The sequence below is a fragment of the Desulfovibrio mangrovi genome (genome assembly GCF_026230175.1).
GTDB classification, from domain to species: domain Bacteria; phylum Desulfobacterota; class Desulfovibrionia; order Desulfovibrionales; family Desulfovibrionaceae; genus Halodesulfovibrio; species Halodesulfovibrio mangrovi.
In genome coordinates, this window is sequence record NZ_CP104208.1 from 115,344 (window position 1) to 573,252 (window position 457,909).

Sequence of the window (457,909 nt, forward strand, 5' to 3'; positions counted from 1 at the left end):
CGAAGAACGCACCCACCTGATCAAACTGGTGGCTCTGTTGGCCTGATGTTGCCGTTTGAAGCCGCTGCCTGATGCAGCTGCCTGATGCAGCTGTCTGATGCCCTTGGCGTACTTTGTACGACATGAAAACGAGAAGCCCGGAACCGCAAGGTTCCGGGCTTTTTTCCGAGTTGGGCGCAGATCGCCCCTGTTGGCTCTCTATTCCTTGAGCGTTTCAAATCCGGCCGCAGTCATGGTCGGCGCAAATTCCGTGATCTCGTATGTGGCCACCTGTTCCCTGTGAAAGGGGTCTTCCGCAAGGTGTTGTTGCAGGGTTTTCATATCGCACCCTCTGGCCAGAATGATGCCGCCTGTTCTGGGCACCTTTCTGCCGGAGGCTATGAAAACGCCAGCGTCATATTTTTCGTGCAGAAACTGCACATGCTCTTCCAGTAACCTGTCGATGCTCTCAAGGGGAGCCGTGTACGTAAGTGATACAATATACATGCGTAATACCTCGCAAGCCGTTTCTACTCCTTTAGGGCGGAAACGCAAGGCAGCGAGGGACGAGGATATCTTGAAGCATAACCTTGTCGTGTTTTCTACTGCACTTGAGACAGGCTGTGAGGATATTTCATGTTGATATTGATGATTTGTGCAATGTCGCTTGGAAAATAATGGGATATTGTTGGCGTATCGCGGGTTGATGATTTACAATCCTCAGAGGTATCAGTGTAACCTCAGGGGTCGTTTGTGGATATTACCTACCGCTTTACGCTGGACACAGGGCAGACGGAGTTATTCTCCCTGCGTTTCAAGCCGGATACGCTTGATGCGGATTGGCCGCTTCCTGACGTGCTGCCGGATTGGGCTCTTTTGCCGTTCCATATTTGCAGCCACTGCCGCTTCGATGTGGATGCAACAGCGTATTGTCCGCTTGCCGCCCGGCTGGTGGACATCATTGCCAGACTCGGCCACCTTATTTCGTATGATTCACTGCTGGTGGAGGTGGAAACGCCTGAGCGGAGCATCAACCAGCGCACCACGGCCCAACGTGGCGTAAGTTCGCTGCTGGGGCTTATCATTCCCACATCTGGCTGCCCCTACACGGCTTTTTTCAAGCCCATGGCGCGTTTTCACCTGCCTTTTGCTTCTCCGGACGAAACCTTCTACAGGGCAGCCTCAATGTTCATGCTTGCCCAGTATTTCATGCATGACAACCCCGAGGCGGTTGACCTGCATATGGAAGGACTGTCGCGCATTTATTCCGATATCGAGATTGTGAACTTTCAACTTGTGAGCAGGTTGCGTGCGGCGACACAGGCGGATTCCTCGGTCAACGCCGTGATCATCCTCGATCTGTTTGCCAAGTCCATGCCCTTTGTGCTGGAAGACAGGCTGGAGGATTTCCGCCATCTTTTCATGCCGTTCCTCAACGGGAAACCGTAAAATCCTGTATTTTTCGCTCTGGCGATTAACTATGAAGGCCCGCCGGATTGCTCCGGCGGGCCTTTTACTTGCAATATGCGTAGCTGGTACAGCCTACATGACGTCGTTGGCGTCCAGCTCGTTGATCTGCTTGTTGATGGCTTCCTGCAGTTCCGGGGGTAGGCCTTCCATCTCCACGTTCAGGAAGCCGCGGACGATGGTTGCGGTTGCTTCATCTTCATCCAGACCGCGTGCCATGAGGTATTCGATCTCTTCCTGAGCGATCTTGCCAACGGCGGCTTCGTGAGAGAGCTCAACGCCGTCGATGGTGGCATCCAGTTCCGGAATGGCATGGATGCGGCCGCCGCCGAGGATGAGGCCCTTGCATTCGAGGTGGCCGCGAGCGGGCACGTTGCTTGCGCCAATGAAACCGCGGTTGATGATGGTGCCGCCGGTGGTCAGGGTGCGGGCGATGATTTCAGCACGGGTGTTGGGCGCGTTCAGCTGGATGCGGTTGCCGGAGTCCACGTAGGAACCTTCCGGAGCCACGATCACGGAGTTGAAGCGTGCAACCGCGCCGGAGCCGTTCAGGGTCAGCGAGGGATACATCTGCAGGTCCTTCACGGGCTTGAGCAGCACGTAGTTGCTCAGGAACACCGCGTCTTCTTCCAGAACGCCTGCGGAACGGGGACGGACGGCGGTGTCTTCGCCCCAGTTGTGAATCATGGTGAAGGTGAGCTTGCCGCCCTTCTTCACGTAGAATTCTGAAATGCCCATGTGAGCGGTTTCCTTGGCGCCGTGAGCCGTTGCACAGCCGGTGATGATGTGCATTTCCGCACCTTCTTCAACCACCACGATGTTGTGCACGTTCTGGGCAAGGCCGGAGTCCTTGATGAACAGGCAGGACTGTACGGGGTCCTTCACCTTGGTGCCAGCCTTGGCGCGGATGAAGTAACCGCCGTGCAGGTTTTCGTAGGCGGTCTTGGTGAACTCGTCCTTGTCCTTGTCCACCAGCTTCCACCAGTATTCGGGCAGGCCGTCGTATTTTTCCAGCGCAGCCTTGATGTCCATGATCTCAAGGCCTTCCTGCTTGGTCTTGCAGTGTACGCCGGAGTGGTTCATGTGCATGAAGGAGCCTGCGCGGTCCTTGCGGTCAACGTCGATGCCCGCGTAGAGGAGGCGTTCCTTGTCCTCGGGGGACAGGGAGGAAAGATCTTCGATGGGAGCGGCGGAACCGCCGTCGAACTTGTATTTCTTCAGGTCGATTTTCTGCATGTTAGTATACCTCCCGGAAGTCGGCGAGGTCGATCTTTTCTCCGCTTTCGGCGCTCAGGCAGCGCAGGCATTCCTTGTAGCCGTGGCGGGAGATGTGGTCGAGAATGTCGCGGGGACGGGCTTCGCAGCACAGCTTGCCGTTATACATGACCTGACCGCGGTCGGCGTTCACATATTCGAGAATGTAACCGGTGTGGGTAATGATGAGGCCGGAGGTCTTGCATGACTGCTTGGCCATCTTCATGGTGCAGGATGCGGGCTGCATGCCATCCAGCAGTTCGCGGGCGGTCTTGCCGATCAGAGACATGTTTTCAAGGTCAACGCCGGACTCGGGTTCGTCGAAGAGTACGAGGTCGGGGCGCTGAGCCATGAGCTGCAGCAACTCGGAACGCTTGATTTCACCACCGGAGAAACCGGAGTTGATGTCGCGGTCGAGGAAGCGGGTGAAGTTTACCTTCTTTGCCAGTCCGTCCACGTCCACAGGGCGGCCCTGACCGCACATCTGTACGAGGTGGCCGGTCTTCAGACCATGAATGGTGGGCGGGCGCTGGAAGGACATGCCGATACCGAGGCGGGCACGTTCGTACATGGGCGCGTGGGTGATGTCCACGCCCTTGAAGAGAATCTGGCCTCCGGTCACGGTGTAGTTACCAAAGCCCATGAGGCTCATGAGCAGAGTGGTCTTGCCGGACCCGTTGGGGCCGAACAGAATGAACGTTTCACCTTCGGAGATCTTCAGATCGATGCCCTTGAGCACCTCAACGTCCCCGATGTTAACGTGTAGATTCTTTATTTCAAGCATGAGAAGTCCCCGTCTTGCGGTATGGAATTACAGACGCCTTTGCGTCTGGACGCACCGTTATGCGGCATGAATCCGGCTAAGTCAATGCAGGTACTTCGAGGTGACCGGATTTCAGGTAATGCATATCCATAATGATACACACACGGCGCGCAGAACGGGCGGCCGTGGTTTGGGCGGATGATGCAGTGGGCGGGGATTGCGGGAGATGGGGGGCGGTTCAGTCTTCCTTGGTCTCGTCGCGGCGGGCAGCCGGAGGAACCAGCGGGTGATGCGGCCGTGTGATGACAGCCTTGTGGGGCGGAGTGCCTTCAGGGATGCGGCAGTAATAGCAATGTCCCTTGCGCCGGAAAAGTGGCAGCAGGATGATGCCGGCCACGAAGCCTCCTGCATGCGCCCACCATGCTATGGTTGCGCCGCCTCCCTGTTGAACCAGGGAGCCGAGTCCGGAAATGACCTGCATGGCGAACCAGATGCCGAGATACAGCAAGGCGGGCAGTTCGAAGAACAGGGGGATGATGACGATGGGAATGAGCGTTGTGACCTTGGCGTGCGGGTAAAGCAGAAAATAGGCCCCCATGACGCCCGCAATGGCGCCGGACGCCCCCACGATGGGGACAGTGGCCGAGGTGTCCGAGAGCATGTGCGTGAGCATGGCCGCAAGACCGCAACACAGGTAGAAGAGGGTGAAGCGTACCGGCCCCATCACGTCTTCAATGTTATCCGCAAAGATCCAGAGTGACCACATGTTCAGCAGCAGGTGGCTCCAACTGCCATGAATGAACTGGTGCGTGATGAAGGCGAACTGCCCGTAGGCGGGATAGCCCACGTGTGCGGCCCACTCCGGAAAGGCGTAACGCGCGGGCACGACTCCGAAGGTATGCAGCATGAGAAACAGGTCCCCGCTGGAGAGGGCCTGCTGGTACAGATACACCAGCACGTTGATCGCGATGATGGTGTAGACTGCGTAGGGGGTGTGCACCCGTGGTATGCTGTCGCGGATGGGAAACACGTGGGCCTCTGCCTATGCTGAAGGGTTCGGGCGGTTATTCCTGAAAGAGTGCGGTCAGGCGTTCCTGCAGTGCCTTGCGCCGGTCATCGCGCCTCCGTGCGAGGGAGTCGAGCAGCTTGTCCGCGTTGGCGGCCAGCGCTTCCGGCGTGCCGCTGTTGTCCACCACAATGTCGCAGGCCCCCATCTTGTCCTTCTCCGCCCACTGCCACGATTCCATGACAGCCAGCGTTTCCTCGCTCCAGTTGCGGTGTTCGGCAAGGCGTGCTGCGCGGATATCCCTTGGGCAGTTGACGCCGACGAGAAGGTCGGCATCCCCGTGCCATCCCGTTTCCAGAAACAGCGGGATCTCTGCCGCGGCAGCGGGTGCGTCTGCGTGCCGTTTCCAGAAATCGAGAAGATCGTGGCGCACAATGGGGTGGACGCATCCTTCCACTTCCTTGCGGATGGAAGCTGATTCGCACATGGCCTCGAAGAGAGCCCGTCTGTCCACGGGGCCGTCTGCAGGAGCAAAACGATCTCCGTAGCGTCCGCGCAGGAAATGCCAGCCGTCTCCGTCCTTGGCATAAAGGGTATGCACGATGCCGTCTGCCGTCCAGACGGGGAGCCCCCGTTCTTCCAGCAGGCGCAGCAGGGCTGATTTGCCGCAGCCGGGCATGCCCGTGAGTACAACCCGCTGAGTGTGGGAGGAAAGGGCGGTGGCAAGCTGCATGAAGTCGTCCGGCGGGGGGCAGACAAAGCGCATGGCTTCGCCGGAGACGGGATGGGTGAATTCCAGTTTCCACGCATGCAGCATCTGCCGGGCGGCCAGCACGGCGAGAGGCGAATCATCAGGCACGCCGCCGCCATAGGTGGAGTCTCCCCACAGCGGATGTCCGATATGGCTCATGTGCACACGGATCTGATGGGTTCTGCCGGTATGGATGCGTACAGCAACAAGGGCGTAGTTGCCTGCGTTGTCGGCATGCAGCACGTGGTAGTCCGAGTGTGCCTTGCGTCCGCCCTGTTCCAGCTTCACCGGGGCCATCTTCACTTTGATGGTAGGATGGCGACCTATGGGCGTATCCACTGTGCCGCTTTCGCGTTCGGGAACGCCGACGGTCAGGGCGAGATATTCCTTGTGCATGCTCCGCTGGGCAAAGGCCTGTGAAAGGGCTAGTCTGACCGCTTCCGTCAGGGCGACGACGATGATGCCGGACGTGTCCTTGTCCAGCCGGTGCACGATTCCGGGACGGAACCCTTCCATGGAGGCGAGTTCCGGAAAATGGTGGAGCATGCGGTGTACCAGCGTGCCGGAGGGGCAGCTGGGGCAGGGGTGCACGGTAAGACCCGCCTGCTTGTTGAGCACCACGAGATGCTTGTCCCTGTAGAGCACGTTGATGGGTGCATCTTCCGGAACCAGCGAAGAGGTGTCGAAATCGATATGCATCTCGATCTGCATGCCCGTGCAGACCTTGGTGTTGGGTTTGGTGCAGCGTCCGGAATTGACGAAGACCTTGCCTTCCTTGATGGCTTTCTTGACTCGCTCGCGGCTTATGGCGTGCTCGGTCAGGTTTTCCGAGAGGTATTGGTCAAGGCGTGTGCCGTGCGCATCGCGGGAAACTGTAAGGGTGACGGTGTTGCCGTTGTCAGGATCGTCAATATAATTAGTCATTTTGGAGAAAATTTTCCTTGCGCTTGACCAAAGTGGTTGGTTCGGGCTAAATCATCAAAGTTTTGGGCGGCCAAAAGGCCGTTTTTTTTCAAGTACTCTTCAAGGAGGCCAGAGTGGCTGTTTACGTGGTTGACCATCCATTGGTCAAACATAAACTCGGGCGTCTGCGCGAAGTCGACGTCACCGTGTCTGAGTTCCGCGCCCTTTCCAATGAAATCTGCCGTCTTCTCACCTATGAGGCAACCAAAAGCCTTGAGACTGAGAAGAAGACCATACAGGGTTGGGCAGGACCTGTCACTGTTGACCAGATCAAGGGTAAGAAGGCAACCGTTGTACCGATCCTGCGTGCAGGTCTTGGTATGCTGGATGGCCTGCTGGACATGATCCCCGGCGCCAAGGTGAGCGTGGTGGGCATGTTCCGTAACGAGGAAACCCTTGAACCCGTAGAATATTATGTAAAGCTCGCCAAGAATATTGACGAGCGCACCGCCATCATCATTGATCCCATGCTCGCCACCGGCGGCACGCTGGTCGCCACCATCGACCTGCTGAAGAAGGCTGGCTGCAAGCATATTCTCGGTCTGTTCCTTGTGGCTGCGCCCGAAGGTATCGAGCGAGTCACCAAGGCGCACCCCGACGTGGATATCTATACCGCATCTGTCGACGAGCGACTGAATGAAAATGGGTATATTCTTCCCGGCCTGGGCGATGCAGGCGACAAGATTTTCGGGACCAAGTAGGGTTTCGAACCGTTTTCGAACGGACAGGGCATTTGCCTTTGGTTTTTTTGCCTCCGGTTTCCGGAGGCAATAACCAAGGGGCGGATGCTCTTTTTTTGGGCTTGCTGCTGCCGGTATCATCCGTGCGGCAGCAGGGAAGCTTGCCCCCGCAGGCATGGCCGGTTCATCTGAGAACCGGTTGGAAGTGCGGGGATGCGGGCTTTGAGTGACCTGTGAATCGGGGCTCGTTTTTTCCGGAGCACCGGCCTGTGGTTCCCGTGAGGGAGTAAGCCGACCGCGAAGGGGGCGGGAGGCGTAAGGATAATTTGTAACCGTTACTTGAGGAGGGCATGGTGTCCATTTCCAACACCGAGTATTCCTTCAGACTGAAAGACAGTCTTGTAGGCGCACAGATGTTGTTTGTCGCGTTCGGCGCACTGGTACTCGTACCGCTGCTGACCGGGCTCAACCCCAACGTGGCTCTGTTTACCGCAGGCGCCGGTACGCTGCTGTTCCAGCTTGTGACCAAGCGTAGCGTTCCCGTATTTCTGGCTTCCTCGTTCGCGTTTATCGCACCCATCATTCACGGTGTGCAGACCTGGGGCATTCCCGGCACCATGTGCGGTCTTGCCGCAGCCGGTCTGCTTTATGCCCTGCTTGCCCTGCTCATCAAGTTGCAGGGACCCCAGATTCTGGAGCGCGTTCTGCCCACCATCGTGACCGGTCCGGTCATCATGGTCATCGGTCTCATCCTTGCCCCCGTGGCTGTTTTCATGGCTCTGGGCAAGACCGGCGATGGCGCTATCCAGCTGATTCCGCAGGGCCCCGCCCTGTTCATTTCCATGATTTCTCTGGGCACCACCATTTTCGCTTCCCTGATGGGACGCGGCATGATCAAGCTTGTGCCCATTCTGCTGGGTATCGTGGTTGGCTACGTAACGTGCATCCTCTTCGGTTATGTTGATTTCACGCCTGTTCTGAACGCTCCCTGGCTTGCGGTTCCTGCGTTCACCTTCCCCGAGTGGAACCTTGAAGCCATCTTCTTCATCGTCCCCGTTGCAATTGCACCCGCCATTGAGCACGTGGGTGACGTACTCGCCATCGGTTCCGTCACCAACAAGAACTATCTGGACAAGCCCGGCGTGCACCGCACCCTGTTGGGCGACGGTCTGGCCACCTCTCTTGCCTCCATGCTTGGCGGCCCTCCCAACACCACTTATTCCGAAGTAACCGGTGCTGTTGCGCTGACCAAGGCCTTCAACCCCGGCATCATGACCTGGGCTGCCATCACCGCCATAGCCCTTGCCTTTGTGGGCAAGCTGGGCGCGCTGCTGCAGACCATTCCCGTCCCAGTTATGGGCGGCATCATGATCCTGCTCTTCGGTGCCATCGTGGTTGTGGGCATGAACTCTCTGGTTCGCGCCGGCAAGGACCTGATGGATCCCCGCAACATGGCCATTGTTGCCATTATTCTGGTGTTCGGTATCGGCGGCATGGCCTTCAATGCCGGTGAGTTCACCATCAAGGGTATCGGCCTTGCCGGTATCGTGGGTGTGGTGCTGAACCTCGTCCTTCCCAAAACCAAGGCGCATAAGTAGCACTTAGCAGCCAGCTTAGGTTTTCAAGCCCCGGGCATATGTCCGGGGCTTTTTTTGTTGCGCCTGTAGATGATCTTCTATATTGAAAATCTATCATTCTATAACGTATGGCAAGCAGGAGGACGGCATGGAACAACGCAATCATGTGGCGGTGTTGCGGCAGCATACGCCGGATGTGGAAATTCTCGCAGAAGAACTGGATGTACAGGGCAGGGCCGCCAAGGCTGCGTTGTCGCTCACCAGAGAGAGGGATTGCAGTGAGATGGACGATGCGCAGCAGGGCATTCGGATGCATTGTCTTCAGCGCTTGCGGGAGGCCAAGGGTAAGGCAGAAGCGATTCTGGATCGGGAGCGCTATGCACGTGCCGAATATGCTGCCTTCAATCCGCTCGGCAGGCTCAAGGATACGATGCACAAGTTTGAGAGTGCAGTGCAGCATGCCACCTTCGGGCGTCGTAACGAACTGCGGAACAGCTTTGGCAAGGTCGTGGAATTGCGTATGCAGTTGTGGAAGTTACGGCAGGACAGGGGGTATGAGCGCGATCCTCAGCCGCAGGGAAATGTGCAGGCTGCAGTAGGCTGGCTTGTGGTGGCGGTGATTCTTGAGACTTTCTTCAACGGCGTTCTCTTCGCCGGCGGCAGTGAAATGGGGTACGTAGGGGGGCTGACGCAGGCCTTGTTCATTTCACTGGTGAACCTGATCCTTTCGTTTGGAACGGGCTATCTGCTCAAATTGCGCAATGCCCTGAACGGTTGGCGCAGGTACGCGGTAACGGGCGGTCTGCTTTCGATGCAGCAGGCTATCATCGGTCTGGTTAACCTGAGCGCTGCGCACTACAGGTCTGCCGTAGCCGTGCTGGAAAGCTTTGAAAGGGCAAACCGGCAGTTTTTGAGCCGGGTGTTCACCCAGCCTTTTCAACTGGAGTCCTTCGAATCCTTCGTGTTGCTTATCTTCGGTATCATCATAGCCCAGTACCTGCTCTACAAGGGCTACACCTTTGGCGATGTAGACAAGGAGTTCGGCAAGGTAGGGCGTGAGCTTGCCGAGGCGGAAAAGGACTATGAAGAACTGAAGCTGAACGTGGAGGAAGACATCAAGCTCGCCCGTGCGGATGCCGACCGTGAGGTAGGTAGGGACGTGGGCGACTATTCCCGCATTCTGGGGCTCTACAAATCCAGCCTTGCCATGAGCCGGAACATCCGTGAGGAATATGGCCGCATTGCCTCTGAGTGGAATGATGCCCAGAAACTTCTGCTCAGACAGTTCAGACGACTGCTGGGAGGTGCCCCTACGGCCTGTCCGCTCCCCGGATATTGGGATACCTACAAGGATTTTGCAGAGGGCGAAATGCAGGTGACCTTGGATCTGACCGATGACGAAGCAGTGCTTGCCCGCATGGTTGTCCTTGATGATGTGGTCAGCAAGGGGGAGGAGATCAAGCAGATCGTGCATCAGCGCGAATTGGAAGAGTCCCGTAGTCTTGAAGCGTTCTTCAACAGCATAGAGCGGAAGAGGGAGAAGGGCGAGGACGGAGCCTCAAAGAATGCAGCCGGTGAACCCGGTGAGGATTCTGCCGGACCAACGGGACCCGGAAGCCGTTTCGATGCCGAAAACGGTAGCGATGCGGGGGATTCTTCGTCCGCAGAGTATGATGATGCCTCTTCTTTCAGCAGTGACAACGGCAACGGGCCTCACGACGACATGGGAGACTATCATGGCCAGGCAGAAAGGATCTAGCACCGGATTGAAGAGCTTGCTGAAGCGGGAAGGCCGTAAACAGCAATCTTTTCCGCATCGTTATGAAGACAGAAGGCGTGGCGACTCCAGAGGCAGGAAGCCGGAACGCACCGGCAGCCTGAAAGGGCTTCCTGTTGTGGCTGCCGCATTGGTTCTCATGGTTGCTCTTGGCGTTATATGGAGAGAAGTCACGGCCGCGCCGAAGACGCTTGCCTACCATCTTGTGTTGCTGCTTGACCGTTCCGACCCATTGACTGAGACACAGCAGCAGGAATTGCGCAGCATTATGCAATCTGTGGAGTGGGGCACGCCGGACGGCGGCAAGGTTTCGGTCTTTTATCTGGATAATATGTCCGGTTCGTATCTGGAACCTGTGGCGAGTGCCGTTGCCCCGCCGCGCCATCAAGGGAATTTGTTTGGAAACGAGCGGATTGCCGAGCAGCGTTTCAGGCGGGATTTTCTGCCGGTGATTTCGGATGCCGTCATGGACGTGCAGAATGCCACGGACGTGAAAGGAACCGCCATTGCCGAAATCGTTGCCAAGATCTGCAGGCGGCCAGACTTCTCGGACGCGGTTGCCCGTCGCAAGATATTGATCTTCTCGGACATGTTGCAGAATTCCGGCTTGTGCAGCGAGCACGCAAGGGAGCAGGAGCGCAAATGCACCCCGGGTAAAATCGGCAGGGCGTTGCCGGATTTGAAGGATGTGGAGGTGGATATGCTCTATCTGCGGCGGGATGCCTACAAGAAGCTGCAGACCCGCGAGCATGAAGGTATGTGGATAACCCTGCTGCAGAATGCGGACGCCCGTGTCCGACTGGATGACGTCTATTGATCGTGGAACTATGTGACGTGGTCTTTTGACGGGGGCGGTTGCCGTTCAGACTGCCTGTCTTGCGTATGGGATCTGGCTGACAGTTCACATCAGCTCCGGCTTGAATGATGCAACGATAAGAAATGATAAGCCCCGGCTTCTTCCTGGCATGGAGGAGGCCGGGGCTTTGCTTGCGTTTTGCGAGACGGTTAGGCGTTTGCCTTCACGTGGCGCATGATTTCGTTGAACACGCCGTCAATGTCCAGCGTCGTCGTGTCCACGATGACGGCATCTTCAGCGGGCTTCAGGGGGGCTATGGCCCGGTTGCGGTCCTGATCGTCGCGCTGGCGGATCTGTTCCGTCAGTGCCTCCAGATCGGGCGTTTCGCCCATGGCTACCAACTGGTCGAAGCGCCTGCGGGCGCGTTCCTGCGGTGAGGCATCAAGGAATATCTTGCAGCGGGCTTCAGGGAATACCACCGTGCCCATGTCGCGGCCTTCTGCCACCAGCGGGGTTGCTGCGCCCATGGCCTGCTGCGCGGCTTTCAGTGCAGTGCGTACGGCAGGCAGCTTGGCCACGATGGAGGCAAGCATGCCCACTTCCTCTGTGCGGATTTCCTGTCCTACCGGTGTGCCGTTGACGGATAGAACCGTGTCTGCACCGCTGCCGGAAAGCGAGAACGAGAAAGCGGCAAGCCGTGCGGTAAGCTCAGCTTCGCTGAGGGAAGCGGCGTCCGCGCCGAGCTTCCAGCCCAGTGTGCGGAACATGGCGCCGGTATCCAGATAGGCGATGCCCAGAGCCTGTGCCGTACGTTTTGCCAGTGTGGTTTTGCCCACGCCTGCGGGACCGTCCAGCGTGACGATGTTCCGCTTAGCGGTCATGCAGAATCTCCTTGAAGGCGTTGATGAACACCTTGTTTTCGTGCGCATTGCCCACGGTCACGCGCATGTGGCGCGGCAGGCCGTATCCCTTGTTCAGCGGGCGCAGAATGATGCCCCGGCGCAGGAGCTGCTCGTGCAGTTCGGTACCGTCAATGGGGGCCTCAAACATGATGAAGTTGGCTTTGGAAGGAAATACGGTGCAGCCCAGTGCGGCCAGTTCCCTGTTCAGATAGTCGCGGCCTTCTGCGGTGACACGGAGGGTCTCGTTGTAGAAGACCGTGTCGTCAAGGGCGGCCATGCCTGCATGTTCGGCGAGAATGTTCACGCTGAACGGCGGGCGGATGCGCTTGAGATAGTCCGCGAGTTCCGGCTGCATGGCCCCGAAGCCGAGGCGCAGGCCCGCAAGCCCCATGCTTTTGGAAAAGGTGCGCAGCACGCATACGTTGGGGAAGTCCGCAAGGCGCGGCAGCATGGAATAGGCATCCTTGTTGCCGGTGAAGTCCATGTAGGCTTCGTCCACAACCAGCAGGCACTGTTCGGGAAGACGCTTGGCAAGGGCCATGATCTCTTCCACGGGCGGGGTGTAGCCGGAAGGGTTGTCGGGCGTTGTCACGAAGACGATGGCCGTGTTTTCGTCCGTCAGCGAGACAAGGGCGTCCCAGTTGAAGGAAAAGTCGTTGTTCAGCGGCGTCTGGCGCAATTCCACGCCGCACAGGCGGGCCAGCACGGTGTACATGGAGAAGCAGGGATCAAACGCTACGATGTTATCTATGCCGGGGCGCGCCTTGGCGCGGATGAGCAGGTCAATAACCTCGTCCGAGCCGTTGCCAGTGACGATGCATTCTGCGGGCAGGCCGAATAAATCGGCAATTTTCTTTGCCAGACGAGGATTGCCGGACTGGGCGTAGCGGAATACGTGATCGGCATGGGAGCGGATGACCTGCTGAACCAGAGGAGAAGTGCCAAGCGGATTTTCGTTGCTGGCGAGCTTGACGACCGTATCGAGGCCGTAGCGTTCCTTGATTTCCTGGATGGAAAGTCCCGCCGAATAGGGGGAGAAGTCCATCACTTCGGGCCGCACCTGCGAGGTTGCGCGGCAACGTTGGGAGGTCATGCGATGCTCCTTGCGCTGATGATGTGGTATCGCCGTGAAAAAAGGGCGATCCTTTCGGACCGCCCATGAATAGACTACGAGGGGGGCTGTGCGCAAGCGGACAATGCGGTTGCGTAAGGCCGGTTGTCCCTACGCGGCATTTCCGTCAGGCTGCCGGAGCACTTACAGTGCCGGAGGACGCACGGTGAGCACGGGGATGTTCGCGCCCTTAACCACCTTTTCCGCAACGGAACCGAAGAGGATGCGGTCAATGCCCTTGCGGCCATGGGTGCCCATGATGATCATGTCCACGTTTTCCTGTTCGGCAGTGGCCAGAATTTCTTCCGCGGCATAGCCGGTGACAACCTTGCCGGAAGCCTGCAGTCCGCCGAAGTTTTCGGCAAGGAACGCGTCCATGGACTTTTCGGCGCCGGATACGATTTCGCCCACAAAGCTTTCTATGGAGTTCGGGGGAACGTGGAAGCCCACATACTGACTCAGGGAGGGCGCTGCGTACACAACTACCAGCGCGGCATCCAGCTTGGTTGCAAGGAGCTTTGCGTAGTCAGCTATGTACTTGCTGTGGTCAGAGAAATCGACAGCGACGAGGATCTTGTTGATGGCAGTCATATTGGCCTCCTGTGGCTATATTGCATGCACAGTCCGCATTGCGCGGTATTCATTCTAATCTTACTTAATCTATACACATTTCACGGCGCATAGACAAGGAAAAGGTTGTGAAGTAGGTTTAAGCCCAGAGACGGGCATCTTTTTCCCCGTGCGGCAGAAAATGCCCCGTGTGTTTTTTGATTATTTCATTAAAATCAATGCATTGAAGTTTTTATAAGGGTTGGCAGGCTTCTTGCTCAATCTGGTCAAAACCCTAAAAAGGGGTGCGCCGATGAAGATTCGTTCAGAACAGGTAGATGCACTTCAGCAACAGGAAGAACTCCGCAAGCGGTCCAAGACGACCGGCGAGGGGTTCGGTGATCTGTTTGCCGAGGAGCTGGGGCGTCAGGATGAGGCCTCGAAAACACAGGCAACCGTGCCTCCTGTGGGAGCGCGGGCCATGGTTCTGGATCCGTTGCTGATGGCGAACCCGGTGGAAGAGGCCGGAGCGGTTGAGGGTACGGGAACGGAGGCTGCCGCGCTTGTCGGCCAGCTGGATGGCATGCTGGACAAGTGGGAATTGTATTCCCGCCAGATCGGTGCCGCCGGTGCTCCTGACCTGAAGGGCGCGTATGGAACGCTGGAAAGCATTTCCGGCGAACTGTCGCAGCTCAAGGAGCAGAACCCGGAACTTTCCGCACGCTATCCCGATCTGGGATCCGTGGTGAATGAACTTGAGGTGATGTCGTTCACCGAAAGGTTCAAAATCAACAGGGGCGACTACGTGTAGTAGCTGCTCCGGAGTCGGCAGGCTTGCCCTGTCCGAAATGAAAAGGGACGGATTATTTCCGTCCCTTTTTCTATGTCATTGCGCTTCAATCAGGGTGGTCAGTTCCTGCACGGCGGCTGCGACTGTCTGTAGCCGTACGGCATCGCGATTGCCGGAAAACACAAAGCGGCGCACGGCAAGGGCCTCGCCCGCACAGGCAGCCAGCCATACTGTGCCCACAGGCTTTTCCGGTGTGCCTCCGGAGGGGCCGGCAATGCCTGATACGGCAACGGCACAGTCCACGCCGAGCACGCGGGTTGCTCCGCGCACCATGGCCTCCACGGTTTCACCGCTCACGGCACCGTGGGTCACAAGGGTATCATGCGGCACACCAAGCACCTGCTCCTTGATTTCGTTGGCATAGGCCACCACGCCGCCGGCAAACCAGCCTGAAGAACCGGAAACGTCGGTGAGTGCGGCGGCGATGAGGCCGCCCGTGCATGATTCGGCCGTGCCGAGCAGCATGCCCCGTTTTCTGAGCATATCCCCAAGATTGAGGATGGATGGGTGCAGGTCTTTCATCATGATATTTCTCCTTTGCAGGGGCTGTCTTCGTTTGTGTCGTGCCGCAAGGCAGAGGCACGTGCAGGCTTTCATATTGCCACCACGGAGGTCTGCTTGCAATGGCAGCGTTGTATGTATACTGTCACCGGATGGAAAAAGGGCGGACGATACGCGGCGCTGATGCCGGACTGGAAGTGAGGGCATGGTGAAGCAGGAATCTTTTACTTCCTTGCTGCATGACGAGGTCATGTCGGAGATGGCGGACAATTTTTTCAGTGCCCGCAAAGCCATTGATGACGAGATTGACCTGTTTGAAGCCAAGGAGGCGGACGTTGCGCTGGCCGGGCAGCGCGCCCTGTGCAGTTGTGCCTTGCTGTATGCCCTGTTGCAGGGAGAGGAGGGGGCGCAGGCCCTTTTCGATGCCATTGGGGTGGACGTTGCCTCTTATGGTTTGCACTTCAAGGTTCGCAATGTCGAGCCTTGCCTTTTTCTGCGTCTTCCGTGGGGCATTACCCGCAAGAGGCGCTTTGCCGGACTGCTGGTGCGTGTATACCAGCATGTCTACAGCGCTTTTGACCGGTATCTGAACGGCAGCGGCTATACCAGCTACCATGCCGTGCAGACGTATGCCTTGCCCGAGACAAAGGGCTCTGGTCAGGAGAACGGTGCATCGTCCTTTGACAAGATGAGCGGCATGATGGGTAAGGTGCGCAGCCGTACCGTCGGCTGGAAACGATACATCGCATGGTGCGACGAGATTAATGCCCGCATAGAAGAAGTGAACCTGAACCAGCCGCCCTCGCAGGTGCTGGGGATGGCGCGCTCCATGGATGTTGTCGGACTCGCGCAGGAGAAGGCTTCCGGCGGCGGTGTGGACGGCCTTGTGGCTTCCATGGACAGGACGCTCTGTCTGCGTCCCATTGCCTGCCATCTTGCCGGGGTAGGGTCGCTTCCCGCGTTGCCTGATCCGGAAGAAGTGGAATCCGCCATCAGACAATTTGCCATGTCCTTTTATACGCGGGAACATCACGCCGTGGATAAAACCATTGCAGATCTGGAACGGGCGCTGGATTGCATGCTGAATCCCGATGCTTGTAGTTAACCCTACAGTCTTTTGCTAATCTGCCGATATGATACGGAAGAACGCCAACACTCAGGAGACGGTCATGTTTCTTCGCAATGCCTTACGCGGTCACGCCGTAGCCATATTGCTGAGTTCCGTATTGCTGTATCTCTTTGCCGCAGTTCTGCCTGCCGCGGCAGAACCGCCCATGAAGGTCATCTACGGATTCGACCGCGAATATCCGCCGTTCAGCTTTGAAGAGGCTGCAGGCAAGCCCGCGGGATTCGATGTGGATCTCATCCAGGCCGTATTGCAGGACGAGAATGTGCGGCTCATCATGCGTCCACTCACATGGGATCAGGTGCAGGTCGAGCTTTCCGCAGGCAATATTCAAGTCTCGTCGGGCATGGCCGTTACCAAGCAGCGACAGCTTCTTTACAAGTTTGCCGACAAGCCCAGCATGCCTCTGCAGATCAAGCTGTTCACCAAGCCTGCTGCGCGCGTGGGCAACGTGACCATGCTTCGAGGACAGACGGTGTCCGTTGAGAAAGGTTCATACCAGCAGCGCGTGCTGGAAGAGTTCGGCGGCCTGAACATCAAGCTTTACAAGAGCAAGACGGAAGCTCTCAAGGCGTTGTACAACGACGAGGTCGTTGCCTACGGCGGGCCTACCCAGACTGCCTACTATCTCATCGACCGCCTTAAACTGGGTACCATTACGGCTGTGGGGACGCCTTTGGTTGTTTCCGATACCTATTTTGCGGTCAACCGCGATCAGGACAAGCTGCTTGCCATGATCAACCGGGGCATGCTGCGTGTTATCCAGAGCGGTGAATATGACCGTATCTATCGCAAATGGTTCGTGCCCACCCTGTATCCTGAAGAATACTCCGCCCTGTATACGGCGGCGCGGAACGCGGCCATCAATGCCTATGCTCCGTATTCGCGTTACCCGGTCGGTGCAGCCGTGATGACCCGTTCCGGCAGGATCGTAACCGGCTGCAACGTGGAGAATGCGCTCATGAGCGAAACGCAGACCGCGCTGCGCACAGCCATATTGAAGGCTGTTTCCGAGGGGGAATACGAATTCCGCGCGGCGGTAGCCGTAGCTCCGGACGGGAGCGTGCAAGCTCCTTCCGCAGCGGACAGGCAGTTCCTCTTCGAGTTTGGCCGCGGGGTGCTGTGTGCCGTGCAGCCGGAGAAGGGCAGGGTTGAACTGAAGATGGTCTCGGAGCTCCTGCCGTATCCGTATGAAAACAGGCCCGAATCCTACCAGTATTAGCAGGTTGCATGAACGCAATCATTCAAAAAACCACCGGTTGCGAAACGGTGGTTTTTTGCGTTACAGTTCCGCATGATAGTTGATGGAGCGTTCGGATCGCCCCTGAAACGAGCCCACCGAGGAGCTGGTATGCCCAACAGACGTAAGCGCAGCCGTGTGCGCGGGAGTTACGACGGTATTCTTGTCGTGCGTGGCAGGGAGTGGCCTGTGCAGACGAGGGATATTTCTCTCAAGGGGGCTCTCATTTCTGCTGCCGTATTGCCTCCGCTGCGTGAAGAGTGTCGACTCAGAATAGCCCTTGCCGATGCCATAGGGCTGGAGATTGAGGGCATTATTGTTCGTGTGGGAACGGATGACGCTGCCATGAACTTCACGGGTATGGATGAAGAGTCCTATGCCCATCTTTCCACCATGGTGCGGCTGCGGATGCAGAACGCCGATATGCTGGACCGCGAGGAGCTTGCCGAACCGTTCGAGTAGAGCTCCCGGCATTGATGAGAATTGAAAAGCCGCCGGATACAGTCGTATCCGGCGGCTTATTTTACCTGTCGGATGCCGCCCGGGCTTGTTGTTCCGAGCTCCCGAACAGCCTGCGCAATCTGCGTTGGGCCGCATCAAGGTATATGTAGTAGACGGGCGTGAAATACAGGGTGAGCAACTGGGAGAGCAGCAGTCCGCCTACGACGGAAAGCCCCAGCGGTCTGCGGGCTTCAGCACCGGCTCCGAAGCCGAGGGCGATGGGCAGTGTGCCCATGAGTGCGGCAAGGGTGGTCATCATGATGGGACGGAAGCGGACCAATGCGCCTTCGCAGATGGCCTTGCGGGCGTCCATGCCCTGTTTGCGCTGCGCTTCCAGTGCGAAGTCGATCATCATGATGGCGTTTTTCTTTACGATGCCGATAAGCATGATGATGCCCACGAAGCCGTAGAGATTGAGATCCACCCTGAAGATCATGAGGGTGAGCAGGGCCCCGACACCGGCGGAGGGAAGACCGGAAAGAATGGTGAGCGGGTGTATGAAGCTCTCGTACAGAATGCCCAGCACAATGTAGATGATGAGCACGGAGAGGATGAGCAGCAGGGCCAGACCCTTCATGGAATCCTGAAATGCCTGCGCTTCACCCTGGAAGCTGGTGGAGACGCTGGAGGGAACAACCTCTGCCGCTACGGCTTCCACTTTGCCCATGGCGGTGCCAAGTGAGATTCCCGGCCGCAGGTTGAAGGACACGGTGGTGGAAGGGAGCTGGCCGGAATGGTTGATATACAGCGGACCCACGCCCATCTTTCGTTCCACCAGAGTATCAAAGGGCACAAGCCTGCCGTCCCTTGACCGGATATGGAGGAAGGCAAGCGAGTCCGGATTCGCCTGGTACTCGGGCGCAAGTTCCATGAGCACCTTGTATGTGTCGTTGGCGGCATAGATGCTGGTGACGCGTCGTTCCCCGTAGGAAGCGGCAAGGGCATCCTCGATCTGGAAGGCGCTTATGCCCAGAGCTGCGGCCTTGTCGCGCAGAATGGTCAGTTGCAGTTCCGGGCTTTTCAATTCCATGTCCGAACTTACGTCCTGCAGTTCGGAGATGCCGCCAAGGCGTTCTTCCAGTTCTGCTGCAACGCGATACAGGTCATCGGTGTTCGGGCTTTGCAGGGTGTACTGATACTGCCCCTTGGAGGCTCGCGCGCCGATGCGGATGGCGGGGGGATTTTGCAGGAATATCTTTACCCCGGGCACCTGCGAGAGCTTGCCCCTCAGGCGCTGGAGCACTTCGTCGGCCGTTTCCGTGCGTTCCGCATGAGCCTTGAGCGTTATCATCAACCGTCCGGCGTTGTTGGCCGAGTTGGGACCGCCGGAACCGGCAACGGACATGTACCCCTGCACGGCCGCATCCCTGCCCAGAATCTCCATGACTGCCTTCTGGCGACGTACCAGGGTATCGAAGCTGATGCCTTCTTCGTAGACCAGTGACGCCTGCAGGCGGCCCGTATCTTCCTTGGGCAAAAAGCCTTTGGGAATGATTGCGAACATCCATGCGGTCACTCCCAGCAGGATGATGGAAACCCCCATGGTCAGGGCATGGTGGCGCACGCACCAGTGCAGGGTCACGTCATAGAGGCGGTGCCATGCGTTGAACATGCGCTCCATGAAATTGTAGAACCGCCCATGGCGATCATGCGTGTTGGGGCGCAGTATGAGGTTGCAGAGCATGGGGGTGAGCGTGAGCGATACCACGCCGGAAAGCAGGATGGCGGCGGAAATGGTCACCGCGAATTCGTGGAACAGCCTGCCAACCACGCCGCCCATGAAGAGCACGGGAATGAACACCGCTGCAAGGGAGATGGTCATGGAGACGATGGTGAAGGCGATTTCCTTCGAGCCGTCCATGACGGCCTCCCGCACGGTCTTGCCCATCTCCTGATGCCGGACGATGTTTTCCAGCATGACGATGGCGTCGTCCACCACGAATCCCACGGACAACGTGAGCGACATGAGCGAGATGTTGTCCAGACTGAAGTTCATGAGGTGCATCACCGCAAAGGTGCCTACGATGGACATGGGCAGGGCAAGACTCGGGATGATTGTGGCGGAGACCTTGCGCAGGAACAGGAAGATGACCATGACCACAAGGCAGATGGTCAGCACAAGGGTGAATTTTACATCTTGTACGGAGTCCCTGATGGATTCTGAGCGGTCATAGAGTATCTCAAGATTCGCGGAGGCGGGCAGCATGGCGCGGAATTCCGGCAGCAGGGTGCGTATGGAATCGGCCACGGCCACGGTGTTGGTTCCGGGCTGGCGCTGGATGGCAAGCACCATGCCGGGAGTGCCGCTGTACCAGTTGAGGCGGCGGGTTCGTTCAACGCTGTCGAGCACGGTGGCCACTTCGCCGAGGCGTACCGGTGCTCCGTTCCGCCATGCGATGATCAGCGGCCGGTAACTGGCCGCGTCCATGAGCTGACCGGATGAGCGTACCGTGTATTCCCGTGCTGAGCCGCTGATGGTGCCCACAGGCAGGTTCACGTTGCCGCTGCGGATGGCGCTGGCCACTTCGTCCACGCCGATTTCCTTGGCGGCCAGCGCTTCGGGGTTAAGCTGTATGCGTACCGCGTATTTCTTGGAGCCGTATACCATCACTTGCGCCACGCCGTTGATCATGGAAATGCGTTGGGCCATCATGCCTTCGGCGTATTCATTCACGTCCGAAAGGCGCATGGTGGGTGAGGAAATGGCGAGATACAGAATGGGATAATCCGCGGGGTTCACCTTGCGGAAGGTGGGGGGCGTGTCCATGTCTTCCGGCAGGTTGCGCATGGCTGCGGTGATGGCGGACTGCACGTCCAGCGCGGCGGCATCGATCTCCTTGTCCAGATTGAACTGCAGGGTGATGCGGGAAGTGCCCATGCTGTTGACCGAGGTCATGGAGTCCAGCCCCGCAATGGTGGAGAACTGCTTTTCCAGCGGCGTTGCCACGGAAGAGGCCATGGTTTCGGGATTGGCTCCCGCAAGGCTGGCGCTCACCTCGATGGTGGGAAAGTCCACGCTTGGCAGGTCGCTCACGGGCAGCTTGAAGTAGGCCATGATGCCGAAAATAAGCATGGCCAGCATGACCAGTGTGGTCATGACCGGACGGTTGACGAACAGGGCTGAGGGATTCATGTGCTACTGCGCCTTTGCCGGTTCCGCTCCGGCGGGGGAGGGGACTGCCTTGGGTTCGTTGCGTACCTCGACGCTCATGCCGGGGGCCAGACGGACCTGGCCGTCAAGCGCCACCCGTTCGCCCGCTTTCAGACCCGCGGAGACAACGGTTCGGTCTCCGACAAGAAAATCCACGGTGATGAGCCGGTCTTCGGCCTTGTTGTCCGGAGTGATGACATACACATACGAGCCGTTGATGCCGTCCATGACCGCAGCGGTGGGAATGAGCACGGCGGCGGGCTCTTCACGCAAGACCAGTCCGGCCCTGACAAATTGCCCGGGCCAGAGTTTCTTGTCGGCGTTGGAATATTGAGCCCGCAGCTTGATGGTGCCCGTTGCCGTATCCACGGTGTTGTCCATGGCGGTGAGCGCGGCGGCAATGGAGTTGCCTGAACTGGAGGCGCTCTGGCTGTCGTCCGCTTTGCCGGTGGCAGGCGTGATGTACACGGTTACCTCTCCTGCCTGCCGCATGGTCATGACTTCCGGCAGATATTTTTCCGGCAGGGAGAAGGAAATGGAAATGGGTTCCAGCTGGTTGATGACGCAGAGGGTGCGGTCGTCGTTGGCCTTGATGACGTTGCCCTCGTTGACCTGCACAATTCCCACGTTGCCCGGAATGGGGGCGCGGATGACCGTGTAGCTGAGGTCCAGCTGCGCACGTTCCAGCGTGGCCAGATTGAGCTGTATATCGCTTTCCAGCGATTTTGCGTCGGCGTAGGTCTTGTCGTACTGCTCCTGCGCCACGGCGTTTATCTTGTTGAGCTGGGCATACCGCTTGAGATCCTTGTTGGCTTTTTCCAGCAGAATGCGGTTACGCCCGAGTTTGGCCTGTGCCTCGCGGATGGCAAGCTCGAAGGGGCGCGGGTCCAATCTGAAAAGCAGGTCGCCAGCATTCACGCTCTGGCCGTCGCGAACCCGCTGTTCCACAATGGTACCGCCAACCTGCGTCTTGATGGCAACGGTTGCCTGCGGTTGGACGTTGCCTACGGCGGAAACCACGAACTGGGCTGGTTCCTGCACCGCTGTTGCAACGATAACGGGGACGTCGCGTTTCTTTTTTCCGCTCTCCGGCGCATTGCCGGAGCAACCGGCCAGCATGCCGAGGCAGAAGAGCAGAATCAGGCAGGGGAGATATACGAGGCGTGCATACGCCGGATGATGGACCATGCGATTGTCTCCGTGTACGTGCATAATCGGAAGCGGCGGGCAGTACGTTTGCGAACTGCGCGTTTTGAACTCGTATGGATGTTTGTCAGAACCGAGGGATGAGTCAATAAGAATCTTGGCCTGTTATGCCTTGCGGGAGAATGGGGTTGGACTGTGTTTGGGCAAGAGGTCAGACCAATCAGGCGGTTACGATGCGTGCCGGCAATGTGATTTACATGCAGAGGGAAAATCAGCATAATGCCAGACTGTCTGGACCATGGGACGGTCCATGGCTTTTGCAATGAACTGAGTGTGTCGGGCGGGTTGAATCCGTGCCCTGAGGAGTTGCCGTGATTGTCGATACCTTGGAAAACTGGCGGACGTATCCGCTTGGACCTACGTGGGAAAAGGCCTTTCTGTTTCTGGAATCGCTGACGCCCGAAATGGCCGTGGGGAAGTATGCCATAGACGGTACGGACATCTTTGCCGTGGTTGCGGAATACGAGACGGTTCCGGAGAACAGCAAACCCTACGAGTCGCACCGTGAGTACATGGACGTGCAATTCCTGCTGCGTGGGCATGAGTGGTTTGATTATGCTCCCGTGAAGGCGCTTGCCGTGACGCAGGACTATGATCCCGCCAAGGGGGACGTTATGCGTTATGCCCGCGATGGAGCGCCCACTACGCGCATAACGCTGGGAGACGGCGTGTTTGCGGCCTTGTATCCTGAAGACGGACATGCCCCGGGTGTGGCCATGGACGGAAAACCTGCCCCCGTGAAGAAAGTGGTGGTGAAGGTCAGGGTGTCCCTGCTGGCAGGACGCTGATTTTTCCGAGTTATATGAATGGATAACGGCGACAGGTCTGATGACCTGTCGCCGTTTTTTGTATCTTGTATGGAGATCCGCAGACTAGTGCGTTGCGGGCTGGTGCAGGGGCAGACGGATATGGAAGCTGCTGCCGCAGCCTACTTCGGAATTAATGGTGATGTCGCCATGGTGGCGGGTGATAACTTCGTGGGCGTAGAAAAGGCCGATGCCCGTGCCTACGTGTCCCTTGGAGGAAAAGAACAGGGTGAACATGTTGTCGCGGGTTTCCCTGTCCAGTCCCACGCCGTTGTCTTCCACTACCATGTGCGCGTATTCGCCGTTGCGCCAGACGCGGAATGTGACGGCATGTTTCGTCTTTGTTCTGTCGAAGAGGCAGGCATCCACGGCGTTATCAAGAATGTTGGTGACGGCTGAAGCGAGGGACAGCGTATCCGCTTCAAAGGAACCTTGCGCCTGTTCCACATCCAGCGTCAGGGCGATGCCGTTGGTTTCCGCCTTGTGGCGTATGGCCTCGAACTGCTGAACCGCAAATTCCCGGAGGTCTGATTGGCCGAGTTCAAGCTCGCGGTTTCTGGCGTAGTCCAGAATATCGAGCGACATCTTGCGCAGACTGCCGAGCTTTTCCCGTACCTGCGTCCAACCTGATGCGATGCGCTCGATGTCTTCCTTCCTGAGGCCCGCTTCCAGTCTGTAGGCACCGCCGTCTATGGCCATGAGCAGGCCCTTCATGCCGTGCGACATGGAGCCGAGCATGATGCCGAGGGAGGCGAGATGGCTCTGCAACTGGCGGATCATGGTGATATCTGTGGAAAGCTCGATGACGTGCGTCAGTTCGCCATGTTCATCATATATGGGAGCAGTCTGGACAAGGATGTTGCAGGGGGTGCCCTGATTGGTGGTCACCTGCTTTTCCGCCTGATGGGACTGGCCGTCTTCAAAGGTGCGGACGATAGGGCATTCCGCGCAGGGTTCCGAGCTGTGCCTGTACAGCTCATGACAGCGTGCACCCGGGGTGTAGCTGAACTGCTCCTTGAACCGGCGGTTGGCGTCCACCACCCGCAAGTCCTTGTCCTGCACGGTGATGAAACAGGGGGCTTCGTCAAAAAGTTTGCGATACTGCTTCTGCACGGCAAGCAGCTTCTGCTGCTGTTCCTCAACCTCGGAAACGTCTACGGCAATTTCCAGCACGAGATCGTATTCGCGTTCCGGTCCCTTGATGGGGAAGGTGTAGATGAGGGAGGGCAGTTCTTCGCCGTGGGCAGTGAAAATTGGTTCGCATCGTTTGCAGGAAGCGCCGGAAAGGAAGGTTTCCTCAACGGGGTTGATCCATCCTTCATTGCCTGCGGACTGGTAGACGATGCCTTTGGCGCTATTGATTGCGTCGGTGCAGAATCGGTCACGGAATGCATTATTGGCGGCGACGATGGAGCCGTTGCGTTCATGCAGCGCGGCATGGGTGGGCAGTTGGGCCACATACTCCGCACACTTGGCGTCTTCCACGGCTTCCAGCATGGCGCGGGAAAGGCCTTCCACAATCATGCCCGCGGCGGCGATGCGTTCGTCCTGCAGCATGGCTGCGGCCTGCTCGTGGGCAACCTTGCGGCTGTCTTCCTGATAGCGCCTCAGCTCGTGGCGCATTGAGGCGTCGTCCCATGCCTTGCGGATGGTTGCGAGCAGCAGGGCGGGGTCATACGGCTCAGGCACCATGGCGGATGCGCCTTCATCCAGAAGGGTGGCGACGTCGGAAAATTCTTCGGGGTACGCCAGAATGACGATTTCGGAGTCCAGAAAGTCCGGCACGGTGTGCGGACGGGAGAGGATAACCGTGGGAGAGGCCATGCCGACAGGGGTATTCGCAGAAAGGGAAGGGCGGCTGCACAGCCCGCCGAGCGTTCTCTGATCCGTCAGGACGTTGAAACCGGCTCTTTCAAGCAGGGCCACGACATCCGGCGCATCAAAGGTGACAAGCACGGAAGGGGTGTCGGAAGTGCCACTGAAACAACTGGCGGATGGGAATGGGAGCATGAACATCTCTTCCGGCGTTTTGCTGAGCCGTTCCGGTTCTGGATATGAAAAAAGCCGTGCGATGGGGTTTCCGTCGCACGGCTATCACGATTCAGGATACCCTAGGCAATACGCTCTGCAACCGTGCTAAGAAGCAGGGATACATCAACGGGTTTGGAAATGGTGGGAACACCCTTGCGCAGCGCCGGAGGACGGGGGCCCACACCGCTGACGACCACTACGGGCGTATCCTTGATTTCCGATTCCTTACGCATATTCACAAAGAACATGGTGCCGCCCTTGCCGGGCATTTCCATATCCAGAAGCACGAGGTCAGGCTTTTCCTGACGTGCTTTTTCAAGACCTTCCGCACAGCTGTAAGCGGCGCAGGTAGAGTAGTCGTGATCGCGCAGCAGGTCTTCGAGGAACGTTACAATAGTCGGGTCATCATCAACGATGAGGATCTTCTTGGCCATGGGGCCTCCCTGTTCAATTCGTCCGGACGAGTCCGTTTTCGGGTGTTGCTCCAACCGTCCGCGCCGCTCCCTGACGGATCGGTCTGCGCGCAGCGTGCGCAGAGGAACGGCGCGGCCGGAAGGAGTAGTTGTTCTTTTTAGGCGTTCTTGGACTTTCCGAGGGCGGAAAGCAGTTCAGCCATGATACCGAGAGCCTGCTTGGAGTCCTTGCTGTGCAGCTGGCCCACCATGCCGAGCGGGCTAACGCTCTTGGCATTTTCGATGTCAGCGTCGGCAAGGCGCTCGAGCAGACCGGCCATGTTCACCAGAGCGGTGCCCATACGGCCGAACTCTTCGGGGGTGTACTTCTGGGTGATGTTACCCATGGAATCGCTCAGAGCGCCAAGCGCCTTGAACACGCCCTTCTGATCGAGTTCATCGAACTTTTCGATGGAGGCGATGAAGGTGGGCTTGATCATGGGTTCGCAGGTGCGCCACAGCTCGATGATGTTCTCAAGAGATTCCATCATCCAGGTGAGGTCGCGAACGCTCATCATGAAGCGCTTGGACAGTGCGCCAAGGTCTTCAAGGGTGCAGCGTTCCTGCACATCGCTGAAGCTTTTCAGCATCACGTTGTTCATCACGTCCCGTACGATGGGCGTGACGGTCTCCTGAAGATCCTGCATGGTCTCTGCACGGCTGTGCATCATGCTGATCTTCTCCTCGAGAGACTCGAGGCGTTCGAGAATGCGTTCTTCGTTGGTCATTGCACCGCCCCTAGTCTTTCTTGGCTTTGCGGACGTCGAGCTTGCCGGCCATGTACATGTCAGGTTCGAACGGCAGTTCGTGGCCCTTCATCATCAGGTTGAAGTAAATCCAACGGAACATCAGCTTGCCGTAGTAGTTCATGCGGCTTTCACCGAGCAGGTCGAAGGGGCCAACGCCGGGCAGGGGGAACTTACCGGGCAGGGGCTCAACAGTGTAGTTGAAGTCGATGAGGGAAGCCTTGTCGAAGCCGGTAACGATGAAGCAGTTGGAGTGGCCGTCGAAGTGGTGATGGGGCTCATGGCCTTCGATTTCGGCAAACAGGTTGGCGCACACGATGTCGCACTCGAAGTGGGCCACGGAGCCGGCCTTGGAGGTGGGTACGTTGGTGGTGTCACCAAGAACGTACACGTTTTCCATCTGCTCGGCCTTCAGGGTGGCGTTGTCGGTGGGGATGTACATCATGGCATCGCCCAGACCGGAGTCTTCGATGACCTGCTGACCGAAGTTCGGGGGAATGGATACGAGCATGTCGTAGTCCAGTTCGTTGCCCATAACGTCGGAGATAACCTTGTTCTCGGAGTCAACGCTGTCGAGAACGAAGTTGGGAACAACCTTGATGTTCTTGTCGTCACACAGCTTGCCAAGCACTTCGGCGGCAACGGCCTTGGTGAAAGCGCCGGTGAGGGGAGTCACCAGTTCGATTTCGATGTCCTTGCGGACACCCATCTTGGTGAAGAACCAGTCGGCCATGTATACGAATTCGAGAGGAGCAACCGGGCACTTGATGGGCATTTCGGCGATGTTGAACACCATGCGGCCCTTCTTGAAGTTGTGCATCTGGGGGCACAGGGCCTTAGCGCCATCGGGGGTGTAGAAGTCGAAGATGTTCTTGCGCCAGCCTTCGGACATGCCTTCGATTTCGTCGGGCATGATGCGGCAGCCGGTGGAGATCACCATGTAGTCGTAGTCATACTTACCCTGCTTGGTGGTAACCACCTTGGCGGCGGGGTCGATGTTCACGATGGTGTCGAGAACAAAGTTTACGCCCTTGGGGATGAAGTCGGACTTCGGCTTGACGCAATCCTTCATGGTGTAGATGCCGAAAGGCACAAACAGCCAGCCGGGCTGATAGTGGTGGATGGGATCGCGGTCAATGATGGTGATGTCCCATTCGGACTCCGCCAGCAGTTTGCGCATCTTTGCTGCAACCATGGTACCGCCGGAACCGGAACCGAGAATGAGCAGTTTTTTCATGCCAGGTCTCCTTTATCGAATGCTATGTTCTAAGCACGTTATTGTTTGCCCCCGCCTGAGCGGGAGAGCGTATTCAAAAGCTGTGGCCTTTCGGCCTTGCCTACCCCCTACGGGAAAGGGGTATGCATAAGTGCATTGCAACGCCGGCCCTTCTCAGGGCATGAAGGTGCATAATCCTGCCTGCGGCAGGGCGTTGCCATATGCCTTTCGTGTGGTTTCGCCGACTGAACGTCTGCCGATCTGACCGAAACCGGGCAGGGTGAACCTGCGTGTCCGGGTTACTGGCAGGGGTAGGAGTTCAGGTTCTCCTTCATCAGGTCAGCCAGCGTGATGGATTCCAGCGTCTGCTCCAGAGCTCTGGTTACAGAGTTCCAAGCCGTGCGGGCTGCGCAATCGTGTTCGCCGCACTGGTTGTCGGGGCAGCACTGGGGCGGCTGAACACCGCCTTCAACAACGCGCAGCACCTGACCGAGCGTCACTTCCTCGGGGCGGATGCAGAGCATGTGGCCACCGGAAGCACCGCGTACGCTGCGAACGAAGCCCGCAGTCTTCAGGGGACGGATGATTTTTTCGATGAACTTCACGGAGATGCCTGTGCTGTCGGAAAGCACCGCAGCCGGAATGGGCTTGTCGGTTTCGTGCATGGCGAGCTGTGCAAGAAGGCGGGATGCGTAATGCGCAGTGGTGGAAATTCTCATGGGCTTCTCCCGGGAGAGGTTCATTCGTTCAGGAATGACAATCGCGAGTTCTGGGCACGCGATCTGTAGTCCTCGTGTTCAATCCGGAGTATTGTGTTCTGAATTAAATTAATCTGGGAATGATTTAATTCCGATTAAAATGATCTGGATTGTTCGAGTCAGGATTAATGCAAAGTGAAAAATGTGTCAAGCGCGGCTCTTTAGAAAAAAGTCGCGCTATTTTAGTATGTTGTGATGTGTTGTTGAAAAAGCGAAGTGATTGGTTGCTCAATTTGGAAGATATCTCACTCTCATTCTTTGCGGCGAGCTGAGCGAAAAAACTGTGAGGGAGTGGGTTTTCTTCCAAAAGGTTCAGGGAACCGGGAGCGGGATGGGAGAAAAAGGGAGGGGTTATTCCGGCAACGTTACATCGCCGTTGATGAGATCCTTGAGCGAGATGGAATCCAGTTCCTTCTCAAGGGCTCGGGAGGCACGAAGCCATACAACGCGGGTGAGGCAACGGTCGGTTCTGGGGCATTCCTTGGCAATTTCATCCTGACAGCAGTGAGTGAGCTCGATGCCGCCTTCCATGATTCGGATGATGTCGCCGATGCTGACGGATTCGGGATCGCGGGTCAGCATGTGTCCGCCGGCGGCTCCGCGCACGCTTGCGACAAGACCTGCCTTTTTCAGCGGCTTGAGAATCTGTTCGATGAACTGCACTGAAATGCCTGAGACTTCAGAAAGCGTTGTGGTAGTGACAGGATTTTCACTGTCCCCGTGCTGGGCAAGGTCGAGAAGAATTCTCGTGGCGTATCGTGTGCGTGCAGAAAGTTTCATGTACGGCGGTGGTTGAGTGAGAAAGTTGACGTGCCGTGCTCGACACAGGATTCACACGTGTAATGACATCCCTACATGAGGGCTAGGCGGGCGTCAAGGAACACTCGTTCCTGATGCCCGGCACGTGTTTATACACCTTCATGTCGCAGAATGATAGGCTTGGTAGAGCCGTGTTGGTGAAACGGGATGCCCTTGTGAAGGAGGTTATGCATCCCGTTTCATCCACTCGATACACACGTATGTGTTTGGCTGCTGATTTCTGCCGGTCCCATGCCATTGGGACCGGCAGATTGTATCAATGTCTTGATGCCTTGTTGCGGCTTTTGCTGCCGCATCATGCATCCGGTTTCAAGGACGATCTACGTATGCCAGATTCGTCGTGCTGCCGGCGCAGGGTCGGGAACCGTCGTGCTGCACGCCGTCGTAGAACGTTTTCATAGCCGGATGATGCGGATTACTGTTTGCGGAAGGGTTTCCACATGTCCCAGTCCATGGGACGGTTAACTTCTTCCTCAACTTCCGCGGGCTTCGGGTTCGCCTGGCGATCCTTTGCGCGCTGTTCCCAGCGCTTCTTGTTGAAGCATGTCCACATATCCCAATTCATTGGCTTGTTGGACTCATCCTGTGTCTTGTACCCCAGAGCTGTCATGGCCAGCCTCCTTCACTAAAGGTTTTGAAACCACTCCTTATCCATCTCCTACCTAACAGGTAGGAATTGTGCGTACTGGAATCCCTGCTCGGGTTTTCTTTCCCCGGCTGTGTTTTTCATACTTTTACCCCGTAGGGGTTATTGTGAGAAAAACAAACAGTCGTTCGGCAGGGGCGGCAGCGGTTTCCAAAGGGGCTCCTCCGTGCACCTGTCGTATAAAGTATAAGACAAGTGCGGGGCATTGGCTCCATCTGTGGCAGATTTTTTTCAGAAATGCCGCAGCGTGTCCCTGTGGTTAATTCATACCTATTTTGTATGTTTTAGGCAAGCTTTTCCTACAAAAAAGGTATGAATTTAAAAAATAGTTTTGATGCTTGGGAATTGTGGTGTTTTTAATTGAATTAAAACAATGTATTACAGATATTGTTCTGGGTGGGGTCAGGGGCGGAAAAATCCCGTGCAGTTTCGGCAAAGGGGTATTTCGGCCTTGCGATTTTGCAGCATGAGTTCCTTCATCTGTTGTCTGACCGGAGAAGGGGCAATGTCTCTGAGCGGGGTTTCGTGCAGGGTGCCGATGACTCCCCGGGCATTCAGATCGTTGCAGCATACCGTGACAGATCCGTCCGGAAGCACCACCAGATTGTGTTCCAGCAGATAGCAACACTGGCCTGTATGCCGTTCGGCTATATTTCTGTAGCTTGCGTCATTCACGCCCAGTTCGGCGCTGCCATCCCAGTTGTGCGGGTGGCGCAGGGAAACTGTGTCGATATTGGCAAGAAGGGCGGTGAACTCGTCAGAGAAGGGGGTGTTGTGTCCTTCCGGCACCATGCATATGGCTTCAGTACGAATGGGCTGCAACGCCTTGGTGTTCAGCTCGCAGAATCGGGTTACGTTGCGTACCAGTGTCTTCCAGCGCGCCCCGACCCGGATTGCTTCGTACTGTTGCGGGGAACCGCCGTCCACACTGAACCGCAGGCAGTCAACGGCACTGCTTTCTATGATCTGGCGGGATTTGCGTTCCGTAAGCAGCATGCCGTTGGTGAGCAGACGTATGCGTAGGTCGGGGGTCTGCCGGAGCAGGGCGGTTTTCCATTGGCTCAGGACGGCGAGCATGGAGCCGAGGTCCGGATGCAGAAGTGTCTCGCCGCCGTTGTGCAGATCAAGCCGTTTGAGTGCCGGCAATGCGCCTTCAGCCAGTTGTGAGAGCAGGATGTCCAGTGTTTCCGGCGACATGACTGTGCGGGGGCGGCTGTGGTCCAGCGCGCACCAGCGGCAGCGCAGGTTGCACGAGGAATTGAACTCGACATTCAATATGGCTATGCGGTCCGGCATGTTTTTCCTGTAGAAAATGGGCAATGCTTGCAGTATGTTGTCGTGACTAGTATGCAGTACCCTGTTCAATTATTGACGCAGGGAGTCCTGAACGGGATTACTGCACGTACCATGCCGGAGATATCGTATAGCCCCATGACAGCCAAGCCCTTCTTCTTTCTGCATTTACCCAGGACAGCCGGGACCACTCTCAATGCCATTCTGCGGGACAGCTTTGGCAGGGAGGAGATTCTCAGCGTCTATTCCGAACAGGAGTATCGCGAATTTCGCGAGATTGAAGCGGCGAGACTGGACGGCATCCGGCTTATTCAGGGCCATTTGTTTCTGGAGGAATATGATCCTCCGCGCATCTACTCCCGCGACGTTTCGGTATTCACCTTTCTGCGGGAGCCTGTTTCGCGGCTTGTTTCCGAATACCTGTTTCTGAAGTCCTGGCCGGAAAACCACATGTACAGCTATCTTAATGAAAACAAAGTAAGTTTCAGAGAGTATCTGGCAAGCGTGGAGCCGCGTCTGGTGTTTCGGGGCAAGAATTTTATGACCCGTTTCTATACGGGCCTGCATTTTGATGTGAACGTCTTTCCGGCAGAAGCGCTGGAGGTTGCCAAGCACAATCTGGAGCATGTGTTCGGCTTTGTGGGCATTCAGGAACGCTTTGACGAAAGTCTGTTGTTGCTGGGGGACTTTCTGGGATTGAAGTCCTTGTGCTATGAGAAGCGTAACGTGCTTGCTGCGGAAAAGCGCGAAGCCGTGAGTGATGATGACATTGCTCTTGCGCGGGAGCTGAACGCGGCTGATGTGGAGTTGTATGCTTTTGCCCGCACTTTGTTTGAAAACAGGATCGCCTCGCTTGGGCGTTTGTTTGCTCTGAAGGTGCGCGAGTTTGAATTGATAAATACCAAATACCAGAAAATGTGCAGCGCCATTTCCACTGAGTTGGTGGGAGAGCAGAACGGGCCGATCATATTACCCAAGTAAGGCATCCGGTTTTTGTGTGTCTGGGCGATCCGGTGGGAGTTGCACGGTGTTACATGCCATGGGGGGCCATGGGGGGCCATGGGGATCATGAGGGAAATATGGTAGTTTGTTCCACTGTGAGAGAGGCCTATGCCTCAGTGGCGAAAGCCGATGACGTATTGAAGGGGTGGCCTGCGGCGTGGGCGGTCTGGAATACGCTGGATGAGGCGTTCAAGGCAGACCTGTTGTCGGCTGCCTCCGATCATATCGATGCTCTGCCTTTTCGTTTCGCCAGAGTGGAAGATGGGCAGGTGCGGGCTTTTCCCCTGCTGTGCAGCGGGGAGGCGATTGGTTGTGAGGAAGCGGAGCTGGCCTGCATTCTTCAGGCTGTGCATCTGGTCATGAATCTGGACCAATTGGCAGACAGGGGGGCACCGCTTGCAGTACGGGAGATCAAGTCTACACAAACTGTCTGCTACGAGGACTCCGGTGATTGCGTGTTGTATTCACTCGGGGCGATGCTGGTGCTGGAAGGTTTTGTGGACTTGTCCGATCTGAGTGTCGATGAAGAGTGAAAGCGAGCCCCGGCGGAGCCAAAAAAGGCCAGAAATGACTTTGTCAGCAATGTAAACGGGCCCCTCGGGGCCCGTTTTTTATTACGATTGTTTTGCTGCTGTCAGTTGGTGGTAGGTTACCGGAATGATGAGCAGCGTGAATAAGGTAGAGGCGATGAGTCCGAAGATAAGGGCGTAGGCAAGCCCCGAGAAAATGGGGTCCAGCGTGATGGGCCATGCACCCAGTGCCGTGGTTGCGGCCGTGAGCAGAATGGGGCGCATGCGCGTTGCCCCGCTTTGCAGCACGGCGTCCCTCAGGGGCATGCCCTGTGCCATTGCTTCCTGAATGAACTCGATGAGCACCAGTGAATTGCGTATGACGATGCCGCCAAGGGCAATCATGCCTATCATGCTGGTGGCCGTGAAGAACACGGGGTCGTCATAGCCTCCCACACTGTCGCCGAAGAGCAGGTTGAGCAGCCAGAACCCGGGCATGATGCCGATGAGCGTGAGCGGAATGGCAGACATGATCAGCAGCGGCAGCCCGAAGGAATCCGTCTGGATGATCAGCAGCAGATAGATGCCAAGCAGCGCAACGCCGAAGGCGATGCCCAGATCACGGAATACGTCCAGCGTGATCTTCCACTCGCCTTCTCCGGCCCATTCTACGGTGGTCGAAGGCGGCATGGGGTTGTCCCTGAGTATGCCGGACATATCCAGAACGGCCTCTGCCGGTGCGCGTCCGGCCATCTCCCCGAACACGTACACCACGCGTTTCAGATTCTTGTGATAGATGGGCTGGTCTTCATTCACGAGACGGAAGCTGCCCAGCTCGCCTAGCGGAACCATATGGCCCGAAGAGGACTTGAGGGGGATTTCTTCCAGCATCGCGGCAGAGGATCGCTGGTCGCGGGGCAGCATCATATGGATGGGCAGTGGTTGCCGTTCGTCCGGCAGATGCAGGGTGGCAGGGCTTATGCCGCCTACCGCCATTTGCAGGGTGTCCGTTATGGCGCGGGCGGAAATGCCGTGCAGGGCCGCTTTTTCCCTGTCCACGGTAAAGTCCAGACGCTGGCGACGTGCCTCATAGGTGGCGTCAATGTCCGTCACGCCCGGTTCTGCGCGCATGACGTCCTGAATATGCCTTGCCGCCGTGATGAGCTGCTCCGGCGTGCGGTCGGGACTGCCGTATACTTCTGCAGTGATGGTGGAGAGCACCGGAGGTCCGGGCGGAGTTTCCACAAGCTTGAGCCGTGCGGCATGCCTGTCTGCTATGGCCTGCAGCGCGTCGCGCATGCTCAGGGCAAGGGCGTGGCTTTGCATGTCGCGCTGAGACTTGTCCAGCAGGTTGATGCGGATATCCGCCTGATGCGAGCTGTCGCGCAGATAGTAGTGGCGAACCATGCCGTTGAAGTCCATGGGGGACGAGGTGCCCGCATAGGTGGTGAAGTCCGTGATCTCGGGAATGGTGCGCAGGTAGGCTTCCATGTCGCGAATCGCACGGTCCGTGGCCTCAACGCTGGAACCTTCCGGCAGGTCGAGCACGATCTGCAGTTCGTTCCGGTTGTCAAAGGGCAGCATCTTCAGCGGTACGAACCGGCCCGCAGCCAAGGCGAGGCTGAAGATGAAGAGCAGAGCGGTGGCACCCGCAAGGCCCAGTCGCGCAGTGCGCGAATCCAGAAACGGCGTCACGCAACGGCGGTAGCCGTTGACGATCCATGCGGGGGTGACCTCGCCTTCCGCAACCTCTCCGGCTCTGTGCTTCAGCAACTGGTAGCTCAGCCACGGCACCACCGTCAGTGCGCAGACCGTGGAGAAGGTGACGGTCAGGGGCACGTTCACGGCCATGGGAGCCATATAGGGGCCCATCATGCCCGTGATGAAGAACATGGGAGTAAAACAGACAATGATGGCCAGCGTGGACATGATGACGGGCGGCAGCACCTCGCGCACGCCCCGAAGTGTGGCGGGCATGGGGGGCAGCTTGCCTGCCCTGATATGGCGCTGGATGTTGTCCACGTTGGTGATGGGGTCGTCCACCACAAGGCCCAGCGACAGGATGAGCGCAAACAGGGTGACGCGGTTGATGGTGTAGCCCGCGAACCAGTTCACGGCCAGCGCCAGTGCGAAGCTGACGGGAACCGCCACGGCGACGACCAGCGCCTCGCGTCTGCCCAGTGTGAAGGCAAGCAGAATGACCACGGTGACAATGGCGAAGCCCAGAGAGGAGAGCAGATCGTCCACCTTGGCCTGCGCCGTGGCCCCGTAGTTGCGTGTTATGCGAATATGCACCCCGTCAGGCAGAATGGTGGCTTTGAGCTGTTCGGCCGTGGCGATGACTTCTTCGGCAACCGTAACTGCATTCGTGCCTTTCTTCTTGGAAACGCCCAGCGTCACGGCGGGCAGGGAATCACGGACTTCCGGCAGGCCGTTGGCCTTGCCGTAAGCGTCTGAAAATCCGATGCGGACGTAATCGCGCGGTTCCTGCGCTGTATCCGCAACCTCGGCCACGTCGCCCAGATAGACAGGTCGGCCCTGATAGGCGCCCACGACCAGAGAGCGTACCTCTTCCGTGGTACGCAGGAAGGAGTCGGAGGTGACGGTGAATGTGCGGTTGAGGCTGTCCATGCTGCCTGCAGTGACGGAGGCGTCAGCCCCGGCCAGGGCCGTACGCACATCAAGGGCGGAAACGTGGTATGCGCCAAGCGCTTCCGGCGAGAGGGAAACGCGAACCTCGCGCGGCATGCCGCCCGTTAGGGTGCAACGGGAAACGTTCTCCACCTCGGCAAGGCGGTGGAACATCTCCTCACCCATGCGGCGCAGTGCCTGCGGACCGTAGCCGGTATGCGCATCGGCATAAAGGGTCAGGGTGACGATGGGCACATCGTCGATCTCGACCGGCTTTACCACCCATCCCGTCACCACGGAGGGCACGAGGTCCTGATTCTTCATGATGGTGTTGTGCAGCCGGACCAAGGCGTTTTCCCTGTCCTCACCCACGTGGAAACGCACCGTGGCAAGGCAGGCGTCTCTGCGGGACATGGAATAGACGTATTCCACGCCGTCGATCTGCCAGAGCAGTCGTTCAAGCGGTGTGGCGACCAGTTTTTCAACTTCCTGCGCAGAAGCTCCGGGCACCTGCACCATGATGTCTGCCATGGGCACGATGATCTGGGGTTCTTCTTCGCGCGGCGTGGCGAGAATTGCGCCTATGCCGAGAGCCAGTGCAAAGGCGAGAAACAGGATGGAGTTCTTGCTTTTCAGGAACTGCCTGACAATGCCGATGATGACGCCAGCATCAACTCCGTTCGCAGCTTCCATGGGCTGGTCCGTGGGGTGGTCTGTGGGGTGGTCTGTGCTGCGCGGCTGGTTCTGGCTGTTCGGATCACTGGACATTGGTGCGCTCCAGCAGCAGGGTTTCGCCGCCGTTCAGACCCGAAAGCACCTCAACCTCGTCGTCATGGCGGGGGCCGGTCTTTATGTAAGTGGTGGTAACGGCTCCACCATTCTGCATTCGCACGGTTTCAAGCTGGCCTACGCGTGTGACGGCGCGTGCCGGTATGAGCACGGTGCTGCGTTCGCCGACGGGAATGAAGGCGCGCCCGAACATGCCGGGGTAGATGGTGGCATATGCGCCAGTGTCCGCGGGCAGGCCGATGCGAACTTCGAAGGTGCGTGAAAGGGGATCCGCCGCGGGGACAACCTCTTCCACCACGCCTTCCAGCGGCGTATCGCCAATGGCGCTGATCATGACCGTGAGTCTCGTGCCGGTGCGTACCTGTCTGATGAGTCCTTCACGCACCTGCGCATCAAGTCTGAGCGACCCGCCGGTCTGCAACACGAGCAACGCTTTGCCGGGGAAGGCCAGATCGCCGGGCTCGGCTTCGCGGCGGACGACTTCGCCATCGTCAAGGGCGCGGATAACGCCGTAGTCGAGGGCGATGCCCGCCTCTTCCAGCATGTTGCGGGACCGGGCTTCCGACGCCATGGCACCGCTCACGCCCTCCGTGGCCTGCTTCAGGGCGGCCTCTGCCTGCGCATAAGCAGCCTCTGCCTGATCCATCTCGCTTTTGGCCACGGCGTTGGTTTCATACAGGGCGCGGATGCGCTTGTACTGGGCCTCGATTCTGGTGAAGGCGGCCTGCGCCGCAGTCTTTGCCTGACGTGCCTGCTGGGTTGCCGCGTTGGCGGATGCTATGGCCTGCTGGCTTTGCTGCCTGCGTGATTCAAGCTCTCTGGTATCCAGTACCACCAGAACATCCCCCTTTTTGACCCGCGAACCCGGTCGAACGCGCATTTCCAGTATGCGTGCGGTAATCTGCGCTTCTATGCGGGTTTCCGTGCGGGGGCGGATGGTGCCCACGGCCTGCTGCGTTTCCGTTACCGTTACCGTGCGGGCCGTGACGGTCTCCGCTCCGGAGGGCGGTTGCGTTGCATCTGCCGCCAAAGCCGTTAATGGAAAGCAGACAAGAGAAAGCGCCAGTATCAATGTCGGGGCAAGGCGGTGAGGAAAACTCTTAATCTGGTGGGGGTTGCGCATGCTTGTCTCCGGTTCTTTCAGTGAGTGAGTACTGTTGTCTGTGTACCCCATCGGGGTTTTGTTGAAAAGCATATGAGAGACTCCAGCGGAGACTGCCGGAGCTTTTTCTTTTGGCGTGTGGTGCGGCGTGTTGATGGCGATTGGCATCTGAAAGCCGTGGTTGCGGGCTTTGGGACGTGTCGGGCTACAAAAAGGAAGATTTCTAGCGGGGTTGCAGGAGGACAGGAACTTGCGCTATGTGTGCCGCAACTGGTGAGAAGGAGACTGCGGGAAGCATGAGCGGCAAAAACATCTATGGTCCGTATCGGAATGAAAGCGTTCTTGTGGTGTCACAGAACGAGCGGCATGTTTCCGTGGACCGGAAGATGCTGAAGAACCTCGGCTATACCAACGTCACTCACCGCACCTCTCAGGAGCTCGGCCACGTCTATCTGGAAAAGAGCGCTCCGGACCTTCTCATTGTCGGCGGCACGCTTGCCGATGCCACCGGTCAGGAATTCATCCGCTCCGTCCGCAAGACTTATCCGGATATGGTCATCCCCAGCGTAATGGTCACATTGCGCAACCGCAAAAGCGATGTGCTTGAAGCCATCAGCGCAGGCTGTGCGGGCTACGTTCTCCGTCCCTATTCCATGGATACCATCACGCGGCATCTTGCCGCGGCGCTTGAGTCTTCCCGTTTCGACGAACTGGATAACGAACAGCTCATTTCTGCGCGCAATCTTGTTTCCGCAGCCTGCTTTGACGAGGCCATTGAAGAGTTCAGCGAGCTGGTTCCCCATGAAAACGAGGCGGACCGGTATTTCTCCATGGGGACGCGCGCGCTCATGGAGGGGAAGTTCGGCAAGGCCATCATCGCCTTCAACAAGGCGCTGGCCCTGAACGCCCTCTACGCGGAAGCCTACAAGGGCATGGCGGACGCCTACAAGGGCAAGGGGGATATGCGGAAGTATCAGGAGCACCTGAAGAATGCCGCTGATATTTATGCGCAGCAGAACAGGCATCAGGACGTGAAGGATTTGTTTATCGAGATCCTGCGCGTGGACCCCGATGCCATGAATCCCTACAACAAGGTGGGCATGCGGCTGCGCAAGGAAGGTGACTATCAGTCCGCCCTGCAGATGTATTTTCAGGCGCAGGAACTCTCGCCCGATGATGAGCATCTCTGCTTCAATATCGCCAAGGCCTACATGTATCTTGAGGATATCGACAGCTCCTGCCGCTACCTGAAGGAATCGCTCAAGCTCAATCCCGACTTCGAGCAGGCCAGCGCACTGCTGGAAAAACTGCAGCGAAAGAAGCGCTGACGTTTTCTGCGCGGGAAGCTTCTCAAAAACGCAGGGTTGCCCGCAGTCTGTCCGTGTGCAGCAGCAGGTCCAGCCCGTCGCGGATATCCTTTACCATCACCTGAGCCGCTCCGAGTGCGGTAGTGGAAAGTCCTTCATCTCCCAGAACAGCCACGGAAAGCGCGGCATGCTCGAGCATGAGCGCGTCGTTGCGCCCGTTGCCGAAGGCGGCGCAGGTGGCTGCACCGCGTTCTTCCAGAACATGGAGCTTTGCAATGTCTTCCGTTTCGCCTGTGGCAGGGCTTGAGGCCTTGATGACCGTCACCTGCACGGGGAGCCCTGCCGTTTTGCCGGCGACGGTTCCGTGGGTGTCGGCGGTGAGCACGATGATCTGCATGTGCCTGCCGAGTTGCTCAAGCCGTTCGGCCACCCCTGCAAGCAGGTCCCCGTCTTTTGCCAGCGTACCGTTGTAGTCCAGAATGAGGGTGGAAAGAACGAGCGGCTCTTTCCCCGGAAGTTCTATACGCAGCATGCGGCGTCCTCCAGCATGAGTTCCAGCGTTTCGATGTCGGGCAGCCCGACCTGTCTGTCCCCGACCGTTCTGTCCCATTGATGCCGGATGCGCCCGTTGCCCATGAGCACCAGCCTGTCTGCCAGCCGGAGGGCTTGCCCCAGACTGTGCGAAACCATGATGATCGGATACCTGCTCTTCAATTCCTTCAGCAGGGTCTCAATGGTTCTGGACGAAACGTTATCCAGCGAGGCCGTGGGTTCGTCGAGCAGCAGCATGGCGGGGTGCATGGCAAGTGAACGGGCAAGGCAGAGCCGCTGCTGCTGCCCGCCGGAAAGCGTTTCTGCCGGAGTGTCCAGCCTGCTGTGTACCTCATCCCACAAGCCCGCATCGCACAGCGCTCGTTCAACGCGAATATCCATGACCGACTGATCAAGGCCGAGGGCATACTGCAGGGGGAGCGTGATGTTGCGGCGTATGGAAACCGGCAGCACATCCGGCGTCTGGAATACCATGCCCACACGGACCCGCAGACCGGCGGGGTCGCGGAATCCGGAATGGATATCCGTAAGCCTGCCGTCCAGCAGCACCTCCGCATGGCCCGTCGTGCGGCAGTCGGGAAAACACTCGTTCAGCCGGTTGAGAGAGCGCAGCACTGTGGTCTTGCCAGAGCCGGAACGGCCTATGAGGACGGTTACGGCATTGGATGGCGCTTCGAGCGATACTTCTTTGACCACCTGCTGTTTTCCGAAGAAGACACTCAGGTTCCTGATACGGGCCGCAAGGGGCTGTGCGGGAAGCTGTTCATTCGGGAGCGGTGCGGAAGAGGCTTGCGCAACGTCTTGTCTGTCAGGCGTACTATGTTCAGTAGTTTTCACGGGTTCCCTGCCATCGTTGTTCCAGAGTGCGTTGCAGTTTCGAGGCACCTGCCAGCAGGGCGAGCGAGAGAGTCAGCAGCACCAGTGTGGTGGCGAATCCCTGCTGCAGCTCCAGCGCATCCCGATACTGCGATGAGCGGTAGAAAATGGAGAAGGGCAAGGCCTCGAAGCGTGAGGTGATGCCCGCCGGAAGGCCTGCGTTGGCCACTGCGCCCGTCAGCATGATGACGGCGGTGTCTTCTGCAGCACGGCCTGCTGCCAGCAGAACGCCGCCCAGTATGCCGCGTGCCGACGAAGGGAGCAAGATATGTCTGATGGTCTGCCACTTGCCGAGTCCGAGCGCCGCCCCTGTAAGATGCAAGCGCAGCGGGAGCGCCTCCAGCGCCGCGCGCGTGGTGGATACCAGAACGGGGAGCACAAGCAGGGCAAGGCAGCATGCTGCCAGCAGCAGCGAGGCACTGGCCTGCGGGGCAATGGTGCGCCGCAACAGAAGCAGCATGGTGAAGCCGAACAGACCCATCACGATGGAAGGAATGCCTGCCAGAAGATCAATGGCGAAGCCCAGTACGGCTTTGATTCTGGTGGGGGCGCAGGTGGCGAGGTATATGCCGCAGCCGATGCCGGGACCGAGGGCCAGCAGCATGGTGAGTGCGAGAAGGGATACGGTGCCTGCGCAGGCGGGCCATATGCCGTCCCAGACGGGGATGCGGCCGGTTATGGCCGCAAGGGCGGGGACGCCGCCGAAAAAGAGGTCGACGTCAAGGGCTCCTGCTCCCCGGACGACCAGCACCCCGGTCAGCGCGGCAAGGGCAAGGGGTACGAGGAGGGCGGCAATCCAGACCGCTGCCCGCAAAAGATGCAAACCGGGTTTGTTCATTCCGTCTTCCCCGTCTTCAGACAGAAACGCAGACTCAGCTGCACGGCTACGTTGACGAGAAGCAGCAGGCAGCCTGCCACAAAGACCGAACCATAGGCCGCGCTGTTGCTGTCCGTGGCCAGTACGAGTCCGATGTGGGCGGTAAGTGTCCGGATGCTGTCAGACGCCATGGCAGGCCATTGCGGCGCATTGCCGGCCAGCATGAGCGGAATGAGCGTGTCGCCTACGGCGCGCCCGAAGCCGAGAGCTGCCGCTGCAAACAGGCTCTTGCGGCAGGCAGGCAGCACAAGGTGGGCCAGGGTCTGCTCCCGGGTGAATCCCAGAGCCGCCCCTGTCAGGCGCAGGCTCTTTTCGGTCTGGCGCATGCCTGCATCCATGACAAGGGCCATGGTGGGCAGAATCACCAAGGCCAGCACCAGACTGGCCGTGGCCCAGTTCAGGCCGGAACCTCGCCCCAGCGCTTCACGCATGATGGGGACCAATAGAAAAAAGGCGGCGAAGCCGTAGACCACTGTGGGAAAGGCCGTCATGCCGCGCAGCATGACAAGGAGAGCGCGTCCCAGCGGGCGGGGCAGAAAGCCCCGGATGCCGCAGCAAAGACCGAGAGCCAGCGGCCAGCCTATGGCAAGGGCCGACAGCGCGACGCACAAGGAGGCTGCCAGCATGGGCAGAATGCCGTACTGGCCCTTGAAGGGACTCCACTCTCCACTCAAAATGGCAAGTCCCTGCCCGCCGGTGAAGACGGGCAGGGCAAACAGGAAGAGAAAGATGAAAATGGCCGCCACGGCAGTGCCTGTGATAAGGGCGGAGGCCGTGAGTCCGGCCTCCGCCATGCAGCCTTTACGGAAGTGCATGCTACTTGGATACGGGAATGTAGCCGCTTGCACGGATGATTTCTGCGCCTTCGGGTGTGAAGATGTATTCAATGAAGTCCTTCACCACGCCCTGGGGCTCGCCCTTGGTGTTCATGAAGAGCTTGCGGGTGATGGTGTAGGTGCCGTTGGCGGCGTTTTCCTGCGTGGGGACCATGCCGTCCATGGAGGGGGCCTTCACGGTGCTGTCGATGTGGCCGATGCCCACGTAGCCGATGGCGCCGGGATCCTGTGCGATGGCGGTCTTCATGGCGCCGTTGGAGGGCACCACGTTGGCAGAGGCGGCAATGTCGCCCTTGGCGAGCAGCTTCTTGAAGAATACTTCACGGGTGCCGCTGGCTTCGTCGCGGGTGTAGAGGGTGATGGCACGGTCTTCGCCGCCCAGCTCCTTCCAGTTGGCAATCTTGCCTGCGTAGATGTCTTTCACCTGTGCGGCGGTCAGGGCATCAATGCCGTTGGCGGGATTGATGACCACGGCCACGCCGTCAATGGCAAAGGCAAAGCTGACAAGGCCGTACTTGGCGACTTCTTCGGAGGAAAGGCCACGGCCGGTGTTGCCGATATGCACCAGTCCTTCGCCAACCTGCTGTACGCCCACGCCGGAGCCGCCGCCGGCAATGCTGATGCGGACTTCGGGGTTGGCGGTCATGATGCGCTTGGCAGCTTCCTTCATGACGGGAATATGGGCGGTGCCGCCTGCGATATCCACGGTCCCCTGCTTGCCCTTGAAGGCATCAAGCGGTGAGGCCCATGAAAGGGAGGCGGTAACAGTCAGGGCCAGTGTCAGGCAGACAACCATCAGCAAGCGCAGTCGATTGAACATGTGAATTCTCCTTGGCATATTGGGGTGCGGATATTCTGCTACAAATCCGGATTGTTACGGTTTGGTGACAATATGCGGGGGAAGGGGATGGGGCAAATTGATTATTGCAATGGAACTGCTTTGTATCCATTGAAAATTCCAATGCAAATTGGCTGCGGAGGCTGTGACCGCGAGGGCGTTATTATGTGGGCTGCCGATGGGTAGAATGCTGGAAAATGGCACTTCAATCTCATGTAGTGCAGGAGGCTTGGCTTTATCTTCGGTTCCAAGTAAGAATCATACGATTGATTGGAGAAGCCATTCGCTCCATTCGATGCCAAACCTCCCGTAACCAATCTCCCATAATGGAGGATAGTATGATGTCATCATTGACCCGCACTGTGATTTCAGGACTGGCCCTGCTTTTTCTGGCGGCAACATCCGCCTGTGTCGGCGCGAAGCCTCAGACCAGCCCGCAGGCTGTTCTCGGAACCACATGGCAGTGGATTGCCACGATAACTCCTCAGGAGACCGTAAAGGCGATCGAACCGGAACGGTATACGTTGTTGCTGGACGAAGAGCGCCTTGTTGCACGTTTTGACTGCAACCGTGGCGGCGGTCAGTATACCCTTGAAGAGGGCAAGCTTTCCTTCGGTATGCTTATGTCGACCCGTATGATGTGCCCGCCGGACTCACAGGACATGCTGTTCATGCGCGATCTTGAGCGCGTTGCCACGTTCCGTGTGGAAGACGGCGTGCTGCATCTGGGATTCGCCGGTGATGGCGGCGAGATGCAGTTCCTTCCGCTCCCCTAGCACATGCGACTCTGTCTTTGTGGTAGGTCGAAAGACGGATAAACAAAGCCCCCGCATATGCGGGGGCTTTTACTTTGTAGGAGGGGGCATGGTGTGAAATCGGAAGGGACAGTGTATGTTGCAGGCCTAACCTGCATTGGACTTGTCGCTGGCGGGTAACGCTGCATGCTTTATAGGCATTTTAACTTTTCTCCGAAAATGAATTTGTGAGGGAAAAATATCCTATTCACAAACGTTATTATAGAAAAGAATAATATTTATCCTATGTGGGAGGTTAACATGGCTAAAATTCCTTTGTTTGCAAGCGGCACCATAAAGGGACGCCTTCATAGCTTCATATGCTCCTTCATGTTTGTTTGTCTTATCCTTGCGCTTGTTGCGCTTCCCTATCAGCTGGATATTAAAGCTCGAAAAATGTCTGTGGCTGTAGCCCTTGCCGATGACGATGGTGGAGGAGACAGCGATGGTGGAGGAGACAGCGATGGTGGAGGCGACCGTGGTGGTGATGACGGCGGAGATGACGGCGGAGATGACGGCGGAGATGACGACGGCGATGACGATGGTGATGACGATGGTGATGACGATGGTGATGACGATGGTGATGACGACGGCGATGACGATGGTGATGACGATGGTGATGACGAAGGTGATGACGACAAGGATGACGATGGTGATGACGACAAGGATGACGACAAGGATGACGACAAGGATGATGACAAGAGCGATGACAAGGGTGATGACAAGGGTGATGACAAGGGTGACGACGACAAGGGAGCCAGTGACAGTAGCAGAAGACGGGGTGAGGGTGGTAATGTTTCTGGTGCAGTAAACGTTGGCGGCGTGGAAGGGCTTTCTCCCGTGTCGGAAGATGAAGAGGCCGGTTTGCTGGGCAACTGGGGCGAAGCTGGCGAGAAATGATTGCGAGCAGTTGTTCGGGAACTTGATATGTACTGAATATGTGGAACCGCAATATTACGAGAAACAGCGTAACGGGAAAGGAGCTGCTGAAACTGGAATTGATCAGCCTCCTTCCCCGCTTGCGTAGGTTTTCCAGAGGATTGGCACGAGACACGGAAACTGCCGATGATCTTGTTCAGGAAGCCTGCGAGCATGCTTTGGGGCGACTGGAACAGTTTCATCCGGGAACACGTTTCGACAGCTGGATGTTCCGAATTCTTCATACGCGATGGCTGGATCGTTTGCGCAAGGGCAAGGTCAGGGCCAATTATTTAAGGCTTGTCAACGGCGGTGCTGAAGAGATTTCCATACATAACGGTGCGCCGCTTGGAGTTGAGGACGCCATGGACATGAAAACAGCATTCGGGTCTCTGTCAGAAGAACAACTCTCTGCAATCATTCTTGTTTGTGTTGAAGGGTATTCGTATGCCGAGGCAGGCGAGATTCTCAATCTGCCGTCGGGCACTGTTGCGAGCCGTGTTGCCCGGGGAAAAAGGGATCTGGTTAAGGCCCTATATCCCGAACTGTCTGATAAGTGACGCTGCTTGCTCTAATGAGAGAGGTATTCATGAACAGGACTTTTGATGAAATGGAGCTGCAAGCCTATATTGAAGGTGAATTGGATCTGCAAGAAATGGCGCGGAATGACGCCCTGATCGCGCAGGACGAGCAAGCTCGGGAATATGTCATCAAAACTGTACGGTCTGTTGCAATGCTTAAGGCGGAGATGAATCGTGTGCTTGATGAACCCATTCCGTTACGGCTTTTGGAAGCGGTCAGGACAACGCATCAAGAAAAAGGGGCGCGTGGCGGGTGGTTCCAGTTATCGCGAATAGCGGCCATGTTCCTGCTTGCCGCCATCGGGTTCGGCGGAGGCTTGCTGGTCGAGCGTAACGAGGTTGAGCATGAACGCGCCCCTTTGCTGATGGGCTATGTTCCAAGCCAATTCAATAATGTGGTGATGGATGCTCTGGAGCATTCCGTGCGGGGAACATCGCGGGAATGGGTGTCTGCCGATCAAAGCAAGGCAGTGAAGGTGACGCCGGTGGGAACCTATCGGGACAGTAAGGGCGGGTATTACCGCCAATATGTGATGGAGATGACCATGGAGCGTGAACGCCAGATACTTACAGGTCTTGCCTACAGAGCACCGGATGGGCAGTGGAAAACGCGATCTCTGCAGTTCGAGGTTGCTGATTCAATATAGTTTACTATCGGGAGGTGCTGATGAAAATTCCGTACACAAGTTCGATCGGATATGTCTTGCACGTCATTATGCTATCGTTTCTGATCACTGTATCAGCGGGATGCAGTTTGCATGGGACTTTGCCGCAGGAAGGTCCCGAACTGCAACCCGCAGGCTTGCCCTTATATACTGTCGGCACAACCTTTGTGTATTCCGATGGAACTTGGGAAATGGTTGCGGACGCCTCTCCCGGAACGGTGACATGGAGAAATCATCGAGGGCATGTTTCCACCGGGTCTCCGGATTTTATCCAGAAACGTACATACTGGGAGACGAGTAAGCGAAAGGGTGAAAGAGTGATAGTCCGGCGCGATTGGCCTTTGTTACCTGATGCAGAGTCCATATGGCCCCTAGGGAAGGGGGCTGAATATTATTATACGGAACAAGGCGCATGGAGCATGGATGGTGGACGTGTAAGGACATATACCTATTATGGCGACGCCAAAGTGATCGGTACCCGTCGGGTCTCCGTGATGGCTGGCGAGTTTGACACATGGGTCATTCGGGTGAAGCGCTATGCAAGCAAAAAGCGTTTGCGTGAAACCATAACGTGGTATTACGCACCCGTCGTTGGTCATTATGTCCTGATGGAATCCAAACGCAGTAACCCCAGAGTGCCTTCTCGCCGGTTGGAACTATTGGCTGTGATTCCTCCTCAGGGCCAGATGCTTCCCGCTTTTCACGAGGTGGCCGAGAAGAATCTTCAGCAGGCTCTCGAGTTCAGTAGGAGCGGGGTGCCGGTTACTTGGTCGGATGACGTTTCCGGGCTTTCAGGAAAGACAACTCCGACGGCGACGTTCAGGTTGGATACCGGCATGTTTTGTCGCAGCTATGAACAGGAACTGAATTTGCCCGGAGAGCGGAAGGTGTATTATGGCATGGCATGCAGGGATCAGTCCCGCGGCTGGATTGTTCCCCGCAAGTGACGAAAGTTGGGCGGCGGTTGTGCTTGGTTACGCAGCCGCGTGCCGCCTGCAGGCTCAGGTAGGTGTCGGTGAAAGTATGAATGCCGTAAAAGGGACGGAGTGTGTGGATTATGCAGCCGCTCTAAGTCTCCGGGAGCGGCACTTGTAATGCCTGTATCGCCGTAGAAGGCATAGTGGCATCCTGCGTTATCAAAGCCCCCGAGATCTCGTATTCTCAGGGGCTTTTCTTATGGTCTGTCATGATAGGGCAGGAAGGGCCTTGCCTATAAGTCGGGCACATCCTGCGGATTGTCAGTGACAATGCCACTTACGCCCCATTCGATAAGCTGCACCATGCGGGCGGGATCGTTTACTGTGTAGGGGGTGACCGCAAGGCCTGCGTTCCGAACATGCGCGATGGCGGCCTGTGTCAGGCGTTTGTGTCCGGGGTGCCATGCGTCGGCCTTGATGGACTGTGCCAGTGCGGCGGCATCGCCGGTGTAGGCATGCGGGGTGAGCATGCCGGTGAGGATGTGCGGCGCGTGCTGTTTGCATTCCGCCACATAGGCGAGGTTGAAAGAAGAGACAACAACGGACTCTTCCATCTTGAGTCTGGCAACAACGTCCAGTGTGCGCAGGACAATCTCCTTCGCCATCGGCCCCGGCATGGCGTTGGAGACATCCTTGATCTCTATGTTCACCCACAGGCCCAGTTCGGCGGAGCGGCGCAGGGCTTCTTCCAGCGTGGGGATGGGCTGCACCCCGAAAGAGGTGTCCGTTCCCCAGTCTTTTCTGCCGCAACGGCGGCGGGGGAATATGCCTGCGTTCAGCGTCTTCAGCTCCTCCAGCGTGAAACGCCACGGCAGGGCGGGCGGATTGCTTCGGAACGTCTCGTGTTTGGCGGCATCCGTGGTGCGCAGCAGGTTCAGGTCGTGCAGCAGCACCGGAATGCCGTCTCTGGTCAGAACAACATCCAGTTCCCAGCCGTCGGCTCCCTTGGCGTGCGCCAGTTCCATTGAAGCCAGCGTGTTTTCGGGGGCCAGAGAACGGCAGCCGCGATGCCCCCAGATCAGCGGTTTGTCGGCGTTCAGCATGAGACGCACTGTGCATGCTCCATCGGGGTGAGAAAAAGGCACCCCTTCAATGTATATGGTTCCGCGCCGTGAGCGTTTCGTCCCTTGCAAGGGGCTGAGCTACGCAGCGTGATGAATCGTGTGCAGACAACTCCGGCAGCAGGGGGACAGGCGGAAGCTGCACGGCATCCGGAAGCTTTTCCCCCAAGGTGCAGCGGTACGCCTTTCCTAGTGGTTCAGAATCTGCTCAAGGAAGGTGCGGCAGCGTTCCTCGCGCGGCGAGGTGAAGAACTCGTTCGCCGGCGCGTATTCCACGATCTGCCCCTTATCCATGAAGACCATGGTGTCGGCTACCTCGCGGGCAAAGCCCATTTCGTGCGTCACGCAGAGCATGGTCATGCCCTGGTCGGCCAGCTCGCGCATGACGTCCAGCACTTCCTTGATCATTTCAGGGTCAAGGGCGGAAGTGGGCTCGTCAAAGAGCATGATCTTGGGCTGCATGGCCAGTGCGCGGGCAATGGCCACTCGCTGCTGCTGGCCGCCGGAAAGCTGGCCGGGGAATTTGCGTGCCTGTTCGCTGATGCCAACGCGTTCAAGATAGGTGAAGGCGATTTCCTCCGCCTCCTTTCTGGGCATCTTGCGTACGTGGGTCGGGCCTGCCGTCACGTTTTCCAGAATGGTCAGGTGCGGGAACAGGTTGAACTGCTGGAACACCATGCCCACGTCGCGGCGGATGCGCTCGATGTGCTTGATGTCGTTGGTGAGCGGGGTTCCTTCCACCGTGATCACGCCTTCCTGATGCTCTTCCAGTCTGTTGATGGTGCGGATGAGCGTGGACTTGCCGGAACCGGAGGGGCCGCAGATGACCACCTTCTCCTGTTTGCGGACCTGCATGTGGATGTCCTTGAGCACGTGGAACTGGCCGTACCACTTGTTCAGGCCCTTGATGTCTATAACGACGGGGGCGTCGCCGAGATGGGTTGCCGTATATGTCTGGGTATGCATGTGAGTCCTCTATTTCCCTGCGGAGGGAATCTTCCGTTCAAGGTGCTGGCTGTAGCTGGAGAGCCCGAAGCAGAGCACCCAGTACCAGAAGGCGATAAAGACATAGGCTTCTTCCAGCCTGCCGAACCACTTGGGGTTGGAGGTGGTGGCAAAGGCGATCTGCAGCAGGTCCACAAGGCCTACGATGCCGACCAGCGAGGTGTCCTTGAGAATGCCGATGAAGTTGTTCACCATGGGCGGGATGACGATACGCAGTGCCTGCGGCAGGATGACCACGCGGATCTTCTGCCAGTAGCTCATGCCCAGCGCGTCGGCCGCTTCGTACTGTCCGCGGGAGAGTCCCTGTAGGCCGCCGCGGATGTTTTCCGCAAGGTAGGCTGAGAAGAACATGGTGATGCCCACCATGGCGCGGAGCAGCTTGTCCAGTTCCATGTTGGAAGGCAGGAACAGCGGCAGCACCACCGAGGCCATGAACAGGATGGTGATCAGGGGCACGCCGCGGATGAGTTCAATGTAGGCCACGCAGAAGGGACGTGCGATGGGCATGTTCGAGGTGCGGCCCAGCGCCAGCAGGATGCTGATGGGAAACGCTGCGATCATGGCCACCACGGCAAGGAGGATGGTGAGCATCAGTCCGCCCCAGTAGTGGGTGCCTACCTCGGGCAGGCCGGTGATGCCGCCGCCTCTGATGATGGCAAACACCAGCAGCGGTGTGGCCAGCCATGCCGCCCGCAGCCATGTGGCGCGGCGCAGCGGCCGCAGCAGGCTGAGCCCGACCATGGCGAGAACAAGGCAGAGTGCCAGCAGAGGCCGCCAGCGTTCTTCCGCAGGATAGATGCCGGTCATGAATACCGGCCACATGTCGCGCAGAAAGCCCCATGCCGCGCCGCTGTGCTGCTTGGCTACCGCCGGATCGAGCGAGATGCTCGCATTGACCACGGCCCAGTTCCAGAAAGGCACCACGGCCTTCCATATAAGGTACAGCGAACCGGCAGAGAGCAGGGCGTTGTACCACGGGCAGAGCAGGTTGGCCCGTATCCAGCTCCATACGCCTACGGTGGCGGCCGGAGGCAGTCTGTCGGGAATGTCGTGTGCCATGACTACCTCTCCACCAGTGCTATGCGTGCATTGTAGACGTTCATGGCGAACGAGATGCACAGGGAAATACACAGATACACGCCCATCCAGATGCCCACGATCTCCACAGCCTGACCGGACTGGTTGAGAATCGTGCCGCCGACGCTCACGAATTCCGGATAGCCGATGGCTACGGCCAGCGAGCTGTTCTTGGCGATGGCGAGATATTCGCTGGTCATGGGGGGGACGATGACGCGCATGGCCTGAGGCAGGATCACGATGCGCATGACCTGTCGCTCATTCATGGCAAGGGCGCGGGCTGCCTCACGCTGTCCGCGCGATACGGCTTCTATGCCGGAGCGGATGATCTCTGCGTTGAAGGCGGAAACGTAGACGGTCAGACCTACGACCAATGCGGTGAATTCGGGGGTGAGACCGGTGCCACCCTTGTAGTTGAAGCCTTTCAGGACGGGGAATTCCAGACCGAACGGCGTGCCGCCCAAAAGCCAGGCCAGACCGGGCAGGCCGATGAGAAGCAGCAGGCAGGGCACGAGGCGTTTTCCTGCTTCGCCTGTATCGTCACGCAGTTGCTTTGCGCGGCGCAGCACAAGCCAGCAGCCGCACAGCGCAGCAACGATGGCTCCGCAGAACAGCCATGCCCCTTGGTGGGGGACCAGTGCGGGCAGAAAGAGGCCGCGTTTGTTCAGGATGAGCCAGCCGCCGAGGTCAATGGACTGCTTTACGCCGGGGAGTTCCTGAAACACCACGAAATACCAGAAAAATAACTGCATCAGCACGGGCAGGTTGCGGTTGAGTTCCACATACCAGCGGCAGAGGCTGCTGAGGAGCCAGTTGGGGGAGAGGCGTCCCAGTGCGATGAAGAGGCCGAGAAATGTGGAGGCAACGCAGCCGATGACCGCGACCTTGAGCGTGTTGGCAAGACCCGTGGCCAGCGCCATGACGTAGCTGGAGGATTCCGTGTAGTGCGCAATCTCCACGCTGTTGCGGAAGAGGAACAGGGTTGCGGCGGGAATGCCTATGCTGAGCAGAAGGCAGAGACCGAACCATTTCGTGTTCAGCGGGGCATTGGTGCGGGCCTTCATATGCCGGGTCAGCATGCGGGAGAGCGCAAGGCCGAGGGCAAGGCTGATGAGGAAATAGAGGAAACCGCCTTGCGGCAGCGGAATGCCGGTAACCTCGCCGATACGGAAGCCGGCTTCGGAGTGCAGAAAACCGAAACCGGAGCTTATGCCGCGCGTCTTCAGATTCTCCAGCGTGTTGCGATACATGCTGACGGCCAGCCAGAGAAACGAGCCGAGCATGACAGCCTGAAATGCCCACGCTCTTCCGGTCGGGCTGCGCCAGAAGGGAACTCGCGGAGGGGCGGAATGGTCAGTCATATCTTATCCTAAATGTGGCGGTCGTGGGGCGATCCGTGACCATGGAGGATACGCAATGCCCCTTCAGGAACCGGAGTTCCTGAAGGGGGGAGGTACGTATGAGCACCGCAGGCGAAAGAGCGTGTGGCGCTTGAACGACTAGCGGAAAGGCGGAGCGTAGATCAGGCCGCCCTTGTTCCACTGCGCGTTGGGGCCGCGCTCAAGACGCAGAGGGGTGCTGGGGCCGAGGTTGCGGTCGAAGATCTGGCCGTAGTTGCCCACGGTCTTCAGCACGCGTACGGGAGCGCCCTGATCGAGGCCGAGGTCCTGCCACAGGGTGCCGGTCTTGCCGAGCATGCGCTGCACTTCAGGGTCGGTGCTTTCTTCGTACATCTTCTCCACGTTTTCTGCGGTGATGTCGAACTCTTCAGCGGCCATGGTCAGCCATACAGTCCAACGAACAATGTCCCCCCACTGGTTGTCGCCGTGGCGCACAACGGGGCCGAGGGGCTCCTTGGAAATCAGCTCAGGCAGAATGACGTGCTCTTCGGGCTTTTCCATGAGGGAGCGCTGGGCGGCGAGGCCCGAAACGTCGGTGGTATGCACGTCGCAGCGACCGGCGTCGTATGCGGCGCGAACGTCAGGCTGCTTGTCGAACACCACGGGGGTGAAGGACATGCCGTTCTTGCGGAAGTAGTCGGAAATGTTCAGTTCGGTGGTGGAGCCGGTCTGCAGGCAGATGGTGGCGCCGTCCAGTTCCTTGGCGCTCTTGATGCCGCTGGACTTGCGAACCATCATGCCCTGACCGTCGAACAGGGTGATGTTGGTGAAGTCGAGGCCGAGGTTGGCGTCGCGGCTCATGGTGTAGGTGGTGGTACGGGAAAGCAGGTCGATTTCGCCGGACTGCAGGGCGGGCAGGCGCTCCTTGGAGGTGAGCGGGGTATACTTGATTTCCGGCGTGTTCACCGCAGCGCCGACTGCGCGACAGAAGTCAACGTCAAAACCGAAGCGCTGGCCGTTGCTGTCCAGCGCGGAGAACCCGGGGTTCTCGATGTGGGTTCCACATTTCAGAAAGCCGTTCGCCTGCACATCCTGCAGGGTACCGGCCTGCGCTACGGAAGACGCAAACAGGGCGCCAGCCGCGGCAAGGGCAACCAGAATAGAACGCATAGCAAGTTCCTCACACCCCCGAAGACAAGCGGCGCAATATCGCGGGAGATTCGAATCCTGCACATGGCATGCAGGTTGCGCCGGTTCATACAGCACGGGCCGCATAGTATAGGACCACCCTCTTTGCTATTCATCCGGCAACAGATGGAATCGCCAAGCTGTGGCTGCTCCGTAGATACACGGATGTCGGGACTTGCGCAACTGGATTAACCCAGATGAAAAGAGTGTTTGTCAATTCCGCCGAAGGTGCGTAGATAAACACCTTCGAAATCCTATGCGTAGAGATGTCCTGTTTGGCTTGTAATTATACACTTTCGGGCGGGGGTCATGGCGGTATTCCGATATTATCAGATAGTCAGAAAGCACATCCTCAAGCGCATCGAATCCGGTGAGCTTTCTCCGGGAAGCCAGTTGCCCTCCGAGCGGACGCTGTGTGCCGAGCTGGATCTCAACCGCAACACCGTGCGCCATGCCCTGCAGTTGCTGCAGCGCGAGGGGCAGATATTCAGGCTCGAGCGTAGGGGATGGTATGTCAGCACCAGACGGTTGGTATACAATCCGGCAAAGCACGTGAACTTTGCCCGTCTTGCCTCCTCGCAGGGATTCGAGGCCCGTTGGACCACCAAGGATAACGGGGTGATCGAGGTCTCTCCGGAGATGGAGGATGAAGCCGGTTTCCCTTCCGGAACAAACGTTTATGAGATGGAAAACGACTTCTTTCTGGACAACCAGAAGGTGGCACACGTTGTTTCCCATCTTCATGCTGAACGGTTGAAGGATATTGTGCCCAAGACCGTATCCCGCGCCTTGACGCAGGTGGTGCAGGAAGAATACGGCATTTCCCTGTTGCAGCGCCGTTTGCTTATCCGTCCTGTATTGCTGCATAAGCAGGTGACGGATATGCTGGGGCTTTCGCTTGGTGCGCCCGGGCTGTATGTCCGTCGAGTCAAGACGGACGAACGGGGCGCGGTTTTATCCGTAGAGCAGGAATACTGGCGTTACGACGCCATCGAACTGCGTGTTGATGCCGAATAGCTGTACGGTGCATTGGGTTTGTCGTAATAATAGAAAGCGTTCGATCTAGCTGTTTATTTGAGGGGCAATTTTTTGTCAGCTATTGAACGGCGGGATGTTTGCTTTTATATCTAGTCGTAGTCGTTGTTTTTTCCTGCCGATTGATATCTTGAACTGATAATGGCGATGACAGATGCGACTTGTCCGCCGTAGCTTTTTCGGCCTGTCTGCCTGACTGGCGCAAGTGCCGATGATCAAGGAGATGTTTCGTGCTGATCCCCGTTATTTTATCCGGTGGTTCCGGTACCAGACTGTGGCCGCTTTCCCGCAAGCTGTTTCCCAAGCAGCTTATGCCCATGTTGGGTGGAAAAACCTCTCTGCTGCAGGCAACGGCTGGGAGAACGGTCGCCAAGGCGGGCATTTCCTCTCCCATTCTGGTCGTCAACGAAGAACACCGCTTCATGGTTGCCTCCCAGATGCAGGAAATCGGCGTGCACCCCTCAGGCATCATCCTTGAGCCGGTAGCAAGAAACACTGCTCCGGCCGTGGCGGTTGCGGCTCTCACGGCCATGCAGCAAGAGGATGACCCCATATTGCTGGTGCTGCCCGCAGATCATTACATCAAGGATAACGAGGCATTTCTGGCCGCTGTGGATATCGGCGTAGCCAGTGCGCAACAGGGCAGTCTTGTCACCTTTGGTATCGTGCCGGACAAGCCGGAGACCGGCTATGGTTACATCAAACGGTCAGCCGGAGGTGCGGGTGAAGGGGCTGCTCCCATTGAGCGGTTTGTGGAAAAGCCGGACCGCCCCACCGCTGAAGAGTATCTCGCCTCTGGCGATTACCTCTGGAACAGTGGCATGTTCATGTTCAAGGCATCCGTATTCCTCGCTGAACTTGAGCGCTTCAACCTGTCCATGCTTCAGGCATGTCAGGCTGCCACTTCGGGCGCCAGACTGGACCTCGATTTCGTGCGTCTGGATAAGACCGCTTTTTCGGGATGTCCTTCCGACTCCATCGACTATGCCGTTTTGGAAAAAACGGACAAGGCCGTGGTCATTCCGTTGTCCTGCGGTTGGAGTGACGTGGGGTCGTGGTCCGCACTGCAGGAAGTGCGCGAGAAGGATGCCAACAACAACGTGTGCATCGGTGATGTGGTGGCCGAAGATACCAAGGGTTGCTACCTGCATTCCACCAACAGGCTCATCGCCACGCTGGGGCTCGAAAATGTGGCCCTTGTGGAAACCAAGGACGCCGTGCTTGCCGCCCCCCTCGACAGGGTGCAGGACGTGAAGAATATTGTTGCCACGTTGAGCCGCGACAATCGGGAAGAGGTGATAAGCCACTGCCGCGTATTCCGTCCGTGGGGCAACTACGAGGGCATAGACCTTGGCGAACGTTATCAGGTGAAGCGCATTACCGTGTATCCGGGGCAGATTCTTTCTTTGCAGAAGCACTTCCATCGTGCGGAACACTGGGTCGTGGTCAAGGGAACGGCCCTTGTCACCAGAGGTGATGAACAAATTCTTCTGAGTGAGGACCAGTCTACCTATATTTCTCTCGGCACCGTGCATCGTCTTGAAAACCCGGGCAAGGTCAACCTCGAACTCATTGAGGTGCAGACAGGCAGCTATCTGGGTGAAGACGATATCGTACGATTGGACGACGTATATGGTCGCAGCGGCGATGCCGCAGTGAAGGGGGAGGAGTAATGTCTGACCGGTTGGGGTGCTTCAAGGCCTATGACGTGCGCGGCAGAGTGCCTGACGAGCTGAATGACGACATCGCCTACCGCATCGGGCGTGCGTATGCAGCTTTTCTCAAGCCTTCGCGGGTGGCGGTGGGACACGATATCCGCTTGTCCAGTCCCGCCATGACGGACTCCCTGATCCGGGGACTCACGGAAGGCGGCGCAGACGTCTTTCATATTGGTCAGGGTGGAACGGAGGAGATATACCACGCAGCATTCGACATGAATGTTGACGGTGGTATAATGGTCACTGCCAGTCATAATCCCAAGAATTATAATGGGATGAAGTTTGTGCGTGAAGGCTCGCGACCCATCAGCGGCGACACGGGGCTCAACGAGATCGGCCGCATGGCTGCGCTGAACGAGTTCCCTGCTGTTTCCAAGGTCGGGGCCGTGTCATACCACGATAACTCTGAACGCTATGTCGAGCATCTTTGTGGGTATGTGGACGCTGCCAAGCTCAAGCCGCTCAAGATCGTGGTAGATCCCGGCAACGGCGGAGCAGGCAAGATCATCTCCCTGCTGGAAAAGCACCTGCCCTTTACCTTCATCAAGATTCATTTTGAGCCGGACGGCAATTTCCCCAACGGGGTACCCAACCCGTTGTTGCCCGAAAACCGTGCTGCCACGGCTGCGGCCGTGCGTGAGCATGGTGCGGACATGGGGCTTGCCTGGGACGGAGACTTTGACCGCTGTTTCTTCTTTGACGAGCAGGGCGAGTTTATTGAAGGATACTACCTTGTAGGACTTCTCGCTCAGGCTTTTCTGCAGAAGGAGCCCGGTGCCAAGATCATCCATGATCCCCGCCTGACGTGGAACACCGTGGATGTTGTGGGGCGCAACGGTGGCATTGCCGTGCAGTCCAAAACAGGGCACGCCTTCATCAAGGAACGTATGCGGCATGAGGATGCCGTCTACGGCGGGGAGATGAGCGCTCATCACTATTTCAGGGAGTTCGCTTATTGCGACTCCGGCATGATTCCGTGGCTTATGGTGGCTCAGCTCGTAAGTGTAACGGGCAAATCCCTGTCTCGGCATGTTGAGGAAGCCATGCGGGCCTATCCCGCCAGCGGCGAAATCAACCGACGGGTGCAGGACGCCAAAGCCTGTATCCGTGCCGTGCGCGAGGTGTTTGAACCGCAGGCTCTCCGCGTGGATGAAACCGATGGCATCAGTCTTGAGTTTCCGGAGTGGCGGTTTAACCTGCGAAGCTCCAATACGGAGCCTGTTCTCAGGTTGAATGTGGAATCTCGCGGAGACAAGGCCCTGATGGAAGACATGACGCGCCGGTTGCTCGAGATCATTGACGCTGCGTAGGGGCGCAGACGATACGCTGATAGAAAAAGCCGCTGTCCGTATGGGCAGCGGCTTTTATTTTTTTCTGAAATGCGACTACAGGCAGAGCCTGTTGTAGAGGGATTCGTATTGCTCGAACATGACCGATTGTGCGTAACGCTGTTCCACAACCGCGGGAGCCTGTCTGGCAATGCTGTTGCGTAAGGCGTGGTCTGTGATGATGCTCCGCAGTGCCTTTGCAAGGTCTTGAGGCGACTCCGACGAAACCAGACAGCCGTTGCGGCCATGTTCCAGAATTTCTGGAATATGGCCAACACTGGTGGATATTACGGGTTTTCCGGCTGCCATGGCTTCCAGCAGGGCAAAGGGCAGCCCCTCGGAGCGGGAGGGCATGACAAAACAGTCCAGTGCTGCGAGTATTTCCGGGATGTTGCTGCGGGCACCTGCAAACACTACTTTTTCTGCCAGCCCCAATGCGTGGGCGCGTTCCCGCAGGGGGCTCTCCATGCTTCCCGAGCCGGTCAAGACAAGTCTGGCTTCGGGAAAACTCCCGGCGATGTCCGCAAAGGCTTCAAGCAGAATGTCCGGCCCCTTGATATGCTCAAGTCTGCCTACGGAACCTATGAGGAAATTCTCTGCCGATGCGGCTATCTCTGTACGGAATCGTGTGCCGTCGGCCCGCTGCATTGCGTCAATATCCACCCCGTTCACGATGGTCAGTATTTTTCGGGGGGGGATACCGTCTTTTCGGGCGGAGGCTTCCGCCAGTTGGGGGGATACTTCCGCAAGGGCATCCAGCCCGTACGCAAACAAACGCTTTTCCCAGCGCCTGCGGGCGCGTTCGTCCAGATAGTGCCTGCTGTGCTCGGTCATGATGACCGGAATGCGACATATGGTGCCAGTCGCGGAGGCGTAAGCCATGCTGGACAGATCGTGGGCATGGAGAAGCTGTATTCCGTTGTCCCGAACAAAGCGGCATAGCCCCCGAAATACCTTCCAATCGAAGACCATGGGACGTCGGGGAATGTGGTGTATGCGAATGTCGTGTCTATTCAGTGTGGATGTGTCGTAATCCTCGCCGTCGAAGCAGATAATGGAGGCTTGAGCCCCCCGTCTTGCGTGCTCCACTGCAAGGTCATGGACGAGCTTCTCCGCGCCGCCAAGGCGCATGGCGAGTATCGTGTGAGCTACGTGGGGGAGGGGTGAAGGCATTGGGCAACAAGAGGTGTTAATGTTTATCTGCAAGTGGTGATGCCAAATTACGATACACGCGGTTCCGCATTTTTCTTCAGCAACATTTCAACAGGCCCGCCCTGCTCAAGAAGACAGCGGAGCATGTCGTTGCTGGCAGGATCTGTCATTTCAAAAATAGCCCCTACATGCAGTTCGTCACCAATGGGATCTATTCGTTTGGCTTTGCAGGAAAAACGGAGAGGGAATTTCTCCTCGTCAATCGCGAAGAAGATTTCGAAGTTCAGCGTGTCAGCATCCCGGTTGCCTAGCGAGCCCCCGAACGCACTGGCCTTGCAGGATATTCCTAATCCTTTGTGTGAAATATCCCGTATGGTTGCAGCCTGATACTTTCCGTGTGTTCCGGATATGTCCATGATGTAGACCATGGCTGGAATGGACAGATGCATGCGATTGAAGGCGCGCTGATCAGATCCGTGAATCTTGGAGAGGTCGCGATAATACAGGTACTGATCGACAATACCCTCCAATAGTTCCTGTGCGGCAATCCCCATCTCCTCAGCGGCTCTTTCCAGCCGTCTGCCAGTCTGGTCGCTCGTCTTGTATGTGTAATCGGTGGTTTTCACACGAACTCCTTTGCGAAAATACAAGGAACGCTTCATTGGAAGGATATATGAAAAAGCCGTGCCATAATGCTTTGTGAAGGTTGTATTGTTTTATAACTGTTTGATATTGTGATTTTTATCTGTTTATTTAAGAAGTCTGGGGAGTTGGCGTTAAAGAATGATGTGTCAGTATTTCAGTGTGTTGTATTGTTTGTTCGGTTGATTGTGTGAAAGGTGCAGGTCTTCAGTTGTTGTTATAATCCGGAAATTATGGATAGATCAAGGCGGCCCTTGATGTTTTACGGTATTTTCGGACTTGTAGTTTTCTGTATTTATTGCGAATGCGCTGTGGTGGAGAGGGTGTCGTATTGTTCCGGACAATAGTTATTTTTTAATTCACACCTTGGTGCTTTTTTGGCATATTGGTAGAGTAGTAATAGGATTATTTATCTTGTGTTCTCCGAAAAGCCGAACCAATCGTGAGGTTGGGGGGAAAGCCGGCGGATATCGGGGGGGAGATGGCCGGGCTGCCAGAGGCGCGCCAGATGCTCCTGGCTTCATGGGGGATCTGGTCGCGACAGTCTTCTTTGCACAGCGGGCCATTGCTTTGGGTGTGCTACAGGCAAATACAGCAAGTCGTGGACTTCGATGGAACGAATACACATCATAGACGATCGCAAGGATTTTTGCGTTGCATTCACATCCATGATCAAGCGCATGGGCTATCCTTGCGAGGTTTCCAATTCCATTAGTGAAGGTATGCAAAGGCTTTGGGATAAGCCTGGTGAACTTATCTTCATTAATGGGAATCTGCCGGAAGGCAGCTCCCTTGATTACATCGGTGAGCTTTCGCTTTCTCCGGGAACGCCGGATGTTGTTGTCATCACAGCCAACGGCAACAGCGATAATGCCGAATCGGCCATCCGTGCCGGCGCATGGGATTATCTGGTAAAACCCATTACCTATGACAAGCTGGAAGAAACGGTCACCCGTTGTCTGACTCATCGGGCCGCGCGAAGGGATTATGAACTGAAGGCCGTATTCGACAGGGGCAGCATTATCGGCAGCAGTCCCCGTTTCGAACAGGTATTGCAGAAGCTCGCAATCGTATCGCGCTCTATCGGTAATGTGTTGTTGATTGGGGAGACAGGCACCGGCAAGGAGCTTCTGGCCAAAGCCATTCATAAGAACAGCGACAGGGCTGATAAGGCCTTTATTGTGGTGGATTGCACCAATCTGCCGACAACCCTTGCCGAGAGCATTCTGCTGGGGCATGCCAAGGGCGCTTTTACCGACGCCAAGGAGGCCAGCGACGGTCTTTTCAAGCAGGCGGACGGCGGTACCATTTTTCTGGATGAGATAGGCGACCTTGATCTTTCCATCCAGAAGTCCCTGCTTCGAGTGTTGCAGGAACGTTCATTCAGGCCGCTGAAATCCCTCAAGGAAGTGCAGAGCGACTTCCGCGTTGTGGCGGCTACCAACAAGAATCTCACCGAGATGGTTGAAAAGGGCGAGTTCCGCAGGGATTTGTACTACCGTTTGAGAACCAACGTGGTTGAGGTGCCGCCTCTCAGGGAAAGAAGAGAGGATATTGAACCTCTTGTAAGACACTTTGCAGATTATATCTGCGAGCAGCTGAAGATGCCGGAGAAAAAGATTTCCCAGGATTTCATTAATGCCATGGAGATCTACGATTTTCCGGGGAATGTGCGCGATGTGATTAACATCATGCATACCGCTGTGAGCAATTCCTTTGATGTCGGCATGTTGTATGTACATCACCTGCCCAGAGAAGTGCGCGCCTTTCTCATGAAGCACTCTCTGGCGGGAGAGGAGACCCAGAACAGGGGCGATGTGCTGGATATCACCCCCTCGGATTTGTATTATGGGGAAGATTTCCCGACCATAAAGGAAGTCCGTCGGCAGGTGGTTGACCAGATGGAATCCGAGTATCTCAACAGACTTATTGAGCGATTTGGTGCTGATGTTGCGGCCCTGTGCAATGTGTCGGGTATGTCACGGGCACGGCTATATGAATTGCTGAGCAAACACGGCATGTCTCTTAAAAAATAGCCAGGCAGAAAGGATTCAACACAACGTGTAAGCCCCGTTTTACGGGGCTTTTTTGTCAGGGCAGTCAAGGATCGCTTTGAGGTGGGTTCAGAAATTGTTTGATTACGCGGTCGCCCCGGAACTTTCAGTCAGTTGCTCCAGATGTTCCGCACAGAGCAGGGGAGCATCATAAGTTGAAATGATGTGTTGCATCGTGCGGGCGTTGTCGCTGAATCGTGGCGAGCCGAGAATCTGCTGGACGGCATCATGCAGGGCCGTTGGGGATGTCTCGAATGTCTTTTGTGTGACTGTCAGCCCTGTGCCGAGCGCTTCCACTCTGCGCATGTTGAAGTGCTGATCCGGAATTGTGGGAATACCGATTACGGGAACGCCCTTGCCAAGCGCCTGATAGATGGTGCCGTTTCCGCCATGGCAGATGACTATGGCGCTTTTCTCCAGCACATGATTACCGTCTATGAATGGTGTGACCCGGATATCCGGATGATCCTGAGGCAGATCCTCCTTCTGGCCGCCGGTCGCGATAACGCCGCGCATGCCGTTGGCATCAAGCATGTTGAAGGCTGTTTCAAACAGCGCCGGAATGGCGGTGGAACCCATGCTGACAAAGACAAGCGGCCTTGTATCCTGAGCGTTTGCCATGTCCTGCCACCACTCTGGGGCGGGAGACGTACCGTTCCATACAATGGGACCCACGTAGTGGTAATGGGACGGCAGGCATCGTGTCGGGAAGTATTCAGGGGTATCTGCCAGCAGGGTCAGGTCGCCCCCCGCAAGGCAGTTTGTTGCTGTTGCCTGCCTGTGCAGTCCGTATCGCCTTGAGCGCTTGGAAAAGGCGGGCATGGCCATATTGAATACCGCCATCTCCAGCCAGAGGTTCAGATTGTCCAGCCACCTGTTCCATCCTGTAGATTCTGCGGCACAGGTTGGTGAGTGGTGGGCGCAGTCACCGGTGCGGGAGGGGAACAGCGGTACATACGGGTTGGCGCGATAGGCTGTTGAAGAGACGTTGACGATGGCCGCATGGGGGACCTTGGCAATGTATGTGGATATTCTGGCCGAAAAACGGCCGTCCGTTAGAACCACATCCGGGCGTACGGATTTGAAGAGCTCCACGTCTGCGTCAATCATTTTGTCCAGTGTGTTTTCATCAACGAAGCGAAGCTTGCCGTCACGTATGTTGTCGAAAAGCTGCTTTGGGTCGGGTTCGAACAATGGGAACGTATTGAATCCTTCCTGTTCAAGTATCCGCATCTTCGGGCTTTCACCTGCAAACTCTACCAAATGCCCACGTTGCCGAAGTGTTTTACCGGCCTCAAGCACTCTGCTCAGGTGTGAGTACGTGTGGGAGTATGGGATGCAGAGAATGCGCATGGCAGCCTCCTTGGTTCTGATTGGCGGTTCTAAAGGATCTGCTGAAAGTGTGTCGGTATTGTTTGCAGAATGCGATTATTATATGTCTGATCAATATGTTGAGTGCAGGGGGCTTGCAGGCTGTTTGGTAATACCGACCTTGTCCGGCTTTGACCGGGAAAGCAAAACAAAGAGGCGCAGACCATGGTGGTCTGCGCCTTTGTTATGCTTCTTGGGAGTTTATGAAGCTAGGCAACCTGATTCCTGCGGCAGAAGAAGCCCAGTACGAGCAGGCCGAGGCCGCTGAGCAGGATGGTTGCAGGTTCAGGAACGGTGCCGAAGGAGCTTGCGCCATCAACTTCGAAGGCAAAGTCGCCGGGGCTGCCGTCCCCGTTGGGGTAACCGTTGATGTGGGCGTAATCACCGTTGCCAGCCAGCAGGAGGTAGTCAATGGGGATCGTGCCGCCAGCCAGAGTCTCGATGCCATCGGGGGGATCGATGTGAGTGAAGGGGACACTCTGCGTTCCGACAAAGTCCAGAGTGATGAAGAGAGACTGGGCAAGAAGGGCAGCAAGGGTTTCTTCATCAAGGGTGAAGTAGCCGTCAGCAAGGAAGTCGATGAGCATATTGGCCTTTGTACCACCGCCACCTTCCATGGCCGCGACATCGGGCTGTGCAAGGGTGCCGTTAGGGTAGTTGTCAAGGTAAGGAACGATGTCGCCGGCGGTGGAGTAAGTGGAGGTGCCGAGGCTGGTAAAATGTCCGCTGAGGATAAGCGTTCCATCAGTGGTGTGGTCGAGGCTGCCCGCGGTGTCGATATACACTTCAAAGTAGTTAAGATCGGAAGGGAGCAGATCAAAAGAAGCAAAGCTCAAGCCGGGCAGGGTATAATAGGTTCCGGTTTCCGAGAACCCAGCTATTGCGTTGATCTCATATGCTGGATCAAGACTTGCCAAACCACCGGGAGTCAGGAGGTTCGACAGGGTGGACTGCAGATATACATCCGAATCCCATGTCCAGCTATCTTCTGCGCTGAAAATTACAGAGTCCTTTGCCACACCTGCGCCAGGAGCCCAGTCAAAACCGGTGATTTCAATACCGCCTCCGCCACCGGTCGGGTCAAAGAAAATTTGCGCATGGGCTGATAAGCTCCCCGCGAGGACCATCAACGCAACTGCGATTGTAGCGATTAGCTTTTTCATTTTTTCAACCTTCCTTAGATTTTTTGGAGGGGAAAAAGACCCCTGGCAAATTTTGATGATACGGTTTCGAAGCTAATTGTGCACGGAGTGTGCCATTTGAATATCGTTTTGAAATTTAAGGTAAAAATGCGATTCCCAGGGTGGTTGTTATGGCGTGGGGCTTTCAGATGTGACAGGTTGTCCGACAGTTATCGACAGACCTTACATACGACCGGCCGGAGGACGGATGCGGGGCAGAAAAAGCCCGCTGTGTCCTGAGGACAAGCGGGCTGTTGTTACTGAAATTTCTTTATCTGATTGGTAATTACAGAGGGGGGCTACCAGAACCACCACTGCTCGTACCGGATGACATAGAGTCCCAGCAGCAGGTTGGTTACGGCGTGCGAGAGAATACACTGGGCAATGCTGCGTGTTCGCCAGTAGATGGTATTGTATGCCAGTCCGGCGAGAAAGCCCGCAGCCACGGAGTGGTGTTCCAGTGCAAAGAGGAGGGCTGTGCCGAAGAAGGTCAGCGGAGAGATGGTACCAATGGGGAGGGAAGTGAAATCTGCTTTCTGCAGATAGCGGATGAGAAATGAGCGCCAGAAGAGTTCTTCGATTATCGGAACAACCAGAGCAGCTCCTGCAAGGCGTACAGCAATGAGGGCTGTTCGTGGAACGCCTTCAGGGACGGCCTGTGGCGTGAAGCTGGTCTGCGGTATGGACAGGACGGCCCAGGGCTGGGTCAGATAAATCCATAGTCCGAACACCGCTATGCCGAGTGAAATGCTTAATGAGGACTGCCTCAGCTGAGAGAGTTCTCTCCATCGGATTTCATTGCAATGTCTGTAGAAAAAGAAAAGAGTTGCCAAGGCGCAGGTTATTTTAACAGGATACAGCAGTGTCTGGCTTTCCGGCGAAAGCAGGGATGACGTGGCTGGAATCAGGGCGATGATCTCGCTGGTTGCCACAAAGAGCATGTACACCGCGAAAGGGGCTACGCGCGGAAGGTATTTCGGGAAGTTCATGAGGGCAAACCCTCCGTGAATGTGGCGTTATGGTGTTGCGGAGATGAACACGTCCATGCGAAGGCCGCTTACCAGCGGGCCGGGGGCATCCAGCGTCACAATGATCTCCAGAACCTTTCTGTCCATGGTTTCTGCGGGATCACCTGAAAAGATTTTCTTTCGTCCCATTATCTGGCTGATGCGGGTTATTCTCCCGGGAAAACGCTGCTCGCCAAAGGCCGTTGCCGTTGCGTAGGCGGGCAGGCCAACCCGCAGATGGCCGATGTCCTTTTCGTCCACCTCTGCCCGGATATTCAGCGTGCTTATGTCGCCAAGCGCTATGACGGGACTGTCAAACAATATGGAAACCGCCTCGCCGCCTTGACGCAGCAGTCGAAGCACCGTGCCTGCTATGGGGGCGGTCAATCGTGTCTTTGCCAGTTCGGCTTCAGCCTCGTGCAGGCGGGCTTTGCTGGCATTTACGGAAAATGCCGCCTTTTTGATGTCTTCGGAGCGGAAAGGCCGGTCGGCCAGTTCAAATCGGGCCTGGGCTTCCTTGTGGGCTTCTTTGGCTACATAGTATTCCTTCCACGCTCTGTAGACTTCTTCGGTCGCAATATGGTCATTTTTCTGAAGGGCGTCTCTGCTCTTTGCTTCCCGCAGATTCTGCTCCATTATCATTTTGGCCTGCTTCACAGCGGCCCATGCTTCATTTCGTTCCTGCTGTCTGCCGCCGGAGATCTGTTTGCGGTATTCCGTTTCGGAAATACTGTTTTCGGCCCGGGCATTCTCAACCTTGGCAAGGTAGGAATCCTGCTTCAGTCGGGCCAGCAACTGCCCCGCCTTGACGCTCTCGCCTTCGGATACAAGCACTTCTTCAATCAGTCCGCTGAGCTCGAAGGAAAGCTCAAGTTCTTCTGAAACAGGTTCAACAACGCCTGAGGCAACGATGAAAGAGTTGTCGGCGACCGCTATATGCTGCGCTGCGGGCGTGACTGGCAATTTCACCTCTGACGCGGCAGCCATGTGCCTGTCCAGATAAACATATCCGGCTCCGGCTGCGAACAGGGATAAGAGGATGATCACTAAGGCTTTCATGCTTTATCTCCTCCGGTCGCTTTGCATTGCTGAGGTGCTGTGCGGGCAAGCGGATTCGTGGTGTCGTCGTAGTCGGGACCGATGAGGTGCCCGTCTTCGATGCGTAAAATCCTGTCTGCGAACTCCGTTATCCGGTTGTCATGGGTCACAATCACGACCGCGCGGTTATGTTCGCGGGCAAGCTTTCTCAGCAGGTTCATGATGATTGTGCCATTCTCCGAGTCCAGTGCGGCCGTTGGTTCGTCGGCGAGCATAAGCGTGGGGTTGCCTGCAAGCGCACGGGCTATGGCAAGCCGCTGCTTTTGTCCGCCGCTTAGTTTGGACGGGTGGTTTTCCAGTTTATCGCCGAGCCCCACGCTCTGCAGATGCATGGCTGCCTCATCCTTGGCTTTCTTGCCGCTCTCTCCTCTCAGTGCCAGCGCTACCTGGACATTCTGCAGGGCTGAAAGGCTGGGAAATAGATTGTACTCCTGAAAGATGAAGCCGATATGCTGCAGCCGCAGTTGCGCTTTTCGGGATGAGGATACGCCGGTCATGGGGTGGCCCGCGATGGTAATTTCTCCTGACGTCGGGCTGAGGATGCCGCCCATGATGGAGAGCAGGGTGGTCTTGCCGCTTCCGGAGGGCCCCATGAGCATGACGATTTCCCCTTTGCTCACAGTGAGACTCACGTTTTTCAGGGCGTGGTGGACAGTGGTCCCTGTCGTGAAGCTTTTACTTATGTTGTCCGCGATGAGAACTGTCTGCATGGTCAACGCCCCTTGAATACGATTGCAGGATCAATGGTCGTGACCTTGCGAATGGATATGAACGAGGCGGTCACGCACATGATGATGGTGAGGCCGAGCATGCCGAGAGCCACGTCCTGCGGCAGCAGAATGGCAGCATCACCGCCGGTGTTGAGCTTGACGATATACATGCAGATGATCATGCCGCAGCCGTATCCCAGCGATGCGCTGATGATGGCCTGCAGAATGAGTATCTTGTAGATGAAGCTGTTTGGAGCGCCCATTGCCTTGAGCGTGGCGAATTCCGCCATGTGGTCGAGCGTTGTGGCGTAGAGGGTTTGCGCTACGACCACCATGCCAACGATGAAGCCCAGCAGAGCGGCCAGAAGAAGCGACACGCCCGCTCCGGTGCTGAACATCCAGTAGTGCTCCGTTTTCTTCGCAAATTCCGCGGAGGTGAAAACATCCACATGTGGCACTTGCTGCCTGATTCTGTCCCTCAGCGTTTCCGGTGAAAGACCTTTTTCCGCTTTAACCAGAACATAGGTCAGCTGTTCAGGGGTGACAGGGGTGTACTTGGGGGCGTTCTTGAATGCCGTGAACACGTAGGGGGATGTGGTGAAGGAGCGTATGCCGGAGGTCAATCCCACCACTCTGGCTCTTTTTCCTTCGATTTCCGCTTCCTGTCCGATGCGTTCCACGCCGAGGCGTTCAAGGTACAGGTGATCCAGAAATACCGTATCCGCGGCATCAAGCATTTCCGTATGTCCTTGAATCAGGTTCCATGGGCCACCCAGTCCCGTTGTCATGTCAAACCCGACAACTTCGATGGATTCCTGTCCGCCCCCCTTCTTTTTCCATAACGCGAAGTGGACAATCATGGGGCTGGCCTTGGCGACTCCGGAGACGGATCTGACCTCATACAGTTTGCCCTCGCTCATGGGCATGGCGATGTCGAAGTTCTTCACTCCCTTGGAAGCAACCCATACGTCTGCCCCGCTGTGTCTGATGACTCCGGAGATGGTGTCCACGAACCCCAGAAACAATCCGACCTGAACCGTAATGAGGACGACAGCGAAGACGATGCCTATCAGTGTGACTGATAGCCGGATTTTGTCGTGGAAGAGGTTTTGCCAGGCGATCGTGGAAATCATGATGGTCCTGTGAGCGCTGTGCTGCTTTGTTAATGTATGGCTAAATCGGGCCGTCCTCACTTGGTGGATGCTCTGCTGATTTCATGTCTGATTCAATTTTTTCACTGTAGAATCGCTGAGTTAGTTTGTTCCTCTTGGGTTGTTTGTGCCGAGGGCTCCGTTTTTTTTCAGATATACTCCTCAGAGGTCGCAACCTCGCGTATTGTGTTCATGCATGAAATGAACCGGTTGTAATCCGTGGAAGAACTGTGACGTGCAATTACAGTGGGGAGACTTGTCCATCATAGTAACATATGAGGATAAAATATGAAACTGTCGGTAAATTTATCAGATTGGGTTGAACGGGTTATTCAGTCCAGAATTTGTGGACAGAATCATGTGAAAAGTACGGGCGGTTGTAAGGAATAGTGACAGTATGAGCGGGCAGTATTGGTGAAAGAAACAAGTATTCCAGATCGTTCATCCCTGTTGAATATCTGTCGGAATAGTTGGCATGCCTTTGGCAGTGATTGGAATGATTAAAACGTCGGAAGAGACTTTGTATGAGGCGAAGCCTTCCGGGTGAACGGTGTTCACCGCTAAACATTCTCATGGGAGCAATCATGGCTTTCTTCCGAACTATCCTTTGTGCTCTTATTATCCTGCCCCTGTTTGTCTCCGGTTGCGCCGGCGACAGCAGCAAGGATTTTTTCAAAGAAGGGGAACAACTGCTCAAGGACGGGAATTCCGGAGGGGCCATAGTTCTGTTCAAGAGTGCCCTTGACCTGGATCCGGGGTATTACGATGCCCGTTTGAAGCTGGGGATTGCGTACATGTACAGCGGCAAACCCGAGCAGGCAGAGAAGGAGTTGCAGAAAGCGTTTCACCAGAAACAGGATGATCCGGCCCTGCTGATTGCCATGGCTCGTTTGTATACAGCCTGGAATAAGGGGGAAGAAGCGCTCGTCCCGTTGAAGCGTCTTGAGAACCTCTCCAAGGTCAATGCCGAGAGCGAGGAGTTGCTCGGTCTGGCCAAGGCCATTCTGCGTGATAAGCCGGAGGCCATAGCGGCGTTTAAGCGTTCTCTTGAGATTGACCCCAAGCGTCAGTCGGCCCGGTTGGCGCTGGCCCGTTATTACTTCTTCCAGCAGATGTATGATGATTCGCGTTCCGAGCTTTCCCTGCTGACCGAGGAAGCGCCTGACGATGTTGGCGTCCTCAAGCTTGCGGTTGATCTCGAAATGAAGGTCGGCACCGCGGAAACCCAGATGGTTGCCTTGCGCAATATGCTCAAGGTCAAGCCTCAGGATGTCTATGGCAGGTACTGGGTTGGCGTTCTGCTCCTGCGTGAAGGAGACTTGAACGGTTCACAGGCGATGCTCGCTTCCATGAAGCAGGATGCGCCTGAAGATTATTATACCCGAATGCTCGAAGGGGTTCTTGCTTTCAGGGAAGGTGATTACCTCACCGCTTTGAACCAGTTCCAGAAATGTGTGGCCATACGGCCAACCTATGATGCCTATTTCAAGTTGGGCGTCGCCGCTAATGCCAAGGGGGATGTCGAGACGGCACTCAGTCATTTTCAGGTTATCGTGGACTACTGGCCCAACGACGAGGCTGCCCGTCGCATGATTGCGACGATACTCATGAGGCAGGGGCGTCTTGAAGAGGCCGAACAGGTTACCGAAAAGCTGGTGGAAATTAACCCGGAGAACGTCTGGGCCAACTTCATGCTCGGGAACACCCTGATGGCCAGAGGCGAACTGGATAAGGCTGAACAGGCCTTTGATGCTGCCATTGCCAAGGAGCCGGGGATGGTTCTGGCCCACTTGCGCAAGGGGGCTATCTACAAGGCCAAGGGTGAGACAAAGGCCGTGCAGAGTTCTCTGGAGTCCGCTGTTGATGGTGCGCCTGATAATCTGCTGGCCAGAACGGCCTTGGCTAACTTCCATATACAGCGTCGGAACCTCAAGGAAGCTCGAAAGGTATTGGAAGGCGGGTTGGGTGCCGGCGGTTCTTCCGATGCGCAGGTGTACAACCAGCTTGCCTCGCTGGATATCGCTGAACGAAATAAGGTTGAGGCGATAAAGCATCTCGATAGGGCGATCAAGGCCGATTCCAAGTTCGAACCTACCTATTTTGACAAGGTCAATCTGTATCTCGCAGACGGGAAACAGGAAAAGGCCTTGGCCGAGCTGGACACGTTGCTGGCGGTGAATCCTGAATCCGTCAGGGGACTGATTGCCTCAGCAGCCCTTTTGGACGTTCTGGGGCGGGATGATGCGGCTGAAGCGCGATTGCTGAAGGCCCGTTCCATTTCCCACCAGCCCATGGCGTTGGAACTGATAGCCGTTCGCTATCTGCGCATGGGGCGCACGGATGAAGCTCTGGCTACGCTTTCCTCTGCGGAAGGCGGGCCGGGTTCCGAGCCGCTTGTCAATCTGCGGGCGAATATCCTCATGAATTCCAACAAGCCGGATGAAGCTCTGAAAGTGTATGAGTCTGTTGCCAGCACCATGCCTATTCTTTCCCGTGCCGGAACGTACCGGATTTACAGCCAGACCAAGCAGTATGACAAGGCTCTGGTTGTTGCCCGGGAAATTGAAACCTTTGCCAGGACACCCGCAGAGGCTCAACTGGGCATCATCTTCGCCAGCCGTTCTCTTGAGCAGCAAGGAAAGAGCAAGGAAGCCTTTGAAGGACTTGAACAGGCTTACAAGGCGACACCTTCTCCCGAGTTGCTGCTTGAGCAAGCTGCCATGAGCACACGCCAGAAGAACTTTGAGAAGGCGGAAACGTATCTTTCGGCCTGTATCAAGCGATATGACGATTATGCGCCCGCCAAGAGCGCATTGGGTAACCTGTATATTCTGAAGGGACAGAGAGAAGAGGCAATCAAGGTGTACGAGGGGCTGGTGCAGGGCGGTGCCGCAGACCTCACCGTGCTGAACAATCTGGCCATGCTGTACATCGACTCGAACAGCAACAAGGAACAGGCTCTCAGAATCGCCTATGCCGCATACATGAAGGCTCCTGCCAATCCTGCAGTGCTTGATACGCTGGGTGTGGTGCTTCTGGGCAACAACAGGGCTGCCGATGCTGTTCGGGTGTTCCAACGGGCTATTGCCATCGTGCCGGACCAGCCGTCTCTGCGCTACCAGCTTGGGCGCGCTCTGGCTGCTGCCGGCAAAGTGGCCGAGGCGAAGAAAGAGCTCAAGTCTGCTCTGGAGATGGGAACTTTCCCTGAATCGGACAAAGCCAGGAAGCTTATGGGAGAGTTGAATAAGAGCTAGCGGCCTTTATCTGGGGAGAGGAGGCTAATATGGCTATTTCATTAATAATGTGGGACGGCTTGTGGTTTGTCGCAGGTGTGTTGGTCGGTGGCATGCCGTTGATCAATGCTCTGGGAGCCGATGCAGACCGCGCCATACTGGTTATGGAATTCTCGGTGTTCTGTGCCGTTGTGCTCTGCGCTTCGGTATTTGCCAATACCTATGTGGCAGGCAGGAATAACAAGGATAAGGAATACGACATCTTCTTTTCTACCGGCCTGCTCATGTTGATCTCCACAAGCGTGCTGTTGTTGTTGAATCAGCTGGTCGGCATGTTCAGTCAGCACGCCTATCAGATGCTCGTCGTCCTGTGTTGTTTCGGACTGTTCCGTTGTGGAGTGGAAGTGTTGAGTCAGTATTGGCTGTACTTGCCTTTTCTCGCGCCCAAGGTGCTTGTCATTGGTAACGGTGCGCAGGTGAGCCAGGCTGAAGATCTTGTGCTCAGGAGCAATGGTCGCTTCCGTTTGAAGAAGGTAGTGGATTGCTCTGACGTTACCTGCGACCAGAACGGGCTGTATGCCATAACCAATGGCACGGAGTTGCACGAATACCTTCGCAGGGAAGGGGTCGACAAGGTCATCGTTTCATTCTCGGAGCGGCGCGGGGCCTTTCCCGTTGACGAGATCCTGCAGTGCCGCATGAGCGGCATCGAAGTAGTGGATGCGGTTACCTTCTATGAAAGCGTGAACAAGAAGCTGTTCATAGAGAACATCACGCCGAGCTGGTTCATTTTCTCTTCCGGCTTCAGAATTTCTACCGCGTACCGTTTTTGCAAGCGTGTGCTGGATATCTGCGGGGCATTGTTCGGTTTGGCAATCTGTCTTCCGTTCTTCCCGCTGGTGGCGCTTGCGATCAAGCTTGATTCCCCCGGTCCCATCTTCTTCAGGCAGGTTCGCGTAGGCGAGGGGGATAAGCTATTTATAATATTCAAGCTCCGTACCATGCGTCAGGATGCTGAAGTAGGAACCGGAGCTGTCTGGGCCAGCAAGGATGATCCGCGCATTACCCGTCTTGGCGCGTTTTTGCGCAAGTCCCGCCTTGATGAATTGCCCCAGCTTATCAACGTCTTGCGTGGCGAGATGAGTCTGGTCGGCCCCAGACCTGAGCGTCCGGAGTTCGTGAAGAATCTGAAGAAGGAAATTCCGTTCTATTCCGAGCGGCACTACATGAAACCCGGTGTTACCGGTTGGGCGCAGGTTCGGTATCCCTATGGTGCATCCTTGCAGGATGCCGTGGAGAAACTGCGCTACGACCTGTATTATATCAAGAACTACAGTCCGTTGTTTGATGTATGGGTGATCCTCCTGACGATTGGCGTCGTGGTATTCCGAAAAGGGGCGAGATAGTATGAAAAGAGCCTTTGTTACCATCATGTTCTTTCTGGCTATGGCAGTGATTACGACTTCGGCGTTTGCCGGCGAGTATCGGCTTGGTGCCGGTGACGCGGTTGCCATCAACGTGTGGGGCGAACCTGACCTGAATATTCAGGCCGCCATTCGTCCTGACGGAGTGATTACCATGCCCGGCGTGGGTGAAGTGGCTGCGGCGGAGAAGACGCCTAACGAGCTGCAGAAAGAGTTGGTGGACAAGCTGAAGACTCTGGTCCGTAACCCCATAGTCACGGTCACGGTTCTTGCTTTTCGTAACAACTCCGTTGTTGTCCATGGTCAGGGTGTGGAACCCAAGGTGGTGCCCCTGGATGGCCGCACAACCCTGCTTCAGCTGCTTTCATCCATTGCCCCCGGCAATATGGCCGACCTGAAGGGGGCATATGTGATGCGCGATGACAAAAAGGTGGTTGAGGGCTTTGAGGAGTTGTTCCTTCGCGGCGAAACCTCCCGCGACATCGTGCTCGAACCCGGCGACCGTATATTCATTCCGTACCGGGAAGACCGTTTCGTCTTTGTGCTCGGCGCAGTGCAGGCTCCGCAGGCCATTCCCTTCTATGAGGGCGTGACCATTCTTGAGGCGATTCTGCAGGCTGGCGGATTCGGAAAATATGCTGATGAGAATGACACGGTCATTATCCGCAAGGTGGCAGGCAAGACTTCCACGATCAAGGTGAAGGGAGAAGACCTCATCAAGCGTGGAGATCTTGAGCAGAACGTAAACTTGGTTGCAGGCGATTACGTTATCGTACGCGAAGGACTTTTCTAGGGAATGGTGGTTTGTCATGCAAGGTCTTGATCACAGTCGGCACGTCGTCAAACGCATTGTGAAGCTGCTTGTGGACAGGATTGTCCTGATTTCAGCGATCCTGTTTGCGTTCGTTCTGGGGGCCGTCGTCCTCAGCTACTCGTTGCCCAAACGCTATGAGGCAAGAGGGACGGTGTACATTGAGCAGAGTGTGATCAACGACCTTGTGCGCGGCATAGCCATTACCCCATCCATGTCGGCCAAGATCAAGGTTCTCAATGTGACCATGCTGAGCCGGGCCATGCTTCTCGAGGTCATCCGGGAGCTGGATATGGATGTCAATGCCGACTCTGAACCGGCTTTGGATACGCTCATCAATACCGTGCGCAGCAAGGTGGAGATATCTCTCAATGAAAGCAAGGGCCTGTTCTTCATCTCCTATGTGGATGAGGATCCGGCCCGCGCCCGGGACTTCGTGAATACGCTGATCCGACGATACATTGAGGAAAGCACCACCTCCAAACGCGAAGAAGCCTTTGAAGCCACGCGCTTTCTGGCAGACCAGATTGAACTGTTCCGCAAGCGTATCGAGCAGGCTCAGGTTGATATCGACGACTATCTGTCCCGTAACGGCAAGGCGCTCAATGCCAACGAGCAGATATTGCGGCAGGAAATCGAAATGGCTGAAGCCAAACTGCAGGGGCTGCGCATCAGAAAGAATGAGTTGGTGGCCAAACGCAGTCTGCTGGTTCGCAACACCCCGCTCAGAAAGCGCCTTGAAGATCTGGAGGCAGGCCGTACTTCCCTGCTTGTGAACTATACGGAGAATCATCCCAGAGTTCGCCGGGTGCAGGAAGAGATCGTTGCGGTCAAGCACGAGATATCGCGCAACGGCGAGAGCGAGAAACGGGCTGTCTACGGGACTGCAGAGTATCAGGAGACCAGGGTTGAGCTGGAAGCCATAGCGCAGATCGAGCGGGGGCTGGAGCGCCAGATTGTGGACGGTACCGACCAGCTCAGGCGTATTCCGGCCATGCGTTCCGAACTGCAGGAGCTTGAACGCAAGAAGAAGAAAGAAAGCATAATCTACGAGCAGCTTGTGGCCCGTTATGGTCAGTCAGAAGTTTCCAAGCAGATGGAGCTTCAGGATAAGGCTGTGAGCTTCAGGGTGATCGATCCCGCAACCCTGCCGGTGTATCCGATCAGCCCCAACAGGGTGCTCATTCTTCTTGCAGGCTTGTTCCTCGGGATCGGGGGCGGGACCGGACTGGTCCTGCTGCTCGACTTCCTTGATGGCAGAGTGAAAGCGTATCATGAACTGGAGCGTTTCGGCATTCCGATCATGGTCGTGGTGCCGGACATCGACAGCCTCAAGAATGATGACGGACTGCTGCGGGAGCACTGGCGCACACTCTCCGTGCTTGGCGGTATTCTTGCCCTGTTTATCGGGATGGTCGTCATTGAAGCCCAGCAGCTCACATACATAGAGGATGCCGTGAACACCTTGGTTCGGATGGTGTCGAACATCGTTTAGCGGGGAAAGGGAGGTTCTGTCATGAGCAGAATTGAACGTGCCCTTGAGCGGGCGGAAAGTCTGCAGGCCGGAAAGACTGCTGCCGAGGGGGAGGAAAAGCCTTCCATTCTGGAGCGGGCTGCAGGAGCTGCCTCCGAACGGAACAGGACTCCGGAGCCGATGCAAGGTGATTCTGATGTTGCGACACCTGCCTCCGCTGGCGCAGCTCCCGGCAGGGTGGCCAAGCATGTGGCCCCACGGTTGAAATTATCCGGAAAGTCGACGCTGGTGCGCCAGACGCCCGAGATAGATACATCCAAGATCGTTGCGGCTCAGGGGCTGTATTCTCCTGCCAGCGAAGAGTATCGCAAGCTCAAGGAACAACTGGTCAAGTTGACCAACTCCAAAGGGTTCCAGAATACGGTTCTGGTCACCAGTGCAACTGTTGGTGAAGGCAAGAGCATCACCGCCGTCAACCTTGCGGTGAGCCTTGCCATGGAGTTTGACCACACCGTTCTGTTGATTGATGCTGATATCCGTCGCCCCACCTGTCACAACTACTTCAATACGGCAGTGGAGCCGGGGCTCGCAGAATGCCTGCTGGATGGTGTCGAAGTGAAGGACGCCCTTGTTGCCACAGGGATAGGACGCCTGAGCTTCCTGCCTGCGGGCAGGCCGGTTGATAACCCGGTGGAAGTCCTGAATTCCTCTCTCATGAAAGACTTTCTGGCAGAGATCAAGAGCCGTTATCCAGACCGTTATGTCATTATTGACACGGCGCCCGTTCTTCCTTTTGCAGAGGCGCGGGTGCTGAGTCGCTTTGTCGACGGCACGCTTCTGGTGGTCCGTGAACGCGCAGTTTCCGTGAGAGAGGTGCAGGAAACGCTTCAGGCGCTCAGCGGGGCTAATGTTCTGGGTATTGTGTACAATGGCGCAACCAAGGCCAATTCCCCCGGCTCGTATTATTACGGCTACCATTATGGGCATAAGATCTAGAAGGGGATAGAGCGTGTACACCCACTACTTCGGTTTACGCGAAAAGCCCTTTGAATTGTTGCCGAACCCGGGCTTTCTGTACCCTAGCAGGGTGCACAGGAAGGCTCTTGCCTATTTGGAATACGGACTGAGGGAGAGGTCGGGTTTCATTCTGCTGACCGGCGAGGTTGGCTCTGGCAAGACAACCATCATACGCAACCTGCTCAAGCGGGATTTGCGAAAAACCGTGCTTTCCAAGGTCTTCAATACTCGGGTCGATTCCACGCAGCTCATCTCCATGATCAACGATGACTTTGGTCTGGAGGTGGGGGGGCGGGATAAAGTCGCCATGCTGCGTGACCTCAATGAGTTTCTCATTGATCAGTTTGCCGCTGGTAACAAGGCGGTGCTGATCATTGACGAGGCACAGAACCTCACCTCCGAGTTGCTTGAAGAGGTGCGGATGCTCTCCAATCTGGAAACGGATAACGCGAAGTTGCTTCAGATCATCCTGGTGGGACAGCCGGAGCTGAAGAAGACGCTGAATTCGCCTTCGTTGCGGCAGTTGCGGCAGCGAATTCTGGTTCAGACGCATCTGGCTCCCCTTACGGATGACGAGGTGGCCGAATACGTCCTGTACCGTCTGGAACGGGCGGGAAACCGCAGCGCGGTCCGTTGGGGAGAGGGTGCTCTTCAGGAAGTGCATGTGGCAACGCAGGGTATTCCCCGGCTTATCAATATTCTTTGTGATTATCTGTTGCTGGATGCGTTTTCCGACGAGCGGATGAGCATCGGTCTGGAGAATGTCCGCAGCGTGGTGGATGAGATTGATTTCCGCCACGTGTATTTCCCCGGGAGCGAAGATGAGATCGTTTCCGATCAGGTGGTTCAGGGAGGGAACGGGAGCAATGGTGAACACGCCATTCCCGAAGGCTGGAACGGTGCCGGAGTGGATAAGGGCACGAACGAGCGGTCCCGTGAGGCGGTGCACAGGATGATGAAGATGCTGCGGGAGATGCAGCAGCGACTAGAAGTTCTGGAGAACAGCATTCCACGTGTGGATGAGGGCGATATTCTGGAGATGAACGAGCGGTTGCAGCGGCTTGAACTGTTTTATGAGGAGTCCGCTTTGCAGCTTGGGCGTTTGAGCCTGGCCTTTCCAAGGCTGGAAGCCAGAATGAATGAAAAACCGCTGGCTCTGCTCAGGGAAGAGAAAACAGAACAGCGTGGCTGGTTCAGAAAAATGTGGGGGGCGTAACGTCTCTATCAGTATCTTGGGTTTGACCTGAGCTTTACAATGGTTTAATGTTCCGGGTAATTTGTGGAAGATTGTAGTGTAAAGATCAGTTGTACATCGAACTCAATGGATGTTGATATGTTGTTATCCAGATCATTCATGCTTTTCTGCACGTTGTTGCTGCTCACTTCTCAGGCTTTTGCCGGAGACCTCTCTTTCAAGCCCGGGATAGGTGTTTCCGAGGAATACACGGACAACGTGGATGAAACTCCGGAAGGTAAGACGGATTATATATCGCACATAAAGCCGTTGATGGAGTTGGAGTACGACGGGCCGCGATTGCAGACATCTCTCTCCTATGCAGGGGACTATCAGATGTATGCATCCGGCAAGAATACTGACCTGATTCATGATCTTTCCATGGAATCACTTGTCACCCTGATGCAGGACAGGCTGTTCCTTGAGGTTACCGAAGATTACGAATCGGTCTATCTGGACAGCACGCGTGGTGAAGTTGCGGATGATGAAACCGGCAACTACCGTGTGGACAGGAATACCTTCGGCATTTCGCCGTATGCCATGTTCGATGTGTCTGATCAGGGCATTCTGACCGCAGGCTACAAATTTCTCGATGTCCGCTATACTTCCGGTGATGAAGGTTCGGACAAGCAGGAGCACAAGGGGTACACCTCTCTCGACTATAGCCTGACGGATCGTCTGGGCCTGCTTACCGGCTACAGCCTGACCGCGCAGGACCAGGAAAACAAGACCGGATTGAAACGCCATAATGCCTATGGCGGTGCCCGGTACGCCTTTTCGGAAACGTTTGATGTGACTGCCCGTCTGGGTGCCGATTACACGGTGTTCAACAGCGGCGGCGACGCGGTGGATCCCTTCTGGGAAATTGAAGCGACCAAGCGAATTTCCAGACTGACGTTAACCTTGGCATCTGCAACCGCCTTTACCTCGGACCCGGACACCGAGGGTGACCTGAGAACCACCAGTTACTCTTTGAAGGCGGACTGGGATCTTGATCGTACCAAACTGCGGGGAGGCCTGAGATATTCTGATTCCGACCAGGGCGGCGGTGCCCGTTCCGAGGAGCTCAGGGATTCTTCCGGCTATGACGCCCAGACGTTTACTCCCAGCGTGGGGGTAACCCATGAACTGACGGACAGATTGAGCCTTGATGCGGATCTCCGCATGGATTTTCAGGATAAGAGCGGCGACTATGTGCAGCGTTTTTTTGCAAGCACGGGCCTCTCTTACTTGTTCACAGAAGAGGTAAGCAGTTATCTGAGGTACAAGTTCAAGGATTCCTACTCGGGTACGGACGAGGACAGCAACTACAGCGTAAACCGCGTAGAGCTGGGAGTGGAGGTCAAGTTCTAGATCCCCCTTTCCTGCGCGGTGTCGCAGGAGGATGGGGGGCATGGAACAGGGATACTTCTCCGGAACGACGGGGCGGAACCGTCCCCGTTTACCATCGCAACGCATCGTTTTTGATGCGCAGGCCGAATCTGGCGGCCTGACCAATGCTCTCACCGTTGATGTGGAAGACTATTTTCATGTCAGCGCATTCGAGAGTGTCATTTCTCCTTCCGACTGGGATGGCATGCCGCATCGCGTGGTGGGTAACACCATGCGGGTGCTTGAGCTATTTGCCGAATACAAGGTCAGCGGAACCTTCTTTGTTCTCGGCTGGGTGGCCGAGAAATATTCCTTCCTTGTCCGTCATATTGCTGAAGCCGGACATGAAATAGCAAGCCATGGCTGCTCACACCGGCGACTGCACCATCTCGAACGGGCCGAGGTGCGCGAAGAACTGTATCGTTCCCGCTCCCTGCTGGAGGATTTGTCCGGCATGGCTGTTGTGGGCTACCGCGCTCCCAGTTGGTCCATCTCTTCTGCAACCTTGTGGGTGCTCGATGTACTGATCGAGCTTGGCTACCTCTACGACTCCAGCATCTTTCCCATCTATCATGATCTTTACGGCATTCCCGATGCACCCCGCCTTCCTTACGTGATTCGCCGCGAGCGAGGCGAACTTCTCGAGTTTCCCCCGACCACCGTGCCGTTTTCACTTGGGGGGCGTTCCTGGAATTTCCCCATTGCCGGAGGCGGGTACCTGAGGCTGTTGCATCCGGGACTGGTGCAACGGGGCATCCGCTATGTGAACCAAAAGGAGGGCAGTCCTGCAGTGCTGTACTTCCATCCGTGGGAAATAGATCCGAAACAGCCGAGAGTGCGTGTCGGAGGCAGGTCCCGTTTCAGGCACTATCTCAATCTGGACAAGATGGAACAGCGCCTGCGCTATCTTTTGAGCCGCAATCGTTTTTCAACCATGGGTGATGTTCTGCAGAAACGCGTTCTGGCGGAGGCGGAGGAAGGGCCGTCTTCCGGAGTTGGTATCCGGGAAGATGCCCCCGCTGAAAAAGGAGCGGTTCCGCAGCAGGAGGGGCTGTAGCGATGAGGGTAATGAGCGTGGTTGATCAACGTGGTTACTATTGGATGCTCTTGCCGTTGCTGGCGATGGCCTTCATGTATTTCGGCATTGTAGGCGGAATGGTTGATGACTGGCTCAATGACGAGAACTATTCCCACGGCTTTATTATTCCGGGAATTGCGGCCTATTTCCTCTGGCGTTCCCGAGTGGAGCTGGTGTCATCTCCTGTGGCTCCTTCCTTCTGGGGGCTTGTTCTCGTGATGATGGGCGGGGCCATGTATCTTGCCGGCACCGTAGTGCAGGAATATTTCCTCATGCGTACGTCCCTCATCGTCATTCTTGCCGGTTGCATCTGGAACCTGTTCGGCTACCAGATTCTGAGGCTGGCCGCCTTACCGATCGCGTATCTCATTTTCATGGTGCCGTTGCCATATACCGTGTATAATTCATTGGCTTTTCCCCTCAAGCTCTTCGTAGCACGGGTGGCAGTCTTCCTGTTGAAGTTTTCCGGCCTGCCCGTGCTGCGTGAAGGTAATGTGATCATATTCCCCAATATCACGCTTGAGGTGGTTGAAGCCTGCAGCGGCATGCGTTCTCTTGTAAGCCTTATAGCCATGGGGGTGGCTTATGCTTTCCTGGCCTTGAGGTATCCGTGGCAGAGAGTGCTTCTGGTGCTGAGTACCGTTCCCATAGCTGTGGGAAGCAATGTGCTGCGGGTCTACGGCACCGGAGTGCTTTCACGGTATTATGGCGCTGAAGCGGCTGAAGGTTTTTTTCATGAGTTTGCCGGCATAGCCGTTTTTCTGGTCGCGTTGGCTGGACTGGTTGTTTTTGGGGCTGTGTTGCGATTTGTCGGAGGGCGCTTTCATGCGAAATAGGGCCATTCTTCTTTCCTTGCTGCTTGTTGCTTTCGGTGTGCTCGGGGGAATGCGTTCTGCGGTATCCACTCCCTCCTACATTCCGTTTGCCACCTTTCCCGCCCAGCTTGGGGAGTGGATGATGCAGAGAAGTTTCAGCATGACCGATGGTGAACTGCGTATTCTGCAGCTTTCTGACTACATGCTGCGTCGCTACGCGAGCAGGGACGGTGCGGTTGTCGATCTGTATGTCGGCTATCACGGGGGTGGAGAGGAGACGGGGCCTGTTCATTCTCCCAAGAACTGTCTGCCGGGGAGCGGCTGGCTGGAGCAGAGAATCGATACGGTCTCTCTTGCTCTGGAAGACGGTCAGAACATTACGGCGATGCGGGCGGTCTATGGCAAGGACGGCAATGTCGTTGTCTTTTACTATTGGTTCGATGTTCTCGGAGTCTCATACGTGGACGAGTTTTCACTGAAGTTTGCCGAGATCATGGGAGTGCTCCTTCATAACCGTCGCGACGCACTGCTGGTTAGGGTGTCTGTTCCGACGAGCGGTGATGTGCAGGTCGATAATGAGACTGTTCAAAGCTTCGTGCGGGAGTTCTATCCCGTATTGAGGCAATTCATTCCGGTTTAACGGGCGGGAGTGATATGTTTGGCATCATAGAAGCTGGAACAGCGGCCATATTGCTGGTGGTGTTGGGTGGAATCAGACTGCGCAGAGGGCGTAGTGCCATCTGGAGCCTGCCTGCCTTTCTTGTCAGCGGCATTCTTATCGGACTTGAGCAGGCATTGCTGACCATGCCGGAACTTGCCGACCGGCTTCTGCATCCGATCATAATCATGCATGCCCTGCTGTGTCCGGCGTGGCTGTTGTTCAGCTACAGCTATGTCCGTGAGTTCAGCCTGTCATCGCTGAAGGGAAGAAGCGGTGTGTTCTTCTACGGTTCCTTCATTCCTCTTATCGTGGCTGTGCTTAACAAGCCTGATGCCTTTTTCTATTCTCCCGATTTCAGGTTTGATCAGGCGCTGTTCCTGGAACCTCTCTCATTTTTCTTCTATCTGCAGATTCTGTTGTTCTTCTTCATAGCCATCGGCAACATTGAAGTTTCTCTGGCCTCTGCAGAGCATGGCGTGCGCTGGAAGGTGAAATATGCATTGCTCGGCGCAGGCACCATCATAGCCGTCCATGTTCTGTTCTACAGTCAGGCGCTCATAACACGGATGATCAATATGGATTACCTTACCCTGAAGTCCTTCGGGGTAATCATCGGCTGCGTCTTGTTCTACTATAGCGAAGCCGTCCGGAACGGCTCCGGCGTCATGCTGTCCGGACGAAAGATGGCACGGTCCGCAGTGAGTATTCTTGCGGGCGTGTATCTGCTCGGTTTGGGGGTCGTTCTGGAGGGATACCGGTATTTCGGAGCCACTTTTTCCAAGTACGCGTTGATATCGTTGCTGTTCTGTGTGGCCCTTGGTGGCGCCATCATGCTGTTTTCCGACAGGATACGGAGAAAGCTGCGCCTGCAGATGTACACGTTATTCTTCAAGGAAAAATACGATTACAGAAAGCAGTGGATGGAACTGACCAGAAATATGTCAACCGCCAGAAATACATCTGAATTGTTGCATATCGTTCTGGTGCACATGTGTGAAACGTTCGGTTTTGCAGGGGCGGGCTTTCTGCCGGCAGACCGTACGGACCCCTGTACCCTGCGGACTGGTGTGTTTCATGAACTACCATTGTTTGCGGATGTTCCCCGTGATGACAGCAAGGCCCTCTTTGCCATGGGAGGTGAAGCTCTTCCGCTGGCCTCGCTTGAAGGCAGAGTTTCTCCGGAAACCTACGAACGGTTGGTGCTGGCGGAAATATCCATGGTGCTTCCTGTTCATGCAGGCACTGAACCTGAGGGCCTTCTCCTTTTCGGCCGCGGGATTGACTTCAATGAAGAACATGGGCCGGAGGACTTCCAATTGCTCGCTGTGGAAGCGCAGCAGGTAGGGCTGACGGTGCGGAGTTTCCGCCATGGCGAGGAGCTTGCCGTGGCCAGAGAGATGGAGGCCATGGGGAGAGTAGCGGCCCTGATCCTTCATGACCTGAAGAATCAAGTCTACCCGCTTTCTCTGATGCTCGGCAATGCGCAGGAGTTCATGGATAACAAGGAGTTTCAGGACGACCTTCTCCGTACGCTCCGCAATACCGTGAATAATATGATGAAGCTTATCCGCCAGCTTACCGAGGTGCCCGACAGGTCTTCCTTGTCCAGAGAGCCGGTTGAACTGGCCGCACTGGCGGAAAGTGTCGCCGCTCTGGTGCCGCAGGCCACCGTTGTGGTTCGGGGCGGGCCGGAGGAAGTGCTGGGTGACAAGGAGCAGTTGGAGAAGGTTATTCTCAATCTGTTCACCAATGCCATTGAAGCAGGCGGAGAGCCATATATTGACGTGGAAGTGGGAAGAGACGGTCTCTCCCGTTTTATCAAGGTGTCTGACAGGGGCGGCGGAATCGATGAGACCATTCTGCGGGAAGGGTTGTTCACTCCATTCCGTACCTCCAAGAAGCGGGGAATGGGTATCGGGCTCTACCACTGCCGCAAGATCATGGATGCGCACAACGGCAAGGTGCTTGTCGAGAACAAGGCCGGAGTGGGGGCTACCTTTACCCTCTCGTTCGGCTCTGTCCCCGGACAAAACTAGAAGATCGTGCTGAAACCGAAGGATGCAGAGGGGTATGAATATGCATGCTCTACTCATAGTTGACGATAATCAGGATGTGCGGAGCCAGTTGCGCTGGGGGCTTTCCAAAGAAGGGTATTCTCTGCATCTGGCAGGGGACGGGGAAGAGGCCATGGCGTTGTTCAGGGAGCATGCCCCAGGCGTCGTGACGCTGGACCTTGGCCTGCCTCCGGATCCTGACGGAACCAGTGAGGGCTTTCGGCTGCTTCAGGAGATGCTGAGTGAAAAGCCGGAGACGCAGGTTATTGTCATAACGGGACATCATGACAGGGAAAATGCGTTGAAGGCCATTAACTACGGTGCATACGATTTTTGCCGAAAACCAGTGGACCTGTCGGAAATCAAGGTTCTCATCAATCGCGGTTTCTATCTGCACAGTCTGAGAAGCGAGAGTGCGAGAGCGTCTCTTGTTTCGGCCTCGCATACGGGCGGGGAAGATGACTGTATGGATGGCATCATCGGCAAGTGCTCGGCCATGAAGGATGTGTATTATGCCATTCGCAAGGTGGCGGCCACCGATGTGCCCGTGCTGGTTACCGGCGAGTCCGGAACAGGTAAGGAGCTTGTTGCCCGGGCCATTCATGCCGGAGGGCTGCGCAAATCTGCGCCCATGGTTACGATCAACTGTGGGGCCATACCGGAGAATTTGCTGGAAGCCGAGTTCTTCGGTCATGAGAAAGGCGCATTTACCGGTGCCATAAGCAGAGTGCAGGGGAAGGTGGAGTTTGCTGATAAGGGCACCCTGTTCCTTGATGAGATTGGCGACATTCCTTTCAACATGCAGGTGAAGTTGTTACGTTTTCTTCAGGAGATGGTCTTTCAGCGGGTGGGAGGCCGGTCGGATATTTCGGTCAATACCCGCATCATCGCCGCCACCAATCTTGATCTGGAAGAAGCCATGCATAACGGCAGGTTCCGTGAAGACCTGTATTACCGCATCGGGGTTGTGAGCATTCATCTTCCCCCGCTTCGCGAGCGTGAGGACGATGTGCTTCTGCTGGCGGATATGTTCCTTGAGCAGATGTCGCACGAGAACAATGTCGCCATGAGCGGGTTTACCGCCTCTGCCCGCAAGGCGATGCTGCATTACAGCTGGCCGGGCAACGTACGCGAATTGGAAAACAAGGTCCGTCGTGCCGTCATTATGGCAGGCGGACAGCGGATATCTGCCGAGGACCTCAATCTTGACGAACGGGCTCCGCAACCCAGCGGGCAGGCATCGAACCTTACGTTGAAAGAGGCGCGGAATGCGATTGAAAAGGAAATGGTTGATGCCGCGCTCAAGCGGTTTTCCGGCAATATCGTGCAGGCAGCCAAGTCCATCGGCGTGAGCAGGCCTACCTTCTACGATCTGCTCAAGAAGCACGATATCTCGGTGTAACTGTTTCAGGCAGGGGTTGTGATGTGTTGAAGTGAAAACGGGTGTTCTGGTCCCGAGGAGAAGGGAATGGATATCACAAAGGCCAGTCTGGCTCTTCCCGTTTTTTGGGGTGGGGTGCTTTTCCTTCTGCTCTCGACAAGGAGCAGGGGCAGGTTGCTGCCTGCACGTGGCATTGAACTGGACAAGGATTTCACGAACACGCTCAAAGGAGTGGCAACCTTTCTTGTCCTCTACCATCACACCTATCTCTATCATCCCGATGCGTATTGGTATCTTTTTGCAGGAGGCGAGTTCTTCAGCGGCGTCTCTCTGTTCTTCTTTATCTCCGGGGTGGGGCTTGCCCTCTCTCAGGAGGCCCGGCCACGAGGCGTAGCGGCTTTTCTGGCCCACCGTTTCCGGGTGCTGGCTCCGGTCGTCTTTTTAAGTCTGCAGGCACGAGCGCTTCTCGGTCCGCTCATGGGCAGGGATATGGCGCTTGAACTCTCCCCCCTGACGCTGCTCGGAATGCGGGAATGGTTTCTTGTGGCCATCTGGGCATGGTATCTTATCTTCATCCTCTCCGCATGCATTGCCTCGAAACCATTGAGGCACGCTGCGATAGCGCTCACAGGCGGCGCTCTCTGGGCGGTTCTTCAATGGAATGCGGACCAATATTTCATGGCTGCAATGTGGTTGCGCTTTCCCCTTTCATTCATGCTGGGCGTCTTGCTGGCAGACAGAATGAAGACGGTTACGCGGTGGTTGCAGGCGGCCGGGAACGGTTTCGTTGCTCCGGCTGTCATGCTTCTTTGCGGGGCAGGGTATTTTCTGATCGCGGATGGCGTGTATCTGCAGACCCCGCTCGGGTATGCCGCGATGGAGGTTCTGATCATCCCCGCGTCATGGGCCTTGTGTGTACTGCTTCTTAAGTATGTGGGCGTTTCACGGTTTTTGACGTTGCTCGGAATCTACTCCCTGCCCATCTATCTGCTGCAGGTTCCCCTGCTGCGTTACGGCGTGTGGTTTTCTTCCGGGAGCGGTGCGCTGTCGCTGCTGGCCACCTGGGCAGGGATCATCGCACTCGCCGTTGCGTTGCAGGAAGCGGTCGACTTCCTGCGAAAGGCCGCCTCTTCCCTCTCTCCTTTTCGTGCAACCGCAACGGGCAGGCTGAAGTGATGCATCCGGAACAGACACATTTCAGGGGGCCGGTGCTGTTTTATGCCTCACTGTATCCGGGGACTTGGAATCCCGTTCACGGACTCTTTGTGTATGAGCTGCGCAGGGCGCTTTCCCGCTTGTGCGCCGTTCCCGCCATCGTTCCGGAGAACGGCTGGCGCAGGTTGTTCGCATCGCAGCCTCCCTTTTCCTTTGCGGCAGAAGGGGAGCAGGATGTGCTTCGCCCCACGTTCTGGAGCATCCCCAAGATCGGCTCCCGTTGGGCGGGACGCATGATGGCAGCCTGCACCCGCAGGAGTTTTCGGTGGTCTCTCTCGTGCAATCCTGTTTTGGTGCATGCCCATTATGCCTATCCGGAAGCGGAGGCTGCAGCCACGTTGGCGGATGAGGCGGGATTGCCTCTGGTTGTGACCGTGCACGGGTCGGACATCAACATGCTCGCATCCTGCCCCGTCCGGGGAGAGCGCATTGTACGAACATTATTGAAGGCTGATGCCGTGGTCGGCGTTTCGAGGGCGTTGTGCGAGAAAGTCCGCTCTCTGGGTATTGATCAGACAAAGGTGTTTCATATTCCCAACGGCGTAGACCTGAACTGTTTCCGCCCGCAAGCTGCGGAGACGGACACGTTGGCGGATAGCATCGACTCTCTCGTCAGGGGAAAGCGGGTCATTCTCGCAGTAGGCAGGCTGGAACCGGTCAAGGGCTTCGACAAGCTGCTGAAGGCGGTTGCCATGCTTGATCAGGATTGTGCGTTGGTCATTGCCGGTGAAGGAAGCCAGCTCGACCGTCTGCAGGAACAGGCCGAGTTGCTGGACATGCGTGGGCGGGTTCATTTCCTCGGAGCGATTTCGCGTGAAGAGCTTGCCGCATGGTATCGCAAGGCGATGGTTCTGGCTGTTTCGAGTCATAGCGAGGGCTGGCCCACGATTATTTATGAGGCCCTTGCCTGCGAAACGCCTGTTGTTGCGCCGGCTGTGGGCGGCATCAGAGAGATTTTGCACTCCCCCTCCCTCGGCGTGCTGCTTTCTGACAACGCGCCTCGTACGCTTGCGCAGGGACTGCGTGATGCCCTTGCGACCCGATGGGACGGCGCTCAGCTGTATGCCGAGGCGGAGCGCAATTCCTGGGACGCCATTGCTGCAATGTATGTCGAAATTTACCGGAAGGTGGCATGATATGACGTTGGATAAGGTCCCGGCAGACATCCGGCCAGCAGTGGAGGGCCATCGCGGGGATATTCTCATGTTGTGCCACCGTATCCCCTATCCTCCGGATAAGGGGGACAAGATTCGGTCGTATAATATGCTGCTGCATCTCGTGCGCTCCGGCTGGCGGGTGCATCTCGGGGCGCTGGTGGATGATCCGGCCGACATGGAGCATTGCGAAACCCTGAAGGCTTTGTGCGCTTCTGTGATGCTGGTTCCCGTTTCCTCTTTCGGCAGCAAGCTGATCAGCTTCTTCGGTGTGCTGCGGGGCAACTCCATGAGCGTGGAATATTTCCGCAGTGCGCAATTGCAGCGGTGGGTTGATGAGAAGGCCGCGTCTTTGCGGCTGCGCGCGGTATTGTGTGTATGCGCTCCCATGGCCGAGTATGTTTTCCGGAGTCCGGCTCTTTCATCTTCCTCCCGCCCCTCGGCCCGGGCAGAGAGCAGACACCTGAAGCTGCTGATGGATTTCATGGATGTCGATTCAGAAAAGTGGCGGGATTACGCAGCGTCTGCCGGTTTTCCCATGCGGCATGTGTATGGATTGGAGGCGGCGTTGCTTCGGCGCTATGAGCAGAAGATCGCCGCAAGGTTCCACCATGTTCTGTTTGTTTCGGAGGACGAAGCCGGGGTGTTTCGTGAGCGGGTTTGTGCCGCGGAGGGGGTTTCCGGGCTTTCGAACGGTGTTGATATGGATACCTTCGCGGCAATGCCTCCTGTGCGGAACCACAGAATGTTTTTTTGCGGCGCCATGAGCTACCTGCCGAATGTTGACGCTGTGGAGTGGTTTGCCCGTTCTGTTTTTCCTCTGGTTCGGGAAGTGCTGCCGGATGCGGAATTTTTCGTCGTGGGCAGCAATCCTGCATCGCGCGTCCAGCATCTGGCTGCGATTGACGGGGTGACGGTGACGGGCAAGGTGCCGGATGTGCGGCTCTATGCTCGTGATGCGGCTCTTTGTGTTGTGCCGTTGCGTATCGCACGGGGATTACAGAACAAGGTGCTTGAGGCCATGGCGATGGCAAGGCCGGTTGTTGCAACGCCGGAGGCAGTGACCGGCATTGCGGGCAGGGCGAATCATGACTTTGTGGTTGAAAGGGCGGATGCCGAGGCGTTTTCAAGCGCTGTTCTTGCGCTGCTCAGGGAGCCTGAGCGCGCAGAGGCTGTCGGGAGAAACGGCCGCAGGGTTGTTGAAGAGAAGTATCGGTGGTCATCCTGCCTCAAGGGGTTGGACGATCTGCTTCAATGATTCCGGCAACGTAACGGAGCCTGTTTCAGGGAAAGACGATGCATGATGAGTTAAGAGCATTGATGCCGGAAGAGCGGCCGATCTGGGATGCCTATGTAAACCGGCATCCGGCTGCCGGTCCGTACCACCGTACTGCCTGGCTGGAGGCTGTCCGGCGTGCGTATGGCTTTTCTTCCGTTCCTTTGAGCTTGTGGAGGAAGGGGGCGCTCGTCGGCGTTATGCCTCTGGTCCGTCATGCGGTTCCCGGGCGTAATCCTGTTTTTACCTCACTTCCCTTCTGTGACTTCGGTGATGCGTTGGCTGATTCGTTGGAACTTGTTGTGAAGTTACGGGCGCATGCCCTTGAGCTGGCTCGCGGCGCAGGGTGCGCCCTGGAGCTCCGGCGGCCGGTAGATAACAGGGAAGAGGGGACGCATGGCGTCGCAGCCCTCGACGAAGATGAACAGACGGCACATGGCGCGGAAACTGATCCGCAAAAGGTGCTTATGCGTCTACCGCTTGCCACAACATCCGAGGTGTTATGGCAGTCTTTTCGATCCAAACTGCGCAATCAGGTGAACCGTCCCGTGAAAAAGGGAATGGCATGTCGGATTGGTGGAGCCGAGTTGATCGAACCATTTTATGGAATCTATGCCCGTAATATGCGGGACCTCGGGTCGCCTCCTCATGCACGGACATGGTTTGAGGAAGTTGCCGCCGGGTACGGAGACGATGCAAGAGTGTTCGTGGTGTATCAAGCTTCAGGGCTGCCCGTGGCGGCATCGGTGCTGTTGCTCAACGGCACTTCGGCAACTGTGCCGTGGTCTTCCTCCCTGCGTGAGTGGAATGCACAGTGTCCGAATATGCTCCTCTACTGGAGCATGCTCGAATATGCGGCGCAGAACGGCTATGGCCTTTTTGATTTCGGCCGTTCCACTCCCGGAGAGGGAACCTACCGTTTCAAGGCGCAATGGGGGGCGGAGCCGGTTGCCTTACGCTGGGAGCGGCATTCTCCCGATGGAAGCATGGACGTAGCTACCGGAAGTGGAAAGGGCTCTGCATCCCGCAGGTGGGCCGTGGCTTGCTGGCAGAGGTTGCCTGTTGCTGTCTCAACTTTGGCGGGCAGTGTGCTGCGCCGTTACATATCTTTATAGGGCGGTAATCATGGGTTTGCTGCACAAGATTTGGGACGGCGTCTGGACGGGGACGGTTGCCTCCATCTACGAGGCATTGATGAAAATCCCCCGCATGATGGTCATGACACGCATTCTCGGACCGGAATGGTACGGCCTGCTGGGGTTGTTCGGCATGGCACGGGATGTGGCGGGCACCTTTGCCCAACTGGGAACGGGAGACGCCATCATCCATCACCTTGCAGCAGCCAAGGCCGCTGATGATACCGAGCGGATGGGGGCAACGCTCGGCGCTGCGGGCATTATCCGGCTTTGCACCCTGTTTGTGCTTGTGCTGGGGGTGGTCCTTTTCAGGGCAGAGTTCGTGGAATTGGCGCAGGATTTGCCAGCGCTGGCTTCCGTCCGTCCTGATACGCTTGAACTGATCATCGTCCTGTTGACGATCGGGGTTGCCGTTCAGATTATCGAAGGCCCCTTCGGCAATGCGCTGCAAGGAGCGCAGGCCTGGCGAGCACTTCTGGTTGTCCGTATTATCAATATTACCGCTTCAACCATTCTTGCCATTGCAGCTGCTCTTCTCGGGCTGCATCTGATCGGCATTGTGGCCGCACAGCAAGTGGGGTTCATCATTACTGCCGGCGTGGTTTTCTGGTTTTATCTGCGTTACGTCCGTTCCACGTTGAAAAGCCCGACCTTCAGGCAGAGTCTGGCCGAAATGCGCCCGGTATTGCTTTTCGCCCTGCCCTTGGTTCTGGGGCAGCTGTTCCGGTATATCTATACATACACCGACCAGTTGATGCTGGCAGCCATAGGCAAGGCCGTGGCGGAGCTCAGCTACTATGAGGTTGCAAGAAACGCTGCCGGCATGCTGGCCTTTGTGCCCACCTTGCTGCGAAGCGTCATGTTTCCCGCAGCATCGGAATTCAAGGTGGGGCGGAGTCTGAGCGAGCTTGAGGCGCTGTTCGCCTTCATGTCCAAGCACCTGTGCTGGATCATGGCGCCTCTTGCCCTGTGGATGACCGCCGTTTCCTCCTTGGCGATCCGTGTTGTCGCGGGGGAACAGTATGCTGTTGCGGCTCCGGCGCTTTCCTGGCTCGCGGCGCTCATGGTCATCAACGGATTCGGCGTTTCGTTGTTCACGTGTCTTGTGGGTGCGCTGGGCAGAACCCGCGAGCAGTTCGTCATTGAAGCTTCCGGTGGCGGTTTGAATGTCGCTCTGAACTACCTGCTGATCCCGGAATATGGCTTCATGGGCGCGGTATACGCAACCGTGACTGTGAAAGCATTGGGACTCATGCTCGGCTCCTTCCTTCTTTCCCGCCACATGCGCCTTTTGTTTCCTGCCCGTCAGGCTCTGGTCTGTCTGGTCTCGGCGACTGCCTTGGGCGGGGTGCTTTGGTGTGCCATGCAACTCTCCGACTGGCTGGTCTTTCTTCTTCTGCCGTTTGTGGCGGCGGGATACCTGTGGAGTACCGTACGGTTCGGCGTGCTGGACGCGCAGGATCTTGAGTATGTCAACCGCCTTGCCGGCAAGTTGCTTGCGCGTGTTGCCGTGTTGCAGGGGTTTGTCACACGGCACGCTGTGCCCGTGATGGATAAATACAGAATCTAGGGGGGCGCTTGTCTGATCATGCCATGCCTGTCTCTTCCCTGCGTGTAGGATACCTGCTTCGGACATTTCCCATTCTTTCGGAGACGTTTGTCACTGGCGAGATACGGGGGATCGGCAGGCGCACCGGCTTCGTGCCCTATGTCTGCTCGCTGTATCGTCCTGCGCCGGAACATGCAGGGGGGTGGGATGAGAGTGCGGACGGCCCCGTAACGTGGTTCCGCGATCTGGATAAATCCAGACTGCCGGAAATGGTCGGCTATCATAGCGGCAAAGTGTTGCGGCATCCTTTCCGGCAGTTGCGATTCTGGCTGGACCAAGGCCTTGAGTTGCCAAATGCCGACAGATGCAAGCTGGCTATAATCGCCATGGAAGTGCAGCGTGCCAGGATACGGCACATGCATACCCACTTCGCCTGGGAGCATGTTGATTACCTACGTGCCCTGAAGATGCTGACAGGCATTCCGTTCAGCGTGACCGTGCATGCGGCGGACATCTTCATCGATCCGGCGGTGGCAGCCCACCGCCTGCAGGATGCCGCGTTTGTCACGACTATCAGCGACTACAACCGGAACATGCTGATTGAGCGACTTGGTCTGCCTCAGGAGAGGGTGCACGTGGTGCGTTGCGGCATAGATTGGCTTGAAGAAATGCCGGGGGCAGCGGATGCGACTGGCGATGAGGGGGCGGAGGAAGCCCCGCTGCGCATACTCAGTGTGGGACGTATGGTCGAGAAAAAGGGGTTCGATACCCTTTTGTCCGCGTTGCAGGCATTGCGCGAGAACGGCGTAAAGTTTGAGGCCGAAATTATCGGTAACGGACCGTTGCAACCGGATCTGGAGCGGCAGGCTGCTGCGACTGGTCTGGGGGATATGGTGCGTTTTTCCGGCGCGCTGCCTTCCACCACGGTGCTGGAGCGTGTGCGAGCCTGTGATGTCTTTGCGCTCTGCTGCAGGGAGGCGGCCAACGGCGACATGGACGGCATTCCCGTGGTGCTCATGGAAGCCATGGCATGCGGCAAGCCCGTGGTTACCAGCCGCATCAGCGGTATTCCGGAATTGGTGGATGAGCAGTGCGGTTTTCTTTCGCAACCGGATGACCCCGCGCAGGTGGCGGCGTTTCTCGGTAGTCTGGCCGGAAACAGGGCGCTGGGAAGGACCATGGGAGCGGCGGGAGTGCGCAAGGTCAGAGCGCAATACCTGCGGAGCAGGCAAGTGGACGATCTGCTGAACCTGATATCCGGTTTGCAGGGAGGCTGCTGATGCGAATCCTCATGCTGTGTGCTGATTGGGGCATCCCCGTGGGCGGCAATGCGGGGTCGTCCGTTCACTTCCGCTCCCTTGCAAGGGCTTTTGCAGATCTGGGGCACGAGGTGCGCAGCGTCGTTACCAACGGCGGCGGTGATGCTGTGTTGCCGGTGCCTGTCATAACTGTGCCGCATGGTACTGTCTGGCCAAGAATGCGTAATGGTGTCGAACGGTTGAGGTGGCGTGCGGTGCGCCCGCAACCTGTTGCCGGAAAGGTTGTTCCGCAGACGGATGAGGCATCGCAAGACAGAGTGCACGCGAACGCATCCGCTGAAAATCCCGCTGGCAAGCCCGCTGACAAACAGAAAGGCTCGCTTCTTGGCCGTCTGTATTATGAAAGGCTGCCTGCCGTAGTGCACCTTGCGGAAGAGCTTGTCTGGCATCGTAAGCGGTTTGCCCAAACCGTTCGCGGCGTGTGTGAGCAGTGGCGTCCGGACTTCGTGTACGAGCGGTATGCGCTTTGTCAGACTGGCGGCCTGCGCGTTGCTGAAGCTCTGGATATTCCGCTGTTTCTTGAGGTCAATTCGCCGCTTCATGACGAGCGATGCCGACGTGGGCTTCCCCTTGGCTTTAGAGCCTTGGCCCGTCGGGACGAACAGCGGTTGTGGGCGCGGGCGGACAGGGTCTTCTGCGTATCCGAGGCCCTCAAGACGCGCATCGAACCGTTGCGTCAAAGGGGCGGGGAAGTCTTTGTTACCCCGAACGGCGTGGACACCACCATGTTTACGCTTGACCGGAGAGCGGGAGCATTGCGCCGCAGGCTGGGCTTGGAGGGTGAGACGCTGGTCGGCTGGCTCGGAGCGTTATCGCCTGAGCGGGGGGCGGAAGAGTTTGTTTCCATCATGGCCGGTGTATTGGCTCAGCGGAATGACGTGCATGCCGTTCTCATTGGCGCGGGGCCGATGGAGGCGGAGTTGAAACGCCGGACTGCCGAGCTTGGATGCGCCGGAAGGATGCACTTTACCGGAGGGGTGGCGCATGAGGAAGTTCCGTCTTTGCTGGCGGACCTTGATATCGCGGCGGCTCCTTATCCCAAGTTGCCCAATTTCTATTTTTCACCAATGAAATTATATGAATACATGGCAAGTGGCCTACCCGTGGTTGCCGGAAATATGGGCCAGATTGAGGCTGTGGTGGAACACGGGGCAACCGGTTTGCTGCTGCCGCCTCAGGATCAGGAAGCATGGGTGCATGAGATCGTTGCGCTGTGTGATGACCATGAACGCAGGGCTGAACTGGGTGCCCGCGCACGGGAGCGGGCTTTGGCCTTCGGCTCGTGGCAGGGGAATGCCTCGTTGATTCTTGAGCAGGCACAGGGCTTTTGCGGGAGGTCTGCATGACGCTTCCTATCTCCGGGGCGGAACTCGTCCTGTTCTCAACTGCCGGCATGGCCGCCAGAATGACCGGCGGAAGGCGGGATCGGTTGCGGAGCATGCTTGCCGACGGTCCCGACATGGCTTTTCCCATGCTGCGTGTGAAGTCTGAGGACTGCGCAGCCGTGCTCCTTTGTTGTTCCATGGGGCAGGACTTGGTGTACCTGAACGGGCTGCCGGTTGGAATACCCGCCCGTGCCATGCACGGTCTCGGGAACATGTTGAAGGCTCTCTGGAGAACCGCTGTCAACGCCCCGCCCGTATCTCTTGCAGACGAACAGGCTGTCAGGCTGGACAACATGCTGGTTCTTCGCTTGCCGTCATCCATGACCGTGGCGTGGGAGAACGTGCTCAAACTGCGGATGATGGATGTGTCACCAATGCTGCTGCCGGTGTTTTCCGATATGGCGGCTCTGGAGAAGGCGCTTGATGCGATGCCGGAGGGGGCTGTCGGTGGTGAGTACCTTGCCTTGAATGCGCAGGGGAATGTGGTCCGCAGGTTCAAGGATACTGAACTCCGCGTTTCTGAGCGTACGGAGTCCGTTGAGCGTGGCGTGGAAGACCGGATTCACGCTCTAGGGCTTGCTCTTACACGCTTTGTCGTACCGGAGGGGAGCTGTGTTCCTGTTGAAAGCGGCTGCCAGCCGCAACGGGGGGATGTGTGGTCGTTCTTTGATCCGCAGGATGGCGGCTTCCGGCTGTGGGGCTGGCGATGGGACACCGGCATAGTCCTTGAGGCGCTTGCAGTGGCTGCCCGGGAAAGCGGCGATACGGCCATCCTTGATGCCGCGATTGCTGTCGGCAATCGCATGCTGGGCTGCCAGCTCACGGCCCCTGACTGCGCCGGAGGTTTCCCCGAGTGGGTCGACTTCCGGTATTCGGAAAGCGACTCGATTATTACCGAGTGGGTGGCGCCCTTCAATGCCGCGTTCATTGCGGCCGGTCTTGGCGAGCTTGCCGATACGGTGGGCGGTGCCGAAGGCGCACGCTATGCTTCGGCCGCAGCGGCAGGGTATGATTGCCTTGCAACCAAGGGGTTGACCGGTCAGGGGGGGCTGTTCGGGTACTATTTCACCTCATCGGGCCGCTGGCAGTATCTGGGCCAGATCAACGATTCCTTCATAGCGGGGCGTGGTCTTTCCCGCTGTGCCGTCGAGTCGCGGGAACACTATGCGGCTATTGCCGCGCGCATGGCTCTGTATATGACCGGCAAGGCGCAGCAGCCGGACGGGCATGTCCGCCGCGCATGGCATGATCCCGTAGGGGCCGCTCCCGTGGGAGCCCCCTTGTTTCCTGAATGGAACGAGTTTCCTGACAGGGTGGTTGAAAAGATTTTTCTGCGCGGTCAGGCATGGGCGCTCTTCGGTCTTGCGGGTGTGTGCAGGCTGCTGCGGGGCTTGGAGTCTGACGACGCCGTATGCATCCGCGAGCGGACCGCGACGCTTGTCCGCTATCTGCTGCAGGTGCAGCGCGAAAATGGTTCATGGTTGTACAGCCAGCTGCAGGAGGAACTTGGGGAATGCGTGAAGGGGACGGCGGCGATAGCCTCGGCCCTTGCGGAGTATGCTGCCGTGACCGGTGATAGCACGGTGCTGTCCGCCATACGTCGCGCCCTCGATTATCTTGAACGTTCCAGTGCCGGTAACGTGGTTCCATCCTCGCTTGCGGTGTTGCCCATGGACAGCTCCGAAGAAGGGGGAATCATTTATTACCGGAACAGGCCCATGGTCTGCGCCTACGCAGGAGCGCTGGAACTGTTGGCTCGCGTGCGTCTGGCCAGGCTGGAGGAAACGGCATGAGAATCGTGCATGTATGCAAATTCTTTTATCCGGTGGTGACAGGCGTTACGGCCTATGTGCACAGCCTTTCCTCAACGCTTGCCCGCAGAGGGCACGAGGTAACCGTGCTTACGTGGGGCGATGCTGATGAGCAGACCCTTATGAACGGCTTTCGTGTTGTTCGCGTGGACAAAGGCAACAGGGACGGGCTCGCAGCGGCGTTGACGGCTCTGGCCGGAGAGCATGGCGTGGATGTGGTGAACACCCACGGCATATGGGAGCATGTTCCTGTGGTGTCAGAGTGGTGCAGGCAACATGCTGCGCCGCATGTGGTGACCATGCACGGTACATGGATGTTTCTGCATACGACGGACGCGTATGCGACCCTGAAGGGCAAAGTCTGGTACGGTATCGTGTACCGGAAATTCCTGTGGCCCCGCATCATGCGCAGAGCGGCTGCCGCAGTGGTGCTGAATGCGCAGGAGCAAGGGCTTGCCGAAGGCTGGGCGGTGCCGGAAGGGAAGATTCATCGCATCCCCAACGCGGTGGATACCTCGTTGTTTGTTCCCGTTGCGCAATCCGCTGCGGATACTGGCACAAGCCCGCAGCTCTGGCCGCATTTCAGGGCGGCTGATGGGGCGTTGCGGGTCATGTTTGTCGGAGCATTGCAGCGGCAGAAAGGGGTATTCACCGTCCTCGGGGCGGCAAAACGGCTCAAGGCTTCGGGTGTGCCGGTTCACTGGGCGGTATGCGGCAGGGGGCCGGATGAGCAGCAGCTGCGGGCCGAGATCGCCGCCAACGGTCTGGAGACCTGCGTTACGCTGGCAGGCGCTGTTGCCCGCGAGCATATGCCGCAGGCCTACCGCGATGCGGATGTTGTCGTGCTTCCGTCGTTTGGTGAACCCTTCGGGACGGTCTATCTTGAGGCTATGGCCTCAGGAATTCCCTGTGTGGGCTGCAGAAGCGGCGGTACGCCCGAGATCATCCGCGAGGGGGAGGCCGGCTACCTGATTGAGTATGATGACGATCAGGCCTTGGCCGACAGGATTGCAAAGCTTGCCGCCGATGCGGATCTGCGCAGGCGGATGGGGGATGCGGGCAGAAAACGGGCGGAAGAATTCTTTGCATGGGACGCGGTAACCACGCGTCTTGAGGGGGTCTATGCGCAGGTTATCAGCTGATGTCCGTCGTTGCCTGACCCTTGCGGGGCTGGCGCTCGCTGTGTTGCTGAGCGTTCCTGCCGCTGGGTACTGCGCCGTGCAGGTGGCGGTTGCGCAGGTGCTGACCCCCTGTTCACCGTTGACGGACTGCAGACAGCCTCAGAATCACGAAGGCATTGTGTTGCGCGGAGGTGGCGGAGAAAGCGTAACCGTGCAGCTTGTCATCGGATTCGGATCGCAGGCGCTCAGGGATATTTCCTTTGTTTTCGATGTGGATGGCCTTCATACGGCGCATGCGTGGCGCGCATGGTCCATCTGGAATGTGCCGGAAGTTGCCGTGCCGGTGCGCATGCAGCTTGGCGGGGCCGATAGGGCGTCCGTAGCCGGGGGGGCGATCGAGGATGCGGTTGTCCCGCGTTTTGATCTGCCGGATGTCAGAGAGGGAGCAGCAGGAGAAGGCGCGTTTGTCTCCTGCCCCGTCTACGTGGAGTGCGAGCTGCCCCGAGGCAAGGCCGGACAATATGCGGGAACGCTCACCATGCTCTCGGAAGGGAGGGCGGTTGCACAGATTCCCGTGCGGGTGGACGTGTTGCCGTATGATCTGCCCATGGTTCCCGACTTCATTGTGGAGATGAATTCATATGGCGACTGGACGCGGCTGCTTGCGCCGGACGTGGACAGCTACCTCGCCATTCACAGGCTGTTCAGGCGGTTCAGAACCACGTTTACGCAGGTTCCCTATAGGCAGGATGGCTCGGCGGTGCTGCCGTTCATGGAGCCTGTGGTGACCGTGCATTCCGGTGGGCTTGCTGCGGACTGGCAGGCTTTCCGCGAGGCCAATGGGCCGTTGTTTGACGGGACAGCCTTTGCGGATGGTCAGCCGGTGACGCACTTTGTCTTGCCGTTCCGCTATGGCTGGCCTGCCAAGTCTGACCGGGCGGCCAAAGAAGGTTCCGGCAACCAGAAGCAGAGAGAAGCGGCGAGGAATGACGGGCTGCGGCAGGCGGTGAAGACTTTTCTGATTGAGCAGGGGTGGCTTGCCGCAGACGGAGGCGTAACGGGCACGCGGTTTCAGGAGTTTCACAACGAGAATCCCGAACATGGTTCCAGTGCGCCGTGGTTTCTGGATGAGCCCAGAACCATGAAGGATATGGAGGGGCATGGGCTTTACACGGGACTGAGCATCGGTGGTTTTTCCGCCTACAGGATTGATGTTTCCGATTGGCGACGGGTTCGCGGCGGACTGGAGCGTGTGGGAAATCAGGTGGATGACTGGTTTGTATCGACCAATCCTCTCTATCTGAACAAAGAGGCCATCGCCTTCTTTCATGGCCTGCAGGCGCGGCGGGAGGCTGGGCGGCAGGCAACTGCAGGCTGGCTGTTCGGTTACGGTGAGTTGCCCGGTTTTGTCAGAGAGGGCAACGCGGTTTCGTGGGCAGCGTTGGTAGCGGAGCTTTGCCGGTACTGGAGCATGGGGCTGGACGGATACGCCCAGTGGATCACGGATGTATGGAAGCCCGCCAAACGACCGGAACTCCCCCTGTACGCCCGACCGTTGTTTTTTGCCAATGCGGGGGGCGCGCGTACCTTCTTCTGGCCGGGGCGATATCTTGGCGTAAACGGCCCTTTGCCCTCTCTGCGACTCTTTGCCGTCAGGCAGGCCGTGCAGATGACGGATACGGCTGCATTGGTGTGCAAACGCTATCCCGAGCGCTGCGCAGACGTGCGAGTACGGATGGCGTCACTTTCTCCCCAAGATGAACGCGATGTGATAGCATGTATGCAGGAGTTGCAGAATCTGTTGTCGGAACACGGGGAGCAGTGACCGCATGACGGAAGAAACCAGGGAATACTCGATGCAGGCGCGGTGCACCCGCCTTGCGCGCGGCATTGCCGACTGGCTTGCCTCTCTGCAGGTTGCGGAGGCGGGGTATGACCTTGGCGGCATTCGTGATCCGCTTTCCGGCGTTGTGGCGGGTGAGCATTATTCCGCAAGTCATTTCGCGTGGGTGCAGCTTCTTTTGAGCCGGCAGGCCGGAGAAGAGCCTGAACGGGTGCGGGCGGCAAGGCTGGCTCTGGATTTTCACGTGCGGACTTCGCCTGAGGAGTATGCGCCCAAAACGTGGGATTATCATTGGGACTTCAATAACCTGGCCTTTGCAGCCGCTTTCGGTCTGTTGGGGGATGCGCTGAGCGTAGAGGAGCGTGACAGCTACATTGTCTCAATGATGACGTGGCGCACCAATCCGCATCATGCCGTCAACTGGGTTGCCATGCGCTGTCTCGGCGCAGCCATGCGCCATGCCTTTCTGGGCTTGCCGGAAGATGCCCTGCAGGCTGTGCAGTGGCTTGATTTTGTGTTGGATGCCCAGTTGTCCGACGGCGGTATCGAGGATGTGAAGGGAGAGAGCCTTCCCAGCCAGTACCATGCCTACACAGCCTGTCTGCTGCATCTGCTGCTGGAGCCTGACATGATACCACGGCGGGAGAAGGATTCCCGGGTTGGCACTGCTGAGACTCCGGCGTCATCCACGTTGGCCGGGATGCTGGAAGGGGCAACTTCAGCCCCAGTTGAATCCCGTGTCCGGATGGCGGTGGTTGCTGCCGCCAGATGGCTGCTTGCTATCTGCGGGCCGGATGGGGAGATGAACGTTCTTGGACGCGGGCAGAGACAGATTTTCGGCTATGCCTGTGCGGTCTATCTGTTCCGTGCGGCCATGGCGTTGGATGCCGGCAGGGCCGGAGAATACCGCTGGGCAGCCGAATCGGTTCTGGCAAGGCTGGAACGCCATGTCAGAGAGGACGGAAGGCTTCCTCTGGTGTTGAGCGGACTGTCGGATGCCGAACGCGCCGGTTGGTACGATTATCATCACGGCACCGTCTACAATGCCTTTGCCGCCGTTTGGTTGCAGAAGGCCGCTGATTTGCCTGTCATGGAGGACGTGTCGTCAATGCTTCCTGCCACCGGCGTGACGCACCTTCACGACTCCGGTCTGCTTGTCCTTCGCACCGGAGCCTATTTCGCCCTGTTCAGCAAGGGGCACGCAGGGGCTGGATATGCGACCGAGGCGGGCATCACGCCGCATCTGCTGATGGCGGATGGGCAGGTTCTTTTCAGCTGTCCGCTGGGACCTCTTGCGGGAAAATACGGTGAGCGTTGTCCTCATAATGGGCAGAGCGCCAATGTATGGGCTCCTGTCTGGGCGGTGCCCTATTCGGAAGAAGGGGCGTTAGCCGTTGCGTCAGCCGGAAAGCGGAACTGCAGTTCGTGGGTTGCCCCGACAGGTGAACACGGCAGCATCGTCAGGCATTCGGAGCATGTCTGGACTCTGCGGTTGCAGGCGCATGGCGCAGTATGGGAGCGCCGTCTGGCCGTGGGGCCATGGCACCTTGAGGCCAACGACACGCTCACGCTTTCCGGACATGAAGGTAACGGTGCCGTGCTGGTTCGTCCCATCAACATCAGCCTGCCTGCTGCCATGCCTGTTGACCAAAAGGAAGGACCGTTCCGTCTGGCCGTGTTTCCTGACCCCATAGCACCGCAGGAGAAAGTGGTTTCAGCAGGGGGCGTGATGCAGGTGCTCGCATCGGAGAGGCTGGTTTCCATTGCCGAAAAGACGGAAAGCATCCGGTCCGGATGGCGGCTCAGACTGCGTTCGGGGCAGGGGGGCGACGGCAGGATTCCGCCTGTCGTGACCTTGAGCTGGGACCCGTGGAGCCGCCTCTGGAAGAGAAAGCAGAGGCTCATGCACTCGCTCTGGCAGCGGCACGGGCTTGCGGTTTCCTATGTGGAACCGGCTGTGCGGATGGCGGATGTTGTGGCCCACGGCAGAAAGCTGGCCGGTAATGACGAGTACAGCAGACGGCTTCGCCGCAGCCTGTGGCCGTTCGGCACGTCCGTGGGTAACGGACTTTCCCTGTATTCCCTTCTGCTACCCTTGCCTTTTGCACGAACCTTCCCGTCGTTGGCGGCTGCCAATACGCGCTACTGGTTGCGTCAGGTAGACAGGGTGGTGAAGAAGGCTGGTGCGAAAGAGGGCTACGTTCTCTGGGTGTATCATCCGTCGCAATTGGAGGCCGTGGAGGTTTTCGGTGCCGAGGCATCACTTGTTGTTTACGACTGGACGGACGACTGGGTGGCAGCCTTGCCGGATTCCTTCTCGGAAGACTACAGGGCTGACCTGGCAAGAAGGCAGGAGGCTCTGTTGCGCCGCGTGGATGTGGTGTTTGCCGTTTCAGAGGAGCTGGCAAGGCGCGCTTCGGCCTATTGCCCGTGGGTACACTATCTTCCCAACGGAACGGATACGTCGACCTTTGCACCGGTTGAACGGGAATGGCGGGAGGGCCGCCCCTGCATAGTCTATCTCTCCCAGATCACCGAACGGCTGGACGTGGCCCTGCTCAGGAATCTTGCTCTTGCCTCGCCGCAGTGGGATTTCAAACTCATCGGTCCCGTGGTGTGTGATCCGGCCATTGTCGCTCCCCTGCGGGAGCTGTCCAATGTGACGCTCGTCGGAGCCATGGCCTATGTCGAAGCAGCCAGCGCCACAGCGCACGCGGATGTCTGCATACTGCCTCATGTGGTGGACGCATTGACCGCCACGCTCGACCCCATCAAGATCTACGACTATCTGGCCACGGGTAATCCGGTGGTTTCCACGGCCGTGGCCATGCATCCGGCGCTCAGGGAGCATGTGCGCATAGCGTCCGATGCTGAAGCGTTCCGGCGGGCCATTGCGGATTCGCTGGCTGAGGATGCCGGTGCTCGCAACGTGCGCAGGCAGGCCGTTTTGGCGCATTCATGGGAGGCGAGGGCGGATGAACTCAAGAGCATTCTTTCCGGTTACTTCGGGGGTGGGGAATGCGCATAGCGGTGGATGGAAGGGTGCTGAGTCTGCCCGAAGCCCGCGGCATAGCCAGCTATCTTATGGAGATTCTCCGAGCGTGGCCGGAACAGCCGGAAGGGGAAGAGCGGGATGAATTCATCCTCTTTACGGAGGATGCAATTCCGGCCGAGCGCTACCGGTCTTCCGCTGATGTGCGGGTGGTGCATGTGCCCTCGGTGCGCGGCAGCCGGTTCAGGGTGTGGGATTGGTATTGTCTGCCAGCGGCGTTGAATGGCCGCGCCTATGATCTTCTGTGGACGCCGGCCAATGTCTCGCTTCCGGTGGGCGGGCTCAGGCAGGTGACCACCATCCACGATACCATCGTGCAGGAATGTCTTGTGCCCCGTTCGATGTTTGAACGACTTCTGCAACGGGTGGTGCTTCCCTATTGGTCAAGGCGTTACGCGGACAGGGTCATAACCGTCAGCGAATTTTCAGGCGGGCGGATCGCCAAGGTCTTCGGCTACAGTGCCGACCGGATATCAGTGGTGCCCAATGGCGCAACCTTTGCGGAACGCCGTTTCGGCGAGCGAGAGCAGGCGCGCGCCTTCCTCCGGGAAAAAACGGGGGTTGAGCGACGTTTCATTCTTGCACTCGGAGCTGAAAGCGCATGGAAGAACACGCAGGGTGCCATTGATGCCTTCACGCATGTTGCTCAGAAGCAGGCCGACATCGGGCTTGTGATCGCAGGGCTCCAGCCCCGGGTGCTTGCCGTGTTTTCCGAGCAGGTCAGGGCGGCCGGTCTGGCAGACCGGATCACGCTGCTCCCCTTTACGGACAGGGAAACGCGGGATGCATTGTATCAGGCCGCCGAGGTGTTTTTGTATCCGTCGCTGTTCGAAGGGTTCGGGCTGCCGCCGCTGGAGGCCATGGCCGCCGGTACTCCTGTGGTTGCCTCTGATGCGGCAAGCATACCGGAGGTGGTGGGCGATGCGGCGATACTGGTGGATGCCCGCAATGCCGGTGAAACCGCTGATGCTTTGCTGCACGTGCTGAATGATGCCGATGTCCGTGCGGCCCTGATCAGTGCCGGGGTGCAGAATATCCGGCGATTTGACTGGCGTGAAAGTGCTGCACGGCATAGAGCGATTTTTGCGGAATTGGCGGAAGAAAATCGGCATGGCCGCTGATTTCATAGGCATGAGGATGTAAGGGGAACCGTGATGAAGCGTAGAGTTCTTGTGGTGGAAAACGGCGCGGGCTTCGGCGGTGCGCTTACCAGTCTGGCATCGCTGGCGGCGGCCCTGCCAGCAGACCGTTGGGAGCTTCATCTCATTACGTCATACCCGCAGGATCATATCGGTGAACACGGGGCCGTGCGCAAGGTCGTGGTGATGCCCCGGCAACGGAGGTATGGGGCGGGAAGTTCTGACCAGCAGGCCCTTCAGAAGTTTTTGGGAAAACGGGCCGGAAACGCGGCGTTTCTTATTGATCACCTGACCACAGGCAGACGGTATGGCGTGAGGATTGCGCAATACATTCGGGATAACGGCATTGAGCTTGTGCACTGCAATAACGGCGTGCTCATAAACGACGCCGTCGTACTGGGAGCCCGCAAGGCGCATGTGCCCTGCGTGGTGCATTCCCGTGGTCCCGAGTATCCGGGGCGCGTGTCGGCATGGCTTGCCGGATTGGTGGACATATTCATGCCGGTGTCGGGATTCATTGCCGATACCGTGCGGGCCGTGGGCGTGCCGGAAGAACGTATAGTGGTCGTTCCCGAAGGGATAGACGCGGCAGGCTTTATGAAAGGCGCGGATGCGGAAGCGTTCAGGCGCGCATACGCCATTCCATCCGGCGTGCCTCTGGTGGGAATGGTGGGCTGTCTTGTTGGCTGGAAAGGGCACGATGTGTTTCTGGACGCCTGCACCCGGTTCATGTCCCGAAGCGACGCCCTTGCCGTTATTGTCGGCGGGGAACCCGCCGGGAGCGCAGGCGACGGTATGCTTGCCCGCCTGAAAAGCAGGGCTGCGGCTTTGGGGGTGGGAGAACGAGTCTTTTTTACGGGGCATTGCACGCAGGTGGCTTCCGCCATGGCGGCGTGCGATGTGGTGGTGCATGCGTCCACCATTCCTGAACCCTTTGGCCGCGTCATGCTGGAAGCCATGGCGGCCGGAACTGCTGTTGTATGCACCCGGGCGGGTGGCCCTGCTGAGGTTGTGAGGGACAGAGAGAACGGGCTTCTGGTTGCGCCTGCCGATGCCGCGGAAATGGCGCAGGGAGTCCTGCGGCTTCTTGAGAATGCGGACCTGCGTTCAGAGCTGGCGGCAGAAGGGCTCAAGACATGCGGGGAGTATTCCATTCAGCGGCATGTCGATCTGGTGGAGCGTGTTTACGGGGGGCTTCTGCAAGGGCGGTAGGGAAGCTATCCCTTCAGCAGCTTTTCAACGCGCTTGGCGTTGCCCTGCCATGTCCTGTCGTTCTGCTCAATGTCTTTGCGGGCGGCATCGCCGATGCGGCGAATCAGGGCTGGTTCTGCGATCAGTTCCATGATGCGGCCGACCATATTCTTCCAGTCGCCCGGAGTGAAGAGCAGGCCGTTTTCGCCGTCGGTGAGTATCTCGCGGATGTTGGCCTGAGCTGGCGCAACAATGGCTTTTCCGGCGGCCATGTATTCGAAGAGCTTCATGGGAGAGGCATAGGGGGGGGCGGCAGGCTGCAGGGCGATATCCAGTTTCGGCAGCGTACGGAGCAGGTCCTGCCTGCCGAGCGCCCCGGTAATGGTCACGTGGTCGGTAAGGCCCCGCCCGGCGATAAGCTCTTCAAGGCGGGGGCGCAGCGGGCCGTCGCCGATGAGCATGAGATGGACATTGCCCCGGAAGGCCCCTTGTTCATCAAGGGTAATGAGCAGTTCGCTCAGACCGTGCCAGTCCCGGAACCAGCCCACGAAACCGAGGGTGAGTCTGTCCGGGGCCTGAGAGGGAGACTGTGCAGGGGCAGGCGGGTATTCCGCAGGATTGACGCCGTTATGCATCACGGTGATGTGGTCGGCTCTGCCTCCTTCGGAAATGAGCATGCCGCGAAGGACCTCGGAGACGGCGATGGTCGTATGGGCGCTGTTCACCGCGAAGGTTTCGCAACGCTGGGCAAGCCGTTTGCAGTAGAGCTTGCCGTACTTGGCTTTTTCGTAGGCGAGGGGGGCGTTGACCTCCAGAACGAGCGGCGTTCCGGTAAGTCGGGAAACGAGGGCTCCCGCAAGATTGTAAAGGGAATAACGTTCATAGATGAACCGCGGGCGCAGTTTGCGGACGGCCAGATACAGGCGGAGCGTTCCCGGAATGTTGTAGCCCAGTTCAAGCAGTTCATACACCGGCCCGGGCAGCGCTGAAACTATGCGGCTGAGAAAGCCGGAACGGGATTCGCTTCCAACGGCTTCCTCATCATAGAGGGACACCTTGTGAACAGAATAGCCGATGTCCTTGAATGCCTTGTTCATCTCGTGGATATGGATGCCCTGGGCATCAACACCTTGTGTCCGGTGATGATAAATCATGATATGCTCGTTGGAACGTGGTGCGGGCATGGTATTCTCTTTCGGTTATCGAGTCGGCTCGTTTGACTGGTCGATGCTGTGTCTGACTGTCAAAACGGATGCGGAAATGGTTCTGGTATGCCATGTTCGGCATAATATGTATATATAGTCCATTGTTGTGCGATGCAAAAGAAACTTTTTGCGTGTAGTATGGAGCATAATGATGATTAAGTTTCTGTTGTATTCCATAGGGTCAGTCACTTTCAATGCCCCGTTAGTAATGACCATTCTTTTCATGGTATTCTATCTTGTTGTCGGGATTATGTCTTTCAGGCGTCCTGCGCTTGCCCTGATATTGTATTATGGGACAACGATAATGAATCCGCAGCTTCATTATCCGGTATTCACCTTGTTGCCCATGGCCAAGATTTCTGCGGGTATTTGCCTGCTTGCATGTTTGGTCAATGCCCGGTCCTTGAGCTTTTCTCTGCCGAAACAGTTGATTTTTCCTATTGTTTTCCTGCTGTTTTCAGTGGTCTGCACTATTTCAGCCATAGACCCTTCCCTTGCCGAGAAACGCTTCGATGAGTTCATCAATATCGGCATAATGCTGTTCATGGTCGTGTGGGCCGTGGAAACGCGCGATGACATCGACTGGCTGTTCTGGGGGGTGCTGTGTAGCTTCTGGTTCGGTGTTTTCAAGAATCTGGTCGAGACCCAGACCTTGGGCAAATGGTATGCCGTGGGTGGTACCGGCGGCTGGATTTCAGATTCCAACGACTGGGCGTTGGCCGTGTCCATGGCTGTCCCCCTATTCTACGCTTCCTGCTTTCATCCCCGCGTCAAGTCCAAGTTGCTCAGGGTGTTCATGGGGTGCACCCTCATGGCGGCTCTGCTTATCATTACCATTACCTCGTCGCGGGGAGGATTCCTTGCGACCGGTGCGGCTTTCTGCGCTCTCATGGTTACCGAAAGCAAGAGGATGCGGGCCGTGGCCGGAATGGGGGTAATCCTGTTGGTGGTCATTGCCTACATGCCGGATAGTTATGTGGGGCAGATCCGCAGTATTTTCGAGATAGGAGATACAGCTTCGGAGGTCTGGCACGGTGATCGGGAATTTGAAAAGTACACGGGCGGTGAGCGGGTATATTTCTGGCGGGTTGCCCTTGAAATCATGCGGGAGCACCCATTGACAGGCATAGGCTGGGGAAATTTTATCGAGCAGTTTGCCCTGCGTGAAGGGCTTGAGAAAGGAGTCGTTGCACATAGCACCTGGTTTCAGATTGCGGCAGAGGCAGGCGCTGTGGCGTTGTTTGCCTACGTGGGCATGATCGTTACTGCCATTATCTCATTGCTCAGGTCGTTGAAAAAGGCGCGGGAGCAGAATGACGCCGTGCTCGCGACTCATGTGAGAGCATTGGGGGCGGGGATTGTGGCGTTTGTTGTGGGGGGGAGCTTTATCAGTCGGGAAAATTCCGAGTTGATCTTTCTGTATGTTATTATGGGGGCGATGATTTCCCAGATACTGTCAAAGCAGGCCGCAGAAGCTGAACAGACGAAGGAGGCATATAAAAGGATTGAACACGCTGCGCCTGTTGCTGAATTGGGGTCGGAGGTGCTGGCCGTATCTCCTGCGGACGAGAGGCATGTTTTGTCAGAGAGCCAGTCGCGTTATGTGGCGCGGTTGCGGAATAAAACGCGATATGTGTTGAAGAAGGACAAGGCAAAGGAGTTGTAGTTCGGCGCGAGTAGGCTGCCTATGGGGCTATGTGGCATGCAGGGAGCTGAAGAGTCGATAGCGGCAGCCCGTTCATGGTTCCTTTGGGGGGGGGGCGGAATGTGCAGGAAGAAGACGTTGTTGGATCTGTTTTGTTCTTCCGGACTTGGTGTCGAGAGGGAAGCATTATGCGTGTTCGAATGTTGATACTGCTGTTTTTCGTGGTTGTCATATGTCTTGTTGGGGGGCGGTTGGGCAACAGTCTGTTGAAGCGACTTCATTCACTACGTGTTGAACCTGTTGCGTGTCCGTCCGCTGTGTTCCCTAATGCTTCGGCTGAATCTGTTTCCATTTTGATGTTGGGTGATTCGAGGGTTCAGCTTTGGAGGGAGCCCAAGGTTGGGGCGGGGTATTTCGTGATCAATGCTGCTGTGGGGGGGTATACGACGGCTCAGGTGAGGATTCAGACGGAAATATGTGGTCTTCCTGCTGCGGATTATGCCTTTGTTCAGGTAGGGATCAATGATGTCTACTCGTCTTGCTTTCTTGATGTTGACCGGGATGTCGTCGTGGCAAAGGCAAAACATAACATCGAAGAAATGGCACGTAAGCTTAGTGGAGTTGTTCGTGTGCTTGTTCTTTCTACAGTAGCGCCTCCGGGGACTCCGGATCTGATTCGACGGATGTATGTTGATGAAAGGCTTTGGGATGATGTGGCAGAGCTTAATAGGTTTATTGTTAACCTGTGCAGGCGTAATGGCTATCGTTTGATTGATTTGAATGGCCTTCTTTCTGGTCATGACAAACGTCGTCTGGACGAGAAGTTTGTTGATAGAGACTTTTTTCTGCATTTTAATGAAAAGGCATATGGTGTGTTGGATATTGAGTTTGGGAGGATTATCAAAGGAGAAGCTTGTGAAAGATAGGCTTTACCCTCTTGATTTGATGCGCGGTGTCGGTATTTTTTTAATTATTATATATCATTGTTATAAAAATATTTACATTTTTAGTGCGCAAAATTCTGAAGTTTTCAGATTGCTTTTCTTTACAACTGGTTTTTTTGTTTTTATTTCTGGGTTTACGGCTGCTGTTTCAGGTCGAGATATGTTGTCTTGTTGTGATTTGGGTGTTTGGAAGGTGTATATTAAGAAGAAGATTGTTAGATTTTTAAAGCTGTTTGTAATTGTTTTGTTTGCAAATATTTTTTTCGTTGTAATTTCTATGGGTGGTGTCGGTTCTGTTCTTGATAGAGTGTTGTCAGTTTTTTGTTTGTTTTATGTTGATAGATGGGATGTGTCTTATCAAGTGCTTGCTTCTGTTGGTGTGAGTGTTTTGATGTGTGCTTTGTATATGTATGTTTATAGTTTGAGAAGTAGGGTTGATTTGGCTTTTCTTGTTTTTGTTGTGTTATTGTGTATTGTTATGGATTTTTTTTATGGAGTAGTTCCATATCTTTGGAGGTTTGCGTTCCAAGGGGTGTTGGGATGTTGTGTTGGTGTTGCTCTTCGGTGGAGTGGTGTGGACAGGCTTGAGCTGTGGATTGTTATTGTGTCTTTGTTTTTGTCATTTGTAATGTTGTTGCTTGGTAGTCTATTTTCATATAATTTAATGTTTCAAAATAGTGTGTGGTTTGGTTTTGTATCCTCTGTGTCTTTTTTTATTACTTTTTACTTGTTTTCTGTTAGGTTTATAGGTTATGAGGGTGTTATTTCAAAATATATGCAGCATGTAGGTAGGTCGTCTTTGTTTTATTACATAGTTCAAGGTGTTGTTATAATTATTGTTGCAAAATTGTTTAGGTCTGATAGTGATGTGGTGGTTGTGGTGTCTTCTGTTTTTGTTTTGTTTTGTTGTTCTTCTATGTATGTGCTGGCAGAGCGATTGAGGCGTGTTCGTAGTATAGATCGTATGTACCGTTTTATTTTTTGTTGATTTGTTGGCGAGTTGTTATTTTCTATGACTTTGCAGAGGGTCACGACACTTTGTCAGGCGTTTCTATGCTATTTGATTTGCCGATAACTGTGTAAGATTTTTCGACATATGACTTGTTTTCCGACGTAAATATTCAGAGTTTGATTGCGGTGATCAGGGTGAAGAAGTGCCCGCTTTCGCCATTTTTTCTAGTTATTGCTCAGGCTTTTCACGTTCGGAGCGATAATCGAATGTCCTCGTGACGCGTACAGGCCCACTGGCATGGAAATAGCTGTCATAATTGTTGGACCCTCAGGGCTAACTTTGTGCACCTATTATTCATGTGAGGTGGCCTATGCAAACCGGACAAGACAGACGCCGTACCATCCGCATCCGCCGGTCATCCCTGCTGCAGTGCAAGCTGGGGAACATTGACCGTCCGGCCATAAAGATCGCGGAAGAGGCGGATGAATATAAGCAGGCGTTCCGCATCATCTATGATGAATATCTGAAAGAAACCTATGCCAAGCCTCACGCCAGCAAGATGCTGTACAGCGCATACAGCATGTTGCCAAAGAGCGTGACCTTCATCTTCAAATCGTATCTGGAGGTGTTATCAACGGTAACACTTGTTCAGGATACCAAGTTGTTCGGCCTGCCCATGGACAGTCTGTACAAGGATGAGATCCAGGCGTTGCGTGACTCTGGAAGAAAGGTGGCAGAGATCGCCAACCTGGCAACCAGAAGAGTGCACAGGTGGTCCAACTTGATGATCTATCTGGCAAGGGCTCTCTATAGGTATGCCCTGTTCTGCAAGGTAGACGACGTAGTTATCATGGTGAATCCCAAGCACGTGCGGTTCTATAAGGACATATTGCTGTTCGAGGATTTTGGCGAAGAGAAGCATTATGAGGCGGTGGGGGCACCTGCCGTGGCCTTGCGTGCGAACATGGACTCCTTCAGCAAAAGTCTGGCTGGGGCATACGCCGAAGCGGATTTTGAGACGGATCTCTACAGTTTCTTCGTCAAGATCAACCATGCTGAGAATGAACCGGAAGTGGAATATTCCGCAGAGAAGAACCGGCTGATGGATATGCAGCTTGCCAGTGAGCTTTTCGATGCCCGTCCGGATCTATTGCGAAGTCTCAATCCGAAGCAGCGGGAATACCTGGAGGTGGTTTACCACCAGGCGTTGTTTTGCGGAGGGCTCTTTGGGGAAGGAGAGATAATTGGACATGCCTGATGCAGGAACCGAAGCAAGGAAGAAGCTCTCCAGCCAGGGGCTCGATTGCCACGGCAGTTATGTGGATGCAGCCTTTTGCCGCAATCTCGGGCTGGTTGACTATGCGGGGCAGCAAAAACTGCATGGCACCCGCATAGCCATAGCCGGATTGGGCGGTGTGGGCGGTGTGCACCTTATGACACTGGCCCGTACCGGCATTGGGGCGTTCAATCTGGCAGACATGGATTCCTTCTCCGTGGTGAACGTGAACCGTCAGTTCGGCGCAACGCTCGACTCTTTCGGCAGGCCCAAGCTGGACGTGATGGTGGAGCTGGCCCGCTCCGTCAATCCCTGCATCTGTTTCAAGACCTTCCCTGACGGGATTTCCGATGCCAATCTGGATGACTTTCTGAAAGGGGTTGATATCGTCGTCGACGGTATCGATTTTTTTGCCTTTGACATTCGCAGGCGTCTGTTCAAGCGTGCCCATGACCTTGGAATTCCTGTCATAACGGCAGGCCCTTTGGGGTTCAGTACGGCAGTGCTGGTTTTCATGCCGGACGGCATGGGGTTTGATGAGTACTTTGATATCAACGACACCCTGCCGGAGATGCACAGGTACCTGCATTTCGCCATGGGGCTTGCGCCCCGGGCAACCCATCTTGCCTACCTCGACAGACAATTCGTGAATATTCATGAGAAGCGTGGACCTTCCTTGCATCTGGCCTGCCAGCTCTGTGCTGCCATGGCAGCAACAGAGGTTGTACGCATCGTGCTTGGCAAGGGGCGGGTGCGCGCTGTGCCCTGCTATGCCCAGTTTGATCCCTATGCAAGAGAGTTCAGGAAAGGCAGGCTGCTGATGGGGAATCGCAACCCCTTGCAAAGGCTCAAGATTGCGGTGGCCAAAAAGCTGTTCCTCGGAGGCGGAGGTAGGGAAGGACTTGTGGTTCCTCCTGTTCCATCATTGGTACAGAGAGGGGAGCCTGTGCCTGCAAATGCCGTGGAATATGTCATGCGCGCAGGCATGCAGGCTCCTTCCGGCGACAATGTGCAGCCGTGGCGCTTTCTTCCCTTTGATGGAGGGATTGATGTTGCACTGCACACGGAGGCTGATCACTCGTTCTTCAACTATGACCAGATAGCATCGCTTGTGGCATGTGGTGCCGCAGTGGAGAATATGCGTCTTGCCGCTGCGGCGACAGGCTTGGGCCCGACAGTGACGCTTGTGCCGCAGCCTGCTGAGCAATCCTCTCATCCGGTTGTGGCGCGAGTAGAGTTTTCACCGGATGGGCAGGAACGGGAGGATGTGCTTCACAGCGCCATGTGGCGTCGTTGCACGAATCGCAATATGTTTGGCGCAAAGCCTTTGCCGCACGAAGTGTGCGACAGGCTTTCCGGCATGGTGGCACAGGCGAAGAGCGGCTTTGATGATATCAGGCTGCACTGGGTTACCGGAAAGTCCGAGCGAAAGGCCCTTGCGCGGGCGATATTCCTTGCGGACAGGATTCGTGTCGAACGGCGTGATCTGCATGAATATTTCATGTCCATGGTGCGTTTTGAAAAGCCTTCGCAGAAGTATGGGGATGGTCTGCCTCTGAAGAATCTGTGCGCGGGGTTGGCAGGAGAACAGTTCCTGAAACTCGTGCGTCCGTGGACAGCCATGCGTATCGCGAACATGGCGGGCGTAGGCAGGCTTATGCCCATGCATTCCGCGCTGGGCATCATGCGTTCAGGCGGCGCCGGTCTGCTGACCATAGGCAAGGTTGATATGCCGTCCATACTGCAAGGCGGGCAGGCCATTGAACGCGTCTGGATCATGCTGGAACATATGGGCTTCGCCTTCCAGCCCATGACGGCGATAACCCTGTTCCGGCTGCGTGAAATGCTTGAAGGCGACGGCGCTTTTTCCGAACTCCACAGAGGCTTCATGAAAGAAGCTTGGGGGATTGTCAGCGCATTGTTTCCCGAGGCCAACGGGCGCATACCGCTCATGCTGTTCCGGACGGGCAGGGGGCCTCGCCTCAGATATGGCACGTACCGGAGAGAACTGCATACCTTGATGCTGCAGAGGTGAGAATGGCGTAATAGCCTGTTGCAGTTCGCGTGTTGGTGCGTTGCGGCAGGGCGAAAGGATACAAGCCCGCTTCCGGCAGGAGCGGGCTTTATGCATTCCGGGGGGATTTGAACTGGTCATCGTCAGCGCAAATGGCAGGGCCGGGAAGGAGCGTGGGCTTTTGCAACATATTGAGAGCCCCGGTTCATGAGTACAAGGTGCGCCGGGGAGCAAAAGCCCGCATCCATGCGGGATGGTGATTGCGCGCGGATACTGTAAGCTTATTCGACGCCTGCTGATCCTCCCTGTTCAGCACGTTGTTAGTGGACAGTCACACTCGGGCCGCAGTCTCCGTCAGTACAACTCATGATCCGGTTGCGCTCGGAATCTTTTGCTGCATCCAATGCCTTGGTCGCCTTGTCGAAAACTTCAATGGCAGAGTTGCATTTCTCGAAGCCCGTGCTGCATATCCCGAAGGCTATGGCGTCCGGAATCGTTGACTTTATCTTGCGGAATACGGACATGACCTGCGCATCCAGACGTCTCGCCAGAACCTGTGCTCCGATTTCGTCCGTGTTTGTCAGCAGAAGGGTGTAGTTGTTCTGGTCTATCCGCGAGAAGATATCTGTGGTGCGGATGGCACCGGCCACAATCTCGGAAAACGTTCTGTGTATGTAGTCCGGTGTCTTGCCGAGTTCCTTGGCCAACGAGCGCGCATTCACGATGGTGAAATGCACAATGGAGAGAGGTTGATCGTTCCGTTTGCTTTTGGCGAATTCCACATCCAAGGCCTTGAAGAAAAAGCGGTTGTTATAGGTTTTGGTAAGCGGGTCAACGAGGATCATGTCCTGAAGTTTGTGCTGGGAATAGACGTATAGGCAGACAAAAATGGTTATGTATGCTGCGGCGTACAGGAAAAGGGGCATGACGTTGCACGCGCCGGTTTCGGTGGTCGTAATGTATTTGATTGCAAGCCAGCCTACAGGGAAGAACAGGAGTGAGGCTCCCAGCACTTTGGCATTGCGGGAAAAATGCGGTGTGTTGAGCAGTGTTTTGATCATAAGCACAAGCTCCTTGTTTTTGGTAAAGGGGTGCTGTGCTTTTGCTTGCAACTAACATGCACGTTTGTTGCGATACATCATTGCATCGGCAAATTTTAGCAATTCTTCGTAACTTTCACCGTCGTCCGGAAATATGGCGAACCCCAATGATGCGGTTATCTGAATTTCGTGTTCGTCAATCATGTATGGCTGGTTCGTCATGCGCTGAATCTTGTCTGTAAATGTCTGGGCGCTCTCAGGGGAGCCAACTTCCGGCAGCAGGAAGATGAATTCGTCTCCGCCGTATCTGGCAACGGTGTCCGAGGCTCGGATCGCCCGTTCCAGTCTGTTGCCTACCTGACTCAGCAGCATGTCTCCCACATGGTGTCCAAACGTGTCGTTGACCTCCTTGAACCCATTTAGGTCCATGATCATGAACGTGAACCGTGATTGCGTGCGTTTGCAGCGTTTTATCTCCTGCTGGATTCGTTCTTCGAAGAGAAGGCGGTTGGGAAGTTGCGTGAGTTTGTCGTAATACGCAAGCTTGCGGATGTTGGCTTCAGCATGTTTCTGCGAAGTTGTGTCCTGAATGGTCAGAACGTAGCCTGCCAGCCCCTCGCTGCTGGGTACAATGTTGATGCGATACTGCACGTAGCGTTTTTCCCCGTCTATGTTGAGCCAGGAGTTAATGACCTGCTCGTTGCCCGCTCTGGCGTTTTTCAGTGCCTCCAGCAATTCGTGGCGTGAGATATTGCAGGCGTCCGAGATGATCCAGATGGGGTTGCCCAGCCGCAATTGCTCGGGCTTGTCCAGAAATTCGCCTGCAGCCGAATTGAAGTAGATGATGCCCAGATGCTCGTCGGTCCCGATGATGCCAGTCTTGAACGTATGTGCGAGAACTTTTTCAAGAAACGCAGCTCTGCCTTTGCTGACTTCGGGAGCGGGGACGGTGGCGTCCGTCAGGCTGGCCGATTGCCGTATGGGGCATTCGCAATAACCGGTAAGTATATCCTCGCGGGAGAGGGTGCCGATCGGACTGCCCTCAGCATTGGTAACCACAGCGATATCAATGGGTTTTAAAAGGAATGAGGAAAGGAAAAGGTGCAGGCAGTCTTTTCTCGGGAGCACCTGAGTGTCCAGAGCGACTTCCGAGGTTTTCGTGTGCCAGATGTCGCAGCCCTGTTCAATGAGGGAGCTGATTAATCTGTCAGTCACAATTCCTTCGGTGTGACCGTTGTCATCTACGACAATTGCGATTCGGCTATGTGTGTTGAAGAGCTTCTTGTGGGCTGTGTATATGCTCTCGTCTCGATGGACGATTTCATGCTTTTCAGACGAGAGAAGATGCTCTGTGTAGCACAGTTCACTGGAAAATAACTGCGCTATTATTGAAGTTATTTGTGTGTAGCCGATAGGAGAGCCGTTTTCGGTTACAACAATCAATGTGTCTCTCTGAATGTTTGTACATGTCAGATGAGCCAGTATGGTGTCTGACGCATCAGCCATGACAATGTCATTCATATCTGCATGTTCAAAGGACAATGAATCGTCTGGTGCATGATTGAGAAGCGTCTTTGCGGAAACTGCAACAAAACTGCCATTGCTGAGAGCTATGGGAATGGAGGATGTCTTCTGCTCGATGAGAATGTCAGCAATGGTACTTACCTGAGCATCGTGAGCAACAGGTGGGATGGCGTAAAGCTTTAATTCTTTTAGTGTTCTTCTGGCTATCATGGCGTATCTCCGTTTTCTGTCGGGGACCCTGCCTTTGGCTTTGTGTTGGCACAATAATAGCAGAAGATGGAGTACTTACAAGTAGGCGTTGGTTCTGATGTCTTGTATGAGCTTTCGATCACGTCCTATCTTCTGGAGATGATTGCACATGAGCCGTTCAGTAACAATATGCTTTGACTTGTCGGCGGACGAACACAGGGTGCTGCAATTTTTAGCCCAATCAGAGGGACTCTCTTCTGGCGGATACGCGCGTAATGTGATCAAACGGTACTTGAAGGAATCTGAAGGAAGCGAAGGTATCGGCCGGGAAAGGAGAAGAGATTTCAGGCAGCAAGTTTCTATTCCTGCAGTATCTCTTGTAAATTATTCCGACAATGTGTCGAAAAGTCATCCCGTGATAATCAAGGACATCTCAAAGAGCGGTGTGAATATCATATTCTCCGAGATGGACATTCCATTGCGTGACCTATTGCGGTCTGCAAAGGGATTTGAACTTGTTTTTACAGTACCGGTGTCCGGCGCGACCGTTGCCCTGTCATGTAAGGTAAGTCGAACAACCTTCGGGGCAAGTGTTTCCATGGCCGGTGAATTCTGCAACGCAACGCACCATGAGGTTACGGCTCTGGCTCCAATATTCCAGTAGTGCGCAGAAGGTTGCCTGACTCGTGCTGTAAACCTTTCAACCGCAAGGCGGCAGAGCAGATGAGTTGTGACGATGATGTATGGGGCAGTCCTTATGTGACCGCCCCTTGTTTTTGTGCCCCAAATGGCCAGCCCCCTGTTCCGGAAGGAAGCAGGGGGCTGGTTTTACGGGGTATGCTGAGAACACCCGTGCGGGAGAAGGGCTGGGCTAGCGATGAGTCCGTCGCAACCCTTCCTCAATCCGCAGAAGTTGGTTGTATTTGGAAATCCGGTCTGAACGGCAGAGGCTGCCGGTCTTGATCTGGCCTGCGTTGACGGCCACTGCAAGGTCGGCAATGAAGTGGTCGGACGTTTCGCCGGAGCGGTGCGAAATGACGGTCTTGTAGGATGCTTCCTTGGCCATTTCGATGGTATCCAGCGTCTCGGTTACCGTACCGATCTGATTCAGCTTGATGAGAATGGCGTTGCAGATGCCTTTGGAGATGCCTTCTGCAAGAATCTTGGGGTTGGTGACAAACAGGTCATCGCCGACCAGCTGAATGTCATTGCCCAGTTCGCGGGTCAGGTGGGCAAAGCCCTCCCAGTCATCTTCGGCAAGGCCGTCTTCAATGGAAATGAGGGGGAATCTGGAGCAGAGATCCTTATAGAAGTCGGTCAGCTCTGCTGCAGAGAACTCCTTACCTTCGCCGGCCAATACGTACTTGCCATTCTTGCGGAATTCGCTGGCTGCCACGTCGATGGCAATGGCAATCTCGCGGCCGGGTTCGTAGCCTGCAGCTTCAATGGCGCGGATCAGATATTCGAAAGCCGCTGCATGGTTCTTCAGGTTCGGGGCAAAACCGCCTTCGTCGCCTACGGAGGTTACCATGCCGTCCTTGTCCAGAATCTTCTTCAGGGCATGGAAGGTTTCCGTTCCCATGCGCAGGGCTTCGGCAAAGCTCTCCGCATGCATGGGCATAATCATGAATTCCTGTATATCCAGATTGTTCGGCGCGTGTGCGCCGCCGTTGATGACGTTCATCATGGCGCGGGGCAGTTTCTTGCCGTTGGTGCCGCCAAGGTAACGGTAAAGGGGAAGGCCCAGCATGCTTGCGGCTGCACGAGCACAGGCCATGGAAACGCCGAGCATGGCGTTGGCGCCGAGTCTGTTCTTGTTCTCGGTGCCGTCCAGTTCGATCATGGCAGCGTCTACGCCAACCTGATCAAGACCGTCCATGCCGGTAATGGCATCGGCAATGGGGCCCGTGATGTTGCCCACGGCCGTCTGGACGCCCTTGCCGTTGTAGCGGTTCGCGTCACCGTCACGGAGTTCGAGTGCTTCGCGGGTTCCGGTGGATGCGCCGGAGGGAACTGCCGCAAGGCCCATGTGGCCGGATTCAAGATGGACTTCCACTTCAACCGTGGGGTTGCCGCGTGAGTCCAGTATTTCGCGTGCCCATACTGTCTTGATTCTGCTCATTGCAAATCTCCTGTCGTGATACGAAGAAAGGTTCCTGATGTGCGGTGGAGATTGACCCCCTGCGTTGCCGCAGGGGATCCGCCATGGCTATTTCTGGAATACTTCAATCTTGTTGGTACGGGGTTCGGGGAGTCTGAGGTCTGCGGAGTGCGTGCTCAGAACTACCACGTCGCCATTGTCGAATTTGGGCGAGCCCAGCACAAAGTTCTTCAGGCGGGTGGTATGACGCGCCTCTTCCTCCGTGCACAGCACCGGCGTGATGCCCCATGCAAAGTTGAGCGCCTTCACCGTGGAGATATTGGGAGAAAGGGCGAACACATCGTGCAGGGGGCGGCGGCTGGAGATGTTGCGCGCAGTCAGGCCGCTTTCCGTATGACAGACCAGCGCCCTGCTGTTGAAGTTTTGCGCCAGCAGGCAGGAGGCGTAGGCCATGTGCTTGCCGTTGTTGGAACCTTCACGCGGCATCCAGGGGGTTTGTGCCCGTTCATGGAAGTAGCCTTCGGCCGATACGGATATTTCACGGATGGTTTTGACAACTTCCAGCGGGTTGGCCCCGATGGCGGTTTCTTCGGAAAGCATCACGCAGTCCGCACCGTCCACCATGGCGTTGGTGACGTCGGACGCCTCTGCACGGGTGGGAACCACGTTGTTGACCATGGAGAGCATCATCTGGGTCGCAACGATGACCGGCTTCTGTGCGTGGCGGCAGGCGCGGATGATTCGCTTCTGGATGGTGGGCACCTCAGCCAGCGGGCATTCCAGAGCGAGGTCGCCGCGAGCCACCATCAGGCCGTCAGCCAGTTCCAGCAGGGATTCAAGATTGTCCACGGCGTTCTGCCGTTCAATCTTTGCGATGATGGGAACCCGCTTGCCGCAATGTTCCATCTCGTCAATGAGATCGCGGATGTCCTGTGCCGTCTGTACGAAGGACATGGCAAATGCGTCCAAGCCGAGTGCAAGGCCTTCGCGAACATCCTTGCGGTCCTTCTCCGTTAGGGCGGCCACGGGGTGGAACTTGCCGGGGAAGGTGATGCCCTTGTTGGACGTCAGCGTGCCTTCATTTCCGGCTTCAAGTTCGAACAGCCTGTCTTTGACAAGCACTTTGGCTACCTTGAACTGCAGCAGGCCGTCTGCAAGGACGACGCGCATGCCTTCCTCAAGTCCTATCAGCAGTTCGGGGAAGTCCAGCGGGAGAAACACCTTGCCGTTTGCAGATGCCTCTTCCGCAGGTAGGCCCAGCAGTACGGGTTCACCCTTGGTGATGCGTTTCGGCGATTCTGCAATAGCGCCGATGCGGGTCTTGGGACCGCACAGGTCGCCCATGGCCGTGAGGGGCATGTCCAGCTCCTGCTCCAGATCGCGGATCAGGCCCAGCGCCTGTACAAAACCGTCTGCGTTGGAATGTGAGAAGTTGAGCCGGAAGATGCGTACACCGTTTTCAACCATCGCCCGCATGATGTCCTTGTTGGCGGAAGCGGGGCCGAGGGTGGCAATGATTTTGGTTTTCATGAGACCTATCCTTGTAATCATGAACGAGGTTCTGCGCCCTGCTGGAGCAATACGGCAGGCAGTTCGTGCCCGGGGGCAGCGGCAGGGGCAATGGTTTCAATGATGGCAGGCTGTTTCTGGGCTATCTTGCTGCCGTCGTACACGGTCTGCATGAAAACGTTCTGCAGAACCGAGAGACAGATGAAGCTGACAATGCCTGCGATGACCGGAGTGGTTACCCAGCCGCAGGCAATGCCGCCCACGGTTTTCCACCGGATGCCGCGGCCTCCCTTGAGCAGCCCCATGCCGACGACCGCGCCGACAATCGCCTGGGAGCTGGAAACGGGAACCAGAGGCAGCGTGGGCAGGCCCATGTCTCTGAGGAATGCTTCAAGGCTTTGCGAGGAGAACAGAAACAGCACAAGGGAGTGCGCCCAAACGGCAACCAGAGCCATGACCGGCGAGAGCTTGAATATGCCTCCTCCCACAGTCTGCATGGTGTGTCTGGAATAGGTGAACACTCCCACGGCAATGGCTATGCCGCCGATAAGAAAGAGTAACTGGGCGGAGGTAAGCGGCAGCAGTCCGAACAACGTCACGTCGCCGAAGGGGGAAACGGGAACAAAAACGCCCACAACATTGGCGATGTTGTTCGCCCCCAGTGAATAGGAGCCGAATGCGCCTACCAGAATCAGTCCGTTGCGGGTCCATTTGTCGAGCCTGAACAGACTGATCTTGCAGAACGGAATGAGAAAGCCCGCCAGCTTGTAAAAGATGATGGCCGTTATGGCCGCCAGTGTCGGGCAGGCAACCCAGGTCATGACGATTCTGGTCAGCTCAAAGGTGTCCGTGGGGGTGTTGGAGAAGAAGTTCCAGCCCAGAATGGCCCCCACGATAGCCTGCGATGTGGAGGCGGGGTAGCGCAGGCGTATCATCATGTACACGCTGGCCGCTGCGGAAAAGGCAACAACGAAGGCTCCGGCAAGAGCGTTTACCGCGCCGAGTTTTCCGAGGGTTTCGGAAGCACCCGCCCCGCTGATGACAGCACCCAGCAGCACGAAGATGCTGCAGCATATGGCTGCGGTATGGAACTTGACCATCCGTGAGCCCACGGCGGTGCCGAATACGTTGGCAGCGTCGTTCGCCCCCAGGGACCAGCCCAGAAACATGCCGCTAGAAAGAAAGAAGAGAGACACCGTGGGCTCCTAGAACGCGCGCTTGAGAACGTAGATGGCGAGGCTGTCGGCCATGTCTTCAGCCTGATCCGCAATGGCGTCCACGTGGCGGACGAAGGCGCTCAACTGGAGGCTTTCGCACAGTTCGAGGTTTTCCGATCTGAAAATGGCGGTCTGCAGTTTGGTTGAAAGCTTGTCCGCTTCGGCCTCCCAGTACGAGACCTTGTGCAGGTGATCCGACACCGCCAGAATGTTCTTGAAGAAGGAGCGGATGGAGCAGGTGACAGCTTCCACGGCTTCCACAACGCAATGCACGAGCTCGGTGAGGTCTTTCACGAGGCTTTCGCGCATACGCGGCCGTTCGATTTCAAAACGGAACATGGAACCCTTGAAGTGCCCGAGCAGCGAGTCCATGCCTTCAATGAGGCGGAGTACGTCGCCGCGCGATTCGGGAATGAGGGTGCGCCTGTAGAGCAGATCTTCGATGGAGCGGCGCAGTACGTCCGCCTGACGCTCCGTATCTACGATCTGGTCGAGGTGCGACTTGAAGGCTTCAAGGTCGTTGGATGTGTATGACTCGACGCCGCGTCTGTAGATCATGCCTGATTCGCTGACCAGATCGAGAAATGCATCCACCTTGTGTTCGATGCCGATTTTTTTCCGTAAAATTCCACCGTAAGACATGGTACGTCCCTTAGGATATTGCAAAAAAGCGTGTGTAATCAGAAGGCGTTCCCCACCCCGCCCGCAAGCGGGGTGGGGAGTTTCGCCTAGGCAGCAGTAGCGCGATGCTTTTTGACGATGTTGATCAGCGGAGGTACCAGCAGCAACAGGGTCAGAATCCAGAGTGCAATGGCCTGCGGGCTTGCAAAGAAGATTGCATAGCTGCCGCGGCCCATGATCAGCGCCTGGGCAAAGCCGGTTTCGGCGATGGGCCCGAGGATCAGACCAAGGATGAGTGCACCCAGCGAGAATCCGGTTTTCTTCAGGATGATGGCACCTACACCGAAGAGCAGGCACAGGTAGATGTCGAGCACGCTGTTGTGGATTGCGTAGGAGCCGAGCACCGAGAAGAGGCAGACGGCGGGAATAAGCAGTTCCACAGGGGTGCGGGAGATCTTCGCGAAACGGGGTGCCATGTACAGGCCGAGAATGAGGAATACGATATTGGCGAGGAAGAGCGAGAGGATGAAGGCATAGGTCATGGTTCCGTGCTTGGTGAAGAGCTCGGGGCCGGGAATGAGGCCGTGCACCAGCAGACCGCCCAGCAGTGCCGCAGCAACGCTGTTTCCGGGAATGCCAAGCGTCAGCGTGGGGACGAGCGAGCCACCCACGCAGCCATTGTTGCCTGCTTCGGCAGCGGCAATACCTTCAGGGTTGCCCTTGCCGAAGAGCTGTTCGTTCTTGGAACGGCGCTTGGCTACGTTATAGGAAAGGAAGGCTGCAATGGTGGCACCTTCGCCGGGCAAAATACCCACGATAGTACCGGTGATGGAGCCGAGGCCGATGAACTTCCAGAGGCCCTTGGGCATGGGTTCCTTCTTGATTTCGCCTACATCAGCAGAACTTTCCACAACGCTTTTCTTGCCGGTCAGTGCGAGCATCTGGGCAATGGAGAACATGCCGATGAGCGCGGGCATGAAGGCAACGCCTTCAAACAGGTCGGTCATGCCGGCGGTGTAACGAAGCATGCCGGAAATGGGGTCGGTACCTACCACGGCGATGATGAGGCCGAGCAGACCGGAGATGATGGATTTGATAAGGCCGCTTTCTTCGTCAGCCATGGAAACGATGCCCGCAAGGCCCAGCAGTGCCAGCAGGAAGTATTCCGGCGGGCCGAAGGAAAGGGCGAAAATGGCGAGCACGGGAGCCATGATCAGCAGAATGAAGGTGGAGAAGGTGCCGCCCCAGAAGCTGGATATTACCGAAACACGCAGCGCAAGACCGGCACGTCCCTGCTGGGTGAGCGGATATCCTTCCATGGCGGTGGCAACAGCCGCAGGTGTTCCCGGCGTGCGCAACAGAATGGCCGGAATGGAACCGCCATACATGGCGCCGCAGTAAACGCCACCCATGAGCACAAGGCCGATCAGCGGTTCAAGGGTAAAGGTTACCGGAATGAGCAGCGCCACGGCCATGGTGGCAGTGAGGCCTGGCATGCCGCCGACCACAACGCCGGAGATCGTGCCGATGACAATGGCAAAGATCGCAGCCGGGTCCATGAGTGCATACAGAGAATCGAGAATCATCATACTGTCTTCCCCTTAACCGAAGAGGCTGAATGAAGGCATGAACACGCCCAGCAGTTTCTCGAAAACGAGGTACACGAAGCCCAGGATTCCGATTGTGGTCAGCCCGATGGAAAGTATCTTTCTGGCGCCCAACAGCAACATGGCCAAGGGCAGGAACAGGCCGGAAGCCAGATAGAATCCGAGAATTTCAAACGTGAGACCGTAAATGACGAGCAGAATGAGGAGGCCCCAGAAGCGGATGGGCATGTCTGCCACAACCAGCTTCTTGTCTGCATTGTCATCCTTTTTGCCTTTCTTTTTGGCTCTGGCCGTGATCAGCACTTCGGCTACGCAGAGGATGCCGAGGCTCAGCCCCAGAAACCTGACGTATTCGGCCGTGGAGCCCTGAACGGATTGCGGGTAGGATGCGGTGCTGCTGTAAAGCAGCACCGCGAGTACCAGAAATCCGCCGAGAAGGATCAACTCAGCAAGCTTTCTAGTCATGATGCTTTACCAGGGGTTTTTGTCGTAGAACTTCTGGGTTTCAACCTGCAGTTCATCGAGGTAGGTGCGGAAATCCGGGCCGCTCATGGGCAGGCGGCTGAACACGTTCTTTTCGCAGTCGGCAATGTAGTCGGGGTCGCTGTTGACCTTCACGAGCAGGTCGTCAAGCTTGTCCAGAATGTCCTTGTCGATGCCGGCGGGGGTTGCAAAGCCGCGCACTGCGGTCATGGTCACGTTGTAACCCTGTTCCTTGGCGGTCTTCACGTCGGGCAGAAGGGCGGAACGTTCGGCGGTCATCATGGCGATGATGCGGGCGGTACCGGCCTTGTGCTGGGAGTGCATCTGGGAAAGGTTCATGAAGCTGGCATCGCAGTGGTTGCCAAGGATCATGGCCTTCTGTTCGGTGGAGCCCTTGGTGGGCAGCAGGTTGAAGGTAGCGCCGATCTGGTTTTCGAACTTCTTGGCAGCGATGAAGTCGTCGGAACCGATACCGTTTACGGCTACGGTCAGGGGCTTGGCCTTGGCAGCTTCAACGAAGGAAGCCAGGTCGGTGATGGGGCTTTCCAGCGGAACGGCGATAAGCACCGGGTCGTCAACGGTGTTGCCCATCATGTGGAAGCTGTCCAGAGTGTAGATGGAACGCTTGGCAACGATGTGGGAAACAACCTGCGTGGTGAAGAGCAGGCCGATGGTGTAGCCGTCGGTCTTGGCGCGGGCAATGGCTTCAAAGCCCTTCTGGCCGCCGGAGCCGGGAACGTTCTGTACTACGAAGTCGGCACCCTTCCAGTACTTCTTGGCAGCATTGATGAAGATGCGGGCGGTGGTGTCGGTGGAGCCGCCAGCCTTGGAAGGCACGATAATGGTAATCGGCTTTTCAGGATAGTCGGCAAGAGCATAGCCGGGGAAAGCGAACACCATTGCAACGAGCAGGGCCAAAAGTTTTTTCATAACTCCTCCTTGGATGGTTCTCAGCAATTGGAACCCTTGGGTGACTGCATCGACCGGTTGCCCATCAACAGGTCGAGCGTGCAGCAAAACGGGGTTGATGGCGGTGCTGTTACATCTTGTGGCGCTGCCATGGTTTTCGCTGCATGCGCTTCCCCTTAAATCAAGGAGCGTGCCAAGGTTTTTTTGCGGGCGTAACATTCTAAAATGGCAGTTGTTTTGTTCTCGGTGGCTGTCTGAGTGGCTGTTTCTGAAGGGGCATGATACGTGTCAATTTTGACTCATATGATCCCTTTTTGACCCGGGCAAACGGGTCGATGGAGACTCGGTCGCCTTTCCTGAAAGCTTTCTGGCTGAGGATGTGGTGTGCGTCTGTGCGAGTTGGCAAAGCTCTTGCGGTATGTAAAAGGGAAGGGGCACAGCGATTAAGTGTTGAAATTGCTGTGCGGGGTTTTATTTAGTTTTTATGTATTGATTCAGGGTTTTGTGTGCTTCTTTGTGTGGTCTGTCCGGTACGTTCTTCAGGCCGGCTGCGAAATGAATCATGGCAGGGTGCACGAGCTTTGCTGAAGCTGGACAGAGTATCCGGACAAGGTGCCTGCTGCCTTGCCTGCATCATTTGATGCAGGCGGTGTGATGTTTGCAATGCAGCTTGCGTGTTGTGTATGGAACGCGCATGAAGCTCGGCCCTGTTCTGGCGGCGATGAGCGGAGTGACGGAGGTTGGTGATGGGTATTGGGTTTGCTGGTCTGGTGTGGTCCCTGATGAGAGCCACGCTGTGTTATGTTGTTATTGCCATGGTCATGTGCGGAGGGACCGTTCGGGCGGAAGCTGCGCGCCTGCAGATTCTTACGTCGTTCTCACCGGCCTTTTACGAGCCGTTCATCAGCAAGTTCAATACGCTGTACCCCGATATCCAGGTCGCCATACTTAACAAGAAGACAACGTCTGCCATAGATGAGCTGCTCAGAGGCAACAGCAGGCAGTTCGATATTTTCTGGTCCTCGTCGCCGGATGCCTTTGAGATTCTGAAAAGCTCAATGAAACTGCGCTCTTCCGCTCTGGGCAGGCAGCACAGCACCATCGCGGTTGACGGGTATTCGGTGGACGATCCTGATGGCTATTTTTACGGATTTGCCTTGTCCGGTGTGGGCTGGATGTGGAACCACTCCTACTTCAGGAAGGAAGGCTTGAAGCCTCCGCAAAACTGGCTGGATATGGCGAATCCGGCGTATTACAACCATATGGCCATGTCCACGCCCTCCCATTCCGGTTCGACGCACCTTATTGTAGAAAGCCTGCTGCAGGGGATGGGGTGGGAGAAAGGGTGGGCGCATCTCATGCGCATGTCCGGCAATCTGGTCACGCTTTCGGCACGAAGTTTCAGTGTGACGGAGGGCGTGAAGAACGGACAGTTCGGCATGGGGCTGGTGATCGATATTCTCGGGCGGCCACAAGGGGTAACCCATACCTCGTTCCAATACGGGGAACCTGTTTTTCTGTCCGCCGCGAGCATTGCCGCTTTGCGGAACAGCGCCAACTCGGCGGAAGCCGAATTGTTCATCGACTTTGTCCTTTCGCCGGAGGGGCAGAACATCCTGCTCAAGCCTGAGATAAACCGGCTGCCGGTTTCCCAGTCCATGTACGAAAGCGGCAAGCTGGACTCTTTTGAACTGCTGAACCTGATAAAGGCGGGGAAATCCCGCCCGTATGATGCTTACACCGCGCAGTTGCGCTACAATTTGATAAACAGATTGTTTGATGAGCTTATCACCTTCAGACTTCCTGAACGACGCAGGATCTGGAAGCGGCTTATTTCGCTGGAGAAGTCGGGTGATGGAGCCAGCGCCGCTGTCAGGGAGCAGGTATACAGGCTTCTCGGGGAGGTGCCCGTGAGTGAAGCGCAAAGCCGCGATCCCGAATACAACAAGATGTTTGCGTCTCCTGTTGCCAGCAGGACAGCAGGCCCTGAACTGCAGGGGCAGATTACGTTATGGCAGAATTTTGTAGAGGAACGGCTCAGCCGCGCCAAGGAACTGCTGGATAGCATACCCGTCAATAAATGATGAAGAACATACCGGTATTTTATGGCATCTGGGCCAGATTGCTTATGGCTTTCGGCGCCATTGCGGCCATGACCGTGCTTGCGGTCATGACTGCTCTTTTCCTGTTGGAAAAATCCAGCGACATCTTTGCCACCATCACGGAGCGGCAGCTCCCTGAGCTTGCCCGCGTGGCGGGATTTGCGGAAATCGGCGGGCAGATCATGGCCATTGCGCCGAGCCTTGCCTCGGCGGCGGATGAAGAGGAACAGGCACGGATACGGGCCGATCTCAACGACCTGCTGGTGCGCTTCAAGCGTGATCTGGAGGTGCTTGAGGCAAATAACCCGCAGGTTGCCAGTGAGCTTGATCTGTTGCTGAACCAGCTTTCCGCCAACCTGTTTGCCATGCAGATGAAGGTGGCTGAGCGACTCAGGCTTGAAGCCGTGCTTCTGAAATACATGGAACGGCTGCGTTGGCTCTATTCGGACCTGCTCGGCGAGATTGAACCGTTGGGACAGGACCTGAACTACAACCTTGATGCCGAACTGGATCGCATGATCAGTGCGGCAGGGCGAGGAAACCGGCAGGTGGCGGTGGGTCGCCTGCGTACCACGCGCAATCTCAAGAAGATTGTCGAAGGCATGGGCAACAACGGCGACCTGCTCGTGAGTTTGTTGTTACAGGCGTCGTCCGTTCAGCGGGAGGCGCAGGTGGAGAACCTTGACGCTCTGGCTCGTGATACGAGCACTGCGCTGAAATTCGCACTGGAGGAGTTCTCCGAAGAGGCCAGCGCGCTGACGCTTCGCCACTCTCTGCAGGAAATCATGTCGTTGGCCGAAGGGCCTGAGGGCGTGTTTGCCATAAAGAAGCAGATTCTTGCCAGCGAGACGGACGGGCAGGCCATGTTGTCTGAAAACCGCCGTATCGTGGGCTTGCTGCGAAAGTCCATAGAATCCATTGTCGCCAACAGCCAGCAGGAAGCCTTCGAGGCTGCCGCCGTGACCAAGCGGAAGCTGGACCGGGCCACATGGGCCCAGCTGGGGCTGGTGTTCCTGAGTCTTGTCATTGCGGCCTGTGTGCTGTGGTTCTACGTGCGCGGCAGCATCGTTGCGCGGCTTAATGCCCTTGGCAACAGCATGCGCGCCATTGCCGCCGGTGACCTTGACCACCCCGTACCCGAGGCCGGGAGTGACGAGGTCGGGCAGATGGCCGCAGCGTTGCGTGTCTTCCGTGATACGGCGCGGTCCGTTGAAGAAGCCAATGCACAGGCCATCATCGATAATGCGGCGGCAGGTCTTGTCATTGTCGAACCGGACGGGGAGATCAGGTTCTTCAACCTCATGGCCGTGACCTTGTTTGCCGCTGATCCGCAGGGCATGACAGGGAGCTCCATCTTCTCTCTGCTTTCCGAGCAGGACAGAGTGCCTCTGCGCGAGGCTTTTGCCTTCACCTTCAGCGGAGGTTCCGATCAGATTCAGATACTCTGTCAGGGCGTCAGAAGCGATGGCGGAGAATTCCCTGTTGAAATGGTCATTCGTCCCATCCAGCAGCGCTCACAGCGGCGGCTCATGGTCACTATGCATGATGTGACCGAGCGCGAGAAGGCGGAAGAACTGCTGCGCAGACGCGTGAAGTTGAAGACGGACCACCTGAGCCGCATCAATGAGCGTCTCCGGCTGGAGGTTAAGGAGCGCCGACGCGTTCAGGATGAACTGGTGCAGGCAGGTAAGCTCGCGGCCCTGGGACAGCTTTCCGCAGGCATTGCCCATGAGCTGAACCAGCCGCTTTCAGCCATCCGTTACTACATTCATAATGCCCGCCTGCTGCTGCAGCGGGGGCAGCTTGATCTGCACGAGGAAAACATAGGCAAGATCAGTGAACTGAGCGAGCGGATGGCAAAGATGATTAACCATCTCAAGTCATTTGCCCGTCTGCCTTCCAACAAGCTGCAGCCGGTCGATGTGGTGACGGCCATTGATCACGCTCTTTCCCTCCTGAATCGCAGAATAACGGACGAGGGCATTGTCATAGAGCGGCGGTATGAAAACAGGCCTCATCTGATTCTTGCTGAAGATATTCGTCTGGAGCAGGTGTTGGTGAATGTTGTCGGCAACGCCATAGACGCCGTGGCCATGCAACCTGCGGACAACAGGACGGTTTCGCTGGATATTGTGGAGCGGGACGGCAACCTGTGCATAGAGGTGGCCGACAGCGGGCCGGGGATTCCGGCTGAAGTCCGCGAGGCCATTTTCGACCCCTTCTACACTACCAAGGAAGTGGGGAAGGGACTTGGACTCGGGCTTTCAATCTCGTACAACATAGTAAAGGACATGAGAGGGGCCATTGAGGCCACGGCCGCCGATACGGGCGGCACACGATTTATCATCTCATTCCAGAAGGTTGATGAGCAGGTATGACAACGATAGGTGAAGTTTTTCTGGTTGATGACGAGGCGGAGATCCGGCAAGCATGCCGCCAGACCTTTGAGCTTGAAGGCTACGCCATACGGACCTTCAGTTCAGCGGCGGAAGTGCTGGCGGAGATAGCGCCAGACTGGCTCGGCGTGGTTATCAGCGATGTGCGTATGCCGGGAATGGACGGTCTTGAGCTGCTGAAGCGGGTCAAGGAACTTGCGCCAGAACTGCCTGTGGTCATTCTCACCGGCCATGGCGATGTGCCCATGGCGTTGGAAGCCATTCGTCTGGGAGCCTATGATTTTCTGGAGAAGCCTGCGCCGCCGGAATATCTGATCGAAGTGGCCAAGCGTGCTCTTGAGGCACGCAGGCTCTGTCTTGAAAACCGCAGCCTCAAACAGCGCCTTGAAACAAGCGCGGACCTTGAGGGCCGCATTCTCGGCAACTCGCCGGGTATCAAGCAGCTTCGGCAGACCGTTGCCAGCCTTGCAACCATAGACGTGGATGTACTTCTGCTCGGGGAAACCGGCGTGGGCAAGGAGCTCACCGCCCGTTCCATGCATGAGTGCGGCAGCCGCAGGGCCGGGGCTTTTGTGGCGCTGAACTGCGGGGCCATTCCCGCCAATCTGGTGGAAAGCGAGCTTTTCGGCCATGAACGCGGCGCTTTCACCAGCGCATTGAACCGTCGTATCGGCAAGATCGAACAGGCTCAGGGCGGTACCCTGTTCCTTGATGAAGTGGAATCCATGCCGCTGGATGTTCAGGTCAAGCTTCTCCGCGCCCTGCAGGAGCGTGTGGTGGAACGGGTGGGCAGCAACAAGAGTATTGCCGTGGACTACCGTGTTATCGCCGCTTCCAAGATCGGCCTGCGGGAAGCTGTGCGCAGCGGCACCTTCCGTGAGGACTTGTTCTACCGTCTCAATGTGGCGCGTGTGGCCATTCCGCCGTTGCGTGAAAGAACTGAAGATATCATGCTGCTTCTCCGGCATTTCATGGGCATCATGGCGGAGCGTTTTCACAGGCCTGTGCCGGAGATTTCGCCCGAGACGTTGCAGAAGCTTCAGCAGTATTACTGGCCCGGAAACGTGCGTGAGCTGCGTAACGTGGCGCAGCAGCTGGTACTTGGTCTGCCGCTTGACCTGTCTGTCGCCCACCTGAGCGATGATACTCCGCAGATTTTTGGTCAGGCCGCGCCGCTTGACGAGATGATGGAGCAGTATGAGAAGCAGGTTATTGAAGATGCGCTGACCCGCAATGAAGGGAAGATAGAGAAGACAGCGCAGTATCTGGGTATTCCCCGCAAGCGCCTGTACCTGCGGATGCAGAAGTACGGGTTGCAGAAGTAGCGGTTTTCCGTCCGCCTGTAATGTAAGAAGAACGCCCCGTCCTGTGCAGACGTTGCACAGGGCGGGGCGTTTTGTTGTCAGATATCAGGTGAAGGCTATTTGCAGTAGGTCTCGAAGGCCTTGCGGATGGCAACCGCCGCCAGAAGCGTGCGCGGCACGATGGTGTCTGCCAGCAGATATTCGTCCGTGGTATGCAGTTTGCCGCCGATGGGCCCGAGACCGTCCAGAACAGGAATGCCGGTCTGCGCGATGAAATTGGCGTCCGAGCCGCCGCCTCGGTACATGCTGGCGACGGGGATAGCCAGTTCCTTTCCGATGGCTTCCACCACGTTGTAGAGTTCGAGGATTGCGTCATTGGTGGGCATGGAGGGGCGCATGGTCTTGATGGTCAGAGAGCATTCCGTACCGGGCGTTTGCGGAGCTGCTGCCAGTTTCTGGATGGCATCCCACATGCGTGTTCTGCTGTCTTCGTCCTTGTAGCGGAATTCGATCACGGCGGAGGCGTGCTCGGCCACGGTGTTAGCGCCAACGCCGCCTTCAATGCGGCCCACGTTCAGGGAAATGCCTGTCTGCGGATCATTCAGGGCTTCCAGCTGCTGGATTTGGCGGGCAAGCTCCAGAATGGCGCTGGCCTTGTCCGGTCCGGCGCTGCCTGCATGGGCTGCCTTCCCTTTGACGAGTAGTTCAAAGGCGATTCTGCCTTTGCGTCCGATGATAAGGTCGCCGTTGTCACCGGCTCCTTCCATAACAAGGGCGACATCGCTTTTTTGCGCTTCCTGCATAATAAGCTCGGAAGAATGCGTGGAACCGGTTTCCTCATCGGAGTTGCAGATAAGTGCAACGGGAATATCCTTGAGCATGTCGGCGGCAGCAAGCGCCTTCAGGGCATACAGTCCGGCAACAAGACCGGACTTCATGTCCGCCACGCCGGGGCCGTAGAGGACATTATCCTTGCGGATGAAGGTATTGAAGCCCATTTCCGGCGGAAACACCGTGTCCATATGGCCGCATAGCAATACGCCCCGCCCGCCGTTCTTTCGCGCCGCTGTTTCTATGATGATGTTGTCGCCCACTTCGTTGCGCGCTTCGCGGCGAACCGTGAAACCCGCGGATTCAGCGGCTTTGGTGATGATGGAGGCCACGGCGTCGGTGCCCGCCTTGTTCGGGGTGTGGCTGTTCGTCAGCACCAGCTCTTCGAGCAGGGCAAGCATTTCTTCTTCGTGGTCAGACAAATAATTGCGTATGGTGTCTATCATGGTAACTGCCTGTAATGGTTGGCTTGATGAGTGCGGCGGTGCGGAATTTTTCTGTCTGTCAGACGAGAATGCGTATTTCTGCAGTCGCTGTAAGGGTGCTCAATCAATCAAAATTCCTTGAGAATCAAGCTGAAAAGAAGTAAAGGTGAGTATAGTTTGAGTGAAATCACTTAGCAAGGAGAGTCCCATGCGTAAAAAATTACTGGCTACGTTTATCGCCCTCGCGCTGATGCTCGTCGGTGTTTCCGGTGCATTTGCACAGACGTTGACTGTGGGTCTCAAGGGAGAACCTACCTCTCTTGATCCTCATTTCCACAACGTTCACGCCAACAACATGCAGGCAATCTGGCTGTTCGACAAGCTTATTCGCCAGGATTCCCGCCAGAAACTGGAACCCGGTCTGGCTGTTTCCTGGAAGCCCGTGAGCGATACCGTATGGGAATTCAAGCTGCGCGAAGGCGTAACCTTCCATGACGGTACCCCCTTCACCGCCGAGGACGTGAAGTTCACCATTGAACGTATTCCCAACGTCCCCAACAGCCCCTCTTCCTTTGCTTCCATGGTGTCTGCGGTAACCAAGATCGAGATCGTCGATCCGCTCACCATCCGTTTCCATACCGATGCTCCCGCGCCCCTGCTGCCCCGCAACTTTGCTGCATTCAACATTGTTTCCAAGAAGAATGCTGAAGGCGCATCCACCGCTGACTTCAACTCCGGCAAGGCCGCCATCGGTACCGGCCCTTACAAGCTGGTGGAATGGAAGCGCGGCGATAGCCTGACTTTTGCCCGTAACGAAAATTACTGGGGCGAAAAGCAGCCTTGGGATACCGTCGTCGTAAAGCCCATCAGCAATGACGGTACCCGCGTGGCCGCCCTCAAGGCCGGTGACGTGGATCTTATCGACTTTGTGCCTCCGGCAGACGTGAAGCACCTTGAAACCGACGCCAAGCTGCGTCTGGTCAAGTGTCCTTCCACCCGTCTCATCTACCTGCACCTTGACTCCAACCGCGACGAAACCCCCATGGTTACCGACAACGCCGGTAACGTCATCAAGAACCCCATGAAGGATGTTCGCGTACGCAAGGCCATTTCCAAGGCCATTAACCGCGAAGCCATCGTGGCACGCATCATGGAAGGCCTCGCTGTTCCCGCAGCCCAGATGGTTCCGGAAGGTTACGAAGGCACCAGCACCACGCTGAAGCCCGAAGCATTCGATCCCAAGGGCGCCAAGGCCCTGCTGGCGGAAGCCGGTTATCCCGAAGGCTTCAAGATCACCATTCATGGTCCCAACGACCGCTACGTGAACGATGCGGACATCACGCAGGCTGTTGCCCAGATGCTGAGCAAGGTGGGCATCAAGACCGAAGTGAATACCATGCCCAAGAGCGTGTACTTCTCCCGCGCTTCCGCGCTGGAATTCAGCCTCATGCTCATGGGTTGGGCAACGGATACCGGCGAACAGTCCAACTGCATCGGTTCCCTGCTGCACACCTATGACGAAGAGAAGGGCTTCGGTGCTTCCAACCGTGGTCGTTACTCCAACCCCGAAGTGGACAAGCTGCTTGAAGAAGCGCTGGTGACTGTTGATCCTGCCAAGCACAACGCGCTGATCATCAAGGCCACCGAAATCGGTCTCAACGATGTGGGTATCGTACCCATCCACTATCAGGTGAACGTGTGGGGCATGAAGAAGGGCCTGAACTACAACGGCCGTACTGACAGCTACACCCTGACCCGTGAAATCTCCGTCGTGAAATAACGGATGGTTACGTGAGGCGCTTCGCGGGTTTGCCGCAGCGCCTTATTTCGGCTATACAAACGAAGATACATGACCGGAGGGGCGTGCTCGTCGCGCCCCTTCGGACTGTCTTCTGTCCGGAGCTGTTGCAGTTTCCGATGCATCGGAACTGCAACATTGTTTTCTCGATCTAATTTCGGAGCGTCATCTTTTATGCTCGCCTTCCTCATTCGACGCATCTCGCAGAGCGCTGTCGTTCTGCTTGTCATGTCCGTGCTGGTTTTTGTGGGCGTGTTTTACATCGGCAACCCCATCGACATCCTCATTGCACCGGATGCGACCCCTGCCGAGTATGCACGTGCCGTCAAGGAACTGGGCTTGGACAAGCCGTTGTGGGAACAGTATTTCGTCTTTCTGAAGGGTGCCCTGCAAGGGGATTTCGGAAAGTCCTTCGTGTATAACGAACCGGCGTTGCAAGTGATTCTTGCTCGCCTGCCCGCCACGCTGGAACTGGCCTTCACGGCCATGTTCATGGCCGTTCTGGTAGGTATTCCGCTGGGCATGGTAGCAGGCATTCAGTCCGATAACTGGATTGGCCGCAACATCATGCGTTTTTCCATTCTCGGTTTCAGCCTGCCTACGTTCTGGGTGGGGCTGATGCTCATCATTCTGTTCTCCGTGCAACTGAACTGGCTGCCATCGGGCGGTCGTGGCGAAACCGTGGACATATTGGGCTTCCCCGTCAGTTTCCTGTCGTGGGAAGGCTTCTCGCACCTCATATTGCCCGCCATGAACCTTGCGCTGTTCAAGATGTCTCTGGCCATCCGCCTGAGCAGGGCAGGGGTGCAGGAAAATCTGCAGATGGACTACGTGAAGTTCGCCCGGGCCAAGGGCCTGAGCAATACCCGCATCATCGGCCTGCACGTCATGAAGAACATCATGATACCGGTTGTTACCGTGTTGGGTATGGAGCTTGGCAACCTCATCGCCTTTGCGGTGGTCACGGAAACCATCTTCGCGTGGCCCGGCATGGGCAAGCTGGTCATAGACTCCATCGGCGTGCTGGATCGTCCCATAATCGTGGCGTATCTGCTTATCACCGTGACGATGTTCATCATCATCAACCTCGTCGTGGACATTCTCTATTCGATTCTCGACCCCCGCGTCCGTCTGGGGCAAGAACGATAGTTCCGCACAGGACAGCCATATGACGAATACAAATACAGCTACCGCGGCAGGGACCGCGAAGGAAGAATCCCTCTTCCTGCTGGCGGTAAAGGAATACTTCGAGAGCCGCGTTGCGGCGCTGGGTCTGCTGGTGCTGATCGCCATTGTCGTTGTGGCGCTGGCAGCTCCCTACATTGCCCCGCAGAACCCGTACGACCTCATGTCCATCGACATCATGGACGGCAAGCTGGAGCCCGGGAAATCATCCTTTGACGGTTCCATCACCTACATTCTGGGCACGGATACGCAGGGCCGCGACATGTACAGCTCCATTCTGTACGGTCTGCGCATAAGCCTTGGCGTCGGCGTGCTCAGCACGGTCATCGCGCTGGTCATCGGGGCCGCCATAGGCCTGTGGTCGGCGTATCTCGGGGGCAAGACGGATGCGTTCATCATGCGCGTGGTGGACCTGCAGCTGAGTTTTCCGGCCATTCTGGTGGCGCTTATCCTGCTGGCCATTCTCGGCAAGGGCGTGGACAAGATCATCCTGTCGCTGGTTATCGTGCAGTGGGCCTATTATGCCCGCGCCATACGAAGCAACGTGATCGTAGAGCGCCGCAAGGAATATGTGGAGGCGGCCAAGTGCCTTGCCCTGCCGCAGCGGCGCATCATGTTCGGGCACGTGCTGCCCAACTGTACCCCCGAGCTTATCGTTATTTCCACGGTGAAGGTGGCGGGTGCCATTGCGCTGGAAGCGACGCTTTCCTTCCTCGGCCTCGGCATGCCCATCACCCAGCCTTCGCTGGGCCTGCTCATTTCCAACGGCTTCAAGTACATGCAGAGCGGGTATTACTGGATCAGCTTTTATCCCGGCGTGGCGCTGCTCATTCTCATCGTGAGCATCAACCTTGTCGGCGACAGGCTCCGCGACGTTCTGAATCCGAGGTTGAAGAAATGAGTACGCCCCTTCTTGAAATCAAGGACCTCAAGACCCATTTCTTCACCCGTGCCGGTGTGGCCAGGGCCGTGGACGGCGTATCGCTGACCGTGAACAAGGGTGAGGTTATCGGCATTGTAGGTGAATCCGGCAGCGGCAAGTCCGTCATGGGCTTTTCCATCATGGGCCTTGTCGATCCCCCCGGCAGGGTGGTGAGCGGCAGCATCCGCTTCAAGGGCCGCGAACTGCTGGAGCAGACGCCCAAGCAGTGGCGCAGCTTCCGCGGTTCCGAAGTGTCTATGATCTTTCAGGATCCCATGATGACCCTGAACCCCGTGCTGCGTATCGACACCCAGATGATCGAGGCTGTCCGCGCGCACGAGAATGTTTCCAAGGAAGAGGCGCGCAGGCGTTCCGTGGAAGCGCTGGCCATGGTGGGCATTCCCTCTCCGGAAGAACGCATCAAGGCATATCCGCATCAATTCTCTGGCGGCATGCGCCAGCGTGTGGCCATTGCCACTGGTCTGCTGAACCGTCCGGATCTGATTATCGCTGACGAGCCGACCACGGCCCTGGACGTGACCATTCAGAGCCAGATTCTTGCCGAGATGCAGCAGCTTTGCCGCAAGACCGGCATGGCCCTGATGTGGATCACCCATGACCTGACCGTCATCGCGGGCCTCGCGCATCGTGTGGCGGTTATGTATGCGGGGCGTATCATTGAGGAAGGCAAGGTGACCGAGGTGCTGGATAGTCCCCTGCACCCGTACACCGAAGGTCTGGTCGGTTCCGTGCCCAGCCGCAACCATCGCGGCGAGGCGCTGTATCAGATCCCGGGCATGACGCCGTCTCTCATCAACCTGCCGGAGGGCTGTGCCTTCCGTCTGCGTTGTCCCAAGGCAACAGACGCCTGTCTGCAGGAACCGCCGATGACGGAAGTTTCTGCAACGCGCCGTGTGCGCTGCTTCCATCCCAACTTATGAGCCTCTCGCAGGACAGACAGATTATGAGCGAATTGAAAACTCCCTATCTCCGCTGCGAGAATGTCAGCCGTGTTTTTACCAAGAAGCTGGATTTCGCTGGACGCATAGCCCGCTCCCTCGGCTCCAAGCTGCGGGAAGAGCGGGTTCAGGCTGTGGATTCCGTCAACCTTTCCGTTATGCAGGGCGAAGTGATCGGCCTTGTGGGCGAGTCCGGTTGCGGCAAGTCCACTCTCGGACGCATGCTTTGCGGCATTCTGCCCCGTAGCGGCGGAAGCATCTATTACAAGGGCACGGATGTAGATCAACTGCATGGCAAGGCGGCCAAGGAATATGCCGTGAACGTGCAGATGATCTTTCAGGACCCCTTTGCCTCGCTGAACCCCCGCATGCGGGTGCGCAAGATCATCGGGGAAGCACCGTTGTACCACGGTCTGACCACCTCCAAGGAGCTGGATGCCTATCTGGACGAGGTCATGCTGCGCTGCGGGCTGGACCCCAGCTACAAGAACCGTTATCCGCACCAGTTCTCCGGCGGTCAGCGCCAGCGCATAGGCATTGCCCGCGCCATGGCCGTGCAGCCGGAATGCCTTGTGTGCGACGAATCCGTTGCGGCGCTGGACGTGTCCATTCAGGCCCAGATTCTGAACCTGTTCATGCAACTGCGCCGCGAACTGAACCTGACCTGCGTTTTCATCAGCCATGACCTTGGCGTGGTGGAGCACATTTCAGACCGGATCGCGGTGATGTACCTCGGACGCATCGTGGAAATCGCACCGGTGGACGCGCTTTTTGATGATCCGTTCCATCCCTACACCAAGGCGCTGCTGAACGAAGTGCCCCGCCTTGACCGCCGTGGCGTGGACTTTACCCCGCTGGAGGGCGAAATCCCCTCGCCGCTGGACCCGCCGTCCGGCTGTCACTTCCATCCGCGTTGTCCGCAGGTGATGGACATCTGCAGGCGTGAGCGCCCCGAAGACGTGGAAATTGCCCCGGGCAGGCGCACCTGCTGCCACCTTGCGACGATGAAGTAAGGCAAGCCCGCATCTATAAGATAATAAAAGCCCCGCCGGAGATCTGGCGGGGCTTTTTGTATTTTTCTTGGGCAGTTCGGGGAAAGTGTTTTTCAAAGCTGTTGCGCAAGGGGAGGGCTAGTACCCTCGTTTCCCCGGAATAACCCCGCGCACGCCCCCGCGCGGATTCTCGCAATCGCCTTTCCGCCGCGGAATGAGATGGATGTGACAGTGAAAGACGGTCTGTCCGGCATCGAATCCATTGTTGATGCCGATATTGAAGCCTGTGACGGACGGGTCCTCCTGTTGAATAGCTTCCCTCAATTGGTGCAGCAGATAGTCCGCGTCTTTCTTTTCATCGGCTGTGAGCGAAAAATAGTCCGGAGCATGGCGCTTGGGAACGATGAGCAGGTGACCATCCGTTACCGGATACTTGTCGTGGAAGGCGAAGCAAGCTCCATGTTCGGCAACGGGTGAAGCGGAGGCGATGATCTTGCAGAATATACAATCTGCTGAATCGTCAGTAGGGGCTGGCATGAGAACTCCTTGCCGTATCGGGGGATTATTGTGTGTGGGCGATTCTGTTGGGTCTTTTTGTTTCATGAATTGGGGGGGCTGTAAATCGGCGAGGCAGCCTGCGTTACTGTGTCTGCGTTGCTCCCTTGTGTGTTTGGGGTATTTGACTTGTCCGCTATTCGTGAGCACTTATGAATCTGTTCCGCTGGTTGGCGGGCTCATAACGTACCGTCCCATAATGGAGAAGTCATGCGTTCAGTCATAAAACGGATTTGTATCACTGCAGGTGTTGTGCTGCTTTCCCTGTTTGGCGTCTATCTTTTGGGAGCCGTCTCCGTTCTGGCAGATCTGGTTGCACGTATTCATCCTGAGCTGGCCCCGTGGGCCGTATTTTTGTGCCTCGTGCTTATCGCATATGCCGTATGGCGGGCTGCGACACCTTTTTTCAGGCCGCATGCCCTGATGCTTTCTGCAACCCCTGACGAGGCGGAACTTGAGGCATATAAAAAGGAACTGCTGGGGCGTTTGCGTACGAATGACTTTCTGCGGGAGCAGGGCGTCTCGCTGGAAAGCGAAGAGGATGTGCAAAATGCTCTGGTGTTGCTGCAACTAAAGGCCAATGAAGATATCCGGAAGACGGCAAAGCAGGTTTTTACGGGCACCGCTGTCTCGCAGAACGGTAAGCTGGACTCTTTGATCGTGCTGACTCTGCTGGCACGGCTCATCTGGCGGATATCCGCGTTGTATAATCAGCGACCGGCACCTTCCGAACTGCTGTCATTATATTCCAATGTGGCTGTTACGTCCTTTCTTGCTGCCGGTATTGAAGATCTTGGGGGTGAAGAAGCCATGGGCAGCATCATCGGTCCTGCCGTGGCCTCATCTGCGTTAGGGGCACTGCCCGGCGCAGAAGCCGTTGCTACAGCGGTGACAGCTTCGCTGGTTGATGGTTCTGCAAATGCTTTGCTGACGCTTCGTACAGGTATTCTGGCACGGAATTATCTTTCGGGCTCACTGTCTGCGCATGGAGGCAACAGGCGAGCTGCAACGGCAGAGGCGCTTTCAATGCTGGCCGATATCTCCGGCGAAACCATCAAGGCAGTCCTTTCCAAAACAGGTCAGGCTGCTGCTCAGGTTTGCGGTAAAAAGATCGGTGATGCCGTCAGCGCAGGTGCGAGGACAGCACGAAAGGCGGCAGAAGGTGTTGTCGACGGTGTCGGCGGCGCGGCCCGCACTGTGGGCACTGGAGTAGGGGGCGCTGCAAAGGCTGTGGGGACCGGCGTTGGTGGTGCCGCTCGCGCGGTGGGGGCCGGTGTACGCTCTGCGATTGAAACCGCTGGAACCGGCGTGAATGAGGGAGCTTGTGTCATACGTAACGGCGCTGTGGGAGCCGCTGCTACCGTGGGGAACTCCGCCTCAGTCTTTGGTAAGTCTGTGGCAAAAGGAGCGCTCGGTTCTGCACGGAGTATCGGTAGCGGTGTAAAGGAAGGCGGCCGAGTTGCATCCGGCTTGTGGAGCCGTGCCGGAATTCAGTCATCGAAAATTTGGCGACGAATTAGACGTTCGCGGTAATGTCGGGATGCCATTTTTTAGGCAAATGCGTAGCTAGTCGTTGAGCGAATACAGGGCACGCAGCGCCCGAACTTCGGAGCACAGACGTGGCACAAAAGCGCACATGGCAAAAAAAGCGGGTTATCTGCACTCTGATTGATGCGGATAACCCGTTATTCTATTTCATGGTACCGAGGGCGAGACTCGGAGTTTTGGTTGGGTTAACTGTCTGTTGTAACAGTCTTTTCTTAGGGGGCGTTCGGTCTTTTCTCTAAAATTGATCGCTGAAATGGATTAACTGTGTGTCCATGTGTAAAGGTGTGGTGAATTGTTCTTGAATTTTCAGTAGATATACTCAGCTTTCTACACCAAAAATTGGGGAGGGTAGAGGGCTCGGAATGTAGAGATCGGTATCCATTCTCAGTTCTTGGACTGAGATAGATGCTCTCCGCTTAACATGTCAGATCATCACTGTTGTGGGTTTACAACCAATCGGTGGCATTGTCCTGCGCTTCTTCAACGTTTGAGAACAGAATTTACCCAAGTCAATCGGAACGGATAGTTATGTTATGTCGCTCTACATAGGCGTTCTGTTGAGAGGCGTTTATTTGCATAGATGGAAAGCTGATTCGTTTTGGCTACTGGGAGTTTTCAGCTTCGTGTACGAATGTTGCGCTGTGTCCCTATAAAATCAATTACCCAAGAGCAGGTGCGTGCTAGGGTTGGATTAACCAGTATCAGGTTTATCGAACAATAGCTGCGAGGTTGCCATGTTTAAGAAGATATTGCTTGCCATATCGCCCAGTGTCCAGACGCAGAGTGCGCCGAAGGCGGCGTTCGACATCGCCAGACGATGCGGCGCGGAGCTTGTCATCTTCCACTCGCACCCGCTGCCCAAGGATTCGTGGATCAACATGGCTGACCTGATATCGGAGGAGCAACTTGTATCGGCCATAGCCAAGCGCATTGAGGAGGTTTACGCCGACGATCTGAAAACCCTGCCGGGTTACTCCATCCGTGTTTCCACGCGCTCTGTCGCAGAGGAGGTTTCGCCGCTGGTCTGCAAGGAGAAGGTGGATCTCATCGTCATGGGGCACCACACCAGTGACGAACGGCGTAAAAAGAAAATGTGGGGCATGGTTGATACGCATGTTGAAAGGGTCTGCAACGAGGCGACATGTCCGGTGATGGTGGTGACCAACGAGGCTTCCAGCATCGCCGCGGGCGTAAAGCGCATAGCCGTGGCAACGGACTTTTCCACACCGTCCGAATACGCCCTGCGCTTTGCTGCTTGGCTCGCCGCAGAGTGCGGCGCTAAGCTGGACATCTTCCACGTGCTGGACGTGGGCCTCTGCTACCCCAATCCGGAATACTATCAACAGGACATGGAAGTATTCGTAGCCAAGGCCAAGAAAAAGATGGAGCAGAAGTACGCCCGGTTCCTGAACGGGCTTGAATATGAGTTCCAAGCGTGGGAAGGTGCTCCGTTCGTGGAAGTGCTTAAGTTCGCCCGGTGGAACAAGTCCGACTTGCTCGTCATGGCGCACCACTCGTCCATCAAGGACTCCCATAGGGCACTCATCGGCTCCACCGTGATTCAGGTGGCACTCTCTCCGGGGTGTCCGGCGATCATCGTGAACTATCACCCCAAGGTCTGCATGTAACAGGCTGCCGACAAGTCCACGTTCTCAAAAAAACAACGGGCGCGGAAACCGGAAAACTCCGGCTCTGCGCCCTTTTTCGTATACACAAACGAACAGAAAGCAGGCCTCACCCGTGACCGCAGCTTCAAGTTGATGCTGTAAACTAAAAAACACTTGTCGAAGTTGGTTGTTCCGATAACATTTTAAAATAGTTGCCTAATTAATGAAAATTGAATTCCTGGTCCCTGGGGGGGTACTCTTCTTATGATGCATGGCGCTTCTGAGCTGCGCCAACGTCACCTTACCACTTTGAGCGAGTTTGTGAGTTTCTGTGATTATTGATCCTCGACAGGTTGGTTGATGGCAGTTTCTCCACGATTCCTTTGGAATGGTTATTTCAAATTCAACATGCTTCATGGCTTCCTCGACGAGGAAGTGAACCCGATGTTGTTTGTAGTAATCCTCTGGAATCGGGCTTTTCCCGAGCTGCTTGTGTCCGTATCGCTTGTCGATTTTTTGAGGAAGGGGAATAGGCGCTCTTCACCTGCGGATTTCATCTCTGACACATAGCTTTCGAAGCCCAAGGTCGTATGTACGTAATTGTGGACAGGGACTTTCCGCTTTGCCGTTGGGGTTTTGATACGTTTGTCTTCGTCGTCAGCGTTGATGTCTCGCCGTTTATGGACCGTACGGGAATATCCTCAAGGATGAGCTTGAGATGGTTGAAGCGGCGGGGGGGATCTTCAACATCACGTCCCGTCCATTATCCCGTCTGATTTTGAACCTGCAGTACCGATCAATGAGTTCGAACAGAGTGATTTCAGTTTCCGGCTGGAAGGCTGGTTGGGGGAGCGGGGCCGTTGGTTCCTTCATCTCATAGCGTTCCAGAATCGGTATTTCGAAGTCGTAGTCATCTTCGGAGCGTTCGAACAAACCACACCGACTCCGGCTATGCTTACTCTTTGACTTTGGGCCGCATAAAAAGAGGCAGGCACCAAGTGTGGAGGTGCCTGCCGTGGAAACGGTGGTCTGGGTCTGCCTGACCTACCGCATGAGGTATGCTGCAGATAACCGAAGTGCGAACAGGTGGCACAAGTGCTGTCCTGTTTCGGGATCGCGGTCTCCAGTCGGGGGGTGCAACATATCTCAATACCGTGTTTCTCCGCTGTGTGCGGGTAACGGAATAAGTGGGGTATGAAATAAAGATGCCTATGTTGTGTATATTGTTTTGTTTCAATGGGTTGGGTTTTGTTCTTGGGGAGACTTAGAGTGGTTTTTGCAAAAAGTCCGGTTTCTGTAGAGTAGGCAACTGGCCTGAAACGGTATCCCAAAGTTGTAAGGTTGTTGTGGAGACTTAGTGTCATGCTAGAAGAAAATTTTGTTCAGCGTTTTTGACGTTTTTCCAGATACATGTTTTTATCTGCAGATGCTATGAGTGATTCTGTGTTTGTACCATCTTGTGGAAAGAATGCGTATCCAATGCTGAATTCCAAGTTTATGCTAATTCCATGGATTCTTAATGGGTTGTAGAGGGAGTTTTTAATTTTTTCAATTACTGTTGAAACATCATGATCTGTTTTTACGCCATTTAAAATTATTGTGAACTCATCGCCAGCAAGTCGTCCTACAGTGTCGCACGCACGAAGATGTGTCGATACTATGCTGGAAAAGTGTCTGAGAACCTCGTCTCCAACATGGTGCCCATAGTTGTCATTTATCGTCTTGAAGTGATCAAGGTCTGCAAAAAGTAGTGCGAAGCTTTCTTTCGTTCTGCTGCAGCGGTTGATTTCTCCGGAAAGTTTTTCAGTAAAAAGTAGGCGGTTTGGGAGTCCGGTTAGGGCGTCGAAATACGCGAGCTTGCGTAAACGTGTTTCGGCGAGAGTCATCTCCGTTGTGTCCTGAATAGTCAGAATATAGCCTCGCAATTCATCGCCATCCCATACTCCAGAGATGGAGAGCTTTAAGTGAGAGTGTATCTCGTTATTTGGGCCATATAGTCTGATTTCGGGGTTTTGGGTTTTACTCAGGGTGTGGAGTTGGTTTTCAATGCCCGCTAGTGTTGGGAGTCTCTCGGCTACCACATTGATTGTGGCGTTTTCGATGTCGAACTCTGTGGTGTTAAGTATGTCCAGTGCTGCCTGATTGAAAGAATGGATGGTAAGCGATGTGGTGAATCCCAGAATACCTATCTTTAATGGCTGGTCCAGGAAATTGCATGAAGCTGGAAGTGTTGATGATTCATCGTTCGCGGCCTCTGGCGGCGTGTGTGACAAAGGCAATTGCTGTTTAATGTGAAGGCCGAGGGCATTTTCCAGCTGTTGCTTGGATATGACAGTCAGTGCCCCGGAATCAAGGGCGTAAAAAGCGAGTTTGGAACTGTCAAATTTTGTGAGGGCTGTGTGCGCATGATCTGATGATCTGAATAACGGTAGATCGGTCTCCGTCACAGATCGGACTGTCATATCCCATAAATTCTTCTGCTGTTGTATGGAGTTGGAAATTGCTGTCCGTGTGACAACGCCTAGCGCTCTTCCTTCTTCATTCACGGTTAGAAAGTGGATATTGTCGTGACTTAGCGCTTCTAGTGCATTTAGGCATGATGCAGAAGCGGGAATTGGCTGTTGCATGCGAACTGTTGTGCCTAGAATATTGCCGAGGCTGGTTCGTTTTAGCTGGACGAGGGTATTAAGGCGAATGGTACATAGAGAACGCAAAGCGCCTGTTGGAAAGTTGATGATAATGTTGTCTACCGATTCAAGCAGCTGTTCTGCGAGTAGGTCGATGACGCGAGCGGACGATGGATACATTATGAACCGCGAGGAAATCAGTTGGTTAAGCTGAGTTGCATCTATGCGGAGACTATTCTCTGAAATCTGCCGTATCAGGCCGGGTGCGTTCAAGATTCCGGATGGTACGTCTTCGCGCATTGCAACGACACAGGCCGTAGGTTCCTGTTTAAAGGCTTTGACGACATCTGTGGTCGGGGCATTCATGGGCAATGCAATGCAGGGAGAGCTAGATAGCTCTGCTAGTGTGGTATAGAAAGAGTAGTTGGTCATTGTTTTGGGTTAACGTTGTTTCGTCTTGAAAAACCGGAAATCTTCACCATGAACAGTTTGTTAAATAGGCGGTTGCCAATTTTTCCTTTTGAAATGAATGTGCGGAGGTGGCTGGCATAGATATGGCAAGAACCTGGCATGCAAATGTTAAGCCGTTTTTGCTTGTGACTGATTGTTGGTCATTGTCTGTAATGGTTTTGATGGGGGGGCTTGGTGAAATCTAGTATTACAGTCTGCTTTGAGCTGCCTGAGGCTTTGTACAAGGCGTTGAATGCGCTTGCAGTTGAAAAAGGAATTGTTCCTGAGGGGGTGTATGTAGAGGCGTTGCAAGCATACTTTAGGGAGAATGTTGCTCGAAAGTCTACTGAGCGAAGACGCCATCAGCGCGTGCAGGTCGGGGCCAAAGCTGTTGCCAAGGTGGTGGGAAAGGAGGCCGGTTCCCTTGTGGTAACCGGGCGCATTCTCGATGTTTCCCTAGGGGGACTTAGGCTGGAATGTTCAGAGCTTGAGTCTTTGCTTGGCGAGGGGGACATGCTTGAAGTGGTTTTCAGCATTCCCGGCATTGATATGCCAGTTTACTTTACCTGTAAGGTGTGCAGCGTGCTTCGTGGTGATCTTCCCGAATTGGGGTGCTCGTTTGTCGGGGCTGCCGGGGGGAGCCTGAATCTGCTGAAAGGGTATATTGGCTAGTGTGTTGCTGTGGTTGGCGCGTAACGACCTTGCTCTCTTTTCTATCTAATTGATGACGGCCTAGCAGGGCAGGGGGCTTCAACGTGCCGCCACGATAAGAAACCCCTCGCCGTTCGGCGAGGGGTTGTCAGCCGTCCGAAGTCGCCCTTAAGGCGGCTTTTGTTTTAACTCTTCAAGCTGAATCCATGTTTTTGCAGCAGTTCGTATAGTCTGGCACGAGAAAGGCCGGATGTTTCGCAGGCAAGCGTAATGTCCTGTTTGCAGCGTTGGAGTAGTTCGTACAGATATTCAGCTTCCATCTGTTCAATAATGGTCTTGCGGACTTGCTTCATCGACGGGAACTCATCCCCTCTCAGGACGCATTCGGGTATAGCGATGTCTGTGTTAAGTGCACTTGCAACATTTCCTTGTTCCTTGACAAGTTTCATTGCGTAATGCGCACGGATTTCACGAGGAAGGTGGTGGGGGTGGAGTGTGTTGGAGTCAAATGAGTTGGTTATGGCATGGTTGATGGCGTTTATCAGGTCTCGTACGTTACCTGGCCAGGTGTAGTGTTCCAGCTGTTGAACAAATTCACGTGCGAATCGTTTTGGGGCTATGCTCTGTTCTGCACTTAGCACTTCGTTAAAGTGGCGAGCTAAAGGTTCTATATCCTCAGGGCGTTGTCTGAGGGGAGGGAGCTCGATGGTATTTGTCCGTAACCGATAGTATAGATCTCTTCTAAAACGTCCCTCTTCAACCATTCTGCGTAGGTCGCAGTTTGTTGCGGCAATGAGGCGGAAGTTGCTCTTGATTTCACGCACAGATTTGAGCGGTCTGAAAGAGTGCTCCTGAAGGACTCGTAAAAATGATTTCTGGATTGAAAGATCCAGGTCGCCAACTTCATCCAGAAATATGGTGCCACCATCTGCTTGTTTGAAAAGGCCTTCACTGGCGTCTTTGGCGTCTGTGAAAGCTCCTTTCTCATGGCCGAAGAGAATGCTCTCCGTCAGGGTTGTTGGCAGGTTGGTGCAATCTACAACAATGAAAGGCTTATCTGCTCTTGTGCTGTTGTCGTGAATGGCTTTTGCGAAGAGTTCCTTGCCTGTTCCGGTTTCACCGGAAAGAAGCACGTTGCCTTGTGAGCGTGCGACTACACATAGTCGGTTAAGTGCTTGTTCCATCTTCGGGCTGGATCCAATGATTGGGCCGCGATCAATTGCTGACTGCTGCAGGAGCGTACGCTTAGCATCCCTGTGTTTCAGGCAGCGTGTTACTACTTGTTCCAGTGTGGCAAAATTGATGGGTTTGACAAGATAGTCCCATGCTCCGGAATGAATGGCGGTGGAAGCGCTGTCGCTGTCGCCGTTGGCGGTAATGACAACAACATCTGGCGTGCCCGGTGATTTTGTTATTTTGTCAAGATGGGCAAGCGCATTGCCTTCGGGCAGGTGGACATCCATAAAAACAATATCTGTCTGTTGGGCTTGCAGCTTCCTGAGTCCGTCTTTGAGAGAGTGGGTTGGCGTGCAAGGATATCCCATGCGGTTCAACATGGAGCCGAAAGCAAGGCAAAATTCTTTGCGATCATCAATAAGTATAATCTTGGTCATGGCTAAATCGAGATGAATGGACAGATTGATTCCTCAAGCCTTTTCTAGAGAAGAAAAGGTCCCCCCCTTAATAAAAACTTCCATGCTGCAATGTTCCCCAGCATTGCATTCAGCTCTCTCGTTGTAAGCCCGTTGGTCTGGTGAGAATCTTGGCTAGTCCCCATCACCCGATATCTGGTTGCAACGTTAGAGCTGTGGAAGTTCGGAATTAATGAATTCCACATCGATGTATGTCAAATATGAATGGAAATGTGAAGGTGTATTTTGTGAATTATAATATATATTTTTTTTTGTAAGGAAGGCAGTTGATAGGATCTGTAATTTGTCTGGAAAAACCAGATTCTCTTGAGGAGCGATGTAGTGGTGTGCTTGAATAGAATTTTTTGCGTAGCATTGCCCTTGTTGTGCTGTGTCGTGGATGTCATGTGGTAATGAATAAATGAATGGGTGATTCTAGTCTTTGTTTTCCGGATAATAAAGTGAGTGGCGGCGGTTATGTCTTTGAAAGTTCAAATATTGTGGATGGATGGAGTTGTGCTTGGAGGTTGGCATGACTTTTTCATATGGCGTTTGGTTAAGCGAATAAAGCTCAAGTGTTTTCGTGGGCGAAGCTAAACGGAGTTGTTGTATAAACAATGAATTGGCTTTGAAGCTGAAGCAAATCGCTGCTGAGCTGGGTATGAGCCCGCAGATAGTTCCGCGGGGGGCAGTATGTCTTCCATAGAGGGGGGCGAGTGTGGAGATGAAAACAGAGCCTTTGTGTGGGTGCGTCTAAGTCTGCCTGCCAGGGTTCATTTTGAGGATGAATTTAGCGTGAAGGGGCGTTATTCGTCCGGAAGGGTATGATACTTCCCTGAGGGCTGGGTATATTCTGCTCATATTCCCGTTCTTGCGGTAAGTTGGTTAATGAAGATGATCCAGATTGTCCGTTTGAACTAATGTTTTTTTGCTTCCAATGTGATGACTTTTTTCGATTAAAGTGTCGTTTGAGAATGATATGAATTGTTGGAGATGAGTTTCAAACGGGGGGGCAAATGCTGAGGGAACAGCCAGTGAGAGTGGTGCCATCTGGGCAAATGCTTTCATTTGGTGTGATCTGTCTAATGATAATATGATATATTGACTTAGTTGTGTGACTTTGCTTTGGTGACCGGAATTGGTTGTTTCGGCTTGCTTTCTGGTGCCAAAGACAAGTTTGTATAATTGTAATAGGAATCAGAAAGCGTAAGGAGACTTCCTTTGAAACGTTTGTACATTGGTATCGCTTGGGTATTTTTGAGTTTGATGATGAGCGCTGTGGGATATGCCGGACAGCTTTCATCTTTCAGGCTTGGCTGCGGTGACGTTCTGGAGATTGCTGTGTGGGGGGATGAATCTCTCACCCGCAAGGTTGTTGTTCGTCCGGACGGGAATATTTCCTTTCCACTTGTCGGTGATATAAAGGCGGCTGGCAACACTGTGGAGCAGTTGCGTACCGAATGTGCTAATAGGATCAAAGAGTATGTCCCTAATGCTCCTGTAACCGTGATGCTGCAAGAACTCGGCAGTGCCAAGATATTTATTGTGGGCAAGGTAAATCGCCCCGGTATGTACCTGATGGATGGTCCCTATACTGTTCTTCAGGCTCTTGCCTTGGCGGGTGGTATGACCCCTTATGCAGAGGAAGATGCTATTCAGGTTGTCCGTGTTTCGGATAGCGGAGAGCAGAAATACGTGGCGTTTGACTACGTAGAGGCTGTTTCCGGTAAGAGTCTTGAAAAGAACATTACCCTGATGCCGGGAGATACCGTTCTTGTTCCCTAAAGATAAGCTTGGTTTGAAGTGTACCGGCAGGGCCGGTTGTTTTTTTGTCGAGGAGTGCTGCGCTGCTATTGGGAACCGTTTATGAAACGTATTTCATCTCGTGCAGTCTGTGCAAAAATTGTATTGATGCTGCTTTTGTTCTGTTTCTGGGGATCTCATGCCAAGGCCGAGCGGCTTAAAATTGTACCGCAGGTTAACGCTAGAACCACTCAAGACGACAACGTGTTGATGAAGGGGGAAGGCGATACCGAGTGGCGTCTCATGCCGCAAATGTCCGCTGAATACGGACAGGAAGACTGGATGGTAAGTGGCGGGGCAAAGCTGGATATCATCAGGTACAGCGAGCTTACGCAGTTCGATCGAGAGAATGTTTCTGGATGGGTTAAGGCTAAGAACGAACTTGATGAACGTTTTTCCCTGACCATGGATGCCAAGTTCACTCAGGATTATACATTCGAGCGTGAGCTTGAGGAGTCTGGATACCAGACGGATAAAAGTCTGCGTACGGAGCAGTCTTATATTCCAGGGGTGGAGTGGAAGGTGACAGAGAAGGACGTGCTGTCCTTTTCCGCATCTTTTCTGGATGTTAAGTATGAGAAGCGGGAGTATGCAGACTACTGGGCCGGGGGCGGTGTCTTGGGATATTCGCATGCCCTGAACGATGAGCGAACAAGGCTTCTCGGTCAGTTTGATTATCGCCATCTCGTTTTTGATCGGCCAGATGGAGATACGCTTCAGGACACCTATACCTTGATGGGCGGTGTGGGCTACAAACTGACGGAAGTAATAGACGTGCGTGCTCTGATCGGGGCCAGCTACTCGCAGACGGACTATGACAGCAATGTCCGCGGGAATTCTGAAACGGATAACCTGATGAGTAGTTGGGATGTTGGTGGTACATATACATGGGACAAGTGGCTCTTCACTTTGTCAACGGACCGCAGTGAGAGCCCTTCCATCTATGGGGAGTCCACTGTGCGAAATAGAGTGCGATTTTCGGGGCGCTACAATTTCACCGAACGTTTTTCCGCTACGGGTGAGACCGGTTATTATACCACATCGACAGAAAACAATGATTCAGAAACATATTACGTTAATCCCAAATTAAGATACAACATTTGGGAAGACGGCTGGGTGGCTTTTGATTATAAGTATCTGAATATTTTTAATAAAGAGGATGACAGAAATACGGACCAAAACAGGGTCTTTCTGGAGTTCGGAGTAAGCTTTCCGGAGTTGTTCTAGTCAATACAGGAGGGGGGGATGCAGGCTCAGGAGAATGAACTTCTATTTTTTTTAAACGCGTTGCGACGCAGAAAATGGTATTTTATCGTACCGTCAGCAGTTACTTTCATTATCGCTACCGCAGTTACGTTCCTGCTGCCTGCAGTCTATCAATCTTCAGCAACTATTCTAATCGAGAATCAGGAGGTCCCGCAGGATCTCGTGCGTACAACCGTTACGGGTTTCGTTGAAGAACGGCTTCAATCCATAACGCAGGTCGTACTCAATCGAAATAATCTTCTGGAAATTATCAATAAATACGGGTTGTATGCTGAGTTGCGTGATTCCTCCACCACGGAAGAAATCCTGGAGAAGATGCGTAAGGATATCGTGATGGAGCCCGTGCAAGCCGACGTGGTGAATAGCCAGTCGGGTAGACCCACTACGGCTACCATCGCTTTCAAGCTTTCTTACGACGGCAAGGATGCCAACAAGGTATTGCAAGCCACCAATACGCTGGTCTCTCTGTTTCTGGAAGAGAACCTGCGCGAACGTGAAAAGAAGACACAGACGACGTATAATTTTATTGAAAAACAGCTCGAAACCCTTCGTGGTGAAGTGCAGGGGTATGAAGAGCGTATCGCTCGCTTTAAAGAAGAGCATCTCCATTCTCTGCCCGAATTGATGGAATTAAATATGCAGACTCTTGACCGTCTGCAGAAAGACATCGATGCCCGGCAGGAGAACATTAAGACCCTTATCGATCGTAAGGTGTATCTGGAAGGTCAGTTGGCTACAGTTGAGCCCGTGGGCTTCGTCTTGTCCGGAGATGGCAGGCGGGTGATGGCACCTGAGGATGAACTGAAGGCATTGCGAAGCCAGTATATAAGCCTTGTTTCGACCAAGTCGGACAAACACCCCGATGTACAAAAGCTCAAGGGGCAGATTGCTATGCTTGAGTCGGAATTGAGTACCCGCGGCGATATGAAAGGGGTGAGCCATGAACTGACCATCCTTCGCGGCAGATTGGATGATCTGACCAGGCGGTATTCGGATAAACACCCAGATGTTTTGACAACTCGAAGTCAGATAGCTGCGCTTGAGTCAAGGCTGCAGCAACTCGACGAGAAGCAGAAGGTTCTGAAACACGAGGTGGATCTGGAACCTGATAATCCGGCTTATATCAATCTCCAATCGCAGATACATGCAACGGAACTTGATTTGCGGAATGAGCAAAACCTCATTGCTGAATTGCGTAGCAAGTACGCACGGTCAGTCCAGCAGATAGAGGAAACACCCAAGGTCGAGCAGGAATATCGCGAGATGCTCCGCGGGTATGAAAATTCAAATGCCAAGTATCAGGAGACATTGCAGAAATTGATGGCAGCCCGTCAGGCCAGAGAGCTTGAGGGCGAGCGCGTTGGCGAGCGCCTTACACTTGTGGAGCCCCCGGTGCTGCCCGAGAAGCCATACAAACCCAAGCGCTTGCTGCTGTTGCTTGTGGGGTTGGTGCTTTCCTTGGGGGTGGGAGTGGGCACAGGTGCTATGGTCGAATTCTTCGATAACAGTTTTTATGGAAGAGAGGGCTTGGCGTCGTTGGTTTCTTTTCCCGTACTCGGTGTCATTCCTTATGTTGTAACTGCTGAAGAGCTTCGTGCTAAACGTCGAAGGAAATTCGCCATTTCAGCGTCTGCCGTTTGCGTCATTTTGTGCGGCGTAGTAGCCGTGCATACCTTGATCATGCCGCTGGATATTCTCTGGCTCAAGGTTGTCCAGAAACTACAGATTGTGGTGTAGCTCTTGCTACTTCGGAGGCGGGGGGATTGATGAGTAAGATAGCTAAAGCGTTGGAACGGGCTCAGGCTGAACGTAATGCCGGTTCTCCGACAGCGTTTGCGGTCGTGCATAAGCCGGTGCGACAGGCATTGAACAGCATGTCCAGCGGACCGGTTGCTGTGCCGAAATACAATATGACGGCGGTAAAGCCTTCGTCCGATAAGCACAAAGAGGCTAACCGAGTCCTTCACGGTGTAAGCAACCAGTCGGTAAAGGATTCGTTCAATGTCCTACGTACCCTATTGCTGCAACGCACCAGAACGAACGGCTGGAACGCTCTTATGGTTACCAGCCCCACGCGTGGTAACGGCAAGAGTACTGTTGCGATAAATCTCGCCATAAGCATCGCACGGGACGCAAGTCAGACAGCGCTGCTTGTTGACGCCAACCTGCGTTGGCCTTCAATAGCAGACACCCTTGGTGTTGATTGCGAGAGGGGGCTCACCGATTTATTACTCGAAAATCTTGAGCCGCCAGAGGTGCTTGTTAATCCTGGTATAGATAAACTTGTTGTTTTGGGGGCGGGAAGGACTGTGCAGGAGACGGCTGATCTGATTGGTGCGCCCTCCATGCAGAACCTTGTGCTTGAGATGAAGCATCGGTATCCAGATCGCTATGTGGTCTTTGACTGCCCTCATGTGCTTGATATGCCAGATACCATGATGTTTGCATCCTATGTCGACGGTATTGTGCTGGTGGTTGAGGAGGGCGTTACGACCAAACGTGAACTCCAGACGGCAATGGAAATGCTTGGAAATGCCAACGTGGTTGGTGTGGTACTCAATAAAAACACGGCACAGTAGCGTATGTATCGAGAATTTTACGGTCTTACAGATAAGCCGTTCAACATCGTGCCCAACCCCGGTTTGTTGTATGAAAGCCATAAGCACAGGCAGGCATTGACCTATCTACAGTACGGGTTTTCAGAGAATATCGGGTTTATTCTGTTTACCGGTGAAATCGGTACCGGCAAGACAACTCTCCTTAAGCGTCTGCTTAATGAAGTGGATGCTCGTGTAGATGTGGCGGTGGTATTTAATACCAACGTTTCTGCAGATGAGTTGCTGCGGCTTATTCTGCTCGAATTCGAAATAGAAGGGGCTGGGCTTGATAAGTCTCGGAACCTTGATTTGCTGAACGACCATTTGGTGCAGGTATTCTCTCAAGGCAGGCGTTGTCTGCTCGTGATTGATGAGGCACAGAACCTTTCATCAGATGCCTTGGAAGAGGTGCGCCTTCTTTCCAACCTGCAAACAGACACCCACCCCTTGCTACAGATTATTCTGGCGGGCCAGCCTGAACTACGGGATGTTATTCGTAGTCCGGGTCTGGAGCAGTTGGCGCAGCGTGTGGCTATAAACTACCATTTGGATCCATTAAATCGTAATGAGGTTGGAGAGTATATCCGGTACCGACTGGCAATGGCCGGTGTTCAAGACAAGGAGCTTTTTACCGAGCAGGCCATTGACCGTATCCATGCCCATACCCGTGGCATCCCTCGTTCAATCAATATTATGTGCAATGCCGCATTGGTTTACGGTTATGCGGATTCTCTCGCTATAGTGGGAGAAGACGTCATTGGGCAGATTATTGCTGACAAGATCGGGGTTGAAGTACAACCGTATGTCGATAGTGCCACGTCGGGTAGAAACGGAAACGGTTCCCACGCAGAGGGGGAATCGCAGCGAATGGCAGTTATTGAAGCTCGCGTTGCAAAGCTTGTCAGCATGGTTGATTGGCAAGCTGGGCAGATTGATGGAGTTCTGCGGAAAGGTGCCGATACCCTCTTGGATTCCATGCGTTCTATGCTTGATGAAGAACGAAAGCGTTCCGAGCGCCTGTTGGGGAAGTGTGTGATTCTGTATCAGGAAAACAAGGCATTGCGGGAACAATTAGGCAATGGTTCGGGCAGGAATGCTGGTGTAGCAAACGATGCTTCTGATGAGGTTTTGTTGAACGCAACGTCTGATCATGTAGATCGTAAAAAGAAGTCATTCCTTGATTGGTTGCTGGGATAGATTAAAAGACGATGGGTTGTCTGGTATTTTCGGACGAGGGATTTCAGGGCTTGGGAAACCAAGCCTTTTTCTTTTTCAATGTTTAGTAATTGTAGGCGGTTATTATTTTTTCTGCCAGCATGAAGCTGCTGGCATGGATATTTCATTACATACCTGGCTTTCTGCCGAAGAATGCCTTCGGCTGTGTTGGGGGGGCGGATTTCATGTTGGGGATGGCAATGCATGTGGAGGGGGAGTGAGAGGTATTTTTTTAGTCAGGCAGCATGTTGTGTTTGTCGTGAGCATGCTTCTTTTGGGGGGTATGTATTTTCAGGATATGCAAACTTTGGCCGGGCTGTGGAGCGGTGAAGACTATTCACACTGCTACCTGGTTCCGTTGATGGTTGGCTACCTAGTTTGGACTGACCGCAAGTCGCTCAGTGATCATACTGGCGGTAGGCCCTTGCTTGGATTCATACTGCTTGTATTTGCCGCAGTCCTGTTGCTGGTAGGCCGGCTAGGTGCTTTGCAGACGCTTGTATACCTTTCCATGCTGTTCGCCATACTTGCTTCCGTTTTGATTGCTTACGGCGGCAGGCTTGCAACCCGATTGTGGTATCCTTTCTTGATTGCTCTGTTCATGATTCCTCCTCCAGCATTCATTGATAATCTGATGAGTCTGCGGCTGAAACTGATCTCCTCGCAACTGGCAGAATGGTTGCTGAGAGCCGCATTTGTTCCAGTGTATAGAGAGGGGAACCTCATAGATATTGGAGTCATTCGTCTTCAGGTTGTGGATGCATGCAGCGGTCTGCGCTACCTATGGCCATCTTTTCTGATGAGCCTGCTTATGGGGCGTCTTTTTCTGAAGAAGTATCGGCTCATATGCTTTCTTGTCCTTATGTCCATGCCAGTTACGGTGATTGCGAACGCTTTCCGGATAATGATGGCCGGGGTTCTTGCCAAGTATGTTGATCCGGCACTGGCAGAAGGTTTTTTTCATGATTTTTCCGGTTGGCTTGTCTATGTGATTGTACTCATTGTTCTCGGTGGTTGCGTGTATCTTCTCCGGTCTAGGGATGCAGGCGAGGGACAATCGGGTTCTGCCCTCGTTGAACGCTTCCTCTTTAAGGGGGCTCAGCGGGGCTCCGTTCCGGCTGCGTGGCATGGAATTCTTGCTATGGGGATCCTGGTGGGAATGTTGGCAGTCCGTTTTTTTCTTGTCGACACGCAACTTATCCAGACACGCATTGCATTCACTCATTTTCCGCAAAATATTGGCGAGTGGCAGGGAGAGCGAGTGTTCTTGTCCAACGAGGCGCTCAATAGTCTTGGGGTAGATGATTACTATAACGGAGTTTTTTATAGTAGTAGTCATAAAAATCAGGCGCATACGCTTGTTGCATGGTATGACACCCAGACTGCCAGCCGCGCTGCGCATGCGCCCACATCCTGTCTTCTGGGGGGCGGCTGGCTCATGGAGAGCAAGCAGGTGCTTACTCCTAACGCGGCTCGCAGCTTCCCTGTGGGACAGATTGTATTGAGTAGGAATGGACGTCGTTTGATATCCAATTTCTGTTTTCTGCAGCGAGGCAGAGTTGTTACCAGCGAGTGGCTCAATAAGCTGTATCTGGTCTACGACGGGATTATTATGCACAGGAGTGATGGTGCATTGGTCCGGGTAGAAATGCCTTTGCATGAGAATCAATCAATTGAAGAGGGCCAGTTGGTGCTGGATGACTATGTAGGAAGCTTGCGTGTGGCTCTGATGTCCTATCTTCCTAAGGACTATGCTCATTAATTGTGAGGGTTGTGAGATGTATAGAGAACAGGTCTTTGTCGCAACCAATGTCGCCATCATCCTTGATGGCCTAGTCTCAATAATCGCAGGGTACGGAGCCTACTACTTTCGTTGGTATCTGGGGGATGGGGGATGGAGTATGGACTCAGGCCTGTTCATTTCCATTGTTCTCACTCTGATGTTCTTGAATTCGTATGTCATGAATCGACTTGGTTTCTATGATGAAGATTTTAGACCTCCGCTTTGGCAGGCGCTGAAAAAGGTTGTTGTTGCAGTTGGTATTGATTTTAGCCTTCTTGCTATGGGGTTGTATCTTGCCAATATTGATGGTGTGTCGCGGTACTTCATTGGGATGTGTGCATTGCTTTGTTTTATGGGTTTTATGACGGTTCGTTGCCTTATGTTTCAATTCTTCAAGACGAAGAGTGGGGCATATCGGGTGCGTCGTATTTTGCTCGTAGGTAGTACTGATAGGGTTGAGCCGGTTTTCGAAGCTCTTCAGGAAATGAAAAGCTGGGGACATGCGGTCATTGGCTGGCTTACGGTGGGAGAACAGCGAGATATTCCCGGCCTTGTTAAGTTGGGCCGGCTCGGTGATTTTGATTCCGTAGTAGCCGACAGAGATGTTGATGAAGTGTTTTTTGCCCTGCCGACCTCTCAGCCCTTCAATTTGAAGAACAATGTCGAGCTTTGTAAGGATATGGGGCTTACTGTCCGCATTTTGCCAGCCATGTTCGATCCCGCAGACCGGGTGCAGGGCTTGAGGGTGGAGGATGTCAATTCCATCCCAACTCTTACTATCTACGGAACCCAGATCAATGCCAGTGGCATGTTTTACAAGAGGATCATGGATATTCTGGGGGGCGTTGTCGGGTTCATGCTCTTTGCCTTGATGTATATACCCATTGCCATTGCTATCAAGCTGAATGACCCGGGGCCTGTTTTGTTCAGTCAGAACCGGGTGGGTAAGAATAACCGAATTTTCAAGCTGTATAAATTCCGCTCTATGTATATGGATGCAGAGGCCCGCAAAAAGGAGCTGATGGCCCAGAACGAGATGGACGGGCACATGTTCAAGATGAAGGATGACCCCCGTGTAACTAAGGTGGGGCGTTTCTTGCGCAGGACTTCACTGGATGAGTTTCCGCAGTTTATCAATGTCATCCGCGGGGAAATGAGCCTTGTTGGCACTCGTCCGCCTACGCCAGACGAAGTGCGGGAATACAAGAAATGGCAACGCAGGCGGGTTTCAATGAAGCCCGGAATAACAGGCCTCTGGCAGGTCTCCGGGCGTAATACGATTAGAAGTTTTGAAGAAGTGGTGAAACTTGATCTTGCATACATCGATGGCTGGCGGTTCTTACGGGACATCGAGATTCTGTTTAGAACGGTTTGGGTTATCATGAAAAAGGAAGGGGCATCATGATATTGTCCAAGGGGGGGCGTATGTTATTTAAGGTTCTTGTCCGTTCTCTTGTTATATTGCTGCTCGCATTGCTTGTGGCATGCAGTTCGGCAGAAGAGCGTAAGGTCGAACTTGTAGAAAGCGGGAATACTTTGTTTGAGCAGGGCAATGCTGCCGAGGCTCGTCTGGAGGCTAAGAATGCCCTGAAAATTGATCCCAAGTATGCACCAGCATATGTCCTTCTGGCCAAGTGCAGTATTAGGGAACAGAATTGGCGGGGGGCCTTCGGTCAATACACTCAGGCCGTAGAATTGGCTCCGGACTCAATTGAAGCACATGCCGGGTTAGGGCAACTTTACCTGCTTGCTGGTCAATACGACAAAGTCGAAGCAGAAGTGCAAGCAATGCGGGACTTGCAGCTGGATTCGCTCGAAGCCAATATGCTGCAGGCAGGCCTGTTTATTCAGACTGAAAAGTTTACTGAAGCTGAGGCGTTGCTGTCCAAACAACTGAAGGCATCGCCAGAGAATATGGATGTTAGGCTTGGGCTTGTAACAGTTTACGAGCGGAGAGGTGAGGCTCGTAAGGCCGAAACTGCTTTGCAGGAAGCTCTGGGCATGGCGCCGGAAAACAAGGTGTTGTTCTACAAGGCCGCGGTCATGGCAACATCTCAAGGAAAATATGAGCTTGCCGAGGCGAACTATCGCAAGTTGGGTGAACTTGTGGATGATAAGCCGTCAATCAGGCGGATGATCGCGCGCGTGCTGGAGCAGGCGGGCGAAGTGGAGCGCGCAGGCAAGGAGTATGAATCGCTTTTGGCATCTGCTCCTGATAACGTCGATTTCCGAATAGATTATGTCGGGTTTCTGATTCGGAGCAAGAAATGGCCGGAGGCTGAGGCGGTTGTTCAGGCAGGTATGAAGGAGGACGTCAACGATATCCGGCTTGCTTTGGCTCAGGCTGACGTACTGCTTGCTCAGCGAAAGATTGATGAAGCCAAGGTGGCGCTTCGCAATGTTACGGTCGCGTATGCGGATAATCCGCAGGCACTCAAGGCCAAGGTTCGGCTTGGAGAAATATTGCTGCAGGAACGTGCCTACAAAGACGTCTTGATGGTTGTGAATGAAACAGGGGCGCAAGTTTCTGATCTTGGTATTCTGAAGCTGCGTGGAAAGGCGTATCTGGCGCTGGGCAAGCTTGAGGAGGCTGCCGCCGATTTGCGTATTGTATCTACAAAGAGCCCTGAAGATGTTGAAGCGCATACGTTGCTGGCGCAGGCATATATTGGTGTTGATAACAGCCTGATGGCCATCGAAGAATTGCATATCGCTCTTGAGAAGGATCCGGATTACGCTCCTGCGAATATGCTGTTGGTGAAATACTATACCCATCACGGGCATTGGGAAAAGGCCTTGGCTTTGGTTGGTGTACTCGCAGACAGGCATCCCGAAAAATATGGCTATCAGTTGACCCTGGGGGACATTGAGCGTGTAAGAGGTAATGTAGCAGCGGCTGAAGCTCATTATGTAAAAGCTGGAACCATGCAGGATGGGAAGGCGGCTTCAAGTTTAAAGCTTGGAGACATGGCTCTGGGCAAAAAAGATTATGCCAAGGCTCTCGTCTGTTATGATGCTGTACTTGATGTTCATGCCGATTCAGCAATAGGCATTGAGCGTAAGATGATGACGCTTCTTGCCATGGGGCGGACAGACCAAGCCAAGGCATGGGGAGATGATTTGCTGGCCAGTTCGCCCGATAGCGCCATCCTCTATGAGCTTATGGGGCGCGTGGCGTTGATTGATAGGAAGCAGGATGTCGCGGAGGCGCAATTCCGAAAGGCGAGTGAGTTGAGTCCGGAATGGGGTGTTCCCTACCGTCGCCTTATGGGGATCTATCTACGGGGTGGAAAGATTGCAGAAGCCAAGCAGGAGTGTCTGAGTGCGCTTCGTGGTAGTCCGGAAGCGCTCGGACCTGCATTCATGCTTGGACAATTGTATCAGTATGAGGGTGATAAAGTTAAGGCGGAAGAAATTTACCGGGCCTTGCTTGAGAAACACCCCGAGTTTCTGGCTGCTGCAAATAACTTGGCCTACATTCTTTCGGAAGCTGTTGATCCTGCAAGACTCAATGAGGGGCTCGACCTGGCAAAGCTGGCAGTCCGGGATGGCAGTCCGGAGTCGCTGGACACGTTGGGGTGGCTGCATCATAAGCTTGGCAACTGGGAGCAGGCTATTGAGGCGCTTAAGGCAGCTCAGGAAAAGTTGCCTAAAAACGGTGCTGTTGCCTATCATCTGGTGACCGCCCTTGCTACCATAGGTAAGACTGATGAAGCCAAACGCATTGGTCGTAACGCGCTTAAAGATATTTCAGAGTTTCCGGAAAAGAAAAAATTGGAGGAGTTGCTCGCTGCAATCTAGCCTATAGTTAAATGAATCGAAAAATCCAGACGGGGCACCTGTATCCAGTCTGGATTTTTCTTTGTTATTTCAATTGAGTATAGGGGGGCTTTTGTTGTGGTGGCTGGAAAAGGTGGAAACGGAATGAGGATTGCGTTTGTGTGTCTATAACTTGTTGGTATTGTGAATATATATGGTGTTGGCATGTTATTTTCATATGACTCGTAGCCAAACCTGTCGTGAGGCAGGGACGGAAAGCCACGGGCCTTCTTAAAAATGGGGGGAGGTAGCCGGGTTGCCAGCAGGGATGGGCTCTGCCGACAATGTGGTTGATCTTTTAAGGAGGTCTATATGAAAAGTGTTTTTAAGGTTCTCATGCTTGTGAGCATGTTGATCGCAGAGCCTCTTTCAGGTGCTGCGAGTGCTTCAGTTAACTATGATTATACCATCGATTTTAATGATGGTGTCTCTTACATGGGGGTGGCCGATTATTATAGAGAATCAACGGGCGTTGAGTTTAGTAGTGGGTGGATATTCGGTGGTGGTTCCAATAAATACTCTATCGCACTACCAGAAAGTATTGGTGAAAATGTTGTTGGTTCTGTGATTACGTTTAATAAGCCTGTAACTGATGTGTCGTTCAGTTATCGTGGTGATTCTGTTATGATTCTGCGCGATGAATATGGCGTTAAAGCAGATGATTACCATGCGACTGCATCGTTTGATAGTGGTAATATTTATTTTTCATCTCTGGCATGCGGATTAAAGAGTATTTTTACAATAGAAATTGCTAGTATGAATGGGTTAGTTATTGTTGATGATTTGTCGCTTAAGGTGGCTCCGACTCCTATTCCAGGAACTCTTTGGATGCTAATATCCGGTATGCTTGGACTCTTGGGGGTGCGTCGCTTTGTATAACTCCTGTTATAGTTGTCTCAACAGGCCGCCAGCATTAGGTTGCTGGCGGTTTTTTGTGCATTGGATTACGGTTAAAGAGATGTGCTCGGTAATCCTTCCCCCTCAGGGCGGTGGCTGAGTTTGGCGCGAGTTTAAGCCTCCCCTAGTTAGTGCTGCCCGAAGGTAGAGACCTTCTGGGGTGGATTGATTTTTAAATACTCAGTCAGATGATTGTTTCCCAATGAGTTATGGGGGGCGTTCCTCGTGATACAACTTTAGCCAATTCTCGGTGATTTCCTTAACCTCCGAGAGGCTGCCAACAGGTAGAAGTTCAGAGCTCCGTTCGGTACGTTCTGTTGAACCGCTCCACATACGAGTTTTGAGTGGGCTTGCCCGGTTGAATGAAATCCAGTTCTACCATGCCCCTCAACCCATTCAGCCATCTGGTTCGATACATATTCCGATCCCTTGTCCGTTCTCGTCATCTCCGGGTGCCCCCCCGCGCGCCATGTCCGGACCCCGTAATTTCTGGGTGGCGGGGAGGCTGGTCTCAACTTCGATGACGAGGCATTCACGGCTGTAATCATCCATCATGTTGATCGTGCGGAACTGTTGTCCGCTGGAAGCGAGTCATGCATGATGTCCACGAACCAGCAGCAGTTGACTAGTGGTGGCACGGCCAGTGGTTGCTGATAGTTGGGCGGGAGTCGCTTTCCCCTTTATGGCGCAAATGTAGCTTCAGTTGGCGGCAGATGCGATGGGTCCGTTTGTGATTTCTTCGGTATTCCTGTCGCCGCAACGTGCTGGACAGTTTGCCAAATCCATATCGAGGGTATCTGTCGGCCAACCGTATGAGCGTCTCGACAACATCGGTGTTGTTTTGCGGAGTCGGTGCATAGGTGTATAGCGTTTGGCTGATGAGCATGATGGCACATGCCCTTCGCACGTTCATCCCGAAATCATCGCGAGTGTAATCGACGATCTCCCGCTTCTCGGCTGGACTCAAAGCTCTTTTGCGATGATGTCCTTTAAAACCTCGTGCTCAAGGCTGAGGTTGGCGAACATGCGCTTGAGCTTGCGGTTTTCTTCCTCAAGCTCCTTGAGGTGTTTAATGTCCGTAGCCTCCATGCCGCAGTACTTGAATTTCCATTTGTAGTACATGGCCTGACTTGCACCGTGTTCGCGGCAAACGACAGCTACCGTGCGGCCGCCTTCTGTTTCCTTCAGAATCCGAATGATCTGGCTTTCCGTGAATCGAGATTTTCTGCATTGCCTTCTCCTTGAAGGCAGTTTGCCAGAAGTCTCTACTATTCGCTGGTCCAATTTTAGGGGAATACAACACGAGCATAGGGGGAACGGCCCTATGTTCTGCAGGTGGTGAGCAAAGGAGGTGGGGCTCTATAAAGGGGGGAGGGCAAGGAGGCGGAGAGGAAAAGGGCTGTCATGCACGGATGCAGACAGCCCTTTTATTCTTGTGTGAAGAGTTCTATATAATTATGGTGTTGGTGATTAGCAACTGCTGGATAAGATCGGCTTCTGTGCTGTTTGTGATAGATTGGAATACGATTATCTGGTCGATATTGCCATCGCCATGTGACGATACTGCAAGAGCAGTGTTGCCATCAACGACCGTAGTGGAGATGTAGTCTCCAATGTTGTATTCATTAGCTCCCTGTAGCAACTCGTGCAGATTGAGAACGTCTTCTCCAATTGTAAGGTTTTGTATTGTATCTGTATGGTGCTCGTTAACATTAAGGGACGTATGGTCATGTGTAAAAAGGAATATGTCATTGCCGGTGCCGCCGTTCAGAATGTCGTTTCCAGCGCCGCCGTCCAGAATGTCGTTTCCTTCGCCGCCGTTCAGAATGTCGTTTCCAGCGCCACCGATGAGGGCGTCGTTGCCGGCGCCGCCAGAAAGGATGTCATTGTCGCTCAACAGGGAGAATGCAGTGCCGCCAACCAGCACGTCGTTGCCGTTTCCTCCGGTAAGGACGTCGTTGCCACCATGTCCCAATATTAAGGCGTGGTTGTCTGGATCTGATGTGATGTAGTCATTAGCATCTGTACCTTGCTTCCAGTGAAGCTGTATTGTAGAGGTGGAATGGTCTCCTTCCGCATTCGTTGCAGAGATGGTGACCAGTTCATCGACTGTTTTGTGGAGGCTTGTTGTTTCAAAGTATTGGTTTACTTTGCCCTCGAGCCCACCATAACTGTATTTATAGCTTAAGTTTTCGCCAGCAAAGAGGTGGTCTAAGTCATAAATATAGTACTCTTTATCCATATCTGCGTACCATGCTTCAAAAGCAGGCGTGAATTCTGACAGGGCAACAGGTGTATTAGTTAGGTGGACGGTTAGCGTGTGTGTGTCGATGCCGGATTGAGCGATATCATGAGCGGTAATTGTAACTTGGAAAGGGTTATCAAGATTGTCAGCAAATGCCGTTGGATCATTCATGAGCAGATTGTACATGTTGCCAGATTTCTCGATATGGAACCTGCTATCTTCTACTGACAATGTCACGGCATCTCCGTCAAACTCTTGTATGGAGAATGAGGCAACAATCTTTGAGGGGTCATAGATGCTTGCTTGTACAGAATCAGGGGCATTGATGACCGGGTTATCATCCACAGTACCAATGTTGAGTGTTGCGGATCCGGGAGTTGCATGTACCCCATCCGTCACAGAGTATTCCATCTCAACGGTTCCACAAAAGTTGGTTGCAGGAGTGAAGGTGAATTGTTCGGTCGTCTCATCATATGTGAGATTGAAGTTGTTTTCGCCCAGATAGCGGGAGTCTCCGGCTGAGTGATAAACCCATTTCCCGTTTTCGAAGGCCATTGTGCCAGCATTGGCTGTGGAACCATCCGAAAGGGCAAAGGTAAGAAGCAGGGCCAGCGATTCTGGTTCTACGGACAGAGAACCTACCGTGTCATAGTCAATGGTATGTTGCATCAGGTCTGAGAGCGAAAAGGTGACCGGAACGGTATCTTCATCAACGCCCTTCTCCAGCAAAATTAGACTGGTTTTTGGGGCGTTATCGTTGGTGTCTGTGATGTTTAAGGTAAATGTCTGATACGAACTGTTGCCTGCTGTATCCGTAATGGTAACACCGATATTTTCGACTGAATGTCTCTGTTCATAATCGAGCAGATTTGCACCGGCCTCAGTAAGTGTTACTGCGCCGGTTGAAGAATCTATGGAGACGAGATCGCTGTTCGTTGCAAAGGTGACATCGTGTGCATCTACAGCTCCGAGGGTGCCGATGAGAGCTCCGGCCGTTGTGTTTTCCGCCACATCAAATGATGCAGTCTCAAGTTGGGGCGGCGTTGCGTCAATTTCTACAATGAACGCGAGAGACTCGTTGCTTACATTGCCAGCAGCATCTGTTGCTGTAGCAGTGAATGAATGGGTGCCATCTGTAAGGTATATTTGGGGTGGTGCGGAGGCGATGTCGGCGGCGGGGGTGTCGATGGACATCCAAAGTTCATAGGTCCCGCTCGACACAACTGCTGACGTCCTGGGAAATGTGGAAACTGTTACGTAGTATGTTCCGTCGGCGGTGACAGGATATCTAAGGTAGGAATCAAAACTGTGAATGGAGCCGTTGTCTAGTGGGTAGTGGTCATCATTGCTGGCGACTTGATTTCCATTGCTGTCATAAAGATAGAGGTAGGAGTCGATAGAATCCGGATTGGCTAGCCCACCTTCTTTCATTCCATGGTCTATGTCGAGAATGAGAGTTTCCCCGGCTTTTAAGGAAAGTTGAATAAAGTCCTTATCGTGGGTTCCGCCATCGTCGTTGTCGGTCATCGTGCCCACAAAGCGGACGCTGGGGAGGGATGGAACTTCAGCATTTGCAGCGGCGGAACCTTTTACGGGAGCAAAGCTGGAGCGATCAATAATAATCGCAGTGTCGGGGCTGCCATTGGTTTCAGAAGTGTTTGAATCAGTTCTGCCGCCAGTAAAATCTGACTCGTTCATGGTTGAACTGTTGGCGAGGGTCCAGTGGCCAGTGCTGTCAGCATACGTTTGTCCGAGATAGGTTCCGTTGTCATACACGGTGACGAGCGAACCTGCTTCTGCGGTACCTGAAAGTTCGATAAGGGTGTCGTTGGTGAGGAAGTCGCCATGAAGCCCTGTGTCTTCGGAAAATTCCAAGATTACCGGGCGGGCGGGGGCTATTGTATCCAGTTCGGGTGTGCCACCGTCTTGCGACGTGTAGTTGGTGTAGGGTTCGTCGTAGACGCGTCTCAAGTCCTCGCTGTCTCCGCCTTGCCTGCTAGGCAACTCAAGGTTGGGCTCTCCCTCAGTATTAAGCTTCCCAAAGTCCGCAACATACTCAGATGTGCCGCCGCTCTTCACCTGAGTTCCCGCTGCCGTTTCAATATTGCCTGCTCCCAGAGACTGCAGGAATAGGTCGTCCACTTCTACCGTGGCGTCCTGAAAAGCCAGACGCGGGTGTTGATTGCCAGCCGCTGCATCTTCAGCGCCAGTTAGTGTGATTGTATGCCCGTTTTCAAACTTAAGGATGATGGCTCCGTCCTGGAGCGCCATTTCTACTTGTCCGGATGCTACTGGTAGGTTGATGTCTGTACCTGGAATGAGTGCGATGACTTGATTCTGGTTGGGTATGGGCAACGTGGTAACTGGCATGATTCCTCCCCGGTGTGTCTATGTGCAGCGACTGAGCTGGCATATTATGAAGATGGAAGTCTTTCGACCTTCAGCCGTGTGAGCAAGGTTTGTGCCACGTTCTCGTTTTTTTATATTGCTCTGATTTGTTTGGATTTATTAAGTGTTGAAGGCCGGTGTGAAGGATTGCTCTTGGAAATCTGGAATTCTGTACAAGTGCTTGCCAGTAATCAGCGTGGTGAGTGCGTATAGCTAGTAGCTACTTCTTGAATTGCGTCACTATGTGTTCGTGTATCGATTTGGCGATGATGCTGGAGGGGCTGGAGAAATGTATTCTGGGCTGCCGGATTGATCCGGGTGGGGCGAGAGAGCGGCAGGGGAAAGCCCTGCTTGCATGGATGAGAGTGTCTTTCCGGCAATTTCGGAATATGGGGTGAAGGATAGCCGTAGCAGTGATGTCGCGAACTCTAACAATTATTAATAAATATCGAATTCAATGTTAGGCACGATTATTTCAAATCCACTCAGGCGCGTATGCGTGCGGTCATTGGGGTATGTCTGATAAGGGAAAACGCGATATTGCTACCATGCTTTCGTTTCTGGTGCATTATTCGTGAGGACAATTGATTGATACCGAGATGGAGCACTCTATGAAACAGATTTGCAGGATCGTTGTAGTCACGGCGTTGGCTGTTTTTGCTAGCGGATTGGCGTATGCCGAATATTCTGTCAGTGATACCTACAACATGCTCTTTGGTACGAACTATTCAAATTATGATCTTTTCCGCAGTGGCAGAATGACAAAGCCTGCAAGCGAATGGACGCTTGGTGATATGAACACCTTGCAGGTTATGGTGATGGATACCGCAAGTACGGCAGACCTCTTTCTGAGCATCAACGGTGGGGAGAAAAAGATGTTCTTTGATAATGATGTCTGGACGCCTCCTACCAGAGGGTATGCCATTGGTTCTCCGATCGACCTTGCGAAGAGCTTTGGTATAACCCCCGACGACCACTTTTCTTTTTATGTTGGCGACACCCTTATTTCCAGATGCAATACAAGAATGTTTTTTGCCCCAGATCCGCTACAGGGCTTTCTGCTCGGGTTTAATGATAACGGCCGATGGAAGGCTGGTGACGGTGATATGAACGAGCCTATTCTCTACGCCAAGGTGAATCCTACCCCCATACCTGGAGCGCTCTGGCTATTGGGAACGGGGGTGCTCGGGCTTGTTGGCGTCCGGAGGTTTTCACATCAATAGATCTGATAGCAATACAGGTGAGAAAGGCTGGAGATCATCTATCCCTAACTTTCAGAGCAATGACAAACCCCGTCCGAAAAAGGGCGGGGTTTGTCGTTGTTCTGAGGGGGTACAAGAAGTTGCTGCAACCCATTGATTTCGTGATGTCGAGGGAGAGACTAGATACTAAGCGCGAGCTAATGTGCTGATATGTCAGGATGTGCTCGGGTGGGTTTTCAAATTTCCTGATACTTTGACCTACCAAATTGCCCCAGTTTCAGCAAGGGAAGATGGTCGCGAAAGGCTGTTCGGGAGGGACTTCCATGTTTCTATTTAAGCGGCGTTTTGCCGGTACGGTAGTGGTGTAGCAAAAAGCTGATTGTACGTTGCCTGACAAGGGATTTATTCACGTTTTTGAACTTGGTAAGGCGTAGTCCGGAAAAAACGGATTGCATGTGGCGCTCTTTGTGGGCGCGTTCTAATTATGACTTCATGCGCGGTGGGGGGGGGCAAGTTCGGTTATACTTTGCGCCTTTTGAAGCGAATTGGCTTTCGTTGGTTTAATCCTACCTACCTCTATCCGTTTTCCTGAAGTAGCAAGTTTTGGGATAACGGTCTTCATCTTCGTCTAGATTTATCTCATCCCCCCCCTTTTTAGGGTTTAATCCCCCAATAATCACTTCCAGAAAAAGCAGACATAATCTTGTCTGTTCTGTTAATGTGCTGAAAATAATGTTTAAAATTGTTCGGCACAGTGATTGCTTAATGTGATGATCTAAACTCACGTCTATTCATGGGGGGGCTCCAATGAAAAGCATTCATCGTGTCGTTTTGGCAATTGCTATGGTATTGACCTTTGCGTGTGCTGCTCAGGCTACTCCGCGTAATAGCTATGACGTTGATAATGTCACTGTGGGGGCATCACCGATATCTGGATCAGGCACTCTTTTGTTGCTTGGTTTTGGTTTAGTTGGACTTGTAGGTGTGCGAAGAGTTGCATCAGGCCGTAAGGTTTGATGGTAAGTATGAAGATATCTTTGAGCGCATGCTATTAAGGCATGCGCTCATATTTTTATGTTAATTTAAGGGCACGATAATGAATATTTGTATAGTCGGTACTGGTTACGTTGGGCTTGTGGCTGCCGCATGTTTTGCAGAGATGGGCAATAATGTAACGTGTGTTGATATAAATGAGAGCGTTGTAACTTCATTGAAAGATGGTGTTGTTCATATCTACGAACCAGGTCTAGAGCCTCTTGTAAAACGCAACTATTCAGAAAGACGATTACATTTCACGACAAAGCTTGAGGAAGGACTACTGAACTCAGCAGTTGTTTTCATCGCTGTAGGGACGCCTTCCAATCCTGATGGCTCTTGTAATTTGGAATATGTACATGGTGTTGCGCGTGAAATTGGTCGTTTAATCACACGAACGACAATTGTTGTTGATAAGTCAACAGTACCTGTTGGTACCGCTGATGCTGTTCGTGATATTATTTCCGAAGAACTTGTAGCTCGAGGGGAGTCTGTAGAGTTTCATGTTGTATCCAATCCGGAGTTTCTGAAAGAAGGCGATGCGATAAACGATTTTATGAAGCCGGATCGTGTTGTTGTTGGTACTGACAATGATGATGTCGCTGAAACTATGCGTATATTGTACGCCCCATTTGCACGTAGTCGCGATAAGATAATCGTGATGGGGGTGCGTAGCGCCGAAATGACGAAGTATGCAGCAAATTGCATGCTGGCTACAAAAATTTCCTTTATCAACGAGATCGCAAATATTTGTGAACGCGTTGGCGCTGACGTTCGAGATGTGCGAGTCGGCATTGGTTCCGATAGTCGTATTGGGTATCAGTTTATTTATCCAGGGGTAGGCTATGGGGGCTCATGTTTTCCGAAGGACGTTAAAGCTCTGATCAACACTGCGAAGGGTAATGAATTTACTCCCCATCTGCTGGATGCCGTTGAGCAGGTCAATGAGCGTCAAAAAGTTCGAATGGCTGAGCGTATTGAGGAGTATTTCGAACCGCTTGGTGGGGTCTCTGGGAAAACTCTTGCAGTATGGGGGCTGGCATTTAAGGCGAATACAGATGATATGCGCGAGGCCGCATCTATCAATATTATTGAACGATTAACTGCTAAAGGTATGTATATTAAAGCATATGATCCTGTTGCTGCAAGCAATGCTAGAGGGATTTTCTCGGGAAATCAAAACGTGAGCATAGTATCCGAGCAATATGAAGCTACGCAGTGTGCTAATGCGCTGCTTGTTGTTACAGAGTGGAATCAATTTAGGACTCCTGATTTTGAATTGATTAAATCTTCTTTAAAGTCTGCGGTGCTCTTCGATGGCAGGAACTTGTATTCTTCTAACTACTTAGGTGAGCTTGGATATCAATACTTTGCTGTAGGTAAATAGTGGTAGGAGGGGGCATGATAATTCCAGTTATACTCGCAGGGGGATCCGGTACTAGACTTTGGCCGCTGTCTCGCCAGTTATACCCAAAACAGTTCCTTCCTTTAGTGAACGGAAAAACTCTATTTCAGGATACGGCTTTAAGATTATCTCGTAATTCTGATTTTGATTCTCCTATTGTTGTATGTAGTGAAGATCATCGCTTTATGGTCGCTGAACAGGCTCGCGAGAAGAAGATTTCTCTCTCGAAGATTATTCTTGAGCCGGTAGGCAAAAATACAGCTCCTGCCACGTATGTTGCAGCTGAACAGGCTTGTCGTATTGATGAAAACTCTACTTTACTTGTGTTGCCTGCTGACCACCATATTAATAATGTGGAATTGTTTCTAGCAACGGTATCGAAGGGAAAGGAGCTTGCAGAGGCTGGGGCGTTGGTAACTTTTGGTATTGTGCCCAAATATGCCGAAACTGGGTATGGTTACATTGAACGTGGTTCAGTTACAGGTAACGTTGAAAGTGAAGCCTACACAATAAATAGGTTTGTTGAGAAACCGGATGCGGATACAGCTCAGACCTATGTTGATTCCGGTAATTTTTACTGGAATAGTGGTATGTTCATGTTTTCCGCGAAGCGTTATATGCAAGAGCTTGAGCGAGTTAACTCTACAATGGCGGAAGCTTGTCAGCTGGCTATAGCTAACGGCAAGCATGATCTTGACTTTTTTAGGCTTGATGCGGCGAGCTTTGCTGAAAGCCCAAGTGATTCCATCGACTATGCTGTTATGGAGCACACTTCAGCTGGTGCAGTCATTCCGCTTGATGCAGGTTGGAATGATGTAGGATCATGGAGTGCTCTTTGGGATATAAAAGAAAAAGATGCTCATGAGAACGTTGCGTTGGGGGACGTTATTACGCATGACGTACATGGGTCTTACCTTCATTCGACAGGGCGTCTACTTGCAGTAGTAGGTCTTCAAGACCATGTTGTGGTCGAAACCGCTGATGCTGTGATGGTCTCTCCGAAAGATCGCGTCCAGGATGTAAAAAAGCTTGTGAACACGCTCAAGGCCGACAGTCGTCCTGAGGCGCTTCTTCACAAGAAGGTATATCGCCCATGGGGCGCGTATGAAACTATCAATCTTGAAGAGCGGTTTCAGGTTAAGCGGATTACCGTAAAGCCAGGAGCTATTCTTTCTCTTCAAAAGCATCACCATCGAGCTGAGCATTGGATCGTTGTTAAGGGGACAGCCTTGGTTACTCGCGGTGAAGATACGATCATGCTCAAGGAAGAGGAATCTACTTATATTCCGCTTGGCTACCTTCATCGTTTGGAAAACCCCGGAAAGATAGATCTTGAGCTCATAGAGGTGCAAACGGGCAGCTATCTTGGTGAAGACGATATAGTCCGTTTTGATGACATGTATGGTCGTCATGACACCAAGGAGATTTCCTAATGAGGCCAATCTCTCGTGAAGTGTTCCGTACTTATGATATTCGGGGAATAGTTGGGGAAGATTTCGACGAAGAATGGGTAGAGCGTCTGGGGAAGGCCTGCGGTACCTACTTTCTGAGTAAAGCCTCCAAGGTGGCAGTTGTTGGTTATGATTGCTGCCAGACATCTCCCGGTTATGCCGGGGCGTTGACCCGTGGACTTAACTCAGTGGGTATCGGTGTTGTTGATATTGGGCAAGTGTCTACTCCGGCGTTTTATTATGCCGTAACTACTCTGGGTGAAACAGCGGGTGTAATTGTTACTGCAAGTCATAATCCATCGGAGTTCAATGGCTTTAAGATCTGGCAAGGTAAAAGCACCATTCACTCTGAGGCGGTACAGGGCATATATACTTTGATGGAAGCCGGAGTGTTTCCTGAAGGTAGTGGTTCTGTCATACAAAAGAACATTCTTCCGCAATACATTGCAGAACTCGCTGGTAGCGTTTCTTTAGGACGACGTGTGAAGGTGGTTGTGGACGGTGGCAACGGTGCTGGTGGTGATATTACTGCTGATGCACTGGAGGCCGCTGGCGCTGAAGTCGTTCGTCTGTTTTGTATGCCTGATGGGACTTTCCCAAACCATCATCCTGATCCTGTTGTTGAAGAAAACGTTGTCGATTTGAAACGAACCGTGCTCGCAGAACAGGCAGACTTAGGGATTGGTCTAGATGGTGATGGCGACAGAATTGGCGTGATTACCGAACAGGGCAACATGATGTATGGCGACCAGTTGGTGGCCATTTATGCCAGAGATATTCTTAAGTCCTTCCCCGGAGCTTCCATCATCGGCGAAGTTAAGTGCTCGCACTTGATGTACAACGATATCGTAGAACATGGCGGAAATGCCGTGATGTGGAAAACAGGCCATTCGTTGATTAAAGCACATATGCGTGAAATTGGCGCTAAGTTCGCTGGTGAAATGAGCGGACATATGTTTTTTGCTGATAGATACTATGGTTTTGACGATGCCACCTATGCGGCACTGCGGCTGGTTGAGATTTTAAGCCGTTCAGAAGCTCCTATGAGCGGACAGTTGAGTACTTGGCCAAAAACGTTTTCGACCCCTGAAATACGACTTGATTGTCCCGAGGAACTCAAGGCGCCTGTCGTCTCTAAGGCTGTAGAGTATTTCGGTGCTAAGTTTGACGCGATCGATATTGATGGTGTGCGTGCAATTTTTTCAGATGGTTGGGGGCTAATTCGTGCTTCTAATACGCAGCCTGTTTTGGTGCTGCGTTTCGAGGCTGAAACAGAGTCACGTATGAATGAAATTAAGACAATGTTTGAAGAAAAATTAAATCTTTGGATTGCAGAAGCATAAATAGGAACTGTCATGTCGAAAAAGGTTGCTCTTATAACTGGTGTTACTGGTCAGGATGGCGCTTATCTAGCTGAATTGCTGTTGAGTAAAGGATATGAGGTGCATGGTCTAAAGCGTCGTGCATCTTCTTTTAACACAGCGCGTGTTGACCATATATACTCTGATCTCCATGAAGATAATGTGCGCTTTTTTATGCATTATGGGGACATGACTGACTCCACTAGCTTGATTCGTCTGATTCAGAAAATTGTTCCGGACGAAATCTATAACCTTGCTGCTCAAAGTCATGTGCAGGTTTCTTTCGAGTCACCTGAATATACTGCTAACTCAGATGCGCTTGGTACTCTTCGTATTCTGGAAGCTATTCGCATTTTGGGGTTAGAAGGCAAAACTCGTTTCTACCAGGCCTCTACGAGTGAGATGTTTGGCAAGGTTGTCGAGACGCCACAGAAAGAAACAACTCCCTTTTATCCACGCAGCCCCTATGCGGCAGCAAAGGTGTATGGTTATTGGATCACGGTAAACTATCGTGAAGCCTACGGCATGTATGCCTGCAATGGTATCTTGTTTAACCACGAATCTCCAATTCGGGGTGAGACGTTTGTTACTCGCAAGATTACACGTGCAGTAGCGCGTATTCGCCTGGGGCTGCAGGATGAATTGTACCTCGGAAACTTGGATTCTAAGCGGGACTGGGGACATGCACGCGACTATGTTGAAGCGATGTGGCTGATGTTGCAGCAAGAGCAACCCGAAGATTTTGTCGTTGCGACAGGTCAAACGCAATCTGTGCGGGAGTTTGTTGAAAAAGCATTTAAAAGCGTTGGATTCATAATAGAGTGGGAAGGTGAGGGGCTTAATGAGGTCGGTCGGGATTCAATGAGTGGTAAGATTATGGTGCGAGTGGATAAGCGCTATTTCCGACCAACAGAGGTTGATTTCCTTTTAGGTGACCCCTCCAAGGCTAAAGAAAAGCTTGGCTGGCAGGCAACGGTTAGTATTGATCAACTTGTAGAGGAGATGGTTAAGGCTGACCTGCAAGAAGCTCAGCGTGACCATCTATGTAAAACCAGTGGGTTCCAGACTCTGAATAATTTCGAATAGGCTTAGCAATGAATAGACACGCAAAGATTTATGTTGCTGGGCATCGTGGGCTGGTTGGTTCTGCCATTGTTCGGCAATTAAAGGCTAAAGGGTATACCAACCTTGTCACTCGCACGCATAGTGAGCTCGACCTTTTGAACCAGCAGGCTGTTGCAGATTTCTTTGCTGCAGAAAAGCCGGAATACGTGTTTCTCGCTGCCGCGAAGGTTGGCGGCATTATGGCCAATAATACGTATCGTGGTCAGTTTATATACGAAAACATGACTATTCAGAATCATGTGATGCATCAAAGCATGTTGCATGGGGTGAAGCGTTTGGTTTTTTTGGGTAGTTCATGCATATACCCAAAGATGGCACAACAACCGATCAAAGAAGAGTATCTGATGACGGGTCCTCTGGAGCCGACCAATTCTCCATATGCAGTAGCAAAGATAGCAGGGATTGAAATGTGCCACGCGTATAATGCGCAGTATGGTACATCGTTTGTGCCTGTTATGCCGACCAATCTTTATGGGCCTGGAGATAATTTTGACCTTGAAACATCTCATGTGCTGCCAGCTTTGATGCGTAAGTTTTATTTAGGGAAGCTTGCAATGGACGGAGATTGGGACGCCATAGATACAGATGAAAAAAAATGGGGCAAGATTCCTGAAGATATCAAGAAGTCCATAGGCTGCTACGAAAGAGACGCGAGTAATTGCAAGGTTGTCCTCTGGGGGACGGGAAGTCCTTATCGAGAATTTCTCTACGTAGATGATATGGCTGATGCATGTATTTTCGTGATGTTTGAGAGTGATACAACAGAGTTGTTGAATATCGGAACAGGTGAAGATTTGATTATTAAAAAAGTCTCAGAGATTTTGGCAGCTGTTGTGGGGTATGATGGAGGCATTATATGGGATGTGACAAAGCCAGATGGAACTTTAAAAAAAGTATTAGATGTTAGTAAAATCAGCTTATTGGGTTGGCGCCCTCAGGTTGATCTGCAGGATGGAATTTCTCGGGCTATGGAATACTATACAAAAAAGTCGTGTGGATCAGGTGCTGGGTGTTCCAGTAAGGGATGAGCTGAGCTTATCTATAGATGACAGACACGAAGCGAGATGTTGTCGTCCACCCATGAAGGGAAGTAAATGTGAACGATCAGCTATTCGAAAGTGATCAAAAAGTTCGCCAGCGAGCTTGTTTCAGAGTGGAGTTCTCGTGCCGCGAAGCCGGGGAGTAGCTGGGGTGCAGTTCGTGGCAGTCTGTGAAGGGGGTAATCTTTGCGCGCTTGTGGGGGATTCCCTATTATTAAATAAACGCCACTATAAAGGATATTAAGGTGTTCCAAGAGGGGGATGCAGGACGTCGTCTTGAGAGCGACATCTCAAGAAAGCTGCGGGGATTTTGCCAAGGAGTCTCAGTAGATGTAGGCGTGGGTTAAGAGCCAAAACGGTGAGTATTCAAGAATATTATTTTCTATAATCGCCATGGTAAGTCCAAGCGGTTTTGGGGATGGATTAGTCCCATAGAGATTTCTTCAGCTAGCTGGTGTCAGTTGCTGCGAAAGACAGTGCAGTTTTATCACCAGTGAAGTATCCGAGTTTATGGATACCGAGAAATCGATAAGGGTTTCATAGAGGAAACGGACTTGCGGTGTTGTCGTAAGTTCGTAAGAAGAATCATGTAGTCGGATGAGCTGAATTCAAAGTGTGTCGTAGATGTTGCTATCCGGCAAATGTGAAAGTCTTTCCTTGTGTGGCCAAAGAGTTACTAGGTCATGTCAAACGTGGACGGCAGTAATAGCGTGTCTATAGCAGTTGAATGCGGGCTGTACCTTGCTGTTATTTTTGATTTGTTTTTGAAACGTGTGATGGCAGGGCAATGTCAGAGCGGACAGATATCCCAATTGCCTACCATGTCCTGATGGCTGCTGTTAAACATGTAAAGTCAGGCTCTGACCTAGAGCGTCATAGCGAGCATGGGTGGGCAATGTTCCAGTAGGATATTCACCTCTGTGCTTGATTGTTGAGGATTCTAATACAGCATGAGCCGAAGGGGGGAGGTCACAGGTAGCTTCTTCGGCAAACTCAAAGTGAAGAGGTGCGCTCGGGAAACAATGTCGCGCGCAATGTGCTTCGGCAGGAAGCCTTTCTCTCTCTTTTGAAGCGTTTTGTGATCGAAAAAGGCAGCAGGTTTTTCTTGGCTGTAAAAGTCCTGAGGCATTCGAACGGTAGTTTTATTGGATCAAAAAATAAGTGGCATGACTTCACGTTTTTTTATTTTTTTTTATAGCGCTTGAAGCTGAGTTCGAGAGGGAGGTCGTTTTAAAAAAATGATACGTGGGGTAATAAAGAATATCGGTTGGCTAACCATATTTCAGTTTGCTTTGCTTGCGCTTAACTTTTTCCTTTTGCCGTATTACGTCAAGATGGTCGGAATAGATGGGTACGGCATATACTCACTCATAAATCGATTTTTGGACTATGTTATTTTGTTTCAGATGGGGGTTGCTCCAACTATAGTTTACTTTGTTTCGCATCTGAAAAGCGATGTAGATGAGGAAAATGCAAGAGCGATAGTTGCTGTAGGGCTCAGTATACAAATCTTAGCTGGATGTATTATTGGATTGTTTTTTTATTTTTTTAGAAGTGAAATTTCTTGTTTTTTCACTTCAGGCGATAGTGTTGGCAAGTTGATGGATGGATTGATTGTTGGTTCTCTTAATTTGCTAGTTATTATGGTCACAGAGGTGTTTTTCTCAATATTGAAAGGTTTAAATTATTTTAGTATCTATAGTTTTTTAATTTTTATGAGATCGTTAATGTCATCTGTTTTAATATTAATATTTTTGTATAATGGATATGATGTTGTATATATGTTTGTTGCACGTTTAATTTCTGCATCATTAGTAATGGTGTTGTCTGTGCTGGTTGTGTATTATTATGCTAGGTGTTTGCTAAGGCTCGGTTGGTTTAAATTTAGAGAAGTGAAGTGTTTTTTTGATTTCGCTTCATGGGTAGTTTGTTCAAGGTTTTGTAGAGTTTTTATTGCATCATTTCCAACCGTTATCGTTGGTCGGTTTGTCGGTGTTGAGGGGGTTGGAGTATATAGTATTATAACACAGTTGATGGGAGTTATAAATTCTGTATTGGGGAATGCGTTGCAAGTGTTTTTTCCACTAGTTGGCAAATTGTCTCGAAATGATAATACGGTACGGAATAAGATATATATGTTGGCTAATGAGGTTGTATCTATTTTAACTACACCGGTTTTCGTTTTGCTTGTAGTTTATGCTGGTGTTGTTTTGGAGATGTGGGTTGGCCGTGAGGTTGCAGGGGTGGGAGCAGATCCTTTGCGTATTATGGTAGTAGCTTATTATTTGAGTTCTTTGACAATTATACCGTCGAATTTCATGTTAGGTACAAATAATGTTAAGTTGTTGGCGTTAGTTAATATTGTCCAGTGTTTTGTTATGGCGGCGTTTGTGTCGTTCTTAGTTAGTAGGTTTGGCCTGATGGGGGGGGCAGTTGGTATCGTCGTTGTGGAAGCGGTTTTTGTTCTCTCGATTGTGTACTTTAACAGGCGGATAATGGTCTGTGATAATGTTCAGTTTTTTCTATTTGATCGGGTAAAGTATTTGGGAGTGTGCGTTCTTCTTAGCGCACTTGCCTTATATTGGTACAACCCGTTGAGCTTGCATGAAGAGTCGATTTTGTCTTTTTTGATAGCGATATCCCTTGTCGGAGGAGTTCAGCTGGTAGTTAGTGTTTTGTTATCAAGTAAAGTGATTAAAGATGAATTAATTAAAATTGTGAGGAGATGATGTTGGGCTGTATCATATTGCCTGTTCATAACAGGATGCAGGTTACTATGGATTTTTTGCAAATGATCGATAAAGAACGAAAAAGATTGCAAATAGATGTAGTGGTGGTTGATGATGGGTCTGTAGATGGTACTAGTCGTGCAATAAAATCTAAATTTCCTGATGTTACTGTTCTAGTTGGAGATGGCAATTTGTGGTGGGCAGGTGGTGTTAATCTTGGTTTTGAGTATTGTGTAGATAAGTATTCATATTGTATTATTGCAAATGACGACATTAAGTTCGTGCCCGGTACCTTGACTCGTCTGGTTGGGATGTATTGCTGTGGCTGTAATCAGTTATACGGCGTTGTTACGTTAGATTGTAGTACTGGGAAGGTTGTCAAGTCTGGGATGGAAAGTAATCCTGGCTATTACCCGCGAGTGAGAGATGTTAATAGAGGTAAGTCTGTTAATCAGTTGGTTGCGAACTTTGTAGTTGATACAGTATCATCAAGGTTGCTTCTTGTGCCTTGTTCGGTAATACATGAAATAGGTGTTTTTGATGCTGCTAGATTTCCGCATAATTTTTCTGATCTTGAGTATGGCTTGAGGGCAAAGACAAAGGGAATTAAAACTGTCATATGTGTCGATTGTTGCATATACACAGAAGAGGATTGTAAAAAGAGTTTCTTTTTTAGTTTGAAGAATATGACACGCAAAGAATTTCTTCGTAGTTTTACAGATATAAGGTTTCCATGGATGTATAAAAGTCTGTTAAGATTCTGTTTCTGTCACCAGTCGCTTGTTAGGGGGGGGGTGTCGTTTTTGTTGTGTGTTGCTGCTTTGGTGAAGTGGGTTGGGGTGAAGTTGTTGGCTACGGAGAGTCTTAGAGGTTATATGCTAAAAGGGAAGATTTCGTGCTAGTCAGGTTCTTGGGGTTTGGCACCGTATGGTTGATGGTCATTTCCGTTCTTGTATTGAATTTTAATAAACTTGGATTAGTTGTTAATAATTATGTTAGTATTGGTGGTGTTGAGTTGTATCTACATGACTTTTCTTTTTTATTTTCGTTCTTTTTGATTATAATAAAGTTGAGAAGTCTGAAGTACGACAAAATTTTTTATTTTATTGCTTTAATACTTATATTTTCAGCAGTTAAAATATTTTGCGTACAAAATACTGTCAGTGTTGAGTTTTTGAGGCGGTATCTTACTTTGCAGTCTGGAATGGTTTTGCTTTATGCATGGTATGTGTTTTTTAGAGAAAAGTACTTGCATAGATTTGGCTGTATACTCATAGTCTTCACTATTTTAAATATGGTTCAGTATTTATTACATGTTTTTTCAGGTGGATATGAGTCACATCCTTTTGGTGGATTGGTATATTTTATTATTTCAATACCAATATTCTATTCCTTTCATGTGGTTTTAACTCGTGGAAATTATTTTTATTTCTTTCCTTTGGTATCATCTCTTGTTGTTTGTTTTTTGGAAGGGCATCGCAGTGGGATTGTCGCTCTTGTGATTTCTTTTTGTCTGTATTTTGTCCTTTCAAAGAGGCTGCTTAAAGGAGGTTTGCTGGCTGGAGTCGTTGTGTTGGTTGCCTTGGGTTACGTCGTGTTTGGGCCATCTGACTATGTTGTTGATATGATTGATCGCTATGAAACTACTTTTGACACTAAGCAGAAAAATTATGTTGGGCGGTTAGATGCCTACTCAAATACGTGGGCAACCATAGGTGAACGTGGGATATGGGGGAAGGATATTAGTGATGAATTGTATTCTCTTAAGAAGGCAAAAAAGCGAGAAGGAATAACCGTTCGTACTATATATTATTATGAGATAATACCTCACAATTATCTCTTGGAGATGCTTTTTTATTATGGTTATATTGGTTTCATTTTTTCTTTATTCATTGTTCTTGATCAAATTAGACTCATTTTGGTGTCAGTTAAAAATAGGGGGCGTGAGGATTTTGCTGTCGTGATATTGACTTCCGCTATGGTTTTTAATTTAGTGTTTAGCATGTTTAACGTATCAGGTACAACTCAATACTTGTCCTTTACATTTCTTCTTCCATACGTCTCTTTGCGGGCATACTATTCAGAATTGCTTGAAAAATAGTGTTGCTTTGAATGGTTGCATCTAGCATGATATAATGAGGTGATTCATGTCTTGTAGGATTATAGTAAATAAAATTTATAATGTATTTAAAATTTTGTATATATGGACGAGTTCTGGTGTCTGTAAGAATATGTTAAAATTGTATGGCGTATGCTTTGAGGGGGCAGCAATCTTCGATGGCTATCCACAAATAAGGTTGGCAAACACAGCTAGTTTAAGAGTAGGGGACAAATGCATATTTAGGTCTACTTCTTTCGTTAACTCGATCGGTTGTAGGCGCTGTTTTATTAATGTCGCTGAAGGGGCTACTCTTACATTCGGAAGAGAAGTTGGTGTCAGCGGTATACAAATTGGTTGTGCTTCAAATATTTCGATAGGCGATGGAACCATTGTTGGCTCAAATGTCATTATTACAGATTGCGATTGGCATAGCGTGTCTCCTTCAGATCGTCGTGCAAATAGATTTAATACTATAAAGAATTCTCAACCTGTCGTTATTCGCGAGAATGTTTGGGTGGGTATGAATGCTGTCATCCTTAAAGGGGTGAGTATCGGAGAGAATAGTGTGATTGGTGCCGGTGCGGTTGTCACCAAAGACGTTCCACCTAATTCAATCGCATATGGCAATCCTTTAACTGTCAGACCGCTACCGATGGAGGGGGAATGAGAATATTATGGGCAGTTAATGTCCCTTTTCCTGATGTTTGTAGGCATTTGTCATTGCCACCGGTGGCTTTAGGCGGCTGGCTCCAGTCTTTGGCGAAAGTGTTGATTGAATCAGAAATAGATTTGCATATTTTGTGGGCAACAAAAATGGTCAAGAGGTCTGAGTCATTTATCAGTAATAATATAACTTTTCACATTATTAAGCTACGTGAGACTGAGTCGTATCTTACTGGGCAGTTTGTACGAGATGTTCATGATGTGGTTCGTGACTACAGCATTGACCTGTTTGATGTTTTTGGAACTGAGCAATACTACGGTCTTGCTTCTGAGGGGCTAGATATACCTTGCATTGTTAACATTCAAGGCGTCATAAATGAATTGCTGCCAGTATACTGGGGGACGGCCGAATGGATCGTAAGGCTTAAAAAGGCATGCTTGAAAGACTATTATCGGTATAGATTTCGAGCGAAGATGGAGAAAAAAATATTTGATCGAAATAGTATTTATTGTGGGCGAACTGAATGGGATAAGTCAATAGTATTAAAGTATCGTAATGACGCAACATATTATCATCGTGGTGAAATCTTAAGAGAAGTGTTTTATAAGACCAATTGGGATATTAATTTAGCTAGGCCAAATTCAATTTTTTGTGTGTCTAAAAATGTGCCTTACAAAGGTTTAGATGTGCTTGTGCGAGCATTGGCAATGGTTAAAAAGCAGATTTCTCAGGTTGAGTTGTTTGTGGCAGGGAACTTTGAAAATTATGGCTACTCTTCGTATATCTTTAATTTGACAAAAAAACTGGGCTTGAATGACAATGTTTCATTTCTGGGAACTCTAACTGATGTCGAGTTGGCCAGCATGATGCAACGTAGTAGGGTGTATGTAATGCCCTCTCATTTGGAAAACTCATCGAATAGCCTTGCGGAGGCTCAGCTTGTTGGAATACCTCAGGTTGTTGCTGAAGTCGGCGGTATACCGTCGCTTGTGGATGGTGACTTCAAAGTGTGTTACAAGTCGGATGATCATTCTGAACTTGCAAGCCAACTTCTAAGGATGCTTCAGGATGAGAATTATTCAGTTAGGCAGTCTCGTTCTATGAAGGAAGTGGCTCAAGTCAGGCATTCGGTCGAAGTAATTGTTTCTGATGTGCTGAGGCAGTATTCGGAGGTTGTCAAATGAAGATAGCCTTTCTCCTTTATAATTTGGCGATGGGAGGATCCGAAAGGAAAGTTGTAAAGCTTTGTAATCATTTTAATAAGAAATACAAAGTGTCTCTTATTGTTGTTGGGGATGATCTCGGTCTAAAGTCCGAATTGGAGCCTGGGGTAGATTGTATTTCTTTGAAGGATATGTATTTTTTTTGGATTTGGGGGTTGATAGATTGTATTGCGATACGAAAAGATATAGATATTATTTTTTGCATGAACCCAAAATTATCTTTTTATTCTTCTTTAATATCGACATTTTTAAAATCTTCGCTTCGGATAATATCATGTATTAATACATCACGTATATATAAGAAACGCCATTCTTTGCTTACGAAATATGTTTATTCTCATTTTATTAACAAGACAAATATTGTTTTTGGAGCAAAAGTCCAACAGGAAGAGTGGAAAGCATACTACAATGTAAGATCAAGAGATTCACATGTTGTATATAATGGCGTAGATTCAGAGTATTTTTCCAAAAAAGGTTCGTATGCTGAATCAGGAAGGATTAGGATAACAACTGTTGGCAGGTTGTCGCCGGAGAAGGGACACATTAATGTTCTTAAAGCTCTTACCCGAGAGAGTTGTCGGCATGTTACTTATAGTGTTGTGGGCTCAGGGCCTTGCCTTAATGAGCTTAAAGCATTTGCTGAAGAGAATTCTCTGGCTGTGGTGTTTTATGGCAGTCTCGATGATGTTAGGCCTATTCTAGAACAAACAGATGTCTTTATTCTTCCTTCAATAGCTGTAGAGACATTTTCCAATGCGGTATTGGAGGCCATGGCCTACGCTTTGCCGTGTGTAATTACCGATATCGGCGGAGCTCGCGAGATGATCTCTAACGGAGATACAGGTATTATTATCCCACCAGGATCGGTATCGGAAATTGAGAATGCAATTAGTAGGCTGAGTACTTCTCAAGAACGGGCTAGGCTCGGTAAAAATGCTCAACAATTTGTTCGTGATTACTTGTCTGATCGTATAATGTTTCGAAACTATCAAGCGCTAGTCGAAGAGCTATGAAAAGCATATTTGTAATAGCATATGATTTAAATCCGAGGCTGGGGTCAGAAGCCGGAAAAGCTTGCTTGTGGGTTAGAGAGCTGTCTAGGCGGTACCAACTTCTTGTCATGGTTGACAAGCGGCATGAAGCGGATATTCATTCTGAGGATTTCCCAAACGTAGAGTTTGAATTTGTCGACTGTTCATTTTGGGGTAGTTCGGTGCTCCTGAAGCTAAAAGCTTATTTTATTTCCCATTATTTATTTATTCTTACTTCACTCAATTTTTTGAAGAATAATTTCGACAAGGCGCATTTTGATTGTGTTCATTTTTTGACTCCATCCAGTTTTTATACTTATGCATTGTGGCTTCCTCAGTTGTCTATCCCTTATATTGTGGGGCCATTAGGTGGGGGGCTCATGACGCCTATCGAGTTTGGTGTTGTGGAGTATGTGAAGGCTTTTCCTCGAAGTGTTATCTATACAGTTGTTCGTAACTCTCCTTTTTTGAGAAAGTTTTTTGAAGAGTCTCGATGTGTTATTGTTGGTACCGAGCAATTAAAAGCTATGCTTCCAATATTACGGCGCGGTAAGTATCGCGTATTGTTTGATACATGTGTTGATATGGAGATGTTTTCTAGGAGTGTTCAACGGTGGAGTAATTTTACTGTAATTCTTTATGCAGCAAGGCTTGAAAGAAGCAAGGGGATCCTTTTGTTGCTTGAAGCTTTTTCAGAAATTGCATCGCGTCATGATGTGACTTTAACAATATTAGGTGATGGTAGTTTGCGGGATAAGGTGCGTGAATTGGTTTTGAAGTTGAAACTCGGTGACAAAGTTCGCCTTTGTGGGGCCGTTTCTAGAGATACTGTGATTGATCATATGTTTGCTTCCGACATTTTTTGCCTCCCTTCCTTGAGGGAGCCTGGTGGGGTGGCGGTGTTGGAGGCCATGGCTTGTGGATTACCTGTTGTAACTACTGATTATGGGGGGCCTGCGGTCAGTGTGGATGCAGAGGTTGGGGTGAAGATTCCCATTTGTAAGAAGGATGTATATATTAAAGAGCTGGCTTTAGCTTGCGAGGAGTTGATTGTTAATGTGGATAAACGAATAGCAATGGGGAAGGCCGCTAGGGAAAGGGTAGAGGCTTGTTATTCACGAAATTACATAGGGGGGGAAATATATGATCTATATGACGAGTGCTTATAGCCCCCTTATGCTGCTTGTTGTTCTATTGGTAGTGGCTCTCCCCCATGATGTTTCTGCTCGGACGTTCTTCTTTTCCAAAGAGGGTGTCGGTAATGGGAATGGTTCACGCGTGAGGCCTTATAATAAGTTGGAATATATCAAAAAAATAAAGCTTGTAGCAGGCGACAAGGTAGTCATCTGTGGGATCGGTTTTAAAGAGCAGGTTCTTGAGTTAAGAGGGAGTGGGATGCCCGATATGCCAATTGTCGTTACTGGAGAGGGCGATAGGAAGCCTCAGGTAAAAGGTGTCTATTACCGAAGTTTCATGGGGGCTGGTGGATGGGATATATCAGATTTAAAAATAGTAAATGACGCTGGAAACGGAGTAGATGTTGAAAAAATTTCAGGGCTCAGCTTAAAAAATATTCAGATTGAGCGTAGTGCAGGGCATGGAATTTACATACATGGCTCAATGAGCATCAAAATTGATCAGGTTGTTGTTAGAGACAGTGGAAGGAATGGTATGCTGATAACCGCTAGTGATGATGTTGTTGTGTCAAATTCATATGTAGAAAATAGTGGTATAAAGATTGGCTCCCACAATGTGGACGGCATCGCAATTCAGGGTGGTGATTCTGTATATGTGATAGATACCATCTCAGCGAATAATGAAACAACTTTGTCTTCAGGGTTTGATACAGCCGGCGAAAGTGACAAGCAGAGTGTTTTTATACGTTGTGTGTCATATGGAAATGCAGAAAACGGTTTTAGTTTTAAGGGGGGGGAAGGTTTTAATTCGTTGATTTCTGGGTGTTTGAGTGTTGATAATAAGAATGGTGTCGAAGTTGGAAATGGGCAGAATGTTATAGTTACTGATAATATCTTATATGATAATTATAACTGTGGGGTGAAGTTGAACTCAGGAGGAAATACGGTTTTGTTTAGTAATTTTATCTGGAACAACTCACGTCCGAGTACTTTTGTTGGTGCACAGTTAGCGATTGATCATCGAGTGGAGGATATTTCGTTTTTGACCTCAAATTGCAATATTGTGGGCTCAGAATATGATTCACACATCTACTATCACTCCAAACATGGGTCTTACTCTTTGAGAGAGTGGCAAAAAGTTTCAGGTAAAGATAGATATTCAAGTGATTTGAAGCCTGCTTTAAATGAGAAGTATTCGTCTGTTGATTTTAGAAGATACGACATGGAAAGCAAGGTTTGTCAAGATGAGTTGGACATTTTGAACTTCACCTCAGGTGATGAGTACAATCTTTTGTCCTGGAAAGTAAAAGACTATAAAACAATTTTTATCAAGCAGTGATGCATCTACTGAGTTGTTCTAACAAAAAAATAGATAATTTTTATGTTTTTCTATTATGATTTAGTAATATAAGTGATTTTCTGAAAATCATTATTATTTGAATGTTGTCTCTATATTGATATATGAGCAATTGCAGAGTTTTTTCTGCAAAAAATTCTGTTTTTCCAGGGGTGGTATTTTTTTTTGTCAAGTGTTTATGAGGATGTGAAAGAGAGCTATATAATAAAAGTGTCATAGTGTGAAGTTGATTTTTCTGATGAGATATTTGGATTTGTTTTTTTGTTTAAATAAAAGTTGATACTTTGATTTTTGTAGTTGGATGTAAAGTGGTTTGCGACTCTGTAGATTGTAATTTTATTACTGTGACGATAAGTTGGACTCTATGATATCTTTTTTTAAGATGTCGTATGGTTTTGTGTTGAGCGAATTTGTTTAGTTCTGCTGCAGTTGTATATTGGGAACCACTGTTTTTGGGATTGGCTGAATAGTAACCAATGTCTGCAATAGCTAATCCCAATGGAAATACGAAGTGCTTTATTGAGCAAGTGTTGAGATATACTCATAGAGCCTCTCCTGATTTTACAGTGTTGTTGAGGTGTCTTAACTATGTTGCAGCCCATCAGTCTGGCCTGATTGGCGAAAACACTCAAGGATTTTCAAGTATTTTAATGTCATATGTAGTGCAGGGTTGACTCCTTTCCGGTAAATTGGATCATTCAGAAATAGAGACTTTTGGCAAACGAGCTTACCACAAGGACAAGGGGGGGAGGGGGGGGCGAAGAAAAACAAGCTTACTAATGGGTAGGTAACTTTTGCCCTGTGCCAGACTGAGAGAGGCACTAAGGCCAGTGAAGCCTGCTGCAAAATGGGGATTTCAGAGGCGCCTTTCGATAACTGGAATAAAGATTGGGAACTTGGAGTGGGAGAAGTAAGTAGCCTCAAGCTGCTTGAAGAAAAATGCAACTTAAAAAGCTTGTAGCAGACCTCTATCCGATAAGCAGCTGAAGGATGTTTTAGCGAAATAGTTTTAAAGCCTACTCAGTTGACCTGCGTAGCTGGATATTTGAAGTAGGCTTACAAAATCAGCATACGAGGCAGATGTCCAGTCCTTGGCTTAGGACGTTCTAGCTATTATTATAAAGCTGTAAGAGATGATGATGTCCCTCTGCTTCCAAGTTTTTCTGACATAGCGCAGAGCCGAGTGCGCTCTGGTAGCCACAGGATGTATCCTATGTTTAGACGTGATGGGGGGATGTAAAGAACAAGAAAGTTCACTGGTTCTGCTGTGCAGAAGGGCTTAATTCTTGTTCCTGGAGACCACTGAGCACATCACGGTTAGGCGACGCATGGATCGCCCAGAACTCTTCGCATTTGACCAGTGTTAGGCCATGGATTTTGTGGCTGACAATTTGTTCAGCGGGGAGAGGATACGGACTATATGTTGTCGGTAATGATCGCCGAGGATGTTTGGATATCCTTGTAGAGCACGCGATAAAGAGGGAGTACTCTGTATCAGCCAGTCATAATGACTAAGAACGGGGGGAATGGTACAGTGCAGATTTTTGTTTTGTGAGATGGTAAATGAGTAGGTTAGACGGTGAGTTCACTTAGGCTGTTGATTGAGTGTGGGGATGTATCCCCAGCAATTAATTTTTCGGACATTTATTGGTCGAAGGATGGAAGTAATTGATGTTCGTGATTTCTGCACATTCAATTAGACACTAGGGCGAGGTTATTGCAGCTTGCCTAAATTGAAGTCTAAAATAACGCTGAGTAGATGGTGGGGTTATGAAAGTTCTTTTAGCTAACAAGTTCTTCTTTCTTAATGGAGGCTCCGAGACTGTTTTTTTTCAAGAGCGAGAGTATTTGCGCAATCAGGGTCATGGAGTCATTGACTTTTCAATGAAGGACCCTCGGAATATTGCTTCCGCATATGGCTCATATTTTGTTAAAAATTTTGATTTTAAAAAGTCATCAAGTTTTAAAACTGCGTTGTCTTTTATACATTCCGTTGAGGCGGTTTCAAAAATTTCGAAGCTTGTGGAAGAGACCCGTCCTGATATAGCTCACTTACATAATATATATCACCAATTAACTCCATCTATCATTCCTGCGTTGAAGAGCAGGGGGGTTAAAGTTATTCTGACACTCCATGATACAAAGCTTGTTTGCCCAAACTACTTGAGCTTGTGCCACGAAAGTATTTGTGATGAGTGTAAGGGTAAGTATTACTATAAAACCATACTCAAAGATTGTCAGCGATCTATAATGAAAAGTGCCCTTCTTGCCATTGAAGCTTATTTCCACAGGTTGATGAAAAGCTATGAAGGAGTCGATTGTTTCATTGCTCCGAGTTATTTCTTAGCTGAGAAGATTGAAGCGGTAAGGCCTGAATTGGGGCAGGTGAGAGTGCTTTACAATGGTATCGACACGGAGGCCATTCTACCGAGTGAAATAGACAATGGATATATACTTTATTTAGGTCGTCTTTCAAAAGAAAAAGGGGTGCCCACGCTCCTTAAAGCTTACCAAAAACTCAAGATAAAGCCTCAATTAAAAATCGTTGGCACAGGGCCTTTGCTTGAGTCGCTCCGCGAGAATTATTCTGATGTAGTCTTTACTGGTTATAAAAGTGGAGATGAGTTGACTAGGCTTATCGCAAGGTCTTCTTGTGTTGTTGTTCCTTCGGAATGGTATGAGAACTGTTCAATGGTTGTTCTGGAAGCTATGGCATACGGAAAGCCTGTTGTCGGTTCTAAGGTCGGGGGCATCCCGGAACAAGTTGAAGATGGTGTTTCCGGTGCGCTCTTTACGATGGGGGACGCTGATGAGTTGGTCTTAAAACTGACTATGTTGATGGGAGATGTTGAGTTGAGGAGAAGGCTTGGGCGTGCCGCTCGAGCAAAAGTCGAAGATAAGTACTCTTTAGCTGCCCATAACCAAGGACTTATGGATATATATAGTAAGGTCCTTCATTCGTAAGAAGATAATAGGTATAATGAACATGAATGATATCCCAAACCCGCCAGAAGCTCTTTTAGCTGTTACATATAAGTGTAACGCTAAATGCCATATGTGTAATACTTGGCAGTTTCCTTCAAAGAATAAAGATGAAGTCTCCCCACAGGATCTTGAAAAACTTCCCGGGGGGTATCGTTTTGCAAATGTGACTGGAGGTGAGCCATTTCTTCGTAAAGATATTGAAGATATTATCGAGGTCGTTCTTTCGAAGACTGATCGAATGGTGGTAAGTACGAATGGTTTTTACACAGATAGAGTTTTGGCAGTCGCTGAGCGCTTTTTTCCAAGGGTGGGGTTCCGTATTAGTATTGAGGGGCTTCCTGCTGCCAATGATGAACTCCGTGGTTTGAAGAATGGTTTTGATCATGGGGTGAGGACATTGTTGGGGCTTCGTCAGATGGGGCTAGAGGATATTGGTTTTGGTACGACTGTGTCTGATCGAAACGCCAAGGATATGGTCGAGTTGTATGAATTAGCTGAGGCCATGGGGCTTGAGTTTGCAACGGCTGCAATGCACAACACTTATTATTTCCATAAGTTTGATAATGAGTTTCATGATGTAGAGATGATTTCTAGTCAGTTTAAGAGAGTTGCTGAGCGCCTGCTTAAAACTAATCGTCCAAAGAACTGGTTTAGGGCGTACTTTAATTATGGCTTGGCAAACTATGTTCGTGGAAATGAGCGTCTACTGCCTTGCGAAGTTGGTTCCGATTTATTCTTTATGGATCCTTATGGTGAGATCCGGCCCTGTAATGGTATGGAAGAAAGCATGGGTAATATCAAGGCACAAAGTTTTGAAGAGATTTGGAATAGTGATGCCGCAAAGGAAGTTCGTTCTAAGGTTGGTAAATGTGATAAACAGTGCTGGATGGTTGGGAGTGCTGCACCTGCCATGAAAAAAGACCTTGCTACTCCGGCCAAATGGGTCATTAAGAACAAGTTGAGGTCTCTTATGGGCAAAGAGATTAATTGGCGTTTTAAATAAAATGAAAATAGCAGTTCTAGGTCTTCGTAGCATTGGTGGGGAATGTTCCGGCGGAATTGAGCGTCATGTGCAGGAGTTGTCTACTCGGATGGTCGCTCTGGGGCATGAAGTGACAGTTTTTTGCCGGAAGCAATACAATAATGTGGGTACGGAGTTTAAAGGCGTTCGTCTTGTAAATAGACCGGCTATGTATAGTAAGCATCTTGAAGCAATAACCCATACTGGACTTGCGGTTCCTTCAACTCTTGTTGGCTATGATGTCGTCCATTTCCATGCGACGGGCCCCTCTCTCCTCTCCTGGGTGCCGAGATTGGCCGGCGTCTCGACGGTTGTAACAGTTCATGGGCTTGATTTTTTGCGTGCCAAGTGGGGGCGGTTCGCGTCTATGGTGCTTAGAGCTGGAGCTTGGACATCAGCTAACTCGCCTTCAAGTACGATAGTTGTTTCCCAAGCGCTGCAGAGCTATTACAAGCAAGAATTCAATTGTGATGCTTTCTATATTCCCAACGGGATAGACAGTCCAGAATTGATGCCTTTAAAGATGCTTGCTAGGTTTGGAGTTGATCCGGGAAGATATATTCTTTCGTTGGGTCGTTTGGTTCCCGAGAAAGGTATCCATTATTTGCTTGAGGCCTTTCGGCAAATTGATACAGATTTAAAGCTTCTTATTGTTGGTGGTGGCTCACATAGCGATGGATATTTTGATAAACTCAAGACAATTGCCGGTAATGATAGTCGGATAGTGTTTACCGGTCCTTTGTACGGGGAGGAAAAAGCTGAAGCCTATTCTAACGCTAAAATGTTTGTCATCCCGTCAGATTTAGAAGGTATGCCAATCGCAATGCTTGAGGCTATGAGTTATGGTTGTCCTACGCTTTCAAGTGACATTCCAGAGTGTAAAGAGGTGGTTGGAGGTTTAGATGAAGGTCTTTGCCTGTCATTTGAGTCTGGCAATGTTGTAGATTTAAAAAGAACTATTGAAGTGATGATACGTATGGACAATTTGAATGAAATTGGTATGTCAGGCCGAGAGCATGTTATTTCAAGCTATAATTGGGATATGATTGTTGATCAGACCTTGGATGTCTATAGATCTGCTTGTGGTTTTTTATAATAATACATCACTGGATGAATGCACTATTTGTGGTGTAAGCAGTGTAGTTTGTGTTGGATAAAAAGTGGTGTATTAATTATAAATATATCAAAATTTTTATTTAGTTTGGTGATGTTGCAAATTAAAATCCTTCCCTAAATTATGTAGGGTATTTTTATTTTAAAATCAATTTGCGCGAAAGTGCTATAAGTGCTGCCGAAGAAGCACAGCATGAGTTGTTGTGGACGAGGGGCAACGCTTGTATCTCTCTGTACCTGTTCTTTATAAAGGGGCTATAGCTTTTTCTTGGGGGATTTAGAGGAAATGGGATGGGTATTTGACCTGCCCTATTCGTTTGTACCACCCGCAATGTTAGTCCTGCCTGCCGCCTGACGAGGCGGCCAGTGGCATGCTCCCCCATGGGGGAGCATCGCTTCGGGTGCTGGCGGCTTGTATCCCAACGAACTGTGCGGTCTGAATGTGTTGTACTCCCAGCGCCATTGCTCGATCAAGTACTGAGCCTCCTTCATTGTCATGAAGATCTCGCCGTTGAGCAGTTCGTCTCGTAATTTGCCGTTGAAGCTTTCGTTGTAGCCGTTTTCCCATGGGCTGCCTGGCTCGATGAACAACGTTTTCACACCGACTCGGCTCAGCCACTTCCAGACTGCCTTGGCCGTGAACTCAGGCCCGTTATCCGATCGGATGTGGTCCGGTGTGCCGCGTTCCAGAAAGAGCCGGCTCAGCCGATACAGCACATCTTCTGATTTGAGCTTTCGTGCCACCTCAATGGCCAGGCATTCGCGGGTAAACTCGTCGATGACCGTGAGCATCCGAAAGGCCTTGCCCTCATGCGTTCTGGCCATGACGAAGTCGTAGGACCAGACATGGTTCGGCCAGCATGGTCGAAGCCGGATGCACGAACCGTCCGAAAGCCACAGGCGCTTCCGCTTGGGTTGTTTGCTGGGGACCTGCAGCCCCTCGCGTCGCCAAATGCGCTCCAACCAGGTGTGACCCAACCGCCACCCGTCACGGTGGAGCAACTCCAGGATGCGGCGGTAACCATAACGGCCGTATTGCCTTGCAAACTCGATCACGGCCTCGGTCAGCGCTTTCTCATCATCCCGAGGATTGACTTGGTATCGTTGCGTGGAACGTGGCTGGCAGAGAACCCGGCATGCTCTTCGTTCGGGCACATGCAGCGTGCTGCGAACACGCTCGACGCAACGGCGACGACGCGAAGGGCTCAGAAGTTTCCCCTTGCCGCCTCCTCCAATATCAGCTTGTCAAGATTGAGGTCGGCCACCAAACGCTTGAGCCGGGCGTTTTCCTTCTCAAGCTCCTTCAGCCTCTTGGCCTGGCTTACCTGCATCCCGCCGTATTCCGTGCGCCAGCCGTAGTATGTCTGCTCGGTCACGCCCAGCTGCCTGCTCACTTGTGGAACCGTTTGCCCCTGCGCCAACAGTACCTCGGCCTCTCTCAGCTTGCCGATGACCTGCTCAGGAGCGTGCTTCTTCTTGCCCATGGAAAACCTCCTGCGGTCTCAGTACCCCTAACATTGGGCCTGGACCAGTTTTTCCAGGGCAGGTCAGTTTCTTCAATGTCATTTCCTTTAGACAGTACGTTAGTACCGGTTGACTTTGACCCACCGAATTGACCCAGCAAAATGCCCCTTAGTTGGGGTTGTGGTCGAGAGAAGTGCTTTTTCTAATATCCTGATTTAACAACAGAAAAAGCGCCACAGCTTGTTAGCTGTAGCGCTTAAATATCGTGGTACCGAGGGAGAGACTTGAACTCTCAAGGCCTTGCGGCCGGCGGATTTTGAGAATGAAATTGGGGGTAAAATCGAAATCCCTCGAAATAATTATACCATAAATATCAAGTGATTGTAGGTGTGTGCTTGTCGCTGTGTGTCCCTTGACCGGTGTATTTACCGGGAATATACCGGGAACACTATGAGCGAGCACGAAGCCACCAAGCGCATCTGGAAGCGTCTGCCCGGCACTAAGGGGATACGCTTTTTCGAGCATGCCACCCGCAAGCACAACAGGCGTCCTGACCGCTATTTCTCTGTGCGTTGGACGCGAAACGGGCGCGATGTGGAAGAAGGCATCGGCTGGTCCTCCGAGGGCTGGCAGACCGACACTATTATTGATGCCCGTCATACGCTGCAGAAGAACTACAAGCGCGGGCTTACGCCCTCCACCTTCGCCGAGCTTCGGGAAGAACAAGAGAAGCAGCGCAGAGCTCGGGAAGCCGCAGATGCAGCCGAGAACGTGCAGGCCATGACCTTCCGCGAGTTCTTCGAGCGCTACTACGTGCCCTGGAAGCGTGACCGGCGCAAGCGTCGCACGTGGCTGGATGACCTGAAGCGTGCCAACCATCGCCTCTTTCCCTTCATGGGCGATTTGCCCCTCGATGCCATCACTTCCGAGCTGCTCGAAGAGTACATGGATGAGCTCTATGCCGTCGGCCTTGCAGACGGCACTGTGCTGCATCACATCGCCATTGTCCGTTCCGTGTTCAATCGTGCGGCGAACACCACCGTGCACGGCGTGAAGGTCTTCCCCGGTGTTTCGCCCGTGGACGGTATTGAGCTGCCGCGCTCCGATAATCCCAGAACGCGCTACCTCACCCGCGATGAGGCGGACCTTCTGCTGCAAGGTTGCCGAGAACGAGAAGCCAACGCGCTGCGTGAGAGCATTGCCGTCTCGTGGCGTGATCTGCATGATGCCATTGTGCTGTCGCTGAACACGGGGCTGCGTCTCGGCGAGATTCAGCGTCTTGAGTGGGCGGATCTGAATTTCTTTGGGCAGACGCTCACCGTGCGCCAGATGCGCGACAGAAAGCCCGGTGGAACGGTGCCGCTCAACAAACTGGTGACCGATATGCTTAAAGGGCGTCTTGCCGTGCGTGACAAGGCCAACCCGCTGGTGTTTGTGCCCAAGGGTACCGGGCGATATCGTGAGATCTCTCATATGTTCCGTGACCTTGTTTTGGAGTTGAGCCTGAATGCCGACGTGACGGACAGCAGCCAGAAGCTTGTGTTCCATTCGCTCAGGCATTCCTTTGCATCGTGGCTGGCGTTGGCGGGCGTGGATATCTATCGCATCAAGACGCTTATGCGCCACAAGACCATCACCATGACCATGCGCTATGCGCACCTGATTCCGGATGCCTCGCGCGGGGCAGTGGAGCTGCTGTGTGCTCCGCCCGCGGCGTCACCGAAAGTCCTTTACCTCCACCATGCCAAATCGGCGGATGGCCCAGTCTATTAGCTCCTCGCTGCGATAGAGCACCTTGCGGCTGCTGTTGAAACGCCGCTTGGGGCCGTTGCCCTTGTAATCCTCATTGTTCACGGTTTTGGGATCAAGCCAACCGCCGGTCAGTTTGCCCACTTCCTTGCGGGCGACGATGGGCGGCAGCTTGCTCAGAATGTGTTCCTTCAGTTCCTTTTCTTCGGACGTCAAAGGACGTTCCCAATCAACGGGAATAATGGGATGCATATCGTGCCTCCTTTTTGTGCTGTGTGTGCCTAGAAGCCGAGCCCGAAATCGGGAGTGCGAAAGGTGTTGCCAAACTTGTCCGGCTTGATGCTGCCGTTGGCCCATGGATCTTCGAAGCATGCGCAGTCGAGCGTGGCCGGGCGGTGGGGTTTCTTTTTGCCGGAACTACCCTTTTTGTAGGATGCCGCGCGAAGGGCCTCGTTGGCGCAATCGAGGCTGCAATACTTCTGACTACCGCGCCCTTTGGTGAAGGTGCTCCGGCACCAGAGGCATGAGGCCTCTTTGGGCGTGCGTCTTGCGGCGGCGCTGCAGCTTCGGCTGCAGTATTTTGCGCGGCCAAGCCGTATGCGACCTGCATCTGCTGAAAAAGCCTTGCCGCACTGTTGGCAGTTAATCATCGGCATGGTGATCACCTCCTACTAATACCGCCAGAAATAACAGTTCCTGCGCCAGAGTCTGGAGCTTGACCGAGCCTTCGACCAGTTGTGCCGGTTGCGCCATGGGCACGCCGCGCTCGCGCCAGTCACATGCCATGGTGGCTATCTCGCCAAGTTGCTCCCATACGAGGGGAAGCTGCGATTGTACGGTTGACTCATCTGCCATGGTGTTGCCTCCGTTCCTTGAGCTGCATGAACCATATGCCCAGCTGCATGCCGCCGATGCTGACGATGAGCACAAGCATGACACCGCAGAAGATGAGCATGAGCGGATCATGTGAGAGTTTTTCAAGAAGTCGGCCTGATGCGTGCATGGGTGCCTCCTTCAGGGATGAAGCCCAGCTTTGTGCGGTGCCTGTCACGTATGGCGGCAAGGTGCGCCTTCAGGACAATGAGTGTGCAGTGGTCGGCACCGCATATGCCTTGCATTCTGGAAAGGGCGTTGATTTGCCGTTCTATCCGGTAGACCTGTTTCAATATGGCTGCAGAGGGTTCCATGATGCCTCCTCGCGTGTGGTCATTGCGGCGGGCAGGGTTCCGGCATCTCGATCTGGGCAACGCCTCGTTTATCCACTGTCAGTATTGCCCCGTTGCGGGCCAGCTCCTGCCATTCACCATTGCACTGCTTACTGCGCAGATCGTCGGAAAGGGCGGCGGCAAGCAGGTGCAGCTCAAAGGGATTGGGAGTGCGTTCGGTATCCATGGGAAAGGCAACAGCACTCATTGGGTGCCTCCTTCTCCGTCGACCAGGCGGAGCAGGGTGAGGATGGCCTGCAGGGCCTCATAGCCTTCCTTGGCAATGCGTTGCTGTTCTTTGGAATCAATGAAGTCGTTTTGCAGTGCGTCGTGGATCTCGCCCATGAGGTCTCCGAACTCCTTCACACAGGCCAAGGCCTGCCGTTCGGTTTTCTCCGCAAGCTTGCCGCCCTTGGGCAGCTTGACGAACACGCCATGGCGAGCGCCCGCAATGTAGTGGGCGGGCTGGTCGGAATCGACAATGTCCATGAGGGGAATGAGCTGCTGCAGCCCGAACTTGTGCGTGTCTATGGCTGCGTTCAGCTCGTTCATCAGTGTGGGGTAGGCCTTGCCCAGCCGCTCGGCCACCTGTTCTGCCGTCAGCCCGCTGGGAGCGTGCTTGACCAGGTCCTGCAGCAGGTCGAGCAGGCTGTCGTACATGCGCTGGTTGCGTGGTGTTGCCATGAGAAAAACTCCTTCTGATTCTCGTTGATTCATGCATGGGGTGGCTTGCTATGAAAGTGTTGAGCCCGTACGAATGAAAGAACGAAACTGGTGACGAAAACTGCTACAGCGAGGTGCGACAATGCCAAAGAAGACGGGGTTTACTTTTGAGCAACATCAGGAGTGGGGAAGCCGTATGCGTTCGGCCATGGCCGAACTTGAAATGCTGCATGGAGAGTTGGTTGCCGAATATACCCAGAAAACGAATGCACTGAAGGTTGCAGGCAAAGCGCTGCATGCCCTTGATGCATGGCGTAATGAGATGGATAAGTTGGTGTATAGCGAGAACCGCACCCGCGATAACGCAGAGCTTGCTCAGTGCTACTACGGCGCAACGTCCAGCTGGATACGTGGGGAGTAGCGACGGTTGCATGGCTAATCCCCTTTATAGGATGCGACTTCTTTGAGCAGTGCTGAAAGAAGGGGGAGCAGGCTTTCTGTGGTTTCCCCTGCTTCGCATTCTGCGCTGTCCCATTCCCATACGGTGGGAATGGAGAGCTCAGTTGGCGTGTCTGTGAGAATGAGTGTGTGCCGCACGGTAACTGTGAGGCGGTCACCAACCAGAGACAGGTTGGCTATCGTTCGTAGTATGCGGTTTTCTTCACGCCGGAGTGATGCTTTGTCGAAATCCCAATGCATGGCGCTGTGCTTCAGAATCTCCCTGCCATTGTGCCTGAAGCCGTAGGCGAGGAAGAGCGCCCGAATGCGCTTCATGATGCTGTTCATTGCATGTCCCTCTTTCTCGGCTTCGGTCCGGGCGGAACATCCTTTGCCTCGGGCAGAAGCTCGGCAGGCAGGATGGAAGAAAGCTGCCGGTGCCGGTAGGTGGGAATGTGGGCACTGCGCAGCATGCGCAAGGCCGTGGAACGGGAAACGCCTAGTTTGTCCCCTATGCTGGCATAGGAAGACCCGATTCGATTCAGGTAAACCTCTAGCTTTTCAGTTCGCGTTAAATCATTTACAAGCTCGGGAATCGGTGTAACAGGTTGCATAGTTTCACCTCGTACTTGTTAGTTTTTTAGGGCACTGGCGGTGCCCTTACTCGTCTTGTGTTCTGTTCTAATAATGAAACTGATAGTTCTAATTTTAGAACCAGTCAACGTAAAATGAGAATTTATGGCGTATGAAATTGATATTCCGTCTTTTAGAGAAAGATTGCGGCATGTTATAAGTGAGCTTGGAGTGACGGACCAAGAGTTCGCAGCAGTCGGAAACGTGTCAAAATCCACGCTTTCTGGCTATTTTAGTTCTGAACGTCAGCCGAAGGCTGAATCTTTGGCTCTTTGGGTTGCCCATTATGGGATCGATGCAAACTGGCTTCTGCTTGGTGAAGGCGAGATGAAGAGGGGCTCGGAGGAGCTTTCCGAGTTTGAAAGGACTGATCCCATAGCCCAGCGCATGCGTTATGCCGTTCGCCTCATGAAAGAGCACGGCGGCTCACCAGAAGAGATACGCACGGCCATCACGCTGGCCCTGAAAGGGGCTGAGGCGTGAGTGGGCTGATGAGATAGAATAAGAAATGAGAAAACCCGGCGGATGCCGGGTTTTTTGTTGGAGTAAATAGGTATGTAATTGGGGCTTTTCAGGGAAAGGAGTATGGGGTATGCGATAGATAAAAGTGCAACATGTTGATGTATCCACTTGGACCTAGAAAACCTGTCACAGGGTGGGGAAGTCATGAGTGAGAAACAGTTGGGACTCTTTGGTGGCGCAGAAGCTTCAAAAACGAGGAAGAAGGGAAACAAGGCTTCCTTGTGTTTTTCAGAAGCAAGCTTGCAGCAGGAGTTTGTTGGAATTCTTCAAGGTATTGTGGCTGACGGTGAAGTGAACTTTCGGGAGGCCGAGTACCTTTGTTCATGGCTCGAAAAACGTGGACAGTTGGAAAATGTATGGCTCTCACGGCTCTGGTATGCACGTCTCAAGCGCATTCTTAGTGATGACAAGCTGGACGTCATCGAGTGCCAAGAGCTTATTGAGGCTATTCGTTTGGAAGCGAATGCTAAGGCGGTTGTTCTACCTCATCCAATACCGGAAAGCGTGTGCTATGACTCGGAGTGCACAATGCCCGAAGGAAACCATTTCCTACTGACTGGCACGTTTCGGGTTGGAAAGCGCGACTACTGCGAGCGGATCATTAAGCAGCGTGGTGGACTGCTCGGGGCCCGTAAAGATGATGGTTATACCTTAATCGTTGGTAGCTTGGGTTTCGCCGGGCGGGAAGGCTTTGAGCCCTCCGGTAAGCTTGCAACCGCGATGCGGTATCGCGATGAGGGAGCGCCGGTGTCGATCGTTTCGGAGTCTACTTGGTGGGAAACGGTAAGTGAGCCTTTTGTGTTTTGACCTTATCGATTTTTAAGGAGCTAGTAATGAGTAGGGAAACATGTCCCAACTGTGGGAGAGTTTGGAAACTTTCGAGTATGAAGATACCAATGCGTGAAAAGGATAGCATTAAGTGCCTCTGTGGGCACGAGTTGCACAGATGGAATGGTGGTGTGACGTGGGATGCCGAATTGGTGGAGGATGTACCTTCGCAAAACGGTGAGCAATAGTGTCATTTTATGTAGATTTTGGTGGCAGCTTCTAAATCGATTTGGAGATATTGTTATTTGGACTGTATAATTGGAGTGATTTATGAGGATGAATGAACAGCAGGATGCTGCCCTGAAGCTGCTAGTAGCTATGTTAGCTCCCAGCGCGCGAGACAATAGGGATACTCGGTTGCTTTGCTGTCCAGAGCGAGATGTTGTTCATTCTAGTTTGCGTGAGAGTCCTTTATTCTGCGGATGGTGTTTTCGAGTTGATACCTGTTTTCTGGACCCTCTGGACATTAAATACCAGCAACGTGCAGTGAACAAGGTGAAGTATGATGTTTGGACGCAAGGGTCTGCATTCAGTTTTAAGGTTGGTCATACTTTTTATCGGAAAGACGGGCAGATGCTGATTCAGGTGCACGACGCAAAGGAATCTGTTCCCGGGCGAGCCGAAAGCGAGCGTGATTCAGGGTACGTGCTTGTCCAGTGCTATGAACCGAATAATGGACCAACCAAATGGAAGACTGCAGAGACGTTCGGCATGACGCAGGATGAATTCGTTCGCTACTTGATTGCTGGGGATGTTGGGTAGGGGAATATTCGATATTCCTTTGCTTCAATATTACATCTATTGTTAGTGGTGGTGCACTCTTTTTTGCAGCATTCCTATGGCGTTGTGGCTGCGTTAGTCCTGAATGGGGAGTAGGCTTGGGCTTCGTTCTTCTTAAAGGGGGGGGTGTTGACGATTTGCTGCAACATGGTGCAATATAAATCTTAATTTGTTTTTTAAATAAATGGAGGAATCATGTCTGAACTTATTGCGAAAGATGCAGAAGTTGTTCTCATTTCTTTGAGTAAATTAGAAATTCGCCCTTCACAGCACCGTGTAGAGAAGACTTTTGCTGATATCGAGGAACTTGCCGAAAACATTAAGGTTGTAGGTCTTATGCACCCTATCATTGTGGCGCCGATGAGCGAGGGGCGTTACGAAGTGGTAGCGGGACAAAGGCGTTTGTTGGCAGTAAAAAAAATTGGTTGGGAAAAAATTCCGGCACGTGTGGTTCGTGCTGACTTAACGGACTCGGAGAAATATATAGCTTCTGGTGTGGAGAATTTATTAAGACGCCAAACTTCTGAAGCTGAAGATATTCAGTGGGCAACAAAGCTTTATAAGATGTATGGAAATGTTAAGATTGTTTCTGATAAAACTGGTATGAGTCAGGCAAGAGTAAGGTCTTTGATAAAATATGACAGACTTATTCCTGAGTTAAAGAGATTGGTAGATGATGAAGGTGTGGATCTTAAAGTTGCAATTAAAGCTCAGGATGCTGCAACGGGAGTTGATGGTAATGTGAGTACCGATGACGCTATTTCATATGCTCGTGAAATGAAAAAACTTGCAGGATCTCAGGTTGATCATATTACTCGTATTGCAAAACAGAATCCTGGAGTCTCTGCTAAAGAAGTTATTGATAAGGGTAAGGAAGCCCCTGTTGCAAAGCGTTTTCAGGTTACAATCGGTGCAAATGAATATGAGGCTTTGGAAAAAATGGCCCAAAGTGAAGGTGTCGGTGCAGCTGAGGTAGCGACTGAGTTGATTACAGGGGGGTTAAAGAGCAAAGGATATCTTGATGAGTAGGGATGCTATTTTGCGGGTGTTGTCCGAGAACCAGTGGAGGGATTTGCAGCTCTCGATAGATGTAAGGACGAAGAATAGAAGGCTTAATCCTGTCCAGGTTTCGTGGATGCTAAACCTTTTGAGAGATCATAATATTAGTCTTGCAGAGATCGCTGAGGCCCTGCTGATTAAAGGGACCTCTTTGCTTCATAAGTTTATTTCCTTGAAACGCCTTCCTGAGTCTGTGGTGCCTTTGATTACGTTTGGAAGTGGTGTGGGAGTGATTTCGTTTTCAGCAGCTGTTGAGATTGCAAAATTGACAAACGTCGATGAAATGGAGGTGTTGGCGAGAGATGTTGTCACTAATTCTAGAACAAAAGGAGAAGTTGTTGCAATAGTTCAAAGATGTAGAAAGGGTGGCGTGCCGTTGGAGGTGGCCATAGAAGAGATAGATCATATGCGTCCGGTTGTTGAAACTTACCATGTTTTCGTAGGACGCCTTGCTGAGGGAGATTGGGGTAAGGAGAAGGATGTTTTGAGAAAGCAGCTTGCGGGTTTGTTTGGTGCAAAGAATGTCATTAGCGTGAGTATTGTTGGATGTCAGTTTTCTTTTGTTTTGGCTGAGGAGGCTGCGAAGAGTCCAAGTGCAAAATATCTAAGATCTGAGTGTTTGGAAGGGTTTGTGTCCGGTCTGATTTCTTAGTTGAGGAGTCTATGTTGTTAAACGTTGGTGTTGATGTAGACGGGTGTATTAATCTGGGAGACCGAGTCTGTTGTGATGGTTTTAATGCAGATTCATCTATTCGTATTCAGACGCATGCGCATTTAGATCACATGCATAATTTTGAAAAAAGCAAGGCTTTTCAAAAGATAATAATGTCAGCTGCAACCTATGAAATGCTTCTACCTGATCATCCTGATTTGGAGTTTCGTAGGTCTCAAGTTGTCTGTTGTTCTACGAACGGCGCTATGAATAATGTTGACGGTGTAGCTGTATCGCTATTTTCTACTGGCCACATGTTGGGAGGGGTGATGCCCCTGGTTAACTATGATGGTTCGTTTCTTCTCTACTCCTCAGACTTTTCATGGCCATTGCCGGGAGTGTCTCTGCCCAGAGTTGATTATCTGATTGTTGATGCAACTTACGGTGAGCCAGGTAAAAATTTTCGTTTCTCTCATGAGGAGGTTGTTGAAAGCTTTTCTTCATTGATAAAAAGGTTGTCACGAAAGGGAAATGTGTTGGTTGTTGGGCATAGGGGGAGAGTGGAATATGCTGTTTCAGTAATTTCTAAGAATTATACTATTCCGATAGTTTGTTCAAAAAGGATTTGCAAAACCCTTCATGTGTATAGGAAGTATCTTAACTTCTCCGGTAGGGTATATGAAATGGGGAGCGTGGAGGCTACCGAAGTGCTGTCTTCAGGAGGGGCTGTCGTATTTTGTACATCCAGAGAAAGGCTTGATGAGTATTGTGTAGATTTTAAGGATAAGGTTGAGTTGTCTTTATTCCATGGAAGTAAAAAAGAGTGTGTTACTTCAAATGGATCACAGCACTATGTGTCTTTTACGGATCATGCTGATTTTCAAGGGACTGTGTCTTTAATTGAATCTGTTTCACCAAAGGTTGTCATTGTTGACAGCTCGAGAGGCGATAAGACATCTGCTGCTAAGTTGTCTGAATATATTAGCCGAACTATGAATATTAAATCTGAGTTTATGCTTGGAGGTAAGCGTGTCGTTGTTTAGTGATTTTCCTATTTCAGATTATTATAAAGGGTTTATTCGCGAGGCAAGGACTGTTAAAAATAGCGGAAGGTGGTGGACAGCACTTTTGTTGATTCAAGATCCTAAGACGAACGAGAATTTTGTGGGCCTTTATAAATGGCAATTTGATGGTCATGTTTGGAAAACCCGAAAAAAGTTTGAAATTCGTGGAAGTAGCGATTTGAGGACAGTTATTGAAGTTTTAGAGGAGTATGAAAAGTTTATTTAAATAGGTGTATTGATTGTGCTATTGAGGTGGCTCCCCTGTTCATATGACGAATTAAAAGTTCGTCAAGCGAGCAGGTGGAGCCTTTCTTTTTTTTCCAAATGGCGAGCATAGCCAAAAAGCATGATTCATATTCCCCAAACAGAGTGAATCTATTGATCTCGCGGCCTTTCTCTGCCTCTGAGACATCATTAGGTTCGGTGGGAAGTTCCAGAGACATGCAGAAGCCAATACGGCAAAGAATGTTCGGGGTAATCCCTGTCCTGGCTTTCAGTGAGCGCAGTTTGTTGTCTGCATCTTTTGTGAAGGGTATGCGCTGAATGGTGAGCTCTTCCATTATCCTCTCCAGAAATATTCGTTGGACACTTGAGTCCGGTTCTCGTCTGCGTTGTACCGAAGATGGTAGCTATGGGATACATTGGGGCTTAATTCCGCATACCATTCTTTATCAATCTCTGTATCAGTAGAGAGGATGATTACCTGCTCCGCTGCGCACGGGAAGTAGCTATGAATGAGCTTCCCCCGGTGTTCGCTGTCCAAGCGACCAAGTGGAGTGTCGATGATGATTGGCAATGAGCGGCCAGAAGTGATGGAAAGGCCCCATAGCATGGCCACAGCGTACATCTGTTTTTCCCCGGCGCTCAGATCCTCCTTGGGGAGTACATTTCCGTAGCGGTCTGCCAATGTCACTGCATATGTCACAGGATCGATATCAATATTGCGGATGAGGTCGCCCTTACGACTCAAGGCATTAAAGCGGTCAGCCACTGTTGTTCGCAGTTGTGCAATCTTTGCCGTGGTAAGACGATCCGCGTAGTCCTTCATAGCTTCTTGTATGCGATTCGCAAGAAGTATGCGCCTTTTTTCATCGGCCTTGCTATCGCTTTCTTCTAGGGCTCTCTTTAATTTTCGTTGCTCCAGAGTTAGGCGGTATTCTAATGAGCGGAGCTCTTCTTCTTTCTTCTTTTGTTCCTGAAGGACCATACCAAGCCGTTGGTTATATGATCCCACTGCTTCTATCAGTGGCTGAATGGCTGCTTCTTCTGGGGCGCGAAGCAAATCTTGCTCCACGCGCTGAAGGCGGCGGGTCAGTTCTTCTTGCTTGTCGGACAACTCCGCAACCTTGGGACGCGATTGGTTATTCGCAAGCTCAATCCAATGCAGAATCTGACTGGTAGCGGTGTCGGAAAAGCCAAAGAGCTCTTCAATATTGGGTTCAGGGGCAACCTCTATTATGCGGTTATTAAATGCATTCTTAATTGATTCGAAGAGAGGAGTGCTTGTGAGCTCGCTTTGAGAAGATGCGAGCGTATCAAGAATTGTCTGACGCATGGATACAAGCTCATCTTTGAGGATGGTGCCCTTGCGGCTTTTTTGCTCCTCAACAAGCTGCTCTTTCAACTCTGCCGTGATGGTGGGACAGAAAGAAAAAGGGTAGAGCCCTTCACACTCTTCACGGACTGCTCGACGGATGGATTCAATTTGCTGCGCGAGTTTGATCTTCTCATCGAGCAGCGCATCACGCTGTTGGGAGAATATGTGGCCTTCGCGTTTAAGTCTCAACTCAAGGGCAGCGATTTCTGCCCGAATGCCATCCTGTTCAGTTCGGTTAGTAGCTAACTCTTCTCGTGTGATGGTAATCTGTTGCTCTAACTCCGAGATTTTGACTTCTGCTTTACTAATGTCCTGTTGTAAATCCTTGCTGGCATTTTTGAGTGTCTCCCTCGATTTGTAGATGCTGAGGTCCGAAGAGAGACGTTCAACAATATCTAGTCCCAGCAGCGTCTTGACTGACTCTGCCAGTGCGGCGTTGCCATGGATATCATCCGCAATACTTTTGATTTTCTCGCCGTCAAAAAAGAACAGCGAAGAGAGACGCTCAGGGATGATCTCTTCAACGAATCCTTGCCAGTAATCAGGATTGACGCCACGTAGTTGGGTTCCGTTTTTTGTGATGGAAAGGCGTTCTATGACGCCTTTTCCGTTGCCGGGCATCCACTGGCGCGTGGCAATATAAGTGTTCTTTTCCCCAAGTGAAGTGTGTTCGAATTCAAGGGAAATAGATGCACTTTGAGGCTGGAGCAGTCCTTGGGGGGATCTGTGAATACGGTTCTTTAAAAAGGACTTGTATTCGGCTTCCGTAACCCGGTCGCCGAGAGCGGATTTGCCGTAGAGTACAACTCTGAAGGCATCAAAGAGGGTTGTTTTACCCGCACCATTGTTGCCTCCGAAGAGAACAACAGGTCGGAGCTTGCCATACTTCTCGCGAGGGTACAGGTCAAAGGATACCGTTCCGTTGTAAAGACCGTAATTATCCAGCGTTATTCTTTTCAGCAGCATGCAGTATGTCTCCTACTCCGGTGTTCTCAAGTGAAGCTTCAAAGCCGATATCCTGGAATACTTCTTCACGGGTTCTCCAATCTTTGGAGAATACGGAGTGGATATTATTGAAAATTTGGGAGCGCCTGCTCATGCCGTTATGGCGTTTTTCGACATCGAAAAGGTCTGTCAGCAAACCAAGGGGCAACTGATGCTCTTCGCAAACTTCTTTGAGAAGCTCCAATTCCGTTTTGCCCATGCCAGACCAATCATCGCGTGGAGCGTTGAAAGGTTCCCCTGTCTCAGTTTCAAAAATTACTGGTAAGGAGTCGGCCCAGTCTGCCTCTTCGGTCCGCCATAACTGACGAATGCGAAGCAGTTCTTCTCGTTTAACCAATTCCAGTCTGCTATCGTTCTTCAGTTGGCGGACTTCCTGCTGGGTGCGCAATAGCTTCGTAAGAAGCTTCTTTCGGTACTCAAGAGTAAAGGGGCCCCAGACAAGAATCGTGTTGCCGTCTTTTCCTTCCTTGGTCAGTACTTGTCCTGTTCGGCGCCGGTGTTCTCGGTGCTGGAGCTTAAAGTCTCTTTCAAAGGTTATCATCAGATCGTCTCTGAACTTTAAAAGAGGAGCTAGCCACTTTTCGCCTTTTTCAATGAACGCTTCCATAGAGAGGTCGCGTTGGACAACTGTACATGTCCAGCAGCCGAATCGGCTGTTGCCAAATGTCTGTTCTGCTAATTCATCTTCGCCGTCGTCATCAGCTTTCTGGGCGTTGCGATAAAGTACTTCAAGTTGCGAATGATCGCCGCCCCATGGGGGGGGGCAGTTGCGTAAGAAATCCCAGACATCTTCAGTGGACCATTCTTCAATGGGGGAGAAGACAAGAGCACTTGGTAGGTCCTTATGTTGGGATAGATATTTTCCTACCATTTTACGTCCGACCCGTTTGCCGGTGTCGGTTACGCGCTCTTCTTGCATGCTGCCAGCTCGAGCTGAGCTTTCAGATTTTCTTACCCCTAGCACAACCACCACTTCGCCATGTGAGGCGATTTGCTCTTTTATGAACCGGCTGGTTGGTTTGATCTTCATGCGATCGGTGCACCACCTGAAAGTGCGATACGGTGCGGGATAGCCCCTACCAATCATGTTTACCCAAAATGTCTCGTCGATGTCAGGGCAAACTGGGATGGCTTGAATCGGTAGCTCTTCAAGCTTTGCTGCTTGATTTAGTTGGTGAATTTTTTTGTGTAGGTACTCTTCGATGAGTGGCATTTCCACGAAAGTGTCAGAAGAAATGCTGTAGACCTTCTTGGTCCTTTGGTCTGGAGGAATTTGTGAGAGCGCAGTCCAAACCAGTTGAAGTACGCATGTGGAATCTTTCCCACCGCTAAAGCCGATAATCCACGGGCGGCCGTCAGCTAGGTATGTTTCTTTTATAAGTTCAATGAGATTTGCGTGGTCTTTGGGGGACGGATTACATTCTGCCTGCGACATAGCTATCTTCTACTTCTTGTTCTTTAGGGTCGAGCGGGAGGTTTAGGTGGCGCTTGATAGCATTTGCCGTAAGCACAACATTATTTTTGGCCTTACTGAGTCTGCCGCCAATAAGAGCACGGCCTTCCCAATAGCTGAGATTGCGACGGGACCAGTCCACATCTCTAAGCTTCGTCATTTCTTTTTGCCATGAGTCTGGGTACCGTGTGATCAAGCTGGAGCCAGCAATCGCAAGAGCTTGCAAAGCGATACCGTGGGCATGGATGAATTCAGCGCGAAGTTCGTGGGCTGAGACTTTGCTTTGCTTGCATAACAGCCAGTCTGGGATGCAGTGAGACACTTCTTTCCAAAATTCATGGGCAAGTTGCTCTTCTTTTCTGGAAACATTGTCATTTTTCCCTTTTTGAAGAAGCTGCTTGGTAGCCTGGTATATACTGCTAAGGGTAAACAGTTTTCGCGAGCGGTTGGAGATAGTCGTTTTCTCTTTTTCTGTCATCCCAATAAATACGGGAACGTTGTCGGCGAGTTTTTTGGCAAGTCGAGAAATGGGTTCTCGATGATCATACAGAATGCCTAAGGAACGAGTTGTGCGAACGGCATATCTGTTGAGGTCGGCAAACATTTGCTGGCTCCGCTCCAACCCGGCATCGACAAAGAAAACAACAGAAATACTTTCTTCGCCGAGTTCTGGGTATTCCTGAATAGCCTCTTCGATTGCAGCTCTTCGGTGCTGGCCGTCGTTGATGAGAAAACGTGCTTCCATGGGGATGCTTAACACCCCAAGTTTTCGACCAATGTTATCTTCCCCATTGGATGTGAAGAAAACTTCTCCGTCAATCGATACTGTTAGCGAGGAAAATGCATAGGAATTTTTGTTTTCAATAATATATCGGGCAAGGGCAGGAATTCTTTGCTTGTTGATACTCCGTTGCGCCCTAAGCTCTGGAGGAAGGTCGTCTTCAACGAATTTGAACAGTCGAGGAACAAGTTTCAGGGGGCACATTGTGACATAGTATTCACGCCCAGCTTGGATGCCTCGGATCGCCGGAAACGAGTATGTGAATTCGGTGGAAGGAGTTTTCTTCATGAACGGAAGATGATTAAATTGAAGGTGGAAGTCAATATAATTCACTTCCAAATTCACTTCCAATTGGCGATTGCTAATGATTCTCTCTTGGTAGATTTTTTAGAACCTTCTCCCCCAACACCCTCTTCCCCAACTCTGTCAGCACATATCTGTGCTGCCGTGGCCCGAGCTCCACGATCTTGATGTAGCCCTTGGCGCGGAGCGATTCGCATGAGCGGTAGGGCATGCCTGGTGGAACATCCAGCTGCAGGCGGATGAGGTTGCGGTACTGGTCCAGAAGCTGAACAGCCCGCTGGATCTTGGCGGGAGGCCATGGGCGGGTGCGCTCGAACTCAAGCATGAATTCGGGCTCGCCGTGGCCTTGAAGGCCTTTGCGGATGGAGATGCCGTGCCGTTGCAGGTGCCGGACCGGATCCCAGAAGACAGAGTCGCGCATTGACCCAATCTAGCAGAAAAAGGCTATAGCGCATCTCAACGCGAGTTGAGGTCCGCTATAGCCTTTTGTGTTGTCGGGAACTGGCTGTTGCTAATCCGGTGTGCCCCAATGGGAACCGCCACAGAGGCGCACGGCACACCAGTATAGCCATGCTCGAACAGAATAGCCCTTGGCCTGCATGCAATCGCGCAGAAGCGCATCAGCCCATGCCCTCCATTCGGGCGGGCCGCCTTGCTCATAGGCCAGATCATGCTCGGTGCAGCAGTCCTCCCACGGGGGAAGCCGCCCGAACACCTTTTTCCAGAATTTGCTGATTGTTCCGGCTCCGCCACATCCGTTAGGCATTGTTGACCTCCGGTAGTGCATAGATGGGGTTGATGGCCTGAATGGCAGCAACAGCCTCGGCATCGTCCACGATAGCGGCAGTGGACTCCAGCGCGTCCTGATAGGCAAGGCGCTGGCCAACTACATGACCGGATATTGTCACCCATGCTTCGCGGTTTGCAATGATTCGCTGGGCCAGCATTTCGGGAGCCATGCCACGGGCTCCCGCGATGGCCCTGATCAGTGGAGCTGGGGCTGCGGGGTCTGCGGAAAGGGCTGTGGCCTCTTGCCACTGCTGGTCCCATGATGCGATCTCGGTGGGGCCATACTCACTGCGCAAAGGGCTAAGAACGGCCTCAGCCCTGTCTCGAATTTCTGTCTGCATTGCGGTAAAAATCACTGCCCTATCAGGAGGAGGTGGGGGAGGCGGCTCAACAGCAATGGGACGGCCCTTAGTATCCAGTTTGATCAACTGCCCACTGTCACGCGCTGCCTGCAGATGCAGTTGCTCTTCCAGCGTAATCTCAACGGCATCTGCGGGGATCGGATGTATACCCTCCAGAAGAAAAACTGCTGTACCAACACAAAAATAGCGTCGCATCGTTACCTCCCAAATGCGTAATAGTGCGCTTGCACAGTGATAGACTGCGCAGTGTCTTTGTCCGCAACGAGGGTCATGCCCGACAATCCGACATCGCGAACATTTGTGCCGATAACGGACGACAACGAGGCATCCCATATGTGCCACTCGCCATGTAGCGTCTTATTCGGAAATGGGATGGGGAAGATAATCGCAAGAGAGCTGTCCCCGCTGGTCGGGAATGAAACAGTCCCAATTTGCTCAATGATACCATCCGGGCGTTGCCACGCCCTGTCAGGAACCAGTGTCACCCATTCGCTCCTGTCCACCTTGTTCCCGTTGATCTCAGCGACCAGAGCAGCCAGCGCCAGCATGTCCACTTCTGCGGCATTCGTCGGCACATCGGCCACCTTGATGCAGGGCAGCAGATAGGAGGTCTTGGGGCGGTTTTCGTCTGCGGTGGGGACAACGCGGGAAGCGTCGAAGCTAAAGCCCCTGCTCGGACCTGTTACACCAGCAGCTTCTTGCCCCGAGATGTAGGACGCTCGTATAGCCCCCAAACCTTCGGGGGGGTTGAGTCCTGTAGCGGCTGCGCCTTCCCATTCACCGGTGATATTGCGGATCGCATCTCCGGCCCAGTCCCCAGCGGCCTTGCCCTCAATACCAGCCTGTGCAGCAGCCCAATAGTGCCGATAGCACGGCAGAATGATGTGGGTGTCTGTCAGAGCATAGCGACCGCAGGAGCCTTCATTCGCTGCTGCTGCAGCATCCCAAGCTTCTTCGGTCGCAAGATAGCCGCCATCGTTCAGCACTCGCGCCACGAGCTGCGGGTAAACGGTGCGCAAAAACTTCTGCTTCACGTTCACGGCCACCGAGCCGGGATCCGGCTTGCCGGTACTCGGGAAGTGCAGGGTGCCCACGGGCATTCCGCCCACACTGCCCCACGCAAGGGAGCCGTCCTGTTGCCTGATGAGCACCTGCCCCGGTTCGCCGCCTGCAGGTATCGTCTGGTGCGGGTCGTCCGTATCCTCAATGTGGTTTGCAAGAGCCTGAAAGGCTGCACCGTGAGCGGTGGGGCTATCGTTATGCGTTTCCATGGCCCGATCCACGAACTCTCGCGTGGCTGTGACAACGGACGGATCGATGGACAGCTTGATGGTGGAAGCGTTGCTGATCGTCAGTACGGCGCGAATGCACAGCTCCTTGCCCACGCCGCTGTCCAGCAGGGGTTTGTAGGTGGCAGGGTAGCCACCGATGGCGAAAAGGTCGCCATCGGCATCATACATGCCAATCTCGCGCACGGTGAAGCCGCCCACGTCCTGTGGCACAACCACTTCCACCACGGTCCAGCTGGGGTTCTGGGCATGGATGTAAATGGAATTCACAGGGCGCTTGTGCACCTCATGCACCAGCGCTGTCATGGCCTCGCTGGGCACAATGTCGCTGCCGTTGCCGTCGCCCAGCGCGAACTCGGCAATCTGCACAGGCGTGCCGTTCTGTGCCGCGGCAAGCTTGGCTTTCCCTTTCTCAGTCAGAATGGTGTAGTAATTGGGCACGGGTTCCTCCGTGGCTACAAGGGGTTAATGTAGGAAATTTCTGCGCTCTGATAGCCGACGCCAAAGCGGATGTCGGCAGGGGGGGCATCCGGCGCTACAGGCTCCCACGGGTACACGGTCACAAGCTCGCCGCCGGAGATCTGCGCACCCGCGTATGGGGAGCCGAATCCGGTCAGGAACACGGTTATGCCGTCCGGATGCTGGCTGTGGCGTTTGGTGGCCGCCACAACCGTGTCGATCTGATCATAGAGCGGCTGGTCGAGCCCCTGATCCGTCACCTCCACTTCTACGCGGAAGGTGCCGGGCGCACCGCCGTATTCAAACCACTGGCGCACCGTGCCATTGCCGTAGAGCGTGGCAAGCGCATCTTCCACGCAATAGACGGTGCCGTGGTGCATGCGCCAGATCAGCGCCTTGCGGATGAGATCGCGCTTCTTGGCAACAGGCAGAGTGTCCGTCCAGAACAGGACGCGGAATTGCTTTGCCAGCAGCGAGAGCATAGGCTCCTGCAGCACGTCCACGCGGGAGAGGATGGCAGGCACGGGAATGTCTGCAATGATGCGGACGCATTCCATGTCGACGGCTTCTGCACATGCGAGCAGTGTGGGATCCTTGTCGATGGAATCCGGCAGCAGCTGGACAAGGCGTATTTCGCGGACATTTGCCATTATGCTGCCTCCAGTCCGCCAAAGGCGATAACCGGCGCTCCGTCAGGAACAGCCAGCGCCTGCTCGGACACCACGGCAAAAACGGGTTGGGTCAGCTCCACGCGCTTGGCTCCGGCGGCGCGGATGCGGTAGATGAGCTCGCTGGGATTCACGTCCCGCCCCAGCTTGGCGCGCTGCCATGCAATGAAGTCATCAACGGCCTTGGCAACGGCTTCTTCCGTCTGGGCCTGTGTGACAGGATCGTCCGCGTACCAGACAACAGAGATGGTATAGGGCTGTTCCACAGGCGCGGCCACCGTTACGCGGTCGCCCATGGGGCGGTGCTTCCTGTCGGTGAGAATGGTCTCTACAAGCGTCAGCACCTCGGCACCCGGCAGCAGGCCTCCGCGCATGAGCGGGTAGACCTCGATCTCGCAGGGTGCAGGGGAGAGCACCGCCACATCGAGGATGTCCCTGTGTGCTGTCATGGCCCAATACCTGTATGCATCGGCAGGACCGGCAGAGGAAAAGCGGCCCGGTGCCAGCAGAATGCGCTCGCGCAGATGCTCGTCATCTTCCGCGTCTGCTCCGCCCATGCTGGTGGTTGTATTGCTCACGCCCGTTACGCCGGATATCGGATCGGTCAGCCGGGCAATCTGGCCTGCCGTGAAGCCGTTGCCCTTGGTGCCGGTAACGGTGCAGGTTGCGGCCACGTCCATGCTGGTTGTTCCGGCAGGCACGGCGGCATCCGCATCGGTGGCAAAGAGCAGCGTGCCGTCCGGTGTAGCGCGGGTTCCGGCGGGGATGACAATGCCGCCTGCATCGGGATCCACGGCAAAGCGCAGGGTAACCCCTGCTGCTTCCGGAGGCAGGCGGTGCGTATCCACAAAGGCACCGAGGCCTTCCAAATAGGGGCCTTCCGCATACTGCACCAGATTCATGCGGGCAGAGTGGTCCTGCTCCTGCCGCAACAGGGCGTGCTCCATGGCGACGGATTCCATGAACAGGCGCTCCGGCGCTCCGGGATAGAGCTTGGTGCCGGTAATGGCCTCGTAGTTGCCAATTATCCGTGCTTCAATGGCTGTGGGGTCGGTTTCAACAAATTGAAGCTTTGTCATAAGCTAGGCTCCCTGAATGCTGATGGTCACAAGGGGATACAAGCGTCCTTCCACGGCATCGTCCGGCTTGTCGGCAAAGGATACGGATACCACCTGCAGGCGGGGTTCCTGTGCCTGCAGCTCGGCGATGATCTCGCCGGTGTATTCGGCCATGGCCTCCGGCAGGGGCCTGTCCAGAAAGCGCATGCGCACGCCGAAGGTGCGGTCAAGCGGCACGGTGCCCTTGGTTGTGCCAAGGATGTTGCGGGCGTTCTGCAGAATTTCCGCAACGCCGGTGGCTCCTATGATCTGGCGGGTGGTTTTGCGCATATCGATGAGGAACATCAGCAATACTCCTTCAGGCTTACGGACAGGTCTGCCGCCATGAGAACACCCTTGGGGCCGTGTGTCCGTTCGGCGACATCCACATCAACCAGTACAAAGGTGCCGAGGTTGCGCCCGCCGATAACAAGCGGATAGGCCTTGCCGGATTCCTGCACGGACTCCATCGCTGCAATACGCTGGGCAGGGGCGGAGAACGCGGACACAAGGCGGATGCGAAAGCTCACTTCCCACAGCGACACGCCTTGGAACTGCAGCTTGGGCTTGGCGTTCTGCACCGCATGCTCGGCAAAGCGGGCGCTGCGCTTGCGGGAAAGGTCGTGCAGGGTATGCACCGTCTCGCGGGAAACGGTGAAGGCGACAGGACCGAAGCTGCCGATGTTCCCGCCCGTGGCCTTGGGGGTATCCTCCGTGGTGCGGGTGGGCCCCTCCGGAACAGGCAGCGCGGGCGGCGTTGTCTGTGTCGTGTTGTCCTCCAGCACGTCGGTCATGTCTTCGGCAATGGCCGTTTCGGTCTTGTCCGCAGCAATGCCGCGTGCAATGCAGTCTGCCAGCACGCCGCGCAACTCATCATCCTGCCAGAGCGACCAGCCAGCAGGGCCTATGCCGTCGGCATACCGGCTCCTCAGTGCGAGCTGCACTGCCCGTTCCGCAGTTGTGCCGCTGCCCGGCGCAGCCGCCTTCAGCAGTCCGGCCACCTCGGAGGCATCGCCGGAAAGGGCGCTATATTCGCGGTCCATCATGCGTGCGAAGGCGTCCAGCCCAACCGCCTGCAGGGAGGTGTTCTTCTCGCTGGCAATGGACTCGCACACGCTGAGAACGCCGGAGCGGCATCGCCCGTTCGCAAATAGTTCGTTGATCATTCTGGAGCGCAATATGCTGCTCATTTCGGTTTCCCCGTCTCGCCGCAGGTCGGGCAAACATGGGTGTGGTTCACCAGCGAAATGCCGCTGGCCACAACATCATTCTGCGGGTTGGTGTAGTTGCCGGCCTTATGTTCCATGTCTCCGTTCAGCTGCCATGTGTTGGGCGCATCCGCGCTGCCTGCAGTCATGGGGCCGAGGTAATTGATCTGCCCACCCTGCACGGTAACCACCGGCGCTTGCAGACGCACATGGGTTCCGGAACTGGCAGAAATGTCTCCCGTGGCCGTTATCTCCACAGCCCCCTTCACCGAGGCGGTGAGCTTGTGGAGCTTGCGGTCATATTCGATCACGGTGCCGTCTGCGAAGGTCCAGTGCGCCTTGTCACGGGTGCCGACCGGGGGCAGATCCGTGGCGGAATAGAACGACCCCAGCACAAAGCCCTGCTCCTGCCCGTATGGCAGGAACAGACAGAGCACATGCTCGCCCACATCGGGCAGCACGGAGTTCTTGTCCTTGTGCGTCTTGCGCTGGATCACGCGCAGGTCATAGGTCTGCATGTTGTCGGCATCGGGCAGAGTTACGCGGCAGGTGCCTGCCGCATCGTTCACGCTGGCAACCGTGCCCACGCGCACCAGCTGGCGAAGTATGGCCTCCAGTCCGCCGAGCCGTTCCAGATATTCCTGCAGCATCATTCCCCCTTACCAGTCCATGGTCCGGCGAACGGAAAGCGCGGTGGAGTAGCCGCTGTCGTCCACGGTGTGCCGCGACTGCTCTATGAAATATTTCCCATCCAGCCAGCCGAAGCCGGAAAGGCCGCAGACAGACCCGCCGATGAAGCGAGGGTTGCCCATGGTTTCGATATCGCCGCTCGTCTCCAGCTTGTTCTTGCGGCGCAGCTCGGTCTTTGCGCGTGCTTCAGCCGCGGCAAGGCTCTCCACGCGGTCGGAGATCTTGAGGGTTTGTCCGGACTCCGGCGCATCGGGCGGCGTGTAGGTGTATTCCCGCGTCACGTTGGCGGCGGCATCATGATAGGTGACCGTGCAGGCGCTGTAGATGTCCGCAAGGCTGTCGCGCAGGCGCAGGCGCTTCAGCTCACCGCCGGTGCGCGAGATAGTCCCGGCTGCAGGTTTGGCGTCCTGCGTCTTTTCATCCATCATCACCAGCTGACCGGAGTAGACCTTGAAGGCCTTGCCGTGTGACTTGGCAAGCCGCGTAAGCAGGGCCGCGTCCGACTCTTCACGCTGATCCAGACGGGCGAGGGAAACATCGTTGCCGCCAAAGCGGTGATTGAAGCCCTGTGCACCGGCAATCTCCGAAAGCACACGGGAAAGGGTGGTGGCCTCCCATGCCTTGGTTTTCTTCTCGCGGCGCAGGGAACTGCTCACCATGCTGGAGATGCCCTTGAGGGAGAGCTTGTCGCCGCCTTCGCCATATTCATATTCCAGCTCGTCGACTTCGAAGGTGCCGCAACGCAGCCGGGTGTTGTCGCCTTCCCGCTGCCAATTCTCCACAATGAGCGTGGCCTCCAGCTTGTCGCCTTTGTTCAACTTCCACGAACCACGAAACAGGCCGTCCCTGTCCTCAAGGCGTAGCTCTATGCTGTCCGCCTGTGAGGATTGCGCATTGTCTTCCCACGTGGCGGATTCGAGATAGGGCGCAAGGGCGGCGCTCACGTTCTTTCCCCGGCAGAGGATCTCGAATCGGGCGGTGCGGGTGCGCATGCCTAGTCCTCCCACGGTGCTTTGACCGTTGTGGTAACAGCGGGCAGATCCGGCACGGTGAGCCGCTCGCCGCCCTCAAAGAATGCCGTGCCGCGATACTGCGGGTTGGCGTCCGTCAGGCGCTCGAACAGGCGCTCATCTCCCCAGAGGGTACGGGCAATGGAATCCAGCGATTCACCGGACTGGCAGATATAGGTGCTAGGCAAGAGACACTCTCCGCTGTTTTCTGAAGTAGTTGTCGATAAGGCGCTCCACGGTGGCCTCCAGCTCCCGTTTGCCGGAATCCAACGCGGCCTTCACGGTTCCTGCGTCGCCGCTGGCAATGGTGAACTCCTGCTGGATGGAGATGGTGACAGGCGCGTTGGCGGAAAGGGCGGTGGGCGCCTGGTTTATGGCAGCCTCCATGCCGGGCATGGGGTCAAGCTCCGGCACATCCGGCAGGGAATCTCCCATGCGCGGGGCGGCAACCTTGGCTGAAGGCGCAGCCGTTTTGCCATCGCCGGAGAAGAACCCGATCACGTCGCCGATGACGGGCATACCCTTGATGTAATCGCCCACCTTCCCGAGGCCTTCCCATATCCAGTCGATAAGCTTGCGGAACGGTTCCCAGCTCTCGTACAGCGCGGAGCCAAGCTCCCACAGCGTCATGATGGCCATGATCGCCGCGCCGATGGGGTTTGCCATAAAGGCCCCCTTGATGGCCGCGCCTACCATACGGATCCCGCCGGAAAGGAGGGTGGACCCCATGGCCGCATTGCGCTGGGCGGAGCCCATGATGCGGGAGGTGATCGCCGCCCGGCGCTGGGCAAAACTGAGCGCGGTCGTGCTGACCGTTGCGGACCTCTGGCGCATGCCCAGCACCATGGTGGCGCGGTTTGCCATCTGGATCCCGTCGCCAAAGAAAGTGGCCGCATAGCGTCCTGCAAAGCTGGCAACCTTGAAGGCCATCATGCCCATGACAACGGAGCCGATGACTGCTGTCAGGGTTTCATGCTCTGCCACAAAGTCCGCAAGCGGGATAAGGGTGGCATTAAGCAACTGGACACCTTGGTTGAGCACCGGCAGCAGCGTTGATCCCACAGTGGAGCCAAGTATGGTGAGGTTGTTTGTCAGGGATTTCCACTGTGTGGAGGAGGCCTTGAGGTGGCGGTCCATACGGGCATCCATGATCCCGCGAGAATTGTCCCGCACATCCTTGAGGGCTGCGGGCAGGTCCTTGAGTGATTCCAGCAGGGGAGCGATGCCCTTGCGGCCTTCATCGCCAAAGACCTCCTGCAGGGCCTGCGCACGGGCATCCGTATCCATGCCGCCCAGCGCTTCATCCACCTGCTTCAGGGTGGCAAGCATGTCGAGTTCGCCGTTCTTGGTCCGGACGATCTCAATGCCCCACTTCTGCTGGGCCTTTCCCAACTGGCGAAGCACAGCGTTAAAGGCGGTACCGGCGCTGCTGCCCTTCACCCCTGCGGTGTTGAGCTGACCAAGCAGAGTAAGACCCTGCTCAAGGTTCACCTTGTAGGAGGCGAAGCCGGATGCGGCTTCATTCAGAGACTCACCCAACTGGCTGAAGTCACGAAACTGAAATTTGAGCTGGGTCTTTGTGAGCAGGTCGCCAATGCGCTGCATATTCTCATCTGCGGTGCCGCCCAGCGACTTGCCAAGGTTGTTGTATGCGGTGGCAATGACTTCGCCCACGCCCTCGGCGCTGCCATTGGTGATCTTGGCTACCTTGGCAACAACGGTGGAGCCGATGCGGGCGGTGGACGCATCCAGCCCTGCAGAGTTCAGGGCATACTGAATATCGTACGCACCCGTCAGGTCGACAATGCCGGTGCGGGCAAGGCCGCGAGCGTGCTTCTGTGCCTCCATCATGGCGGCCTGTTTGTTGTCCGCGTTCAGGGCGTCCTCAAGGCGGATCTGGGAGTCCTCTTCCCGCGATCCAAGGACCATGGGGGCTGCCATGGTTGCACCCATGGCGGCCACATCCATGACGCCGCCACGCAGCTCTGCCCGCTTGTCAGCATACCCTTTGCTTTTTGCCATGCTGGCGGCAAATCGATCATACTTGGCGCGGGACTTGTCGAGAGCATCACCAAGCCTGCCATACTCGCTACGCAGGCTTTTGACGGAGAAGCCCTGCCGGTCCATTTCGACAAGGTTGCTGCGGAAGGCGCGACGGTTCCTGTCCACATCCCGTGACAGGGAACCGATGCGCTTTTCCGTGGAGGCAATCCGGTGGGCAAGAAAACCGTGAACACCGCCGGAGCGTTCCGCCTCCGCATTCAGGCTTTCCAGCTCGCGTTCTGCGGCAGACAGGGCCTTGCGCGAATTGACAAGCTTGCCGCGCATGGTTTCAAAGGACTGCCCGAGCTTCAGCGGAGCCTGACTTTCGAGCTTGGCAACCGTATTGCCCATGCGCTTGAGTCCGCGCTCTGCTCGGGTAAGGTTGCTATCAAAGCCGCCCATAAGGGTGGTTCCGATAGCAAAGGAAAGTCCTATGGTTTTAATGTCTGCCATATTGCCTCTATTGACTGTACCTGCATGGCGACCTACTGTAATAGCGTATCAACTATTGGAGATCGCCATGCAGGACGAGCCGCTTCACGCGTTCATCAAGTTTGTGTTCAAGATCAGCCTGACCGCATGTATCGGGCTTGAGATCCTTGGTGGCCGTTTGTCGGATGCAGAGGGATCGCCCGTGGCAATCGGGCTAGTCTTCGGCATGCTGCTGGGCTATCCCATCTTCCGGTTTATCGCCTCCCCGCTGGTGGAATGCGTTGACCGTCTTCCGGACCGGTTCCGTAGCTGGATCAATCAGACCCCCTGATCCGGCGGCAGGGCTTCCAGCCACGCACTGAACTCCCGCGCCTTCAGGCTCCCTATTTCTTTCCGCCCCCATCCGGAGCGCTTTCCGAAGACAAGCACTGCTTTTCGCAGGTCTCTTCCTCGTGAGGGGCGGAACGCGCCAAAAAACGGTATGCCTCCTGCAACTTGGTGTAGTCAGCATGTCGCATGTGCATAAGGTCGGCCAAGGGCACATCGCACAGGTGGCCTAAGGTGCAGACTTCCAGCCGGGCTGCAGTGGACATGTCTCCTGCAAGCTCTGCGGCATCCAGCATATCCTCCACCAGCGGCTCACGCATGGTGAGCTCGAGCACTTCCTTTTCCTTCACCACGAGCGGCGAACCCAGAATGATGACCTTGGTACGTACTTCCATCTGCTAGCCCTCCATGCCGATGTCGGAGCGGACAGCGGCGAGATAGTCGGTTCCGTTTACCTTGAAGACCATGGCGAACTTGTCCACTTCCAGAATGTCTTCTCCGTCCAGCGTCAGCTTCAGGTAATCCGCGTCCAGTTCCACTTCGCAATCCTGTGCCTTGGCGGTTTCCAGCTTGCCGAGGCTGTGCTTTTTGACCATGCCGCCGATGACAATTTTCTGCGGAGCGGTGACAAGGTCGCCGCCCTTGTCCATGGCGCGGGACTGCACCGAGGCGCGGAGATCCAGCTGCTGCCGAACGGGAGCGAGCAGGGAAGCGGTCTGACGGGTAACAGAGCGGAATTTCAGCTTTACGCCGAGAGCCTTGGTGTGGCCGATAACCGGGGATTCCAGCTCACCGGCAATGCCAGCGCCGGAGATGGTGTCCGTCATGAACTCCACGCTGGGCAGCTCCACGTCGACAATCCCGAGGCAGACCTTGCTGGCACTGTAGACACTGAAGGCAATGACTTTTTCAGGAGTATTCATGCCTAGCCTCCGAACAGGGTACTGAAGTTGTTGGGATCGAACTCGAGAATATTCTCGATCTGCCGTGCCGGTACGGGCGGGGTCATCCACGTGTGGAAGCGCACGATGCCGTCCATGAGGTCGGTGACGGGGTTCTCATCCTGCAGGAACTTCATCTCACCGCCGAGGATGATCTCCATCTGCCGGAATCCGTTCAGGCGGATGTTCTCGCTGTCCACGATGGTTTCAATGAACCTGCGGGTGACAGGGCCATCCAGCTTCTGGAAGTAGGTGAGCACAAAGGTGTTGCCGTGCCAGTTGAAGAACCGGCGCACGGGGATGAAGGCATCCTTGGGATCGGTATTGGAAGGGTAACAGCCCGTGCGGTTGCCGAAGGCCTTCCAGCCGCCGTCAAAGTTCAGCGGCACAATCACGCCCTGTCCGTTCAGATACTCCGCCTGGTCGAGGCCAAGACGGACCGGCTTGCCGTTGGCCACGGCGGAATCGATCATGAGCCTGCGGTTGGAGGGCGAGACATAGGGAATGTCGCCATACTCGGCATCGGTCTGGGCGATGAGTCCGGCCACGTGCGTGGACATGTGGTACACATCGTCGCCAAGCTTCACCTTGGGCCAGCACACGATCATGTGCTCGTCGGTGTAGTTGTTGGTTTCCTTCCAGCTGGGTACGTCCGTGTACTTGGTGCACGTGGTGTCCGGCACGTCCACCACGGCCATGCACTTGAACAGGCCGTTGATGCTTGCAGCCTTGGCAGCCATCACCACGCCCACGGCGGGATCGTGAGAGAAGCCCGGTGCGCAGATCAGGCCGGGGATAATGCGGAAGGTGGGGAAGATGTCGGCAATGAGCTCAAGGCCGGTGCGGGCGTTGGTGGCAACATCGATGCCGCCCACAATATCCTCGCTGGTAACCTTGGTCACATCCGGAGTCTCGTCCACGGCCTTGTGCGTGGCCGGGTCGAACACGTTGATGAAGACCACCGGGGCCATGTTGTAGAGCCCGTAGTGGCTCTTGGCGAACTCGCACAGGGAGAAGCTGCCGAGGGCCTCAAGTGCTGTCTGCGCGGCCTCGTCGGTTCCGGCGAAGGCGGCAGCAAACTCGCCATAAGTATAGCAGAGCACGGGCTCATTGATGGGCTTTGCTCCCGACATGGTGTGCACCGGAGCCGTGCCGATAACCACAGGAATGCCTGCGGAGATACGGCGCGGCGGCACAATGCCGGTGGGCTTTTCGCTGTAGGAAACGCGGTGTCTGTAAGACATGGCTTACCCCTTTTCAGCAACGCGGCGGGCGCAGTGTGCCAGCGCGGAGGTTGCGTTTTTCAGTTCCTTGCGGGCGGCACCTACATCTGCGGCAGGCACGAACAATGCCGCATAGTCAGGATCCGCAGTCAGTTCCTTTTCCAGATGGCGGGGCACGCCGCCTTTAAAGATAGTCCCGTGCACAACATGGCGGGCTCCCCGCAGGGTCGGACCGATGTACATTACAGGGCCGCTTGCGGTCGGGGTTTTATCCTTTGCCATTTAAGCCTCCATAACGGGGTCAGAGGGTAGGGTTCTTCGCCACTGAGTGCTGATGGTGGCGAGGTGGTAACGTTCCTGCTGGCGCTCAGGATCGGGCTTTGCCGAGGCAAGCGGCAGAACCATCTCCCACTTGCTCAAGCGACGCTGTTCCAGAAGCAGGCGGCGCAGCCTGCCCACGAGCACGGCAATCCATGTCTCTGCGCTCTCAAGCCCTTCCGGACAGAATACGCCGAGCAAAATGTCCACGGTTTCGGTGCTGCCGTCTTCGGCGTCTTCGCCTTTCTGCCAGCGCAGCACGGCGCAGGGGAAAGCCTTGCGGTCCTCGGTCGTGCGCGGGATGGCCCCGAGAAAAATGCGGGCCGGAGCCAGTTCGCCTGCCACGCTTTCAGGCGAGGGCAGCGGCACGGTTGCCAGCGCCTGTTGCAGAAAGACTTCCAGTTCACTGAGTAGTTCCAGAATCATCGCAAGCCCGCCTTTTCGATGAGGTATCGAGCTTCATGCTCTATGGCCTTGCCGAAGCGTTTCATGGCCTGCTCCTGAAGTTCGTGGACATTGTCATCTTGGCGCAGGGCGGCAAGGTGTCCGGGGCCGTAGAGCAGGCAGATGGGATAGCGTTGATCAGCATGTACCCGACGCACGACTTCAGCGTTTCCCGTGGAGGGGGAGTTGAGCACAAACGCGTGCCGCACTCCCTTGCGCCCGCCATCGTTACGCACCTTGACGGTCACGCCCTTATGGCGCTTGCCCTTGGGGCCCTTGGGGGCGCTGATGAAGGGAGCACGGGGGTACGCGCCATAACGCATGAGCGGTACGGAGATCGGTCCCTTTGCGGTGAGCGAGCCGCGTAAATAGCTTTTTGACGCCTTGATGATGGCAAGCTTGTCGCGCAGATCTCGCGCCGGAACGGCATAGGTGGAGCGGATCAGCCGCACCACATCCGTGCGCATGCCATCCAACGTCTTGTTCACGGCCCGCATGGCCACGGTCTTATAGCCGTCCTTGATGTGCTTGAGGGTCTGTTCAACAACACGCATCTGGCGGTCGATACGGTCTCTGTCGATCAGCACAAGCGTCTGGCTGGTCTTGCTCATGCCAGATCCCTCCAGAGGCGCAGAACGAGCAGGCCGTCCTCTTCGTCGGTCGGGCCCATGATCCAGTCCTCGCCGTTGAACTCCACCTGACGGCCTACGGGCGGCAGCGCCACAGCCCCTTCCGCAAAGCGCAGGGTGGCGGTCTCAACAAACACGGCTTGCCGGTCGTCGTAGCTGCCCGATTCTTTGGAGACATCCACGATGGCAATGATGGAAGCACCGCAGAGGGTGATCTCTTCGCCGAACTCGTCGGTGCTCGTCATCATGGCAAGGTCGGCCTGCATCTGGTCACGGAGAGACATCACATGCCTCCCGTTTTTCCTGCGTTACGCCCGGTACCCGACATCTGCTCAATGGCGCTGTTCTTCCGGTAGCTGCCGAGGGAGGATCCGAGGTAGTAATTGAGCACTGCAGCAAATCCAGAAGACAGAGCTCCCAGCAAGAGAAGAGCAGCCTCGCTTACTTCTTCCTTTTTCATACCCAGCACAACGTACAGCATGATGAAAAATCCTACTGTCACAACAAGACTTACAAGCGCTGGTGGAACTGATCCCATCCAGCTACCTGCCTGAGTCATCAGCACTTCGCGGCTTCGGGCGTCCTTGGTGTTCTCCAGTTCAGCCTGCAGCTGCACGCGCTGCCATTCGATCAGAACGGTCTGGTGCTGCAGCTCCAGCTCCTTCAGTTTGATGACTGCCTGCGGGTCTGCCTTGATGGCGGCGGCAACAGAATCCTCATCAGCCTCGCAGCCAAAGGCTTCAGCAATGAGTGACAGCCCCTTGCCGACAATGCCGCCGACAGGTCCGCCGACGACGGTGCCGAGGATAGGGGCGGCGCTTGCGATAGTTTTGAGCCAGTCCATCACATCCTCCAGATTTCTTCGGTCAGGGCATGTACGCGGTTCGTCCAGCCGGGCAGAAACGTCTGCATGGGCTGGCGACCGGCTTCGTTCTTGCGCTGGGCCAGCGAGGTCATGAGCTTTATCCGCGCCCAGTTGATGCCGTTGACCAGCAGCAGGGGGCCCTGCGGGGGCAATGCATGACGGTACAGTTCCGCACGGGAGGCGGGACCGAAGATGCCGTCCTCTTCAAGCGTGGAACCGCACAGGTTGAGAGCACGTTGCAGGAAGCGAAAGGCAGGGCGCGGACCGGAATTGACTGCGGCGTCAAACACGGCAATGGAAACGGCAGGCGGGAAATCATCGAGCGAGAGCCCATTCCAGAAGCGGTCCGCAAACAGATCGCGGGCCTGTTCCATGGTGAGCGCCCTAATGTCGGCGGCATCCACATCTCCGTCTCCGTCGATGTCCGCGATAGAGATCTCAAGCCCCTTCAGCCAGCGCAGGCTGACACCATGATTGGTGGCCCCGCCGGGGTCTTCGGGGTGATCCACGAACCCGCCTTCCCAGCGGAGCGTGAAATCAAGAGCCAGTTTCAATGCGGGTGTCATCGGGCATATCCTCCTCGGGCATTCAGGATTTCTGCCTGCTTTTCTTTATCTATGGGCAGGAAGATGATGATCTGTCTGAGCATCTCGAACTGTATCGAGGCTTTCTTTTCGAGGTCTTCGATCTTCTGACCGAGCATGCGGTCGCATACGGTGTCGGTCTGGTGACGCTGGCCGCATTCGGAATGGCGAACAAACTGGCGGTTGTTGTTGATGGTCATCACCACAACGGTAACGACAATGGACAACAGGGAGATCAGCCCTCCCAGCAAAGACAGCTCCAGCCCCGTGTACTCGTGCATGCGTTTCTCCTAGCGCCGCCTGTTTGAGATGGCGGGGTCGGTTTCCCGACCCCGTCGGTTACTTTCCGGTGCCGGTCAGATCGGCAATGTCCACGCCTGCGGCCTTGCAGCGCTCTTCCAGTGCGGATGCATAGGCCTTTGCCTGGTCGAGCTTGGCTGTGCAGTCTTCCTGCAACGCAGCCAGCTCACCGCGTAGGTCCGCCACGGTCTGTTCCAGCTGGGCAATCTGACCAGCTGCACCGCTATCAGCAGGAGCGGTCACGAGAGGCTCAACAGCGAGCCCGTCCCTGATAAGGATAAGGGCCGTATCTTCAGGCATGGAGACAATATCTCCCGGCTTGCCATCCTTGCCGCCACGGCCAAGGGAGCACTTGAGCTGCACATCCATTTTGACGATTTTCTTAGCTGCCATGATGTGCCTCCTAAATGACCTTGGCGAAGAAGAAGTAGCTCATGTCGGCCACGGGCAGGGGGCGGCTTTCCTCGATGACGGCGAGCTGGCTCGGATCCTCTTCGATGACCGTTTTCACGAACTTCTCCACGGGGCCGATATTGCGAAGGTCTGCAGGCAGGCCGAACTCGACGGAGCAGGGAGCGCCGGTGCAGCCCATGAGGATGTAGTCGGGCGGGAAGAGTTCACGGGTGTTGCCGTGCACGTCTTCAAAACTGCCGCCGTAGACATAGTGGTCCACGTTGCCGACGTTCCCCTTGTAGAGCTTGCCGATGGCGTTGTGCATGGTGCCGCTTTCAATGCGGCGGTTGTCCAGTTCGTCTTTTACGGTGGGATTCTTGCGGTAATGCTTGTAGGCATTGGTGCCATGTACAACCACATCGGGACGCATGCCGCAGGCGTTCTGCACGATGGTGGAGAACTCCTCGAGCTGCTCGTTGGGATCGGAAGTAAGATCCGTCCAGAGATCTGCGCCCGTGAGGACGGTCACATGGTCGGCAGGCATGCCGAAGTCCACTTCGTAGTCCACGCCGTCATCATCGTGCGCAACGACCTTGCCGGTGCGGGCGACTTCGGAGCACATGAACTCGATGGTGAGCTCGAGGGAGTCGCCGAGAATATCAATATCGCTGACGATGGCGGACTTAACACGGCCTTCCACATCGCCCATGCCCTGCTTAAGCTCCACGGGTTCGCCGGGGGCAGTCACATACAGCAGGTCATTGGCTCCGGAGGGACGCTTTGCGCGGAACCGGGCAGAGGGAACAATCTTCAGTGCACGCTTGGTGCCTTCGATGGTAACGGCACCGGCACGTTCGCCCACCATGGGCAGCACCTTGAGAGGATAGCTCACGTTGCGCAGGTCGATATCACGCGTCAGGTGGGTGTTACGCTTGCCGAAGAACAGCGTCTGCAGCAGACGCGGAACAGGCTTGCGCTTGATGGCGATTGCAGTCAGCGTGCGAGGGCTGAACAGCAGGTCGAGTGCATTGATGTCAGGCATACGATTCTCCCTTAACGGACGTAGATGCCACGACCGGCCATGGCCCAGACAGCATCGCTGATCTGGTCGGCGGTTGCGGCACCCCACGGAATGGCGTTTTTATGGAACTCGCCGTGCACGTAACCGTCGCTCTTGGCATCGCCAGCAGCGAGCACGGTCTTGGTTTCGGCGAGCAGGGCTGCAATGACTTCGCTGCCGTCACTGGCTGCGGGATCCCATGCCTTGAACTTGCGGGTGGCGGTAACGCGCCCGAGAGGCGTTCCGCGCTGCAGCGTGACTTCCGCGCCGGTGGACGCAAGCGTCACCTGATAGGTGATCACGTCATGCCCGGCCAGAAGTGTGGAGCTGGTGATTTCTGCGGTAACCATGAGCTACACCTCCATTGCGGCCAGCTCGGACACCAGAGCGGCTTCAAGCTGTGCGGGGGTAAGGGCCTTGTGCGAGGCTTGGGTGCTAACAGGCTTCATGCTTTCCGAGCTGGTCAGAGCAGAAAGCAGGCGCTTGCTCATATCGGGATCATCCTTGCCGTTCTTCTCTTCGGCGGTACCGGCAGCCCCTGCTGCGGATGCCAGCATGGGAGCAACGGTGATGATCTGCTCGCAGCTGAGGTTGGCAGCCTTGAGCTTGCGCATGCTTTCTACCTGCTGGGTGAAACCGGCGGCTTCCAGCATGGCGCAGGCGGCGTTGAAGGCGGCGTCCTGCGTTTCGGGGGAGGGAGCGGGGCCAGCAGGCGCGGAGAGCTCAGTGCCCTTGCCGCCCCCCGGCTTGTCCTGTGCCGTGCCTCCTGCCTGAGCGAGAAGCTGGGCGTGGAGCTCGGGGTGCTCCGTCTTCAGCTTCTCCAGAGTGAGGTCTTTCAGGTCCATGGTGTTCTCCGTGAAGGCCATTGTGGCCGTAGAGGAAAGTTGTGCGAGGACATGCGCAAGCGCATTGTCCCGGTCTCTGACAATGGTGGAGACAAGGCCGAGGGAATGGGCTTTGTCGCCGTGGAATATCTGACCGTCCGCCCACTCGGTGGCGCGAGCCGGGTCAAGGCCCATGCAGCGTTCGCAAATAGAAAGGAACGCCGCGTAGCCCTGATTAATGCGGGATTGGAAATAGTTGCGGTCCCTATCACTGAGGGGATTGTCGGGATTTCCGGCCACCTTGAATGAACCGGCGTGCAGATAGGTGTAGTTGCAGCCTTCTTTCTCGTTCCATTTGCTCCAGTCGGTGTGCACCCACAGCACCCCCACACTGCCCAGACTTGCCATGCGGGGCGCAAGGATGCTGCCCGTGGCACTGGCAATGCAGTAGGCGGCGCTGCACATGAGGCCGTCTGCATAGGCGTGCATGGGCTTTTGCCCCTGAACGGAATGCAGCCAGTCCGTCAGCTCAAAGAGGCCGGACTCGGTTCCTCCGGGCGAATTCACGTCCAGCAAGATTGCCTTGACCGATCTGTCCGCGAGAGCTGCACGCACTTTCTCACGGATCTGCTCGTAGCCGGTGGTCCACCAGCCGCCATATTGCGTGAGCGCACCACGGATGCGGATGAGCGCAACGCCGTCCTGCACGTCGTAAGGAGGCTTGCTCGGCTCTTCGCGCTGACCAAAGAGAAACATGCCGGAAGAAGGCTGGCGCATGTCGGCCACGAGCTGCGGCAGAAAATCGGGGGCGAGGTAAAGCAGTTTACTGGCGAGCAGTTCATGCATTGGCGTTTGCTCCTTGTGGGCTTTGGGCGGCGGTCTTCAGCAATAGGGAATCTTCCAGTTCGCGCTGGGCCCAGACATCTTCCCAATCCTCGCCGCGTTCCGCGATGGCATCGGCATGCGTGGTCAGGCGGTTTTCCAGTGCCTTGGCAACGCCGAGCACTTCCTTCACCGGATCCACGTATCCGCGAGCGGGGCCGAGCCATTTGGAGTTGGTCCATGCGTGGTAGGCTTCATAGAATCCGGGGGCATGCTTGGGCAGGCGTACATAGCCGCGCAGAACAGCTTCCTCCTGCACCATGGCCCATATGATGCGGCACAGGTGGTTCACCATCCACGTGCGGTAGAGCATAAACACGCGCCACGCTTCGAGCAGGGCGGCGCGGGTGGAGGAGTAGTTGCTTTTGGAAAAGTCCTTGGCGAGCACCTCGTAAGGCATGCCCATGGAGGCTGCAGCGGCACGGAGCACCAGCTCGGTAAAGGGCACGAAGTTGTTGCCGGGGCGGCTCGGTTCGAGGATGTGAGGACGTTCGCCGGGGTTGCCGTACATGATCTGTCCGGGGCGAATCTGCTGATGGTAGATATCGTCGCGGGACTGTGCATTTTGTCGGATGATTCCCTGCGCGTCCTCGGTTTCGATGAACACAGGAATGCTGGCGGTGATGATCTGCGCCATGAGTTCGTAATCAAGGGAGTCGTCCAGATGGCGGAACAGCTTCATGCCTGCAGCAAGGGGCGATATGCCCCGAACCTGCTCCACCTCTTCAACGCGGAAGAGGTGGAGCACACAGGGGCGGTGGGCGACGAAGGCGGGCTTGCAGACAAAATGTGCGGAGCTGAGATGATCCGTGCCGTGCGTCCAGTCCTGCAACAGTCCTGCAGGCGGATCAGCTATCCAGTAACGCGAGGGAGCACCCCATTCGTTGAACTCGATGCCCTCGCGGATCCGGTGATCGGATTCACGATCCAGAGGGGTACGTAGACGACCGGGGTGCGTATCCTGAATTGCCAGCGAGAACTTGCGCCCCTCATCGGGGAGCATGACGGGCAGGTACAGCAATTCGCCGTGGATGAGCACACAGCGAAGGCCGAGGAAGCACAGATCGTCAAAGGAGAGCTTCCCGCTGGGGTGCGCTTCCATCTGCCACATCTGCCACGCGAATTCCTGCTGGCGGGCGACTTCGCGGGCTTCTTCCGCAGAGATGCCCAGCCGTTCGGCTAAGGGCTTGGCCTGTGGCTTGAGGCCGGTACCGACCACGTTCACAGTCATGGAGTCGATGACGGAACGCGGAGCCCAGTCGTTTGCAGCGAGATCTTCAGCGCGGAGCTGGATGGTATCCCGTTCGTAACGGGAAGAAGATGCAGGCGTGCGGTGGGTGTGCCAGCCGCCGAGGCGACCGGAATGCGAACCAGCCATGCGGCGCACATGGGGATGGCGGCGGTTTACACCACGCTGAGTGCGCAAGATGCTAGCCACGGCGGGTAACCCCCTGCACAAAAACAGGGCCGACAGGGGTGCCGTCGATCTTGTTGAGCTCGCGCTCCAGATAGGAAAGCGTCTTCCGGATGTCAGCTACATCGGAACGAGTGGGGGTTCTGCCCGCTATGCTGTACGACTTGCCGGAAGCACAGATGAGAAGAGCGGCTTTCCATTCTCGAAGCTGTGCTGTCAGTTCGTCTCGTGTCCAAATAGTCATGCCCCGAAGGGTATACCCTACGGGGCATTATGTCGTGGACGTGGTGGAGACTAAAGACACTCATATTGATGATTTCTTGAGTTCAACTCTGTCACGATATGTCTATGTTTTTGAATATTCTTGGATGGTTTTGACGTTTTTTATTCTATAAAGATTGCAGTTATTAAACTCACATTCCTCACATTTTATTGATGGAGGGTGAATTGTATAGTATTCATTTTCGTTCTTTACAATTTGGTCTTGAAAGTTTTGTGTTGTTATTGGTTTGATTTCTCCACATAGCATTTTCATATTTTCAATTTCTTGCTGTGTGAAGTGGATTTGATTTCCGTATTGAATATGACTTCCTTTTACTGATACAACGATGGTGCTGTTTCTGTTGATTATTTGAGGTGAGATGGAGGCTGTTCCAGTTTTTGTATTGTTCTCCGGTAGCATGTTGTTGAATTTAATTACACCTGTTTCTTTTTGTAAACATTTTGTTCTATATTTTTGATTTAACACTATTTTATGAGATACTGTGTGTTGTAGTTTGCTGTCTTTGGTTGGCTTGTTTACTAAAAAACATCTGTATTCAATATCTAAAAGCATTGATTGTGAGTAGTTTTTATATCGTATGTACCATCGTTTTGTTTGTGGATTATAAACAATAGTGTTTAGTATTGATATTGAATTTCCGCTCCACATTAGCTTTACAAGTATAGAACCAAATATTAAAGAGTTAGATGCTGTTCCGATTATGGAGTGTATCGCTATTAGGGTTTTTCCTAGAGCGCCATTTGGTTGAATTTCTCCAAAATAAAGCGTGTTGTATATTGAAATTGAAAAAATAAAAGCATCTAAGAAATCGCTCGTAGATAGTAAGCTAAGTGATTTGTATATTAATGCAAGTGTTATATTGAATAGTGCTATCGACAATATGTATATACATATTATTTTACTTAGAGAGTTGTTTCCAATAGTGTTTGAAATTGAATCATTGTTTGTCATAGATGCCTCGTGTGCTTCGGTTGGCGTTGTGTGATATATGAATATAGTGCTGTTGGCAATAGCTTTACTTATATTTGTATGAGTGGTGTGATTGGTATATATGTCTTTGTTGGGAATGGTTTTGTTTATTTTTGTTTATATGCTGGTGTCTAGTGATCTTTTGCTATTTTCCTTGAATGATTATAGATATATCCTTCTCCCACACCCACACCCCTCTGACCTTCCCATACCTCACCGCAGGCAACTTCCCTTCATTGATCAAATTATAGAAATGGCTCTTTGAGCAGCCCAACATTTCGCAAGCCTGCTTCCAATTCAAGCGACGGCCTTTGTTGCCTTTGGGGTCACGGTATTCTTTCGTAGCTGTGGCTTCCATGGCTCTCTCCTTATGATTCCTCTCTGAACATTTCCTATCCAAACCAAGCAGGGCGGCTTCCCATCCCTGCTTGGGGCATTGGGGTGGGGCGAGGGGCCGCGCTAATGCCGCCCTGATTCATGTTTGCAAAACGGGACTGCAGCTTCTTTCCGTTATTCTTCGGTTTGCTGCGCCTCGCAATATCCAGCTCCCATGCGGCAGCGAGGCAGAGCACCTCGCAATCCCAGAAGTGGTTCGCTTTGCCTGATGGGCAGAGCCACGCCTTGGCATCATTATCCCAATACTCCGTAGTCATTTCATCAAAGTATGCTTTGGGCATGGCTTTTTCCGCGTGCAGCCAGAAGGTGCCGGGGTCTCCGGGCTGCACTTCCAGTTTGGCGGCAAGGGTGTCCTTGAATACGTTGGTATCCAAGCGTCCAAGCTTGAGGCCACCGGGGATTGGCTTCTTGGATTGGGGGAAGTAGTCGATCTGTGAGTAGGCAACGGGCGCTGCCTGATGCTGCTTGCCCTGCGTTGCCAGCACGCGAGCTCGATGCTTGCGGGCGAAGTTGTAGACCTCTGTGGTGCGGTGCCCCATGGCGTCGATCAGGAGGCGTTCAACAGCGTACTCGTTGTCTTGACCATCTCTGAAAGTTTGATGGAGCAGAAGTTTCTCCACCGCTTCCAGCGAGGGCAGGCTGCCACACTGCACAAGCCAGCTTTCCTGTTCGGTGCCCCAGCCGAATGCCCGGACCACATAGCGGAAGTATCCCTTCTGGGTGTCCACGCCCGCAAGCAGGGTGGCGACTCGTGATATGCCGTCTTCCAACGGGCTCGGAACTGCCCCGCGTGGTCGATCATCGCAATGCTGGCGCAGGCCTGCTTCGGTGCGCTGTTCTTCGTAGTCGTACCATGGTTCGGCCTTTCGTTTGTTCATGAAGTCCTTCATCTTGGACTTCCATTCCGGCTTACCAAGCGCTTTGGCCTGCATGAACTCCACAAAGTCCGCGGCGATTTCCGACATCCCCACAAAACGCGATATCCATGCCGGAACATGAAAGCCGACAGAGCGCGGTCTATGTGTTTTCAGATGGGCAAAGAGCTCAAGGCCGGTGCCTCGAGCCTTCCAGTATCCACGTTTCACCGCCTCATTGCGGGTTTGATCGGTCCAGCAACTGCCGCAATGCTCGCAGACATAGGTGGCCTGATTGCGGGCTTTTAGCTCTTCGGGATTGGCTCTTGTGCCGCCTTCCCAGTGGATGCGGTCGAATTGCATGAGCTGTTCGCCGCCGCAATCCGGACAGCGCACCCAATAGTCGAACTTGGCCTGCGCTTTCTGGAAGTTTCTCCAGATGGGGCTTTCCGCATCAGACGGCGACGATATTTTCCAGATTTTCCGGCGGCGGGCAAAGGTGGTGGTGCGGGCCTCGGCAAGGTCTTCTGAGCTGGCTTCCTTTTTGGGATTCTGGAACTTGTCCAGCTCATCAAGCACGAGATAGCAGATAGGTTTGTTGGCAAGCCGTGTCGCAGATCCTGACCACGCCATGTAGACCGGCATGTTGGAGAGATTGACGCGAATGGCGCTGCGATCTTCTCCCTTGCCCGTGAAGAGCTCACGCAGGCGCGGCGATTCTTCGAACATGGGGATGATGCGGTCGGTGCAGTTTTCGCGGGCGGTCGTTTCGTCGGGGAAGACATAGAGCGTGGGGCCGGGCCGACGGTCTGCCGCGTAGCCTATGCAGTTGTGCACGGCTTCCGATCCGCCGGACTGTGGCACCTTGCATTGCACTATCTCTTCAACGCCAGGGAAGAAGCTCGCATCCATGATGCCTGTCAGGTAGGGCGTAATGTCGTTGTGCCAGCGACCCGGAATGGCGCTCATGTGCAGAATGCGATGCCGGGCCGACCATTCGCTGACTGGTACGGGTTTCCGGTGTCGCAGTGCGGCACGCTCGCCACGAGAGAAGCGGAAGGAATAGGCAAGCCGCCCGCCCGCCTTGCTGGCGTGCCGGAGAAGGCGAAGGCGGACCTTCTCCGGCAGCCAGTGTGGCAGGGCAGAAGTGATACGAAGGCGGCTAGGCTTCCGCTCCGTCTTCTGCGTTCGGGATGTCGGGTTCTTCAGCATCGTTTATGAATTCCACTTCGATTTCCATCTCCCGCGAGTATTCATGCAGGGCGGTATCGATAATCGATTCAAGCATGTTGATCAGCGTGTGTGAGTGGTTGGGATTTCCTTCCACGACGTTGATCAGTTCCAGTACTTGTACTTCGATAGCGGATTTCAAGCCTGTTTCAAGAGCCACGCCGCGTGTGGACAGTTCCATTTCCACATCCTCTCGCGGGATGAGCTTGCCTTCTTCGCGCAGACGCTTGATCTGCTCGCGCTTTGCCTGCTCTTCAATGCGTTTGATCTCGGCCTCCTGCTTACGTCGAGCGAGGTCTTCTGCACTGTTGGCCTGCTTATCCGGTGTGGTGATGAAGGGCAGCGTGCGGGCGTAGGCGTCCACGTCTGATTGCAAAAAGCCGTTCTCCCGTTTGCGCAGCCTGCCGGACTTTATGTCCGCATAGAGTTTGCTCTTGGCGATTTTGCGTTGCTGAGAAGTCAGGTGCTCTATGACCTGGGCGGTGCTGGAGAAGGTTGTAGTATTCTGTTGCTGTGCCATGCGGCCTCCCGTTTGGGAGGAGGATACAAAATAGCCCCTGCGCGACAAGAGGCACGCAGGGGCAGGATTGGTGTTATTGCTCTTTGGGGCACGGATAGATCTTGATGATGCGACAATGTTCTCCATCCAGCCGGAGGTCCAATCGTGGGTTATTGTATTCTTCTGCAATGACCTTGAAGAGTGAATCAAGGATGAAGCTCATCTCTTCCGCAAAGATGCGCGTTACGCGATCGTCTTTCTTGTGGAACTCTGTGGCTAGGTAGCGTGCCAGTCCGGCAAGGTTTGCGCCGAGTTCTGAGAGGGGGACAGTTGATTCGCCGGGTGCGATTGCGAAAAGGGGGGATGAATTGCGTTCCATGGTGGAACCTCCTACTTGAAGATGTTGAATTTCCTCCTTTGAAAATAAAGGAGGCCGGGAGCTTCAACACCGCCAAGTAGAGCGGCCCATACACCTTCCCCTTGCGGGTCTTGTATAATGGATGGACTCCCGGCCAGATATGGCTGAATGGAATGCCGCTGCCGGAAAAAGGATAGGCCTGTGGCAGGGCGCAAAAAATCCACGACTATCGGGCGCGGTTATCCGCTACTTGTTCGGCTGTTGAAGGCCGTGCTGATAACTCGCCACAAAAGTATGGGGATGTCAAGGGAGGGTGTTAGACGAGGGTTGAGTTTGAGAATGTCGTTTGGAGTGCAAGGGTGTCGTCTAGATATAGTTGGACAAGGAAACTATCATAATTTTCAGGAATTAAAATGTTAATAACTTCTCGTGAATGTACTTGCTTTTGGATGAGTACTGCCTCGAGATTGGATGGTGTGATAACGACATTGCAGTTTATATTGTTTTGAAATTGAGCGTTGGGATTGAGCTGTATGGAGAGTGTGTTGTTGTTTAGCGTTGCGGATTCAACAAACATCCAAGACTTATAGTAGAACGAGCTGTCAGTAATGTATATAAGGTGTTTGAGTTTGTTGTATATTTCAGGGCCTATTAAGCTGCATAGTGTATTGAACTCAGGTAGAGATCTACAGCCAATCCATTGTAGGCCGCTGGAAAAGCTTAACTCGTTAGGAACAAGAACCTCGGCATGCCTATGGAATATGATAGAAGCTTTCTCTGTCGGGTCTTGAGGCAGGTAGCCTCGGTGAAATACTTTGTCAAAGGGGATTTTGTCAAAGTCGACTTCATTGGGGCCGTAGGAAACAGTGGCGGTTGCCATATTGCCATTCGAAAAGGAGGTGTTGTCTAAAGACATCACGCTCATTGAGTCAAATGCAAAAAAAATAGGGATCGGACAGTGTGGTTCGTGATGTTTGTCCTGTGGTTTTATCCCTTCGTTGTTATACTGAGTAGGGGTTAAGGGCGCGTGGTATAGTCTTACAAAATTTTTATGCGTAGCGCATGTGTTTTGTATTACATTAGCATTTGCGTTTTCATTTTCCATCAAGCCCAATTCAGTGGATTTATTTCTTGAGAATATTGTCTCATATCTCAAAATGTTCGCTGCATTGTGAATGTCAGTGAAATGATATATGTATCTCGGCCAATGTCGATAGCCGTGGGGTAGGTTCTGGGTCCAGTGTGTGATGTGGTTCTGAAGTTTGGCGCTCCATTCTTTTACCATGGCAATTTTCCTTGAGATATTATTTTGGTAGGCTGAGATATTGCTATGGTTTTTGTTGGGTGTGAATGAAGAAACCTTTCTTCCTTAGAAATTTCAAATATGGTTATGTATGGAATTTTACTAAAAATTGAGTATATATATTCTGCTCTTGTTTTTTCAGGGCTGTCACAAAGTGCGTTTGTTAGAATTTTTTTTGTGTTAAGATCGTTCCATATGGACTTTACGTATTCCAAATCAATTGAAAAAGTTTCTTTGTTTGACGATATCTCAAACTTTTCATTCGATATACTTTCAATTGTAAATGATGAGTTGCTGTAAATTGAAAGAAGTATTTTCCCTACAAGTTTGTCTATGTCGGTCAATATTTCATCGAATGGTATGGCTTCATTAAGTGGCTTTAAGTGTTCAGGGGTTGTTTGTTTCCCGGAGACAATGTGTATATAAACAGGGATTGGAAGAGGTTTGAGATATTTTTCCATCATGGGCCTAACAACTTTGTCCCAGTTTAAACCGCCATTCCCAGTGCCAAGTTGAGGGAAAGAAATGCTCGTGATTCCAAGTTGATGATAGTTATCTACAAATTTAATTAGCCCGCTTTCAATATAATCAGGTTTCGAAGGTGCTCGCCAATGTTTCTTCGTTGGGAAATTTAACACATATCTATTCTCAGATTTGTAGAGCCAGAGCTTGCCAACATCCAACAATTTCTTGTCACAAATTTCTTTGTACTTTTTGTACATGTCAGGAAATTGTTTTTTATATTGAAGCGCTATCCCCTTACCCATTACTCCAACCGTGTTAACCGTGTTGACAATGGTTTGCGCAGGGGAAGCCCATATGCTGCTGGAAACGTACGTAAGCATCTCTAATCACCTCTTCAGAATCTTATAGGGGCTAAGTATTACCGAGTAAAGCCCTTCATTGGGGGGAAAACTACTGATTCAGCAGATTCCGGCAGTCGATGATGGCCGCTCCATGCGCTACCACCCAGTCAAAGGCGTCAGTGCGGAAGACAAGGTGTGATAGTTCCTTGCAGAGGGTTGCGTTCTCCGGCTTTGTCAGCCGCCATTGCCAATCCCATTTGATGCCGAGAGATGTAGTGGCATCATCTTTCTCAATCCACATGGGGCCGGAGCGCAGCAGCTCGTTCAGCTGCAGTACGCTGGTCGGGATGGCTTTCGGGGTAGGGGCGGGTTCGGCAATGCTTGGCGCTTCCCCTGCGTCGGCAGCCTCGCGGCGACAGTCCTTCCCAGAGGGAAAGGGTGGCAGGGTGAACGCTGGCGGAAGTCCGGCGAGGATCCACATGGCGAGATCGACACCATGTGCGACGGCTTCACCGGGATCTTTGCCTGCAGGAACAGGCCACCGTTCCGCTTGAGGGTATGTGAGCTGCCACCAGTCACGCTGCCTTGCCTGCAAGGCCTCTGTGCGCTCGGCCTTCTTGCGGGCTTCTTCCGTGTTGTTCTCAGGTTCAACGCGTTCCACATCCAAGGCATTCAGAATGCACAGGCACTTTGTTAGAATGCCATGCAGCCATTCATCAGGCTTGCCGCCGAGTGTTCCCATTCCCAGCGCTCCGATATCTTGCCGACCTGATGCGGCTGTCGCATCCCAGCAGGCAATGGCGTCCAGCTCGGCCTCGACCACCACGAAGGCACGGGCTTCCGGATTCAGGCACATAGGAACTGAGCTGGAGCCCGGCACCATGTAGTAGCGAGGGCCAAACTCGAAGTCGTTGTCTTGACGGATCTTGATGCGCTGAAGCTGTCTTTCACGCCAGTAGGGGATGACAATGCCCTTGGGCAGCCACAGGCGTTTGGTTTTGCCGTTCTCTGATGTTTCTTCTGTAAGACCCCATGCGGTGCGGGAGCGGTATTCCGGCTTGGGGTTGTATCCAAGGCGGCATCGCTTGGCGGCTTCAAGAGAAACGCCGCGCGAGGCGAGATAGGCGAGCATCGGCGGGTTTGCGAGCAGGCGCTGGTGGCATGTGGTGACAAATGACCTGGCTTTTTCCTGCCATAGTATTGCGGGATCATCGTGCGTTTTGTACGAGTATTCCCCCCGCGTCTTTCCTTTGCGGCGAGGTGCGGCCAACGGGCGATAGCCGCTTGCAGCTTCCACACCTGCAAAAGTACAGGCTTCGCGGTATGCCATGCTTCGGAAATCCCGAAGGTACTGGATGATGTCACCGCCACGGTTTTCAGCCCTGCACCAGTAAGTGCCGCCCTTGCCCTGGTCGGGAAAGGTGCGGAAGCGGTCCTTCCCGCCGCAGGCAGGGCAGGGGGATGCCCATTCACCGCTCGTTTGCTTTACGACCGTGCTATCCCCGACGTCTTCACGAACCAGATCAAGAATGTTCATGAGCTACCTCCAGAAAAGGACTATTGAACGATCACAAAACATGGTCCCGACAATCGTCCTTTGTTCCAACGTCCCTTTATTCTTTTCTTTTTCTTAAAAAGGGACGATGAGCGGATAGGTATAGTAAACAACATGCTCGAAAGCGTATTAAAGAGCCCCGCTGGAATATGGGGCACAATCGTTCTATCGTTCACGCACCTATCCTTGCCCTATCATTTCAGCAGGATAACAATTGGACTAACGTGTCTGCTGAAGGACCTTGATCGTGTTTTGCGCTATCCGTTGCCATAGAGCGTGAGTGCCCTCGGGTTTATGCGAATGCCGTAGTAACCTTTCACGTTGCCTTCACGCGGGATGCGTTCGCTGGGGAATCCCTGTTTACGCATGCGATCTCCCATGCCTTTCATTTTGGGCACGTTCTTGGCGCTGACGTTCTTGATCCACCAGCGCTCGAACACGGGGTAGAGCGTGGCCGAAAGCACATAGCTGTCTTTGATGACTCCGTCGGATATGAGGCAGTCTTCGAAGAAGTCCGCCATCACATCCTCGTCCTTCCGGTATTCCGAGGTGGCATCAAGAACTTTGCGCGGCGGGTTGAGCCCCTGCTGCTGATAGTCGAGGCATCCGCGTACCAGGCGGGCAAGGATGCCCGGATATTCCTTTTGAAGCTTATCCTTGAGGAATGGGTCACGCTGCAGCTCGTTGTCAGCGGAGGGGCTGTTCACAAAACGGCGGGTAAATTCCACAAGATGCATGCGGTCCCAGAAGGCGAAGTCATTGGCAGGAGCATGCGGGCGAACGTTGGTGAGCAGAACCAGCTGATGGGTGGGCTTGAAGCGCACCATGCGCTTGTCGTGTGGGTAGCGTCCGGTGAGGGTGTCACCGCCGGAATACCATTTAACCTTGCCCGCGCTGAACCGGGTTCCGTCGTCTGGTTCCGAAGCAAAGGCAATACGCCGCCCACGCAGTTCCATGATGTCGGCTGAAGGCCCCTGTGAGGAGCGTGCTTGCTTTTGCGCCAGCAGCATTTCAGCGGGAATGGGACCGGCAAGGTCATCGAGGATCTCGCCAATGGTTTCAACGAGCAGGCCCTTACCGTTCCGGCCTTCGCCTTCCATTACCAGAAAGGTGTGCTCGTTGGTGAGGCCGGTGATGGCATAGCCGAAAATGCGGTGCAGATAGGCGACCATCTCTTCGTCGCCTGCCATGATTTCCAGCATGAATTTGTCCCAGGCTGCAGCCTCGGCATCCATTCCCCGCCATTCAACACAGCTTGCTCGATGGAGAAATTCCCCCGGCACCCCCTTTCTGAGCTTACCAGTCCGAAGGTCCAACACGCCGTTGGCCACGGGCAGTAGCCAAGGCTCCTGATCCAGCTCATCACCACGGATGGCAATGGGATCGTCGATCATGCAGGCAGCCTTCAGGCAATTGTTGATGCCGCCGATGGAGCGCAGGTAGTCCGCTTGATCCGCCAGCACTTTGCACTGCCGGTTCAGTCGTGACGCACCTTCCTTGTCGCCGTCGTCTTCTGCCTGTTGTTTGAGCTTGTAGAGCTCCATGCGTGTCGAGAGGTAGCAATCAACCACGCGGGCAACAGCGATAGCAGCTTCCTTGGTAATGTCGAAATCCCAGTGGCTGCCACGCCAGACCATCCACTCGGCAGCCTGGTGATTGAAGGTGAACTTGTTCCGATGGAGCTGGGCGAAGAGCAGGCCGTTGCCGATGTCATTGGCCTTGGCGCATTGCACCACAAAGTGACGATCCGGCGCGGGATCGGCTTCTTCAATGGGGGCCTTGGGCTCTTCAGCCCGGCGTTTGGCTACCTGTTCACGGATGGCTGCCAGCTCGTCGACAGTGGGAGCCGGTGATCTATCAGAATTATCAATAGGTTCTGAATTGTGAGGCGTGAAATCGCTGTCGCTCATGCGTGCCTCCGCGTGTTACGAATCTCGCAACCGGTGCACCAGAAGCGTGTCGGCTTTAATAACCTTCCATTTTTCCACGCATATTTTTCCATCAGTCGCGCCCAAACTCTGAGCCTCGCAGCACCCGTAGAGCCGCTTGACGCAGAAGGACCCGCAAGCAGGCAGAGCCTCGGGCCTCGCCAAGGGACGATTTGGTCGGAAGATTTGAAAGGGAGGGGAGAGGGCGCGGCGCGGCGAGCCCCCTCTGAAGGATGCCGCCGCATGCGCGTCGGCGTCAGAATCGGATGCAGACCAGAGGGGAAGAAGCGGGTACTGGTGCAAAAACCGGGAATATACCGGGAACAAACCCCGAAAACGCAAAAACGGGAAGTTTCAGAGCGCATCATTTTGCGCCTGTAACTTCCCGAATTTATTCTGGTACCGAGGGCGAGACTCGAACTCGCAAGGGATTGCTCCCGGCGGATTTTGAGTCCTTTCCGGCGCGGTGGTGGCGATTCCCTTGATTGCCCTGAGTGTTTGATGATAGGCGGTTAGCCACATTCTTTTTCCCTGCGTTGCCCTGCGCTACTGCGAAACGGGGCACAGATGGGGCACAGATGGAGAAGGGGAGGGCACTGCCATGGCAGACAAGTATTACAACGTGGAAGGGGTCAAGGGGCTGCGTTACCGCGAACACCCCACCCGCATGCACAAGCGCAAGCCTGACCGCTACTTCGTTGTCAGATACTACCGCAACGGCGTCAGGCATAGCGAGGCCATCGGCTGGGCAAGCGAGGGCTGGAACATCGAGAAGTGCACAGACCTTGTCAACGCGCTGCGCACCAACTACCGGCAGGGCAGCGGGCCTGATACCATCGCGGGCATGCGCGAGGAATACCAGCAGCAGCAGGCAGAGGCCGCGCGGCAGCGCGCCATGGATGAAGCGCGGGCCATCACCTTTGCCGACTTCTTCCGCAGCATCTACCTGCCCAAGGCGCAGAAAACAAAGCGCAGTTGGCGTGACGATGAGATACGCGCGGAGAAGCGCATCATACCGGAGATGGGCGGCATCCCGCTGGAATCCATCACGCCGGAAATTGTGGAGTCCTTCAAGGATGGACTGCACGAGGACGGCCTTGCCGATGCCACCGTGCTGCAATACATCGCCGTGATCAGGCGCGTATTCAACGTGGCCAGCATGACCAGCGTGGACGGCGTGCCGCTGTTCCGTGGGGAATCGCCCGTGCGCGGCGTGAGCAAACCCAGACCGGAGAACGAGCGCTCCCGCTTCCTCACCCGCGATGAGGCGAGGCAGTTGCTGGAACGCTGTCTGGAGCACGTTGCCAGCCCGCAGCGCGTCAATCATGCCCGCTATTGGATGGACCTGCACGACGCCATGCTGCTCGGCCTGTACGCTGGCTTGCGCCTGGGCGAGATACAACGCCTTGAATGGGCTGACGTGAACCTCTTTTCCGGTCACATCACCATACGCAAAGAGAGCGACCGCAAGCCCGGCGGTGCTGTTCCGGCCAATGCCGACCTTGTGGACATGCTGCGCCGCAGACTGCAGGACCGCAACAAGGGGGATGCCCTTGTTTTCGTGCCTGTGAACGGCGGTAAGCAACGAGAGAATATATCGCATCTGTTTACCCAACTTGTTGATGAACTTGGCCTGAATGCCGATGTGACCGACAAAAGGCACAAGGTTGTGTTTCATTCACTGCGGCATACCTTTGCATCGTGGATGGCCATCGATGGGGTGGATATCTACCGCATCAAGGAACTCATGCGTCACAAGACCATTGCCATGACCATGCGCTATGCCAAGCTCAGCCCGGACGCGAACCGCAGCGCAGTGGAAGGGCTTTCCCTACGCAACGCGCCCAAAGCCGGGAAGCTGCTCAAACTCGCGGACGCCAAAGCGGCGAACTCCCCACTCAATTAGATCGCGCGTGCGGTAGAGCACTTTCTGACCGGACTTGAGCGCCCCTCTGGGGCCACGCCCTTTGCTGTCCGCATTGGCCAGCGTCTTGCCGTTGAACCAGCCGCCGGTGAATACCTCCACCTTTTCGCGCGCGATAATCGGCGGCAGGCCCTGCACGCAAGACTCTATGAACGCCTTTTCTGCTTCGGTCAGCGGGACCTTCCAATCAATGATGCTCGGTTCAGATGCCATCACCGCCACCCCTATGCAGCCGCAGCCATCGAACCGGCGGCGGGTTGATCGTTACCGAAGATAATGGGCTGCACAGCTTCGTATACGGCGTTGCCACGCTCTTCATATTCCGTTGAATGGGCGAAGTGTTCGGCGCTGTTCAGCAGGCTGGAAACAAGGCGCGAAAGCGTCATGTCCAGATAGCGCCACTGGCGCGAGCGCTGCGCGTACAGGCTGCGGCAATCCCACACCAGAGAAGCGGACATGAGGATGAAGGTGACCAGCTCCAAAGAATCAAGCCGCCCTTCGCTGTCGGCCTGCAGCATGCTGTCACGCACGGCAATGACCTTGTTCATGCCGTCGACGAACTCACGCCTGTAGGCAGCAGACCAGCAGTTGATTACCTGAGCACTGAATACTTCCTTGCACCAGCGGCGAACCTTGATCACCTGTGCTACCCCTTGGGGCGTAAGAGTTCCGGACCGTTCTATAAGATCAAGCCCTTCGAGCAGGGATTCAATACACATCTGAATGCGGCGAGTAGTCCGCATCTGCTCGATTCTGGATTGCTTATCTTTTGACATGGCTAAGCCACCTCCAACAGGTTGCATTGTTCCATTACCGGCTCAGGCTCCCACACTAGGCGGGCGGCAAGGCTAGGGTTTGCGGCGTCCTTGCAGTAGCGCAGCACATCGCGCAGGCCCAGACGGTTCATGCAGTAGTCATACAGGCGCGGGTGCGTGAGCGCGAGGCGCTGGAAGCGGTTCTGCGGGCCGTCAAGGTGGTCAAGGTGCAGGCCGAAGCAGCAGAACACGCAGCCGGTGCGACGCACGCCCGTGGTGAAGAGCCTGCCGTCACGGTTCTCCATGATGCGCCCGTAAACTGCGGGAATGGGGATGTTGAACAAACGTATGGCCTGCAGCACATCCTGTTCCGTCCAGAACGAAAGCGGGGCGCTGCGCGGATGCACGGCGTCATAGGCATTGCAGCCCGTCTTCAGGTAAGTACGCTGCCGCGCCTTGGAATCAGAGGCCAGCGTACCCACAAACGGCTTGCGGCCCGTGGCCTTCTCAAAGGCCGCGCTGGGGTCCTTCTTCATGATCTTGCAGCACACATCCGACACCTCGAACGGGGCCTGCGTGAGAAAGCGCCACTGCTTGGGAACCTTGAACCCGTGCACCTCTCGGCCATGCCGGTTGATGCCCTGATCATAGAGCCGCCAGATGTTCTGGTTCTTCTCTGTGGGGTGGCGCAGAATGTTCACCCCGCGGGCGATCTTCTTGGACGCAAGCGGCCATCCATAATCACGCACCACCTGCCAGAAAGGGATTTTGGGACGTAGCACCACATGGTTGGGCGTTGCCTTCACCAGCCGCGCTATTTCGGGATATTCCAGCCCCGTGTTGCAGAACACGGCAGGCACGTCGGGATATTGCTGGCGAACCAGATGCAGCAGCACGGACGAATCCTTGCCGCCGGAGAAGGAAACGCTCACAAGCCCGTCCCAAGCCTCGTACCAGTCGGATATGACCTTGTGGGTCAGATCGATCTTTTCCGGCAACGACAGGGCCTGCTTACGCAGAAGTTCGTCAAAGGCGGCCTGCACCGCACCGGACCGCACGTTCTCGGCCCATTGGGCTTCATGCGCGGTAAGGGGCTTCGGCACGTTGCCAGCCGCGTCGAGGGTGGCAACGTGCATCACATCCCCCCCCCAACCGGCATCAGACCGCACCACCCTTTGACGGCATCACGATCACGCTGCAGGGCGTCTTCTTTGCTTTCGCGCCAACCACACCAAAATTCCCACGGCTCTTCAGGGTCAAAACAGTATTCCCAAATACAATTTTCGGGGACGTATGAGGGGCGTTCAGGCTCCATTGTGAACCTGCTGGCATACTCAATGGCAAACGCTTCTGCCTGCTCTTCGTTGAGTTCTCCGCTCGCGGCCTCAAGTTTTCTGATCTCATCGTTCAGAGAATTCTCACCCGCTACAGTGTGGCTATGCCGCATACATTCAACTGCCCGTTCCCTGCACCACATGGCGCAGCCGGAACCAAGGCAATGCACCTCATGTTCAAAGGTGCTCATCTGGGGGCAGATCAGGGCCTTAGCTTCGGTTTCGGTCTTCATGAAATCAGCCATGCTTCACCTCCGGCACCTGCCGCCATTCCTGCCTGTCGAGCATGTGACCGGCGGCTTTCTTGCCGACACGCTTCATGGTGAAATTGCACGATGGCGTCAGTTCTTCTCGGCTATGAGCAACTTCGTGATTCCAGTTAAAGGTGATATGGTTGCTGTCAAACGAAGTGCCAGCATGCACCCAACCGTCCTCTGCCCACTCCCCCCACTGCTTGAAGAAATACGGCACACCGGCTTCCTTGCATTGATCGCGCAGGCCACGGAACCAGTCAGGATGAGACGGGCGGGCACTAGGGCCGGACTCACCGCCGCAGATAACCCAGTCGAGGCCCCACTGTGTACCGAACACCGGGAGAGCTTCGTCTGCTCCGTGGCGTATGGTGGTCAAATCAACCGGCCCAAGCATCGGCTCAATGGACACAAACCGCTTTGCCGCAGGGGTATCGAGCAGTGCAGGAATGCGCTTGTCTGCCTGCTCCTGATTCTCGGTGGTTACGCCCAGCCAGACATTCGGGAGAGCGAAGCCGCCACGACACATAGTGTATTCCCATACTGCGCTTGATGAAAACTTCTTGGCAGCCCTTGATGGACCGTCAACAGACCGATGCTTACCGATGCCAGCTACATACTGGTGCATCCGTTCCGCCCTTTTTGTCAGCACCATGAAGGTGTGCTGCTGGTTCAGGCCCATGACTGCAAACAGCATATCCAGCCATTCAGTCGGCACATTCGGGTGGAACACGTCTGTCATGCTGCCCACGAAAATGCGCTTGGGCTTCTTCCACTCAAAAGGCTTTGCCCACACGCTATCAAAGGCGGCGCAGATATTTCCGTTCCATTTACCGTCGGCGATGGTTCCGGCGTAGTAGGGAGTTGCAGGATTGCCTGCCAGCCGCCGTGCCATGACTTCCGCATAGCAGTTGTCGCAGGCAGGGCTTACCTTGCTGCAGCCCACAAACGGGTTCCATGTTTCGTCGGTCCACTCGATGTTGCTAGACATGCTTCACCTCCGGCTTGTCCCACTCAATCACCCACACATACGGATTCTCAGCCCAACCAATACCGCGCTTTGAATAGATGGAGTCCCAGAGGATTCTGAATTTTCTGCATGGTTCAAAACACGTTGAACACGGCATCACAATGTCGCACCCAACACATTCATCACTGGGGAGAACCCCCTCATCAACAGCATCTGCCCCGCTGATCTCCCGCAGCCGCTCCACGCGGACGGACTTCACGGGCAACACGATGCGGGCGGCTTCCATGAATACGCCGTTGGGTATGCCCTGCTTTTGGGATACCCAGCGGGGAACGGGCCACTTGTCGCGGTATTTCATTTCCCATTCATCAGAGAGGCGGGAAGGCACTTCAAGTGAACGGGTAACCTTGTCGGCTGCATACTCTATGGTCAGTTGCATGGGGTCTTCGCCGCCGAAGTCGCGCACGTCGACAACACGGGCAGACTCACGCACCCACAGGGCGCCACCTGCGGCGTAGGGTTCCTTCAATACGTAGCGCCGCTTGCCCTGCGGCTTGTCGTCACCGATGCGGAACACATCCGTGCCGAACACCGTATCAGGCCAAATACGGCAAGACTGGTCGAAGCCTTTAGGCAACGTCACAGGCCGCCGCGTCTGCGTCTTGGTGCCGTCCAGCACGGCGCGGGTCATATCGGTTGTCATGGGTATGGGCAGGCTACGCGGCATGACCCACCTCCGTATCATCCATGGAGGGCTTGGCCTCTGCAGACATTTCAACGCTGGGCGCAACAAGGGGGTCAGGGGTGGAAGCGTGGGGCTTGAGCCATGCGGGCGCGGCGCGCCTTTCCGTAGTCGTTGGCGCATCGCTCACTTCCATCAGGGGCATGATGACACCAAGAAACTCAGGCGCGCAGCCGAACCGCAGGAACACGGCGCTATCAAGGCTTTCAGAGGGGTAAACACAGACCTCTTTGAATTCATAGTTGTCAGCGCCATAGACAGTCATTGCGCTGATGAATTCACCAAGGCCCCTATAGGGGAGCAGGGGGAGAACTGTAGAAGGCTCTTTGCCAACACGGTTGTAATAGGCTGCGGCCATCCAATCCGGGTATTGCCAAGGTGCCAGCGGCTCACTGCCCAACTGTACATGCAGGGGATTTTCCCACCCGTCATACACTGCCAGCCTCGGCGCGCCGTCAAAGTCCACCAAACGCAGGGTTGCGGGCATCTGATGCTTATCTCTCTTCGGCGCACGTCGGGGCTTGATAATGTTCAGGGTCTGCTTGTCCACGCGCAGCACAAAGGGCTGGCTGGCCTCGCCGTTTTCGTCGTGGGCTATTCCAGCCATGTGCCCGTTCAGGGCAACGATATACACCCCTTTTTCAGGGTGCGGCTGCACGGCCACGCAGTTGATGGATTCCATATGAGGTTCAGAGCTGCGGAACTGTGCCGCCAGCCAGAACAGGCGGGAGTCGACTTTGAGAGTGGGGGTCATGGCTATGCTGCCTCCTTCGCCTTAGCCCGCTGCAGGCGGTCAATCTCGGCAGCGCACAAGGCACCGGCCTTGATCAGGTCCTTGAGGTTCGGGAACGGGAAGCCGCCGCGCTTCATGTGAACGCTGTTCCACGTAGAGGGGAAAACCAGTTCCGAGTCGTGGCAATCATCGGCAATGCAGTAATAGGCTGCAGCCTGCGAAAGCTCGTAGTCGGTCTGCGCATCGTCATGCTCTGCTGTCCAGCCTTCTTCCATGATCTGACGCTTGCGCTCGGCAGCGATAAGGCCAGCCCCGTCAACGTCAGGTGCAGGCGCGCCTTCAGGCTTGGTGCCGGTAATGTAGTATTCGTCAGAACCTTCTCGGAGAACCTTGTAGCCCGGCTCGCATCCTTCGCCGATGTGTCCACAAGCAAACAGCTCGCTAAGGTCGCAGCCACATTCGCCCGCGCAATACAGTCCGTCATAGCCATGGGCTTCCAGCCCCTTGCGGATAAGGTCACGGATATCATGCATGGCTACGCCTCCCCCTTCATGGATTCCAGAAGGCGCTTCGCATGATGAGCCTCATTCTGCGCTCTCAAAAGACACAGGCGCGCATTAATCGCGGGCTTGGCCAAGCTTTCGCTGACGCATCCCAGAAACGACTCAAGGTCGGTTGTGTGGTTCTTTATGGTCACCACAACCTTGTCCATGTAGCGGATAGTCTGGTCCAAGGCGTCACGGTCGATATAGTTCTCTTCCATCTTCCAATCCTCCAACAGTTGAAGTTGCTTTCTTACGCCGCCAAGGTGGCAGCTGCGGGATATTCCGCAGCAGGCAGCGGGCTGTCATAAATACAATCTCGGTGACCGCATGGGCGGCCATCGCGGGGCAGGCCCACAATGAAATCTGGGCAGGTGGTACAGAGAATGTCGGGCGCGTGGTAGATCACGGGCAGGCCGATGCTGCGGGCAAGGTCAATCTCGGCCCGCACACCCGTGCTGTGGTCCCACAGCGGCAGGCAGAGCACGTGCAGTTCGTGCATGCGGGAAAGCGTGTCGCGGCACAGGGCGTTCCAGAACCGCCAGTCTGTGGGCAGCTCATGGCGCACAGCCGCTTCGTGGGTCAGGGTTATAGGCGAATACACACCCAGCCCCGCCTTCCACATCTCGGCGGCCTTTTGGGTCACGGCCAGAAAGCGGGCTTCGCGCACGCGGGCGTCCGTATGGGTATAGGGGGTGGCAAGGTAAACGTGGGTAAGCGGAATCACGCTGCCCCCTCCTGAATCGTGCACGCCTTGGCCTTGTGCTGGGCTTCCAGTTCCTCGGCGCGGGCGACAAACAGCAGGCTCAGCATCTCGCAGCTCTGGGCGTAGTTGCGCAGCCGGTGGGGAGAAAGGGCCGCAAGCCCTTCCTGCAGGGCGTGGTCCATGCCAGCGCCGAAGCTGCCAAGGTGCCGCGCGATTTCACGGCAGGTCTGGGGAACGTCCGCCGACTTGGGCGGGAGTTTGTGCAGGCTACCCATTGTGCTTACCTCTCGAACAGAGCGCCCCGAAGGCGCAGGCGATTGTGATTATTGCGGTAAAGATCAGGCACCCAATTATCCACGGGTCATGCAGCATCATCGCCAGTCCAATGGCGGGCTGCTCCAACGTCCGAAGCTGCTCTGGGTCCATGGCTTCCTCCCTGCCCGCGCTGGCGGGCGTTACGGGTTGCAATGTCGCGTTCTGCGGGTGAGAGACAGTCCGCAGAGAACGCGGGCGGATACGCGCGCAGCTCGATTACGGGTGCAAACCCCAGAGCGACGCGGTGACGGCGGCTAACCCGTTCTATGGAGCGGGTTATCAGGGCAATGTCTTCTTCATCCTCCGGCATGCGTCCGCTCATCAGGTTGAGCCGCGCCACGCGGTCGCGCAGTTCGTCGCATATCTTCACAACTTTGGCTGAAGGATGCGGCGCGCTCTGGGCTGTCTGCTTCTGAAACATGGTTGCCTCCGGTGTCCTGTTCCGTGTGGTGAGAGGGGCGGCCCCCCGCGAAGGGGCGAAGGGCCGCTTGCCTCAGTTGATGCGGGTGGCGCAGCGTAGGTGTGCCGCGCGGCCGCATACAGCCATCAGCCGCAAATGGGCGGTGTTCCGGCTGTCCGTGATGGCGCGGGCGGGGTGCTGTCGCTGAAGAGTCGGGGGAAAGGAGGGAAACCCCGAATCACCAGCCCGTGGCGCGCCACCACGGAGGGCCGGAACGGCCCTCACAGAGGGTTAGGGAGGCGAGGCAGTAAAATCGGGGTGCACCATCCGCGCACGGGCAAAGTCGTCGGAGAACTGCAGGCGGTAACCCTGCGGATACAGCTCGCCGTACACGCGATTGCCAAGCGCAGCGCGGCGCTCATCCATCAGGAAGTTGGCAATCAGCATCGTCTCAAACGGCGTCGGGGTGCGGTCGCCTATGGCGGCATGAATGGGGGGCATGGGGGGCATGGCGCTACGCATCGGGCGACTCCTTCAGGCGGATGCCCGTATAGAACACGTAGTTGCTCTTGAACTTGCTCACGCGGTCGGAAACAGCCTCGCCGAACCGGCGCATGCCAAGGTGCTCATGTCCGTTGGCATCGCACCATTCCTTGAAGGCGGTGTACAAGGTGTTGTGCTGAATCTTCACGCGGTCGCCGCCAACCATCTCCACGCAGTCGGTAAAGAACTGGTCAACCAGCGCATCAGCATGCCCGTTGCCGTTCAAGGGCAACGCCTCGCCGGAAGAAATGCGGCTCCACAGGGCGTCGTAGGTGGCAATCACGGCCTCTGCGCCTGCACCTTCACACATGCGCATGGCCATTTTCAGAACGCGCATACGGCTTTCAACAACGGTTTCAGCTTTCATCGGGCAGACCCTCCATCTTCGCGCAGCGCGCTCATACCGGCGATGAGCTCTCCGAAGCGCACCAGCACGTCATAGCTCTGCCGGATGATCGTCCGCGCTTCGTGCGGCTGCACGCTGTGGTCAACCTTCAGCGCGTCTTCCACGGCCCTGTGCACGTCGCCCATTTCCTTGCAGATTTCGTTGATGAGGCGCAGCAGTGCCAGTTCATCCATGGGTTCGGCGACAAGCCCGCAGCCTTTGCGCTCCTCGTCGTAATGGGTAAGCAGCCAGTCTATGAGGTCGCGGTTGCGAAGCACCGCACACAGGCGCGGAATGGCCTGCGGCTGGGGCCAGTAGTTGTCAGACGGATTGAAATAGCGGCTGGCATTCGAAGGCGACCACTTCATTAATTCCGCAACGTCTTCACGGGTCATGCCGCTGCGGCCAATTGCCAGATCAAGCGCCGCAGAAAACGACATGTGCTTGAAGTATTCGCGGTTAATGGGGGCGGGGGGTTGCTTGCTCATGGTGTCATTTTTCCTTGTGTTCACACATTGCCAGCCCGCAGCGGGACTGATTAAAAATCAAACATGGGTAGATGAAATTTCGACGAGAGTGATTAAATTATGCCTAGGCAGCCCTAGGCGGCTAAGGCTACGGCGTCGTTCTCGTCTTCCAACTCGGTTGTCTGCGGCTTGGGTCCGGGGGTGATGTATTCGGGGCGGGGAAGCAGCTCAGGGGAAATCCCGAAGGCGGTGAGCTGATTATGACGATGCGGGGCAATGGTAGGTTGGCGCAGCATACGGCTGACGGCAGGTGCGGAGACGCCCATATAAGCGGCGATGGCGGCAATCTTTACGCCAGCCCGCTCCAGAGCAACGCCAAGCTTTTCAAAGCGGGTTAAATTGGTTACGGGATTAATTTGTTGCATGGTTTTTCCTCCGTGCATTGTTTTTGTTTCGTGCGTTAATTGTGGAATAGATGAAAAACACTTCACTGGCAATACGAAAAATGAATCATGAATCAAATATTGCCGCAAAGTGGCCTCATAGATTTGAAATAATTTGCAATAAAATTTTTCAAATTCTTGGTCCTGAAGCGAATTTAAGCCAGCGCGCCATTGCCGACTTCCTTGGCACGTACCAAAGCAAGGTGCGCCTATGGTCCGGTGGCCAGCTACCTAGTGCCGTGGATCTCGAAACCATCGCCCGCAAGTGCGGCATCTCCCCCACATGGCTGCTCACAGGCCAAGGCGAACCCGAAGGCCGCACCATTCCGGACGATGCCCCGCGCGCGGATTGGGCCGCGCAATATCCCGTGATCATGCAGGCGTGGAAGAAGTACGCCGCAGAGAACAAGCTCCCCATGAGCGAACTGCAGTTCGCCAAGGAAGCAGGCATTACCCACGGCAAGCATCAGGCGTGGAAGAAGGGGCAGCGCCCCAGCAGCGACGATCTGGAAAAGCTGGCCAGCGTGTTCGGCTTACACCCCGATTGGCTCCTGCTCGGCATGGGCGACCCGCGCACGGGCATGGATGGAAAGAAGGCCGCAAGGCCGCAGAAGATAGAGCTGCCGGAATCCGCGCAGCATCTCACCGCGTATCAACAGGAATTACCCCCGGTCCCGCCCCTGCAGGCTGCAATGGGTGCAGGCAAGCTGCCCGTGATGGGTCTTGCTCCTTGCAGCGTGCAGGGGTGGGAAACAGGCCGCCGCATGGCCGTGGATGTGGAAAGGCTGGCAGGCTTGGGGCCAGATGCCTTTGCCGTGCTGCCGATTGGCGACAGCATGGAGCCGGAAGGAATACGGGAAGGAATGGTCTGCTACTGCGACCCCGACCGCGCACCGGAAGAAGGCGATGCCGTGTATGTGGAAGCCGACGGGCGGGCGACAATCAAAATCTGGTCGGGCGATTCGCCGGAACGGGCGGGCATGATCAGGCTCACAGGCTGGCTGCCCAAGCGGAACGGGGGCAAGGTTTTTCATGTGGATGTGGCAAAGGAATCCATCACCATCATCGCGCCGTGTGTGTTCGTGAAGCGCAGGGCGTAAAACATCACCAATCACTGAAAGGGGGCTGACATGAGAAAGGTGTTTTTGTTTTGCTGTATGCTTGTGTTGCTATCAACGTCTGCGTTCGCTGGGATGCTGGATTATCAAATCGTTGAGCTGCAACGGTTTGATGCCACCAAGATAAATCGGCATCGCCTCCGTACTGACATTGTCATCAAGGACGTCATTGCAAAGCCGATGAGCGATATTATCGAAACATCAAAATTTGCTGCGGCAGACGTGCTGAAGAAGAACAAGGCGCATGCTGTTACCGTCAGAGTGTATCCTTCTGAGCATTTTATTCGCGGCGGCACCCCCCTATGCATCACGGAATATTCCCCCGACGGGTATGGATGGTCAGGCACGGGCTCGGGCATATGGGCTGTGCAAGCGGCAGGCACCATGCCAGATGCTAAAACGGTGCGGATAGCCGAAGAATGGGGGCGGCTCTATCCCAAATACCACAAGGGCCTCGATACGGATGAGAAAGGCTTGCGTAAGGAAATCGCCAAGAACCTGAAAATCCCCTATGACGATGCGGCGCCCGCATTCATTTTTCTGGATAAAATGGAGTAGGCAATGAAGTATTCATCCCGTATCAATTACGTCCTACTGCTAACAACACTCCTGCTTACCGCGTGCGCCACGCTGGAACCAATCCCGCCAACGTACCAAAGCGCTGATTTTCCCAAGATAGGGGACGTCCAGACAATCGAAGTCGGTGAGCCCATGTGCGATCAAGGGACCCTTGCCGTTTATCATGGCATAGAGATTGTCGAGATACCGGCAGGCCATGCCACACAACTGGCTGTTGGCGACGTGTTCATTGAACGGTACATGGGCCGCTATGTCCTATGCAGGCAAGGCGTAATGCCTCCACATATGCAGGAAATAATTTTCGATAAGTCTGGGTTATTCGGCGCACTCGAAAAGATCGGGGCCAAAACCGTCACCAAGGATCTTGTGCTACAGTCATCAAACTATCTTCGCCAGCAACTGCTCTATAATGGTCGCAGCAAAGACAGCGTTTACTTTTCATACAGGGAGTTTGCCAGCGACATGGCGCGCCCTAGCTACAGCCAGGATCTGACCTTTGATATATCAAGTGATCAAGTCGTCGGGATAAAGGGCGCACGGTTTGAAATCATCAAGGCGTCAAACACAGAAGTCACATACAAAATGCTAAAGCCCTTCAAGTAGCAACAGCAACGGCGGCCCGCTCACTAGCGCAGCCGCCGTTCTCATTATCTCCCGCATCATCAAATCCTAACTACTAGTTATCTCCCGCCAGCGGGCACCCTTTGCCCTTCACTGTTTTGCAGCGTGCACAGTCTCCCCCTATGCAGGCAGCCGCAAGCTGTTCAAGATGCCGCTGCACCAGCAATAGTGTGTGCCCCGCATCCTCTCCCACATGCTGCCGCACCAGCGATAGCACAGCAGAATCCCCCTGCAGCTCGGCTGCTAGGCAGCCTCCTCGCATTCCTTCTTCCATATTGCCCTCCACGAATCAGGTTTTCACAGATAGGCACACCGCATAACACGATATGATATTGCATAGTCAACACAAACCCGCCCGAATGATATACAACGTGACTGTAGGTCAACTTATTTACTCTGGGTCAACAATGAAGCAGCAGACTATTGCAACCGTACTCGCATCCCTCGTAGACGCAATGCAGCGCCCTGCAACGCTGCGTGATGCAACGGGCACAGTGGAACATGCCAACACGGCTTTTCTCAGATTATGGGGCAACCCTCGTGAGAAAGGCTTGCCCGCGCACCTTGCGCCGGTAGACGACACCGCGCAGACCGTGGACGACACCGCGCTGGATACGCGCTGCAGCCGCGCGGCAGATGTGGTCATCACCGCAGGCGGCAGGCCGGTGCCGGTGCGCTGGGAAACAACCCCCGCATACACGCACGGTGAGCCGGAACAGCTGGCGGGCATCATTACCACCGTGCTGCCGCTGGCGCAGTACCTTAATCTGGAACTGCACTATGCGCGGCAGATCGCGGGCAGCCCCATGGATAATCTGTGGATACTCAACGAGGAACTGCGCATTCTCGCCGCGCAGGGCGACAGAGACAGCCTTGCCCGCACAAGCACCGGCGCGCTGGCAACGGACCTTGTGCACGGCGGAGAGGTGGAGATGCTGCGCGAACGCCTCGAGCAGGCAAGGGAAAGGCCGGGGCAGGTCATCATAGGCCAGATCACGGGGCAGAGGCGCACAGGCATGCGGCGGGTTATCGTGCGCATTGTCTATCGCATGGGCGAGGGCGGCACGGGCAGGTATTACGCAACAACAAGGCTGCTCGGCCCGCTGGGTGAGCAGATCATAGAACGGCTCATGCTGGCCTATGATGTGACAACCGGCGCGGCGCTGGCCAGAGCCATGGGAGTGAGCCCCACAATCATCAGCCGCAAGCGGCAGGCAGATGAGGTGCCTGCTAGCTGGATTGTTGATTGCTTCAACCGCACGGGCGCAAGCGCGGACTGGCTGCTCACGGGGCGCGGTGCCCCGAAGAGAGAGGATAGGGAGTAACAAAAAAGCCCCCGCTCCATCAGGAACGGGGGCTTTGCATTTTCCTATGACTTCAACAACACATACCGCCCATCCTCCACCCGTAAATAACCGTGGCTGATCAGCCATTGCACAGAGCGGTAGCCGCCGCCTTCACCTGCCATGCTCAGCTGAAACATGATCAGGCTGTTGTAGCGAGCAAGCGTCTGCTGCACCCATCGTTCATGGGCCATGCGCTCCAACGCATGACGCTTTCGCCCGTCTTCAATGGATTGGACGATATGCCCACCGGATACCGCTGCAAGCCGGACGGTAACGCCACGCTTGTGGAGTTCTGCGACAGGGTCAAAGAGACTGCTCACGCCGCCAGCCCCTGCAGGCGCACTTGTTCCTGCGCCCACTCTTCCGCACATTCAAGGCACAGCCCGCAGGCGGGTGCTACCTTCAGCCGTTCAGCCGGAATCGGCTCGCCGCACTCAACGCATACTGCCTCACCGTTCTCATACTCCGGCGCAGGGTAGTTCAGATCAATCACGGCTTTGGATATGGCCGCGTCCCGTTCGCGGGTTTCCCGCTCGCTGGCGGCGTCTATGATGTCTGCCATGGCTATGCCTCCACCGCATCGGGCCGCGCAGGCCATTCCACATTGTTCGGGAATCCTGCCTGCAGGGTAATATCCCGCAGCGCCTGCCGATAAGCTGCCCATGCGGCCTTGGCCTCAGCAGAAAGGGGCGCATCAGTCAGCTGCGTAAAGTCACAGGCTGCAAGCAGGCTGTCGCGTTCTGCCCGCACGGCGGCGGGATCTGCTCCCCACGTCCCATCCGCCTGGGCGATTGCATCCGGCGAGGGGCTAGGGGATACCATCTCAATTGCACCTTCTGGCTTATTCCATGAATCCCCGACTATCTGGCGAGATTTTCCCTCAAATGCGTAGATAGGCATACTAATACCCCCTTTCCATCGTGATAGATATGTAGCCGGAATCATCGACCGTGGCCCCTCCCTGAGAGGTGGGAGCGGTTCGCGCATTGGCAAGGATGTTGGGAACACTAAGCACCCCCAAACCTCCTTTGACGCCGACAACGGCACCTACCGAAACAGATGAGCCTGTCATGTAATGGGTAACTACAGGATGAAACTGCCCATCAGAGAACTTTACAGACGCATATCCCTTCGTTGCCTTTGTTGCCGGGAACGGTGTTGAAAACGCATAGTCAGTGTCATCAAAGCACAGTGCTCCTCCGTTAGCAGGAATGGTGACTGAGGAACCTAGAGCAAAACAATGCAGGCTCGTAATCACGCCGCTCGCAACAATTGCCCACCCAAGATATACGCGCCTTATTGGTGCGTCAGACCCGTTTACATGGGTCACTGCCGCAGGATTGTGCAAGTCAGCTCCGGCATTGATGCGCTCAAGCCCTACCTCCGGGGCGACTGCGGAATACGACGGTGCCCCAAAAGAGCCGTCAGCATTCACATTAACCGCGATATGATATTTCGCGTCAGGCTCGCCGGATAAATCAACATCCTGCGTTGCCGTTGATACTGCAGACAGCAGCACAGCCCCCCCGCCTGCGCACGCAACCTGTAATCCTGCGGCTATCGTGACAATCCCGCCGCTGTAGGTCATGGACGCAACGGGTGGGTCACAATCGCTCGCAGTCCATCCGGAAGGCCGAGAGCCAACAGCGGCCTTGACAATGCTCTGCTGCGCTTGCGGCTTGCTGACCATACTTTGTATCACGTTATTCGTCGGAACTTCGTTCATCCCTGAACCGATGCGCACACCGCTGAAAGCATGCCACACGGGAGAGCCTCCGCCCTCAACCAGCCGCCAGAAACTTCCGTCGTTCAGCTGCAACGCAATCTTGTGCACATGGGTTGCATCGAGCGAGATGTCAGACTCGCGGGCCGCTGCGTCCGCATACTCCTTGAAGTGTATAACATGCACCTGCTCGCCGCTTTGTTCTCTATGCAAAACACTCATCAGAACGCCTCCATTATCTGGATGATTTCTCCGTCAATTTCCGTATACAGGGGCACTATCGAGCCGTCAGGCTGCGCCGAGTTAAGCGGGCGTATGGTGCCCATGGTCAGCAGATCGCTTGTAACATCTACATCCACCACGGCCCCGTCACCGGGAACCATGGTCTGGGTTACCGCAATACGCCATATATAGCCGTTGGCAAGGCCGCGCAGGGTGTATTCCGTCTCTTTGGTGGTGCCCAGCAGCCTCCATGCCGTTGTGCTGCCGCCCACGCGCCGCACAAATATGTTCCACACCACAGCGTTGCCGCGCCATGTGATGTGCGGCAGGGCCTTGGTCAGCCCGTCCTCTTCCATCTGCATGTATGAAAGCTGCAGCCCCTTGGCCGTTGAAACAAAAGCGGGCTCATCAACGGCAGGCACTTCGCCTTCGTCTTCATAGACCTCCGGCGCGTATTCAAGGCATTCAATGGCGCGCCGCCCGTTGTGGCTGCGCCCAATGCGCGTAACGCGGAACCACGGCAGCCGCCTGTTTACAAGACCTATGGCGCAGACCACCCCTTCCATGGGCGTGTGCTCCAGCGGGGCGGCAAGGGTCACCACTTCCGTTTCCACATCCGCGCCGGTCACCTGCAGGGCTACTTCCTCCACCAGTTCGCGGCCCGTGTCTGGGTGCACCACGTCGCCATGCCTGATCACCAGCTTGTGCGCGGCACCGCCCGTCAGCCGCACGGGTTTGGAAAGCCGCAGCTGCGTGGCGCTCACCACGCGCAGCACGCGGCAAGACTGATCATAGGTCACGCTGTCCACAGGCACCTGCAGCACGTCACCGTGCCGCACGTGTATGGCGTCATGGCTGGCCGTGAGTTCCAGCGTCTGCATGATGTAGCGGTTGCAGTTCAGGCGGTAGCCTGCATACTTCCATGCCTGCTCAAAGCTGTTGCAGCAGGCAAGCGTTTCGCTTTTTGTGATGGGGGCGCGGGTGGTCATGGAGTGGTAGAAGGGGCTGCGCCGCGTGAGCACCTTGCGCCCCTGTTCGGGGTGGTACCATGTCACCTCTATGGCGTCTGCGCGGTCCTTCACGCTCATGGCCTTCACGCCAAGGCTGCCGGAAATGATATTGCCCTCACCGGCAATGAATCCCTGATCAGGCAACGCCGCTGGCCGGTCGCTGTAGCAGCCTATGCGCGTGCCGCGCGGCACAACAGAAAAGCGCCCGTAGGTTCCAAAGAGTTCCAGCGCCCCTTTAAGCGTCATGCGGCTGTCTATGTAGAGTGAGCCGCTTATGCCCTTGGCATCGCACCACTCGGCAGCGCTCTCGAATTCCTCAAGCAACACACGCGAGGCAGGCACCCGCCCGCCGAAACGCTTGTGCAGCAGCAGGAACAGCGCCGCCCATGCAGGGTTGGCAAGACTGCGCGAAACGGTAGTGCCGTCACTGGCTGGCAGCGGGGCCACAGGGCGGCTGACAGTGCATGTCACCTCCGGCGCCGCGCCGGAAAGCTGGTCCGTAGCCAGCGCCTTGATGGCCACCAGCACGGTGTTGGGATAACAGAAATCGTCCGGCACAATCTCGTGGACATATTCCCACCACACGTCTGTGCTGTAGCGGCTGCCCGTGGGCGGCTCTGCGGTCAGGCGGGCGCGGTAGCGCCATTCTCCTGCGGCGCTGTCATGTTGCACATAACGGCGCACGGCGGTGCGCTGCGCGGCTGTAAGCGTCACGGTGCCAAGCGCAACCCAATCCTCCGTATCCACCGGGGCCCGTTCCATTTCAACGGTCACGCTCACCTTGCTGAGCCCGCCTTTTTCGTTGGCATACCACAGGCCGGAAGGGGCAGAGAGGCCGAACCCAACACCCTGAATGTTGTTGCCGTTGCCCTCCACCGTTGCCCACCGGCTGGCAGAAAGCTTTTGCGAAACCCCGCGCTCAAAAACGGCATCCGCAAAGGCCGGTATCACGTCCTGATCTGCCGTGCCGGGGCTTATGACCACCTGCACGCCTTCATAGTTCTCCGGCGGGTTGCCTTCAATCCGCACGTCAGAAACGGTTACCTCGCCTTCGTCGCCACCCTCGCTGCAGGCAAAGAGCATGTTGAGATACTGCTTATCGCCGTCCGTGGTGACGAACTGCGCCATCTTGAAGGGACGCACCAGCGTGCAGGTGCCCAGCGCCACGGCAACCGGCCTGCCGTTTGATGTGGGGTTTGCGGGGTTCCACCCATAGGTAGGCGATTCGTCCATTGCGGCGGCAGCGGAAGACACGCCCCCAAGCGCGGCAGCAGCGGGAATAACGGGGTTGCTCAGCATGCTCACAACCCCGCCGCCTATGCCGAGAATGAGCCCCGTGCCCAGCGTGCTGGCCATAGCGTTTGTCAGAAACGGCGCACCCGTTGCAAGGGCGGAAGAGTTCCACATGGCTGCCAGCGGCCCGCCCAGCGCGGGGCCAAACGCCATGGCACCCACCACAACGGCCAGCATGGCAACCGTGGCAATAGGGTTTTTCCCGCCGCCCCCGCCACCACCGCGCGGCACCACCGCCCATGTGACGGAATCGCACGGCAGCAGGGTTACGCACTCAGCTTCATGCAGGGTGAGCAGGCGGCCATTCAGCACGGGCACCACGTCCAGCTCCGCAGGCACGTTCAGCACCGGCGGCACGCAGGCGTGCAGGGTCATGCCCTGCCGCCATGGCAAATATTCCGTTACGCGGTCAAAGGGGTCCAGAAAATTGAGCGCGCTGGTAACAAGCACGCTGTTAATGCAAGGCGCGGGAATCATGCCGTTTACGCTGCCCATGCCCAAAACCCCCTTATGCGCTTGGTCCACGGAAAGGACGTTACAGAGCACGTATGCACCCCCATGCCTCGGAAGATGTGCACAAACCTGCCGCCGCCCACATACACGCCAAAATGGTTCTTGGCCCGCGTCACCTGCGTTGTGGCCATGGCGACCACGCACGGGGCAACGGGCTGCGCAAGCGGAACCCAGCGCCCGCTCTTTTCCTCTCGCGTAAAGGCTCTGTGGGCCGCGCGCAGGTTGTCCGCGTGAATGGCAAAGTCAGGAACCACAAGGCCGTAACACTCAAACACGGCCATGCTCAGGCCCCAGCAGTCGAAAAGGCGCACGCCGTCCGCGTCCTGCTCACCGCGTCCGCCATCGGCAAACCGGCTATGGAACAGCGGCCCAAGATCAGCCAGCAGCGGCAAAGGGCTACGCATTCACGCCCCCCTGTTCCACGGTGGGGAAGCCCCCAAAGTTGATGGAGTTGGTATAGGTCACGCGGCAGGCCGTGAGGGTGTGGTTGCACACGGCGTAGTGCGGGCAATCGTCCGCGCTGTCCCACTGGCAGAAATCGCGCGTGATGGAGCGGCGCGGCACGGGCCTGTCCCAAATGTTTTCAAGCCCAAGCTTGATTTCCACAGCCTGCATGGGGGGCGGGCACGATATTTCCTCATCCACGAACCAGTATTCCGCCTCCGGCTCCGGCTCATCGAGCAGGCCGGTGTTCACAACGCACAGCCGCACCTGTATGAGTTCCGGCCCGTGCAGCTTGCGCCAGTCCATGAGTTGGCGCATGTAGTCATACATGGCCTGCGAGGCGTTGCCCACGCGCACGGTTACGCCGCGTGTCTCCACATTGCCGGATTCTTCCAGATCGTCAGGCAGAAAATCAAACGCCGTCCACACCGTGCCCTTGGGGGCAATAAGCGCATGGGGCGCGCCCTCGGTCAGGCTGCGCACGATCAGGCGATAGGTGCGGCCAGCAAGGCAGAGATATTCCCCGCCGGAAGGGCCGGTAAAGGCGGCAATCTCCGTCCAGTTGCCGCCTGCGCCATCGTCATGTTCCAGCGCAATCTCGCCGGAAAACTCGCCAGTCAGGGCAACCTCTATGCTGCCGGCCTCTGCGCACAGCACGGAAACGGATTCACCCGCAGCGGCCAGCACGCCGGAAACGCTGCCCGCGTTGGGCCATGCAATGCTTTCCGTATTGCGGGCAAGGCGCACCGTGGTGCCATCCGGCAGAATCATCTCGCACAGCATGATGTAGGCATGCTCACTGTGCGTGCGGTTGCGTTCTATGATCTGGGCAAGTGTGGGCATGGGTTACGCCTCATAGGGCCGCACGGGCAGCAGGTTGATTATCACCTTGGCACGCCCCGGCGACTTGGGCAGGGGCCGCCACGCAAGCGGAGATTCACCGGCAAAGCGCGTTTCGTACACCTCGCCGGTAAAAGGGTCTGTCCACAGAAAAAGCGTGGCCCTGTGCGCCGAACGAAAGGCCCGCAGCGTGGCAAGATCAGCCTTGAGCATGGCGTTCCATTCCACCTGCACGGCTTGCATGCGCGGGCGCGAAACCTGCGGGCGGGCGGCATCGTCGCCGCTCATGTAATCATCTTCTATAAGCGGGTCCTTCACGCCCATGGGGCAGGCGGAAGGCGGCGGAAGCGTGGGGAATGTGTCCATTGCAGTCTCCTGTCGTTACCGTTACCGCATGCCCATGACAGCGCGCATGGCATCGCCCATGCCGTCGGTGTTGCTGGCAAGGTTCTCCACCACAATGCGGGTGACCATGCGCCCGCCGTCAAAGCTGGTCTGCTGGCTGGCAACACGGCTGCGCACGCCGGAATCGTTGTTGATGACAATCTCTATCTGCGGTGCGGCAGCAGCGCCGCCCACGGCCTGCACGCCAAGCGAACCGTCAGGGGTGCGCGTGAGCGGCATAATGGCCTCTGCCCCCGCTTCGCCCATGAGCCCGATGCCCTTGGCAAAGGGGAACACGGTGGGGCTGTCCACCACCTTGCCGCTGTACGCAGAGATGCCGGGGCCGGAATACACGCCGCCCAGCGCGTTGAAGCTGAACAGGCCGCCCAGCATGCCAAGGAAGCCGCCACCGCCTCCGCTCACGGCCCCGGAGATGCCGCCCAAAAGAGGATTAACAGCCAGCTGGTGCCACGCTGAATTCAGAATGGAATTCATGGCGCTGTCCCAGTCGAACTTCATGCCGTCCGTCGTCAGGGTCCACGCGCTGCTGATGGATTCAAACATGTTTGTTGCCAGCGCTTCGCCGTTTCGCGCGCTGTTGGTCCACTCATCTTCAATACTGCGCAGCCCACGGGTTACCCCGTCCTCCCAATTACGGGAAAGGCGCAGGCGTTCTTCCGCCGCCCACTGCTCCACAGCAACGGAATCGGCACCAGCGCGGCGGTAGGCTTCCGCCTGCTTTGCAATTTGTTCCAGCTTGAATTCCGTTTCACCCAGCACTATTTCCCTGTGCTTCTCGGCAAACTCGGTCTGCAGCTGCAGATCCTCTTCGCGCTTGCTGGTGCGGGCGCGGGCAAAGGCTTCATCCATCTGCCTGTCACGGGCGGAAAAGTCGGGGAACTGGTTGTGCTGGCTGTAGCTGGCAAGGCTCGCCTCAAGCTCAAGCCGCTCGGAGGCAAGCAGGTTGTAGCGTGCAAGCGCGGGGTGCGCCGCGCCAAGGGCCTCGGCATAGTCGTTCATTTTGCCCGCAAGCTGATACTTGCTGTAGGCAAGGTCGCTCATGGTCAGCTTGGCAATCTCGTCGTTCACGCTCTTGAGGGCGGTGGCGGCTTTCTTGGCGGCGGCATCGTCCACAATGGGGTCAACATCGCCGGAGGCTGCAGGGGCAGCAGATGCCACAGGCGTGTGATATCCAGCAGCACGCTTCAACGCGGCAATCTCACGCATGGTGCCAAGTTCGGCTTCCAGCATCTGCTTTTCTTCATGCAGGGCCGCCCGCATCTTGGGCGAGGTGAAGCCGCTTGCAAGCTGGGCATTAATGGCGGCAAGGCGGTTGGCCGTGCCTTCGGTCGTGCCGTCCAGCCGCTTGATGGCTGCTTCAAGCTCTTCCCCGTTAGAGGTGGCAAACTCGCCGAAGCGCATGGAACCTTCGCTCACCATGGCAATGGCCTTGGCAATGTTGGGCAGGCGCGAGGCGGCTTCCGCCAGTTCCACAAGGCTTTCTTTGCCAAGGCGCATTGCCGGGGCAAACATGCTGCCCATTTTTTCAGAGGCCGCGTTCAGCCGGTTATCAAGCACCTGCATCTGTTTAATGTAGGCTTCTGCGGCGGATGCTGCTTCGTTGTTCAGGGCGGAAGTCTTACGCAGTTCATCTTCCATGAGCTGCAGAGCGGTTGCCAGTTTGCCACTGTTGGCGGCAAGGGTGGGCAGGATTTTCAATATCTCTTCGCCGGAAAGACCGAATTGCCCAAGCGTCTTGGCGGCTGAGCCGCCGGAGGCGACAACCTTGCCAAGCCCCTCTATGAATGCCTGAAAAACCTGCACGGGCTTGTCGCGGAATTTGGTGGCAATGTCTTCTGCCGCCATACCTGTGATCTTGGTGAGCCGCGCCATTTTATCACCGCCGGAAACCACTGCGTCTTCAATAACCCGGAAGGTCCGGCCCACGGCGGAACCCGAAGCCTCTGCCCGCATGCCCATGGCCCGCATGGCTGTGCCAAGGGCGGAAGCCTCGGCAGAGGATACGTTAAACGCTGCAGTTGCCTGCGCCACCTCCGTGGACATTTCCGCTATCTCCCGCTCCGTGGCGGCCATGTTGTTGCCCAGCCGAACGATCACGGAAGCCAGCTCATTCACATTACCCATGTCCTCGCCGGTTACGGTGAGAAGCCGCGCCAACGTGGTGGCAGCCTCTTCGCCCGCAAGGTCGGAAGCGTCACCCAGCTTGGCAACAGTCTCGGAGAATTTGAGCAGATTCTTGGAGCCGGTAACACCTAGCTGTCCGGCAGACTGCGCAATAGCCAGCAGCTCTTCGGACGTGTTGGGCATGCTGCGTGACATGTCCACGATCTGCTCACCGAACAGGCCAAGCTCACGGCCTGCAAGTCCGGTAGTCTTGCGCACGCCGATAAGCCCCTTATCGAACGCCGCGAACTGGTCAACGGCATGAGTTATACCCATGCCCAAGCTTGCGAGGGAAATAGCACCAAGGGCGCCTTGTGCCACTCCACCGAACCGGCTCACAGCACCGGCCAGCCCGCCCATGCTCTGTTCAGCACGGCGGATAACCGCGCTGGCATTGTCCTGCGCGTTAATCTCTATTCGGGTTGCTACCGCTCCGGCCATTAGCTGCTCCGTTGTTGTTTCAGCGCGTTATGCTGGGCGTTCAGTTCCAGCCGCTCAAGGTGCTGCAATTTGCGATACAGGCCCATGGTCCACTCAATGCCCAGAAACTGCACCCGCCAGTCCACTGCTTGCCAGTTCAGGCCGGTGCGCATGCTCCCGCCCATGCCTGCAGGTACATGGTTCCAGTCGGTCTGCACCTCTTTCCACAGGGCCAGCGCCAGCAGGTTGCAGGGCAAAGGCGCGGGGGCATCGGTCACGTATTCGCATGTGGCGCAGGGCGGGGCACCATCTGCCGCCGCCCTGCAGGTTGCGCAATATTCTATGCGGCCTGGGTCTGTTCTCCATTCCCAGACCGAATCCAGTTTTTTATCTCAGCCTCCGGCACGTTGAGGGAGTAATCCACGGTCATGGCAATGAGCGCCAGCACGTCACGGTTGGGCAGCGCCTCAAAGTCCAGATCAGGATACAGCGCTGCAATCATGGCTTCCTTCTCATCGAGCAGGGCCTTGAGTTCTTCGGCTGCAGACTTTCTTTCTTCTTCCGTCACGCCGTCAGCCTTTGCTGCGGCAAGCTTCACAGCAATCTTGCTGTTGATCTCGCCAAGGCGCTTGGCATTGGTTCGGCTCAGGCTCTTCACATCCACTTCAGTACCGCTGGCGGGCAGTGTCACACGCATAGGGGCTTCCTCCACTGGGAATGGTTACGGGGTTACGCCAGCGCGTAGCTGGCCACATCGTTGGTCAGGGTCACAACAATGGCGCTGCCGTCTGCGGCGTCGTCCAGATAGCCTTGGAAATCGTAGGATTCACGCACACCCTGCGGTCCGCTGATTGCGGGAGATGAGCGGGAATACATGGTTTCAGGCAGCTTGAACGAAAGGGAGTGCGCACCGTTGGTGAAGGTGATTTCAAGGCTGGTTTCGGTTCCAGCGGCGGCCTTGTCGAACAATGTGGTATCTTTGAACAGCGCGGTAACGCTGCCGCTGATGCTGATGAGTCCTTCAGAGATGTCGCCGAGCGTTCCGCCGGTGTCTGCGGTATAGCCATCGGTATCCAGCCCCATGTCGAACTTCATCGATATTTCCGTGATTCTTCCGGACACAGCCGCGCCGCCTTCCTTGATGGAAGCAATGTGGCGTTTCTCCATCCGGTCGAAGGCGAACTGCGTGGGGGTTGCATCATACGGGGCCGCCTCCTTGGATTCGTCCTGACCAACAACGCCGATATTCACGACATGCTCACCGGAACCGCCCGCCGTAAACTCAAAGCTGCCAACCTTGCAGCCACGCCCACGCAGATACATGCCCACGTCAGGAAACGCGGGTTCAATGATCATGCTGGGCTGCGTGTCGCCAACCTTGAACACATGGGTATACGGTCCGGTTCCGGACGAAACCGGCGCGCCGAGCATGCCAGTGAGCCAAAGCCCGATTTCGCGTGCGTCAAGCGGCACAACGATGTTGCGCGAAAGGGCGGTGTCTCCTGAGAACGGCTTGGCCGGGTTGCGCGTTCCGGTAATGGTGTCCGAAGTGCTCAGCGCACGGGTTGCGCCGCCGTCCACGGAATTGATATGAACCTGAAACCCGACGGGCGTTGCAGGGGCAACCCCGTAATCTTCCTCAAACCCGATAAGAAGCTTGCCTTTGTAACCGCGTGCCTGTCCCATATGGGCCTCCTGTGTTTGCTTTTATTCCGTGGTCCAGCCGCTATCAGATCGTGAACGGCACGCGGACCGTGATTGCCATATCCCGCTCAAAGAAGTCGGCCTGCGCGGGGAAGGTTTCGCCCTGCACAGCGCACGGCGCAAAATCAGTTCCGGCAAAGGCTTCCAGCACAAGGCCGGAAAAATCCTTCTCTATGGCGCTGAAGCCCTTGGGCTCCTTCCATGCAACGCCCTCCACATTGCCGTGCACTTCAAGGCCCAGATGCAGAAAGAGTTCAAACTCATGCTCATCTGCATCCGTGCCGGACTTGTCGCCCAGCGGCATTATGGCCACATAGGGCGCGTCCTGCCTGCCCCATTCCCTGTCCTGACCGGAAGGCCACGCAACAAAAACGGAAAGCGGCTTGCCGAACTGCTCGCACCATGCCGCAAGCGCGGCATCCGTGGTCAGGGCTGCGGCCCATGCGCGGGCAATATCCGTCAGGGTGGTCATGATAAAACCGCTCATGGGCTAGCCTCTCTGGGCGGCCCGCTTGGCCGCGTTGCTTGTGGTGCTGGCGAAGAAGGCTTCCTGCTTGCGCATGTAAACCTTCAGCTTGCTTTCCAACAGCGGGCGGATATTCCGCTGCTCCTGCGCATAGACAGGGGCGATAAGGTTACGCCCCGGAACCTTGATGGATTCAGCCGCCAACGGATACACGCTGCCGCTGCGCACGCGGTCGTGCTTCTTGGTCCAACGGGCGGAAGCTGCAAACAGACGGCGCTGTTTCTGCGTTGGCGTGAGCGTGTAGCCGCGCTGCAGCTTTTCACCACGCTGCGAGGCCGCCAGCGACAGCCAGCCGATGGATACACGCAACGCGGGCAAAGGGTGGCGATAATAGCCAAGCGTGTTACCCAGCGCGCCGTAAAACCGTTGCCGCTGGGTCCGCCGTGCGCGGCGCAAGGAACCGTCCTTTCCGCGCACAATGCCGGATACATCCGGCCAATTTTCGCCACGCGGCCCGCCATTCTTAACCACCTGCTTGAGCTGTTTGGACAAATGCCAGCCAAGGGACGAAAGGCCCTTGTGCAATTCGCGCGGCATGCTGCGCGCCATCGCATTGAGGAACGGGGTGACATTGTCCTCAACCTGCGCGTCAATAACGCCGCCGTCACCAGCATGAAATTTGTAGGCGCGGTACTTGGTGGCACCCTTGCCGCGATATGCCAGATAGACGCGCTGCATCGCTTACCGCCGCCCCCACTGGTCACCCACCGCATACAGCCGCAAAGCGGCCCCGCGCGGCCCGCAAGGCTGAATACAGCGAATATAGTGTTCGCGACCGTCAACAAGCACGGTGCTGTCCGTGGGCGGCACGTCCGGTACGCCGTCCACCTTGGGCAGATCATCCATCAACAGACGCACAACAACCCAGCTTCCGGCGCGGCCTGCGTATTCACGTGGCAACTCGGCAGGGGCTGTCATGCCCTTGCGGCTGACAAGTGCGATATCCACGGTAAACGCCTCGCCGCCCACAGGGGTGATGGTCACAGCCTCACCGGGGCCGCCCGTTGCGGGGTCCAGCGCTGCGCGGGTGTCTTTGATGTATTGGGTGACCATATCCATCACGCCCACCCCTCTTCCTTGAGTACGGGTTCAACAACCTCGTTGCCGTCTTCATCCTGCCCGGCAACCACGGTGCCGCCAAAGTCATCAGGATACGCCGCACGCACGGCGGCAAACGCGCCTTCGCCGACTGCCAAGTATTCGCAGTCCACGCGGTCTTTCAGGTAGCGCCATGTGGGGGGAAGCATAAGAACAGCCACCCGCTCTGCAGAGCGGCGCAGCTCCTTCATGGCGGGCAGGGCTTCGGTGTGGCCGTTGTCGTCGACAAGCGAGGCGAGACAATCCAGCCAGCCCTGCAAGGGGATGATCGCAAGCACGGGGGTGTAGGGCATTACAGCACCCCCTGCATCCAGTTGTTGTGTAGGGATTGCAGTTCGGCCTGCGAGAGTTCGCGGTCGTAGACGCGGAGGCGGGAAAACTTCATCGGGTTGGCGACATAGTCAGTACACAATGCTGCCAGCGTGAGACTTGGGTATGTGCCCGCAAGAACACCGCTCCCCATCACAACCGATCCTGAGGGGTCAGAAACAAACGCTCTTGCTGTGCCGTCTTGTTCACGAGAACATCCAAGCAAAAGAGTTTCACCAGCCATGAAAGGGACACGCGGCACTGATGCTGCTGCACCGTCCATCTGATACAAGAAATTACCAGATGATGTGCTGCGAAACATTCTCCATTTTGTAGTTGCAGAACCAACGATAGGCGTTTCTAACCCAGAATGTGCCGCCCCCATATGCACAAGAGCAGCAATAGTGCCCTCGCGCTCTCCGCGCCAGATCGCAGCTGCCGTTGGGTGCAAACGTTCGAGGGGCAACGTGATACCATTGCTGCCGTCTGCGGTGGCGTGTTCGCTGGCGCGGGTGACGGGAGCGCCCTCACCCAAAATGTCTGACGTTTCGTATGCGCCTTCTTTTAACTGCGCACTCCACGCGTAATAATCAGTATTGAAAGGTGTATCTCGCTCTGCGTAAATATATACACTTGTGCAATTCGCAGGGGTCGTGAATGGAATCTTCACGCGATTCCACCCAGAAGAAGGGATTCCTGCTGTATACACACCTGTGGCTGGTATAATATCTATGCCCGCAGTAGCATTATGTATGGATAGATACGGAGCAGCCCCTCCATTATTTTTCATAACCCACAGTGTATAAACATAGGATGTGCTGGGTTTTACAGAAACTTGATATCTTAAATTTGTGTATCCGGCAGGCATTACAATTCGCGATGCCGTTTTTGTGCCATCGGGGGCTATGGTGTCATTTGGGGTAACTCTATCAGTGCTTCCAATCCACGTTGTGAAAGTTGTCGCATAGGGATTAAGCCGCGTATCCTGCCCCTCAAGCAAAACCCCATCACCCGTCAGCCGCGCCACATCAGCCCCGGCTCTGCACAAAACCCCGAACCGATCATACGTCTTGCCGCCCAAGCTCGGCAGTGCAGCACGCCACGCGGCAGGGCTGCACAAATCCTGCAGGCTGTGTGCAAAATCAAAATCGCAGACGATGCCGTGGGGTACCGCAATAGGCGGAACAACCACCGGGCGATGCGTGGGGGTGTAGGCGCGCCGCATGTTATTCGCCCTGACAGATAAGAGCAGTCACACTGCCGCTGGTGTTGTTCGCCAGACGGAACCGCAGGCGGCAGCCTGCACCGGCATCAAGTGCAAAAGCACGGGGGCCGCTTACCTGTGTCAGCGTGATACCATCCGCATCCTGCGGAGCATCCTCTCGCACGCCTTCGGGGTTGATGGCGGAATCAACATACAAAATGCCGTTGTAATCGCCAGAAACGCGAACCGCGCACTTGCCGCTTGCGATATGCGGCGACCACGCGCCCGCGCCGTTTACTGCTGCTGCGAATTTGTGTGTAACCTGCGGCCTGCTCATGGAGTGCTCCTTTGGTGTTGGTGGTTGCGCCGGGTCACCGCGTGGGGCGGTGGGGATAAACCCGGCGCAACGTGGGCATGGAGGTCGGGCCTAGATATCGATGCCCATTTCCGCGAGAATCTCGCGGGTGGACTTGTGATTGCTGATCATGGCGCTGATCTCGCCAGCGGTGATGGGTTCGCCGCGCTCTTCCTTGTGGCGCACGTAGGCGTCTGCAGCGGCAGAGCCGACATCTGCTACCAGCTCAATGACGGCGCGGGCCAGCATGATGGATTCAATGGGGGTAGGCATGACGTTCTCCTATAGGTGTGGAGCTGTGTGTTTAAGACCCAAGAGCGCGCCCGCGTCAGTGCAGCAAGGCGCTCACACTGCTCAAGGCCGGAATGCCCTCTGCCAACTTGGCAAGCATCGCCTTGTTATCCAGAAGGGCCGCCCATGCCGTATCAAGCGCAGCCCGCCCGGGCGCTTTGCCTGCGTCCAATGAGATGCGGTAATCAAGCAGCGCGTGCGATGCCGCGAGCCACGCCTTGTCAAAGGCTTCCAGACCTTCCACAATATCGCGCAGCTTGGCTTCGCTGATCTGTCCTTCTTTGAATGCAGCGCCCACGGCCTTGGTGCCGATCTCATGCACGGACTCAAGGTCCTCAAGCACAAGCTTGCTCTGGGTCACAAAGTCTGCAGCAGATACGGTTGCGTTCTGGTTGTTACCCGTGCCGCCACAGCCGACCATGGAAACAGCCAGCAACATGGCGACGGCCAGCGCGCAGAGGGTGTAGAAAATTCGTCTCACGTCCGTTCCTCCGTTGGGGTTCAGGTTAAGCCGCAGCGCCATACGACAGATGCCGCTGCATGGTTGTCGATGTGATCTCAACGCGGCTCAGCCAGCCGCGCGCATACGTCTCCTGCTCCGGGTGCTCGCGCATCACGGCGAGATAGTGCGCCCCCTGCAGAATGTTCAGGGCCTTGATAAGCGGGTCCATGTCATCGCGATGCACAAGCAGGCTTACGGCCTGCAGGGTGAGCCTGCCGAACTTGCCGTCTTCCTTCAGGTCCGCGAACAGCTTGCCGTTGCGATTGAGCGCGTTGCATGCCTGCTGCAAGTGACGGGCGGTGCGGGCAATGCCCAGATTCACGGCCTGCTCGAACACCTCAAGGGCCAGGGGCAAAGGAAGCGAGTCACAGTAAAAATGGTCCCAGAAGGTTCCCTTGTAGAAGTCCTTCACCAGCGTCTGCAAAAGCGCGTTGGACTCAAGGCACACAGGGAAACCGGCGTAAGCCTTGGCACCGTCCACCATGGGCCAGCCCTGCCACGCAGGGTGGTGCACGCGGCTAATGCCCTTGTAGGTCTCGCCGCCACGGTCGGTGGCGCTGTTGCTGTAGCCGCCTTCGTGACCCATCAGCACGGCAAAGGCACGGTTGAATTCGGGGGTAAAGGTGGTTCTCATTTGGAACCTCCGGCAGACGGCCCCGCATCCATGGCGGTGCGGTAACCGGCAAGGCGTGTCGCAATCCATGCGGGGATGGGCACGCCGAAATATCTGAGGTGCCCCAGACAGCTGATGCTTTCCGTGAGGCACAGGTACACGCAGACAAAATCCCGCACGGGGATGTGGATGAATGAAATGGTCTGCGAAAGGGCGTAGTCCATGATGGCCATCACAAGCACGGTTGCGAAGTAGAGAAACGCCTTAACCACACCCGCGCGCATCTTGCACACGGAGATGGAGCTTTCCGACCACGCCCGCAGAAAGCCCAGAAAGAAGTCCATGCACCACAGCGCAACAAGCGTTCCCAGCAGCGGACCAACCCCGCCCAGCACGGAAGCAAAAAATCCGATGAGCGCCGAGATAAGCCCCTTGCCGCTGCCGCAGTCCAGCAACTGTCTCAGGTACTGGCTGGCTGTATCCATCATGCTGCGCCTCGCTTGGGTTGATTGTTGAAGTGGGGGCCGCCTCAGTTCGCTGCCACCCGAATGGGCGGCCCCCGGTGTATGGAGGAAGAAGAAACGGTTAAGCGTTCAGCTTGATATCCACGGTGGCGGCAGTGTCAGCCGCAGCCGCGAAGGCCACACCGGCATAGGTGTTGTCGGTTGCCGTTGCGGTCAGGCAGCCGGAACCGGCCACGCCGCCCACGGGGTTGCCATTGGCGTCCCAATAGAGCTTGGCGCCCTGCGTGATTGCTTCGGCGGCCTTGGGCAGGAAACGCACTTCCGCAACTTCCAGCACGCCGGTTTCGCCTACGGCAATGTCGCCTGCGGCCACGCCGACCAGCGCGCCCACAACCACCGCCTGACCGGACACAACGGCAGCCGCGCCGCCGTTGGTCCAATTCATTTTCTTGCCTTCCTGAACATGGTTCTGTGCCATGATGTTTGCTCCTTATTCAGTCGTTACCGACTGGGTACCGCTTGGATTATTCGGAAACGCCGGGGTTGTAGTAACAGCCCAAGGTGCCCATCACGCCAGCGCCGCAGCACAGGCGGGCCTTGTAGCGGATGGAGTCAGAATCAAAGGATTCATCCTCCGTCAATTCAGGCTGCTGCTTGCCGTCAAGGAACGCCACTTCAATGCCGTCGAACTGGCCGGGCTTGGCAAAGGCGAACCATGCGTTGTCGTGGATCTCGTCAACGTGCGGGTCGGCAACAGGCATGAATGCATTTCGGAAGGGGTTGTTCACACCGCTGTTGGCACCTTCGGGGTTGGCTGCAGAGGTGAGCAGCACATCAACATCGGTGGCCTGATCCATGGAAATAATCAGAGTGGAGGGGGTTACCTTGACCATGTTGCCGCTACGGTCTGCACGGGTGCCCATAGCCTTGCGCATGGCCTTCAGGGTGCCCATGGTCACGCGGCCGATGTCTGCGCCGGTAGCAATGTTGCCACGGTCCACATGGAACAGGGCCTTTCCGTCACCAAGGACAGGGTTGCTCTTCAGCAGCCCGTACACAATGTCCAGAACCAGACGGGCCGCAGCAGAACCGAACATGCCGGGAATTTTCATGAAGGCGCGCATGTCGTCGTTCACGATAGCTTCCCACGTCAGGGGGATAACGCGGCCGTACTTGGCGATGCGGTAGCTCTCCTTGCCGTCGGAGAGCACGGCGGACTTGTATTCTCCGCTTTCCGGTACGGCCAACAGTTCGGGCGCGCCGTCCAGCGAAACGCCGTGCATATCCTTGAAGTCGGTGGCGGTAACAACATCGCAGAAGGTGCGCCACGTTTCTTCCACGATACCGTAGCTTTCAAGCATGCGCTTGTGGGCGACGTCCATCATGATGCTCTTGAAGTCGCTGGTAGATGCGGCAAGGTTGAACGAGCGGGAAAGCACCTTGCGGGCAATCTCTTCCTTGCCCAGCAACATGGTGTTCATGCCACCACGCTGCAGACAGAGAGAAGCGAGAGCGAGCAGCCCCATGCGGCTATACTGCATGGTATCGTTGTCCGCCTTGGAAGCATCGCCCATGCCGAAGCGAAGGCCGATACCGGCGGATGCCAGCTTGCGGAACTTATCGCTGTCGGTGGCTCCTTCGGAAAGGCGACCGGCCCCGAACGGACTGTTGCCCTTGGTGGCTTCTTCAATGGCGAGCGTGCGGGCATCGGCAAGGCTGGTGCTCTTGTCGATGAGGTCCTGCGCCCATTCCTTGGACAGCCCCAGCCTGACGGCCAGCCCCATAATGCCGCTGGAACGTTCTTTTTCAATTGCCAGCTGACGCGCCACTTCTGCGGAAAGATCAGCGGGGGCGGGCTGTGCAGGCACAGTGCCACCGGGCTGGCTCAGGTCCTTGCCGCCCTTGTCCGGTTCGGCGTTGGGCTTCTGTGCCAGCAGGTGCGCAAACACCTGTGCTTCGGTTGCATCTTCCGCCAGCTGCATGGCGGCAAGCTTGGCCCGCACTTCGGCGTCGGTGGCGTCGGCGGCAAGACCAAGAGCCAATTTCAATTCTCTGGAGTACATTACGGTAACCTCCGGGTTATGGTTTTCGCGGCTCATGACTATTGCCGCCGTTTCATCGTCAACGCCAATCGAGCAGAAAGAGTTTTCATTAAGCTTCCACTCATCCCAAATTTCCAAAGGCCCTTCGAACGTCTGGCCGTTCACGGTGGCCTTTTCGCCAGTCTTGAGGAAACGAGTCTGCAGCTGCCACACGCCAACGGACGATTGCCACGGGTAACCCTCATCTGCGATCTTGATAATTTCCCGTGCTATGGCGGTGTCCACGAACTGACCGGAAAGAATCAGACCTTCCTTGCCTGTCTTCACGCTGTCGTGGTAGCCAGCTATCTGCTTGCGGTCATGCTCGTACAATGCGGGGAACTTAGCGTGGTGCTTGCAGCCGCTCATATTGAGCACGAATCGGTAATACCCAAGGTCATTCACGCCGCCCGTGTTGGCGAGAATGGAGAACCGGCGGGGCTTGCCTTCGCCTGCACCTTCCGAAAGCTGCACGGGCTTGACGCAGGAAAGGGTAAAAACTCCGGCCTCTTCGGCGGAAAGGTTGGCGGAATTCCACAGGCGGGCAGCCTCGGCCATGGCGTCGGCTTCCTTCTTGCCCTGTTTCATCAGCTCGCTGACAGCGCGCTTCATGAACGCCTGCTTGCCTTCGCCCTTCTTCGGTCTAAGCATCTGGTTTTGCCTCCTGTTCCGTATCCAGACCTTTGCGCTTGCGCATGTCCTTGGCGCGGGCCTGCTTTTCCACGTTCTCTTCGTAGTCGCGGCCACGGCTGGCAGCGAGGTCAATTTCGTTCTCTATGCCCATTTCCTTGAGAATCTTTGCGGCGTTGGCGTCCTTGAGCGGGTCAACCCATTCCCATCCGGGCGTCTGCCACACAACGGGGATTTCCCGTTCCTGCCCGTAGCCGAACAGCCAGCGGAAAAGGACCCACAGCTCAAATACGGGATCGAGCATTTCGTCTTTCAGAAGCTGCTGCTGGTCCTGATAGCTGCGCCGTTCTTCAAGCACGCTCTGGCGGATGCTGGAATAGTTCGCGTCTGAATAGTCGTTGGAAAAGGCTGCGGAACTCATGCCCACGCCGGTTGAAGCGTTGCGCAGGTTTGTGCGGGTAAAAGGTTCGTAGTTCTCACCGGGGCGCGGGTTGTTGGCGACCTGAATTTCCTTGCCGGGGGGCAGCTCAATAATGTTACCCGTGCCGACAAAGCCGGGGAGTGGCTTGCCTTCGGTGGTGGTTCCCTGCGCCATGGTGGGCAGGGGGGAACCGTCAAGACCGTTACCGACCTGACCGATACCAGTAGTCTTGACGAACACAGAGAAGGCCGCAGCAATGCGGGCGGCAATCTGTTCTGCGTCCTGATATTCGTTGAAGTTGTGCATGGACATGATCACCGATGCCAGCAGCGGAATAGGCAGGCTCTGGCTGGGCCGCTCGGGGTCCATGATCAGAAAGCAGGTGTCAGCGGAAACGCGCTCGCTCTGGTGCAGGCGGCGCATGAAATTGCGGGTGTTGCCGGGGTGGTTGGGGAAGAGCCAATAAGCATCAACAAAACCGTCAGGGGTGTACTCTATGCCCCTGTTGATTACGTTGCCGTTTTCAAGCTCTTCGTTACGTTCGCGGTCAAGGTGGTCCACTTCAAGAATCTCGATACCAAGCGGCACCACGCCGCGCTTGTGCAGCGTCTCGCTGGCAAAGCAACGAACGAACGAACCACCGTCCGACCACAAGGAACGCACCGCCAGCTTTTGCTTGCTGCGGAACTTGACCTGCCGTGCCCACTTCTTGAACTGGTGCTCAACAAGACGGTTGTTCACCTCGTCGGAAGTATCGCCGCGCATAAGCTGGGCCTGCGGCATAATGCCCTTGAACACCACGTTGTTGCATATCTTGCGCAGCGCGCCGGAAATATTCGGGTTGTTGCGGGCAAGATCGCGGGCGCGGGCCATAACGTCTGACCAGCCGCGCATGATCTGTTCATCAGCCGTCTTGTTGCTGGGCCGCCAGTTCTTGTTAGGTCCTTTGCGGTTGGCTGCGGAATAGGAAAGATAAAAGGCCCGCTGTTCGCGGTAGGCAAGCGCAGCATGTGGACTGCTAAATGCCATTATGCTGCAGCGCACGGATGTGACCATGTTGAACGCAGCATCAGAGAGCGACCGCCACGCAGAAGAAGGGAATGCAGCCAGCGCGGTCATGCCGCCGGATATGGCCTGCACGGGCCGCATTAGAACACCACCTGCGTCTGCCGGATGCTTCCACCGTTCCGCATGGCGGTCAGTTCGTTGCGCAACTGGTTGATCATGCGCTGCACGTCCTGCAGGTTGGCCCGGGTGTATGCAGTGCCTTCCACAGTGTAGGACTGGTGCCCGGCAAGGATTGCCGTCTCTGCTGCGTAGTAGGCATCAAGTCTGTTTTGCGTTCTTTCGGCGTCTGTCATGCAAAAGCCCCATGGTGTAGTTTCCTCGGAAAATACCACCATGGGGCCTATGGAATGCAAGCAAGTGTGTACTATATTAGTACAATACTAGATCGGCTATACCTGTTCCGTTAAGTGCTGGTGCGGGTTGCCGCCGGATTTTGGAATGGCGAAAGTGGCACCTTTCTCTATCTCGCTGACAAGCTGCACACATTCCAGCGGCAAGGGAGTCCTGCAGCCCACCACATAGACCTTCCACTGCCCCCCACGGTCAAAGGGCGACGTGCGCGTGTGGGTTTTGAATACGTTCTCTTCATCGTCGGCAGAGCGCACCAGCACGCGGGTGCCTGCCGGAGTATCCGGCGCAATGTGCGGTTCCGGCTCCATGGTGCCCAGCTGTTCGCGCAGCAGTTCAGCAATGAAAGCGCCCACGGCTTCCGGTGTGTGCCAGTCGTACTTGCCGCCGTCGCGGCTTACCCAGCGCTCACCGTCCTGCACACGCAGCAGCCCGTGCGGTCCGTTTCGCTTCGGCCATTCCTCGGCGTGATATATGGCAATACTGCGGACCGAACCGTCTGCCAGCTTTATGGTCAGGTGCGCCACCTTCGGTCGTTGTTCTCTCATTTCCCCGTCTCCGATTGCATGAAAGTGGTGTTGCGTTCCCCGCCGTGGCGGGGAAAAGTTGCAGGGGGCTACGCTGCCAAGGCGTCTACTTCTATGCTCTTGATGGTCGTACCCGTCCGATACAACAGGCATTGCTTGTTCATGCACTTGTGGTAGCGCAACCGCACGTTCCCGTCCCAGTTGCGGGTTGTCACAACCTTGGCCCGTTTGCCGCAGGCAGGGCACAGCGCCATGCCGCGCTGCCGGTCATAGTCCACGCCGCCTTCCGCTTGAGCCACCAACGCGATAATCATGGTCTTGCTCATTCTGCTCATGGTGCCTCCGCTATTCGCCGAACAGGCTGATGCCGCCCGTCCAAGGGTTGTCTTCCTGCTTCTGGGCCTTTGCCTGTTCGCGCTGGAGGGGTTGCTCTCCGCTGGGCAAGCTGGCTGCCATGCTCACAAGGCTGGGTGACCACTGCCACCACGCCATGGCCATGTGCTGCACAAGGCAGTCCAGCCAGTGGTTGGCACGCACGCGCACCCACGCTTCCTTGCCGGTCTTGTCGCGTTCCAGCTTTTCCGATGCGATTTCCTTGAGATATTCGTCCGTGGTCTGCCCGTGGAAAAACAGCGGCTCTTCGCCCGCGCCTTCTGCCAATCGCCAGAAGATGTCACGCTTGAAGGCGTCCGTATCAATCCACGCCATGGTCAGGCCGCCTTGCCCCATGGCAAGATTGCGTCCATCCGGCAGCTTTTCCACCACAGTCTGCTTCACCAGCTGACCGGGAGAAGTCCGGCTCATGCCGCGTGTGGGGAACACAACCCCGCGCCGCTGGCTGGAAAGCCACAAGAGCGCCTGCACGGGGCGGGAGTCCATCTGGTTTTCGTGCTTGGTGCCGCCCACGTCCAGCGAGGCGCGCCATATACCCAGCTCCCGTTTCCCGTCTTTCGTCTTGTACCGGCTTTGAAAAATGAGCTTGCCCAGCTCATCGAAGGTGACCACCGTTCCGTAACTGATGATCATTTCCATGCGCCCGCTACCGGCTACGCCATGCGCACACACGCTCCACTTGAAGTGGTCCTTCTGCATGTCCGCAGCAAAGGTGAGTGCCAGTGTCCACTCAGGAACCTCGCCGTTGAGCATGTGTTCTGACACATGCTTGCGCAGGGCGTTTTCGTCCTGTTCCAGCTGAATGAACTTGTACGGTTTGGCGCAGGTGTTGTTGTCCCACACCTGCAGCTTGCGCGGGTTGCCCTGCGCCTCAAACCAGTCGGCCAGCACATCGGAGAGCGACACAAGCGGGGTTTCCCACCGGCGCAGGTGAAAGGCCACCACCGTGGCACCGTCAAGGTTTCCCTTGGTGGCAACCCACCCGCCGTTCTGCATGGCAACCGTGCGGGCGCGGTCCGTCCACGTATACCCGCAGGCAACGCACTTGTACCGGCCCAGCTGATCGCGCCGGATCTCCTTGGGGTCCTTGCTGCCGTTCATGGCCACAAGGTGCTCATGCTCCATCACCTGCCGCGTGTGGCAGCCGGGGCACTCGCATTCATAGTTCAACCATGCATGGGCCTCTGTTTCGGCATCGGCCCATATGGTGCTCTGCTTGTCGTTCCCCTTGGGGCGGCAGGCGCGGATAATCTTCTGCAGCCCCATCTTGCTGTATTCGTCGCCGCGTTCCTGCATCGCCAGAACTATGCCCTTGTCTTGGTACACGTCTTCTTCGTCGATGAGCACAACGGCGGCTGAAAAGGAACGGGTGCGGCTGTCAGAACCGGCCCACATGCCGTATACCGCGCTGCCATCGGCAAAGCGCACTTCGTCTTTCTGCAGGGCATTGCGCCCGTGCAGCTTGGCGCGGACCGGCTTGATACCCTTGATCAACTCATGCAGGCTGCCGGTGAAATGCCGGTTCAGCGCGTTTTCATCAGCCATGCCCATGGCTATGTTGTGGCCGTGGCGCTCATGCTCGGCCAGTGACCATATTTCCGCCGTGGTGGTTTTGGCAGCGCGGCTGCACCAGATGAAAAATGCCTTGTTGATTTCCTGTCGGTCCAGAATATCCAGAGCGCCCACAACATGCGGCAGCACGTTCGGGTCCCACGGCTGCCCCTTGTAGGGACCGTCAACAATGCGCACATGCTTGGCGGCCCAATCCACGGTACGGGCGGCATCGGGGCGGCGGAACACATCGCACTCCGCAGGCCGGAAGGTGAAAGGCGGGTTAGGCTGCATCTGCATGACTATCTCCTTCTGCGTCCATCATGCCGCCTTGCTCGAACCGTTCCCACGCCTCGGCCATGTCTTCCGTCCACCAGTGGCCCGTGCCGTATGGGTCCAGCAGCTTTTCAATCTCGCCTTTCCACAGGCGGGCAAAGCGGTCTGCGCGCGAAAGCTGAAAGTCGACGATCTTGAGCACCGTTGCATCCATCAGCTCTTCCGGCGTGCCCAGCTCACGCGCCAGCGCTTCGGCAGCCTTGCGGCTTCCGCCGAACATGGCGGCAACCTTGTCCGAAACATCCACGCCAAACTTCTGCAGCCCGATGCGGAACGCCTTGGCCCGTGCGCCAAGCTCTGCATCCATGGTGGAGGTCAGCACGTACTTGCCGCGCTCCTTGTCAAAGCGGAACTGCGCGGCCTCTGCCTGCACGACCTTGAGGCGTGCGTCCGCCTGCGTGCGCTCTTCCGCTGCGCTGGAACTATCCGCAGAAACAACAGGCGCGCTGGCTGCCGCGCTGGGGTCGACCTTGCGCTTGTCGCTCCACATCTGCAGCGCGAACTGCTCCACGCTCTGGGCGGTCCATCCGCCCCCGCGCCGCTTGGGTATACTGTTCTGCTTCAGGAACTTGGCAATCGTGTTGTAGGCAACCGTGTAGCCAAGGCTGTGCAGGTGGTCCTTTACCTGCTTGGCGTTGATGAAGTAGTCCACGCCCTCAACGAGATTCTTGTCTTTCGCCATGTTACGCAGCCTCCTTCAGCGCCTGTTCAATGCGGGCGGTCACTTCCGAATCGTTCCGCAGCATGATGTTGAAACCTTCCTCAATGCCTTTCACCCTCGGCGCGTTGGTCGGCCACACGGCCTTGCGGATTCTGCCAGCCTGCACTTCCAGCAGCAGGGCGCTGCCGTTCTCGGCAAGGCGCTGCGCGTAATCCTCATATGCGGAGTCACCAATTCGGGCCGCATCCGGCAGGGGCAGATACCGCACCCCGCGCGCGGGCCTTGGCGATTCCCACCGCTTGGGCGGAACCGGCGCTGCCTGCGCCTTCTGGGTGACAGCGTTGCCGCTCTGGTTGACGGGCCGCTCCGTCTGGTTGACAGCTTCGTCACCCTGGGCGACACCCTGTGCCAACCCAGCAGCGCCGCCATCTGCCGCACCGGCTTCCGCGACTTCGCCCGCCGCTTCCGCTCCGGCGTCCGCTCCCCCCTCTGCCTCACCATCACGCGCCAGCGCATCGCGCCGAATTTCTAAGCGCCTCAGAATGTGATCAGGCAATCCGGCAGAAAACCAGTCCCACACGCTCACACCAGCTGCAGGCAGGTCGCCCACATCCTTGCCGATGGCGGAGGGAACCAGCCAGCGCACAGCGTTGGGGTATTGGGTCTGCCATGCGAACTTGCCGTGATTCCACGGCTCAAAGTGCCAGCTGTTGGATTTTCCGGCGTTGTCGTTGTCCATGGCGTTCAGGAGCAGATCAGCACCGGCAAGAATCTTGTGCGCCTCGGCATCGGGACGAATGCTTGCGCCGCCTATGGCCATGGCCCCTACTTCCAGCGGGGCAAGCTCTTGCCACAGCAGTTCGGCGTCACGCACGGTTTCCACCGTCACCCATATCTTCCAGTGAGGCTCGCCGAATATGTACAGGTGGTTCCCGCTGCCAGTTATGCGTATGTACTTGGGGTCATTCTCAAATTCAGGGCAATCGGGCCGCACGTGCATGCTGATCACGCGGCGGCCATCGCCGCTACCGCGATAGCCGGGGAACACGAACCCGCGCGGCAGACGCACACAGCGCTCGTTGCCCTTTTCGTTCTCGCAGTAGGGCAGACCCCAATGGGTAAACTTGCGGTAGGTACTGCCGCCTTTCTCGCCTTCGTGCCAGCCGATTTTCAACGCGGCCACCGTCTCCGGTAGAATCCCCCACGCATACAGCTGTTCAAGGCGGGCATCATTGCGCAGCAGGGCGGCACAGCATTCCTCAACCCACTCGCCAGCCTTCTGGCTCCACCGCTCCGGCGGCAGATCATAGGGGCGCGGTTGCCATGCAGGTGGCGGGCCCATGGTCTTGGCGGCTTTCTTCGCCTTGGCAGTGGGCGCGTTCTCGCGGAAGTAGGTCTGCACAAATTCGCGGTAGCCGTCGGAATCATCGGGCTGCCGTCCGTGGTGCATGTTCCATATGGCGAGCAGATCGTCATGGTTTCCACAAGAAAGGCAACTCCCCACATCTTTTTCCAGATCATAGAAGAACGCACCGCCCGGGGTTTTCTCTTGGTGGAACGGGCAATGCGCCCCCACTTTGTCGCCCTTGGGCTGCGGGTTGACCAGCACCTCACGCACAATCTGTTCGCGGGTTGCCCGGTCCAGCTGCAACGCTATGCCCATACGGCACCCCCGCAGATAAGATTTTGCCGCAAAAAGGACAGGGCGAAAATCTGGCAACATATCGACAGTGAAATCAGTGTGTTGCGTTTGGATTCATAGATTTTAGAAAAACTTCCCTTTATGTTTTCCCTATTCACAGGAAAAACACCCCTTTCTTTTCCTTTTCTATTTTTCTTATCTTTTTTCCTTATTACAAAATCTAAATCTAAAAAAAGAAGAGAAAAGAAAGGAATAGCAATGGTTTGCGCCCCTTCCCGAAATCTCAGAAAAACACCGCGCAAAATCTGGTAAATCTGGGGTGCAGAACGTTTACTCATTGGTCGCCTCCCATTCCTGATTAACTCTGATTCCTCGGAAGTAGTGGAAATTAGAGGAAGTATCCTTGGTAATCCCCTTCCTGCGCACCATGTCTTCAACAAAGCTGCGAAAGCCGGGTACGTGATTGGGTTGAAACTCTTTTTCCTCAATGCAGTACCGTTTGAAGGCATGGTACGTGGGCTTCACCTGATTCTTTTCATGCTTGCCGCTTGTGCAGCAAATGTTCAGGAATTCCCCGATGATATCCTGATCTTCTGCCCATTCCTTGGTCAGTTCGAGCACTTCTGAAGGCGGCGTCAAATCAAGGTTGGAAAGGTACGATTTTGCCCCTCTGATGATGTAGGAAAGAACAGCAGGGCCTGCGGCTTCCAGTCGCTGCTTCACCGCGTTCATGTCCATGGCAAGGTGCACGTGATTCTCTTCGTCCACCTCTCTGGGGTTGGTTGTGAACTTGGCGTTGAAAGGGATTATGCGCATGCGCTTCATGAACGCCACGTCACCGCCGTGAGCTGTAGGGATGTAGTTGGAATGCAGAATGAGCTTGGTGGGAAAGAACAGTTCCGTGGGCTCGGCATACAGGCCGCGCACCACGGTGCCGTCTGAGCCGGTGACAAGCTTGATCTTGTCCATGGAAAACTTGCTGCCCTTCTTGGCCTCGCTGGCCACAGCCATGCGCTTGTCCTTCAGGGCAATCCAGAACGGGTCCTCGTTGATCTGCTTCTTGTTCTCAAGCAGCAGGTCTGTGCGCAGGGTGGCACCATATGTGCCGATGGCCTTGAGAAAGCCCTTGAACAAAAGCGACTTGCCGTTGTCGCCTTCAGGGCCATAGGCAACATAGAACTCCTTGTGCGTCAGGTTGCCCGTGGCCGCGTAGCCGACCACCTTGGGCAGGTAGTCCAGCAGCCCGTCGCGGTCGCACAGGATCTTCCGCACCATCTCGTCAAAGAACGGGTCATAGGTGTGGAGCCCATAATATGGGTATGGAGAGCGCTGCCGCAGATACAGCTTCGGGTCAGGCTTGTAGAGCTTGCCCGTTTCCATATCCACATAGCCGTTGGCGCAGGCCAGCAACGTCGGGTGCCTGTCCCATTCCTCGCCGGAGATGGCGAACGACTCTGAGCCAATGGTGGCCGTCTTGATCACGTTCTCACGGCGGGAGCTGCCGCGCAGCGCCTTCGCCTTCTTCGTAAGGTCAGCGTGCAGCTCCTTGGCCTTCGTGAGCGCTCTTTCTTCCCGCGTCTCTGGTGACTCAACCACTTTCCATTGTTCAAGGGCTCCCTTCTCGTAGTGGTCACCCAGCGCCATGACTTCGCGCCCTAGCTCGCTGACGGCATCCTCTGACCAGATGCCACCTGTAAACCTCCACCATTTCTTGGCTTTTTTGTCGAAGCAATACACGTCACCACATCGCTCAATCAGCAACTCAAGGTCGCCAAGCTCGTTGCGGTTCATGTAGTGCTGCAGCTGCTTGATGGTATATTTCTTCGGCTTGGGGTCCGGCTTGGCTTCGCCTTCATGCAATGCGTGCGCAAGGGGCGGGTCAATCCGGTCTTGGTCCAGCTTCTTGCCGTGCTTTTTCAGCGCTTCGGCCCAAGCCTCCCGTATCTCCGTGTCCACATCTGCCAGCACGGCGGCCCGCATCTGCTCGCGGCTCCACTGTGCCGGTGGGGTCTGGTTCAGTTCCTGACTCATGCCGCCACCCCCATGACAACAGGCTGCGGCCCACCGCCCAACTCTGGCGAAACCACACGCAACCCGCCAAAAATCTGCACGATTTTCAAATTTTCAGAATTTTTCCCAGCCCCCACCCGCGAACACAATGTGCTGAAACCGACCCCTGTGAATTCAGGTCGCCGGGAGGACCCGTGAGGCATGGGGCCGCCCTTTAGATATTTCGCGGTTCTCTTGAGGAGAGGGGGGAGGGGGGAAAGAGGGAGAGCGCCCCCCTGAACGGATGCGCCCGCCCCTTGGTTGGGCGCACTGATCGCACGCCGCTGAAGGGCACAAGGGGAGGGTACTGCCTGTGCTACGGGGCACAGACGGGGCACAAAAGCGCACAGGGTAAAAAAATAACGGGCTTTTCCGCGCTCTGTTTGATGCGGATAACCCGTTGTTTTTCTTTGTGGTACCGAGGGAGGGACTCGAACCCTCAAGCCCTTGCGGGCGGCGGATTTTGAGTCCGCTGCGTCTACCAATTCCACCACCCCGGCGTGTGAGGAAGCGTTTTATAGTGCAATTTCCGGCAGATTGTCAACTGCGGTTGTTCAGGTCGTTTGGTTTGCGGCGGACAGGAAGTGACCTTCACAGTCCTTCGCCAGCCCAATGTATACGGAACAGCCCGTTTGTCCGCCAGAGCGTTTAATCCAGCAGAGTGGGGGCGGCTATGCCCCTCAACCGTGCAGGGCTTCTGCGAGACAGAGCACATAGCCGTCCGGATCGGCAATGTACCACTCGCGCATGCCGTACCACATGTTGCCAATGGCCTTCACTTCCGTGACCGTACCATGGAGCTGTTCATGCAGGCCGTCCAGATTGTCCAGCTCCATGTAGAAGGTGGCGCTGGAACCGGGTGCTTTTCCGGCAAATGCCGGCAGGTCGCGGGCAAAGGCATTCCGCTCCAGAAACATCAGGCAAGCTCCGCCGTTTCTCGCCATGGCGTATATGAAATCCTGTTCCGCACTTCTGTCTGTGGCTATGGGACCGCCTTCTTCTGCTACGCCCATTTCAAAGGTAAAGCCGAGCACGTCGCAGTAGAATTGCAGTGATCGGGCAACGTCTGCGACCATCAGGTTTGGCGTCAACGATTTCATCCGCGTCTCCGTATAACAAATTGCTTAACATCTAATGCGGGCTAGGATACCTAATTTGCCTTCCGTTGTAATCGTTTTCCATGGGAGTGTTACATGGTTTTCCCGCTTGGTTCCGTCTTTAACGTAGTGTGTATTGTTGTGGGTGGCGTGGTCGGCCTGGTTCTGGGCGGCCGTCTGCCGGATCGCATGCGGGCAATCGTGTTTACCGGCCTAGGGCTGTGTACCCTGATCATCGGGTTGCAGATGGGCCTCAAAACGCAGAACCCGCTGGTGCTGGTGTTCAGTATTCTGCTCGGTTCCATTACCGGCGAGTTGCTCAGGCTGGAAGACAGGCTGACGGCCTTGGGCGACTGGATGAAGAAGCGCATGCGCAGCGGCAACGAACGCTTTACCGAGGGTTTTGTTTCCTCTTCCGTGCTGTTCTGCATTGGTGCCATGGCAATTCTCGGCTCCTTTGATGAAGGGTTGCGCGGCGATCATACCATTCTGTTCACCAAGTCCATTCTGGACGGTTTCGCCTCTGTTGCGTTTGCTGCAAGCTACGGCGTGGGTGTGGTGTTCTCCGCCATTCCGGTATTCATTTATCAGGCAAGCCTGACCGTCTTTGCTACCGTGCTGCAGCCCGTCTTGAACGAGGCCATGATGACGGAGCTTATCGCCACCGGTGGCGCGCTTATTATCGGCATTAGCGTCAACCTCATGGAATTGCGGCGCATTCCGTTGACGAATATGCTGCCCGCCTTGGTCTTCGCCCCCATTCTGGCGCGTATTCTCATGTAGTTCGATATGTCATGGGGAATGGCTGCATGGCCTTCCCCATGACATTTTTTGCGGACCTTGCCTGCAAGGGGTTGCACAATCCGTCACAGGTCTTATGCTATGCCCTCAGCGCAAGCTGTGCAGGAATGATAGTTTTTCCTAATTGGCTTGCAGGCCTTTTACACCTTTCCGAAGACCCTACGGGCATCCCCAGATCATGACGCAGAAGAATTGCATCCATATAGAAGGCGCACGGCAGCATAACCTCAAGAACCTGACACTGGATATCCCGCGCGACGAGCTTGTTGTCGTCTGCGGTCCTTCCGGCTCAGGCAAATCCACTCTGGCCTTTGATCTTGTCTATGCAGAAGGGCAGCGCCGCTATGTGGAATCGCTTTCTGCCTATGCGCGTCAGTTCCTGCCGCAGATGGACAAGCCGGAGGTGGATAAGATCGAAGGGCTTTCGCCTGCCATTTCGCTGGAGCAGCAGGCTTCCTCCCGCAACCCGCGCTCTACGGTGGGTACGGTGACGGAGATCTACGACTTCCTGCGCGTGTTCTACGCCCGGCTTGGCACCATGTATTGTCCCGAGTGCGGCAAGCCCATCGCGGCCCGGGCCGCCGATGAGATTATCGCGGACATTCTCGCCCTGCCGGAAGGCACCAAGTTCATGGTGCTGGCCCCGTTGGTTGAGCATCAGAAGGGTACCCACGCGGACCGCTTCAAGAAGCTCAAGGCGGAGGGCTTTGTGCGCGTGCGTGTGAATGGCGATGTCATGACCATAGACGATGTGCCCGGGCTGGAGAAGAACAAGAAGCACTCCATTGAGCTGGTCATTGACCGCCTTGTCATGAAGGAAGGGCTGCGCGGCAGGCTTGCCGACTCCGTCGAGTTGGCCCTGAAGTACGGGGAAGGGCGGCTTATCGCGTCCGTTGTGGGCGGCGAAGAGACGATCCATTCCACGGAATCCGTGTGCCCCACCTGCAAGATCAGCCTGCCCAAGCTGTCGCCGCAACTGTTTTCCTTCAACAGCCCGCAAGGTGCCTGTCCACGGTGCTCCGGTCTGGGGGCCATTGATTATTTCGAACCCAATCTGCTTGCGCCCAACAAGGGGCTTTCTCTTGCAGACGGCGGGTTGCTGCCGTGGAAAAACCCCAAGGTAATGGAACGGTATGCTAGCGGCCTGCGTGTGCTCGGCAAGGAATTCGATTTCGCGTTGAACACCCCGTTCAGGGACTATTCCGAACAGGCATGGGAGGCGCTGTTCCATGGCCACAAGGGAACAGGCTGGGAAGGCGTGACCTCCATCCTTGAGCGCGGCATGGAGTTCGGCCAGACATGGCGCGACGAGCTTTCGCGCTTCCGTCAGAGCAAGCCCTGTCCCAAGTGCAACGGTGCCCGCCTGAAGGACGAATCCCTTGCCGTGCGGGTGGATGATCTCTCCATATTCGGCTTCTGCTCACTTTCCGTGGGCAGGGCGCTGGAATGGCTGCAGAGCCGCACTTTCGACAAGTCTCTGGCGATCATCGCCGAGCCGCTCATGAAGGAGCTGACCCATCGTCTGGGCTTCATGGTGAACGTGGGGCTGGATTACATTTCCCTTGGCCGTAACATGTCCACGCTGTCCGGCGGCGAGGCGCAGCGTATTCGCCTTGCCTCCCAGCTCGGTTCCGGTCTGGTGGGCGTGACCTACGTGCTGGACGAGCCTTCCATCGGCCTGCATCCCAAGGACAACGAACGGCTCATCAACACCCTGCGCAGCCTGCAACGCCGTGGCAACACCGTGCTGGTTGTGGAGCATGACGAGGCCACCATTCGCGAGGCGGACACGGTTATCGAGCTTGGGCCGGGCTCCGGCATGCTTGGTGGTGACATTATGTTCAACGGAACCGTGAAGGATCTGCTGGAGCATTCCGAATCGCTCACTGCCAAGTACCTTCGCGGGGAGATGGTCATCGATCTGCCGGACGAACGCAGGGAAGGGGATGAGCACCTGATCTTGAAGGGCGTGACCACGAACAATCTGCAGAACGTGGATGTACGTTTTCCGCTGGGGGCGCTGACCTGCGTTACCGGTCCTTCCGGCTCCGGCAAGAGTTCGCTGGTGGTGGATTCCCTGTACAAGCATATTGCGCTGCATCAGTCCATCAAGGTTGACAGCCCCGGGCAGATTCAGGGTATTGAAGGGCTTGAGCATATTGAAAGAATTGTCGCCATTGACCAGACCCCTATCGGGCGTACGCCGCGTTCCAACCCGGCAACATACACCAAGGTCTTTGACGAGATTCGGAACATCTTTGCCATGTCGCCTGATGCGAAGAAACGCGGCTATAAGCCGGGGCGTTTCAGCTTCAACGTTCGCGGCGGACGCTGCGAAGCATGCGGCGGCGACGGGCAGATTCGGGTGGAGATGCACTTCCTGCCCGATGTCTACGTGACCTGCGATGTCTGCAAGGGCAAGCGCTATAATCATGAGACGCTTGAAGTGCGGTACAAGGGCAAGAACATTGCCGAGGTACTGGACATGACCGTGCGGCAAGCTAAAGTGTTTTTTGAAAATTATCCTGTTCTGGAACGTCGTCTTGCAGTATTGGAAGACGTGGGGCTGGAGTATCTCCGGCTCGGTCAGCCCGCCACCACGCTTTCCGGCGGCGAGGCGCAGCGGATCAAGATATCCCGGGAGCTCGGCAAGCGCAGTCTGCCGGGAACCCTGTATATTCTGGATGAGCCGACCACCGGCCTGCATATGCATGAAGTGGGCAAGCTCATCCGCGTGTTGCATCAGCTTGTGGACAGAGGCGCGACGGTTGTCGTGATCGAGCATAATACCGATGTGATCATGGCTTCGGATTATGTCATCGACCTTGGTCCCGGCGGTGGCGAAAACGGCGGCAGGATAGTGTCTTCCGGCACGCCGGAGGCGATTATCGCCGACCCCAACTCTGTAACCGGTTCCTTTTTGGAAAATGACCGGCGTACCCGTGCCAACGGATAAGGCCGCTTTTTCCATGACATTGTGTATAGGTGTTTTGGTTAGTACGTAGTTTACAGTTTAGGAAAAAGGTATGTTGGAAAGAAGACAATCACGTATCAGCAGCAATTTTGATGAGGTTTACACCGCGTTATTCGTTGATTTCGACAACATTTTTACCCGTCTTGATGAACTGGCTCCCGCAGCCGCCCGTGCCTTTGCAACCAACCCGCAGCGCTGGTTGCGCTGGCTGGAAACCCATGCCGTACGCATGCTGTATGGTGAAGGGGTGCGCAGGCGCATTCTCAAGCGTTGCTGTTATCTGAATCCTCATTGCTATCATCAGTACCGTCCGTTCTTCATCCGTGCGGCATTCAACGTTATTGACTGTCCGCCGCTTACCAATCAGGGCAAGACCAGCGCAGATATCCATCTTGTCATGGATGCCATGGATACCCTGAATCACAAGACCATGTTTGATGAGTTCATCATCCTTTCGGGTGATGCCGACTTTACGCCCCTGCTTATTCGTCTGCAGGAGCACGCGCGTCGTACCTTGGTGCTTTCCGTTGGCTATGCGGCCCCCGCGTATACCGCGGCCAGCTCGTGGCGGATTCGCGAGGATTGGTTTGTACAGCAGGCCTTGGACGAACGTCCCTTCGACGAGCAGCGTCCCATGGAAGACTATCAGGTTCAGGGGCCTGTCCAGTCGAGTGCCCGTATCGTGCGTTCGCCCCGTCCGGAGCGCAGCCATATGGAGCGCGGCGCTCAGATCGTGAAGCGCATGGTTGCGGATTCCGCTTCCCCCGTGCCGCTTGCCCAGCTTTCCCATTCTCTGCAGAAGGAACTGGACGCCGGTCAGGACTGGTTTGGTTACGGTCGTTTCCGTGATTTTCTGGAAGCCCTTGAATTGGACAGGCTGGAAGTGTCCAATGTCGTGCCCGGATATGTATTTGATCCCGCGCGCCACGAGGAACCTGAGGAAACCTCGGCACGTGCCGACTTCCGTGATGCCTATCCCGAGCTGTATGAATTTGCCGTGCGCGTGCATCGTCTGACGGATGTGCCGCTGCTCATGCCTGAGCACTACAAGCAGTTGCTGGGCCTTATCGTGGAAGAAGTGAACGCCAATGGTTTCTTCCTGACCAACACATCCCGCAGCGTGCGTGACAAGTGCGTGGAACGCGGCATTCCCGTGGGACGCGCCCATGTGAACTTTGTGCTTGTGGGCATCACCCGCGGCGGCTACCCGCTGGCCGAGCAGAGCGGGGTGAATATCAAGGATGTTGCCAAGGCCTTCATGCGTAATGTGAAAGACCTGTGCAACCGCACCCAGTTCGATCTTTCCGAGGAAGAGCTGAAGCTGCTGATGCAGTGGATAATGCCCAGGGAGAACGGCGAATAACCGGAATACAAGCAAAAGCCGGAGGCACAATGCCTCCGGCTTTTTTTTCTGCTCAAAAAGAAAAGGGCGGGGATATCCCCGCCCTTTGGCGTTAGTATATCTTGCGTCGCGAGAATCCCTGCCCCAGCACCGAGAAAGTGTTTTCCACGATGAAGAAGGCATCGGGGTCGCAGGTGAAGGTTATCTCTTCCAGTTTCTTGAGCTGGATGTTGTTGATCACGGTCATCAGCACGTCGCGGTTCTGGCCGGTGTAGGCTCCCTTGCCTTCGAGGAAGGTGCCGCTGCGCTGCAGCTTGGTCATGATCTCCCTCGCAATATCCTTGGCGTGATCCGAGATGATGAACACCACCTTGCGTTGGTTGAACAGCGAGAGCACGGAATCCAGAGTGGTGGAGGCTATAAAGACGTTGATGACGGAAGCTACCACGAGGTCCGTCTTGAGTACCGACAGCGAGAGGGAGAAGAGAAGCACGTTGAAGGCGAAAAATGTTTTTCCCACGCCTATGTTGTGCTTCTGGTTCAGCATGATGGCCACAATGTCCATGCCGCCGCCGGAGCCCAGCGATCGCAACACAAGCCCGCCGCCGAGGCCGGAGAGCACGCCACTGGCCACTGTTGCGTAGAATTCATTCTCTATGTGGATGGGAATGTTGAGAACCTTGTATGCCACCGTGGAAAAGCACATGGCAAACAGGCTGTAAAGACAGAAACGCTTGCTTACCTTGAACCAACCCACGGCGAAGAGCGGCAGGTTCATCAAGAAGAACCATGTCGCCGGGTCCAGCAAGCCGGTGCGGTAATAGATGAGCGCGCCAAGGCCGAATATCCCGCCGGGAATGAATCCGTGCACCGTGGCAATGGACTTGATGCTTATGGCGTAAATGCAGGAGCCGACTGTGATGAGCAGCAGGTTCCATGGAATGGAGTAGGTGTAGTCGCGATTCATGGTGTCGATTGTTTAGGGCTGATCGGTAGAGAAATTGACCGATGATGACGTGAAGTGCGCTCACATGCGCTTTTTGCGCTGAAGTGTCAACCGGTCAAAAGCACTTTTCCATCAAGAGGATGAATGAAAATAGCTGCTGCAGTCTATAAAAGTCAAAGAGGAATTGTAACGCCGGAACAATGCGGGAGGATAGTTGCCCTTGTTGATTGCCTGCCCTGAAAATATGGTTATTCTGAATGATGTGACTTTCTGATAGGGCTTCACGGTTCTTTTGAATAGGTTCTTGTACCACGCACCAGTTCATATTGCAGGTATATCATGCTGATGAAATCTCACGCTCTGGCCCGGAGCACCAACCGGGGGCAGACTTTTCTTCTTCTGGTGGCCATTGCATCGGTTTCCGGTCTTGCCGGCTGGGTCGTCGGCGGAGTGGCCGGTGCCATGTGGGCGCTTATTCTTGCAGCGGGAGTTGCTCTTCTTGCTCCCCGCATGTCTCCGGCCATGCTCATGCGCATGTACCGTGCACGCCCCCTGCTGCCGCATGAGGTTCCGGCCCTGTATGACGTGGTTTCGGATATGGCCCGCAGGGCAGGGCTTCCCCGCACTCCAAGATTGTTTCTTGTTCCTTCGCCGGTCATGAACGCGTTTGCCGTTGGAGGCAGGAAGGATGCGGTCATTGCCGTGACGTCCGGTTTGCTGAACCGGCTGGATATGGAGGGGCTTGCAGGCGTGCTGGCGCATGAAATCAGCCATATCCTGCACGAAGATCTTCAGGCCATGACCTTGGCGGATATCTTTTCCAGAATTACGGGCGTCTTTTCCACCATCGGCAAGGTACTGCTGTTCATTAACCTGCCCTTGCTGCTTGTAGGCGATATGACGGTTTCGTGGGGCTTGGTGCTTGTGCTGTTGGGAGCTCCCGGCGTGAGCATGTTGTTGCAACTGGCCCTGTCGCGCACGCGAGAGTTTGATGCCGACGCCTCTGCCGCGCGTCTGACCGGGGACCCTTTGGGGCTGGCGCGGGCCTTGGCCAGCATCGAGTATCAGCAGGGCAGCCTCTTCGACAGGCTCTTTTTTCCGGGAAGAAAGGAGCAGGAACCATCGCTGCTCAGATCGCATCCTGTGACGGATGAGCGCGTGGCGCGCCTGAAGGGCATGGCAGATGAACCGTGGGCTCAGCCTCGTTACCGCTTTACACAGGTCCGCCAGCCGCAATCCTTCCGCATTGTCCATCCCCGTTGGCGCTTCGGCGGATACTGGATTTCCCTCTAGGTTCTCTGGCTGAACCTCAGGGCAAGGTCAGCATGCCTTGGGCTGGATAGGCAGGCGGGCGTCTTTTCTGGCGGCAGCCGCAGAACCTTCCGTCTTTTCCAAGTGTATGGTTCCGGCATGTCGCACCAATGCCGACAGGTCGAGCCCCAGTCCCGTACAAGGCAACGGTGCTTGGGAGCCATGGTGCATATCTTCACGTTCGTTCGAGCGTTTCATGGCCGTTCCTCCGGATAATTAGTTATGTCTTGTGTGACATAATGCCTCTCTCAGCATGCCGTGTCATGACAAAAGCTGCTTCCCGTTTATGCTTGCTTTAACGCAATTCAGGCTAACTTTGAGGAATATAAGATTTTACCTTGAGGTTGTGGGGAGTTGTTTTGTGTTTGTGTCAAAGCGAAGTGAAGAGTCTCTATGTTTTCCTGTGCATTGAAGGGACCTATAAGGGGACACATGGAGACTGCATACGTGTGAATAGTGCCGCAGTCTTTATCTTCGCGCATCATGTAACGCAACGAGGAGTTGGTCATGAGTCCCGCAAGCAGACCCACTATGCGATTGCACCTGTGGCTGGAAACCGAAAAGGGCGTCTTTTTCGGTCAGGGAAGGCTGCAGTTGCTGGAGTATATTGAATACACAGGTTCGCTGAATGCGGCGGCCAAGGCGTTGGGCATGTCGTATCGGGCTGCCTGGGGCAAGATCAAGACTTCGGAAGAGGCTCTGGGTTTTCAACTTGTGGAGCAGCCTGACGGCAAGCGTGGCGGTGGTCAGCTGAGCGAAGCGGCCAAGCTGCTTATCGCCAGTTACCGTCACTGGTTGGAAGAGGTGGAAGCCTTCGCCTTGCAATCTGCCAAGAAGCACATGGATTACACCCCCGCGCAATACTGGTCGGTGCGCGAACTCCCCTCACGAAAACCACCGGAATCCATATTGTCTGCCAGTGGATCTGCCGCAGCAGATCCGGAGGCGAATCCCTAGGTCGATGTACCTTTGACAGGAGTGGTGTGTCCATAAACATGTTAACGTTAACATGTTGAAATTGCTAAATAATATTGCCAAAGAAATCTGGCCGTGGCAGCGTGATCGGGTAGGGTGTCTCCGTGGTGGAGGCGCCATGTACCTCAACCAACAGGAGGCCGACGCATGGATTGCTCGCGGCGAGGATTTCTTAAACTGACCGGCGCAGGTGTCGCCTGCCTCTCGCTGGGTCAGTTGGGGTTCAATCTGTCAGAAGCGAAGGCATACGCAACGTCGCTGAAGATTGAAGGGGCAAAGGAAGTCATTACGATATGTCCGTTCTGTTCCGTCAGCTGCAACATGATTGCCCATGTTCGCGACGGAGAACTGATCAGCACGGAAGGTGACCCGGACTTCCCCGTTAACGAAGGGGCGTTGTGTGCCAAGGGCGCGGCGCTTACGTCCATGTCCAAGAACCACCACAGGCTGCTCAAGCCCATGTACCGTGCGCCTTACAGCGACAAGTGGGAAGAGAAGGACTGGGAATGGATGCTGGACCGCATTGCGCGACGCATCAAGGAAACCCGTGACAAGGAGATCATTCTCCAGAACGAGAAGGGACAGACCGTAAACCGCCTTGAGTCTGTGTTCCATCTGGGAACATCGCATGCGGACAACGAAGAATGCGCCCTCATCCATCAAGCAATGCGCGGCCTGGGAGTTGTCCATATGGACCACCAGGCGCGGATCTGACACAGCGCAACTGTAGCGGCTCTGGGAGAGTCGTTCGGACGCGGTGCAATGACCAACCACTGGATCGACATCAAGAATGCCGATGCCATCCTCATCATAGGCAGTAATGCTGCCGAACATCACCCCATTTCCTTCAAATGGGTTCTCAAGGCTAAAGACAAAGGGGCCGTGGTAATGCACGTGGACCCCAAATTCTCGAGAACGTCCGCCCGTTCCGATTTCCATGTGCCGCTTCGTTCCGGTACGGATATCGCGTTCATGGCCGGTATGATCAATTATGTCCTCGAGAAGGGTAAGTACTTCAAGGAATACGTACTTAACTACACCAACGCCGCCACTATTGTCGGCGAAGGCTACAGCTTCAAGGACGGTATCTTCAGCGGATACGATGCCGGCAAGCGCGCCTATGACAAGAAGACCTGGGACTTCGAGTTGGATGCGAACGGTGTGCCCAAGCGGGATACCACCCTCAAACACCCCCGTTGTGTTTTCAACCTGATGAAGAAGCATTATTCCCGCTATACGCTGGATAAAGTTTCCTCCGTCACCGGTGTGACCAAGGAAAACCTGAAGCGCGTGTACGAGAACTTTGCAGCCACCGGCAAGGCAGACAAGGCTGGCACCATCATGTACGCCCTTGGCTGGACCCAGCATACCGTAGGTGTGCAGAACATCCGCAGTGCCGGTATCTTGCAGCTTCTTCTGGGTAACATCGGTGTGGCTGGCGGTGGCATCAACGCCCTGCGCGGCGAGCCCAACGTTCAGGGCTCCACCGACCATACCCTGCTGTACCACATCATCCCCGGCTACATGGCCCAGCCCATGGCAGACTGGCAGACCTATGAAGACTATAACAAGGCCAACACGCCGGTCTCCAATGACCCGCAAAGCGCCAACTGGTGGCAGAACAAGCCCAAGTACCTGGCCAGCCTGCTCAAGGGGTGGTACGGCAACTATGCCACCAAGGATAACGGTTTCTGCTATGGCTTGCTGCCTAAGATCGAAAAGGGCGCAGACCATTCGTACATGTTCCTCTTCGACCGCATGTACAAGAAGCAGATTACCGGCGGTTTCATTGTCGGCCTGAACCCCATGAACAGCGTGCCCAACTCCAACAAGGTTCGCAAGGCGCTCGATAATCTGGATTGGCTGGTCACCATGGACCTGCACCATTCCGAAACCACGGATAACTGGCACCGCCCCGGCGTTGACCCCAAGACCGTGAAGACGGAAGTGTTTCTGCTGCCCTCTGCCCACCGTGTGGAGAAGGAAGGAACAGTTTCCAACTCTGGTCGCTGGCTTGTGTGGCATAACCGTGCCATTGATCCGCAGGGCGAAGCACGTCCCTTCGGTGGTCTGTACGTTCCGCTCATGAACAAGCTGCAGACCATGTACCGCAGGGAAGGCGGAACGCTTTCCGATGCCATCACCCGTCAGGACTGGCCGCAGACTTACGAGGCCGAAGAGTGGACCAAGCGTATCAACGGCTACTTCACCCGTGATACCAAGGTTGGCGACAAGCTCTACAAGAAGGGGCAGCTCGTACCTTCGTTCGTGGCGCTCAAGGACGACGGCTCCACTTCTTCGCTGAACTGGCTGTATGCGGGCAGTTACACCGAAGAGGAGGGCAACAAGTCCAAGAAGCGGGATCTTAGCCAGACCCCCATGCAGGAAAAGATAGGTCTCTATCCGAATGTGGCATGGTGCTGGCCGGTGAACCGACGCATTCTGTACAACCGTGCATCCGTGGATGCCAACGGCAAGCCCTACAACCCCGCCAAGGCTGTTATCGAGTGGGATGGCGCCAAGTGGGTAGGTGACGTGCCGGACGGCGGTTGGCCGCCCATGGCAAGCGGTAAGGGCAAGTTGCCCTTCATCATGAGCAAGAACGGCTTCGGCCAGCTCTTCGGCCCCGGTCGTATGGACGGTCCCTTCTCTGAGCATTACGAGCCGGTCGAAACGCCCATTGCGTCCCATCCGTTCTCCAAGCAGCTGCACAGCCCCGTCTACAAGTTCGTTACCAGCGACATGGACGTGCTGGCAGAGCCTGCAGATCCCAGATTCCCCATCGTGTTGACGACCTACAGCCTCACAGAGCACTGGTGCGGCGGCGGTGAAACCAGAAACGTTCCCAACCTGCTGGAAACCGAACCTCAGCTCTATGTGGAAATGAGTCCTGAACTGGCAAAGGAAAAAGGCATCGCCAACGGCGATGGCGTGATTATCGAAAGTGCGCGCGGCAGAGTTGAAGCCATTGCCATGGTGACGGTGCGTATTCGGCCGTTCCTGGTGGAAGGCAAGACTGTCCATCTTGTGGGCATGCCCTTCTGCTTCGGCTGGACGACTCCCGGTACGGGCGATTCGACCAACCGTCTGACTCCCTCGGTAGGTGACCCCAACACCTCCATTCCGGAGTACAAGGCAAGCTGCGTCAATGTCCGCAAGGCCGACAAGCTCACCGAGATCGCAAAATAGGCGGCCCTTTTGGGGATGCCGCCAAGGAGCATGATCATGCCAAAGTCCTTTTTCATAGATACGACACGGTGCACGGCCTGCCGGGGTTGCCAGCTGGCCTGCAAGGAGTGGTTCGAGCTTCCGGCCAACAAGACCAAACAACTCGGAACACATCAGAATCCGCCGGATTTGAATCCCTACAACTATAAACTGGTTCGTTTCAGCGAACATCTGATCGGTGACAAGGTGGAGTGGTATTTCTTCCCCGACCAGTGCCGTCACTGTCTGAATCCTCCCTGTCAGGGGGCCGCAGACACCGTACTTGAAGGTGCAGTCATTCAGGATGATGCCACCGGAGCCGTCATATTCACCGAAAAATCTGCTCAGATATCCAAGGAGGATTTCGAGTACGTCCGCGAGTCCTGTCCTTACGACATTCCTCGCCGTGACGAGAAGACCGGCCGCATGACCAAGTGTGTCATGTGCATAGATCGCGTTCAGGCGGGCATGTTGCCTGCCTGTGTGAAGGTTTGCCCCACAGGCACCATGAACTTTGGTGAACGTGAGCAGATGCTGGCGATGGCGGAAAAGAGGCTGGCGCTCGTCAGGAAGACGCATCCCAACGCCATGCTGGCCGACCAGCACGATGTGAACGTGATTTACCTGCTTGCGGACGCCCCGGAACGCTATCACACCCATAGCGTTGCGCAGGTCGCCCCCATGGGCCGCAAGCAGCTGTTCGCATCCCTGCGAAAGCCTCGTGCTTCCGCACAGGGAAACACCGAACGGAGTTAGTGTGACTGCCTAGGAACCGATAGGAAGGGGAGGGCGCGGCTCAGCCGTATGCCCTCCCCGCTTTGAAAGAAATGTTAGCCTCGGACAATGTACAGCCAACGCATCAGGAGTCTTCAGATGACCAAGGACACCGCTCTCTCTTCAGTATCTTCCGATCCCGCAGTTGATCCTTTTGCAGGCAGCAAGCGCTCCGGTGCAGCCGAAACCCTGTCGGCTGCCTGTGTCCGCCGTCCGGCGCTGGCCTCGGTGTTGTCTCCCTTCATTCCCTTGTTTGCGGCAAAGGAAGAGGTTTGCGAAGAATTGAAGGCGGGCCTGAATCCCGTGCCGGAGTTGATGCATCCTGATGTGGCCCGGCTTGAAGGCGGGGTAGCTCTGCTGGCCTCTGTGTCTCTGGACTGGCTGGTGGCCCCGTTCAAGCAGGCTGCTTCTCGTTTGCTGCCTCATCTTGCATCCCTGCCCGCGTTGGCCGGGCATGTAACCCGTTACCTTGAGGCGTTGGAGTCCGGTTCGATTGATGCTGCGGCCATCTCTCAGGCCTGTCTAGCCAGCGATGCCGCAGGGCTGGAGCGAATGGCTCAGGCTGTACAGATGCCTGCTCCGGTGCTTGTTTTCCTGACTCATCAGGCATTGGGCACGGTGCTTCGTGCTGCCCGCGAGATAAGTGCTCCGGTCGTTCCCTCCGTGCAGTGGCGCGAAGGCTATTGTCCTGTCTGCGGCTCGTTTCCGTCTCTGGGATGCCTCGGACGGCCCGATCCCGATCAGTCCGAGTTCGTCAAAGGAGGGGGAGGACACAAGTATCTGCACTGCTCTTTGTGCGGGAACGACTGGCGATATCGCCGTGGTGCCTGTCCCGCGTGCAGTAATGAGGATCCCGGTGCAATTGAGTACATGCGGGCAAAGGAAAGCCCGTGGGAGCGGGTTGAGCTGTGTCGCAAGTGCAATACGTATGTCGCCGCACTTGATTTGCGGGAAACTGTTGATAGCCCGGATCTTGATGCTGCAGCCATAGGCCTCATGCACCTTGATCTTCTTGCGGCATCCGAGGGGTTGCGGCCTCTGGCTCCCTCGCTCTGGAACTCCTTCGATTAGTTCTGCGGAGGCATCATGCAGACTATCAAGCGCACCATATTGCGGTATCGGGAAGGCGGAGCACGCACATCCGACGACACCATACTGACAGAGGCGACGTTGGAAATCGTGGTGAACGGCGTACCATGGGCTGCCCTTATGTGTACTCCGGGCAGTGATGAAGATCTTGCACTCGGCTTCTGTCTGACGGAGGGGCTGATGACGCCCTACGAGACATACGGGGTCGAAGGGCGTGAGAGTATGCCTGATGGCAGTCGGCTTCATCTTGTCATCAGCGGGGGGGCTGAGCGGGTTCATGCTGCTTTGAGTGGGCGCGGGATGCGTACCGGAGCCTCCTGTTGCGGAAATCGTAGCGCCACCCGTGCGGAGGATCTGATACGCATCATTCCCGCCGTGTCTGATGATTATCGTATTTCTCCCGGGCAGTTACACCAGTTGCAGATGGAGTCTGAGGCGTGCCAAGCCTTGTTCGACAGCACCGGCGCTACACATTTCTGCGCTTTGTATGATGCAGAAAACTCCATGCTTGCCTATGCGGAGGATGTGGGGCGGCATAACGCCCTCGACAAGGCCGCAGGGCAGGCGTTCCGGCTCGGCAGGTTGCAGAGGGCGCGGCTTGTGCTGTTATCGTCACGGCTCAGTTTTGAGATGGTACAGAAATCCATTGCGCTCGGGGCACAGGTGGTAGCCGGATTCTCTGCCGTGACCAGCAGGGCGGTGGCCTTGGCTGAGTCGTCCGGCGTTACGCTAGTCGGTTTCCTGCGCTCACCGCGTCTGAATATTTACACCCACCCTGTCAGATTGGGATATGAGTCCCCGGGTGTTTCGCTGCATCATGTTGACATGTCTAAGTATTTTCCTGGGTTGTCTTCCTGATTCCATTGCTCGTTGTAAAGTTCCAAATTTCACATGGTTTACGCGACTGCAAACCTGTTCTATTCTCACACACTTAATTGTGCCCTTTGATGGCCATAATACCACTTCATCCTGTGGAGACGCACCATGACGCAAGGTTTCAGGAATATCGGTGAACACACTTTCGACGAGTTCGTCGAAATGGCTACGCTCTTTCATAACTATCCCGCGCCGGGACTCATTCTTGGCGGTTACATGGTTGAGGAGGCCAAGCGGCATATTCCTGAAGGAACCCTCTACGAGGCCATAGCCGAAACGGCATGGTGTCTGCCCGACGCCATTCAGATGCTTACCCCCTGTACCATCGGCAACGGATGGGTGCGGGTCATGAATTTCGGCCTGTACGCCATGAGTCTGTTTGACAAGCGTACCGGCAAGGGCGTGCGCGTGTGGCTGGATATGCACAAGCTTGCCGAAGATTCGGAACTCCTCACGTGGTACCTCAAGCGCAAGCCTAAGCATGAACAGGATTCAGACAAGCTTCTGCGTGAAATAGGTGAAGCGGGGGCGGACATCCTTTCCGTGCGGCCCATCCAGCTTCGGGCCGACCTGCTGGTCAAGCGCAGCAAGGGCGGCATTGGCGAATGCCCCGTCTGTCATGAGGCCTATCCCACGGTGCATGGTCCCATCTGCCGTTCCTGCAAGGGCGAGAATCCCTATGACAACAGTCTGGGCGATGCCCCCGGCGGCGTGGTGTATCCTTTGCCCAGCGCCATCAGGACCGTTGCGGCGGAGGAGGCCATGGGGCGTGAAGTGCTGCACGACATGACCAGCATTGACCCCGGCAAGAGCAAGGGAGCCGCCTTCCGCAAAGGTCAGGTTTTTGATGTGGGCGATCTGTGCCGTCTGCAGCATATGGGCCGTAACAACCTGTATGTCGAGACCGGTGAAGTGGGTGAAGAGTGGGTGCATGAGAATGACTGTGCCGAAGCCTTTGCCAAGGGACTTTCCGGTGAGGGGGTTGTGAGCGGCGGAGAACCGCATGAGGGCAAGGTGACGCTCAAGGCGGCCTACGATGGCCTGTTCCGCGTGAACACGGATGCTCTTTATGCCTTCAACCTCTGCCCCGGCGTTATGGCGGCGAGCCGTAACGGCTGGACCATGGTGAAGGAAGGCGCAGAAGTGGCAGGTACCCGCGCTGTGCCCCTGTACCTGCAGCGGGCTGATTTTGTCAGGGCCATGCAGGCGCTGGAAGCATCTGACACGCCCATTTTCAGTGTTCTGCCCCTGCGCAAGGCGCAGGTTGGCGTGCTGATCACCGGAGACGAGGTGTTCAGCGGCAAGATTGAAGACCGGTTTGAAGAGATCATCCGTAAAAAAGTTACGGCGCTTGGCAGTGAAGTGCATCGTGCCATCATTGTGCCGGACAACCGGGACATGATCCGTGACAACGCCCGTGCGCTGCTGGACGAAGGCTGCAACATCATCATCACCACGGCCGGTTTGTCCGTAGACCCCGACGATGTGACCCGCCACGGTCTTGTGGATGCAGGAGCACATGACATGCTCTACGGCGCGCCGCTGTTGCCCGGCACCATGACGCTCATCGGGAAGATCGGTACTGCGCGCCTGCTGGGCGTTCCCGCCTGTGCGCTCTTCTTCAAGCACACCAGTCTGGACCTGATTCTGCCCCGTTTGCTGGCGGACGTGGATGTGACCCGCGATGACCTTGCCCGCATGGGTGAGGGAGGCATGTGTCTCGGCTGCGCCAACTGTACCTTCCCCAAGTGTCCGTTCGGCAAGTAGCGCGATCGAATCATTGCAATGTAAAAGGCGGCCCGAAAGGGCCGCCTTTTTTTGTATGCATCGGGCTGTTTTTGTTAGCTGGGGAAGACCAGCGGGATCAGGTCGTCAATGCGTTCTGCCGTATGCACTTCAATCTTCTTGAGCAGTTCCGCAGGAACATCTTCAAGGTCCTTCACGTTCTGGCTGGGGATGATCACGTGACCGAGGCCGCGCGTCACACCGGCAAGAATCTTTTCCTTGATACCGCCCACAGGCATGACCCTGCCGCGCAGGGTGATTTCACCCGTCATGCAGAGATCGCTGTTCACGGGCTTGCCGGAAAGGGCGGAGATGAGCGCGGATACCAGCGTCACACCGGCAGAGGGGCCGTCCTTGGGTGTGGCGCCTGCAGGAACGTGGATGTGGATATCCAGCTTTTCGAGGAAGTCGGGATCGATGCCCAACTGCTCCGCATGGGCGCGCGCATAGCTCATGGCAGCCTGGGCGGATTCCTTCATCACGTCACCAAGCTGGCCGGTGAGCGTGAGTTTGCCCTTGCCTTTCATGGTGGACACTTCGATGTGCAGAATCTCGCCGCCGAAGGGCGTCCACGCAAGACCCATGGCCACGCCGGGGAGCAGTTCCTTCTCGCGCTCCTCATCAAGGTAGCGGGGAATGCCCAAGAGCTTGGGCAGGGTCTTCAGGGTAACTTTGAAGGGGCCCTTTTTGCCTTCGGCCTTTTTACGGGCCAGCTTGCGGCAGACGGAGCCGATTTCGCGTTCAAGATTTCGCAGGCCTGCCTCGCGGGTATATTCCTGAATGATCTTGGTGATGACGGTATCCGGAATGACGGCGTCATCCATGGTCAGACCGTTTTCCTCGGTCTGGCGGGGAATGAGATAACGCCGCGCGATGCTGGCCTTTTCCTGCAGGGTGTAGCCCGGAATCTGGATGATCTCCATGCGGTCGCGCAGGGGCGCGGGAATGGTATCCAGCTGGTTTGCAGTGCAGATGAACATGACCTTGGAAAGATCAAAGGGCACGTTCAAATAGTGATCGGAGAAGGAGAAGTTCTGTTCGGGATCCAGCACTTCCAGCAGGGCGGACGAGGGGTCGCCGCGGAAATCGGAGCCGAGCTTGTCTATCTCGTCCAGCATGATCACGGGGTTACGGGTGCCGAGCTGCTTGATGATCTGAATGATACGGCCCGGCATGGCTCCGATGTAGGTGCGGCGGTGGCCGCGGATTTCCGCCTCATCACGCATGCCGCCAAGGGAAACGCGTGAGAACTTGCGGCCGAGAGCACGGGCAATGGAACGTCCGAGCGACGTCTTGCCCACGCCGGGAGGGCCTGCAAAGCACAGGATGGGCCCCTTGGACTTGGGGTTGAGCTTGCGGACGGAGAGATATTCCAGAATACGGTCCTTGACCTTTTCAAGGCCGTAGTGGTCGTCGTTGAGGATGGTTTCCGCCGTGGGAATGTCCAATCTGTCGCGGGAAAGTTTTTTCCAGGGCAGTTCGCCGAGCCATTCCAGATAGGTACGTACCACGGTGGCTTCGGAGGCATCGGGATGCATGGAGGCGAGGCGGCGCAGCTGCTTGTCTGCTTCCTTGCGTACATCTTTGGGCAGGCCCGCCTTTTCGATCATGCGGGCGAGTTCTTCAATGTCGTCATCGCCGGACTCGCCTTCGCCCAGTTCGCGGCGGATGGCCTTGAGCTGTTCGCGCAGGTAGTAGTCTTTCTGCGCCTTGTCCATGCCTTCGCGGGCCATGTTCTGGATCTTGGCCTGCATGGCGGCGACTTCTGTTTCCTTCACCAACTGGTTGTTCACCAGTTGCAGGCGTTCAAGGGGATCGGTGCATTCCAGAATGAGCTGGGCATCGTTCACCTTCATGCGCAGGTTTGCGGCGATGAGGTCCGCAAGACGGCCGGGATCGTTGACGCTGTTCAGCACGGACATGATGTCCGAGGTGGCCACGCCGCGCAACGAGAGAATGCGCTCGCTCTGTTCGCGGGCCGCGCGCATCATGGCTTCCTGCTCCACGGTGAGCAAGTCTATTTCGGGTTCGTGAACAGCCTCAACTTCCGCAATCATGTAAGGATCTTCGGATATGAAGCGCTTCACCACGGCGCGGCTGATGCCCTGCACGAGGACCTTGAGGCGGCCATCGGGCATTTTGAGCATGCGCATGATCATGACCACGGTACCGGTCTGGTGCAGATCGTCGGGCTTGGGATCTTCCGTACTCTCATCCTTCTGGGTGGTGATCATCAGGTAGCGGCTGCCGTTCAGCGCGGCATCCACGGCCTGCACGGACTTTTCCCGCCCCACGAATAAGGGCAGGATCATGTAGTTGAACACCACGATGTCACGTACCGGAAGAACGGGCAGCTCGGATGGAAACTCCGGCAGAGCTCCTTCCATGTCGTCGGCAAGAGAGTCGGTCACGGAGTCATCGGACATGCTGTTATCAGAAGAATCAATATCGGGTTCCAGCGTATATTCGCTCATTGGGTACTCCGTTCGGGAAAAGTATTTGGCTTGGACTAATACCGTATGGAAAAGTCCGTACTGGCTTCGTCGGAAGTCGGCAGATCGGTGCAGCTTACAGCGGTAACCTCGCTGTATGCGGGCCCCTGCCAGAGATGCTCCTGCAACTTGCCAATGGCATCTGGCGCTCCGGTGGCCGTCAACTCAACGGAACCATCCGGCAGGTTGCGCACCCATCCTGTCAGTTTCAGAGGGAGGGCCGTGCGGACGGTCCAGAAACGGTATCCCACCCCTTGTACTCTGCCGTGTACGATGCATCTGCATGTTTTCATGGCAAATCCCTGAATTGGCCGGATGTTGGTTGCACTTGCCGGTGTTAAATGAGGCCTTCGCTTTTCAAACTGTAATAGTCGCCTTCGGTGACGATGATGTGGTCCAGTACCCGAATGCCCAGCGCCTGACCGGAGCGGATGATCTGTCGTGTGATCTCCACGTCCGGTGTGGAAGGAACAGGATTGCCGCCGGGATGGTTGTGCACGATGACCAGAGAGCTTGCTTTGTTCCCTAGCGCCATTTCCATGAGGTCTCGGGGATATATCATGGTCGTGTTCACGGTTCCGGTGGAAATGCGTTCCCATGCGAGCAGCCGGTTCTGGTTGTCCAGAAACACCGCCCAGAATTCCTCATGCGGCAGAGAGCCGAGCCTGAGTCTTGCCATGGCAACGATGTCCGTCGGTCCGGCAAGTGTGGCGCGCTCTCTGACAGGGGATTCAAGACAACGCGTCATGAGCTCTCGCAACAGCAGCCACTGGTTTTCCAGTGACGGTCCGAAGCCAGCTATGCCGCGGAGTTCTGCAGGACGGGCATGTAACACGCCGTGCAGAGTCTTGAATCTGGACAGCAATTCCTTGGCCAACGGTTTGGTATCACAGCGGGTGAGCACGGTACCGAGCACCAGTTCCAGAAGCTCGTAGTCTGCGAGTTGTCTCGCATCCTTCTTCAATTTCTGGCGCAGGCGCTCCCTATGGCCATGAAAATGCGGTTTGCTGTCCATAATAAGTAATAAATAGCGTGAAGCAAGCTGAAATTCGAGAGAAAAGTGGTCTGTAGCGTGGAAAAACGGGAAAAATCAACGTCGGTAGGTGGCTGACGTGTGCGGCGGGCGTTGCTGGGAGCCTTTCAAGCTGCCAAACAAGGCAATGAGACCGGCTACGAGCATTTCCATGGCCTGTTCGGGTTTGCGCTCACCGGTTTTGATACCTTTTTCGGCCTCAAGGGCAAGATCCCATATGCGTGCGATGCGTGCCCGGCCCATGGTGCTGGCCAGCCGTTCCTTGTTCTGCTTGACGTTGCCGGGCAGGAAGACCTGTTCACCTGCCAGCAGCTGCCACAGAATGCGGGCTTCGCGCAGGAGCATGGCTAGGAACTTGAAGATGCCGTCTTCACCGGTGGCGTGTCCCTGTACGACCTTGCTCCAGACTTTTTCCGGTGCGTTGCCGGTTTGCAGGGCATTGATGAACGAGAAGATATCCAGTTCCGTTTCCTGTGCGATTTCAGAGGCCAGTTCCGGAGTGATTGTGGCGTTGTCGCCTGCAGCCAGAGCCAGTTTTTCCAATTCACGGGTTGCGGCCGTGGCATCTGAGGTGAGATTCTGTGCCAGTATCTGCAGTGCCTGCGGAGGAATGGATACAGTGTTCCTGGCTGCCCAGCCGGTTACAAAATCGCGCATGTCGCGGGGGGTGAGGCCTGCGGATTCCCATATCCAGCCCTTTTTTTCGGCAAAGCCCCAGCATTTGAGGCCAGTGATGGCCTTGACCACCTTGGGCTTGCCTTTTTCGAAGGGTACCTCAAGGCACAGGAAGGGCCACGCAAGCGGGTTGAAGCTTCCCAGTGCCTGACTGAGTTTTTTCCAGTCGTCAGTGGAAAGGTTCTGGGCGTTGCGTACCACCAGACTCTTGGGGGTGGCGAAGAGACCCTGCAGCGTCAGGTTTTCCCAGAAAACGGGAGGCAGGCCTTCATCGCCCCAATACACATGACGCTGCCACTGACCATCAGGCGCAGGGTTGGCGCTGAGCTGTGCATCAATGTGATCTTTGATCAGTTGGGCGTCTGGGCAGGTGCAAATGGTGAAGCCGGGTCTGGACATAGAGGCGTTTTACAGGGCTTGATGTGCGTGTGGCAAGAGTGCCGGGAGAATACGTAAAATGGCCTGAAAGCCGAAGCTTTCAGGCCATGTATATACGATGGGGGGCCAAGGGTCCATACGGTATTGGCATCCCGCGGCGGGGGGCAGCTAGAAACTGTGCCGCATGCGGTCACAGACCCGTTGTACAAGCAGTTGCGTGATGTCCGTACCGGCATCCTGCTCGTTCTTCGAGTCGTAAGTGCGCGAGAGAGATTCCTTGCCGGAGCGCCAGAATACTCTGTTTGTCTGCCCGCTGTACACGATGGCTTCAAAGCGAAGTGAAGCGGAATAGATCAGTGTCTTGTCATCGGAGTCTCTCATGTGACTGCGCAGCATGAATTCATCAATGACTATTCGCATGGTGTAGTCCGACGGACTTGAGTCCACCCAACTCGCCAGGTTGCGCTTGTGAATCTCGTCCCGCATGAGGGAACGGATTTTGGGCGGTAACCATGCATACATGGTGGGGTTCTCCACGGAGCCCATCCGTATGGTGGAACGGGGATCTCCGAAGATGCCTTTCTCCTTGCCCGCAAACTGGTAGCCGCATCCGGCGAGCAGCACCGTTGCCGTGAGGACAAGCAGGACAAGGCGAACCACGCCTGCGACACTGTTCTTGCTAGTTTGCAACCACATTCACGAGTTTCCCGGGAATGACGATGACCTTGCGGACGGTCAGGCCTTCCACATGCTTGGCAACGTTTTCATCGTTCAGGGCAAGAGACTTCACGGATTCCTGATCGGCATCCGCAGGCACTTCAAGACGAGCGCGTACCTTGCCGTTTACCTGTACGACTACGGTAGCCACGTCTTTGACCATGGCTTCTTCACTATATGCGGGCCAGGCTTCAAAGGCCAGACGGTTGGTGTGGCCGACGGCTTCCCACAGCTCTTCACACAGGTGAGGCGTGATGGGGGACATGAGTGCCAGTACCGTGGATACGGCGGAGGACAGGACGATTCGTCCGTTCTCGTCTTCGCGCAGTTTGTCCTTGGCAAGGTACAGATCGTTCACCAGTTCCATCACGGCTGCGATGGCGGTGTTGAACTGGAAGCGCTGGTGAATATCTTCCCCGGCCTTCTTTGCGGCTGTGTGTTCCTTGTTGCGGATGGCCTTTGCTTCCTCGGTGGTGCAGTGGGCTGCGGTGGAGGAGCAGGGCTTGACCGTGGTGAGCACGTCCATCTGTTCTTCCACAAGACGCCAGATGCGCTTGACGAAGCGGTTGGCACCTTCAATGCCCGTGTCGGACCAGTCAAAGTCGCGTTCCGGCGGAGCTGCGAAAAGGCAGAACAGACGCACGGTGTCCGCGCCGAACTTGGCGATCATTTCTGTGGGGTCAACCACGTTACCCTTGGACTTGGACATCTTTGCACCGTCCATCAGCACCATGCCCTGCGTGAGCAGGTTGCGGAAGGGCTCGTCAAAGTCCAGGAAGCCGCAGTCGCGCAGCGCCTTGGTGAAGAAGCGGGAGTAGAGCAGGTGCAGGATGGCGTGTTCCACGCCGCCGATGTACTGATCCACGGGTGCCCAGTAGGAAAGCGCTTCCGGCGTGAAGGGAGCCTTGTCCTGACGTGCGTCAGTGTAGCGCGCGAAGTACCAGGAGGATTCCACAAAGGTATCCATGGTGTCGGTTTCGCGGCGGGCCTTCTGGCCGCACTTGGGGCATGCGCATTCATAGAATTCTGGGCTGTCGCCGAGGGGCGAACGGCCGTCGGGGTGCGTCTGGACTTCCAGCGGCAGCACGATGGGCAGGTTCTCTTCCTTTTCGGGAACAATGCCGCAGCTGTCGCAGTATACCATGGGAATGGGGCTGCCCCAGTAACGCTGGCGGGATATGTTCCAGTCGCGCAGGCGGTAGTTGGTGGTGCGCTTGCCGCGGTTGTTCTCCTGCAGCCAGTCGGCTACACGGGCCTTGCCTTCCTCGTTGGGGGTGCCGTCGAACTGGCCGGAGTTCACCATCACGCCGGTGGCGGTGTAGGCTTCCGTCATGTCGGCAACATCCAGCGTTGCGCCTTCAGGCTGAATGACCACCTGCATGGGCAGGTTGTACTTGCGGGCAAATTCGAAGTCGCGCTGGTCGTGAGCGGGAACGGCCATGACCGCGCCCGTACCGTAGCTGGCCAGAACGAAGTTGGCCACGTACACCGGAATCTTCGCGCCGTTCAGTGGATTGATGCAGTATGCACCGGTGAAGACGCCTTCCTTTTCCAGCGTTTCGGAGGTGCGCTCAATGCGGTCCATGTTGCGGATGCGTTCCACGAAGGCACGCACTTCTTCCGCCTGCGGCTTGCCGTCGATGAGCTTTTCCACCAGCGGATGCTCGGGGGCAAGGCTCATGAAGGTGGCGCCGAAAATTGTGTCGGGACGGGTGGTGAACACGGTGATGGAGTCATCAATGCTCTCGATGTCGAAGGTAATCTCCGCACCCACGGACTTGCCGATCCAGTTCTCCTGCATGGAGATGACGCGATCCGGCCAGCCGCCCTTGAGCTTTTCAAGGTCTGCCAGCAGTTCTTCTGCGTAGTCGGTAATTTTCAGGAACCACTGTGCAAGATCCTTCTGTTCAACCACGCTGTCGCAGCGCCAGCACAGACCGTCTTCCACCTGCTCGTTGGCGAGAACGGTGTTACACTTGGGGCACCAGTTCTGGGGCTGCTGTTTGCGATAGAGCAGGCCCTTTTCGTAGAACTTGAGGATGAACAGCTGTTCCCAGTGGTAATATTCCTTGTCGCAGGTTGCGAGCTCACGACGCCAGTCGTAGGAGTAGCCAAGGCGCTTGAGCTGGGCGCGCATGTTGTCGATGTTGGCGTACGTCCACTTGGCGGGGTGGATGTTGTTCTTGATGGCGGCGTTTTCCGCAGGTAGGCCGAAGGCGTCCCAGCCCATGGGGTGCATTACGTTGCAGCCCTGCATGCGCTTGAAGCGTGCCACTACGTCGCCGATGGAGTAGTTGCGGACGTGGCCCATGTGGATGTTGCCCGAAGGATACGGGAACATTTCAAGCACGTAGTACTTTTCCTTGTCCGAGTTGTGATCGGTATGGAAATCGCCGTATTCTGCCCAAATGCGCTGCCATTTGGTTTCTATGGCCTGCGGATCGTACTTCATTCCCAACAGTTCCTTTATGTTGCTCGTGTTCACCGACCGCTGTAGCGGTCGGCTCGCGGAAAATTCTTCTGACAGTGTTCAGGTTGCCCGTGTCGTCTGGCCAGCACCATGAAAACATGATGTTTGATTGAGATTCGGTCGCTGTGGCTACCGCTGACGGTTTGCCTGTCCCGTAACCGTAAGGCCCTTTGGGGGCTGGGGTAGGGGGCATGCCGGGAGCGGGGGAGGCCTTCAATCCGCCCTCCTCATGACGGGAGAAAGCCTGCCTGCGCAGGAGCGTTTAGTTACCGGAACGACACTTTGCCTTACCTCAGCAAGGCAGGTTCTATCAAGCACTTGCCGCTCTACGGTCAGCCCTGCTGGCAAGTAAAGCGGCAAATGGGTGCGGTATAAACCGCAACCACCCGGACTGTGCCGGGTGGTTGTAAATACTAGGCAGTGCGGGGCGCGAGCGAACCATCCTGCACGGCTTTGGCAGCGGCATCGAGGATGCCGTTAACAAAGTTGCGGGATTTTTCGTCGCCGAACTGCTTTGAAAGCTCGATTGCCTCGTTAATGGCCACCTTGGGCGGCACATCCTGACGGTACAGCATTTCGTATACTGCCAGACGGAGCAGGGTGATTTCGATCTTGCCGATACGCTCCACACGCCAGTTCTTGGCAAACTTGGCGATGACTTCGTCAAGGGCGCGGTGGTTGCTCCACACGCCTTCGATGAGTTCCCAGGCAAAGCCTTCGGGATTGGTGGGGTCGATATTCTTGTCGGCATTGTCCGGTGAACCGGCGTACGTCTCCGCCAGTGCTTCCAAGGTTTGCACCGGAGAGAAATTCAGGCCGTACAGGATCTGAAAGGCCTGTGCGCGCGCCAGTCTGCGCGGAGGAGTCTTTTCCTTGGTCATGGGTTAGATCTGCTCCAGAACGCGGAAGGTCTCCAGCATGGCGGAGGCTGCTTCCACACCCTTGTTACCGGCCTTGGAACCGGCGCGTTCGATGGCCTGATCCAGAGTGTCGCAGGTGAGCAGGCCGAACCCGACGGGCAGGTTGTACTCCAGAGAAACCTGAGCGAGGCCCTTGGCGGCTTCGTTGCAGACGAAATCAAAATGGGGGGTGGCGCCGCGAATGACCGCGCCGAGGGCTACGATGCCGTCATACTTGCCGGAAGCGGCCAGTTTCTTGGCGGCGATGGGCATTTCGAATGCACCGGGCAGGCGGACGATGGTCAGGTCTTCGCGGGAAGCACCGTTGCGTGCAAGGTAGTCAACCGCACCGCCCACCAGACGGTCAACGATGAAATCGTTGAAGCGGGTGGCGATGATGGCGACCTTCATCCCCTTGGCATCAAACTGGCCTTCAATGGTCTTCACGTGCAGCATTCTGTATTCTCCTTGTCAGGGCTTGGTGCCCTGCGAAACGTCGATCATTCAGTATAGAACACGCTCCCCGACCCTGAAAAGCATTAAATCAGGGTAGGGGAGCATAAAGTTTAGCCTGTTCAATCTGTTGTCGGGGCTTGGGAGCATGCTCCGGATCGTCTGGATACCAGCGGGTTCTGTTACGCTGTTCCGGATCGTTCCTGTTGCGGCTTCCCCGTCAACAGTTATTCGGCGCCGTTTTCGTCAAGATGTTCCAGCATGTGGCCCATCTTGTCTTTCTTGGTGCGCAGGTAGTCGGCGTTGTACTGGCAGGCGTTCATTTCAATGGGGATTCGCTCCACCACTTCGATGCCGTAGCCTTCAATGCCGACGATCTTCTTGGGGTTGTTGGTCATCATGCGCATCTTGCGTACGCCGAGGTCCACCAGCATCTGAGCGCCGATGCCGTAGTCGCGCAGGTCGGCCTTGAAGCCGAGCTTCTTGTTGGCTTCCACGGTGTCATAGCCCTGATCCTGCAGTGCATAGGCCTTGATCTTGTTGGCAAGACCGATGCCGCGGCCTTCCTGACGCATGTAGAGGATCACGCCCTTGCCTTCCTGTGCGATGGTGCACATGGCGTTGGCAAGCTGGTCGCCGCAATCGCAGCGGACGGAGCCGAGCACATCGCCGGTGAGGCATTCGCTGTGCACGCGCACCATAACGGGATCGTCACCCTTGATGTCGCCCTTGACCAGTGCGATGTGGGTGGCGGGTTCCAGTTCGTTTTCGTAGGCGATAACCTTGAACTCACCGTACTTGGTGGGCATCTTGGCTTCGGCTACACGCTTTACGGAAAGCTGATCGGGCTGCATGCGGTAGCGGATGAGATCGCGGATGGTGGCGATCTTCATGTCGTGCTTCTTGGCAAATTCGATGAGGTCGGGCATGCGGGCCATTTCGCCGTCGTCCTTCATGATTTCGCAGATGACGGCTGCGGGCTTCAGACCGGCAAGGCGGGAGAGGTCCACGGAGCCTTCGGTCTGGCCGGCACGCACGAGCACGCCGCCCCTCTGGGCGCGCAGGGGGAAGATGTGGCCGGGGGTTACGATGTCTTCCGGCTTCACGTCGTCCTTTACGGCGGTGAGGATGGTGGTGGCGCGGTCAGCGGCGGAAATGCCGGTGGTCACGCCATTGCGTGCTTCGATGGAAACGGTGAAGTTGGTGCCGAATTTGGACCCGTTGCGGCGTGCCATGAGCGGCAGTTGCAGCTTGTCCACCCAGTCGGGTGCAAGGGCAAGGCAGATAAGGCCGCGTCCGTGAACGGCCATGAAGTTGATAACTTCAGGGGTGACGTGTTCGGCGGCGATGGTAAGGTCGCCTTCGTTTTCCCTGTCTTCGTCATCGACCAGAATAAGCATCCGGCCTTTGCGAATCTCTTCAATGGCCTCTTCGGCAGTGCAAATGGGCATATTCGTACCTCTTGAATGTTTCTCAGGGCCAACCGTCATGCGGGGCCTGTTGAAAGCTTAGAATCCGTGCTTGCGCAGAAACTCTTCCGTAATCACGCCGGAAGGGGCCTTTTCAGTGGCGGGCTTGCCTTGCCACGCCCCCAGCATACGCTGGACATACTTGCCTATGACATCCGTTTCCATGTTCACGCGGTAGCCCGGCTTCCATTCGGAAATGGTGGTCACTTTCTGCGTTTCGGGAATGATGTTCACTTCCAAAAAATCAGGGCCGCAATCATTGATCGTAAGGCTGATGCCGTCAAGTGCTACGGAGCCCTTCGTGATAATTTGTGTACCGAATTCGGTAGGGAAGCTCAGCCGGTATGCGCGCGAAAGACCGGCAGGGCGCACGGAGGCCACGCTGGCCACGCAGTCCACATGCCCGCTGACGATGTGCCCGCCAAGGCGGTCGCCCATGGCGAGAGCACGTTCCAGATTCACGCGGCTGCCCACTCGCAGGTCGCCGAGGTTGGTCAGGCGCATGCTTTCCGCAGAGGCGTAAACCGTGAACCAGTCGGCTCCATGGGTTTCCACCGTAAGGCATACGCCGTTGGTGGCTATGGATTCGCCGAGCACGAAGTCGGTGAGCTCGCAGAGCGGGCGGATGGTGAAGCGAGTTTCGCTTCCCATGTTCTGAACGGCCCGAATTTCTCCCTGTCCGAGAACAAGTCCAGTGAACATAATCAGTCTTCCCGTCGGCGCAAGGTGATGATGATATCGTCGCCGCTTTTTTCCGTTGCAGTCATGCGCAGGCCGAGCACTTCATCCATGGTGGCGGGGGCTCGGCCGTCAAAAAGACCGGGGGCTTTGGCATCTGCCATGATCTTGGGGGCCATGTGCAGCTGGAATTCCTGCGCAAGTCCCTGTTCCAGCATGGCGAGGGCAAGTTTGCCGCCGCCTTCGCACAGGGTGTACAGACACTTGTGCTCGTTGCGCAGCCAGCGCAGACCGTAGCCTATGTCGCGGCCACCAAGGGAATCGCCTTCCAGCACGGGCAGGGGCATGACCGTGCAGCCTCTGTCGCGCAGGCCTCTGGCGGCGTCACTAGCAGCAGATTCCTCGGAAGTCCAGAATATGGTTTGCTCCGGACGTTCCGTAAGCAGCTTGTATGCTTCGGGAACGTTGGGAAGCTGCGAGGTTATGATGACGGCCAGCGGTTGCGTGTCCACGCCGTCCAGACGGCAGGAGAGCTGCGGGTTGTCCTTGCGGAAGGTGGTGCCTCCCACGATGACCGCCCCCACGTTGCGTCGCAGTTCGTGTACGCGGGCACGGGATTCGGGCCCGCTGATCCAGCGGGAATTGCCGCTGCGGGTGGCGATTTTGCCGTCCAGTGTGGAAGCCAGCTTGAGGATGGTGTAAGGCAGCGGAGTTTCAACCCATGTCAGAAAGTCAGCCACAAGATCACGGCATTCCTGTTCAAGAACGCCCGCTTCGACCCGTACGCCGTTTTCGCGCAGGAACTCCGCACCGCCCTTGGCCTTGGGGTTGGGGTCCATCAAGCCGATGACGACGTGACGGATGCCCGCGTCCAGAACTGCCTTGGAGCAGGGCGGGGTCTTGCCGTAGTGGTTGCAGGGTTCAAGAGTGACAACCAGCGTGCATTGCGCAGGATCAACGCCCAGCATTGCGGCATTGCGCAGGCATTCCACCTCCGCATGGGGTTGACCGCAGGCCGTGTGATAGCCGCGTGCGACAATGACTCCGTCCTTGACCAGAACAGCTCCGACAGTGGGGTTGGGCGCTGCATGCCAGCGTCCCTGTTCCGCCAGCGCGATGGCTTCACGCATGAACGGTTCGAAGGGATGACCCATCAACTAGCCTCGTTTGGTATAATCCAGTTTGGTGAAAAGCACACCGGACTCTTCCACCATGGCGGTGGCAAGAGGGTCGTCGTAGCCTTCCACGTAATACACCGCCTTGACCCCGCAGTTGAGCAGCATCTTGGTGCAGATGAGGCAGGGCATGGTGGTGCAGTAAATTTCAGCGCCGGTCAGGGATACGCCGTGTACGGCTGCCTGAATGATGACGTTTTGTTCGGCGTGCAGGCCGCGGCAGATTTCGTGCCGTTGTCCGGAAGGAATACCCATCTGCTCGCGCAGGCATCCGGTGTCCAGACAGTGTGAAACATTGGCAGGAGCCCCGTTGTAGCCGGTTGCGAGAATGCGTTTGTCCTTCACGGCAATGGCGCCAACCTTGCGGCGGGTGCAGGTGGAGCGCTCGGCCACCATGTAAGTAATGTCCATGAAGTATTGCGGCCACGGCAGTCGTTCGTGCATGGGTGCTCCTCTCGAGTCTGGTTGGCGGTGTCGGCCCTGTATAATACAGACGCGCTGCGAAGGCCAGTCTGCCCGCGCAGCGCGTCCCGAAACGGCTTGTGGGGGACGGTTACCAGGCGAAGATCGGGAACTGGCGGGCGAAGGCTTCCACTTCCTTGCGGATGGCCTTCAGGCGCGTTTCGTTCTCGATGTTGCCGAGTGCGTCGATGATCCAGTCGGCGACCTTTTCCATGTCCTTGCCCTGCATGCCACGGGTGGTCAGGGCGGGGGTGCCGATGCGGATGCCGGAGGTTACGAAGGGGCTGCGGGTTTCAAAGGGCACGGTGTTCTTGTTCACGGTGATGCCTGCTTCGTCCAGCGCCAGCTGCGCGGCCTTGCCGGTAATGTCCTTGTTGGTCAGGTCAACCAGCATGAGGTGGTTGTCCGTACCGCCGGAAACGAGTTCAAAGCCCTGTGCGGTGAGGCACTTGGCCAGCGTCTGGGCGTTTTCGACTACCTGCTTCTGGTATTCCTTGAACTCGGGGCGCAGCGCTTCGCCGAAGGCCACGGCCTTGGCCGCGATGACGTGCATGAGCGGACCGCCCTGAATGCCGGGGAATATCTGGCTGTTCAGGCACTTGCCCATATCCTCGGAGCTGAGGATCATGCCGCCGCGGGGACCGCGAAGGGTCTTGTGGGTGGTCGTGGTGGTGATGTGCGCGTAGGGAATGGGAGAGCTGTGCACACCCGCGGCCACGAGACCGGCGATGTGGGCCATGTCCACCATCAGCTTGGCGCCAACTTCATCGGCAATGGCGCGGAAGCGGACGAAATCCAGTTCGCGGGGGTAGGCGCTTGCGCCGGCCACGATGACGGTGGGCTTGTGTTCCTTGGCGAGCTTCTCGACCTGATCGTAGTCGATGCGGCCGGTTTCCTTTTCAACGCCGTAGAAGACGATGTTGAAGAAACGACCGGAGAAGTTCACGGGGCTGCCGTGGGTCAGGTGACCACCGTGGGAAAGATCCATGCCCAGAATGGTGTCGCCGGGCTTGGCGATGGCAAAGTATGCCGCCATGTTGGCCTGGCTGCCGGAGTGGGGCTGCACGTTGGCGTATTCGGCCCCGAAGATTGTTCTGGCGCGGTTGATGGCCAGGTCTTCCGCCACGTCTACAAACTCACATCCGCCGTAGTACCGCTTGCCCGGGTATCCTTCGGCGTACTTGTGCGTCATTACGCTGCCTTGCGTCTGGCGCACTGCGGAAGAGACGAAGTTCTCGGATGCGATAAGTTCGAGCCCGCCGGTCTGGCGCTCGATTTCCTGATACATTGCCCGTGCTACTTCAGGGTCTTGCAAGAACAGTTCGTCCATTTTCCACCTTCCGGTATACATATTGTTAAAGCCGTGCACCGGGTTTCCGGTGCACGGCCTGTCACGATCACAGGAATGCCTAGTCGGCAAATCGCTTGAACAGGATGCTGGCGTTGGTTCCGCCGAAACCGAAGTTGCTGCTCAGGACGTAATTGGCCTGATACTCCTCCGATCCGCCGCCCATGTAATTGAGGTCGCAGTCGGGGTCGGGGGTGGTGTGGTTGGCGGTGCCCGGTACAATGCCCTTGTGCAGGGTCATGCACGAGAAAACGCCTTCCATGCCGCCCGCGGCACCGAGCAGGTGGCCGGTCTGGGACTTGTTGGCGGAGATGCGCAGCTTGTATGCGTGGTCACCGAACACCTTCTTCATGGCAAGGGTTTCTGCCTTGTCATTGAGGCTGGTGGAGGTGCCGTGCGCGTTGATGGCATCCACATCGGCGGGGGTGATGCCCGCTTCGTCAATGGCCGCCTTCATGCAGCGGGCCATGCCGTCCGCGTCTTCGCGGGGAGCGGTCATGTGGTATGCGTCGCCGGTGGAGCCGAAGCCTACGACTTCCGCATAGATGCGGGCGCCGCGAGCCTGTGCGGACTCAAGGGATTCCAGCATGAGGAAGCCGGAACCTTCACCGATGACGAAGCCGGAGCGCTCTGCGTCGAAGGGACGGGAAGCGATTTCGGGCGTTTCGTTACGGTTGCTGCACAGCGCCTTCAGTGCGGTGAAGCCGGAAACACCCATGGGCGTGATGGTGGATTCGACACCGCCGGTAATGGCTGCATCGCAACGGCCCATCACGATTTCCGTGTATGCATGGCCGATGGCGTGGGTGCCGGAAGCGCAGGCGCTGGTGAACACCACGTTGGGGCCCTTGGCACCGGTGAAGATGGCAACCTGACCGGGGGCCATGTTGGAAATGAGCATGGGAATCATGAAGGGGCTGACCTTGTTGGGGCCAGCTTCCACCAGTTTGGTGTGGAACACTTCAATGGTATCCAGGCCGCCGAGGCCTACGCCGAGCAGAACGCCGATGCGGTCGGCATTTTCATCAGTGATGGTGATGCCGCTGTCTTCTACCAGCATCTTGCCGGTGGCCACCGCGAACTGAACGAAGCGGTCCATGCGGCGGGCTTCCTTGGCGGGAATGTACTCAGCGGGATCGAATCCCTTCACTTCACCCGCGATCTGCGAGGTGAATTCGGAAGCGTCGAAATGCGTGATGGGGCCGATACCGGATTTGCCGGCAACCAGATTTGCCCAGCTGGTTTCAAGATCCTTGCCCAGCGGGTTCAGGGTTGCGAGGCCGGTAACAACAACTCTTCTTTTTGTCATTATTCGTTCCTTGAGGCTTGCGGCGCAGTCCAGCGCTGCCGGAGCAGGTCAGGGGCACCTTGCGCACCGAGTGCGCGCAGTGTCATGATCACGCTGCTGAAAGCCCGAGATTGTCACCCTTGCGGGAGGGCCGGGACGCGGCCGGAAGAAACGGGTCAGGCGTCTTATGAAATTTCATAAGACGCCCGCGATATATGGCTTACAGTATTACTATTACTGCTTGCTTGCGATGTAGTTGATGGCGTCCTGCACCTTCAGCATCTTCTGGGCGTCGTCGTCATCGATTTCGGTGCCGAACTCTTCTTCCATAGCCATGATGAGTTCGGTGAGGTCGAGGGAGTCAGCGCCGAGGTCTTCAACGAAAGAGGCTTCGGGCTTAACTTCTTCGGCGGAAACGCCGAGCTGGTCGATGATGATCTGCTTTACTTTTGCTTCGATAGACATGGATTCCTCCAAAGGATTGTTTCTTCGTTTGTACCGCGTTTTGTATACGGTGTGGTGTCTGAATTTCTTCGGAACCGGCTTAGCAGTACATGCCGCCGTTCACCGCAAGTACCTGACCGGTGATGTAACCTGCCTTCTCAGAGGCGAGGAAGGCGACTGCTTCCGCAATATCGTCCACAGAGCCGAAGCGCTTCATGGGAATGGCGTTCTGGTACTCGGTACGAACGGCTTCCGGAAGGGCCTGGGTCATGTCGGTTTCGATAAAACCGGGAGCTACGGCGTTGACAGTGACGTTGCGCGCGGCAAGTTCCTTGCCCAGAGCCTTGGTAAGGCCGATAAGGCCGGCTTTGGCGGCGGAGTAGTTGGCCTGACCGGCATTGCCCATCTGCCCCACAACGGAGGTGATGTTGACGATGCGGCCGTAGCGCTGCTTGGTCATGAGCTTGGCAGCCTCGCGTGCGGCAATGAATGCGCCGCGAAGGTTGATGCCGATGACGCTGTCAAAGTCCTCGTCCTTCATGCGGAGAACGAGACCGTCCTTGGTAATGCCCGCGTTGTTCACGAGCACGTCAAGGCGCACCTTGTCCTTGATTTCATTCTTGAAGAAGTCGTTCACTTCTTCAGCGTTGCCCACGTTCAGCTTGAAGGCAGAGGCCTTGCCTCCTGCGTCGATGATGGACTGGGCAACGGCCTGCGCTTCCTCGGGCTTGGAAACGTAGGTCAGGTACACCTGAAAACCGGCTTTGCCCAGAGTCTGGGCGATGGCTTTTCCTATCCCTCGGGAGCCGCCGGTTACCAGTGCTGTAGAAAGTAGTTCAGTCATAGTCGCTTCACGGGTTTTGGGTTTGGTGCGAAAAGCACTGCCTTATACCTTAAAGAAAGTATAACTTCAATTCCCAAAAAACGTCGTTGTTCGTAATTGTATAACGTGCTCGGATTGCTGGACGAAACGGTCCGGCTTAGAATTCGAGCAGTGCAGAGCCCCAGGTGAAACCGCCGCCGAAGGTGGTCAGCAGAACACGCATGCCCGGCTTGAGCAGGCCCTGGCGCTTTGCATCGGCCAGCGCCAGCGGAATGGAGGCCGCAGACGTGTTGCCGAACTTGTTCAGGTTGACGAACACCTTTTCGGATTCGATTTCCAGCTTCTTGCCTACGGCTTCGATGATGCGGATGTTGGCCTGATGCGGAATCAGCAGGTCAACGTCGCTCGCGGTCATGCCGTTGCGGGTCAGCAAGGTCTCGCAGATGCCTGCCATGCTGCGCACGGCGTGCTTGAAGACTTCGCGTCCCTGCATCATGACAAAGTGCTCGGCAGGAACAGGCTGGTTCAGCTTGTACGGAACCGAAGAGCCGCCGCCGGCAATGGTCAGCAGGTCGCGCAGGGAACCGTCGGAAGACAGTTCGATATCGACGACCTTGGCACTGCCGGGGGTCTGCTTTGCCGAGATGACAACGGCACCGGCTGCGTCGCCGAAAAGAACGCAGGTATTGCGGTCTTCCCAGTTCAGGCGGGTGGTGAGCGTTTCTCCGCCGGAAAGCAGAATGGTGGTGTCTTCGGAAACGGCGGTCAGGCCGCAGGCGACCTGCAGTCCGTAGACGAAGCCGGAGCAGGCTGCGTTCATGTCCAGCGCCATGGCGCCCTTGATGCCGAGCTTGTCCTCAACAACGCACGCGGTGTTGGGGCAGTATGCATCCGGGGTGCAGGTGGCGACAAGGATATGGGTCAGTGCTTCGGCACCGATACCGGCGTCGGCCAGCGCGACCTTTGCAGCTTCCGTAACAAGGTCGGAAGTGCACTGGCCTTCTTCGACCACGTGGCGCTCTTCAATGCCGGTTCGGGTCCTGATCCATTCGTCGTTGGTATCGACGAATTTTTCAAGATCATGGTTGGTCAGTACCTTTGCGGGAGCAAAGGAGCCGAACCCGTGGATATAGCAATGCTTGGTCATGGCAGTATCCCGAACGCGGGACGGCGGCACGACTTTTGCCGTGCCGCCGCTCCGACGATCAATTCTTGACGGCCTTGCCGAAGCTGGTCAGCTCCTCATTGGCGCTGATGGCTTCAACCAGACGTTCGTTGGTTTTCTTCTCTACGAAGGCGGCTGCCATTTTGACCGCGTTGGTAATGGCCTTGGCGTTCGAGGCGCCGTGGCACACAATGGCGATTCCTTTCAGGCCCAGAACGGGGGCACCGCCGTATTCGGCGTAGTCCACCATGCGGGCAAAGCGCTTGAAGGCGCTTTTGGCGAGCAGCGTGCCGATCTTTGCAATAAGGCTCGACAGCAGTTCGCGCTTGAGAATGCGGCTCATTGAAGAACTCAGGCCTTCGCTGAGTTTCAGGGCCACGTTGCCCACAAAACCGTCACAGACAATGACATCCACGTCGCCCGTGAAGAGGTCTCTGCCTTCCACGTTGCCGACAAAGCGGATGTTCTTTGCCATCTTGAAGAGGTCATACGCCTCTTTCACCTGTGTGTTCCCCTTGCCTTCCTCTTCACCGATGGAAAGCAGGCCGATGCGCGGAGACTCGTATTCGAGCAGGTCGCGCGCATAGGCGTCGGCCATGAGGCCGAACTGGAACAGGTGATGCGGTTTGCAGTCCACATTGGCGCCTACGTCCAGAAGGACGATGGGCTTTTTTTCCGTGGGCATGACGCTGGCAAGCGCCGGACGGTCAACCCCCGGAATACGACCCATGATAAACATACCGCACGCAACAGTCGCACCGGAGTTACCGGCGCTTACTATTCCATCCGCCTTGCCTTCCTTGACGAGTCGGCAGGCAACCTGAATGGAAGAGTTCTTTTTGCGGCGCAGTATGTCTGAAGGCTTTTCGTCCATGCCGGCAACTTCATCCGTATGGACAATATCATAGACCACCTTGCCGGAAAGCATTCCGGAAGGCAGTCTATCGAGTTCAGCCTTGATTTTCTCCGCGTCGCCAACCAGAGCGAGCCGGATGCCGTAAGTGCGGGCAGCCTCTATCGCACCGGGAATGTTGACGGCGGGGCCGTGGTCCCCGCCCATGACGTCCACGGCGATAATGGGGCTGTTATGCATTTTCCTTCGTCATCTGGCGGCCGTTGTAGGTACCGCAAGCGGCACAAACACGGTGGGGCAGAGCAGCTTCGCCGCACTGGCAGAAAACAACGGTGGGAACAGCCACGCGGTGGTGGGAACGACGCATGCCCTTCTTGGACTTGGACTTCTTAGTCTGAGATACAGCCATGACAAACCCTCTCTTTTTTTCCTCCCGGCTTTAGGGACCGGAAAGGCAGTAATGCTTATTTATTGATTTTCAGGTTCTGCAGCACGGCAAGGCGGGGATCAAGTTCCTCGGTCTTGCAGTCGCAGCTGCCCGTGTTCAGATCCATACCGCACGTGGGGCACAGACCTTTGCAAGCTTCATTGCACAACGGCTTAAGCGGAAGCGATACAACGAACTCTTCCCACAGAATGGCGGAAACTTCAATTTCCAGCCACTGACCGTCCTTGGCGGGGCGAACGGCGGGTGCCTGTCCCGGCTCAAGCAGGTCTTCCTGCATGGAGAAGAGTTCCGTGAACTTCTGGTTCACCGTTATGGTGGCGTCCTCCGCGCAACGGTCACACGGCATGGCGACAGTGCCGGCAATGCGACCGCGCACAAGACAGCCGTCTTCCTGCGGAAGAAGGTGCAGCACGGCGGACAGTGCATCCACAATGCGGTAGGGCAGCTTGAATTCAGCAATCGGTTCCAGCCAGATGGACTGCGCGTCGACCGTGATTTCTTTGCCCTCTGCGGGGATGTCGTTCAGTGGAATCCAAATTTGTGTCATAAGTAATATCCTTGCGGAAGGCGATTTCTACATGCGACCTCATCGACTTGTCAAGAAAAGGGTTGCCTTTTTTACGGTGAGGGTATAATACACCCATCTCTTTGCAGGTGATAGAGGAAGAATGTGCGGTAGCAGAGGCTCCGCTGGCACCTGCAGTATAGTGAAACCCGAATTATTTTCATCATATATGGAGGATCGCCATGTCTAGAGAATGCGAAATCTGCGGTAAGAAGCCCCAGTCCGGTAACCTGGTTTCCCACTCCAACATCAAGACCAAGCGTCGCTTCCTGCCCAACCTGCAGAGCGTTCGTCATCAGCTGCCCAGCGGCGAAGTAAAGCACATGAGCGTGTGCACCCGTTGTATTCGCTCCGGTGCTGTTGTTAAGCCCGTTACCGCCAAGAAAGCCTAAATTTTAAGGCGATCCTGACAGGATGAAAAGGCCCCGAGGTATCTCGGGGCTTTTTTTATATCCTCCCCTTGGTTCATCTGGCATGATTTCTTGCCGATAACAAGTGAACGACGGATGAAAAGGAGAGGGCATGCTCTGGTTCGTTCTTGCCTTGGGCACAGCTTTTTTTTCCGCCCTTGAGGCGACTGTGGTGAAAAAATGGCTGGGGCACCTTTCGCGTTATGAGATGCTCGCCTGTTTTCTGGGCTGGAGCTGGCCCATGTTCGCCCTATATATATTGATACAGGGCTGGCAGCCCCTTGCTCCTGCGTACTGGCATGCGTTGCTCTTTATGCTGCCGCTGAACATTCTGGGCACCTTCATCCAGTATGAGGCCATTCGTTCCGCCCCTCTGTCGCTCACCATGCCCTTGCTTGCCTTTACTCCAGCTTTCATGATCGTTACCGGCCTTGTTTTTCTGGGGGAAATGCCTTCCCCTGTCGGGCTGGCCGGTATTGCCTGCATTGTAGCCGGAAGTTGGATGCTGAACGTGGATTCCGCGAGCCCCACTGCCTTGCTTGAGCCTTTTCGTGCCATTTTCAGAGTGAAGGGGTCGCGTTATGCGCTGTATGCCTCCATGATCTGGGCCGTGGGGGCCGTTCTTTCAAAACGTATGGCGGTATCCGGAGACCCTGTTTATGCAGGAGCCATGTTTTTTGCCATTCACAATGTGGTTCTTGTGGGCGGACTTTTTCTGACGGGCCGGGCATCACCGCAGGTATTGTTGCGGCATCCCGTAGCCGGTGCGATTTCGGGATTGGTGCTTGTGGCCCATATTGCCTGTCACTATATCTCCATAACCATGGTGACCGCGGCTTACATGATTTCCATCAAGCGCCTGAACGGCCTGTTCTCCGTCCTTATGGGCAGGCTTTTCTTCAATGATGAAAATGTCTACGGAAGGTTGGCCGGTGCTGCCATGATGGCGTTTGGCGCCGGAATTATAGCCTTTCTTGGGTGAGAGAAATGTTTGGAGGCATCTGTCAGAATTGAGCAGTATTAGGCAGTATTAGGCAGAATTGGGAGACATAGGGCTTGCGTTCCATGACAGAATGATTACCAATGGCTGAGCGAAATGGTCCACTTTCGGACGGACCGGCGGCCGGATGCAGGCTGTTGTACAGCGTCGCAGTTTCGCACCCTTGGGGGAATTTCCCACAGAACCCAAACACGGGATGCCTGATGTTTCCTAAATTATTTCTGCTTTTTACGCTCATTCCCATCATGGAGCTTTATACATTGGTGGAGGTCGGTTCCGTCATCGGCGTCGGATCGACTATTTTGGTTGTTATTCTGACCGGTATTGCCGGTGCCTGGCTTGCCCGCATGGAAGGCTTCAACACCATGATGAAGGTCAGGGAAAGCCTTGCGCAAGGTAAGGTGCCTGCAGACGAGATGGTGGAAGGCCTGCTCATTCTGGTAGCCGGTATTCTGCTGCTGACGCCCGGTTTCATTACGGACTGCATGGGCATTCTCATGCTGGCCCCCTTTACCCGCAAACCGCTTGCCCGCGTGCTACGCAAGCAGTTCAACGAATCGGTCAAGGTGCAGGGAGCAGGTTCGTTCGGCTCTGCCAACGGTGCCGGATTCACGTACTATACGTGGCATTCTTCCGGTGGTCAGCGTACTTCGAGCAATGAGGCGTTTTCCGCACAGGAGTTTGAAGCCCGCCTGCGTGGTGCCGGTAACGAAGAAGCCTCACCGCGCAAGGCCGTGGTCATTGATTGTGAGCCTATTGATGATGACAACTCCGGCCGGAAATAGCAGTATTGGCCGTATGACAACAAAAAAGGCAGCATGGCTGCCTTTTTTTAGGTGTTTTCAAAGTCTTCAAGGAGTTGCCATCGGCGGACAAAGAGTTTGGGGTCGCCGTATTTCTGGTTCTTGAGGGCATATTCTCGGACAATAGGTGAGCCGAGATGCTCTATGAACGCGGCTTCGCTCTTCCAGATTGAGTAGAGCATGAAGCTGTCCTTGCGCCCGCTTTCCTGCATGACGCGGATACTTTTGCAATCCGGGTTCTTGAGTGTAGTTTTGACGTACTCGAACAGCTCCTGCCTGCTATAGACCTCCAGCCCCGGTTTGGCAGTGAATATGCTGGTGATATGTATTTCGGCAGAGGCTTGTTTTTGCTCTGCGGCTGCGGAAGATGGGCTGGCTTTGATCGGTCTGTCAGGATTGTCTTGCATGATGGCTCCGTTGTGTTGTGAGGAGCAAAAACTGTCTTTTCAGAAATCAGGTTGTAAGAATCGTACCATATAATATCCGAAAGAGGAGGGGGTATGAGGTTATTTTCCGGACTCGTTGCCGCATGTGTCGTGGTTCTGCTGCTGTCTGTCTCTGCACAGGCTGAGATGATCGGTTCCGTCAATACGGTGTTCAAGGTGCTCGGGGCAAATGACAAGATAGTGGTCGAGGCCTTTGATGATCCCGATATCGAGGGAGTGACCTGCTATCTGAGCCGCGCCAAGAAAGGCGGAATCTCCGGCAGCCTCGGGGTTGCGGAAGACACCTCGGATGCCTCGCTGTCTTGTCGGCAGGTCGGGCCCATTACGGTTCCCGAACGTATCCGCAACAAGAAGGAGGATGGCGAGGAAGTCTTCAAGAAGCGGACCTCGCTGTTGTTCAAGAGTATGCAGGTTGTGCGGTTTTATGATGCCAAGCGCAATGTGATCATCTACCTGACCTACAGCGACAGGGTTATTGAGGGCTCTCCCAAGAACTCCATCAGTTGTGTTCCGGTCATGCCTTGGGGGAACTGATCAAAAATTGATCAGGGCAGTCCCTGCTGTCTGGTCTCAAGCAGAACGAGGTTGATGGTGTCCAGCAGTTCCTGACGGGAGTATGGTTTTCCGAGAACCGCCTGAAAACCGCTGCTTTCCTCCATGAGACGTTTGTTTTCCGCAAAGGCGGTCAGCGCTATTACAGGTGTCTGGGCTGCCGACCTGCCGCTTTGCCCGTCACGGATGCGATGGGTGATTTCTATGCCGTTGGGGCCGGGCAACTGAATATCCATCAGAATGATGTCGTATTGGTTGCTTACCAATGCTGCAAGCGCCAGTTCTCCATCGGGCACCACGGTGACCTTGTGGCCGGAAAGCTCCAGCAAGCCCTTGCCAGCCGCCTGACTGATGGGGTCGTCCTCGACAAGCAGGATTTGCAGGGTATGCTCTGCACCTGAAGCAGCAGCCGTACTTTCTCGTGCGGCTGCTTCCCTCACGATTTCAAAGGGTAGCAGAATGAAAAACGTGCTTCCCTTACCTTCCTCGCTTTCTACCCATATGCGGCCGCCCAACTTGCGTGTGAGGCTGCGGGTGATGGAAAGACCCAGTCCTGCCCCGCTGAATTCCTTTGTCAGATAGTCCTCGGCTATGGTGAAGGATTTGAATATGTGCTTCTGGGTCTCTTTGGACATGCCGGTACCAGTATCCTGAACCGTGAAGAGCAGATTGACGAACCGTGATGACTGTTCCTGCTGTCCGCCGTGCGGCTTAACGTGCAACCTGACGGTCCCCTTTGGGGTATAGCGTACGGCATTTGACAGTACGTTGGTAAGAATCTGTTTCAGGCAGCCCGGGTCGCAGAACAGTTGCTTTGGAATGGAATCGTCGAACTGTGAAGAGAATGAGAGGGATTTTACCTGCGCCTGCTCTTGGATGACATCCAGCAGGGGCTGCAGAGTGTCCTCAAGGCATATCATTTTTCGGTCTATTTTCAGGGTGTCGGTTTCAATGTGGGACAACTCGAGCAATGAGGAGACAAGTGAAGTGAGACGGACAGCGGATTGATTCAGAAAGGACAGCAGTTCCTTTTGTGCAGTGTTGAGCTCGCTGTCTGCCAGCAGTTGTGCCATGCCCTGTATGCCATTCAACGGAGTACGCAACTCGTGGCTGATGTTGGCAAGAAAGAGGCTTTTGGCCTGACTGGCTGCCTCCGCGGCTTCCTTGGATTTGGAAAGCTCCGCAGTCCGCTGCTGTATCAGTCTGTCCAATTCCCTGTTCTGGTTGTAGAGAGCCAGATGCGTTTTTACTCTTGCCAGAACGATGGAGGGATTGAATGGCTTGGTAATGAAGTCCACCCCGCCCATAGTGAAGCCTTTTTCTTCATCGTTGTTGGAGTTGAGTGCAGTGACGAAGATGACGGGAATATTAGCCGTCTGCGGTGCGGTTTTGAGTGCCGCGCATGTTGCATAGCCATCCATGCCGGGCATGACGATGTCGAGCAGAATGAGATCCGGCGGGTTGTTCTTTGCCAGTTCAACTGCGTCCTGACCGCTTGTTGCCACATTGATGGAATACTCCGGCTGGAGAATGGCATAGAGCATCTCAATGTTGGCAGGAGTGTCGTCAATAATGAGAATCCTGTAACGGTTGGGTTTCATCATGAGGCTCCCCTGCAATCGGTGCCGCACATGATGTTGTTGAGCAGGCACTGGCGTTCTTCTTCAAAGTCTGCGTGCATGATGGCGGCAGATCGTATGTCTTTTTCAATGCGTACAAAGGCTTCGATGATCTGCGGATCAAACTGGGTGCCGGATTTGTTTGCGACAATCTCCAAGGATTCCTGATGGGATATGGGCTCTTTGTAGATCCGCTTGCTTATGAGGGCATCGTAAACATCCGCTACCGCCATGAGCCTGCCTGCCACCGGAATATCCGTTCCCGCCAGTCCTTGCGGATAACCGCTTCCGTCCCACCATTCGTGGTGCGTGTGGGCTATCTCCCGCGCAACCCGCAGGAAGGAGTTTGAAGAGTTGAGCATGCCTTCCGCCCGTTCCAGAGTATCCCTGCCGTATACGGTATGCAGCTTCATGATGGCGAATTCATCATCATTGAGGCGACCCGGTTTGAGCAGTATTTGGTCGGGGATGCCTATCTTGCCTATGTCGTGGAGAGGGATGGACGCACAGAGAAGGTCCACGGGCACTTGCCGGAAATAATCCCGGTAGTCGACATGGTGTTCAAGCTGTTCGGCGAGAAGCCGCACGTAGAGTTGGGTGCGTTTGATGTGACCGACCAATTCGTTGTCACGCATTTCTGCCAGACAGGCCATGCTGAAGATGGTTACGGACTGTGTCAGCGCAATCTCCCGCGTTCTTTCTTCCACAAGATGCTCCAGGTTATCTTGATACTCCTTGAGCTTCAGGTGGTTGCGGACACGGGCTTTGATTGTTGGCGGACTGAACGGCTTGGTAATGTAGTCCACAGCGCCGAGCTCCAGTCCTCTGGCTTCATCTTCGGAGTCGGAAAGCGTGGTGACGAAGAGGATGGGAATGGCTGCGGTATTTCTGTTGCGTTTCAGTTGCTTGCATACTTCGTATCCGTCCATGCCGCTCATGACGATGTCCAGCAGGATGATGTCCGGTCTGGGATCCGAGCTTGCCAGCTTAAGAGCATCTTTTCCGTTCGTGGCGGCACTGATGGCGAACTCGTCCTTGAGGACTTCCTTGAGGATGTGAATGTTGGCAGGCGTATCGTCAACTATGAGAATTCGTTGTGGTGCGGTCATGGCAGTTCCTCTTTTCGGGGGGCGTTAGCGCTTTGTTGCTGCACCAGAGTGGTGAGTCGCTCCAGCCGGACAGCCGCCTTCTTGAAGGCAAAAGACGAGAGGTTGTCGCCGAGCTCTGTAGCGGTTTGTGCATCAATATGCGTAAGCGTTGACGACAGCGATTCGAACAGGGCCAGAGCTGCCATGTCATGAATGGCTATCGCCTCTCGGAGTTTCTGCAAATTCTCCATGAATTCGGCAGAGGACATTTCATTTTGCGGTTCGGCTTGCTGGTCCGCTTTGTTGGCAATGAAGTCATTTTCAGTGTTGCCGAACGGGATTGGCTGTACCTGCGCAGCCTCCAGATAACGCGCTATGTTTTCAGAAGCGCTGCCCATTGCTGTTTCAAGGGCATCCAGTGTTCTTTCAGGAGCGTCTGTATTGTCTTGAAGAGCCTGGCAGGTTTTCTCCGCTGCATGAAAGACATTCATGGCTCCGATGTTCCCTGCAATTCCCTTCAGGGTGTGGGCCAGACGGAAGGCTGTTTCGTCTGTGCCATGCTTCAGGCACTGTCGGATTTTGTCGGGAACTTCGGTCTGTTCCCGGATGAACCCGCGGAGCAGGTTGGCGTAAACATGACTATTGTCGCGTACTCTCCGCATGCCTGCGGCAATATCCAACGTAGCACTGCCGTTGAAGGATAGCTCCTGAGAAGGAGGGGTATCCGGAATTGTTACCTCTACCGGTTCCCAACCTCCTGCGTGAATCCATTTCCCAAGAGTTCTGTATAGTTCGTCAGGATCTATGGGCTTGTTGACGTGGTCGTTCATGCCGGACTGAAGGCTGAGCTCCCTGTCGGTGTTCATGGCATGCGCGGTCATGGCGATAATGGGAAGGCCCTGCAACCGTGAGAGGCTGCGGATTGTACGGGCAGCTTCAAGGCCGTCCATCAGGGGCATCTGGATATCCATGAGCACGGCCTGAAATTCTTGCTGCTGTACCAGGTTCACGGCTTCTTCACCGTTGTTGGCGATGGTGACTGCCATGCCGGCTCCTTGCAGCAGTTCGCGTGCAACCTGTTGGTTGAGTTCGTTGTCTTCTGCAAGAAGGATGCGGGCTCCGCGGATGTGGTCAGGAAGTTTCTGTTCTGACAGGCAGGTCTCTTCCTGAGCCGATCCTGCCCCACAGTCGAATGCCTCCATGACGCTGTTGAACAGCATGGAGCGATTTATGGGCTTGAGCAGGAGGCCATGTAATCCTTCAGAAAGAAGGCGCTGGCGGATTTCATCACGTCCGTAGGCTGTCACGACAATGAATTTGGGCAGTTCCGGTAACGGTAGATTGCGGATTGCATGTATGCAGGAGATGCCGTCCATTTCCGGCATCTTCCAGTCCATGAACACCAGATCGTATGGTGCGCTGCCGTTCTGCATCATCTCAATGGCCCGTTTGGGCGAAATGGTGGTGTCTACCGTAAGGCCGAAAGATTCCAGTGACTCGGAAAGCACCTGCAGCGCGCTCGGATTGTCATCTACAGCCAGCACCCGGCATTCCTTCAGTGACTCCGGCATGCGATAGTTCTGCCTGGCAACCTCGGCGACAGGCAGTGTGAGCTGGAAGGAAAACTCCGTGCCAAGTCCCTTGACGCTCTTGCATGTGAGTTCGCCCCCCATCAACTCGACAAGGCGTTTGGAGATGCTCAGGCCGAGTCCCGTACCACCGTAGAGACGTGTTGTGGATCCGTCAGCCTGATAGAAGGGGGTGTACAGATTCCTGATGCTCTCCTCGGTGAGACCTATGCCGGTGTCCTTGACGCTGAACCCCACGGTTGCAAAGTTTTCATCATGCCCCAGATCCTGAATGGTGATGACCACCTCGCCTTCTTCAGTGAATTTGACCGCATTGTTGGCAAGATTGATGAGCACCTGGCTCAGTCGCAGAGAATCTCCGTACAGCCCCGTCGGCACTTCCGGATCAAGGGCAAGAAGTAGCTCAATGCCTTTTTCTTCAGCCGTCAGGACGACGATGTTGATAACGTTGTCCAGTATCGTATTCAGTGCGAAGGGATGGTTCTCTATCTCAACCCTTCCGGCTTCGATTTTCGAGAAATCAAGGATGTCGTTGATGATCCTCAGGAGCGTGTCCGATGCCAGCCTGATTTTCTGAAGGTAGTCCTTTTGCCGAGGAGTCAGGGCCGTGCGCAGGGCAAGATGGCTCATGCCGATAATGGCGTTCATGGGCGTACGGATTTCGTGACTCATACGGGCCAGAAATTCGCTTTTGGCCTTGTTCGCTCTTTCCGCAACGTTGCGGGCGGTTTCCAGTTCCTTGGCGTTGTGTATCTGTTCCGTAACGTCACGGGTGATGCCGCGGTAACCGGCAATGGCGCTGTTTTCGTCGCTAAATGGCGTTCCCGTGGAATACAGCCATACCGGGTACCCATCTTTATGCATGCAGGCTTCTTCCCAGTGCACGTGGCTCATCTCGTTGTTTTCAACCTTGTTGCCGTATTGGTTCAGGAGAGGGGCAAGGTTGAATGGAGGATCGGCGGCAGCCTCCTCCACCGTGTATCCGAGAATGTTTGCAATCCGGGGGCTGATATAGGTGAGCGAGCCGTTCGGGTCGGCTTCCCAGATGATGTCCCACGAGCCTTCAACTATTTGTCTGAAGCGGTTGCGGCTTTGCAATATTTCCCGGTTGCTCAGCCGTTTCTCGGTTGTTCGTTTGGCTTGAATGAATGCTGCCAGAAAGATCAGCAGAGCCAGCACTGCGAAAAGGTAGCAATAGAATAGAATGGTCTCCTTGGTGAGCATTGCCAGTTCGGCGCGGGGAATCATGCCGACAAGCTTCCAAGAAAGCGCTTTGGTATTGTTGTGACCAAGGTTGCTTTGAGGGAGGTAGTTTATGGTCATATATGTGACCAGATTACCGTTTGAATACATCTGTCCCTTGCTGGTGGGGGTGATGCTTGCCCACTCATCAGGGTATGCCGCGCTGAATGTCACCCCTTGCCTGTCCGGGTACATGAATCCCCAGCATTGCTCCGGGGCGGCACTGTAGAGCCAGTACCCCGTGTTGTTGAGCAGCATGATTCCGGAGCGTTCCTTCCTGTCCAGATGGGCAAGCTGGTGCAGTATGCTATCTGCCAGGTAATTGAGAACGATGACGCCCTGCGGTTTCCCCTTATTGTCATATGCCGTTGCGGCAAAACGGATCATTGGTTTGATGGGGTGTTCAATGACTCCATGTTCGATGTTCAGATCCAACGGGGAGAAGTATACGGCTTCAGGAGGCAAGTCTCTGGCTTCCAGAAAATAGTAACGTTGGGATTTGTTCTGGAGCTGGTCGTCCGGAACCAGAAAGGCTCCTTGCGACACCTTGTTGATGCGTATGTCTTCCATGCCGTCCATCCGCAGAAGACGAGCCTGATCAAACTGTCGGTTGTTCTTGATGAAGCGGTAAAATTCACCCTGCAGAGCCTGCCTGTGTTCTGCGGACCACGTGGAAAGGTAGTCGCGCACCTCAAGATGCAAGGCGAGGTTTATCAGGCTCTGTGATATGGTATTGAGCTCCAGCTCAATAGATTTTCCGGCGAATTCGATGAGCGATACCTGTCTGCGCTCAAGAGCGGATAATTGGGTCGCAATTTCCTGACGGGCAATAAAGAATACGGAAGCAGCCACAATCAATACAATGGGGAGACCCAGCCGCATCGTATTCAGCAGCAGCGGGCCTTCCTGATATTTCTTGCGGGAACTGGGAGTAAGTCTTTTGCTGTTTTTCATGAAATAACCACGGATGTTTCTCTACAGAATAGTGGATGTCATGAAGTGCAGCAATGTCATTCGCCCGTTTATAACGGTACTCGGGGTAGATTATAATGCCATGGGCGCGACGATGTCCTCCGGGGGGTGGAGCAGGCGGTCAGGCGTGAGGCGGGGAAGCGGCGAAGGGCGGATGAAAGCGGGAATGGCGGCGCTGTACTAGGCCAATTTCTCCAAAACGGTACGAATGCGATGCCGGTAGGTGTGCTTTTGCAGAATGTGGTCCCGCCACAGGGCCTTTAGCTGTGAAACCTTGTGCGGGTTGGCCAGCAGATGGTTGACCTTTGAGGAAATCTCCTGCGGTCGGCGGAAGGTGACAGCCTCCACGAGGTGGGGCGGGAAAATGGCCATGCCGGGATTATTATCTGTCAGCAGCAGTCCACCTGCTGCCCAGACATCAAAGTGGCGCTGGGTGAGCCCTGCGGGAAGCAGCATGCCGGTGATGTTGAGCGAGATTCTGGCGGCGCGGTATATGGCGGCAAGGCCGTTATAATAGTCCACGGGCGGCCGGAGGTCCGAAAGGGCTGGAACACGGCTTTTCCAGCCGGTGTCGCCGATGACGGTGAGTCCGCAGGGCTGGGCGTGCTGCAGGCAGAGGGTACGCCATAGTTCGGTTGCCTCAGTGGCTCCGGCTCCCACATGGCGCGGGGTGTCGGGCCAGAAGGCCAATTCTGCATGGCGGGCTGCCCACCAGTGGTAGTCCGGTCGTTCCCCCCGCAACAGCAGATTTTCCGCTTCTTTCAGAAGGTTGGGGTCGGAATGGATGCCGGAGAAATACTTTCGGCGTTCGGGGAACTCTGAACGGCCTACGAAAACCACGGGGGCGAGTGGTGAAATGTCCTGCGTTTCCCCGTCCGGCTGGAACAGGTTGGGATCGGTGGCCAGAGGCAGGTGGTGCACCTTCTGCGCTCCGGCGGCCTGCAGGGCAGGAATGAAGCTGGCGTCTGTGACAAAAAGCAGGGCATCCTTCCAGAAAGGGGCCTTGCAGCCGGAAAGAATGTGCCACGGGGTATCCACGCACCATAAGGCTACGGGCACGCCTGCCGCCTTGAGCAGGTGGTGGCGTTCCCCGAACATATCCAGCCCCTGCGCGTTCACGCTGAAGAAGAGTGCGTGCCGGTCCTTTGCCAGCAGGCGGGGCAGGGTGGCGGTTATCGTGTCGGGAGAAAGGATTTCAACCGCATAGCCTTCTGCCGTGAAGGCGGCTTGAAGCTCGCGGATGAGCAGGCCGTTTTCCGTTCCCGGCAGGAGCACTGTCCGTGACGGGGCAGGGGGGGCTGCAGGGATTGTATTGTGCAGGCGGCGCAGGTGATGGAGCTGTGCCGCAGCAAGCAGGGGGCCCCAGAAGCTCGGAAACAGCCGCAAGTTTTGCCGGAACGCCAGTGTTGTGGACGCCCCCAGTAGGGCAGGACTGCATTCTTCGGGCGTTACCTGCAACCAGTCTGCAGGGATGGTTTCCTGCCACGTGGCGGACATCTGGGCGGCAAATTCGGGACATTCCACATACCGGACAACCGTGTCCGGCGAGGTGATGTGTGCCTGCGCGGCCTTTGCCGCGGTTGCGGGATCGGAGCCGAGGCCAAACAGCAGAATGTCCCTGCCGGAGCTGTACACGTCGAACTGCTCAACGCCGCAGAGCAGTGATTGGGGCTTGCCAAGTTCGTGTATGATGCGTATCCGTTCCGGGCGATGGTCCATTTCTGTGGCCTTGGCGTTATCAGCTCTTTGCGTTACAAGAGCCGCAGGTGAAAAGACAATGAAAGTATATCGTGATCATTATTTCAAGAAGGCCAAGCAGGAAAATTATCCTGCACGGTCTATCTACAAGCTTAAAGAGATAGAGAAACGCTTCCGGATATTCAAGCCCGGAATGCATGTCCTCGACCTTGGTGCCGCCCCCGGCTCATGGTCTTTGGGTGCGGCGGAAATGGTGGGCCCCAAGGGGCGCGTGCTGGGTGCTGACATTCAGAGCACCCCCACAGTCTTTCCCCCAAATGTCACCTTTATGCAAGAGGATGTGTTCGAGCGTTCTCAGGCTTTTGAGGATGCCTTGGCGGCGCTTTCGCCTATCCATGTCGTGATGAGCGATATGGCGCCAAGCACCACGGGCCACCGTTTCACGGATCAGGCCCGTTCCGCAAATCTGTGCCGCGAAGCACTTGCCGTAGCCACCCAATGCTTGATACATGGCGGCTGCTTCATCGTGAAAATTTTCATGGGGCCGGATTTCCATGAATTCGCGAGCGAGATGCGCACGCATTTCACAACAGTGAAGACTTTCAAACCGAAGAGTTCCCGCGCAGAGAGCATCGAAACCTTCTATATAGGTATGGGTTTCAAGGGTGGTCTCGCAGCTGCGGCCGATGCCGACGAACACGCAGAGTCTGAGTAGTCTCGGGCTGTAGCGGCATGTCATGGCGAATGGCGCAGGATCAATACTAAAAACATAAGCAACACGAGCGTTGCATCACGCCGGATATGGCGTGCGGTCGTAAGGAGGAAACATGGCCGGACATAGTAAATGGGCGAACATCCAGCATCGTAAGGGGCGTCAGGACGCAAAGCGCTCCAAGGCCTTCACCAAGGCTGCCAAGGAAATCATCATTGCAGCAAAAGGTGGCGGCGACCCTGCTGCCAACGCCCGTCTCCGTGCCGCCATTGCAGCCGCAAAGGCTGTGAACCTTCCCAAGGACAAGATTGAGAACGCCATCAAGAAGGGCACTGGTGAACTGGCCGGCGGCGACATCGCGGAAGTGATGTACGAAGGCTACGGTCCCGGCGGCGTGGCGCTGCTGATCGAAGCCGCCACCGACAACAAGAACCGTACCGTGGCTGAAGTGCGCCACCTGCTCAACAAGGGCGGCGGTTCCATGGGCGAAGCCGGCTGCGTGGGCTGGATGTTCGACCGCAAGGGCGTTGTCACCGTGGAAAAGGAAAAGATTTCTGAAGAGCAGGTCATGGAACTGGGCCTTGAGGCCGGTGCCGAAGACGTGATCGATCAGGATACCACCTGGGAAGTGCGCGCAGCCCTTTCCGACTTCGAAGCTGTCCGCGCTGCCTTCGAACAGGCCGGTATCGAAGTGACCTCTGCCGAGATGGCCATGATTCCCCAGAACACCATCGAGGTGGATGCTCAGGTGGGGCAGAAGCTGCTGAACCTTGTGGACATGCTTGAAGATAACGACGACGTGCAAAACGTCTGGGCGAACTTCGACTTGTCAGACGAGGCGATGGCGGAACTGGCCTAAAGCGAATGCAAACGCCCGTCTCAGACGGGCGTTTTTCTTCTCTCTGTTTTTTTCGGGGAGCTGCACGGGAGGCAAGGCGAAACATGACGCAAGGCATTACGGTTCTCGGCATAGACCCCGGCTCCCGCGTGACGGGATGGGGCGTGGTGCGCGAACTTTCCGGCGTGGCCACGTTGGTGGACTGCGGCACCGTGCGTACTGCCGAGACGGATTTCACCAAGCGGCTGGGGATCATCTTCCGTGGTGTGGGTGATGTCATCGCCACACTGCGGCCCGATGTGGTGGCCGTGGAAAACGTGTTCACCGCCAAGAACGCCGCCTCTGCCCTCAAGCTGGGGCAGGCGAGGGGAGCTGCCATTGCGGCCTGCGCCCTGCATGATCTTTCCGTACACAGCTATGAGCCCACCAAGGTCAAGCAGGCCATTGTGGGTACTGGCAGGGCGGATAAGCAGCAGGTTGCCTTCATGGTGGCCACCATCCTCGGCGTGAAGAAGCCTTCATGGGCGGTGGATGCCAGTGATGCGCTTGCCGTTGCCTTGTGCCACCTCACCCTGCGGCGATACGAAAAGCTTGCGGCCCGTTGACCGGGACCGGTTCTGCGTAATTTTTCTTTTTCATTGCGGTCATGTTGCGGGACATCAGTTCCGTCCCCTTAACATTATAATGGGATTGGGGTACAACCCCGCAACGAGGTCACAAGTATGATAGCGTATCTTGAAGGACGACTTGCGGAAGCCGGAGAACACTCCGTTATTCTGGTCACGCCCGGCGGGGTGGGGTATGAGGTGCATCTGCCCGTGCATACCCTTTCGCGTCTGCCCGAACGTGGTGGCGAGCTTGCCGTGTTCACCTATACGGTGGTCAGGGAAGACGCGTTGGAGCTTTACGGCTTTCAGACATGGGATGAGCGTCAGACGTTTTCGGTGCTCATTTCCATCTCCAAGGTAGGAGCCAAGACTGCACTTGCCATCCTTTCCCAGTTCCGGCCCGATGACCTGCGTCAGGTGGTGGCGGAAGACGATGTCGTGGCGCTGACCCGCGTTTCCGGCATCGGCAAGAAGAGCGCGCAGCATATTTTTCTCGAGCTCAAGTACAAGCTCAAGGTCGAAAGCGTGCCCGGAGGCGCTGTGCTGAGCGGCAATGCTCCCGGTTCGCTGTACCGCGATGCGCTGACAGGTCTTTGCAACCTCGGATACTCGGAAGATGAAGCCGGTCCCGTGCTGAAGAATGTGCTGAAGGACGAACCGGATCTGGATGTAGGCGGTGCCTTGCGTGCCGCGCTTAAAGCTCTTGCCAAGGGACGCTGATGACCTTGCACGATACAGAATGCCATCTGAGTACCTGCCTTGATGAGACCGTAAGGCCGCCGTCGCTTGATGAGTTCATCGGGCAGGAGGAGCTGCGCGGCAACCTGCGCATATACCTGCAGGCTGCCAGAGAACGCCGTCAGGCCATGGACCACACGTTGTTCTATGGCAACCCCGGTCTGGGCAAGACGACACTTTCGCAGATCATGGCCAGCGAGCTGGGCGTGAATCTGGTTTCCACATCCGGCCCTGTTCTGGAGCGTAGCGGTGATCTTGCCGCCATCCTGACCAATCTGGGCCGCAATGACATTCTCTTTGTGGACGAGATTCACCGCATGCCTGCCGCCGTGGAGGAAGTGCTGTATCCTGCCATGGAGGATTTTAAGCTTGATCTTGTCATCGGGCAGGGGCCGGGAGCCCGCACGGTCAAGATTGATCTGGAGCCCTTCACGCTGGTGGGAGCCACCACGCGTATCGGCCTGCTTTCGTCCCCCCTGCGCGATCGTTTCGGCGTGATCCTGCGTCTGGAGTTTTACACCCCTGAAGAGCTGGCCCGCATCGTCTCGCGTACCGCCCGAATCCTCCGCGTGGAACTGGCCCCTGACGGTGCGCTGGAGATCGGCAGGCGTTCCCGCGGTACGCCGCGTATTGCCAACCGGTTGCTACGCCGCGTGCGGGATTTCGCCACCGTGAAGGGCGGCGGACCCGTGGATGCCGAACAGGCTGCTGAAGCGCTGGGACGCATGGACGTGGACGAGAGCGGTCTTGACCAGATGGACCGCAAGCTGCTTACCGTGCTCATCGAGCATTTCGACGGCGGCCCAGTGGGTGTGAAGACACTGGCTGTCGCCTGTTCCGAAGAAGTGCGGACCATTGAAGATATTTACGAGCCGTATCTCATCCAGTGCGGCTTTCTCAAGCGCACCTCGCGCGGTCGCGTTGCCACGGCACGCGCCTATCGGCATTTGAATCTCTTGGCTTAACCTGCTTACCCTCAAGGTGGTGTCCCATGCCGCAGAAAGCGTGCCGGGTAGAATTGCTTGCGTCCACACCGGACGCCACGTCCCTTATTTATGCAGCCTTCCGCCAGTGCTATCACGCGGGTTTTGTGGCCGATATGTGGCCCCGCCTGCTCGCGGGAGAAATTGCGCCTGAGAAGCAGGCCGCCTTTATCGCCAAGATCATGGAATCCGGCCACACCAGCCCCATTGAGCACGTGAGCTTCACCTTTGCCGTGGAAGGGGTTTCGCGTGCGCTCACCCATCAGCTGGTGCGCCACCGCATAGCCTCCTATTCCCAGCAGAGCCAGCGTTACGTGGACGGCAGTGATTTTGATTACATTCTGCCGCCCGCCATCGCCCGTATTCCCGAGGCAAAGGAGCGCTTTGAATCCTTCATAGCGGAGATCGGCAATGCCTACAGGGATCTGAAAAGCATTCTTGAAGCCAACGGCAGAGGCGATAAGGCTAAAGAGGACGCCCGGTTCGTATTGCCTCAGGCCGCGGAATCCAAGATCGTGTTCACCATGAACTGCCGTAGCCTCATCAATTTCTTTGAGCATCGTTGCTGCACACGCGCCCAGTGGGAAATCAGGGGCATGGCAAACAAAATGCTCGATATCTGCCGCGATGTGCTTCCGGTTATTTTCATGACCGCAGGGGCCCGTTGCGAGCGTCTGAAGTACTGCCCCGAGGGTGAGAAGTTCACTTGTGGCAGATACCCTCTGCCGTAAGAGTGTCTGCACTCTCTTTTGCGGGTTGAATCCTGATTGAAACAGTAGGAAAATTTATCATTAACGCTTGTTGCGATTTTAAAATTCCGTTCATTTTTTATGAATTCGACGTAAATTGAGATTGTACCTGTGGAAAACTTTTTCTCCATGCTGTGGATTTTCTGTGGATAACATGGGGAAATGCTGATTTCCGTAGGGTTCAGCCTGATGCTTGAAAATAGCAGGCTCCAATAAAAATACTTATATTCCAAGTTGTTGTCTGGTGATGAGCGGTGGGGAAATCGACAATGTTACGGTTTCACATCGGCCTGTATTCGAATGTTGCACTCCAAGCTGATAAAACGTAGATACTCATCCATGATTGAAATATGGGCGCATATCCAGCAGATTCTGCAGAATAGACTCACTCCGGGCCTCTTTAAGGTCTGGATTTCTCCTCTGTCCGCAGAGGTGAACGGTCAGACCATTTGCCTCACGGCTCCTAACGAGTTCGTGGCCTCATGGGTTCGTGACAGACTGCTGGACGATATAACTTCGGCTGCTGCCGAAATTCTTGGTCCGCAGGCGACCGTCTCCGTTGTCGCCAGCAAAACGCCGCAAAAGGCTCCTGCCCGGCGCAGTGCCGTCTCGGTTTCCGAGGCGCAGGCTTCCGGTCCTTTGTTCAACGATTCCGCGAACAACGGTAACAGCCGTTATTCTGCAGTTGCCCATGAGCAGATGTCGCTGCCCATTTCGCAGCCGCTGGTAAGCAAGGTCATTGATTGGCGTTTCGATTTCGACAGTTTTGTGGTGGGCCCCTGCAACGATCTGGCTTTTGCCGCATCGCAGGGCATTACCCGTTCCTCTCTGTCGGCAGACACCCTTTTTCTCAGTTCCGGTCCCGGTCTTGGCAAAACGCACCTCATGCAGGCAGTTGGCAACGAACTGTGCCGCCAGAGCAACCGCAGCAATCCGCGCGTGGAGTATCTGACAGCAGAAGAGTTCGCCACGCGCCTTATTGCCTCGCTCAAGAGCCGTGATGTTGACCGCTTCAAGGCGCGTTACCGCGACGTGGACCTGCTGCTGCTTGAAGACGTTCACTTCCTGCAGGGCAAGGAACGCATGCAGGACGAGGTGCTGGCCACCATCAAGGCGCTGCAGTCCCGCGGCTCCCGTGTTGTGCTTTCCAGCTCCTTTGCTCCCCGTGATCTCAAGGAACTGGACAACCAGCTGGTTTCCCGTTTCTGTTCCGGTTTCATTGCCGCCATCGACAAGCCTGATTTTGCGACCCGCCGCGACATCCTTCGTCGCAAGGCCAAGCAGTATCATGTGCATCTGCCGGAAAACGTGACCGACATGCTTGCGGAGAATATCCGTTCCGACGTGCGACAGATCGAAAGCTGCCTGCATAACCTTATTCTCAAGGCACGCATCCTGAATCAGCAGATTTCCATGAACATCGCATGGGAGGTCGTCAGCCAGTACGCCTCGCATGAGACCGTGATGGACATGGACAGCATTATCCGCTGCGTATGCAATGGCTTTGACCTGTCTCCCGCACAGCTCAACTCCCGCAGCCGCAGACGCGAGCTGGTTGTTGCACGCAATACGGTTTTCTACCTTGCACGAAAGCACACCGATCTGTCCCTCAAGGATATCGGTGACCACTTCAATCGCACCCATTCCACCGTTCTCAAGGGTATTACGAGCCTTGAGCGTGAAATGAGCAAGGAAACTCCGGTTGGTCGTCAGGTGACCAGCACCGTGGCCATGATTGAAAGGAACGGTCGAATTACCAGCCTGAGATAATACGGGCTGCGCTTTTCTCGCATATTTCTGACTCAGAACGGCACGAATCGCACCCCGGTTCGTGCCGTTTTGCGTTTCTGTACTTTTCAACCGGTGCGGAAATGGGTACAGGTGATTGTTACCCGCCGGGTTGGGGCGGGTGGTTCATAAAAGGGTGTGCTCATTCTGAAAAAAGGAGTGCGGCACTTAGTTGCTTCAAGGAGTGAATATGGAGACGGGACAGGCGTATGTGGAAATAGCCCCCAGACTTATGGGCTTGCGCGAAGCCGTGGGGTTTACCGTGGAGGAGCTTGCCGCCAAGATAGGCGTGCGCCCTGAAACGGTTGCATTGTATGAAGAAGGCGAGACGGAGATTCCCGTCAGCTATCTGAAGGACGTGGCAGGTGCCTGCGGCGTGGACATCACCTCGCTGATTTCGGGTCATGAAGCGCATCTGCATGACTATACGCTGGTACGCAAGGGGCAGGGGCTCAGCGTGACCCGCCGTGAGGATTACGATTATCTTCACCTTGCCTCGCGTTTTACCAACAAGCGTATGGAACCCTTCCTCGTAACCGTGCCGCCCAAGGACGAGAACGAACTTGTCTGGAACGAGCATGGTGGTCAGGAATTCATTTACCTGCTCAAGGGACGGCTGGAAATCTGGCTTGACCAGCGCCGTCACGAACTTGTGCCGGGCGATTCCATCTATTTTGATTCCAAGATTCCTCACGCGTTACGCGGTCTTGATGAAGAAGAAGCCGTATTCCTGGACGTGATTAGCTAGTTTCCATCCGAGGCGCGGTATACAGCCGCGTTTGCGCGCCCGATCGTAGTTGGTTGCGCGCGGTATCGTCATGATGCCTTCGGATGGAAACAGGCCTTTGGCCCCGCCGCCTGCCGCAAACGGTGTCTGTTCTCATGAGAACAAATCCGGCAGCACGGTATGGCGTTTCCTGCACAGAGGTTACCTTGTGCGTCGTGTGGGCGCACTCCGTTTTGACCCAGTATTGAAGGACGCAGAGCCATGCAAAAACTTTCCTGTTCCAGTTACGACGAGCTTCTTTCCCGTTTTTCCCTTGATGTTCCTGCAAGTTACAACTTTGCCTTTGATGACCTTGACCGCATTGCCGATGCAACTGCCGACGGCTCTGGCAATCCTCTGGCCATAGTGCATGTGGATGATGCCGGTGAGCGTCGTGATTATACCTTCGCGTGGCTCAAGGAAGCTTCCTCCCGTCTGGCCAATGTCCTGAAGGCGCAAGGGCTGCGCAAGGGCGATAGAGTCATGCTGGTGCTTTACCGCCGCATTGAGTTCTGGGTGTCCATGCTCGCCTGCCATAAGCTTGGTGCGGTTCCCGTCCCGTCTCCCGCCCAGCTGACGCCCAAGGATATTGTATTCCGCGTTAACCGCGCCAATATTCGTGGCATGATCGTGGAAGATTCCATCACGGATCGTGTCGAAGCCGCCCGGCCTGACTGCGCTTCGCTTTCCTGTCTCGTGCAGGTGGGCGGTGCGTCCTGTCCTGCAGGCTGGCTGGATTATGCCGCTGCGGTGGCTGATGCCTCCCCCGACTTTCCCAAGCCTCAGGGAGCGGAGCTTGCCGGTGGCAGCGACTCGCTGCTCATTTTCTTCTCTTCCGGTACCACGGGCATGCCCAAGATGGTTGAGCATACTCATACCTATCCTCTTGGTCATTACATGACCGGCGCCTACTGGCACGATCTGGAAGAAGGCGATCTGCACCTTACCCTTGCCGATACCGGCTGGGGCAAGGCCGTGTGGGGCAAGTTCTACGGTCAGTGGCTTGCCGGCGCGACCGTGTTCGTATGGGATTTCCGCGGCAAGTTCGAACCTGCTCGGCTTCTCGAGCAGCTGGCCGCACATAAGGTGACCACCTTTTGCGCGCCTCCCACGGTGTACCGTTTTCTCGTGCGTGAAGATCTTTCAACGTATGACCTTTCCGCATTGCGTCACTGCACCACTGCAGGTGAATTGCTGAACGACAGCGTGTTCCATGACTGGAAGAAGCAGACCGGTCTGCCCATCTATGAAGGGTACGGCCAGACGGAAACCACCCTGCAGATCTGCACCTTGCGCACCATGGAGCCCAAGCCCGGTTCCATCGGTCGTGCGGCTCCCGGCTGGGATATCGTGCTGCGCGATCTGAGGGGCAACATCTGTCCTCCCGGTGAAGAAGGTGAAATCTGCGTCCGCATTGCTGAAGGAATACCGGTGGGTCTGTTTACGGGCTATCTGGAAGATCCTGAAAAGACCGCTTCCGTCATGCTGAACGGCTACTATCATACCGGCGACAAGGCGTGGATGGACGAAGACGGATACTTCTGGTTCCTTGGGCGCGTGGATGACCTGATCAAGTCTTCCGGTTACCGAATCGGACCTTTTGAGGTCGAATCTGCCCTTATTTCCCATGAAGCTGTGGTGGAAGCCGCCGTAACCGGCGTACCGGATGACCTGCGCGGGCAGATCGTCAAGGCGACCGTGGTGCTCGCCCCCGGTTTTGCCCCGTCTCCCGAATTGACCAAGGCGCTTCAGGATCACGTGAAGAAGGTGACCGCGCCGTACAAGTACCCGCGCATCATCGACTACGTGTCTGAATTGCCCAAGACCATCTCCGGCAAGATTCGCCGCGTGGAAATTCGTCAGCGCGACGAGGAAGCCGCCAAGAAGTAAACTTGGATTACGTAAACAGAAGGCCGGAAGCTGACGCTTCCGGCCTTTTTTATTTGTACAGTGCAGAGGCTTGGGGGGGCAGTCCATCAGCCGTTCATCATGTATCCGGGAGTTCAGGATAATAGGGCAGAGCGGGCTTCTTACTCTCAAGTTTCCCTGGAGTCCCCTGACAGCTTCTTCTGATCGCTACGCCTTCTGTCGCACGCCCTTCATGGTCAGGCTGATGCGCTTGCGCTGCTGGTCCACTTCCAGCACGCGGACCCGTACGTGCTGCTGCACGCGCACCACGTCTGCCGGGTCTTTCACGAAGTTGTCGGAAAGCTGGGAAACATGCACCAGTCCGTCCTGATGCACGCCGATATCCACGAAGGCGCCGAACTTGGTCACGTTTGTCACGATACCGGGCAGTTCCATGTCTGCAGCAAGGTCTGCAAGACTGTGCACGTCGGCAAAGGAGAACGGCGCGAATTCGGGGCGCGGGTCGCGTCCGGGGCGGGCCAGTTCCTGCATGATGTCCGTAAGGGTGGGCAGGCCGATGGTATCGGTCACGTAGCTGTCGAGCCGGATGCGCTTGCGGAGCGTTTCGTCGCGCATGAGGTCGGCCACGGTGCAGCCAAGGTCTTTGGCCATGCGTTCCACGATGGAATAGGATTCGGGGTGAACGGCGGAGGCATCAAGCGGGTTCTTGGCGCTGTTGATGCGCAGGAAGCCCGCGCTCTGTTCATAGGCCTTGGGGCCGAGACGCTTGACCTTGAGAAGCTCCTTGCGGGAGGCGAAGGGGCCATTCTCCGTTCTGTGGGCGACAATGTTAGCCGCCAGTGAAGGACCGAGGCCGGAAACGTAGGTCAGCAGTTCGGTGCTGGCGGTGTTCAGTTCCACGCCCACGCTGTTCACGCAGGAGACGACCACGTCCTCCAGTGATTTCTTCAGGGCCGTCTGGTCCACGTCGTGCTGATACTGGCCGACGCCGATGGCTTTGGGATCGATCTTCACCAGTTCGGCGAGCGGGTCCATAAGGCGTCTGCCGATGGATACCGAGCCGCGTACGGTGACGTCGTGGTCGGGGAATTCCTTTCGCGCAACATCTGAGGCCGAGTAGACCGAGGCTCCGCTCTCGTTGACCATGACGATCATTACGGATGCGGGCAGGCCTAGGCTGCGGACGAAGGTTTCGGTTTCGCGGGAGGCGGTGCCGTTGCCGATGGCTATGGCTTCAATGCTGTGCTTGGCAACGAGTGCGGTGACGCGCTTGCCGGCTTCTTCCACCTTGGCTCCGCCGGTGACGGGGTAGATGGTCTCGTTGTGCAGCAGGGCTCCCTGTGCATCAAGGCAGACCAGTTTTGCGCCTGTGCGGAAGCCCGGGTCCAGCGCGAGCACGCGTTTCTGCCCCAGCGGGGAGGCCAACAGCAGTTCGCGCAGGTTGGCCGCGAATACGGCAATGGCTTCTTCGTCTGCACGGGTCTTGAGCAGGGTGCGAGCCTCGTTTTCCATGGAGGGGGCCAGCAGGCGCTTGTAGCTGTCTTCCAGTGCCAGTTCGATCTGCCGCGCGCTGGGGCTGTTGCCGGTGACAAAATGCTTTTTCAGGGTTCCCAGCGCCATGGCGTCTTCCGGGCGCAAGGAAAGACTGAGCATGCCTTCGCGCTCACCGCGCAGCATGGCAAGAATGCGATGACTCGGTGCGGCTTTGGCCGGTTCCTGCCAGTTGAAATAATCACGGAACGTGGCGGCTTCGTCCGTCTTTTCTCCGGCTGTCTTGGTGGCGGATGAGGCAAGCTGGCCGCGCATGCTGAACATGAGGCGCATGACTTTTCGGGTCTCCGCATCCTCACTGATCCGCTCGGCGACAATATCACGCGCGCCGGCAAGGGCAGCTTGCGTATCGGGCACGTCCTTGTCGGGGGCCACAAACTGTGCGGCGGCCTTTTCCGGCAGATCCCGCGGGTCTTGCTTCCACAGCATGTCGGCAAGGGGCTCAAGGCCTCGTTCCCGTGCGATCTGGGCGCGGGTGCGCCGTTTGGGGCGGTAGGGAAGGTAGATGTCTTCGAGCGCGGTGAGGGTTTCTGCGCCGCTTACCGACTTGCGGAGTTCGGGTGACAACAGTTCGCGTTCTTCTAGCGATTGCAGGATGGCGGTACGGCGTTTTTCCAGCTCCGCCAGCTGTTCGTTTCTGTCACGGATGGCAGCAATGACCACTTCGTCCATGCCGCCAGTGGCTTCCTTGCGGTAGCGGGCGATGAAGGGAATGGTTGCGCTGTCGTCAAGCAGGGCGAGGACGGCTTCAACCTTGGACGGGGAGAGGCTGAGTTCTTTTGCGATGCGGGTGGCGAATGTTGTCATGTACTATCTGTAAAAAAATGCTGTTACTGTTTGTGAATATGTGCTTACATTGGTTCCGTGGTGTCACTATTCCATGGAACCGTATCTTCGGAAAGGAGGACGCATGAACTATTCGGAACGTGATCTTCCTGTTGTGGTCAGGGAGACGGAAATGGTGTCATTGGAAGCAGGCGCAGTGGTGCGCTACGAGGAAAGTGGCGGTGCGAGGGATGTCTTTGTGGGAGATGAGTGGGAATCCCGCGCCAGCTTGTTCCCGGGCATGTCCTATGAACTTGAATGTGTTGGCTGCACGTATCTTCTTTCGGCCATGGATGAGGGCTTGAAAGTGGAGCGTAAGCCGTAACCCTCAGCTCCATACAATTTTCAGGAAAAATGAGGCCGCTCAGCGGCCTCATTGTCTTTTTTTGGCGTGCTATTGCGGAGGCAAGTCACCCTTCATATTCGCCAGCTTGGCGCGAAGGTAATCGGCAAGCGTGTTGCCCACATCATCCTGCTGTGCCTGTTCCATGCCGAGGGCGGCAAGATCCTGCACAATCTGCTTTTCCATGCGCTCGGATTCCATGAACATGACATAGACCAGTGATAAGGTGGCGCGATTCTCTTCCGTATCGCTGCACAACTCTCCAAGCTGGTTGAGAGGGACGGTTTCCAGAAGCCTGTCGACGAACATGTCTACCCATTTCTGATAGATGGCCGAGGGGATCTCGGGCACCAGCGAGGCTACCTGGTCGGCGGCCTTGCCTTCCACATTGGGCATGGTTACGCCCATGAATTCGCCTAGCGCTTCAGTTCTGCGTTCCTTGGAGTCGGAGAGACGCTCTAGAACAACCTTGGTGATCTGTGTCCGAATGGCCTGCGTATCCATTATGCATCCTGTCTGAAAGCCGGAACGGGTTTGTGGTTTTGTCCAATTCTTCAAGCTATGAAAGGAGAAGGACGGGTTCGGGCAAGGTACTGTATCGGGCCTTCATATGCAACTGATCGCAGGTGGTGGTGCCTGTCCGTATTTGGTCGTGGCTTGTTCTTGAGGGGAGAGGGGACTTTGTAGTTGAGGAGGTGCACTTCAGGAGGATCGCTCGTTATAATGAATGGTATTTTACAAAAAAGTAAAAGCGACTGCGCATAAACGTAGCCGCTCTTTTTTATTAGTGGGAAACGTCAGTAATTACAGGGCTGCGCGGGCAGCGGCGATGGCTGCATCGTAGTCGGGTTCCTTTGTGATTTCGGGGAGGAGTTCCTGATACACGATGTCGCCTGCCTTGTTCACGACCAGTACTGCACGGGTCAGCAGGCGGAGTTCCTTGATAATGAGGCCGTATGCAGCGCCAAAGGACATGTCCTTGTGGTCGGAGAGGGTTGTTATGGCGTCAATGCCTGCAGCGCCGCACCAGCGGGCCTGTGCGAAGGGCAGGTCGGCGGAAATGGTCAGCACCGCAATGTCCTTGCCGAGGTTGGCGGCTTCCTGATTGAAGCGGCGGGTTTCCACGTCGCAGACAGGGGTATCAAGGGAGGGGACTGCTGACAGGATAAGAACCTTGCCCTTGAAGTCTGCCAGTGTTTTCGGGGAAAGATCGTTGCCGAGTACGGTAAAATCAGGGGCCTTGTCGCCGACGGATACGGGAGAACCCTGAAGGGTGAGGCCGTTGCCCATGAAGGTGATGATGCCGGTACGTTCAGTCATGAATAGCTCCTTAATATGCAACATGTAGTTTTTACTTGGTTGTTAGTGAGCAAACAAACTTGGGATTGCCAGTCGGTTTGTCCATGGAAGACAATAGCACAGTCAAATCTAAATGGGAACCATTCTCATAAATTTTTTCACATCTTCATGTGCCGAGATGTGGATTTGGGTTTTGCTGGTTGATGTTTTACAAATTTGTAATTTGTCGATTCATAAAAAAGACAATAATGTAAATATCAAATGTTCTTCATGATGCCGCTTTCGATGATGGTGGCGCAATTGCTTGATTATACTGGGGTGGCATGTCTCTTGCCTTTAGAATTGCAGGCTGTGGGTGGCGGTTGTCTTCTGATGTGGACATCAGAAGGCGTCACTCTGTGATTGTTCACTACAATGAGCGTCTGTCTTGAGCGAGGAGGCTATTATGAATGCGGCGGATACCGCCTTTATTCTCGTGTGTGCAGCACTGGTAATGTTCATGACGCCCGGTCTGGCGTTGTTCTATGGGGGCCTTGTCCGCTCGAAGAACGTTCTTTCCACCATTATGCACAGCTTCATGTTGCTGGGGGTGGCCACCTTGGTTTGGGTTGTGGCCGGTTATTCCCTTTCTTTCGGGACTGACCACGGCAGCCTTATCGGTGGGCTGGAATACCTCTTCCTTGATGGCGTAGGTGTGGAGCCGGGACCTGCCCCGACAATTCCTCATGCGCTGTTCATGATTTTCCAGTGTATGTTTGCGGTCATCACGCCTGCCCTCATTTCCGGCGCGTTTGCAGAGCGTATCAAGTTCAGCGCCATGGTTGTTTTCAGTATCTTCTGGATTCTGCTGGTCTACGCTCCCATGTGCCACTGGGTGTGGGGTGGCGGCTGGATGGCTCAACTGGGCGCTCTGGATTTTGCCGGCGGAGCGGTGGTCCATATGAGCTCTGCGGCGGCAGCCCTTGCTGCGACGCAGGTGCTGGGACGTCGCAGAGGCTACGGCAAGATGGCCTTTGTGCCGCATAATCTGCCCATGACCGTGCTCGGTGCCGGTATTCTGTGGTTCGGGTGGTTCGGCTTCAACGCCGGTTCCGCGCTTGCTGCAAACGGTTCCGCTGTCATGGCCTTTGTGACTACACATATTGCCGCAGCATCTGCTGCCGTGAGTTGGGTTGTCGTGGAATGGTTCCATAGCGGCAAGCCCACAACGCTTGGCGCAGCTTCTGGTGCGGTAGCAGGGCTTGTTGCCATTACTCCCGCAGCCGGTTTTGTCAGCCCCATGGCTGCCTGTGTCATCGGTCTTATCGGTGGCGTGATCTGCTTTGGTGGTATTCTGCTCAAGAACATATTCAAATATGACGATGCGCTGGATGTTGTCGGCATTCACGGCGTTGGCGGTACCTGGGGTGCTCTTGCCACCGGTATATGGGCATCCGAAGCGTATGGCGGTGTGAACGGCCTGCTGCACGGCGCTCCCGGCCAGCTGTGGATCCAGTTTGTTTCAGTCGTGGCGACGTGGTTGTTCTGTTACTTGGTCAGCCTGTTCCTGTTCAAGGGCATCGACCTTGTCATCGGACTGCGTGTTGACTCCGAAGCCGAGCAGGCAGGTCTGGACGTAAGCGAACATAATGAGACCGCCTACACCGGCTAACCCTTTGACGTGATTGTCATCGTGGTCTACAAGAATACTCTGGCGGGGTCATATGTCCGCCAGCGACAGCAGACAGGTCTGATTGCCTGTACAGGGATATGACAATGAAGAAGCTTGAGATCATTATCCGTCCGTTCAAGCTGGACGAAGTTAAGTTGGCCCTGACCGATCTCGACATCAAGGGGATGACCGTAACGGAAGTCAAAGGCTTCGGCCGTCAGCGCGGTCATAAGGAAGTGTACCGCGGTGCTGAATATCAGGTGGACTTCATGCCCAAGGTGAAGATTGAAGTGGTGGTGGAAGACGCTCTGGTGAAGCCGGTGCTGGATTCCGTCAGCAAGGCGGCCCGAACCGGCAAGGTTGGCGATGGCAAGATATTCATCCTGCCTGTGGATGATGTCTATCGCATCCGCACCGGAGAAATGGGCTCAGAAGCCATCTAGCCCCGCCCGGCGCAGGGGAGCCGGTGTTCAGGCACTGCTTCCGCAACTCGCTGCAAACAGCTTCTGGATTGAATGACGAAAGATATACTTACCCCGTCCAGCGGTGATGCCACCAAGGCTTTGGCCGCTGGACGGGCTTCTCTTATACTGGAACTGGAACAGCCCCCCAAGCCCGGAAGCATCCGCTTTGAACGGGCTTTTACCCGTTTGCTGGACATATACTTCCAGACCCGTGTCGTGGAGACCGGTGCCGACAGGCAGAAAATAGCGCTTGTGGCGGTGGGAGGATATGGACGCGGGGAAATGTGTCTCGGATCGGACATCGACATCATTATCCTCTGCCGTCGCAGCATTCCGCCGCAGGCCATCGACGTGGCGCAGCCACTTTTTCTTCCTCTCTGGGATGCCGGTTACTCGCTCGGTCACGGTTTCCGTACCATTGCGGACTGCGTGAAGCTGGCAAACAAGGACCACAAGGTTTTGTGTTCCTTGCTTGATGCCCGTTTTGTGGCTGGCGACAGCTCCATTTTCGATGAGCTGCAACAGCGCATGCGCGACAAGGTGCTCGCGCGGCGTGAAAAGACTTTTCTGCAATGGCTTGATGAAGAACATGCCACACGGCTTACGACCTATGGCGACGGGGCGGTGCTGCTGGAGCCCAACCTCAAGGAAGGGGTCGGCGGCCTGCGCGATTATCATCGCCTGTTGTGGCTTGCCCGTCTGCGGGGTGGGACAGGGGACGTGAACGGCGTCATGCGTCAGGCCGGATTCAGTGAAGAGGACTGCCTGCTGCTGGAGCGCAATGTGGATTTTCTGCACCGGGTGCGTAACCGGCTGCATGCGCTCAGCAGGCGCAAGAGCGATAAACTGTATGTGGATATTCAGCCGGAACTGGCTTCCCGTATGGGGTACGCCGACACCACGGGCATGCTTGCCGTAGAGTTATTTCTGGGCGATCTGCACCGCTGCATGGGCGACATCAAGGCGCTTGCCGCTGCGTTCCGTTCGATGGTGGGCGACGTTGCGGAGCCGGTGGATGCTGTGTGCGAAGGCACTACCGGCGCTATCGTGGTGCAGGGGGATCTTATCCATATCTGTCCGCCCGATGCCTTGTTTGATGAGCCCGCCCTGGTGCTGCAGGCGTTGGATGAAGCCGTTCGCAGGCCTTCCGGTACGTTGCCGGTTCTGTCGTGGGAAACGCGGCAGGCCATTTCTCGTATTGTTCACGAAGCACCTCAACGGCTGGCCGCTATGGAGGGCGTGTGGCCAACCTTGGCCCGCATATTAGCCTCCGGCAGGGCTTTTGCCATTCTGGAGCAAATGGACGGCGTGGGGTTGCTTTCAGCCTTTATGCCCGACTTCGGAAGGGTGCGCGACCGGGTGCAGTTCGACGGTTTTCATACCTACCCCGTGGGTCAGCATACCCTTTTCGTGCTCAACTATCTGGAATCACTGCCGCAGGAACAGCATTTCGCATTCACCCCGCGCTGGGAAAAGCTTGATGACGTTACCCCGATCATGCTTGCTGCGCTTTTTCATGACCTTGGCAAGGGTGGTAACGATGCCTCCTCGCATTCCGTCAAGGGGGCAGCCATGGCGCGTGCCCAGCTGGCAGCATGGGGTGTGGATGGAACTCTGGCCGATGAGGTGGTCTTTCTGGTGGAGCAGCATCTGCTTCTTGCCCGAACCGCCCACAGACGCGATCTTTCCGATGAATCTGTTGTAGCGCATTGCGCAGGCATTATCGGCACGCAGGCGCGGCTTGATCTGCTTTATCTGCTGACCTACGCTGACTCACGGGCCACAGGGCCCAAGGCGTGGAACCAGTGGTCAGCCTCTCTGCTCTCCGAATTGTACGGCAAGGTCGCCAATATGCTGCGAGACAGCACGTTGGCAACGCCGCTGTCTGCAAGAACAATCTGTGATACCCGCGAACGTGTGACGCAGCTGCTGCAACAGCCGGATTCCCCTGTTTCCTTTGAAGTCGGCGAGCCCATGCTGGAGCATTTGCCGTCCCGATATGCTCTTGTCGTGGAGCCGGAGAATATTGTCCGGCACATGGTGTTGGTGCGGGACTTGGGCAAGGAGATCATGGACGCTCAGCGCAGGCTCAGCGAGGAGCGCGCTGCCCGCGGCATCGTATTGCTGGAGCCCCGTCCGCTGGAAGGAAAGCAGAGTGATGTGTGGGAGCTTGTTGTGGTTGCGCGTGACCAGCACGGTCTGTTTGCCACCGTGGCCGGAGTGCTTGCCCTGCACAACCTGAAGGTTTTTTCCGCGGACGCCTTTGTGTGGCGGGATGGAACTGTCGTGGATATTTTCCATGTCTCAGCACCGCCGGATCCTTTGTACCCGCGTGAATTCTGGGTGAAGGTTCGTGGTTCCATCCAATATGCGCTGACGGGCAAGCTGTCGCTGGAGTATCGAATCGATCAGTCGCGCGATCATGCTCCCAAGCCTCACAGGGGGCGGAATGATGTGTCCGTGGTCATCGATAACGGACTTTCCGACTTCTACACCGTGATCGAGATTTCCGCTCCTGACAGACGGGCGCTGCTATACGATGTGGCGCGAACGCTGCAGGCCATGCGACTTGATATCCTCTTTGCGAAAATTGCCACGCTCGGCACCCAGACCAACGACAGTTTCTCTGTGCGCGACACTTACGGGCAGAAATTGCTGGACGATGAGCAGGTCACGGAGATACGCAATGCCTTGCTGCATGCCTTGCAGCAGTAACAGCATGAATCTTCGGCCCGCCTCAGGCGGGCCTTTCTGACTGCGAATAACGCTAATCCTCATGATGATACGGGAGTCTTCCTTTGAACGAGTATTTGCTGACATCAGCCATTTATGCGCTGGCGGCCTTTGTACAGGGAGTGACGGGATTCGGTTCCGCCCTTGTGGCCATTCCCCTTCTGGCGTTGTTTTTGTCCTTGCCTGAGGCAGTGGCTGTTTCCATTCTCTGCGGGGTGATGCTGAACGCCCAGATCGGTTGGAATTATCGTCGGTATGCGGATAGAGAGCGCCTTCGCCCCCTGTTTATCGGTGCCATTCCGGGGGTGGCCGCAGGGGTATACCTGCTGCACAGTATTCCCGGAAACCTCATGAAGGGCGGGATGGGGGTATTTCTCATGCTCTATGCCGTGTACGGCCTGTTCTTTGAGCGGGTGCGCCTTACCGGTATTTCCAGCCGGTGGGGCTACCTTGCCGGATTCGGCACCGGTGCCATAGGCGCTGCTTTTGGTGCAGGGGGGCCGCCCACGGTTGTGTATGCGGCGTTGACCGGCTGGCCCAAGGATGTGGTGAAGGCCACTTTTGCATATTTCTTTTTTGCCGTATGCGCGGCGTCGGCTGTGGCACATGCCGCCTCCGGCATGTGGTCCGTCAAGGTGCTGAGCCTCTTTGCGGTGGCAGCCCCTGCTGCGTGGCTGGGAACGAAAGTTGGTATCCGCTTTTCCGGCGGTATTGGCGAGCAGACTTACCGGAAACTTCTTTTCGGCATGCTGGCCTGCATGGGCCTGCTGATGCTGCGCTCTGCCTGATTGCAGGGCAGGAAAGGCATGCTCTTCGTGTATTTCAAACGAGCGTTGCCTGTCCCTTCTGGCCCTTCCTAAAAATAAAGGCCGGTTCCATGTGGAACCGGCCTTTGTCATTGGTAGTGCGAATACCTACAGAATCTGCTCAAGGAACTTCTGCAGACGGGGATGCTCAGGGTTGTTGAAGAAGTGGTCTGGCGTACCCACTTCCAGAATCTGGCCCTGATCCATGAAGACGATGCGGTCTGCCACTTCACGTGCAAAGCCCATTTCGTGCGTAACCACCACCATGGTCATGCCTTCCTTGGCGAGGTTCACCATAACGTCCAGAACTTCGCCGATCATTTCGGGGTCAAGAGCAGAGGTGGGTTCGTCAAAGAGCATGATCTTGGGCTGCATGGCAAGGGCGCGGGCAATGGCCACGCGTTGCTTCTGGCCGCCGGAAAGCTTGGCAGGGTACACATTGGCCTTTTCCGAGATGCCCACTTTTTTCAGCAGGGCAAGGGCGGTGGCCTCAGCATCATTCTTGGTGATCTTCTTCAGGCGCATGGGGGCCATGGTCAGGTTTTCCATGACCGTCTTGTGCGGGAAGAGGTTGAACGACTGGAACACCATGCCCAGTTCCTGACGGATGGCATTGATGTCGTTGGCAGGGTCATTGACGTCCAGACCGTCCACGATGATGCTGCCCTTGTCGATTGTTTCCAGTTTGTTGATGGAGCGCAGCATGGTGGACTTGCCGGACCCGGAGGGGCCGATAACCACGACCTTTTCACCGCGCTGAATGTCCAGGTTTACGTCGTTGAGCGCCGTAAGCTGGCCGAAGAACTTGTAGACGTTCTTGATCTGGATGATGGGGGAGTTACTGTTCGTCATAGTAATTCAACTTTGCTTCCATGATGCTGACGGCTTTGGACAGCAGCAGGGTGATACACAGGTAGATAAGGGCGACCATGAGGTAGGCTTCGAAGTATTCGAAGGTTACCGAGGCATACTCGCGACCGCGACGGAACAGCTCGGAAACCGCAAGAACGGAGATGAGCGAAGAGTCTTTGAGCAGTGCGATGAATTCGTTGCCGACGGGGGGCAGGATGGTGCGCCATGCCTGTGGCAGTACCACCAGCATCATGGTCTGGCGCGAGTTGAAGCCAAGCGAACGGGCGGCTTCGGTCTGGCCTTTGTCGATGGCGTCGATGCCGGCGCGGAATACTTCGCCCATATAGGCGCCGTAACACACGCTCATGGCGATAACGGCAGAGGCAAGGTCGGAAAGTTGAATGAATTTGCCCAGCGCGTAGTAGAGGAAGAAGAGCTGAACCAGCAGCGGGATGCCGCGGATGATTTCCACGTAGGTGGAGGCGATAAGATTGATGACCTTGTTCTTGGAGAGACGCCCAAGCCCTGTAATGAGGCCGATGGGGATGGTTACGAGGATGGAGGTGATGGTAACCTGAAAGGTGACGAGGATGCCGTCAGGCAGGAATTTGAGAATCTCGTAGTACGGCTGCGGCTGCGATATGCAGAGATAGAGGATTGAGCCGATGGCGATGCATAGGGAGATCATCCAGGCGGAAACAAGGGTCTTGTCCTTGCTGGACGGGATGAGCATCCCGTCGGTGACCGCTATGCGAATTTCTTTCTTTTCTACAGTCATTGAGTGCTCGAATATGCTGGTGTTCCATCAAAAGCAAGGGACTGGCACAGCAGTACCAGTCCCGATAATAGCTTATATTACGGCTGGTTATTTGCCAACCCACTTTTCGCGGAGGGCCTTCTCAATGCCCTTTTCCTGAATGGCCTTGATGCCCTTGTTCAGTAGGTCAACCAGTTCCTTGTTGCCCTTCTTGACCACGAAACCATAGTACTCTTTCTGGTCGGATTCAACAATGAAGGCAACCTTCAGTTTGCCGGCGTACTTCTCGTTGTTCAGAACGTAGTCGTAAGCGGTTACGTCGTCACAGATGGCTGCGTCGATGCGGCCGGTGTACAGCGCTTCAACAGCGTGACCCACTTCGTCGAATTCCTTGGGGGTTACGCCGCCGTCCTTCTTGGCAACAAAGACGCCGGTGGTGCCGATCTGGCCGCCGATGGTCTTGCCCTTCAGGTCGGCAAGAGACTTGGCTTCGCTGGCAACGGGCAGCATAACTGCCTGCTTCACTTCGAAGTAGGGTTCGGAGAAGTCGTACTTGGCCTTGCGCTCTTCGGTGATGGAAACGGAAGAGGAGATCATGTCGTACTTGTCGTTGGCAAGACCGGCGAAGATGCCGTCCCATGCAACGTTCTTGTGTTCTATAGTCAGACCAAGTTCCTTGGCGATGGCGTCGGTGTAATCAACGGAGTAACCAACGATCTGCTTGTCTTTGTTAACGAATTCCATGGGGGGCCAGGTGGCGTCATGGGCGATGACAATGGTCTTTCCGGCAAGAGCCACATTGGCAGTCATGAGAACGGCCAGCAACGTAAGCAGGGTTTTCTTCAGCATCCTCGTATCTCCTGAACTACTTGAAATTTGTAAAAAAGCCTTCCGTTTTGTTGTACGTGATTTGACAGAATGTCAATGCGAATTAGCGATTTCAGCAGAAAAAAGGCTTAAAAGTTACAAAAATGTACCAACTGGTAGTTGTAACAGGAACTACTCTGCTACAGTTGACGCATTAACTGAAGATGAAGGTTACCAGCACGGGGACGGCAACAGTCAGGAACATGCCGCTGAAAACGGCAATGATCCCGTACCGTTCTCCTGCAAACCGTACGATGATGGGCAGAGTGGTATCCATGGCTGTGGCACCGCCGCCAGCAACCGGCCCGAGCTTGCCGAAAACACGCAGCAGCAGCGGCGCGGTGAGCAGGGTGGTCAGCTCGCGAATGATGTTGCACAGAAGTGCCACGGAGCCCAGTACGGGGTTGACCATCTTGGTGATGATAATGCTTGAGAGCGAATAGTAACCAAAGCCTGCGCCTACGCCGAGCACGTGTTGCAGCGGCATGTCGCCGAGCAGCAGGCATGCGACAGCCGCACCCGCAAATGTGCCGATGATGATGAACAGAGGCACGAGCAGTACCTTCAAGTGCATCTCCCGCAGAATGCCCCAGCAGCGTGTATCAAAGCCGATGGACATGCCTACAAGGCAGAGCAGGGTATAAAGGGAATAGGTTGCGAGGGCGTCGTTGGTGGCCCATTCGGGTAGGATGTCCATCCGTCCCATGAGGCAGCCGACAATGAAAAAGCCGAGAATGATGAGGCTACCTTTCATCGAGACGCCCTCTCAGGATGTAGCGTTCCAGCGCCCAGGTTGCCGCTGCGCTGCCTATGAGACAGCAAAGGCTAATGACAAGTGCCCGCACGCCTATGGTGCCCAGTTGGGAAACAAGGTCGTCGTTGGAGCCGAGGGAGACGCCCAGCAGGAAGAGCAGGCCGTAAATGGCCCACATGGTGAGCTTGTCCACGGCGTGAACCGCCTTCTGGCGGTTCCTGAGCAGGTAGCCGGCGGGAATGCCCGCCAGAATGCAGCCGACTTCAATGAACACGAATGACTCCAGATGTGATGCTGTACGGTTGTAATGAAATGATATGATTCGGTTCTGAGGGGGTATACCGAGGGCTGGGGGAGTGTCAATTCCGGCTGGAGGTGATTATTTTGGCAAAATATATGTCAAATGTGATGTCGGTCACACCTTCATGGCGTATGCTGTTTTAAGGTAGAACGTAAGCAACTCGAACAGCAGCAGGCGCGAAGCGCCAAGGAGATATGACATGCAACGTACAAGTCTTGTTGATGTGCGCGACTACCGGCAGAACGGATTCCATAAGTATCTGGTTCATGAATCGGAGAACTTCAAGATTCTGAATTTCAACTTTCTGGCTGGCCAATCCCTGCCCATACACAGCCATGATCTGGATGGCGAATTGTCCATTCTGGTGCTGGCAGGACGCGGTGAGTTTCTGGCTGCCGATGGAGCCACCCTGCCCGCAGAAACCGGCGATGTGCTGATTTCCGAGATCCGGGAGCCTCACGGTGTTCGCGCCATCACCGATATGAGCGTGCTGGTTACCATTGCGCCCCCCATTTAGAGGCGCGCTTCGGCCAGGAATTGAACAGAAAAAGGAAAGGGCACCTTGCGGTGCCCTTTTTCATTACTTTTCAATGTGTGCCCTGCGCGATTGCACGTAGGCGTTCCGGATGGCGATGTAAGGTTCTACCGCCGCTTTCTTCAGTTCCTCATACTGGGCGATCTGCTTGTCGAACGAGTTGAACTTGTCATAACTCTTCAGGCCCAGAGAAGAATGCCAGGGTGTGACATAGCTTACCGGGTTGAGGAATGAGTCTCCGGCAAACCCGACAGTGTCACGCAGCGAAGAAGGGCCGAGGAAGGGCCAGACAAGGTAGAAGCCTTCGCCGAATCCCCAGACGCCGAAAGTCTGGCCGAGGTCTTCAGGGTCATCGCTGATTTCGATGAGAGGCTTATTGTCTGCCGCCGGATTCATCAGGCCGCCAAAACCTGCCGTAGTGTTGACCACGAAGCGTGCACTCTCGACGCTGGCTTCGGCAAATTTGCCCTGCAGCAAACAGCTTACAAAACGGATGGGATAGAGCAGGTTGTGGAAGAAGTTGTTCACACCGGCTCTCAATTCCCAGGGGGTAACGGCAGAGTAACCCTTGTGCAGCGGCTTGATGACGTCAAGGTACATGAAGTCGTTGAAGCCGAACCAGAAACGGTTCCAGCCTTCAAAGGGATCATTCACGCCATCGGTGACATGGGGCGCATACTCCGCATCGTCATCAAACGTGTCCAGCCCGGTCTGGTGGGCATGGGGAGTCCCCGGTATTGAATCCATCGAGGAGGCTACACAGGCACCGGCAGGATATTCGGGCGCGGAATAGGCAAGAGCAGCCCTACGGTCGGCCAGAGCAGGAAGCGCCGTCATAAGAACGAGGCTTGTTATGAGCAGGAGCTTGGTGATGAATTTCATGAGGAGCCCCCCGTTGCTATTCGGATTTTTGGTTCAGCTTGCGTACTTCAGCGGCTCGGCTCTGTACGATTGTAATAAGAGCTTCGGCATCGGTATTGTTGTCGCTCATCAGTTCGTGAAACTGGGTGCGGTAATTCTTTACCAGGCTGACGCCTTCGATGATGACATCGTAAATCACCCAGTGGTCCTTCTGAAGCATGCGGTAATCAACAGGAACGCTTTTACCTTCATAATCCAGATGGGTCTGAACTTCAACCTTGTCGCCCTTGGTGCTTGCGCGTTCACCAAGGTAGACGACACCGTTGCCGGAGTAACCCTTGATGCGTTCAATGTAGGTGGCGCGAAGCAGGTCGGCAAAGGCTTTGGAAAACCGCTTCTGCTGATCGGGATTGAAGGAACGCCATTTTTTACCCACAGTGCGGGCGGAAAACTCGTCGTAATCGAAAATATGCCCGATGATATCCTCTATGGTGTCAAGCAGTTCCTCTCTGTTGGCACCATCCGAGTATCGGGGATTGTTCAGCGTGGCAAAGACGCTGTCAAGCGATTGCTTGAGTGTTGCCTTTGCATCGAGTTCTGATGACGCCAGAGCGTCGGTTGAAGCCGCGAGCAGCACTGTGCAAAGGGCAAAGACCCCCAGCGCCGTGCGTAGCACACGTAAAAAAGGACACATTACTTAATTCCCCCAAAAACGTACTTGCTGATAAGTTCTTCAATGTCCACGGCGGATTCGGTATCCGTGATTTCGTCACCCTGCCCCAGGGTGCTTACGGAGCCGCCGGGCGCCAGTTTGATGTATTTGTCACCTATAAGACCGCTGGTCTTTACGGACGCAATGACATCGTCCGTAAGTTCCACATCCTTGCGGATAGCCAGTGACACTAGGGCAAGGCTTTCTTCCTTGTCCAGCTTTATGGCCGATACCTTGCCGACGGGTACGCCGGCAATCTCAACATCCGCTCCGACACGCAGACCGGTAATCGAGGTAAAACGAGCAGTTACCGTGTAGGTGTCGGCACCCATCACTTCCATCTTGCCGAGCTTGATGGTCAGATAACCGACGCAGAGCAGGCAGATGAGAACAAACACACCGACTGATGTTTCCTTTGTATACTTTTTCATACACGGTTCCGATAAGCTGAAGTTGACGTTGTCGTTATTTGTTCAACCATGCCTGCAACGCGGCACGGGCTTCTTCTCCGAGCTTGAGGTCGGGAGTCTTCATGTCGCCTGCGGAACGATCAAGGAACTGGCGCAGATACGGGTCTTTCGTGTCGCGCAGCGTATCAAGATCGCCGGAGTATGCTGCGCCGCCTCCATGCAGCACCAGAGCGTAGTCTGCAATGGTATAGAGGCTGGCCAGATCGTGGCTGACAACGATGATGGTCATCTCCGGAAAATGCTTCTTCATGTCCAGAAGCAGCTTGTCCATCTGAGCCGAGTTGATGGGATCAAGCCCCGAGGTCGGCTCATCGCATAACAGAATGGGCGGGTCCGTGACAATGGCCCGCGCAAGTCCGGCACGTTTGCGCATGCCGCCGGAGAGCTGGTTGGGGTAGTAATCCGCAAATTTGGCGAGACCTACCAGTTCCAGCTTGTGGTGCACAATTTTTTGTATGGTTGCCTTGTCAAGACGGGTGTGCTCCGTCAGCGGCAGGGCAATATTCTCGCCAAGAGAGAGCGAACCGAGCAAAGCTCCGTCCTGAAACAGCACTCCCATGCGGCGGCGGACCTTGCGGAACTGTTTTGATGACAGCTCGAACAGGTCATGGGGGCCGAGAAAAATCTTGCCTGCCATGGGGCGCTTGAGGCCAAGTATGTGGCGCAGCAGCGTGGATTTGCCGTCTCCGGAGCCACCCAGGATAACGGAAATCTTGCCAGCTGGAAGTGTCGCCGAGATATTGTCAAGCACAACCGTGTCGTCATATCCCAGTCGGAGGTTATCCAGTCGTATGTCCCAGGCAGTTTCGTGCAACATGTGGTGACAGTGGCGCTGCTAGAGCAGGAAAGAGGTTACGACATAGTCAGTGATCAGGATGAGGACACAGGACATGACCACGGCGGAGGTGGTGGAGTTGGAAACGCCCTCAGGCCCCACCCCGTCTTTGCGCATGTGCGTGTAGTAACCCTGAAAACAGCTGACGGTTGCCACGATTATGCCGAAAAGCAGTGCCTTGGTGAAGCCTTCGTTGATATCGGACATATCTACGCTGGATTCGATCCGGTAGAAGTAGACCCCGGAGTTGATGCCCAGCATGGTAACGCCCGTGAGGTAGCCGCCGATGATGCCGATGACATCAAACAGTGCCGTCAGCAGAGGGAAGCAGATGATGGAGGCGGCAATGCGCGGGCTGACCAGATAACTGATGGGGTTGATGTCCATGACTTCCAGCGCGTCGATCTGGTCGGAAATGCGCATGACGCCGATTTCAGCTGCCATGGATGAGCCTGCGCGCCCCGTGATCATTATGGCCGTAAGAACTGGGCCCAGTTCACGGATGAGCGACAGGGCTACGGCCGCACCCAGCAGGCCTTCGGAGCCGAACTTGACCAGTGTGTAATATCCCTGCAGGCCAAGCACCATGCCTGTAAAAATACCGATGAGCGAAATGACGAGCAACGATTTTGAACCGATGAAGTACATCTGGTTCACAATCTTGCGCAGTTGTTTGGGAGAGGAAAAGATGTGCAGGAAGCCGTTGATAAAGAAAATGAACATGGCTCCCATTTCTCCGACGACCGAAAGCGTGCGGATGCCGAGAGCCGCCAATGGAGGTGGAGATGGTGTGGAGGTGTTCATAATATTGTCTGCCAGGAAATGCGTAGGTTATTAAACGCTGACCTTGATATTGCGTATACTTTGTAGAGTATAGCATAAAAATGTCAACGAAATGTTGTGGCGTTTACCTGTTTTTACATACCATTCCAAGAACCGTCTATAGCGGTGTTTTTTCCTTGAGCAGAGGCTTAGTAACGCCCAGATTCTGCAACGTGTCTTTCATTGTGCTCGTTTCTTCAGGCGTTCCGCGGAAGAGAACCAGCACTCTGTGCCATGTGGCCCCATTTGTCGTGACGCTTTCAATCCGGGACTGAAGCCCTGAGGATTCGATACGGCTTTTCAGGTGTTCCGCGGCATCGCGGTCCTTGGAAGCAGCCGCCTGATATACGTATGCAAATGTGGTGTTACCCGGCTTTGCTTCAGGTTTGGGAAGCGTAACCTGAGTTCCGGCCTTGGCTGGCGTTGCAGTCGGCTTGGCCTGTGCGGCAGAGGCAACGGGTTTTGCCGGGGCTGGCTTTGAGGGGCGCGCCGCCGGAGCAGGGTCCTTTTTCAACTGATCGTAGAAAGCGAGATCTTCCGGCTTTATAACCTGCTGTGAAGGCTTGGCTTCTTCAGACGTTGCAATCGCCGGTGCGGAAGAGGCGGCAGCCTCCGGTCGCGGGGCGGGCATGATCTGTTTCAGTTTCGGCAGGGCTTCTTCCGGCTGGTAGCCGCGTCCCACGATGAGGCCGAAGACAAAAACCCATACGAAACACAGAAGGCTCACAACCGCCAGCCCTGAACAAGCCGCAGGACTGGCGGTTATGATTATTTTTCGTTTGCCGGATTCTCCGGCTTCCTTTTCTTTGGAGAAGCTGATGCCCATTTCTTCGGATTGATCCTACATGGATTCGGGGGCGCTTACGCCAAGCAGAGCAAGGCCGTTGCGGATGACGCAGGCAACGCTCTTGAGCAGCACGAGGCGGGCGGCGACGATGGCGTCGTCACCGGCGTTCAGTACGGGATTGTTCGCATAGAATCGGTGCAGCGCGCTGGCCACATCCTGCAGATAGAAGCTGACATGGTGGGGGGCGAGCTGGCGGGCAGCGGCTTCGACCACGTCCTCAAACTGATCAAGCAGGCGCAGCATATCCAGTTCATCCGCACTGCCGAGAGCTGCGAGGATTTCGGGGGTTGCCTTTTCGGGTACGGTCATGCCGCGTTCTTCCGCCTTGCGGATGACCGAGGCGATACGGGCATGGGCGTACTGCACGTAGTAAACAGGGTTGTCCATGGACTGCTGCTTGACCAGATCAAGGTCAAAGTCCAGATGGCTGTCGCTCTTGCGGGAGAGGAACATGAAGCGGGCGGCATCGCGGCCTACTTCCCTGACCACTTCTTCCAGCGTGTCAAAGGTGCCTGCACGGGTGGACATGGCCACCTGCTCGCCGCCGCGCAGCAGGTTCACAAGCTGCACGAGAATGACATCAAAGCTTTCCTTGGGCTTACCCAGCGCTTCTACGGCGGCGCGCATGCGCGGCACGTAGCCATGGTGGTCTGCGCCCCAGATGTCGACGCACAGGTCAAAGCCGCGGTCGTACTTGTTGTCGTGGTAGGCAATGTCGGAGGCGAAGTAGGTGAGCAGGCCGTCAGACTTCTTCAGTACGCGGTCCTTGTCATCGCCGAAATCGGTGGTGCGGAACCACAGTGCGCCGTCCTGTTCAAAGGCAAGGCCGGCATCGCGCAGGCGGTCGAAAGTCTTGTCCACGGCACCTTCGGCCAGCAGGGACTTTTCGGAGAACCATACCTGATGTTCGACGTTGAACTCGGCAAGGTCTTTCTTGATGCCGTCAAGAATGTCGTTCAGGGCGTAGTCGCGGCAGATGTCCAGCGCTTCCTGCTCGGGCAGTTCCATGAGGTTGGGGTGCAGCTTCAGCACGGTGGCGGCAATGTCCTTGATGTAGTCGCCGCGGTAGAAATCTTCAGGGTCCGGCAGGTCCTGCCCGGAAAGCTGCTTGGCGCGGAACAGTACGGAAAAGCCGAGGATATACATCTGACGACCGGCGTCGTTGATGTAGTATTCGGTTTCCACGTCGTAGCCTGCGAAACGCAGCACGCGGGTAAGGCTGTCGCCAACGGCGGCACCGCGGCCGTGACCAATGTGCAGGGGGCCGGTGGGGTTGGCGGAAACGTATTCCACCTGTGCACGCTTGCCGTTGCCGAAGGAGACGCTGCCGTAGCGGTCGCCAGCCTTTTCGATGATGGTGACGGTTTCGCGCCAGAAGTCATCGGTAAAGGTGATGTTGAGGAAGCCGGGACCGGCGATGTCGATATTGGCAATGAACGGGTCATTCTGCTGCAGGGCACCAGCGATGCGGGCCGCAAGGTCACGCGGGCTCATGTGAGCCTGCTTGGCGAGGACCATGGCTATGTTGGCAGCCATGTCGCCATGCTGCTTGTCCTTGGGGGGCTCGATGGTGGCCTTTTCGGGCCAGGTCAGGTCCATGCCTTCCACGATGGTCTGGAGGGTGGTGAGCAGATGATTCTTTGCGCGCATTGTTTCGATTCTCTGAATATATGAAAGTTGTTGTTGGTGATATGCAAAGCGGGGTACGGACTGTCTCCATACCCCGGATCGAACTTGTTTTTATATCACGTAATGCAACATATGAAAAGAGGTCATTGGCGAGGTCCGTTTTCGGGCCCCGCCAATGATTCTGGTACAGTCAATGGTATGGTGTTTAGCCGTTCAGATAGGCCTGAGCCGCTTCGAGGTTGCCCACGGAAACGGAAGACCACTCGGAAGCGTCGGCAACGGGCTTGAGAATCTGGCCCAGCATCTTGCCAAGCACGCCCTTGGGGCCGACTTCGGCAAAGGTGCGGATGCCTGCGCCATACTGGTTGCGGATGGTGTCGATCCACATGACCGAAGAGGTCATCTGGCGCGGCATGATTTCCTTGAGAGAGGCGGCATCGGCAACGGGAGAACCGTTCACGTTGCAGTAGACGGGGAACTTGGGCTTGTTCCAGCTCAGCTTGGCCATGTGGGCGGCCAGCTCCTTGGCGGCCTCATCCATGAGCGGGCTGTGGAAGGCGCCGGAAACGGCCAGCGGCACGGCGCGGCCCTTGCGGGTCTTGACGCGTTCGGCGGCATCGGCAATGGCGGCCTTGGTGCCGGAAAGCACGAACTGGCCGGGGGTGTTGTAGTTGGCCACGCGGATCATTTCGCCCACTGCCTCGGCGGATTCCTTCACCACGGCTTCGACGTCTGCAAGCTCAAGCTTGAGCACGGCGGCCATGGTGCCGATGCCGGAAGGATCGGCTTCAGACATCAGCCTGCCGCGCAGGGAAACCGTTTCCAGAACGGCGTCCACGCTCAGGGCTTCCGCAGCGGCAAGGGCGCTGAATTCGCCAAGGCTGTGACCTGCGGCGCAGGCGGGAGCAGCCTTGCCTGCAACGTGCGACCACAGGGCGATGTTCACCACGGTCAGTGCGGGCTGAAGGTTGCGGGTGTTGGCCATTTCGGCTTCGTCACCGTCCCAGTAAATGCCGCGCAGGTCGATGCCGCTGATGGATTCGGCCTTCTTCCAGATGTTCATGATGCCGGCATCGGCTTCGGCGAGATCCTTGCCCATGCCGGGTTCCTGCGAACCCTGGCCGGGGAACAGTATGGCTAATGCTTCATTCAGGGGCATGTATCTTCTCCTGGGATGAGTGTTTGTTCAACGAGTCTTGCGTGCAGTGGTAATAGAGTATCTGTAAACAGCTTGCAAGTGCCGCTCTGGTTCAGTATGCATCGGCGTTGCGGCGCCTGGTTCCGATTCCGGAGAGGGCTTGCATGCATGAAAAGAATGTCAATCATTGCCGGTCTGGTGGCCGGATACAAGGATACGTTGTGAAGCGCAAAAGTGCAGGGGCTGGGCGTAATGCGGCAGGAAAGGGTGAAGCCCTTTCTGTTTCGGCTGTGGAGAGGATTGTGCGGGAATGCGGTTTTGCGCCCGAAACCGGACAGGTTGAGCAACTGGCGGAATACCTTTCGCTGGTGCTGAAGTGGAATAAGGTGATGAACCTTATCGGCCCCTATTCATGGGAAGAGGCCCTGCGTACTCTCATTATGGATAGCCTGCATCTTGCGCGTTTTCTGGAGAGCCTTTCCCTGCCTGAATCTCCATCCTGCTGGGATTTCGGCGCAGGTGCGGGGCTGCCCGGCATTCCCCTGCGCGTGGTCTGGGGCAAGGGAACCTACCATCTTGTGGAAGTGCGTGAGAAACGCGCCCTGTTCATGCAGCAGACCGTAGCCCGCCTGAAACTGCCGAATACCCATGTGTTCCGTGGCCGTGCGGAGGACTTCATGGCCGAACAGGAACCTGCGGACATTCTGCTCAGCCGGGCCTTCATGCCGTGGGAAAAACTGCTCGATTTTGCCGGAAGCAACGTGGCCCCCACCGGGCGGGTGATCATTCTGGCTATTGAAGACGTGCCTGCCACGCTGCCGGAGGGCTGGCGTCTGGAAGCCCGCCACGAATATGCCGTGGGCGCGGATACCCGTTACTTCTGGGCGTTGGCGCCGATCATCGCTTCCAGCTGATTCTTGAAGATCATCTTGGTCGCGGTCTCGTCTGCAAGCTCGGCGATATCCATGAGGGTTTCGAGGAATTCGAGCATCTCGTAGCGGCGTTCTTCAGGGGAGTATTCAAAATCCTCGATCATGTTGCCGGAGGACATGTATTCTCCGAGTTCCTGCAGGTACTTCAGATTGAGCGCTGCCATGACGGCTCCTTCGCGGTTGAGTTTTGGATATGGACGGGCGCGGGGCGGTTGTCTGTAGAACCATGATCGCCTGCCGGAAGGTGTCCGGATTGCGCGGCCTCGTCGGGCAACTCCTTATCCGAAAAAAACACGGCCGTGAAGCATTTTACAAAATGTGGAGCGGCCGATATATCTCTTGGAATCGTGATGGATTGCATCCGGAACGGTTGCTGCGGGGCTGTAATGCCTCTGTTCAAGCCGCCGTCCGGTGCATGCCCTTAACCGTCAGTCCGCAGGAATACCCATGAAAGCCGAATCGTCAGCGTGCGATTGGAAACGGATTCTCCTTTACGCGCTCATCGCGTACGCCCTTTCGCTTGGCGTCCGGCTGCTGCAGCCTTCCCCCTTGCCGGACGGCATCACCATGGTGGACGGTGAATACCTGCTCGGCACCCACGATGCCTACAACTGGCTTATCCGCGCCATTGATCCGCAAACCTTCGGACCGCACCCCATGTCTGATGTGACACGAATGGTTGTCGAGATGACGAGGCTTTCCTATGAACGTGTGGCGTTCTGGGCTCCGCCGGTCATGGCTAGTCTGGTGGCCGTGGCTGTGGTCTGCTGGGCAGCCGTTCTGGGCTGCGCCGAGATGGGCATGGTGGCCGGTGTGTTCACGGCGTTGTGCCCCGGCTTTTTGTATCGGACCACGCTTGGTTTTTACGATACCGACCTCGTCATGCTGCTCATGCCGCTGGTGCTGACGCTTGCACCGGCAGCTTTGCTGCACGGCAGGATTCTCGCGCCGCTGGAAGCATGGCGGGCTCGAAAGGGCGGAGAGCAAGGCGGAACGGCTGAAGATGCCTTTGCGGTTCCGCCGCTGCTTATGGGGCTTCTGCTGCTATCCGGCATTGTTGGCTGGCAGATGCAGGCATGGCATGTCTTTTTTCAGTACCTTTCCAAGATTTTTCCCCTGATCGCTCTTGTACTGGTGCTGCTGCTTGGGCAGCGGGGCAGGCGGGTTCCCCTGCTGACAGGGCTTGCTCTCTACGCCTTGCCCATGGGAGGCGGTTGGCTCGGAACCCTGTTCGGCATTCTGCTGCTGGGCCTGCATGTCTTTCCGGACAGGTTCAAGGTGCGCCCTCTGGAACATCGCTACACGCCCTTCATTCTGGCAGCGGGCATCGTGCTGGTGGGGCTGGACGCCTCCTTTTTCCACTCCGTGCTGCTTCGCATCAATCTCTATCTCAAGCCTGTCGCCAGTGACGGTCAGGCCGCCCGTTACGGTCTCAAGGTAGCTTTTCCTGCCGTTGTGCAGAGCGTCATAGAAGCGCAGAACATGGCCCTGCGGGACTTGTTCGGCTACCTCTATCCCGTGTCCGGCATCGTGGTTTTGGGGCTGCTCGGATTCCTTGCTGCCGTCTGGCTGGCTCCGGCAGCAGCCTTGTTGTTCCCTCTGCTGGTGCTCGGCCTGCTGAGCGTCAAGCTGGGGGGACGCATGATCATGTTTGCGGCTCCGGCCGTGGGGCTGGGAATAGCCTTGCCCCTGCATTATCTGCTGCTGCGTTTCAGAAATGGGCGGTTGGGCGGTTCGTTGGTACGGGCAGGCATAGCCTGCGTAGTTTCCGTGTTGCTGGCTGTTCCCATATGGCTTCAGCTCGCCGGAGTGCCCTATGTGCCCTTCATTTCCGCGCCGCATGTGCAGGTGCTCAAGGCGGTGGAGGCCGAAACGCCCGCAGATGCGGCCATCTGGACATGGTGGGACTGGGGCTATGCCACGCAGTTCTTCACCCGCAAGTGGACCTACTCCGACGGGGCCCGTCATAACTCGGACAGGCTGTATCCCACGGCGGCCATATATACGACCGATTCGCCGCGTTTTGCCAACCAGCTTATCAAGTACATCATGAACAACGGGGACAACCTGTACTACGCCTGGAAGGGAAAGGATGCACAGGAGGTGAACACCATCCTTGCAGACCTTGAGTCCAGAGACCTCAAATTGACGCTGCCCAGAAAGCAGTATCTTGTGGTGTCCATGGACTCCCTGAAGCTCGGGGCGTGGATAACCCGTTTCGGCACGTGGGATTTTGCCTCAAAGCGCATGATGGGGTATAATATCCGTAGGCTGGGCCAGATATCCGCTGATCTGGATCAGGGCTATATTCTGGAGGCCGCTTCAGGAGATTCAACCCCGCTGGCGCTGGAAAGCGCTGACATCATCGGGGGAACCGGAACGGAGCACCGTAACTACGCGCAGTTCCCTGGAATACATCTTGTGCTTGATCTTGTTTCCGGCACGCAGTTCATAATGGATTCCCACATGTACAATTCCATGATGGTGCAGTTGCTGCTGAGAAAGCCCGATGATCCTTTCATTGCGCCGTACTTCAGGCTGGTGCATGGCAACGGGCACACCCGAATCTTCGAGGTGTTGTAGGAACCGATTCGCTGCCCGGGAGAACGTTATGAAGAGACGCTTTCCTGTATCTGCCGGAGAGGCGTTTGCCGCAGTGCTATGCTTTCTGCTGGTGGCGCTTGGCGTGCGGTATCGTATGGACAGTCCCGCCGGAGGGCACGACCAGTCTCTGAAGGTGCAGTTGCTGACGGTTGCCCGTGCCGTGGAGTTTTTCAGGGCGGATTGCGGCAGGCTGCCTGCCGAGTCTGAGGGGCTTGCCGTTCTGCTGCCTTCCGACTGGAAGGGAGACGCCGAAGCTGGCTGGCAGGCAGGAATTCAGGGAGACCGTCCTGAATGCGCCCGCGAGGAGGGGTATCTGCCTCTCTCTCTGGCGGCCGAGGAGGGGGGAGAACGCTTCATCCTCGCAGATCCCTGGGGGCATCCGCTTGTATTGCGCTATCCGGAGGAAGGAGGCCCCTTTGCCGTGGTCAGCCTCGGGGCAGACGGGCTGCCCGGTGGGGGCGGCCGGAATCAGGATATTTCCAGCCTTGATATGCAGCCCTGAACCCTATTCGTGGTGATAGGGACTGCCCTTCAAAATGGCATCGGCCCGATAGAGTTGCTCCAGCAACAGCACGCGCGCCATTTCGTGTGTGAAGGTCATGGGGGAAAGGCTGATCTTGTGGCGGCAGGCCGCCAGTACTGCTGGAGAGAGGCCGAACGCTCCGCCGATGATGAAGCAGGGAGTGCGGTTGCCGTCCAGCGTGATGTCTTCCAGAAAGCGGGCGAACTTGACCGAGGTGTAGGTCTTGCCGTGTTCGTCCATGCAGATGGGAATATCCGTGGGGGCAAGGGCCGCGAGAATTCGTTCGCCTTCCTCGGCATTGCGCTCCGCAACAGGCAGCTTGGCGTTGCCGTCCTTGACGATGCACTCCTGTACCTTTATCGAGTGACCGAGCCGTTTGCGGAAGTGTTCTGCCGCATCTGCCCAGAAGGGTTCCTTGATTTTTCCGACAACGATCAGCTTGATATGTTTCATGGCTTCGGGTGGCGTGGTAAGAAGGTGCTTCATGGAGGAGTGTCCGTCGCCCGATGCGCGGAACCTGCTTTGCTGCACGGAATTGTACCGTGAGGGCGGCGCTGGCTCAATACCCGATGCGGGATGCGGGGGCAACCCCGGATCCGGTTCACATTTTTTCAGGATATAAACAGAAGAAGGGAAGCGCGGATGCCAACAGCAACAGGTTTGCCGGAACGGCTGGACATGGAAGCGGCGGTGAGACAGCTGAAGAACGGGGAAGTTGTGTGCTATCCCACGGAAACCTTTTTCGCCGTGGGCTGCAGCGCGTTCGATGTTTATGCCATTGAGCGGGTCTTTCAGGCCAAGAAGCGCTCAGGCTCCATGCCCCTGCCGGTGATTGTCGGCAGCCGGGAACAACTGTCCATGATCACGGATGTGCAGTCGGATATCGTGAGGGCGTTGGCCGATGCCTTCTGGCCGGGCTCCCTTTCCATTCTCGTAACGGCCTCTGCGGCTGTGCCTGCCATTTTGACGGGCGAAACCGGCAGGGTGGCCGTGCGGCTTTCTCCTCACCCCGTGGCCCGTGAACTGTGTCTGTCGGCTGGCGTGCCGCTTGTTTCCACCAGTGCCAACATCAGCGGGCGGCCTGCAACCACCGAGGCGGACAGGCTTGATGACGAATTGGTTGCCGCCACCGGGGGCGTACTGGACCTGCCCCCTGCACCGGGGGGAGGCAAGGCCTCCACTCTTGTGGAGATTGCGGGGCCGGACGCTGTGCGCATCGTACGGCAAGGGCCGGTGACCGAAGACGATCTGCAGGCTGCGGGTTTCATGGTGCACAGCTAGGCACGGAGTGCCGGGTATACAGCCGGGCTGAGCGGATGTTTAAGATTTTTGTCCCTCAGTTTGCCGATGTACAAATTGTTGTACCTTGTCAGGCTGTTGGTTGTTAGGCTTGGCTGCTGGTGATATTCATTGAAAACAGTATGTTACCTTGTTTTTTTCGGATGATTGTGTCCGTTGGCATGACATGTGCTTTAAAATAAGTACCTTCTTTCTTTTGCAAAAGGACGGCCTTGCGGGATGGCACCCGAAAGGCCGTCTTTTTTTTGTGCTCTTTCCGCTTTGGGTATGATGGGGGCTCGTAGTATGATGGCCGCGCAGGAGTATTCAAATGAACAGTGATTCCGCTTGCCCGCATTGCGGGAACCGTGTCAAAGTCTATCGTAATCCCGTTCCGACGGTAGATGTTATAGTGTATGAGCCGGAACGGGGCGTGTTGTTGATTGAACGTAACAATCCTCCCTTAGGCTGGGCCTTGCCCGGTGGCTTTGTGGATTATGGCGAAACAGTGGAGGCAGCCGCTGTTCGTGAGGCTGCTGAAGAAACAGGGCTCGCTGTTACGTTGACAGGATTGCTCGGTGTGTATTCAGACCCGTCACGTGATGCGCGGTTGCATACCATCAGTTGCGTATTCATGGCCGAGGCTGAGGATCTGTCTGCTTTGGCGGCAGGTGATGATGCAGGAGCCGCGCGCTTTTTCCCGCTGAGCGCTCTTCCGCATCTATGTTTTGACCACGGGCGGATATTGGAAGACTTCCGGGAGCGTCTTGCTGACAAGGCATGAAAAGAGCACGTTGTTGCTATAAATCATTGAGTTCTTTTTCTGGTTTGGTATCCTGTAAGGGTTGTGTCCGGTGCTGACGGTTTGCCTGATTTTTGGGGGTAGTCCGCAACCGACGGGCGAATGCGGAAGGTGTTTGAACCAGAGAATGGAGAGGTGTGGATACAGATGAGACCTCAGGTGGTGTTCATCACGTCGGAGATTTATCCCTTTTCCAAGACGGGCGGTTTGGGTGACGTTCTCGGCGCTTTGCCGTTGACGCTGCACAGAATGGGGATACGTACTGCTGTTGTCACACCTTTTTACGGCAGATTGGGATCGGCGGAATTCGGTGTGCATCTGGCTTGGTCCGATTGCCATGTGGGGTATCCGTGGGCCCCGATAACCGCTGATATTTTTCAGGCCAATTTTCATGGGATGCCGGTTTATTTCGTGCATCGCAGCGAATTCTTCGACCGGCGTTTCTACTACAATGATCATAAGGGTGATTATTTCGACAATGCCGAGCGCTTCATTTTCTTCAACCGTGCGGTCATGGAGTTTCTGAAGCGCCTCGGGCCTGCGCCCTACATACTGCATGCGCATGACTGGCAGGCGTCGCTTGTTCCTGCCTATCTGCACTACTGGCGGCAGAGCGATCCTTTCTGGCAGGATACGCGCAGCGTCATGACCATCCATAACCTCGCCTTTCAGGGGCGGTTTTCTTCGCGCCTGTTCGAAGGGGCGGCTCTGCCTCCGCAGGCATGGTCCATGGATGGCGTAGAATTCTACGGTGACTTCAATTTCCTGAAAGGCGGCATTGCCTGTGCCGACAAGATTACCACCGTATCGCCGACCTATTCCCGTGAGATTCTGAGTGAGGAGTTCGGCTGCGGTCTGCAAGGCGTGTTGCGGGCGCGGCAACATAAACTGCACGGCATTCTGAACGGGGCGGATTACTCCATCTGGAACCCCGGGAACAACAAGTTTATTCCCTGCAACTACGGAGTGAACGCCCTGAAGGGCAAGCGTACGTGCAAGATGAACCTCATCAACGAACTGCATCTTGATCCTTCGTTGAAGGACAAGCCGATTCTTGGCTTCATAGGCCGCCTGCGCCGTCAGAAGGGCGTGGACCTGCTCATAGATATCCTCCCGCAATTGCTGAAGCAGGATGTGGGGGTTGTGGTGCTGGGCGAGGGGAACCTTGAAAAGGAAGCCCGTCTGCAGAACATGATGGAAGATTTCCCCGGACGTCTCGCCACCATAGTCAGTTACACGGAAGACCTCGCGCACCGTATTCAGGCTGGTTGCGATATCTTCCTCATGCCTTCCACCTATGAGCCCTGCGGTCTGACGCAGATGTACGCCCTGCGTTTCGGTACGCCGCCTGTCGCTACGGCGGTGGGCGGACTGCGTGATACCATTGTTCCATGGCCCGACAAGGAAGCCACCGGCTTCATCTTTGAGCAGCCTACAGCTCAGGCTTTTTTGGAGGCGGTGATGGAGGCCGTGACCGTGTGGCGTACCATGCCGGATGCGTGGCAGGCCATGGTGCGTCGGGCCATGCATCAGGAATTCACATGGGAGCGTTCTGCTGCCGAATACATTGATCTCTACCGTGAACTGGGAATGCAATAGTTTCCGAGGAACATCCCGAATGCAAACGCTACCTACTTTTCTTGAGCCTTTCGACCTGTATCTCTTTGGCAAGGGAGAGCACTGGGATCTTTATCGTATTCTGGGTGCACATCCTGTCGTGCAGGATGATTCCGCCGGTTACAGGTTTGCCGTCTGGGCACCCAATGCGCAGGAGGTGCATCTGGCCGGAACCTTTAATGACTGGCGCTATGGCGAAATGCCCCTGTATCCTGTGGGATCCTCCGGCATATGGGCGGCGTTTGTGCCGGATCTGTCCAAAGGTGAGCTCTATAAGTTCGGTATCCGCGGTGAAGATGACCGCGTTGTCTACAAGACCGACCCCGTTGCCCTGTATGCGGAAATGCGCCCCGGCATCGCTTCTGTCACCTGGGATCTCGACAATCACCAGTGGCAGGATGGCGACTGGATGCAGAACCGCAAGGACATGGGCGCGCCCCTGCACGGCCCCGTTTCCATTTACGAGGTGCATCTCGGCTCATGGATGCGTCATCACAACGGCTACGGAGAGCACAGCCCGTTCCTGAATTATGACGAGATTGCCGACCGGCTCATTCCGTACGTACAGGAAATGGGGTTTACCCACATAGAGCTGCTGCCCATTGCCGAGCATCCGCTCGATCAGTCGTGGGGTTACCAGACCAGTCATTACTATGCGCCCACATCGCGCTTCGGCACGCCGGAGATGTTCAAGAATTTCGTTGATCGGTTCCATCAGGCAGGCATCGGGGTGATTCTGGATTGGGTTCCGGCCCACTTCCCGAAGGATGAATGGTGCCTTGGCCGTTTTGATGGCAGCGCCCTTTATGAGCATCTGGACTCACGTCTTGGCGAGCACCCGGACTGGGGGACGTATATCTTCAATTACGGCAGGCACGAGGTCCGCAACTTCCTCTTCGCCAATGCCCTGTACTGGCTGCGGGAGTTCCATATTGACGGTCTGCGCATAGATGCCGTGGCCTCCATGCTCTATCTCGATTACTCCCGTGAAGACGGGGAATGGCTGCCCAACATGTACGGCGGCAAGGAGAACCTTGAAGCCATCGATTTCCTTGGAGAGCTGAATCGCGTGGTGCATGCCGAGTTCCCCGGCGCCTGCATGATCGCTGAAGAATCCACCGCATGGCCCGGTGTTTCCAGACCGCTGTACGCGGGTGGGCTCGGTTTCACCTTCAAGTGGAACATGGGCTGGATGCACGACATGCTGGAGTATATGCGCAAGGACCCCGTCTATAGGCCGCACCATCATAATAATCTGACGTTCTCCATGCTCTATGCCTTTTCCGAGAACTTTGTCCTGCCCCTTTCCCATGACGAGGTGGTGCACGGCAAAGGGGCGCTGTTGTCCAAGATGCCGGGCGACATGTGGCAGCAGCAGGCCAACCTGCGTCTGCTCTACAGCTACATGTGGGCGCATCCGGGCAAGAAGCTGCTCTTCATGGGGGGCGAGTTCGGGCAGTGGAACGAGTGGAGCGAGGAGCGCGAGCTGGACTGGTGCCTGCGTCAGTTCCCCGCTCATGAAGGTATCCGCAATCTGGTGAAGGACCTTAACGGCCTGCTGATGCGCGAACCGGCCATGCATCAGGCTGATCATGACTGGAGCGGCTTCCGCTGGGTTGATATCACCGATTACGCTGCCTCGGTCATCAGCTTTCAGCGTATGGCGCATAACGCCCGACCGCTGCTTTGGATATTCAACTTCACGCCCGTTGTTCGTCAGCACTACCGTATCGCCTGTCCGGGCAGCGGGTTGTGGCAGGAGCAACTCAATTCGGACAGCGAACACTACGGCGGCTCCAACGTGGGGAACGATGGAATCGTGGTGGCGGAGAAGGACCACTTCTGCGGGGGTCATTATCTGGAATTGACTCTGCCGCCTCTTGCGGCCCTGTGCTTCACCCCCGTTTCGTCAGGCAACGTTTGATTCTTCATAGCGTGTGATGCAAGCCGGAGGAAGACTGTGTGAATCTGTTCGTTTTCACAGTCTTCCTCTTGATCATTGGGTGGTTGCTCAGTAGAAACGGCTTTCGCATTATCCGTTTACAACAAGGCAAGAGAGAATATGGAACCGAAAATTATCGTGCATGGCGGCGCATGGACCATTCCCGCAGACCGTCAGCAGGCGCATATCGATGGCTGTTATGAGGCTGTGGAACGTGCATGGTCCATGCTGCAGCGTGGCGCCACGGCGCTGGATGCCGTGCAGACGGCCGTAAACGTGTTGGAGATTGATCCCACCTTCGACGCGGGGCGCGGTTCCGTTCTCAACAGCGACGGGCAGATCGAGATGGATGCCTCCATCATGGACGGCAGGGACCTGAATTTTGGCGCAGTTGCTGCCGTGCGGCGGTACATGACGCCCGTGGACATTGCCCGCAAGCTCATGGATACCGAGTTCTGCTTTCTTGTGGCTGAAGGGGCTGAGCGTTTTGCCCGTGAACAGGGGCTCAAGGAATGCGATCCACGCGCTCTGGTGACGGAGCGTGAACTCAAGCTGTTTGAAACCATCTGCAACCAGCAGGGCTACTGCACGCATAATGCTTTCAAGCCTGTGCCGCAGGGCACGGTGGGTGCCGTTGCCATTGATGCCTACGGCAACATGGCCGCAGCCACGTCCACCGGTGGTACTCCGGGCAAGCGGCCTGGTCGCGTCGGCGATGCGCCCATATGCGGTGCCGGAGTATACTGCGATAATCAGCTTGGCGGCGCTTCAGCCACCGGCTTCGGCGAAGGTATCATCCGTACCCTCATGTGCCGCACGGCCTGCGAGTATCTGGCGGAAAACGAAGCCATGGACGCCGCCCGCAAGGGCATTGAGATGCTGCATACACGAGTGCAGGGACATGCCGGAATCATCATGCTCAACAACAAGGGCGAGTATGGAGTGTTCCACAACACCGACCATATGGCCCATGCCTTTGTTCTGCCGGACGGCACCATTCATGCCTCGGTACACAAGGACAAGTAGGCTTCAGGCGGGACTGAAATATAAAAGGCGGGACACGCAGTGTCCCGCCTTTCTTTTTTCTGCATAATGATAGCCTGTGTTATTTCTTGCGAGCTCTCATGTACGCGGCAATGCCCATCAGGCCGAAGATGTATCCGATGCCGCCCATGATGTCCTGCACGGTCGGGCCATGCTGCGCTTCTTCGGCAAGCTGGCGGCGGATGGGGGCGAGCTTCTTCTCCAGTGCGGCGTCCACAGCCTGCGTGACAATCTGTCGGAGTTCATCTGCGTTGACGTTGGAGCTTGCCGGAGCGGACGCGGGAGCTGCGTCTTCCATGAAGGGAGGCATGTCGCCGTCAGAGTCTGAAGCCGCCTGCGGTGCTGCGGAGCTGGCAGAGCCGGGTGTCGCGTCTGCATAATCGGAAGCGGCAATGAGCCATGTGTTGGCGTGGCCTTCGCCCGCACTCAGCGAAACCAGAATGTCCGGTTTGCGGCTCAGGACGTCGGCAGGGAGCGTGAAGCTCCAGATTCCTTCCGTATTGGTGTCGCCTTCCGCGATGAGCACGCCGGTTCCTTTGTCAGTGGCGGTTACATGACTTTTCTGCGCTTTGTTCCCGCTGTTGAACGTGGCTTCCGTATGAATGGTTGTACCTTCCACCCAGGCAAAGATGTTCACGCGGTGGGCATGGGCGTAAGACGCTGCGAGCAGTGTCACGAGCAGGGCGCATACAGGAAGCACAAGGCGGCGGGCGGAAAGCTGAAGACTCATGAATACCTCCGGAGTGATCGTATGTTTTGCGTGTGACGGTATCTTTTTTCGTGCTACCATGCAAGGGGAAGGATGGAATATTAGATGGTTGTCTGCACTTTACTGTGGCACTTTCATAAATACCTTTACACGGAATGTCGGTTTGATTACTGTGCATTCAAACAGCTAGGGGAGCCGCTGCCATGACTCATGGTTCGGCTGAGAGTGGGCTAGGCCCAGACCCTTTGAACCTGAACCGGATGGTACCGGCGTAGGGAAGCTGCAGCAACTGATGTTGCCGTAACGCTTACCCTCTCAGGTAGGCGTTTTTTTATTGGGGTTTTTCCTTCCGGAAGACCCGATTGTGTAAGCTGGGGGAGCCTGACGCACAGAAGCAGGCTGAGAGTGGATGGTATCCAGACCCCTTGAACCTGACGCGGTTTGTACCGCCGGAGGGAAGCTGTCCGCTGGGAGCGGAGTATGGGCTTGCCTCACGGCAGGCTTTTTTTCTGCCGTGGAACGGGAGGAAAGGATGACTATTCGGGTAAACGGAGAAACGACCGAATGCGCGGATGGCCAGACCCTGCTTGAATTTTTGGAGGGCAGGGGGCTGAATGTGCGTTCCGTAGTGGTGGAGCATAACCGTTCCATCGTAATGACTGATGATCTTGGAAGCGTCCGGCTTGCCGCCGGGGACGAACTCGAAATCCTGCACTTCGTAGGAGGGGGCTAATGGAACACAGCAACAACAACGATCCTCTGGTGATCGGTGGCGTCGAGCTTCAGAGCAGACTGTTCACCGGTACCGGGAAATACGGCTCTGATACGGTCATCCCCGATGTGTGTCGCGCTTCCGGTTCGCAGGTCATTACCGTGGCCCTGAGAAGGGTGGATATGAACGCCGCTGCGGGGAATGTGATGCAGCACATTCCTAAGCATATGCAGCTCCTGCCCAACACTTCCGGCGCGCGCGATGCCGAAGAGGCGGTTCGCATCGCCCGGCTGGCTCGCGCCGCCGGATGTGGCAACTGGATTAAGATCGAAGTTATTTCCGACAACCGGTATCTGTTGCCCGACGGTTATCAGACCGCCCGTGCAACCGAGATTCTGGCCAAGGAAGGCTTCGTGGTGCTGCCGTACATGAATCCGGACCTGTATGTGGCCCGCGACCTCGTGAACGCCGGCGCTGCGGCAGTCATGCCTCTTGGTGCCCCCATCGGCACCAACCGTGGCATCCGTACCCGCGAGATGATCGGCATTCTCATTGAGGAATTCGATGTACCCATCGTGGTGGATGCGGGCATCGGTAAGCCTTCCGAAGCCTGCGACGCCATGGAGATGGGCGTAGATGCCTGTCTCGTGAATACCGCCATTGCCACTGCGGGCGATCCCGTGATCATGGCGGAAGCCTTCGGCGCTGCCGTGCGCGCAGGCCGTCAGGCGTTTCTTGCCAAGGCGGGACCGGTGTTGACCGGCGCGGCCTCGGCCTCTTCACCGTTAACCGGTTTTCTCGGGGAATAAGCAATGTCGTTTGCACAGGTCATGGAACAGTATGCCGGTAAGGACATTGCCGGCATGATGGATCGGGTAACCGTGGCGGATGTGCAACGGACTCTTTCGCGCCGGACGCTGTCCGCCGAAGATTATCTCGTGCTGCTGTCTCCGGCAGCGGCGGGGCAGCTTGAAGCCATGGCACAGCGGGCCAACCAGTTGACGGTTCAGCATTTCGGCAGGACTATCCAGCTGTTCACGCCCATGTACATCTCCAACTTCTGCACCAACCAGTGTGTGTACTGCGGGTTCAATACCCGCAACACCATACGCCGTACCAAACTGGATGACGCGCAGATTCGCAGGGAAGGGGAAGTCATTGAGGCAACGGGGTTGAAGCAACTGCTTCTTCTGACCGGCGAGGCTCCCAAGATCGCATCTGTGGAATACATAGGCCACGCTGCAAAGTTGTTGCGCGACTTGTTTCCCTCCATCGGTGTGGAAGTGTTCGCCCTGACGCAGGATGAGTATGAATATCTCATATCCTGTGGCGTGGACAGCATGACCCTGTTTCAGGAGACCTACAACGCGGCGCTGTATCCCTCGCTGCACCCTGCAGGCCCCAAGAGCGATTATCGGTTCCGGCTGGATGCGCCGGAGCGGGCATGCAAAGCGGGCATGCGCGTGGTCAACATCGGCGCATTGCTCGGCCTTGACGTCTGGCGCAAGGATGCCTTCTTTACTGGCTTGCATGCGCATTACCTGCAGTTCGCGTACCCCCAGACGGACATTGCCATTTCCTTCCCGCGCATGCGTCCCCATGCAGGCGAATTCCAGCCCGAATCCATCGTCAGCGACAGGGAGCTGGTGCAGATCATGCTTGCCCAGCGGATTTTCCTGCCTCGTTGCGGTATCACCATTTCCACCCGCGAAGCGCCTTCCTTCCGCGACAACCTTATTCCCCTTGGCGTGACGCGCATGTCTGCAGGCGTGACAACGGCTGTGGGCGGGCATACCAGCGAGGAAGAGGAAGTGGGGCAGTTCGAGATTTCCGATCCGCGCAGTGTGGACGAGATGTGTGCGGCCATCCGTGCGCGCGGGTACCAACCCGTATTCAAGGACTGGGAACCGCTGGAAGATGCAGCGGTGGCCGGTTAGCTGGTAGTCTGCATGTCCGATCAGGCAGCCGGAACAGACATCAAGGCATGTGCCCCGAAAGCGGATGAGCGCGGGGCAGTTCAGAATGCCGGGGGCGATTTCATGGAAGAGTCAGTTCAGGAATCCACGCTTCAGGCCGGATTGCGGCGCTATCTTTCCGCGTCGCAGTTGGAACGGCTTGGCTCTGCGACCGTGGGGATAGCCGGTGCCGGAGGGCTCGGGTCCAACTGCGCCATGATGCTTGCCCGTTCCGGCGTTCGACATTTCGTCATTGCCGATCATGATTCCATTGAACCTTCCAATCTCAATCGCCAGTTCTTTTTTGCCGACCAGACCGGACGTTCCAAGGTGGCTGCGCTCAGGGATAATCTGCAGGCCATTGATCCGGAGATTCGAGTCGTCGTCCACCGCCTTGAACTGACTGAAGACAACGTGTCGGACGTCTTTGCCGAATGCTCCATCGTGGTGGAGGCGTTGGACGGTGTGGACGGCAAGAAGATGCTGGCCGAGGCGTTCATGGGACGCAAGGATTTCTTTGTTTCGGCATCCGGCATGGCCGGATGGGGCGGGCCGGACATGCGTACGCGACGCGTTCGTGATGTCGCAGCTTTTGTGGGTGATTTTGTCAGTGACATAGCAGCAATGCCGCCCATGGCACCGCGTGTGACCATGGTCGCGGCCATGCAGGCGGATGCCGTGCTTGCTCATATTCTCGGGTCATGCAGGTCCGAATAGCAATTCGTAGTAGTTTTTCAGGAGGTTGCCGTGCAGCGCATTCTCGATACCGATATTTACGCTCTGACCGATGAAGGGCTTTCCGCGGGGCGGTCCACCATTGAGGTGGTTGACGCCATGCTCAAGGCGGGCATCAAGGTTCTGCAATACCGCGAGAAGGATAAGAAGGCTGGGGCCATGCTTGAAGAATGTGTCGTACTTCGCCGTATGACCCGCGAGGCCGGATGTACCTTCATTGTGAACGACCATGTGGATATTGCCATGCTCGTAGATGCCGACGGCGTGCACGTGGGGCAGGAGGACATTCCGGTCGAGGATGTGCGTCGCTTGATCGGTCCCGGCAAGATCATCGGTCTTTCAACCCATTCGCCCGAGCAATGTCGCGACGCCATAGCCAGAGGTGCGGACTACATCGGCGTGGGGCCCATTTTTGCCACCAAGACCAAGAAGGATGTCTGCGCTCCTGTAGGATATGACTACCTTGAGTATGTCGTGAACAACCATGACGTTCCGCATGTGGCCATAGGCGGGATCAAGCTGCATAACGTGGCGGATGTTGTCCGGCATGGCGCCCGATGCTGTGCGCTTGTTTCCGAGATTGTCGGCGCTGCGGATATTGGTGCCATGGTCGCAAGGTTGCGGGCTGAGATTGCATCGGCCCGGTAGTGACTGAGGGCTGGGTTTTACATTTCTTTACAATATAGATTGTTGTGTTGATGTGGAACGAGGCACAATCACTTTATGTGATTGTGCCTTTTCTTTCGGTGTGTTGCAGGTGTTGTTCTGCTGGGTTTTGCACTGCGGTAGGGCAGTATTACTGCAAAAGTAATGTGTTGCACTTTATATCGGTTTTGCGTATTTCCCTTGCCGGACAAACCAATTTGTGTTTGAGCGCACAAGGATAACCACCCGATACGTGTATTGGGGTGTTATCAATAGTTTTGAAAAAAAATGAGACGTGTGCCGTTATATAGTCGGGATAGGAATATGAAGCGTGGTGTTCTTGTGTATTGCTTGATGGCGTTGTGCCTGCTGGGGGTGGGCAAAGCTAATGCGGGCAATGATCTTGTAGTGCGGGGCGTTATCAGAATAGGCTTCAGCGAATTGCCTCCAATGCGGATGGGGAACGAACCGGGGGAAGAGCGGGGTGTTGAAACAGAATTTCTCCGTGAACTGTGCCGGAGAATGAATCTGGAGCCGGAGTTCGTCCACGCGCCGTTTATCAGAAACCTCAAGTCCATGGAGGATGGCCGGATCGATCTTATGATCGGTGTGCTGCGCAGACCGGAGCGTGAATCCTATATGCACTATCTCCAGCCAGCCTACTCTTCCGGAGCGCGGTATGTATTCTGCGTGCGTGCAGGAATGGAAAATATGCTGCAACGTTATGGGGATTTGCAGGGCAAGATTGTGGGCGTTTCCAATGGTGCACGCTACTTCCCGAGGTTTGATGAAGACACGACTCTTAACAAGTATGCCGTGCTCAGCATTCGCCAGAATATCGAGAAGCTTATGAAAAACAGAGTGGATGCCTTTATTGGTGAGGAAACGGCCGTACGCTTTTACTTGAAGCGGGAGAGGGTGGAAGAGAGCATTCGTTTCGCGCAGTATCGGTTTGAACAGCCGCAGGATGCATTCATAACCTTGTCCAAACACTCACAGCATGCGCACAGGCTCGGTGAATTTTCCCGACATCTTGCAATGATGAGGAAAGAAGGCGTGTTGGCGGAGCTTTTTCAGGACTTTTGGGGGCAGTTGCAAGAGGATGGAAACGCGTTGTAACGCTCTGGTTTCTTTTGTGTTGATTGTGGGCCGGATCATGGGGAGGTTTGGCCTGCTTTATGTGTAACGGAGTGATTTTTTATGAAGGTTTGGGTGCGGATTTTTTTTGTCTCGTTGTTTTTCGTTTGGTTGCACGGGGCGGCATGGGCCGATGTAATCAAGGTTGCATATACGGAATTTGCGCCGTACCGCATGACCCGCGATGATGGAACCAAGTACGGCATAGATATCGATTTTTTGGACGAACTCGCTTCGCGTCTCGGTGTTTCTGTTGAGTATGTTGGCTCCCCCTTTGAGCGTGGTCTGGATAGAATGCAGACTGGCTCCATTGATATGATGATAGGGATGTTGCGTCAGGCAGACCGGGAATCCTTCATGTATTTTGTGGAACCGGCGTATAAAAAAGCTGCTGCGAAGGCTTTCTACACTCTGGCCGGAGAAGGAAAGTCCATTACGGGATACGAGGAGCTTTACGGAAAAACCGTGGGAGTCATCGGCGGAGTCAGTTATTTTCCCCGGTTTGATTCCGATCCTTGTATACGGAAAGAGAAAGTCGTTTCCTTTGAGCAGAATTTGAAAAAGCTGCTGAACAGCCGGGTAGATGTGCTCATTCAGACTGAAGTGGTGGGGGACTACGTTATCTCCAGACATCCGGAAGGAGGACGCATTGTGAAGGCTCCTTTCCGGTACGATGAATCGCGTGAAGTGTTTCTGACAATATCACGCAACTCTCCGCTTTTTGAAAGGCGCAAGCGGGTTGCCGAGGTGGTGAAGCAGATGTTGGCGGAAGGGTATTGGGAGACCTGTCTGCGCCGTTACATGGATCAGGGGGGCAAGCCCGGCATGACTGTCCTGTTTGCGGAATAGGCAATGTTAGGTTGAAATGAAAAAGGCCGCCCCGGGGGCGGCCTTTCTTTATTGTCAGGGACTCGCTGATTACCAGGGAGTGGTGGGGAACTGGCTGCCCAGCTGGGTGTCCAGCATGGCCTTTGCCGTTTCGCGAACCACGGTGCAGTGGTAGTCGCGCTTGTCGGCGGAGCCGATCTTGGGCAGCAGGTTGATGCTGAAACGTACGGAATGGGCAGCAATGTCTACCATGGCGAAGAACAGCACGGTCAGGGAGCAGAAGTGCTTCCAGAAGTACATCTGTTCGCTTCTGGTGCGTGCGCGAACAACGCTTTCGCCGTACAGGGAGAAATCTGCGGGTTCGCTTTTCATGGCGAACTTGTCCACTACCTTGGCGCTGGCCTGGGGAACAAAGGACACCTTCCAGACAGGGTTCAGCGATTTGTGGGCGCGGCGGCACAGGTCCATGTCGGCGTAGCCGCCGAAGAAGCGTTCATCCAGCTTGCCGATGTTGCAGAGCAGAGCCTTGCGCACAACGGCAAAGGCGAACGTTACTGCGGCAACTTCCTTGGGCTGGGTTGCCTTGCCCTTGCAACGGCAGGGAATGCCGAAAGCGGAAACGATCTTGGAAACGCAACCGGGCAGACGGCGTGCACCCTTGAGGCCGAAGCCTTTCTGGTCCACGATACGGCCGCCGGCAATGCCGCAGCTGGTGTTGGTTTCCATGTAGTCGAGCAGTCGGCGTGCGGAACCGGCTTCCAGTGCTACCTGCGGGGCGACGAAGAACACCAGGTCGCCGGAGGATGCCTGAATGGCCTGGTTGGCAGCGGCGGCATAACCCTTGTCGCCGGTGTTACGGATGAGGGTGATTTCAGAGCAGGCGCTCTTGGCTGCTTCCGGAGTCTGGTCGGATGAGGCGTTGTCCACCACGATGATTTCGCTTTCAACGCCGAGAGGAGCAAGGTCGGTAGCCGTTTCATGAACGGATTCAAGGCAGCTTCCGATGAACTTCTTCACATTCTTTGCAACGATGACAAAAGAGATTTTCATTGTCTGATTTTCCTTGATTAGCTTTTCACCAGCCCCACACTGCCGGCGATAGGCGTTATGGCATCAATGGCGATTTGAAAGAACACTCCCAGTTCCATATCGAGTTTTTCACATTCCCTGATGCGGTCTCTGTTTACACTCGCCGCAAACGCCTTGTCCTTCATCTTCTTTTTGAGGCTCTTTGGCTCCATGCCGTTCATGCCTTCAGGGCGGACAAGGGCGTTGGTGCAGACCAGTCCCGTCGCGCTTTCTGCGCAACGCAGAGCATAATCGAGACGGGTTGTCGGCATGTGATTGGTGTATTCGGAGTTGTGGGCACGGATGGCGGAAAGCGCTTCCTCGGGCAGTGCGTCGTTCAGCAGTTCCATGGCCAGCAACCCGTGTTGTTCCGGGGTGTCCTTGGTGCGGGGAAAGTCGATGTCATGCAGCAGGCCGGTGAGGCCCCAGATATCTGCATCTTCCTTCAGTTCGACAGCCAGATGGCGCATGACGGCTTCCGAGGTCAGCGCGTGGTACACCAGATGTTGTTCCGGCTGCAGACTCAACAATAGTTGGTAGGCTTCATCACGAGTGATCATCAACATCTCCAGATCGGCCGGAGCTTGAGTACCGGCCTGTGAAAGTTTTCTCATAATCTCGATCGTCGCAGATGACAACCATATATTCGCTTTGTTGACACAGCTCTCATAAAAGTCGAAAAGAAGGGGTTGTTTGCATGAATGATAAATTGCCGGAGAGTATTTTCTTTGGCGTGCCATATATCCAGCTACTGCCCTGTGCGGCAAAAAGAGAAGGCCGATGGGATCTATTCTTGGTATTAAGTTCCGTGAATACGGACAGATATATTATTTTGAAAAAAGTGATTTCGAGGTTGCCATCGGCGACAAGGTGATCGTCAAGACTGATCAGGGACAGGGGCTCGGTACCATTGTCTCCATCCGTGACGATGTGCCGGAAGATGCCGAAACCGAAGAAATCAAGCCTGTCCATCGTCTCGCGGTAAGCGAGGACTTTGAACGGGATCAGGAAAATGAACTGCTTGCGCGCGAGGCGCGTCAGTTTTGCGTGGACTGCATCCGTTCCCGCGATCTTGAGATGAAGCTGGTGGACGTTGAAGTCTACTTTGATCGCAGCAAAATCGTCTTTTATTTCACCGCTCCCGCCCGTATCGATTTCCGCGAATTGGTCAAGGATCTGGTCAAGAACTACCGTACCCGTATTGAACTGCGTCAGATCGGCGTGCGCCATGAGACCCAGATGATCGGGGCTGTGGGCAACTGCGGTATGGTGTGCTGTTGCCGTCAGTTCCTGCGTACCTTTGCGCCGGTGACCATCAAGATGGCCAAGGAACAGAACCTGTTCCTGAACCCTGCGAAGATATCCGGCATATGCGGCCGTCTCTTGTGCTGCCTTTCCTACGAGCAGGAAAACTACGAAGAATTTTACCGCGCCTGTCCCAAGCTGGGCAAGAAGTACCAGACTGCAGACGGGTCGGTTAAGGTGCTGCGCGCCAACATGTTCCGTAACAGCATTGCCGTGCTGACCGAGTCCAATGAAGAGAAGGAAATTCCTCTGGAAGATTGGGAACAGCTCAAGCCCTCCCGTCCGGATCAGGCCAAGCAGGATCAGGCCCGTGCCGCAGCGAAGCGCGCTGCTCGGGAAGCCGAGCGTGCGGCTGAAGAGGCTGCTGAAGGCGAAGGACAGGATTCTTCTGAAAAAGGGGCTGGTGATGTAGTGGCTGCGCCTGGCATTGCAGCCGCAGCAGCGGATGCGGCCAGCGGGCCCGAAGCCGGTTCCGGGAGCGCGGCAGCGGCTATCCCCCCGGTTGTTCCCCATGAAACCGTTGCCGGACCTGCTGAGGCAGGTGTTCAGGGTAGCGCGGAAGAGGGGGCTGCCGAGCCCGCTTCTTCAGGCGAAGCGGCACAGACGGCTCAGCAGGCCCCTGCAGCAGAAGTTCCTGCTCAGGCAGCGTCTGACAACACTGCGCCGCAGAGTGCTGCATCGGAAGGTAAAGCCCCGGAGAAGCCTGCAAAGGACGCGCGCCTTGCCCCCCTGCGCAAGCCGGTGAAGAGCGCAGATCCCGCAGCCAGAAAGACCAGCAGGGGCCGCCGCAAGCGTAAACGTCGTCCTTCTTCCGGTGGTGAAGACTAGCGGGCGGGATGTCGCTACGGCCTGAGGCAATGAGCGGCAGCCTGTGCCGTCATGAAATAACAGGATATTCAGAACGAGATATTCAGAACGCCCGACGGATTTCCGTCGGGCGAAGACTTGAGGAGTTATTCCGTGCAGTCCTTTTATATTACGACCCCCATTTATTATGTGAACGCCAAACCCCACCTTGGTCACGCCTATACCACCATCATTGCGGACACCATGCGCCGTTTTCATGCTGCGACAGGCAAGGAAACCTATTTCCTGACCGGAACGGACGAGCATGGTGACAAGATCGTGCAGGCTGCGGAGAAGAACGGTTGTTCGCCGCAGGAATACGTGGATTCCATCAGCGCGTTGTTCCGTGATCTCTGGCCGCACCTGAACATTTCCAATGACGACTTCATCCGCACCACGGAACCCCGCCACAAGAAGGTGGTTCAGGACGTGCTGCAGAAGGTGTATGACAGCGGCGACATCTATTTCGGCGAATACGGCGGTCACTATTGTTACGGCTGCGAACGGTTCTATCCTGAAAAGGAACTGGAAAACGGTCTGTGCCCCCAGCACCAGACCAAGCCCGAGTATATTGCCGAGAAGAACTACTTCTTCCGTATGTCCAAGTATCAGGACTGGCTGAAGCAGCACATTCTGGATAACCCGGATTTCATCCGTCCTGAACGTTACCGTAACGAAGTGCTTGCCCTGTTGGATAGCGGTGCTCTGGAAGATCTGTGCATCTCCCGTCCCAAGTCTCGCCTTGAATGGGGGATCGAGCTTCCCTTCGACAATAATTTCGTTACCTACGTGTGGTTTGACGCGCTGCTGAACTATGTGACGGCGCTGGACTGGCCCGACGGTGAAAAGTTCGGCAAGTTCTGGCCCGGTGTGCAGCATCTGGTCGCCAAGGACATTCTCAAGCCCCACGCCATCTTCTGGCCCACCATGCTCAAGGCCGCCGGTTTTGAGCCCTATAACCATCTGAACGTGCACGGCTACTGGCTGGTGCGGGACACCAAGATGTCCAAGTCCATCGGCAACGTTATCGAGCCGCTGGAAATGGTGCAGAAGTATGGTCTGGATGTGTTCCGCTACTTCCTGCTGCGCGAGATGCATTTCGGCAGCGATGCCAGCTTCTCCGAAGAGGCGTTGGTCAGCCGTCTGAACGCCGATCTTGCCAACGACCTTGGCAACCTGTTCAGCCGTGTGCTTTCCATGAACACCAAGTATTTCGGCGGCGTCATTCCTGCTCCTGCGGAGTACCTGCAGGATGATATGGATATCCGCGAGCTGGCCGTGAACGCCATGCGTAACTACCAGCAGCTGTTCGAGAACGTGCGTTTCTCCAATGGTCTTGAGTCGCTGTGGGAGCTGGTGCGGGCCCTGAACAAGTACGTGGATACCTGCCAGCCATGGACCCTGTTCAAGGAAGGCAATCTGGAGCGTCTCGGCACCGTGATGTACACCCTGCTGGAGTGCATGCGTAAGGTGGCTGTCCATCTGTGGCCCGTCATGCCCGACTCTTCCGACAAGCTGGTGACCCAGCTGGGCATTCCTTTCGACTCCACCAAGATCAACCTGCCTGCTGAAGTGGAGAGCTGGGGTGCTTTGCCTTCGGGCATCAAACCTGCGCCCGGTTCCAACCTTTTCCCCCGCGCCGATCTTGATGCTCTGCGCAAGCAGGCGGAAGAGGGCAAGGCTACCTCTGGCAACGACCAGAAGGCCAAGGAGAAGAAGGCGGAACAGAAACCGGCTGCAGCTGCTCCCGTTGAAATTGCTCCTATCGATTTTGAAGACTTCCAGAAGGTGGATTTGCGCGTTGGTACTGTGCTGGTGGTGGAAAACCATCCCAAGGCCGATCGCCTGTACCGTGTGGAAATCGATCTGGGTGAAGAGAAGCCGCGACAGGTCTGCGCCGGTATCAAGGAATTCTTCACGCCTGACCAGCTTGTGGGCAAGCAGGTGGTTGTTGTGGCAAACCTCAAGCCCCGTATGCTGCGTGGCATTGAATCCCATGGCATGATTCTGGCCCTGAAGACTGAAGAGGGCATGCAACTGCTGACCGCAACCGGCATGGTGCCCAACGGCACCAAGGCATCCTAGGTTCTGCGGATTTCCGGAATATGAGAAGCGGCCTGTCGCAAGACAGGCCGCTTTTTTTGTGTCCAGATATGGAGGCGGCAAGGCGTATTCAGACGCGGAAGCTGATGGCCTTGGCAAACTTGCGGGCAGCAGGGGTGCGGAAGCCGATTTCCCAGAGCCTGTTCTGTGCCGCCCAGAGGTCGGGATGAGGCAGCAGAGTTCGTGCCCGCTCCACGATGGAAGCAGCTCGTTCCAGCTGCTGTTCGGCGTCCTTGGTGCCGGACGATGCGGCGCTTTCGATGAAGCGGAGCAGTCGCATGGTCAGCCAGTTGGTAATGATCTCCCGCCCGCCGCAAATGAGCAGGCCGCAGTCTGTAAGATACTTGGCAATCTGCCTGCGCTGGTTGTCAGTCAGGTTGGGGTGTTTCATGTAGGCGACAGCAAGGGCCGGAGCGTTTGCCTTCCAGTTGTGGCCGAGAGGCTGGTCGTGCTGGGCCTCCACCCACGGCTCGAACAAGGCCACGGCGTTTGCCGCATCTTCTTCATAGGCATCCAGTCGCTGTATGTTGGCGACTTCCATGGCCCGCATGGCTATGGCCTGCCGCTTGTTTCTGGGCAGGTCCGCATAGCGGAAGGTCTGGCTGAAGTTGTCCGTCCCTTGGAGCGTAATGCATGATTCGTTGATGGCCCCGGCTTTGGGGGGCGTCCATTCCCATAAGACGGGTGGGCTATCCGGTTCGTTGAACCAGCGCATGCGGGCTTCGCCGGACAGGCTGCCTCCCGCTGCGTCCGTGGGCAAGATGGTCACGGTAATGTTGGGCCATTGCACAGTATTCTTTATGTTGGGGCAGGGGAGCCGCTTCTCGGCCCAGAGCCGCAGCATGGCCTGCAGGATGATGCTGGCCTTGGTTTCGCGTCGAGGGAGCACCTGTTGCTCGAAAATGGTGCGTCCGTTTCCTTCCTCCGGTTTGTTGGACTGAGCCTTTTCCAGAACTGCGGCAAACTCCTTTTCTATTTCCGGTCCGCCTGTGGCCTTCAGGATCTCCATGGCTCTGAGCGCGTAGGTCATGCCGTTTATGGGTTCGATGCGTGAGATTTCATCAAAGAACCAAGCGCAGCTTGCATAGGCCGCAAGGGATTGCTCCTGCATGGCAAGCAGCTGCCAAGCTTTGCGCTGCTCGGCTGCTGAAAGGGCAGGAAGGAAGTACGCATCGGAAAAGGCCTCGCGGGTGGTCCCGTTTGACAGAATATCGCCATAGGCTGCCAGAGCTGTTTCAGTGTTCTTGAAGAGCGTCTTGCCTGTTTTTTCGGTGTGCATATCCACAGCACGTTTCATAAGGTCCAACGCTTCGCGCAGGGGGCCGCGCCATTCCTGATTCCACGTCGGGTGCCCCCCGTCCGTGCAGCCGCAGTTGCTTTTCCAGCGTTCCACGCCGTGGGCGCAACTCCAGGAGCTTGGTTCGTGAATGCGCACCTTGCGGGTGGGGGGATTCTGGGCGAGATACGTCGCATAGTTGGTCAGCCGGGTGTTGTCTCTGCCGGAAATTGCCTGTCCCAGCGTATAGGCCAACGCCATTTCGCCGAAGGTGAAGTGGTGACCGTAGGTTTCACCGTCCGTACAGACGGTGAGCAGGCCTGTTCCGGCCGCATGGTTCAGTTTCTGCCAGAAGGCTTCGCCGTCCTGAAGCAGGCGCTCAAAGGCTACTGCTTGCGAGATGGGGCCATTGTAGAAGAATACGGCAATGGTTTTGCCGGAAGGAAGCTCAATGTCATAGGGGATGGAGATGTCTATGGCGCCGCCGTGCACGGCCTGCCAATCGTCATCGCCTTTGTCGGCTACAAAGGACGCCTGATGCGGGGAGAGGATGGTAAAGCGTATGCCCTGACTTGCCAGCTCTTCCAGTGTGGGGATGTCTGCGGCGCATTCGGCAAGCCACATCCCTTCCGGTTCTCTGCCGAAGCGGGTGCGGAAATCGGCGCGGGCCCAGGCAATTTCCAGTTTTTTATCCTGTGCTGAAGCAAGCGGCAGAATGGTGTGGTGATAGGCTTGCGCCATGGCGTTGCCGTGCCCCCAACGTGCGCTGCTTATGCCGTCTGCCTCCAGAATGCGTCGGTAGGTTGTGGGCTCGTTCCGTTCCATCCAGGCCAGCAGGGTGGGGCCAGCGTTGAAGCTGATCCACTCGTAGCAGTTCATGATGTCCGCAATGCATCCTTCGCTGTCTATGCGTCTTGCCCATGCCAGCGGGGCATAGCTCTCACGTGTGATGCGCTGGTTCCAGTTCAGGCTCGGAGCTGCGCTGTCTTCCGGAAAGATTTCTCCCATCCAGGGATCTTCACGCGGGGGCTGATAAAAATGGCCGTGAATACAGAGCTGTCGGGGCATACCATGCTACTCCTGAAATTGGGCGGATAATAAATCATCTATATCATCTTTTTATTTGGGTGGGGAGTCATTATATCATCACAATTCGGGAATAGGCTTTGACTCGCAAAGTCGGTTTGTTTGGGGGGGCTTTATGGCAAGCAGCGCTTTTGAAGGTATGGAATACCCCATTAAGGGAGTGTTTTCGACCGATCGCGAGATGAAGATAGGATTTGGTGCCACAAAGCGTACTGTCACGCAGAGCGTTCTTGTTTTTGTGGAGCAGGATGCGGAAGGCTGTCTGTGGGGGCAGGGTATCAATGCGAATGATGTGCCTTCCGGCGACAGGTATGTCATTACTCCAGATCAGCTCCTGAACTCATATCTTCCCGACCCCGCTATCTACCATTTGCGTGTTCTGCCTGCGATCCGCGGGCTGAACAAGACCATTTCCCGGGCCGAGCGGCATCGTATGCACGGAGAACTCTATAGCGCGGAGTATGAGTTCAACAATGCCCTGCGTATTGACGAGGTCAATGTGCGGGCTACCTTCGGCCTCGGCCTTGTCTATCTGGACAGGCAGGACGCCGAAAAGGCACAGTTTGTTTTCGAGAGGCTCATACATCTGGATGCAGCCTTTGAATCTCTCCACAAACATATGTTCAATGAATTCGGCATCAAGTTGCGCAAGAATGCACTGTACGCCGAGGCATTGCGTTTCTACGGCAGAGCGTTGCAGCTTGCCGGGGAAGATGACCATCTCATGTACAATATCGCCCGATCCTTTCTGGAGTCCGGCGATAACGACGGAGCACGGAAATATATGTCCAAGGCTCTTGAATTGAACCCTGACCTGCGTGAAGCGAGAATGCTCAAGAAGTATCTTGAACAAGGCGGGGAGCTGGCTCCGCCTGAAAGTCTCTGAACGGGGCTTGAAAAAAGGACTTGTTATTCTGCTATGTTTGAGTACATTTTTCTGCAACTGAGAGTGTACTCATGATTTGTGTGGCGTTACTTTTTGAGGTGCGGAGAGCGGAGTAACCAAGGGGAGAGACATGGGGACGGCGAGTAGTGCGGCACCTGCCGGAGGGAGTTCTTTTTTCGGGAAACCGTTGAAGGGAGTTTTTTCCCATGAGCAGGCTGCGACCATTGGGCATGGCACAACCAAGCGCACGACCACGTCCTTGCAGTATGTCTATGTGATGGAAGAACAGGATGAGAAGTATTCGGTTCGCGTCATCAATGCCAACAATCTTCCCACCGGCGAAGCCGAGTTCATTTCCTTTGACCAGCTCATGCATGAGTACACACCTGAGCCGGATTTTTACCATGAGAAGGTCTTTCCGGCCATGCGCGAGCTTGGCAAGACCATTGCCCGCGGCGAACGCCATCTCAAGAACGGGGAACCCTACACCGCCGAGCTCGAGTTTCTTGCCGCCCTCAAGCTGGACGAAGACAATGTGCGCGCCACGTTCGGTCTGGGGCTTGCCTATCTGGAGCGCCAGCAGGTGGAAAAGGCCGATACGGTTTTCCAGAAGCTGGTGAAAATGCGAGCCGCATTTGAACGCGAGCACAAGCACATGTTCAACGCCTTCGGCATCAGCCTGCGCCGCAACCGGATGTTCTCCCAAGCCCTCAAATTCTACGCCCGTGCCCAGCAGCTATGCGGCGCGGACGATCACCTCATGTTCAATATGGCCCGTTGCCTGTGCGATGCAGGCGATAACGACGGTTGCTGCACCTATCTTCGCAAGGCCCTTGAACTAAATCCCAATCAGAAAGAAGCCGCAACCATGCTGCGGGCTGTTGAGAAACGAAAGGGATAATCCTTCCCCGTCTGGGTTGTTCCTCCCGGAACCCTGATGGCTCCCATGTCTGAGCTTCTGTCGAGGGAAGCCATCGGCCCGCTCGTGCACCTTGGGTTGGGCATCTTCTTTCTGGTCTATTTCGTCATCAGCTATGCGCTCACACGCATCTCGGCTGCACACGTCATACTATTCTTGAATCTGATTCCAATCCCGCTGTTGCTGTGCGGCGCTCTTCTGGCCGGAGCTCCTGAAGAGGCGTGAAGGCTTTGACGGGCGGGGCGTGCGCGGTTTTGCGCGCCCTGTGCCGGAAGCAGGCGAAGCCGTGAATGCTGTCGTGGCGTTCGTCGGCAAGGGAGGTGGGCGATGAATTGATGCGAGCGATGATTAATTGCGTTTTCGGGTAAAAGTTTTGGCAAAAATAGTGTATGCAGTTTGGTAAGGATCAAAAGTTGATGGAATGTGCTTGTTGTGCGGATGAAGCAATTGCATGTTCCGGGATGAGCGATTGTTTGAACGCATAGTAACAATATAGATAAAGTACATTCTTGTAAAAAACTTGATTCTATACTATGCATCGCGATGCTGTTTCTGTGTATTAGTGATGCTGGGGTTGCATCGTTATGCACTATTTTTCACAAACAGCGAGCACTCTTCCAGTTACTGCATTGTTTACGCACGCAGTGTATCATGGGGGTCATGATCTACAGCAGTTGCGTGACAATGCGCCCACCTTTGAAGCGGAGGAATCCATGACTTCGTATACTGTGTATATGGATCAGCTTCCGGGGCTGCTGGAGCTATGGGCCAAGGAGTTTCAGGTCCACGTTCCCGTGGAAGTAGAAGAAGGCATCTACGATTTCGTGCCATGGCGAAAGGATGAGGAAATCGCCTGGGAATACGATGTTGCCTATAACACGCTGAAGCGCTTCTTCCTTCCTCCCCGAGAGACTTTGTTGCGTTTTGATCCTGCCGCGTGCACAGCGGAAGTCGTGTGCGAGGCACCCAAACAGCTTCTGTTTGGCGTGCACCCCTATGACGTGAAGGCTGCCAACCAGCTTGATACGCTCATGCGCAAGGATGTGCCGGATAACAATTTTATCGCCAGAAAGAAGAACACCGTGATCTTCGCTCTGGAGCCTGCCGCCGTGGCGCGTAACGCTTTCTGGGCGTCCGTTGACGCGCATAAGGTGGATAACGGCTACGACCTCTACTGGACCCGCATAAGCTCTGCCTCCTTCCACGTGGAAGTTGCCACACGCAGGGGCAAGGAGCTGTTGCTTGCGGGTGGTCCTCTCGATCTTGCCACGGATGCGGACAAGGAAGCCACACGGCGGGCGCATCAGCGCATCGTCAAGGAATCGCTGCGCAACGGGTTGAAGTATCCGTGGCGTGAGACTGCGGACATACTGAGCCGTGCGTGGGATTCCACCCTGTGGCAGCACCGTGCGCGGCATTGCTTCTCGTGCGGCACCTGCAATCTGGTCTGTCCCACCTGCTACTGCTTCGACATGAAGGAGGAGCTGGACAACTCCCTGACCAAGGGAGAGCGCTACCGCGAATGGGACGGCTGCATGATGGACAGTTTCTCGCGCGTGGCGGGCGACCACAATTTCCGCCCGCATACCCGTGAGCGTTTCCGTCACCGCTATTACCGCAAGGGCAAATACATCTTCGACAAGATCGGCCAGTTGGGCTGCGTGGGCTGCGGCCGGTGCGTTTCCGGATGCACCTCGGGCATTGCCGATCCCAAGGCCGTATTCAATGAACTGTGGGAGGCAGACCGTCATGACTCCTGATACCCTGTTCCAATACGTTCCCACGCCCGCAACGCTGGTGAAGAAGGAAAAGCTCTCCGACTTCGTCACCTTGTTCACCTTCCAGCCGGACAGCGGCAGGGCGCTCATGCACAAGCCCGGCCAGTTCATCATGCTTTCCATGTACGGCGTGGGCGAGGCCCCGTTCTCGGTCAGCTCGCCGCCCAACGCCTCGGGCAGCACCTTCGAGCTTGCCGTGCGCCGCATAGGCAACGTGACCAACGCCATGCACGCCATGAAGGTGGGGCAGAAGGTCGGCATCCGCGGACCTTACGGCACCAGCTTTCCCGTGCAGGACTTCGTGGGCAAGGACACCATCTTCGTGGCGGGCGGCCTCGGCTACATTCCGCTGCGTAGTCTGCTGCACTATCAGTTGCGGCACCGCGACGAATTCGGCCGCATCATCGTCATGATCGGCTGCCGCAATCCTTCCGAGCGTATCTTCATCGACCAGATCAAGGAACTTGAAGCGCGCGACGACGTGGAAGTCTACGAAACCGTGGATTGCGGCGACGAGAGCTGGTGCGGCAACGTGGGGCTCATCACGTCCCTGCTGCCCCATGTCGAGATCGATCCGGACATCACCCACGTGGCCATGGTGGGCCCGCCCGTCATGTACAAGTTCGTGATCAAGCAATGTCAGGCGCGCGGCATCTCCCGCGAGAACATCTATGTTTCGTTGGAGCGCCACATGAAGTGCGGCATAGGCAAGTGCGGGCACTGCCAGATCAACGGGCTGAATGCCTGTGTGGAAGGGCCGGTGTTCAAGTATCACGATATTCAGACCCACCCCGAAGCCATTTAGGAGGACGCCATGCAACGGAAACCGAAAATCGCGTTCTTTGATTTTGCGGGGTGCGAGGGCGACCAGCTTCAGGTGGCGAATCTTGAGGAAACCCTGCTCGACGTGCTGGGGCATGTGGAGGTGGTGAGCTTCCGCGAGGTGATGACCGGCCATAGCGACAATTACGACATTGCGCTGGTGGAAGGTTCCATTACCCGTCCCGAGGATGAGGAGCGGCTGAAGCAGATACGCGCCAACGCCAAGATTCTGGTGGCCTTCGGGGCCTGTGCGACCATCGGCGGTGTGAACACCATGAAGAACTTCATGAGTGAGACCATGTATCGCCGTCAGGTCTATGGCGACAACGCCCGCTGTTACGACACCTATGCGGCGCGGCCGCTTTCCGCCGTGGTGAAGGTGGACGCCGAGATTCACGGCTGCCCCATCGACCGTAACGAGTTTCTGCGCATCACCAAGGACCTACTCATCGGCAAGCGTCCCTTCGTGCCGGATTATCCCGTCTGCGCGGAATGCAAGCAGGTTGGCAACATCTGTCGCTACGATCTGGGCCAGTTGTGTCTGGGCATGATCACCCGCGCGGGCTGCGGCGCATGCTGCATCACCGAAGGCGCGCATTGCTGGGGCTGTCGCGGGCTTGCGCCCATGGCGAACCTTGATGCCGCCCGCTACGTGATGGAGGAGCGCGCCGGTTACAGCCGTTCCGAAGTGCAGGACCTGCTGCGCATATTCCTCAGCCATACCACCGCGCCCCTGTAGGCGGCGGGAGGAGATACGATGAGCGCCAAGAAAGTGAAGACAACCGAACCCAAGGCTGCCGCGCCCGTGGCCACCTGTGCCTCGTGCACGGACCCGGCGCTGGCTGCGGAGGCTGAGGGTAAGAAGACCATACGCGTGCACCACGTGACGCGCGTGGAAGGGCACGGCAACATCGTCGTGGTGATCGGCGAGAACAACGCGGTGGAGACCGTGCGCTGGGAAGTGCCGGAAGCCCCCCGTTTCTTCGAGGCCATTCTGCAGGGCCGCAGCTACAAGGACGTGCATCAGATCGTGTCGCGCATCTGCGGCATCTGTTCCATCGGCCATCAGCTGTCGTCGTTGCAGGCCACGGAAGACGCTATGAACATCCGCATATCCACCCAGACGGTCACGCTGCGCAAGCTTGCCATCCATGCGGAGAACCTGCAGAGCCATCTGCTGCATCTGGCCTATCTCGTCCTGCCGGACCTGATGGGCGTGAATTCCGTGATTCCGCTGGCGGAGACGCACAAGCCGCAGCTCGTGGGGCTCATCGGCCTGCGCCGTCTGGCCAACGAGTTCTCGCGCATCATCTGCGGGCGTACCACGCACCCGCAGCGCATGGTGCCGGGCGGCTTTACCAAGCTGCCCACGGAAGAGGAGCTGCTGCAGCTCATGCAGTCCTTCCGCGACAGCGTTCCCGGATTCAAGGAAGCCGCCAACCTGTTCGCCTCCCTTGCGGGCAAGTTCCCCGACTTCAAGCGCGAGACCGAATATGTGGGCCTTGTGTCGCCCTCCGAATACGCCCTGTATCGCGGCGAGGTGGGCTCAACGGACGACAGCCGCAAGCCTGCCAGCTTCTATAAGGACGTGACGCAGGAATACTGCGTGCCGCAGTCCACGGCCAAGTGGACCAGGAACAAGCGTGATTCCTTCATGGTGGGCGCGTTGTCCCGCTACAAGCTGAACCACACGCACCTGAAGCCGCTGGCGCAGGACGTGGCCAAGCTTGTGGGACTGACCCCCAAGACCGTGAACCCCTTCCATAACAATCTTGCGCAGTTGGTGGAGTGTGTGCATTCCGTGGAGGATTCCATGGAGTTGATAGACAACCTGCTCACCAACGGCATCAAGCGTGAAAAGGCCCCCGTTATCCGTCCCCGTGCGGGGCGCGGTGTGGGGGCCGTGGAAGTGCCGCGCGGCATTCTGTTCCACAGCTACGAATACGACGCCAAGGGCCGCATGGTAGAGGCGGATTGCGTTATCCCCACCAACATGAACCACGCCAATATCCAGAAAGATCTGGAAGGGCTGGTGCCCATGATTGCGGACAAGTCCGAAGCGGAGATAGAGCTGATCACCTCCATGCTGGTTCGTGCGTACGACCCGTGCATTTCGTGCTCCACCCATTGTCTGGACATTACCCCCAATCAGGAAAGCAAGCCGGATAGGGGAGTGAGGTTTGTGTATAAGGGGCGGTAGGTGAGAGTTGGGAAGTGTAGGAAGAGATAAGAGAAGAAATGAAGAAGCCCGCACCGGAAGGTGCGGGCTTTTTCATTTCGACATGATAGATGACCATTCTCGCATGTCATGTGTATCAAAAAAAACATTTCTCATTTCGTTGGAGTTGCCGCATGTTACAAAGTAGATAGGATGGTTTTTTGTGCTTTTGCTTGGAGATTTTGTAAGTGTTTCAGGGTCAATATTTTTCATGCATAGAGTGTTGTGTTGGTGTAGGTAGTTTATTGCATTTGTAAATTGTTTTTTATTATTTGATGTGTATTCGTCCCAGTAGATGTCTTGAATGGTGTAAATACGTTGACCTTTAGATGTTTTGTTTATAATGCGTAGTGATGACTTGGGGATCCATCCTGATGTTTCGTTTGGTGCGCTGTGTGTTGAGATGATTATAAATACATAGTCATCTCTTGAGCAAATAGCATTTACGGTTGATGAGTAGTCTAGTGTGTGGTAGTGTGTGGTTTTAAGTATCTTTGAAACTGTTTCATTGACTAGTTTTTTGCTGTTTTTGTTAGGTGCTGTGTATATGACAGTTTTTTTTGATATTGCAAATGTTTCATTTATTTTGATGTCATTTGGTTTGCATTCAGTAATAGGTTCTGCTTTTGAATTTAGATAAAGGCATATGACTAAAATGTAAGAAGTAAGCAATATGTTGAAAAGTTTCATGGTATTGCCTGGAGTATTTGAAGGTTATGTTGCTAGGTGTTTCTATTTTCACCATTCCCACTCGATTTATCCGCCAAACCATCCAGCCTGTAGGGAGTTTCGAACGTTTTCATCAGCCAGAACTGGTGCAAACCATTAGCTTTGGTTCAGCATTTTCCGAAGTTCAACACGGTTAGTGTTGCCATCTGCCCACGCAGTGTGGGCGACATAGTATTCTTCAACATAGTCTTGTTTGATAGCAGGGATAATAGATTTATAATAACTATTCTTTCTAAAAAATAACGCAGCCGCTGCTCAATATCAATAAATTGATGCAGCGGCTGCGTTATTTTTTAACAAATTTCCTGTAAGTTTACGCGCAAGCTTATCCTCGCTCCCCCCAGCCCCTCAAAACCTGCGCTATATTCCTTGCCGTCAAATCTATCGTCATAGGCGTAACAGACACCACTCGGTCAATCGCCAAGGCATACACGTCCGTATCGGTGGGCTCTTCCGCGCAGGTCTCCTTGCTTACGATGACATCTCCCAAGAGGCTGGTCACGGATGGTTCAGGGATGTCCTGCCTGTAGTAGAGGCTTTTGGAGAGGCGGGTGGTACGCCACGGGCAGTCCGGTGCGGCGGTGCTGGGAACGTCTATCTTCAAAACATCCACACCAGCCGGAAAGCCGTGTTGCAGCGTGCGTTCCGTGAAGTACTTCAGGAAGTGCTTCGACGTGCCCCAGTCCTGTTCCGAATAGACAAAGTGGGTGTCTACCTGCGTTTCAAGTGAAACAGCTATGGAGGGGATGCCGCGGCATGCGCCTTCAATGGCTGCGCCTACGGTGCCGGAGCTGGTGACGCTGGCACCGAGGTTTTCCCCGTAGTTGATGCCGGAAATCACGAGATCAGGCCGGTAGCCGGGGAATACGCTGAGGGCGTGGTTGACCACTCTGGCGGGTGCGGCGTCGCAGGCGAAGGCCTCGAAATCGCGGCCGTCCACATGCAGGATTCGCTTCATTAAGCCTGTCGTGGCATTGCCGCGCTGGGCGCGCCCCATGGCCGTCTGCTGCACGAGCGGGGCCACGATAAGCAGTTCCGCCAAGGGATTAACAGCCTGAATAACCGCCGCAAGGCCGGGAGAGTCTATTCCGTCGTCATTGGTAATAAGGATCTTGTATTTGCTCATATGCATGAAACTCCCGTTCCGGGAGAGGGTTGATCAGTCGTGCCGAACAGCGTTCCCTTGGCAGGGAGCGTTGCGGAAAGGGAACGCGTAACCATACAGGTTTCGCGCCGGATATGTGACATCCACTACGCAAAAAATAACGCAGCCGCTACTCAATAGTGATTGAAGCAGCGGCTGCGGTTTGTCGTCTGTCACTGGTTTTCGGCAAGCTTACATGCTTGCTTCCAGCCTTTTAAAACGTCTTCAGATACATGCTCACGCCGTCTTCCAGCATCTGGACCGCAAGAAAGACGAGAATAAGTCCCATGAGCCGTTCTGCCGCCCGCATGCCGCGCTTGCCCAGATACTTGAGCAGGCTGGGGGAGCTCATCATGATGACGAAGGTGGCAACCCATGCGCCGATGATGCCGAGCAGCACTTCGGGTGAGCCCATCCAGCCGTGAGTGCCCTGCGCCCTGTGGGCATACAGCATGACGGCCGCCAGCGCGGAGGGGCCTGCAATGAGCGGCACCGCAATGGGCACGATGAAGGGGTCGCGGTCAAGCTCCACCACGCCTTCGCCAGCCTGCGGGAACACCATCTTCATGGCGATGATGAACAGGATGATGCCGCCGGAAAGGCGCAGGGTGGACTGGTGGATGTTCAGTACACCCAGCAGCCATTCGCCGAAGTAGTGGAACACGAAGATGATGATCAGCGCGAAGATGAGTTCGCGGAACAGGATGCGGCGCTGCCGCGCCGGAGAATGCTCGTTGAGCATGGGCAGGCACACGGCGGCGTTGCCGATGGGGTCCATGATCAGGAAAAGGGGCAGGGCGATTTCAAATACCGCCCGCAGGCTGAGTTCCATGCCTATAGCTCCATGTAGGTGGCGGACTGGGCCGCCTTTTCGGATACGGTGACGGCATGCACGCGCACGCCGTTGGTGTCTTCCCTGCCGGAAAGGCGCTTGGCGAGATGCTGGTAGATGAAGCGGGAAAGGTTCTCGGACGAGGGGTTCTGCACGTCAAAGGGCGGCACCTCGTTCAGCATCTTGTGGTCCAGCATCTCCAGCACGGCCTTCAGTTCCTGCTTGAGGATCTTGAAGTCCAGCACGATTTCCGTGTCGGTGGTGAGGCGGTCGCCCTCCACCACGGCTTCCACGGCAAAATTGTGGCCGTGCATGTTCTCGCACTTGCCGCAATAGTTGCGCAGCGCATGGGCTGCGGCAAAATCAGAACGTACTGTGAGACGCCAGATGCCCTTAGGCTGTCTGTCTGTCATTGATGGCTCCTTTCCAGGCTGTAAAATCCTTTTCGAACGCGGGACCGGGCAGGATGGAGTAGCGGTCGTCCACCTGATAGAAGGCGAAGGTTCCGTTGATATTCACGCACACCTGCACGGGCACGGCTCCCTGATGCCGTTGCAGCAGGCCCTTGAGCGCGACCAGCGATTCGCGGTTGAGTCCTTCCGAGGGAAGGTCCAGCGTCGTGGGGTCGCCGCTGCTGAAGCAGGCTTCTGCCAGAGGCTGCACCTTTTCGGCAAGCAGTTTGATCTCTTTTACGGCATCTTCATCCTCTTCCGCGGGCTCATCGTCGTCCTTGCCGTTCTTCTGCTCCGCCACCTTGGCCGTGAGCAGCAGAGGCTGGTCGGAATGGAAGAGCTCGCGCCCTTCGGCATAGGCCTCGGGGAAGATGATGAGCTCGCCGGAGGCGGTGAGGTCTTCAATGTTCGCAAAGGCCATCTTGGAGCCTTTTTTGGTGATGTGCTCCTTGATGCCGGTGATGAGGATGGCGCACTTCACTTCCGTGCCTGCGGGGAAGTCGGCGCATTCTTCCAGCGGCGTGAGCTGCAGGCGCAGCATCTCGCGGCGGTAGGGCTGCAGCGGATGGCTGGTGAGGTAGAAGCCCAGCGCTTCCTTCTCGAACTTCAGCTTCATCTCGTCCGACCATTCATCCATGGTCTGTTCCTCGCAGTCGAACCCGATGCCGGGGCAGACCTGCGGTTCCTCCTTGATCATGGTGAACAGCGAAACCTGATTGGAATCCTTTTCCTTGGCCTTCTTCTGCGCGCGGGCCACCACGTTGTCCAGCGAGGCCAGCATGCCCTGACGTGAGCAGCCGAGGCAGTCCATGGCGCCGCCCTTGATCAGGCTTTCCACCACGCGCTTGGTTACTTTGCGGGTGTTCACGCGGCACAGCAGGTCCAGCAGCGAGGCGAAGGGGCCGGCTTCCTGCCGAGCTTCCACTATTTCGCGGATGGCTTCGTCGCCCACGTTCTTGATGCCGCCAAGGCCGTAGACGACCTTGCCCTCATGCACCGTGAACTGGCGGTAGGAATTCTGCACGCTGGGCTGCACCACCTCGATATCCATGTCGCGGCAGGCGGCCACGTACTTGAGAATCTTGTCCTGGTTGCCCATTTCCGAGGTCATGAGCGCGGCCATGAACTCGGCGGGGTAGTGCACCTTGAGGTAGGCGGTCCAGTAGGAGATGAGCGCATAGGCGGCAGAGTGCGACTTGTTGAAGCCGTAAGCCGCGAACTGCTCCATCAAGTCGAAGATTTCGTTGGCCTTGGACTCCTCGATGCCGTTCTCGGCCGCGCCGCTCACGAACTTGCCGCGTTCCTGCGCCATGGCCTCCGGGTTCTTCTTACCCATGGCCCGTCGCAGAAGGTCAGCACCGCCCAGCGTGTATTTGGCGACTATCTGGGCGATCTGCATGACCTGCTCCTGATAGACGATAACGCCGTAGGTGGGCTTGAGGCAGTCTTCCAGCGTGGGCAGCGGATAGACCACGGGCACCTGCCCGTGCTTGCGCTTGATGAATTCATCCACCATGCCGGAGTTCAGCGGCCCCGGACGATACAGGGCCAGCATGGCGATGACGTCGTCAAAGCAGGTGGGCTTGAGCATACGCAGATAGGTACGCATGCCGGAGCTTTCTACCTGAAAGATACCGTCCGTGTCGCCGCGCTGATAGAGTTCGTAGGTGGGCCAGTCGTCAAAGGGCAGCGTATCCAGATTGGGCGGCTCTTTGCCCGCCAGCGCGATGTTGTCCACCGCGTCCTGAATAACGGTCATGGTGCGCAGGCCGAGGAAGTCGAACTTCACCAGACCCACGGCCTCGACCTTCTTCATGTCGAACTGGGTCACCATGCCGCCCTTCTTATCCTTGTAGAGCGGCAGATAGTCCGTCATGGGGCGGTCGGACATGACCACGCCCGCAGCGTGGGTGGAGGCGTGGCGGCACAGCCCCTCAAGACGCATGGAAACATCCAGCAGCTTGGTCACGGTGGGGTCCGAGCGGTAGAGTTCCGCCAGTTCCGGCTCCGCGTCCAGCGCCTTCTTGATGGTCATCTTCAGGTCTTCGGGAATGAGCTTGGAAATGCGGTCGCCTTCCTGAAAGCTCAGGCCCTGCGCACGCGCAACGTCGCGTACCACGGCCTTGGCCTTCATCTTTCCGAAGGTGGTGATCTGCGCAACCTTGTCCTCGCCGTAGCGATGCTGGGTGTACTTGATGACCTCGCCGCGACGGCGTTCGCAGAAGTCCACGTCGATATCGGGCATGGACACGCGTTCGATGTTCAGGAAGCGTTCGAACAGCAGGTCGTAGGGGATGGGGTCAAGGTTGGTTATACGCAGCGCCCACGCCACCAGCGAACCGGCGGCGGAACCGCGGCCCGGACCGACGGGAATGCCGTTGTCCTTGGCCCAGTTGATGAAGTCCTGCACGATGAGAAAGTATGCCGGAAAGCCCATCTGGTTGATGACGCCAAGCTCGTAACGCAGGCGCTCCCAGTAGGCTTCTTCATCCACCTCGTAGGGGATCATATCAAGGCGCTTGCGCAGCCCTTCTTCGGACAGACGGGTGAATTCTTCCGCCATGGAGACGCCTTCAGGCAGCTCGTAGACGGGGAAATAGTAGTTACCCAGATCGAGCTTGCAGTCGATCATGTCGGCAATCTTCACCGTGTTGGCAATGGCCTCGGGCACGTGGCTGAAGGCCTTTTCCATCTCTTCCGGCGACTTGTAGTACAGCTCCGTGGTGTCAAAGCGCATGCGTTTTTCATCGGTCACCTTGGCGCTGGTCTGAATGCAGAGCAGGGTGTCGTGAGCTTCCACGTCGCTGGCGTTCAGGTAGTGGCAGTCGTTTGTGGCCACAAGGGGCAGGCCCGTGATCTTGGCAAGCTCTATGAGCTTGTTGTTCAGGTCATCCTGTTCCTGAATGCCGTTGTCCTGCAGTTCCAGATAGAAGCGGCCGGGGTAGATGTCGGAATAAATTTTTGCCAGCTCCACGGCGCGGTCCATGCCTTCCTTCAGGAGGGCACGCGGGATTTCGCCAGCAAGACAGGCGGAAAGGGCGATAACGCCTTCGCTGTATTCGGCAAGCATTTCACGGCTGACTCGCGGCTTGTAGTGGAAGCCTTCCGTGAAGCCGCGCGTCACCAGACGGCAGAGGTTGTGGTAGCCTTCGTCGGTCTGGGCCAGCAGCACAAGGTGATAGCGCTTGCGGCTGTTCTCGCTGGTGCGGTCGGTGTGGTCGCCGTGAGCCACGTAGACCTCGCAGCCGATGATGGGCTTCAGGCCCATCTTCTGGGCCAGCGCGTAAAAATAGACTGCGCCGAACATGTTGCCGTGGTCGGTGATGGCCACCGCGGGCATGCCGAAATCCTTGGCCTTGTTGCACAGGTCTTCCAGGCGGATGGCACCGTCGAGCAGGCTGTATTCAGTATGACAATGAAGATGAACGAAATCTGGCATGGTTGTGTCGTGTTAGAGGGGAAAAGATCGTCATCTGTGTAGCAGATTCATCCTGCCGTCACAACCTTGCAAGTTGAAGTAACTGCTAACGTGTTGAAAAAATATGGCATGTTCCTGAATGTTTCAGATGGTCCCGGCACTTGCCCCTGCGCAAGCCATGGCGTACAAGAACTGCGGTATAACCGCCGTTTGGCGTAAGGAGTGAGCCGTGTTCCAATCCATTCGCACTATTGGCCGCCGTGCCCTTGTTCTCGGATATGCTCTTGCCGGTGTTCTGACCGGAGCTGCTTCCATGGCGTATGCTGCACCTGCCGTGGAAGAAGGTGCCGCACCTTCCGAATTCATGGTGAAGCTGGAAGCCTTTATCAATACCAAGTGGGGGCAATATGCCCTGATCTTCGTCTTCTTCCTCATGATTATAGGCTATCTGCGTATTTTGTTCGGGCCCAAGGGCTTTTTCCGCGAGAAGAAGTGGGACGAGTGGAACGAAGAAGCCCGCCGTAAGGAGGCCGAAGCCAAGGCTGCGCGTGAAGCCATGCTTGCCGAAGCCAAAGCCGGGAAGCGTGCGTGACATCCCTGCCGGATATCGCCGCACACGAGGCGTGGTTTAAGACATGGACAGCGGGATACCTGACGGACAACGAGCAGGATAACCGCTATATCGAGCTCAAGCGCAACCATACGTTGCGCGTGCTTGATAACGCCCGTTGCATAGTGGCCACGCTGGATGTTTCTGAAGACGTGGCGCGGGGGGCGTTGCTGGCCGCGTTGTATCACGATGTGGGGCGCTTTCCCCAATATGCGCAGTACCGGACCTTCAGCGACCAGCGTTCCGTGAACCACGGCATTCTGGGCTGCAAGACGCTCAAGCGTGAGCGAACCTTGCAGGGCGGCAGGGAGGGCAATGCAGCTCTCACGGAAGCCCGCTCTACGCAAGGCGACGTGCTGGCTGCCGTGGCCATGCATAACCGGTTCCGCCTGCCTGCGGGAGTTTCCGAATCCCTTCGCACCATCACCGGCGTCGTGCGCGACAGCGACAAGCTGGATATTTTTCCCGTTATGATTTCCACCTTCACCCGCGACGGGTCGGACAGTGACGTCGTGACCCTGCATCTGGAAGAGAAGGAAGGCGCGTGGTCGCAGGAAATTCTTGCGGCACTGAAGGAGCGTCGTCTGGCCAGTTACAGGGACATGCGTTATGTGAACGACTTCAAACTGCTGCTGGGGTCGTGGGTGTTCGAGCTGAACTACGCGGAGAGCCGCAGGCTGCTTCGCGAGCGCGGACTTGTGGAAGCCTTGCTCGCCACATGGCCCGAGCACCCCGATGTGGAAGCCATAAAGAATGTGGTGCGGGAAGCGCTTATGTGCGACTAGGGCTGCACACGGATCTGGCCTTCTGCAATGCAGGTTGTAAGGAGTTTTGAATAGACAAGCAAAAGCCCCGCCGGAAGGCGGGGCTTTTGCATTATAAGAATTGGCGCCTGTTATTTATCAATATCTTGATTACAAAAAACACTGGCTGTTAATGCCTTGCCATATTCATAAAAGCTGTTGGTGTATTCAGATTCTTTTTTGATCAGGAAAAAAATGGAGAAAGCTAGTTGAGGGAATATGCTTGAAGCAACACGAGAAAGTGAACGTGGCAGAGGATAAAATTGCGATCCTGAAAACTTGGTAATGGAAAAAGCCCCGCCCCCTGCCACCTCGAAGAGTTTTTTGGTGTCATGATAGGAAAATGTTCTGACGTGGGCAGAGTATGACTTTGCCTGACTAGGGTGACGACCGAGTAGCAAAAGTATTCTGTTGTGGAAAGAGGCAACATTGGGAACCCCAATGATCATATGCCCCCCGACCTTTAATGTTCTAGCCATTTCGTGGAGGGTGAAAAATATATCCTTCAAGTGTTCCATGACTTGATTTGATATGATGATGTCAAAGAAACAATTTTTAAACGGTAGTTGTTCTTTTTCTATGTCGGTTTGGAACGTTATTATGCCTTTTTTTGAAAGAGCTTCGCAGCAAGATGGAGAGAATTCAAGGCCATGCAGTTCTGCGCTTGGAAATGCTTGTTGTGCTATATTCAGGTCTCTTCCAGATCCTGCTCCGATGTCTAGGATTATGTCTCCGTTTTGTATTGAAGAGAGATAGTTTTTTATTACGTGTTCACCGTATTGTTCATTTGTTGATACAAACTTAAGAAAGACGCTGTTGCCTCCACTTGCACCAATTGGTTTGTTCATTATATTCCTTTAAATATTATATGTTTTTGAGTTGGTGGTGTGTGGTTTTTTGTGCTGAAGTGACAGATGATAGGGGGCTGATTGTGTAGAGGTGAATGTAGGGATCATTTCGGCACTCGCAGATCATAATGTGTCTCCAGATACGTCAGCAGCGTGTCGAGATTGCGATATACAGGTATCCTGTCTGCTCCGAACTTGTATACCCCATCCATGATGACGCTTGCGTCAATCTCTCCGCCGGTAAGCAGTTCCCAGCTCTGTGTCTGGCAACCGGCTTTGCTGAATGTGGCAGGATACCCCTGTCTGCCGGTGTCATCATCATCTCCATCTCTGCTGATGTAGTGCTTTTGCGTATGTTCATTACAGCAGTAGGATATGATTTCCTCAAGTTTCATCAGAAGACACAGTCTGTCTTTGGATAGCCCGTTTGCAGCCATGGTTGGAAACCCCCTTGCGCGAGTGTGAGCAGCGTTGGCAGTACCGCATGAAGTTGAGTTTGTATCTACTTGCCAGTTGTTGCATGGCAATGCAAGGGGGGTGAAAAAAGAATGTGGAGAAACAATGCTGTCGGACTGCACATGCGTACAGATTAACGCAGTTGGTGTGACTGATATATGCAGAAGAAATGCTGCCCCGTGGGGGCAATCATACAATGGAAATGCGAGGGGTGCGCGATTTGTATGGAATAAGGCACTGCAGATCTGCATCCATTGTCAGGCTGCGGGGCAGTTCCTTGGCAAGAAAGATTCGGCATGCCTTGGTGAGTACTGTGGAATCTGCAACATCAACTGTCTTGCAGAACATTTCGCCCCAGTTGGTTACATAGACCACGCTAAGTTGTTTGTGCACGGTGGTGTCACGCGGCAGGGCAAAGTTGGGCGCCAGATAGGCCTTGAGTATCTTTTCGCTCTTCAGCGTTTCTTCGGTATCCGTTTCCAGTGCCGACTTGGGGAAGAATTCGTACAGGCCCTGCAGCAGGGAGGATATGTCCTGTGCGGCAATGGGCGACATGGACATGTCCACTTCCACGTGCATGCCCGGATAGAACAGGCCGTTCGCCACAATCCACGCAATGAGGCGGATGGGGTCGCTTTCCGTTTTCACCTCAAGAAAGGATTCGCGTCGGGATGCCACGCCTTGCGGCAGGCCCATGGCTATCCATTTCTTCTTCTTACCGGGGGTTGTGTCCTTTTTGAACATCAATTCGCGGATGGTGCGTCCCATGCTGTTTACAAAGGGCAGGCGCGTCACCTTGTCTGCCTGCGGCGCAAAGGCTGCGAATATCTTGCGTCCGAGCCGCGTTACGTCTTCCGGAGAAATGCGCGCGGTTATCTGCTGGGCTTCCAGTTTTTGCTGTAGCGAGGCATATGACTTCAGGAAAAAGGTATTGAGCTTGTCGCCAAGCAGCTTGGCCTGCAAAAAGTCATGTTGCCTGATCTGGGTTTCCGTGCCGTAGAGTTCCTTGATGGCTCGGGTGCGCAGGGTGTCTAGCAATCTGTTTTCCGCTGACCTCCCTGTTCCGCTGGCGTTCAGCTTTGCCATGAAGGCCGTTTGCAACAGGGTTGCGGCATCGCGGTTGCCTGAGGTCTGATAATGCTCCTGCAAGGTACGCATAAGCGTGACATAGGGGTCGGTCTTGAGCACCTTGCGATTGCCCTGGACGACGTGGTGTTTGATGCTTTCGCAGAGCAGCGGCGTCTCCGGTCTGGAAAGGTAGGCCTCCAGAATCCCCAGTTTCATGACGGATTTGAACGGGTTCTTGAAGGCTTTTACAATCTGCCACAGAGCCGCGCCGAAGTATTCTTCGGCAGGTATGGCTTCCACCAGGCCGAAATCCACAAAACAGTCGCCCGAATGGAAGGGGAGTGCTGCCAGTTGTTCAAGCTGTTCGGCATGCTTCTGTGCATCAGCGTTCGGAGGCATGGCCCACCATGCAAGGTCGCGCCCGCAGACCTTCAGCGCGGTGCGGTAGAATTCTTCCTTTAACAGCAGCGCCTGTGCGGAACCGGAACTTTCCTTGTCGGATATGCCGAAATCGTTGGAGATGATGGCATTGCGGTTCATGACGAAGAACGTGGTTTCCAACCCGAAGGCTTGCTCGGCCCACTCGGAAATGCGTTCCAATTTGGTGGAGAGGGCTTTGAGCGTTTTGCTGTCAGAGGTTTTCGGGTCCAGACTGATCCAGTAGTCGATGTCTGAATCGCTCGTCATGGCGATGGAGCCCACGCTGCCGATGGTGTAGATCGCGTCTACGGTTACGGTGGGGGCGGGGAGGTCTTCCAGTGGATCTGCTTTGAAGAGGGAACGTGCAATCCGCAGGGTCTCCAGCGTGGGGGCATAACCGGTAATTGTGCAGATGGGCCATTTGGTGCCCGGCGCGAACTGCTTCTCAAATAGTCTTGTTTGCAGCAGCAGGGGAAGCAGGGTGAAGAAGTTGGAGCGTTGCGTATCCAGCGTGCCGTGTGTGAGGCCGATTCGTTGCCCGTTCTGGCGCAGGAAGTGGTAGCGGCTGCGTACCACGTTGCGGAACTGGAGGATACAGCCGATGACGTGTTCTGCCAGCGGCTCAACTGTCCGGCACCATTTGGGGACCGCGGAAGGTGGTATGGTGGTCGCCAGTTCCATGAGCTCATTGAATCGCTGGTGCTCTGCAGACATAAGCAGGTGCGGTTCATCACAGGTGGTCTGCCTGAAATTGCAGCGGTAATAGTTGCCGGCGGAAGAGAAAGTGTGCTCGGCCTTGGTCCGTTCGAACACGTTATGATTGAAAGTGCTTTCTCTGAATGTGCAGCCGCGCAGGATGGAGTAAAAGAATGAGGCCCGGGTAAAATCGCAAAGGTCAAAATGAGTGGCTGAAAACTGCGCTCTGGTGAAGCTGGTTTCCCAGAATACGGATTCGCCCATACGCACTTCGGTCCAGTTGGTGGAATGGATATGGGCGGATGAGAGCTGCAGGTGGTCTGCAGAAATCCGGCAGAATATCGAACGGTAGAAGTCCGATTCCACGGCGCTTACATCCATGAACGTGCAGTCATAGAAGGAGCATGTGTCGAACAGGCTTCTGTCGGCATCGCAAGACTCGAAGCGGCAGTTGGAGAACGTGCAGTCCTTGAATACAGCCTCTGTCAGGTCTGTCCGTTTGAACATGCACTGGTCGAATGAGCATTTTTGGAACGATGCGCGGGCGAAGGTAACATCCTGGAAATCGAGGCCGAGCAGAGACTGCCCCTGCAACTGTAGCGTTGCGAAGTCTTTGTTGTTGATTCTGCTGGAAGGGATGGTCAGGGCCTGTAAAAACACTTCTTCCGGCGTACTCTTCTTTTTGCCGAAGAGCGGGGAGTCTTCCTGTTTAGGACGCTTCGCAGGCGTTCGCTGGGGGCGCGTGGCACTGGCAAGCGGTTCTATGTAGCGTTTTTTGTGGCAGGAGAGGACAAATGCCTTGAGCGCAGCTGCGGGCTCCGGCGGCAGGTTCTTCAGCAGTTGCGTAGCGGTGGTCATGGAGTGGGAGGCAAGATCGCTTGCGCCGTTCATGAAAAGGTGCAGCAGGTAGCCCAGAGCATCCTGTTTCAGCTTGGGTGGCATCAGGCCGAGAAACTCGGTGAACTGCTCCGGTGAAAGGAAAAGCAAGGCCGGATAGAACTGGTTACGCTCCTTGGTGAACTTACGCATTACCAGCAGGAATATGCTGATAAGATTGGGGACGTTCAGCACGACCATGGTGAACAGGGCGTCTTTGCGCACCTGGGGCTTGTCGTGGTGCGCAAGTTTTACAAGTACTTTGAGCAGTGGCTGTGACAGAGGGGTCAGCGGGTTGGTTCGGAGAGCCTGTAGCAGGCGTGCGATTTGCCCGGTGTCCGTTTCTGCCGTAATGCGTGTGAATGTGTTGGTTGAGGGAGCCTGCTCCATGATGCAGAGGGCCGTGGCAGCAAGGCTGGCGAGTTCCGGCGAGATGGGCGATTCCACCAGGGCAATGCACTGCTGGTGCATTTTCAGGTGAGCCAGCCGTTCCGCCATCTGCAGGTTGAGTATGCGTTTCGCCGCGTGCAGGCTGTTCATGAAGAGGAGCAGTTCATGAAAGGGCCATGTGGAGCTTTGTTCAAGGAATGCCAGACACCATCTGCCGAGAGGCAGTTCGGGACCAATGCCGTTACGCAGTACCTCATGGGTCAGCAGAAGCTTTGTGGGCAGGGGCAGGCTGTTGAGCGTGGGTTCGCAGAAATTGAACGGCAGAGTCGTGCTGATAAGGTGGCGTATGGCGTGGTTCCAGCAGGCGACCGGCATGGAGAGCCAGAAGTGGAGGCAGGGGCCGAGCAGGGGCGCAGCTGATTCCTGAGCAGCGATGCGTCTGACCGCAATAGCCATGGGGACTGTCTCCTGCGGAGCGTAGCCATGTTCGGCTTCATAGGCGGCCACTGCGGATTGTGCCTCGGCCAGCAGCATAGAAACCTCTCCGGGAGGCTGGGCGCAAACGTCATGCGTTTTTCGCAGTCTGGCGAGCAGGTCGCCGAGTATGTTTGTTTTTTGTTGCATAGCCCGCTTGGAATGCTGGTCTGTCCATGAAAAGTATAGTGTACGGGCGTGACGTTCAACCTCAAATGATATTGCCCGCTTGATTAACTATATTGCGCTGCTGTGCGGCTGGTCAAGTCGACAAGAAAAAAGAGGGGTATGCATCCGGAACAATTTGGTATAATCCAGCTTGGGCGGTTTTGCCGCAATGGTGTAGAATGATGCAGCTCAGGAGGCCGGTTATATGAAGGTGGCATGTGTAGAGACTTCGCGTACGAAAGATATCAAGCCATTTTATGTCATGGATGTGCTGGAGCGCGCCCACGCCATGGAGCGTGAGGGTAAGAGCATTATCCACCTGCAGGTCGGGGAGCCGGATTTTGACGTTCCCATGCCGGTGCGTGACGCCGTGTGCAGGGCTATGTATGACGGACGTACGCATTATACGCATTCCATGGGAACCATGGACCTCAGGGAAGCCATTGCCGAGGATTATCTCAAGCGCTACGGCGTGGAAATTTCTCCCGAACAGATCGTTGTAACCAACGGCACCTCTCCGGCCATGTCGCTACTTTTCGGTGCGTTGCTCGAGCAGGGCGACGAGATTATTCTTTCCGACCCGCATTACGCCTGTTACCCGAGCTTCATCACCTTCAACGGCGGCGTTCCCGTGAAGGTTCCGGTTTTTGAGGAGGACGGCTTCCAGTACCGTGCCGCCGCCATCCGCGAGAAGATGACGGGCCGCACCAAGGCCATCTTCATCAACTCGCCCTCCAACCCCACCGGCAACCTGCTTTCGCCGGAGCGCATGCGCAAGATTGCGGACATGGACGTGCCCATCATCTCTGACGAGATTTATCACGGGCTCGTGTATGAGGGCGAGGAGCACTCTATTCTCGAATACACGGACAACGCTTTCGTCTTCAATGGCTTTTCAAAGCTGTATGCCATGACCGGGCTGCGTCTGGGCTACCTCATTGCTCCCAAGCAGTGCATGCGCACACTCAACAAGCTGTGCCAGAACTTCTTCATCTCTCCCAACGCCGTTTCGCAGTGCGCCGGTATTGCGGCTTTGCGCGAATGCGATGCGGAAGTGGCGAAGATGAAGCTGATATACAACGAACGACGCAAGTTCATGATTCGTCGGCTCAAGGAAATAGGCTTCGGCATCACCGTGGAGCCCACCGGTGCGTTTTACGTGCTGGGCAATGCGCGCCATTGGTCCGGAGATTCCTACAAGTTCGCTTTCGAGATTCTGGAGAATGCCCACGTGGGCGTTACGCCGGGCATCGACTTCGGTCAGGGCGCGGAGGGCTACATCCGTTTCTCCTACGCCAACTCGCTGGAGAACATCAACGAGGGCATGAACCGTCTGGAACGCTTCATCAAGGAGCGTTTCGGCTCCCGCTAGCATCAGTCGGACAAGAAATCCCATGGACGAATACGCCCGTATTGCCCCGTACTACGACCTGCTGCTCAATCCTTTTCTGGATTCGGTGAGGCAGCGTGTGGTGGAACAATGCGGGCGTTTTGGCGCTGTCCGCGTGCTTGATGTGTGTTGCGGGACGGCACGGCAGGCGGGGTTTTGTTTTGCTTCGGCTATGAACTATGCCGGGGCGGATGTTTCGGACGCCATGCTGGGAGCAGCCCGCAGGGCGTACGCAGATTCGGCTGTCCTGCCGTCTCTGGTCCGTGCCGACTGCACGCAGCTGCCCTTTGCCGACGGTTGCTTTGACGTAGCCGTTATTGCCTTTGCCCTGCACGAAAAGCCGTTAACCATGGCTGAGGGCATTGTGCGCGAGGCTCAGCGTGTGGCCCGCCACTGCATGCTGGTGGATTACACCTTGGCTGAACGTAATCTGGAATTGCCCTTTCAGTGGCTCATGCAGGTGCCGGAGCGGATGGCGGGCGGGGAGCACTGGCGATGCTACAGGGATTTCATGCGTGCAGGAGCCCTGCAGGGGATGGTGCACAGGTTGGGGCTGCCTGTTATTGAGCGTACGCGGTTGTTCGGCGGCGGTGCCGCCATCTATGTGTGTGGTCCGGTCTGATAACGGACAGCGTTTCTTCAGGCTGTCCGCGGCAGATAGGTGCCCTGCAACGCTTTGTATAATTCCAGACAATTGCCTGCAACGAAGTCGGGGTGGGCTGCCACCAGCACCTCGCGTGAGGCGTTTCCGCTGGCTACGCCAGCCGTGAGTGTGCCGCCCGCCTTGCCTGTTTCAATGTCCATGGGGTGATCGCCCACCATCAGGCTGTGCTGCGGCTGGGTGCCCGTGTGAGAAAGGGCGCGCAGCAGATGGTCCGGGTCGGGTTTGACTCTGGGCACATCCTCCCGCGCCAGCAGGCAGGCGCAATAATCAAGCATATCCGGAAAGACCGTGAGTACCGCCTTGCGGCAGTTGCGGGTTATGACGCCCACGGAAATATTCTGCGCCTTCAGATCGGCGAGCAGGGGGCGCGTCCATGGAAACAGGCTGCCCCGCGAGGCGGCTTCCACCTCCACATCTTCAATGGCAGCATGGGCTGCCGTTATGATGGCCTGAGCGGTTGTCGTGCAATGTGCCGCAATGCAGGTGCCGGCGAGTTCCAGCCATTCCAGCACGGGGCGTCCGTCGTCTTCCGGCAGGGCGGGCATGGCCTCCGGTGTTCCGTTCCAAACCTTGCGTAGTGCCTTGTGGGCTGCGGTCAAGGCGTTGCGGCGCATGACGCCGAAGTCCAGCGTGAGATGGGCCAGAGTACCGTCAAAATCGAAAATCATGGCTTGCACGTGAGTGGGCATTGTCGTATCCGGTTTGTAACAATCACGATTCATGGTTCAAGAACCATACACAGCCGCCCGTTAGCACAAGGAGGGGGTCCCATGCGGTCTGAGTATGATGTCGTCGTTGTCGGGGGCGGTCCCGCCGGGGCAACTGCCGCGCTTGCCGTGGCCCGTTGCGGGTTTTCCGTGCTGGTGGTCGAGGCGCTCGACGTGCCGCGCGAAAAGCTCTGCGGTGGCTTGTTGTCGCGCAAGACGGTGCGTATCGTCAACCGCCTCCATGGGACCACGGATGAAGATCTTGTCAGGCTCGGTATCATCAATTTTTCTTCGCATGGCTACCGGATTGTCTTTGATAATGCCCCGTTGTGCGACGATGTCTACAACTACCCCTTTCATTTTGTGGAACGTGCCGTGCTGGATGCATGGCTGCTTGAGCAGGCCTGCGCCGCCGGAGCGGAATTGTGTTCGGGCGTGCCCGTCAGCGACGTGAATCTGGCTGCTGGCCTTGTGAGGCTGCGTGATGGCCGTATCATCCGTGCCCGCCGCATCATCGGGGCCGATGGGGCCAACAGTGTGGTACGGCGTGCATTTCCCGTAGACAAAAGGGCATGGGCCCGTTCCCTCGCCTCCACGGTCGAGGTGCGCATTCCGCGAGACCGCTACCCAAGGCCGGTGGACGTGCCCGAAGTGCACATAGGTCCTATTGCCGAAGGGTACGGATGGGTATTTCCCAACCGCGAAACCGTCGTGGTGGGGTTGGGGGGACGTATGCCAAAGGGCGGCAACATTGCGGCCCTGTTCCGTGTGTTTTGCCGTGAGTTGGGGATACGGGACATGGACTCCATGACGCTCCGTGGACATCCCTTGCCTTTCGGCAACTATCTGCCGCGTCTTGTGCAGGGCAAAGGTCTGCTTGCGGGAGATGCGGGGGGGCTTGTGGAGCCGGTGTTCGGCGAGGGCATCTATTTTGCCATCCGTTCCGGTGAAGCGGCGGCCGAGGCAGTCTGCCATGCATTCAGGTCAGGCCAATCCGTCGAGTCGGAGTATATGCGCAGCATAAGGGATGACGTGTACGGCGAAATTCGCGGTTCGCGCTGTATGCAGCGTTTTCTCTACTTTTTTGACCGCAACGGTCTTAATCCGCTGGTCAAGTGGGGCGTGCACTACGGCAGGGATATCCTGCTGGACGTCATTCACGGCAGACGCTCGTTCCGTTTCTTCCGGAAAGTGGTGGAAGAACAGTCGCGCTAGATCTGCTCCTGATGCCTGTCATGCAGAAGGGGAAGCGCCCCTCTTCACCATTCGGGGCGCTGTATTCCTGTCGATAATGCCTGTGACAGCAGCTTACTGCCTGGGAATGATCTCTGCGTTGGGGAAGAAACCCACCCACGCAAACCACATGCAATCCATGCTTGCCACGGGGGGCAGCACGGCCCCGCGCAATACGCCGAAGAGGGCTTCTCCGTCATAGGACCACTCCGAGTGAGTCGCCTTGTCCAGCAGCTTGTCGTTTTGGATGAAGAAATCGACGGTCCGTTCCGCGGCAATGCGTTCGTAGACCCTGACGGTTGCCAGCTTTCTGTCCCACACGGCCACCATGGGGGTCACACCCAGCGAAAAGTTCACGGCTCCTTCGCGGCGCACCACCGAGTGGGGCAGGGCGTAGTAGAGGCCGTCCTGTTCAAGGGCCGCAATGCGCTCCTTGGGGGGCAGGCGATTATCCCTGTTCAGTACGGGGTAGGTGATCTGCTGGGTATTGTAGTAGGAGTCCCTGCTGGAATATGAGCCGTATGGATCGCTGCCGTAGCGTCTGTTGAAGCCTGTGGCGCGTGAAAGCACCATGGCATCGGGGTAGGCTCGGGCGGCGCGTTCCCATGTGGTCCAGATGAGGGGGAAGCGGTCCAGTTTGGTGCCCAGCATGGGGCCCTCTATGGCGATGCCGAGCAGTTGCGGCCACAGGCTGCCGGTGGCTCTGTCGAACAGTACCGTGTTGGCATTCAGCAGGCTGCCGGAGACGCCGAAGCTGGTGTCGAAACGTCCGGCTCTGGCGTGGTAGCCGACAAGACCTCCGCTGAGCGGGCTGTAGGTGATGCTTACCCGTACGCCGTCAATTTCTTCGTTGACTACCTCATGGTATACCATGATGCGTTGCGGGTAGATGCGTATGGCACCCGGAAAGCGGGCCACGAAGACCTGGTCCTCGTCATCCATGCTGAGTGCGGCGTCCGCTACCGGCAGGTAGGCAGGTTTAGTGAGCGAGGGAATCTGGTCCGGTTTCACGCCCGTATCTACCAGTTGGTCGGCCATGCGGCGCAGGGCCGCAGGGTCGGGAGCTTCGGCATGGGAGGCGGCGGGGGACAACGATAGCATAAGCAGGCAGAGACAGGTGCATGCAGCCTTAAAGGAAACCCTCCGGCCCGAAAACAAGCGCGCCAAAGGTTTCACCTGGTGTAGCCGCAGTACCAACGTAGCTGTTTGCAAGCAGTGTATCATGTGGTATATAGCCTCCTTAAAGCAGGGTACTGCAACTGTGCATGCATGGCAACAGCATGACAGCAAAGGGGGGATTCCGGATGACAGGCTTGACCGTTTCCGGTACTGGTCCCATCCTTTGAAACGCCGGGTTGCATTTGTTCCGGCGGCAGACCCAGAACCATTACAGTGAGGTATGTGGCCGTGAGTACACCCATGAATGTACTTGTTTGCGGCGGGGCGGGGTACATAGGCTCCCACATGGTGAAGCTGCTGCAGTTGCAGGGGCATTCTCCCATTGTGTTCGACAATCTTTCCACGGGGCATGAAGAAGCCGTGCCTCCGGAACTGCTTGTTCTCGGCGATCTGCGCGACAAGTCTTCCCTGCGGCGTGTTCTTGCGGAACACTCCTTCGATGCGGTCATGCATTTTGCCGCCAAGAGCATCGTGCCCGAATCCGTGGCAGAGCCCGCGGCCTATTACGAGAATAACGTGGTGGGCACGTTGAACCTGCTTGAGGCCATGCGGGAAGAGGGCATACAGCGCTTTGTGTTTTCCTCAACGGCTGCAGTGTACGGCAATCCCGTTGCCGGAACCGGCAGCTCCCTGATTGATGAACAGCACTCCCTTGCCCCTCTCAATCCTTATGGACGCAGCAAGCTGCAGGTGGAGCAGGCGTTGCAGGATTATGCGCAGGCCTACGGTTTCCGCTCGGTCACCTTCCGCTATTTCAATGCCGCCGGTGCTGATCCTTCCGGCGATTTGGGCGAATCCCACGATCCCGAAACGCATCTCATTCCCAACACGCTCAAGGCCATTCTGGGCACGGGGCCGCAGCTCAAGGTTTTCGGCGACGACTACGAAACGCCGGATGGCACCTGCGTTCGGGATTATATCCATGTGAACGACCTTGCGGACGCGCATTTGCGGGCTCTCATCCATATGCGAGAGAATGAGGGTGCTCATGTGTTCAACCTTGGCAACGGGCTCGGTTTCTCCGTGAAGGAGGTGCTGAACGCCGCCGCAGAAGTAACCGGCAGGGAGGTGCCTCACGAAATGGCTCCCCGTCGTGCCGGAGACGCTGCCGTGCTGGTTGCGGACAGTGCCAAGGCGCGCGAGGTGCTGGGCTGGGCTCCCGAGTTTACGGATGTGCGTCAGATTATCGAAACCGCATGGCGCTGGCATAACGATCAGCGTTTTTAGCGGATTTCAGATTCGTTGGTATGAAGGCAGCCGCTTGGCTGCCTTTTTTTATGAGGTTTGTTGGCAACACGCCGACAGCGTGTTTTTTCCTGTTTCCTTCTGAAGAACGGCGTGTTTTTTGTTGTACGGGCTTAAGAATTTTCAGGCAGAACCGATATGCTTGGACAGAAGGATCCAGCCGGAAACAGCAAAGGTCAGCATGGATGCAGGCCGTCCGGTTCAGGGAGGACAGGGATGTCTCTTATATCATTACGAAATATTTCGGCACTGCTGCTTGCAGTGGCCGTAGCATTGCCTGCCGTGGCGGACGATGGTGGCAACAACGCGGGGACCTTGTCTCCTGTTGGTGCCTATTCCGCGCAGGGGCCGGTCATGAATGCCATGGAGTACACGGGCGTTGCCGAGGAATTCGATCCCGGCACGGCCATGCGTGTGGACCCCAAACAGGAGTCCATGGTGCTTGATGGGGCAACCGTTCCCATGCATGTCATGCGGAAGCTGGACAGCGGCGTCATGCTGCCGGACGGCAGAGGCGGCATGATCTGGAAAGAGGGCGTGCGTCCTGATCCGAATCTTGAGCACGTTGCGGCCCGTGAGATGAAACTGAAAGTGCGCGAATTGGCAGACCAGCTTCTTGCCGGTCTCGACCGTCGTGCCTTGCGGGGTGTGACCGCCATGCCCATTTCGCTCGTGAATCAGGATGACTTTGAGGAAAGTTCGTCATTCGGACGCTATATCGCTGAGGCCTTGTTCTACGAGTTCAACCAGCGTGGATTTCCCGTGCGTGAATATCGCGCTGAAAGCCAGTTGAGCCTGCGTCACGGACAGGGCGAGTTTCTCCTTTCCCGTCAGCAGCAGCGCATCTATGCCGATAGTCCTACTGCCATGTTCGTGGCGGGTACCTACTACCATGACAAGCAGAACGTGTTTGTAAACGTGCGCATGTTCCGAGCTGCGGACGGCATGGTGCTGCGGACGGCACAGCTCGTGTTCCCGCAGACCGGAGTTTCCAAACGCATGCTCGCCAACACCGGCAATCGTCTGGAAGAAACCTATGTCGGCATGCAGGACTATCAAACCATGACCCGCGCCACGGATCTGACCGCACTGGATCTGGGCGAGGATTTTCATTAGGGGGCGCGTATGAAAAGACTGACCGCTCTCCTGACGACGCTGACCGTCATGTTGATGCTGGAAGGGTGCGCCATGTTTGAAGCCCTGAAAGCCAGACCGGAGCAACCTGCCCCCCGGCCGTCTGAGGTGGTTGTGGCCCCCTATAACGGCAATGCCCTGCATAATTTCTATATGGGACGGCAATATGTGGCCGAAGGGCGTTACGAGCTGGCGCGTGAGCACTATCTGCTGGCGCTGGCCTCTGCCCGTGAGGAAACCATGCGCGATGCGCTGGTGGCAGAACTGCAGTCCGTTGACAGGCTGATCAAAACCCTGCGCTAGGCGCAGTTGACGTACCTCCCCGTACGTACGAGAGGAAACCAGCCATGTTGCATATCATACTCCGCACCGTCACCATGCTTGTGTGCCTGTTGCTGCCGGTGGCAGCCTCGGCGGACATGTTCGACTTCATGAAGAAAGAGGAAAAGCCGGTCGTCTCGTATGTGACCTTGCCTTCCGCCGCCTTCAAGATGGGCGAAATGCTGGATGCCCAGCTGGTGGAACGCCTCAACCTTCTTGAAGGGCCGGCCAAAGGGTATACCCTTATCGTGACGACTCCTGTCGATCTTAATGATCTGGAAGCGTCTTCACCTCTGGCCCGCCAGATGGGAGAGGAACTTGCCTTGTGGTTCGTGCAGTCCGGATACAAGGTGCAGGAAATCCGCAAGGGCCGGACCGTTCTCTTTGAACCTAACGAGGGAGAAATGCTTCTCACTCGTCGCCAGACTCTGCTGGGGAACGAGAACATCCGCAGTTCCCTTATCATGGTGACCACCTATACGCAGTCGCGCAAGAGCATCCGTTTCAATACCCGTCTGCTCCACGCGGCCACCAACGAGGTGCTTGCCATGTCCAGCCAGACCATTCCGCTCAACTCCGAGATGCGCACCCTCGCGGTGAGCACCAACGGCAAGTCGGGCGCACAACTTACGGGCATAATGCCTTCGGTGGGCACAAGGCTCCCGTAGCCTCCCTGATGACACACACTGACCGACGCCCCGCTTACCCGAAGCGGGGCGTCTTGCTTTGGTGCGGGATAAAGCGGGCCTCGGGATTGTCTTCAAACAGAAAAAAGCCCGCCGGAATATTTCCGGCGGGCTTTCGTTGTCATATGTGGAACAGGCCTACATGCCTTCCTTCTTCTTCTTGCCGAAGATGCGGTGACGTTCCATGGCGGAAAGTACTGCCTTGCGCAGACGGATGGACTGGGGCGTTACTTCCACCACTTCGTCTTCGCGAACGAAGTGGATGGCGCGTTCCAGCGTCATGGGGCGTACAGGGGTGAGGGTGACGGCTTCGTCCTTGCCGGAGGCGCGCATGTTGGTCAGCTTCTTGCCCTTGGCGGGGTTTACGTCGATGTCGTTGTCGCGGTTGTGTTCGCCTACGATCATGCCTTCGTAAATGGGCTGGCCGGGGGTGGTGAACAGTTCGCCGCGCGGTTCAAGGTTGAACAGCGCATAGGCAACGGCAACGCCTGCACGGTCAGCCACAAGGGAGCCGGTGAAGCGGGTGGGGAACTCGCCGCGGTGGGGCTCGTAGCCTGCGAACAGGGAGTTCATGATGCCGGTACCCTTGGTGTCCGTGAGGAATTCGTCACGGTAACCGATGAGGCCGCGCGAAGGCACGGAGAATTCCATGCGGATGCGTCCGGTGCCATGGTTGATGAGGTTGGTCATGCGGCCTTTGCGCACGGCCAGCTTTTCGGTCACGACTCCCATGAACGCTTCATCGCAGTCGATGAACAGCTGTTCGATGGGCTCGTGAATCTTGCCGTCGATTTCTCTGTAGATAACTTCGGGACGGCCCACGGTGAGTTCAAACCCTTCGCGGCGCATCTGTTCAACGATGATGGCCATCTGGAATTCGCCACGGCCTTTCACGATGAAGCTGTCACGCTCTTCGCTGTCTTCAACGCGGATGGCCACGTTACGCAGCATTTCCTTCTGCAGGCGCTCACGGATCTTGCTGGACTGTACCAGCTTGCCTTCCTGACCAACCAGCGGGGAGGTGTTGATGGAGAAGCGCATGGACACGGTGGGTTCGTCCACGTTGATGCGCTTGAGGGCTCGGGGGTTGTCGCGGGTACAGATGGTGTCGCCGATAACCACGTCCTCGATGCCGGAGATAACCACGATGTCGCCGGGCTGGGCTTCCTTGGTTTCACGCAGCTGCAGGCCGTCGTAGGTTTGCAGCTTGGAAACCTTGAGGGTCTTGGCCTTACCGTCTGCACCGATGCAGGCGAGGGCGTCGTTGTTGTGAGCAGTGCCATGGAAGACGCGGCCCACGGCAAGACGGCCGAGGTAGTCGGAGTAGGAAAGGTCGGCTACCAGCATCTGGAAAGGCTCTTCCGGGTTGTAGGAGGGGCCGGGAATCTGTTCGATGATGGTCTCGAAGAGCGGGGTGAGATTCTCGCGCGGGTCTTCCAGTTCGCGCATGGCCACACCTTCACGGCCGATGGCGTAAAGCACGGGGAATTCAAGCTGCGCGTCGTTGGCGTCCAGATCGATGAAGAGGTCGTAGATTTCGTTGAGCACTTCGTCGGCGCGGGCGTCCTTGCGGTCGATCTTGTTGACGACCACGATAACCTTGAGGCCGGCTTCCAGCGTCTTCTTCAGAACAAAGCGGGTCTGGGGCAGGGGGCCTTCAGAGGCGTCCACCAGCAGAATGGCGCCGTTGGCCATGGAGAGGGAGCGTTCCACCTCGCCGCCGAAGTCGGCGTGGCCGGGGGTGTCGATGATGTTGATCTTGCGATCGCCCCAGCGTACTGCGCAGTTCTTGGCTGCAATGGTGATCCCGCGCTCGCGTTCCAGATCCATGCTGTCCATGACGCGGTCGCTAACTTCCTGATTGTCGCGGAAAACGCCGCCCTGACGGAACATGGCGTCCACAAGGGTGGTCTTGCCGTGGTCAACGTGAGCGATAATGGCCACGTTACGCACGGAGTCGTTCGTAATGGTGTTCTTCAAGAAAATATCCTCGTAAAGAAAGCTGTCGCTTGTATGTATGCTGTTCCTGTTTCGGAACGGAGTCGGCGGGAGAAAAAACGGCAGATGCCGTTTTAGGACAGAATCTGTGTTGCAGCGGCATATACCCAATGCGGCGAAAGGGCAAGTATTGCTTTGATGGAAAGAAGGGGTGGTAGCAGTCAGGAACTATAGCGACAGTACGATGATCCTTTGTTCATCAGGATCATAGAAGATTTTGCTGTGCTCAATGGGAGTGTTGACCTTGAAAACCTGTCCGTAACTGTGGATGACCGTACCGGGATAAATGGTGCGGGTCACTTTGAGCTTGGACTGTATGGATTGTTTCATGGCCATTCGTTCCTGCTGGATGTTGCTTTCAATGTCCCGCAGTTCCTTTTCGGCACCGAGGCGCATCTTCAGCAACTGGGCAACGGTCTCGCGTTTCGGGGGCGGCGTATTGACCAGAATGGTGCGGGGATCTCCCGTTCCCAGCGTGGCGTAGACCTTTTGCAGCAGGGCGTTGAGTTCGCGCTTGCGCTCGGAGTAGTCCGTGGTTTCCTGTTCTATGCCCAGAAAAATGGTGGTGGCAACGCCAAGGTCCGAACCCACTTCGTTGGCGATGATGGAGCCGCCGCAGCGGACTGTGGAGCCGATGATCTTGCCCCGTCCTTTGGTGGCGATGACGTTCTGACCGGCAAAGACGATGCAGTTGCTCATTTCATGGGCAATGTTCACATCGCCCTGCGCCTCTATGGTGGCGCCTTTGGCGAACATGGCGGAAACACCGCCCTGGGCGATGATGCGGCCGCCCTTGTCCATGATGATTCCGCCCTTTACTTCCACGTCGCCGCCTGCCTCTATGACGGCACTTTCCACAGTGTCGTTGACGAGCACGTTGCGGGGGCATTTGACCTTGAAACCGGAAAGGATGGCACCTCTGACATGCACGGAGCCCTTTTCCAGCTCCAGATTGCCGGTGCCCATATTGACGTCGCCTCGGGTGGTGAAGACCTCGGTAACGGAAAGTGTGTTCTGGATAAAGAACACCATGCCCGCGATGAGCGATTTGAATTCGGAACCGCTTTCAGTCGCTTCCACGTTTTCGCCGAGGTTGATGCGGAAAACTGCGCCGTCGTGGGCGGGTATGACCCGGCCATAAACATCTTTGCCGGGCATGCCTCGCGAGGGTGCGTGCAGTTTGCCCACAGTGGCGTCTGCGCCAACAGAGCGGATGACGCCGCGAGCCCTGAAATCGATATTGCCTTCGTCGTCCTGTACGCCGACATCGGAACGTTCGTCTTTGATGTACAGTTCGAACCAGCCGTTTTTGCCGTTCACGGGCTCAAGGCCTCGTGCGATGGTGACGTTGGGCACCTCGGTACCGCTTGTCTTTGCCTGCTCCATGGCCTTGAGAAACCGTTTTCGGTCGAGCAGGGCAGAGATCTCCAACGCTTTCAGTGCGTCTTCCATCCGTGCTGCGGTGAGTTCCTTCCCCCTGAAGTCCGTGGGGTAGATGGTTGCCTGAACCAGCATGTCCCCTTTGGTCACGGTCAGCAGGGGCTTTACGTGCATGGTCAACTTGTCAAAGATGGCCAGTCCGTAAGTTTCGGAACGGATCTGCAGCGTGGTGGTATCAATGAAGCAGTGAGGTGACTCGGAGAAGGTAATGCTCTTGCCCTGTGGCTCGCCCGGCGCCTTGATGGGCTCGCCAGTGACGGACATGCCGTCCTTGGCTGGACGGGCCTTGATTATTTCGCAAAACGCTTCGCCGGGGAATATCGGACGGGAAAGATCGCCGAAGGGCTTTATGGAGGCATTTACAGCGGGCGTGGGCGGAGTGCCGCGGACAATGACCATGCCGCGCACGTCCTTGCCGCTTTCCATTGCTACGGCCAGCGCCTGAACTGCTTCCGAGTCTGGTTTTTCCGTCACTTTCGCAGCTTCAAGGGCCCGATCAAGGCTTGCCTTGGAAAAAAGAGGAGCCGCATTGCCTGCGTGTGCAACGTCGGAAACAACGGCAGTCAGGCCGTCGTCGGAAACGGTGATGGTTATGGCTAGTTTTGGGTCGCTCACTCTGTTGCCGCATCATGCCAGTTTAGAATATGCGCATAAACAGTCTGTCTTGCGTTGGCCCTTGCCGGACACAAGATAGCGAGAGTGTGCAGTCAGACTGTGGTCTCATCTCTTTCCCCGGCTTGACCGTAGGCTAATATGGGAAAGAGGGCAATATCTTGAGACCAATTAGTTAATTGTATACCAAGGATGAAGTGTTTTGAGGGTATTATTTTTTACGGGCAGAACCGGCTGTTGCAGAGATGTTGATTGATTATTCAGAAGGGGAGGCTGTATGCCATACATTCCAGGGGAACGCCGTGCAGTGTTTGATGCTGCACTGGAGGCCTGTGCTGCGGAAATCGCGAATGAAGGGGAGCTCAATTACTGCATCTACAAGCTTTCCACTTTGCTTATTGACCGTATAGGTCCGAGTTATACCAAGCTTTCCATGTGCTCCAGCGCCATGGAACATGCCAAGATGGAGTGGTACCGGAAGAAGCTGGCTCCGTATGAAGACGAGAAGATTGTCGAACATGGCGATATTTAAAAGGAAGGAAGCAATGACAAAGGAACAGGAAAAAGGCGGCGCGCTTTGCAAGGTGTTCAATCTGCCGATGATCGTGTCGCTTCTGGCGCTGATCGTTTCCGTGGTGTTCGCATTCGGTCTTACGCAGAATGTATCCGGTTTGCGGCAGGAAGTGGAACGCGTGGCCGAGCAGGGCGAAGTGCGTGCGGAATTGAATGCAGTGAAGACCGACGTGGCTGCACTGCAAAAGCGTCTGGATGGTATTGCCGACTTTGACAAAGAGGCGCGCAAGGCGGTTCTTACCGCAACCATGCTGGACCTGACACAACGCCTTGGCGTGCTTGCGGGGACGGTGGATAACGATGTTTATGCCCGCAAGTTGGGCGAAGCCATGAAGCTCATGCAGGAGATTCAGGCGGATCTGGATAAGTAATGAAACCGCCCGATACGGCAGCGTATCGGGCGGTTCTTTTTGCAAGGCTCAAGCAGAAGCCGGATCAGGCCAGTCTGGTGACCACGCTTTCGATAAGACGGGCAAGGTTGCCGCCGGACTTGTTGGCCATGGCGATGACTACTTCGATGGGGGCGTCTTCCATGCAGTCGGGCAGGTTCTTGTTGGTCAGGCAGGAAAAGCCCAGCACCTTCAGTGACATGTGCCGTGCGGCGATGACTTCCATGACGGTGGACATGCCTACGGCATCGGCGCCAAGGCGCTTGAACATGCGGGTTTCCGCAGGGGTTTCCATCTGGGGGCCCTGCACGCCCACATACACTCCGCGTTCCAGGCGAATGCCCAGTTCGTCCGCCTGCTGCATGGCCAGCCGTACCAGTGCGGGGTCGTAGGCTCTGCTCATGTCGGGGAAACGCGGTCCCCAGGCATCGTGGTTTTCTCCCGCAAGCGGGGTTCTGCCTGTAAAATTGATATGGTCCGTAATGACCATGAGGTCGCCTGCGTCCCATTGAGGATTCAGGCAACCGGCTGCGTTGGTGACAATGAAGGTCTCAATGCCGAGTGCCGCCATGCAGCGCACGCCCATGCAGACATCGTCAGGGCCGTATCCTTCATACAAATGGTTTCGCCCCTGCTGCATGACAACCTGCACCCCGCCCAGCGTGCCGAACAGAAAACGGCCTGCGTGGGACTGTACGGTGGAGCGAGGGAAGTCGGGAATATCATCGTAGGGTACGGAAGCCTGAACCTGCATTGCTTCTGCCAGTCCCCCAAGTCCGGTTCCGAGGACGATCCCGACGCGGGGAGCGGGAAGCCCGCTCAGGCGGGCCTGTAAGGCGCTGACAGCATTCTGGACTTTTTTTGGTTTTTGCATAAGATTCCTGAATATATTATAGTTGGTCATTGCCTGCGGGGGGCATGGCAGCGGAAAAGGACTCCTGCTGTCGTGATCGACTTTGCACAGTCCGCATACCATGGGTGTATAGGCCGAACATATGGATATTGCAACGCTACTTGGGATCATACTCGGTTTTGCTCTTGTTATCGGCGCTATTTTCATGGGTGGTTCCATCGGCGACTTCATCGATGTTCCCAGTATGATGATCGTGCTTGGGGGCACTGGTGCCGCCATAAGCGTTACCTTTCCTTTCGAGGAAGTGGTTCACGCTTTTGCAGGGGGCATTCAGGTGTTCGCCGCGCGGCGCGTCAAGCCGCAGGAAGTGGTAAACACCATGGTGCGCATTGCGGAAATCAGCCGCCGCGAAGGGCTTGTGGCCCTTGAGAATATCCAGACTGAAAATGCTCTGCTCAAAAAGGCTTGCCAGCTTATCGCAGACAACGCGGACCCGGCCCTTATACGCGACACCGTGATGATCGAGATTGCTACAATGAAGCGGCGTCATGCTGTGTCCATTGCCGTGTTCAACCGGCTGGGGGCTGTGGCTCCAGCCTTCGGCATGATCGGTACCCTGATAGGTCTTGTGCAGATGTTGGCGCGGCTGGACGACCCCAGTGCTATCGGGCCTGCCATGGCTGTTGCTCTTATCACCACCTTTTACGGGGCTCTTATCGCCAACCTGCTTTTCCTGCCCATTGCAGGCAAGTTGAAGGCGCGTACCCTTCAGGAAGAAGTGCATCTCTTCATTATTTTCGAAGGCGCCAAGTCGATTCTTGAGAATAACAACCCGCGGCTGGTGTACGAAAAGCTGAGTTCGTTCCTGCCGCCTCAGGAGCGCAAGAGTGCAAGATGACATTCACCATACAGGTGTGGAGCTGGAGGAAGAGGGCACGGCGGAATGGCTGGTCACCTTTGCCGATCTGACCACCTTGCTGCTGGTATTCTTTGTTCTCCTGTTTTCCATGTCGGTTATTGACGAGAAGCGGTTCACCGACTCCTTTCTCACGGTCCGTGAAGTGTTCGGCGGTAAAGATAAAGACTTGCTTACAACCACGGTTCGGAAGGATGATGCTGCCATTCTTGATTCTGTAAGGTTGCAGAAGCAGCTTATTGAATCCCAGCGTAAGGTCTTTTCCGATGTCCGTACCTTCATGAACCAGAAGGGAGTGGAAGGAAAGATTGGTGCAGTGTTCGACGAAGGCGTCATTACTCTGCGGGTACCTTCCGGCGTGCTGTTTGGAAAGGGAGAGGTGGAAATCTCTCCGGAAGGGCAGGAGACCCTTGGTGCGCTCCGAGACTTTTTTTTAAAAAATAAGACTCAGACTATCAATATTAAGGGTTACACTGACGACACGCAGCCTTTGCCAGGCAGTCGTTTCAAGGACAATTGGGAGATTTCGGCCCTTCGTGCGGTGAACGCGTTACGCTTTTTCGTGCGCTCGGGTATCGAATCAAACAGGTTGACAGCAACCGGACTTGGTGATTTAGACCCCCTGTTACCTAATACAAGTGAAGAGAACCGAGCCAAGAACAGACGAGTTGAGTTTGTGCTTGAGCGCCGGGTAGGCAAGTAGGCAGGCAGTGCGGCGTGACTAATTTTGAATTTTCTCTCGGCGGCGGTGGCGAATCAGCTCGCCGCGCCTTTCGTGCTCAGGTCCCGGGCCTTGAAGGATGGTTTGCGGATAGGCAAAAAGGATATCCCATCAAGGATATCAGTGCCACCGGCTTCGCGATCCTTGACGAGACCCGCTCTTTTAAGCAGGGCGAATCCCTGCAGATGGATCTGTTTATCAAGCAACGACTGTATGTAGGTGAAATCCCGTGCCAGGTTGTCCGTGCTCTTGAGAACGGTATTGTGGGATTCGACTTTCTGCCGCTTGACCGCAGGCAGGAAGCCCGAATCGACAAGCTGGTGCTGGAAGTCCAGAAGCGAAGCATTGCCAACAAACAAGCTGGATCTGAAGTAGACTGATTGAAACCATATCGAGGGAACTAGGTGCATACAAAAGACCATAAGGTGCTGGTGGCAAACAGAGGGGAAATTGCCATCCGCATCGTTCAGGCCTGCATTAAGCTGGGTTTGGATTTCGTTTGTGTTTACACGGCGGAGGACGCCGCTTCCGGCCACGTGCGCATTGCGCGTGAAAAGGGAGGCGAGAAGAGCCTTTACCGCATTTCATCCTATCAGGACGCCAATGAGTTGCTCGCTGTGGCGGATGACTCCGGCGCAACTGCCATTCACCCCGGTTACGGCTTCTTTGCCGAAGACTATCGCTTCGCACGCCGCGTTGCGCAGCGGGAAAACAAACTTATCTTCATCGGCCCTTCCTGGCGCGTCATCCGTGAACTTGGCGACAAGATCAACACCAAGCGCCTTGCGCGCAGTCTTGGTGTGCCCACTGTGCCCGGTTCCGACAAGCCCATCTATGATGAAATGGAAGCGGAAAGAGTGGCCCGCCAGCTCTTCGAATTCCAGGAAGAGCAGGGCATCGAACGGCCGCTCGTTCTGGTCAAGGCCTCGGCCGGTGGCGGCGGTATGGGTATTGAAGAGGTGCATGACATCGACCTCTTCAAGTCCGTCTATCGTCGTATCCGCAACTACGCGCTCCGCCAGTTCAAGGACGACGGTGTGCTCATCGAGCAGCGCGTGCTGGACTTCAACCACCTTGAAGTGCAGGTCGTTTCCGACCGTTCCGGCAAGAATCCGGTGCACTTCGGCACCCGTAACTGCTCCATCCAGTCCACCGGTCTCCAGAAGCGTCTGGAAATCGCTCCCGGATTCGATCCCAGTTCTCTGAACTACTCCTTCGACGCCCAGAAGGTGCTGGACGACATTACCGAGCACTCTCTGGCCATGGCCCGCAAGGTCGGCTACGACAACGTGGGCACGTGGGAATGGATCGTTACCCGCGACGGCCGTCCCTTCCTCATGGAAGTGAACACCCGAATCCAGGTGGAAAACGGTGTTTCCGCCATGATCTCCCGCATCCGCGGTGAGAAGGGTGTGGACCTTATCAAGGAACAGATCCGTATCGGTCTTGGTGAGCCGCTCGGCTTCACGCAGGACGACATCACCTTCGAAGGGGTGGGCATTGAGTACCGCCTGATTGCCGAAGATCCCGATAACAAGTTCACCCCTTGGGTGGGCCGTATCGAGCAGTTCGGCTGGCAGCAGGAAGACTGGTTCAGCATGCACACGCACGTCCCCACGGACACGCCATACGATATCCCCACGGAGTTCGACCCCAACCTTGCGTTGGCCATCATCTGGGGCAAAGACCTTGCGCACGTAAAGGAGCGCGGTCTTGAGTTCCTGGACAAGCTCAAGCTTGAAGGCGGCAACAAGGCTGGTGAGGCATTGAAGTCCAACGTGAATTTCTTGCGGGTAAAAACACCCATTATCCTGAAATTCTAGGGCTTGATCCGGTCGGGCAGGGCGATTGTGCGCCCCTCCGGTTCCGTTACGACATCGACTGTCCCCGCCTTGCGGCGCAGGGAGTGCAATATGGATATTGATAAGAAAATACAGCATCTTGCCGAACGTCTTTCGTACATCAAGGACATTTTCGGCGATAAGCAGACGGAGAACGTCCGCCTGCTTGAAACCCGTCTGGAAGAGTTTGTGCAGCGTGAACAAGCGCTGCCGACCAAGGAGAAGCACGCGGCCATTGCCACCGTGGAAGATCTGTTCGGCTTTGTGGAAAAAAAGCTGGAAACCGAACTGACCCCCATGGACAAGGTACGCATCGTGCGCCATTCGCAGCGTATCTGCCTGCGCGACATTCTGGAAAACGTGTACGATAACTACACGGAAATTGGCGGCAAGGACGAAAACAGCATCGACCCCAGCATGCTCATCGCCCGCGCCTACATCACCCGTCGCAGCGGCAAGAAGACTTATCATCAGCCCGTCATGGTCATCGGCCAGGAAAAGGGCCACGGCGAGGAATTCCGCAACGGCGGTTCCGTTAAGCCGTGGGGTAACGCCAAGGCGCTTCACTACATGAAGGTTGCTGAGACTGAAAACATCCCCGTGCATACCTTCGTGTTCACCCCCGGTTCCTATCCCATTGAAGACGCTCCGGGCGCAGCCCAGCAGATTGCCAAGAACCTGTACGAAATGTCGGGCCTGCGCGTACCCATCGTTTCCATCTTTTCCGAAGGTGGTTCCGGCGGTGCGGAAGCCATCGGCCTTGCCGACATGCGCCTCATGCTGTCTCACGGCTACTACTCGGTTATCTCTCCCGAAGGTGCCGCGGCCATTGAAGGCCGTTTGCGCTCCGGTGAACGTGCCGGTTCCGAGCTTATTGAGAAGTGCGCCACCCAGTTGAAGATGACCGCGGCAGACAACGTGCGCATGGGCTACATTGACCATGCCATTGACGAACCTGCGCTGGGTGCCCGTCCTTACCACTATGATTTCTTCCGCCGTTTGCGCCAGGAAGTCATCCGCGCCACCGACGAAGTGGTGCTGAGCGTGAAAGGATTCACTCCCTTCCGCGCCATGGCCCTGCGTCGCCGTCGTGGCAAGACCATAGAAGATCTCGATCTCGAGAACATCTATGTGCGCTGGAGCCTTTCCTCCGCGGCCCGTACCCGTCTGGTGCAGAAGCGCCACAAGAAGTTCCTGCGCCTGTCCCGTCAGGCCTTCCTTGACCGCCGTCCCTTCGTGCGTCGCTGTTCGGCGTGGTGGTGGGACAAGGGCTGGGACATCTACTCTTACTTCAAGTACGACCTGTGGCGTAAGCATCAGAAGCAGCTCATCTATGCTGTGGAAGAAGTGGACGCCGAAGCCCGCGTACTCATGGAAAAGGTGCTTCGTCCTTGGCGCAAGCTGACCAGCTCTCTGCCCAGCGTGCCTACCAAGGATAATTCCAAGGAACGCGATCTGACCATGCTTTCCCAGTGGGATCAGGAAGATGAAGCCCGTAACGGCCAGTGGAGCTATGTTTCCGGTCGTGCCAAGGAAGATAAGGCAATTACCTGCCCCAACTCCGGAAGCCATGGCTGCCTTGACCTGTGGGCACCTGACCTGTTCGGTGAATTCGCGGGTGTATGTAACTACTGCGGTCACCACTTCCCCATGGAATATCAGTGGTACCTGCACAATATCTTCGATCCGGGTTCGATTTTCGAATTCAACTCCGAAGTGGAAGCAGCCAACCCGCTGGGCTTTGAGGGCCTTGACGTGAAGCTGGAGCAGGCCAAGAAGAAGACCGGCCTCAAGTCCGGCTGCATGACCTTTGAAGCACGCATCGACAACGTCAAGGTTGTTGTGGCCATGCTGGTCGCCCCGTTCCGTGGCGGCTCCGTTGGCGCTGCGGAAGGTGAGAAGTTCATTCAGGCTGCAGAGCGCGCCAAGAAGAAGCGTTTCCCCTTCCTTGCCTACGTGCACGGCACTGCCGGTATCCGTATTCAGGAAGGCGTGAACGGCGTTATCCAGATGCCGCGCTGCACCATGGCCGTCCGTCGCTATATCGACGCCGGGGGCTTGTACCTCGTGCTGTACGACACCAACTCCTATGCCGGTCCGTTGGCCAGCTTCCTCGGCTGTTCCCCTTACCAGTTCTCCATCCGCTCGGCGAACATCGGCTTTGCCGGTCCCGGCGTTATCAAGGAGACCACGGGTATGGACATTCCTCCGGACTACCACCGTGCACACCGTGCGCTGTCCCGTGGCCATATTCAGGGCATCTGGGACCGTCGTGATGCGCGCAGCAACCTGCGTCAGGCGCTGCTCACCATGGGTGGGCGCAACCTCTACTACAGGTAAGGGAGCAAGCCATGCTGGATATTACCAAACTGCTTGAAGAGATTAAGGCTTCTCCCTACGAGGAGCTTGTGATTACCGCCCCCCACACCGGGGTGGTGAGCTTTGCCGGAGTGGAAGAGGGCACCCGTGTCGTGGGAGCCACCGGTCTGTGGAAGGAGGTTCCCGGTACCCGCCTCGCAACCATCGAGCGCGAGCATAACCAGAAGTTCATCCTTGCCCATGAAAAGGGTGTCATTTCCAAGGTGCACAAGGAACTTGAAGGCACCTTCGTGGAAGCCGGTACCCCGCTGGTACATCTTCGCCACTTCCTTTCCAAGGATGAGGTGATGAGCATCATCCTGAAGAAGGCCCTGTACCTTTTCAACGCACCTGAGCGCGCCAAATACTACTTCGCGCCCGATGCGGACAAAAAGATCAAGGCGTCCGGTCCCAAGGCCGTTACCGTGCATGACGGACAGGAACTGTTCATCATGTCGCGCATGAAGCGCGAAGCCTCTCTCTGCTATTCCGGTCCCGAAGGCGTTATCTATGCTGTGTACTTCCAGCATAACGAAAACGTGGATGCAGGCGCGCCGCTCATCGGCGTGTGCCCGCCCGATCAGGTCGGCCTGATCGAGGACGTAGTCATCCGCGTGCAGACGGAATGGGTTGAGCAGGATTAGCGGAGGTCGCGATGGGCAAGGTTTTGCAGGTTCGGGTGTGGGCAACCACCTATGATGAGGACGACGTGCTGCGGGAATGGCCCCGCCTGCACCGTCTTGCATGGCCCGAAGAAGATTCCGTGTATGTGGCGAAGCAGGGGGTTCTTGAACTGATTGATACCCTTGTGGACGCCCACCGTTTTGCAGACTGGTCCGCCGAAGTGAAGGACGTGACGGCAGAAGGGCTGCAGCGCCTCGACAAGCTCAGACAGGAGCTTGACGCCGCGCTGGCCGACTGGGATCCGGCACGAGCCAACAAGCTGACGGATCAGATGGAAGACGTGCTGACGGGTATTGAAAAAGTCCTGCCCAAAGCGTAATCTGCTCAATCCGTGTTGCCCGCAGAGGGGGCACGGTTTGAACAATTGAATTGCAAGGAGCCATTCTCATGCTGAATAAAGTGATGATCATCGGGCGTCTTGGCGCTGATCCGGAGTTGCGCTACGCGGGCAACGGCACGCCCATCGCCAGCTTCAACGTGGCGACGGACGAATCCTATACCGACCGCGAGGGCAACCGTGTGGACAGGGCCGAATGGCACCGTGTGGTTGTCTTTCAGCGTCAGGCCGAAAACTGCGCCAACTTCCTCGCCAAGGGCAGCCTCGTGTATATTGAAGGCAGCCTGCAGACCCGCCAGTGGCAGGATCAGCAGGGCCAGAACCGGTACACTACGGAAATCAAGGCGCAGCGCGTGCAGTTCCTTGACCGCCGTGGCGAAGGTGCCCAGCAGGGCGCTTCTGCCGGAGGCGGAGAACGTCGTTCCTTCGCCAATCAGGGCGGCGGCCAAAGTGGCCAAGGTGGCCAGGGCGGTCGTGGTGGTTACGGCGGCGGTCGTCCCCAGCAGGGCGGCTATGACAACGGCCCCAACTACGACGACGATCTCGGTCCCGCATTCCCGTCTGAAGCCAGCGGCATGGATGACGTGCCGTTCTAGGGCTGCAGGTCGATAGATAGCTGAGCCCCGCTGCGGAGATGACATCGCGGCGGGGCTTTTCTTTGATATGTCGGTGGGGATTGGCGCGTATGTCAGGCCGGGGTGGTAGCCAGTTCCTAAGACATTCTAAGCGCCTGTACAAAGAGCCATGACTGTGAAAGGAAAGGCGACGCCGATAAGTTGTCTATCTGGAATCTTGTTAGTGGTATCAATTAGTACTACGTTGAGTGACGGATCAGACTTGATTTCTACCCCGTTTTGCAGATAATACGCAGTTCGACCTTGTCGATCATGTGGCGTAACGGCAAGGACCATAATGTGCGTAAGGAGCGTTTTGTGACCAAGGGTAATGCTATATCGGATCGCTATAAGCGTGAATTTGTAGAGGTCATGTGCCCCAAGTGCAGGCGGACCCAGATTATTGCTGTTCCTGAAGAGTCCATGCCGCGATGCGAGGATTGCAAAAGGGAAATGATCATCAAGGAAGTCCTCACTGAAGGGAAGTACTAGGGAGTTGGATGCTTCGGCATCCGTGACAATCAACGGGATTTGGAGGAAACGAATGAAATTTCTTAAGGCTCTGTTTCTGGCCCTGCTCATAGCCATGATCGCACTGCCTGCAGCCGCTGCAGACATCGAACTGGCCAAGAAGTCCACCATCAGCGAAATCCTGAAGCGCGGTGAACTGCGTGTAGGTTTCGACGCTGGCTATCCGCCCTTTGAAATGACCGACAAGAACGGCAAGTACATCGGTTTTGACGTTGACCTCGGCAAGGAACTTGCCAAGGCCATGGGCGTGAAGTTCGTTCCCGTGAACACCGATTTCGACGGCATGATTCCTTCCCTGCTCGCCGACAAGTTCGACGTGATCATCTCCGGTATGACCCTGAGCCAGGAACGCAACCTGAAGATCGGCTTCACCGATCCCTACATCATCATGGGGCAGACCGTGCTGGTGAACGCCAAGCACAAGGGCAAGATCACCTCTTACAAGCAGCTGAACGACCCCAATTTCATCGTTATTTCCCGTATGGGCACCACCGGTGAAGAAGCCACCAAGCGCTTCCTTCCCAAGGCGACCTACAAGTCTTTCGAAAAGGAAGTTGACTGCGCCATTGAAGTTATCAACGGTCGCGCAGACGCTTTCGTATACGATCTGCCCGTGAACGAAGTGTTCCAGAAGCAGCAGGGCAAGGACAAGACCTTCCTGCTCAACGAGCCCTTCACCTTTGAGCCCATGGCCATCGGCATCAAGCAGGGCGATCCTGATTTCATGAATTTCCTGAACAACTTCCTCCGTCAGCTCAAGAACGACGGCCGCTACGAGCGTATGTACGACAAGTGGCTGCGTTCCGACGAATGGCAGTCTCAGGTTAAGTAAAGGTATTCCAGCGCATTGGGGGCCGGATGGAACGCCATCCGGCCCTATGCGCGTTTTTGTAATCCTGTTTTCGGCTCGGGCCGCGTTGCGGGTCAGTGTGGACGCGGTCCGGGCCGAAGCCGGGAATGGCCCAGTGCGAGGGGCCATAACCAGTTTTAGATAGCGTAAGTAGGGGACCATTACATGAGTCGATACGTTGGATTGGACCGCCCCAAGGGACCGGGCTACTATCTCTTCTGGAAGTCCGCGTTTCTGGTTTTGCTGCTTGGTTTCATGTACTTTGTGTACATGGCATCCAGCGCGGTGGAATATGTCTGGCGCTGGGAGCGCGTGCCGCAGTATTTCTGGCTCAAGGAGGACGTGGACGTCCGGGCCGAATCGCAGGGAGAGCTTCTCTCCATTGTGCGTGATGCGAGCGCTGTTACCCTGACCATAAAGACGGATAGCGGCGAGGTGCTTCGCAAGCTGCCCGCCATAGCTGAAATGCATCTTAGCGAGGGTGATTACGTGTACATGGGCGATTCCATCGCCTCGTACCATCAGTCAAAGCCCGGCGTGCTGCTTGAAGGCCTGTGGATTACCCTCAAGGTCAGTTTCATTGCCATCATTTTTGGTATCGTCCTCGGCGTGATGACGGGCCTGTGCCGTATTTCGAACAATCCGGCGCTACGATGGTCTGCCATTGCCTACATTGAGCTTATCCGCGGTTCCCCTCTGCTTGTGCAGATTTTTCTGTGGTACTTCGTGGCAGGAACGCTCATCAACGGCATGCTGCAGAGCATCGGTCTCGGCGCCATGCCGCCCTTGTGGTACGGCGTGCTGGCCCTGGCCATCTTTACCGGTGCATATGTGGCAGAAATCGTGCGTGCGGGGATCCAGTCCGTGCATCGCGGCCAGATGGAAGCCGCCCGTTCGCTCGGCCTCAACTACAATCAGGCCATGCGCAGGATCATTCTGCCGCAGGCCTTCCGCCGTATCCTGCCGCCTCTTGCCGGTCAGTTCATCAGCCTTGTGAAGGACTCTTCGCTGCTCGGTGTTATTGCCGTGCGCGAACTTACCAAGGCTACGCGCGAGGTGGTCAGCTCTTCCCTGCAGCCTTTCGAACTCTGGATTCTCTGTGCCGTGCTGTATCTGGTGCTGACTTTTGCCCTCTCGCTTCTGATTCAGCAGCTTGAAAGGAGAGCCCTGCGATGATCAATGCCGTTAATGTAAACAAATACTTCTACACTCCCGACAAGCTGCATGCCCTGCGCGATGTTTCGCTGCAGATTGCTCCCGGTGAGGTGGTGGTTGTGATCGGACCTTCCGGTTCCGGCAAGTCCACCTTCCTGCGGTGTCTGAACAGGCTGGAATTCGCCGATGCCGGCGAGATATATGTGGATGGCGAGAACATTCTTGATCCCAAGTGCGATATCAACAAGATTCGTGCGGAAGTGGGCATGGTGTTCCAGTCCTTCAACCTGTTCCCTCATATGACCGTGCTTGAGAACGTTGTGATGGCGCAGATGACTGTGCGCAAGCGTTCGCGCAAGGAAGCGGAAGCCAAGGGGATGGAGTTGCTCGGCAAGGTCGGTATCGCTGAGAAGCATAGCGTGTATCCGGATCAGCTTTCCGGTGGGCAGCAGCAGCGCGTGGCCATTGCGCGTTCTCTTGCCATGAATCCCAAGGTAATGTTGTTTGACGAACCTACCTCTGCACTTGATCCTGAAATGGTCGGCGAAGTGCTTGACGTTATGCAGAACCTTGCCCGTGAAGGCATGACCATGGCCGTGGTTACCCACGAAATGGGCTTTGCCCGTGAAGTGGCGGACCGGGTTGTTTTCATGGATGCAGGGCAGGTGCTCGAAGTGGGCACGCCTGAGCATTTCTTCACCAACCCTCAGCATGAACGTACCAAGCTTTTCCTGAGCCAGATTCTCTGATCGGGGAGCGTTTGCGTGTTATATTGCCCCCTTGCAGCGTTCGCTGCGAGGGGGCTTTTTTGTTGTGCCGGTGCAACGCCTCCATGCACTGTGAGGACCTATTATTTTGTAACAATATACTTGGGAATTTTCTTGCCTGTGCTTATACATAGAGTAGGGAAGGTTGCATGGGAGCAGCCTTTGCGTATCTGTTTCAGGATCAAGGAGGTATGCCATGTTACCGACTGTAAAGAAGGTGTTGTACGCAACTGACCTGTCTCCTGCCGCCACGCATGCTCTTGGGTTTGCTTTGAGCGTTGCGCAAAAGTATGGCGCAGAGCTTACCGTGCTGCATGTCATTCCTGAATTGCCTCAGGAATACGGACTTGCATCCGGTTTTGACTTCACCCCCGATTTCGATAAGGAAATGTGGGAATCTTTCAAGAAGGGTAGAGAGACTGGCGCACGAACAGAACTGGAAAAGGTGGTTCGCGAAGCATGTGTGAAGTTCGGTGCAACTCCTGTCGGGCCCGAGCATCTTGTTGTCCGTCATGGTAGAGCTGTCGAGGTGATTGTAGACGAAGCGCGACGTGCTGATCTGGTAGTGATGGGTACTCAGGGTCATGGACGCATCGGCGGTCTGCTTATGGGTAGTGTAGCGCAGGGTGTTCTTGCCAAGTGTGAAACTCCTGTTATGGTGGTACGCGTCGGTTCATAGCTTTTGATTCGCCTGTTCCGTAGAGAGTGCCATTCGCAGCGTAGCTGCATCATGCGCACGCGGAAATGAGAATCATGTGTGCAATCGAATGACGCAGATATCGGAAGTGGAATGTGAAAAGCGGCTGTCGTCGGTAAGACGGCAGCCGCTTCTGTGTGCGTCGGGGCGGCTGTAATCAGCCGATAAGAGCAGCCACTGCCGTGGCCACACGTTCGCCGTCCATGGCGGCGGAGATGATGCCTCCGGCGTACCCTGCGCCTTCGCCACAGGGGAAGAGACGTCCGGCCGTTGGATGCTCCAGCGTGTCCTTGTCGCGCGGGATGCGCACTGGTGAACTGGTACGGGATTCCACGGCAAGCACCTTGGCTTCGTTTGAATCGTATCCTTTGTACTTCTTGCCGAAGAGAGGCAGGGATGTGCGTAGACGGCGGGCCACCCCTGCAGGCAGCAGTTCATGCAGCGGGGCGGCATAGATGCCGGGAATATAGGACGACTTGGGCAGGCTTGCGGAAACGCGGCCCATGATGAAGTCGCCCACCATCTGTGCCGGTGCCTTCTGCGAGACGCCGTCACCGGCAGCAAACATGGCCTTTTCCACGGAGGCCTGAAATTCCAGAGCGGCAAGCGGGTTCTCCGTAGCGCCGATGTCTTCCAGCCTGATTTCCACCACCAGACCCGCATTGGCAAAGGGGGCGTTGCGGGCGGCCAGGCTCATGCCGTTCAGCACCAGTTCGCCGGGAGCAGTGGAGGCGGGTACAACGAATCCACCCGGACACATGCAGAAGGAGAACACGCCGCGTTCGTCAACCTGCTGGGTGATGCGGTAGCTGGCAGCGGGCAGATTGGGGTGGCGTGGCGACTGGTGATAGAAGATGCCGTCTATCAGCTCCTGAGGGTGCTCAATGCGGACGCCCAGCGCAAACGGTTTGGCCTCTATGAGAATGTTACGTGCGTGGAGCATGTGGAACACGTCCCGCGCAGAATGGCCTGTGGCGAGAATCACGGCATCCGCTTCAACTGTGGAACCGTCTGCGAGAACGGCGCCGGTCACCTGACCGTCCTTCATGACAAGGTCGGCCACATGGGCGTTGAAATGGATTTCGCCGCCGGCACCCTCAATGGCTTCGCGGATACGTCGCACAATGCGCGGCAGCATGTTGGATCCCAGATGCGGGTGCGCATCGATACGGATGTCCGGCGTGGCCCCATGCTCAATGAGCAGATCCAGAATGCGCCCCACGTTGCCGCGCTTGGTGGCGCGGGTGTAGAGCTTGCCGTCGGAATAGGTGCCTGCGCCGCCCTCGCCGAAGCAGTAGTTCGAGTGGGGGTTGACCGTGCCATCCGTGTACAGCGGCTTGAGATCCTTGCGGCGGGCGTTTACGTCCTTGCCCCGTTCCAGAACAATGGGCTGTATGCCGTGTTCAAGCAGGGTCAGGGCGGCCACATAGCCTGCGGGACCTGCACCGGCAATGACGACCCTGCGTCCCTTGAGCGGAACAGGGCGGAAGAAGGGACCTTCCGTTGCGGGCTCGTCCTGCGGGGCAATGACCACCTGCAGCACGAACTGCGGGCGGCGGGAACGGGCGTCGATGGACCGGCGGGTGACGCGGGTATACAGATTCGGGTCGTCGTGCAGTCCCGCCTTGTTCAGGGCGGCTTTGCGGATGGCGTTGGGCTTGTGAATGCGGTCGGGATCTATTTTAATTTCCACGGTAACAGGCTTCATGGATATCTCTCTGTAAATGCTGTTCTGGCAGGAGCGGGCATTACGGTCTGCCCGTGCGCGGCCTACTATACTCCCTGCCTGTGTGTCACGTCAAAATAAAGCCCTGCAAGGCAAAGGGATACGGGCATGCGTAGTTACCCGCCCTGTTGCCGGTGTGTGCTGCAGTAAAGTGTGTGAACAGTCACGCTAATGTGCGCGTATTGTGACAGAGCAGGGTGGGCGGGCATGTATCTTCCCTTCATGTTTCATGATCTCATGAATGATAACAACAGGAAAGGTAAGGTACATGATCAATCTTGAACGTAGAGAATTGTTGAAGTTGGGCGCGGTTGCGGGGGCACTCGCCCTTGTCGGAACCAAACCGCTTGCTGCAGGTGCTGCATCGTCGAGAATAACCCTTGAAGCACTGCGGGAAATGAGCCCTGTGCAGATGGCAGAGGCTTCCGGCCCTGCCATGGCCTCATGGGAAAGCGTGCGCAGTCAGGCTGCGGAAATCCGTAACCCTGCACTTCGTCGTCAGGTGGCTGCAATTCTTGAGAATCCTTCGCCCACCCTCATGAAGCACATCGGCGCTCCGGAAAAGAAGGCCATTCACAAGGAACTGGTTGCCGAGAAACTCATCGAGGGCGTGAGCGAGCAGGTCTTTCTGCCGCCGGTCAAGGATGCCTCCAAGGCCAGCCAGCCGTTTTACGCGGCTCCCGGAAGCGGTTACCAGAGCCATCATGCCTACCCCGGAGGACTGGCCACGCATACGGACCTGAACGTCCGCGTTTCCAAGGCGCTGGCCGACGGTTACCTTGATGTTTACGGTTACGGATTGGATCGTGACGTGGTCATTGCATCCCAGTTGCTGCATGACCTGCACAAACCGTGGGTCTTTCAGTGGCAGGTTAACGGCGAATCGCGCTCGGAAATGAAGCTGGCCGGTACCGGCGAGCACCATCCTCTCGGTGTTGCCGAGTCCATTGCCAGAGGGCTTCCTGCTGATGTCATTGTTGCGCAGGCCTGTGCGCATAACCATCCCCGCACGCCGGAAGATGAGGCGCAGGTGGTGGGTTGGCTGAAGGCGGCCGCCATTCTCAACGGCATAGACCCCGTGCAGTACGGCCTGCTCGAAAAGGGCGGCAAGACTCTGCCTCTGCCCAGACGGCAGGAAGGGTTTGTCTGCCATCTCGGCGACCATGACTGGGTGCTTACCGTTCCGGCTGCACAGTGGATCATTCCTGTCGTACAGACCATTGCTCAGCGCGATTACGGCATCAAGGCTGATGATGCGGCCATGTTTAACAGGTTCCGCAACTATGTGTTCTCTCAGATTTCGATCATGTCTCTTTACGAGACCTACGCTGCCAAGGGAGAAGCAGAGCTGACCCGCGTGGTGCACAGCTTGGTGCAGCGGGCTTAGACAGTCCCGGCATGTAAAAAAGAAGGCCCGCTTGCTGTAGCGGGCCTTTTGGCGTGGTGCGGGTGGAGTATCGGATAATAGCCGCAACTGGATGCAGTGTGCGCATGGAGCGGGTTCCCCAGCCCGTCATGCAAAGCCGTGGCGTCGAACCACCATTGCGATGGGCGGCTGGGCAGCCGGGTAGGTCATTGTGCTCAGCGAATGGTTGCCAGAATGGCCATGGCGTCTTGAGGCAGCGGGATGATGCCGCGCGGGAAGTGCTCGATCTGGTCTCCGGCCATGACGTGGGCGGCCCATTTGCGAACGGAGACGTGAAACAGCCCCGGGTTGTTCTGCACGATGAACGCCTTGGCCGCTGCATCGTCCGCCACGGCCTGACCGGTGAAGCTGCCCCCGTGTTTGCAGTAGGTGAACAGGGGCTGTTCCACACGCTCGAAGCGGAAGTTCTTTACAGCCGCCTGTGCCCAGAAGTCCCAGTCTTCGTATTTGGTATTGCTGCGGAATCCCTGGCTCTGTTCCCACACCCTGCGGCGGAAGACCGCCGGAGATGTGACCACGTTCTGCCACGACAGCAACAGCGGGGTAGCGCAGGGGAGGAGGATTGTCTGCGGCTGCGCGCCTTCCTCGCTTTCGAAGACTACCTGCTGGGCCGTGTAGACCAGATCGATTTCCGGCCTGCTGAGCAGTACGGAGCAGCAGGCCTGCAGGAATTCTGGGGCTATGAGGTCGTCTGCATCAATCGTGAACAGGAGTGCGCCCTTTGCTCTTGCAAGCCCCTTGTTGCGCACAGGGGCGGGGTGTCCCTTGCCTCCGGCCTGCAGCAGGACGAATCGGCCGCAATCCAGATCCTTGCCCAGTTCCTCCGCAATGGTCATCGAATCATCCGAACTGCCGTCGTCCACCAGAATGATCTCCGTATTGCCCAGAGGACGGCTCTGGTGCCGCAACGCGTCAAACAGGCGGGGCAGATAGGCCCCGTAGTTATGATTGGTTATGACGATACTGAGTTCCGGTGACAGGTTGTTCATGTCGGATGATCTTGCCTTGGATTGTTACTGGAAAAGCCGGATGGCCCTCAAAGCAGTATCCCATATCCCCACACGACTGCAAAGTGCTTTCGGAACGTTGTGAAGGTGCGGGTAGTTGATGCGACAGTAAAGCGGGGATTACCGGTTATTAATTCTGTGCAGACGTGATATGGTTACCGGTATGGATGTATACATTTTTGCTGGTTGCGATTACCCTGTATTTCGTGAGTTAAGCCAATGTCCCTGAACTTTCGCAAGGAGCCTGCCTGATGCCCTATTTTCTTTCTCCTTGGCTTCTCTGGTTTCTGGCCGGTGTTGTCATCATGCTGGCGGAACTGGCTGTGCCGGGATTCGTCATCATCTTTTTCGGTGTCGGCTGCTGGGCAGCCGCCCTTGCAGCGATGTTGTTTCCTGATGCTTTCACGGCCCAGATTGCCGTGTTTATGGTGGTATCGCTGGTGTCGCTTTTGTGTCTTCGTAAAGCGGCTGTACGGATTTTTGTGGGGCGCAGTGAAGATGCCCCGGAAGAGGATACCGGCAATGTACCGTTAGGCGCACGCGTCATGGTGGAGCAGGACATTCTTCCCGGCAGGGAAGGGCGAGTGCGTTTTCGCGGTACGCTCTGGTCGGCCATTGCGGAGGAGCCCATTGTTGCCGGAACCGAAGCGGAGATCGTGGGGGTGGATAAGGCCAACCGTTCCTGCCTGCGGCTCAAATCTGTTTCTTCCAATTAACCCCGGCCTGCCGGGAAGATTGAATGTGTTTCTTCCCGCAGGTTGCATGTGCTCCGAGGTTTCTGTCCATAATGAACAGAAGGGGCGGTGTGTCCCGGTTCAATAATAACTACTGGAGAGTACTCATATGCTGACTCCTGCAACAGTTGCCCTTATTGCCCTTGCTGTGCTGCTTATCGTCGTTCTCATCAAGGGAGCGGTGATTGTACCGCAGAAAACAGCGGCCATTGTGGAACGTCTGGGCAAGTACAGTCGTACCCTGGAGGCCGGCTTTCACGTACTTATCCCGTTTGTTGACCGCACTTCCTATACCTTCAGCCTGAAGGAAAAGGTGGTGGATGTGCCCGCGCAGATCTGTATCACCAAGGATAACGTGAGCGTAGAGGTGGACGGCATCATCTATCTGGAAGTGCAGGATGCCTTCAAGGCCGCCTACGGCATAGACAACTACCTGCGTGCCGCTTCGCAGCTGGCGCAGACCACGCTGCGTTCGGCCATAGGCAAGATCGATCTCGACAAGACGTTTGAGGAGCGCGAGAAGATCAACAATGAAGTCATTGACGCCATTGATCAGGCGGCCATGACGTGGGGCGTTAAGGTGCTGCGATACGAAATCAAGGACATCACGCCGCCCCTGTCCGTGAAGGAAGCCATGGAAGCGCAGATGACGGCGGAACGCCAGAAGCGCGCCAATATCGCCACCTCGGAAGGGGTGCGGCAGAGCATGATCAATCAGTCGGAAGGCGAAAAACAGAAGCAGATCAACGAGGCGGAAGGTAAGGCTGCACAGGTGACGCTGGTCGCCGAGGCCGATGCCAAGCGTATCGAGATGCTGGCGAGCGCCACGGCACAGGGTATTCGTCTGGTGGCAGAAGCCATCAAGGCCGATGGCGGACTTGAAGCTCTGAATATGCGGCTTGCCGAGCAGTACATCAAGGAGTTCGGCAACCTTGCCAAGCAGACCAACACCGTGCTCATGCCTGCCAACGTCTCGGATGTGGCAGGGGTCATTGCCACCGCCATGTCTACGGTGAAGGAAATGAAGGTCAAAGTGGAGTGAGGGAGTTTTCCCACATCCGGGCACCAGCTATAAAGGCCGGAAGCGATGTCGCTTCCGGCCTTTTTTTACTGGAAATCCGGGACAAGCCGCCTTTATTGCCATCTGCCGATCGAAGGGCAGGGGGCTGGACATCAGCGGGCTTGCGGCGTCAGGGATACAGCAGGCAATTGGGTGGTTGCCTCTTGTCCGGCGGAGTGATGCGTTTTGCTGTTCTTGATTGTTATCCCAATTCTCAGGCGTCCAGCACTTCGCGGACGATGCGCGAGAATTCGGCCAGTTCAAACGGTTTGAGCATGATCTTGCGTATGCCGTGCTGCCCTTCGCGTATGGAGCGCAGCGCTTCCGAGTAGCCGGTACAGAGAATGACGGGCAGGTCGGGGCGGATGGCATAGACCGACTCGGCGAGCTTGGAGCCGGTGAGTCCGGGCATGGTCTGGTCGGTGACGATCAGGTCGAAGGCATCGGGGGTCGCGGCCACCCGCTCCAGTGCGGCACGGCTGTCGGTAAGTCCCGTGACTTTGTAGCCGAGATCTTCCAGCAACTGGCTGTTGATGGCGACGAGATCCTCTTCGTCGTCCACAAGCAGGATGCGGCCCTGTCCGTGTACGGCAGCTTCCTCTTCTCCGGCCACTTCCGCGTCTGCCTTTCCGGCAAGGGGGAGCAGCAGGGTGAAGGCTGTGCCTTTTCCTTCCTTGCTGCGTGCGGTGATTTCGCCCCCCATGCTGCCGATGATGCCGTGCACCATGGCGAGGCCCATGCCGGTGCCTTCGCCTTGCGGCTTGGTGGTGAAGAATGGATCAAAGATGCGGTTCAGCAGGTCGGCGGGAATGCCGCTGCCGGAGTCCGAGACTTCAAGCTGGATGTATCTTCCCGGTACGAGTTGGCTGGTGGGCGTGATGTCACGTTCCGTCAGCGTACGCGGACGGGTGCTCACACGCAGCACGCCGCCGGTTTCGCGCATGGCGTAGGCTGCGTTGGTGCCGAGGTTCATGATGATCTGATGGATCTGGCTGGGGTCCGCCATGAGAGTGCCCTCCGCCTGCAGGTCCGCCTCAATGGTGATGGTCGAGGGCAGGGACGTGCGCAGCAGGTTGAGTACCTCATGAATGAGCGGGGCCAGTTCCACGCGGCGGCGTTCCGGTTCGCGGCGGCGGGAGAAGACCAGAATCTGGTTCACCATCTCGCGTGCGCGTGCGGCTACCTTGCGGATGCGTTCAAGATTGCTTGCGGCGCGGCTGTCCGGAGAGACTGAAGGCAGCGCGAGCTCCGCATAGCCGGATATGGCCGCGATGATGTTGTTGAAGTCATGGGCAATGCCACCTGCGAGTGTGCCCAGTTCCTCCATCTTCTGGCTCTGGCGCATTCGGGTTTCCATGCGCAGCTTTTCGGTAATGTCTCTTACTACTTCCACAATGTTAATGACCTTGCCTTCGTCATCAAGCACGGGGGTAATGGAAAGGTCGCCTTCAAGCAGACTGCCGTCTTTTCGCTTGTACGTTGTCTGGCCGCGCCATACTTCACCTTTGCCTATGTTGTCCCATATGCTCCGGTAGAAGGAATCGTCGTGCCTGTCGCTGCGGACCATGGCGATGTGCCTGCCTTTGAGCTCGGCTTCGGAGTAGCCGGTCATGGCCTGAAATGACGGGTTGGTGTATTCCACGTATCCCTGCGTATCCAGAATGAAGATGCCGTCCTCGGTCTGCTCCATGGCAGCAAGCATGCGCATGCGGTCCTTGAGCTCCTTCTTGAGCTCTTCGGTGCGTTGCTGCACGCGGCGTTGCAGGGTGCGGTTCCATATGATGATGGACACAAAGGTGAAGATCACGAAGAGCACGCTGCCTGCCACATAGAACCAGAAGCGCTTGTTCTGCAGGAAGAAGGACATGTAGTTCTGGTCCAGACGCACCCAGCGGCGATAGATGGTGCTCTGTTCGGCAGGGGTGATGCTGTCCAGCCCCTTTTGCATGATGCGGGCGAGAATGGGCCAGTCGGAGCGCACGGCAATGCGGTTGAAGATGGCAAATTCCGTATGTCCGGCAACGCGAAGGTTGGTAATGCCCTTGTCTTCGATGAAGTAGCTGGCCTGCGGCAGCGAGATGATGGTGGCGTCTATTTCGTCAAAGGAGACATGCAGCAGGGCGGCAAGGTAGTTGTAGACCGGCTGGATGTGGATTGTCGGATAATATTTATGGATGTAGTCGATGACCGCGTATTCATTGGGCAGGGCAAGTTCCATGCGTTTTTCGCGCATGGTTTCCAGCGTGAGGAAATCCTTCTGGCTCTTGTTGACCAGAATGACGGTGGGCAGTTCCAGATAGGGTTTGGTGAACTGCATATAGTCGATGCGCGCCGGATTGCCAGCAAAGGCCGCGATCATGTCTATCTCGCGATTCTTTGCCATATCGAGGAGTTGCTTCATGTTGTCCGGCTCCACGATTTTGAACTTCACGTGCAGCCGTTCTTCCAGCAGGTGCATGTAGTCCGCAACCATGCCACGGTATTCACCGTACTCATCCAGATATTCCAGCGGCCGGGAGGCAGGGGTGGCGGCAACCACGAAGGTTTTGTCATGCTCCGTGAGCCAGACCCGCTCTTCAAAGGTCAGCGGGTCCTTCCAGCCCTGATGCAATGGCAGCAGGTTCAGGGCGAAGGCTGAAATGAAGATGATGACGAGCACTGCGAAGCCGAATCCCCAGAATGGGAGATACTGTTGAGAGAGCAGGCTGGCGAAACGGCCCTTGGGGGCGCGTGCCTGCTTCCCGTTGCGGGACTTGTTTTTCCGGCTATCGCTTGTGCGGGTGGTGTTGGACATTCTTCCTCCACATTTTTCAATAATACCCAGATGCATGAAGCTTGCCAAGAAATGAATTTGTTTGCTTAATCAATCATTGTTGTTCATGGAGATTGTCATGCGGAAGCGTGCGCAGGTTTTGTGTCCCGAAAAAGTGAACATGCCCTTTAGTGTCCCGTCATTCCTTGGTTTGAGGGGCGCGTGACCGGTTGTGGTGCGGGATGTGCGGGTTGATTGTCTCGCCTGTATGGTGCATTGAGCTTTCCACAAGGACAGCAACAGCGTACACTGTGCCGAACAGGCAGGTATGGAGACGACATGGCCCGCATTCTGATTATTGATGACGATCCGGATATCAGCACGATCATTGCCCAGTTGGCAGAAGACGCAGGGCATGCGCCCTTTACTGCGGGAACACTGGGTGAGGGGTTGAGCCGCCTGCGGTCCACGGCCATAGATCTGGTGTTTCTTGATGTGCGCCTGCCGGACGGCAGGGGCATTGACGCGCTGGCGGATATCCGCAAGTCGGACGGGCAGCCTGATGTCATTATCATTACCGGGCTTGGGGATCCGGACGGCGCGGAACTGGCCATTCAGAACGGCGCGTGGGATTACATCGAGAAAGGCAGCACGCTCAAGCAGATTGCCTTTTCCATGGACAGGGCGCTCAAGTATCGTGAACGCCATCGCCAGAGTGATTCCGGTTCACTGAAGCGGGATAAGCTTGTAGGCGACAGTCCCGCGCTGCATGCCGTGCTCGAGAATCTTGTTGTGGCGTCGGCCGGAGAAGCCAGTGTGCTTATTACCGGCGAAACGGGCACCGGCAAGGAAGTGGTGGCCCGTACCGTACACGAGAACAGCAACAGGGCCTCCGGTCCCTTTGTGGTGCTTGACTGCGCCTCCATTCCCGCCAATCTGGTGGAAGGCGAGCTGTTCGGTCATGTGAAGGGCTCGTTCACCGGTGCCACTGCCTCGCGTCAGGGCGTGGTTGGGCAGGCGGACGGCGGTACGCTGTTCCTTGACGAAGTGGGCGAACTGCCGCTGGCCATGCAGGGGGCCTTCCTGCGCGTGCTGCAGGAAAAGCGTTACCGCCCTGTAGGCTCGACACGCGAACTTGTCAGTGATTTCAGGTTGGTGGCCGCTACAAACAGGGATCTTGAGGCCATGTGTCGCGCGGGTACCTTCCGTACTGATCTTTTTTATCGCATAAAATCCTGCGCCATTCTCATGCCCCCGTTGCGGCAGCGGCTGGAGGACGTTCCGGCGCTGGCACGGCATCATCTGGATGCCATCTGCGCCCGATACGGCTGGCCGTCCAAGAAGCTTTCCGAAGAGTTGCTTTCACTGCTTATGCATTACGAATGGCCGGGCAACGTGCGTGAACTGGTGCAGACTCTGGAGCGAACCGCCGTGTTTGCTGCGGAGGAAGAAACCATCTATCCCGAGCACTTGCCCGTGGATATCCGCGCCCGCGCGGCCGGTCGCATGGTGCAGCGCACCTGCGCCGTGGAAGAGGGCGGAGCTGTGTCGGCCGCTGAAGGCGTTGCTGCCCCTGAAACAACGGGGGTTGCGGTAAGGGCAGACGATGCCGCTGCCCATGCAATCGGAGAACTGCCTGCAACGGCTGCGGTTCCCCAGTCTGATATCGTTTCCCGTTACCTTGATTCCGGCGGTCCCTTCCCCTCGTTCAAGGACTATCGTACCGCCTGCATTGATCATATTGAAAAAGCCTACCTTGAGCGTCTGCTTGATGAGGCCAACGGTTCCATCAAGGAAGCCTGCAAGCTTTCCGGCCTTTCCCGCACCCGTCTGTACGTGCTGATGAAGTCGCATGGGGTGGGGAGAGAGTAGGGCGTTATACCGAGATTGTTTTTCATGCCCCGCCATCCGGCGGGGTTTTTTGTTCCGTCCTGCGGGACTGTCCCGTAATTGTGAACATCGCATAGATTGCAGTGTCCCGTTTTTGTGAACATTTGGTACGCCGCACAGGTTCACAAAAGCGGGACTCTTACGTCTGTTTTGCTCTTAACATGTCGTATATTCGTGGGAAATCGAGTTTGGCACCAATCGTGGATTGGTGCGGCGTACAGGCTGAACTGCCAGCCTGAAAGGGAATATGTGTAGGGAGTAGAGTCCGCATTCAGGACTCTCTAAACTAAAAGACATTTTTAGGAGTTCATCATGAAGCGTATTGTTGCCGTACTGCTTTGCATGGCAGCCGTTTTCGGTCTGACCGCGTGCAACGACAAGCCTGCCGAAAAGAAGGCTGAGAAGGTTACCCTGAAGTTCGCCACTCAGCACCCCATTGAGCACATGGCTCACAAGGCCGCTGAGCGCATCAAGGCTCGTGTGGAAAAGGAAACCGAAGGCCGTGTGGAGATCCAGATCTTCCCCGCCAACCAGCTGGGTGACGCTTCCCAGATTTACGAAGAAGTCATCCGCGGTTCCATCGACATCGCGCACATCACTGTGCCGGACCAGTTTGACTCCCGTCTCGGCGTAGGCTTCCTGCCCTTCATCGCCCGCGACTACGACCAGATTCGCAAGGTTTTTGCTACCGAAGCCTTTATTCCCCAGGAAATGGCTAAGATGCATGACAAGCTCGGCGTAAAGTTCTTCAGCTACTTCGGCGAAGGCTTCATCGGTGTGGGCACTGTTAAGCCTCTCGAAGCCATCAACGTTGCAGGCACCGAAAAGGGTCACATGATCCGCGTTCCCGGCCTGGACGTGTTCAAGTTCGGCGCAGAAGAGCTGGGCTTCCGCACCACCTCTCTGCCTTACGCCGACACCTATTCCGCTCTGCAGACCGGCGTTGTTGACGGCTGGCTCGGTGGCCCGCCCAACCTGAACTACCTGGGCTTCCGCGACGTCATCAAGCACTTCTACCAGTACAACGTAAACTTCGAATCTACCCAGTACGTCATGAACAAGAAGACCTTCGAAGGTATTGCTGACGCTGACCGCGCAGTAGTCGAGAAGGCATTCGTGGAAGAAGGCCAGCAGTCCTTCCTCATGGCTGAAAGCGAAGACCAGATGTACCGCAAGAAGATGCAGGAAATGGGTATCGAGGTTGTTACCTTCTCCACTCAGGAGCTGGAAGCAATGGCTAACTACGTACGCGAAAAGGCTTGGAAGCGTCTGGAAGCCAACCTTACCCCCGAACTGCTCAACGGCCTGAAGGCTTCTTACAACAACTAAACCTCCTCCAGTTTCCCGACCAGTATCTGTAACAGGATACGTCACTCCCAGTACGTGCGGCGGGTGTCCGGAATACCCCCGGACAACCGCCGCACCTTTTCGAAACGGTTCTTATCCCAACCAAAGGGGAAAAAAAGTGAACGCCATCAACTCCAATCCCGTGCAATTTTTCTGGAAGGGGCTCAACAAGTTCCAGAAGATTATTATGGCCACCACCAGCATCTGCATTGTGGTCATGATCTGTATTGCCGTGGTCGCACGATATATTTTCGGTTCCGACTTCTACGGCGCAGAAGAGCTCATCCAGATGCTTGCCTTCTGGCTCTACTTCATGGGCGCGGCCCAGGGCAGCCGCGAGCGCAGCCAGATTTCCGCCGACATTCTCACCTGCTACATCACTGACGACAAGCGCTGCCGCATGGCGCATCTGCTCAAGGATTTCATTTCCACTGCCATCTGTCTGCTGGTGACGGTATGGGCGCTGCAGTTCGTTATGTGGGGTATGCAGATGGGACCCAAGTCTCCTGTGTTCCGTCTGCCCATGCTCATTCCGCACATCGCGGTAGGGCTCGGTTTTGTTCTGATGTCCATGTATCAGGTTGTGTACCTTGTGCAGGACGTTGCTGCCCATGTGCGTCTGGCGCGCGTGGAACGTTAGGAGGGAAGTAGAAATGACAGTTGCAATAGCCATCGGTATCCTTATGTTCACGCTGTTCATCGGCGTGCCTATTCCCTTCGCCTTCTTCGGCTCCGGCGCCTACCTGATTTTTGCCGGCGGATATGACCCCGGATTCCTGCTGCCTTACGGTTTCGCCAAGATGAACTCCATCGTGCTGCTTACCATTCCGCTCTTCATCATGGCAGGCGGCGTAATGGACAAGGGCGGCATCGGCGACAAACTCGTGGAAGTTGTCGATACCATTGCCGGCCGCATCCGCGGCGGTCTGGGCGTGGTAACCGTTGTTACCTGCGCCATCTTCGGTGCCGTAACCGGCTCCTCTTCCGCCACTGTTTCCTGTATCGGCTCCATCATGATGCCCAAGCTGAAGCAGGCCGGTTACCCCATGGGCCATTCCGCTGCACTGCTCGCAAGCTCCGGCGTTCTGGGTATCCTTATTCCCCCGAGCATGCTGATGATTCTGTATGCGTGGATGGGTAACCAATCCGTTCTCGCCTGCTTCCTCGCTGCCTTTGTTCCCGGTCTCATCCTGACCGTGCTGCTCAGCCTCGTGAACCTGTTCCTGCTGCGCAATAACAAGAATATCGCTGTGTCGCCTGCCATGGACATGGCCACCACCGCCAAGACTTTTGCTACCAAGAGCGCCAAGGCTTCTCCGGCCCTGATGATGCCCGTGATCATTCTCGGCGGCATCTACGGCGGCATCATGACTCCCACGGAAGCTGCAGCCGTTGCGGTTCTCTATGCCATCCCCGTGGCCATGTTCGTGTACCGCGGCCTCAAGGCCAAGAACCTCATGTATACCCTGATTGAATCCGCCACCACCACCGGCGTTATCATGGCCATGATGTTTGCGGTTATGATCCTTTCCCGTCTGTACATCATGGAAAACCTGCCCGATCAGATCATGGGCGTGCTGACTTCCATTTCTGACAACAAGTTCGTGCTGCTGATGATGATCAACGTGTTCATGCTTATCATGGGTATGCTCATGGACGACGTTTCCGGTGTGCTGCTTGGTACCCCCATTCTGGTTCCCCTGATCATGAAGCTTGGTGTTGACCCCATCCAGTTTGCCGCTATCATGGGTGTTAACCTCGGCATGGGTAACGTTACGCCGCCCACGGCTCCGCTGCTGTATCTCTCGGGCCGTATATCCGGCGCACCCGTGACCGAAATGCTGAAGCCCACGTTGTACCTCATTCTGTTCGCATGGCTGCCTACGCTGCTGCTGACCACCTACGTGCCTGAAGTGTCTCTGACCCTCGTGCATTACCTGATGGGCAACTAGGCAAAAGGAAAATACTGAAATGCGTAGCTTACGGGAATTGTACCGCATTGGCGTCGGGCCTTCTTCCAGCCATACCATGGGCCCCAAGATCGCAGCAGAGCGTTTTCTGGAGCGCAACCCCTCGGCTGTCTCCTTCAAGGTGTATCTGTATGAGAGCCTTGGTGCCACCGGCAAGGGTCACCTTACTGACTGGGCAGTGCAGCAGGTTCTGGGACCGGACCGGACGGAAATCGTCTGGTGTCCCGAACTCAAGCAGCCCCTGCATCCCAACGGTATGCTCTTCGAGGCGCTTGATGCCGAATGCAAGGTGATCAATTCGTGGACCGTGTACAGTGTTGGAGGTGGTGCCATCCGTGAGGAAGGCGAAGCTGCCGATGCAGGCCAGCATGTTTACGATCTGCCGGATATTGCCACCATAATGGCGCACTGCGAAGACAAGGGCATTACCTACTGGGAATATGTGGAACGCTGCGAAGGGCCCGCCATATGGGACTTCCTTGGCGAAGTGTGGATGACCATGCGTTCCGCAATCGAACGCGGGCTTGATACGCAGGGCGTTCTGCCCGGGTCCATAGGTCTGCGCCGCCATGCGTGGAGCTACTACCGCAAGACCAAGCTTGCCGGCCCCGACATGCAGCAGTCCGGTCTGCTCACGGCCTATGCCATGGCGGTTTCCGAAGAAAACGCCGCGGGCGGCACTATTGTCACCGCACCCACCTGCGGGGCATGTGGCATCGTGCCTGCCGTGCTGCACTACCTGCAGCAGACCGGTTCCCTTTCCGACAAGGATGTGCTGCGCGCTCTGGCTACGGCAGGTCTGTTCGGGAACGTGATCAAGCATAACGGCTCCATCTCCGGCGCTGAAGTGGGTTGCCAGGGTGAAGTGGGCTCTGCCTGCGCCATGGCTGCCGCTGCCGCGACCCAGCTTATGGGCGGTTCGCTGCGTCAGGTGGAATATGCTGCGGAAATGGGGCTTGAGCACCACCTTGGGCTCACCTGCGACCCGGTGGATGGTCTTGTGCAGATTCCCTGTATCGAACGCAATGCCTGCGCCGCCAGCCGTGCCCTTTCCTGCGGCCAGATGGCTATTCTCTCCGATGGCTCGCACCGCATTCCCTTTGATGAAGTGGTGCACGTCATGACCCAGACCGGGCATGACCTGCCCAGCCTGTACCGCGAAACCTCCACCGGAGGTTTGGCTCAGGCCTACTTTGCTCGAATGAAAAACAAGGCATAATACGGAAAAGCGCCCCTCCTCCGCATGCGGATGGAGGGGCTTTTTTTACAGGAGCTCATGGATGGAAAATGTGATTTCCGAACCGGCCAGCATATTCAATGACGTAATCGGTCCTGTCATGACGGGGCCTTCAAGTTCGCACACCGCCGGTCCCGCCCGCATAGGCAAAGCAATCCACGGGCTGGTAGGCGGGATAAGCAAGGCGGTTATCCATTTCAAGAAGGATGGTTCGTACCCGGGCACATACCGTGGGCAGGGTACGGACAAAGGATTCATCGGCGGTCTGCTTGGATTCGGTCCCGAACATGAGCTGCTTGGCGACTCGCTGCAGGAGGCAGGGAGGCGGGGGCTGGAGTTCGCCTTCGAGATTGAGGAGAACAGCCATCCTAATCCCAATACTGCCCGCATTGTAGTTGAGGATGCAGCCGGAAATGAGCGTGAGTTTCTTACGGAATCCACGGGCGGCGGCATGTTCCGGATCGTTGCCATGGACGGCTTTCCCGTATCTGTCACCGGAGAATTTTGGGAACTGTTTGTCCAGCATCCGCTATCTGTCGCGCTTGATGAGCTGAATGCGCAGGCGCTGGGCTGTGGTTGCCGTATTGTCCGGCAAGAGAACTCCTCGGGTTGCCTGTTGCAGGTGACAGGGCAGGCCCCCTTTGCTTCCGCCCTGCTGGACGCGGTTAATGCGTTGCGGGACGAGACTGAATGCCGCGTCTCCTTTCTTGACCCGCTGTTGCCGGTAGCCGGGAAATTTCGGTATGATCTCCCGTTCTTCACGGCGGCGGAGGCCCTGAAGACGTGTGGAGATACCGCTGCCACGGCAGCCGGATTGGCTCTTGACTATGAGCGGGCACGGAGCGGATGTGGTGACGATGATATTTTGTCCCGCATGGTGGATATTGTTCGCGTGATGCGGCGTGCCTCCGTTGCAGGAATGGAAGGGGAACTGCCTGTTTCCGGCTTCCTGAAGCCCAAGGCGGCGGCAATGGCACGGGCGGTGTCTGAAGTCAGGCTGGCAGATCTGGGCGTCATGAACCGTGGTATGGTTATCGCCACAGCCATCATGGAATACAACAGCTCCGGTGGGATCGTGGTTGCGGCACCCACAGCCGGTTCCTGCGGTGTGCTCCCCGCAGCGGTTCTTTCGCTGGCAGAGAGCATGGGGCTCTCAGAAGCTGAACAGGCCGAGGCCATGCTGGCCGCAGGGGTGGTGGGCGTATTTATTGCGCATCAGGCTACGTTCGCGGCAGAGGTCTGCGCCTGTCAGGCGGAGGTAGGAGCGGCGAGCGCCATGGCTGCGGCGGCAGTCGTGCAGATTTTGGGCGGGAATGCCTCTCAGGCGTTTTCCGCTGCCGGGCTTGCTTTGCAGAATGTTCTGGGACTCATCTGCGATCCGGTTGCAGGGCTTGTCGAGATTCCCTGCATCAACCGCAACACCATGGGAGCGGCCAACGCTGTTGCCTCCGCCAACATGGTAATGGCCGGGTTTGACCCTGTCATTCCACTGGATGAGGTTGTCGCCACCATGCTTCGGGTGGGGAATATGCTGCCTGCTGAGTTGCGGTGCACCAACAGGGGCGGGCTGTGCACGACCCCTACTGCTTGTAGGATTCAGGACTCGCTGTCCGCAAGATGATGTTCGAATCCGTTTAATACGACGGATGAGGGAATGCGCATACTTGAAACAGCCGGATACCAATCCGGCTGTTTGCGTTTGCAGGAGGAGGCAATTGCGCCCTTGGTGGGCATGGGCAAACTCTCTTCCACTGATCACCGATTGTAATTGTTGCAATGTGACAAATTTGTAATTGCAAAATTGAGAGGTTAAATGGGGGCGAAGTGCATGCTCTGGAGTTGAATGTCGCAGGATAACAGACTATTTTATGCAACAGTCTTGTGATATACAAAATTGTCAAAATTATTGTCGTACAATTGACAATATTGTAATCATATGGCTTGGTGAACGGAGTCCTGAATCGTACGCCTGAGAGTTCCGATTGCTAATCTGCTGATATAAATCAATTAAATTATATCGATGCGTTTCGGCACTCCCTTTGCTTGTAGCGAGGGCATGCATGAAATCTCCCCCCTCAAACTAAAGGTGTTGTCAGAACTTGGCGGCATAGTCGGCAGGGCTCTCAGGCTTGAGCGCGCCTTGTACGAAGTGCTTTCTGTTCTGGGGAGCCACCTTTCCATGAAGCATGGAACCATTTCATTGCTGAATCGGGAACGTACGGCAGTGGTCAGCTGTGTGTCGCATAACCATTCCATGCGTGATCAGAGCAAAGGGATGTGTCGTCTGCCTGATTCGGAGATCGTGAAAACGGCTCTGAAGGGGCAGCCGTTCGTGGTTATGGAGGGTAATGCTGCGCCGGTGACACTTGATGGGGCTGTAGCCAGAAGACTTGTGCGCCAGAAGGTGGCCATGCTCGGTGTTCCCGTCATGGAGCATGGCCGGGAGGCTGGTCTCGTGGCTGTGGACCGACTGTTTGAGTCTCCGGTCTCCATTGATGCGGATATGGAGTTTCTTTCCATGATAGCCGCGTTTGTCGGGCAGCTCGTCTGTCTCAATAACGCGGTTGCGGAGAGGATGGATGAGTTGAAGCGGGAGAACGTGGCCTTGCGGTATCGCGTATCCGGCGAAACCCGAAAGGGATACGTGGTGGCCCGCAGTGCGTCCATGTCCGAGGTGGAGTGCCAGATGGAACAGGTCGCTGCTTCGGACGAGCCAGTGCTGATCGTCGGTGAGGCCGGAGTCGGTAAGGCTATGCTGGCCGCCCTTATTCATGATATTTCCGAGCGTTCCCGCCATCCGTTCGTCCGTGTCGATTGTCAGGCTGTGTGGCAGTCTCAGGGGAATGCGGCGTGGGGCAAAAGTCCTTTGGCTGGTGGTGATGCCTTCGCCGTCCACTTTGCTGAGCGGGTTGAGGCGTCGCATGGTGGAACATTGTGCGTTGAACATATGGAATTTCTTCCTCCTGCAGTGCAGGCCCTGTTGCTCAGGGTGTTGCAGGGGCAGGAGCTTGAGCGCGCGGGCTGCAATCTGGTGCGCCGTGTGGATGTGCGTGTCATTGCGTTGAGCGATTCGGATATTGTGCAGGATGTCAGAATGGGCCGCGTCAGTCCTGAGCTCTACGGGATGCTTGCCGGCAGCCAGATACACGTTCCCCCGTTGCGCGAGCGTAAGGAGGATTTGTCGGCACTGCTGAATCACCTGATTGCGAAGGTGGATCGCGAGTACGGGCGGCACTTGAGCTTTGGTGCGGATGCGTTGGAAGTGCTGCAGCGATATGATTGGCCCGGCAACGTCAGCGAGGTTGAGATGGTCGTTGAGCGTCTGGCTTCCATGACTGACGGCGAGCGTATCGGTGCGGCGAGCCTGATGTCGCTGCTTGGCGGCGAAGGTGCAGGCACCGGAAGAAAGGGTGGGGCGACTGGAGCCGCTTCGCTGAAAGATATGGAGCGCAAGGAAGTGCTGAGCGCGCTGCGCCGGACGGGCTGGGTTCAGTACAGGGCGGCGGAAGAGCTTGGACTCACCCCGCGCCAGATGGGATATCGCATCAGAAAGTTCGGGTTGGAGAATATGGTGGCTTCCGAGCGGGCGCGTGTTCGTTGAAATTGCGAAGCTGATGTTTTTGGTTTGTGCAATTAGGTGAGGTAGAACTGTATATTTGTCCTTTTTCCCCTTGCCGTGCATGAGGAAGGTGCGCTAAAGCCGCGCACGCATGCAGCAGGGGGAATGCAATGAAGGATAGAGCTGTGTTATTTGACTGGGGCGGAACCCTCATGACCTCCATGCCCTATTACATGGGGGCGGGAAGAGGTTGGTCCGCTGTTCCGGCCGTAGAGGGCGCGCTTGAGACAGTTCGGGCGCTTAGTGCCTCGTGGACCATTGGGCTCGCATCGAATGCGTCCGAATCCGATGAAGATGAAGTGCGGACAGCGTTGGACACTATCGGTCTCGGCTCGCTCATGGACAGGATATATACATACCGTCGGGTAGGCAGGCCGAAACCGTGGCCTGATTTCTGGCGCTACGTTCTCTCTGATCTCGGGTTGCAGCCTTCCCGCGTTGTCATGGTTGGTGACAACTACATGGATGACGTGTGGGGTGCCTCCAATGTCGGTATGCACGCTGTGTGGCTGAACCTTGATTCGGCTGATGTGCGCACAGGCGAACGCTACCGGACAATCCATTCTTTTGCGGAATTGCCCGGAGCGCTTTCCGAGATGGGCTTTGTATAACGCCCCGACATTGATAATGCATAAAAAAAGCCGGACATTGGTCCGGCTTTTTTTGTGTCATTTGGGCAGATGCTACACGATAGAGCCGAACGAGTGGATCACGTTCTTGCGGAAGGCGCGGGTTCGCCAGATCTCTTCAGCGCCGGCAGTGCTCAGGTCGCCGCGAACAGCGGAACGCAATTCGTCCTGCTGCGCAGGCGTTAGTTTGAGCAGCTTGATGTCGCCAAGCAGGGCAAGGGGATCGGAATAATCCTTGGGCATGGGAGTGTTCCCGTTGTCGTGATACAGGAAACTGATGGTTGCCTTGGGACTGGTCTTGAGGCGTTCGATAAAAGTAAGCATGGTCATTCTCCCTTCCGGAGCGTCTGGCTCCCGGCAATCGGACAATCTGGCCGACGTTTTAGCTGTCATTGTTGTTCAAGCGGCAAGCCGCTTCGGTGGGCGCGCAATAAGTCACAAATCCGCCCGCCGGTATTACCGTTCCCGTCATTTCAGCGCTCCTGCAGGACGCAGGCTGCCGTTTTTCCGGTACTCCAAGAAAAAACGACCCCTCATGCCGAGAGGCCGATTGCATTACGTAATCTGGCCTCATGGTACCATGGTTGCATGGTTCGGCTTTGGCACCTTGCCTGGGGCAGGTTGCCGGACGGTCTCAGGGCCATTCCCTCGCGTCCTCGTCATGAGTGCTGTTGCTTGCTTGTAGGAAAATGATTTACAGTTGTCAACAAGGAAATTCGGAAAAAATTATATAGTAATTAATTTAGATGGTTATGGTTAAGAAAATCGATTTTAGTTGTCCTTTTAGGTACTACTTTTTACCATCTTGTTCACAAAAATGTAGTTGCTGCTAGTACTACTATCAAAATGGCTTTGCTGGTCATTCAGCAGGCAATAGGATAGGCAGAAGCCTGCATTGCATAATCCAGCAAGGAGCTTGTTGCCGATGGGCATTCTTACCGGGCGGCATCGCATGGGGACCGCCGCCCTCATCATGGCCGGCAGTGTGTTTCTGTCCCGCTTCATGGGATTGATCCGCGATAAATTCATATCCTACTATCACGGGGCTTCCGTGGAGTCGGACATATATTTCACCTCGTTCGTCATTCCGGATTTCCTGAATTATCTGCTTGCAGGAGGGTATTTTTCCATAACTCTGATTCCTCTGCTGGCTGAGTATTTTGAACGGGACGAGCGCGAAGGCTGGCAATTCCTTTCCGCCGTACTGTGTTGGGTGGCGTTGGTGGCTAGCCTGCTGACGGGGGCGGCGTGGATGGCAGCACCGTGGCTGTCGAAGCTTGCGGCTCCCGGTTTTGATACCGCCTCGCTTGAGCGCCTTGCATCCTTTCTTCGCATCATTCTGCCTGCGCAGGTGTTCTTTTTGATCGGAGCCTGCCTTTCCGGCGTGCTGTACATGCGCAGGCAGTTTTCCGTGCCCGCTTTGACGCCGCTCGTATACAACGCCTGCATCATTCTTGGCGGCTGGCTGATGATCGATTCCGGTATGGAAGGTTTTTGCTGGGGCGTGCTGGGCGGTGCGGCAGTAGGGAGCTTTCTGCTGCCATTGATGGCTGTGCGTTCCGGTGGCGGCATGCGGCTTTCTGTCTGCTTCAGACATGCCGGAGTGTGGCGTTTCATGCTGCTGGCGCTGCCCTTGATGATAGGGCAATCCATTGTGGTGCTGGATGAGCAGTTTGTGCGTATTTTTGGCTCCCTGACAGGCGACGGTGCCGTCAGTCTGCTCAACTATGCCCGGCGCATCATGCAGGTGCCCGTGGGCGTGGTGGCGCAGGCTGCGGGGGTTGCTTCCTATCCCTTCCTTGCCTCGCTGGTGGCGAAACGCGAGACGGCTCAGTTCAACAGCACGCTCAATACGGCACTCAGAAATACCATGCTGATCATCGTACCGCTTTCGGCATGGATGATCGCGGCTGCGGAGCCTACGCTCCGGCTTATTTTCCAGCAGGGCGGCTTTGGGGCCGAGCAGACGCTTGGTGCAACACCGCTGTTGCAGGTTATGCTGGCTGCTGTTGCCTTCTGGGGCATTCAGCAGATCATGGGGCGCGCCTTTTATGCGCACAAGGATACCGTAACCCCTGCTGTGGTCGGTACCGTGGCAACGGCTTTGGCGCTACCTGTGTACTGGTGGCTTGCCAACGTTCTGGGGGCGTTGGGGGTTGCGCTGGCTGGCTCCTGTTCCGTTGTGCTTTATACCGTGATGCTGTCTGCTGTGTGGCGGCGCAGGTTCGGGGGCGAAGCCTTTGCGGATGTGCCCATGGTGCTCGCCAAAGTGGTTGTGCTGAGTCTTCCGGCTGCCGTGTCTGGCTGGTGGACTGTGAGCAAGGTGGGCGGCTTCTTCCCGCAGGCCCCTCTGACGGGAGCCTTCATGGCCCTTGCTGCCAGCGGACTGCTCTTTTGCGTCGTGTACGCTGTCGTTGTCCGCTTGTTTGCCCCGTCCATGCTGTCGCCCGTTATGGAGATGGTACGGAGGAAGCTGCGGCGATAGGCGGCAGGGGTGTTGCAAACACATTTATACGAAAAAAAAACGCCTCCCGATCGGGAGGCGTTTTTGTGTATGTGTGCAACAGGCTTGCTACTGTTCCAGACCGCCCATATCGGGGCCGTCAAACATGGGGCCTGCACCTGCGGCTTCCCATTCCGCCTCAAGGGCGGTGAGCTTCTCGTCCAGCCAGTCATACATGGCCCGGGCCGTATTGTAGTTCATGACGACACGGGAATGGATATTGCGGATCACGACCTTGTGTTCGTTTTCCATGGGTACCATTTCATGGCCGATGCTTCCGTCCGGGGCGATGATCCGCTCTGACGTTGTGGGAAGCTTGTCGCTCTCCGTATAGAAATTCAGCTCAACTTCGCCGTGTGGATTCACGCCGCCCCAAACGCCGTGGGCGTATTCCAGTTTGGCGTCCTTTTCCATTTCGTATTCGTAGCGAATTCGCGCGGGGAGTTTGTATCCCTTGCTCATGTCGTCTCCTTTCTATGTGATTGCGGCAGTGGGCCGCTGAAGCTTGGCGGTTGTTGTGCGGCTGAATCAGGATGCGGTATCAAGCAGTCTTCCGGATGTCCTTTCCGGTGCCACCAGCGGGGTCTGCTGCGCAAGAGGGCCTGCGGAGGGCAGTTGGCCGGCTCTTGAACGGGCAATAAAACCGGCATCCCACTTCGCCTCGGCATCCGCAACCATATCGCCGATGATGATGGCGGTGTCGTCCATGAGCGTGGTGTATGGACGGCGGCTGAACGGCAGGCGCTTTATTCCCTCCATCCCCAGATTGAGCAGGGAGCGAATGATCAGGTCTTCAGAGTGCCTGATCCGTTCGGGGATGACGGGAGGAAGGGCCATGGTATCTGTCCTGTTGGAGTGACGGCGGATATGCCTGTGCCATACCCGTACAGGGCCATGTGCCGGTTGCATACCGGACAACCGTTCTCAACACATGATAGGGCAGGCAGGACGTGAAGTAAAGAGTATGTGAGATGCCGCATCCTGCGCTGCTGGGCGGCTGGTCTGCCGCGCTTGCGGCTTGACGTATGGGCTGGAATGCCGCAAAGTCTCCGCGTCTTCAACCATAAACTCAAGTCGGGGATTATATATGGCCGATTATACCAGTGAAGTAATGGAAGTACGACCGTATCTGGACATGGAGTTGCTCATGAGCGTGAGCCAGGAGTCTCGCGTTGATGGCAGCACCATGGACCACATGGGGCAGCTTTGGGAAAAGTGGACTCCCCATCTCTCCGCACGCAAGCTCAAAGTGGGCAAGATTCAGTATCTTGCCGTGTGGCTTGATGACGTTGTGGAAGCTGATGTGGATTCCATCTGGGATGAATCCCCTTCCAGTGCCTATCTTGCCGGTAGCCTTGCGCAGGTTATGGTGATGTGCGCAGTGAACCAGCTGCTGCCTGAAGTGCAGGATGCCGGATGTGCACCCGCGCCCAAACCCACTGACGGGCTGGTTGATGCCCTGGAAGCGGAAGGATGTCCCTATAACGAACAGGGAACCATGCTCGCCCGCAAGTTTGCTATCATTACGCACTACCCCTTCAAGGGCGCGTGTGAAATCTGTTATCTGCAGAAGGATTGTCCCAAGGGTTCCGGCAATCAGGACTCCGGTTCCATTGTTCTGCCCGGTTACGAGCGGGGCAAGGAATAGCCGGTTTTCGCCGCCGATTCCTTTTCAGACCCTTTTCAGATCCTTTTCAGATCATTCCGATCGTTCAACCCGGAGGTGCACCTGTGCTTCCGGGTTTTTTTGCAGCCAGTCTCCGGCGGCCACTGTGCTCAAGGCGCCTTCGGGGGTGTTGATGGACAGCGCCTCGTTTTCCGGATGCTCTTTCAGCAGCTTGGCGATGCGCCACGCCACCGAGGTCACTCCCCGCTCAAGAAAGGACTCTCCCTGTTCCTGCATGATGAGGTTGAACAGCAGTAACGTGATGGTTCCTTCCTCCGCCTGTGTGACGATTTCTGCCTTGCGGGTAATGTCTCCCCGCAGAGCCGCATACGGGCTGTTACGCCGCATGGCAATGCCGGCGGCACCGGGCAGGGCGGCTGCAAGCCCCATGCGTGCGCCGTCGTGTACTACTGCCGTATCAATGTCATCCACGGGCATGCCATCAAGAAAAACCGTTTGAATACGGTCTTCTACATATTCTCTCGGTATGCCGAACCCTTCTTCGAGCACCTGCCTTGCCGTTTTGTTTATCAGGGTGCGTACCTGAACACCGTGCTGGAGGATGTAGCTCCAGTGTCTGATCCCACAATCAGTCGTTCGTAAGAATAATTCGTTTTGAGTCATTTTGAGTTATTTTTGGTTTGAATGAGTTTGTATTGGGATTATTTATTACACAAGATTACTGTAACAGACGATATGTGAAATGCAATTATCTGTAGAACTGACTTTTGAAATAGTGTATAGTAACGTTACTTTGCTCTGTATATCATGTTTATCGTGGTAGCAAATACATACTACATTGAAGGTGTGGGCTGCACCTTCTCAACAAAGGGCTAGAGGTAAAACACATGTCCAAGATTCTCAGAATCAATACCAAGGATCGCTCCTATCGTTTCGAAGAACCCGGCCAGTATGCCGGTATGGGTGGCCGCGGACTTACGTCCCGTCTGGTGCTGAATGAAGTGCCCGCCGATATCCACGCCCTGAGCGGGGACAACAAGCTTGTTGCCGCCATCGGCCTTCTTTCCGGCACTGCTGCGGCGAACTCCGGTCGTATTTCCGTTGGTGCCAAGTCTCCGCTGACCGGTACCATCAAGGAATCCAACTCCGGCGGTTCCTTCTGTCAGAAGCTCGCCCGTCTGAACATTCTGGCTGTGGTGCTGGAAGACAAGCCCGCCGATGACGCAGATTTCTGCAACATCGTTATCACCAAGGAAGGCGTGACCTTTGAAGACGCCGCTCCCATCGTGGGCAAGGGCACCTATGATTCCATGGATTTCATCATGGAAAAGTACGGCAAGAAGGCTTGCGGCATGCTCATCGGACCTGCCGGTGAAGCCTGCCTGACCGCTGCTTCCATCCAGTTCTCCGACCCCTGGGGCCGTCCTGCCCGTGCTGCTGGCCGCGGCGGTCTCGGTGCAGTTATGGGTTCCAAGAAGGTCAAGGCCATTGTCGTGGACGACACCAATGGCGAGCGTTTCGGCTACGCCGACGAAGAGAAGTTCAAGGCCGCTTCCAAGCGCTGGGCTGAAATCCTGCGCTCCCATCCCGTTACCGGCGAAGGTCTGCCCGGATTCGGTACCGCGGTTCTGGTGAACATCGTTAACGAAGCCGGTGCGTTCCCCACCAAGAACTTCCGCGGTGGCCGTTGTGATCATGCTTCCGAGATTTCCGGCGAAAAGATTGCCGAATTCATCACCAAGCGCGGCGGCAAGGTCAAGGAAGGCTGTCACGCCGGTTGTATCATCCAGTGTTCCCAGAACTACGTGGATGAAAAGGGCGAGTACCTGACCTCCGGCTTCGAATACGAAACCGTGTGGGCTTTCGGTGGCAACTCCCTGATCAAGGACATCGACCAGATCGCCGCCCTTGACCGCGCCTGTGACGACCTTGGTCTCGACACCATCGAGACCGGTAACGCCGTGGCCATTGCCATGGACGGCGGCGTGATTCCGTGGGGCGACGGCATCGCCGCTCACAAGATGCTGTACCGCATTCTGGATAAGAATGACTACCTCGGCAAGATCATCGGCAGCGGTGTGGACTTTGCTGCTCAGGCTTTCGGTGTGGACCGCGTGCCCACCGTCAAGGGTCAGTCCATGCCTGCATACGACCCCCGTGCCGCTAAGGGTATCGGCGTAACCTACGCCACTACCACCATGGGTGCGGACCATACCGCCGGTTACGCCATCTGCCAGAACCTGCTCAAGGTCGGCGGTGACGTGAACCCGTTGGGCAAGCAGGGGCAGGTGGAAACCTCCAAGGCGCTTCAGATTGCAACCGCAACCGTGGACGCTCTGGGCCTGTGCCTCTTCGTTGCCTTTGCCGTGCTGGATACTGCTGATGCCGCTCAGGTTATCTGCGATATGGTCTCCGCACGTCACGGTATCGAGTTCACCACCGATGACTTCGGCGCACTGGGCATCAATACTCTGAAGGATGAACTGGCATACAACCGTGCCGCCGGTTTCACCAAGGAAGACGACCAACTGCCCGCCTTCATGATGAAGGAAAAGTTGGCTCCCCATAACGTCGTGTGGGACTTCACCACCGAAGAACTGCAGGGCGCTCTGGTCGACTAGACCAGTTAAGACCGCTATGAAACGAGGCCGGACAGCTGTTGCTGTCCGGCCTTTTCATTTGGGGCGGAAGAGGGAGGACTCGCGTGCAATGCTATAAGGTGGAGAGCATAGTGCTTTCCGCAGTGGGGCGCAGGGTGAGGTGCTCAGGACAGGGGGACTTGTACAAAGCGGTTCGAGGGAGTAGCATGCTCAGTCAGTCCATGTCATTTCAACATGTTGTCAAGCAACGGAGCGTCCGGTGATTCCAAGACTGAACATCAGGCAAAAGATCATCCTCGGTTTCCTCATACCGTCCATCTGTCTTGGGGTGCTGACGGTCGTGTCGTATTCCAACCTGCTGCTTATCGAAAAGAAGACGTATTCGGTCGAATTCATCGACGATATGGAGAACTTCATTCTCGAGTTCCGCAGACAGGAAAAGAACTTTTTGCTGTATGGCGAGAAGAGCAGCTACGACCTTGCCATCCGTGAAGTGGATGCCACGCTGGAGATGCTGCAACATCTGGACGCCTTCAGCCTTGATGCCCACGTTGAGGCAATGATTGGGGAGCTGCGTGACAGGATAGAGCAGTACCGCGCCCGCATGGTCCGCATGTATGAGGTGGCCAGTTCCGGCGGTAAGAATCTGGATACGGAAATCGACAAGCTGCGAGACATCGGCAAGGATCTTGTTGATCTGGCCGTGGAGATATCCAAGCTGGAGCGCAGCAATATTCTCAAGATCAACAAACACCTGAGAAGCCAGTTGGTATTCTCCATCATGGGTGTTTCCATACTGTTCCTCATCATTTTCTATATTGTGAGTACGCGGGTTCTCAAGCCCCTCAAGATCATCGAATTGACCACCATGCAGATAGCCCGCGGCAACTTCCAGCCTTTAGAGGTGCGTAAGGCCAACGACGAAATCCGGCAGGTGCAGGAGGCGTTCAACCGCATGGTGCAGGAGCTTGAGAAGCGTCAGGACCAACTCGTGCAGGCGCAGAAGCTTTCGTCAATCGGCACGCTGAGTGCGGGTATTGCCCATCAGGTGAACAACCCTCTCAACAATATTTCCACATCTGCACAGATTCTGCGGGACGTTGTGAAGGACAGTGTTGATCCTTTCGGGATGAAGATGCTGGGCAACATTGAGACCGAAACGGCCCGGGCCCGCGATATTGTGCGAGGCTTGCTGGAGTTTGCGCGGCATACGGAGCTGTCCATCAAGCTGGTCCCCCTGAAGGGCGTGGTGGACAAGGCCGTTCAACTGGTCTCTTCACAGGTTCCGCCCGGCGTTACGGTGACGGTGAATGTGCCGGAGGACATCCGTCTGGAACTGGACCCCCAGCGCATGGGCGAGGTGCTTCTCAATCTTGTTCTGAACGCCATTCAGGCCATTGAAACCCTGCCGGGAGAGATATCCCTCTATCTGGGCAATGATGCGCCGGAAAACATGGTCACGTTGATCGTGGAGGATACGGGCAAGGGCATCAATGAAAATGACCTGCCGCATATCTTTGACCCCTTCTTTACCCGTAAGGAAGTGGGTAAGGGCACGGGGCTCGGGCTTTCCGTGGCGTACGGCATCATCGAAGAGTTCAAGGGCAGGATTCGGGCTGAGAGTCAGGAGGGGGTGGGCACACGCTTCATGATCGATCTGCCGTTGCCTTCTGCCAGTGCGGACGGGGGCGAGCAATGAACCACTCGCGCATCCTGATTGCGGAAGACGAGATGATCGCCCGTGAAAACCTTTCCCACGTACTGACCCGCAAGGGGGCTGAAGTCGTCGCGGTGGAGAATGGCCGCAAAGCCATGCAGGCTCTTGCGGGCGGAGAATTTGATCTTGTCATATCCGATCTGCGAATGCCGGATATGGATGGCATGCAGTTGCTGGAGCATGTAAAGGGCACGGCACCTGACACCGAAGTGATCATCATCACCGGTTATGCCTCCATTGAAACTGCCGTGGAAGCCATGCGCAAGGGAGCGTATCAGTACCTTGCCAAGCCTATTCGCTTGGACGAGGTGTGCGTCATGGCGGAGAAGGCGCTGGAAAAGCGCCGGTTGCGTCAGGAGGTGGACTCTCTCCGCAGACAGCTCAAGGCGTCTGATGCACCTGTCATCATTGGCCACAGTCCTGCAATACGGGCCCTTAAAGAGAATATTGAACAGGTTGCGCCGGTGGATTGCACCGTGCTTATTCTGGGTGAAACAGGCACCGGCAAGGAGTTGGTCGCCCGTTCCCTGCATGCGGGAAGCCAGCGCAGCGCCAACCGGTTTCTTGCAGTCAACTGTGCCTCGTTCACGGAAGAATTGCTCGCCAACGAACTCTTCGGCCATGAGAAGGCTGCCTTTACCGGAGCGCAGACCATCAAGAAGGGGCTGATAGAATCTGCGGACAAGGGTACCTTCTTTCTTGATGAAGTGGGCGATATGCCGCTCAGCATGCAGGCGAACCTGCTGCGTGTGCTGGAGACCCGCACTCTGCTGAGGGTGGGCGGCACCACCGATATTCCTGTGGACGTGCGCATTGTTGCTGCCACCAACCGTGACCTCAAGCTTATGGTGGAAGAGGGGACTTTCCGGCAGGACCTGTACTACCGTCTGAACGTCATTACGTTGCGTGTGCCTCCGCTTGCGGAACGCAAGGAAGACGTGGTGCTGCTGGCCAGCTTTTTTGCCAACCGTTTTGCCTCAGCGTTCGGCAAGAATATTACTGAGATAGATGACGAAGCCCTGCGCATTCTCATGCATTACCCTTTTCCCGGCAATGTGCGCGAACTGGAGAATCTGATGGAGCGGGCTGTTGTGCTTTGCAACGGCGATACCATCGGCGTTGCGCATCTGCCTCACGACATGCGGGATGAACAGCATCTGACACGTCCCTGCGCGGGTGCAGCCTTTGAATTCGACGGTATTGTTACGCTGGACGAGAACGAGCGGCGTTACCTTGTATGGGTGCTGGAGCAGACGCAAGGCAACAAGACGCGTGCTGCCGAGTTGCTGGGGCTGAATCGCGGTTCGCTCTGGCGAAAGCTCAAGCGTTTCGGGCTGGACGAATAAGGGAGAGAGTGGATTAAGGCTGTGATGGTTTTGCAGTCCAACCTAATGCCGATATGCGGAAATAGTTCAGGGCCGTGTGACTCACTGTCACACGGCCCTTTCTGTTTTTTCGTGGGGAAGGAGGAATGTCCGCAGTCTGTGCACTCGCAACGGAAAAGATGGTTCGTGCTTCAGACAAAACAGAGTGCGGGGTTATGTTGTGCTAGGCCTTGGGTTCCGGCTTCGGCAGCAGCACGGCCTCCACGGCCATCTCGATATTGCTGACGAACAGCAGTTCTACGGCGTTGCGGACCTCTTCGTCCATGGCCATCATCTCCGCCCTGTTGCGTTCAGGAAGGATCGCCAGTCGTACGCCGGCCTGCTGCGCCGCGAGTACCTTTTCACGCAGTCCGCTTACAGGCAGCACTCGGCCGCTCAGGGTGAACTCACCGGTAAGGGCCACGTCGCGGCGTGCCGGTCTGCCCGTCAGTAGTGAAATGAGCGCCATGCAGATGGTCATGCCTGCGGAGGGACCGTCTTTGGAGATGGCACCGGCAGGGATGTGCACGTGTATGTCGGAGCTTTCAAAGAACCCTTCGTCTATGCCGAACAGGGCAGCGTTGCTGCGCAGGTAGCTGAGAGCAGTCTGGGCGGATTCCTTGAGGATTTCTCCCAGCGAACCGGTCATGATGAGCTTGCCGCTGCCTTTCATGCGCGCCGTTTCAATAAAGATGATGTGGCCACCGGATTCGCTCCAGACAAGGCCGGTGGTTACGCCCGCGATGGGTTTTGCCGTAGCGGCTTCCAGCGAAAATTTGGGGTGGCCGAGCAGTGCGTGGATGTCTTTCTTCTGCACTGTCAGGGGGACCTGCCGTTCTTTCTGCAGAATCTGCAGGTTCAGCTTGCGGCATACCCCGCCGATTTCCCTGTTCAGGCTTCGCAGGCCTGCACCGCGGGTATACTCCGTCAGCAACGTATTCATGGCTTCCGGAGTGAAGGTGATGTCCTCAGGGGCGTAGCCGGTGGCACGGACCTGACGTGGGGCAAGATACTCAAGACCGATGTGGCGTTTCTCGCCAAGCGTGTAGCAGGAGAAGGGAATGGTCTCCATGCGGTCGCGGAGTGGGCCGGGCAGGTTCTCCAGCATGTTCGCCGTGGTGATGAACATGACCCGCGACAGGTCGAAGGGAATGTCCAGATAATAGTCGAGGAAGTGCCTGTTCTGTTCGGGATCGAGGATCTCAAGCAGTACGGAGGCCGGATCGCCCCGGAAGTCCTGTCCTATCTTGTCTATCTCGTCCAGCATGAACACGGGGTTGTTCACACCGCATTTGTTCAGTTCGCTGATGATGCGTCCGGCCATTGCGCCTACATACGTCCGCCTGTGGCCGCGCAGTTCGGCTTCGTCCCGCATCCCCGCTAGGGAAAGGCGGATGAACTTGCGCTGCAGCGCATTGGCAACAGATCTGCCAATGGACGTCTTTCCCGTGCCGGGAGGGCCCGTAAAGCACAGAATGGGACCGGAAACAGAGCATGCCTGCGTCTTTCGGTCCAGAATGTCGCTTACGGTATCGCGCAGGATGTCCAGATTGAGAGGCTTGGGCAGGTAGTGAGCGGCTCCCTTGCGCAGGGCGTCCACCGCGTTATCCACTGTGGCGTAGCCGGTAACGATTATGAGCTGGGTGTCCGGCCATTCCGCCCGAACGCGTTCAAGCAGTCCGAGTCCGTCCACCTTCTGCATCTTCAGGTCTGTGACGATGCAATCCACATGCGTCTTTGCCAGAATATCAAGGGCTTCCTGACCGTTGGAGGCAGTAAGCACGTCGCATGACAGTTTGCCTACGGAGTAGGCCATGTTGTCGCGGGAGATGTCTTCGTCATCCACCACCAGAACCGTGCTGCGGCGAAGGTGGCAGGTGATGTTGGAGGCAAGGTATTCCAGCACCCGCTGTTTTACGAGCGAAAGGCCGAAGTGCTCCTGATCAAGCACTTCCTCTGCATGAGCAAGATTCAGGTTGTCCTGTGAAGACGTGAGCCAGGGCAGGGAAAGCAGAAATTCCACATAGTTGATGCCAAGGCCGTATTCCGCAACGGAAGGATCCATCCGTTCCAGTTTTTCGATCTCGCTCTGCGCAACCCTCCGTACATTCTCCGGTAGTCGTGTCGCTTCAACGGCGCTTCGCAGTTCCGTGTGCTGGCTAGGTTCTGGTGCCGGTGCCGATGGTTTGGGTTCGCTTCTGGTGAACAATCCCATGCTTGCCGTCCTTTTGAAAAAAGTAATGCGCTGCGAATAGATGCAACCAAAGATAGCACCGCGTGCCATCTCGTGCCACGTTTTCTTGCTGCTGCAAATTGCAGCGCATATCAGGCCGTAATTTCACAAAGAATGACCTTGTGCTGCAATTTGCAGCGCATGAATGCCATGGCGATGCCTTTTGCATCGCTTTTTGTGTTTGTGGAGCATGGGTTTTACTAGAATACTCATTAATAACAGTGATTTGCGAGAGTGGCACGCCATATGCTTTCTAGTGGTCAGAAGCAAGCCGGAAGCGGTTCAAACCATGAGCAGGTCAGTTCCATGAAGATAATGAAAGCGCTTGAAAAAATAGCAACGGCTGTAGCCTTTGCAGAAGCAGGTGATTGGGACTCTGCGCTGGATATTATGCATACGGAAAAGACTTCAAAGAAGATCCTCATAGCCTATGAGGGAGAGCCTGATAATAGGCGGCTCATTGAATATGCCATCGGCATTGCAGATCGTGTGAAGTGCGACATGCTGTTCTCATATGTGGCAACCAGAAAGAAGGCTGAGAATCTTTCGCAAAGCTACATAGATGCTGTTAACAAGTCGTTTAATGATGCGTTTGAAAGAGAAGTTGAAGCTCTTAAGATGCATGATCTGAAGCAAAGTGTTCAGCATGTTGTTGTCTCAAACGATTTTTATGATGCAGTCAACTCGATTTGCAGGGAAGTTAAGAAGATTGAATTTGTCATACTTGGATGCAGCGAGCGTAATGCTGCACGGTTGCGGCTCAATATTCCATACTTCTTCTTCAAATAATGCAGATTTTGATTGTTAAACGAATCTGCAGGTGAATGGAGCAATATTCATACGCTTTAACAAAAGGAGGGCGTCATGAGTCTGTTCAAAACATTGGAAAACGTGTTCGCGGCTGTTGCCTTTGCTGAAAAGGGCGACTTTGAAACGGCCATCTTCATTGCCAGTGGCAAGACGGCAAATGAAGAGCGGGTGAAGACCCAGCCCAAGAAGCAGGCAGACAAGAGAGCCCGCCTGCGCGCCCAATAGCCAGGTTTCCAGCACTTGTAGACGGAGCAAAGCAAGGAGGAGTTGTGATGACCACTGTTCAGGAAAGAAGAAAGAAGGCGAAAGGGCAGGCCATTATCTTTGGCGCACTGAGTGTCGCACTGTATGCCGCCGTATTCAGCTTCGCTGATACCATGGTGCATCTGTTTGCCAAGGGCGGACTTTACACCGCACTGCCTATCGCCACGGTATTTCTGTTCTCGTACGTTCACGGCAATTTCACGGGCAATGTGTGGACTGCCCTTGGTATTGAGGCTTCCGCCAAAGCCGGACGTGCAACCGAAAAGGCCGGCGCTGCAAAGCGTACCGATTCCCGCAACCGTGCGACTGTAACCGCTTAACCCGACAGAAATTGACAGGAGATTTCACATGCACGATTTGTTAGCAGAAAACCTGCGCTTCGTTGACCTCACGCTGGTCGGCGTCCTGTTCCTGTTCTTCGTCGGTTTCGTTGGCGGTCTCGTCAGCGGCTTCATCGGTTCAGGCGGCGCATTCGTTCTTACCCCCGGCATGATGAGCCTTGGCGTTCCCGGTCCTGTGGCCGTTGCCAGCAACATGTGCCACAAGTTCCCCAAGGCCCTCGTGGGCGCCATCAAGCGCTACAAGTATGGTCAGGTTGACATCAAGATGGGGCTGATCATCGGCGTATCCGCTGAAATCGGCGTCCAGCTTGGTATTCAGATTCAGAAGTTCATTCTGGAACAGTGGGGCCAGGCAGGCTCCAACCTGTATGTTTCCTTTGCCTTTGTGTTCGTTCTGGTGACGGTGGGCAGCTTCGTTCTGAAGGATGCCATCCAGACCAAGCGTTCCGGTGGTGAAGAAAAGGTCACCATGCTCGCCAAGCGTCTGCAGTCCATTGAGCTGTGGCCCATGATGACCTTCAAGGCCAGCAAGATCCGCATTTCCTTCTGGTTTACCGCTCCGGTCGGCCTTGCCGCCGGTCTGCTGGCAGCCACCATTGCGGTGGGCGGTTTTGCGGGTGTTCCCGGCATGATCTACATCATCGGTCTTTCCAGCCTCATGGCTTCCGCCACCGAACTGGTCGTGGCGTTCGTCATGGGTCTGGGCGGTACCATGGTATGGGCCTTCTACGGTATGGTGGATATCCGCCTCACGCTGATCATTCTCGCCGGCTCTCTGTTCGGCGTGCAGCTCGGCGCCATCGGCACCACCTACGTGAAGGACTATGCCATCAAGTTCGTTATGGCCACCATCATGCTGATCGTTGCTGTCAGCCGCGGTCTCGCCATTCCCAAGTACCTGAAGCAGCTTGAAGTCATCGGCTGGGATGCCGGTTTCATCGACATCATGAGCAAGGTCAGCTTTGGCCTCATGTGTTTTGCTCTGCTCGTGGGCGCATTCATCATCCTGAAGGCCATGATTCTGGGCCGCCGCGCTGAACGCCAGTTGGAGATGGAAGGGGCTGCAAGCCACGCCTAAACGAGCGTTGAACCCGGACAGGATGGAAGGGAGGAGCTTATGTACAAGAAGGTGCTCGTCGCATTCGACGGTACGGAGTCGGCAACCAACGTGCTGGAACAGGCACTGGTTCTGGCCCGTTCGGAAAACGCTGCTGTCGACGTCGTGACCGTCATTCCCGGCTATCAGGGAGACCTGAGGCTTCTTGGCAACTCCCGCGTGCTGACTGAAATGCACGGCCATTACCAGACCTGTCTCGATTCCGCCATCAAAATGGCCTTGGCCCGCAATGTGCGGGCCAAGGCCCATCTCCGCACCGGCGAGCCGCCGGAGGAGATTCTGCGCACGGCCGAAGAGATTCGGGCGGACCTTATCGTCATCGGCAAGCGCGCACGATTTTTACTGGATTCAATGCCCATCGGCTCAGTTGCTGACGACGTGATCAGGCAGAGCGATGCGGACGTACTGGTCATCTCCGGTGACAAGCAACTGGGGCTTGAGCGGATTTTTCTTGCCTATGACGGCACGGAAGGAGCCGATCTTGCGGCTCGTCAGGCCAGC

Annotated in this window: 430 protein-coding genes, 1 tRNA gene, 1 pseudogene and 4 riboswitches (2 of these 436 only partly in view); of the genes and pseudogenes, 205 read left to right on the forward strand and 227 right to left on the reverse strand. The window is 55.5% G+C overall.

Annotation, left to right across the window (positions count from 1 at the left end):
* Positions 1-46, forward strand: partial view of a ferritin-like domain-containing protein gene (locus tag N1030_RS00510; RefSeq protein ID WP_265827008.1) — the final stretch only. It extends 428 nt beyond the left edge of the window; 46 of the gene's 474 nt are visible here — the last part of the coding sequence; its start codon lies beyond the left edge, outside the window; its stop codon occupies positions 44-46.
* 152 nt (positions 47-198) lie between these two features.
* On the opposite strand, the gene N1030_RS00515 is transcribed toward N1030_RS00510, so the two are convergent.
* Positions 199-486 carry a YciI family protein gene (locus tag N1030_RS00515; RefSeq protein WP_265827009.1) on the reverse strand — a complete coding sequence of 96 codons (288 nt, stop codon included), beginning with the start codon at positions 484-486 and terminating at the stop codon, positions 199-201.
* Between the two features lie 246 nt (positions 487-732).
* Between N1030_RS00515 and N1030_RS00520 the strand changes: the two genes are divergently transcribed.
* Complete coding sequence (locus N1030_RS00520) at positions 733-1,428, forward strand: DUF6901 family protein (RefSeq protein ID WP_265827010.1); 696 nt, start codon at positions 733-735, stop codon at positions 1,426-1,428.
* Positions 1,429-1,521: 93 nt separating this feature from the next.
* On the opposite strand, the gene N1030_RS00525 is transcribed toward N1030_RS00520, so the two are convergent.
* The 4 genes from N1030_RS00525 to coaE all read right to left on the reverse strand — a co-directional run bounded on the left by N1030_RS00525 (position 1,522) and on the right by coaE (position 6,144).
* Positions 1,522-2,682: a SufB/SufD family protein gene (locus N1030_RS00525; RefSeq protein ID WP_265827011.1), complete on the reverse strand. Its 1,161-nt coding sequence runs from the start codon at positions 2,680-2,682 to the stop codon at positions 1,522-1,524.
* A 1-nt stretch (position 2,683) separates the two neighbouring features.
* Complete coding sequence (locus tag N1030_RS00530) at positions 2,684-3,484, reverse strand: ABC transporter ATP-binding protein (protein WP_265827012.1); 801 nt, start codon at positions 3,482-3,484, stop codon at positions 2,684-2,686.
* A 217-nt stretch (positions 3,485-3,701) separates the two neighbouring features.
* Positions 3,702-4,493 (reverse strand): rhomboid family intramembrane serine protease, encoded by a 792-nt coding sequence (locus N1030_RS00535; RefSeq protein ID WP_265827013.1) that lies wholly within the window; start codon positions 4,491-4,493, stop codon positions 3,702-3,704.
* Positions 4,494-4,527: 34 nt separating this feature from the next.
* Positions 4,528-6,144, reverse strand: coding sequence for a dephospho-CoA kinase (coaE, locus tag N1030_RS00540; protein ID WP_265827014.1), 1,617 nt, complete (start codon positions 6,142-6,144; stop codon positions 4,528-4,530).
* Positions 6,145-6,257: 113 nt separating this feature from the next.
* Here coaE and upp point away from each other — a divergent pair, with 113 nt between their 5' ends.
* The 4 genes from upp to N1030_RS00560 all read left to right on the forward strand — a co-directional run bounded on the left by upp (position 6,258) and on the right by N1030_RS00560 (position 11,034).
* Complete coding sequence (gene upp, locus N1030_RS00545) at positions 6,258-6,884, forward strand: uracil phosphoribosyltransferase (protein WP_265827015.1); 627 nt, start codon at positions 6,258-6,260, stop codon at positions 6,882-6,884.
* Positions 6,885-7,213: 329 nt separating this feature from the next.
* Positions 7,214-8,461 carry a uracil-xanthine permease family protein gene (locus N1030_RS00550; protein WP_265827016.1) on the forward strand — a complete coding sequence of 416 codons (1,248 nt, stop codon included), beginning with the start codon at positions 7,214-7,216 and terminating at the stop codon, positions 8,459-8,461.
* Positions 8,462-8,588: 127 nt separating this feature from the next.
* Complete coding sequence (locus N1030_RS00555; protein WP_265827017.1) at positions 8,589-10,199, forward strand: hypothetical protein; 1,611 nt, start codon at positions 8,589-8,591, stop codon at positions 10,197-10,199.
* Positions 10,177-11,034, forward strand: a complete 858-nt coding sequence (locus tag N1030_RS00560; protein WP_265827018.1) for a hypothetical protein — start codon at positions 10,177-10,179, stop codon at positions 11,032-11,034. The genes N1030_RS00555 and N1030_RS00560 overlap by 23 nt, the downstream gene beginning before the upstream one ends.
* A gap of 188 nt (positions 11,035-11,222) precedes the next feature.
* Here the strand turns inward: N1030_RS00560 and cmk are convergent, their stop codons facing one another.
* The 3 genes from cmk to N1030_RS00575 all read right to left on the reverse strand — a co-directional run bounded on the left by cmk (position 11,223) and on the right by N1030_RS00575 (position 13,617).
* Positions 11,223-11,894 carry a (d)CMP kinase gene (cmk, locus tag N1030_RS00565; protein WP_265827020.1) on the reverse strand — a complete coding sequence of 224 codons (672 nt, stop codon included), beginning with the start codon at positions 11,892-11,894 and terminating at the stop codon, positions 11,223-11,225.
* Positions 11,884-13,008 (reverse strand): histidinol-phosphate transaminase, encoded by a 1,125-nt coding sequence (hisC, locus tag N1030_RS00570; protein WP_265827021.1) that lies wholly within the window; start codon positions 13,006-13,008, stop codon positions 11,884-11,886. The genes cmk and hisC overlap by 11 nt, the downstream gene beginning before the upstream one ends.
* Before the next feature lie 162 nt (positions 13,009-13,170).
* On the reverse strand, positions 13,171-13,617 hold the full coding sequence (locus N1030_RS00575; RefSeq protein ID WP_265827023.1) for a universal stress protein: 447 nt from the start codon (positions 13,615-13,617) through the stop codon (positions 13,171-13,173).
* A gap of 271 nt (positions 13,618-13,888) precedes the next feature.
* Between N1030_RS00575 and N1030_RS00580 the strand changes: the two genes are divergently transcribed.
* Positions 13,889-14,386 carry a hypothetical protein gene (locus N1030_RS00580; RefSeq protein WP_265827024.1) on the forward strand — a complete coding sequence of 166 codons (498 nt, stop codon included), beginning with the start codon at positions 13,889-13,891 and terminating at the stop codon, positions 14,384-14,386.
* A gap of 75 nt (positions 14,387-14,461) precedes the next feature.
* Here N1030_RS00580 and N1030_RS00585 read toward each other — a convergent pair whose 3' ends face one another.
* Positions 14,462-14,950, reverse strand: coding sequence for a CinA family protein (locus N1030_RS00585; RefSeq protein ID WP_420842820.1), 489 nt, complete (start codon positions 14,948-14,950; stop codon positions 14,462-14,464).
* Positions 14,951-15,131: 181 nt separating this feature from the next.
* Here N1030_RS00585 and N1030_RS00590 point away from each other — a divergent pair, with 181 nt between their 5' ends.
* From N1030_RS00590 to N1030_RS00600, 3 genes are all read left to right on the forward strand, one after another.
* A complete protein-coding gene (locus N1030_RS00590) occupies positions 15,132-16,031 on the forward strand; it encodes a hypothetical protein (RefSeq protein ID WP_265827025.1) in 900 nt (299 codons plus the stop codon).
* 64 nt (positions 16,032-16,095) lie between these two features.
* Positions 16,096-17,274, forward strand: a complete 1,179-nt coding sequence (locus N1030_RS00595; protein ID WP_265827026.1) for a cytidine deaminase — start codon at positions 16,096-16,098, stop codon at positions 17,272-17,274.
* Between the two features lie 129 nt (positions 17,275-17,403).
* Positions 17,404-17,754, forward strand: a complete 351-nt coding sequence (locus N1030_RS00600; protein ID WP_265827027.1) for a PilZ domain-containing protein — start codon at positions 17,404-17,406, stop codon at positions 17,752-17,754.
* A gap of 61 nt (positions 17,755-17,815) precedes the next feature.
* Here N1030_RS00600 and N1030_RS00605 read toward each other — a convergent pair whose 3' ends face one another.
* On the reverse strand, positions 17,816-20,926 hold the full coding sequence (locus tag N1030_RS00605) for an efflux RND transporter permease subunit (RefSeq protein ID WP_265827029.1): 3,111 nt from the start codon (positions 20,924-20,926) through the stop codon (positions 17,816-17,818).
* A gap of 3 nt (positions 20,927-20,929) precedes the next feature.
* Complete coding sequence (locus tag N1030_RS00610) at positions 20,930-22,132, reverse strand: efflux RND transporter periplasmic adaptor subunit (protein ID WP_265827030.1); 1,203 nt, start codon at positions 22,130-22,132, stop codon at positions 20,930-20,932.
* A gap of 329 nt (positions 22,133-22,461) precedes the next feature.
* On the opposite strand from N1030_RS00610, the gene N1030_RS00615 reads away from it, so the two are divergent.
* Positions 22,462-22,938, forward strand: a complete 477-nt coding sequence (locus N1030_RS00615; protein ID WP_265827032.1) for a NanQ anomerase/TabA/YiaL family protein — start codon at positions 22,462-22,464, stop codon at positions 22,936-22,938.
* A gap of 84 nt (positions 22,939-23,022) precedes the next feature.
* Here the strand turns inward: N1030_RS00615 and N1030_RS00620 are convergent, their stop codons facing one another.
* The 8 genes from N1030_RS00620 to N1030_RS00655 form a co-directional block, all read right to left on the reverse strand.
* Entirely contained in the window at positions 23,023-24,966 is a 1,944-nt protein-coding gene (locus tag N1030_RS00620) for an ATP-binding protein (RefSeq protein WP_265827033.1), read from the reverse strand.
* Positions 24,967-25,067: 101 nt separating this feature from the next.
* Complete coding sequence (locus N1030_RS00625; protein ID WP_265827035.1) at positions 25,068-25,421, reverse strand: response regulator; 354 nt, start codon at positions 25,419-25,421, stop codon at positions 25,068-25,070.
* Positions 25,422-25,558: 137 nt separating this feature from the next.
* Positions 25,559-26,167, reverse strand: coding sequence for a DUF1641 domain-containing protein (locus N1030_RS00630; protein WP_265827037.1), 609 nt, complete (start codon positions 26,165-26,167; stop codon positions 25,559-25,561).
* Between the two features lie 10 nt (positions 26,168-26,177).
* Positions 26,178-27,422 carry a type III sulfide quinone reductase, selenoprotein subtype gene (gene sqr / locus N1030_RS00635; RefSeq protein WP_265827038.1) on the reverse strand — a complete coding sequence of 415 codons (1,245 nt, stop codon included), beginning with the start codon at positions 27,420-27,422 and terminating at the stop codon, positions 26,178-26,180.
* A 278-nt stretch (positions 27,423-27,700) separates the two neighbouring features.
* Positions 27,701-28,120, reverse strand: a complete 420-nt coding sequence (locus tag N1030_RS00640; RefSeq protein ID WP_265827039.1) for an RrF2 family transcriptional regulator — start codon at positions 28,118-28,120, stop codon at positions 27,701-27,703.
* Positions 28,121-28,510: 390 nt separating this feature from the next.
* Positions 28,511-28,939, reverse strand: coding sequence for an RrF2 family transcriptional regulator (locus N1030_RS00645; protein WP_265827040.1), 429 nt, complete (start codon positions 28,937-28,939; stop codon positions 28,511-28,513).
* Positions 28,940-29,393: 454 nt separating this feature from the next.
* A complete protein-coding gene (locus N1030_RS00650; RefSeq protein ID WP_265827041.1) occupies positions 29,394-29,588 on the reverse strand; it encodes a hypothetical protein in 195 nt (64 codons plus the stop codon).
* A 438-nt stretch (positions 29,589-30,026) separates the two neighbouring features.
* Complete coding sequence (locus N1030_RS00655) at positions 30,027-30,920, reverse strand: radical SAM/SPASM domain-containing protein (RefSeq protein ID WP_265827043.1); 894 nt, start codon at positions 30,918-30,920, stop codon at positions 30,027-30,029.
* Positions 30,921-31,055: 135 nt separating this feature from the next.
* Between N1030_RS00655 and N1030_RS00660 the strand changes: the two genes are divergently transcribed.
* On the forward strand, positions 31,056-31,898 hold the full coding sequence (locus N1030_RS00660) for a sulfotransferase family 2 domain-containing protein (protein WP_265827044.1): 843 nt from the start codon (positions 31,056-31,058) through the stop codon (positions 31,896-31,898).
* Positions 31,899-31,996: 98 nt separating this feature from the next.
* The gene (locus tag N1030_RS00665) at positions 31,997-32,452 is read left to right on the forward strand and encodes a hypothetical protein (protein WP_265827045.1); all 456 of its coding nucleotides are present in this window, start codon (positions 31,997-31,999) and stop codon (positions 32,450-32,452) included.
* A gap of 81 nt (positions 32,453-32,533) precedes the next feature.
* Here N1030_RS00665 and N1030_RS00670 read toward each other — a convergent pair whose 3' ends face one another.
* Both N1030_RS00670 and N1030_RS00675 read right to left on the reverse strand, forming a co-directional pair.
* Complete coding sequence (locus N1030_RS00670; RefSeq protein ID WP_265829113.1) at positions 32,534-35,752, reverse strand: efflux RND transporter permease subunit; 3,219 nt, start codon at positions 35,750-35,752, stop codon at positions 32,534-32,536.
* A gap of 64 nt (positions 35,753-35,816) precedes the next feature.
* A complete protein-coding gene (locus tag N1030_RS00675) occupies positions 35,817-36,971 on the reverse strand; it encodes an efflux RND transporter periplasmic adaptor subunit (RefSeq protein WP_265827046.1) in 1,155 nt (384 codons plus the stop codon).
* Positions 36,972-37,246: 275 nt separating this feature from the next.
* Here N1030_RS00675 and N1030_RS00680 point away from each other — a divergent pair, with 275 nt between their 5' ends.
* Positions 37,247-38,278, forward strand: a complete 1,032-nt coding sequence (locus N1030_RS00680; protein WP_265827047.1) for a tetratricopeptide repeat protein — start codon at positions 37,247-37,249, stop codon at positions 38,276-38,278.
* A gap of 22 nt (positions 38,279-38,300) precedes the next feature.
* On the opposite strand, the gene N1030_RS00685 is transcribed toward N1030_RS00680, so the two are convergent.
* Genes N1030_RS00685 through N1030_RS00705 form a run of 5 tightly spaced genes read right to left on the reverse strand, consistent with a single transcriptional unit; the run spans position 38,301 to position 42,194 of the window.
* Positions 38,301-38,789, reverse strand: a complete 489-nt coding sequence (locus N1030_RS00685; protein ID WP_265827048.1) for an HAD family hydrolase — start codon at positions 38,787-38,789, stop codon at positions 38,301-38,303.
* Complete coding sequence (locus tag N1030_RS00690) at positions 38,777-39,646, reverse strand: phosphate ABC transporter ATP-binding protein (RefSeq protein WP_265827050.1); 870 nt, start codon at positions 39,644-39,646, stop codon at positions 38,777-38,779. Before N1030_RS00690 ends, N1030_RS00685 begins: the two co-directional genes overlap by 13 nt.
* Entirely contained in the window at positions 39,633-40,523 is an 891-nt protein-coding gene (locus N1030_RS00695) for an ABC transporter permease subunit (protein WP_265827051.1), read from the reverse strand. The genes N1030_RS00690 and N1030_RS00695 overlap by 14 nt, the downstream gene beginning before the upstream one ends.
* The gene (locus N1030_RS00700; protein ID WP_265827052.1) at positions 40,520-41,377 is read right to left on the reverse strand and encodes a PstC family ABC transporter permease; all 858 of its coding nucleotides are present in this window, start codon (positions 41,375-41,377) and stop codon (positions 40,520-40,522) included. The genes N1030_RS00695 and N1030_RS00700 overlap by 4 nt, the downstream gene beginning before the upstream one ends.
* 1 nt (position 41,378) lies before the next feature.
* Positions 41,379-42,194 carry a phosphate ABC transporter substrate-binding protein gene (locus N1030_RS00705; RefSeq protein ID WP_265829114.1) on the reverse strand — a complete coding sequence of 272 codons (816 nt, stop codon included), beginning with the start codon at positions 42,192-42,194 and terminating at the stop codon, positions 41,379-41,381.
* A gap of 380 nt (positions 42,195-42,574) precedes the next feature.
* Here N1030_RS00705 and N1030_RS00710 point away from each other — a divergent pair, with 380 nt between their 5' ends.
* The 5 genes from N1030_RS00710 (at position 42,575) to N1030_RS00730 (ending at position 46,141) form a co-directional block, all read left to right on the forward strand.
* On the forward strand, positions 42,575-43,012 hold the full coding sequence (locus N1030_RS00710) for an META domain-containing protein (protein ID WP_265827054.1): 438 nt from the start codon (positions 42,575-42,577) through the stop codon (positions 43,010-43,012).
* Positions 43,013-43,291: 279 nt separating this feature from the next.
* Positions 43,292-43,930 (forward strand): hypothetical protein, encoded by a 639-nt coding sequence (locus N1030_RS00715; RefSeq protein ID WP_265827055.1) that lies wholly within the window; start codon positions 43,292-43,294, stop codon positions 43,928-43,930.
* A 38-nt stretch (positions 43,931-43,968) separates the two neighbouring features.
* Positions 43,969-44,508 carry an RNA polymerase sigma factor gene (locus N1030_RS00720; protein ID WP_265827056.1) on the forward strand — a complete coding sequence of 180 codons (540 nt, stop codon included), beginning with the start codon at positions 43,969-43,971 and terminating at the stop codon, positions 44,506-44,508.
* Positions 44,509-44,537: 29 nt separating this feature from the next.
* Positions 44,538-45,176 (forward strand): hypothetical protein, encoded by a 639-nt coding sequence (locus tag N1030_RS00725; protein WP_265827057.1) that lies wholly within the window; start codon positions 44,538-44,540, stop codon positions 45,174-45,176.
* Between the two features lie 20 nt (positions 45,177-45,196).
* Positions 45,197-46,141: a hypothetical protein gene (locus N1030_RS00730; RefSeq protein WP_265827058.1), complete on the forward strand. Its 945-nt coding sequence runs from the start codon at positions 45,197-45,199 to the stop codon at positions 46,139-46,141.
* A 263-nt stretch (positions 46,142-46,404) separates the two neighbouring features.
* Here N1030_RS00730 and N1030_RS00735 read toward each other — a convergent pair whose 3' ends face one another.
* The 5 genes from N1030_RS00735 to N1030_RS00755 all read right to left on the reverse strand — a co-directional run bounded on the left by N1030_RS00735 (position 46,405) and on the right by N1030_RS00755 (position 51,824).
* Positions 46,405-47,214 (reverse strand): glycerophosphodiester phosphodiesterase, encoded by an 810-nt coding sequence (locus tag N1030_RS00735; RefSeq protein WP_265829116.1) that lies wholly within the window; start codon positions 47,212-47,214, stop codon positions 46,405-46,407.
* A gap of 207 nt (positions 47,215-47,421) precedes the next feature.
* Positions 47,422-48,198, reverse strand: coding sequence for an amino acid ABC transporter ATP-binding protein (locus N1030_RS00740; RefSeq protein ID WP_265827060.1), 777 nt, complete (start codon positions 48,196-48,198; stop codon positions 47,422-47,424).
* A gap of 9 nt (positions 48,199-48,207) precedes the next feature.
* Entirely contained in the window at positions 48,208-49,296 is a 1,089-nt protein-coding gene (locus N1030_RS00745) for an amino acid ABC transporter permease (RefSeq protein ID WP_265827062.1), read from the reverse strand.
* Between the two features lie 2 nt (positions 49,297-49,298).
* Positions 49,299-50,675, reverse strand: coding sequence for an amino acid ABC transporter permease (locus N1030_RS00750; RefSeq protein ID WP_265827063.1), 1,377 nt, complete (start codon positions 50,673-50,675; stop codon positions 49,299-49,301).
* 138 nt (positions 50,676-50,813) lie between these two features.
* Complete coding sequence (locus tag N1030_RS00755; RefSeq protein WP_265827064.1) at positions 50,814-51,824, reverse strand: amino acid ABC transporter substrate-binding protein; 1,011 nt, start codon at positions 51,822-51,824, stop codon at positions 50,814-50,816.
* Between the two features lie 327 nt (positions 51,825-52,151).
* On the opposite strand from N1030_RS00755, the gene N1030_RS00760 reads away from it, so the two are divergent.
* The 3 genes from N1030_RS00760 (at position 52,152) to N1030_RS00770 (ending at position 55,905) form a co-directional block, all read left to right on the forward strand.
* Positions 52,152-52,859, forward strand: a complete 708-nt coding sequence (locus tag N1030_RS00760) for a GntR family transcriptional regulator (protein WP_265827065.1) — start codon at positions 52,152-52,154, stop codon at positions 52,857-52,859.
* A 248-nt stretch (positions 52,860-53,107) separates the two neighbouring features.
* Positions 53,108-54,550 carry a mannose-1-phosphate guanylyltransferase/mannose-6-phosphate isomerase gene (locus tag N1030_RS00765; RefSeq protein ID WP_265827067.1) on the forward strand — a complete coding sequence of 481 codons (1,443 nt, stop codon included), beginning with the start codon at positions 53,108-53,110 and terminating at the stop codon, positions 54,548-54,550.
* Positions 54,550-55,905: a phosphohexomutase domain-containing protein gene (locus N1030_RS00770; RefSeq protein WP_265827068.1), complete on the forward strand. Its 1,356-nt coding sequence runs from the start codon at positions 54,550-54,552 to the stop codon at positions 55,903-55,905. Before N1030_RS00765 ends, N1030_RS00770 begins: the two co-directional genes overlap by 1 nt.
* Positions 55,906-55,980: 75 nt before the next feature.
* Here N1030_RS00770 and N1030_RS00775 read toward each other — a convergent pair whose 3' ends face one another.
* Together N1030_RS00775 and N1030_RS00780 are read right to left on the reverse strand one after the other, a co-directional pair.
* Positions 55,981-57,096, reverse strand: a complete 1,116-nt coding sequence (locus N1030_RS00775; protein WP_265827069.1) for a glycosyltransferase family 4 protein — start codon at positions 57,094-57,096, stop codon at positions 55,981-55,983.
* A gap of 47 nt (positions 57,097-57,143) precedes the next feature.
* Positions 57,144-57,701, reverse strand: a complete 558-nt coding sequence (locus tag N1030_RS00780) for a PilZ domain-containing protein (RefSeq protein WP_265827070.1) — start codon at positions 57,699-57,701, stop codon at positions 57,144-57,146.
* 627 nt (positions 57,702-58,328) lie between these two features.
* Between N1030_RS00780 and N1030_RS00785 the strand changes: the two genes are divergently transcribed.
* On the forward strand, positions 58,329-59,753 hold the full coding sequence (locus tag N1030_RS00785; RefSeq protein ID WP_265827071.1) for a sigma-54-dependent transcriptional regulator: 1,425 nt from the start codon (positions 58,329-58,331) through the stop codon (positions 59,751-59,753).
* Positions 59,754-59,855: 102 nt separating this feature from the next.
* On the opposite strand, the gene N1030_RS00790 is transcribed toward N1030_RS00785, so the two are convergent.
* From N1030_RS00790 to N1030_RS00815, 6 genes are all read right to left on the reverse strand, one after another.
* Positions 59,856-61,004, reverse strand: a complete 1,149-nt coding sequence (locus N1030_RS00790) for a glycosyltransferase (protein ID WP_265827073.1) — start codon at positions 61,002-61,004, stop codon at positions 59,856-59,858.
* A gap of 347 nt (positions 61,005-61,351) precedes the next feature.
* Positions 61,352-62,305: a PEP-CTERM sorting domain-containing protein gene (locus N1030_RS00795; RefSeq protein WP_265827074.1), complete on the reverse strand. Its 954-nt coding sequence runs from the start codon at positions 62,303-62,305 to the stop codon at positions 61,352-61,354.
* A gap of 317 nt (positions 62,306-62,622) precedes the next feature.
* A complete protein-coding gene (locus N1030_RS00800) occupies positions 62,623-63,312 on the reverse strand; it encodes a CAAX prenyl protease-related protein (RefSeq protein WP_265827075.1) in 690 nt (229 codons plus the stop codon).
* 27 nt (positions 63,313-63,339) lie between these two features.
* Positions 63,340-64,389, reverse strand: a complete 1,050-nt coding sequence (locus N1030_RS00805; protein ID WP_265827076.1) for an HlyD family secretion protein — start codon at positions 64,387-64,389, stop codon at positions 63,340-63,342.
* Complete coding sequence (locus N1030_RS00810) at positions 64,386-65,138, reverse strand: ABC transporter ATP-binding protein (RefSeq protein WP_265827077.1); 753 nt, start codon at positions 65,136-65,138, stop codon at positions 64,386-64,388. The genes N1030_RS00805 and N1030_RS00810 overlap by 4 nt, the downstream gene beginning before the upstream one ends.
* A gap of 2 nt (positions 65,139-65,140) precedes the next feature.
* A complete protein-coding gene (locus N1030_RS00815; protein WP_265827078.1) occupies positions 65,141-66,271 on the reverse strand; it encodes an ABC transporter permease in 1,131 nt (376 codons plus the stop codon).
* 602 nt (positions 66,272-66,873) lie between these two features.
* Here N1030_RS00815 and N1030_RS00820 point away from each other — a divergent pair.
* The 25 genes from N1030_RS00820 (at position 66,874) to N1030_RS00940 (ending at position 102,054) form a co-directional block, all read left to right on the forward strand.
* Positions 66,874-69,543 carry a tetratricopeptide repeat protein gene (locus N1030_RS00820; RefSeq protein WP_265827080.1) on the forward strand — a complete coding sequence of 890 codons (2,670 nt, stop codon included), beginning with the start codon at positions 66,874-66,876 and terminating at the stop codon, positions 69,541-69,543.
* Between the two features lie 29 nt (positions 69,544-69,572).
* Positions 69,573-70,928 (forward strand): TIGR03013 family XrtA/PEP-CTERM system glycosyltransferase, encoded by a 1,356-nt coding sequence (locus N1030_RS00825; protein ID WP_265827081.1) that lies wholly within the window; start codon positions 69,573-69,575, stop codon positions 70,926-70,928.
* Between the two features lies 1 nt (position 70,929).
* A complete protein-coding gene (locus N1030_RS00830; protein ID WP_265827082.1) occupies positions 70,930-71,739 on the forward strand; it encodes a polysaccharide biosynthesis/export family protein in 810 nt (269 codons plus the stop codon).
* Between the two features lie 16 nt (positions 71,740-71,755).
* A complete protein-coding gene (locus N1030_RS00835; protein ID WP_265827084.1) occupies positions 71,756-73,252 on the forward strand; it encodes an XrtA system polysaccharide chain length determinant in 1,497 nt (498 codons plus the stop codon).
* Between the two features lie 21 nt (positions 73,253-73,273).
* Positions 73,274-74,227 (forward strand): XrtA-associated tyrosine autokinase, encoded by a 954-nt coding sequence (locus N1030_RS00840; RefSeq protein WP_265827085.1) that lies wholly within the window; start codon positions 73,274-73,276, stop codon positions 74,225-74,227.
* Between the two features lie 13 nt (positions 74,228-74,240).
* On the forward strand, positions 74,241-75,464 hold the full coding sequence (locus N1030_RS00845; RefSeq protein WP_265827086.1) for an XrtA/PEP-CTERM system-associated ATPase: 1,224 nt from the start codon (positions 74,241-74,243) through the stop codon (positions 75,462-75,464).
* A gap of 117 nt (positions 75,465-75,581) precedes the next feature.
* Positions 75,582-76,835: a TIGR03016 family PEP-CTERM system-associated outer membrane protein gene (locus tag N1030_RS00850; RefSeq protein WP_265827087.1), complete on the forward strand. Its 1,254-nt coding sequence runs from the start codon at positions 75,582-75,584 to the stop codon at positions 76,833-76,835.
* A gap of 40 nt (positions 76,836-76,875) precedes the next feature.
* Positions 76,876-77,910, forward strand: a complete 1,035-nt coding sequence (locus N1030_RS00855; RefSeq protein WP_265827089.1) for an XrtA system polysaccharide deacetylase — start codon at positions 76,876-76,878, stop codon at positions 77,908-77,910.
* Between the two features lie 11 nt (positions 77,911-77,921).
* Positions 77,922-78,767 (forward strand): exosortase A, encoded by an 846-nt coding sequence (gene xrtA / locus N1030_RS00860; protein WP_265827090.1) that lies wholly within the window; start codon positions 77,922-77,924, stop codon positions 78,765-78,767.
* Entirely contained in the window at positions 78,757-79,386 is a 630-nt protein-coding gene (locus N1030_RS00865) for an exosortase C-terminal domain/associated protein EpsI (RefSeq protein ID WP_265827091.1), read from the forward strand. The genes xrtA and N1030_RS00865 overlap by 11 nt, the downstream gene beginning before the upstream one ends.
* A gap of 14 nt (positions 79,387-79,400) precedes the next feature.
* Positions 79,401-81,443, forward strand: a complete 2,043-nt coding sequence (gene prsK, locus N1030_RS00870; RefSeq protein ID WP_265827092.1) for an XrtA/PEP-CTERM system histidine kinase PrsK — start codon at positions 79,401-79,403, stop codon at positions 81,441-81,443.
* Between the two features lie 40 nt (positions 81,444-81,483).
* Entirely contained in the window at positions 81,484-82,863 is a 1,380-nt protein-coding gene (prsR, locus tag N1030_RS00875; protein WP_265827093.1) for a PEP-CTERM-box response regulator transcription factor, read from the forward strand.
* A gap of 66 nt (positions 82,864-82,929) precedes the next feature.
* The gene (locus tag N1030_RS00880; RefSeq protein WP_265827094.1) at positions 82,930-84,018 is read left to right on the forward strand and encodes an acyltransferase family protein; all 1,089 of its coding nucleotides are present in this window, start codon (positions 82,930-82,932) and stop codon (positions 84,016-84,018) included.
* Complete coding sequence (locus tag N1030_RS00885; protein WP_265829117.1) at positions 84,018-85,193, forward strand: glycosyltransferase; 1,176 nt, start codon at positions 84,018-84,020, stop codon at positions 85,191-85,193. The genes N1030_RS00880 and N1030_RS00885 overlap by 1 nt, the downstream gene beginning before the upstream one ends.
* Position 85,194: 1 nt before the next feature.
* A complete protein-coding gene (locus tag N1030_RS00890) occupies positions 85,195-86,469 on the forward strand; it encodes a TIGR03087 family PEP-CTERM/XrtA system glycosyltransferase (RefSeq protein ID WP_265827095.1) in 1,275 nt (424 codons plus the stop codon).
* 38 nt (positions 86,470-86,507) lie between these two features.
* Positions 86,508-87,602 (forward strand): GNAT family N-acetyltransferase, encoded by a 1,095-nt coding sequence (locus tag N1030_RS00895; RefSeq protein WP_265827096.1) that lies wholly within the window; start codon positions 86,508-86,510, stop codon positions 87,600-87,602.
* A gap of 10 nt (positions 87,603-87,612) precedes the next feature.
* Entirely contained in the window at positions 87,613-89,193 is a 1,581-nt protein-coding gene (locus tag N1030_RS00900; protein WP_265827098.1) for a flippase, read from the forward strand.
* Positions 89,194-89,201: 8 nt separating this feature from the next.
* Positions 89,202-90,452 carry a glycosyltransferase gene (locus N1030_RS00905; RefSeq protein WP_265827099.1) on the forward strand — a complete coding sequence of 417 codons (1,251 nt, stop codon included), beginning with the start codon at positions 89,202-89,204 and terminating at the stop codon, positions 90,450-90,452.
* Complete coding sequence (locus N1030_RS00910; protein ID WP_265827101.1) at positions 90,452-91,837, forward strand: glycosyltransferase; 1,386 nt, start codon at positions 90,452-90,454, stop codon at positions 91,835-91,837. Before N1030_RS00905 ends, N1030_RS00910 begins: the two co-directional genes overlap by 1 nt.
* The gene (locus tag N1030_RS00915; protein WP_265827102.1) at positions 91,834-93,669 is read left to right on the forward strand and encodes a PBS lyase; all 1,836 of its coding nucleotides are present in this window, start codon (positions 91,834-91,836) and stop codon (positions 93,667-93,669) included. The genes N1030_RS00910 and N1030_RS00915 overlap by 4 nt, the downstream gene beginning before the upstream one ends.
* The gene (locus tag N1030_RS00920; protein WP_265827103.1) at positions 93,666-94,829 is read left to right on the forward strand and encodes a glycosyltransferase family 4 protein; all 1,164 of its coding nucleotides are present in this window, start codon (positions 93,666-93,668) and stop codon (positions 94,827-94,829) included. Before N1030_RS00915 ends, N1030_RS00920 begins: the two co-directional genes overlap by 4 nt.
* Positions 94,810-96,633 (forward strand): hypothetical protein, encoded by a 1,824-nt coding sequence (locus N1030_RS00925; RefSeq protein ID WP_265827104.1) that lies wholly within the window; start codon positions 94,810-94,812, stop codon positions 96,631-96,633. Before N1030_RS00920 ends, N1030_RS00925 begins: the two co-directional genes overlap by 20 nt.
* A gap of 4 nt (positions 96,634-96,637) precedes the next feature.
* Complete coding sequence (locus N1030_RS00930; RefSeq protein WP_265827105.1) at positions 96,638-99,679, forward strand: glycosyltransferase; 3,042 nt, start codon at positions 96,638-96,640, stop codon at positions 99,677-99,679.
* Entirely contained in the window at positions 99,670-100,824 is a 1,155-nt protein-coding gene (locus N1030_RS00935; protein ID WP_265827106.1) for a glycosyltransferase family 4 protein, read from the forward strand. The genes N1030_RS00930 and N1030_RS00935 overlap by 10 nt, the downstream gene beginning before the upstream one ends.
* A 33-nt stretch (positions 100,825-100,857) precedes the next feature.
* Positions 100,858-102,054, forward strand: coding sequence for a glycosyltransferase family 4 protein (locus tag N1030_RS00940; RefSeq protein ID WP_265827107.1), 1,197 nt, complete (start codon positions 100,858-100,860; stop codon positions 102,052-102,054).
* 5 nt (positions 102,055-102,059) lie between these two features.
* On the opposite strand, the gene N1030_RS00945 is transcribed toward N1030_RS00940, so the two are convergent.
* A complete protein-coding gene (locus tag N1030_RS00945) occupies positions 102,060-103,217 on the reverse strand; it encodes a glycosyltransferase family 4 protein (protein WP_265827108.1) in 1,158 nt (385 codons plus the stop codon).
* 244 nt (positions 103,218-103,461) lie between these two features.
* On the opposite strand from N1030_RS00945, the gene N1030_RS00950 reads away from it, so the two are divergent.
* The 5 genes from N1030_RS00950 to N1030_RS00970 all read left to right on the forward strand — a co-directional run bounded on the left by N1030_RS00950 (position 103,462) and on the right by N1030_RS00970 (position 110,090).
* A complete protein-coding gene (locus N1030_RS00950; protein WP_265829118.1) occupies positions 103,462-104,904 on the forward strand; it encodes an O-antigen ligase family protein in 1,443 nt (480 codons plus the stop codon).
* Positions 104,905-105,005: 101 nt separating this feature from the next.
* Entirely contained in the window at positions 105,006-105,809 is an 804-nt protein-coding gene (locus tag N1030_RS00955; RefSeq protein ID WP_265827109.1) for an SGNH/GDSL hydrolase family protein, read from the forward strand.
* Positions 105,799-106,815, forward strand: a complete 1,017-nt coding sequence (locus tag N1030_RS00960; RefSeq protein ID WP_265827110.1) for an acyltransferase family protein — start codon at positions 105,799-105,801, stop codon at positions 106,813-106,815. The genes N1030_RS00955 and N1030_RS00960 overlap by 11 nt, the downstream gene beginning before the upstream one ends.
* Before the next feature lie 334 nt (positions 106,816-107,149).
* Positions 107,150-108,037 carry an N-acyl amino acid synthase FeeM domain-containing protein gene (locus N1030_RS00965; RefSeq protein WP_265827111.1) on the forward strand — a complete coding sequence of 296 codons (888 nt, stop codon included), beginning with the start codon at positions 107,150-107,152 and terminating at the stop codon, positions 108,035-108,037.
* Positions 108,030-110,090 (forward strand): ThiF family adenylyltransferase, encoded by a 2,061-nt coding sequence (locus N1030_RS00970; protein WP_265827112.1) that lies wholly within the window; start codon positions 108,030-108,032, stop codon positions 110,088-110,090. Before N1030_RS00965 ends, N1030_RS00970 begins: the two co-directional genes overlap by 8 nt.
* A gap of 299 nt (positions 110,091-110,389) precedes the next feature.
* Here N1030_RS00970 and N1030_RS00975 read toward each other — a convergent pair whose 3' ends face one another.
* Positions 110,390-111,130, reverse strand: coding sequence for a GGDEF domain-containing protein (locus N1030_RS00975; RefSeq protein ID WP_265827113.1), 741 nt, complete (start codon positions 111,128-111,130; stop codon positions 110,390-110,392).
* A 51-nt stretch (positions 111,131-111,181) separates the two neighbouring features.
* Positions 111,182-112,843, reverse strand: coding sequence for a diguanylate cyclase domain-containing protein (locus tag N1030_RS00980; protein WP_265827114.1), 1,662 nt, complete (start codon positions 112,841-112,843; stop codon positions 111,182-111,184).
* A 148-nt stretch (positions 112,844-112,991) separates the two neighbouring features.
* On the opposite strand from N1030_RS00980, the gene N1030_RS00985 reads away from it, so the two are divergent.
* The gene (locus N1030_RS00985) at positions 112,992-113,486 is read left to right on the forward strand and encodes a PilZ domain-containing protein (RefSeq protein ID WP_265827115.1); all 495 of its coding nucleotides are present in this window, start codon (positions 112,992-112,994) and stop codon (positions 113,484-113,486) included.
* Between the two features lie 207 nt (positions 113,487-113,693).
* On the opposite strand, the gene eno is transcribed toward N1030_RS00985, so the two are convergent.
* The 7 genes from eno to N1030_RS01020 form a co-directional block, all read right to left on the reverse strand.
* The gene (gene eno / locus N1030_RS00990; protein WP_265827116.1) at positions 113,694-114,944 is read right to left on the reverse strand and encodes a phosphopyruvate hydratase; all 1,251 of its coding nucleotides are present in this window, start codon (positions 114,942-114,944) and stop codon (positions 113,694-113,696) included.
* An 87-nt stretch (positions 114,945-115,031) separates the two neighbouring features.
* Complete coding sequence (pyk, locus tag N1030_RS00995; RefSeq protein ID WP_265827117.1) at positions 115,032-116,453, reverse strand: pyruvate kinase; 1,422 nt, start codon at positions 116,451-116,453, stop codon at positions 115,032-115,034.
* A gap of 17 nt (positions 116,454-116,470) precedes the next feature.
* Positions 116,471-117,628, reverse strand: a complete 1,158-nt coding sequence (locus N1030_RS01000) for an inorganic phosphate transporter (protein WP_265827118.1) — start codon at positions 117,626-117,628, stop codon at positions 116,471-116,473.
* 9 nt (positions 117,629-117,637) lie between these two features.
* Positions 117,638-118,291, reverse strand: coding sequence for a DUF47 domain-containing protein (locus tag N1030_RS01005; protein WP_265827119.1), 654 nt, complete (start codon positions 118,289-118,291; stop codon positions 117,638-117,640).
* A gap of 86 nt (positions 118,292-118,377) precedes the next feature.
* Positions 118,378-119,859 (reverse strand): tripartite tricarboxylate transporter permease, encoded by a 1,482-nt coding sequence (locus N1030_RS01010; RefSeq protein WP_265827120.1) that lies wholly within the window; start codon positions 119,857-119,859, stop codon positions 118,378-118,380.
* A gap of 12 nt (positions 119,860-119,871) precedes the next feature.
* Complete coding sequence (locus tag N1030_RS01015; protein ID WP_265827121.1) at positions 119,872-120,342, reverse strand: tripartite tricarboxylate transporter TctB family protein; 471 nt, start codon at positions 120,340-120,342, stop codon at positions 119,872-119,874.
* Between the two features lie 6 nt (positions 120,343-120,348).
* The gene (locus N1030_RS01020) at positions 120,349-121,290 is read right to left on the reverse strand and encodes a Bug family tripartite tricarboxylate transporter substrate binding protein (RefSeq protein WP_265827122.1); all 942 of its coding nucleotides are present in this window, start codon (positions 121,288-121,290) and stop codon (positions 120,349-120,351) included.
* A 725-nt stretch (positions 121,291-122,015) separates the two neighbouring features.
* Between N1030_RS01020 and N1030_RS01025 the strand changes: the two genes are divergently transcribed.
* From N1030_RS01025 to N1030_RS01035, 3 genes are read left to right on the forward strand one after another with little or no spacing between them, the layout of a single operon-like run.
* Complete coding sequence (locus N1030_RS01025; RefSeq protein ID WP_265827123.1) at positions 122,016-123,353, forward strand: ABC transporter substrate-binding protein; 1,338 nt, start codon at positions 122,016-122,018, stop codon at positions 123,351-123,353.
* Positions 123,350-125,749, forward strand: a complete 2,400-nt coding sequence (locus N1030_RS01030; RefSeq protein ID WP_265827124.1) for an ATP-binding protein — start codon at positions 123,350-123,352, stop codon at positions 125,747-125,749. The genes N1030_RS01025 and N1030_RS01030 overlap by 4 nt, the downstream gene beginning before the upstream one ends.
* A complete protein-coding gene (locus N1030_RS01035; protein WP_265827125.1) occupies positions 125,746-127,092 on the forward strand; it encodes a sigma-54-dependent transcriptional regulator in 1,347 nt (448 codons plus the stop codon). Before N1030_RS01030 ends, N1030_RS01035 begins: the two co-directional genes overlap by 4 nt.
* 95 nt (positions 127,093-127,187) lie before the next feature.
* On the opposite strand, the gene N1030_RS01040 is transcribed toward N1030_RS01035, so the two are convergent.
* Positions 127,188-128,348, reverse strand: coding sequence for a M20 family metallopeptidase (locus N1030_RS01040; RefSeq protein ID WP_265827126.1), 1,161 nt, complete (start codon positions 128,346-128,348; stop codon positions 127,188-127,190).
* Between the two features lie 187 nt (positions 128,349-128,535).
* Between N1030_RS01040 and N1030_RS01045 the strand changes: the two genes are divergently transcribed.
* From N1030_RS01045 to N1030_RS01065, 5 genes are all read left to right on the forward strand, one after another.
* Positions 128,536-130,107, forward strand: coding sequence for an ABC transporter substrate-binding protein (locus N1030_RS01045; RefSeq protein ID WP_265827127.1), 1,572 nt, complete (start codon positions 128,536-128,538; stop codon positions 130,105-130,107).
* Between the two features lie 192 nt (positions 130,108-130,299).
* A complete protein-coding gene (locus N1030_RS01050; RefSeq protein WP_265827128.1) occupies positions 130,300-131,274 on the forward strand; it encodes an ABC transporter permease in 975 nt (324 codons plus the stop codon).
* A 19-nt stretch (positions 131,275-131,293) separates the two neighbouring features.
* Positions 131,294-132,211, forward strand: a complete 918-nt coding sequence (locus N1030_RS01055) for an ABC transporter permease (RefSeq protein ID WP_265827129.1) — start codon at positions 131,294-131,296, stop codon at positions 132,209-132,211.
* Positions 132,208-133,173, forward strand: a complete 966-nt coding sequence (locus N1030_RS01060; protein ID WP_265827130.1) for an ABC transporter ATP-binding protein — start codon at positions 132,208-132,210, stop codon at positions 133,171-133,173. Before N1030_RS01055 ends, N1030_RS01060 begins: the two co-directional genes overlap by 4 nt.
* A 23-nt stretch (positions 133,174-133,196) precedes the next feature.
* Positions 133,197-134,204, forward strand: a complete 1,008-nt coding sequence (locus N1030_RS01065) for an ABC transporter ATP-binding protein (protein WP_265827132.1) — start codon at positions 133,197-133,199, stop codon at positions 134,202-134,204.
* Positions 134,205-134,321: 117 nt separating this feature from the next.
* Here the strand turns inward: N1030_RS01065 and N1030_RS01070 are convergent, their stop codons facing one another.
* Positions 134,322-134,720, reverse strand: a complete 399-nt coding sequence (locus N1030_RS01070) for an HIT family protein (protein ID WP_265827133.1) — start codon at positions 134,718-134,720, stop codon at positions 134,322-134,324.
* 228 nt (positions 134,721-134,948) lie between these two features.
* Between N1030_RS01070 and N1030_RS01075 the strand changes: the two genes are divergently transcribed.
* Together N1030_RS01075 and N1030_RS01080 are read left to right on the forward strand one after the other, a co-directional pair.
* A complete protein-coding gene (locus tag N1030_RS01075) occupies positions 134,949-136,271 on the forward strand; it encodes a DUF697 domain-containing protein (protein ID WP_265827135.1) in 1,323 nt (440 codons plus the stop codon).
* A gap of 749 nt (positions 136,272-137,020) precedes the next feature.
* Positions 137,021-137,914: a universal stress protein gene (locus N1030_RS01080; RefSeq protein WP_265827136.1), complete on the forward strand. Its 894-nt coding sequence runs from the start codon at positions 137,021-137,023 to the stop codon at positions 137,912-137,914.
* Between the two features lie 1,361 nt (positions 137,915-139,275).
* Here N1030_RS01080 and N1030_RS01085 read toward each other — a convergent pair.
* Complete coding sequence (locus N1030_RS01085; protein WP_265827137.1) at positions 139,276-140,520, reverse strand: diguanylate cyclase domain-containing protein; 1,245 nt, start codon at positions 140,518-140,520, stop codon at positions 139,276-139,278.
* Between the two features lie 645 nt (positions 140,521-141,165).
* Between N1030_RS01085 and N1030_RS01090 the strand changes: the two genes are divergently transcribed.
* On the forward strand, positions 141,166-141,642 hold the full coding sequence (locus tag N1030_RS01090; protein ID WP_265827138.1) for a PilZ domain-containing protein: 477 nt from the start codon (positions 141,166-141,168) through the stop codon (positions 141,640-141,642).
* A 164-nt stretch (positions 141,643-141,806) separates the two neighbouring features.
* On the opposite strand, the gene N1030_RS01095 is transcribed toward N1030_RS01090, so the two are convergent.
* Complete coding sequence (locus tag N1030_RS01095; protein WP_265827139.1) at positions 141,807-143,234, reverse strand: sigma-54-dependent transcriptional regulator; 1,428 nt, start codon at positions 143,232-143,234, stop codon at positions 141,807-141,809.
* 1,239 nt (positions 143,235-144,473) lie between these two features.
* Between N1030_RS01095 and N1030_RS01100 the strand changes: the two genes are divergently transcribed.
* The 9 genes from N1030_RS01100 to N1030_RS01140 all read left to right on the forward strand — a co-directional run bounded on the left by N1030_RS01100 (position 144,474) and on the right by N1030_RS01140 (position 156,614).
* Entirely contained in the window at positions 144,474-145,037 is a 564-nt protein-coding gene (locus N1030_RS01100) for a polysaccharide biosynthesis/export family protein (RefSeq protein ID WP_265827140.1), read from the forward strand.
* Between the two features lie 81 nt (positions 145,038-145,118).
* Positions 145,119-146,282: a porin family protein gene (locus N1030_RS01105; protein WP_265827141.1), complete on the forward strand. Its 1,164-nt coding sequence runs from the start codon at positions 145,119-145,121 to the stop codon at positions 146,280-146,282.
* A gap of 18 nt (positions 146,283-146,300) precedes the next feature.
* Positions 146,301-148,058, forward strand: coding sequence for a Wzz/FepE/Etk N-terminal domain-containing protein (locus tag N1030_RS01110; protein ID WP_265827142.1), 1,758 nt, complete (start codon positions 146,301-146,303; stop codon positions 148,056-148,058).
* A 29-nt stretch (positions 148,059-148,087) separates the two neighbouring features.
* A complete protein-coding gene (locus N1030_RS01115; RefSeq protein ID WP_265827143.1) occupies positions 148,088-148,900 on the forward strand; it encodes a P-loop NTPase in 813 nt (270 codons plus the stop codon).
* A gap of 3 nt (positions 148,901-148,903) precedes the next feature.
* On the forward strand, positions 148,904-150,115 hold the full coding sequence (locus N1030_RS01120; RefSeq protein ID WP_265827145.1) for an XrtA/PEP-CTERM system-associated ATPase: 1,212 nt from the start codon (positions 148,904-148,906) through the stop codon (positions 150,113-150,115).
* Positions 150,096-151,895 (forward strand): VPLPA-CTERM-specific exosortase XrtD, encoded by a 1,800-nt coding sequence (gene xrtD / locus N1030_RS01125; protein WP_265827146.1) that lies wholly within the window; start codon positions 150,096-150,098, stop codon positions 151,893-151,895. Before N1030_RS01120 ends, xrtD begins: the two co-directional genes overlap by 20 nt.
* Positions 151,896-151,911: 16 nt before the next feature.
* Positions 151,912-153,321, forward strand: a complete 1,410-nt coding sequence (locus N1030_RS01130) for a sugar transferase (RefSeq protein WP_265827147.1) — start codon at positions 151,912-151,914, stop codon at positions 153,319-153,321.
* Entirely contained in the window at positions 153,318-155,717 is a 2,400-nt protein-coding gene (locus N1030_RS01135; RefSeq protein WP_265827148.1) for a tetratricopeptide repeat protein, read from the forward strand. Before N1030_RS01130 ends, N1030_RS01135 begins: the two co-directional genes overlap by 4 nt.
* 196 nt (positions 155,718-155,913) lie before the next feature.
* Positions 155,914-155,999: riboswitch (cyclic di-GMP riboswitch) on the forward strand.
* Between the two features lie 48 nt (positions 156,000-156,047).
* The gene (locus tag N1030_RS01140; RefSeq protein ID WP_265827149.1) at positions 156,048-156,614 is read left to right on the forward strand and encodes a hypothetical protein; all 567 of its coding nucleotides are present in this window, start codon (positions 156,048-156,050) and stop codon (positions 156,612-156,614) included.
* 146 nt (positions 156,615-156,760) lie between these two features.
* Here N1030_RS01140 and N1030_RS01145 read toward each other — a convergent pair.
* Positions 156,761-157,883, reverse strand: a pseudogene (locus N1030_RS01145) (IS3 family transposase).
* Positions 157,884-158,079: 196 nt separating this feature from the next.
* Positions 158,080-161,247, reverse strand: a complete 3,168-nt coding sequence (locus N1030_RS17640; RefSeq protein WP_276038092.1) for a pre-peptidase C-terminal domain-containing protein — start codon at positions 161,245-161,247, stop codon at positions 158,080-158,082.
* Between the two features lie 629 nt (positions 161,248-161,876).
* On the opposite strand from N1030_RS17640, the gene N1030_RS01160 reads away from it, so the two are divergent.
* From N1030_RS01160 to N1030_RS01245, 18 genes are all read left to right on the forward strand, one after another.
* Positions 161,877-162,488, forward strand: coding sequence for a VPLPA-CTERM sorting domain-containing protein (locus tag N1030_RS01160; RefSeq protein ID WP_265827150.1), 612 nt, complete (start codon positions 161,877-161,879; stop codon positions 162,486-162,488).
* 786 nt (positions 162,489-163,274) lie between these two features.
* Complete coding sequence (locus N1030_RS01165; RefSeq protein ID WP_265827151.1) at positions 163,275-163,484, forward strand: hypothetical protein; 210 nt, start codon at positions 163,275-163,277, stop codon at positions 163,482-163,484.
* Positions 163,485-163,563: 79 nt separating this feature from the next.
* Positions 163,564-164,889: a UDP-glucose dehydrogenase family protein gene (locus N1030_RS01170; protein WP_265827152.1), complete on the forward strand. Its 1,326-nt coding sequence runs from the start codon at positions 163,564-163,566 to the stop codon at positions 164,887-164,889.
* 14 nt (positions 164,890-164,903) lie between these two features.
* The gene (locus tag N1030_RS01175; protein ID WP_265827153.1) at positions 164,904-166,340 is read left to right on the forward strand and encodes a mannose-1-phosphate guanylyltransferase/mannose-6-phosphate isomerase; all 1,437 of its coding nucleotides are present in this window, start codon (positions 164,904-164,906) and stop codon (positions 166,338-166,340) included.
* Positions 166,340-167,701, forward strand: a complete 1,362-nt coding sequence (locus N1030_RS01180) for a phosphomannomutase/phosphoglucomutase (protein WP_265827154.1) — start codon at positions 166,340-166,342, stop codon at positions 167,699-167,701. The genes N1030_RS01175 and N1030_RS01180 overlap by 1 nt, the downstream gene beginning before the upstream one ends.
* A 12-nt stretch (positions 167,702-167,713) precedes the next feature.
* Positions 167,714-168,805 (forward strand): GDP-mannose 4,6-dehydratase, encoded by a 1,092-nt coding sequence (gene gmd, locus N1030_RS01185; protein ID WP_265827155.1) that lies wholly within the window; start codon positions 167,714-167,716, stop codon positions 168,803-168,805.
* Positions 168,806-168,813: 8 nt separating this feature from the next.
* On the forward strand, positions 168,814-169,872 hold the full coding sequence (locus N1030_RS01190; RefSeq protein WP_265827156.1) for a GDP-L-fucose synthase family protein: 1,059 nt from the start codon (positions 168,814-168,816) through the stop codon (positions 169,870-169,872).
* Between the two features lie 1,250 nt (positions 169,873-171,122).
* On the forward strand, positions 171,123-172,613 hold the full coding sequence (locus N1030_RS01195) for an oligosaccharide flippase family protein (RefSeq protein WP_265827157.1): 1,491 nt from the start codon (positions 171,123-171,125) through the stop codon (positions 172,611-172,613).
* Positions 172,613-173,515, forward strand: a complete 903-nt coding sequence (locus N1030_RS01200) for a glycosyltransferase family 2 protein (protein WP_265827159.1) — start codon at positions 172,613-172,615, stop codon at positions 173,513-173,515. Before N1030_RS01195 ends, N1030_RS01200 begins: the two co-directional genes overlap by 1 nt.
* Positions 173,509-174,714 (forward strand): O-antigen ligase family protein, encoded by a 1,206-nt coding sequence (locus tag N1030_RS01205; RefSeq protein WP_265827160.1) that lies wholly within the window; start codon positions 173,509-173,511, stop codon positions 174,712-174,714. The genes N1030_RS01200 and N1030_RS01205 overlap by 7 nt, the downstream gene beginning before the upstream one ends.
* A 46-nt stretch (positions 174,715-174,760) precedes the next feature.
* Complete coding sequence (locus N1030_RS17645) at positions 174,761-175,381, forward strand: acyltransferase (protein ID WP_276038094.1); 621 nt, start codon at positions 174,761-174,763, stop codon at positions 175,379-175,381.
* Positions 175,378-176,562, forward strand: coding sequence for a glycosyltransferase family 4 protein (locus N1030_RS01215; RefSeq protein ID WP_265827161.1), 1,185 nt, complete (start codon positions 175,378-175,380; stop codon positions 176,560-176,562). The genes N1030_RS17645 and N1030_RS01215 overlap by 4 nt, the downstream gene beginning before the upstream one ends.
* Positions 176,559-177,614: a glycosyltransferase family 4 protein gene (locus tag N1030_RS01220; protein WP_265827163.1), complete on the forward strand. Its 1,056-nt coding sequence runs from the start codon at positions 176,559-176,561 to the stop codon at positions 177,612-177,614. Before N1030_RS01215 ends, N1030_RS01220 begins: the two co-directional genes overlap by 4 nt.
* Positions 177,611-178,801: a glycosyltransferase family 4 protein gene (locus tag N1030_RS01225; RefSeq protein ID WP_265827164.1), complete on the forward strand. Its 1,191-nt coding sequence runs from the start codon at positions 177,611-177,613 to the stop codon at positions 178,799-178,801. The genes N1030_RS01220 and N1030_RS01225 overlap by 4 nt, the downstream gene beginning before the upstream one ends.
* Positions 178,776-180,107: a right-handed parallel beta-helix repeat-containing protein gene (locus tag N1030_RS01230; RefSeq protein WP_265827165.1), complete on the forward strand. Its 1,332-nt coding sequence runs from the start codon at positions 178,776-178,778 to the stop codon at positions 180,105-180,107. Before N1030_RS01225 ends, N1030_RS01230 begins: the two co-directional genes overlap by 26 nt.
* A gap of 1,788 nt (positions 180,108-181,895) precedes the next feature.
* The gene (locus N1030_RS01235) at positions 181,896-183,089 is read left to right on the forward strand and encodes a glycosyltransferase family 4 protein (protein ID WP_265827166.1); all 1,194 of its coding nucleotides are present in this window, start codon (positions 181,896-181,898) and stop codon (positions 183,087-183,089) included.
* A 22-nt stretch (positions 183,090-183,111) separates the two neighbouring features.
* Complete coding sequence (locus N1030_RS01240; RefSeq protein WP_265827167.1) at positions 183,112-184,113, forward strand: radical SAM protein; 1,002 nt, start codon at positions 183,112-183,114, stop codon at positions 184,111-184,113.
* Position 184,114: 1 nt separating this feature from the next.
* On the forward strand, positions 184,115-185,227 hold the full coding sequence (locus tag N1030_RS01245) for a glycosyltransferase family 4 protein (RefSeq protein ID WP_265827168.1): 1,113 nt from the start codon (positions 184,115-184,117) through the stop codon (positions 185,225-185,227).
* 326 nt (positions 185,228-185,553) lie between these two features.
* Here the strand turns inward: N1030_RS01245 and N1030_RS01250 are convergent.
* A protein-coding gene (locus tag N1030_RS01250; RefSeq protein WP_265827170.1) for an IS3 family transposase occupies positions 185,554-186,728 on the reverse strand; the annotation gives its coding sequence in 2 pieces (ribosomal slippage) (positions 185,554-186,464 and positions 186,464-186,728; 1,176 coding nt in all).
* Between the two features lie 430 nt (positions 186,729-187,158).
* Here N1030_RS01250 and N1030_RS01255 point away from each other — a divergent pair.
* Positions 187,159-188,481: a tyrosine-type recombinase/integrase gene (locus tag N1030_RS01255; RefSeq protein ID WP_265827172.1), complete on the forward strand. Its 1,323-nt coding sequence runs from the start codon at positions 187,159-187,161 to the stop codon at positions 188,479-188,481.
* Here the strand turns inward: N1030_RS01255 and N1030_RS01260 are convergent.
* The 7 genes from N1030_RS01260 to N1030_RS01290 are packed head-to-tail and all read right to left on the reverse strand — an operon-like array spanning position 188,425 to position 190,346.
* Positions 188,425-188,709, reverse strand: coding sequence for a hypothetical protein (locus N1030_RS01260; RefSeq protein ID WP_265827174.1), 285 nt, complete (start codon positions 188,707-188,709; stop codon positions 188,425-188,427). The genes N1030_RS01255 and N1030_RS01260 overlap by 57 nt on opposite strands.
* A gap of 29 nt (positions 188,710-188,738) precedes the next feature.
* Entirely contained in the window at positions 188,739-189,113 is a 375-nt protein-coding gene (locus tag N1030_RS01265) for a hypothetical protein (RefSeq protein ID WP_265827175.1), read from the reverse strand.
* Positions 189,100-189,312, reverse strand: coding sequence for a hypothetical protein (locus tag N1030_RS01270; RefSeq protein WP_265827176.1), 213 nt, complete (start codon positions 189,310-189,312; stop codon positions 189,100-189,102). Before N1030_RS01270 ends, N1030_RS01265 begins: the two co-directional genes overlap by 14 nt.
* Positions 189,302-189,460, reverse strand: a complete 159-nt coding sequence (locus N1030_RS01275) for a hypothetical protein (protein ID WP_265827177.1) — start codon at positions 189,458-189,460, stop codon at positions 189,302-189,304. Before N1030_RS01275 ends, N1030_RS01270 begins: the two co-directional genes overlap by 11 nt.
* Complete coding sequence (locus tag N1030_RS01280; protein WP_265827179.1) at positions 189,435-189,644, reverse strand: hypothetical protein; 210 nt, start codon at positions 189,642-189,644, stop codon at positions 189,435-189,437. Before N1030_RS01280 ends, N1030_RS01275 begins: the two co-directional genes overlap by 26 nt.
* A gap of 19 nt (positions 189,645-189,663) precedes the next feature.
* On the reverse strand, positions 189,664-189,870 hold the full coding sequence (locus N1030_RS01285) for a hypothetical protein (protein WP_265827181.1): 207 nt from the start codon (positions 189,868-189,870) through the stop codon (positions 189,664-189,666).
* Complete coding sequence (locus N1030_RS01290) at positions 189,867-190,346, reverse strand: phage regulatory CII family protein (protein WP_265827183.1); 480 nt, start codon at positions 190,344-190,346, stop codon at positions 189,867-189,869. The genes N1030_RS01285 and N1030_RS01290 overlap by 4 nt, the downstream gene beginning before the upstream one ends.
* 121 nt (positions 190,347-190,467) lie before the next feature.
* Here N1030_RS01290 and N1030_RS01295 point away from each other — a divergent pair, with 121 nt between their 5' ends.
* Positions 190,468-190,746 carry a hypothetical protein gene (locus tag N1030_RS01295; protein ID WP_265827185.1) on the forward strand — a complete coding sequence of 93 codons (279 nt, stop codon included), beginning with the start codon at positions 190,468-190,470 and terminating at the stop codon, positions 190,744-190,746.
* 14 nt (positions 190,747-190,760) lie between these two features.
* Here the strand turns inward: N1030_RS01295 and N1030_RS01300 are convergent, their stop codons facing one another.
* Positions 190,761-191,111 carry a hypothetical protein gene (locus tag N1030_RS01300; RefSeq protein WP_265827187.1) on the reverse strand — a complete coding sequence of 117 codons (351 nt, stop codon included), beginning with the start codon at positions 191,109-191,111 and terminating at the stop codon, positions 190,761-190,763.
* Between the two features lie 390 nt (positions 191,112-191,501).
* Between N1030_RS01300 and N1030_RS01305 the strand changes: the two genes are divergently transcribed.
* The 7 genes from N1030_RS01305 (at position 191,502) to N1030_RS01335 (ending at position 196,527) form a co-directional block, all read left to right on the forward strand.
* Positions 191,502-191,879 (forward strand): helix-turn-helix domain-containing protein, encoded by a 378-nt coding sequence (locus tag N1030_RS01305; RefSeq protein WP_265827189.1) that lies wholly within the window; start codon positions 191,502-191,504, stop codon positions 191,877-191,879.
* A gap of 183 nt (positions 191,880-192,062) precedes the next feature.
* Positions 192,063-192,725: a BRCT domain-containing protein gene (locus N1030_RS01310; RefSeq protein ID WP_265827192.1), complete on the forward strand. Its 663-nt coding sequence runs from the start codon at positions 192,063-192,065 to the stop codon at positions 192,723-192,725.
* A 297-nt stretch (positions 192,726-193,022) separates the two neighbouring features.
* A complete protein-coding gene (locus N1030_RS01315; RefSeq protein WP_265827194.1) occupies positions 193,023-193,508 on the forward strand; it encodes a hypothetical protein in 486 nt (161 codons plus the stop codon).
* Positions 193,509-193,721: 213 nt separating this feature from the next.
* Complete coding sequence (locus N1030_RS01320) at positions 193,722-194,555, forward strand: ParB/RepB/Spo0J family partition protein (RefSeq protein ID WP_265827196.1); 834 nt, start codon at positions 193,722-193,724, stop codon at positions 194,553-194,555.
* The gene (locus tag N1030_RS01325) at positions 194,548-195,237 is read left to right on the forward strand and encodes a hypothetical protein (protein ID WP_265827197.1); all 690 of its coding nucleotides are present in this window, start codon (positions 194,548-194,550) and stop codon (positions 195,235-195,237) included. Before N1030_RS01320 ends, N1030_RS01325 begins: the two co-directional genes overlap by 8 nt.
* Before the next feature lie 11 nt (positions 195,238-195,248).
* Positions 195,249-196,280 (forward strand): MBL fold metallo-hydrolase, encoded by a 1,032-nt coding sequence (locus tag N1030_RS01330; RefSeq protein ID WP_265827198.1) that lies wholly within the window; start codon positions 195,249-195,251, stop codon positions 196,278-196,280.
* Complete coding sequence (locus N1030_RS01335) at positions 196,267-196,527, forward strand: hypothetical protein (RefSeq protein WP_265827199.1); 261 nt, start codon at positions 196,267-196,269, stop codon at positions 196,525-196,527. The genes N1030_RS01330 and N1030_RS01335 overlap by 14 nt, the downstream gene beginning before the upstream one ends.
* Here N1030_RS01335 and dndE read toward each other — a convergent pair.
* The 16 genes from dndE to N1030_RS01415 form a co-directional block, all read right to left on the reverse strand.
* On the reverse strand, positions 196,520-196,861 hold the full coding sequence (gene dndE, locus N1030_RS01340) for a DNA sulfur modification protein DndE (RefSeq protein WP_265827201.1): 342 nt from the start codon (positions 196,859-196,861) through the stop codon (positions 196,520-196,522). The two genes, N1030_RS01335 and dndE, sit on opposite strands and share 8 nt — an antisense overlap.
* Positions 196,861-198,864, reverse strand: a complete 2,004-nt coding sequence (dndD, locus tag N1030_RS01345; protein WP_265827203.1) for a DNA sulfur modification protein DndD — start codon at positions 198,862-198,864, stop codon at positions 196,861-196,863. Before dndD ends, dndE begins: the two co-directional genes overlap by 1 nt.
* Entirely contained in the window at positions 198,836-200,338 is a 1,503-nt protein-coding gene (gene dndC, locus N1030_RS01350) for a DNA phosphorothioation system sulfurtransferase DndC (RefSeq protein ID WP_265827204.1), read from the reverse strand. Before dndC ends, dndD begins: the two co-directional genes overlap by 29 nt.
* Positions 200,319-201,470 carry a DNA sulfur modification protein DndB gene (dndB, locus tag N1030_RS01355; RefSeq protein ID WP_265829119.1) on the reverse strand — a complete coding sequence of 384 codons (1,152 nt, stop codon included), beginning with the start codon at positions 201,468-201,470 and terminating at the stop codon, positions 200,319-200,321. The genes dndC and dndB overlap by 20 nt, the downstream gene beginning before the upstream one ends.
* A gap of 28 nt (positions 201,471-201,498) precedes the next feature.
* Positions 201,499-201,861: a hypothetical protein gene (locus tag N1030_RS01360; protein WP_265827205.1), complete on the reverse strand. Its 363-nt coding sequence runs from the start codon at positions 201,859-201,861 to the stop codon at positions 201,499-201,501.
* Positions 201,862-201,951: 90 nt separating this feature from the next.
* Positions 201,952-202,206 carry a hypothetical protein gene (locus N1030_RS01365; protein ID WP_265827207.1) on the reverse strand — a complete coding sequence of 85 codons (255 nt, stop codon included), beginning with the start codon at positions 202,204-202,206 and terminating at the stop codon, positions 201,952-201,954.
* On the reverse strand, positions 202,199-202,570 hold the full coding sequence (locus tag N1030_RS01370; RefSeq protein ID WP_265827208.1) for a hypothetical protein: 372 nt from the start codon (positions 202,568-202,570) through the stop codon (positions 202,199-202,201). Before N1030_RS01370 ends, N1030_RS01365 begins: the two co-directional genes overlap by 8 nt.
* A 218-nt stretch (positions 202,571-202,788) precedes the next feature.
* Complete coding sequence (locus N1030_RS01375) at positions 202,789-204,321, reverse strand: phage tail protein (protein WP_265827209.1); 1,533 nt, start codon at positions 204,319-204,321, stop codon at positions 202,789-202,791.
* 14 nt (positions 204,322-204,335) lie between these two features.
* Positions 204,336-204,989: a phage tail protein I gene (locus N1030_RS01380; RefSeq protein WP_265827210.1), complete on the reverse strand. Its 654-nt coding sequence runs from the start codon at positions 204,987-204,989 to the stop codon at positions 204,336-204,338.
* Positions 204,989-206,086, reverse strand: a complete 1,098-nt coding sequence (locus tag N1030_RS01385; RefSeq protein WP_265827211.1) for a baseplate assembly protein — start codon at positions 206,084-206,086, stop codon at positions 204,989-204,991. The genes N1030_RS01380 and N1030_RS01385 overlap by 1 nt, the downstream gene beginning before the upstream one ends.
* 3 nt (positions 206,087-206,089) lie before the next feature.
* Entirely contained in the window at positions 206,090-206,410 is a 321-nt protein-coding gene (locus tag N1030_RS01390; RefSeq protein ID WP_265827212.1) for a GPW/gp25 family protein, read from the reverse strand.
* Positions 206,410-207,294, reverse strand: coding sequence for a phage tail protein (locus tag N1030_RS01395; protein WP_265827213.1), 885 nt, complete (start codon positions 207,292-207,294; stop codon positions 206,410-206,412). Before N1030_RS01395 ends, N1030_RS01390 begins: the two co-directional genes overlap by 1 nt.
* Positions 207,291-207,962 (reverse strand): phage baseplate assembly protein V, encoded by a 672-nt coding sequence (locus N1030_RS01400; RefSeq protein WP_265827214.1) that lies wholly within the window; start codon positions 207,960-207,962, stop codon positions 207,291-207,293. Before N1030_RS01400 ends, N1030_RS01395 begins: the two co-directional genes overlap by 4 nt.
* A 9-nt stretch (positions 207,963-207,971) precedes the next feature.
* Entirely contained in the window at positions 207,972-208,994 is a 1,023-nt protein-coding gene (locus N1030_RS01405) for a phage late control D family protein (protein ID WP_265827215.1), read from the reverse strand.
* Positions 208,995-208,996: 2 nt separating this feature from the next.
* Positions 208,997-209,200 carry a tail protein X gene (locus N1030_RS01410; RefSeq protein WP_265827216.1) on the reverse strand — a complete coding sequence of 68 codons (204 nt, stop codon included), beginning with the start codon at positions 209,198-209,200 and terminating at the stop codon, positions 208,997-208,999.
* Positions 209,193-211,508: a phage tail tape measure protein gene (locus tag N1030_RS01415; protein WP_265827217.1), complete on the reverse strand. Its 2,316-nt coding sequence runs from the start codon at positions 211,506-211,508 to the stop codon at positions 209,193-209,195. The genes N1030_RS01410 and N1030_RS01415 overlap by 8 nt, the downstream gene beginning before the upstream one ends.
* 67 nt (positions 211,509-211,575) lie before the next feature.
* Here N1030_RS01415 and N1030_RS01420 point away from each other — a divergent pair, with 67 nt between their 5' ends.
* Entirely contained in the window at positions 211,576-211,818 is a 243-nt protein-coding gene (locus N1030_RS01420; RefSeq protein ID WP_265827218.1) for a hypothetical protein, read from the forward strand.
* A gap of 52 nt (positions 211,819-211,870) precedes the next feature.
* On the opposite strand, the gene N1030_RS01425 is transcribed toward N1030_RS01420, so the two are convergent.
* The 25 genes from N1030_RS01425 to N1030_RS01545 form a co-directional block, all read right to left on the reverse strand.
* A complete protein-coding gene (locus N1030_RS01425) occupies positions 211,871-212,209 on the reverse strand; it encodes a phage tail assembly protein (RefSeq protein WP_265827219.1) in 339 nt (112 codons plus the stop codon).
* A gap of 3 nt (positions 212,210-212,212) precedes the next feature.
* Positions 212,213-212,737, reverse strand: coding sequence for a phage major tail tube protein (locus tag N1030_RS01430; RefSeq protein ID WP_265827220.1), 525 nt, complete (start codon positions 212,735-212,737; stop codon positions 212,213-212,215).
* A gap of 2 nt (positions 212,738-212,739) precedes the next feature.
* Positions 212,740-213,999: a phage tail sheath family protein gene (locus N1030_RS01435; RefSeq protein WP_265827222.1), complete on the reverse strand. Its 1,260-nt coding sequence runs from the start codon at positions 213,997-213,999 to the stop codon at positions 212,740-212,742.
* A gap of 3 nt (positions 214,000-214,002) precedes the next feature.
* Positions 214,003-214,260 carry a hypothetical protein gene (locus tag N1030_RS01440; RefSeq protein ID WP_265827223.1) on the reverse strand — a complete coding sequence of 86 codons (258 nt, stop codon included), beginning with the start codon at positions 214,258-214,260 and terminating at the stop codon, positions 214,003-214,005.
* Positions 214,261-214,722 (reverse strand): hypothetical protein, encoded by a 462-nt coding sequence (locus N1030_RS01445; protein WP_265827224.1) that lies wholly within the window; start codon positions 214,720-214,722, stop codon positions 214,261-214,263.
* Positions 214,719-215,351 (reverse strand): phage tail protein, encoded by a 633-nt coding sequence (locus N1030_RS01450; protein WP_265827225.1) that lies wholly within the window; start codon positions 215,349-215,351, stop codon positions 214,719-214,721. The genes N1030_RS01445 and N1030_RS01450 overlap by 4 nt, the downstream gene beginning before the upstream one ends.
* A complete protein-coding gene (locus N1030_RS01455) occupies positions 215,348-215,653 on the reverse strand; it encodes a hypothetical protein (protein WP_265827226.1) in 306 nt (101 codons plus the stop codon). Before N1030_RS01455 ends, N1030_RS01450 begins: the two co-directional genes overlap by 4 nt.
* The gene (locus N1030_RS01460; protein ID WP_265827227.1) at positions 215,653-216,213 is read right to left on the reverse strand and encodes a hypothetical protein; all 561 of its coding nucleotides are present in this window, start codon (positions 216,211-216,213) and stop codon (positions 215,653-215,655) included. Before N1030_RS01460 ends, N1030_RS01455 begins: the two co-directional genes overlap by 1 nt.
* The gene (locus tag N1030_RS01465; RefSeq protein WP_265827228.1) at positions 216,213-216,800 is read right to left on the reverse strand and encodes a glycoside hydrolase family 108 protein; all 588 of its coding nucleotides are present in this window, start codon (positions 216,798-216,800) and stop codon (positions 216,213-216,215) included. The genes N1030_RS01460 and N1030_RS01465 overlap by 1 nt, the downstream gene beginning before the upstream one ends.
* Complete coding sequence (locus tag N1030_RS01470; protein WP_265827229.1) at positions 216,797-217,099, reverse strand: hypothetical protein; 303 nt, start codon at positions 217,097-217,099, stop codon at positions 216,797-216,799. Before N1030_RS01470 ends, N1030_RS01465 begins: the two co-directional genes overlap by 4 nt.
* Positions 217,100-217,157: 58 nt before the next feature.
* Positions 217,158-217,511 (reverse strand): hypothetical protein, encoded by a 354-nt coding sequence (locus N1030_RS01475; protein ID WP_265827230.1) that lies wholly within the window; start codon positions 217,509-217,511, stop codon positions 217,158-217,160.
* A gap of 10 nt (positions 217,512-217,521) precedes the next feature.
* On the reverse strand, positions 217,522-218,553 hold the full coding sequence (locus tag N1030_RS01480; RefSeq protein WP_265827231.1) for a major capsid protein: 1,032 nt from the start codon (positions 218,551-218,553) through the stop codon (positions 217,522-217,524).
* 11 nt (positions 218,554-218,564) lie between these two features.
* Positions 218,565-218,921, reverse strand: a complete 357-nt coding sequence (locus tag N1030_RS01485) for a head decoration protein (RefSeq protein WP_265827232.1) — start codon at positions 218,919-218,921, stop codon at positions 218,565-218,567.
* A 3-nt stretch (positions 218,922-218,924) separates the two neighbouring features.
* Positions 218,925-220,241, reverse strand: coding sequence for a S49 family peptidase (locus N1030_RS01490; protein WP_265827233.1), 1,317 nt, complete (start codon positions 220,239-220,241; stop codon positions 218,925-218,927).
* The gene (locus tag N1030_RS01495; protein ID WP_265827234.1) at positions 220,234-221,715 is read right to left on the reverse strand and encodes a phage portal protein; all 1,482 of its coding nucleotides are present in this window, start codon (positions 221,713-221,715) and stop codon (positions 220,234-220,236) included. The genes N1030_RS01490 and N1030_RS01495 overlap by 8 nt, the downstream gene beginning before the upstream one ends.
* Positions 221,708-221,935, reverse strand: a complete 228-nt coding sequence (locus N1030_RS01500) for a hypothetical protein (protein ID WP_265827235.1) — start codon at positions 221,933-221,935, stop codon at positions 221,708-221,710. The genes N1030_RS01495 and N1030_RS01500 overlap by 8 nt, the downstream gene beginning before the upstream one ends.
* Positions 221,936-222,037: 102 nt before the next feature.
* Positions 222,038-222,925, reverse strand: coding sequence for a hypothetical protein (locus tag N1030_RS01505; RefSeq protein ID WP_265827236.1), 888 nt, complete (start codon positions 222,923-222,925; stop codon positions 222,038-222,040).
* Between the two features lie 163 nt (positions 222,926-223,088).
* Positions 223,089-223,301, reverse strand: coding sequence for a helix-turn-helix transcriptional regulator (locus N1030_RS01510; RefSeq protein ID WP_265827237.1), 213 nt, complete (start codon positions 223,299-223,301; stop codon positions 223,089-223,091).
* A 34-nt stretch (positions 223,302-223,335) separates the two neighbouring features.
* Positions 223,336-225,162 (reverse strand): terminase gpA endonuclease subunit, encoded by a 1,827-nt coding sequence (locus tag N1030_RS01515; protein ID WP_265827238.1) that lies wholly within the window; start codon positions 225,160-225,162, stop codon positions 223,336-223,338.
* A 193-nt stretch (positions 225,163-225,355) separates the two neighbouring features.
* Entirely contained in the window at positions 225,356-225,943 is a 588-nt protein-coding gene (locus N1030_RS01520; protein WP_265827239.1) for a hypothetical protein, read from the reverse strand.
* Between the two features lie 73 nt (positions 225,944-226,016).
* Positions 226,017-226,301, reverse strand: coding sequence for a hypothetical protein (locus N1030_RS01525; RefSeq protein ID WP_265827240.1), 285 nt, complete (start codon positions 226,299-226,301; stop codon positions 226,017-226,019).
* Between the two features lie 295 nt (positions 226,302-226,596).
* Complete coding sequence (locus tag N1030_RS01530; RefSeq protein WP_265827241.1) at positions 226,597-227,565, reverse strand: DarT ssDNA thymidine ADP-ribosyltransferase family protein; 969 nt, start codon at positions 227,563-227,565, stop codon at positions 226,597-226,599.
* Positions 227,559-228,428, reverse strand: coding sequence for a macro domain-containing protein (locus tag N1030_RS01535; protein WP_265827243.1), 870 nt, complete (start codon positions 228,426-228,428; stop codon positions 227,559-227,561). Before N1030_RS01535 ends, N1030_RS01530 begins: the two co-directional genes overlap by 7 nt.
* A 70-nt stretch (positions 228,429-228,498) precedes the next feature.
* Positions 228,499-229,926 (reverse strand): primase-helicase zinc-binding domain-containing protein, encoded by a 1,428-nt coding sequence (locus N1030_RS01540; RefSeq protein WP_265827244.1) that lies wholly within the window; start codon positions 229,924-229,926, stop codon positions 228,499-228,501.
* Positions 229,927-230,201: 275 nt separating this feature from the next.
* Complete coding sequence (locus N1030_RS01545; RefSeq protein WP_265827245.1) at positions 230,202-231,854, reverse strand: DNA primase family protein; 1,653 nt, start codon at positions 231,852-231,854, stop codon at positions 230,202-230,204.
* A 619-nt stretch (positions 231,855-232,473) separates the two neighbouring features.
* Here N1030_RS01545 and N1030_RS01550 point away from each other — a divergent pair.
* Positions 232,474-233,778 (forward strand): tyrosine-type recombinase/integrase, encoded by a 1,305-nt coding sequence (locus N1030_RS01550; protein WP_265827246.1) that lies wholly within the window; start codon positions 232,474-232,476, stop codon positions 233,776-233,778.
* On the opposite strand, the gene N1030_RS01555 is transcribed toward N1030_RS01550, so the two are convergent.
* The 16 genes from N1030_RS01555 to N1030_RS01630 all read right to left on the reverse strand — a co-directional run bounded on the left by N1030_RS01555 (position 233,704) and on the right by N1030_RS01630 (position 242,364).
* Positions 233,704-234,009, reverse strand: a complete 306-nt coding sequence (locus N1030_RS01555; RefSeq protein WP_265827247.1) for a hypothetical protein — start codon at positions 234,007-234,009, stop codon at positions 233,704-233,706. The two genes, N1030_RS01550 and N1030_RS01555, sit on opposite strands and share 75 nt — an antisense overlap.
* An 11-nt stretch (positions 234,010-234,020) precedes the next feature.
* The gene (locus N1030_RS01560; RefSeq protein ID WP_265827248.1) at positions 234,021-234,572 is read right to left on the reverse strand and encodes a hypothetical protein; all 552 of its coding nucleotides are present in this window, start codon (positions 234,570-234,572) and stop codon (positions 234,021-234,023) included.
* Between the two features lie 2 nt (positions 234,573-234,574).
* Positions 234,575-235,687 (reverse strand): phosphoadenosine phosphosulfate reductase family protein, encoded by a 1,113-nt coding sequence (locus tag N1030_RS01565; protein WP_265827249.1) that lies wholly within the window; start codon positions 235,685-235,687, stop codon positions 234,575-234,577.
* Positions 235,687-236,130 (reverse strand): hypothetical protein, encoded by a 444-nt coding sequence (locus N1030_RS01570; RefSeq protein ID WP_265827250.1) that lies wholly within the window; start codon positions 236,128-236,130, stop codon positions 235,687-235,689. The genes N1030_RS01565 and N1030_RS01570 overlap by 1 nt, the downstream gene beginning before the upstream one ends.
* Positions 236,123-237,127, reverse strand: a complete 1,005-nt coding sequence (locus N1030_RS01575) for a phage Gp37/Gp68 family protein (protein WP_265827251.1) — start codon at positions 237,125-237,127, stop codon at positions 236,123-236,125. The genes N1030_RS01570 and N1030_RS01575 overlap by 8 nt, the downstream gene beginning before the upstream one ends.
* Positions 237,120-237,833, reverse strand: a complete 714-nt coding sequence (locus tag N1030_RS01580; RefSeq protein WP_265827252.1) for a hypothetical protein — start codon at positions 237,831-237,833, stop codon at positions 237,120-237,122. Before N1030_RS01580 ends, N1030_RS01575 begins: the two co-directional genes overlap by 8 nt.
* Positions 237,823-238,602, reverse strand: coding sequence for a hypothetical protein (locus N1030_RS01585; RefSeq protein ID WP_265827254.1), 780 nt, complete (start codon positions 238,600-238,602; stop codon positions 237,823-237,825). The genes N1030_RS01580 and N1030_RS01585 overlap by 11 nt, the downstream gene beginning before the upstream one ends.
* Positions 238,603-238,604: 2 nt before the next feature.
* A complete protein-coding gene (locus N1030_RS01590; RefSeq protein ID WP_265827255.1) occupies positions 238,605-239,114 on the reverse strand; it encodes a hypothetical protein in 510 nt (169 codons plus the stop codon).
* 2 nt (positions 239,115-239,116) lie between these two features.
* Entirely contained in the window at positions 239,117-239,344 is a 228-nt protein-coding gene (locus N1030_RS01595; RefSeq protein WP_265827256.1) for a hypothetical protein, read from the reverse strand.
* A gap of 32 nt (positions 239,345-239,376) precedes the next feature.
* A complete protein-coding gene (locus N1030_RS01600) occupies positions 239,377-239,850 on the reverse strand; it encodes a DUF1937 family protein (protein WP_265827257.1) in 474 nt (157 codons plus the stop codon).
* Complete coding sequence (locus N1030_RS01605) at positions 239,847-240,104, reverse strand: hypothetical protein (protein WP_265827258.1); 258 nt, start codon at positions 240,102-240,104, stop codon at positions 239,847-239,849. The genes N1030_RS01600 and N1030_RS01605 overlap by 4 nt, the downstream gene beginning before the upstream one ends.
* 86 nt (positions 240,105-240,190) lie before the next feature.
* Positions 240,191-240,565 (reverse strand): hypothetical protein, encoded by a 375-nt coding sequence (locus N1030_RS01610; RefSeq protein WP_265827259.1) that lies wholly within the window; start codon positions 240,563-240,565, stop codon positions 240,191-240,193.
* A gap of 270 nt (positions 240,566-240,835) precedes the next feature.
* A complete protein-coding gene (locus N1030_RS01615) occupies positions 240,836-241,066 on the reverse strand; it encodes a hypothetical protein (protein WP_265827261.1) in 231 nt (76 codons plus the stop codon).
* Positions 241,059-241,454, reverse strand: a complete 396-nt coding sequence (locus N1030_RS01620) for a primase-like DNA-binding domain-containing protein (protein ID WP_265827262.1) — start codon at positions 241,452-241,454, stop codon at positions 241,059-241,061. The genes N1030_RS01615 and N1030_RS01620 overlap by 8 nt, the downstream gene beginning before the upstream one ends.
* Positions 241,451-241,960, reverse strand: coding sequence for a helix-turn-helix domain-containing protein (locus tag N1030_RS01625; RefSeq protein ID WP_265827263.1), 510 nt, complete (start codon positions 241,958-241,960; stop codon positions 241,451-241,453). Before N1030_RS01625 ends, N1030_RS01620 begins: the two co-directional genes overlap by 4 nt.
* A 113-nt stretch (positions 241,961-242,073) precedes the next feature.
* The gene (locus N1030_RS01630; protein ID WP_265827264.1) at positions 242,074-242,364 is read right to left on the reverse strand and encodes a hypothetical protein; all 291 of its coding nucleotides are present in this window, start codon (positions 242,362-242,364) and stop codon (positions 242,074-242,076) included.
* 257 nt (positions 242,365-242,621) lie between these two features.
* Here N1030_RS01630 and N1030_RS01635 point away from each other — a divergent pair, with 257 nt between their 5' ends.
* The 3 genes from N1030_RS01635 to N1030_RS01645 are packed head-to-tail and all read left to right on the forward strand — an operon-like array spanning position 242,622 to position 244,682.
* Entirely contained in the window at positions 242,622-243,482 is an 861-nt protein-coding gene (locus N1030_RS01635) for a helix-turn-helix domain-containing protein (protein ID WP_265827265.1), read from the forward strand.
* 30 nt (positions 243,483-243,512) lie between these two features.
* A complete protein-coding gene (locus N1030_RS01640) occupies positions 243,513-244,058 on the forward strand; it encodes a DUF4875 domain-containing protein (protein ID WP_265827266.1) in 546 nt (181 codons plus the stop codon).
* Between the two features lie 3 nt (positions 244,059-244,061).
* Positions 244,062-244,682, forward strand: a complete 621-nt coding sequence (locus N1030_RS01645; protein ID WP_265827267.1) for a hypothetical protein — start codon at positions 244,062-244,064, stop codon at positions 244,680-244,682.
* A gap of 73 nt (positions 244,683-244,755) precedes the next feature.
* On the opposite strand, the gene N1030_RS01650 is transcribed toward N1030_RS01645, so the two are convergent.
* Positions 244,756-244,974, reverse strand: a complete 219-nt coding sequence (locus N1030_RS01650; protein WP_265827268.1) for a hypothetical protein — start codon at positions 244,972-244,974, stop codon at positions 244,756-244,758.
* Between the two features lie 133 nt (positions 244,975-245,107).
* Between N1030_RS01650 and N1030_RS01655 the strand changes: the two genes are divergently transcribed.
* Complete coding sequence (locus N1030_RS01655) at positions 245,108-246,025, forward strand: helix-turn-helix domain-containing protein (RefSeq protein WP_265827269.1); 918 nt, start codon at positions 245,108-245,110, stop codon at positions 246,023-246,025.
* Positions 246,026-246,069: 44 nt separating this feature from the next.
* On the opposite strand, the gene N1030_RS01660 is transcribed toward N1030_RS01655, so the two are convergent.
* The 35 genes from N1030_RS01660 to N1030_RS01830 form a co-directional block, all read right to left on the reverse strand.
* Entirely contained in the window at positions 246,070-246,366 is a 297-nt protein-coding gene (locus N1030_RS01660) for a hypothetical protein (protein WP_265827270.1), read from the reverse strand.
* A complete protein-coding gene (locus tag N1030_RS01665; RefSeq protein WP_265827271.1) occupies positions 246,363-246,608 on the reverse strand; it encodes a TraR/DksA C4-type zinc finger protein in 246 nt (81 codons plus the stop codon). The genes N1030_RS01660 and N1030_RS01665 overlap by 4 nt, the downstream gene beginning before the upstream one ends.
* 2 nt (positions 246,609-246,610) lie before the next feature.
* Complete coding sequence (locus N1030_RS01670) at positions 246,611-246,868, reverse strand: tail fiber assembly protein (RefSeq protein WP_265827272.1); 258 nt, start codon at positions 246,866-246,868, stop codon at positions 246,611-246,613.
* Between the two features lie 79 nt (positions 246,869-246,947).
* Positions 246,948-247,991, reverse strand: coding sequence for a hypothetical protein (locus N1030_RS01675; RefSeq protein WP_265827273.1), 1,044 nt, complete (start codon positions 247,989-247,991; stop codon positions 246,948-246,950).
* On the reverse strand, positions 247,991-250,789 hold the full coding sequence (gpJ, locus tag N1030_RS01680; protein ID WP_265827274.1) for a TipJ family phage tail tip protein: 2,799 nt from the start codon (positions 250,787-250,789) through the stop codon (positions 247,991-247,993). The genes N1030_RS01675 and gpJ overlap by 1 nt, the downstream gene beginning before the upstream one ends.
* The gene (locus N1030_RS01685) at positions 250,777-251,211 is read right to left on the reverse strand and encodes an NlpC/P60 family protein (protein ID WP_265827276.1); all 435 of its coding nucleotides are present in this window, start codon (positions 251,209-251,211) and stop codon (positions 250,777-250,779) included. Before N1030_RS01685 ends, gpJ begins: the two co-directional genes overlap by 13 nt.
* A complete protein-coding gene (locus N1030_RS01690) occupies positions 251,204-252,094 on the reverse strand; it encodes a phage tail protein (RefSeq protein ID WP_265827277.1) in 891 nt (296 codons plus the stop codon). Before N1030_RS01690 ends, N1030_RS01685 begins: the two co-directional genes overlap by 8 nt.
* Positions 252,095-252,097: 3 nt before the next feature.
* Complete coding sequence (locus N1030_RS01695) at positions 252,098-252,457, reverse strand: hypothetical protein (protein WP_265827278.1); 360 nt, start codon at positions 252,455-252,457, stop codon at positions 252,098-252,100.
* A gap of 21 nt (positions 252,458-252,478) precedes the next feature.
* Entirely contained in the window at positions 252,479-255,100 is a 2,622-nt protein-coding gene (locus tag N1030_RS01700; protein ID WP_265827279.1) for a phage tail tape measure protein, read from the reverse strand.
* Positions 255,100-255,357: a DUF1799 domain-containing protein gene (locus N1030_RS01705; protein WP_265827280.1), complete on the reverse strand. Its 258-nt coding sequence runs from the start codon at positions 255,355-255,357 to the stop codon at positions 255,100-255,102. Before N1030_RS01705 ends, N1030_RS01700 begins: the two co-directional genes overlap by 1 nt.
* Before the next feature lie 62 nt (positions 255,358-255,419).
* A complete protein-coding gene (locus tag N1030_RS01710; RefSeq protein ID WP_265827281.1) occupies positions 255,420-255,776 on the reverse strand; it encodes a hypothetical protein in 357 nt (118 codons plus the stop codon).
* A gap of 32 nt (positions 255,777-255,808) precedes the next feature.
* On the reverse strand, positions 255,809-256,765 hold the full coding sequence (locus tag N1030_RS01715) for a phage tail tube protein (protein ID WP_265827282.1): 957 nt from the start codon (positions 256,763-256,765) through the stop codon (positions 255,809-255,811).
* Positions 256,766-256,808: 43 nt separating this feature from the next.
* A complete protein-coding gene (locus tag N1030_RS01720; RefSeq protein ID WP_265827283.1) occupies positions 256,809-257,270 on the reverse strand; it encodes a hypothetical protein in 462 nt (153 codons plus the stop codon).
* 3 nt (positions 257,271-257,273) lie between these two features.
* Positions 257,274-257,987, reverse strand: coding sequence for a hypothetical protein (locus tag N1030_RS01725; RefSeq protein WP_265827284.1), 714 nt, complete (start codon positions 257,985-257,987; stop codon positions 257,274-257,276).
* Positions 257,988-257,990: 3 nt separating this feature from the next.
* Positions 257,991-258,368: a hypothetical protein gene (locus N1030_RS01730; RefSeq protein ID WP_265827285.1), complete on the reverse strand. Its 378-nt coding sequence runs from the start codon at positions 258,366-258,368 to the stop codon at positions 257,991-257,993.
* Positions 258,368-258,700 (reverse strand): hypothetical protein, encoded by a 333-nt coding sequence (locus tag N1030_RS01735; RefSeq protein WP_265827286.1) that lies wholly within the window; start codon positions 258,698-258,700, stop codon positions 258,368-258,370. The genes N1030_RS01730 and N1030_RS01735 overlap by 1 nt, the downstream gene beginning before the upstream one ends.
* Positions 258,700-259,941: a phage head spike fiber domain-containing protein gene (locus N1030_RS01740; protein WP_265827287.1), complete on the reverse strand. Its 1,242-nt coding sequence runs from the start codon at positions 259,939-259,941 to the stop codon at positions 258,700-258,702. Before N1030_RS01740 ends, N1030_RS01735 begins: the two co-directional genes overlap by 1 nt.
* A gap of 1 nt (position 259,942) precedes the next feature.
* Positions 259,943-260,257 carry a hypothetical protein gene (locus tag N1030_RS01745; protein WP_265827288.1) on the reverse strand — a complete coding sequence of 105 codons (315 nt, stop codon included), beginning with the start codon at positions 260,255-260,257 and terminating at the stop codon, positions 259,943-259,945.
* Positions 260,258-260,347: 90 nt separating this feature from the next.
* Positions 260,348-260,548, reverse strand: a complete 201-nt coding sequence (locus N1030_RS01750; protein WP_265827290.1) for a hypothetical protein — start codon at positions 260,546-260,548, stop codon at positions 260,348-260,350.
* Positions 260,549-260,603: 55 nt separating this feature from the next.
* Positions 260,604-261,047, reverse strand: coding sequence for a hypothetical protein (locus N1030_RS01755; RefSeq protein WP_265827291.1), 444 nt, complete (start codon positions 261,045-261,047; stop codon positions 260,604-260,606).
* A gap of 25 nt (positions 261,048-261,072) precedes the next feature.
* The gene (locus tag N1030_RS01760) at positions 261,073-261,702 is read right to left on the reverse strand and encodes a glycoside hydrolase family 108 protein (RefSeq protein WP_265827292.1); all 630 of its coding nucleotides are present in this window, start codon (positions 261,700-261,702) and stop codon (positions 261,073-261,075) included.
* Positions 261,699-262,169, reverse strand: a complete 471-nt coding sequence (locus N1030_RS01765) for a phage holin family protein (RefSeq protein WP_265827294.1) — start codon at positions 262,167-262,169, stop codon at positions 261,699-261,701. Before N1030_RS01765 ends, N1030_RS01760 begins: the two co-directional genes overlap by 4 nt.
* A gap of 97 nt (positions 262,170-262,266) precedes the next feature.
* Positions 262,267-262,623: a DUF2190 family protein gene (locus N1030_RS01770; RefSeq protein ID WP_265827296.1), complete on the reverse strand. Its 357-nt coding sequence runs from the start codon at positions 262,621-262,623 to the stop codon at positions 262,267-262,269.
* A gap of 46 nt (positions 262,624-262,669) precedes the next feature.
* Positions 262,670-264,877, reverse strand: a complete 2,208-nt coding sequence (locus tag N1030_RS01775; protein WP_265827297.1) for a phage major capsid protein — start codon at positions 264,875-264,877, stop codon at positions 262,670-262,672.
* Positions 264,870-266,426 carry a phage portal protein gene (locus N1030_RS01780; RefSeq protein ID WP_265827298.1) on the reverse strand — a complete coding sequence of 519 codons (1,557 nt, stop codon included), beginning with the start codon at positions 266,424-266,426 and terminating at the stop codon, positions 264,870-264,872. The genes N1030_RS01775 and N1030_RS01780 overlap by 8 nt, the downstream gene beginning before the upstream one ends.
* Positions 266,426-266,638: a DUF6148 family protein gene (locus tag N1030_RS01785; RefSeq protein ID WP_265827299.1), complete on the reverse strand. Its 213-nt coding sequence runs from the start codon at positions 266,636-266,638 to the stop codon at positions 266,426-266,428. Before N1030_RS01785 ends, N1030_RS01780 begins: the two co-directional genes overlap by 1 nt.
* Positions 266,639-266,734: 96 nt before the next feature.
* Positions 266,735-267,241 carry a hypothetical protein gene (locus N1030_RS01790; RefSeq protein WP_265827300.1) on the reverse strand — a complete coding sequence of 169 codons (507 nt, stop codon included), beginning with the start codon at positions 267,239-267,241 and terminating at the stop codon, positions 266,735-266,737.
* 68 nt (positions 267,242-267,309) lie between these two features.
* Positions 267,310-267,555: an ogr/Delta-like zinc finger family protein gene (locus N1030_RS01795; RefSeq protein ID WP_265827301.1), complete on the reverse strand. Its 246-nt coding sequence runs from the start codon at positions 267,553-267,555 to the stop codon at positions 267,310-267,312.
* Between the two features lie 10 nt (positions 267,556-267,565).
* Positions 267,566-269,464, reverse strand: coding sequence for a terminase gpA endonuclease subunit (locus N1030_RS01800; RefSeq protein ID WP_265827302.1), 1,899 nt, complete (start codon positions 269,462-269,464; stop codon positions 267,566-267,568).
* Positions 269,448-270,182, reverse strand: coding sequence for a hypothetical protein (locus tag N1030_RS01805; protein ID WP_265827303.1), 735 nt, complete (start codon positions 270,180-270,182; stop codon positions 269,448-269,450). Before N1030_RS01805 ends, N1030_RS01800 begins: the two co-directional genes overlap by 17 nt.
* Position 270,183: 1 nt before the next feature.
* Positions 270,184-271,824 carry a hypothetical protein gene (locus N1030_RS01810; RefSeq protein ID WP_265827304.1) on the reverse strand — a complete coding sequence of 547 codons (1,641 nt, stop codon included), beginning with the start codon at positions 271,822-271,824 and terminating at the stop codon, positions 270,184-270,186.
* Entirely contained in the window at positions 271,815-272,141 is a 327-nt protein-coding gene (locus N1030_RS01815) for a hypothetical protein (protein ID WP_265827305.1), read from the reverse strand. The genes N1030_RS01810 and N1030_RS01815 overlap by 10 nt, the downstream gene beginning before the upstream one ends.
* A complete protein-coding gene (locus N1030_RS01820; protein ID WP_265827306.1) occupies positions 272,134-273,834 on the reverse strand; it encodes a DNA primase family protein in 1,701 nt (566 codons plus the stop codon). Before N1030_RS01820 ends, N1030_RS01815 begins: the two co-directional genes overlap by 8 nt.
* Before the next feature lie 431 nt (positions 273,835-274,265).
* Positions 274,266-274,352 (reverse strand) — tRNA-Leu (locus N1030_RS01825).
* 180 nt (positions 274,353-274,532) lie between these two features.
* Positions 274,533-274,952, reverse strand: a complete 420-nt coding sequence (locus tag N1030_RS01830; protein ID WP_265827307.1) for a VOC family protein — start codon at positions 274,950-274,952, stop codon at positions 274,533-274,535.
* Between the two features lie 93 nt (positions 274,953-275,045).
* Here N1030_RS01830 and N1030_RS01835 point away from each other — a divergent pair, with 93 nt between their 5' ends.
* The 3 genes from N1030_RS01835 (at position 275,046) to N1030_RS01845 (ending at position 280,087) form a co-directional block, all read left to right on the forward strand.
* Positions 275,046-275,732 carry a DUF554 domain-containing protein gene (locus N1030_RS01835; RefSeq protein ID WP_265827308.1) on the forward strand — a complete coding sequence of 229 codons (687 nt, stop codon included), beginning with the start codon at positions 275,046-275,048 and terminating at the stop codon, positions 275,730-275,732.
* Between the two features lie 196 nt (positions 275,733-275,928).
* The gene (gene uvrA, locus N1030_RS01840) at positions 275,929-278,706 is read left to right on the forward strand and encodes an excinuclease ABC subunit UvrA (RefSeq protein ID WP_265827309.1); all 2,778 of its coding nucleotides are present in this window, start codon (positions 275,929-275,931) and stop codon (positions 278,704-278,706) included.
* Positions 278,707-278,776: 70 nt separating this feature from the next.
* Entirely contained in the window at positions 278,777-280,087 is a 1,311-nt protein-coding gene (locus N1030_RS01845; protein ID WP_265827310.1) for an NYN domain-containing protein, read from the forward strand.
* Between the two features lie 91 nt (positions 280,088-280,178).
* Here the strand turns inward: N1030_RS01845 and N1030_RS01850 are convergent, their stop codons facing one another.
* Positions 280,179-281,033, reverse strand: coding sequence for a YitT family protein (locus tag N1030_RS01850; RefSeq protein ID WP_265827311.1), 855 nt, complete (start codon positions 281,031-281,033; stop codon positions 280,179-280,181).
* Between the two features lie 318 nt (positions 281,034-281,351).
* On the opposite strand from N1030_RS01850, the gene N1030_RS01855 reads away from it, so the two are divergent.
* Positions 281,352-282,305, forward strand: coding sequence for a zinc metalloprotease HtpX (locus tag N1030_RS01855; RefSeq protein ID WP_265827312.1), 954 nt, complete (start codon positions 281,352-281,354; stop codon positions 282,303-282,305).
* A gap of 27 nt (positions 282,306-282,332) precedes the next feature.
* Here N1030_RS01855 and N1030_RS01860 read toward each other — a convergent pair whose 3' ends face one another.
* The gene (locus N1030_RS01860) at positions 282,333-282,521 is read right to left on the reverse strand and encodes a hypothetical protein (RefSeq protein ID WP_265827313.1); all 189 of its coding nucleotides are present in this window, start codon (positions 282,519-282,521) and stop codon (positions 282,333-282,335) included.
* 309 nt (positions 282,522-282,830) lie between these two features.
* Between N1030_RS01860 and N1030_RS01865 the strand changes: the two genes are divergently transcribed.
* The 6 genes from N1030_RS01865 (at position 282,831) to N1030_RS01890 (ending at position 291,011) form a co-directional block, all read left to right on the forward strand.
* Positions 282,831-283,280 (forward strand): winged helix-turn-helix domain-containing protein, encoded by a 450-nt coding sequence (locus N1030_RS01865; protein WP_265827314.1) that lies wholly within the window; start codon positions 282,831-282,833, stop codon positions 283,278-283,280.
* Between the two features lie 165 nt (positions 283,281-283,445).
* Complete coding sequence (gene fdnG, locus N1030_RS01870; RefSeq protein WP_265827315.1) at positions 283,446-286,487, forward strand: formate dehydrogenase-N subunit alpha; 3,042 nt, start codon at positions 283,446-283,448, stop codon at positions 286,485-286,487.
* Positions 286,488-286,523: 36 nt separating this feature from the next.
* Positions 286,524-287,261: a 4Fe-4S dicluster domain-containing protein gene (locus N1030_RS01875; protein WP_265827316.1), complete on the forward strand. Its 738-nt coding sequence runs from the start codon at positions 286,524-286,526 to the stop codon at positions 287,259-287,261.
* Positions 287,262-287,378: 117 nt separating this feature from the next.
* Positions 287,379-288,350 (forward strand): formate dehydrogenase accessory protein FdhE, encoded by a 972-nt coding sequence (locus N1030_RS01880; RefSeq protein ID WP_265827317.1) that lies wholly within the window; start codon positions 287,379-287,381, stop codon positions 288,348-288,350.
* 15 nt (positions 288,351-288,365) lie between these two features.
* Complete coding sequence (gene fdhD, locus N1030_RS01885; RefSeq protein ID WP_265827319.1) at positions 288,366-289,226, forward strand: formate dehydrogenase accessory sulfurtransferase FdhD; 861 nt, start codon at positions 288,366-288,368, stop codon at positions 289,224-289,226.
* A gap of 126 nt (positions 289,227-289,352) precedes the next feature.
* Positions 289,353-291,011 carry an FmdE family protein gene (locus N1030_RS01890; protein WP_265827320.1) on the forward strand — a complete coding sequence of 553 codons (1,659 nt, stop codon included), beginning with the start codon at positions 289,353-289,355 and terminating at the stop codon, positions 291,009-291,011.
* A gap of 74 nt (positions 291,012-291,085) precedes the next feature.
* Here N1030_RS01890 and lon read toward each other — a convergent pair whose 3' ends face one another.
* The 20 genes from lon to N1030_RS01990 all read right to left on the reverse strand — a co-directional run bounded on the left by lon (position 291,086) and on the right by N1030_RS01990 (position 310,846).
* Positions 291,086-293,455, reverse strand: a complete 2,370-nt coding sequence (lon, locus tag N1030_RS01895) for an endopeptidase La (protein ID WP_265829120.1) — start codon at positions 293,453-293,455, stop codon at positions 291,086-291,088.
* A gap of 83 nt (positions 293,456-293,538) precedes the next feature.
* Positions 293,539-293,814 (reverse strand): acylphosphatase, encoded by a 276-nt coding sequence (locus tag N1030_RS01900; RefSeq protein WP_265827321.1) that lies wholly within the window; start codon positions 293,812-293,814, stop codon positions 293,539-293,541.
* Between the two features lie 44 nt (positions 293,815-293,858).
* Positions 293,859-294,536 (reverse strand): RadC family protein, encoded by a 678-nt coding sequence (gene radC, locus N1030_RS01905; protein WP_265827322.1) that lies wholly within the window; start codon positions 294,534-294,536, stop codon positions 293,859-293,861.
* A 75-nt stretch (positions 294,537-294,611) separates the two neighbouring features.
* On the reverse strand, positions 294,612-295,628 hold the full coding sequence (gene holA, locus N1030_RS01910) for a DNA polymerase III subunit delta (RefSeq protein WP_265827324.1): 1,017 nt from the start codon (positions 295,626-295,628) through the stop codon (positions 294,612-294,614).
* 147 nt (positions 295,629-295,775) lie between these two features.
* Positions 295,776-296,303 carry an LPS assembly lipoprotein LptE gene (gene lptE, locus N1030_RS01915; RefSeq protein WP_265827325.1) on the reverse strand — a complete coding sequence of 176 codons (528 nt, stop codon included), beginning with the start codon at positions 296,301-296,303 and terminating at the stop codon, positions 295,776-295,778.
* Complete coding sequence (leuS, locus tag N1030_RS01920; protein WP_265827326.1) at positions 296,287-298,776, reverse strand: leucine--tRNA ligase; 2,490 nt, start codon at positions 298,774-298,776, stop codon at positions 296,287-296,289. The genes lptE and leuS overlap by 17 nt, the downstream gene beginning before the upstream one ends.
* A 431-nt stretch (positions 298,777-299,207) precedes the next feature.
* A complete protein-coding gene (nusB, locus tag N1030_RS01925; RefSeq protein ID WP_265827328.1) occupies positions 299,208-299,675 on the reverse strand; it encodes a transcription antitermination factor NusB in 468 nt (155 codons plus the stop codon).
* A 3-nt stretch (positions 299,676-299,678) separates the two neighbouring features.
* Positions 299,679-300,149, reverse strand: coding sequence for a 6,7-dimethyl-8-ribityllumazine synthase (gene ribH, locus N1030_RS01930; protein WP_265827330.1), 471 nt, complete (start codon positions 300,147-300,149; stop codon positions 299,679-299,681).
* Between the two features lie 224 nt (positions 300,150-300,373).
* Positions 300,374-301,597 (reverse strand): bifunctional 3,4-dihydroxy-2-butanone-4-phosphate synthase/GTP cyclohydrolase II, encoded by a 1,224-nt coding sequence (locus N1030_RS01935; RefSeq protein WP_265827331.1) that lies wholly within the window; start codon positions 301,595-301,597, stop codon positions 300,374-300,376.
* A 57-nt stretch (positions 301,598-301,654) separates the two neighbouring features.
* Positions 301,655-302,317, reverse strand: a complete 663-nt coding sequence (locus N1030_RS01940; protein WP_265827332.1) for a riboflavin synthase — start codon at positions 302,315-302,317, stop codon at positions 301,655-301,657.
* Between the two features lie 2 nt (positions 302,318-302,319).
* Entirely contained in the window at positions 302,320-303,447 is a 1,128-nt protein-coding gene (gene ribD / locus N1030_RS01945; RefSeq protein ID WP_265827333.1) for a bifunctional diaminohydroxyphosphoribosylaminopyrimidine deaminase/5-amino-6-(5-phosphoribosylamino)uracil reductase RibD, read from the reverse strand.
* A gap of 3 nt (positions 303,448-303,450) precedes the next feature.
* Positions 303,451-303,912, reverse strand: coding sequence for a deoxycytidylate deaminase (locus tag N1030_RS01950; RefSeq protein ID WP_265827334.1), 462 nt, complete (start codon positions 303,910-303,912; stop codon positions 303,451-303,453).
* Positions 303,913-304,021: 109 nt separating this feature from the next.
* Positions 304,022-305,260, reverse strand: coding sequence for a serine hydroxymethyltransferase (glyA, locus tag N1030_RS01955; protein WP_265827335.1), 1,239 nt, complete (start codon positions 305,258-305,260; stop codon positions 304,022-304,024).
* Positions 305,261-305,339: 79 nt separating this feature from the next.
* Positions 305,340-306,587, reverse strand: a complete 1,248-nt coding sequence (gene fabF / locus N1030_RS01960; protein ID WP_265827336.1) for a beta-ketoacyl-ACP synthase II — start codon at positions 306,585-306,587, stop codon at positions 305,340-305,342.
* A 213-nt stretch (positions 306,588-306,800) separates the two neighbouring features.
* A complete protein-coding gene (acpP, locus tag N1030_RS01965) occupies positions 306,801-307,031 on the reverse strand; it encodes an acyl carrier protein (RefSeq protein ID WP_174405008.1) in 231 nt (76 codons plus the stop codon).
* Between the two features lie 79 nt (positions 307,032-307,110).
* On the reverse strand, positions 307,111-307,854 hold the full coding sequence (fabG, locus tag N1030_RS01970; RefSeq protein WP_265827337.1) for a 3-oxoacyl-[acyl-carrier-protein] reductase: 744 nt from the start codon (positions 307,852-307,854) through the stop codon (positions 307,111-307,113).
* 136 nt (positions 307,855-307,990) lie between these two features.
* A complete protein-coding gene (locus tag N1030_RS01975) occupies positions 307,991-308,980 on the reverse strand; it encodes a beta-ketoacyl-ACP synthase III (protein ID WP_265827338.1) in 990 nt (329 codons plus the stop codon).
* Between the two features lie 58 nt (positions 308,981-309,038).
* A complete protein-coding gene (gene plsX / locus N1030_RS01980) occupies positions 309,039-310,091 on the reverse strand; it encodes a phosphate acyltransferase PlsX (RefSeq protein WP_265827339.1) in 1,053 nt (350 codons plus the stop codon).
* Positions 310,084-310,260, reverse strand: a complete 177-nt coding sequence (gene rpmF, locus N1030_RS01985; RefSeq protein WP_265827340.1) for a 50S ribosomal protein L32 — start codon at positions 310,258-310,260, stop codon at positions 310,084-310,086. Before rpmF ends, plsX begins: the two co-directional genes overlap by 8 nt.
* A gap of 55 nt (positions 310,261-310,315) precedes the next feature.
* Positions 310,316-310,846, reverse strand: a complete 531-nt coding sequence (locus N1030_RS01990; RefSeq protein WP_265827341.1) for a YceD family protein — start codon at positions 310,844-310,846, stop codon at positions 310,316-310,318.
* Between the two features lie 200 nt (positions 310,847-311,046).
* Here N1030_RS01990 and rpmB point away from each other — a divergent pair, with 200 nt between their 5' ends.
* From rpmB to N1030_RS02005, 3 genes are all read left to right on the forward strand, one after another.
* On the forward strand, positions 311,047-311,256 hold the full coding sequence (gene rpmB, locus N1030_RS01995) for a 50S ribosomal protein L28 (RefSeq protein ID WP_265827342.1): 210 nt from the start codon (positions 311,047-311,049) through the stop codon (positions 311,254-311,256).
* A 130-nt stretch (positions 311,257-311,386) separates the two neighbouring features.
* Positions 311,387-312,256, forward strand: coding sequence for an EamA family transporter (locus tag N1030_RS02000; RefSeq protein ID WP_265827343.1), 870 nt, complete (start codon positions 311,387-311,389; stop codon positions 312,254-312,256).
* A 221-nt stretch (positions 312,257-312,477) separates the two neighbouring features.
* Positions 312,478-313,059 (forward strand): FxsA family protein, encoded by a 582-nt coding sequence (locus N1030_RS02005; protein WP_265827344.1) that lies wholly within the window; start codon positions 312,478-312,480, stop codon positions 313,057-313,059.
* A gap of 47 nt (positions 313,060-313,106) precedes the next feature.
* Here N1030_RS02005 and N1030_RS02010 read toward each other — a convergent pair whose 3' ends face one another.
* Positions 313,107-313,484, reverse strand: a complete 378-nt coding sequence (locus tag N1030_RS02010) for a putative quinol monooxygenase (protein WP_265827346.1) — start codon at positions 313,482-313,484, stop codon at positions 313,107-313,109.
* Between the two features lie 93 nt (positions 313,485-313,577).
* On the opposite strand from N1030_RS02010, the gene creA reads away from it, so the two are divergent.
* A complete protein-coding gene (gene creA / locus N1030_RS02015) occupies positions 313,578-314,057 on the forward strand; it encodes a protein CreA (protein ID WP_265827347.1) in 480 nt (159 codons plus the stop codon).
* Between the two features lie 11 nt (positions 314,058-314,068).
* Here creA and N1030_RS02020 read toward each other — a convergent pair whose 3' ends face one another.
* From N1030_RS02020 to N1030_RS02035, 4 genes are all read right to left on the reverse strand, one after another.
* Positions 314,069-315,679, reverse strand: a complete 1,611-nt coding sequence (locus N1030_RS02020; protein ID WP_265827348.1) for a response regulator — start codon at positions 315,677-315,679, stop codon at positions 314,069-314,071.
* A complete protein-coding gene (locus tag N1030_RS02025; RefSeq protein WP_265827349.1) occupies positions 315,676-316,803 on the reverse strand; it encodes a response regulator in 1,128 nt (375 codons plus the stop codon). Before N1030_RS02025 ends, N1030_RS02020 begins: the two co-directional genes overlap by 4 nt.
* A complete protein-coding gene (locus N1030_RS02030; protein WP_265827350.1) occupies positions 316,800-320,567 on the reverse strand; it encodes a response regulator in 3,768 nt (1,255 codons plus the stop codon). Before N1030_RS02030 ends, N1030_RS02025 begins: the two co-directional genes overlap by 4 nt.
* Positions 320,568-320,765: 198 nt before the next feature.
* On the reverse strand, positions 320,766-322,304 hold the full coding sequence (locus N1030_RS02035) for a glycosyltransferase family protein (RefSeq protein ID WP_265827352.1): 1,539 nt from the start codon (positions 322,302-322,304) through the stop codon (positions 320,766-320,768).
* Between the two features lie 58 nt (positions 322,305-322,362).
* On the opposite strand from N1030_RS02035, the gene N1030_RS02040 reads away from it, so the two are divergent.
* From N1030_RS02040 to N1030_RS02080, 9 genes are all read left to right on the forward strand, one after another.
* On the forward strand, positions 322,363-322,998 hold the full coding sequence (locus N1030_RS02040) for an RlmE family RNA methyltransferase (protein WP_265827353.1): 636 nt from the start codon (positions 322,363-322,365) through the stop codon (positions 322,996-322,998).
* A gap of 112 nt (positions 322,999-323,110) precedes the next feature.
* Positions 323,111-323,854, forward strand: coding sequence for a YebC/PmpR family DNA-binding transcriptional regulator (locus tag N1030_RS02045; RefSeq protein ID WP_265827354.1), 744 nt, complete (start codon positions 323,111-323,113; stop codon positions 323,852-323,854).
* Between the two features lie 83 nt (positions 323,855-323,937).
* Positions 323,938-324,438 (forward strand): crossover junction endodeoxyribonuclease RuvC, encoded by a 501-nt coding sequence (gene ruvC, locus N1030_RS02050; protein WP_265827355.1) that lies wholly within the window; start codon positions 323,938-323,940, stop codon positions 324,436-324,438.
* A gap of 117 nt (positions 324,439-324,555) precedes the next feature.
* Complete coding sequence (gene ruvA, locus N1030_RS02055) at positions 324,556-325,161, forward strand: Holliday junction branch migration protein RuvA (protein ID WP_265827356.1); 606 nt, start codon at positions 324,556-324,558, stop codon at positions 325,159-325,161.
* A complete protein-coding gene (gene ruvB, locus N1030_RS02060; protein ID WP_265827357.1) occupies positions 325,161-326,144 on the forward strand; it encodes a Holliday junction branch migration DNA helicase RuvB in 984 nt (327 codons plus the stop codon). The genes ruvA and ruvB overlap by 1 nt, the downstream gene beginning before the upstream one ends.
* Positions 326,145-326,170: 26 nt before the next feature.
* Positions 326,171-326,893, forward strand: coding sequence for an FAD-dependent thymidylate synthase (thyX, locus tag N1030_RS02065; protein ID WP_265827358.1), 723 nt, complete (start codon positions 326,171-326,173; stop codon positions 326,891-326,893).
* A 357-nt stretch (positions 326,894-327,250) separates the two neighbouring features.
* Positions 327,251-328,681, forward strand: coding sequence for a chromosomal replication initiator protein DnaA (gene dnaA / locus N1030_RS02070; RefSeq protein WP_265827359.1), 1,431 nt, complete (start codon positions 327,251-327,253; stop codon positions 328,679-328,681).
* A 208-nt stretch (positions 328,682-328,889) separates the two neighbouring features.
* Positions 328,890-329,447, forward strand: coding sequence for a helix-turn-helix domain-containing protein (locus N1030_RS02075; protein WP_265827360.1), 558 nt, complete (start codon positions 328,890-328,892; stop codon positions 329,445-329,447).
* 240 nt (positions 329,448-329,687) lie between these two features.
* Positions 329,688-331,355, forward strand: a complete 1,668-nt coding sequence (locus tag N1030_RS02080) for an AMP-binding protein (protein WP_265827362.1) — start codon at positions 329,688-329,690, stop codon at positions 331,353-331,355.
* Positions 331,356-331,541: 186 nt separating this feature from the next.
* On the opposite strand, the gene N1030_RS02085 is transcribed toward N1030_RS02080, so the two are convergent.
* Positions 331,542-333,692, reverse strand: a complete 2,151-nt coding sequence (locus tag N1030_RS02085; RefSeq protein ID WP_265827363.1) for a Tex family protein — start codon at positions 333,690-333,692, stop codon at positions 331,542-331,544.
* A gap of 103 nt (positions 333,693-333,795) precedes the next feature.
* Between N1030_RS02085 and N1030_RS02090 the strand changes: the two genes are divergently transcribed.
* Positions 333,796-334,035 (forward strand): hypothetical protein, encoded by a 240-nt coding sequence (locus N1030_RS02090; RefSeq protein ID WP_265827364.1) that lies wholly within the window; start codon positions 333,796-333,798, stop codon positions 334,033-334,035.
* Between the two features lie 69 nt (positions 334,036-334,104).
* On the opposite strand, the gene N1030_RS02095 is transcribed toward N1030_RS02090, so the two are convergent.
* Positions 334,105-334,557, reverse strand: a complete 453-nt coding sequence (locus N1030_RS02095) for a hypothetical protein (RefSeq protein ID WP_265827365.1) — start codon at positions 334,555-334,557, stop codon at positions 334,105-334,107.
* A gap of 300 nt (positions 334,558-334,857) precedes the next feature.
* Positions 334,858-335,373 carry a thiol peroxidase gene (gene tpx / locus N1030_RS02100; RefSeq protein WP_265827366.1) on the reverse strand — a complete coding sequence of 172 codons (516 nt, stop codon included), beginning with the start codon at positions 335,371-335,373 and terminating at the stop codon, positions 334,858-334,860.
* A gap of 424 nt (positions 335,374-335,797) precedes the next feature.
* Here tpx and N1030_RS02105 point away from each other — a divergent pair, with 424 nt between their 5' ends.
* The 4 genes from N1030_RS02105 to N1030_RS02120 all read left to right on the forward strand — a co-directional run bounded on the left by N1030_RS02105 (position 335,798) and on the right by N1030_RS02120 (position 340,988).
* Positions 335,798-337,003, forward strand: a complete 1,206-nt coding sequence (locus N1030_RS02105; RefSeq protein WP_265827367.1) for an ammonium transporter — start codon at positions 335,798-335,800, stop codon at positions 337,001-337,003.
* A 104-nt stretch (positions 337,004-337,107) separates the two neighbouring features.
* Positions 337,108-337,446 carry a P-II family nitrogen regulator gene (locus N1030_RS02110; RefSeq protein WP_265827368.1) on the forward strand — a complete coding sequence of 113 codons (339 nt, stop codon included), beginning with the start codon at positions 337,108-337,110 and terminating at the stop codon, positions 337,444-337,446.
* A 72-nt stretch (positions 337,447-337,518) separates the two neighbouring features.
* Positions 337,519-340,182 (forward strand): [protein-PII] uridylyltransferase, encoded by a 2,664-nt coding sequence (gene glnD / locus N1030_RS02115; protein ID WP_265827369.1) that lies wholly within the window; start codon positions 337,519-337,521, stop codon positions 340,180-340,182.
* A gap of 83 nt (positions 340,183-340,265) precedes the next feature.
* Positions 340,266-340,988: a sulfite exporter TauE/SafE family protein gene (locus tag N1030_RS02120; protein WP_265827370.1), complete on the forward strand. Its 723-nt coding sequence runs from the start codon at positions 340,266-340,268 to the stop codon at positions 340,986-340,988.
* A 126-nt stretch (positions 340,989-341,114) separates the two neighbouring features.
* On the opposite strand, the gene N1030_RS02125 is transcribed toward N1030_RS02120, so the two are convergent.
* From N1030_RS02125 to N1030_RS02145, 5 genes are all read right to left on the reverse strand, one after another.
* Positions 341,115-341,858 (reverse strand): amino acid ABC transporter ATP-binding protein, encoded by a 744-nt coding sequence (locus tag N1030_RS02125; protein WP_276038107.1) that lies wholly within the window; start codon positions 341,856-341,858, stop codon positions 341,115-341,117.
* Entirely contained in the window at positions 341,845-342,636 is a 792-nt protein-coding gene (locus N1030_RS02130) for an amino acid ABC transporter permease (RefSeq protein ID WP_265827371.1), read from the reverse strand. The genes N1030_RS02125 and N1030_RS02130 overlap by 14 nt, the downstream gene beginning before the upstream one ends.
* A gap of 87 nt (positions 342,637-342,723) precedes the next feature.
* Positions 342,724-343,464 carry a basic amino acid ABC transporter substrate-binding protein gene (locus N1030_RS02135; protein ID WP_265827372.1) on the reverse strand — a complete coding sequence of 247 codons (741 nt, stop codon included), beginning with the start codon at positions 343,462-343,464 and terminating at the stop codon, positions 342,724-342,726.
* Positions 343,465-343,636: 172 nt separating this feature from the next.
* The gene (locus tag N1030_RS02140) at positions 343,637-344,236 is read right to left on the reverse strand and encodes a LysO family transporter (protein ID WP_265827373.1); all 600 of its coding nucleotides are present in this window, start codon (positions 344,234-344,236) and stop codon (positions 343,637-343,639) included.
* Entirely contained in the window at positions 344,226-344,510 is a 285-nt protein-coding gene (locus N1030_RS02145) for a LysO family transporter (protein ID WP_265827374.1), read from the reverse strand. Before N1030_RS02145 ends, N1030_RS02140 begins: the two co-directional genes overlap by 11 nt.
* A gap of 226 nt (positions 344,511-344,736) precedes the next feature.
* Between N1030_RS02145 and N1030_RS02150 the strand changes: the two genes are divergently transcribed.
* The gene (locus tag N1030_RS02150; RefSeq protein WP_265827375.1) at positions 344,737-345,054 is read left to right on the forward strand and encodes a cupin domain-containing protein; all 318 of its coding nucleotides are present in this window, start codon (positions 344,737-344,739) and stop codon (positions 345,052-345,054) included.
* Between the two features lie 63 nt (positions 345,055-345,117).
* On the opposite strand, the gene N1030_RS02155 is transcribed toward N1030_RS02150, so the two are convergent.
* The 8 genes from N1030_RS02155 to N1030_RS02190 form a co-directional block, all read right to left on the reverse strand.
* Complete coding sequence (locus tag N1030_RS02155; RefSeq protein WP_265827377.1) at positions 345,118-345,954, reverse strand: MlaA family lipoprotein; 837 nt, start codon at positions 345,952-345,954, stop codon at positions 345,118-345,120.
* 16 nt (positions 345,955-345,970) lie between these two features.
* Positions 345,971-346,627 carry an MlaC/ttg2D family ABC transporter substrate-binding protein gene (locus tag N1030_RS02160; RefSeq protein ID WP_265827379.1) on the reverse strand — a complete coding sequence of 219 codons (657 nt, stop codon included), beginning with the start codon at positions 346,625-346,627 and terminating at the stop codon, positions 345,971-345,973.
* On the reverse strand, positions 346,627-347,076 hold the full coding sequence (gene mlaD, locus N1030_RS02165) for an outer membrane lipid asymmetry maintenance protein MlaD (RefSeq protein WP_265827381.1): 450 nt from the start codon (positions 347,074-347,076) through the stop codon (positions 346,627-346,629). The genes N1030_RS02160 and mlaD overlap by 1 nt, the downstream gene beginning before the upstream one ends.
* Before the next feature lie 34 nt (positions 347,077-347,110).
* Positions 347,111-347,932 (reverse strand): ABC transporter ATP-binding protein, encoded by an 822-nt coding sequence (locus tag N1030_RS02170; protein WP_265827383.1) that lies wholly within the window; start codon positions 347,930-347,932, stop codon positions 347,111-347,113.
* Between the two features lie 18 nt (positions 347,933-347,950).
* The gene (locus N1030_RS02175) at positions 347,951-348,754 is read right to left on the reverse strand and encodes an MlaE family ABC transporter permease (RefSeq protein ID WP_265827385.1); all 804 of its coding nucleotides are present in this window, start codon (positions 348,752-348,754) and stop codon (positions 347,951-347,953) included.
* Positions 348,755-348,890: 136 nt separating this feature from the next.
* Positions 348,891-349,598: an SPOR domain-containing protein gene (locus N1030_RS02180; protein WP_265827386.1), complete on the reverse strand. Its 708-nt coding sequence runs from the start codon at positions 349,596-349,598 to the stop codon at positions 348,891-348,893.
* A 15-nt stretch (positions 349,599-349,613) separates the two neighbouring features.
* Complete coding sequence (argS, locus tag N1030_RS02185; protein WP_265827387.1) at positions 349,614-351,269, reverse strand: arginine--tRNA ligase; 1,656 nt, start codon at positions 351,267-351,269, stop codon at positions 349,614-349,616.
* 184 nt (positions 351,270-351,453) lie between these two features.
* Positions 351,454-352,407: an ACP S-malonyltransferase gene (locus N1030_RS02190; protein ID WP_265827388.1), complete on the reverse strand. Its 954-nt coding sequence runs from the start codon at positions 352,405-352,407 to the stop codon at positions 351,454-351,456.
* Between the two features lie 200 nt (positions 352,408-352,607).
* Between N1030_RS02190 and rsmG the strand changes: the two genes are divergently transcribed.
* Positions 352,608-353,300: a 16S rRNA (guanine(527)-N(7))-methyltransferase RsmG gene (gene rsmG / locus N1030_RS02195; protein ID WP_265827389.1), complete on the forward strand. Its 693-nt coding sequence runs from the start codon at positions 352,608-352,610 to the stop codon at positions 353,298-353,300.
* Here the strand turns inward: rsmG and N1030_RS02200 are convergent.
* The gene (locus tag N1030_RS02200) at positions 353,261-353,482 is read right to left on the reverse strand and encodes a hypothetical protein (RefSeq protein WP_265827390.1); all 222 of its coding nucleotides are present in this window, start codon (positions 353,480-353,482) and stop codon (positions 353,261-353,263) included. The genes rsmG and N1030_RS02200 overlap by 40 nt on opposite strands.
* 283 nt (positions 353,483-353,765) lie before the next feature.
* Between N1030_RS02200 and N1030_RS02205 the strand changes: the two genes are divergently transcribed.
* A complete protein-coding gene (locus N1030_RS02205; protein WP_265827392.1) occupies positions 353,766-355,901 on the forward strand; it encodes an STT3 domain-containing protein in 2,136 nt (711 codons plus the stop codon).
* Between the two features lie 28 nt (positions 355,902-355,929).
* Positions 355,930-356,424 carry a type II secretion system protein GspG gene (locus N1030_RS02210; protein ID WP_265827394.1) on the forward strand — a complete coding sequence of 165 codons (495 nt, stop codon included), beginning with the start codon at positions 355,930-355,932 and terminating at the stop codon, positions 356,422-356,424.
* 3 nt (positions 356,425-356,427) lie between these two features.
* On the opposite strand, the gene N1030_RS02215 is transcribed toward N1030_RS02210, so the two are convergent.
* On the reverse strand, positions 356,428-356,898 hold the full coding sequence (locus N1030_RS02215) for a 23S rRNA (pseudouridine(1915)-N(3))-methyltransferase RlmH (protein WP_265829122.1): 471 nt from the start codon (positions 356,896-356,898) through the stop codon (positions 356,428-356,430).
* A gap of 189 nt (positions 356,899-357,087) precedes the next feature.
* On the opposite strand from N1030_RS02215, the gene N1030_RS02220 reads away from it, so the two are divergent.
* The 5 genes from N1030_RS02220 (at position 357,088) to N1030_RS02240 (ending at position 363,110) form a co-directional block, all read left to right on the forward strand.
* On the forward strand, positions 357,088-357,726 hold the full coding sequence (locus N1030_RS02220; RefSeq protein WP_265827395.1) for an L-threonylcarbamoyladenylate synthase: 639 nt from the start codon (positions 357,088-357,090) through the stop codon (positions 357,724-357,726).
* Between the two features lie 328 nt (positions 357,727-358,054).
* Entirely contained in the window at positions 358,055-358,507 is a 453-nt protein-coding gene (locus N1030_RS02225; protein WP_265827396.1) for an NUDIX hydrolase, read from the forward strand.
* Between the two features lie 165 nt (positions 358,508-358,672).
* Positions 358,673-360,124 carry a glycogen synthase GlgA gene (gene glgA, locus N1030_RS02230; protein WP_265827397.1) on the forward strand — a complete coding sequence of 484 codons (1,452 nt, stop codon included), beginning with the start codon at positions 358,673-358,675 and terminating at the stop codon, positions 360,122-360,124.
* A gap of 19 nt (positions 360,125-360,143) precedes the next feature.
* Positions 360,144-362,066 (forward strand): 1,4-alpha-glucan branching protein GlgB, encoded by a 1,923-nt coding sequence (gene glgB / locus N1030_RS02235; protein ID WP_265827398.1) that lies wholly within the window; start codon positions 360,144-360,146, stop codon positions 362,064-362,066.
* A 138-nt stretch (positions 362,067-362,204) separates the two neighbouring features.
* On the forward strand, positions 362,205-363,110 hold the full coding sequence (locus N1030_RS02240; RefSeq protein WP_265827399.1) for an isoaspartyl peptidase/L-asparaginase family protein: 906 nt from the start codon (positions 362,205-362,207) through the stop codon (positions 363,108-363,110).
* Between the two features lie 79 nt (positions 363,111-363,189).
* On the opposite strand, the gene N1030_RS02245 is transcribed toward N1030_RS02240, so the two are convergent.
* Positions 363,190-363,858 (reverse strand): hypothetical protein, encoded by a 669-nt coding sequence (locus tag N1030_RS02245; RefSeq protein WP_265827400.1) that lies wholly within the window; start codon positions 363,856-363,858, stop codon positions 363,190-363,192.
* 157 nt (positions 363,859-364,015) lie between these two features.
* Positions 364,016-364,132: riboswitch (TPP riboswitch) on the forward strand.
* 68 nt (positions 364,133-364,200) lie between these two features.
* Positions 364,201-364,312, forward strand: a riboswitch (TPP riboswitch).
* A gap of 57 nt (positions 364,313-364,369) precedes the next feature.
* Between N1030_RS02245 and thiS the strand changes: the two genes are divergently transcribed.
* The 7 genes from thiS to N1030_RS02280 all read left to right on the forward strand — a co-directional run bounded on the left by thiS (position 364,370) and on the right by N1030_RS02280 (position 369,870).
* Positions 364,370-364,570, forward strand: coding sequence for a sulfur carrier protein ThiS (thiS, locus tag N1030_RS02250; RefSeq protein WP_265827401.1), 201 nt, complete (start codon positions 364,370-364,372; stop codon positions 364,568-364,570).
* Entirely contained in the window at positions 364,570-365,358 is a 789-nt protein-coding gene (locus tag N1030_RS02255; RefSeq protein WP_265827402.1) for a thiazole synthase, read from the forward strand. Before thiS ends, N1030_RS02255 begins: the two co-directional genes overlap by 1 nt.
* A 3-nt stretch (positions 365,359-365,361) precedes the next feature.
* Positions 365,362-366,486, forward strand: coding sequence for a 2-iminoacetate synthase ThiH (gene thiH, locus N1030_RS02260; RefSeq protein ID WP_265827403.1), 1,125 nt, complete (start codon positions 365,362-365,364; stop codon positions 366,484-366,486).
* A gap of 12 nt (positions 366,487-366,498) precedes the next feature.
* Positions 366,499-367,221, forward strand: a complete 723-nt coding sequence (gene thiF / locus N1030_RS02265; RefSeq protein WP_265827404.1) for a sulfur carrier protein ThiS adenylyltransferase ThiF — start codon at positions 366,499-366,501, stop codon at positions 367,219-367,221.
* A 30-nt stretch (positions 367,222-367,251) separates the two neighbouring features.
* The gene (gene thiE, locus N1030_RS02270; protein WP_265827405.1) at positions 367,252-367,887 is read left to right on the forward strand and encodes a thiamine phosphate synthase; all 636 of its coding nucleotides are present in this window, start codon (positions 367,252-367,254) and stop codon (positions 367,885-367,887) included.
* Between the two features lie 321 nt (positions 367,888-368,208).
* Positions 368,209-369,003 carry a substrate-binding periplasmic protein gene (locus tag N1030_RS02275; protein ID WP_265827406.1) on the forward strand — a complete coding sequence of 265 codons (795 nt, stop codon included), beginning with the start codon at positions 368,209-368,211 and terminating at the stop codon, positions 369,001-369,003.
* A gap of 81 nt (positions 369,004-369,084) precedes the next feature.
* Positions 369,085-369,870: a substrate-binding periplasmic protein gene (locus tag N1030_RS02280; RefSeq protein ID WP_265827407.1), complete on the forward strand. Its 786-nt coding sequence runs from the start codon at positions 369,085-369,087 to the stop codon at positions 369,868-369,870.
* A 69-nt stretch (positions 369,871-369,939) separates the two neighbouring features.
* On the opposite strand, the gene N1030_RS02285 is transcribed toward N1030_RS02280, so the two are convergent.
* Positions 369,940-370,899: a glycosyltransferase gene (locus N1030_RS02285; RefSeq protein WP_265827408.1), complete on the reverse strand. Its 960-nt coding sequence runs from the start codon at positions 370,897-370,899 to the stop codon at positions 369,940-369,942.
* A gap of 17 nt (positions 370,900-370,916) precedes the next feature.
* Positions 370,917-371,477: an HDIG domain-containing metalloprotein gene (locus N1030_RS02290; protein WP_265827409.1), complete on the reverse strand. Its 561-nt coding sequence runs from the start codon at positions 371,475-371,477 to the stop codon at positions 370,917-370,919.
* A gap of 220 nt (positions 371,478-371,697) precedes the next feature.
* Between N1030_RS02290 and N1030_RS02295 the strand changes: the two genes are divergently transcribed.
* Together N1030_RS02295 and metG are read left to right on the forward strand one after the other, a co-directional pair.
* The gene (locus N1030_RS02295; RefSeq protein WP_265827410.1) at positions 371,698-373,050 is read left to right on the forward strand and encodes a PSP1 domain-containing protein; all 1,353 of its coding nucleotides are present in this window, start codon (positions 371,698-371,700) and stop codon (positions 373,048-373,050) included.
* Between the two features lie 132 nt (positions 373,051-373,182).
* Positions 373,183-375,153 (forward strand): methionine--tRNA ligase, encoded by a 1,971-nt coding sequence (gene metG, locus N1030_RS02300; protein WP_265827411.1) that lies wholly within the window; start codon positions 373,183-373,185, stop codon positions 375,151-375,153.
* An 88-nt stretch (positions 375,154-375,241) separates the two neighbouring features.
* Here metG and N1030_RS02305 read toward each other — a convergent pair whose 3' ends face one another.
* On the reverse strand, positions 375,242-377,515 hold the full coding sequence (locus N1030_RS02305) for a DUF3536 domain-containing protein (RefSeq protein WP_265827412.1): 2,274 nt from the start codon (positions 377,513-377,515) through the stop codon (positions 375,242-375,244).
* Between the two features lie 133 nt (positions 377,516-377,648).
* Between N1030_RS02305 and N1030_RS02310 the strand changes: the two genes are divergently transcribed.
* The 7 genes from N1030_RS02310 (at position 377,649) to N1030_RS02340 (ending at position 384,138) form a co-directional block, all read left to right on the forward strand.
* Positions 377,649-378,419 carry a tetratricopeptide repeat protein gene (locus tag N1030_RS02310; RefSeq protein ID WP_265827413.1) on the forward strand — a complete coding sequence of 257 codons (771 nt, stop codon included), beginning with the start codon at positions 377,649-377,651 and terminating at the stop codon, positions 378,417-378,419.
* A 187-nt stretch (positions 378,420-378,606) separates the two neighbouring features.
* On the forward strand, positions 378,607-379,320 hold the full coding sequence (locus tag N1030_RS02315) for a tetratricopeptide repeat protein (RefSeq protein ID WP_265827414.1): 714 nt from the start codon (positions 378,607-378,609) through the stop codon (positions 379,318-379,320).
* A 36-nt stretch (positions 379,321-379,356) separates the two neighbouring features.
* Positions 379,357-379,563: a hypothetical protein gene (locus tag N1030_RS02320; RefSeq protein WP_265827415.1), complete on the forward strand. Its 207-nt coding sequence runs from the start codon at positions 379,357-379,359 to the stop codon at positions 379,561-379,563.
* Between the two features lie 488 nt (positions 379,564-380,051).
* Positions 380,052-381,098, forward strand: a complete 1,047-nt coding sequence (locus tag N1030_RS02325; RefSeq protein WP_265827416.1) for a 4Fe-4S dicluster domain-containing protein — start codon at positions 380,052-380,054, stop codon at positions 381,096-381,098.
* Positions 381,088-381,921, forward strand: a complete 834-nt coding sequence (locus tag N1030_RS02330) for an FAD/NAD(P)-binding protein (RefSeq protein WP_265827417.1) — start codon at positions 381,088-381,090, stop codon at positions 381,919-381,921. The genes N1030_RS02325 and N1030_RS02330 overlap by 11 nt, the downstream gene beginning before the upstream one ends.
* Positions 381,922-381,930: 9 nt before the next feature.
* Complete coding sequence (locus N1030_RS02335) at positions 381,931-382,677, forward strand: NADH-quinone oxidoreductase subunit B family protein (RefSeq protein WP_265827418.1); 747 nt, start codon at positions 381,931-381,933, stop codon at positions 382,675-382,677.
* Positions 382,678-382,695: 18 nt separating this feature from the next.
* Positions 382,696-384,138 carry a Ni/Fe hydrogenase subunit alpha gene (locus N1030_RS02340; protein WP_265827420.1) on the forward strand — a complete coding sequence of 481 codons (1,443 nt, stop codon included), beginning with the start codon at positions 382,696-382,698 and terminating at the stop codon, positions 384,136-384,138.
* 72 nt (positions 384,139-384,210) lie between these two features.
* Here N1030_RS02340 and N1030_RS02345 read toward each other — a convergent pair whose 3' ends face one another.
* The 5 genes from N1030_RS02345 to dnaE all read right to left on the reverse strand — a co-directional run bounded on the left by N1030_RS02345 (position 384,211) and on the right by dnaE (position 390,752).
* On the reverse strand, positions 384,211-384,846 hold the full coding sequence (locus N1030_RS02345; protein ID WP_265827421.1) for a hypothetical protein: 636 nt from the start codon (positions 384,844-384,846) through the stop codon (positions 384,211-384,213).
* Positions 384,847-385,210: 364 nt separating this feature from the next.
* Complete coding sequence (gene surE, locus N1030_RS02350) at positions 385,211-386,011, reverse strand: 5'/3'-nucleotidase SurE (protein WP_265827422.1); 801 nt, start codon at positions 386,009-386,011, stop codon at positions 385,211-385,213.
* 232 nt (positions 386,012-386,243) lie between these two features.
* Positions 386,244-386,861, reverse strand: coding sequence for a MarC family protein (locus N1030_RS02355; RefSeq protein WP_265827423.1), 618 nt, complete (start codon positions 386,859-386,861; stop codon positions 386,244-386,246).
* A gap of 2 nt (positions 386,862-386,863) precedes the next feature.
* Positions 386,864-387,274 (reverse strand): 6-carboxytetrahydropterin synthase QueD, encoded by a 411-nt coding sequence (gene queD / locus N1030_RS02360; protein WP_265827424.1) that lies wholly within the window; start codon positions 387,272-387,274, stop codon positions 386,864-386,866.
* Positions 387,255-390,752, reverse strand: a complete 3,498-nt coding sequence (dnaE, locus tag N1030_RS02365; protein ID WP_265827425.1) for a DNA polymerase III subunit alpha — start codon at positions 390,750-390,752, stop codon at positions 387,255-387,257. The genes queD and dnaE overlap by 20 nt, the downstream gene beginning before the upstream one ends.
* Positions 390,753-390,960: 208 nt before the next feature.
* Here dnaE and N1030_RS02370 point away from each other — a divergent pair, with 208 nt between their 5' ends.
* Both N1030_RS02370 and N1030_RS02375 read left to right on the forward strand, forming a co-directional pair.
* Positions 390,961-391,323, forward strand: coding sequence for a hypothetical protein (locus N1030_RS02370; RefSeq protein WP_265827427.1), 363 nt, complete (start codon positions 390,961-390,963; stop codon positions 391,321-391,323).
* Positions 391,320-392,126, forward strand: coding sequence for an HD domain-containing protein (locus N1030_RS02375; protein WP_265827428.1), 807 nt, complete (start codon positions 391,320-391,322; stop codon positions 392,124-392,126). Before N1030_RS02370 ends, N1030_RS02375 begins: the two co-directional genes overlap by 4 nt.
* A gap of 110 nt (positions 392,127-392,236) precedes the next feature.
* Here N1030_RS02375 and N1030_RS02380 read toward each other — a convergent pair whose 3' ends face one another.
* The 3 genes from N1030_RS02380 to N1030_RS02390 form a co-directional block, all read right to left on the reverse strand.
* A complete protein-coding gene (locus N1030_RS02380) occupies positions 392,237-392,992 on the reverse strand; it encodes a class I SAM-dependent methyltransferase (RefSeq protein WP_265827429.1) in 756 nt (251 codons plus the stop codon).
* Between the two features lie 104 nt (positions 392,993-393,096).
* Positions 393,097-393,387: a hypothetical protein gene (locus N1030_RS02385; RefSeq protein ID WP_265827430.1), complete on the reverse strand. Its 291-nt coding sequence runs from the start codon at positions 393,385-393,387 to the stop codon at positions 393,097-393,099.
* Positions 393,388-393,637: 250 nt separating this feature from the next.
* Positions 393,638-397,522 carry a class I adenylate cyclase gene (locus N1030_RS02390; protein ID WP_265827431.1) on the reverse strand — a complete coding sequence of 1,295 codons (3,885 nt, stop codon included), beginning with the start codon at positions 397,520-397,522 and terminating at the stop codon, positions 393,638-393,640.
* A 223-nt stretch (positions 397,523-397,745) separates the two neighbouring features.
* On the opposite strand from N1030_RS02390, the gene N1030_RS02395 reads away from it, so the two are divergent.
* Positions 397,746-398,912: a pyridoxal phosphate-dependent aminotransferase gene (locus tag N1030_RS02395; RefSeq protein WP_265827432.1), complete on the forward strand. Its 1,167-nt coding sequence runs from the start codon at positions 397,746-397,748 to the stop codon at positions 398,910-398,912.
* 22 nt (positions 398,913-398,934) lie between these two features.
* Positions 398,935-399,552 (forward strand): class I SAM-dependent methyltransferase, encoded by a 618-nt coding sequence (locus N1030_RS02400; RefSeq protein ID WP_265827433.1) that lies wholly within the window; start codon positions 398,935-398,937, stop codon positions 399,550-399,552.
* Positions 399,553-399,569: 17 nt separating this feature from the next.
* On the opposite strand, the gene N1030_RS02405 is transcribed toward N1030_RS02400, so the two are convergent.
* Positions 399,570-400,283 (reverse strand): HAD family hydrolase, encoded by a 714-nt coding sequence (locus N1030_RS02405; protein ID WP_265827435.1) that lies wholly within the window; start codon positions 400,281-400,283, stop codon positions 399,570-399,572.
* An 81-nt stretch (positions 400,284-400,364) separates the two neighbouring features.
* Between N1030_RS02405 and N1030_RS02410 the strand changes: the two genes are divergently transcribed.
* Entirely contained in the window at positions 400,365-401,516 is a 1,152-nt protein-coding gene (locus tag N1030_RS02410; protein ID WP_265827436.1) for an NAD(P)/FAD-dependent oxidoreductase, read from the forward strand.
* Positions 401,517-401,609: 93 nt separating this feature from the next.
* Here N1030_RS02410 and N1030_RS02415 read toward each other — a convergent pair whose 3' ends face one another.
* The gene (locus tag N1030_RS02415; protein WP_265827437.1) at positions 401,610-402,635 is read right to left on the reverse strand and encodes a DUF3179 domain-containing protein; all 1,026 of its coding nucleotides are present in this window, start codon (positions 402,633-402,635) and stop codon (positions 401,610-401,612) included.
* A 318-nt stretch (positions 402,636-402,953) separates the two neighbouring features.
* Here N1030_RS02415 and galE point away from each other — a divergent pair, with 318 nt between their 5' ends.
* From galE to N1030_RS02435, 4 genes are all read left to right on the forward strand, one after another.
* Positions 402,954-403,940, forward strand: a complete 987-nt coding sequence (gene galE, locus N1030_RS02420; RefSeq protein ID WP_265827438.1) for a UDP-glucose 4-epimerase GalE — start codon at positions 402,954-402,956, stop codon at positions 403,938-403,940.
* A 234-nt stretch (positions 403,941-404,174) separates the two neighbouring features.
* Entirely contained in the window at positions 404,175-405,074 is a 900-nt protein-coding gene (locus N1030_RS02425) for a FlgO family outer membrane protein (RefSeq protein ID WP_265827439.1), read from the forward strand.
* Positions 405,075-405,083: 9 nt separating this feature from the next.
* Positions 405,084-405,395, forward strand: coding sequence for a hypothetical protein (locus tag N1030_RS02430; protein WP_265827440.1), 312 nt, complete (start codon positions 405,084-405,086; stop codon positions 405,393-405,395).
* 44 nt (positions 405,396-405,439) lie between these two features.
* A complete protein-coding gene (locus tag N1030_RS02435) occupies positions 405,440-406,081 on the forward strand; it encodes a FlgO family outer membrane protein (protein WP_265827441.1) in 642 nt (213 codons plus the stop codon).
* Positions 406,082-406,237: 156 nt separating this feature from the next.
* Here N1030_RS02435 and typA read toward each other — a convergent pair whose 3' ends face one another.
* Both typA and N1030_RS02445 read right to left on the reverse strand, forming a co-directional pair.
* Positions 406,238-408,079 (reverse strand): translational GTPase TypA, encoded by a 1,842-nt coding sequence (gene typA / locus N1030_RS02440; RefSeq protein WP_265827442.1) that lies wholly within the window; start codon positions 408,077-408,079, stop codon positions 406,238-406,240.
* A 186-nt stretch (positions 408,080-408,265) separates the two neighbouring features.
* Complete coding sequence (locus tag N1030_RS02445) at positions 408,266-410,152, reverse strand: FapA family protein (protein ID WP_265827443.1); 1,887 nt, start codon at positions 410,150-410,152, stop codon at positions 408,266-408,268.
* Positions 410,153-410,426: 274 nt separating this feature from the next.
* Here N1030_RS02445 and N1030_RS02450 point away from each other — a divergent pair, with 274 nt between their 5' ends.
* The gene (locus N1030_RS02450) at positions 410,427-410,681 is read left to right on the forward strand and encodes a DUF6899 family protein (protein WP_265827444.1); all 255 of its coding nucleotides are present in this window, start codon (positions 410,427-410,429) and stop codon (positions 410,679-410,681) included.
* A 13-nt stretch (positions 410,682-410,694) separates the two neighbouring features.
* Positions 410,695-411,093 carry a hypothetical protein gene (locus tag N1030_RS02455; RefSeq protein ID WP_265827445.1) on the forward strand — a complete coding sequence of 133 codons (399 nt, stop codon included), beginning with the start codon at positions 410,695-410,697 and terminating at the stop codon, positions 411,091-411,093.
* 64 nt (positions 411,094-411,157) lie between these two features.
* On the opposite strand, the gene N1030_RS02460 is transcribed toward N1030_RS02455, so the two are convergent.
* Positions 411,158-411,985: a purine-nucleoside phosphorylase gene (locus N1030_RS02460; protein ID WP_265827446.1), complete on the reverse strand. Its 828-nt coding sequence runs from the start codon at positions 411,983-411,985 to the stop codon at positions 411,158-411,160.
* 121 nt (positions 411,986-412,106) lie between these two features.
* Here N1030_RS02460 and N1030_RS02465 point away from each other — a divergent pair, with 121 nt between their 5' ends.
* The 13 genes from N1030_RS02465 (at position 412,107) to N1030_RS02525 (ending at position 423,417) form a co-directional block, all read left to right on the forward strand.
* Positions 412,107-412,862, forward strand: a complete 756-nt coding sequence (locus N1030_RS02465) for a motility protein A (protein WP_265827448.1) — start codon at positions 412,107-412,109, stop codon at positions 412,860-412,862.
* A complete protein-coding gene (locus tag N1030_RS02470) occupies positions 412,852-413,583 on the forward strand; it encodes an OmpA/MotB family protein (RefSeq protein WP_265827449.1) in 732 nt (243 codons plus the stop codon). Before N1030_RS02465 ends, N1030_RS02470 begins: the two co-directional genes overlap by 11 nt.
* Positions 413,584-413,597: 14 nt before the next feature.
* Positions 413,598-413,981, forward strand: coding sequence for a PilZ domain-containing protein (locus N1030_RS02475; protein ID WP_265827450.1), 384 nt, complete (start codon positions 413,598-413,600; stop codon positions 413,979-413,981).
* Between the two features lie 24 nt (positions 413,982-414,005).
* On the forward strand, positions 414,006-415,424 hold the full coding sequence (locus tag N1030_RS02480; RefSeq protein WP_265827451.1) for a biotin carboxylase N-terminal domain-containing protein: 1,419 nt from the start codon (positions 414,006-414,008) through the stop codon (positions 415,422-415,424).
* A gap of 90 nt (positions 415,425-415,514) precedes the next feature.
* Positions 415,515-417,782, forward strand: a complete 2,268-nt coding sequence (locus N1030_RS02485) for a carboxyl transferase domain-containing protein (RefSeq protein WP_265827452.1) — start codon at positions 415,515-415,517, stop codon at positions 417,780-417,782.
* 11 nt (positions 417,783-417,793) lie between these two features.
* Complete coding sequence (locus tag N1030_RS02490; protein ID WP_265827453.1) at positions 417,794-418,444, forward strand: biotin/lipoyl attachment domain-containing protein; 651 nt, start codon at positions 417,794-417,796, stop codon at positions 418,442-418,444.
* An 11-nt stretch (positions 418,445-418,455) separates the two neighbouring features.
* Entirely contained in the window at positions 418,456-418,803 is a 348-nt protein-coding gene (locus N1030_RS02495) for a hypothetical protein (RefSeq protein ID WP_265827454.1), read from the forward strand.
* Between the two features lie 68 nt (positions 418,804-418,871).
* Positions 418,872-419,417 carry a single-stranded DNA-binding protein gene (locus tag N1030_RS02500; RefSeq protein WP_265827455.1) on the forward strand — a complete coding sequence of 182 codons (546 nt, stop codon included), beginning with the start codon at positions 418,872-418,874 and terminating at the stop codon, positions 419,415-419,417.
* Between the two features lie 282 nt (positions 419,418-419,699).
* A complete protein-coding gene (locus N1030_RS02505; protein ID WP_265829126.1) occupies positions 419,700-419,927 on the forward strand; it encodes a hypothetical protein in 228 nt (75 codons plus the stop codon).
* A gap of 52 nt (positions 419,928-419,979) precedes the next feature.
* The gene (locus tag N1030_RS02510) at positions 419,980-420,798 is read left to right on the forward strand and encodes a transporter substrate-binding domain-containing protein (RefSeq protein WP_265827456.1); all 819 of its coding nucleotides are present in this window, start codon (positions 419,980-419,982) and stop codon (positions 420,796-420,798) included.
* Positions 420,799-420,981: 183 nt separating this feature from the next.
* Entirely contained in the window at positions 420,982-421,992 is a 1,011-nt protein-coding gene (locus N1030_RS02515) for an amino acid ABC transporter permease (protein ID WP_265827457.1), read from the forward strand.
* A complete protein-coding gene (locus N1030_RS02520; protein WP_265827458.1) occupies positions 421,989-422,720 on the forward strand; it encodes an amino acid ABC transporter ATP-binding protein in 732 nt (243 codons plus the stop codon). Before N1030_RS02515 ends, N1030_RS02520 begins: the two co-directional genes overlap by 4 nt.
* 214 nt (positions 422,721-422,934) lie before the next feature.
* On the forward strand, positions 422,935-423,417 hold the full coding sequence (locus tag N1030_RS02525; protein WP_265827459.1) for a universal stress protein: 483 nt from the start codon (positions 422,935-422,937) through the stop codon (positions 423,415-423,417).
* A gap of 175 nt (positions 423,418-423,592) precedes the next feature.
* On the opposite strand, the gene N1030_RS02530 is transcribed toward N1030_RS02525, so the two are convergent.
* Positions 423,593-425,143 (reverse strand): NAD(P)/FAD-dependent oxidoreductase, encoded by a 1,551-nt coding sequence (locus N1030_RS02530; RefSeq protein WP_265827461.1) that lies wholly within the window; start codon positions 425,141-425,143, stop codon positions 423,593-423,595.
* A 286-nt stretch (positions 425,144-425,429) separates the two neighbouring features.
* On the opposite strand from N1030_RS02530, the gene N1030_RS02535 reads away from it, so the two are divergent.
* Positions 425,430-426,548 (forward strand): metal-dependent phosphohydrolase, encoded by a 1,119-nt coding sequence (locus N1030_RS02535; RefSeq protein WP_265827462.1) that lies wholly within the window; start codon positions 425,430-425,432, stop codon positions 426,546-426,548.
* A gap of 194 nt (positions 426,549-426,742) precedes the next feature.
* On the opposite strand, the gene N1030_RS02540 is transcribed toward N1030_RS02535, so the two are convergent.
* Entirely contained in the window at positions 426,743-427,576 is an 834-nt protein-coding gene (locus N1030_RS02540; protein ID WP_265827463.1) for a glycosyltransferase family 2 protein, read from the reverse strand.
* 269 nt (positions 427,577-427,845) lie between these two features.
* Between N1030_RS02540 and N1030_RS02545 the strand changes: the two genes are divergently transcribed.
* Positions 427,846-428,310 carry an NfeD family protein gene (locus N1030_RS02545; RefSeq protein WP_265827464.1) on the forward strand — a complete coding sequence of 155 codons (465 nt, stop codon included), beginning with the start codon at positions 427,846-427,848 and terminating at the stop codon, positions 428,308-428,310.
* 127 nt (positions 428,311-428,437) lie between these two features.
* Complete coding sequence (locus N1030_RS02550; RefSeq protein ID WP_265827466.1) at positions 428,438-429,370, forward strand: SPFH domain-containing protein; 933 nt, start codon at positions 428,438-428,440, stop codon at positions 429,368-429,370.
* Between the two features lie 232 nt (positions 429,371-429,602).
* Here N1030_RS02550 and N1030_RS02555 read toward each other — a convergent pair whose 3' ends face one another.
* Positions 429,603-432,182 (reverse strand): ATP-binding protein, encoded by a 2,580-nt coding sequence (locus tag N1030_RS02555; protein ID WP_265827467.1) that lies wholly within the window; start codon positions 432,180-432,182, stop codon positions 429,603-429,605.
* A 297-nt stretch (positions 432,183-432,479) separates the two neighbouring features.
* Between N1030_RS02555 and N1030_RS02560 the strand changes: the two genes are divergently transcribed.
* The 8 genes from N1030_RS02560 to N1030_RS02595 all read left to right on the forward strand — a co-directional run bounded on the left by N1030_RS02560 (position 432,480) and on the right by N1030_RS02595 (position 442,814).
* Positions 432,480-434,012, forward strand: coding sequence for a sigma-54-dependent transcriptional regulator (locus N1030_RS02560; protein WP_265827468.1), 1,533 nt, complete (start codon positions 432,480-432,482; stop codon positions 434,010-434,012).
* A gap of 330 nt (positions 434,013-434,342) precedes the next feature.
* Positions 434,343-435,359, forward strand: coding sequence for a TRAP transporter substrate-binding protein DctP (gene dctP, locus N1030_RS02565; RefSeq protein WP_265827469.1), 1,017 nt, complete (start codon positions 434,343-434,345; stop codon positions 435,357-435,359).
* A gap of 136 nt (positions 435,360-435,495) precedes the next feature.
* Complete coding sequence (locus N1030_RS02570; protein ID WP_265827470.1) at positions 435,496-436,017, forward strand: TRAP transporter small permease; 522 nt, start codon at positions 435,496-435,498, stop codon at positions 436,015-436,017.
* A 13-nt stretch (positions 436,018-436,030) separates the two neighbouring features.
* Positions 436,031-437,329, forward strand: a complete 1,299-nt coding sequence (locus N1030_RS02575) for a TRAP transporter large permease (protein ID WP_265827471.1) — start codon at positions 436,031-436,033, stop codon at positions 437,327-437,329.
* A 19-nt stretch (positions 437,330-437,348) separates the two neighbouring features.
* The gene (locus N1030_RS02580; protein WP_265827472.1) at positions 437,349-438,566 is read left to right on the forward strand and encodes an L-serine ammonia-lyase; all 1,218 of its coding nucleotides are present in this window, start codon (positions 437,349-437,351) and stop codon (positions 438,564-438,566) included.
* A gap of 61 nt (positions 438,567-438,627) precedes the next feature.
* Complete coding sequence (locus N1030_RS02585; RefSeq protein ID WP_265827474.1) at positions 438,628-440,205, forward strand: L-serine ammonia-lyase, iron-sulfur-dependent, subunit alpha; 1,578 nt, start codon at positions 438,628-438,630, stop codon at positions 440,203-440,205.
* Positions 440,206-440,640: 435 nt separating this feature from the next.
* Positions 440,641-442,185 (forward strand): sigma 54-interacting transcriptional regulator, encoded by a 1,545-nt coding sequence (locus tag N1030_RS02590; RefSeq protein ID WP_265827475.1) that lies wholly within the window; start codon positions 440,641-440,643, stop codon positions 442,183-442,185.
* 128 nt (positions 442,186-442,313) lie between these two features.
* Complete coding sequence (locus tag N1030_RS02595; RefSeq protein ID WP_265827476.1) at positions 442,314-442,814, forward strand: HAD family hydrolase; 501 nt, start codon at positions 442,314-442,316, stop codon at positions 442,812-442,814.
* 72 nt (positions 442,815-442,886) lie between these two features.
* On the opposite strand, the gene N1030_RS02600 is transcribed toward N1030_RS02595, so the two are convergent.
* A complete protein-coding gene (locus N1030_RS02600) occupies positions 442,887-443,162 on the reverse strand; it encodes a hypothetical protein (protein WP_265827477.1) in 276 nt (91 codons plus the stop codon).
* Between the two features lie 237 nt (positions 443,163-443,399).
* Positions 443,400-443,500: riboswitch (SAM riboswitch) on the reverse strand.
* Between the two features lie 257 nt (positions 443,501-443,757).
* On the opposite strand from N1030_RS02600, the gene murJ reads away from it, so the two are divergent.
* The gene (gene murJ, locus N1030_RS02605; protein ID WP_265827478.1) at positions 443,758-445,317 is read left to right on the forward strand and encodes a murein biosynthesis integral membrane protein MurJ; all 1,560 of its coding nucleotides are present in this window, start codon (positions 443,758-443,760) and stop codon (positions 445,315-445,317) included.
* A gap of 87 nt (positions 445,318-445,404) precedes the next feature.
* Here murJ and N1030_RS02610 read toward each other — a convergent pair whose 3' ends face one another.
* Together N1030_RS02610 and N1030_RS02615 are read right to left on the reverse strand one after the other, a co-directional pair.
* Positions 445,405-445,797 (reverse strand): hypothetical protein, encoded by a 393-nt coding sequence (locus N1030_RS02610; protein WP_265827480.1) that lies wholly within the window; start codon positions 445,795-445,797, stop codon positions 445,405-445,407.
* Positions 445,798-445,863: 66 nt separating this feature from the next.
* Positions 445,864-446,172 (reverse strand): hypothetical protein, encoded by a 309-nt coding sequence (locus tag N1030_RS02615; protein ID WP_265827481.1) that lies wholly within the window; start codon positions 446,170-446,172, stop codon positions 445,864-445,866.
* A 250-nt stretch (positions 446,173-446,422) separates the two neighbouring features.
* Here N1030_RS02615 and N1030_RS02620 point away from each other — a divergent pair, with 250 nt between their 5' ends.
* Positions 446,423-446,983 (forward strand): hypothetical protein, encoded by a 561-nt coding sequence (locus tag N1030_RS02620; RefSeq protein ID WP_265827482.1) that lies wholly within the window; start codon positions 446,423-446,425, stop codon positions 446,981-446,983.
* 51 nt (positions 446,984-447,034) lie between these two features.
* Here the strand turns inward: N1030_RS02620 and N1030_RS02625 are convergent, their stop codons facing one another.
* Positions 447,035-447,511 (reverse strand): hypothetical protein, encoded by a 477-nt coding sequence (locus N1030_RS02625; protein WP_265827483.1) that lies wholly within the window; start codon positions 447,509-447,511, stop codon positions 447,035-447,037.
* 338 nt (positions 447,512-447,849) lie between these two features.
* Here N1030_RS02625 and N1030_RS02630 point away from each other — a divergent pair, with 338 nt between their 5' ends.
* The 3 genes from N1030_RS02630 (at position 447,850) to N1030_RS02640 (ending at position 452,625) form a co-directional block, all read left to right on the forward strand.
* A complete protein-coding gene (locus tag N1030_RS02630) occupies positions 447,850-449,583 on the forward strand; it encodes an aldehyde ferredoxin oxidoreductase family protein (protein ID WP_265827484.1) in 1,734 nt (577 codons plus the stop codon).
* Positions 449,584-449,821: 238 nt separating this feature from the next.
* Complete coding sequence (locus tag N1030_RS02635; RefSeq protein WP_265827485.1) at positions 449,822-451,261, forward strand: sensor histidine kinase; 1,440 nt, start codon at positions 449,822-449,824, stop codon at positions 451,259-451,261.
* Entirely contained in the window at positions 451,258-452,625 is a 1,368-nt protein-coding gene (locus N1030_RS02640) for a sigma-54-dependent transcriptional regulator (RefSeq protein ID WP_265827486.1), read from the forward strand. The genes N1030_RS02635 and N1030_RS02640 overlap by 4 nt, the downstream gene beginning before the upstream one ends.
* Before the next feature lie 202 nt (positions 452,626-452,827).
* On the opposite strand, the gene N1030_RS02645 is transcribed toward N1030_RS02640, so the two are convergent.
* Complete coding sequence (locus tag N1030_RS02645; RefSeq protein ID WP_265827487.1) at positions 452,828-454,858, reverse strand: S16 family serine protease; 2,031 nt, start codon at positions 454,856-454,858, stop codon at positions 452,828-452,830.
* 324 nt (positions 454,859-455,182) lie between these two features.
* Between N1030_RS02645 and N1030_RS02650 the strand changes: the two genes are divergently transcribed.
* The 5 genes from N1030_RS02650 to N1030_RS02670 all read left to right on the forward strand — a co-directional run.
* Positions 455,183-455,665, forward strand: coding sequence for a hypothetical protein (locus tag N1030_RS02650; protein WP_265827488.1), 483 nt, complete (start codon positions 455,183-455,185; stop codon positions 455,663-455,665).
* 75 nt (positions 455,666-455,740) lie between these two features.
* Complete coding sequence (locus N1030_RS02655; protein ID WP_265827489.1) at positions 455,741-455,911, forward strand: hypothetical protein; 171 nt, start codon at positions 455,741-455,743, stop codon at positions 455,909-455,911.
* Between the two features lie 47 nt (positions 455,912-455,958).
* Entirely contained in the window at positions 455,959-456,270 is a 312-nt protein-coding gene (locus N1030_RS02660) for a hypothetical protein (RefSeq protein ID WP_265827491.1), read from the forward strand.
* 28 nt (positions 456,271-456,298) lie between these two features.
* A complete protein-coding gene (locus N1030_RS02665; protein ID WP_265827492.1) occupies positions 456,299-457,369 on the forward strand; it encodes a sulfite exporter TauE/SafE family protein in 1,071 nt (356 codons plus the stop codon).
* 39 nt (positions 457,370-457,408) lie between these two features.
* A protein-coding gene (locus N1030_RS02670) for a universal stress protein (protein ID WP_265827494.1) crosses the window boundary here: on the forward strand, positions 457,409-457,909 show its 5' portion. Its footprint extends 354 nt past the window's final position; the window shows 501 of its 855 coding nt (coding positions 1-501); its start codon is at positions 457,409-457,411; the stop codon falls past the right edge of the window.

Bases quoted from the DNA above. Each gene is read 5' to 3' on its own strand.
- N1030_RS02620 (WP_265827482.1), top strand. From the start codon at position 446,423: ATGGCCGATTATACCAGTGAAGTAATGGAAGTACGACCGTATCTGGAC.
- N1030_RS00785 (WP_265827071.1), top strand. From the start codon at position 58,329: ATGGAACGAATACACATCATAGACGATCGCAAGGATTTTTGCGTTGCA.
- N1030_RS00590 (WP_265827025.1), top strand. From the start codon at position 15,132: ATGGTGAAGCAGGAATCTTTTACTTCCTTGCTGCATGACGAGGTCATG.
- N1030_RS01095 (WP_265827139.1), bottom strand. From the start codon at position 143,234: ATGACCAAGATTATACTTATTGATGATCGCAAAGAATTTTGCCTTGCT.
- N1030_RS00640 (WP_265827039.1), bottom strand. From the start codon at position 28,120: ATGAGAATTTCCACCACTGCGCATTACGCATCCCGCCTTCTTGCACAG.
- N1030_RS01830 (WP_265827307.1), bottom strand. From the start codon at position 274,952: ATGAAATCGTTGACGCCAAACCTGATGGTCGCAGACGTTGCCCGATCA.
- N1030_RS01415 (WP_265827217.1), bottom strand. From the start codon at position 211,508: ATGGCAGACATTAAAACCATAGGACTTTCCTTTGCTATCGGAACCACC.
- N1030_RS00740 (WP_265827060.1), bottom strand. From the start codon at position 48,198: ATGCATACCCAGACATATACGGCAACCCATCTCGGCGACGCCCCCGTC.
- N1030_RS02465 (WP_265827448.1), top strand. From the start codon at position 412,107: ATGGATATTGCAACGCTACTTGGGATCATACTCGGTTTTGCTCTTGTT.
- N1030_RS01820 (WP_265827306.1), bottom strand. From the start codon at position 273,834: ATGAGTCAGGAACTGAACCAGACCCCACCGGCACAGTGGAGCCGCGAG.
- N1030_RS00975 (WP_265827113.1), bottom strand. From the start codon at position 111,130: ATGATCAAAACACTGCTCAACACACCGCATTTTTCCCGCAATGCCAAA.
- N1030_RS01760 (WP_265827292.1), bottom strand. From the start codon at position 261,702: ATGAGAACCACCTTTACCCCCGAATTCAACCGTGCCTTTGCCGTGCTG.
- N1030_RS02390 (WP_265827431.1), bottom strand. From the start codon at position 397,522: ATGCAACAAAAAACAAACATACTCGGCGACCTGCTCGCCAGACTGCGA.
- coaE (WP_265827014.1), bottom strand. From the start codon at position 6,144: ATGACTAATTATATTGACGATCCTGACAACGGCAACACCGTCACCCTT.
- N1030_RS02105 (WP_265827367.1), top strand. From the start codon at position 335,798: ATGAATGCGGCGGATACCGCCTTTATTCTCGTGTGTGCAGCACTGGTA.
- N1030_RS01060 (WP_265827130.1), top strand. From the start codon at position 132,208: ATGAGTACGCCCCTTCTTGAAATCAAGGACCTCAAGACCCATTTCTTC.
- N1030_RS01940 (WP_265827332.1), bottom strand. From the start codon at position 302,317: ATGTTCACTGGACTTGTTCTCGGACAGGGAGAAATTCGGGCCGTTCAG.
- N1030_RS01530 (WP_265827241.1), bottom strand. From the start codon at position 227,565: ATGGTAAAAGAATGGAGCGCCAAACTTCAGAACCACATCACACACTGG.
- N1030_RS01745 (WP_265827288.1), bottom strand. From the start codon at position 260,257: ATGAGCAGGCCGCAGGTTACACACAAATTCGCAGCAGCAGTAAACGGC.
- N1030_RS02140 (WP_265827373.1), bottom strand. From the start codon at position 344,236: ATGAAAGGTAGCCTCATCATTCTCGGCTTTTTCATTGTCGGCTGCCTC.
- N1030_RS01545 (WP_265827245.1), bottom strand. From the start codon at position 231,854: ATGAGCGACAGCGATTTCACGCCTCACAATTCAGAACCTATTGATAAT.
- N1030_RS00880 (WP_265827094.1), top strand. From the start codon at position 82,930: ATGGATATCACAAAGGCCAGTCTGGCTCTTCCCGTTTTTTGGGGTGGG.
- N1030_RS00800 (WP_265827075.1), bottom strand. From the start codon at position 63,312: ATGAACTTCCCGAAATACCTTCCGCGCGTAGCCCCTTTCGCGGTGTAC.
- N1030_RS01765 (WP_265827294.1), bottom strand. From the start codon at position 262,169: ATGATGGATACAGCCAGCCAGTACCTGAGACAGTTGCTGGACTGCGGC.
- N1030_RS02460 (WP_265827446.1), bottom strand. From the start codon at position 411,985: ATGCAAAAACCAAAAAAAGTCCAGAATGCTGTCAGCGCCTTACAGGCC.
- N1030_RS17645 (WP_276038094.1), top strand. From the start codon at position 174,761: ATGTCTTGTAGGATTATAGTAAATAAAATTTATAATGTATTTAAAATT.
- N1030_RS02595 (WP_265827476.1), top strand. From the start codon at position 442,314: ATGAAGGATAGAGCTGTGTTATTTGACTGGGGCGGAACCCTCATGACC.
- N1030_RS01385 (WP_265827211.1), bottom strand. From the start codon at position 206,086: ATGACAAAGCTTCAATTTGTTGAAACCGACCCCACAGCCATTGAAGCA.
- N1030_RS00890 (WP_265827095.1), top strand. From the start codon at position 85,195: ATGACGTTGGATAAGGTCCCGGCAGACATCCGGCCAGCAGTGGAGGGC.
- N1030_RS00720 (WP_265827056.1), top strand. From the start codon at position 43,969: ATGTGGAACCGCAATATTACGAGAAACAGCGTAACGGGAAAGGAGCTG.
- N1030_RS00970 (WP_265827112.1), top strand. From the start codon at position 108,030: ATGCCTGATGCAGGAACCGAAGCAAGGAAGAAGCTCTCCAGCCAGGGG.
- N1030_RS01455 (WP_265827226.1), bottom strand. From the start codon at position 215,653: ATGTCTCTCCGTGACCAGATGCAGGCCGACCTTGCCATGATGACGAGC.
- N1030_RS02665 (WP_265827492.1), top strand. From the start codon at position 456,299: ATGCACGATTTGTTAGCAGAAAACCTGCGCTTCGTTGACCTCACGCTG.
- ribD (WP_265827333.1), bottom strand. From the start codon at position 303,447: ATGGGTCATCCCTTCGAACCGTTCATGCGTGAAGCCATCGCGCTGGCG.
- N1030_RS01850 (WP_265827311.1), bottom strand. From the start codon at position 281,033: ATGAATCGCGACTACACCTACTCCATTCCATGGAACCTGCTGCTCATC.
- N1030_RS00685 (WP_265827048.1), bottom strand. From the start codon at position 38,789: ATGCTGCGTATAGAACTTCCGGGGAAAGAGCCGCTCGTTCTTTCCACC.
- N1030_RS02525 (WP_265827459.1), top strand. From the start codon at position 422,935: ATGTTACCGACTGTAAAGAAGGTGTTGTACGCAACTGACCTGTCTCCT.
- N1030_RS02550 (WP_265827466.1), top strand. From the start codon at position 428,438: ATGCTGACTCCTGCAACAGTTGCCCTTATTGCCCTTGCTGTGCTGCTT.
- N1030_RS00730 (WP_265827058.1), top strand. From the start codon at position 45,197: ATGAAAATTCCGTACACAAGTTCGATCGGATATGTCTTGCACGTCATT.
- N1030_RS01055 (WP_265827129.1), top strand. From the start codon at position 131,294: ATGACGAATACAAATACAGCTACCGCGGCAGGGACCGCGAAGGAAGAA.
- N1030_RS01515 (WP_265827238.1), bottom strand. From the start codon at position 225,162: ATGAGCGCCATTCCGGGTCGCTGGCACAACGACATTACGCCCTACCTG.
- N1030_RS02485 (WP_265827452.1), top strand. From the start codon at position 415,515: ATGGATATTGATAAGAAAATACAGCATCTTGCCGAACGTCTTTCGTAC.
- fabF (WP_265827336.1), bottom strand. From the start codon at position 306,587: ATGACAAAAAGAAGAGTTGTTGTTACCGGCCTCGCAACCCTGAACCCG.
- N1030_RS00660 (WP_265827044.1), top strand. From the start codon at position 31,056: ATGACAGCCAAGCCCTTCTTCTTTCTGCATTTACCCAGGACAGCCGGG.
- N1030_RS00735 (WP_265829116.1), bottom strand. From the start codon at position 47,214: ATGCTGAACGCCGACAAACCGCTGATCTGGGGGCATCGCGGCTGCCGT.
- gpJ (WP_265827274.1), bottom strand. From the start codon at position 250,789: ATGGGCAGCGTAAACGGCATGATTCCCGCGCCTTGCATTAACAGCGTG.
- N1030_RS01395 (WP_265827213.1), bottom strand. From the start codon at position 207,294: ATGAGCAGCATATTGCGCTCCAGAATGATCAACGAACTATTTGCGAAC.
- N1030_RS00935 (WP_265827106.1), top strand. From the start codon at position 99,670: ATGCGCATAGCGGTGGATGGAAGGGTGCTGAGTCTGCCCGAAGCCCGC.
- N1030_RS02085 (WP_265827363.1), bottom strand. From the start codon at position 333,692: ATGACAACATTCGCCACCCGCATCGCAAAAGAACTCAGCCTCTCCCCG.
- N1030_RS01735 (WP_265827286.1), bottom strand. From the start codon at position 258,700: ATGCCCTACACCCCCGTGCTTGCGATCATCCCCTTGCAGGGCTGGCTG.
- N1030_RS01025 (WP_265827123.1), top strand. From the start codon at position 122,016: ATGGGTATTGGGTTTGCTGGTCTGGTGTGGTCCCTGATGAGAGCCACG.
- surE (WP_265827422.1), bottom strand. From the start codon at position 386,011: ATGAGCAAATACAAGATCCTTATTACCAATGACGACGGAATAGACTCT.
- N1030_RS00920 (WP_265827103.1), top strand. From the start codon at position 93,666: ATGAGAATCGTGCATGTATGCAAATTCTTTTATCCGGTGGTGACAGGC.
- N1030_RS00525 (WP_265827011.1), bottom strand. From the start codon at position 2,682: ATGCAGAAAATCGACCTGAAGAAATACAAGTTCGACGGCGGTTCCGCC.
- N1030_RS02135 (WP_265827372.1), bottom strand. From the start codon at position 343,464: ATGCTGAAGAAAACCCTGCTTACGTTGCTGGCCGTTCTCATGACTGCC.
- N1030_RS02435 (WP_265827441.1), top strand. From the start codon at position 405,440: ATGTTGCATATCATACTCCGCACCGTCACCATGCTTGTGTGCCTGTTG.
- N1030_RS01220 (WP_265827163.1), top strand. From the start codon at position 176,559: ATGAAGATAGCCTTTCTCCTTTATAATTTGGCGATGGGAGGATCCGAA.
- N1030_RS01575 (WP_265827251.1), bottom strand. From the start codon at position 237,127: ATGTCTAGCAACATCGAGTGGACCGACGAAACATGGAACCCGTTTGTG.
- N1030_RS01430 (WP_265827220.1), bottom strand. From the start codon at position 212,737: ATGAATACTCCTGAAAAAGTCATTGCCTTCAGTGTCTACAGTGCCAGC.
- dndD (WP_265827203.1), bottom strand. From the start codon at position 198,864: ATGCTGCTGAAAAGAATAACGCTGGATAATTACGGTCTTTACAACGGA.
- N1030_RS00840 (WP_265827085.1), top strand. From the start codon at position 73,274: ATGAGCAGAATTGAACGTGCCCTTGAGCGGGCGGAAAGTCTGCAGGCC.
- rpmB (WP_265827342.1), top strand. From the start codon at position 311,047: ATGTCTAGAGAATGCGAAATCTGCGGTAAGAAGCCCCAGTCCGGTAAC.
- N1030_RS02090 (WP_265827364.1), top strand. From the start codon at position 333,796: ATGAACTATTCGGAACGTGATCTTCCTGTTGTGGTCAGGGAGACGGAA.
- N1030_RS00645 (WP_265827040.1), bottom strand. From the start codon at position 28,939: ATGAAACTTTCTGCACGCACACGATACGCCACGAGAATTCTTCTCGAC.
- N1030_RS02395 (WP_265827432.1), top strand. From the start codon at position 397,746: ATGAAGGTGGCATGTGTAGAGACTTCGCGTACGAAAGATATCAAGCCA.
- mlaD (WP_265827381.1), bottom strand. From the start codon at position 347,076: ATGAAAAAGTATACAAAGGAAACATCAGTCGGTGTGTTTGTTCTCATC.
- N1030_RS01370 (WP_265827208.1), bottom strand. From the start codon at position 202,570: ATGCAGACAGAAATTCGAGACAGGGCTGAGGCCGTTCTTAGCCCTTTG.
- N1030_RS00680 (WP_265827047.1), top strand. From the start codon at position 37,247: ATGAGCGGCAAAAACATCTATGGTCCGTATCGGAATGAAAGCGTTCTT.
- N1030_RS00770 (WP_265827068.1), top strand. From the start codon at position 54,550: ATGTCTGACCGGTTGGGGTGCTTCAAGGCCTATGACGTGCGCGGCAGA.
- N1030_RS01485 (WP_265827232.1), bottom strand. From the start codon at position 218,921: ATGGTTACCGCAGAAATCACCAGCTCCACACTTCTGGCCGGGCATGAC.
- N1030_RS01710 (WP_265827281.1), bottom strand. From the start codon at position 255,776: ATGCGTGTGACACTGCCCGCCAGCGGTACTGAAGTGGATGTGAAGAGC.
- galE (WP_265827438.1), top strand. From the start codon at position 402,954: ATGAATGTACTTGTTTGCGGCGGGGCGGGGTACATAGGCTCCCACATG.
- N1030_RS01010 (WP_265827120.1), bottom strand. From the start codon at position 119,859: ATGATGATTCTCGATTCTCTGTATGCACTCATGGACCCGGCTGCGATC.
- N1030_RS01775 (WP_265827297.1), bottom strand. From the start codon at position 264,877: ATGCTTAGACCGAAGAAGGGCGAAGGCAAGCAGGCGTTCATGAAGCGC.
- sqr (WP_265827038.1), bottom strand. From the start codon at position 27,422: ATGAAAAAACTGCTCATTCTCGGTTCCGGTTCCGGCGGTACCATGGTT.
- N1030_RS00715 (WP_265827055.1), top strand. From the start codon at position 43,292: ATGGCTAAAATTCCTTTGTTTGCAAGCGGCACCATAAAGGGACGCCTT.
- N1030_RS02455 (WP_265827445.1), top strand. From the start codon at position 410,695: ATGACAAAGGAACAGGAAAAAGGCGGCGCGCTTTGCAAGGTGTTCAAT.
- N1030_RS02335 (WP_265827418.1), top strand. From the start codon at position 381,931: ATGCAACGGAAACCGAAAATCGCGTTCTTTGATTTTGCGGGGTGCGAG.
- glgA (WP_265827397.1), top strand. From the start codon at position 358,673: ATGAGACCTCAGGTGGTGTTCATCACGTCGGAGATTTATCCCTTTTCC.
- N1030_RS02285 (WP_265827408.1), bottom strand. From the start codon at position 370,899: ATGAAAATCTCTTTTGTCATCGTTGCAAAGAATGTGAAGAAGTTCATC.
- N1030_RS01160 (WP_265827150.1), top strand. From the start codon at position 161,877: ATGAAACAGATTTGCAGGATCGTTGTAGTCACGGCGTTGGCTGTTTTT.
- N1030_RS00745 (WP_265827062.1), bottom strand. From the start codon at position 49,296: ATGGCACACGACATTCCCGACAGACTGCCTCCGGCCGCCACCGTAGGC.
- N1030_RS01400 (WP_265827214.1), bottom strand. From the start codon at position 207,962: ATGCTGCAGGAATATCTGGAACGGCTCGGCGGACTGGAGGCCATACTT.
- N1030_RS02210 (WP_265827394.1), top strand. From the start codon at position 355,930: ATGAAGAGACGCTTTCCTGTATCTGCCGGAGAGGCGTTTGCCGCAGTG.
- N1030_RS02600 (WP_265827477.1), bottom strand. From the start codon at position 443,162: ATGACCATGCTTACTTTTATCGAACGCCTCAAGACCAGTCCCAAGGCA.
- pyk (WP_265827117.1), bottom strand. From the start codon at position 116,453: ATGAAAACCAAAATCATTGCCACCCTCGGCCCCGCTTCCGCCAACAAG.
- N1030_RS01130 (WP_265827147.1), top strand. From the start codon at position 151,912: ATGTATAGAGAACAGGTCTTTGTCGCAACCAATGTCGCCATCATCCTT.
- N1030_RS00830 (WP_265827082.1), top strand. From the start codon at position 70,930: ATGAAAAGAGCCTTTGTTACCATCATGTTCTTTCTGGCTATGGCAGTG.
- N1030_RS01315 (WP_265827194.1), top strand. From the start codon at position 193,023: ATGAATGAACAGCAGGATGCTGCCCTGAAGCTGCTAGTAGCTATGTTA.
- N1030_RS00985 (WP_265827115.1), top strand. From the start codon at position 112,992: ATGAGCCGTTCAGTAACAATATGCTTTGACTTGTCGGCGGACGAACAC.
- N1030_RS02025 (WP_265827349.1), bottom strand. From the start codon at position 316,803: ATGACCGCACCACAACGAATTCTCATAGTTGACGATACGCCTGCCAAC.
- N1030_RS02255 (WP_265827402.1), top strand. From the start codon at position 364,570: ATGGAACACAGCAACAACAACGATCCTCTGGTGATCGGTGGCGTCGAG.
- N1030_RS00820 (WP_265827080.1), top strand. From the start codon at position 66,874: ATGGCTTTCTTCCGAACTATCCTTTGTGCTCTTATTATCCTGCCCCTG.
- N1030_RS02295 (WP_265827410.1), top strand. From the start codon at position 371,698: ATGGGATCTATTCTTGGTATTAAGTTCCGTGAATACGGACAGATATAT.
- N1030_RS01535 (WP_265827243.1), bottom strand. From the start codon at position 228,428: ATGCTTACGTACGTTTCCAGCAGCATATGGGCTTCCCCTGCGCAAACC.
- N1030_RS01450 (WP_265827225.1), bottom strand. From the start codon at position 215,351: ATGAGCAAGACCAGCCAGACGCTTGTGCTGATCGACAGAGACCGTATC.
- N1030_RS00795 (WP_265827074.1), bottom strand. From the start codon at position 62,305: ATGAAAAAGCTAATCGCTACAATCGCAGTTGCGTTGATGGTCCTCGCG.
- N1030_RS01140 (WP_265827149.1), top strand. From the start codon at position 156,048: ATGAAAAGTGTTTTTAAGGTTCTCATGCTTGTGAGCATGTTGATCGCA.
- N1030_RS01365 (WP_265827207.1), bottom strand. From the start codon at position 202,206: ATGCCTAACGGATGTGGCGGAGCCGGAACAATCAGCAAATTCTGGAAA.
- ruvB (WP_265827357.1), top strand. From the start codon at position 325,161: ATGACCTTGCACGATACAGAATGCCATCTGAGTACCTGCCTTGATGAG.
- N1030_RS02325 (WP_265827416.1), top strand. From the start codon at position 380,052: ATGACTTCGTATACTGTGTATATGGATCAGCTTCCGGGGCTGCTGGAG.
- creA (WP_265827347.1), top strand. From the start codon at position 313,578: ATGAGGTTATTTTCCGGACTCGTTGCCGCATGTGTCGTGGTTCTGCTG.
- N1030_RS00710 (WP_265827054.1), top strand. From the start codon at position 42,575: ATGATGTCATCATTGACCCGCACTGTGATTTCAGGACTGGCCCTGCTT.
- N1030_RS01805 (WP_265827303.1), bottom strand. From the start codon at position 270,182: ATGGCGAAAGACAAGAATCTCGTTGAGGGCGTGGACTACTTCATCAAC.
- N1030_RS02380 (WP_265827429.1), bottom strand. From the start codon at position 392,992: ATGAACAAACCAATTGGTGCAAGTGGAGGCAACAGCGTCTTTCTTAAG.
- N1030_RS01240 (WP_265827167.1), top strand. From the start codon at position 183,112: ATGAATGATATCCCAAACCCGCCAGAAGCTCTTTTAGCTGTTACATAT.
- N1030_RS01280 (WP_265827179.1), bottom strand. From the start codon at position 189,644: ATGGAACCCTCTGCAGCCATATTGAAACAGGTCTACCGGATAGAACGG.
- N1030_RS01290 (WP_265827183.1), bottom strand. From the start codon at position 190,346: ATGGCAACACCACGCAACCAGCGCATGTACGACAGCCTGCTCGACCTG.
- N1030_RS00610 (WP_265827030.1), bottom strand. From the start codon at position 22,132: ATGGTCCATCATCCGGCGTATGCACGCCTCGTATATCTCCCCTGCCTG.
- N1030_RS02555 (WP_265827467.1), bottom strand. From the start codon at position 432,182: ATGTCCAACACCACCCGCACAAGCGATAGCCGGAAAAACAAGTCCCGC.
- N1030_RS02175 (WP_265827385.1), bottom strand. From the start codon at position 348,754: ATGAACACCTCCACACCATCTCCACCTCCATTGGCGGCTCTCGGCATC.
- N1030_RS01520 (WP_265827239.1), bottom strand. From the start codon at position 225,943: ATGGCACAGCAACAGAATACTACAACCTTCTCCAGCACCGCCCAGGTC.
- N1030_RS01120 (WP_265827145.1), top strand. From the start codon at position 148,904: ATGTATCGAGAATTTTACGGTCTTACAGATAAGCCGTTCAACATCGTG.
- N1030_RS01190 (WP_265827156.1), top strand. From the start codon at position 168,814: ATGAATAGACACGCAAAGATTTATGTTGCTGGGCATCGTGGGCTGGTT.
- N1030_RS02630 (WP_265827484.1), top strand. From the start codon at position 447,850: ATGTCCAAGATTCTCAGAATCAATACCAAGGATCGCTCCTATCGTTTC.
- N1030_RS01565 (WP_265827249.1), bottom strand. From the start codon at position 235,687: ATGCACGTTGCCACCCTCGACGCGGCTGGCAACGTGCCGAAGCCCCTT.
- N1030_RS01445 (WP_265827224.1), bottom strand. From the start codon at position 214,722: ATGATTCTGGAACTACTCAGTGAACTGGAAGTCTTTCTGCAACAGGCG.
- N1030_RS01525 (WP_265827240.1), bottom strand. From the start codon at position 226,301: ATGGAACGCAATTCATCCCCCCTTTTCGCAATCGCACCCGGCGAATCA.
- N1030_RS01590 (WP_265827255.1), bottom strand. From the start codon at position 239,114: ATGCATGATATCCGTGACCTTATCCGCAAGGGGCTGGAAGCCCATGGC.
- N1030_RS01470 (WP_265827229.1), bottom strand. From the start codon at position 217,099: ATGCACGAGTACACGGGGCTGGAGCTGTCTTTGCTGGGAGGGCTGATC.
- N1030_RS01245 (WP_265827168.1), top strand. From the start codon at position 184,115: ATGAAAATAGCAGTTCTAGGTCTTCGTAGCATTGGTGGGGAATGTTCC.
- N1030_RS00900 (WP_265827098.1), top strand. From the start codon at position 87,613: ATGGGTTTGCTGCACAAGATTTGGGACGGCGTCTGGACGGGGACGGTT.
- N1030_RS00580 (WP_265827024.1), top strand. From the start codon at position 13,889: ATGAAGATTCGTTCAGAACAGGTAGATGCACTTCAGCAACAGGAAGAA.
- N1030_RS02305 (WP_265827412.1), bottom strand. From the start codon at position 377,515: ATGCCCCGACAGCTCTGTATTCACGGCCATTTTTATCAGCCCCCGCGT.
- N1030_RS00850 (WP_265827087.1), top strand. From the start codon at position 75,582: ATGTTGTTATCCAGATCATTCATGCTTTTCTGCACGTTGTTGCTGCTC.
- N1030_RS02495 (WP_265827454.1), top strand. From the start codon at position 418,456: ATGGGCAAGGTTTTGCAGGTTCGGGTGTGGGCAACCACCTATGATGAG.
- ruvA (WP_265827356.1), top strand. From the start codon at position 324,556: ATGATAGCGTATCTTGAAGGACGACTTGCGGAAGCCGGAGAACACTCC.
- N1030_RS00910 (WP_265827101.1), top strand. From the start codon at position 90,452: ATGCGAATCCTCATGCTGTGTGCTGATTGGGGCATCCCCGTGGGCGGC.
- N1030_RS01935 (WP_265827331.1), bottom strand. From the start codon at position 301,597: ATGCCCATTTGCACTGCCGAAGAGGCCATTGAAGAGATTCGCAAAGGC.
- N1030_RS01045 (WP_265827127.1), top strand. From the start codon at position 128,536: ATGCGTAAAAAATTACTGGCTACGTTTATCGCCCTCGCGCTGATGCTC.
- N1030_RS01595 (WP_265827256.1), bottom strand. From the start codon at position 239,344: ATGGAAGAGAACTATATCGACCGTGACGCCTTGGACCAGACTATCCGC.
- N1030_RS01325 (WP_265827197.1), top strand. From the start codon at position 194,548: ATGAGTAGGGATGCTATTTTGCGGGTGTTGTCCGAGAACCAGTGGAGG.
- N1030_RS00790 (WP_265827073.1), bottom strand. From the start codon at position 61,004: ATGCGGATACTTGAACAGGAAGGATTCAATACGTTCCCATTGTTCGAA.
- N1030_RS01690 (WP_265827277.1), bottom strand. From the start codon at position 252,094: ATGCCCACACTTGCCCAGATCATAGAACGCAACCGCACGCACAGTGAG.
- N1030_RS02655 (WP_265827489.1), top strand. From the start codon at position 455,741: ATGAGTCTGTTCAAAACATTGGAAAACGTGTTCGCGGCTGTTGCCTTT.
- fabG (WP_265827337.1), bottom strand. From the start codon at position 307,854: ATGACTGAACTACTTTCTACAGCACTGGTAACCGGCGGCTCCCGAGGG.
- N1030_RS00605 (WP_265827029.1), bottom strand. From the start codon at position 20,926: ATGAATCCCTCAGCCCTGTTCGTCAACCGTCCGGTCATGACCACACTG.
- prsR (WP_265827093.1), top strand. From the start codon at position 81,484: ATGCATGCTCTACTCATAGTTGACGATAATCAGGATGTGCGGAGCCAG.
- N1030_RS00980 (WP_265827114.1), bottom strand. From the start codon at position 112,843: ATGATAGCCAGAAGAACACTAAAAGAATTAAAGCTTTACGCCATCCCA.
- N1030_RS02355 (WP_265827423.1), bottom strand. From the start codon at position 386,861: ATGGAACTCAGCCTGCGGGCGGTATTTGAAATCGCCCTGCCCCTTTTC.
- N1030_RS01720 (WP_265827283.1), bottom strand. From the start codon at position 257,270: ATGAGCGGTTTTATCATGACCACCCTGACGGATATTGCCCGCGCATGG.
- N1030_RS01675 (WP_265827273.1), bottom strand. From the start codon at position 247,991: ATGAGTGTTTTGCATAGAGAACAAAGCGGCGAGCAGGTGCATGTTATA.
- N1030_RS01175 (WP_265827153.1), top strand. From the start codon at position 164,904: ATGATAATTCCAGTTATACTCGCAGGGGGATCCGGTACTAGACTTTGG.
- N1030_RS02540 (WP_265827463.1), bottom strand. From the start codon at position 427,576: ATGAACAACCTGTCACCGGAACTCAGTATCGTCATAACCAATCATAAC.
- N1030_RS01020 (WP_265827122.1), bottom strand. From the start codon at position 121,290: ATGAAAAAACTTTTGGCCCTGCTCGTTGCAATGGTGTTCGCTTTCCCC.
- rpmF (WP_265827340.1), bottom strand. From the start codon at position 310,260: ATGGCTGTATCTCAGACTAAGAAGTCCAAGTCCAAGAAGGGCATGCGT.
- glgB (WP_265827398.1), top strand. From the start codon at position 360,144: ATGCAAACGCTACCTACTTTTCTTGAGCCTTTCGACCTGTATCTCTTT.
- N1030_RS01550 (WP_265827246.1), top strand. From the start codon at position 232,474: ATGGCAGACAAGTATTACAACGTGGAAGGGGTCAAGGGGCTGCGTTAC.
- N1030_RS00670 (WP_265829113.1), bottom strand. From the start codon at position 35,752: ATGGAAGCTGCGAACGGAGTTGATGCTGGCGTCATCATCGGCATTGTC.
- N1030_RS01460 (WP_265827227.1), bottom strand. From the start codon at position 216,213: ATGGACTGGCTCAAAACTATCGCAAGCGCCGCCCCTATCCTCGGCACC.
- N1030_RS02310 (WP_265827413.1), top strand. From the start codon at position 377,649: ATGGCAAGCAGCGCTTTTGAAGGTATGGAATACCCCATTAAGGGAGTG.
- N1030_RS01875 (WP_265827316.1), top strand. From the start codon at position 286,524: ATGCCAAAGTCCTTTTTCATAGATACGACACGGTGCACGGCCTGCCGG.
- N1030_RS01080 (WP_265827136.1), top strand. From the start codon at position 137,021: ATGTTTAAGAAGATATTGCTTGCCATATCGCCCAGTGTCCAGACGCAG.
- N1030_RS01235 (WP_265827166.1), top strand. From the start codon at position 181,896: ATGAAAGTTCTTTTAGCTAACAAGTTCTTCTTTCTTAATGGAGGCTCC.
- dndC (WP_265827204.1), bottom strand. From the start codon at position 200,338: ATGTCGCAGGCAGAATGTAATCCGTCCCCCAAAGACCACGCAAATCTC.
- N1030_RS01540 (WP_265827244.1), bottom strand. From the start codon at position 229,926: ATGAACATTCTTGATCTGGTTCGTGAAGACGTCGGGGATAGCACGGTC.
- N1030_RS02400 (WP_265827433.1), top strand. From the start codon at position 398,935: ATGGACGAATACGCCCGTATTGCCCCGTACTACGACCTGCTGCTCAAT.
- N1030_RS01655 (WP_265827269.1), top strand. From the start codon at position 245,108: ATGAAGCAGCAGACTATTGCAACCGTACTCGCATCCCTCGTAGACGCA.
- N1030_RS02205 (WP_265827392.1), top strand. From the start codon at position 353,766: ATGAAAGCCGAATCGTCAGCGTGCGATTGGAAACGGATTCTCCTTTAC.
- N1030_RS01420 (WP_265827218.1), top strand. From the start codon at position 211,576: ATGCAGGACGAGCCGCTTCACGCGTTCATCAAGTTTGTGTTCAAGATC.
- N1030_RS01975 (WP_265827338.1), bottom strand. From the start codon at position 308,980: ATGACCAAGCATTGCTATATCCACGGGTTCGGCTCCTTTGCTCCCGCA.
- N1030_RS01390 (WP_265827212.1), bottom strand. From the start codon at position 206,410: ATGTTCCTCATCGATATGCGCAAAACCACCCGCCAGATCATAGGAGCC.
- N1030_RS02320 (WP_265827415.1), top strand. From the start codon at position 379,357: ATGGCTCCCATGTCTGAGCTTCTGTCGAGGGAAGCCATCGGCCCGCTC.
- N1030_RS02425 (WP_265827439.1), top strand. From the start codon at position 404,175: ATGTCTCTTATATCATTACGAAATATTTCGGCACTGCTGCTTGCAGTG.
- N1030_RS01265 (WP_265827175.1), bottom strand. From the start codon at position 189,113: ATGCCGATGATTAACTGCCAACAGTGCGGCAAGGCTTTTTCAGCAGAT.
- murJ (WP_265827478.1), top strand. From the start codon at position 443,758: ATGGGCATTCTTACCGGGCGGCATCGCATGGGGACCGCCGCCCTCATC.
- N1030_RS00675 (WP_265827046.1), bottom strand. From the start codon at position 36,971: ATGCGCAACCCCCACCAGATTAAGAGTTTTCCTCACCGCCTTGCCCCG.
- N1030_RS01015 (WP_265827121.1), bottom strand. From the start codon at position 120,342: ATGACTAGAAAGCTTGCTGAGTTGATCCTTCTCGGCGGATTTCTGGTA.
- glnD (WP_265827369.1), top strand. From the start codon at position 337,519: ATGACGAAAGATATACTTACCCCGTCCAGCGGTGATGCCACCAAGGCT.
- N1030_RS02535 (WP_265827462.1), top strand. From the start codon at position 425,430: ATGATCAATCTTGAACGTAGAGAATTGTTGAAGTTGGGCGCGGTTGCG.
- N1030_RS02385 (WP_265827430.1), bottom strand. From the start codon at position 393,387: ATGAAACTTGAGGAAATCATATCCTACTGCTGTAATGAACATACGCAA.
- N1030_RS00750 (WP_265827063.1), bottom strand. From the start codon at position 50,675: ATGACTGACCATTCCGCCCCTCCGCGAGTTCCCTTCTGGCGCAGCCCG.
- N1030_RS00835 (WP_265827084.1), top strand. From the start codon at position 71,756: ATGCAAGGTCTTGATCACAGTCGGCACGTCGTCAAACGCATTGTGAAG.
- N1030_RS00665 (WP_265827045.1), top strand. From the start codon at position 31,997: ATGGTAGTTTGTTCCACTGTGAGAGAGGCCTATGCCTCAGTGGCGAAA.
- N1030_RS02450 (WP_265827444.1), top strand. From the start codon at position 410,427: ATGCCATACATTCCAGGGGAACGCCGTGCAGTGTTTGATGCTGCACTG.
- N1030_RS02190 (WP_265827388.1), bottom strand. From the start codon at position 352,407: ATGCCCCTGAATGAAGCATTAGCCATACTGTTCCCCGGCCAGGGTTCG.
- N1030_RS01990 (WP_265827341.1), bottom strand. From the start codon at position 310,846: ATGACACAAATTTGGATTCCACTGAACGACATCCCCGCAGAGGGCAAA.
- N1030_RS01260 (WP_265827174.1), bottom strand. From the start codon at position 188,709: ATGCATCCCATTATTCCCGTTGATTGGGAACGTCCTTTGACGTCCGAA.
- gmd (WP_265827155.1), top strand. From the start codon at position 167,714: ATGTCGAAAAAGGTTGCTCTTATAACTGGTGTTACTGGTCAGGATGGC.
- N1030_RS00945 (WP_265827108.1), bottom strand. From the start codon at position 103,217: ATGCCCGCACCACGTTCCAACGAGCATATCATGATTTATCATCACCGG.
- N1030_RS00855 (WP_265827089.1), top strand. From the start codon at position 76,876: ATGGAACAGGGATACTTCTCCGGAACGACGGGGCGGAACCGTCCCCGT.
- N1030_RS00560 (WP_265827018.1), top strand. From the start codon at position 10,177: ATGGCCAGGCAGAAAGGATCTAGCACCGGATTGAAGAGCTTGCTGAAG.
- xrtA (WP_265827090.1), top strand. From the start codon at position 77,922: ATGAGCGTGGTTGATCAACGTGGTTACTATTGGATGCTCTTGCCGTTG.
- N1030_RS02520 (WP_265827458.1), top strand. From the start codon at position 421,989: ATGATCAATGCCGTTAATGTAAACAAATACTTCTACACTCCCGACAAG.
- N1030_RS02160 (WP_265827379.1), bottom strand. From the start codon at position 346,627: ATGTGTCCTTTTTTACGTGTGCTACGCACGGCGCTGGGGGTCTTTGCC.
- N1030_RS00725 (WP_265827057.1), top strand. From the start codon at position 44,538: ATGAACAGGACTTTTGATGAAATGGAGCTGCAAGCCTATATTGAAGGT.
- N1030_RS02580 (WP_265827472.1), top strand. From the start codon at position 437,349: ATGCGTAGCTTACGGGAATTGTACCGCATTGGCGTCGGGCCTTCTTCC.
- N1030_RS00885 (WP_265829117.1), top strand. From the start codon at position 84,018: ATGCATCCGGAACAGACACATTTCAGGGGGCCGGTGCTGTTTTATGCC.
- N1030_RS01560 (WP_265827248.1), bottom strand. From the start codon at position 234,572: ATGTCAAAAGATAAGCAATCCAGAATCGAGCAGATGCGGACTACTCGC.
- N1030_RS02345 (WP_265827421.1), bottom strand. From the start codon at position 384,846: ATGAAACTTTTCAACATATTGCTTACTTCTTACATTTTAGTCATATGC.
- N1030_RS02225 (WP_265827396.1), top strand. From the start codon at position 358,055: ATGAACAGTGATTCCGCTTGCCCGCATTGCGGGAACCGTGTCAAAGTC.
- N1030_RS00630 (WP_265827037.1), bottom strand. From the start codon at position 26,167: ATGACCAACGAAGAACGCATTCTCGAACGCCTCGAGTCTCTCGAGGAG.
- N1030_RS00595 (WP_265827026.1), top strand. From the start codon at position 16,096: ATGTTTCTTCGCAATGCCTTACGCGGTCACGCCGTAGCCATATTGCTG.
- N1030_RS02000 (WP_265827343.1), top strand. From the start codon at position 311,387: ATGCTCTGGTTCGTTCTTGCCTTGGGCACAGCTTTTTTTTCCGCCCTT.
- N1030_RS01650 (WP_265827268.1), bottom strand. From the start codon at position 244,974: ATGGAAGAAGGAATGCGAGGAGGCTGCCTAGCAGCCGAGCTGCAGGGG.
- N1030_RS01835 (WP_265827308.1), top strand. From the start codon at position 275,046: ATGGTTTTCCCGCTTGGTTCCGTCTTTAACGTAGTGTGTATTGTTGTG.
- N1030_RS00760 (WP_265827065.1), top strand. From the start codon at position 52,152: ATGGCGGTATTCCGATATTATCAGATAGTCAGAAAGCACATCCTCAAG.
- N1030_RS02660 (WP_265827491.1), top strand. From the start codon at position 455,959: ATGACCACTGTTCAGGAAAGAAGAAAGAAGGCGAAAGGGCAGGCCATT.
- N1030_RS01070 (WP_265827133.1), bottom strand. From the start codon at position 134,720: ATGCCAGCCCCTACTGACGATTCAGCAGATTGTATATTCTGCAAGATC.
- N1030_RS01500 (WP_265827235.1), bottom strand. From the start codon at position 221,935: ATGACTATTTGGACACGAGACGAACTGACAGCACAGCTTCGAGAATGG.
- N1030_RS01795 (WP_265827301.1), bottom strand. From the start codon at position 267,555: ATGAGCAGAATGAGCAAGACCATGATTATCGCGTTGGTGGCTCAAGCG.
- N1030_RS01230 (WP_265827165.1), top strand. From the start codon at position 178,776: ATGATCTATATGACGAGTGCTTATAGCCCCCTTATGCTGCTTGTTGTT.
- N1030_RS02615 (WP_265827481.1), bottom strand. From the start codon at position 446,172: ATGGCCCTTCCTCCCGTCATCCCCGAACGGATCAGGCACTCTGAAGAC.
- N1030_RS01620 (WP_265827262.1), bottom strand. From the start codon at position 241,454: ATGAAAGCTGAAACCGTTGTTGAAAGCCGTATGCGCGTTCTGAAAATG.
- N1030_RS00600 (WP_265827027.1), top strand. From the start codon at position 17,404: ATGCCCAACAGACGTAAGCGCAGCCGTGTGCGCGGGAGTTACGACGGT.
- N1030_RS01640 (WP_265827266.1), top strand. From the start codon at position 243,513: ATGAGAAAGGTGTTTTTGTTTTGCTGTATGCTTGTGTTGCTATCAACG.
- N1030_RS01180 (WP_265827154.1), top strand. From the start codon at position 166,340: ATGAGGCCAATCTCTCGTGAAGTGTTCCGTACTTATGATATTCGGGGA.
- N1030_RS02560 (WP_265827468.1), top strand. From the start codon at position 432,480: ATGGCCCGCATTCTGATTATTGATGACGATCCGGATATCAGCACGATC.
- N1030_RS00700 (WP_265827052.1), bottom strand. From the start codon at position 41,377: ATGCACTTCCGTAAAGGCTGCATGGCGGAGGCCGGACTCACGGCCTCC.
- N1030_RS02510 (WP_265827456.1), top strand. From the start codon at position 419,980: ATGAAATTTCTTAAGGCTCTGTTTCTGGCCCTGCTCATAGCCATGATC.
- N1030_RS01360 (WP_265827205.1), bottom strand. From the start codon at position 201,861: ATGCGCGACTCTGTCTTCTGGGATCCGGTCCGGCACCTGCAACGGCAC.
- N1030_RS02545 (WP_265827464.1), top strand. From the start codon at position 427,846: ATGCCCTATTTTCTTTCTCCTTGGCTTCTCTGGTTTCTGGCCGGTGTT.
- N1030_RS02035 (WP_265827352.1), bottom strand. From the start codon at position 322,304: ATGGACCATCGCCCGGAACGGATACGCATCATACACGAACTTGGCAAG.
- thyX (WP_265827358.1), top strand. From the start codon at position 326,171: ATGCCGCAGAAAGCGTGCCGGGTAGAATTGCTTGCGTCCACACCGGAC.
- N1030_RS01440 (WP_265827223.1), bottom strand. From the start codon at position 214,260: ATGGCAAAGGATAAAACCCCGACCGCAAGCGGCCCTGTAATGTACATC.
- N1030_RS00865 (WP_265827091.1), top strand. From the start codon at position 78,757: ATGCGAAATAGGGCCATTCTTCTTTCCTTGCTGCTTGTTGCTTTCGGT.
- N1030_RS01075 (WP_265827135.1), top strand. From the start codon at position 134,949: ATGCGTTCAGTCATAAAACGGATTTGTATCACTGCAGGTGTTGTGCTG.
- N1030_RS00930 (WP_265827105.1), top strand. From the start codon at position 96,638: ATGACGGAAGAAACCAGGGAATACTCGATGCAGGCGCGGTGCACCCGC.
- N1030_RS00965 (WP_265827111.1), top strand. From the start codon at position 107,150: ATGCAAACCGGACAAGACAGACGCCGTACCATCCGCATCCGCCGGTCA.
- N1030_RS02030 (WP_265827350.1), bottom strand. From the start codon at position 320,567: ATGAAAAACAGCAAAAGACTTACTCCCAGTTCCCGCAAGAAATATCAG.
- thiF (WP_265827404.1), top strand. From the start codon at position 366,499: ATGTCCGATCAGGCAGCCGGAACAGACATCAAGGCATGTGCCCCGAAA.
- N1030_RS01320 (WP_265827196.1), top strand. From the start codon at position 193,722: ATGTCTGAACTTATTGCGAAAGATGCAGAAGTTGTTCTCATTTCTTTG.
- N1030_RS02125 (WP_276038107.1), bottom strand. From the start codon at position 341,858: ATGACGAACAGTAACTCCCCCATCATCCAGATCAAGAACGTCTACAAG.
- N1030_RS02095 (WP_265827365.1), bottom strand. From the start codon at position 334,557: ATGGATACGCAGGCCATTCGGACACAGATCACCAAGGTTGTTCTAGAG.
- N1030_RS00620 (WP_265827033.1), bottom strand. From the start codon at position 24,966: ATGCTCCCATTCCCATCCGCCAGTTGTTTCAGTGGCACTTCCGACACC.
- N1030_RS00625 (WP_265827035.1), bottom strand. From the start codon at position 25,421: ATGGCCAAGAAGATCCTCATCGTTGATGATGACCCGACTATTGTAACG.
- N1030_RS02515 (WP_265827457.1), top strand. From the start codon at position 420,982: ATGAGTCGATACGTTGGATTGGACCGCCCCAAGGGACCGGGCTACTAT.
- N1030_RS01860 (WP_265827313.1), bottom strand. From the start codon at position 282,521: ATGAAACGCTCGAACGAACGTGAAGATATGCACCATGGCTCCCAAGCA.
- N1030_RS00895 (WP_265827096.1), top strand. From the start codon at position 86,508: ATGCATGATGAGTTAAGAGCATTGATGCCGGAAGAGCGGCCGATCTGG.
- N1030_RS01065 (WP_265827132.1), top strand. From the start codon at position 133,197: ATGAGCGAATTGAAAACTCCCTATCTCCGCTGCGAGAATGTCAGCCGT.
- N1030_RS01310 (WP_265827192.1), top strand. From the start codon at position 192,063: ATGAGTGAGAAACAGTTGGGACTCTTTGGTGGCGCAGAAGCTTCAAAA.
- N1030_RS00650 (WP_265827041.1), bottom strand. From the start codon at position 29,588: ATGACAGCTCTGGGGTACAAGACACAGGATGAGTCCAACAAGCCAATG.
- N1030_RS01035 (WP_265827125.1), top strand. From the start codon at position 125,746: ATGACAACGATAGGTGAAGTTTTTCTGGTTGATGACGAGGCGGAGATC.
- N1030_RS01770 (WP_265827296.1), bottom strand. From the start codon at position 262,623: ATGGCACAGAACCATGTTCAGGAAGGCAAGAAAATGAATTGGACCAAC.
- N1030_RS02180 (WP_265827386.1), bottom strand. From the start codon at position 349,598: ATGGGCATCAGCTTCTCCAAAGAAAAGGAAGCCGGAGAATCCGGCAAA.
- N1030_RS01780 (WP_265827298.1), bottom strand. From the start codon at position 266,426: ATGCGGCCCGTGCAGGCCATATCCGGCGGCATGACCGCGCTGGCTGCA.
- N1030_RS01950 (WP_265827334.1), bottom strand. From the start codon at position 303,912: ATGCACGAACGACTGCCGTGGCCGCAATACTTCATGGACATTACTTAC.
- N1030_RS01270 (WP_265827176.1), bottom strand. From the start codon at position 189,312: ATGGCAGATGAGTCAACCGTACAATCGCAGCTTCCCCTCGTATGGGAG.
- N1030_RS01165 (WP_265827151.1), top strand. From the start codon at position 163,275: ATGAAAAGCATTCATCGTGTCGTTTTGGCAATTGCTATGGTATTGACC.
- N1030_RS00755 (WP_265827064.1), bottom strand. From the start codon at position 51,824: ATGCGTTCTATTCTGGTTGCCCTTGCCGCGGCTGGCGCCCTGTTTGCG.
- N1030_RS01425 (WP_265827219.1), bottom strand. From the start codon at position 212,209: ATGGAAGTACGTACCAAGGTCATCATTCTGGGTTCGCCGCTCGTGGTG.
- N1030_RS17640 (WP_276038092.1), bottom strand. From the start codon at position 161,247: ATGCCAGTTACCACGTTGCCCATACCCAACCAGAATCAAGTCATCGCA.
- prsK (WP_265827092.1), top strand. From the start codon at position 79,401: ATGTTTGGCATCATAGAAGCTGGAACAGCGGCCATATTGCTGGTGGTG.
- N1030_RS01285 (WP_265827181.1), bottom strand. From the start codon at position 189,870: ATGAGTGCTGTTGCCTTTCCCATGGATACCGAACGCACTCCCAATCCC.
- N1030_RS02200 (WP_265827390.1), bottom strand. From the start codon at position 353,482: ATGGCAGCGCTCAATCTGAAGTACCTGCAGGAACTCGGAGAATACATG.
- N1030_RS02220 (WP_265827395.1), top strand. From the start codon at position 357,088: ATGCCAACAGCAACAGGTTTGCCGGAACGGCTGGACATGGAAGCGGCG.
- N1030_RS00705 (WP_265829114.1), bottom strand. From the start codon at position 42,194: ATGGTTGTCTGCCTGACACTGGCCCTGACTGTTACCGCCTCCCTTTCA.
- N1030_RS01275 (WP_265827177.1), bottom strand. From the start codon at position 189,460: ATGCACGCATCAGGCCGACTTCTTGAAAAACTCTCACATGATCCGCTC.
- N1030_RS02290 (WP_265827409.1), bottom strand. From the start codon at position 371,477: ATGATCACTCGTGATGAAGCCTACCAACTATTGTTGAGTCTGCAGCCG.
- N1030_RS00655 (WP_265827043.1), bottom strand. From the start codon at position 30,920: ATGCCGGACCGCATAGCCATATTGAATGTCGAGTTCAATTCCTCGTGC.
- N1030_RS01845 (WP_265827310.1), top strand. From the start codon at position 278,777: ATGTTGGAAAGAAGACAATCACGTATCAGCAGCAATTTTGATGAGGTT.
- N1030_RS00810 (WP_265827077.1), bottom strand. From the start codon at position 65,138: ATGCAGACAGTTCTCATCGCGGACAACATAAGTAAAAGCTTCACGACA.
- N1030_RS01610 (WP_265827259.1), bottom strand. From the start codon at position 240,565: ATGTTTCAGAAGCAGACAGCCCAGAGCGCGCCGCATCCTTCAGCCAAA.
- N1030_RS01170 (WP_265827152.1), top strand. From the start codon at position 163,564: ATGAATATTTGTATAGTCGGTACTGGTTACGTTGGGCTTGTGGCTGCC.
- N1030_RS01585 (WP_265827254.1), bottom strand. From the start codon at position 238,602: ATGACCCCCACTCTCAAAGTCGACTCCCGCCTGTTCTGGCTGGCGGCA.
- lon (WP_265829120.1), bottom strand. From the start codon at position 293,455: ATGTCCGATGACTCCGTGACCGACTCTCTTGCCGACGACATGGAAGGA.
- ribH (WP_265827330.1), bottom strand. From the start codon at position 300,149: ATGCTGCACGTGAAGACCATTGAAGGCCAGTTTGATGCCAAGGGGATG.
- N1030_RS01255 (WP_265827172.1), top strand. From the start codon at position 187,159: ATGAGCGAGCACGAAGCCACCAAGCGCATCTGGAAGCGTCTGCCCGGC.
- N1030_RS01810 (WP_265827304.1), bottom strand. From the start codon at position 271,824: ATGGGCATAGCGTTGCAGCTGGACCGGGCAACCCGCGAACAGATTGTG.
- N1030_RS02240 (WP_265827399.1), top strand. From the start codon at position 362,205: ATGGAACCGAAAATTATCGTGCATGGCGGCGCATGGACCATTCCCGCA.
- N1030_RS02075 (WP_265827360.1), top strand. From the start codon at position 328,890: ATGGAGACGGGACAGGCGTATGTGGAAATAGCCCCCAGACTTATGGGC.
- N1030_RS00915 (WP_265827102.1), top strand. From the start codon at position 91,834: ATGACGCTTCCTATCTCCGGGGCGGAACTCGTCCTGTTCTCAACTGCC.
- N1030_RS01380 (WP_265827210.1), bottom strand. From the start codon at position 204,989: ATGGCAAATGTCCGCGAAATACGCCTTGTCCAGCTGCTGCCGGATTCC.
- N1030_RS00555 (WP_265827017.1), top strand. From the start codon at position 8,589: ATGGAACAACGCAATCATGTGGCGGTGTTGCGGCAGCATACGCCGGAT.
- N1030_RS00695 (WP_265827051.1), bottom strand. From the start codon at position 40,523: ATGAACAAACCCGGTTTGCATCTTTTGCGGGCAGCGGTCTGGATTGCC.
- N1030_RS01630 (WP_265827264.1), bottom strand. From the start codon at position 242,364: ATGCAACAAATTAATCCCGTAACCAATTTAACCCGCTTTGAAAAGCTT.
- lptE (WP_265827325.1), bottom strand. From the start codon at position 296,303: ATGTGGTTGCAAACTAGCAAGAACAGTGTCGCAGGCGTGGTTCGCCTT.
- dndE (WP_265827201.1), bottom strand. From the start codon at position 196,861: ATGGAAGAGCTCACCATTCAGCGCATACCCTTCACAAAAGATGCAGAC.
- fdhD (WP_265827319.1), top strand. From the start codon at position 288,366: ATGCAGACTATCAAGCGCACCATATTGCGGTATCGGGAAGGCGGAGCA.
- N1030_RS02340 (WP_265827420.1), top strand. From the start codon at position 382,696: ATGAGCGCCAAGAAAGTGAAGACAACCGAACCCAAGGCTGCCGCGCCC.
- N1030_RS01110 (WP_265827142.1), top strand. From the start codon at position 146,301: ATGCAGGCTCAGGAGAATGAACTTCTATTTTTTTTAAACGCGTTGCGA.
- N1030_RS01305 (WP_265827189.1), top strand. From the start codon at position 191,502: ATGGCGTATGAAATTGATATTCCGTCTTTTAGAGAAAGATTGCGGCAT.
- N1030_RS02170 (WP_265827383.1), bottom strand. From the start codon at position 347,932: ATGTTGCACGAAACTGCCTGGGACATACGACTGGATAACCTCCGACTG.
- N1030_RS02130 (WP_265827371.1), bottom strand. From the start codon at position 342,636: ATGACTGTAGAAAAGAAAGAAATTCGCATAGCGGTCACCGACGGGATG.
- hisC (WP_265827021.1), bottom strand. From the start codon at position 13,008: ATGACCTCCCAACGTTGCCGCGCAACCTCGCAGGTGCGGCCCGAAGTG.
- N1030_RS02275 (WP_265827406.1), top strand. From the start codon at position 368,209: ATGAAGCGTGGTGTTCTTGTGTATTGCTTGATGGCGTTGTGCCTGCTG.
- N1030_RS02500 (WP_265827455.1), top strand. From the start codon at position 418,872: ATGCTGAATAAAGTGATGATCATCGGGCGTCTTGGCGCTGATCCGGAG.
- N1030_RS00585 (WP_420842820.1), bottom strand. From the start codon at position 14,950: ATGATGAAAGACCTGCACCCATCCATCCTCAATCTTGGGGATATGCTC.
- N1030_RS01555 (WP_265827247.1), bottom strand. From the start codon at position 234,009: ATGGCATCTGAACCGAGCATCATTGATTGGAAGGTCCCGCTGACCGAA.
- N1030_RS01685 (WP_265827276.1), bottom strand. From the start codon at position 251,211: ATGCGTAGCCCTTTGCCGCTGCTGGCTGATCTTGGGCCGCTGTTCCAT.
- tpx (WP_265827366.1), bottom strand. From the start codon at position 335,373: ATGACTGAACGTACCGGCATCATCACCTTCATGGGCAACGGCCTCACC.
- N1030_RS01005 (WP_265827119.1), bottom strand. From the start codon at position 118,291: ATGTCTTACGGTGGAATTTTACGGAAAAAAATCGGCATCGAACACAAG.
- acpP (WP_174405008.1), bottom strand. From the start codon at position 307,031: ATGTCTATCGAAGCAAAAGTAAAGCAGATCATCATCGACCAGCTCGGC.
- N1030_RS01105 (WP_265827141.1), top strand. From the start codon at position 145,119: ATGAAACGTATTTCATCTCGTGCAGTCTGTGCAAAAATTGTATTGATG.
- N1030_RS00950 (WP_265829118.1), top strand. From the start codon at position 103,462: ATGGTATTCTATCTTGTTGTCGGGATTATGTCTTTCAGGCGTCCTGCG.
- N1030_RS02040 (WP_265827353.1), top strand. From the start codon at position 322,363: ATGAAAGTATATCGTGATCATTATTTCAAGAAGGCCAAGCAGGAAAAT.
- N1030_RS02585 (WP_265827474.1), top strand. From the start codon at position 438,628: ATGGAAAATGTGATTTCCGAACCGGCCAGCATATTCAATGACGTAATC.
- N1030_RS01645 (WP_265827267.1), top strand. From the start codon at position 244,062: ATGAAGTATTCATCCCGTATCAATTACGTCCTACTGCTAACAACACTC.
- N1030_RS01750 (WP_265827290.1), bottom strand. From the start codon at position 260,548: ATGCCTACCCCCATTGAATCCATCATGCTGGCCCGCGCCGTCATTGAG.
- N1030_RS01465 (WP_265827228.1), bottom strand. From the start codon at position 216,800: ATGACACCCGCATTGAAACTGGCTCTTGATTTCACGCTCCGCTGGGAA.
- N1030_RS01605 (WP_265827258.1), bottom strand. From the start codon at position 240,104: ATGGGTAGCCTGCACAAACTCCCGCCCAAGTCGGCGGACGTTCCCCAG.
- thiS (WP_265827401.1), top strand. From the start codon at position 364,370: ATGACTATTCGGGTAAACGGAGAAACGACCGAATGCGCGGATGGCCAG.
- N1030_RS01740 (WP_265827287.1), bottom strand. From the start codon at position 259,941: ATGCGGCGCGCCTACACCCCCACGCATCGCCCGGTGGTTGTTCCGCCT.
- N1030_RS01900 (WP_265827321.1), bottom strand. From the start codon at position 293,814: ATGAAAACATGCAGATGCATCGTACACGGCAGAGTACAAGGGGTGGGA.
- N1030_RS01715 (WP_265827282.1), bottom strand. From the start codon at position 256,765: ATGGGACAGGCACGCGGTTACAAAGGCAAGCTTCTTATCGGGTTTGAG.
- N1030_RS00815 (WP_265827078.1), bottom strand. From the start codon at position 66,271: ATGATTTCCACGATCGCCTGGCAAAACCTCTTCCACGACAAAATCCGG.
- N1030_RS01215 (WP_265827161.1), top strand. From the start codon at position 175,378: ATGAGAATATTATGGGCAGTTAATGTCCCTTTTCCTGATGTTTGTAGG.
- N1030_RS00805 (WP_265827076.1), bottom strand. From the start codon at position 64,389: ATGAAAGCCTTAGTGATCATCCTCTTATCCCTGTTCGCAGCCGGAGCC.
- N1030_RS02245 (WP_265827400.1), bottom strand. From the start codon at position 363,858: ATGAGTCTTCAGCTTTCCGCCCGCCGCCTTGTGCTTCCTGTATGCGCC.
- radC (WP_265827322.1), bottom strand. From the start codon at position 294,536: ATGGACAGCAAACCGCATTTTCATGGCCATAGGGAGCGCCTGCGCCAG.
- N1030_RS02155 (WP_265827377.1), bottom strand. From the start codon at position 345,954: ATGAAATTCATCACCAAGCTCCTGCTCATAACAAGCCTCGTTCTTATG.
- dnaA (WP_265827359.1), top strand. From the start codon at position 327,251: ATGATTGAAATATGGGCGCATATCCAGCAGATTCTGCAGAATAGACTC.
- N1030_RS01510 (WP_265827237.1), bottom strand. From the start codon at position 223,301: ATGGAAGCCACAGCTACGAAAGAATACCGTGACCCCAAAGGCAACAAA.
- N1030_RS01665 (WP_265827271.1), bottom strand. From the start codon at position 246,608: ATGGCAGACATCATAGACGCCGCCAGCGAGCGGGAAACCCGCGAACGG.
- N1030_RS00925 (WP_265827104.1), top strand. From the start codon at position 94,810: ATGCGCAGGTTATCAGCTGATGTCCGTCGTTGCCTGACCCTTGCGGGG.
- N1030_RS01300 (WP_265827187.1), bottom strand. From the start codon at position 191,111: ATGAACAGCATCATGAAGCGCATTCGGGCGCTCTTCCTCGCCTACGGC.
- argS (WP_265827387.1), bottom strand. From the start codon at position 351,269: ATGCGCGCAAAGAATCATCTGCTCACCACCCTCCAGACCATCGTGGAA.
- N1030_RS00515 (WP_265827009.1), bottom strand. From the start codon at position 486: ATGTATATTGTATCACTTACGTACACGGCTCCCCTTGAGAGCATCGAC.
- N1030_RS01700 (WP_265827279.1), bottom strand. From the start codon at position 255,100: ATGGCCGGAGCGGTAGCAACCCGAATAGAGATTAACGCGCAGGACAAT.
- nusB (WP_265827328.1), bottom strand. From the start codon at position 299,675: ATGACCAAGGAAAAGACTCCTCCGCGCAGACTGGCGCGCGCACAGGCC.
- N1030_RS01800 (WP_265827302.1), bottom strand. From the start codon at position 269,464: ATGCAGATGCAGCCTAACCCGCCTTTCACCTTCCGGCCTGCGGAGTGC.
- dnaE (WP_265827425.1), bottom strand. From the start codon at position 390,752: ATGCCAGATTTCGTTCATCTTCATTGTCATACTGAATACAGCCTGCTC.
- N1030_RS01730 (WP_265827285.1), bottom strand. From the start codon at position 258,368: ATGGATATGGTCACCCAATACATCAAAGACACCCGCGCAGCGCTGGAC.
- N1030_RS01505 (WP_265827236.1), bottom strand. From the start codon at position 222,925: ATGACAAACAATGATTCAATTTCAAACACTATTGGAAACAACTCTCTA.
- N1030_RS01725 (WP_265827284.1), bottom strand. From the start codon at position 257,987: ATGCAGCGCGTCTATCTGGCATATCGCGGCAAGGGTGCCACCAAGTAC.
- N1030_RS01670 (WP_265827272.1), bottom strand. From the start codon at position 246,868: ATGGTATCCCCTAGCCCCTCGCCGGATGCAATCGCCCAGGCGGATGGG.
- N1030_RS01580 (WP_265827252.1), bottom strand. From the start codon at position 237,833: ATGCCGCGTAGCCTGCCCATACCCATGACAACCGATATGACCCGCGCC.
- N1030_RS01880 (WP_265827317.1), top strand. From the start codon at position 287,379: ATGACCAAGGACACCGCTCTCTCTTCAGTATCTTCCGATCCCGCAGTT.
- N1030_RS00550 (WP_265827016.1), top strand. From the start codon at position 7,214: ATGGTGTCCATTTCCAACACCGAGTATTCCTTCAGACTGAAAGACAGT.
- N1030_RS01085 (WP_265827137.1), bottom strand. From the start codon at position 140,520: ATGCAACAGCCAATTCCCGCTTCTGCATCATGCCTAAATGCACTAGAA.
- N1030_RS01475 (WP_265827230.1), bottom strand. From the start codon at position 217,511: ATGGCAGCTAAGAAAATCGTCAAAATGGATGTGCAGCTCAAGTGCTCC.
- N1030_RS01115 (WP_265827143.1), top strand. From the start codon at position 148,088: ATGAGTAAGATAGCTAAAGCGTTGGAACGGGCTCAGGCTGAACGTAAT.
- N1030_RS01625 (WP_265827263.1), bottom strand. From the start codon at position 241,960: ATGAGCAAGCAACCCCCCGCCCCCATTAACCGCGAATACTTCAAGCAC.
- N1030_RS02590 (WP_265827475.1), top strand. From the start codon at position 440,641: ATGCATGAAATCTCCCCCCTCAAACTAAAGGTGTTGTCAGAACTTGGC.
- N1030_RS01570 (WP_265827250.1), bottom strand. From the start codon at position 236,130: ATGGCTGATTTCATGAAGACCGAAACCGAAGCTAAGGCCCTGATCTGC.
- N1030_RS01480 (WP_265827231.1), bottom strand. From the start codon at position 218,553: ATGCCTGACATCAATGCACTCGACCTGCTGTTCAGCCCTCGCACGCTG.
- N1030_RS00825 (WP_265827081.1), top strand. From the start codon at position 69,573: ATGGCTATTTCATTAATAATGTGGGACGGCTTGTGGTTTGTCGCAGGT.
- dctP (WP_265827469.1), top strand. From the start codon at position 434,343: ATGAAGCGTATTGTTGCCGTACTGCTTTGCATGGCAGCCGTTTTCGGT.
- N1030_RS02330 (WP_265827417.1), top strand. From the start codon at position 381,088: ATGACTCCTGATACCCTGTTCCAATACGTTCCCACGCCCGCAACGCTG.
- N1030_RS02045 (WP_265827354.1), top strand. From the start codon at position 323,111: ATGGCCGGACATAGTAAATGGGCGAACATCCAGCATCGTAAGGGGCGT.
- N1030_RS01200 (WP_265827159.1), top strand. From the start codon at position 172,613: ATGTTGGGCTGTATCATATTGCCTGTTCATAACAGGATGCAGGTTACT.
- N1030_RS02575 (WP_265827471.1), top strand. From the start codon at position 436,031: ATGACAGTTGCAATAGCCATCGGTATCCTTATGTTCACGCTGTTCATC.
- N1030_RS00940 (WP_265827107.1), top strand. From the start codon at position 100,858: ATGAAGCGTAGAGTTCTTGTGGTGGAAAACGGCGCGGGCTTCGGCGGT.
- N1030_RS01405 (WP_265827215.1), bottom strand. From the start codon at position 208,994: ATGCGCACCCGCACCGCCCGATTCGAGATCCTCTGCCGGGGAAAGAAC.
- N1030_RS02410 (WP_265827436.1), top strand. From the start codon at position 400,365: ATGCGGTCTGAGTATGATGTCGTCGTTGTCGGGGGCGGTCCCGCCGGG.
- N1030_RS02415 (WP_265827437.1), bottom strand. From the start codon at position 402,635: ATGCTATCGTTGTCCCCCGCCGCCTCCCATGCCGAAGCTCCCGACCCT.
- N1030_RS02005 (WP_265827344.1), top strand. From the start codon at position 312,478: ATGTTTCCTAAATTATTTCTGCTTTTTACGCTCATTCCCATCATGGAG.
- ruvC (WP_265827355.1), top strand. From the start codon at position 323,938: ATGACGCAAGGCATTACGGTTCTCGGCATAGACCCCGGCTCCCGCGTG.
- uvrA (WP_265827309.1), top strand. From the start codon at position 275,929: ATGACGCAGAAGAATTGCATCCATATAGAAGGCGCACGGCAGCATAAC.
- N1030_RS01330 (WP_265827198.1), top strand. From the start codon at position 195,249: ATGTTGTTAAACGTTGGTGTTGATGTAGACGGGTGTATTAATCTGGGA.
- N1030_RS02650 (WP_265827488.1), top strand. From the start codon at position 455,183: ATGAAGATAATGAAAGCGCTTGAAAAAATAGCAACGGCTGTAGCCTTT.
- N1030_RS01050 (WP_265827128.1), top strand. From the start codon at position 130,300: ATGCTCGCCTTCCTCATTCGACGCATCTCGCAGAGCGCTGTCGTTCTG.
- plsX (WP_265827339.1), bottom strand. From the start codon at position 310,091: ATGCATAACAGCCCCATTATCGCCGTGGACGTCATGGGCGGGGACCAC.
- N1030_RS01785 (WP_265827299.1), bottom strand. From the start codon at position 266,638: ATGACAGACGCCGAAAGAACGCAAAACAGACTTGATGCCTACTACGCA.
- N1030_RS02645 (WP_265827487.1), bottom strand. From the start codon at position 454,858: ATGGGATTGTTCACCAGAAGCGAACCCAAACCATCGGCACCGGCACCA.
- N1030_RS02020 (WP_265827348.1), bottom strand. From the start codon at position 315,679: ATGATGAAACCCAACCGTTACAGGATTCTCATTATTGACGACACTCCT.
- holA (WP_265827324.1), bottom strand. From the start codon at position 295,628: ATGTCCAGACCCGGCTTCACCATTTGCACCTGCCCAGACGCCCAACTG.
- N1030_RS00575 (WP_265827023.1), bottom strand. From the start codon at position 13,617: ATGACTGCCATCAACAAGATCCTCGTCGCTGTCGATTTCTCTGACCAC.
- N1030_RS01040 (WP_265827126.1), bottom strand. From the start codon at position 128,348: ATGATAGACACCATACGCAATTATTTGTCTGACCACGAAGAAGAAATG.
- N1030_RS02490 (WP_265827453.1), top strand. From the start codon at position 417,794: ATGCTGGATATTACCAAACTGCTTGAAGAGATTAAGGCTTCTCCCTAC.
- N1030_RS01490 (WP_265827233.1), bottom strand. From the start codon at position 220,241: ATGCATGAACTGCTCGCCAGTAAACTGCTTTACCTCGCCCCCGATTTT.
- N1030_RS02640 (WP_265827486.1), top strand. From the start codon at position 451,258: ATGAACCACTCGCGCATCCTGATTGCGGAAGACGAGATGATCGCCCGT.
- N1030_RS02430 (WP_265827440.1), top strand. From the start codon at position 405,084: ATGAAAAGACTGACCGCTCTCCTGACGACGCTGACCGTCATGTTGATG.
- N1030_RS01030 (WP_265827124.1), top strand. From the start codon at position 123,350: ATGATGAAGAACATACCGGTATTTTATGGCATCTGGGCCAGATTGCTT.
- glyA (WP_265827335.1), bottom strand. From the start codon at position 305,260: ATGGACGAACTGTTCTTGCAAGACCCTGAAGTAGCACGGGCAATGTAT.
- N1030_RS02405 (WP_265827435.1), bottom strand. From the start codon at position 400,283: ATGCCCACTCACGTGCAAGCCATGATTTTCGATTTTGACGGTACTCTG.
- N1030_RS02610 (WP_265827480.1), bottom strand. From the start codon at position 445,797: ATGAGCAAGGGATACAAACTCCCCGCGCGAATTCGCTACGAATACGAA.
- N1030_RS01135 (WP_265827148.1), top strand. From the start codon at position 153,318: ATGATATTGTCCAAGGGGGGGCGTATGTTATTTAAGGTTCTTGTCCGT.
- N1030_RS01865 (WP_265827314.1), top strand. From the start codon at position 282,831: ATGAGTCCCGCAAGCAGACCCACTATGCGATTGCACCTGTGGCTGGAA.
- N1030_RS01195 (WP_265827157.1), top strand. From the start codon at position 171,123: ATGATACGTGGGGTAATAAAGAATATCGGTTGGCTAACCATATTTCAG.
- eno (WP_265827116.1), bottom strand. From the start codon at position 114,944: ATGAGCAGAATCAAGACAGTATGGGCACGCGAAATACTGGACTCACGC.
- N1030_RS01615 (WP_265827261.1), bottom strand. From the start codon at position 241,066: ATGCGTAGCGCCATGCCCCCCATGCCCCCCATTCATGCCGCCATAGGC.
- N1030_RS02110 (WP_265827368.1), top strand. From the start codon at position 337,108: ATGAAGAAGCTTGAGATCATTATCCGTCCGTTCAAGCTGGACGAAGTT.
- N1030_RS02530 (WP_265827461.1), bottom strand. From the start codon at position 425,143: ATGAAGCCTGTTACCGTGGAAATTAAAATAGATCCCGACCGCATTCAC.
- N1030_RS01890 (WP_265827320.1), top strand. From the start codon at position 289,353: ATGACGCAAGGTTTCAGGAATATCGGTGAACACACTTTCGACGAGTTC.
- thiH (WP_265827403.1), top strand. From the start codon at position 365,362: ATGTCGTTTGCACAGGTCATGGAACAGTATGCCGGTAAGGACATTGCC.
- N1030_RS02215 (WP_265829122.1), bottom strand. From the start codon at position 356,898: ATGAAACATATCAAGCTGATCGTTGTCGGAAAAATCAAGGAACCCTTC.
- N1030_RS00775 (WP_265827069.1), bottom strand. From the start codon at position 57,096: ATGCCTTCACCCCTCCCCCACGTAGCTCACACGATACTCGCCATGCGC.
- N1030_RS01225 (WP_265827164.1), top strand. From the start codon at position 177,611: ATGAAAAGCATATTTGTAATAGCATATGATTTAAATCCGAGGCTGGGG.
- N1030_RS02080 (WP_265827362.1), top strand. From the start codon at position 329,688: ATGCAAAAACTTTCCTGTTCCAGTTACGACGAGCTTCTTTCCCGTTTT.
- N1030_RS02280 (WP_265827407.1), top strand. From the start codon at position 369,085: ATGAAGGTTTGGGTGCGGATTTTTTTTGTCTCGTTGTTTTTCGTTTGG.
- N1030_RS02010 (WP_265827346.1), bottom strand. From the start codon at position 313,484: ATGCAAGACAATCCTGACAGACCGATCAAAGCCAGCCCATCTTCCGCA.
- N1030_RS01695 (WP_265827278.1), bottom strand. From the start codon at position 252,457: ATGGACACATTCCCCACGCTTCCGCCGCCTTCCGCCTGCCCCATGGGC.
- leuS (WP_265827326.1), bottom strand. From the start codon at position 298,776: ATGAAGTACGATCCGCAGGCCATAGAAACCAAATGGCAGCGCATTTGG.
- N1030_RS01295 (WP_265827185.1), top strand. From the start codon at position 190,468: ATGCCAAAGAAGACGGGGTTTACTTTTGAGCAACATCAGGAGTGGGGA.
- N1030_RS01855 (WP_265827312.1), top strand. From the start codon at position 281,352: ATGCTGATGAAATCTCACGCTCTGGCCCGGAGCACCAACCGGGGGCAG.
- N1030_RS01435 (WP_265827222.1), bottom strand. From the start codon at position 213,999: ATGTCTTACAGACACCGCGTTTCCTACAGCGAAAAGCCCACCGGCATT.
- cmk (WP_265827020.1), bottom strand. From the start codon at position 11,894: ATGACCGCTAAGCGGAACATCGTCACGCTGGACGGTCCCGCAGGCGTG.
- N1030_RS02150 (WP_265827375.1), top strand. From the start codon at position 344,737: ATGCAACGTACAAGTCTTGTTGATGTGCGCGACTACCGGCAGAACGGA.
- N1030_RS01790 (WP_265827300.1), bottom strand. From the start codon at position 267,241: ATGAGAGAACAACGACCGAAGGTGGCGCACCTGACCATAAAGCTGGCA.
- N1030_RS01815 (WP_265827305.1), bottom strand. From the start codon at position 272,141: ATGAGTAAACGTTCTGCACCCCAGATTTACCAGATTTTGCGCGGTGTT.
- queD (WP_265827424.1), bottom strand. From the start codon at position 387,274: ATGACAGACAGACAGCCTAAGGGCATCTGGCGTCTCACAGTACGTTCT.
- N1030_RS00530 (WP_265827012.1), bottom strand. From the start codon at position 3,484: ATGCTTGAAATAAAGAATCTACACGTTAACATCGGGGACGTTGAGGTG.